Raw genomic sequence first — 423988 nt, forward strand, 5'->3', positions numbered from 1 at the left:
AGCTTCTCCCTTCATCTCTCCCGAACCTCGCTCGGGTCTGCTGCACTCTCCTGCCCGATAGGGGCATCGCTTAATGTTCTATATTTGTTCTATGAAAAATTCAAGAGCAAAGAGCAGGAGGTCAAATGAGGGTGAAAGGGTCGAGAAGGTGAGGGCGTGAGCGCATACAAAAAGAGCGGCACTTGGAGCGCCGCTCGTAAAATGCCTGTTACTCGGCAGCTTGAAGGTAGATCACCTTCGATTGTTCTTTCTGAACCTCGCGAAGGGTACGGGCCATGTAGGTCAGCTGCTCGATGGCCTTGTCGAGATCGGCCTTTGTGCCCTTGCTGAGATCATAGGCTTGGCGGCCGCGATAGAGGCGGTTGACTTGGCTTTCCATGTCCACGGCAGCCTCGCGGATACGATGGACGAGATTGTCGGCAATCACGTCTGCATTGGCATCGACAACGCAGAAGCCGACATCGCTTGCACGGACCTTAGACATGGGCTGAACCTCTTCTTGTTGTTTCTTTCTCAAGCGCGGCCTTGTCGCGAAGCTCACCGTAAAGACCGAGCCGGCGCGCCAGGGAATGCTTCGTCACCGGCCCTATTCCAGGAAGCGTGCCTAAAAAGCGGAGCTTGTCGGAGCTCGCGGTGTAGCTGCGAAAGAGCTTTTCGCGCTCACGCCAGACCTGGTCGATCGCCGTAGCCTTGGCCGGATGGCGGAAGCCCACACGCGACGTGGAGCCGAACTCGAGCGCACGCATGCAGCGCTCAAAAGTGCGGCGTCCAACGCTTGGCGTCACGCTGGCATGACAGATCGTGGCAATCACACGCTGAGCAAAGTCCTCCGCCGTCTCGGGCGCAGAGCAATCCATGTCGGACGCATCGCGGTGCGTTGTGCTCCAACCAAGGAGAGATTGCTCATTGTGCCTGAAGCTCGGCATATCCATCATCGTATGTTCCAGGCAGCTTGCAGCAGCCGAACCAGCTTCGTTCCTGTCCTGCGAATCCGATACGGCGCTTGCCATACGGGAGACGGATCTCTCTCTATGGTGTAGCGAGCAGAGCGGATGCGTGGACTTGTCGAAAAGGGGCGCGCGCCTGTCTGGCCGCGCATGCGCCAACTCTCGTCGAGCTTGCGGAAACCCTCGTCCTGCAAGAGTTTTTCGGAAGAACCCGACTGCAGAGAGATGGGTATTCGTGCCTCGCCTTGCAAGGCTTGCGATGTCATAGGAGCAGGATTTCGTGAGATCCGTTCGACCTGCGGCCAAGCTGAAATCTCGCTTCGTGCAACCTTGAAGGTCTGCGCGAGTTCTGCGCCGGTTTCAATATTGTAGACGGAAGCTGCGCAGGAGAAGGCTTCCGTGAACGGTGCCATTGCGCACCAGCTCTTCTCCGCCATGTGCAACGGCCAAGTCCACAATCCGTCCTCGCGACGCTGGCCAAGGCTCTCGCGCTCGATGAAGTAGCCGGTTGTCTTGTGCTCCAGACCTTCTCCCGTCACGAGCCATTCCTCGTTCTCGAAGATCGGGTGCACGTCCATCATGGGGGTCATACCAGCATCCTTCCAGCGAGGAACTCACTTGACTCCAGAGTGTCACGCGCGAAGCAACATCGGCTTGATACGCGAACAAAACAAGAACATAATGCCAGACGGTAAAGTGTCAAGCAAAGTTCGTTGTGTGGGACTGTAATCTTGGAGTAACGGACATTATCTGGAGGTCTGGATGGCAGGATTGAAGAGATGGTCCGCAATCCAGAGCGAAATAAGGCGAAGAAGTTGCGACGAAATACCGCCGTCGTAAACTGAAGCTAGACCATTCATCTGCAGCGGAGCCATTCCCGATGACGAGCCTCACACGCCTGGAATCAGATAGCCTCAGGCGTCTCGAAGATCTGCGCAAAACTTTCGATAGGCTGCGGGCGGAACGTATCCGTGCCGAAGGCGAGGTCGAGCGCCTCGCGCGCGATCTCGAGGAGGCGCAGAAGCTCGCCAAGGCTGAGCTCGGTTCCGACGACGAGGTGGAGATTCAAAATCTTATCGAAGCGACGATTGCGCAAAATGCCAAGCTGGTCGAAGAATTCAGTGCAGCCCTGCGCGAGGTGGAAGCGCGCCTGCAGCAGCTCGGAGAAGAGCGTTGATGGACCGCTCCATCGAGCATGATGTCGCTCGCGCGGAAGCCTCTCTCGCGCGTCTCGAGGGACGACGCGATGCGATTGCCTTGCGTGTTTCCGATCTGACACGCGAGATCGAGCTCGCGAAGGGGCGCCTTGCGGTCAAGGACGAGGTGGAAGCCTTCATCGAGGCGGTGCATGGCAGCGCCAGCCGCCGCAATCTGGCTGCCTTCGAGACATTGCTGACGGCTCTCGTGCAGGAGGTTTTGCCCGGCGAAAAGCCTGTGGCGCTGGAACTGTCGACGGAGCGCGGCCTTGCTTCACTCGATATCTGCGTACGCCGTCCGGATGGCACGCTGGAGGACGTGCTGGAGGACAATGGCGGTGCGCTTACCAATGTGATCGGCATGGCGCTGCGCCTGATTGCCGTCGTGAAGGCGGATGTGGCGCGCTTCCTTGCGCTCGACGAAGCCGATTGCTGGATCGCGCCAGACCGCGTCTCGTCCTTCTATAAGGTTCTGGAGGATGGCGCGGCTCGGCTCGGCGTGCAGTGCTTCGCCGTGTCCCACCACGATCTGGCGCAGTTCTCAGACAAGTTCCACATCGCGCGCATCGTCGGCGAGCCGATCTCTGGCGTCACAGTGCAATCCGCCGATTGCAGCGCGGCTTGGGACGAAACGCAGCCGGGCCTGCGTTTCGTTCGTCTCGTCAATGTGCAGGCTTACAAGGACGCGACGCTGTCCTTGAGCCCCGGCGTGAATGCGCTGATTGGGCCGAACAATCGCGGCAAGTCCACCTTCATCCGCGCGCTGCGCGCGGTCTTCTATGGGGAAGCCCGCGACAGTCTCGTGCGCGCCGGTGCAAAATCCTCAGCCGTTGAGATCGGCGTGGCAGGCAAGCGCACCTTGCGCTTCACACGCCAGCCGCGCCGCTCGCCGGTGAATATCTGGTCTCTTCACGAGGCGGATGGTTCCGTCGTAGAGGAGAGGGGCATGCGCTACGAGACCGGCGGGCGCAACGTGCCGGACTGGGTGAGCGAGCTCTTCCGCATTACCAAGGTGGAAGATCTTGATGTCCATATCGCGCATCAGAAATTCCCCGTGTTCCTGCTCGGCGAAACGGCGTCTCGTCGCTCCGCTGTCCTCTCTATCGGTCAGGAGGCGAGTTACATCCGCGACATGCTCGTGATCCATCGAGAACGCTGCGCGAGAGACAACGCGACCGTTCGTAATGGCGAGCGGGAGCTGGCTGCGTTGCAGGACAGGCTTGCAAGCTTCGAGGAGATCGGAGGTCTCAAAGGCAGGCTCGCTGCCATTCGCGAGCAAGCGCGGCAGATCAGAGCTGCTTCCGATCACTTGCAGAGCCTGCAGGATCATGCGGCGCGGCAGGCATGTCTCAAAAGGCAGCTCACGAAAGCGCAGGCACGGGTGGAAGCCATGAACATGTTGCCGCAGTCGGAGCGGATGGCTGATCTGACACGCCGGGTCGAGCACGCCCGTGAACGCGAGCGCATCGGCCGTCAGGTGCTCCAGCTTGGTAAGGAGCTGATATCGAGTAAGGCCCGCTTGGCTTCACTTCAACCCATGCCGGATGCGGTGCCGACCTTTGAAAGCACGACACCTGCACAAGACATCCTGAAGCGTCTCACCGATCTTCGCAGCGCCGCCCTTATCGCCAAGAGCCGGATGGCGAAGATCGATGAGGGTCTGAAATCCGTGCAGGCCGAGATGGCGCTCTTTGTCGAAGAGACCGGCGGGCTTTGCCCAACCTGCGGCTCTCCGGTGAGCGCGGATAATCTCTTGGACCATCACGCCCATTCCTCAAACGTCTCGCCGTCGGAGCGGCTGACTGCATGATCTTATCCGGTGATCGTCTCCCGCCTGTGGCCTGCAACGGCCTTCTCATAATCGGCGATCCGCATGTGGGCTCGCGCCGTCCCGGGCGGCGCAAGGATGTCGTGTGGCCACAGGCGGTGATCGGTAAGCTCGAGCGTTGCGTCGCCATTGCCAACGAGCGGGGGCTCGCGCCCGTGATCCTCGGTGATCTCTTCGACAGGCCTGTGGAGCCGGATGAAGCGCTGAAGAACCAGCTTATCCGCATTCTCAAGAGTTTTCGTCATCGCCCGCTCGTGAACGTGGGCAATCATGACATCCAGCACACGACTCTCACCGACAGCGATACGCTGGCGCTGCTGGGCTTGTGCGATGTGGTCGATGTGGTGGCCGCCTCCGCGCCTGTGGTCGAGTTCCAGATCGGCACGCGGCGTCTTGGGGTAGGAATGACGCCTTACGGGCAAGCGATCCCCACCAATGCGCGCGGCTCTTTCACGGGCGTTGATCTCCACGCCTGGTTCACGCATCACGACATCGCTTTCGATGGCGGCTATCCGGGGGCAGTGCCTCCCTTCGCGGTGGAAGGCTGCGACGTTCTCATCAACGGGCACATCCACAAGACGCAGAAGACGATTACAGCCGGGCGTACACGCTGGCTCAATCCGGGCAACATCAACCGTCAGTCGGTCGATCTCGCGGATCACGTCCCGCGCGCCTGGATTCTCGATGCAAGTGGTGAGCTCGAGGCGCAGGAACTACCCTATGAGCGCAACGTGTTCGATCTCACGGGACGCATCGTCGAGGCGGCTGACGGCGGCGTGGTGGCGCGTGAAGTGGAGAGTGCTTTCGTCACGCTGCTGCAGGCGGAATCCTCAACCGAATTGAAACGCAGCGGCGATGGCTCCATCGTGCGCGATGAGATTGAAGCGAGGTTTGCTGAGGATAATACGCCTGATGCGGTGCGCGCCATCGTGCGCTCGCTCCTGAGCGAGGCGGTGGAGCGGCACGCTCAGTCTTAGAACGAGAAAGGATCCGTGAAGGGCAGGCGGCGGCGACGCACCTGCGTTTCCGGCAGGATGGGACGGCTGATGTCGACTGCAATCAATCCCTCGCAGGCAAGCGCCAGAACGGCAGCCACGCCGTCCTGCGTGTTCATGACGGCCCCCGCGCAGTCGACGAGGCGCATGGTGCCGACCTCATCGAGTTGGTGAAGAATGCGCACCCGGTCACCGGCCGTCACGGGGGTGCGCCTGCAGGCCGTGATGAGGCGCACCGTCGTGAAGCGCGGCTCGGCGCGGATGCTGGCGGCAGTCTCGATAGAGAAGTGGCGACCATCTTCCGCAGCAAGGCCGTGGATCGCGGCCGTGCGGAGCGGATGCGTCAGCAGGTCCTCGTCCGTCAGCACATCGACGAGAAAGGATTGGCCCTCCCGCACGATTTCGAAATCCGCGATGTGCTCGATAGTGCGATCCCCAACCTGGAATTCAGACTGGTCAGCTGGCGCGCGCAGAGATTCGATCTCCGGGTCGAGTTCGCAGATGGCGAGGAAATCGGCAATCAGCGTGTTGCGCGTGAGCGGCGTTGCCAGCCGCTTCTTGGTGCGAGGCGTCCCTTGGCGGCGCTCCGAGCGTCGGTCGGAGAGGTCGAGGATTGCTGGTGCTGACATCGGGGCCTCCAGGCTGAACGAAGATCGCGCCAGACGAGGCAATCAGCGCGTTTGCGATAGATCAGTTCTTACTCTTTGATGAGGAACAAATACGGAACAAAAACCCTAAAGTCAACTCAGAAAGGGATAGGCTGATGCTTCGGGAGCTTTGCGGAGAATGCACGTCAGACCTATCGTTGAGGCAAAATGACGCTGTCTGTAAGTTGCTGTAAAATAATGTCTTTAGCGCGTTTTGAATGACTTCGTCATTGGACCAAGAGGGTGTAATCTGGTATAGAACAAATGACGAACGCTCCTGCCTTGGAAGGAGGCTTCAAGAAGAGCGTGACGACTAGTTTTGCGGGCATTGTGAGAGATAGGAACGAGATGAACACAGCAGATAAGAAAATCGCCGAGGTGCTTGCAAAATTCGACGAGCCGATGGCTGGCAACGTCTGGCGCGTCCAGGGCACGGCGGTGATCTATCACAAGACCCTGGAGCGCATCGCCGCTCAGGCTAAGATCCTCTTCGACGAGCCGAAGATCATTCGCGCCGAGCGCGATGAGGCTGTGATCCAGGTGACCGGCCGCATGGGCGAGCGTATCGAATGGTCGATCGGTGAAGCCCTCGTCGGCGTGAATTATCGCGTCTCCGGCAAGCAGGCGGCCTATGTCTACGCCATGGCCGAGAAGCGCGCGAAGGACCGCGTCATTCTCAAGCTCATCGAGCTGCACGGCTTCGTCTACTCGGAGGAAGAGGCCGACGAGTTCAAGCAGAGCCGCCCGGGATATGCGGAGCACGCTGTCGAGGCCGAACGCACCGAGCCTGAGAAGACCAAGGTCGAGGTGACGGCCGGCGGCAATGTGGAAGAGGAATTGAAGCAAAAGATCAAGAAGGCAAAGACCATCAATGCCGTGACGGATCTGATGCTGCATGCCGATACGCAGAAGCTGCTCTCCTCTCTGCCGGAGGGCATCCGTGACGAGATCCGCGATTTCGCCAAGGCACGGCTCGTGGAACTCGGTTGGCCGACCAAGAAGGCGGCTGCGGCCTGATTTTCCCATACCCAACGAGGCGGTACTAGCGCATCGTGCGGACCCGAAGGGCCGCGTCAGCGAAAAATAGACCCGGTTTTCCGAGCCCCACGATGTGCTTCTCTATGCTCTAGCCGCCTCGTTTTTTATGCGAACCTCGCTTATGATGCGTCGTCCTGGCAGAACACTATGGAGCCTTGATGCGTATCGGCACGGAACAACCCACTATTTCGGAGCGGCGGACGGGCTTGGCTCTCATCGCTGCCGCCGTCTTGTGCCTTGTGGTCTCTGGTGGCTTGCTCTGGTGGCATTATGGCGGTGCGATCTTCAATGACATGGTTCTGGCCACGTTGGCATGGTGCTTCTGAAGCATGCCTGAGCGCGAGCTCCGCGCATGGCCATGGCTGGTTTTGTTCCATTGAAAGGGTGCGGTGACGAGCTCCCACAATCCTTGCCATGCGGCGATGCTGACAAGCATGTAATAGAGTGGAAGCAGGCCGACCCAGGGAAGAAGCCGCCATAAGCGCCGTCGATGCAGAGCCACCAGGGCTGGAATGAAGAGCGAGGCCATACCGGAGACAAACAGCGTCAGGCTCTCAGCTTGCCAAAGCGCATTCCAGGTCGCCTCCGTCGACAAAGGGGTCTCCGAAAGCCAAAGGATCATGAAGAGGGCTGTGCAGAACGGATAGATGAGCGCACTCAGCGCCGCTCCCCCCGTCAGAGCCATGCCAGCATAAAACCGCCAGAAGCCGAGCTGCGACCATCCTGCAGCGGGCTTGCGGGAGTGAGAGATGCTGGTTTGCATAAAACCTTTCATCCACCGTGTGCGCTGCCGCATCCAGGCTTTGAGTGTGATAGGCGCTTCCTCGAGCGTCGAGGAGGGGAGATCGGCAACGCGATAGCCCAGGCGCGCCAAGCGGATTCCGAGATCCGCATCCTCCGTCACATTCCATGCGTCCCAACCATGGATCTTTTTGAGAATTGCGGTACGGAAATGGTTGGATGTCCCGCCGAGTGGAATGGGGCTGCCGATCTCTGCAAGGCCCGGATTGAACACGTCGAACAGGGCCGCATACTCGATGGTGAATAGCCGTGTGAGCCAGGAATCATCCGTGTTGTCGATGGTCAGTCGGGCTTGAAGACAGGCAACGTCGCGTGGCATTCGCGCGAAAGTGGAAACAGCCAGGCGCAATTGCGCCGGATCAGGCATATCCTCTGCATCATAGACAACCGTGAAGTGCCCACGCGCGAGAGGGAGAGCGACATTCAGCGCGCGCGGTTTCGTGCGCGGCTCCCCGGGCGGGGCGACGATGATTTCGATGTTGCCGGGCAAGCGAAGGGCCTTGAGTGCTCCGCGAGTATCGCGATCGTCCGCTTCGAGCACGAGTTTGATATCGAGCTTCACCGCCGGATAATCGAGCCGCTTGAGGGCTGCGATCAAACGCGGTGCGATACGACGCTCCCGATACAGCGCAACGATGATCGTATAGATCGGCAAGGCCGCATCGCTCACGCGATGGTAGGGAGCAGCTGCTCGGAGAGGATTGCTCAGGAGAGAGGTCGCCAGTCTTAAGACGACAATGCAGAGGAAGAGCGGGCTCAAGATTGAGGTCAGCAGGACCGTCGTGAGGTCTGAAGCTGCGACACCGCAGAAGGATATGACGAATGCGATCAGGGTTGCTCCTGCAATCTGGACGATGCTAGCGCCCTTGACGCTGGACAGGGTCGGCGCCGCATGGGGCAGCTCGAAGGCTGCACGATGGGCGATCGTGCGGCTTTGGGTTCTGAAGGCCGCTTGGGACAGGAGAGACGGCGCGGTGATGGCAGGGGCAGGTGCCAGGCGAGGTCCTCTGAGGAGGCGAGCCAAGGTTTGACCTTTAGGAGCCATCACGAAGCCGCTGCCATTCGCCAATGGCGCAAGTCCCGTCAGAACACTCTCAGGGTAACGGGCGTCCAGCGACAGGCGAGGGGCGGAGAGGAAAGGAAGGCGCAGCTCGGTGGCAAGGGCCCGGTAGAATTCCGTCTCCTCGACAAGTCCATGCTTCAACAGCACCTCATCGGCTGAAACGCCGGTCAATTCGGCAATCATGGCCGCATCGCGCAAAGTCTCGGGCGGGTAACCGTGATGAGCCAGAAAGCCGATCTCGACTGGCAGCGCAGTTGACTGTCTGCCTTCCTCCGCTAGACCCTGCCTCATGCGTGATGAACGCTCCTGAGGCGTGTTCGCGGGTGATGCAGAGCAACGGGCAAGAGAGTATCGTCTTTATATGTATTATATCATAACAACCGTTACTTGTTTTGCGCACAAGATCAAGTCGTCCTGGTTGCCGGCGGTGGTCTTATTCCTTGCTGCCCTGGTCGGAGCCGCCCATGCTCAAACCGTCATGATCCCGAATTTCTGGGATCCGAAGGCACAGCTCGAACGCCCGGAAATCCCGACTTCGAGGACGATCCGCTTTCTCGTCGATGACGATTTCCCGCCCCTGCATTTCCCTGGGCTCGACGGGACGCCCACCGGCTTTTCGGTCGAGCTTGCGCGAGCGGCGTGCGAGAGGCTGGGACTGACCTGTACTGTCCAGGTTCGCCGGTTCGATTCTTTGCTCAACGCGCTCAGCGAAAAGCAGGGTGATGTGGTGGCCGCCGCCATTCCGATTACGGCCGATCTGCGCCAGCGCTTTGCCGTCACGGCCCCTTACTTCAAGATCCCGGCGCGGCTCGTTACAAAGTCTGTTCAGATAAAGGATAACCCGGCGTTTACGCCCAAGCTCCTTCAAGGCAAGACCATCGGCGTGGTCGAGGGCACGGTCCACGAGGCGTTCGTCAAGGCCTTCATGCAGGGTTCCACCCTCAAACCCTACCCGGAACTGACGGCGGCCGAGGCTGCTCTCAAGAGCGGTGCGGTCGACTATATCTTTGCCGATGGTTTAAGCCTCGCCCTCTGGATCGGCGGCGAGGATGCTGAAGGGTGCTGCGTCTTTGCAGGCGGCCCTCATCTGGAGAGCCGCTTCTTCGGGGAGGGGATCGGCTTCATCGCGCGAGCCGAGGACGACGCCTTACACCGTGCCCTGGATTATGCTCTGCAGCAGCTCTGGAACGAGGGCAAATACGCCGAGCTCTACTTGCGGTTCTTTCCCATCAGCCCTTTCTAGAGCTGGATTTAAGCCTCTGGGAGCCTTGACCCATACGGGTCTCGTCCTTTGCGCATCGTGCGGATCCCGCGGGCCGCGCTAGCGAAAAATGGCCCTGGTTTTCTGCAATCAACGATGCGCGGATTGAGAAAATCAGCATCGAATGGGTCCCAAAAGTGCATTCCACTTTTGGATCCGATGCTCTAGTGTGCCGCGCTTCTGGAAGCATTTTCCTTGAAACATAGGCCCATGTCTCGAACCCTTTCTCTCGACCCCGCTCTTATTGAAGCCGCTCAGACTGCGACCGCTTGGCCTTTCGAAGAGGCCCGCAAGCTCGTGGAACGGCTCAAACGGACGGGCAAGAAGGAGGCTCTGTTCGAGACCGGCTATGGCCCCTCAGGCTTGCCGCATATCGGCACCTTCGGCGAGGTGGCCCGCACCAGTATGGTGCGCCATGCCTTCCGCATCCTGACGGGCGACACTATCCCAACTCGGCTTTTTGCCTTCTCGGACGATATGGACGGCCTGCGCAAGGTGCCGGACAATGTCCCGAACAAGGAGCTGCTCACGGCTGCGCTCGGCAAGCCGCTGACCCAGGTGCCGGACCCGTTCGGCACCCATGAGAGCTTCGCGCACCACAACAACGCGCGCCTGCGCGAATTCCTCGACGCCTTCGGCTTCGATTACGAGTTCAAGTCGGCGACCGAGTGCTACAAGTCGGGCGTCTTCGACAAGACGCTGCTCACGGTGCTCGAGCGCTATGATGCGGTGATGGCGATCATGCTGCCGTCGCTGCGCGAGGAGCGCCAGCAATCCTATTCCCCGTTCCTGCCGATTCACCCGAAGACGGGCATCGTGATGCAGGTGGCAATTGATGAGCGCAAGCTCGACGCCGGCACCATCGTCTGGCGCGATCCCGAGACGGGCGAGCGCTTCGAGACGCCGGTGACGGGTGGGCACTCCAAGCTGCAATGGAAGCCCGACTGGGCCATGCGCTGGGTGGCGCTTGGCGTCGATTACGAGATGGCGGGCAAGGACCTCATCGATAGCGTGAAGCTCTCGGGCGAGATCGCCAAGGCGCTCGGCGGCCTGCCGCCGGAGGGCTTCAACTACGAGCTCTTCCTCGACGAGAAGGGCCAGAAGATCTCCAAGTCCAAGGGCAATGGCCTCACTATCGACGAGTGGTTGACCTACGGCACGCCTGACAGCCTCGCCCTCTTCATGTTCAACAAGCCGCGCGAGGCGAAGAAGCTCTATTTCGACGTGATTCCGCGTCAGGTGGACGATTACCTGACCTTCCTGGAGAAATATCCGGCGCAGGACGCCAAGGCGCGCCTGATGAATCCGGTCTGGCACATCCATGCGGGCGAGCCGCCGGCTCCCGAGCTGGTGTCGTCCGGCGGCGCCAACCAGCCCGGCACGACGATTTCCTTCTCGATGCTGCTCAACTTGGTGGCGGTGGCGAACTCGGAAGATCCGGCGGTGCTCTGGGGCTTCATCCGCCGCTATGCGCCGGGCGTTTCGCCCGAGACGCATCCGCGCCTCGACAGCCTCGTAAAGCGCGCCGTGCGCTATTTCGAGGATTTCGTGAAGCCGCAGAAGACCTATCGTCTGGCGGACGAGGTCGAGGCTGCCTCCCTGAAGCGTCTGAGCGACGTACTGGCCTCGTTCGAAACCGGCGAGCGTCCTGCGACGGCAGAGGCGATCCAGGAAGAGATCTACAATGTCGGCCGGGCCGAGCCGCGCTATCAGGACCTCAAGGCCAAGGGCGCAACTCCCGAGCGTCCCGGTGTGTCCATCGAGTGGTTCAACACGATCTATCAGGTGCTGTTGGGCGAGCCGCGCGGTCCCCGCTTCGGCTCGTTCGTTGCGCTCTATGGCGTAAAGGAAACGCGGGCGCTCATCGCAAAGGCTTTGGCCGGTGACCTCGTGCGTGAACACGAGGCTTTCCTGAAATCGCGGGCGGCTTAGGGGCATCGGACCCAAAAGAGGAATGCACTTTAGGGTGCGATCCGACGCGTTGCCGGGTTCTTACTGACGCGCCCACATGATGCGGGCGGTCCAGGCGATCTCTTCGGTGGGAATCGCCTTGTCTTCGCTGTCCTTGGTGAGGGCTGCCAGCTCCAGGGTCTTGGCCGAGCGGCGCTTGAGCTCCTGCGCGAAAATCTCTCCCTTCGTGGTGCATACGACCACGCGGTCACCCTTGCGCGGGCTTGCGGTCGGCGAAACGATGAGAACATCACCGTCGCGATAGAGCGGCGCCATGGCGTCGCCGGTCACCTCGAGAGCAAAAACCTTCTCCTGGCCGAAATCGGGGAACTCGATCTCATCCCAACCCGGGCCACCGGTCGGAAGGCCCTCATCGGTCAGGATCTTGCCGGCACTGGCCTGCGCCATGCCGATCATTGGGATCATGGAGCGGCGCAAGGAGCCAGAGGGCTCGACGAGGCGCAGGAAATCCTCCAACGTCGCTCCCGTGGCACGCAGGATTTTCGAAATGGATTCCGTCGAGGGCCAGCGCTCCCGGCCTTCGGGGCTGACACGTTTCGACTTGTTGAAACTGGTGGCATCGAGGCCGGCTTTACGTGCCAGCCCGGATGCGGTCATTCCGTGGCGGGCGGCAAGTGCATCGATGGCGGCCCAAACGCGCTCGTGAGATAACATCGTACTGACCTTCGCAAAGGAGCGAAAAATAGCTGAAAGCGAACTTATGCCTAGGAATTAAGGTTGTTCTATGGCCCGTGCAACATGCAAGAGTTCCTTGGGTCAACATGTCTAATCTGAGTTGCTCCAGAAGCAGCGTCTAGTTATCGGTCTTTCATGCACATCATCTACAAAATATGCCCTGAAACCCTTTGGCATGAGGCAGAAAGGGTAAATTCCTTTACAGGAGCACCCATCGATATACAGGATGGATACCTCCATTTTTCCACGGCAAAACAGGTGAAAGAGACGGCCGACAAACACTTCGCCGGACAAACGAATCTCCTGTTGATCGCTATCGATGCTGATAAACTTGGTCCAGCCTTACGATATGAGCCGTCGCGGGGAGGAGATCTCTTTCCCCATCTTTATGCGCCGCTTGCCTTGTCTGCCGTCCTGTGGGTAAAGCCGCTGCTACTCGGCCTCGATGGCCGCCACGTTTTTCCGGATCTTGATTCATGATCGGCGCGCTTTTCTCCCTCGCGAAACCTGCTCTGCATGCGCTCGATGCGGAGACGGCGCACCATCTGACGATCCGCAGTCTGTCCCTGATGCCGATTACACCTGCACCGAGGGACGATGCTCGTTTGGCAATCGATGTCTTCGGCCGTCATTTCCCCAATCCGGTGGGGCTTGCCGCCGGCTTCGACAAGCAATGTGAGGTGCCCGACCAGCTTCTGTCCCTCGGCTTCGGTTTCGTGGAGCTCGGTGGCGTCGTGCCCAAGCCTCAAGCCGGCAACCCACGTCCACGTGTCTTCCGGCTCACGCAGGACGAGGCCGTCATCAATCGCTTCGGCCTCAACAGCGATGGGTTGGAGATCGTGCGTCAGCGTCTTTCTCGACGACACGAACGTCCCGGCGTCGTTGGCGTGAATATCGGTGCGAACAAGGAATCCTCTGATCGTATTGCTGATTACGTCACCTGCGTTCAGGGCCTCTGCGGCCTCGTCGATTTTCTCACGATCAACGTGTCGTCCCCTAACACACCGGGCTTGCGTGACTTGCAGGGAGAGGCATTTCTCGACGATCTGCTCGCCCGCTGCATCGATGCACGCAACAAGGCCGATGAGGGGCGCAGGAAAACGACCATTCTGCTGAAGATAGCGCCCGACATCTCGCTTGAGACCCTCGATGCCATTGTGGCAACGGCGCTCAATCGCGGCATCGATGGCCTCACCATTTCCAACACGACCATCGCTCGGCCCGAGACTTTGAAAGAGAAGGCCCTTGCCAACGAGACCGGGGGGCTCTCCGGAAAGCCGCTCTTCGTGCCATCAACCAAGCTGTTGGCCGAAACATATCTTCGTGTGGAGCGCAAGCTCCCGCTCATCGGTGTCGGCGGCGTCGATTCAGCCGAGGCCGCCTGGGCGAAGATCCGCGCGGGCGCAAGCCTCGTGCAGCTTTACTCCGCGATGGTCTATAAAGGCCCCGGTCTGATCGGCGATATCAAGCGCGGATTGCTGCAAAAGATCGAGCGGGAGAAGACATCGCTCGCGCAAGTTATCGGGCGAGATGCTGCTGCCATCGCCAAGGGGCGGTTCCAAACATCTTAAGTGAGGCGGGCGAATGTCTTCTTTATCAGCCGCGGATAAAGCACGGCTTGGCCAATTCCGCGTGTGCTCAGGAAGATGAGCAGCGCGATCCAGAGCACCGTATTGCCGAGAGTGGCGGCTGCCAACAGGGTGGCTGCATAGATCGCGAAGGCGATGACCATGAGATCGCGCATCGCCTTTGTCCAAGTCGCACCCGTATAGATTCCGTCGAAGGCAAAGGCGACAGCGCCGAAGAACGGCGTGAGAGCTGCGAAGATCATATACTCACGCGCGTAGACACGCACGTCGGGATTGGTCGATACGAAGTCGATGAACAATCCCCCACCGATCAGGAAGATTGCTGAAACGGCAAGGCCGAACCCCAGGCTCCAGCCGAGGCTCAGGTGGATGGCGCGGCGGAAGCCGCGCTCATCGCGAGCGCCGATACTCTGACCGCAGAGTGTCTCGGCGGCGGTGGCGAAGCCGTCGAGGAAATAGCCGCCGATCAGGAACATGTTGTAGAGCACCGCATTCGCGGCGAGCGTCACGTCACCCGCGCGGGCGCCCAAAGCGCTGAAGATCGAAAAGGCCAGGATCAACGCCACGTTGCGGATTATGATGTCCCGGTTCATGGCAAGCGTCTGCAGGATTGCAGCGCGGTTCAGCACCTCGGCCCAGGTCACGGCAAGCGGGTTCGAGCCCAGGCGGCGCAGCACAAGGATGCCGAGACCCGCGCCCAAAACTTCCGACATCGCCGTGCCGATGGCGGCGCCTGCGATGCCAAGGTTGAGGATCAGCACGAGGCCTGCCGTCAGCAGGATATTCGCGACATTGATGGCGACCTGCAGCAACAGGCCGAGATCCGTGCGGCCCCGCCCGAGCGTCGAGCCGAGAATGACATAGTTCGCAAGCGTAAAAGGTGCAGCCCAGATGCGGATGAAGAAATAGGTGGAGAGGGCCGCCGTCACCGCCTCGCTCGCCCCGGCGGCGTAAAAGGAGAGGGCGCCGATAGGCCATTGCAGCAGGATCAGCAGGAGACCCGTCATCCCGGCCACCAGGAAGGCGCGGGCGAGCGTCAGATCGACCTCATGCTTGTTGCCGGCACCCGTCGCCTGGGCGGTGAGGCCAGCGGTTGCCATGCGCAGCGAGCCGAAGCTCCAGAACACGAAGTCGAAGATCACGGCGCCGAGCGCCACGGCACCGAGGAGGTGTGCTTCACCGAGCCGACCGATCACCGTCGCGTCGACGAGGCCCAGCAGGGGCGTCGTCACATGCGACAGGGTCATCGGCAGGGCAAGAGCCAGGATGCGCCGGTGAGAAACCTCGGGGCGATGGGCGTTCAAGGAACCGTGCATGGATACGCGACCGGATCAGCGCTGGCTGAAAAGACGGGAAATGAGCCAGAGCGGCACCACGATCACTGCGCCATAGATGATCCAGAGGCCAACCTCCTTCACGGTGTCGAGGCTGAGATCCAGAACGGAGCTGATCCAGTTGAACAAGCCCTCGATCAGCCGGATGGGTGTAATGTCGAGGAAGGCCATGAAGGCGCCGACGAGGAGCGACAGGAAAATGAGCTTGGCGAGCACGGAGCCGGGCGAGCCACCGAGAAACCGGGTCAGGTTGGACATATCCTCAATCTCGTCTGAAAGCGTAACTGGACGTGCGTATTCGCGTGTGCTTCATCGCAAGGGCTGATGATGAACGCAACCCTGTCGAGCCTCACATGATCGATCCCGCTCTCTTCGACCCCTCCGCAATCAGCGAGGAAATCCGCTCCCAGAATGCGGATATCGTGGCCAAGCTCGCCGTTCTGCCCGACCCCATGTCCGTGCCTCCGGCCCTCGTGCGGGAGCGCCGCCGCCAGGGACTCGGGCCGTTCCCGCTGATGGCTTCAAGCCCCAGGGCCAAGGTGATCGAGATCGATGGGCCCGCTGGGCCGATTCCATTGCGGATTATTGCCCCTGAAAAGCCGCGGGGTGTCTATTTCCACATTCATGGCGGCGGCTGGACCTGGGGCACCTCGGACGAGCAGGACCCCTGGCTCGACCGTCTGGCGGATCGCTGCGGCCTCGCCGTGGTCTCGGTGGAATACCGGCTTGCCCCCGAAGATCCCTACCCCGCAGGACCGGACGATTGCGAGGCGGCAGCCCTCTGGGTCATCCGCGAGGCCGAGAGCCGCTTCGGCACCTCCCGCCTGTTCATCGGCGGTGAGTCGGCAGGCGCGCATCTCTCCGCCGTGACCATCCTGCGCCTGCGCGACAAGCATGGCCTCAAGCCTTTCCGGGGCGCGAACCTGTTCGCTGGCTGCTATGACCTCAACCTCAGCCCAAGCGTCCGGCACTGGGGCCCTGAGCGGCTGATCCTCAACACAAATGACGTGAAGGTCTTCGCCGACAACTTCGTCGGCCATGTGAGCGACCGGAGCAATCCGGACATCTCGCCCCTTTACGCCGACCTCAAGGGCCTGCCGCCGGCTCTGTTCTCGGTGGGCACGAAGGACATGCTGCTGGATGACACCCTCTTCATGGCCTCCCGCTATGCGGCGGCGGGCAACAGGACCGATCTCGCCATCTGGCCGGGCGGCTGCCACGTGTTCATCCGCTTCGACAGTGCCATGAGCGAACAGGCCCTGTCGCGGATCGATGCGTTTGTGGAGAGACTTTAATCCGCCCCAGCCGGGGAGGGGCGCTGGGTCACGCCGATCTTGGAGGCTGCGATCACGGCCTGGGTGCGGCTGTCGACGCCGAGCTTGTCGAGAATGGCGGAGACGTGGGCCTTTACCGTGGCCTCGGAGACGCCGAGCTCGTAGGCGATCTGCTTGTTGAGCAGGCCCTCCGAGAGCATGGTCAGCACGCGGACCTGCTGAGGGGTGAGGGTGCCGAGACGCCGCACGAGGTCGGCCGTCTCCACGTCCTCGGCAGCGGAGAGGTCCACATCCGGCGGGGTCCATGTATCGCCCGCGAGCACCGCCTGGATGGCGCCGCCGATATTGTCGATGTCGATGGATTTCGGAATGAAGCCCGAGGCGCCGAAATCCATGGCCCGGCGGATCACGTTGGGCTCCTCCGTGGCGGAGACGATCACGACCGGAAGCTCGGGATATTGCGCCCTGAGGGACATGAGCCCCGAAAAACCCTGCACGCCGGGCATCGTCAGGTCGAGAAGGATCAGGTCGACGTCTCGCTCCTGAGCGAGCGCGGCATTGAGGTCGTCCATGCCGCTGGCCTCGATGACCCGGGCCTGGGGCATGATGGATGCAACGGCTTGTCTTAGCGCGCCACGAAACAGCGGGTGGTCATCGGCGATGATGATCGTGGTGTTTTGACCCTGCACTGCTGCCTTCTCCCACGAGAGCTTTTTGTGAGCCTTAGCCGCATCTCTCATGAAATAGCAAGGCGGCAATCAAAGACCACGGCCATTCTACTGGGAAAGATAGGCGGATAACATACGCAAACGTACGGGTATGTGGATTATGCCCCGATCAGGTGGAGGATGATATCTCTGCGATGCGGACTGTCCCGATGCTCGGCCAGATACAGCCCCTGCCAGGTGCCGAGAGTCATCTGCCCCTCCATGACCGGAATGCTGAGCGACACGCCGGAAAGAACCGTGCGGATATGGGCCGGCATGTCGTCCGGGCCTTCCGTCGCATGAATGTAGCCTGCGTCCCGAGGCGCCAGCCTGTCGAAGGCGACCATCAGATCGAGACGCACATCCGGGTCGGCATTCTCCTGGATCAGCAGGGAGGCCGAGGTATGGCGGCAGAAGATCGTCAGAAGCCCATGGAGGATGCCGGTGCCGAACACCCAGCGGGAGACGGCCTCGGTGATCTCCACGAGGCCCTGGCCGTCGGTGTCGACCTGGAGCCGCCCGTTGACCTGCTGGGTCACGCTGCCCTCGGAGATGGTTTCCACATTCAGCATCGTCAGGCCTCCTGATCCTTCAGCGGGTGGATCTCCTTTTCACCCCGCTCCAAAATCTTTTCCAGAGTCTCGATCCGGTCGGCTTCCGCTGCAGGCTTGTCCCAGCGGATGCGGTTGATGCGGGGAAAGCGCATCGCGACGCCGGATTTGTGGCGGGTCGAGCGCTGCAGGCCTTCAAAGGCCACTTCCAGCACGAGCCCGCGATCCTTGCCGTATTCCACTTCCCGCACGGGGCCGAAGCGGTTGACGGTGTGGTTGCGGACATAGCGGTCGAGCTTCATGAGCTCCTCGTCGGTAAAGCCGTGATAGGCCTTGCCGACGGGCACCAGCTCCTCGCCGTCGGGCCCATCGCGCCAGACGCCGAAGGTGTAATCGGAATAGAAGGACGAGCGTTTTCCGTGCCCACGCTGGCCATACATCATCACCGCATCGACGAGATAAGGATCGCGCTTCCACTTGTACCAATAGCCCTTGGGACGACCGGGAAGATACGGGCTGTTCGCCCGCTTGATCATACAGCCTTCGATGGCCTCCGCATCAGGTCCTGCGCCGACGGAAGCCGGGTTGGCGCGTGCAGCGGCAAGGTCTTCCCATGTCTCGAACGGGACCATAGGCGAGAGATCGATGCGTGGATCATCGATGCGCGCCACGAGCGCTTCAAGACGCTTTCGCCGTTCGATGAAGGGAAGATCACGCAGATCCTCGGCGTCTTCGGTGAGAATGTCATAGACGCGCAGGTGCGCAGGAAACTCCGCGATGAGCTTCGGCGTCACGGCTTTGCGGTTGAGGCGCTGCTGCAGAACGTTGAAGCTCTGCACGCGGCCTTCCCGCACGATCAGCAATTCGCCGTCGATGGCGCCTTCGAAAGTGAGCGCTTCCAAGAGATCGGGAAAGGCGCGCGAGACATCCTCACCCGTGCGCGAATAGATGCGCCGTACCGGGCGTCCGTGGCTGTCATGGCCCGAGACGGCCTGCAGGCGAATCCCGTCCCATTTCCACTCGGCGAGAAAGTCGGACGCATCGAGCTTTGCAAAATCCTCTTCCTCCAGCGGATGCGAAAGCATCGGTGGGCGAAACGGTGCGGGATTGCCGGATTCAGGTTTGGAGCCACGCCCTTCGACCCAGGCGAAGAGATCTTCGTAAGGCGCTTCCAGCCCGTGCCAGATCAGCTCCACCTCATCGGGCTCGATGCCGCCGAGCTGCGCCACCGCCGTTTTCGCCAAGCGCGCCGAAACCCCCACGCGCAGCTCGCGCGTGATGAGCTTGAGCAGGGCCCATCGCCCGGTCTCGTCGAGCGCATCGAGCCAGCCCGCGACCTTCGCAGGCAGGTCGCTCTTGCTCGTAGTGGCGAGCGTCTCCACCACTTCCGTGAGCGTCGGCACATGAGGCGGCGGATTGTTGTGGCCGATGGCGGGCGTGTCGCTTGAAACAGGGACAACACTTTCATGCCCCGGCGCGGGCCAGATCAGCGCGACCGTTTCCGCGAGATCGCCGACATAGTGATAGGACATGCGAAACAGTTCGGGATCCGTCCGCTCCTCCACGAGGCCGCGGATCAGGCCGGGTTTAGCCTCCTTGAACATCAACGCATTCGTCATGGCGGCGAGCGCATAGCCGCGCTCGGGATCGGGCGTATGGCGGAAGTAGTCCATGATGAGCCGCAGCTTCGCGTTGCGGCGCGGCTCGTAGGCCAGGCGGTCGAGGAGAGCGGCGAAGCGGTTCATGCCTCGTCTCCTGCGGGCGCGGCTTCCTCGACCTCGCCCTCGTCGCCATAGCCCAGCATGTGCAGAGGCCGAGCGCGGATGCCGTGCGTCGTGCACCAATGGACCAGCGCATCCTCCTGGCCATGCGTGACCCAGACTTCGCCTGCGCCGGTTTCGCGGATCGTGCGGCACAGGTCGTCCCAATCGGAATGATCGGAAATCACGAGCGGCAGCTCCACCCCCTTCTGCCGGGCGCGCGCCCGCACGCGCATCCAGCCGGAGGCGAAGCATGTCACTGGATCGGGAAAGCGGCGCGACCAGAGATCCTGAATGGAGGAGGGCGGACAGATGACGATGGCGCCTCCGAGCTTCGAGCGTTCGGAAGCCACCACCTTCGGCGTTTCGCCCAAGGGAATGCCTTCGGACTTGTAGAGATCTGTCAGGCGCTCCATCGCACCGTGCAGATAGATCGGCTTGTCGTAGCCTTCCTCTCGCAGCAAGGCCATGACGCGCTGCGCCTTGCCGAGGGCATAGGCTCCGACGATGTGGGTGCGCTCGGGAAAGAGTGCGACGGAATCGAGGAGCTTGCGCACCTCGGCCCGTGTATCGGGATGGCGGAACACGGGGAGGCCGAAGGTGGCTTCCGTGATGAACACGTCGCAGGGAACCACCTCGTATGGCAAACAGGTCGGATCCTCGGCGCGCTTGTAGTCGCCCGAGACCACGATGCGGGTGCCGCCTGCCTCGATCGTGATCTGTGCCGAGCCCAGCACATGGCCGGCGGGCGTGAAGCGCACGGTCACCTCGCCAAGCGGCATGCTCTCGCCAAGCGAAGCTTCCTGGGTCGAGCCTGCAAAATCCCCGCCATAGCGCACACCCATGATGCGCAGGGTCTCCCGCGTCGCCAGGACGGCCCTGTGGCCGGAGCGGGCATGGTCGGAATGGCCATGGGTGATGAGCGCCCGCTTCACGGGCCGGACCGGGTCGATATGGAAGTCGCCTGAGGGGCAGTAGAGCCCTTGCGGGGTCTGGGTGAGGATGTCGGTGGAGCGCAACGCCATGAGGGAAATATAGGGTTGGGCAGGGGGATGTCAGGTGAGAAGTGGGTGCTTCCTTTGCCCATGGTGCCTCGACGAGGTTGAAGGGAGGCATAGGCATGTGCCTGCATTCCCAGAGCCGCAAGCCTCCGAAGCGCGGCCTTTTCTGCCGGCATGGCCGGCCAAGCTAAGTCATGCCGGTGAGATTGTCATTCCCGGAGGGACGCACAGTGGAGGGGAAGGGAATCCACTCAACCGCGCAACGCCATGGATCCCCTTCCCGGTCCTTACGGACCGCCGGGGATGACACGGGCGGGTGAAAGAGCGGATGTCAAAGAGCAAGCATCATCGGCCTCGGGGGCTCGAGAGCCTCCGAGGGGGCATCCAGCGAGGGAAGCACGGGACGCGTTCGGCTTCGCGGTCCGAAAAGCGGGGCGCGCGAAAGATGTGTTCGGGACGGGAGATCCGCCCGGACTCAAATATCCAAACATAACTTCGTTCGAACGGCAATAGCTACCTGTTGACGAATTGAGATACGTATGAAGATACGTATAACGCGACGAAGGAGGCGGTTATGGCTTACATCAACCCAAAGGACGTCCAATCACCCAAGAGCCATTGGCACTTGTTCCAAGTGGTTCTTGATAAAGGACCGGGGCAAGGCGCCTACGCACTCGGCACTTGGGATGGCGAAAGGCGTATTGGCTTTCGTTGGAATGGATCAGATGAGAACCCTATCGGCAATCCTCAGAGCCGTGGTCTTCCAACTTGGACGATGCTCGACCCCGAATTGCACTCTCGCGTGATCGAGATTTTCCCGGCTGACCAACAGCCAATCGCCAAGGCGTATTTCGGTATCAAGTAGAGCGAACAGACGGCATCAGGAGTTGGAGAGGAAGGCTATGGAAGAGGGGGGTAATCGTAGGTGGTCCCAATGTGGAAGCCCTCTTCCGGTTCCTCTTCTATGCAGCCTCAGCCCTCGCTCTGAGCGCCCTAATATGGATTGTTGTGCCAGGGCTGATCGTAGGCGCTAGTGTTCTTATTGTCTGGAACGCATGGCGGCTCTTTCGGCCTGTTATCGTGCCGGTTGCTGTCGTCCTATTGATGGCTCTCAACCACGCCATACGCCTTGGAATTTTCATTGGAATAAGTTGGGGGCTGTGCCGATGGCTTTTCCCCTGAATCCCATCACCCATCCAACTTTCAACCGACTGGCTGAGAGGAGCGTCAAACGGCCAAGCTCCTCAAAACCGTCGATGGCAGAGTCTTCATTTACAATTTTGTGGACTTTCCACATTTTTCGGCCTTTAGTCTCTCGACGGCACCCCTCTGCCGGATAAACAGGTCACCATGCTGATCGCATTCAAGTTCAAGAACTTCCGATCCTTTTATGACGAGTCCGGACTGTCGTTGGTTGCAAACAAAGCTGACAAATCAATGCAGAGTTCGCTTCTCGATCCACGGCATGGGAAGCGGGTTCAATTTCGGTTGCTTCCAGCGATAGCCATTTACGGCGCGAATGCGGCGGGAAAGACAAACGTTCTCAAAGCGATAGACTACATGCGCGATGCAGTTACGATGTCTCAGGCTATATGGAAGCCAAATGCCGGAACCCGACTTCACCAGAACAGAAGCGCGAATGAGACTTCGGCAACTGTCTTCGAGATGGATTTCGTGGTTGACAATGTGCGTTACAACTACGGATTTTCGGCTAACTCAAGGTTCTTCGAGGAAGAGTGGCTTCTTGCGTACCCACTAGGGCGAGAGAGAGTTCTGTTCCGTCGTGAAACAAGAGCTAGTGGAAAAGGCGATTTCGCGACGCAAGTAAAATGCGGAGAAAATTTTAGTGGTGACGACCGCTACCTCGCCAACATAGAACAACGTACCCGCGAAAATAGCTTATTTTTATCTGCGGCGGCGCAGGATAATCAGGCCGAGTCCAGAGCCATATTTGAATGGTTTGAGGAATTTCTCGAAATACCCGAAATGGACGTGAACTTGGACTACTATAATTCTGCGCTTACGTCCCGTTTAGCTGAGGGTCATCAAGACTTCAAAGAAGCATTGCTTGCAATGCTGAAGACAGCCGATCCGAGCATTGAAGATTTAGAGGTTTCTGAGCGAGAAGGAGTCCCAATTCCAGAGACAGTCTTTCAAGCAATGGACACCCGTATGCAGTCATTCCTGCAAGAGGGGTTCAAGTACAACGTCAGTTTCATCCATAAAGATGAGGGACGGCTTATAACGCTGCCGCTGTCTGCGGAATCTAAGGGGCTACAGAAGATTTATTCCTTGGCTGCGAAGATACTTTTTGCTCTTAAGAGGGGTGAGGTACTTATAATTGATGAATTAGAAGCGAGTATGCATCCGCACCTTGCCCGACTAATAGTTGATCTTTTCCAAAACAGAGAGACAAACACGGGCGGCGCTCAGATAATATTCACGACTCATGACACAAATCTTCTTGATCAAACGCTCCTGCGGCGAGATCAAATTTGGTTTGTTGAAAAAGGCGGCTGTCGCTCAACTCTGTATTCGCTCTTGGAGTTTAGCCCACGTAAGGATGAGAGCTTAGAAAACGGCTACTTGCTTGGTCGGTACGGTGCCATCCCTGCCTTGGGGATGAAGGATAATTGGCTTTCGCGCCTTAGAGTCCCTGAAGATGCAGCGTAGTCGGTTCGTTGAGGGGCCGAGAAACCGCCTCGGATCACGCAAAATACAAAGACTACAAGGTAACGCCTCCCCTCGAAGAGGCAAAATTCTTGCCATTGCATATGATGGTGAGCGCACAGAAGACGATTATTTCAAAGGGTGGAAGCGAAGGCTTGGTACGCAAGGCATTGAACTTCGGCCCTTTTACATACAAAGTGGAGGCAATGCTTATAAGGCAGTTGCTGAGACCATCAGGCTCACTGATCCTGATCGTGAGGAAATCTGGTGTGTGTGCGACGCTGACGACACAACAACTAGGGACTTGAACAGGGCAATCGATCTTGCGAAGCAGAATAACATCAATCTCTGCCTATCTGTAAGGTGCTTCGAAGTATGGATTGCTTTGCATTGGGACAGAATATCGGTAGCGCCCCTCACTTGTGAGCGAGACGCTATAGCTCTGGTGCGTAAGCGTCACAAGAAGTACAGCAAAGACGCAAAGTACGTTCCGTTCACTGTGCTACATCCTCTCAGCAAAGCTGCTTGCGACAACGCTGAATGGCTAATTAAGCAAAACGTAGTAAATCCAGCGACATTGGTTCACCGTCTCGTCAGGAAGCTGATTGAGTTAGACGAGGCGTGATCCCCCGTAAATCTCAAATTCGGGAAGCTGATGAAATAATTGCCCACAATTTTAATACGGTCGGTCCGCCCTGTTTGGGAGAGGGAACGTCGGTTTAGTGCCTGAAGCAGTCATTAGAGCGTCGGACGAGAAAAGTGGATTTGCACTTTTGGGGCTGATCCGATGCTCCCTTCCTTTCAGGAGCGCATCGTTCGGGTCGCTGACGCTGACCTCTGGTTCCGCACGATCGCTAGCCTCCGACAACGATGATGAGCGACGGCAACATCTTGCTATTCAGGTTCATTGAACCAGCAAACAAAGACTCCTTTCACCCCTGCTGAGCCTGGTGCTCCTTCGTGGCCGCACATGCCTATCGGGTTACAGACTAGCCGGCATTTGACAGGCAGGTAAATGCCTGCACTTGACATGCAGGCGTTTACCTGCATATCGTGCTCCCATATACGAGTGAGACCGATGGATGCCGACAAGGTTTTCAAGGCGCTGGGCGACCCGACACGCAGAAAGCTGCTGGACCTTCTTTGTGAAAAAAACGGCCAGACGCTTGGCCAGCTTTGCGAAAAGCTGGACATGGCCCGGCAGTCCGCCACCCAGCACCTCGAGATGCTGGAGGCGGCCAATCTGGTGAGCACGGTCAGGCGTGGCCGGGAAAAGCTGCATTTCATCAACCCCGTGCCACTCCACGAGGTCTATGAACGATGGGTGCGGAAATTCGAGCGTCAGCGGCTCAGCCTGCTGCATGATCTGAAGAAAGAACTCGAAGGAGAGCAGAAATGACCAGAGAGACCACCAGCTTCGTTTACGTGACCTACATTCTCTCGACACCGGACAAGGTGTTCGAGGCCATAACGAAACCGGATATCGCACGGCGCTACTGGGGCCATGAGAACGTCTCCGACTGGAAGCCCGGATCGAAATGGGAGCATGTCCGCGCCAATGACGAACGCACCGTTGAACTCGTCGGCAAGGTCGTCGAGGCCTCGCCGCCGACCCGTCTGGTCATCACTTGGGCGAACGCGTCGCAGGCTGCCGACCCGGCAAGCTACAGCCGGGTGACGTTCGAGATCGAGGAATACGAGGCGATGGTCAGGCTCACCGTCACTCATGACGAGCTCGAAGCCGGCAGCGGGATGGCGAAGGGTATCAGCAAAGGCTGGCCGGTCGTACTTTCCAGCCTGAAATCCTTGCTGGAGACGGGCCGCGGCCTCGATGTTTTCGCCAAGCCGAAGGCAGCCTGATCGCTTGCGGTGCAACTGAGAAATCTGTCAGCGAGAGAATGACAATGACCAGGCGCTATACCGGCGGATGTGCGTGCGGCGCGATCCGGTTTGAGACGAGCAGCGAACCGATCTTCGAGAACCACTGCCAGTGCCGCGATTGCCAGAAACGCAGCGGCACGGGGCACGGATCCTATCTGACCTTCCCCCGCCGAGCGGAGGTGACCATTACGGGCGAGGCCAAGGGCTGGCGGGTGGCGGGCGACAGCGGCAACGAAAAACTCCACGCCTTCTGTCCGACTTGTGGAACGCCGGTCTACCTGACCTTTGCCGCCATGCCGGACCTGATCGCGGTCCACGCAGCCAGCCTTGACGATCCAGGTCAATTCAAGCCGCAGGTGGTCACATACAGCATCCGCGGCCACGCCTGGGACACGATGGATTCATCATTGCAGAAGTTCGAGCGGATGCCGACCGGCTAATTCCGCCAAGCGCAGGCGAAACTGCCGACAATGTCAGTCGGATGGCGATCCCGACACGAGATGGTCGGCACACGGTCGGCCACGACGGGGGCTGTCATCCTCAGCGCTGCCCATTGGTGAGGCGGTGCGGCCCGCATCGGTACCAGAATTGACAGCCCATCGTCTCTGCCTCATGGCAGAGCCATGCCGTTGACCTCTTCCTTCCGATCCTCCGGCGATGTCCTTGCCGACCGCCGCTACGAATATGCCGGCGCCGCCTTCGACGAGCGCGATTTCGAGGCTGCCGCCGATCTGGCCCGGCAGGTGCTGGAGCTTGCGCCGCGCTTTGCCCCGGCCCATGCCCTTCTGGGGCGCGCGGCGGCGGAGCTTGGCCTGCAGGGCGAGGCCGTGGACGCCCTGCGCCGGGCGCTGGAACTCGAGCCGGAGGATGTCCTGGGCGTCCGCCTCGATCTCGCCCGCCTGGGGGCTCTTCCGCCCGATGAGGCGATGACGGACAGCTATGTGCGGGCCCTGTTCGATGAATATGCGCCCAAGTTCGACCGGCATCTGACGAAGAGCTTAGGCTATCGCGGGCCGGAGCTGATCGCCGATGCGCTGCGTCGCGCCTGCTCCAGGCAGATCAGGGATGACCGGTTCGGACTCACCCTCGATCTCGGCTGCGGCACGGGCCTGATGGGGCAGGCGCTCGGCGGTTTATGTGAGGCGCTGGTCGGCGTCGATCTCTCGCCGCGCATGCTGGAGAAGGCGGCGAAGACGAAGCTCTACGACGAACTCCATCAAGGAGAACTCGTCTCTTTCCTGAAAGGGCGCGCCGATGCGAGAGCCGATCTCGTCGTAGCGGCGGATGTGTTCGTCTACATGGCGGCGCTCGACGATGCATTCCGCGAGGCGCGTCGCGTGTTGAAGCGCGAGGGGCTCTTCGCCTTCACGGTACAGGCGCATGAAGGCGAAGGCTTCCTTCTCGGGACTGATGCGCGCTACGCCCATAGCGAGAGCTATCTGCGAAAGCTCGCTGAAGAGAATGGCTTTGCGACGGTTATTCTGGAGCGGGTCTCGACCCGGGAAGATCGCGGCGTACCGGTTCCCGGGTCTCTCGTGGTGCTGCAGCGCTGATCTTTCAGCGGCTCACAACATTCGCTACCGCCTCGGAGTCTTTCTCGTCAAGAAGCCCTGCCGTCGCCCTCACCCTGAGGAGGATTGCGTGAGCAATCCGTCTCGAAGGGCGAGGGCGTCTCCAGCGCCCTCTGGAACCTCCTTCGAGACGCAGACTTCGTCTGCTCCTCAGGATGAGGACAGAGATCGAGGAAAAGGCCCTTCAGCAGGAGGAGCCTTGTCGGAGGCTGTTACTCAGCCCTCGTCGACGGGTGCGGCGCGCTCTCGTAGCAGCCGACCACCGACTGGTCGAAGTCGATGACCGAGCCGGTCATCATGCCGGATTCCGCGCTCGCCAGGAACGCGACCGCGCGGGCGACTTCCGCCGGTTCGAGCAGGCGGCCGAAGGGCTGCTCCTTCATGGCCTTTTCCAGCCAGCCATCCTGCGCGCCGTGATAGAGCCGCACGATTCTGTCCTCGCCCGGCGTGTTCATCCAGCCGATATTGAGGGCGTTCACGCGGATGCGCCAGGGCATCAGGCTGAAGGCGGCGTTCTTCGTCAGCGTCGCCAGGGCGCCTTTGGAGCCGCTATAGGCGGTGATGAAAGGCTGGCCGCCATGGGCCGACATGGACAGGATATTGACCATGGTGCCTTCGATCTTCTCGCGCCGCATGATCTTGGCCGCATCCTGCATCAGGAAGAACGGGGCGCGCACATTGACCGCGAACATGCGGTCGAACAGCTCCGGGCTCGTATCGAAGATCGTGCCGCGGTCGGTGATGCCGGCAGCGTTGACGAGAACGTCGACGCGTCCGAACGCGCTGTCGGCGCGGGCCACCACCTGGCGCGTGTCGTCCATGTTGGCGAGATCCGCCTTCACGAATTCCGTGCGGCAGCCCTGTGCCGTGATCTCCCGCGCCACGGCCTCGCCCCGCTCCGCGTTGCGGCCGCAGATGACGAGGCCTGCAGCCCCCCGTTCGGCGAGCGTGCGGGCAATGGTTTCTCCGAGGCCCTGCGTGCCGCCTGTCACGACGGCGATGGCATTCTTGAACTGGGCCGAGTTGGTCATTGGCGTTTCCTCCTGATGTTTTTAGTTGCCCCAAGCTGAAGGCATCTTGCGGAAGATGGCAAGGCGGCAAAGGATTGGCTTCACACCAGAAATTCAGCCTGCCGTAGCGAAACTCTTCCTCTCCGCTTATCTTGTAAGGGCATGTCCAAGGCGTCCGCATCCCTTCTCCCAAAAATCTTCAGGGACTGGTTCAAGAGCCGAGGCTGGGAGCCTCGCGAGCATCAGCTGCAGCTTCTCGCCAAGGCCGAGGCGGGCCGCTCGGTGCTGCTCGTGGCGCCCACGGGTGCGGGCAAGACACTGGCCGGCTTCCTGCCGAGCCTCGTGGAGCTGACGGAAATCGGACCACGCCGCAGCACGGCCCGGGAAGGCCGGGGGCTTCACACCCTCTACATCTCGCCCCTGAAGGCGCTCGCCACCGACATTGCCCGCAACCTCGAAGCGCCGGTTCAGGAGATGGGGCTTCCGATCCGCATCGAGACGCGCACGGGCGACACGCCGTCTCACAAGCGCGCACGCCAGATCGAGCGCCCGCCGGACATTCTGCTGACGACCCCGGAGCAGCTGGCGCTGCTTCTCGCCCATCGCGAGGCCGCGGACTTCTTCAAGGACCTGCGCCGCGTCGTGCTGGACGAGCTGCATTCGCTCGTCACCTCGAAGCGTGGCGATCTTCTGTCGCTCGGTCTCGCGCGGCTTATGAACCTGGCTCCGCAGGCGACGTCCGTCGGGTTGTCGGCGACCGTGCGCGAGCCGGACGATCTGCGGCGCTATCTGGTGCCTCAATGTGCGTCGCCCACCTCTCCCTTGAGGGGGGAGGGTCAAGACAGGCTCGCCGATCTCGTCGTGGTCAAAGGCGGTGCGCAGCCCGACATCCGCATGCTCGAACTCGATGAGCCTCTGCCGCTTGCAGGCCACACGGCCTCTCTGTCGATGCCGTCGATCTATGAACTCATCAGGCAGCACAAGACGACGCTGGTGTTCGTCAACACACGCCTGCAGGCGGAATACACGTTTCAGGAACTCTGGAAGCTCAACGACGACGGTCTGGCCATCGCGCTCCATCACGGCTCGCTCGACGTCACGCAGCGCCGCCGCGTGGAAGAGGCGATGGCGGCGGGAAAACTCAAGGCCGTCGTGTGTACCGCGACCCTCGATCTCGGCATCGACTGGGGCGATGTGGATCTCGTGGTGAATGTGGGCGCGCCGAAAGGGGCATCACGCATCATGCAGCGCATCGGCCGCTCGAACCACCGCATGGATGAACCGTCGCAGGCCTATCTCGTACCGGCCAATCGCTTCGAGATCCTGGAATGCCGCGCGGCTTTGGATGCCGTGCACGAGGCGGCGCAGGACACGCCCGATGCCCGCATCGGCGCGCTCGACGTGCTCTGCCAGCACATCCTCGGCATGGCCTGCGCCGACCCGTTCAAGCTCGAGGATCTCTACGAGGAAGTGCGTTCGGCTGCGCCGTATGCGGGTCTGACCTGGGAGGATTTCGAGGCCTGCGTGGCGTTCGTCGCCACCGGCGGCTATGCCCTTCGCGCCTATGAGCGCTTCGCCAAGATCGTGAAGGGCAATGACGGTCTCTGGCGCGTGCGTGACGCCAGGATAGCGCAGCAATATCGCCTGAATGTCGGCACGATCGTCGAAGCCACGATGATCAAGGTGCGCCTCGGCAAGACGTCCCGCGCAAGGCCCGGCACCGTGCTGCCGCGTGGAAAAATTCTCGGCGAGATCGAGGAATATTTCGCCGAGACGCTGACGCCCGGAGACACCTTTCTCTTCGCGGGCGAGGTGCTGCGGTTCGAAGGCATCGCGGAAGACGAGGTGCTGGTCACGCGCGCTGCTTCCGGCACGGACCCGATGATCCCGTCCTATGAGGGCGGGAAGTTTCCGCTCTCCACCTTTCTCGCCGCGCGTGTGCGAGAGATTCTCGCCGATCCCTTCGAGTGGGATCGTCTGCCGCCGCAGATGACGGAATGGCTGCTGCAGCAGCGCCGCCGGTCCATCGTGCCGGGGCCGCGCGATCTTTTGGTCGAGACATTCCCGCGCGGCAATCGCTTCTACATGACCTGTTTTCCCTTCGAGGGGCGTCTCGCGCACCAGACGCTCGGCATGCTGCTGACAAGACGTCTGGAGCGGGCGCGCCTGAAGCCGCTTGGCTTTGTCGCAAACGATTACGGCATCGCGGTCTATGCCTCGAGCGACATCGCCGCTCGCGCCGCGCGGGAGCCCGGCTTCATGGACGAGCTCTTCTCCGAGGACATGCTGGGCGACGACCTGGAGGATTGGCTCGCCGAATCCGCCCTCATGAAGCGTACCTTCCGCCAATGCGCCGTGATCGCGGGCCTCATCGAGCGCCGCTTCCCGGGGGAGCAGAAGACGGGGCGGCAGGTCACGATCTCGACCGATCTCGTCTATGACGTGCTGCGCAAGCACGAGCCCGACCATGTGCTGCTGCGCGCCGCGCGGGCGGATGCGGCAACGGGACTCCTGGACGTGAGGCGCCTTAGCATGATGCTTGCCCGCATCCGGGGGCGAATCATCCACAAACCGCTCGACCGGGTTTCTCCTTTGAGCGTGTCCGTCATGCTGGAGATCGGCCGCGAGCGCGTCTATAGCGACAATGCGGACGAGATTCTGGCCGAGGCGGAAGCAGCGCTTCTCGACGAGGCTTTGGCGTGACGGCATTGCGTAAGAACAAACAGACAACGCACGAAATCGAGCTGGCGGGGCAGCTGGCCCTCCTGGATCCGTCCGGAGGCCTCTATCTGCCCGCGCAGGATGCGCTTCTCGTGGCCGATCTGCATTTCGAGAAGGGATCTTCCTTCGCGCGTCGCGGCATGATGCTGCCTCCTTACGACACGCGCGAGACCTTGAGCGCGCTGTCGGATGTGGTGTCGCGCTTCAACCCGCGTGTCGTCATCGCGCTCGGCGACAGCTTCCACGACATCGGCGGGCCCGATCGGCTGGGCGACGAGGAGCGCTCCACTCTGTCCGGTGTGCAGGCCGGCCGCGAGTGGATCTGGGTGACGGGCAATCACGACCGCATCCTGCCGGAGAGCATCGGAGGCCAGGTGGTGGAGGAGATGAGCTTAAGCTCGCTCACCCTGCGCCATGAACCTGTTGCGGGAGAGCAGGCGGAAGTGGCAGGCCATCTGCATCCCGTCGGCAAGGTGGTGATGCGCGGACGCGCCACGCGCCGCCGCTGCTTCCTGACGGACGGCACACGCTGCGTCATGCCGGCTCTCGGCGCCTATGCGGGCGGCCTCAATGCCTGCGATGCCGCTTTCAAGCCGCTCTTCCCGAACGGCTTCACGGCCCATCTCATCGGCACGGAGCGCATCTTCGCCATCGCGAAGGCGATGCTCTGCCGCGATTAGTCCCGCCGGAAGATCACGCTGGCGAGCCAGCCGAAGAAGATGGCGATCAGCGCGGTGCCGATCCCGTAGACAAGCGACCAGTCGCGCGCGACGGAACCGATCTGCTCCTCGAAGTCCGTTTTGACCAGCTCGAAATGGGTGATCGTGCTGGCCAGGATCACCGTGTCGGCAAAGAGGGTGACTTCCACGCTGTAATCGCCGGGCGGGGCTGTCGCCGGGAGTGGGATGCTCGCCCGGAAGATATCGTCCGTCAGGAAGGTCACCCCGCGCTCGTCTTCCAGATAGAGACCTTCCTGGGCCTTGAGCCGATAGAGTGCCTCCCGGAACTGCTTGTCTGCGCCGGCTCCGCGCTCGTTGGTGAAATCCGGCGCGTTAATGACGGCTCGAAGACCGATCTTCTGACGCTGGCGCAATTGAACGCTCGTGATCTCCTCGATGGATCGCGATGTGAGAACGCTCAAATAGGCAGGGGCTTGCGGGAACTTCTGCTGCTCCTGGTTGATCCAGATGGGACCCAGCCGCTCCTTCTCGCGGACGACCAGGAACTGACGGGGTCCGCGAACTGTGACGACCACGTCATAGCCCGTGGCGCGGGCGACGGTTTGCGCGTCCCGCTCAATGGCGCCGAACACGGCAATGGATGTGCCCGTATAGTTGGAGTTGATGAGGACGCGGTGGTTCGAGAGCGACGTGATCAGGGTTTCCGCCGAGGCGCAGGTGATGGAGGCCAACACGATCAGGAGGAGGGCAGAGCATCGGACCCAAAAGTGGGGGGCACTTTTGGGGTCAATCCGATGCTTCCTTCCTTCAGGAGCCCTCACTGGCGCACCTCCTGCACGGTGATCGAGAACGGCTCCTCCGGTTGGAGGACGAGTTCGAGCGCAAAGCGCAGGCCCACAGCCAACAGCAGGATAGCGAGCAGGAAGCGAAACAGTTCCGCTCTCAAGTTACGTCCGATGCGTGCCCCGAACTGTGCGCCAAAGACACCGCCGATGATGAGCAGGATCGCCAGAACCATGTCGACAGCCTGGTTCTGCACTGCATGCAGGATGAGAGCGACGAGGGTCGTGCAGACGATCTGGAACTGGGAGGTGCCCACGACCACGTTGGTGGGAACGCGAAAGATATACAGAAGCGCCGGCACGACGATGAACCCGCCACCGATGCCGAGCAGGGCGCCCGCAAAGCCGATGAAGAGCGAAAGGCCGAGGATCGGAATGACGCTCACGTAAAGTTTGGAGCGGTAAAAGCGCATCCGCAACGGCCAGCCGAGATAGGGAGCGTGCTCGCCCGCCTGCCGACGCAAACGCACGGTGCCGCCCCGCCGCTTTGTCCAGAACTCCCGAATGCTCTCTTTCAGCATCAGGCTTCCGACGACGGTAAAGAGCGTCACGTAGGAGACGACGATGACGAGATCGAGCAGTCCCGCCCGCCGGGCGGCCGCAAAGAACCACACGCCGAGCGCCGAGCCGACGAAGCCCCCGGCGACCAGGATTGCGCCGAGCTTGTGGTCGAGCGCATTGCGCCGGATCGCGCCGAGCACGCTGGTTGTCGAGGAGGCGACGATCTGGGCCGATTGGGTCGCCACGGCCACGGCCGGGGGGATGCCGAGAAAGATCAGGAGCGGCGTCATGAGAAACCCGCCGCCGATGCCGAAGAGGCCCGAAATGAAGCCGACCGCCGCACCCATCCCGAGGATGAGAAGAACGCTCACGGGCATTTCAGCGATCGGCAGATAGATTTGCAATCCGGATCCCCTTGAGCCGGTGCAGGCACGGCGTGGTTACAATGATGCACGGAGCGGTTTAAAGGACATTTAAAGGACGAGTGCTGAACGTAAGCTGACCGCTTCCGCTCCCCGTCAACTCCTGTTGCCTTGAGTTCGATCCAGAGCGGCCGTCTGACCAGCCGCAGACGCAGGCGCTTCGTTGGCCACAGGATCGACGGGGCGAGGATGCCACTGCTCCAGGGATCCCTTCACCGCCGTCAGTTCGGCAGCGCTCAGACGACCGGCGAGCTCGTCCCGCTTCTTGGCGGCGTCCGGGTCGCCTTGAGCGGCGGCCAGGGCGAACCACTTGTAGGCCTTGGGGAGATCCTGCTTCGTTCCGAAGCCGCGGGTGAGAAGGACGCCCATGTTGAACTGGCTATCCTTGAGACCGGCTTCGGCGGCTTCATTGTACCAGCGGAGAGCTGCGGCGTAATCCGGCTTGCCGTTCCAGCCCGAGGCGAGGAGCGTGGCGAGGTTGTGCATGGCGCGGATGTTGCCGCCCTGGGCCGCCCGCTCGTACCACATGAGGGCCTGCTTCGGGTCAGGCGCGATGCCGATGCCCTTCTCCATGATCATCGCCAAGCGCTCCTGCGCCGGGGGAAACCCGGCCTGGGCTGCCCGTTCATAGAGGTGAATTGCGAGGATCATATCCCGGGGCATGTCGCGGCCCTCCGCCGCGCGGGACGCAACGGTGTAAATCGCTGTCGCATCGCCTGCGAGTGCAGCCTGCCTGAGAACGGTCGGAACCTGAGCCGGGATTTCATGAACAGTTGCAGGATCAATCCGGAACTTTGCGGTCGCGGGCAGGGTCGGGGTTGCGGGCGCCGCAAGGCTCGACGGCTGGAAGAGATTCGTTCTGTCCGGAGAAGCGGTGATGCTGCCGGTCTGTGCGGTGACCTCGTGCGGCTTCGCCGTGACGAGAGGAATCGGTGCCGGTTCGATGCGCTTCTCGGAGGAAATCAGGGACAGGGGCGAGGGAACAAGTCCGCTGGAGATGATCTGCGCCGTTCCTGTCGCCAGGATCGCGAGACCGAGACCGAGAAGAAGCGAGCGGCGATGAGTCTCGATGCTTCTGCGGATCCGCTCGATGAGGGAGGCCGGCGTGTTGGATGCGAATTCTTCCGCGTCAATGGCCTCGATCTCGCCGGCACTCATTTCATCCTGTGGCTGAGGCGTGGAGAAGGTGAGATCGGCTTTGTCGGCCTGCGCGGCCCGGCGCGCGGCCGCGATGAAGCCTGCGCGCACATTGCCAAGTTCCGCCTCATCGATGGTAGGCGGATTGACCACGGCCTCCGAGGCTTGCGGTTTCGCATTATCGTCAGGGCGCGTCGTCGTGACTTCTTCGATTTGGGACAGGGTGACGGCATGCAGTCGGCGGACGGCTGCTTCCAAACGGTCGGCAGGCTTCATCTGCTCGGGGGAGGCGGTGACGCTCGCCTGAGCGATCGGGCCGGATGCATGATGGGCAATAACGCCTTGCTCGGGGAAGCGCGCAACAAGCGTTTCCAAGGCATCGTGAATGGTCCGCAGGGTCTCCTGGGTCTTCTTGTCGGCGCGGTTATGCAGAGCCTTCAACTCCACGAAGCCCTGTTTCAGCGCATCGAAGTCGCTCGGGTCAGGCAGGTTCGGCTGCAAATTCTTCAGCGCTGCTTTTGCGGCACGCTCCGCAATATCGGCGGCATCGTTCTGCAGATTGCGAAGATGACTTGTCGTCTCTTCAAGAACCTTCTGCAGAGGCTCGTCCGATTTTTCCGCCAGGCGCTCGGCAAGGGAGGCGATCTGCTGCTCGAGCGTATCGAGACTTGAAGGTTTGAGAGGGACGCGATCGAGCTTCTCGTCGATCGTGCGCAGCATCGCTTCCACCGACGCAGTGTCCGCCTGCTGGCCGACCTGACGCAGTTCCTCCTCGATCCTGTCGAAGCGCTTCATCAGCGGCTCGTGCGAAGGAGTTTCCTTCTCTGCTACAGCCTGAACCTGCGCCGACAAGCGCGCAATCATGGCATTGAGGGCATCGTTTCGCGCAAAGCGGTCCTCGGACAGGCTTGCCATGCTCTCGGTCAGAACCACCAGCTGATCGGTGATCGGATCGAGATCCACGGGTTCGGGTGCAGGCCGGTTCACGAGGGCTGCGAGATTGCGGCGCATGCCCTCAAGCTGCGCGGAGACGTCGTTCGCCTCCTGGGCTTCGACGGCGCGGTTGAGGGCTGTGCAGACGGTTTCGAGCGAGGTCTTGAGCGAGGAGAAATCGTTGCGTCCGACCTGATGGATGCGCAGATCTGCGATCTGGCGGCCGAGGGTCGAGACTTCTTCCGAAAGGCGCTCGATCTGGCGAGGCTCGGCGCGCTGGGACAGATCATGTCGCATGTCCACGATCTGGCTGCTGAGAAAGTCGATCACGGTGCGGTCGACGCCGGTCTCGGCGATCCTGTCGATCTTGGCTTTGAGCTGGTCGATCTCGCCGCCGATGCGCCCGTGCAGGCCATCGTTGACCTCTCCCGACAGAGCCTGGATCTGACGGTAGAGAGCCGCCGTGGATTGAGCGAGGATCAGGAGATCCTTGCTGGCGGAACCCTGGCCCATGTTCTGAACGATGTCCCTGGCGATGTCTTTCAGAGCGTGGTCGAGTTCGGCGATTTCCTCGCGGGTAGCGAGGTTGTCCATGCTCGTGCGCAGCCGCTCGATCTCGACGCGGATTGCGCCGACGACAGGCAGCCATGTCCTGTCGGGTTGCGCCTGACGCTCGGCCACCGCTTGACGCTCGACCGTGTCGAGGCGGTTCTTCAAGGTGGAGAGAGCCTGCGAGAGGGCCGTGGCCATGCGGTCCTGATGATCCGCCGAGGCGCGTGCCGTCTCGTTCAGGCGCTCCTCGGTCTGCTCGATCCAGCTCGCCATGGATTCAAGCGCGATCGCGGTGCGGGAGGCGTGGTCCTGAGCTTGGCGCTCGCTCTCCGCCGTCACCGCTGCCATCAAGGCCTCCAGGTTCCGCTCCAGTTCGGGGCGGGCGGCTTTCGCGGGGCGGGGCATGGCGGTGCCGAGATCCTGGCCTGCAGGCTTGCGCTCCTGGGCAGGCGAGGCGCGTCTTTCGTCCGTGGCGCCTCGTGCGGACCCAGCGGGCCGCGCTAGCGAAAAGTGGGCCCAGTTTTCGCTGACGCGGCCCTGCGGGTCACTGGCGTGGCTCTTCGGGTCACCGACGCGGACCTCCGGTTCCGTGTCCGACGATGCGCCAGTTGAGAAGGGAGCATCGGATTGAATCCCAAAAGTGGATTCCACTTTTGGGTCCGAGGCCTTGGCGGCCAAAAAGGCCGCGGCCCATTCCTCAAGGCTCAATCCTGCTTGGCGGGCGGCGGCTTTGACCAGTTCGCGGGCGTCAAGGTCCAGATCGTCGAGGTTCGAATGGACGTGTCGTCTCATGGCCGCGCTCGCGGGGATACTATGAACTCTCCCGGCTGGCGTCAGGCCCCCTCCCTCTGCCAACCGTGACGGTCATGAACCTAGGATTGAAGGCGAATCACTTGGCCTCCAGGTCATCGAGCCGACGGCGCAGCTTTCGTCGAACGTAGTAAAAAAGCTGTTAAGCGCTGGGGGTTAGTCCGAGTAACCCCCTCTGAACGGGCAGTTTCCCCTCAGGTGATTGCAAGAAAAACCGCTTCCCATTGCCTAAGGAACGGCCTGTGGTCTGGAGCCCTTGCAACCAACATGTTGTGTGTTCTATCATAACATTACAAGTAAAGGTGCAGATGCACTGGATTAAAAGAACAAACAACTGATGGGGGTCATTCGATGAACCAAAATGCAGCTGGTTCCAATCCTAACGAAATGGGTGACGGCACGAAGTCTTTCTCGATTGGCGATCTCGCCCGCGAATTCGGCGTGACGCTGCGCACCCTGCGCTTCTACGAAGACCGCGGCCTTCTCTCTCCCCGCCGCGACGGCACCGTCCGCATCTACGATGCTCGCGACCGTGAGCGCCTCTCCGTTATCCTGAAGGGGAAGCAACTCGGTTTTACCCTCACCGAGATCCGCGCCATGCTGGCCGAGGAGCGCTCGGCGAACGGCCCGGCCATGAACCTCAAGCTCTCTCTCGATCAGGTCGAAGATCAGATCCGCCATCTCGAGCAGCAGAAGATCGAGATCGAAGAGGCTCTCAGGGAACTCCAGACGCGCCGCACCAATCTAGCCGCCGCAGCCTAAAGCATTCTTCGGCGAAGTTGACCGGCTCGCCGTTAAAAATTGCGGCACAGCAAAGAAGAGAGCTGTTCCCATGCCAAGGGAAACAGTTCGAGAGGAGAACCAGCTCGAGAGCCGGCACCTTCCTCAATTCCTTTCTCGATGCGCCTGGTGGCTGAGGGTGTGGTCGCCCGACGCCTCCGGGCGCATCCGCTTTCGAAGGCCCTCTAAACGTGAAGGGGCTCGCGTGAGAGATCTTCTCCGCTGCGGAAGCCGAGGCGACCTTCCGGAGAGGAGGGAATTCAGGGGGAGGGCTTGGACGTCCCCGACTTTCGTCTGTGTCGCACGAGATTTTGTGCCCTACCTCTTCCCAAGAGGAACAGATAGTTTATATGTGAACTATCTGTTGGATTGGCCGGGCGCCTTTCGGGGCTGCCGCCATCCGTTTCGGAGGAAGAGCGAATGCCGATTTACAAGGCCCCTGTCGAAGACGTCATGTTCCTCTTGAATGATGTCTTCCCCATCCAGCGCCACAACAATCTGCCCGGCTTTGCCGATGCGACGCCGGATGTGGTTGAGGCGATCCTCGCCGAGGGCGCCAAGCTCTGCGAGGAGGTGTTCGCGCCCCTCAATCTCACGGGCGACCAGGAGGGATGCACCCGCAACGCGGATGGCTCGGTGACGACGCCGAAGGGCTTCAGGCAAGCTTATGAGGCCTATGCCGCCGGCGGCTGGATGGGCCTATCCGCGCCTGAGGAATACGGCGGCCAGGGACTGCCCTCCGTCCTGAATACCGTGATGCAGGAATTCATCTCCTCGGCGAACTTGGCGCTCGGCATGTATCCGGGCCTGACGCAAGGCGCCATCGCGGCGCTCCTGGTGCACGGCACCGAAGAGCAGAAGCGCACCTATCTGCCGAAGATGATCGAGGGCGCCTGGACCGGCACCATGAACCTCACCGAGCCCCATTGCGGCACGGATCTGGGCCTGCTCAAGACAAAGGCCGTTCCGAACGGCGACGGCTCCTATGCCATTTCCGGCACCAAGATCTTCATCTCCGCCGGCGAGCACGACATGGCGGACAACATCGTCCATCTCGTTCTCGCGCGCATCGAAGGCGCGCCTTCCGGCACCAAGGGCATCTCGCTCTTCGTCGTGCCGAAATTCCTCGTGAAGGACGATGGCTCGCTGGGCGAGAGGAACGGCGTCTCCTGCGGCTCGCTCGAGCACAAGATGGGCATTCACGGCAACGCCACCTGCGTCATGAACTATGACGGCGCAAAGGGCTGGCTCGTGGGCGAGGAGAACCGCGGCCTGAACGCCATGTTCGTGATGATGAACGAAGCGCGTCTCGCGGTCGGCGTGCAGGGGCTCTCGCAATCCGAAGTCGCCTATCAGAACGCCGTCGCCTATGCGAAGGATCGCCTCCAGGGCCGCTCGCTCACCGGACCGAAATTCCCCGACAAGCCCGCCGATCCGATCATCGTGCATCCGGACGTGCGCCGCACGCTTCTCTCCATCAAGTCCTTCAACGAGGCGGCGCGCGCGCTCATCGTCTGGACCGGATTGAACAGTGACATCGCGCATCGCTCTTCGGATGAGGCGCAGCGTCAGGCGGCTGAGGATTTCATGGGACTCCTGACGCCGGTGGTGAAGGGCGTGCTCACCGATCTCGGCTTCGAGAACGCCGTGAAGGCGCAGCAGATGTTCGGCGGTCACGGCTATATCGAGGAATGGGGCATGTCGCAGTTCGTGCGCGATGCCCGCATCACCATGATCTACGAGGGCGCGAACGGCATCCAGGCCATGGATCTCGTCGGCCGCAAATTGGCCAAGGACGGCGGCCGCGCCGTCATGGCCTTCTTCAGCGAGGTGGGCGCCTTCTGCCAGGAAAACGCGGGCGACGAGAACCTGAAGGGCTTCATCGCGCCCCTGCAGCAGGGGCTCGGTCATCTGCAGCAGGCCACCATGTGGTTCATGCAGAACGCGATGGCAAAGCCCGACAACGCAGGGGCCGGCGCGACAGACTACATGCACCTCTTCGGCACCGTCGCGATGGGTTACATGTGGGCCAAAATGGCGAAGGCCGCGCACGCTAAGAAAGCGCAAGGCAATGGTACACCTGAGACGATGGATGCAAAACTGCTGACAGGCCGCTTCTTCATGGAGCGTATGATGCCGGAGACCGGCGTGCGCCTGGCCCGCATTTCGTCCGGCGCGGATGCCACCATGGCGATGCCCGTGGAATCTTTTTAAACGACGCGAAGAACTTGGGAGGCCCTCATGGCCGATGCTTTTATCTATGACGCCGTTCGCACCCCGCGCGGGCGCGGCAAGCCGGACGGCTCGCTTCACGAGGTGCCCACCGTCGATCTCGCCGTCACGGCACTCGATGCCATCCGCAAGCGCAACGATCTCGATCCGATGCTGGTGGAGGATGTGGTGCTCGGCTGCGTCGATCCGGTCGGCGAGGCGGGCGGCGACATCGCCCGTGCAGCGGCCCTCAAGGCCGGCTTCGGCAAGGAAGTGCCCGGCGTGCAGATCAATCGCTTCTGCGCCTCAGGACTCGACGCGGTCAATCTCGCCGCAGCGCAGGTCATGTCGGGCATGAAGGATATCGCCATCGGCGGCGGTGTCGAATCCATGAGCCGCGTCGGCATGGGCGCGTCCGGCGGCGCATGGCCGGTCGACCCCGGCATCGCCATTTCCAACTACTTCCTGCCGCAGGGCATCTCGGCGGATCTCATCGCCACGAAATACGGCTTCACCCGCGACGACGTCGATGCCTATGCGGTTGAGTCGCAGAAGCGCGCGGCAAAGGCCTGGGACGAGGGACGCTTTGCGAAGTCCGTCGTGCCAGTGAAGGACGTGAACGGTCTTACAATCCTGGCCAAGGACGAGCACATGCGCCCCGGCACCGACATGCAGTCGCTCGGCCAGCTGAAAGCGGCCTTCGTGCAGATGGGCGAAATGGGCGGCTTCGATGCAGTGGCGATTGCAGCGCATCCGGATGTGGAGTTCATCGACCACGTGCACCATGCGGGCAATTCCTCCGGTATCGTGGACGGCGCGTCCGCCGTGCTCATCGGCTCAAAAGAAGGCGGCACGAAGATGGGGTGTAAGGCCCGCGCGCGCCTGAAAGGTTTCGCCTCCATCGGCTCCGATCTCGCCCTCATGCTCACCGGGCCCATCGACGTGTCGGAGCTCGCGCTTAAAAAGGCAGGCATGACGAAGGATGACATCGATCTCTTCGAGATCAACGAGGCGTTCTCCGCCGTGGTGCTGCGCTACATCCAGGCGCTCGATCTCGATCCGGCGAAGGTCAACGTGAACGGTGGCGCGATCGCCATGGGCCATCCGCTCGGCGCCACCGGCGCCATGATCCTCGGCACGGTGCTCGACGAACTGGAGCGCACCGACAAGCAGACGGCCTTGATCACGCTCTGCGTTGCCGCCGGCATGGGCACGGCTGCCATCATCGAGCGGGTTTGAGGAAACACAACGCCAGCATCCTCATCCTGAGGAGGCGCGAAGCGCCGTCTCGAAGGACGAGGCGGATCAGATGCACACTGGATCATCCTTCGAGACGCCCGCCGAGGCGGGCTCCTCAGGATGAGGTCCGAGGGAGGATTAAGATGAACTTCGCTAATTTCCGCTTCGAGGTCGATGCCGACGGCATTGCGCTCGCCACCTGGGACATGCAGGACCGCTCCATGAACGTCATCACCCCGCAGGTGATGGACGAGCTGTCCCAGATCGTCGAAAAGGTTGCCGGTGACGAAGCCATCAAAGGCTGCGTCATCACGTCTGGCAAGGAATCTTTCTCGGGCGGTGCGGACCTCACCATGCTCCAATCCTCCAACGCGCAATATCTGCGGCTTGCCAAGGAGAAGGGCGAGGAGGCAGCGACTGCGTTCCTCTTCGAAGAGTCGCGAAAGCTCTCGCTGCTCTATCGCCGGTTGGAGACCTGCGGCAAGCCGTTCGCGATTGCGATCCATGGCGTGTGTCTCGGCGGCGCCTTCGAGTTGGCGCTTGCCTGCCATTTCCGTGTTCTGTCCGATGTCGATTCCACCCGCGTCGGCCTGCCCGAGGTGAAGGTCGGTCTCTTCCCTGGCGCTGGCGGCACGCAGCGCGTGGCGCGTCTGATGCAGACCGGCGACGCCCTGCAGATGCTCTTCAAGGGCGAGCAGCTCCGTCCGCTCATGGCGCGCAACATGGGCCTTGTCCATGCCGTCGCGCCGCGCGATCAGATCGTGCAGACGGCGAAAGACTGGATCAGGAACGGCGGATCGGCCGTCGCGCCGTGGGACCAGAAGGGCTTCAAGCTGCCCTCGAACAAGGTCTATTCCGCCGCCGGCATGCAGATCTGGCCTCCGGCCAATGCCATCTATCGTCGCGAGACGCAGGACAATTACCCGGCGATCCGCGCGATCCTGGAAACGGTCTACCAGGGCCTGCAGCTGCCGATGGATCTCGCCTTGAGGGTGGAGTCGCGCTGGTTCGCCAAGATCCTGCGCTCAAAGGAAGCGGCGGCGATGATCCGCACCCTCTTCATCTCCATGCAGGACCTGAACAAGGGCGCGCGCCGTCCGAAAGATGTGCCGCCGACGACCATCAGGAAGGTCGGCGTGGTCGGTGCGGGCTTCATGGGCGCGAGCGTGGCCTATGTCACCGCCAATGCGGGTCTCGAGGTGGTGCTGATCGACCGCGACGTGGAGGCTGCGGAGAAGGGCAAGGCCCATTCGCACAAGCTCATGTCCGATCAGATCATGAAGGGTCGTGCCAAGACGGCTGATCGCGACGCGCTGCTCGGGCGCATCAAGGCAAGCGCCGATTACAGCGACCTTGCCGATTGCGATCTCGTGATCGAGGCCGTGTTCGAGGATCCGGCGGTGAAGGCCGAGGTGATCCGGAAGGTGGAGGCTGCGATCCGTCCGGATTGCATTTTCGCCTCCAACACCTCGACGCTGCCGATTACCGGCCTTGCCAGGAACTCCGGGAATGCGGGCCAGTTCATCGGCATCCACTTCTTCTCGCCGGTCGAGAAGATGATGCTCGTCGAGATCATCATGGGCAAGGAGACAGGCGATAAGGCGCTCGCCACGGCGCTCGATTACGTGCGCCTGATCAGGAAGACGCCCATCGTCGTCAACGATTCACGCGGCTTCTTCGCCAACCGTTGCGTGCTGGCCTACATTCTCGAGGGCCATCTCATGTTCACGGAGGGCTTGCCTGCCGCGATGATCGAGCAGGCGGGCAAACAGGCCGGCATGCCGGTCGGCCCGCTTTCGCTCAACGACGAGGTCGGCGTCGATCTCGGCCTCAAGATCCTCAAGGCCACGAAGGCGCAGCTGGGCGATGCCGCCATCGTCCCGCAGCAGGAGGAGCTGCTGACAATTCTCGTGGAGAAGGAGGGCCGCCTCGGACGCAAGAACCGGAAAGGATTCTACGATTATCCGGAGAGCGGCCAGAAGCGTCTGTGGCCGAGGCTGAAGGAGCTTCAGTCGAAGCATGTGGAGCCGGAGCTCGTCGACATGCAGGAGTTGAAGCAGCGCCTTCTCGTGACGCAGGCTCTCGAAGCCGCGCGCACCTTCGAGGAAGGCGTCGTCACCGATCCGCGCGAGGCGGATGTCGGCTCGATCCTCGGCTTCGGCTTCGCGCCTTATACAGGCGGTGCCTTGTCCTACATCGACTTCATGGGTGCGAAGGCCTTCGTGGAACTGTGCCAAAGGCTGCAGGCCCGGCATGGCGAGCGCTTCGCCCCGCCGAAGCTGCTTCTCGACATGGCCGCTTCCGGTGAGACCTTCTACGGCCGCGCCGCGGCGAAGAAGGCGGCTTGAGCATGGCGCTTCGTCATCCCCGGCCTTATGCCGGGGATCCACGTCTTGGGAAACGCCGCACCATAAAGACGTGGAAGCCCGCGACAAGCGCGGGCATGACGGGTGAACGGCCATGACCGAAGGGATAGGACAAGGCTATCTTGACCGATGCCTCGCAGCATCGCATGGCGAGAAGACGGACACGAAGGAGCCTTTGCCATGAAGCCGCACTTTGCCATGATGGCGGCCTACAATGCCTGGTGCAACGCGCGCCTCTATGAGGCGGCCGCGCAGCTGTCGGATGAGGATTACCGTGCGGATCGCGGGGCGTTCTTCAAGTCCCTGCATGGCACGTTGAACCATATCCTCGTGGCGGACCGCATCTGGTTGAAACGCTTCACGGGAGAGGGAGAGGTCGCGAACCGGCTCGATGCGATTCTGTTCGAGAGCCTGTCCGATCTCCGGCAAGCGCGCCGGAAGGAGGACGAGCGGATCGTTGCCTATATCGATGGCTTGTCCGAGGCCGATCTCGCAGGAAAGATCCGCTATCGGACGATGTCGAGCCCGACCGAGATCGAACAGCCTCTGGCTCCGGCTCTCATGCACTTCTTCAATCACCAGACCCATCATCGCGGCCAGGCCCATTGCCTGCTGACCGGCTTCGGTCTCGATGCGCCGTCTCTCGATCTCATCGCATTTCAGCGCATCAGCGGAATGGGCATGGCATGAATCTGTGGCTGCGCGTTCTTCATCTCGTCATCGCTTCGTTCTACAGAGCAAAGCTCGATCCGGTGAAGGACGTCTCGCGCCTCACATTCCGGGTGTGGCCGCACGATCTCGATACATCGCTGCATATGAACAACGGGCGCTACTGGACTCTCATGGATCTGGGACGCACGGATATCATGATCCGCTCACGCCTGTGGCGCCCCGTTCTCAAGCATGGCTGGGTTCCCGTGGTGAATGCAGGCCAGATCCGGTTCCGGCGCGAGATGCGGCTGTTTCAGCCCTTCACCCTGGAGACGCGCATTCTCACCTGGTCCGAGGGGCATGTGGTGATGGAGCACCGGCTGGTCTCGAAAGCCAGGGACGGAAGCCCGATTCTCAATGCCATCGCGCTGGTCAGGGCGGGCCTCTATGACCGGAAGGAGCGCTGCTTCGTTTCCATGGACCGCCTCCTGTCGGAAATCGGCCTGCAGGCGGAGCCTCCTGTGGCTGCGCCCGAGGTCGAGGCGTTTCTTCATGCAGAAGAGACGTTGAAGAGAGCGGCATGATGGTTCAAGGTTAGGCCCATCTTCCTTTGACCCGAACCGTGAAGCTTGGAACCCATGCCCCGCGTCATCGACTATTATTTCTCGCTCGTGAGCCCCTGGGCCTATATCGGCCATGCTCCCTTCATGGAGATCGTGCAGCGGCACGGGGCTGAGGTGAACTTCAAGCCCGTGTTCCTGGGCCGCGTCTTCTCCGAGACCGGCGGTCTGCCGCTGCCTCAGCGCCACCCCGCCCGGCAGCGCTATCGTCTCGTCGAGCTCCAGCGCTGGCGCGAAAAGCGTGGGTTGTCCTTCTCCATCAGCCCGAAGCATTGGCCCTTCGATGTGAACCTGGCCGATCGCACCGTGATTGCGATCACGACCACTGGCAAGAGCCCGGATGCCTTCCTGCGCCGCGCCTTTGCCGCCGTGTGGGAGGAGGAGCGCAATCTTGCCGACCCGCTCGTTCTCACCGAGCTTGCGGAGCAGGCGGGCCTCGATTCCTCCGCCCTGATGGACATCGCCACCGGCAGCACCACGGAGGCGATCTACGCGCTCAATCTCGAGAATGCCATAGCGGCAGACGTATTCGGCTCTCCGTCTTACGTGCTCGACGGCGAAGTGTTCTGGGGCCAGGACCGCCTCGATCTGCTCGACGATGCGCTGGGCAGCGGGCGCGCAGCCTACAAGCCTGTTACTTGAGGCTTATTATGCAGCAGCAGAAGACCATCGGGCTCATCGGCGGGATGAGCTGGGAGAGCTCGGCCGAGTATTACCGCATCATCAATCAGGAAATGCTGCGGCGCCTAGGCGGCGTGCATTCGGCGCGCAGCCTCATGTGGTCTGTCGATTTCGATGAGATCAAGCAGCTCCAGCATGCGGGCGAATGGGACAGGCTCGCCGAGGTCATGAAGGATGCGGCTCTTCACCTGGAGCGGGGAGGGGCCGATTTCATCGTGCTGTGCACTAACACGATGCATCGTTTGGCCGATGCAATCATGTCTTCGGTCAGCATCCCGCTGCTCCACATCGCAGATCCCACTGCAGAAAAGATCAAGTCTGCGGGCATCCGGCGCGTGGGCCTGCTCGGCACGGCCTTCACCATGGAGCAGAACTTTTACAAGGGGCGCCTGCAGACGCAGCACGGTCTCGATGTGATCGTGCCCGATGCGGGCGACAGGCAGGTCGTGCATGACGTGATCTACAAAGAGCTTGTGCTGGGCAAGATCAATCCGGAATCCAAGAAGGCCTACCGCGCCATCATCGCACGCCTGATCGAGAAGGGAGCGCAAGCCGTCATTCTCGGCTGCACCGAGATCATGCTGCTGGTGTCGGAAGAGGACAGCGCGGTGCCTCTCTTCGACACCACGACCATCCACGCGATTGCTGCGGTCGATCATGCTTTGAAGTCTGATTGATACTCTCGTCATGGCCGGGCTTGTCCCGGCCATCTCGTTCCGAAGAGTGCTGTGCTTCTTTTCACCGAGATCACTGGCACAAGCCCGGTGATGGCGATGCGCCGGTGCTTATTCGGCCGCCACTCTGGTGGCACGCCATTGCGTGAGAAGTGCGCGCAGAGCTGCAGGCTTCAAGGGCTTGTTGAGCACATGCACGTTCATGGCGGCGGCTGCATCCCGCACGACGGGCGTGCGGTCGGCGGTCACGAGGACGGCTGGCGTATCCACGAGCGTCTTCCAGCGCAGAGCCTTGATCAGTTCAAGGCCATCCGTGTCGTCGAGGTGGTAATCGGCGATGATCACTTCAGGCAGGCCCCTGTGGGTCCGGAGGGCTTGATGGGCCGTGTCGAGATCGGAAGCCGTCCACACGTCGCAACCCCAGCCCGACAGCAGCAGGCGCATGCCCTCCAGAATGGCCGGCTCGTTGTCGATCACGAGCACGCGCAGTCCTGAGAGAACGGTCGTTGGTGCCTTCGGCGGCTCGGGTGCCGCAACGGTTTCAGGCAGAGCCGCGACCACGGGCACCTCGACGCGGAAGACCGAGCCGCGCCCCACCTCCGACTTGAGGGTGACCGGGTGCTTCAGCACGCGCCCGAGGCGCTCCACGATGGAGAGGCCGAGTCCAAGACCTCGCGCGGCCTTCGCACCCTGGTCGAGACGCTGGAACTCGCGGAAGACGATTCTCTGCTTCGAGGGCGGAATGCCGAGACCCGTATCCCACACCTCCAGGATAAGGTGTGAGCCGCGATGGCGCGCGCCAACGAGAACGCGGCCTGTCGGCGTGTACTTGATCGCGTTGGATATGAGGTTCTGCAAGAGGCGGCGCAGCAGGCGACGGTCGGAACGCACGGTGAGCGAGGATGACACGAAGGTGAGCTTCAAGCCCTTCTCCTTCGCAATCGGATCGAACTCGCGCTGCAACTGGCGGAGCAGCTCGTCCATGCGGAAGCTCGACCATTGCGGCTTCATCGCGCCTGTATCGAGGCGTGAGATATCGAGAATAGCCGTGAGGATTTCCTCAACCGCATCGAGCGAGGCGTCGATGTTCTCGGCAAGCGTTGCATCGCCAGTCTCGCGATCGCGCTCCACAAGCGATGTCGCATAGAGGCGCGCCGCGTTGAGTGGCTGCAGAATGTCGTGGGATGCGGCGGCGAGAAAGCGCGTCTTGGAAATATTCGCTTCATCCGCTTCCGCCTTCGCGCTGCGGAGTGCCTCGTTGAGGCGGGTCAGTTCTTCCGTACGCTCGCGCACGCGCTGCTCGAGCGTCTCGTTGGCGCGGCGGCTTTCTTCCTCCGCCAGAACGGTCTCGGTCACATCCGTATAGGTCGTCACGTGGCCACCATCCGGCAGCAGGTTCGAACGGATCTCGATGACCTTGCCGGACGGATAGAGCTTGAGGCGCACAGGCTCCACATCATGCTGGAACGAGTGCAGCCGTGCGGCCACCTGATCGTCGATCCGGCCCGGTCCGTAGGAGCCACGCGCGGCGTTGTAGCGGACGATGCGGTCCATGCCGATGCCGACCTGCACGAAGTTGGGTGGCATGTCATAGAGATCGATGAAAGCCTGGTTCCAGGCGAGCAGCCGCAGGTCGCGGTCGATCACGGTGATGCCCTGCTTGGCATAGTTGAGGGCATGCTGAAGCAGATCGCGGCTGTGCTGAATAGCGGCAGACGCGTCGTCGAGCAGCTTGAGGGCCGCTTCCGTCGAAACGGTGCGCCGACGCAGCAGAAGCGACAGCGCCAGACGCGAAGAGGCCGTGCCGATGGCGGAGGCCAGCAGATGCTCCGCGTAGCGCAGAAGGTGAATATCGGCTTCGGCGCGCGGCTCCAGACTCTGCCCGCGGCTGTGGCTGAAGCCCTCGAACGAGCGGGTCGTGCGCTCCTCGCCCAGATAGCGGGAAACGGTGGCGCGAAGTTCGTCGACGGTCACGCTGGCGCGGAAGAGGCGGAAGCTCGGCGCAACGGAGGTGTGCGGCTCCCCGACGAAAACATTCGCCTGGATCTGCTCCATGGCCGTGACGGGGCGCCAGAGCGAGAACCCGATATAGCAGAGAATGTTGAGGGAGAGGCTCCAAACGACGCCGTGCGTGAGCTGGGGCAGGTCGACACCGAAAAGGGCGGTGGGTTTGAGAGCTTCGATGCCGAAGGGGCCGGAGACCACCACGTCGGACCAGAACACGCCATCCCAGACGAGGCTTGGCAGGAGTAGTGTATAGAGCCAGGTGAGGAAGCCCACGATGAGGCCGACGCTGGCTCCGAGCGCGGTGCCGCGCGACCAGATGAGTCCGCCGATGAAGACAGGCGCGACCTGCGCGACAGCAGCGAAAGAGAGAAGACCGATGGCTGCGAGCGCGGCCTCGCCGGAAGCGCGGTAATAGGCATAGCCCAGCAGGATCACCAGCACGATGGAGATGCGCCGCACGGCGATAACGAAGCTGCCAGGATCCACGCCGGCAAAGGCGCGGCGGCGCAAGACGATGGGCATGACGAGGTGGTTTGAGATCATCACCGCGATGGCCACGGAATCGACGATGACCATCGCCGTCGCAGCGGAGAAGCCGCCAAGGAACGTCAGGACCGCAATCGTGCCGGCCTGATTGGCGAGCGGCAGCGCCAGCACGGTCATGTCGCGATCGATCCCATCGCCTGGAAAAGTGACGATGCCAGCAAGCGCAATTGGAATGACGAACAGATTGATGAGGATGAGATAGAGCGGGAACATCCAGGCGGCCCGCTTCAGATCGCGAAGGGAGTGGTTTTCCACCACTGTCACGTGGAATTGGCGAGGGAGCAGCAGGGTGGCGATGCTCGAGAGAAGAATAAGGGTAATGAAGCTGCCGAAGCCCGAAGTCCGCTCAAGCAGGCTGTCCGTCGTGCCCTGAGCGATGAGACGCTCCACGATGCCGTCATAGCCATCGAACATCACGAAAGTCACATAGCCGCCGACGACCAGGAAGGCGACGAGCTTCACGATGGACTCGACCGAAATCGCCATGATGAGGCCGTCCTGGTGCTCGGTGGCATCGGGATGGCGCGTGCCGAAGGCGACGGCGAAGCCTGCGAGCACCAGGGCGACGACCAGCGCGAGATCGCCGATGAACGGCAGGTCCGGTGGCGGCATTCCGTTGGCTTTCGTCAGGAACACGTCGAGGGAGGACGAGACCGCCTTCAGCTGAAGGGCGATGTAGGGAATAGAGCCTATGAGGGCAATCAGGCTGACGATGGCGGCGACGCGCTCGCTCTTGCCGTAGCGGGCGGCGACGAAGTCGGCGATGGAAGAGATGTTCTGCGTCTTGGCAACCTGGATCACACGACGGACGAGGGCGTGTCCCAAGGTGATCACCAGGATCGGGCCGATATAGATGGCGAGAAAATCGAGGCCCGAGCGGCTGGCCAGCCCTACGGAGCCGTAGAAGGTCCAGGAGGTGCAATAGACCGCAAGCGCGAGCGAGGCAATGGTGGAGCGCCATGGCCCCTGGACGAAGCGCCTGCCGGTAGTGTCTCCCCAATACGCAACCGTGAACAGGAAGCAGAGATAAACCAGCGCCGATAAGACAACCGCCCAGGTGGCGACCATATGCTCAAAACCCTTAAACTCTCAGCTGGAACCAGCTTTACTCTCTGGAGATGGCAAGCGCCACTGGCAGGAGCGTGCAGGGAGAGAGGATCTCACTCTATCAGGGTGAGTTGATATTCCATGGCATGGATTATCATTCTGATGGAATGAGGTCATATGGGGCCTATCGAGTTTCAGGAGACCCCCATGATCGATACCCGCACTGCTCCCTACGCCGCGCTCATTCTGCGCGTCACCCTCGGCGCACTCTTCCTGGCCCATGCAGGCCTGAAAATCTTCGTCTTCACCCCCGCCGGAACGGCTCAGTTCTTCGGCAGCCTCGGCCTGCCCGGGTTCCTCGCCTATGCGGTGATCCTGGCCGAGGTTCTGGGCGGTGTTGCCCTGATCGCCGGCTTCTATGCCCGCTGGGTGGCTTTGGCCCTCATTCCGATCCTGCTCGGCGCCATCTTCACCGTGCATGGCCCGGCCGGCTTCTTCTTCTCCAACCCGAAGGGCGGCTGGGAATTCCTGGCGTTCTGGATCGTGGCGCTGCTGGCGCAGGCTCTCCTGGGCGAGGGCGCCTATGCTCTCAAGTCCGGATCGTTGAAGGCTTCTCCCGCGTTGTCCGTTCGCTCGGCTTGAGTGAAACAGCCATGACCCAACCTATCCCCAATGAGGCCGCCGGACTTCCGGCGGCTCGTCCCATCGATCCGGGTGTCCGGATCGGCCATGTCCACCTCAAGGTGGCGGATCTCGAGCGTTCGCTCGCCTTCTATTGCGGCGTGCTCGGCTTCCAGTTGATGCAGCGCTATGGCCGGCAGGCCGCCTTCGTCTCGGCGGGCGGCTATCACCACCATATCGGCCTCAACACCTGGGAGAGCCAAGGCGGCTCCCCGCCGCCTCCCGGCACGACAGGCCTCTATCACGTAGCGATCCTCTATCCCACGCGGGCGGCTTTGGCCGATGCTCTCCATCGTCTGATCGAGGCGGGCATTCCGCTGCAGGGCGCAAGCGACCATGGCGTGAGCGAGGCGCTTTACCTGAGCGATCCGGACGGCAACGGCATCGAGCTCTATGTCGACCGTCCCCAGGATCAGTGGCCGCGCACGCCTGACGGAGAACTTCAGATGGTCACCCGCCATCTGGACCTTCACGGCCTCCTGGCGGCTCGGGAGGCTTGACGATATTCCTTGATCGGGCACCTTTATGCTTGTCGGCCAAGCACAAGGAGGTCCGGTCATGTGGAACGAGTTCAAGCAGTTCGCCCTGCGCGGCAATGTCGTCGATCTTGCCATCGGCATCATCATCGGTGCGGCCTTCGGCAAGATCGTGGATTCCCTTGTCGGCGATGTCTTCATGCCGATCATCGGCGCCGTCACAGGCGGCCTCGACTTCTCGAACTACTTCACGGCGCTCTCAGGCAACGTCACGGCGCAGTCGTTGGAGGAAGCCAAGAAGCAGGGTGCGGTGCTCGGCTGGGGCAACTTCATTACGGTCGCGATCAACTTCATCATTATTGCCTGGATCCTGTTCCTTCTCGTCAAAGGCATGAACCGCCTGCGCCGCACCGAGGATGCCAAGACCGGCACGGCAGACAAGCCGCCGGAGATCCCGGCGGATGTGAAGCTCCTCACCGAAATCCGCGATCTCCTGAAGACCGGCCGTACGGTGTGATCCATCACCCGTTTCGATGAAACCCTTAGCTTCTTGTCATGGGTACCTTCTGAAGGCTTGCCATCGGCGGGGGGACAGGTCATCCCTGTTCACCCGTTTGGCAAGGATTTTCGTGTGATGAACGCATCCGTCTCGATCCCCTCGACCTTCAACCTGCGCGCGGAAGCCCTGCAGGCTCCCACCAGCGGCATCGTCGATGTGTTCTCCTATGGACGGAACAAGCCCGGCATCATCCCGCTCTGGGTCGGCGAAGGCGATTTGCCGACGCCTGCTTTCATCTGCGACGCGGCGACGCGCTCGCTGCAGGACGGCGAGACCTTCTACACCTATCAGCGCGGCATCCCGGATCTGCGCCAGGCGATCGCGCGCTATCACGAGAAGGTCTATCGCAAGGCCTTCGACCCGGAGCGCTTCTTCGTCACCTCGGGCGGCATGCCTGCGATGCAGATTGCGTTTCGCATGGTGTGCGGCAATGGCGACGAGGTGCTGATCCCCACGCCCGCATGGCCGAATTTCGCCGGCGCCATCACGATTTCCGGCGCGCGTCCCGTCGCCGTTCCCATGAACATCGACGAAAAAGGCTGGCATCTCGATTTCGAGCGGCTGGAACAATCGATCACGCCGCGCACCCGCGCCGTCGTGCTGAACTCTCCCTCCAACCCCACCGGCTGGACCGCAAGTCACGACGATCTGCGCGCCGTGCTCGACATGGCCCGCAAGCACGGTTTGTGGATCGTGGCAGACGAGATCTATGGGCGCTTCATCCACGATCCGGCGCTCACCATGGACGGGCGCGCACCGTCCTTCCGTGACGGGATGCAGCCGGAGGATCGCATTCTCTTCATCCAGACCTTCTCGAAGAACTGGGCGATGACCGGGTGGCGTCTCGGCTGGCTCGAAGCGCCGCCCGTCCTGGGCCAGGTGATCGAGAACCTCGTTCAGTATCAGACCTCCGGCACGCCCACCTTCATCCAGCGCGCGGGCGTGGCGGCGATCGAGCAGGGCGAGGAGTTCCTGGCCGACCAGATCGCCAAAGCAAAGCGCGGGCGCGGGATCGTCGGGAAGCTCGCGGAAACGGGCCTCGTGGAACTGCCGCCACCCAACGGCGCGTTCTACGCCTTCCTGAAGATCAAGGGCGCGAAGAGCTCCAAGGACATCGCCTTCCGCCTCATCGACGAAGCGAATGTGGGCCTTGCCCCAGGAAACGCCTTCGGCGATGCGGGCGAGGGCTATCTGCGCCTTTGTTACTTGCGCAAGTCCGAGGATCTGGAAGAGGCGGTGAAGCGCATCAGCGCGGCTCTGCCGCGTTTGGTGGCGTAAGGCACGGACGTGATACCCTCGCCTCCGTTGCATACCTCGCCAGCATATCCATAGGTTGACCCAGCCGCCCGCGGCGTCCATTGAGCGAACGGGCCCTCCGAAGGGCTCTGTTCATTGCTCCACATGCCTCTCATTCCTGCTCACGTTGCTCAAATCCTGATCGCCGGTCTCGGCGGTCTCGTCTTTTATTGGCTCGGTGTTCCGGCGGCATGGCTGTCGGGTTCTGCCATTGCGGCTACGTTGTGGGGGCTTTCGGGATGGGCATTGCCCATGCCGCGCGCCCTTGCCGATGCCGCGATGCTTGTCTCGGGCGCAGCCATGGGAGCCGCCGTGACCCCTGCCGCCATCGACGCCATGGGACGCTATCCAGGCAGCCTTATGCTGCTGGTGATCGGGGTCATGGCAGTTTCGCTCGCCTCCACCTTCTGGCTCACGCGCATCTCCGGCTGGCGCAGGGCCGATGCTTTGCTGGCGTCCGTGCCTGGCGCGCTCTCGACGGTGCTCGCCGTCGCTGCGGATCGAAAGGCGGATGTACCGTCCGTCGCCATCGTGCAGAACGTGCGTCTCTTCGTGCTGATCGCATTGTTGCCGAGTGTGGTCGTCGCATTGGGTGGCGGCGGCCGCACGAACGCGCTGATCGGACAGGGCATGCCGGTCGAAAGCCCAGGCGGCCTGGCCTTCGTCCTGCTCGGTGGCCTTATTCTGGGCCTCGTGCTCAAGGGGCTGAAAGTGGCGGCTCCCATCCTTTTGGGCGCAACCGTCGTCAGCTCCGTCAGTCACGGCACCGAATTCGTGACCGGCGTCATTCCGCCGGTGATTGCCACTGGAGGTCTCGTGCTGATCGGCCTCTTCATCGCCGAGCGCTTCCGCAACGTTCAGCGCTCGACCCTGCGGCGCGCGCTCGTGTCGGCTCTGGGCTCCTTCCTTGTCGGCATGGCGGTCGCCGTAATGTTTGCAGCTCTCGCCGCATGGCTCGCCGGTGTGAGCTTCGCCAACAGCCTCGTCGCCTTTGCGCCCGGCGGCCTCGAGGCCATGACCGTGCTCGCTCTCGTCCTCGGCCTCGATCCGCTCTATGTCGGCATCCACCACCTCGTCCGCTTTCTCGGCATCGGCCTCGTGCTGCCATTCCTCGTAGCCTGGCTGCAGCGTGGAAAACTGGCTGACGCCGAATAATCCTCACGGCTTGGCGTTGCGCAGCCGCTCCACCGCCTCCATGCGCGGCTTCGCCGTCTCCCACAAACGCTTCGTCACGGCGGCAACGAGCGCTTCGGTGATGAGCAGGAGACCTGTTGACGAGTCCCAGTTCGAGGGGGCCACGATGTGGGCAGGCAGCACATGTCGGGCGACGCGGGCGATAGGCGAGAGCCAGGGGTCCGTGAGCAGCACGACCGCCGCTCCTTGCTTTGCCGCCGTTTCGCACAAAGCCGTCACATCCTCCTGATAGCGGCGGATGTCGAAGGCGACGATCACGTCCTTCCTGCCGATTTCGATCATCCGATCGCGCCAGAGCGCCGGCTGGCCTTCAATGAAATCCACTTCGCTTCGCACGATGCGGAAATGGCTTTCGGCATAGCGCGCCAATGCACCGGTGAAGCGTCCGCCCGTGAAGTGGATGTGGCGGCGTGAGTCGCTTAAAAGCTCCACCACCGCGTCGAACTCGGCAGGCGCGATGTTGTCCACCGTTGCGCGCAGATTGCCGACCACCGCCTCGGCGAAGGAAGCGAGCGCCGGGGCACCCTGGCTCTTGTCCGAGGGGCTGGCCTTGGCAAGGGGGGAGAGGAGCTGCGCCTCGAGTTCCTCGCGCAGATGCTTCTGGAAATCCGGAAAGCCGCTGAAGCCCAGCCTTGTCACGAAGCGCAGAACCGAGGGAGCGGAAATCCCGGCGCGGGTGGCGAATTCCGCCACCGTGTCGAGCCCGGCAAAGGGGTAATGGCTGAGCAGCAGGTGCGCGGCCCGCTTCTCGCTGGGCGTGAAGGAATCCATCTCAAGGCGGATGCGCTCGGCCAGGCTCGGCGGATCGACAGGGGGGATCGTGCTGCTATTTTTCATGTTGGAATGTTGCGTCCCTCCTCCTTGACGGTTTCCAAAAGCTGTACCAAAAATTTCACTCGAGAAAAATCTGTAAGAAACGTACCAAACGTTCAACCGAAGGCTTTCAACCTGCATCCTTGCAGGCGAGCGGAGGACTGCATGGTGCATGCGAGTCGGATGGCAACCGGTCAGGAACCCGCCACCCAGGCGGCGGAGCCGATTGCTCTCGTGGAGAACCCCCAAGGGCACTCCCCCATCCTGCTCATTTGCGAGCACGCATCCAGGCACCTTCCGGATCGTTACGGCACGCTGGGCCTGACCCCTGAGCAGCTCGACAGCCATATCGCATGGGATCCCGGTGCGCTTGGAGTCGCCAAGGAGCTTTCCCGGCTTCTCGACGCGCCGCTGATCCATGCCACCGTCTCCCGCCTCGTGCTCGATCTCAACCGCGATCCGTCCGCCCCGGATTCCATTTGGACCCTGAGCGAACGCACCGCCATTCCCGCCAACCAGAACCTCGATCCGGCCGAGCGCGCCTATCGCGTGCGCGAGGTATACGAGGCATTCCACGGAACGATCGATCGCTTCATCGAGCCACGCGTGAAGGCGGGGCGGACGCGCAGCGTCGTCTCCATCCATTCGTTCACACCGGTCTATCGGGACGTGCAGCGTCCCTGGCATATCGGCCTCATCCACGATCGCGACGCGCGTTTCGCGAAAAGCGTCGAAGCCGGATTGCGCAAGGATCCGGCCCTGAATGTGGGCATGAACGAACCTTATTCGCCGGCGGACCGGGTGTTCCACACCCTCGAGCGCCACGCCGAGAGGCGCGGGCTTGCGCCGCTGATGATCGAAATCCGCAATGATCTGATCCGCACGGAAGACGGACAGGCATCGTGGGCTCACCGTCTTGCGCCGCTTTTGAGGGAGGGCGCGCAGACGCTTTGACGACAGCCATGGCGCATGAGGTGCCATGGCTAGCGCATCGTGCGGACCCAGCGGGCCGCGCTAGCGAAAAGCGGATCCGGTTTTCACTGGCGTGGCCCTTCGGATCGCCGACGCGGACCTCCGGTTCCGCGCAAACGATGCGCTCTTCTAGAGAATGAGCATCGGATCAGTCCCAAAAGTGCAAGTCCGCTTCTGGGTCCGATGCTCGAGAGGGGACAGACTATTCGTGGAGGAAGAATCGATGTCAGTCGGACAAGGAAGTCCAGGGGTTCATGCCCCACCTGCAGGAGTGCAAGGCGCTGCAGGAATTACCTACACCACCGTGGATGAGAGCTATTTCGAGGCACGGCGTCTCAGACGTCATGCGCGTGTGTGGTCGCTCTGGGCGCTCGGCGTGGGCGCCGTGATCTCGGGCCATTACTCGGGCTGGAACCTCGGTCTCGCCAATGGCTTCGGCTCCATGTTCTTCGCAACGATCATCATCGCCGTCATGTATCTGGGCCTGACCTTCTCCATCGCGGAGATGTCCCCGGCCCTGCCGCATACGGGTGGTGCTTACTCGTTCGCGCGCACCTCGATGGGTCCGTGGGCGGGGTACATCACGGGCATTGCGGAGAACATCGAGTTCGTGCTGACACCGGCCGTGATCGTTTTCTTCATCGGCTCGTATCTGTCGGCGATCTTCGGCACGGCGCCGGAGTTCCAACCGGTCTATTGGGTCTTGTGCTACGCCTTGTTCGTGGGGCTCAACGTCGTCGGTGTCGAGCTCTCGTTCAAGGTGACGGTCGTCGTGACTCTGCTGGCACTGGCATGCCTTGCCGTGTTCTACGTGTCCGTTCTGCTCTCGGGCCAGTTCGACTTCTCGCGCTGGGCGTTGAACATCGGACCCGATGGCGCGGAATTGCCGAATGGCGGCGGGCCGTTCCTACCCTTAGGAATCGGCGGCATCTTCGCCACCATGCCGTTTGCCGTGTGGCTCTTCCTGGCCATCGAGCAGCTGCCCTTGGCCGCCGAAGAATCCCATGACCCGCAGCGCGACATGCCTAAGGGTATCATCGCCGGCATCCTGACGCTGATCGTCTCCGCCTTCTGCGTGGTCTTCCTGAACTCGGGGATTGCACCGGGTTCATTCGGCATCGCGAAGTCGGGTGAGCCGCTTCTCGACGGTTTCCGCACCCTCTTCGGGACGGATATCGCGAAAATCCTGGCGGCTGTCGCCGTGATCGGCCTCATTGCCTCGTTCCACACGATCATCTTCGCCTTCGGACGGCAGATCTACTCGCTGTCGCGAGCCGGCTACTTCCCGTCCTTCCTGTCGGTCACGCACGGCACGCGCAAGTCGCCGCATATCGCGCTCATCACGGGGGCGCTGCTCGGTTTGGCGGTGATGCTGATCATCTGGTTCGCTAGGGGGTCGGAAGCCGGCGCGGCCGTGATCGGCGGAACGCTGCTTAACATGGCGGTCGCAGGCGCGATGCTGGCCTACTTCATGCAGGGCATGTCCTATATCGTGCTCAAGAAGAAGTTCCCGCATCTCGCTCGGCCCTACAAGAGCCCGTTCGGCATTGCAGGCGCCGTCGTCTGCATGGTGATCGCAGCCATCACCTTGTACTTCCAGTTCACAGATCCTGTGTTCCAGACGGCCGTGATCGGCGTTGCGATCTACTATGCGGTCATGATGGCCTATTTCCTGGTCCATGGACGCCACAAGCTCATTCTCTCGCCGGAGGAGGAGTTCGCGCTCACCAAAGGCGAGGCCGAGTACAAGTCCTACTGATCACGATCGGGAGCGCGCGTCCTGCGCGCTCCCTTCATCCTTCTCGTTGGGGTTTCGAGCATGACCGCTCCCACAATCAAGAACGCTGCCGACGCAATCCAATACGTGCGCAGCCGCGACCTGCCTTTCGTGAAGATCGGCCTCACCGACGTCGACGGCATCATGCGCGGCAAGTACATGGCTCGCGACAAGTTCGAATCCGCCCTCGAGAAGGGATTCGGTTTCTGCGACGTTGTGCTGGGCTGGGACTCCAACGATCAGCTTTACGACAACACCACGCTGACCGGATGGCATACGGCCTATCCCGATGCGACCGCGCGTGTGCTGCCGGAGACCATGCGTCTCATTCCCTTCGAGAACGACCTGCCGTTCTTCCTCGCAGAATTCGAAGGCTATGCGGAGCCGGCCTGCCCGCGCGGGGTGCTGCGGCGTGTACTTAAAAAAGCCGAGGACATGGGCTTTGCCGTGTCGGCGGCGGCCGAGTTCGAGTTCTTCCTCTTCGAGGAAACGCCGCATTCCGTGCGCGAGAAGGATTACAGGAACCTCAAGAACATCACGCCGGGCTTCTTCGGCTATTCGGTGCTGCGCTCGGGCGTGCACGCGGATTTCTACCACGAGCTGCTCGACCTCGCGAATAGGATGGATTTCGAGATCGAGGGCCTGCATACGGAAACGGGTCCCGGTGTGCTGGAAGCCGCAATCCGTGTCGATGATGCCCTGAAGGCGGCCGACAAGGCGGCGCTGTTCAAGACCTACACCAAGATTCTCGCGCAGCGTCGCGGCTGGATGGCGACCTTCATGGCCAAGTGGTCCCGTGACTGGCCTGGCCAGTCCGGCCACCTGCACTCGTCGCTGCGCCACCTCAACACCGGCAAGGGTGCATTCTATGACCCGAACGGCAAGCACAACATGTCGGAGGCCATGCGCTGGTATGTGGGCGGCCAGCAGAAGCTGATGCCCGAGATCCTCGCCATGGTCGCCTGCACGGTGAACAGCTATACGCGTCTCATTCCGGGCTTCTGGGCGCCGACGGATTCCGCGTGGGGCGTGGAGAACCGCACCACGGCGCTTCGCGTCATTCCCGGTTCCGAGAAGTCGCAGCGCGTCGAGTATCGCGTCGCGGCGGCCGACATCAATCCTTATATTGCGCTTGCCGCAGCCATTGGCTCCGGCCTCTGGGGTATCGAGCACCGCGTCGATCCTGGCGAACCGATTGAAGGAAATGCCTATGCGGTGGAGCATCCTAAGGAGCGGGCGCTGCCGCGCTCTCTGGGCGAGGCCGCCGAGCGCCTGAAGGGGTCCAAGGCTGCCCGTGAACTCTTCGGCGACACCTTCGTCGACCATTATGCTGCGACACGTGAATGGGAGGAGCGGGAAGCCCGCAGGGCCATCACCGATTGGCAGCTCGCCCGCTACTTCGAAATCATCTAAAAGACTTGCAAGGCTCAAACCAGGAGAAGACGATGGTCCTCACCCGACCATCGTCTTTCAAACATAAGATCATGGCTGATACTGATATTGTCTGTATTTCCCCCATCGACGGTCGCGAGTTCGTCCGCCGACCGATCATGTCCGATGCCGCCATCGATACGGCGATCACGGCTGCCCGCGAAGCGCAAGTTGCATGGCGAAACGTTCCTCTCTCCGAGCGCGCGAGCAAGGTGTCGGCCTTCCTTGATGCGCTGCTTGCCATGAACCAGGAGGTCGTGCCGGAGATTGCCCAGATGATGGGCCGGCCGGTACGTTATGGCGGCGAGTTCCGCGGCGTCGAGGAACGCGCGCGCTACATGATCCGCATTGCGGAGAAGAGCCTGCAGAACATTCCCGCCGATGACGAGAAGGCGGGCTTCCGTCGCATGATCAAGCGCGAGCCCGTGGGCATCGTGCTCGTGATCGCGCCCTGGAATTATCCTTATCTCACTGCCATCAACACCATCGTTCCTGCGCTCATGGCCGGCAACGCAGTGCTGTTGAAGCACGCTTCGCAGACGGTGCTCGCGGGCGAGCGCTTCCAGATGGCGATGGATCGCGCCGGGATGCCGAAGGGCCTGTTCCAGAACATGCATCTGAGCCACGATCAAACGAGTCGCATTCTTGGGCAAGGCCTCGTCGATCACTGCAACTTCACGGGCTCCGTTTCCGGCGGTCGCGCCATCGAGCGTGCCGCGGCAGGCTCCTTCACCTCACTCGGCCTCGAGCTCGGCGGCAAGGATCCTGCCTATGTGCGTGAGGATGCGAATATCGACCACGCCATCGAGAACCTGGTCGATGGCGCCTTCTTCAACTCAGGGCAATGCTGCTGCGGCATCGAGCGCATCTATGTGCATGAGACGCATTATGATCGCTTCGTGGAAGGCGCGGTCGATCTCGTGAACAAGTACGTGCTCGGCAATCCACTGGAGGAGGCGACGACGCTCGGCCCAATGGCGCATAAGCGCTTCGCCGATATCGTACGCCAGCAGAACGCTGAAGCGGTGGCGAAGGGCGCAAAGGCTCATATCGATGCCAGGCGGTTTGCGGCGGATGTCGGGAACACGGCCTATCTCGCGCCCCAGGTGCTCACAGGTGTCGATCACTCCATGAGCGTCATGCGGGAGGAGAGCTTCGGTCCCACCGTCGGCATCATGAAGGTGAAGAGCGACGAGGAGGCGATCAGGCTCATGAACGACTCTCCGTATGGCCTCTCCGCCGCCATCTGGACCTCGGATGTCGATGCGGCCGAGGCCATCGGCGAGAAGCTCGAGACAGGCACCGTGTTCATGAACCGCTGCGACTATCTCGATCCCGCGCTCGCCTGGACAGGCGTGAAGGATACGGGCCGCGGTGCAAGCCTGTCGCGCTTGGCTTACGAGTCGCTCACCCGTCCGAAATCCTACCATCTCCGTCAGATCTGATTGAAAGCATCATGACCACGTCTCCCCGCTCCAACTGGAATTATCCCACCGCCGTCCGTTTCGGCGCAGGCCGCATTTCGGAACTCGCCGAGGCCTGCAAGGCGGTCGGCATGTCCTCGCCGCTCATCGTCACGGATCCGTTCCTCGCCACTCAACCCATGACGAAAGCTGCGCTCGACCAGCTCCTCTCCGCTGGCTTCAAGGCTGTGATCTTCTCGGACATCAAGCCGAACCCCGTCGAGACGAACGTCTACAAGGGCCTCGAAGTGCTGCGCTCCGGCAAGCATGACGGCGTCGTCGCTCTCGGTGGCGGCTCGGCTCTCGATGCGGGCAAGGTCATCGCCTTCATGGCGGGCCAGACCCGTCCCATGTGGGATTTCGAGGATATCGGCGATTGGTGGACCCGTGCAGACCCCAAAGGCATCCTGCCGATCATCGCCGTGCCGACGACGGCCGGAACGGGCTCGGAAGTGGGCCGCGCCGGTGTCATCACGCAGGAATCCACGCACACCAAGAAAGTGATCTTCCATCCGCTCATGATGCCGAAGATCGTGATCTGCGATCCGGAACTCACAATCGGCATGCCGCCCCACATCACGGCGGGCACGGGCCTCGATGCGCTTGCCCATTGCATCGAAGCCTATTGCGCACCGGGCTATCACCCGATGGCCGACGGCATCGCGGTCGAAGGCATTCGCCTCGTGAAGGAATACCTGCCGCGCGCCTATCAGAACGGCAAGGACATCGAAGCCCGCGCGCAGATGATGTCGGCCGCCGCCATGGGCGCCACCGCGTTCCAGAAGGGCCTTGGCGCGATCCATGCGCTGTCGCATCCGACCGGCGCGCTCTACGATACGCATCATGGCCTGACCAACGCCGTCTTCATGCCTTACGTGCTGGTCTATAACCGCAAAGCCATCGAGCCGAGGATCGAACGTCTTTCCGCCTATATCGGCCTCGAGCCCTCGTTCCAGGCTTTCCTCGATTGGGTTCTGCAGCTGCGCAAGGATCTCGGCGTGCCGCACACGCTGGAGGGCTTGAAGGTCGACAGCGCGCGCTTCGATGAGATGTCAGAAATGGCTCCCAACGATCCCACCGCCGGCGGCAACCCGGTGCCGATCACCAGGGAGAGCGCCCGCAAGCTCTTCGAGGATGCGCTGGCCGGACGGCTTTGATCGTCGTCCTCAATCGCTTCAACAGCTGAAAAGCGGCGCGCCCGGTTCGGTGACGCGCCGTTTCTCCATTCGGCCTTATCATGGAGAATGCACCGTGGAAAAAGGTTCAGGCAGCGATATTCAGGTCAGGCTTGCCCAAGCAGCGGCGCATCTCTCAGCAGAGAGCCCGTTCAGGACCTTCTTCGAGCAGGGCGAGGAAATCACGATCGAGCTCTATGCGCCTGTGGGCACCGACAAGCAGCCGCCGCATGAGCGGGATGAGCTTTACATCATCGCGTCAGGACACGGCACCTTCAGCCGTGACAAGGAGCTTGTCACGTTCGAGGCCGGCGATCTTCTCTATGTGCCAGCCTATGTCCCGCATCGCTTCGAGACCTTCTCGGAGGATTTCAAGACCTGGGTGATCTTCTATGGACCGAAGCGGGTGCGTCCTGCCATGTAAAAGAAAGCGGCGCCGCGAGGAACAGCGGCGCCATTCTCGCTGATTGATCAGGCCTGTTACGCCGCAGCTTTGGCAGCGCCCGCGGATTTGCGTGTGGCCCGAAGCGATTTGAGAGCTTCCGTCCAACGATGAAGTTCGTCGAGCATGGTGGCGGCGGACGTCTTGTAGATGTCGAGCGGCTTGAGGTTGCCGTTCTCGTCCAGGTTCTGGAACACCATCGGCATGGGCACGCCTTCTGGAATCGGCATCATCTTCAGGGTCGTCACGATCTGTTTGGCGACCTGGACAGAGCGCAGCCCGCCCGAGATGCCGCCATAGCTCACGAAGCCGGCGGGCGCGTAATTCCACTCACGGGAGAGGTAGTTGAGCGCATTCACCAGCGCCGGAGGCGGAGCGTAGTTGTATTCCGGCGTGACGAACACGAAGGCGTCAGCCGCCGAGACGCTCTCCGCCCAAGCCTTCGTATGAGCATGCTTATAGTCCTGCTTCATCGGGTGCTCGGGCTCGTCGAAGACCGGCAGGTTGAAATCGGCAAGATCCACGAGGACAGGCTCGAACTTTCCGTGTTCGGCTGTGAATTCGCCGAACCACTTCGCGATGTTCGGGCCGACCCGGCCAGGACGCGTGCTGGCGATGACGATGTGAAGCTTCGGTTTCATGGGATTTCCCAGGTTGTTTTCGGGGCGAGAAGGGTTAAGTTCTCTTTTGTAACCGAGGCTCATTAAGTAACTCTCGAGCCGAAGCGCAAGGAGGCACTTTCATGACACCCAGTCACATCCATGTGCCCGCCAATTGTCACACGGTGACGGAGATCCTCTCCCGCGTGGGCGACAAGTGGAGCGTCCAGGTCGTGGTGCAGCTGGGCGAAGGGCCCAAAAGATTCAACGAGTTACGCCGCATCGTCAGCGGCGTCTCGCAGCGGATGCTGACCCTGACCTTGCGCGGATTGGAGCGTGACGGGCTCGTCACGCGTACGGTCTACCCCACCATTCCGCCCCGGGTGGAGTACCAGCTCACAGAGCTGGGTTGCAGCCTGCTCAAGACTGTGCGGGCTCTGGGAGCCTGGGCGATCGAGAACAGGGACGAGATTCTGGCTGCACGGCGGCGATTCGACGTGGCGGCGGGCGTCAAGCCGGAATCGGACGCCGCCTAAGGCTAAGCTCGGGCAGCGGCTCTGCGGTTCAGCACATCCCACAGAATGGGGGCGTGGAAATCTTCGATGGTCGCATCCGCTCCCACGTCCCGCATCTCCTGCGCGGTCAGGCCGGTCAGCACGCCGAAAGAGAAGAGGCCCGCAGCCTTGGCGGCCTTCATGCCGGAGGGGGAATCCTCGAAGGCGACAGCCTCGTCCGCCCGCACGCCGAGCCGCTCCAGGGCCGTGAGATAGGGCAGGGGATCGGGCTTTCCGCGCGCCACCTGATCGATGGTGATCTGAACCGGAAAACGTTTCGTGAGGCTCAACACATCGAGCATATGCTCTGCATTGAGGCGCGGGGCGTTGGTGACAAGCGCAACCTTGATCCCGCGCTCCTTCGCCCAGTCGAGGAGATCGAAGAGGCCGTCCAAAGGCTTGAGATCAAGCGCCAGTCGGCGGAAGGCCGCCTCCTTCTCGTCAGCGAAGGCGACGTGCTCTTCGACGGTGCGATGGGGCAGGAGGCTGGCGAAGATGGATTCGTTGGTCCGGCCGATGATCGTGGAGCGGTAGACATGCTCGTCGATCGCTACGCCTTCCGGGCTCAGAACCTCGACAAAGGCTTGAAGGTGCACGGGGTCGCTGTGCACCAGGGTGCCGTCCATATCGAAAATCAAGGCCTTAAGCATCGTTCCGTCTCGCGAGGGATAGGGCGCCCATCATGTAAGCCGCTTCGGCTCGAAAGGCACCCTGTTAGAATTGCTGGCCTGCCTTATAGATTATGTGAGGGTCCCCAATCCAGGAAACATGATGTCGCTCGTGGCTTACCCTCTCTTCAAGAACGATGGCGAGAAAACCCGATGAGGGCGGTCGACAAGATCAAGTTTCTCTATGAGGCGGACGCGCCGGAGGCTCACCGTTTCCGCTACGCCCTTCTCGTTTTCGATATCGTCACCATTCTTTTCATCGTCGTTTCCTCCTTCCTGCCGCACTCCACGGTGCTGCAGGGCATCGATATCGTCATCGGCCTCATCGTGCTCGCCGACTTTTCTGCACGCCTCGTGATCAGCCCGAGACCCTGGAAGGATCTCCTGCACCCGACGACCCTGGCCGATGTGGCGGCAATCGTGTCGTTTCTGGCGCCCATCGTCGGAGAAGGGATCGGTTTCCTGCGCATCCTGCGAACGGTGCGATTGCTTCACACCTACCAGCTTCTCGCACGCCTGCGTACTGACAGTCCGTTCTTCCGGAGAAACGAGGAGCTGATCATCGCAGCGGTCAATCTCAGCGTCTTCATCTTCATCATGACCGGCTTCGTCTATGAAACGCAGCGCTGGACCAATGAGGAGATCGGCAATTATATTGATGCGCTCTACTTCACCATGGCGGCGCTCACCACCACCGGGTTCGGCGACATCACGCTCACGGGAACGCTCGGGCACCTGCTCTCCGTCATCATCATGATCTTCGGCGTAACGCTGTTCCTGCGCCTCGTGCAGGTTCTGTTGCGGCCCAACAAAGTGCGTCATCCCTGTCCGGTCTGCGGGCTGCAACGGCATGACAGGGATGCCGTCCATTGCAAGGCCTGCGGCACGATCCTCAACATTCCTGACGAGGGTGCGGTATAGAGATCAGGCTCCGGGAATGATCGCAATCCCGCGCTGTGTGGAAAAGGACATCGAGATCGGCGTGCCTGGCGCCATCATGTCCTTTCGGCCGTATTGCACCACGAACAGATGTCCGATGGGACTCTCCACCTCATATTCCATCTGCGTGCCGAGATAGGAGGCCTTCCTCACCGTGCCCGTGATCTTACCGGGAGCCGCGGAACCTTCATCCAGCACGATAGCATCAGGCCTGACCGCGAGCTTCACCGAGCCCAGGCCCGCGCCGCGACGGGGCAGCTGGACGTTCAGGTTGCCAATCTTCACATTGGCCATCGGCCCTGAATCATCGACGACTTCGCCGGAGATGATGTTGGCGTCGCCGATGAAGTCGGCGACGAAGAGATCCGCAGGTTCCTCATAGAGCTCCCGCGGCGTTCCTGTCTGCGCGATGCGGGCGTTCGACATCACGATGATATAGTCGGAGACGGCAAGCGCCTCCTCCTGATCATGCGTGACATAGGCGACCGTGAGGTTGAGGCTCTGCTGCAATTCGCGGATGTCCTCGCGCACGCGGCGGCGCAGCTTGGCGTCGAGGTTGGAGAGCGGCTCGTCGAACAGCAGCACCTGCGGCTCGAGCACCAGGGCGCGTGCAACCGCGACGCGTTGCTGCTGACCGCCGGAGAGTTCGGACGGCGCGCGCTTCTCAAGGCCCTTGAGGCCGATCAGTTCGAGCTTCTCCATGGCCATCTCATAGGCATCCTTCTTCGGGATGCCCTGCACGGTCGGGCCGTAGGCAACATTCTCCAGCACCGACATGTGCGGGAAGAGCGCGTAGGACTGAAACACCATGCTGACGTCGCGATCGGCGGCGGAGAGATGCGTCACATCGCGTCCGCCGATCAGAATCTGGCCTTCGCTTGCCATATCGAGACCGGCAATCATGCGCAAGGTCGTGGTCTTGCCGCAGCCCGAGGGACCGAGCAGGGTCACGAGACGGCCGGGCTCGATGGTGAAGGACACGTTGTCAACAGCCGTGACGCTGCCGTAGCGCTTCGTCACGCCACGAAACTCGACCGACGCCGCCTGCTTCTTGGAGGCCGTGGAACGGGACAGGGAGCTTAAGGATGACATCTGGTTCATGGAATGGCTTGAGCGGCAACGGGGCTGGCTGAAGTGCTCGGCGTACGGCGCCCCAGACGCCGCTCGCCGACCGCAAGCTGGATCGCGAGGATCGCAAGCAGCATGACGATGATGAGCACGGTGGAATAGGCGATCGCGAGACCGAACTCGCCCGCCTCGACGCGGCCGACGATGTAGGTCGTCGCCATGTTGTATTCCGCGGTGACCAGAAAGATCACGGCGCTGACCGCCGTCATCGCGCGTACGAAGGAATAGACGAGCGAGGCGACGATGGCCGGACGCAGAAGGGGCAGCACCACGCGGCGCATGGTGGTGGCCGATCGGGCGCCGAGCGTGAGCGAGGCTTCATCCAGGCTCTTGTCGATCTGGCTCAAGGTGGCGATGCCGGAGCGCACGCCCACGGGCATGTTGCGGAACACGAAGCACATCACGAGCACGAAGCCGGTGCCGGTGATCTCAATCGGCGGGACGTTGAAGGCGAGAATGTAGGACACACCCACTACGGTACCGGGGATCGCGAAGCTGAGCAGGGTGCCGAACTCGAAGGAACGCTGGCCGGCGAAGCGCTGACGGGTGAGGAGATATGCTGTCAGCAGGCCAATGGCGGCCGTGAGCGGCGCGGAAAGAGCCGCGACCTTCACGGTGGCGAAGAATGAATCCCAGGCCGAGCCGGAGAAGTAGAGGCCCCAATCCGCTCGCTCGATGCGGAAGGCGGTGAGGAAATGATCGAGGGTCGGCGTGTAGTCGCGGCCCATGGAGCGCACGAAGGCGCCGACCAGAATGATCACGTAAACGGCCACGGTGAACAGTGCCCACGGAATGGCTGTGAAGTAGGATGCCAGGGCCACGCGGCGAGGCAGGGGCAGTGGAATGCCGGCGTCGCCCTTGCCGGTCACTGTCGTGTAGACCTTCTTGCCGAGCCAGGCATGCTGCAGCCAGAAGGCGCCGAGCGTGAAGGCGAGCAGAATGATGGAGAGCACGGCGGCACGGCCCTGATCCTGCTGCGCGCCGACGACGGCGAAGAAGATCTTGGTGGAAAGAACCTCGTAATTGCCGCCGAGCACGAGGGGATTGCCGAAATCGGCGAGGCTTTCCACGAAGCCAAGGAGGAAGGCATTCGCGAGACCGGGTCGCATGAGCGGCAGCGTCACCGTCACGAAGGTTGTCCAGCTCTTCGCGCGAAGAGTTTGGGACGCCTCCTCCAGCGTCGGGCTGATGCCCTGCACCACGCCGATCAGGACGAGGAAGGCGATGGGTGTGAACGCCAGAAGCTGCGCGATGAAGACGCCGGGAAGGCCATAGATCCAGCGTGAACGCGGGATGCCGAACCACTCCCAGAGAACAGAGGAGAGCGCGCCGGAGCGGCCGAAGATCAGGATCAGCGCAAGGCCGATCACGAAAGGAGGCGTGATGATGGGCAGTACGCTCATCACGCGCAGAAGCTTCTTGTAGCGGAAGGCCGTGCGCGTGGCGATGAGCGCGAAGGCAAGGCCCAGAGCCGTGGTGCCGACACCCACGAGGAGGCCGAGGAACAGGGTGTTCCAAGCCACGCCACAGCGCAGGTCGCTTGAGAGGCAGTCGAGTCCCCAGATCGACTTGTCCATGAACTTGGTCAGGAACACGAGAGGTGCGAAATTGCCGTCGTTGTCCGCGAAGGCGCTCGCAAGGATCGTCGAAACGGGGAAGAACACGAAGACGATGATGAGCGCGATGACGATGCCGATGGAGGAGGTGACGAAAGCATCGCCCCGGCACCATCCGCGCGCGGCAAGCCCGTGGCAGAGAATGATGAGAAAGGCCGTGGATGTGAGGGCGGCACCATAGCCCATGCCGGCCTGGCTCGGCCCATCTCCGCCGGTGAGAGTTTTCAGGATGTCGAGCGTCCAGCCGTTCAGGCCGATGGTGAAGCCCTCGATCACGATCAGCGCGAGGCCTAAAGAGCCTGCGGCGATGAGCCATGGACCATTGTCCGCTCGCGAGGGCAGAACGGCAGGGCGCAGGCTGATCAGAAGCGGCACGAGAATCGGCAGAAGCCACCAGGCGCCGTTCAGGCCATGAACGAGAGCCGATCCGCCGATCACGTAATCGGTGAAGGTTGGAACCGCCGTGCGGTCGAAACCGTACCAGGGCAGGAGGGCAAAGCCGACCCAGCCTAGAACGATCCAGCCAAGGGTTGCCCGTGACATGTCTGTTCTCGCGTCAGGATCAATGCGGGCTTAAGAGAAAACCCGACTTCCAATCTCACAGGTGAGGAAGAAGCGTTCCGGCGAAACGCCTTAGTCTCGCCGGAACGGATCGGCTGCCTATTTCGGCAGGTTCTTCACCTCGTTGTCCCACTTGGACAGCAGACGCTTGCGCTCTTCCGAGGAGCCGTATTTCGCGAAGTCGAAATTGATCAGCTTGATATCGCTGAGCTTCGGGGCCTGCGGCGGAACCGGCGTGTTCTTGTTGGACGGGACCTGGTAGGACTTGGCCTCCGCACCGAGCTTCTGTGCGTCCGCTGTCAGGGCCCAATCGTAGAACTTCTTGGCGCTCTCGAGATTCTTCGCGCCTTTGATGATCGACATGGAGCCGATCTCGTAGCCCGTTCCTTCGCAGGGAGCCACGACCTTGATCGGGGCCTTGTCAACGACCATCGTCACCATGTCATGCATGAAGGTGATGCCGGCGGTCGTCTCGCCCTGCGCAACGGCCTTGGCGGGGGCAGCTCCCGACTTGGTATATTGATTGACGTTCTTGTGCAGGGCCTTCAGGTACTCGAAGCCCTTGTCCTCGCCCATGAGCTGAACGATGGTGGCGAGCAGCGTATAGGCCGTGCCGGAGGAGTTCGGATCGGCCACCTGCACCTCGTCCTTCAACTCGGGCTTGAGCAGGTCAGCCCAGCACTTCAGCTCCGGCACCTTGTTTGTCTTGGCGAGTTCGGTGTTGTAGCCGAAGCCCAGCGCGCCGGAATAGATACCGACGGTGCGCTGCTTGGACTGCTCCCACTGACGTACGGCCCAGTCCTGCAGCTCGCTCATCTTCGGCGACTTGTATTCGACCGTCAGGCCCTCCTCGGCGGCCTGCATGTGGGGATCGCCCGTACCGCCCCACCAGATGTCGGCGCGCGGATTGGCGGCTTCGGCCTTGACCTGGGCGAAAATCTCGCCCGAACTCTTGCGGGTCATGGAGACCTTGATGCCCGTGTCACGCTCGAACGCGCCGACCATGGCACGGCACCATTCCTCCTGCACGCCGCAATACATCACGAGCGCACCCTGAGCCTGGGCCGTTCCGGCCGACAGGAAGGAGAGGGCGGTCATGGAGCCCGCCAGCATCGTGGCGGCAACGAGATTCTTCTTCAGTGTCATAGTCTTCCTCCCATAGGTTTTTGTTATCTTTTTGTTGGTTGGCTAAGTTCGCCCCGATAAGAGCGCCCGGTCAAGAGCCCAGCTGATGATGCCGCCATGAATCTTTGGACTCATGGCCCAACGTCAGGGCTCCTTGGCTATGCCCGTGGCTGCCGTCAGGGCATCTGCGAGCTCCGGGGTGCAGGCGAGGACTGGGTTGCCTTTGCGTAATCCGTCCTTCGCCAGAAAGTTGTTGGTCCAGCCGCCGGCTTCCTCGATGATGAGAAGACCCGCCAGGGCGTCCCATGAATTGATATGCAGCTCGCAATAGGCATCGATCCGGCCGTCCGCCACATAGGCGAGGCCAAGCGTGCCGGAACCTGCGCGGCGCACATTCGCGCCGCTCTTCTTCAGACGCTCGACGACAGCGATGTAGGGTTCCGGAGGCAGGCGGGACGACCAACCGGCCTCGACGGTGGCCTGGCGCATATCGGTCAATCCGCTCACCTTGATCGGTTCGCCGTTGAGGATCGCCCCGCGTCCGCGCTGGGCGGTGTAGAGCTCCGCATGCATCACGTCATAGATCACGCCGATCTCGACTTGGCCGTCGCGTACAAAAGCGATGGAGATGGCAAAATGCGGGATGCCACGGGCGAAATTCGCCGTACCGTCGATGGGGTCCACGACCCAGACATCGCGCTCGAAGGAGCCGCCCCCTTCCTCACCGAAGAAGGAGTCATTAGGGAAGAGTTCGCTCAGGCGGCGGCGAATCAGCTCTTCTACCTCCGCATCGGTGGCCGTCAGGAAATCTTGCGGGCCCTTGAAATCCGGGCGCTGGGAGCGCGGGCGCTCCAGGAAGCGCTTGCGCGCCAGCACTCCGGCCTCGCGAGCAATGGCGCAGGCAGCGGTAAATCTCATATCCAAGCTATTGGTCGTCATGGCGTTCAGGCGTTCCTCAAGGATCAAAAAGGCAGCCGGTTTGTTGTCACATATTCATGAAGGTTCGTGAGAATGCGAAGGTGGCATGCCTTCGGAAAGGAGATGTCCCCAGAACCTGTCGAATTGAGCCTTTCTTAGCCGGCTCAAGTAAACTATGTTATAGACTAACCGTGTGGAAACTCTACTCTCGTCGAATGTCCCAGACGCCAAAAGAAGAACTCAGTCAGGTCGCAGCACTCCCCTTTCGCATCAGGGACGGGAAGGTCGAGGTGCTCCTTGTCACATCCCGCGAGACCAAGCGCTGGCTGATTCCGAAGGGCTGGCCGATGAAGGGCAAGAAGCCGCACAAGGCTGCAGCCCAGGAGGCGGAGGAGGAGGCCGGCGTGAAGGGCGAGATCAAGCCGAAGCCGCTCGGCCATTATGATTACTGGAAGCGCCGCTCCACGCATTTCGATCTCTGCCGGGTGAATGTGTACCCCCTCGCAGTCTCCAAGCAGCTCAAGTCTTGGCGGGAAAAGGGACAGCGCCAGGCACAATGGTTCGATGTCGAAGACGCTGCTCACCAAGTGCTCGAGCCTGCGCTCGCTGAACTCATTCGCAGCCTGCCTGAGCACGTCTAACGCGCCCGTTCTTTTGGGGTAACGTCCGGAAAATCGCACGCGTTCCGGGAACGCAACGCTCTTCAAGAAGTCTTTTCCCATGACGAGGCGGCCATGCGGCAAGCTTGGCCGTCCCCACGCATGCTGGAAGGAGATTTCGATGAAGGCGCTTGTTTGGCACGGCACCACGGATATCCGTTGCGACTCCGTTCCGGATCCGCAAATCGAGCATCCGCGCGACGCGATCATCAAGGTGACGAGCTGTGCCATCTGCGGCTCCGATCTCCACCTCTACGACCACTTCATGCCCGGCATGAAGAGCGGCGACATCATGGGCCACGAGACCATGGGCGAGGTCGTCGAGGTCGGTGCTGAAACCAAGGGCAAGCTGAAGGTGGGCGATCGCGTCGTGATCCCCTTCACCATCATCTGCGGCGAATGCGAGCAGTGCAAGCGCGGCAACTACTCCGTCTGCGAGCGAACCAACCGCAACGGCCACATCGCGGCAAAGGCCTTCGGCCATTCCACTGCTGGCCTCTTCGGCTACACGCATTTGACCGGGGGGTATCCAGGTGGACAGGCGGAATACCTGCGCGTGCCGTTCGCCGATGCCACCCATATCAAGGTGCCGGACGGCATTCCGGACGAGAAGCTGCTGTTCTTGAGCGATATCTTCCCCACCGGCTGGCAGGCGGCAGTGCAATGCGATATCCAGCCGGATGATACGGTGGCGATCTGGGGCGCAGGCCCTGTCGGACAGATGGCGATCCGCAGCGCCGTCCTGCTCGGCGCGAGGCAAGTGGTCGTGATCGATCGGGTGCCGGAGCGTCTCGCCATGGCGGAGGCCGGTGGTGCGATCACCATCAACTTCGACGAGGAAAGCGTCGTCGAGCGCTTGAATGAGCTCACCAACGGCAAGGGCCCGGAGAAGTGCATCGATGCCGTCGGTATGGAGGCGCATGCGGCTGGCACCGTCGATGCCATGTACGATCGCGTGAAGCAGGCTGCGATGATGGAAACGGATCGCCCGCATGTCCTGCGCGAGATGGCTTATGTCTGCCGTCCGGCGGGAACGCTCTCGATTCCCGGTGTCTATGGCGGGCTTCTCGACAAGATTCCCTTCGGCGCCATCATGAACAAGGGTCTCACGATCCGCACGGGTCAGACTCATGTGAACCGCTGGACCGATGACCTGCTGCGGCGCATCGAGGACGGGCAGATCGATCCGTCCTTCGTGATCACGCATAATGTCGGGCTCGAAGACGGGCCTGAAATGTACAAGATCTTCCGCGACAAGCAGGACGGTTGCATCAAGGTCGTGCTCAAACCTTAAAGGCCAACATCATGCGCTACGAAACCGAAAGAACCCGTCGGCGCGGTCATGCCGATACCGCAACGGACACGCTTGCGCGTGGCCTTGGAATCTTCTCGATTGCCCTCGGCATCGCAGAAATCGCCGCGCCTCGTGCCCTGGCGCGAGCACTCGGCATGAAAGGGCAGGAAGGACTGATTGCGGGCTATGGCCTGCGCGAGATCGCAACGGGCGTCGGCATTCTTGCGTCGAAAGATCCCACGCCCTGGATGTGGGGACGTGTGGCTGGCGACGGTCTCGATCTCGCAACGCTTGCCACGGCGCTCGAGGGCGACAACCCGAACAGGACCAATGTCGGCATCGCCATGGCGGCTGTCGCCGGTGTGACGGCGCTCGACGTCTATTGCGCGCAGACGCTCAGCCGCGAAAGCCCGCATCCGCTGCCGCCCATGCAGGACTATTCGGACCGCACCGGATTCCCGCGTGGCGTGGAGCAGTCGCGCGGTGCGGCAAGCGACTTCGAGGTGCCTCGGGACTTCCGCACACCGGAGGCCTTGAGACCTTATACACAACCCGACTTGCCACAGCACCCGATGCCGTCCATGTAAATGGAATGGCAAAGCCGCAGATTTTTACGATCGGGTACGAGGGAGCGGATGTCGACCGCTTCCTCACGACCTTGAAGGACGCAGGCATCGAAACGCTCGCGGATGTGCGCGCCGTTGCGCTCTCCCGCAAGCGCGGTTTCTCGAAATCCGCTCTCCGCGATGCGCTTGCGAACCAGGGCATCGGCTACGAGCACTTCATCAAGCTCGGAACGCCCAAGGAAGGCCGCCAGGCCGCACGGGCCGGCGACGGCGAGCTGATGCGCCGCATCTATTGCGATGAGGTTCTGGCCACGGAAGAAGCGCAGGAAGCCTTCCGGGATCTGAAAGCCTTGGCCGGCGCAAAGCCGATCTGCCTTCTCTGCTTCGAACGCGACCCCGCCAATTGCCACCGGCGCATTCTGGCGCAGCGGCTTGAGGGCTTGGGCTTCGAGACGGTTGATCTAATGGTCCTGTAAACCTTCAGCCGGGCAAGCTCGGCTTCAGCCCCGCAGGACAGACTGGACAAGCGGGGCGAGGGCTCATAAGTGAGTCCCATGTTCGAAGCCAAACCCCTTCCTTCTTCCGCCAGCAAGCGCGATCTTTATGCCTCGCTTGCTCAGCAGCTCGCCGCCCTCTTGGAGGGTGAGCCCGACGCCATTGCCAATGCGGCGAACATGTCGGCGCTGATCTATGAGATCCTCCCCGACCTGAACTGGGCTGGATTTTATTTCATGCGCGGTTCGGAGCTCGTGCTGGGGCCGTTCCAGGGCAAGGTGGCCTGCGTGCGGATCGCCATTGGCCGTGGCGTCTGCGGCGCGGCCGTGGAGCGCAAGACTTCCATCGTCGTGCCTGATGTTCATGCATTCCCAGGTCATATCGCCTGCGACAGTGCCTCCCGTTCCGAACTCGTCGTTCCTCTGATCAAGGACGGGCGGGTCATCGGCGTCCTCGACCTCGACAGCCCTCATCCTAACCGGTTCGATGAGGAGGACCGCGAGGGCTGCGAGCAGCTCGTTCAGATTTACCTCAAGGCCTCGGAGTTGCCCGCCTGAGAGCGTTTGCGCCTCTGCCATGTGGCGGGGAGTAACCACGGTGAAGCCTATTAGAGCTGCAGGCTTTCTCTTTTGAACGGCCTTTGGACGACAGCATGCATTCGGCTGAGCAGCCGTGCATGCCGTCCCTTAAGCCATGGAAGGGATAATCGTGCCGAAGCATCCCGCTAGAGATAGAAATCGCTCTTGGACATGCCCGTGAGGCCAATCATGGTCACCGCAAAATCGGCAACCTTGTCACCGTTCACATCGGCCGAGAGAACACCACTTGAAAACCTGAGCTGTCCTGCCTTTGCCGTGAACGCCGTGCTGCCGATAAACGTGAAGGCCTGATTGCCGGTGGTCAACGTGCTGGCGTCGATGCTCCGCAGATCGATGTGATCTTCGCCATGTTTGAAATCATAGATCACATCTTTCGTGAGTGCCGGAGAATCGCTCACGGTTGAAAAGATGAAAGTGTCGGCGCCGCTGCTGCCATACAGACGGTCGATGCCGGTTTGTCCAATCAGCTTGTCATTTCCGGAGCCGCCGACCAGTGCATCATTGCCGCTGTAACCGTAAAGCACATCGTTGCCAGCATTACCCTTCAGGGTGTTGTTGCCGGTATTTCCTTTGAGCGTATCACTGCCTGAGCCGCCCCATGCATTCTCGACTAGCGAGCGGGTATCGCCGTCGTAAAGAAGAGCATTGGCGATATTGCCGATGGCAAGCTTCGTTCCGTCCCATTTGAGCTTCGCACGCTGTGCCGTCGATGTGGTCGTCCAGGTTCCGGGAGCAAGATTGACCTTCACGCCTGTCGTGTATTGGGTGAAGTCATACGTGTCGGCACCGCCACCATCCCAAACAGTCTGGAAAATACGATTGCCACCGGGGACTCCCTGTCGGACGCCGTTGATCAGCAGTTCGCCGGTGATGGGGCTCCACTTGTAGATCGTGTTGCTGCTGTTGGTCGCGTAATTCGCGCCATAGAGATGCTGGATCGCGGCGATGTCGTACATCATCAGCGATTGCGCATAGCCCCAGGTCTCGTTGACGTAGCCGGACGTCAGAGAGGCGTTCACGTAGGAGCGATAACTCATGGCCGTGTACTCCATGGAATCACGGCTGAGTGGCATGATGGTCCTGCCCTCATGGGGATGTTCCAGGCCAAGCGCATGACCTGTCTCGTGAACGATCGTCAGATAAGCGTAGTTGCCCTTGCGCGGAGCGTCGTAGATTCGACTGGACTTGTTGACCCAGACATCTCCGCCGGATTCCTGTGCATTCGGAAAGTACGCCCAGGCCGTGCCGGGTTCATCCGAGCGGGCAAACCGAAGATCGGCGTGCCGATAACTCGTCTCGGTGATCGCCGTGAAAGTCAGATTGGCGACCGAGGAATAGAGCTTGAGCGCCGCACGCGCTGCCGCCTGCTGAGCGCTCAGGAACACACCGAAATTATTCAGCGACTCACTGCTGTAGGTATCGCTGTAATAAGCGGAAGAAGTCGGAAAGCTGTATGTCAGGCTGTTCGTCGCCCATTTCCGGTCACCCAGAAGAGCGTTGATATAGGTGCTGCTTGTCGTGGCGACGGACGAGGTGGAAGGCATTGGCCGGCTTAGTCTCGTTTAGAAAATGGATTGATTGGAAAGGAAATAACTTAGCAGCTGCTTCTGCTGATCTTGTTTGCAGGTGGAGACTTTCAGTGTTCCAAGGTTACTTCGAACTGCAATGTGCATACCCCATTCTTTGAAATCCTGATCGTTCCTAATGTGAAGCTCTTTAGGATTTGAGAACTTTAGCCTAAATCTTTCAGGCCAAAAAGTGAGCTAGGCCGACGTTCAACTCTTTGGACGATCTGACGCAGCGGAGACGGACACGCCTATCCACGAGCATGCGACTCCGCACCGGCAGCACTCCCCCGTGAGAGCCGCCAAAAGCTGCGGGATCACTCTGGTGGCCGTTGCCAGAGGCGATGGATCCCAAATGTTTGCCCATCCCGGTCGTGCCGATCTTGCGCGACGGTGAGGGAACGAAGCTGCGCCGAACCGATTGTGTCAACAGCGAAGCTTCGATCAGGCCAATGAGCCTGACTCAACAAAGGGTGTGCGGCACAGGCGATGGCGCAACTCTTCACACCGGCAGCAACCACTCTGTTTCGAGTGGCAATCGTGCTCATCGGCCTGGGGATCGTCGCCGCAGGCGCGACGGCCTATGTCTGGGCTCGCTCGAACGGCGCCTGGAATGTAGGCAAGCCCGCACCACAACCGGTTCCATTCCGGCACGATCTTCACAGCGGGTCCTTGAAGATCGATTGCCGCTATTGTCATTCCACGGTGGAGCGAGCGGCCGATGCCGGCATGCCGTCCGCTCAGACCTGCATGTCGTGCCATTCTCAGGTGTGGGTGGGCGCGAGCGTGCTCGATCCCGTTCGCACGAGCTTCACACTCGGACAGCCGATTGAGTGGACATCCGTTCACCGATTGCCGGACTACGCTTACTTCCACCACGCCGCCCACGTCAGCAAGGGTGTCGCCTGTGAGACGTGTCACGGCCGGGTCGATCGGATGTCCAAGACCGCGAAGACGCAGACCCTTTCTATGGGATGGTGCCTGGACTGCCATCGTGATCCGGTTCCGAATCTTCGGCCGCGGGAGGCTGTGTTCACCATGGGCTATGAAGCGCACGGCAAGGACCTGCCGGGCGATATTCGCGAGTTCTACCGGGAGGCTTCCCGGCGTCTCACAAGCTGCAACACATGTCACCGGTAGACACGATGGGTGAGGATGCGCCATTTGATCTCGATGCCTTGAGAACCCGTCTTTCAACGGAGGGCGGCCCGAGGCTTTGGCGCAGCCTTGAGGAACTGGCCGATGTGCCGGAGATGCGCCGATATATGGAGGCAGAATTCCCGGATATCGTCCAGGCCTCGTCCCTCGACCGCCGTACTCTGCTGAAGCTGATGAGTGCTTCCTTCGCTCTAGGAGGGCTCGCCGCGTGCAACAGCAGGGAGGCGGGCAGAAATGCTCCTCTTCTGTCCCAAAGCCAAAACATGCCGGGCTACACACCGGGCGTGCCGCTCACGGTCGCGACGTCCCTTCCATTGAACGGCTTTGGACGGGGCGTTCTCGTGAAGACGCAAGAAGGGCGACCCATCAAGATCGAGGGAAACCCGGTTCACCCGGCAAGCCTCGGGGCAACGGACGTGTTCGCTCAGGCCGAGATCCTGTCGCTCTACGATCCCGACAGGTCCGGTGCGCCGCTCCAGAACGGCCTCCCGAGAAGCTGGGAGGAGCTCACGAATTTCATTCGCCCCGTGCGAAACGAGCTCGTCGTGTCTGAGGGGCGGGGGCTGCATGTTCTGATGCCGCCCACGTCATCGCCGACCCTCCACAGGCTCGTTGCACAGGCACGGCAGCTCTTTCCCCTTGCCCAATGGCATGTGTTCTCACCGATCGACGACGGCAGCAGGAGAGACGCCGCCATGGAAGTGTTCGGTCGGGATGTCGATCTCGTGTACGATCTGGCACAGGCTGATGTCATCGTGACCCTTGGCGGCGATCTCTTCGCCGAGGAGCCGGGCCGTTTGCGCTATGCCGCCGATTACCAGAAACGGCGGCGGATGCAGGAGAGGGATCTTCCACGCCTCTTTGCCGTCGAGCCCCGACCGAGTCTTGTCGGAGTCCGTGCCGATGAGCGGATTGCTCTTCGCCCGCGGGAGTTCGAAGCATTCGCTCACGCCCTTGCAGCGTCTCTCGACACGAATTCTGCGCAGGCCTCGGGAGCGCATCCCTCCGTTATCCGGCTGGCGAGCGAGTTGCGCCGCGCCGGCTCTCGCAGCCTCGTCGCTGTCGGGCGTGAGCAGCCGGCGCGCGTGCATGCTCTTGCGCTTGCGATCAATGCAAGGCTGGGCGCCTTCGGCACGACGATCCGCACCATAGAACCGGTGCGCCCAACGATCGACGGGGCCAGGACACTGAATGATCTGGCGCAGGCCATCGGAGCCGGTCAGGTGTCCCATCTGGTCGTTCTCGGAAGCAACCCGGTTTACACAGCTCCGGCAGACATCGATCTAGCCGCACTCATTCGGCGTGTTCCTCTGTCGCTTCATCTCGGCCAGCATCGCGACGAGACCGCCTCTGTCTGTCACTGGCATGTTCCCGAAGCTCATCCTTTGGAGAGCTGGGGCGATCTGCGGGCCTATGATGGCACGGTGGGACTGAGGCAGCCCGCGACGATGCCGCTGAAACCAGCATTGAGTGCCGAGGAGTTTCTCGGCCTCATGGCAGGGCAGAATGTGGATGGTCGCGGCCTGGTTCAAGCGACTTGGCGTGAGGTCTGGGGAGACGGGTTCGAGGAGCGCTGGGAGCGCTCGCTCGAAGACGGCGTGATCGATGGTTCGACGCTGCCCGCCATCGACGTGCCCTTGCGATCCGACTGGCAGCCGGAGCCCGCCGCTCCGGTTCCGTCTGACGGCATCGACGTGGTGTTCGCGCCCGATCCGTCGGTATGGGACGGATCCTATGCGAACAATGGCTGGCTGCAGGAGCTGCCGAAGCCGCTGACGAAACAGGTTTGGGGCAATGCGGCGCTGATGGCTCCCGAGACGGCGGATGTCTTTGATTTGTCCTCGGGTGACGCCATCGATCTGACTGTTGACGGTCGCGTCGTGCGCGCTCCTGTCTGGGTTCTGCCCGGACATGCGCCGGGAGCCGTGACACTGGCTCTCGGCCATGGACGTCGGCAGGCGGGGCGGATCGGAAACGACATCGGGTTCGATGTCTATGCGATCCGTCCATCGCATCGGCCATGGATCGCCACGGGCGAGATCAAAGTTACCGGCGAGCGAATCCCGCTCATCTCCACGCAGCAGCACCACTCGCTTCAAGGGCACGATATCGTGCGCGTCGTGGCGCCTGGTCAAGCCGCCGCTCGGGAAACGGGAGAGCAGCCGTCTTTATATCCGGAATGGTCCTATGACGAACATGCCTGGGGCATGGCGATCGATCTTGACGCCTGCATCGGCTGCAACGCCTGTGTCATTGCGTGTCAGGCTGAAAACAACATTGCCGTCGTCGGACCGGAGGAAGTGGCGAAGGGGCGTGAGATGCACTGGCTGCGTATAGATCGCTATTACAGTGGGGAGACCGCCAACCCGAACACGTACTTCCAGCCTGTCCCCTGCATGCATTGCGAGAAGGCTCCATGCGAGGTGGTTTGCCCCGTGAACGCGACGGTGCATTCCTCCGAGGGGCTCAATGACATGGTCTATAACCGCTGCATCGGCACGAGGACCTGCTCGAACAACTGTCCCTACAAGGTGCGGCGCTTCAACTTCCTGGACTACCAGGGCACGGACTACACGGCCTCGCCCGATGCCATGAACCCGCAGCTGACGGTCCGCGACCGTGGCGTCATGGAGAAATGCACCTATTGTGTTCAGCGGATCGGTGCGGCCCGTGCCGATGCTCGCATCGAAGACAGGAGCCTGCGTGACGGAGAGGTCATGACGGCTTGCCAGCAGGCCTGCCCGACACAGGCCATTGTGTTCGGTGACGTCAATGATTCCGGCAGCGCCGTGAGCCGCCTCAAGCAAAGCCCACGCAATTACGCGCTGCTCGGCAATCTGAATACACAGCCGCGAACCACCTATCTCGCCCGCATCGAGGTGCCTAAGGAGAAGGAATAGCGGATGAGCAGCAACGCACAAGCAATCACGAGTCCGGTTGCAGAGGTTCCTCTCTCCCGTCGTTTCGGTTTGCTCTGGTGGATCGCGCTCGCGGTATCAGGCGTGTTCGTTCTGCTGCTCGGCTACACGCTGATTTCGGTCGCGATCCTGGGTGTCGGCATCTGGGGCGTCAACATTCCCTTCGTCTGGGGATTTGACCTGATCAACTACGCCTGGTGGATCGGCATCGCCAATGGGGCGAGCCTTTTCGCGGCCATTCTGGTCCTGCGTCGGCACGATCTGCGAACGGCGGTCAACCGCTTCGCGGAGGGTGTCGCATTCTTCGCCGTCATCTGCGCGGGCATTTTCCCGATCTTTCATCTTGGGCGTCCCTGGCTGTTCTATTGGACCTTTCCGTATCCTGCGACGACCCAGGTATGGCCGCAATTCCGCAGCACCCTGACATGGGATTTCTGGGCCATCAGCACCCACGTCATCGTGACAAGCCTGCTCTGGTATGTGGGATTGATCCCGGATCTCGCGACCCTGCGTGATCGCGCCCGTCGCAAGACGGTGCAGCGGATCTATGGGATCTTCGCATTAGGCTGGCGCGGATCCGTGCGGCACTGGGCCTATCACCAGCGCGCCTATCGCCTCGTTGCCATCCTCGTGCTGCCTCTGATCCTCATCATGCAGAGCACGGTGGCTTTCGAATTCGCTGTCACGCTGGTGCCCGACTGGCATGAGACGCGCCAACCGCTCCACTTCGTGGCAACCGGTCTGGCTCAGGGCTTGTCGATCGTACTGCTCGTCGCAGTGCTGCTGCGCTGGGGCCTGAGGCTCGGACGATATATCGACGAGGAGGATATCGATCTTCTCGGCAGGCTCGTTCTCGCCAGCGCCCTTGTGTCGGGCTATCTCTATTGGGATGAGTTTGTCTCTGCCGTTCTCGCTGATCCGATCACGCAGGAGGCCACCTTCAACCGCATGATCGGGGACTATGCCGGTCTTTACTGGACAGCCCTCGTCTACAGCATCCTCATCCCTCAGTTGTTCTGGTTCAGGACTGCCCGCCAGAGCACGATCGCAGGGGTATTCGTGGGATTTTCCATCGGGGTGGGCATCTGGTTCGACCGCTTCTCGATCATCGTGGGCGGGCTTCAGACGGATTACCTGCCGTCGATCGGACGAGCCTATAGCCCGACACTTTTAGAAACCGGCCTGTTCCTGGGAACCATCGGGTTGTTTGCAGCTTTCCTGCTGCTCTTCGTACGCTTCCTGCCGGTGGTCTCCATGTTCGAAACCCGCCATGACGAGCATGAGGAGAAGTCCTCATGACACAGCGTCTTTATGGCATCATGGCCGAGTTCAGGACGCCGGAAGCCTTGGTGGAAGCCGTCAAGGCCGCAAAGCGTTCCGGCTTTACGAAGCTCGATGCATTCAGTCCCTTTCCCCTCGCGGATCTCGCCAAGGAGATGGGCGTTCGCACAACTATCATCCCCTGGATCGCGCTCGTTGCAGCCTTGACAGGCGCAGGGCTGCAATATGGGTCCCAATATTGGATGAACGTCGTCGATTATCCGCTGAATGTCGGAGGTCGCCCTCTCCACCCTTGGCCCGCCTTCATTCCATCCACGCTGATTGTCGCCATTCTCTGGGCGGGTGCTGCAACCTTGCTTGGTCTGCTTCTGATCCTGCGACTGCCGCGCCTGCATCATCCGGTCTTTGCGGTGCCCGGATTCGAGCGGGCCTCGGAGGATCGGTTCTATCTCTGCATCCTGAGCGTCGATCCGCTGTTCGAGGATGCTGCAGTCCGAAGCTTCTTGGAATCGTTGTCGCCTCTGGCAGTGCAGGAGGTGCCGGCATGCGACTAGCGATCGGGTTCATCAGTCTTGCCGTGCTCGCAGGCTGCGATACCGGTACCGAGCAGCGGGATGCCGTCGCATCGACCCGCACCGTTCAACGACCGTATGTCCCCGTTCCTCCAGGAACCATTGCCAGGGGAGCGGCTGCGCAGAAAGCGGTACTCTCGCCGCCGGGGCCGCAGGTCACGCCGGATCTGGTCGCCAGAGGCGAAGAACGCTTCCGGGCCTTCTGCTCGCCCTGTCACGGCCTCAGCGGAAGAGGCGACGGAACGGTAGTTTCCAGAGGATTCCCGCCACCTCCTTCGTATCATGATGAACGTGTGAGAGCATTATCTCCTGAGCAGATCGTCACGGTGATCACTCAGGGAAAGGGGCGGATGTACTCTTATGCGGATCGCGTCCTGCCGGAGGATCGCTGGGCAATCGCCCACTATATCAAGCAGTTGCAGGCACAGACTGGTGCGCCGACGCGTCCGGGAGCGTCATCTCCATGAGCGTAACGGAGGCTCTCTATATCGTCTTCGTCGGTCTCACCGGAATTGCGATGGGCAGCCTGATCGTGCTGACGATCGGGCATCTCATGAGCGAGCACTGGCTTGCTCCGGTCCGCGCGGAACTCGAGGCGGCATCCTTGACGATGCCTCTGCTCCTCGTCCTCGGAATTCCGCCTGCCCTCGGGCTCGATCAACTCTTTCCCTGGGTCAGTGAGAGAGCCGACCTGCCGCCGCTTCGGGCCGCATTCCTGAGCCCCGGCTTCTTCCTGATGAGAAGCGCTTTCTACCTGCTGGTCTGCGCTGGAATGGCATTCTGGCTGATCCGCACCCGGCATGTGCGTCGGACAAGTGCTGTCGGTCTGGCCCTGCTGACGCCCATCGTGAGCTTTGCGGCCTACGACTGGGTGCTGTCGCGCGAGCCGCATTGGTGGTCGAGCCTGTTCGGCTTTGCTTTCGGGCTCGCCCAGGCTCTTGCTGCTTTGGCTGGCGCCATCCTCGTGAATTTTCTCAAGCCTGCTCCTGCCTCTCCAACGCGCATGGCGAGCCTGGAGCGTGCGCTGCTGACACTGGCTCTTCTGACGGTCTGGACGTGGTTTGCGCAGTTCATCATCGTCTGGCTCGCCAACCTGCCGCTAGCCGCAGGGTGGTATTTGAGACGCTCCGATCCCTGGGACCAAGGACTTCTGACGGCTTCCTATCTGTTGATGCTGGGTGCAATCGTGGTGCTGGTCCCCTCCGGCGTGAGCCGGGCCGCCATGATCGGGGGAAGTGCGCTGGCGCTCCTGTATCATGGCACCCATACGCTCTGGATCCTCCAGCCGAAGGGGATTTCCTCTTGGGCAGAGATAGGCCTCATCCTCGGCACGATCTGTCTCTGGGTCGCGGCTTTCATCGCGGTGATGAGAGTACGCCCGAGTTACGCCGAGGAAGCATCGGCTGATCCCTAGGGGCTTAACTGGGGAGCTGGATCCTGATCCGGCACGATGCGTCGCGTGCGTGGGTCCGTCTCCGAGGTGGGATTCACCGTCGAGCCGGGGATCTCGACTGTTCTCTCTCCGGGGCCGCGAAGCGGAAGGGGAGGATCGTCTGGATAGATCTGCAAGTCGCCGCCCCCCAACGAATAGAGATAGGCGGCGATGTGCCGGGCCTCGGCCTCCGTCACGCCCTGCGATGGCATTCCAGTCTGCGGCTTCAGGGCCACCGGGTCCATCAGCCATGCGATCAGATTGCGCGGCGTGTTCGGCAAGAAGCCTGCGAGGAGGTGCTGTTGTGCATAATCTTCAAGCTGCGGCCCGACCTTGCCCCGCGCGCCCCGGATGCCGCCGATCGTATGGCATGTGCCGCAGCCGTAAGCACGGACCAGCGCGCGTCCCTGCTCGGGATCTCCGCCTGCAATATGCACGTTTGCGGATCGCTCTTGCGTGTCGCTGCATGCACTCAGTCCTGCGAAGGCGGGAACGATCAACAATCGGGTGAGGGCGTGCCTGATCATGAGCTCTGTTTCAGGAGGTCCGATGGGGCAACCGGCAGCGGGCTCCTCCGTTCCCGGCCTGGAGGCGTCAGAAGGCGAAGCGCCATGACCAATCCGGAGACGAGATAGATCGCACACATGGGAAGGGACATGATGGCGCCTGCCAGTTGTTGATCCTCCAGAGCTGTCAGGCCCCAATCGCCCGGATCAGGCGTGTGATACAGAGCCTCGCGCGCGAAGCTGAGGAGAGCGCTCAACAGGCCGCTCTGCAGCAAGGTGATGAAGCAGGCGATGAGTGCCGCCGCCGCCGCCTCGCGTCCCGAATGGGCCTTGATGACGGCGCGCCAGAACAGGAGCGCCGTGCCGAAGAACAGAGCATGCTCCAGCCAGTGAAGCCGGTCGGAGGCAACGGCGGCATCGAAGAGTGCCGGACTGTGCCAGATCCACAGGGTTGCCATATGGATCAGGGCTGCCGGGATCGGTTTTGCGCAGGGCGACAGGAACGACAGGATTGATCGCGCTCCGCGATTGCGCGCCATTGCGCGCCGCCATTCTTCCGGAAGCGCCCAGAGCCAGGCGACCTCCGGCTTGCCGAGAACGAGAAGCGGGGGCGCCACGGCGATCAGCAGGATATGCTGGACCATATGGGCCGACAGGAGAGGCTGGGAGAGGCTTTCCAGCGGGGATAGAAGGGCAAAGGCCAGCAATGCCGTTCCTGCGGCGAAGCAAAGAATCTGGCCCATGCCGAAACCTGGCAGAAGCCGTCCGAGGCTTCCTCGCAATCGCCATACGCCACAGGCAAACAGCAGGCTTGAGGCGATGAGAGGGATCGTGACCAAAGGATCGGTCTGCCAGGAATGCCAGAGGTCTTCGGGGCCATGGGGCGCCGCACCGTGAGCAAGGACAGGCTCGATAGGCAGGAGAGTGGCCAGGACAGCAGAGAGGCTGAAAGCTGCCTTCGTAAGCCTGCGGCAGGATGTTTCGAGGGAACCAAGTCTCACGGCCAAGCTTTTCCGTTCGATGCACGCAAGACCCATGTAGGGCGGATGGACCTTGAAGCGACATGGTATTGTCTTCATGCGCAACTGCGCAGCTCTGCGAAGAATGCGGCAGCCCTTGTCTGCGCGCTTTCTCTCACTGGGTGCAGCGGCATGCAATCGGCTCTTGATCCAGCCGGAGGCGACGCATTCAGGATCTATTGGCTCACCATCACCATGACGGTGGGCGGCATCCTCATCTTCTTCAGTGTTACAAGTCTTCTGCTCTACGCGATCTTCGCTCCACACGAGAGCCGGGCATGGTTGGGGAGCCGCAGAACGATCATCTATGGCGGGCTTGCCTTTCCGATCATCACTCTCTCCGCGCTTCTGCCTTATGGACTCGTCGTCATGCGGGACAGCGACGTCCCAAAAGCGGGTTCACTCCCGATCGAGGTGATCGGTGAGCAATATTGGTGGCGGGTCCGCTATCCTGCGGACGGTGATCAGGTGGAGTTTTCGACCGCCAATGAAATCATTGTTCCTGTCGGTCGCCCCGTCGCCGTGTCGGTCACGGCGGCCGATGTGATTCATAGCTTCTGGATCCCGAATTTCGGCGGCAAGATCGACATGATCCCGGGCCGCATCAACCGCCTCAACTTCACGGCCGAGCGGACCGGCATCTATCGCGGCGTCTGCGCCGAGTTCTGCGGCGACCAGCATGCCCGCATGGCCTTTGACGTGATTGCACTGGAACCGGCCGCCTTCGAGGCTTGGCGGACAGAGCAGGCGAAGCCGGCCCAGGAGCCGGCAACTCCCTGGCTCACACGCGGGCGCGAACTGTTTCGCGCGGGCGGATGCGGATCCTGCCATGCGGTGCGCGGCACCGAAGCCAACGGGCAGTTCGGCCCCGATCTGACCCATGTGAGCAGCCGCCGCACGATCGGTGCAGGTCAGTTCCCGAACAATATCGGCACATTGGCTGGTTGGATCGCCAACACGCAGCACATCAAGCCGGGAGTGCGCATGCCTTCCTATGGCTCCTTGACGGGCGAGGATCTGAGGGCCTTGGCCGGCTATCTGGAGAGCTTGAGATGAATGCACCCGAGCGCCCCGGATCCTTCGGTGAACAGGAGCCTGAGCTTCCCAATTCCTTGCCGCGTCCGAAGGGAGAGTTCGAGGCGCTTAAAAAAGCCTGGGAGCCGCCGCGAGGCTTAAGCTTCATCACGGCCGTGAACAACACCTATGTCGGTGTCTGGTATGTCGGCACGGCTTTTCTGTTTTTTATCCTTGCCGGAATTCTGGCGCTGATCATGCGCGCCCAGCTGGCGGTGCCGGAAAACGATCTCGTCGGCCACGATCTCTACAATCAGCTCTTCACCATGCATGGCACGGTGATGATGTTCCTCTTCGCCGTTCCGGCAGTGGAGGCGGCCAGCGTCTATCTGCTGCCGAACATGCAGGCCGCGCGCGACCTGCCGTTCCCGCGCCTCTCGGCCTATGCGTTCTGGGCGTATTTTGTCGGCGGCCTCGTGTTCTTCGGCACGATCTTCTTCGGCCTGTCGCCGAACGGCGGCTGGTTCATGTATCCGCCGCTGACAGGGACGAAATACTCGCCTGCGGAGAATGCCGACTGGTGGCTTCTCGGAATCGGCTTCATCGAGATTTCAGCCATTGCCGGCGCGATCGAGATCATCGTGGGCGTGATGAAGACGCGTGCGGTCGGAATGAGCCTCGACAAGCTGCCGGTCTATTCCTGGGCCATGCTGGTCTTTGCCGTCATGATCGTGATCGGCTTTCCGGCCATCATCCTCGGCACATTGCTGCTCGAGATGGAACGTGCCTTCGACTGGCCGTTCTTCATTGCGGAAAGGGGCGGGGATCCGCTCCTGTGGCAGCACCTGTTCTGGTTCTTCGGCCATCCGGAGGTCTACATCATCTTCCTGCCCGCAACCGGCATGGTGTCGATGATCGTACCGACGATGGCGCAGACGCCTCTCGTCGGATATCGCCTCATCGTGCTCGCCCTCATCGCCACGGGTTTTCTCTCCTTCGGGCTGTGGGTGCATCACATGTTTGCGACGGGCCTGCCGAAGATGTCCTTGAGCTTCTTCTCGGCGGCCAGCACGGCGGTCGCGGTGCCGAGCGGTATCCAGGTCTTCGCCTGGATCGCCACCATCGCATCCGGGCGCATGAAGCTGACGACTCCGTCGCTCTTCATTATCGGTTTCCTGTTCGTCTTCACGCTCGGGGGCCTCACCGGCATCATGGTGGCGATGGCCCCCTTCGACTGGCAGGCGCATGACAGCTACTTCGTCGTGGCGCACCTTCATTATGTGCTGATCGGCGGCATGGTCTTCCCGCTCTTCGCAGCCTTCTATTATTGGGTGCCTGCCGCGAGCAAGCGCGCTTTATCCGAGCGGCTTGGACGCTGGGTCTTCGGCCTCATGTTCCTCGGCATGAACGTGACCTTCCTGCCGATGCACATTACCGGCCTCACCGGCATGCCGCGGCGCGTCTATACGTATCCTGTCGAGCTGGGATGGGACGCGCTCAATCTCGTCGCCACCATCGGCGCTTTCATGATCGCGGCCGGTGTCGCGGTCTTCCTGTTCGACCTCGCGCGCAACTTCCGCTTCACGTTGGAAGACAATGCGGGCAACGTCTGGAACGCCAGCACGCTCGAGTGGCTGCCGAACGGAACCTACAACACGCGAAGCATTCCCTCCGTCGTCAGCCGCGATCCCCTCTGGGACCAATCCAGCCTGTCGAAAGACGTGGAGGATGGCCGCTATTATCTGCCCGGAACCGCGACAGGAGGGCGCGAGGCGTTGGTGACAAGCCCCTTCGATGCGAGACCGCAATATATCCTGCAAGTTCCGGGTCCAGGCTGGCAGCCGATTCTGGCCGCCGTGTTCACGGCCGCTTTCTTCCTGCTTCTGACGGTGAAGTTCGTTTTCACATCAGTCATCTGCGGCGTGCTGGCAGTGGGTTGCGTGATCTGGTGGCTCTGGGAAACGGATCCGGGTCCGGTTCGCCCGCCTGCGGATATCGGTGGCGGCATCGTGGTGCCTGTCTACGTCACCGGACCGATGAATCACTCCTGGTGGGCGATGATCGTCCTCATGGTCGTCTCAGGAATGGTCTTCACCTGCCTGATCTTCTCCTATCTTTTTCTCTGGCTCGTGAACCCGGGTGCGTGGCCGCCGCAAGGCGTCCGGATTCCCGATTGGCTCTGGCCTTCTCTCTCGGCATTGCTCTACTGCATCAGCGCGGTCCTGATTGCCGTCGCCAGCCGGCAGCTGCGCGGCGCTGACCGTCGGCGTCCGCGCTCTGTGCCAGTTCTGATCGGAGTGGCGCTTCTGCTCGTGTGCACTGCTGTCGCCGTTGACCTCTGGACGCAGTGGGGAACGGGTTCAAGCCCTTCGGCCCATGCCTATGGCGCAGCGGTCTACGCCATCATCTCCCTGCAGATCTTCTTCGTCCTAACGACCTTCGTCATGGGGATCTACACCATTGCCCGCTGGCTTGCCGGCAGGCTCGACAGCGTGCGCCGCACGACCTTCGATAACACCATGCTGTTCTGGTACTACACGGTAGGGCAGGGTCTGGTCGCTCTCCTCGTGGTCCACGGCTTCCCGCGTCTGACGGGAGGGATCTGATGAGCGGGCGGCGGACAGGTCAGGTTCTTCTGATGCTGGCCGGTCTCATCGCATGGGCCGTTCAGTTTACCGTCATCTATGGAGTGACATCGACCCTGTGCGGACGCGGATGGGCGGATGCGACGGTTCTCGGCTTCGGGATCGTTCCGATGGCGATCCTGTCAGCGACTCTCGTCACGTTCGCAGCAACGGCGATTGCTCTCGTCTGGTCTATCCAAAGCCACCGACAGTCGGGGGAACAATCGGTCGCGATGACGGATCGCTTCATGAGCCATGTCGCAATCCTGATCAACGGCCTCTCGCTTGTCGTGATCCTTTGGCATGGAATCTCGGCCTTCATTCTCCCGGCCTGTGCCTAGGGCATCGGACTCGTGACCGTGCTCTGTTACACCCGCTGAGGTTGGCGAATGTGCAGAGCAATGATTTCTTTCAATCGCAGTGCATCCCCGGCCGAGAGCGCCTCGATCATCGCATGATGCTCCCGGCTCGACTGCTCGACGCGTGCTCGTGTGCTCCATTGCCCGGCCAATGCCGACGACGTTCGTCCGCGCAGTTCCGTCACGAGGTTCAGGAGTTCGGGGTTCGAGCATAGGCCGAGGAGTTCACGGTGGAAGGCAAGGTTGGCTTCGTACTGATCCAGGACCGTCCCGTTGAGAATTGCATCATCGAAGTGTCGCGCGAGATCGCGGAGGCGCTTGATTGCGGCAGGGGTCGCACGGGTCACGATGCTGTCGACGGCTGCCGTTTCAAGGATGACGCGGAGTTCCAGAATGTGGGCGGTCTGTTCCCCATCCGGCAGGAAAACATGGTACCCGCGATTGGGCACATGCTGCACTAGGCGCTTCTGGGCGAGATAGTCCAGAGCTCGCCGGACATCGGGGCGGCCGTATCCATAGCGCTGTTCAAGATCGATCTGCTTCAGCCACATGCCCGGCGCGAAGACCCCGGAGCGCACATCGCGTGCGATCAGATCGGCAAGGATCATCCAATCCTTCTTCAGCGGTGCGTCCGTCCCTATGTCCATCGCTGCCATTCTGTCCTTTTCCGAAGGCTCTTCTCCCAAGCCTTGCCTGATCCTTAGGCACAGCTCAAGCCGGTCGCAAAATTGATCGGCAGATGCCCTCTTGCGCCGTTTCTCCCGGCATGCATCATATTGGTACCAATTTTGGCAAATATTCTCTACCCCGGTTTCGGGCCAGATCGGCTTCAGACCCGGGGTGCCATGCCGCGCATCGGAGGTCGGACCTTGTCTGCAAAGAATTCCCCGGACATCTGGAATCTGGTTGAGGCCAAGCGTGAGACGTTCTTCGCTCTCAGCGACCGCATCTGGGAGATGCCCGAGCTGAATTATGAAGAATTCCGCTCGGTTGCCGAGCATGCAGCCATTCTGGAGCAGCAGGGTTTCCGGGTAACGCACGGCGTGGCGGATATTCCGACCGCCGTCATGGGAGAGGCGGGCGAGGGCGGTCCGGTCATCGCGATTCTGGGCGAGTACGATGCCCTGCCGGGCCTGAGCCAGGAGGCCGGAATTGCTGAGCAGAGGCCGGTCGTCCCAGGCGGAAACGGTCATGGCTGCGGGCACAACCTGCTCGGCAGCGGAGCGCTCATGGCTGCGACTGCGGTGAAGGACTATCTGGAAGCCCACGGCCTGAAGGGCCGCGTTCGCTATTATGGCTGCCCGGCCGAAGAAGGCGGTTCCTCCAAGGGCTTCATGGTCCGGGCCGGCGTCTTCGACGACGTCGATATCGCGATCTCCTGGCATCCGGCGCCTTTTGCAGGTGTCAACAATCCGATTTCTCTCGCCTGCAACGAGATCAATTTCCACTTCACGGGCCGTGCCTCTCACGCGGCGGCCTCGCCTCATCTCGGCCGGAGCGCACTCGACGCGGTCGAGCTCATGAACGTGGGTGTGAACTACATGCGTGAGCATATGCCGAGCACGGCCCGCATTCACTATGCCGTCACGGATACGGGCGGTTCGGCCCCGAATGTGGTGCAGGCCAATGCAACGGTGCGCTACCTGATCCGCGCCCGCGACCTGCCAGAGATGCAAGGGCTGCTCCGGCGTGTGAAGAAGATCGCCGAAGGTGCCGCGCTCATGACCGAGACGAGTGTGCGCAGCGAGATCGTCAGCGGTGACGCGAACCTGGTCGGCAACACGCCGCTCGAGCAGTTGATGCATCGGAACCTGGAGAGGCTTGGACCTCCGGTCTTCGACGAGCAGGACAGGGCCTTCGCAGCGAAGATCCAGGAAACATTGACGGACGAGGACATCAAATCCTCCTTCGCCCGCTTCGGGCTGAAGCCCCGGATGGGCGTCCCGCTCTGCGATACGATTTTCCCGCCCGAGAGCGGGGATGGAACGCTCGTGGGCTCCACCGATGTCGGCACCGTCAGCTGGGTGGTTCCCACCGTGCAGATGCGCGGAGCGACCTACGCCATCGGGACGCCGGGCCATTCCTGGCAGCTCGTGGCACAAGGAAAGGCTCCTGCGGCCCATAAGGGCATGGAACATGCCGCCAAGGTCATGGCCGGCACGGCTGTCGATCTCTTCCGCGATCCGGCTCTGATCGAAGCGGCCAAAGCCGATTTCCGTGACCGGCTGGCCGGGACACCTTTCGTCAATCCGATCCCGGATGATGTCGATCCGCCGATCCCGACGAAGGCCCGCCGGGCTGAATCCGTCGCACCTTGAGAACCCCATCTCCACTTGAACCCACCAGCCTTGAGCGTGATGGGCGCTCATCAACAACGATCAACAGAGGGAAATCTATGAAGACCATCAGCAAGATCCTGGCACTCGCGGTCGCCGGTGCGACGCTCGCACTCGGACCGGTTGCGACGGCGCAGGAAAAGACCTGGACGAAAGTGCGCATTGCGACGGAAGGGGCATTCGCCCCATGGAACTTCACCAAGACGGACGGCACGCTCGATGGCTTCGAGATTGAACTGTACCAGGATCTCTGCAAGCGCATGAAGGTCGAGTGCACGATCGAGGCGCAGTCCTTCGACGGCATGATCCCCGCGCTGAACGCCGGCAAGTTCGACGCGATCATGGCCGGCATGTCGGCGACCGCCAAGCGTGAGGAGGTGATGGCCTTCACCCAATCCTATGGCACCACGGGCCAGACCTTCGCGGTGCTGAAGTCGAGCCCTCTCGTCAACCTGCCTGACAAAGAACAGGTGTTCTCGCTCGCGACAAACGAGGCTGGCGCCGCTGCAGAAATCGAGAAGCTGAAGCCGTACCTGAAGGGCAAGACCATCGGCGTGCAGGGCTCGTCGATTGCCGCGAACTTCCTCGACAAGTACCTGAAGGATACCGCCGAGATCCGCGAGTACAAGACCACGGAGCAGCACGACCTCGATCTGACGGCCGGCCGCATCGACATCATCATGGCATCGACGGCCTACCTGACCGGCGCGGCGGGGAAGCCCGAGAATGAGCAGATGACTCTCGCAGGTCCCCGCTTCCAGGGCGGCATGCTCGGTCGTGGCAGCTCGGTCGGCCTGCGCAAAAGCGACCCGGAGCTGAAGGCGATGTTCGACAAGGCCATCACGGAAGCGAAGGCTGACGGCACGATCGAGAAGCTTTCGAAGAAGTATTTCGGCTTCGACATCACCCCGCGCTGACAATCCGGCATCACCAACCCTGGCAGGAAGCCTGAGCGTTTCGTCACGGCGTCGGAGCCACCGCTCCGATGCCGTGCTGCGTTTCCGAGCGCGACACGCGGAGATGAGTCGGTCAGTTCGCAGGAAATGCCTAAAATTTGAGCAGAAGGTTCTCAGGCCCTCGGATCCTCCTGCGGACAACTTTGGCCTGAAACTTGCTTGATGCTTCCTTCGAGGATCGGCATCGAGAGCTCCCACCACCTTGACGAAAGATCATCACACAGGTCAGCGGCCCCTTCGCGTTGCGATCATCGAGGAGAATAGCATCAGGGCCGCTATTCTGCTTGACGGCCTGCGGGATGCCGGAGTCGTCGACGTGGAAGTCATCGACACGATGACCCACATGCTGCGCCGGCTGAGCACCATCGATCCGGACGTGATCATCATCGGGATCGAGAATCCCAGCCGCGACGTGCTCGAGCAGATGTTCCAGGTTTCCAAACTCGTCTCCCGTCCGGTGGCCATGTTCGTGGACCGCTCCGACGACGGCATGATCCAGGCCGCCGTCGAAGCGGGCGTGTCCGCCTATGTCGTCGACGGACTACGCAAGGAGCGGGTGAAGGCCATCGTGGACATGGCGGTCAGCCGGTTCAACGCATTCGACCGCCTGCAGCGTGAGTTGATGGCGGCACGAAACGAACTCGCGTCCCGCAAGATCATCGAGCGTGCCAAGGGAATTCTCATGAGAACCCGGCAGCTCTCGGAGGAGGAAGCCTATGCGCTTCTTCGACAAACGGCCATGAACGAAAAAAGAAAGCTCGTCGACATTGCGCAGAGCGTCGTCACGGCGGCTTCGCTTCTGGAGAAATAGTCGCGTGTGGGAATCGCAAGCATCCGGGGAGTATCCCGTGAGCCAATCAGGATCATTGAACGTTACGCCTGCCCGAAAGACAGGCCGGCCCTCGCTGGAGCGGCTGGTGCGCATAGGGTTCATCCCGCTCCTCGATATGGCGGTGCTCGTCGCGGCGGAGGAGCAGGGCTTCGCCCGGCGCGAGGGCATTCACCTGCAGCTCGTCAAGGATGTGTCATGGTCGAACATCCGCGACAGGCTGGCCTTCCGGCAGTTCGACGTCGCTCACATGCTGAGCCCGATGCCGGTCGCCTCTCAGCTGGGTCTCGGCTCGAATCCATATCGTTGCTTCACGCCCTTCGCTCTTGGGCGTGGAGGCAACAGCATCACGCTCTCGCTCGAACTGTATCGCGAGATGCGGATTACCGCCGACCTCGACGGCTCGGAGGATGCGCTTGCAAACGCTCTCGCTTTGAAGGCGGTGATCGAACGGAGACGGCGTGAGGGCAAAAAGCCGCTCGTCTTCGCCATGACCTACCCGTTCTCGTCCCACAATTACGAGTTCCGCTTCTGGCTTGCAGCCGGCGGCATCGACCCGGACAGCGACGTCATCATGACGGTGGTTCCGCCGCCGCTGACCGTGGATGCCATGGCGGCACGGGCGATCGATGGTTTCTGCGTCAACGCCCCTTGGAACATGATTGCCGTCGAAAAGGGCGTGGGCCGGATCGTGGCCACGAAGGCCGATATCTGGCCGTCCGCCCCGGAGAAGGTGCTGGGCGTCAGTCCCGATTGGGCCGAGAAGAACCCGGAGACCTTGTCGCGCCTGATCGTAGCGCTGGATGCTGCCGCCCGCTGGTGCGACGATCCCGACAATCACGGCAGCTTGGCTGAGATGCTGGGTGCTCCGACTTGTGTGGACGCTTCGCCAGATATGATCCTGCGGCTTCTCAAGGGAGAGCTCACTGTCGATCCAAGCGGCAGAACGCGATCGATCGAGAATTACCTGATGTTCCACGGGCAGGCAGCCAACTTCCCCTGGATCAGCCAGGCGCGGTGGATCTACAGTCAAATGGTCCGCTGGGGGCAGGTCGCCCACAACGATGCCTGCTTGCCGCAGGTCGAAGCCGCCTATCGCCCGGACATCTACCGCGATGTGCTCGCAACCTCGGCGACTGCCGTTCCTCTCATCGACAGCAAAGTCGAAGGGGTAGGATCAGGCCCGACCGTCGTTCCCACCACCCACGCTGACCTCGTCCTCGACCCGCACAGGTTTATTGACGGGCGCGCTTTCGATGCGAACGACATCCCGGCTTATGTGAACGGCTTTGCCATCCGGGCGAGATAGGTTTGCTGGTACTGAATTATGCAGGCGAGCGCATATGATACGCGCAGACTGCATAAACAATCGCCTTGAGCAAATTCTGTGCAATGCGTACATTTTATTTAGGGTCAGGTCAGACAAGGAAGTCGTGGCCGACCTTGATGAGCGGGGCCAATCAACGATGATCGGCCGCGCGTGCCTTCTCAAAAGGCATTTTCCCGACAACGACGTCGCATGAGCGATTGCAGTGCCGTTCCAGCGGCATGCGGTTCATCACGCGGCGTTTTTTACGTTCAGGCAAGGTCTTTGCAGCCGGCGTGGACGACCTGTGTCCGCATGGAATCCGGAGGTCATCGATGCTGCAGTCGATCAGAAAGCCGTCCGAAGCCGAGCCCGGTCGCTTGGGCCGCCTCGCCAAGCTGCCGGTCTTCTTCGACCTGCGCGGCAAGCGTGTCGTGCTCGTCGGCGGATCGCCCGGCGCTGCCTGGAAGGCGGAGCTTCTTTCTGCTGCGGGAGCACATGTGGATGTCTATGCAACGGAGATCTGCACCGAGATGGAGGCCCTGCTGGCTCGCGGAGCGGCAGATGGCCGTCTCACGCTGCATCGCAGGAGTTGGGCGCCCGAGATCCTGAACGATGCCGCTCTCGCGGTCGCGGATCTCGAGGAGGAAGGCGAGGCGGAGGCCTTCGCTTCGGCGGCGCGTCGGTCCGGCATCCCGATGAACGTGATCGACAAACCCGGCTACTGCGATTTTCAGTTCGGCTCGGTGGTCAACCGCTCGCCGGTCGTGATCGGCATCTCAACCGACGGAGCCGCGCCGATCCTGGGACAAGCGATCCGGCGCCGCATCGAGACGCTGCTGCATCCGTCACTGTCCTCATGGGCCTCGCTCGCCAAGACGATGCGCGAGCGCATCATGGAGCAGCTGCCTCCGGGGCTGTCGCGGCGTGCATTCTGGGAGCGCTTCGCCGATCTGGCGTTCCAGGGCCGCCCGCCGGAGGTCACGGGATCGAGTGTCGACGCCGTGCTCCGACAAATCGCATCGCGGCCCGTCGGAGCCGTGGGGCGCGTCACGCTCGTCGGTGCGGGACCAGGCGATGCGGAACTGCTGACCCTCAAGGCCGTGCGCGCGCTTCAAGCTGCGGACGTCATTCTCTTCGACGACCTGGTCTCGGAAGACGTTCTCGAACTCGCCCGCCGCGAAGCGAAGCGCCTCATGGTCGGCAAGCGGGGAGGGCGCGCATCCTGCGCACAGGAAGACATCAACGATCTCATGACCCGTCTGGCCCTGCAGGGAAAGCATGTGGTCCGCCTGAAGTCCGGCGATCCCATGATCTTCGGCCGGGCCGGGGAGGAGATCGAGCATTTGGAGAGCGCTGGTGTTCCCGTGGATGTCGTGCCGGGCATCACTGCCGGTATCGCTCTGGCATCGGCGCTCGGCATATCTCTGACCCATCGCGACATGGCGAAATCCGTTCGATTCGTGACTGGATGCGCGAGGACAGGACGCCTTCCGCACACCCTGGATTGGCGCGGCCTGGCGGATCCTCTCACGACGACGATCTTCTACATGGCTGGAGGAACAGCGGGTGCAATCGCAGCGCGATTGATCGAAGAAGGCTTCTCGCCAGACACTCCGGCAGTGATGGTGTCGAACGTGTCGCGGAGCGACGAGCGCTGGGCAGGACCCATTTCGGAGCTCGGCGAAGCGAGCGACCGACGTGATCCTTCGAAGCCTGTCATCATCGGCATCGGCCGCGTCTTCGGCAGGGCCGGTCAGTCGAGCCTTCGGGGCGTTCCGATGTCGGCCCAACGCCTCCTGGCGGAAGCGTAAGAAAAAGGAGGACAGATCATGCTGCAGGGTCGAAGGATCGCTGTGCCTGAGAGCCGCGAGCTCGATCTGTTCGTGAACATGCTTGAACGGCATGGCGCAATCACCGTTCGTTGTCCGTTGGTGTCGATCCACGATGTTGAGGATGCCGCACCTGTTGAGTCATGGCTCAAGCGGCTTGCCGAAGGACAGCACGACAGCCTTGTTCTCTATACGGGGGAGGGACTGAGCCGCCTCCTGGGTTTCGCTCGGCGCAGCGGAATCGAGGCCGAAGTGATCACCGGTCTTAGGCTGACGCGCAAGATCGTGCGTGGACCAAAGCCTGCCAAGGTCCTGCGTAGCATCGGTCTCGTACCGGATGTAACGGCAGAGGAGCCCACCACGGCCGGTTTGATCGCGACCTTGTCCGCGTTGGATCTGAGTGGCACTTGCGTCGACGTGCAGCTTTATCCCGGAGGCGAGCATCTGCTGACCGCGTTTCTGAATGAGGCCGGCGCCAAGGCCGATCCCATTCTTTGCTACCGCTATGCCTCGCAAGAAGAGGATGAGCGGGTTGCCCACCTCGTCGATGATCTCGTTGCGGGAGCCATCGACCTGATCGCTTTCACCAGCACGGCGCAGGTGCGGCGGCTTCAGGAAGTCGCGCGACGGTTCGGCAGAACAGTGCAACTCGATGCGGCGATGCGGCGGGCTCTGATTGCTGCCGTTGGTCCGATCACGGCGCAGGCCGTTGAGGAGGCTGGTTGGCCCGTTGCGGCGATGCCGCAGGACAGCTTTCATCTCAAGCCCATGGTCGTTGCACTTGGCAAGACGCTGACTGCCAGCGCCATTCCTCTCGTCTGATCATCTCACCCAATGATTGCGCCCTCGCCAGCGGCGTGGAGCGCCTCGAGGCCTTCGCGATAGGTGGGGAAGCGAAGGCTCACTCCCAGCTCGTTCTTGATGCGCGTATTCCGAACCCGCTTATTGTCCTGGTAGAAAGAGCGGGCCATAGGACTGAGATCGGCTGTTGCGAACGGCACCTCCGGGGGCGGCTCAAGACCTAACAGGTGAGCCGCATACGTGATCACGTCTTGAGGAGGGCCCGGTTCGTCGTCAGCGACATTGTAGATCGCGTTACGGCTCGGGCGATTGATGGACGCCATCAGCGTCTGCGCGATATCGGCAGTATGAACGCGGTTGAAAACCTGTCCAGGCTTGATGAGGCGCTGAGCCGTGCCATCCGCGACTTTCAGCAGCGCGTTGCGTCCTGGTCCATAGATGCCGGCAAGGCGGAAGATCTGGACGGAGAAAGGTGCGTCTTTTCCAAGATCGAGCCATTGTTCCTCGGCAGCGATCCGATGGCGGGAGCGTTCGTTGACAGGGCTGGGCGGAGTATTCTCATCGACCCAAGCGCCGTTCGCATCGCCATAAACGCCGACAGTTGAAAGATATCCGATCCAGCGCAGGCGCGGGGCCGACACGATTGCATCGGACAATGATTTCAGGACGGGATCGGATCCGAAGGCAGGCGGTATCGAGACAAGCAGGACATCGGCGCGACCGATCTCACCGAGAATGTCCGGATCATATCTCTCGGCATCGAAGAAGTAAGGAACAATCCCGGAAGCCTTCAGCGCTTCGGCTTTCATAGGGGAGCGAAACGTGCCGCTGATCCGTGCGAAACGGTGCCGGTAAGGACCGATGAATTGCTGTGCAGTGTAACCGGGGCCGAAAATGAAAAGGTTCATGAAAAGATACGTTAGAAATGTCCGAGTGCTGACCGGAGTTTATCGAAGAGACAGGAAGCCGGCAAATCCTCCTCTTAGCGCTTCGCTCCGCCTCATGTCGCCATGGGCCATTTCCGTCTTCTGCTTCTTCGTAGATCGGCAGAAATACCAGGAGCGATAGCCGTTACGATGATCGCTCGAAGGGCATAAGTCTGACCAGATGTTAGCCATGGTGCTCAACATATCGTCTTGAGCAAAAAGCGGGCACTCGGTAGCTTTCAAGGACATCGCGGGTCGCGACAACGAAGTCCGAAGACCCCGCCCGACCGTCTGATCGACGCTGATCAGACGGGTTTTGCCTCTCACCTGGCACTGCTCCGACAACGACGTCGCATGAATGGCCTGGATGCTGCGCAAGTAGCACGTGGTCCCTTCACGCGGCGGTTTTGTGCTTGCGTTGTCGTGTCAGGAAGCAGGCGTCGTGGAATTTCTACATTCTCAGGGAGACTGGGATGCCCAAGAAGCTTGTCGTGATCGGAAACGGAATGGCTGCCGGCCGTGTGCTGGAGGAACTCTTCACTCGCGCACCCGGAGCTTACGAGGTCACCATTTTCGGCGCCGAGCCGCGCGTCAATTACAATCGCATCATGCTCTCGCCCGTTCTGTCCGGCGAGAAGGCCTACGAAGACATCCTGATCCACGACGATTCCTGGTACGATGCCAACGGGATCATCCTGCATCGCGGCAAGCAGATCGTGCAGATCGACCGGAACGCGAAGCGTGTGGCGGCCGCAGACGGAACGACGGCGGACTACGATCAGCTTCTGATCGCGATGGGCTCGCTGCCGTTCATCATCCCGATCCCCGGCGCGAGCCTGCCCGGAGTCGTCACATACCGCGACCTGGATGATGTCGAGGCCATGCTGGCGGCGGCTCGAAATGGCGGCCGGGCCGTGGTCATCGGCGGCGGATTGCTCGGTCTCGAGGCGGCGGCCGGCCTGAAGGCGCAGGGCATGGACGTCACGGTCCTGCACCTCATGCCGACGCTGATGGAGCGCCAGCTCGACCCGTCGGCGGGGTATCTCCTGCAGCGTGCGATGGAGGAGCGCGGCATCGCGGTGCGCTGCAAGGCCAACACCCATGCTATTCTGGGCGACACGCAGGTCGCCGGCGTCCGGCTCGATGACGGCACCGAGCTTGCTGCCGATCTCGTCGTGATGGCCGTCGGCATCAGGCCTAACGCAGTTCTCGCCCAGGAGGCGGGCCTGGAGACGAACCGGGGCGTTCTCGTCGGCGACGACATGCGCACCAGCGACCCGGATGTGTTCGCGGTTGGCGAATGCGTCGAGCATCGGGGGGCCTGCTACGGCCTTGTCGCGCCGCTCTACGAGATGGCCAAGGTCGTCGCCGCGCAGCTCGCAGGCGATGCGAGCGCCGCCTATACCGGATCGGTCACGGCCGCGAAGCTGAAGGTGACCGGCATCGACTTGTTCTCGGCGGGGGATTTCAGCGACGCCCAGGATCGGCAGGACATCGTCCTGCGCGACGTAGCTCGCGGGATCTACAAGCGCATCGTTCTGAAGGACAACCGCATCGTCGGCGCGGTGCTCTATGGCGAGACGGCAGACGGCTCCTGGTTCTTCGATCTCCTGCGCAAGGAGAGTGACGTGTCGGAGCTGCGCGACACGCTGATCTTCGGGCAATCCTATGCCGGAGGCGTTCCCCTGGATCCTATGGCGGCCGTTGCAGCCTTGCCGAATGATGCGGAGATCTGCGGCTGCAACGGCGTGTGCAAGGGCAAGATCGTTCAGACGATCACCGACAAGGGCCTGTCCACGCTCGCCGACGTGCGGGCGCATACCAAAGCTTCCGCTTCGTGCGGCACCTGCACCGGCCTGGTCGAGCAGGTGATGGCGCTCACCCTCGGGGACGGGTTCTCCCGTGCTGCCACTGAACCCCTGTGCGGCTGCACCGATCTCGGCCACGACGAGGTGCGCCGCCTCATCCGCGCGGCGGAATTGAAGTCGATCCCAGCGGTGATGCAGGAACTCGGTTGGAAGACCTCCTGCGGCTGCGCCAAATGCCGCCCGGCTCTGAATTATTATCTTTTATGCGATTGGCCGGAGGAATACGAGGATGACGGCCGCTCCCGCTACATCAACGAACGCGTCCACGCCAACATCCAGAAGGACGGCACCTATTCGGTCGTGCCACGCATGTGGGGCGGTCTCACGAACCCACGGGAATTGCGGGCGATCGCGGACGTGGCCGAGAGATACAACATCCCGACGGTGAAGGTCACGGGTGGTCAGCGCATCGACCTCCTGGGCGTGCGCAAGGAGGATCTTCCCGCTGTCTGGGCCGACCTCAACGACGCCGGCATGGTCTCGGGACATGCCTATGCCAAGGGGCTGCGCACGGTGAAGACCTGTGTCGGCAAGGAATGGTGCCGCTTCGGAACACAAGACTCCACCGGCCTCGGCGTCAGGATCGAGAAGTTCATGTGGGGCTCCTGGACGCCCGCCAAGGTCAAGATGGGCGTCTCCGGCTGTCCGCGCAACTGCGCCGAGGCGACCTGCAAGGATGTGGGCGTGATCTGCGTGGACTCAGGATTCGAGATCCATTTCGCGGGAGCGGCCGGTCTGCACATCAAGGGCACGCAACTGCTCTGCAAGATCGCTGAGGAAGACGAGTGCATCGAGGTCATTGCGGCTTTGACTCAGCTCTATCGCGAGCAGGGCCATCATCTCGAGCGCATGTACAAATGGGCCGAGCGGGTCGGCGTGGATGCGATCCGCACGATCGTGGTCGAAGACCGCGAAAAGCGCCGCGCGCTGTTCGAGCGCTTCGAGGTCTCGCAGCGCAAGGCGCAGATCGATCCGTGGGCCGAACGGGCGGCCGGACGCGATGCGCATGAGTTCAACCCCATGGCCAACTTCACCCTGGCGGAGGCAGCGGAATGAGCGAGTGGATTGACATTGGCGCGGTCGATGACGTGCCGGTTCTCGGATCGCGGGTCGTGCAGGCCCCCGGAGGCGACATCGCGGTGTTCAAGGCGGCGGACGGCACGCTGTTTGCGCTGCGCGACCGCTGTCCGCACAAGGGCGGTCCTCTGTCGCAGGGCATCGTGCATGGTCATTCCGTGACGTGCCCGCTGCACAATTGGGTGATCAGCCTGGAGAGCGGCGAGGCGCAGGGCGCGGACCACGGCTGCGCTCACACAATTCCATTGCGCATCAACGGCACGCGCATCCTGCTCGCAGCCTCCGCCCTCATGGCGAAAGCAGCTTGAGAATTCAGAACGAGCCAATTCAGACGGAAACCCCATCGCAGCCACTTACTGGACTTCGGCTGCTCGACACTCACGAAAGGAACTTCGATGGCTTATCTCGCACCTGCCGAGTTCGTCACCAAAATGGTCGATGCCGGCGAATCCAAGATCTTCATGTCGACCCGGGACACTGTGATCCGCGCCTACATGGCCGGCGCCATCCTGGCGCTCGCGGCCGTCTTCGCTGTCACCATCAACGTTCAAACGGGCCAGCCGCTTGCGGGCGCGATCCTGTTTCCAGTGGGCTTCTGCATGCTCTACCTGATGGGCTTCGACTTGCTCACGGGAGTTCTCATGCTCACGCCTCTCGCGCTCATCGACCGACGTGCGGGCGTGACCATGAGCGGTATCCTGCGCAATTGGGGCCTCGTCTTCGTCGGGAACTTCGCAGGCGCTTTCACAGTCGCGGTCATGATGGCGATCATCTTCACCTTCGGCTTCACCCAGGCCCCAGATGTGGTCGGCCAGAAGATCGGCACCATCGGCGAGGGCCGGACTGTCGGATATGCCGCCCACGGCGCGGCTGGCATGCTCACTCTTTTCATCCGTGGCGTGCTGTGCAACTGGATGGTAGCGACCGGCGTCGTCGGCGCCATGATCTCGACTTCCGTGTCGGGCAAGGTGATCGCCATGTGGATGCCGATCATGCTGTTCTTCTACATGGGCTTCGAGCATTCCGTCGTGAACATGTTTCTCTTCCCTTCGGGCCTGCTGCTCGGTGGCAACTTCTCGATCATGGATTATCTGATCTGGAACGAGATCCCGACCGTGATCGGCAATCTTGTCGGCGGCCTCACCTTCGTCGGCCTCACTCTCTATTCGACCCATGTGCGTACCGGCGCGAAGCGCAAAGCCGATCTCGGCGTGGGTATGGCCGCTTTCCCGGCCGAGTGACCAGACGTAGACCGGAGCCCCGCTCAAGAGCGGGGTTTCCATTCCCGGTGTTCCCATGACGCGCCCACTCACGATCTCGATCGGGCAACATTCCGAGAAAGGGCACAAGGACGTCAATCAGGACTTCCATGGTGCCCTGATCCCGACTGGGCCGGTCCTCGCTCTCAAGGGCATCGCCATCGCGATCGCCGATGGGATCAGCACGAGTTCCGTGAGTCGCATTGCCGCGGAATCCGCGGTTAAAAGCTTTCTCACGGACTACTACTGCACCTCCGACGCCTGGTCCGTCAAAACGGCGGCGCAACGAGTGATCAGCGCGACCAATTCATGGCTTCATGCGGAAACCCGGCGCGGCCAGTACGCCAGCGACATGGACAGGGGATATGTCTGCACCTTTACGGCGATGGTGTTAAAATCGCGCCTTGCTCACATCTTCCACATTGGGGATTGCCGCGTGAGCCGGTTGGCCGGTTGCGCTCTGGAGCCGCTGACCGACGATCACCGCCTCATCGTGTCTTCTCAACAGAGCTATCTCTCTCGGGCTCTCGGTGCGAAGCCGATTGTGGAAATCGACTATCATGCTGTGCCGCTGCGGGTGGGCGATCTCTTCATCCTCTCAAGTGATGGTGTGCACGAGCATGTCAGCGGTCCCGCGATTGCGACTGCCATCAACGCACATGCGGACGACCTCGACCGTGCCGCACGCATGATCGTGGAAGAGGCGTTGCGCGCAGGGAGCCGCGACAACCTGACCGTTCAGATCGTACGGATCGAAGCCGTGCCCGATGGGGAAGCAGGCGAGTTCATGGCCGATGCCACGGATCTCACGCCACCGCCGATCCCGCAAGCAGGCAGCCTGCTGGACGGCTACAGGGTCTTGCGTGAACTTCATTCCAGCAGCCGTAGTCACATCTATCTGGCTCTCGATACACGGACCGATGCATCCGTGGCTCTCAAAGTGCCATCAATCGATCTTCGGCACGATGCCGACTATCTGAAGCGCTTCATGATGGAGGAGTGGATCGCCAGGCGGCTGAACAGCCCCCATGTCCTCAAGGCTCGGCCGCATTCTCGTAAGCGGAGCCACCTCTATGTCGTGACGGAGCATGTCGAGGGCCAGACGCTGGCCCAGTGGATGATCGATCATCCGCGCCCGGACCTGGAGACCGTCCGCGACATTGCCGAGCAGATTGCCAAGGGCCTGCGCGCATTTCATCGTCTCGAGATGCTGCACCAGGACCTGCGGCCGCAGAACGTCATGATCGACAAAACCGGTACGGTGAAAATCATCGACTTCGGATCCACTCGGGTTGCTGGCGTCGTCGAGGCTGCGCCGGAGGCGGTCCGTGATGATATCCTCGGCACTGTGCAATACACGGCTCCGGAGTATTTCGTCGGGGAGAGAGGCACCTGGCGCTCTGACCTCTTCTCGTTGGGTGTGATCGTCTACCAGATGCTCACGGGGCGACTTCCTTATGGCGCCGAAGTCCCAAAGACACGCAGCCCGATACAGCAGAGCCGGCTACGCTACATCCCGGCATCGGAGATCAACCCGCAGGTGCCGGACTGGATGGACCAGGCCTTGCGCAAGGCCGTGCATCCGAACCCCATGAAGCGATACGATGCCGTCTCGGAATTCATCTTTGATCTGCGCCATCCCAATCCGGCCCTCGTGAGGACAGGTCGCCCGCCCTTAGCCCAGCGCAACCCTGTCGTATTCTGGAAATGCATTTCAGGCGTTCTTGCACTGGCCGTTATCCTTTTGCTGTGGCGCTTGACTCTTGCCGGATGAGGCAAGGACGGCTCGGATGCAACTTCATGCGCCTGCCCGGGATCGATAAGAGAGTGCGATGGAACGGTGGCGACGAGGGTTACTGGTGAGATCCGCAACATGGGCGATGAGAACGGTGGTACAATGAGCCATAGGCTCTTCGACAACGTCGCCCGCGGACGCAGACAGCCTAGAGGAGGCCCTGATGCCGGACACGCGGCAGGAGCACTGGGACAGGATCTTCGCGACCAAGGCGGAAGACGCGGTCAGTTGGTTTCAGGCCACGCCAGAAACCTCGCTGCGCCTGATCCATGCCTGCAACCTGCCGAGGGAGGCCTGCATTCTTGACGTCGGAGCAGGGGCGTCCCGGCTGCCGGACGCCCTTCTCGAAGAGGGATTCACGAATATCGCCGTGCTGGATATTTCGGCCACGGCCCTGGCGAGAACCAGGGCCCGCCTCGGCGAGAAGGCGCATTCGGTCCGCTTCATTACGGCCGATATTGTTGCATGGAGGCCGGATTTCGCGGTGGATCTGTGGCACGACCGGGCGGTGCTCCATTTCCTGACGGAACCGCAGGAGCGCGCCGCCTATGCGGATGCGCTCCGCCGTGCGGTGAGAGCCGGCGGATTCGCCCTGATCTCGGGCTTCGCCCCAAGCGGGCCCGAGCGGTGCAGCGGCCTGCCTGTCTTTCGGGCTGACCAAGACATGATCGCGAGCCTTCTCGGAGCAGATTTCGAGCTTCTGGATGCCTTCGAGGAGGACCATCATACCCCTTCGGAGGTCCGGCAGCGCTTTGTGTTCACCCGCTTCCAGCGGCGTGCAAACTCCGCACTGGGTCACCAGTCCTCCGAACGCACCCCGTGAGCACTGCAACCGTCGCCGTCACCTTGGCCGCAATTGGCGCGACGCAGGCAGCACTTCGGGCTGAGCACCTGACCTATTATCTCTCGACCCTGGAGAAGGCTCGGCGCTACCAAGGGCTGCAACAGCTTATGGCTTCACCGCCGTATCCTTGACGTGTATATTCGGTCACTGGCACGGGGGCGCGCTTGCGGCAGGAGGTTCATATGACACTCCAGATCGGCGACGTTGCACCGGATTTCGAAGCTGAGACGACGGAAGGGCGTATCCGCTTCCATGAATGGATCGGCGATTCCTGGTGCGTGCTCTTCTCCCATCCCAAAGACTTTACTCCCGTCTGCACCACCGAATTGGGCTACATGGCCAAGATCAAGCCCGAATTCGACAGGCGAAACGTCAAGATCATCGGGCTGAGCGTCGATCCGACCAGCAATCATGCCCGGTGGAGCGCCGACATTCAGGAGACGCAAGGGACCGCGCCCAATTACCCGATGATTGGAGATCCCGATCTCACGATCTCCAAGCTCTATGGCATGCTGCCGGCGAGCACGAGCGGTACCTCGGAAGGGCGTACACCGGCCGACAACCAGACGGTGCGCAATGTCTTCGTCATTGGACCGGACAAGAAGATCAAGCTCGTTCTCGTCTATCCGATGACCACCGGCCGCAATTTCGATGAGGTGCTGCGCGTCATCGATTCGCTCCAGCTCACGGCCAAGCACAGGGTCGCAACTCCCGTGAATTGGAAACAGGGCGAGGATGTCATCATCGCGGGCTCGGTCTCGGATGACGAGGCCCGGCAGATCTATCCGCAGGGTTGGAAGGCACCGAAACCGTACATTCGGATTGTGCCGCAGCCGGAGGCCTGAACAGCAATTTTTCCATCGGTCGGCAGCGGCCGGGGCCGACAGATCGGATTGAGGACAGCATCGATTGGGTCCGACGGTTGTTCGGCCCAATCGATCGAGCGCGCCGCATATCGGGAGTCGGAGCAATGAGCATAGCGAGTTTACCCCAATCGGCTCTCGACCGCTCTATCTGCCGCGCACAGGTCAATGCCTTTTTCGAACGGCGCACCTGCAGCATTCAATATGTCGTTTCCGATCCGGTGACGCGTCATTGCGCGCTCATCGATCCGGTGCTCGATTACGATGAAAAGTCGGGTTCGGTTGCGACCATGTCTGCCGATGCCCTGTTGGAGCTTGTGAAGAAGGAGGATCTTACAGTCGAGTGGATCCTCGATACGCATCCGCATGCGGATCATTTCTCCGCCGCCGCATACGTGAAGGAGCGGACTGGAGCGAAAACCGCCATAGGCGAGCGCATCGTGGATGTTCAACGGCTCTGGAAGAAGATCTATAACCTCGTCGACTTCCCTGCGGATGGTTCGCAATGGGACTGCCTGATGGCCGACGGCGATGTTTTCCAGATCGGTTCCATGGACGTGAAGGTCCTCTTCTCCCCGGGGCATACCCTTGCCTCCATCACCTATGTCGTCGGTGATGCGGCTTTCATTCACGATACGCTTTTCATGCCCGATTACGGCACAGCGCGCTGCGACTTTCCCGGTGGGGATGCGAGGGCCATGTGGCGCACGATCCAGCGCATCCTCAGCCTGCCCGATGAAACCCGCTTGTTCGTTGGCCACGATTACATGCCCGGCGGACGGGCGCCGGCCTGGGAGAGCACCGTTGCCAGCCAGAAGGCTCAGAACGTTCATCTCCTGCAAGCCCGCACCGAAGATGAATTCGCATCGTTGCGTCAGACACGCGACGCGAAGCTGCCGATGCCGAAGCTGATCTTGCCCGCGCTGCAAGTGAACATGACTGGCGGTCGACTGCCGGCGCCGGAGAGCAACGGAACTCGGTATCTCAAGATCCCACTCGATGCACTGCCGTACGCCGTCTGGGACTAGCCTGGGGCTCCAGAATGCAAGTGCAAAGCCAATAGGGGCGGGAGCGCTGAACATGTCCATCCATCACGGAATCGTCGATGCGATCGGCAACACGCCGATGATACGGCTGCAGCGGGCATCCGAGCTGACCGAGTGCACGATTCTGGGCAAAGCCGAGTTCATGAACCCGGGACAATCGGTCAAGGATCGCGCGGCGTTGTTCATTATCAGGGATGCCGAAAGGAGGGGGCTTCTCCGGCCAGGAGGAGTCATCGTCGAGGGAACGGCAGGCAACACCGGAATCGGCCTTGCCCTCGTGGGAAATGCGCTGGGCTACCGCACCGTGATCGTGATTCCGGAAACACAGACGCAGGAGAAGAAGGATATGCTCCGGCTCTGCGGCGCCGAGCTGATCGAAGTGCCAGCCGTGCCGTATGCCAATCCCAACAACTATGTGAAGGTCTCAGGAAGGATTGCCGAGCACTTGGCGCGGAGCGAGCCGAACGGCGCAATCTGGGCCAACCAGTTCGACAATGTCGCCAATCGTGATGGACATGTCGTCACCACCGGCCCGGAGATCTGGACTCAGACGGAGGGACGAGTGGATGGATTCATCTGCGCCGTGGGGACAGGAGGCACCTTGGCCGGAGTCGCGATCGCGCTCAAGGAGCGCAATTCCAAGGTCACGATCGGTCTTGCGGACCCGATGGGCGCCGCCCTCTACAGCTACTACACACGAGGCGAGCTGAAATCGGAGGGATCATCGATCACCGAGGGCATCGGCCAAGGGCGTATCACGAAGAACCTTGAGGGTTTCAGGCCGGATGTGGCGTTTCAGATTCCGGACGAGGAGGCGATCCCGATCATTTTCGAGCTCCTGGAGCACGAAGGTCTGTGCTTGGGCGGATCCTCCGGAATCAATGTCGCCGGAGCGATCCGTCTCGCGCAACACCTCGGTCCTGGTCATACGATCGTGACCGTGCTGTGCGATTACGGCACGCGCTACCAGTCGAAGCTGTTCAACCCGGAGTTCCTCCGCTCCAAGAACCTGCCGGTGCCGACATGGCTGGAGCGAGAAAGCACATTGGACAAGTGTCTCGTCTAAGATCCCGCGACATTCAATTCTCCACATGGAGGAGATTGTGACCGTAACAAGCCTTGTCACAAAGACCTGCACACCCTGCCAGGGAGGCATCCCGCCGCTGACGTCAGACAAGGTCGCGGTGCTCCAAAAGCAGATCCCTGATTGGTCGATCTTGGATGAGGCGCGGCGGATCGAAAGGACCTACAGGTTCAAGAATTTCGCCGAAGCATTCGCCTTTGTCAGGAAGGTTGCTGAACTCGCCGAGGCCGAGGGGCATCACCCCGATGTCGGCTTCGGCTGGGGCTATGCAACGGTGTCCCTTCAGACCAAGAAAATTCAAGGGCTGCACGAGAATGACTTCATCATGGCAGCGAAGATCGACGACTTGGCTGACAACATATCTCTCGGCCCCTGATGACGATGATGGGGCCCGGGACAGCTCTGCTTGTCTGATCGGTAACTATCCGACATTCGGTAGCAAAGACCATCAGCTTCGATCCGACTCCACCTGTTGAGTGCGTAGGTCGTCGATCGGAGCGCGGGTTCCGTTCAGGCCCGCTGAATATCCGTGCGCAACGGCTCCCAGATCGAGACGTCGCGGGGTTGGCTAAGAAGCTCCGGAAGGGCTCGGTGCCAGGTTTCACGATAGGGTCGGCTGAGCTGGACTTCCAGGACGTCTTCATGGCTTTCCCAGGTCTCGCAGAGCATGAACCGATCAGCCGACTCTGGATCCTGGTGCAGCATCGCTTGGTGGAACATGGGTTCCTCGCGCATCGCATCGAGAACGCCGTTGAGCAGCGCAAGAAACCTGTCGCGCTGCTCCGGAAGGACGTCGAACTTGATCAGGTAGGTTACAGGCATCGTACGATCCTCGGCCTTGAAACTCTGTCGTCGTCAGGTTGCTGGAGGTTCAGACCGCCACCGGCACCTGGTCGAGAAAGCCGATCACATGGGCGAGGCGGCCGCCCTCGAGCGTGGCGAAGTCGGTGCCCTTGATGGGGCCGTCACTGCCCTCCGGGCCGAGCTGCCAGGAGAAGCGTACCTGATTGCCGTAGCCGTCGGGGTGGCCCAAGATGGCAAAGCGGAAACCGGGGAACTGCCCGTGCACGCCTGCGATCAAGGCATCGATCTGGTCGTGGCCCTGCCCCTGCATGAGAGGATCGAGATAGGTGCCGGTCTCGTTCCAGAGACCTGCCATCAAGACCCTGCGGCGTTGCGGATCGGTCTCGTTCCAGAGGGCGATGTAGCGGTTGGCGATGGTTGCGGCGTCGGACATGAGAAGTCTCCTGAGGGCTGGCCGGATCAGTTCCGGCATGACGACCATGGCCCGGGCACGGCATGGCGTCGATTACGCCAGAGGTAATGGAATGAGATTGACGTGACCCTTCGCATGAGGGAGGGCTTCACCGCGCCAATGGGTGGATGCGGCCTTCCGGAGGCCTGTCACAGCCTTATCAAATAGCTCGTGCTTCAGGCTTTCTTCATCGCGATGACGTATCTCTGCTTTGAAAGAAGAACGGCAATTCCCAGCCAGACAGCCATGCAATGTCAAATCATCATATCAAGCGTAACTTTATAGCGCTCGAGCAGGGTAATTCTTTCAAAGGCGTCGCTCGCGTCGGCGACGAGGCGCACCAGATCGATATCGATGCTCTGCCTCATATGGTCTGGTCGGCCCGCCCAGATGGTCACAACGATTACCATAACAGCCGATGGCATGAGTTCACGGGCATATCTCCGGATGCCGTTCAAGGAGATGCTTGGCTAAGTCTGGTTCATCCCGAAGACCAAGCGGCTGTCCTGGCGGTCTGGCAGAGCGCACTCGAAACCGGATCCGATTGTGAGATCGAGCATCGGCTTCGCCATCGCTCCGGCGAATATCGTTGGGTCCTTGGCCGCGCCAATCCTGTCTATGACTCGCGAGGTCAACTTGAGCGCTGGATCGGGACCTATACCGACATCCACGATTGGAAGAAGGCCGAAAAGGCCCTGGCCGAAAGCGAAGAGCGATACCGCGCTCTCGTTGAGGCCTCCACCGCAATGATTTGGCGTGCCTCTCCCGATGGATCGATCTTGAGAGGCTGGGGTTGGGAGGAGTTCTGCGGCCAGGTGCCGGAGGAGTATGAAGGCTATGGCTGGCTTGAGGCCGTTCATCCGGAAGACCGCGAGCCCCTGACCCAAGTCTGGCTTGAGGCCTTGGCGTCCGGACAGGCAATTCAGAACGAATTCCGAGTCCGGCACAGGACCGGCGAGTATCGCTGGGTCCTGTCGCGGGCCGTGCCATTGAGGAATCCCGACGGCTCTGTCCGGGAGTGGGTCGGGACTATCACGGATGTTCATGAGCAAAGACAGGCGCAGGAGGCACTGAGGACAAGCGAGGAACGGCTCCGCCTCGCTGTCGAGACGGCTTCTTTGGGGATTTGGGATGCGGATCTCATCACGGGCGCCCTGGAATGGACAGCCGAGACACGTGCAATCCTCGGCGTCTCTACGGATGTTCCCGCCACTCAGGAGAGCTTTCTCGATCTTATTCATCCTGATGATCGTCCCGCCGTCGAGAGCAAGGCCTTCGCCGATATTCCGGGAAAAGGCCCCAGCTACAGCGGCACATATCGCATCATCCGGGCGGATAACGGAGAGGTGCGGTGGATCGCCTCCCATGCCAGAATAATCCTCGATGAGAATAGGCAGCCCATCCGCAAGATCGGAATGATTCAGGACGTGACGCAGCGCAAGCTGTCCGAGGATGCGCTGCGCGCGACCGAAGAGCGGCTGCGGCTGGCCATGCAGGCGGGTCGCATGTTCGCCTGGGAGCACAACCTCGTGACCGACCATGTCACGCGCTCCGAGAACTCGGTCGAGTTGCTGGGCGTCGCTTCCGGTCCCCTGTCAGAGTTTCTCGAGAGAGTGCGTCCCGAGGACCGTCTCGCGCGAGAGAGCTTCATCGACAGGATCAATACGTCAGGCTCCGATACCATGGAGTTCCAGTATCAGCTGCCCGATGGAAGAACGCTCTGGTTGGCCTCGCGCGGAGAGAGGGCCGGCCCCAATCGGGTCGTGGGCGTATCCTTCGATATTACCGACCGCAAGGCGGCCGAGGAGGAGGTATGGCGAACCGCGAACCACGACTCGCTGACCGGTCTGCCCAATCGCGTCCTGTTTCAGCGCTGCCTCGAGCAGGCTCTGGGTGCAGCTCGCCAGCGCGGGACCAGCGTCAGCCTCCTGCTGATCGATCTCGATGACTTCAAGGATGTCAACGATACGCTCGGCCATGATGCCGGTGACACGCTGCTGAAGGAGACGGCCATCCGGCTGTCGATGATGGTCCGGGAGCAGGACATGGTTGCCAGACTTGGTGGAGACGAATTTGCTGTCCTGGTTCTCGAGCCGCTGACGCTGAGCCATGCCGCCCATCTCGCGGAAAGCATCCTCAAAAGGCTGCGTCAGCCGTTCACATATGCAGGGAGGATGCTTGTAAGCCGGGCAAGTATCGGAGTTGCCGCTTTCCCGGATCATGATTTCGCATCCGCCGAACTCATGAAGGATGCGGATATTGCGCTTTATCGCGCCAAAGCCGAGGGCCGAGACCGGGTCGCTACGTATTCTCCTGAGATGAGGCTGATGGCCGAACAGCGGCTCATGCTCGGGAGAGATATGCGAGAGGCAGTCTCCCGCAATCAGATTGTTCCCTTCTACCAGCCCAAGGTGTGCCTTGCGACCGGAAGAGTTGTCGGCTTGGAGGCCCTTGCCCGATGGATGCACCCTGACAGGGGCATCCTCACGCCCGGTACCTTCGGCGCTGTCTTTGACGACCCTGAACTAGCGACAGCCATCGGCAAAAGACTGATCGGAAAGGTCGTATCCGACATGCGCCGATGGCTGGATGGCGGCATCGACTTCGGTCGCGTTGCCTTCAATCTTTCGTCCGTGGAATTCAATCAGCCGGATCTGGCTGATGAGGTCCTCCGCATTCTGAATCTCGCGAAGGTTCCGGCCAAACATCTGGAGATCGAGGTCACGGAAAAGGTGCTTCTCGACGGCCGGTCCGGTCTGGTGGCAGATACCCTGGAGAGGTTTCATCGGCAGGGCGTTCAGATCGCACTCGACGACTTTGGAACCGGCTATGCGTCTCTGACCCATCTCAAGCGATTTCCTGTCGATCACATCAAGATCGATCACAGCTTCATTACGGACCTGGAACAGGATCCGGATGACGCGGCGATCGTGGGCGCCGTTGTCAGTCTCGGCGGAAGCTTGGGGCTCCAAGTGACAGCCGAGGGTGTGGAGACGGAAGGGCAAGTATGGCGACTGCGAGAGATGGGATGCCACAATGCTCAAGGGCACTTCTACGCTGAGCCGATGGCAGCATCCGAGGTCGCGCAGGTGCTTAACACCTGGCCAGAGAGAGAAGAGACTGATGGCTCTCCTGAATAGGTCCGTTCTGGAACGCAGCGGACCTGGGCGGCCGTGTCGGTGAAAGGCGAAGCCGGTGATGACGTTGCCGTCATGGCTTCTCAATCCAATGTCACTTTGAATCGTACCAGGTCTCTGTCCATCCGCTTGCGGTCCTGCTCCCAATTCAGACGTGTGACGTACAGATGGAAGCTGTCCCCGACTGACTGAAAAATGGGAGATTCGCTGTCATGATCGATGATGGAAGGATAGTCGTAGAACGTACCGCTCCCATCTGATCCCCACGGAGGCTCGAGAGGAGAGAGCAGAGCGGCAGGCGACCAGTTCCGAAGGTCGTGCGAGGTTGAATAGTAGATACCCCCAATGTTGTTCACCCGCGTGGACCAGACCACCAGCCATGTATGCTTGGTCTCGAGCCAGACAAGCGAACGGACCTTACCAAGCATGTCAGGTCCACCAAGCCGATCGCACTTGGCTTGGACAGGGGGCTTGCCTCTCACCGGATATGGGTTGGGCGGAGAGACGAATTCGCCTCTGCTCAGCATACGCCAACCTGTCCTGAGATCGCTGCGAGGAGCGCGGAACAAGCAGTTCCCACGCCCTCCCGGTTCTGCTGCATCCTCGGTCCATGCGATGAAATAGGCATAGTCTCCGTCGAAAACGGTATTGGTAAGGGTTAGAAAGCCCGCAGCATTGACGGAAGGATCGAATGGCTTGTTCGATCCGGCAATCAGCCTTTCACTACGCGGCAGGAGTTCGAACGAAAAGTCATTGTCATTTGCTTCGAGCCCGACAAGCGCAAGATACCAGCACTCAGGCTTGTTGACGCCTTTCCTGCAGACGCCGTCATGGCGAAGTCCGGAATATTCCTGACTTGCGAGAGCAAGAAGGCGCCCATTGCCAAGGGGTATAAGGCTTTGAACCCAGAAACGGTCGTCGTACTCCATCGGATCGGCCGATTCCTTGCCCTGAGACAGCACGGAGCACCTGGGTTGAAGGTCGTCAAAGCTGCTGCCTTCGAAGATCCTGTTGCGGAAATGAGCCGCAATCAGGACGATGGAGCCATCCGCACGCCGATAAGCCCTCGCAGGTGAATCGGGGATCGAGCGCCAGTCGCAACGCTGCGTCTGGTAGTCGTAAACGACCTCAGGCTGCGGCGAGACAGCGAACGTGACGGGTTCTTTTGCGGTCGCCACAGTTCCGATCATGGCCATCAAGGCTGCAGACCATGTCACAAGTTTCAGAACGGCACTTTTCCGGCGCGAGATCGTCAACGTTCTCATTCGCGGTCCTTTCAAGCGCGCTCAACGGAAGCATCCGTTCAGACAGAGCGAGCGGTTTGAGACCTCGGGGCGGAGGGCAGCCAGCGATCGACTTACCCTCCGCCGCGACAGCGAGGGACGCAACAGATAGCTACTTTCCAGCCGCGATACGTTTCAGGAACGGAGCCGGCTGGAGTTTATTCCCCGCGAGGAAATCAAGATATTTCGCTGCGGATTCGCTACGATGCTTGTCATAGGCAACAGGATCGAACTTGATCAGCTTCTTGAGATTGAAGCGCGTGATCGGAGCCGTCAGCTCGGCGGCGGAGATATGGGGAACGCCCGTGTTCTCGCACAATTCCCGTGTCCGCGAGTCGATGGTGACGGTTAGCCCCATCCGCTCCGCCTGCAAGGCAAGCGCGACGCCATGATAGCGTGACCCGATTGTCAGATCGTGCCGGCGCAATGAATCCATCCAGGCCGGCACGTCATAGAACGAGCGGGCGTAGTTGCGGCACCACACTTTGAATTCCTCGAAAGAGTAGTGAGGAACGGTATGATTGTGGATCCCCTTAAGGGCATGCTCTTCGATGCCATCGAAGATCCCACGAGAGATCTTGATCATCTCGCCCATGGACTGGATGACATACTGGCCGGGCGAGACAGGGTCCATCATCAGGCTGATAAGCTGATGCTCGATTTCCCGCGTCTTCATCCAGGCCTGGTGACCTGCCGCGACCGAGATGGAACGGGGCAGGTCGATCTCGGCCCAGTTCTTATGAATCTTATGCCCGAGACCGGGCTCCTGGTTCGTGAAATAAGACGGACAGCCCCCGGGCAGCGATCCCGTGATCCCGATCTTGTCAAGCTGAGAACTGGTGTAGGCGCCCCTCGTGTAGATGTTGGAGGCGGTGGACGAGGCTCTTGCCTGCCCGATCACTTGGGCCCAGCGCAAGGTCCCTTCGGTCAACTCGATGTCATGCTCGTAGCCGTCTGCCTGAGCGCCGAGGCCGATCGCCACGATCGGAAGGCCGGACTTCGCCAAGTTTTCAGCCATGGTGCCATAATTGGTATGTCGGCCGAGCTGATTGGCACAGGGAATGACGATGATATCGGCATTCTCCTTCAGCTCATCTGCGGTGGTGCTCCAGCCGAAAAACTTCACGGGATTCGCGATATGGCTCGCTATTGCATAGACGAAGGCCAAGTTCCCGTTGTTCTGCCCGATCCCACTATACAGCGTGTCGAAATCGGAATTGGAGTAGAGACCCAGGGACGGATACTTCCATAGAATCGCAACTCTCAAAGGCTGAGTCTTCAGCGGCCTCGCTTGCAGCTGAGATTCGGAAGGGGCTTTCTGAACGATGGTATCAAGCATTTGAAATAGCTCTTCGCTTCAATGGGTGACAGGTCGATCATCGGCAGCAGCGGTGACTGCTTCCAGAGTCAGCGTGCTGCGCTGTCAGGCGGCCGCGATACTTTGCTTCTTGAGGCGCGCCTCCCAGGCCAGAGCATGAGCGATGATCGTCTCGAGGTCGTTGAGAGCCGGCTTCCATCCCAGGGTCTGGCGAATACGGTCCGCCCCGGCAATCAGGGCTGCTGGATCTCCCGCCCTGCGGCCTTCCATCCGAACCTCAAAGTCAAAACCTGAAATCCGCTTCACCGCCTCGATAACCTCAAGCACCGAATAGCCACGGCCGTAGCCGCAGTTGAGAACGGCGCTCTCTCCCCCGGAGCGGAGATAATCGAGAGCCAGCATGTGCGCATGCGCGAGATCCGAAACATGAATGTAGTCGCGCAAGCAGGTGCCGTCCGGAGTCGGGTAGTCAGACCCGAAGACCGCAAGATGCGATCGTTCGCCGAGGGCAGCCTGCGTCGCAACCTTGATGAGATGCGTCGCCCGCTGGCTGGACTGGCCGCTGCGGCACTGGGGGTCCGCTCCGGCCACGTTGAAATAGCGAAGGGCGACATAGCGGAAAGGATGTGCCGCGGCCGTATCCTTCAGCATCATCTCCGTCATCAGCTTCGACGTGCCGTAGGGCGATACGGGATTCAGAACGGTTGCCTCGGAAATCGGAGTTTCTTTGGCATCTCCATAGACTGCCGCCGTTGAGGAGAAGATGAAACGGCTCACCTTGTTCCTGATAGCAGCCCGGATCAGAGCGTGAGCCTTCACGGTGTTGTTGAAGTAGTAGCCGAGAGGATCGGCAACGGAATCCGGGACCACGATCGAGCCCGCGAAATGGACGATGGCATCAATCCCATGGTCGCGGATGATCCTGGATACAAGCTCCTCGTCTCCGCAGTCACCTTGCACGAAATGGGCCTTGGGATGAATCATCCACGCAAATCCCGTGCTCAAGTTGTCGAGTACGACGACATCCTGTCCGGCATCGACCAGAGCCAACACCATATGACTGCCGATATAGCCGGCGCCGCCGGTTACCAATACCGTCATGTTCTTACCTATTGCTCCTGTTCATGATGCAAGGCGGACAGAGGGACAGTCGCCATGCACATCCGAATGCATGCGACCATCCTCCTTCGTATGAAGGCGATCAGGCTGCCTTCAGCTGAACCTTCCCCGGCTTCTTCATCACATCGATCATCTTGGTTTCAGCCCCGTTCTCGACCAGGAACTGGCGCATCTCGCGATACATGAAGCGATAGGCGCGGTTGAACTTGTCGAAGAGCGACTGATCCCAATATTCTTCGAGCGAGAATTTCTTGCCCGAGAACACATCGAAGTTCGGGATCTGATATGTCTCGGCGAACTCAACCGTTCGGCTATCATATGTGAAGTAGATGGACGGCACGCCGTTCGCGAGAGCCATGAGATTGCCATGCAGCCGGTAGCCGAGAACCATGTCCTTCTGCTGGACAAGGTCCTCATAGGATGCGACGACATCGGAATAGAACAGCCGCTCCCGGTGCAGTTTCTCCATGGTTTCATCGAGATACCAGTCCTTGACCCACGGATTGGCCTTCAAGGCGGCGAACGCCTCCTCTTTCTGGTCCAGCGTGCCGAAAACGATCTTCTTTTCCTCAACCTCGCCCTGTGCCATCAGGACGACGTCAAAGCGCGCAGCAAGGCTCTTCACGAGATCACGATGGAAGGTGAGGTATTGCTTGATATCTTGCGCATAGGTCTGCGAGACCTCGCGGCGAAGCGTAATGCCCGCTGTCCTGACCTTGTCGAGCGCCGGCAGCTTGATTTCCAGATCCGGATTATTGCGCCGGAAAGCGGTGGGGCAACCGACGATCCTCACGTTCTTGATCCCGAGATCCCAAAGAACCTGCGCCGAGTAGGCTCCCCGTACGCCGATGGAGGTCGTCGAATCCGCCATCAGGCGAAGCACGGCCTTGGTCTCGTCGGAGATCTCGATCTTGCCCTTGACCGGAGCCTGGGCGCCGATGCCCCAGGCGATCACCGGGATCTTGAGCTTCCTCAGGACATCAATGGCGCGCTCCCATTTCATGTCCTTGTGGATGTAGTTCGATCCCCGCAGGAAGACATAATCGTATTCAGCATTGATCCGATCGATATCGGAAAGGTCTGGGTTGGCGATCTCAAGCGCATCGAGCTTGTCGTAATTCAGCAGCTTGAGAGAGGAGTCGAAAACAAACGCATCGCCGATATTATGGTAGTGATTGATGCTGCGCTGAATGTCTTTGTAATTGTACCAGCGCACATTGTCGTGATCATAGACCTCACCCGACGGGCTGATGACGAGAATACGTTTCATTGAGGAGAGCTCCTGGATTTCCCGATTTCTAACTGTCTGCCGAACCATGTCATGCGGTCAGCGCGGCAACTGGCGCCCTGGGGGCTTTCTCGGATGCGATGGCTTGGTAGAGATCGAGGTGCTGCCGCGCGCATTCCTCATAGGTGATGGGACGCTTGATCCCGGCGCGAAGGCGTTCCCAGAGCCCGGGATTCGTGAGGGCTTCCGTCATGCGGTCGACGAGGTCTTCCGATGATCCGACGCGGAAGTGCAGACCGTCGACGCCGTCGGTGATCTTCTCCGCCATGCCCCCGATATTGCTGCAGATCATCGGTCGGCCGTGAAAGAACGATTCCTGGATGACGATGGGCGAGTTTTCCCACCAGATGGAGGGGATGATCGTCCAGTCGATGGACCTCATGAGGCGCGGCATCTCACTGTTCTGGTAGGCGCCATAGAAGCGAACGCGATTCCTGGCACGCTCCACGAGCTTCTCGATCTTCTCCTGGAACGGTTTCGGCTGCCGCTCGAGATTGCCGCCAAAAATCATCAGCTGGGCATCTTCGCCCCATACGGATTCCGGAATGCGCGTCACGGCGTCCAGAAGAACATCGACGCCCTTGAACTGAGTGATTTGCCCGAAATAACCGAAACGAGACCTTCGGGGCCGCTTGTTGCGTCCTGATGCAGCGAGTTCCCGCGCCGGCGTGGGCTGATCGATGTCGAGGCCATTCTCGATGACGATGAACCGGGAAGGATCAAGCCCCCAATCCACATATCGGTCGACGAGGAACTGGCTGGGCGAGACGAAGAAGTCCGCAACTTCCAGCAACCCGCGGACGAAATGCTCTCTCCGCAAAAAGCGAGCGGGCGAGATCTCGGGAAAGCATGCATTGCAATCCGAGGGCGAAGCTCGATGGCAGAGCTTGGTTCCGCCCGTCTTCACCATCTGGCCGTGATGATGACAGATGGAGAGAAACTCATGGAACGTCACCACGATCACGCAGTCCGGCAAGGCACTGCGGACCGAGTAGATTGTCTCAAGCCCCAAGCCGATGAAGTGATGGAAGTGCACGACATCCGGCTTCAAGTCGCGCAAGACGCGGATGAAATCCCGTTCAAGTTCCTCCGTGCCGCGATTGGAAATCAGGAAATGATCGTATTCGTCCGCATGGTAGAGGATATCACCGCCCTTCTGGCGCAGGCTCATCAGAGCGGTTCCACTATGACGCACGACCGGATAGCCGACACGTGCAAGAAAGCGGGATTCCGCGCCGCCAATCTTATTGAGGCCCTTGTGGAGATTATAGGCCGCGATTTCGGCGCCTCCGAGAGAGAAGCTCGGGTGGCCATGGGACACGATAAGAACGCGAGGAGAATGCTTGGACATCATCATCATCCCATGTTGTTGACGAGGAGGGACCACTTGCGGTGGAAGCTCCAGTGATCAATTCGTTGAGCCAGGCGTCTCATAGGCAGATGCAATCCGCTGCTGTCGCTCTCTGCGGAAATCATCTCGACCTCCGGCAACCACACCGAAGGTGTTCCCGCGAGCCGCAGTTTGAGGCAAAGATCGCGCCCCTTGTCGCTCGGCCCCAGATATGAGCGTGTAAAGCCGCCAGCCGCCTCGATAGCGCTTCTGGAGACGATGCAGCATTCAGTGGAACCTGCCATGACTTCCGCAGGCTTTAACCCATGCACGACATCGCTCGGGTATCCGATATAGCGGTCGACGAGCTTCGGCTCCTCGGCGTCGAGCCAGGTCCCGGCAAAGCGAATGGAATCGTCTTCGAAGACGATGGTTGGGCTCACAAGGGCCTTCCCGTTGCGGGCGCGATAGGCACGCTCCATCGTGGAGAACCAGCCGGTCTGTCGCGGCAGGACGCTTGCCGAAAGGAATACCAGGACATCGGCTTCCGTTGCCTGAACGGCAGCCTCGAAAGCATCGCAGGAATCCTGGACACCTTCTGACCCGATCACGCGGATCTTGAGACCGTAAAAGCGTGCAAGACGCTCCGCCTCGGGAGCGATGCTGCCGAACGCCTCGATGGGGGCCGAGACGATCATGGGCACCTCACGGGTTTCCGGATCGAGTGCCAGAAGAACCAGGGCAACGCTCAGTTCCTCGGCATCCAGTCCTGCCCCAACCACAAGGATCCTGGAGGCTCCTGCATCGTTGAAGCCGAAGTTGCGCGTCTCGACGATCTGAGGAGCGGGAGCCGCAAGGGCCTGCATCATCGGACCGATGTGACATTCGATGGCCGTTCCAGCTGCGGCTGTTTTCGGGTCCAGAGGCGCAACGAGCCGCTCAAGGGCCTGACGGGACAGGTGCCAGATGGGTTTCAGGGGATAGAACACCACGCTGTCAGCGATCGTGATCTCGAAATACACCGGCGCATCACCAGAACAGGACAGTCCCGGCACGAACGCCAGGAAACCATCATCGATCCGACGCGGATCGAGACGTCCCGCGAAGAGCTCGTTCTGCTGGAATGCCGCCGAAACATCGGGCCGCGGGAGCCGGGTCCAGGCGTCATCGACCCTCGCATATTCTCCCCCGGACCGCAGGATGACCGAGTCGGCGCGGCCTTCAGGGTCGAGCATCCAACCCGCAATCAGCATGCCCGCACCCGGGACCTCGACCACCATGTCCATGCCGAGACGGACAGGCTCCATCAGATGCGAGACCGTGTCCCGGCCATCGAACCGCTCTCCTGCGCGCCGAAGCACCCGGAGCGTGTCGGCGTTGGCCGTCGCCCGGACCAATCCGTCACGAATATGGGCCGGAACATCGGTCGTGGGCAGAAGGACGCGTCGCTCGTACATGTCGAGCGTCCGCCATCCATCCTTGCTCCGGAAGAAGAGCTTTTGGATCTTCTCGGGCTGGACACTGGCTTTGCCCATATCGAGTATGCCGAAGAACCCTTTGCCTCTTCCGGCGAGATCTTCGCGCTCGACCGCAGCGGCTTTCAACTCACCGACGAGAAAGCCGTCCTGTGAAATGATGGCGCGCACGTAATCCGTCGGCAGCCCAAGAGCCCATCCCTGCAGGAAGATCTCGCCCGTATCGATCTGGCCAATGACCTCGATCCAACCATCGTTTCGGGCCGCAGCCGACAGGATTGCGAGCGCGGCGGACGACCGTGCCGAGCTCGTTTTTCCCGCCATAAGGGCTTGCGCGATTCTGTCTGCAACCTCGGCAAAATGCTCACCGGCATCGACCGAGAGGATTTGGACCAGGTTGGGGACCGTAATGGCCGGCCGAGCGAGGGTATAGCGAAGAGGCTGTCCGTTTCTGCGGATGACGATCGATCGCAGGCGCACCTTCGCGGCAAGCCTGATCGGGACCACGGCAACGAAACCGATGGCGGCTTCTGCCGGAGCGCCATTGCGTCGCCAGCTGATGATCCCCGCCCTCATGGTCATCGACGGATCGCCATTGAGGAGAACCTCGACGGTGTCGGGCATTGCGTCCGCAACGCCGCTGATGAGTGCCAGATCGTCCCCGATCGGAGTCGCCAGAGCGGTTTCGCCGTCAATCGGAAGATGAGGAAGTTCTTTCAATGGATCTGCCCCGTCGAATTTTACTGTTGAGCCTCTTTTCAGGGCCGTGGTGCGATCATCAACGACAGCTCGCGTCATGAGAGACCCTGACGCAGGACAATCACCAATGTCGCGATAGCCGAAGCGGCAGACAGGCCGCCAAAGAGGATGAGGAGCGCGACTGCACGGCGCATGGGTCTGTCGGCCGCCGCCGTCAATTCTTCGATGCGCTTATCGAAATCGGCCAGGACCTTGTCGAACCGAAGGTGAAAAACTTCGATGCCGGCAACCCTTTCGGAAAGCTCGGTCTGATTGGCCCGAACGAGCTCGAGTGCCGCCCCGATACCATCCTCCTGACCGACGATTTCATCGACCTGCCTGGATGTGTTCCGCAGCGTTTCGGCGGCTTCCCGTTGCATGAGCTGAGATCGACGCTGGGCTTCGATGAGCAGTTCAAGGCGGTCGAGAACACGGCTCAAGGGACCGTTCAGCGCGGCCTCGACCGTTCGTTCGTCTTGGCTGGGGGATTGCAGGACAACCTCTTCCCCCGTCGACGGCAAAACCGCGACCACGGTGAGATTGTCCGACAGGCTTGCGAGAGCCTCTGGAAGCTCGACTTCGAAGGCGTGACCGCCATCGCCAATGCCGGCTCTCCGAAGATCGACGCGTGGCATGTCGGCCGTAGCCGTGGCGACCATCCGTCCTTCCAGAAGGATGCGGATCAAGAGACGCTCGTTCGGGCGGGAGCGATCCCAGACCCAGCCGAAGACCCGGCGCCCTTCAATCGCATCCAAGCGTCCCTGGATCTGCGTCGCCTGAGGGGCTTCGGTGATGGCGACTGCGTTCTTTGATTGGGGTGTGCTCATGCCGCATTCACTTTCAGTTCGATGATTTCGGCCGATTCACGAATGCCGCGGTAAACGGCAAGATGCCGCTCCGCCACGGTTGCAATGTCGGGGGGCGGATTGATGCCTGCGACCAGCGTGTCCCAGAGACCTGGAGTATCCATCGCCTTGCGCATGGCATTCGCGAGGGAAATGGGGTCGTCCGGGCGCACATGCAGGCCATCGATGCCGTCACGAACAGCCTCGGCCATGCCGCCGATATTGCTGGCGATCACAGGGCGTCGGTGCAGGAACGCTTCCTGGATCACGAGAGGCGCGTTCTCCCACCAGATCGACGGCATGACGACCCAGTCGACCGCGGCGATCAGAGCAGGCAGTTCATCACGCCGATAGGCGCCGAGGCGAACGACCTGCGGATCCGTCTGATCGAGAAGGTCTTCAATCTCCTCGACGAATTCTTTGGCCTGAAACAGGGCACCTCCATGGAGACGCAGCTCGAAATCGTCCATGCCGCTGGAAATGAGCCGCTGCGCCGCTTTCAAGAGGCTTGGAACGCCCTTCCAGGGGTTAAGATTCCCGAAGTAGCCGAAAACGGGACGACGGCCGTCCGTGGACACGCGATGCGGAGCGGCTTCGACCGGCGGCCGTCCGTTGGACACGACCTCGATCGAGGATTCCGGAAGTCCCCAGGCCACGAAGCGGTCCTTGATGAACTGGCTTGGCGCGATGAAGCGGTCGACCTGTCCGAACAACGTCTTGATGAACTGTTCGCGTAGCAGGAACCGATCAGCCGAAATGTCCGGGAAGCAGCTGTTGCAGCGCCCGGGGCTTGCCCGGGTGCACCGCTCGCGTCCTTTGGTGCGCATCATCAGACCGTCATGGGCGCAGATGGCATAATAATCGTGAAGGGTCATCACGATGCTGGCATGCGGCAGGATCCGACGGACGAGTGCGATGAACTCGATCCCGATGAGGAGCACGTGATGAATATGCACCACGTCAGGGCGGAATTCCTCCAGCAGGCTCACGAGATGGGGAACGGTTCCATAGCTGTCGATCTGGCTCAGGTAGAAGCGGTCGAAATGCCCGCTCCACATGATCACTTCATCAGGAGCATCGCCAACGGACTGGAAGCTGGTTCCGGGACGCTGTTCACGATGGAGATGGTTTGTGGCGGCGAGGAAGAGGGCCTCCACATCGGGGCGTGACCGATACGCACGGAACAGATCATGCGCGAATATTTCCGTGCCGCCGGGGTGAAAGTCCGGGTGATTATGGGCAACAACGAGGATGCGCGTGGTCAAGCGGCTTACTCCGGTTTCACGGCGATGATGATGTCCTGGTAATGCGTGCTCCCGATGCCACGCCAATGTCCAAAGCTGACCCGCTGGATATCGAGACCGGAGCGCTTGAGGATGTCCTGGACGACACCATTGTCGAACCCGATCGCTCCAAGCGGAGCAGCGGGATCGGCAATCCACGTGCCGTCTTCCTCTCCCTTGATGAAACGCGGGCGGGCCGTCGGGCGGGACAGATCCTCTGCATCCACCAAGAATGCGGTCAGGAACAGTCGCCCTCCGGGCGCAAGAAGGCGCATGACTTCACGGGCATAGGCAGTGATTTCCTTTGCCGGCAGGTGCGTCGCTACGGATACCATCGCAATGAAATCGAAGCTGTTGCCAGCGAAAGGAAGCGCGACCTGATCGCCGGCCATGGTTCCACCGGGATTATAAAGCTCATGTGCGACATCAAGCCGGCAGAAGCGGAAATTCGGATGAGCCGACGCGATGTTTTGAACGCACCATTCGATCCCTTCATTGACCGGATCGACGCCCTCATAGGTTCCGGTCTTCGGATCGAGGAACTGGGTCAAAGGAACGGCCATGCGGCCTATGCCGCAGCCGATATCGAGAACACGGTGAGTTGGTTTAAGACCGCCGATATGGACGAAGTGTCCAAGGTATTCGAGACCGATAGCCCTGTAGTCACCATCCCCGACAAACACATTTTCAGGCGCCGGAGCCGGTAAGGCCTCGTTCCTCGCGATCTCATCCAACAGCCGGGACAGCTGTGCGTTGTCCGATGCCTCGAAAGAAATCTGGGTGGAGTCGGATCTGATGTCGAACTGAGCATTCATATGGCGGCGTTCCTTACCTTGCGTGGGCGTACGGACGTTTGCATCAGCGCGGACATGAGATCTCCCCAACGTTCCGCATGGAGAGCGCAGTTGTACTGCCAGGCGATGCCGCGCATGTATTCGGTGTTGAGGGACATCGACTTCCGCTCAAGGTGATAGAGCTCGATGTCCGGGAAATATGCGATCCTACGATCCGTCATGGTGATTTTGAGGCAGAGATCGCTGTCCTCGTAATCTCCGACCACATAATCCTCGGTGAAGCCGCCGACAGCCTCAAACACGGACTTCGTTGTGACGAGACAAGCGCCTGTCACGGCTGGCACAATCCGCTCCTCACATGCAGGCGCATAATCTCGGGGCATGCCCTTATAAAAATGCTGATTGAGCCAGCGCCCGCGGTGATCTTTGGAGAAATACATCCCGGCATGTTGGATCGAGCCGTCCTCGAACAGGAGCTTGGGACCGATTGCTCCAATCCGGCGACGTCCTCCGAGACGGGCGACGAGCTTTGCGAGCCAATGGCTCGACGTGGGTATGATGTCCGAATTGACGAGGGCCAGATAATCTCCACGAGCCAATGCCACACCGGCGTTGTTCGCACGTGCGTAGCCGCCGTTGCGCTCCATGATTGCGAGAGTCATGGGAAGCGCATAAATCAGATGAAGACCTCTCAGAAGATGTTCCAGCTCTTGTGCTTGCTCTGGAGAATCCAGAACGTAGATCAATTCCGCATGAGACCTGAACCAGCTGTCCGTCGCGAATGCGGCAATCTGGAAGCGCAGAAATTCCAGCGTCTTGTAGAGGGGAACGATCACCGAAACTTTCGGTCGCTGTATCGGCGCGCCGATCTCGCAGACAGTTGGGTTCCCGACCTTCGCGCGCGACTGCTCGTGCAAACTGGCTATCACGGGAGCCAAAGTCTTTGCGAGCAACATGTCGTCCACATGCTGAGGCGGCACTGCCCGCAGAGCTGCGGCGCGCGCCTCCACCGGATCGGCTGGCTGGAGCTGCGGAACGAGCGGATGATAGGCGCCCGATTTCAGACGCAGGCGAAAGCGAGGCTGCAGAATCGGAATCGATGCGCCTGATGCTGGCGCCAGTACGGCAAATCCGGTTGCGGGAAGGCGCGTCTGCTTCTTCGGGCCGGCAATCTCGACAGGAAAGCGAGTCAGGTCCGGTGTAAGATCCCTGCTGTCGTCGCCGGGTCCGAGCGCATCGATTCCGGAAAGAAGACCGACGGGATCACGATACCAGCCCGTCACCAGCGTGCCGGCTGGCGTCGAAAGGGCGGATACGATCTCCGCAGAAGGCGTGTTAAGGCTGCTTGCCGCCCGTCTGGGCTGCAATGGCGAGCGTAGCTGGGCTTCGAGTGCGAGAGCCTGTCCGGATTGCGACCGATCCGCAATATCGATCAGAATATGCTCGCGCAGGCTCGGAGCCGAGTGAGCATTCTTACTGAGCCAGCGCTCGATCGACGGCAGAGCAGTGGCAGGGATCAGGAGCTTGCGTATCGACAATCCGCTCGGTCCGATGAGAACCAGATGAGCTTCTCCGAACGGCAGTGCCGAACGCGAAGCAAGAAAGTGGACGATCTCACGCTCTCCGTTGCCGATCGCAACCTTGCAAGGCCGGGTAGAAACCCGAGTCGGACCGTCGTTTCCCACAATATAGACGGCATCGATCTTGTCGAAGCTCGCTGAAACGAGAGTCCGCAGCAGAACGAGCTCATCCCCGACCTGAGCGACTGCCGTCGCAGCCCCGGGATGTGGAGTGACATAGGACAGGATATCGCGCAGGATACGAATGAAAGTCGGGCTTCTCTGCAGGTGAAACATCACGCTCCACACATTGAAGAGCGCGGAAATCAATGCGAGACGGCCGGAACTGTCGATTCCGTCCAACAGAGTTTTCGGAGCAGGACCGGAAATGACCGTTTCAGAGTCGATCGTTACCTGTGCCTGCAGGCCAAGCGGTCCGGTCGACAACTCCACGCCAAGTGTCCCGTTAACGGGTCGGCAGAGAGCCCAAAGCAGTCGAGAGCCGCCGCCTGAGTGCGCCAAACGCAGAGACGCCAGGGGGGAAACGACGCCCGTGTCCGACGTCAGCTTGGGCGATGAAAAGCGTACGGCCTCCGGCACATCCCACATGATGAGGACGACATTCCGGCCGAGACTCGACACCTGAGGATGATGAGACACTTCCGTTGATGGCGTGTATTCGGCAATTTCCGACATGCTCTTAAAGCCAAGCTAGCGTTGAAAATGACGATGCCGCGGCTGCGGGCCGCGGCATCGGTTTTTCTTTCGACCGACCCGCGGACTTTATTGGACGGAGAAGTAGTCGGACGGGTTGTGGTTGACGTCTTCTGCGTCCACGTTGCGGAGCGTGATCGTGTCGCCGTTTCCAAGGTCGACGACCGCATCGTGTCCGACCTGCTGAACGCGAGAGGCGAGATCCTCTGCGGACTCGACGTCGGTGCCGTTGATTCCCTTCGAAATCTGCAGGATGTCCTCACCGACTTTGAAGTCGAGAACGACATCGTTGCCGCCGCCGCCGGTGAAGACGAATGTGTCGCCGCCTGCGCCACCGTGTAGGACGTCGTCACCTGCGCCGCCGTTCAGGATATCATTGCCAGCGCCGCCGCGGAGAACGTCGTCGCCCGCGCCACCCTGAAGGATGTCGTTGCCGGCGTTCCCGTCGAGAATATCGTCTCCGACACCGCCCTGAAGGATATCGTCAGCATTGCCGCCACGCAGATAATCGTCGCCGGCATTGCCCTGCAGAATATCCTCGCCGTTGTTGCCGAACAGCACATCGGCGCCGTCGCCACCTTGCAATGCGTCAATGCCATTGCCGCCGAACAGGAGGTCTTGGCCCTCGCCGCCGGACAGCCAGTCATCGTCATTGCCGCCAAACAGAACGTCGCTGCCTTCGCCACCGGAAAGCAGGTCGCTGTTCGCACCACCGAAAATCAGGTCGTCACCGCCGTTTCCGAAGATCACGTCCGCGTCGTGAGTGCCGTGCAAGGAGTCGTTGTACGCTCCGCCTCCAATTGTCGCCATGTCGTCTACCTCTCATGTTGAGACCGAACGAGCGGCCGCACGTCCGGTCGCTGTTTCGAGCTGTTGAAGCGCTGATTGCGCAGGGAGGAAAACCATGCGTGGCATTAAATGCCCTGAACCGCGCACGGTGATGAATTGGTAGATGCTGAAAGGTAGTTTGTAAATATTGATTTGCGTAAAAGTTGATCAGCCAGAGCTTATTTTTAGCGCTATGGCTTATTATGACATGAAGAATACATTTAAATACTAAAACTATTTCTTTTTAAGTTTAATATCGAACTAAATTAGTTTCATAATGCCGTCGCCCGGGCATGCGCAATGGACTTGGCAACGTGTGCCAAGATACGGTAGCAGCGGAGGGCTGAGCTGGTTACTCTTCGCGGAATGCGCGCGAAAAGCTCTCGGTGATCGGATCCAGCAAATAGTCGATCGCACGCCTGGGCTTGTTGAGGATCAGAACCTCGGCAGGCATGCCCGGATAAAGGGTGGTGTCCGGGTTCGATTTGAGGCTGTCTGGATTGATCTCGGCCCTGGCAACGAAATAGGCATACTCGTTTCGTTCATCCATCTGCTGATCCGCAGACAGATAGGTCAGCTTTCCCGAGAGGGGGACCGTCGTGCGGTGATTGTAGGCCGTGAGCCTGATCTGGACCGGAGCCCCGACGTGAACAGAATCGATGTCGCGCAGGCCGACCTTCGCTTCGACGACCAGTGGCTCATTCTCAGGAACGATGTCGAGGATCGGCTGGCCCGCTGCAACAACGCTTCCGGGGGTATATGACCGGATGTTCGTGACAATCCCATTCTCAGGAGAGGTCACGATCAGTCGGCGCAGAATATCGGCAGCCGCGGTCATGCGCTCCATCGTATCGGCAAGTTCGAGCTGCGCCGTCTGAATATCAGCGGCAACCTGCTGCTGAAAATCGGTGCCAATTGAAAGAATCTCCAGCTCAGCTGCAGCTTTTGCCTGTTCGGCTTTTGCTTTTCGGGATGCTAGTTCACCGGCCTGACCGATCAGAACGCTCTCGCGTGTCTGCATTTCCGTCAGTCGCGGGCGGGGGGCGTAACCCTTCTCGACCAAGCTGGCAACGGCCTTCAGCTCTCGATCGAGCAATTCGGCCTGGCGGGCATTGGCGTCGGTCTGGGCTTTGACGGCCTCCAACTCCGCCTGCTGCTGCGCAATCACCTTCCGCTGAATATCGATCTTCCGTTCGTACATCTCCCGCCGGGCATGAAAGAATTTTTCTTCCGCGCTGATGATCTCGCCGGTCGTCGGGCCACCTGCATTCCTCAGGTCCTCAGGGAATGTCAGACTGGTCGCGCCGGCCTGCTCGGCGCGAAGGCGGATGAGACGAGCCTCAAGCCCAATTCGTTTCGAGCGAAGCTGTTCGAGTTCCGCCTTGGCTCGCGTGTCGTCGAGCCGCAGCAGGGGCTGGTTGGCCTTAACGATCTCACCCTCATGAGCCATCAGAGTCTTAAGAATACCACCTTCCAAATGGCTGATCGTCTTGCGCTTGGAATCGACGACGACGGTCGCTGTCGCAATGGCCGCACTGTCGAGGTGGGCCGAATATCCCCATGCGGTGAAGCCACCGAGGCCGAGGAAAATCGTCGCCAGTCCCGCAACCAAGGGAACGCGATAGGAGGGCTCTGTCGTATCCTCGTCCCGATATCGATCTGTCCAGTCCCTGAGCTCCGCAGGTTCGTGTCTCACAGGAGCTGATGGTGAACGGCTGATGACAGCAACGGCCTTCTTCATGCCTTCCCCCTTGTTGCAGTAATGACCTTTTCTCCAGGAGCGATCGCACCAACGACCGATGTGCGGGGCCCGAACTGGCTGATCCTGCCGTCTTCCAGGACCATGAGCTTGTCGGCGACCTGCATGATGGAGGGGCGGTGCGCAATGAGAATGACGATTGCACCGTCGCTCTTCATGGCTTCGATCGCCTTGATAAGCGCACGCTCACCATCCGCATCGAGGTTGGCGTTGGGTTCGTCGAGAACGACCAGGCGCGGTCTGCCGTAGAGCGCCCGGGCCAATCCGATCCTCTGCCTTTGACCGCCCGACAGTGTATAACCGCCTTCACCGAGATGGGTATCGTAGCCGAGAGGCAAACGTCCGATCATGTCGTGGACATCGGCCATGCGGGCCGCATCGAGCACGAGACGCGGATCCACGTCTCGCATCCGGGCGATGTTGTCTCGGATTGTTCCCTCGAGCAGCGACACGCTTTGAGGCAGATAGCCGACCATGTCGCCGAACGAATCGCGCTCCCAGAGATAGACGTTGTTGCCATCGAGATAGACACCGCCGGTCGTCGGCTTCGTCACGCCGATGAGAAGGCGGGCCAGCGTCGATTTGCCGGCGGCCGAGGGACCGACGATGCCGAGAACCTCACCTGGAGAAAGATTGAAGGTCAGGCCTTTGAGCACCGGAACATCCGATCCGGGCGGCGCATAGACCAGGCGATCGACGGTCAACTCGCCCTGAGTCCGGGGTGTGGGTTTGGTTTCACGTTTGGGAGTTTGGTTCTCAAGAAGGTCTCGTACATTATTCCACGCCTGGATTGCCTGGACCCATTGGCGCCAGCCATCGACCATCGAGTCGAACGGCAGGAGCATGCGTCCCATGATGATGCTCGAGGCAACCATCGATCCGGCGCTGACCTCCTGCCTGATCACCAGCACCGCGCCGGTGGACAGAACGGCGATCTGCATTGCATAGCGACAGGTGCGTGTGACCGAGCTCAAAGCCCGGCTGCGGCGGGTTGTGATGTCGAGAAGGTCCTGGGTATGGAGTTGGGATTGACGCCACCTGCGGGCGAGGGCCGGTAGCATGCCCATAGCTTCAATCGCCTCTGCGTGACGCAGACTGCCGCTGATTTCGCCAATGTTCCGAACTGCTGATTCATTGGCACGCTTCATGGATCTCCGAATCAGAAAATCTGAAAACAGGCTCAGGGAGATAATGATGACGGCCGAAATCAATGCCACCAAACCATAAAGCCAGTGAAGCGCGAACAGGACTAAAAGAAAGATGGGGGACCAGAAGGCTTCCAGCGGAACACTGATGGCGCTTCCGGTGACGAATGTCCGAATTTCGTTGAGCTCGCGAATCGCCTGCCCCGATTGAGAGACGCCTTTCGTGATCGAGGCAGATACGGCAGCCTGGAGAACCGGCAGATTCAATTTTCGGACGAGCTTGCTCGCCATGACCTGATAGGTCAGCGCGCGCACGTAATCGAGAATGCAATAAATTGTCAGCGCGATACCCGCGACCACAACGAGCATCACCAATGTGTCGGTGCTCTGGCTGTTCACAACCCGATCATGCACCTGGAGCATGAACAGTGGCACGGTGAGTTGAAGAATATTGATGACCGCGCTCAGAATGGCTGCGTAGGCGAGTCCTGAAACAAATGCCTTTCTTCCCTGATGGACGAGTTCCGCGGGGTCTGTCGTGGCCGTCTGCTTCTGCATGCAGAAATAGCTCCAAAGAGGGCATCACTGGCCAAACCTAAATTTGGCCCTAAAGTTCTTGGAAGAGAAATATGAGGAATGAATAACGGGTCGTCTACCCACAAAGTATGATTCGTGAAACAATAAAAAATGTCGTGGAGGAAATTCCCTAGAAAAGATGGGTGACAGAACCAAGAGGTGAATCCGTTCAATTACAAGAACGATAATTTCACCCAGAAATAGTTCAAAATTCGAACTATTTTATCTCCTCGAACTCGGGAACTACAATGCCAGAAAGCGCGAATTCTCAATCTAGGGACTTCACTCATGACGAGTTGGACTTCGGCGTCACCACTGCACTACCGACCGTCCAGAAGGTGAGCATGAGGCCTTCTCATGAGGAAGACCAACGACAGGCTGAACAGGATTCCAAGGAAGGAGTAACGCACCTTGATATCGTCAGGGTCATCGAACGGCTTCACCGGCGCTCACTCGACCTCGTGCGAACCGACCTCATCAAAGCTGGGATTACCGATCTAAGCCCATCTCAGGTGATGATGCTGTTTACGATCGGAACGGCTGATCTATCAGTCCGTGAACTGATCGAGCGCGGTTACTATCTCGGGTCCAATGCCTCGTACATCCTCAAGCGGCTCGTCGAAGGTGAGTATATCGTGCGAACGACATCCGAAAGGGATCGGCGTTCGGCTCGTGTCCGGCTGTCTGAAAAGGGCATTGCTCTTTGCGAAACGATCAGGCGGATCGACAGGATGTATCATCGGCTCGTCAGCCGCAGCGAAGACGAAGTCCGAGATTTGGAAATCACTTATCAAACGTTGATGCGGCTCGAGAAGGCATGGAGCAATGCTGTGCGCTATGGAGGCGTGCTGATTGATGAATGATGCTCACGGTCACTGGCTCTGAGGCGGCTTCAGGCTGCGGCCTGACCGCCTCAGACGGCCATATGGCTCAACGAATTCATATCTTTGCATAAGCGGACAGTGAGATGGACGTCATCAATCCGGTTTTGAATCACCAATGGAACCGCCTCCAGGATACGAAATCAGAGACAGGCCATCTGATTTACGAAGGCCTGTCGCCTCGCAAGACGCTTCTCATTGTCTTTGCCTACATCAATCAGCAGGTTGGAACTCGCTCGCACTCGTCGTTCCTGAGTGGGATCGATTGCAAAAAACTGTTTCTGAATCCGGGGCAGAACACGTGGTATCAGACAGGCATTCCGGGTGTTGCATCTAGCTATGCCGAACTCGGGGCATTCCTGGCCGCTGTCAAGCAGGCGCATCGTGATCATGAGATCCTCTGCCTTGGTCATTCCATGGGTGGCTTTGGTGCGCTTGGGTTCGGGCTTCATATCGGCGCGGATCGAATTCTGGCATCCGTACCTGAGTATGTTCTGAACCGCCCGGGCAGTGTGAGTGCCCGCCACATGAGCGAGGTCAGCATTCAATGCGGCGACTTAAGTGACGTATTGGCGCGGAACACTGACAGCCGGATCACCATTCTCGTAGGATCGAAAAATTCTTTCGATGTCTCAATGGCTGAGGAGATCGCTGCACTAACGCCTGCCGAAATCATCAGATTGAACTCTGACCATGGGACGTTTCCGTATCTGCGGGATCATAAGAAACTGGGTTCGCTCCTCGAAGCCTTCGCGAATGGCGATCCGCTTCAACCAATTGTCACAGGACTGTAGAGCAGAGAGCGGCAGCCGCGATATCCTTTAGGATCTTTTTTCCTGGGCGGACGCTGGAGGAGTAGGAGCTCGGACCAGTTGCCAAGAAGGTGCTTCGCGGCCGCTCGACTTTTCCTGTCCTCACCTGGGCTGATATTGTCGAGGTCGATATTCATCCCATCATCGCCGGCCGGTTTGCGTCTTTCCTGCTGAACGCCCGACCGCTCCGCGAGTTATAGCGGCGTTACCTGCGAGCATTCCCCGGAGAGCTCAAGACATTCGTCATCGGCTGCGCCGAGACTGCGGGAAGATCTGTCCGCTCCGGATCTCGGGTATCGGTTTGATTCCCTCCGGACGTTCTCTGACATACTGACCGGCATGTGGCCCGGTCCGGCGCCCTCAGGTGCGGGACAGATCGCATCGCTTGAACGTCTTGATGTTCCAATCGCGCTTCAACCTCGGCCGTGGCGGGTGCCGCTCGCGGACAAGGTCTGGGTCTTGGTTATGAGGTCGCGCCTTGTCTCGCACGTGTAGATGAGCGGGCGCAGCCGGCCGGACACATGCCTGCGGAATTCATAAATGCCAATTTTGGGGTGCTTGCGGGACGTGTCATCGCAGGCATCATGCAGACCACCCGTGTGTCCCAATCGGGTGGCTGAACCCTGAAGCCCTGCTTGGAGCGGGCGTAATCCCGAATGAGAGGATGGTGCTGCCAGAGAGGATCGAACTCTCGACCTCTCCCTTACCAAGGGAGTGCTCTACCACTGAGCTACGGCAGCCCGCCAACGAAGAGGGCCGCTTACTGCCACAGCGCGGCCCCATGCGCAAGATTGAAATCGATCTTTTATTCAGCTGCCTGTGCTTTTGGCCCGAAAGGAAGTTTCAGGGCGGTCCAAACTTCCACAAGCGCAGCGCCCAGAGCATTGATATGGGCGTCCGTGTGGAAGGGGCCGGGGGTGATGCGCAGGCGCTCCGTGCCGCGGGGCACGGTGGGATAGTTGATCGGCTGAATATAGATTCCGTGCTTTTCCAGGAGGCGGTCGGAGGCCGCCTTGCAGGCCTCCGCATCGCCCACCATGACCGGCACGATATGGGTCACCGTGTCCAGGACCGGGATGCCGAGGCCGCTCAGCACCGCCTTGGTGCGGGCCACCTGGCGCTGCTGCAGCTGCCGCTCCTTGGAGGAGGCCTTCAGATGGCGAATCGAGGCCGTCGCGGCCGCAGCCACCGCCGGGGGGAGGGCGGTGGTGAAGATGAAGCCGGGGGCGAAGCTGCGCACGGCGTCCATCACGGCCTTGGTGCCGGTGAGATATCCGCCCATGACACCGAAGGCCTTGCCGAGAGTGCCCTCGATCACGTCGACCCGGTGCATGGCGCCGTCCCGCTCGGCGATGCCGCCGCCATGGGGACCGTACATGCCCACCGCGTGGACCTCATCGAGATAGGTCATGGCGTCGTAGCGCTTGGCCAGATCGCAGATGGCGTGGATGGGGGAGATGTCCCCGTCCATGGAATAGACGCTCTCGAATACGATGAGCTTGGGTCGGTCGCCGGCCGCTTTGAGCAGCTCTTCCAGATGCTCGAGATCGTTATGGCGGAAAATGACCTTGTCGCAGCCCGACTGGCGCACACCCTCGATCATGGAGTTGTGGTTCAGGGCGTCCGAGAGGATCAGGCAGTTGGGAATGAGCTTCGCCAGCGTGGAGATGCCGGTCTGATTCGACACGTAGCCCGAGGTGAAGACGAGAGCCGCCTCCTTGCCGTGGAGGTCGGCGAGTTCCGCTTCGAGTTCCACGATGGGGTGGCTGTTGCCGGAGATGTTGCGGGTGCCGCCGGCGCCGGTACCGAGCCGCCAGGCGGCCTCCACCATGGCACGGGTCACATCCCGGTTCTGGCCCATGCCGAGATAATCGTTGGAACACCAGACCGTAATGGGGCGCGGGCCCTCGGGGCTGTGCCAAGTGGCATGGGGGAAGTGGCCCGCCTTGCGTTCGATATCCGCGAAAACGCGATAGCGGCGCTCCGCCTGGAGGCGGTCGAGGGCTGACGTGAAGAAATCTTGGTAATTCATCATCTCACCGGGTGGGCAACGCAATGCCCCGGGATTTACGCAGTCATTATGCCAGACGACATTGATCCCGGTCAAAGTCCGGGAATGTGATATTGCGGTTGAGAGCCGCTTGCGAAGCCTTTATGGAAAAAGGCGACGATGGGTCGCGTGAACCATGACTGACGTGAAATCGCAGGACAAAGCCGAACGGCTTAAGGCGGCTTTAAAGGAAAATCTGAGAAAACGGAAGGCTCAGGCCAGAGGGCGGCAGCAGGCGGCCAAGGCGGCGTCAACATCGACTGGAACCGAAAGCGGGAGCTTGAGCGTTTCGGCTGAGCGCGACAAGCCGTCAGACTAGCCTATAACGCTTAAAGTCCGCATAGCGTTAGGCTCGCAAGATTTAAGGGGAATAGAGTTTATGGATCGCATTCGCATCCGGGGCGGCGCGCCTCTCAATGGGTTGATCCCGATCTCGGGCGCCAAGAATGCGGCCCTGCCTCTCATGATAGCGAGCCTGCTGACGGAGGATCCGCTTGAGCTCGGCAACGTGCCGCGGCTCGCCGATATCTCCTCGCTCCTGCGCATCATGAGCAATTTCGGCCTGGATCACTCCATCGCTGGCCGAAGGCCCGGCCAGTCCTCCGAGACCGGCCAGACGATCCGTCTGACGGCCAAGAACATCATCGATACCTGTGCCCCTTACGAGCTGGTCTCCACCATGCGTGCCAGCTTCTGGGTCATTGCCCCGCTGGTCGCCCGCTTCGGCCACGCCAAGGTTTCCATGCCAGGCGGCTGCGCCATCGGCACACGCCCGGTGGATCTGCTCATCATGGCGCTTGCCAAGCTCGGCGCTGCCATCGAGATCGAAGGCGGCTATGTGGTCGCAACGGCCCCCAAGGGACTCCATGGCGCCGAGATCGACTTCCCGAAGGTGACGGTCGGCGGCACTCATGTGGCCCTGATGGCGGCCACGCTTGCTCAAGGCACCACCCTGATCCGCAACGCCGCCCGCGAGCCCGAGGTGGCGGATCTGGCCAATTGCCTGATCAAGATGGGTGCCAAGATTCAGGGCGCCGGCACCTCCGAGGTCGTGGTGGAAGGCGTCTCCAGCCTCCACGGCGCCTCCCATGACGTGATGCCCGACCGCATCGAGACCGGCACCTATGCCATGGCGGTGGCCATGACCGGCGGTGATCTGGTTCTGGAAAACACCCGCGCCGAATATCTTCAGGCTGCTTTGGACGTCCTCGGCCAGGCCGGAGCCGAGGTTTCCTCTACCCTTAACGGCATCCGCATCCGCCGGAACGGTAATGGCATCCAGGCCGTGGACGTGACGACGGATCCATTCCCGGGCTTTCCCACGGACCTGCAGGCCCAGTTCATGGCTCTCATGACCCGTGCCAACGGCACGTCGCGCATCCGCGAGACGATCTTCGAAAACCGCTTCATGCACGTGCAGGAGCTGGCCCGCCTTGGCGCTCATATCCGCCTCGACGGCGACAGCGCCTATGTGGATGGCGTTCCCACCTTGAAGGGCGCGCCCGTCATGGCGACGGATCTTCGCGCCTCCGTGTCCCTGGTGATCGCTGGCCTCGTGGCCGAGGGCGAGACCACCATCAACCGCGTCTATCACCTGGACCGCGGCTTCGAGGCCCTTGAGGCCAAGCTCGCCCGCTGCGGCGCCGAGATCGAGCGCCTGCGGGGCTGATCGGGCGGAGGCCTCACGCCGCGCCCGCTGGCCCGGTTCCCTGAAGCTGTCATGTCCGAAGCGCGTCTTTTGCCCCGCCTCGGGCTGTCCCCGGATTTGATCCGGTATCGCCCCGGGCACTCCGGTCCTGTTGCTTTGTGCCACCCCACCTCGTCATGGCCGGGCGTGTCCCGGCCATGCCGATTGGAACAGCGCCGCACCGTAGCGGGATCCCCGGCCCAAGGCCGGGGATGACGCGAGAGGCTGCGGCAGGCGGGAGGGTGCAGCCGGAACATGTTCTCGCTCTGTTCTTGACAATATGCCTAAACTGAGTTACATCTGCTGCATCCTGACCTGCCGGGGGCGCGCTCGCGAGGCGTCGTAAGCTGCGGGGTCGGGAGCGGTCCCGTGCGGGAGGTGAACGCAGGCTCGTGTGACGGGAGGCCCAGGCTGTGCCCGGGGTTCAGGATTGGTCCGGAGCCGCCCGCTGAAAGCGATGCGGGGTCCGCTTCGGGCAGTTGCTGGGACCGCGCCGCCTGTCCGCCTAAAAAAGCCGTGCGCGAGGAGCCGTTCGGTTCCACGCTTCACCTCACAGATCGAGCCGGACCGCTCCTCGCGCCTCCCCTCGACCCACACCCTCGGGCCGACACGCCGCGAGGACAATGGTGCTTGTCCGCTTGGTTCTTTGACATTCTGCCCATGAGCCCGCTCCTGTCATCCCCGGTGGTCCGCCGGGACCGGGAAGGGGATCCACCTTCAAGAGCAGCGCCATGGATTCCCTTCCTCTCCGACGGCTTTCGCCATCTCCGGCTGGGAATGACATTCTTACCGTCACGGCTGGCTTGTCCCGCCATTCCGATTGAAGCGCACTGTGTCTCTCCCGCACGAGATGACCGGCGCAGGGCCGGCGAGGGTCGCGCCTCGGGCGGAAAGTCCGAGCATCACGGCAGGGGAAAGGTTGCGCACGGGACTGCGGCTCTCTACCTAAACATCAAAGTTCAACATAGGTTTAGGGCCATGGACCTCCTGAGACTCGTTGCGTTAGACCCGGAAGATCTTGCCGTCATCTCGGCCCACCTGCAGGATTCGCTTCTGCGTGTCGGCGATATCGTCTATCTCCCCAAGGAGCGCCGCTTCGCTATCCAGGTGCGGCGCTACGACTGGGAGGCGGCCACTCCCCAGCGCCGGTTGACCTGCATGCATTTCGAGCATGTGAAGGCGGTGCGCGTGCGCGGCATCGACCAGACCAAAAAGGATACCGTTCTTAACCTTCTTGCCATTGCCTTCGAGGAAGGAGACGCCCCTTCGGGCACCGCCACCTTGATCTTTGCCGACGGTGGAGCCATCCAGGTGGACCTGGAGTGCATCGAAATGCAGATGAAAGATACCGGTCCGGTCTGGGCCGCCGAAAGCCGCCCAGAGCATAAGGATCTTGAGCAGGCGGAGCGTCTGTGATGGTTCAACGGCTCGACGCGCGGGAGACCTCGTTCTCTTCAGCCTTCGCCGCTTTGCTCTCAGCCAAGCGCGAGGTGTCCGAGGACGTGGACCAGGCGGTGCGCGCCATCATCGAGGACGTGGTGGTCAAGGGCGACGAGGCTCTCATCGACTACACCTACCGCTTCGATGGACTGGCGCTGCAGCCCGAGACGCTGCGCATCTCCGACAAGGAGATCGATGCGGCGGAAGCCCAGTGCTCGAAGGAGGCGCTCGATGCGCTTGCCCTCGCGAAGGAGCGTATCGAGGTTTATCACTTGGCGCAGCGTCCTCAAGATTCGCTGACGACGGATGCCATGGGCGTGACGCTCGGTTGGCGTTGGACGGCGATTGAATCGGTCGGCCTCTACGTTCCAGGCGGACGTGCGAGCTATCCGTCTTCCGTTCTCATGAACGCTGTGCCTGCAAAGGTCGCGGGCGTTCCGCGTATCGCTATGGTGGTGCCGACCCCGCGCGGCGAAACCAATCCTCTCGTGCTGGCGGCAGCGCGTCTCGCCGGCGTCGACGAGGTCTTCAGGATCGGCGGCGCGCAGGCGGTTGCGGCCCTGGCCTATGGCACCGACACGGTGAAGCCTGTCGCCAAGATCGTCGGCCCCGGCAATGCCTATGTGGCCGCCGCCAAGCGCCGTGTGTTCGGGCAAGTGGGCATCGATATGATTGCAGGCCCCTCCGAGGTTCTCATCCTCGCCGATTCCCACGCCAATCCCGATTGGATCGCCGCCGACCTGCTGGCGCAGGCCGAGCACGATCCCGCCGCGCAATCGATCCTCATCACCGACAGCGCCACCCTGGCCGATGCCGTCGAACAGGCGGTCGAGCGCCAGCTCCAAACCCTCCCGAAGGCGGAGATCGCCGGCGCAAGCTGGCGTGACTACGGCGCCATCATCCTGATCGACAGGCTCGAGAACGCCATTCCGCTCGTCGACCGCTTGGCGCCCGAGCACCTCGAAATCGAGGCCGAAAATGCGGAGGAACTGGCAGCCCAGGTACGCAATGCGGGCGCGATTTTCCTCGGCAGCCACACGCCGGAAGCCATCGGCGATTACGTGGGCGGCCCCAATCACGTTCTCCCCACGGCGCGCTCCGCCCGGTTCTCCTCCGGCCTCGGCGTGCTTGACTTCATGAAGCGAACCTCGATCCTGAAGTGCGATCCGGGCGCCTTGCGGACTCTCGGCCCCGCAGCCATCGCCCTCGGGCGGTCTGAGGGGTTGGAGGGGCATGCACGGTCCGTAGCGATCCGCCTGAACCTGTAAGGCTTGTCGGAGGGGGGATGTCGAGCACAACGAAGGAGCGGTGCCGCCTCGTGGCGGTCACCCTCGACGAGGCATCCATCGGCCGCGGCAGTCCCGATCAGGAGCATGAGCGGGCCATCGCCATCTACGACATCCTCGAAGAGAACACCTTCGCGCTGCCGAACTATGACGGCGGCCCCTATGCCTTGCGCATCTCGCTGATCGAGAAGAAGCTCTGTTTCGAGGTGACGGCGCAGGACGGTACGCATCTGGTCTCGCACCATCTGTCGTTGACGCCGTTTCGAAAGGTCATCCGCGATTACGAGATGATCTGCGACAGCTATTATCAGGCCATTCGCTCCGCATCTCCTGCGCAGATCGAGGCCATCGACATGGGACGCAGGGGGCTGCACAATGAGGCCGCAGAACTTTTGCGGCAGCGCCTCGACGGAAAGCTCGTTGTCGATTTCGACACGGCGCGCCGCCTCTTCACGCTGATCTTCGCGCTTCACTGGAAGGGGTGACGCGTGGACCAAGCGCGCCCGAAGCGGATCCACTCGGTTCTGTTCGTCTGCGCGATGAACTCCGTTCGCTCGCCTATGGCCGAGGCGATTGCGCGCCACTACTTCGGCAAATCCATCTATGTGCAGTCCGCTGGAGTCCGCAAAAGTGAGCCGGACAGCTTTATGGTTTCCATCCTTGCCGAAATCGGCATCGACGCGTCCAAGCACAAGCCGCGCACCTTGGAGGAGCTGGAGGAATGGGAGGGTCTCAATTTCGACCTCATCATCTCCCTCTCGCCGGAGGCACATCACGCGGCGCTTGAACTGACGCGCACCATCGCTGCCGAGGTGGAGTATTGGCCGACGCCCGATCCCACCATCACGCAGGGCTCGCGCGAGAACGTGCTCGATGCCTATCGCAATGTCCGCGACGGCTTGATGTATCGCATTCGCCTGCGGCTCAGAAGCTCACAGAAAAGCCCGGATGACGGAGAGGGTGCCTAGGCCCGCGGCAAGGCCGAGAAGGTCGATGCGCGTGAGCGCCATCACAGTAACAGCAGCGCCAAGCGCGATCAGTGCGGGAAAACCGTTGTCGAGAGCAATGGGCAGGATGGTTGCGAGAATGATGGAGCCCGGCAGCGCGCGAAGTCCGCGTTCGATGCGCGGTGTGATCCGCACGTGACTCATGAGCACGACGCCGCCAATTCGGCACAGGAACGTGACGAGCGTCATGGCCGCAATCGCAAGGACCGCGCCCCAGGGGCTCGCGACGAAGGCGCTGAACTCACTCATTCGATCAGCATCCCTGCAATGACGCCGGCCAATGCGCCCGCGATGATGAACCCGTAACCCGGCATGAGGGCGTGCACAACGAACGACACGAAGCCCGCCACAAGCCAGGGGAGGGCGGTGCGAGGTCCTTTCCAGAGTGGTACCAGCATCACGCTGAAGAAGATCGGCATCACGAGATCGAGCCCGAAACGCTTCGGCTCGGGCACGAGCGCGCCGGCGAAGAAGCCGATGATCGTTGCGATCTGCCATACCAGCCAGAGGGTGAGGCCACATCCCAGAAGCACGCCGACGTCACGTCCGCCTTCGTTGTGATAGCGCGTGCCGATGAGCCAACCGGCTTCCGTGATGAGAAAGAGATTGAGGGCGCTCCGAGCAAGAGGCTCATGCCGCAGCCAGGGCTGGAGCGTGGCTCCCAGCAGAATCATGCGCGAGTTGACGACGGCGGTGACCGTCATGATGGTGAGGATCGTCGTGGGCGTCCAAACCCTCTGCCAGATCTCAAGCCCCACCATCTGCGATGCGCCTGCATAGACGAAGGCGCTCAGGCCCATCGCTTCCGCAAGAGACAAACCCTTCTGGGCCGCCGCCGTGCCGAAGGCGATGGAGAACATGATGAAGCCGGGAAAAGCAGGCAGTGCGGCGCGGGCGCCGTAGCGAAGGCCTGCCAGAGAAAAGAAAGGGCGGGGAGAGGAGGACATGAGAGTCAAGCTCTCTGCCCTCCCGCATCCCCGCCGTCAATGGTGACGATGGTCGAGTGCTTGAGCGTATCAGCCGACCGCAGCGGTCACAACAGGATACACCTCCAGGAAGCCTTCGTAGATCATCTTGAGAGCCACATAGAGAATGATCGCAAGGCCCAGATAGGCGATCCAGCGATAGCGCTGGAGCAGGCGGGCGATGAAGGAGGCCGCAAGGCCCATGAGGGCAATGGAGAGCAGCAGGCCGAACATCAGGATGTAGGGATGCTCCATGGCGGCGCCGGCCACGGCGAGCACGTTGTCGAGGGACATCGACACGTCGGCGATCACGATCTGCCAGGCAGCCTGAGCAAAGGTCTTGCGCGGCGCGCCGCCGGCGATGGTGCCATCCTTGTTGATGTCCGCTCCTTCAAGCGCCTCCTCTGCTGCCTCTTCTTCCTCGTGAGAGGTCCGCAGTTCGCGCCACATCTTCCAGCAGACCCACAGCAGCAGGATGCCACCGGCGAGGAGAAGGCCTACAATCTGAAGCAGCTGGGTCGTGATGAGCGCGAAACCGATACGCAGGGCCGTAGCAGCCAGGACGCCGATGAGAATGGCCTTGTTGCGTTGTTCCTTGGGCAGACCAGCGGCCGCTAGGCCGATGACGATGGCGTTATCGCCGGCGAGCGCCAGGTCGATGCCGATCACCATCAGGAAAGCGACAATCTCGGGTCCGAAGAATTGTGAGAGTTCAAACATGCGTTGCCTCGCTGTCGGTTGAAGAGCAGCGCATGCGATACGTTCGAGAAGATACTTGTCCCGTACCAGTTCGGCCGACCGAGCCGGCCTCTGGCCTCAAAATCGGGCAAATCGTCTGCTTGAACGAATCCAGGCCACCCTGGTTCATCCAGTCCGACATCGCCGCTCAAAGGGAGCGACCAGAGGGGCCCGGCCTGGCTATCAGCGCGAACTTCTAGACAAGCCGAAGCGGTCGATCAAGTCATGCCGTCCATGCTTTCCGAGGCGCGCTCGTGTCTATAAGGATTTTTGTCAGGCTTCGTTCCCTGAATCCAGGCTCTCGAACGGGTGAGCGGGACCTGTTGAGAAGACTAAAGCCTTACGGTACAGGCGCTTGATCCAAGTCGTCGCCTTGGGCCACATAGCGAATGAAAAGGAGGGCGCCCCAAGGCGTCCGTTCGGGAGGTCGTTCATGTCTGCTTCTCACGAAGGCTCGGGGGTGGCTTCGCGCCATGGGCCGGTCCGGGCTCCGCAAAGTCTTGCCGGCGGGCTCTTTTTGCTCTTTCTCGCGGCTCTGGCACTTTGGCTCACCAAGGACCTGAGTCAGGGAACCCTGAACGCCATGGGGCCTGCCATGCTGCCCCGCTGGCTCGCCTTCGGTGTCGGCCTCTCGGCGCTTGCCCTCATCGTCTTCGCCTTCATCAAGGATGGCGAGCCGTTGGAGCATTGGAGCATCAGAGGGCCCTTCTTCATCATGTGGGCAATCCTGGCCTTCGCCGTGACGATCCGCGGCTATGCCTTCGGTGATCTCGCCGTTCCAGGGCTCGGCCTCATGGTGGCCGGGCCGCTCGCCATCCTCATCGGCGGCTTCGCGACGCCTGAGGCGCGGTTCAGGGAACTTCTGATCCTCAGCTTGAGCCTGACGCCCTTCTGCATGGTGCTCTTCGGCGACGGTGCTTTGCTCAACCTGCCGATTCCGCTGTTCCCGCGGGCCCTGGCCGAACTGTTCCCTGCCGACTGGTCGCAGAATGCCATCTTACGCACCATTGCCGCCGTCATGGCTGTTTTGGCCGGTCTTGTGTTCGTGACGACCCGTGGCCGTCGCACGACGATCGATGTCGCCGACCATAGCGGGAGGATCTGATGGGTGATCTGTTTTCCAATCTCGGTCTCGGCTTCTCCGTCGCCATCTCGCTGCAGAACATCCTCTCGGCCTTCATCGGCTGCCTCGTCGGCACGCTGATCGGCGTTCTGCCCGGCGTCGGTCCCATCGCCACCATCGCGATGCTCCTGCCGATCACCTTCAGCCTCGATCCGACCGGCGCGCTCATCATGCTCGCGGGCATCTATTACGGTGCGCAGTACGGCGGTTCGACCACCGCGATTCTCGTCAACATTCCCGGTGAAGCGACATCGGTGGTGACGGCTCTCGACGGCCACCAGATGGCCCGTCAAGGTCGCGCGGGTGCGGCGCTCGGCGTGGCGGCCATCGGTTCGTTTTTCGCGGGCACGGTGGCGACCCTTGTCATCGCGGCTCTCGGCAAGCCGCTCACCGGCCTTGCCCTGCTCTTCGGCCCGACCGAATACTTCTCCCTCATGGTCATGGGCCTAGTCTTCGCGGTCGTGCTCGCACGTGGGTCGATCCTCAAGGCTGTGGCCATGATCGTGGTCGGCGTCCTGCTCTCCACGGTCGGCCTCGATCTCGAGACGGGCGAGGAGCGCATGACCTTCGGTCTCGCCTTCCTCTCGGACGGCATCGATTTCGCGGTGCTGGCCATGGGCATCTTCGGCATCGCCGAGATCATGCGCAATCTCGATCATACCGAGCATCGCGACGTGGTCCGGCAAGCCATCGGTCGTCTGTTGCCGACGAAGGACGACTTCAAGCAATCCTACAAGCCCGCGATCCGCGGAACGCTCATCGGCGCCATCCTCGGCATCCTGCCCGGCAACGGTGCCGTGCTCGGCCCCTTTGCGTCGTACACTCTGGAAAAGAAGATCGCCAAGGATCCGCGCCGCTTCGGCCGTGGCGCCATCGAGGGCGTGGCGGGTCCTGAATCCGCCAACAATGCCGGTGCGCAGACCTCGTTCATTCCTCTGCTGACTTTGGGCATCCCGCCGAACGCGGTGATGGCTCTCATGGTCGGCGCGATGACGATCCACGGCATCATTCCGGGCCCGCAGGTGATGACCAAGAACCCCGATCTGTTCTGGGGCATGATCGCCTCCATGTGGATCGGCAATCTCATGCTGCTCATCATCAACCTGCCGCTGGTAGGCGTTTGGGTGCGGCTGCTGAAAGTGCCCTATCGCCTGCTGTTCCCGGCCATCCTGATGTTCTGCTGCATCGGCATCTACTCCATCAACTCGCTGCCGACGGACGTGATGTTCATCGCTCTCTTCGGCTTCGTGGGCTACATGCTGATCAAGTTCGGCTTCGAGCCTGCGCCGATGCTGCTGGGCTTCGTGCTGGGCAAGCTGATGGAGGAGAACCTGCGCCGTGCGCTGATCCTGTCGCGCGGGTCGCTTGAGACCTTCATCGAGCGTCCGGTCAGCGCAGGGCTCCTGGCCGTGGCGGCCATCCTGCTCGTCATCGCGCTCCTGCCCTCCATACGAAAGGGGAGGGACGAGGTGTTCACCGAGTAGCTTGCATTCGGGGCCACGTGCCCACAATGTAAGCTCATAACTTTCCTTGGGAGGAATTTGATGAAGAAGATCGCACTGGCCCTTGCCGCCGTCGCCGGCCTTGCCGCAACGGGGGCGCAGGCTCAGAATTATCCGACCCGTCCGATCACGATGATCGTGCCCTTCGCAGCCGGTGGCCCGACCGACGTCGTGGCCCGTATCGTGACCGACCACATGTCCCGCACGCTCGGTCAGCAGATCGTGATCGAGAACGTGGCCGGCGCCGGCGGCACCACGGGCATCACCCGTGCCGCGCAAGCCCAGCCGGATGGCTATACCATCATGATGGGTCACATGGGCACCCATGGCGCAGCGCCGGCTCTGTATCCGAATCTGAAATACGATCCGACGAAAGACTTCGCTGCCATCGGCATGGCCGCCGGCACGCCCATCGTCATCGTGGCCAAGAAGGACTTCCCGGCCAACGACCTGAAGGGTTTCCTCGATTACATGAAGGCCAATGCCGAGAAGGTGAACATGGCCCATGCGGGCGTGGGCTCCGTCTCTCACTCCACGGGCATCCTGTTCAACTCGATCATCAAGGCGAAGCCCACCATGGTGGCCTATCGCGGCACGGGCCCGGCATTGAACGATCTCATGGCCAACACGGTCGATTACATGACCGACCAGATCGTCAATGTGGCCCCGCAGATCCAGGGCGGCAACATCAAGGCCTTCGCGATTGCCACGCCCGAGCGCTCGCCGGTTCTGCCCAACGTGCCGACCACGAAGGAAGCCGGCCTCGGTGAGTATCAGGTCAGCGCCTGGAACGCCGTGTTCGCCCCCAAGGGCACGCCCGCGGATGTGGTCAAGAAGCTCAACGACGCCCTCGTGAAGTCCCTCGATGACGAGAACACCAAGAAGCGCCTGCTGGAACTCGGCGGTGTTCTCCCGAGCGCCGAGGAACGGACCCCGGAAGGTCTCCAGAAGCTCGTCAACAGCGAAGTGGCACGCTGGACCCCGGTTCTCAAGGCTGCCGGAGCCACCGCCGAGTAAGGTCTTGCAGGCTTAACCTCTTGAAACGGCGGGCAAAACGGCCCGCCGTTGTCATTTCTGCCTCTGCGACCTCAAAGAAGCCTTGAAATTGATCGCGGGCGCGATTACACCCTGCCTCACGTGCAGCCGTAGCTCAGTTGGTTAGAGCACCAGATTGTGGATCTGGGGGTCCCCCGTTCGAGCCGGGGCGGCTGTACCATCAAAATCAAGCACTTAGCTCTCGTAGGTTCGAGGGTTGCTCACATGAGAACGGTGAGCATGGCTGAGCGGTGCTTCCACCTCCCTGTTTGCGCATTCGATGAGCGCCAGCTCTTAGGGTCTGATATATGCCGCAGATCTGGCTTCTCTGGCGGATAACAGGAACTCCGTCCCTGAATGCAGGGCGTCAGAAGGCCTAGAGCATCGGACGAAAAAAGTGGATTTCACTTTTGGGATTCGATCCGATGCTCCCCTCTATAGAGAGCGCATCGTTGATTGCGGAAAACCGGGTCCGCTTTTCGCTGACGCGGCCCTGCGGGTCCGCACGATGCGCTAAAGGTAATCAGCGAAGCGCTGGGAGGCTTTACAAGCTGCGCCTGATGAATGTTCCTGTTTTGGAAAGATCGATTTGAAGTGATGGCGCGGCGACAGCGGTGGCACCAGACAAGCACGCCCTTCAGCGAGAAGCCGTCACCCCTGCCGCTTTCGGAACAGGGCTCTTGGTCAGGACCATCTTATCGGTGTTGCGGTGACAGGTGATCGTGACGAAACCGTCCGAGGCATTGATCCGAACGCTCGTCTCTTCTTCATTGTTGATCAGTTGAACGGGGGCCTCGTCCATTTCATGGGAAGCTTCGGCAATGATCGAAAGGCAATCGGAATAGGGCAGGGCGGCGATACGGGTGTTCGCATCATCTGCCTGGGCAGCAGTGTAGCTTGAAAAGCTTCCAATAAAGCCGAGCAGGAAAATCGCCACCCATGAACGCATCGATCTGTTCTCCCAACCCTCGGAAGATCACCACGCCCGAGACCTTGCCGCTGTGCTGTACCACACATAGGCAACGTGTCCCTTAACGAGCCGTTCCTGCTGCCGGTGTCGCAGGAAGAAATCGTTCGATCGGGTGGAAATCTTAGCCGCTTGATTCTTTCGATCTTGCGAACATCTCACGGCCACGCCTTTCCGCTCTCTCCAGAGCTTCGGCAAGCAGGCGGCGCGCTTGCGGAGGTGCCTCATGATCCTGTGCCCCGGAGATCTGTGCAAGGATCGTGTCCGCTTCTGCTTCGTGGCGTTCTTCGGGCATGCAGAAAACTCGTTTCGAAGGATCAGGATATCATTGCAACCGTTACGGATGCTTCCAGGTTCCTTCGTTCTGGATCTCAATCGACAAGCAGCGCCTGCGTCGTCATGCACCTTGTTCCCGAGCAGAAAATGTAAGATAGTTCCATCGAGAACAGAAAGCCCACAGATTATAGCACGGGCTCGCGCATGGGTTTGTTTTCCCATGGACGTCGGCGTTCGGTTTATTGCGTGCCGTTGCAGGTCGGGATCGCTATTCCGGCCAGCAGAAGAATGAATATCGGTCTATCTCATTGCGGTCGGGACTCTAAGTCCCCAAGAAGATTTCGCGTTCAGCCATGATTCATCCCAGAAACGTCAGGGGTGGTCCTATGAAAGCTCGTGGACCAGATCCCTTACAGGACGCTCTCGAACTGAAAGCGCATGTCCGAAGTCTGAAGGCCCTGCTCGAATTGCAGCGCTGGCAGATCGAGGTATTGAACGAGAGGCTCTATGCTTCAGCGCCGGGAGGAACAGCCGCCCGACGCTTGGTGGCCCTCAAGCAAAGCGAGACAGGGATATCGCGCCTGCGAAAGAAAACGGGTTCCTAGCGCATCGTGCGGACCCGAAGGGCCGCGTCAGCGAAAAGTGGACCCGGTTTTCCGCTCCAAACGATGCGCTCCTCTAAAGAATGAGCATCGTGCGGCCCCGGCTCCGTGTGAGGCGTTACCGTTCCTGCCGACGTAGTTTCCGGTCTTTCAGGAAACGAGTGTCCAATTCAGCGATACTGAATGGGCCAGCCTCCCAGGATGCCACCAGATCGGGAATGGAACTGCTCGGGCTTGCCATGCCGAAGAGAAAGCCTTGACCGAGGTCGCAGCCCTGACTGCGCAGGAAAGCCGCCTGTACGGCCGTTTCGACACCCTCCGCGACCGTCGTGATTCCAAGGCTCTTGCCAAGGTTGAGAACCGCTTGGAGGATGGCCGGATCGTCAGGATTGCTCGCCAGGTCATGAACGAAGGAGCGATCGATCTTGATGACGTCGACGGGGAATTGCTTGAGATGCGACAGCGAAGCATAGCCCGTTCCGAAGTCGTCGAGCGCGATCTTGACGCCTTCTGCACTCAGCGTGCGGAGAGCCTTTTCGACGAACTCCGCGCCGCGTCCGAGGAAGACCGTTTCGGTCACCTCGATCTCGAGACAATAGTTCGGGATATCGGCAGAGTGCAAGCGCGCCAGAATTCTGTCGGCGAATTCCATGTCTCTGAACTCGGCAGCTGACGCATTGATCGCCACATGTCCGAATGGGATTCCGTCCTGCAGCCAGCGACGCATGTCATCGAAGACCATGTCGTGCATCTGCTTGCTGAGAGCAACGGCGAGCTGTGGATCGTCAAAGGCAGCCTGAATGCTTCCAGGAAGTTCGATGCCGGCGCGGTGATTGCGCCACCTGAGGAGGGCCTCGAAGCCCTCGAGAGTGCCCGAATTCAGGTGCACCTTCGGTTGATAGAAAGGCTCGATGCTGCGCGCATCGATGGCCCCTCGGGCATTGCTTCGCATCTCCGCCTTTCGTTGCGCCTCCGTCCGCATGGAAGGCTCGAAGACAACCACCTTGTCGCGTCCGGTGGCTTTGGCCGTGTAGAGCGCGACATCTGCTTGCTTCAGCAGGTCGTCGGCTTCCTGTGCATGATCCGGCCAGATGCAGGCGCCGATGCTCGCCCGGCAGTCGAGCGCGCGTCCCGCATAGGAAAGTGACTTCTGCAATTGCTCCAGGATGGGTGCGATGAGCGTCCTGATATCCTGCTCGCCATCGATTTCCGGAAGAATGATCGCGAACTCGTCGCCGCCATTGCGGGCGACAGTGTCAATGGGGCGAACAGCGGCGCTGAGCCTGTTGGCAACTGCCTGCAGAACGGCGTCGCCCGCGTCGTGACCGAGAGTATCGTTGATCTCTTTCAAGTGATCCACATCAAGGATCAGAAGGCCGACCTTGCGTCTCAAGGCTGCCGATTGCTCCAGGGCCTTGCTCAGGCGAACCTGGAATAGTGCGCGGTTGGGAAGACGTGTGAGGGGATCGTGATGAGCTGCCCAGATGATCTTCTCTTCCGCCTCCTTTTGCGCGGTGACATCGCTGATGATGCCCTCCAGAAAGGCGGGCTCGCCCGACGCGTCAAAGATGCATTGCCCGCGGTCGACAACCCAGCGGGTTTCCCCGGATAGGGCCCTGATCCTGTAAACGACGTCAAAGGGTTGCTTCTCTGGAATGCTGCCGAGGATGGCATCATTCAGCATCTGCATGTCATCCGGATGAACGATCTCCCCCCAGTTGAGGTGCCGCTCCATGAACTCGCTGGCCGTATACCCTGTCAGCGCCTCTGCACCCTCACTGATGAAGGAGAAAGGCCATGGGGCGGCGATCTCGCATTTGTAGACGAGGCCAGGCAGGTTATCGATCAGCGTTGCGAGTTGTCGCTTGCTTTCGATCAGTTCGGCTTCGGCTTCCAGGCGCTCCGTCAGATCGCGAGAGATGCCGATGACGCCGACGATCTCGCCATTCTGCCGCCAAGGCACCTTCACGGTCTGGAACTTGCGCGGCGTGCCATCGATCGGGATATCCTCCTCGATCGTAACAGGTTCCCCTGTGGTGAGCACTTGGCGATCTGATCTCGCGTGAATATCGGTTGGGTCCCGTGAGAAGAACTCCCGGTCCAGCACTCCTTCGACCGGCCCACAGGCCTCAGTCAGTTGACGATTCGAAAAGACGAAGCATCCCTCCCGGTTTTTCACGAAGATCAGGTCCTGGATGCTATCGATGACGACTTGGAGCAGATCCTTGCTTTCGAGAGCCTTCTCCTCCGCCATCTTCCGCGCGTGAATGTCTTCGGCGACCGTGATGATCGAGACGGGTCTTCCTGCATCGTCGCAGACGAAGGAAACATTTACCGCACACCAGATGGGTGTGCCATCGGGGCGGATGTAGCGCTTTTCAACCTGAAAAGGCTCTGCGGTCCTGAGATGCTTTTGGAAGAGGGCGACGTTCCAAGCGAGGTCCTCTTCATAGGTGAAGGCCTGCATGGGCAAGCCGTCGAGTTCTTCCTTGCTGCGGCCCACGATGTCGCAGTAGCGCTGATTGATCATCAGCACTCGCCCCTTCAGATCCCGGTGCAGGATACCAACCATGGTCTGGCCGAAAACGGTGGCGAGTTGCCGTTCTTGGACACGAAGGGCTTCGGCTGCGGCGCGGCGCTCATTGATGTTGCGGAAGATGACCATGAGGTCATCTTCCACGGGTGTGACATGCACCTCGTACCAGGTAGACAAGGGCTGGAAATAAACCTCGAAGATCTGCCTCGACTGCTCTTCCATCGCGCGGCGGCAATTCTCTTCGAAGACCGTGCCTCTCGTCTCGGGGAACTGCTTCCAAATGCACTGACCGATAATATCGGTCTTTACATTCAGCTCTATGGCTGCGCGCGGGTTGAAGAAGGTGAAACGCCATTCGCGGTTGAGAAAGAACACGCAGTCGGATGTGCTCTCCACAAAGGCGTGGGCATAGTTCGAACGCTCGAAAGAAGAGGGTTGCCGATCCTGAAAATGCAATTGCCCGTGTGTGCCGGAGAAACGCTGGCGCAGCCATGAACGGCCCCAAAAACGCATAGCTGCACTCTTAAAATCTGCCCCGCCGCACTCGCGACGCGGCCGTCTGTTTATGTACGTTGACCTCCTGCGAGGTCGCAGGAAGCAATGTGTTATCAGAATAATGTTCAATCATTGCGTTGCCTTAAGGCATAAAGCAACCCTAAAAAATGGGTAAATGGGCGAAGCCGCAAGGGCATCTTATGAGATAACGTTCAGGGCGCTTTGCCGTTTCGGATATCAAATGCGATCCGCGTAACGAAAAAGCCCGGCGTTGCCACCGGGCTTTCGAGTCGAATGTTGCACGCGAGCATAGAGCTGTCTCTCTTGGCATGGAATCAGCTCTCTTTGTTGCTGGGCCGCATTTTTGACGGTGAACCGGATCCACTTCACCGAAAATGCTCTAGTTGAATTTGTAGTTGAGGCCGGCGCGGAGCACGCCGAATTCCGTGTCGCGGCGGATGTTGACGCGGTTGGCCAGGGCGTAGCTGTCGCTGGTGTCGAGGTTTACATAGAGACCTTCGACTTTTGCGGTGAAGTTGTCGGTAACGGCATATTCAAGACCGCCGCCCATGGTCCAGCCGGCACTCATGTTGTCGTCATGGCGATAGCCAAGCGCTCCGTCCAGAGCTTTGTTGCCGCCAATTTCACCGTAGGCGAAACCGAGGGTTCCGAACACAAGTGCGCGGTCGAAAGCCAAGCCTGCGCGGGCGCGGACCGTGCCGAAATAGCCGTTGGAGTCGCCCGAATAATGGGTGCCGCGGTAGGTCGCACCCTTATCGCCGACAGCGGCATATTGGAGATCGGTCTCGGCGCCGACCACGAACATGCCAAGCTGGTAATTGTAGCCGCCTTGAATGCCGCCAACGAAGCCACTCTTGCGGCCGCCGCCGGTGACGTTGAAGGCGGGATCATAATATTGGCTGGCGCCGGTGCTTCGGCCGTAGCCGAGGTTCGCGCCTGCATAGAAGCCACTCCAGGTGAAGGCCGGGATGGCATTGTAGGCGGGAGCCGGAGAATAGCGCGACGGGAGGTCGGCTGCCTGCACGCCCGAAGCGGCAATGGCGAGAGCTGCAGTGGCAGCAAGCAGAGCGAAAGCAGAGATACGCATCACTGAAATCCGTTGTTACATCGAAACTTGCTAGGCATAAATTGCCTGTCCGGGTGTACTAAGCTCGGAAGAGGTAATACTGCAATATGATTGCTTGTTTTTGCTGTCGTCATGATTGACAGTTTATGAACGTTTACTTTCCATAAACCATGCGCGACCGGGGTAATTGCTATGGTGAATGTTTCGCGAGTAGATGCAGTGCTGAATTCGAGCTCCTGGCTCAAAGTTTAGAGACAAAGAAAACTTCTGCCCTGCCGAAAGGCGGGGCTTTTTCTTGTCTGTGGGGCAGATCAGGCGCTATCTGCCTTGTTCATGGCGTCGGCCTGCCGGGCGATCACATCCACATCCGCGCTCATGGGCAGCGTCTTCGGGTCGAGATCGGCAATGGGAAACCAGCTTGCCTCGAGCGCGTCATCTCCGGCGACAGCGTCGCCGGAGATCCAGCGGCAGCGGACGGCGATCAGGATATAATGCTGGCGAATGGTGCCGTCAGAGGACGGCACGAGGATATCGAGCGTTGTCATGACGCCCTGCGCCTCGCCTGCGATGCCAGTTTCCTCCAGAAGCTCTCGGGTGGCGGCCTCCGCGACCGTCTCGCCGAATTCGATCTTGCCGCCCGGAAAGCCCCAGAGGCCTGTATCCGGCGGGTTGGCTCTTCGCACCAGAAGGGCCTGACCCTCGTGAATGACGACGGCGATCACGGCGGGGATAGGGGAGGGCGAATGAAAAAAGGCCTGGCCGGTCATGGCCAAGCCTTATCGTATGCGACTGATTTCCGATAGCAGGCGATCAGCGATGATGCCGCGTCAGAGCCGATTGAAGCGGCTCCACACTTTTGGTCATCCAGCGTGCCGTGGTTTCGGCAACATCCTTCCACTGCGCGGAGGCGGTCTCGAAAGCCTCGCGCGCCGCACCTGTCTGGGCGTTGAAGCCACCAGGCTGACGGGAATTGTCGATCACCGTGCGCCACAGATCGAGGGCTGCATGCCCTTGCGTCTGCAGAGCCTCGATGATCTTGTCGTTCACCTCGAGGGCGCCCTTGGCGGAAACGGCAACCGCCTCGCGCAGGGCTTGGCGGAGTGCCTCGCTCTGATCCCGGAAGGCGAAGACGAAAGGCTCGCTCTCCTGGGGCTTTGCCTTGGCGGAGACGGAGGGCTTGGGGGCAGGTGCAGGTTCTGCAGCCTGTACGATCTCCGTCACTTCGGCGACAGATGCTGCCGCCATCTCGACGAGATCGGCCTTCGGAGCGCTCTTGGCGCTGCGGGTCCTGGTCTTCTTGGTTTCCGTCATCGTGACGTCCTCGTGAGGATTTTCTGAGAGAAGGAGCTTACTTCTTCGAGCCAGGCTGCTTCATCGCAGACTGGGCAATCGAGCCGAATTCCTTCATCTGCGTCTGCATGGCTTCGAACTGCGTGCGGACGAACTCGGCCTGGATCTGCATAGCTTCCTGCATATCCTTGGCGCGCACCATGCGCTGGGCGAGGTCGAAAGCCGCCGCCAGATTCTGCTCGGCATAGGTGAAGGTCTTGCGAGTGGCGTCCTTGGCACTGGCCTGGACCGTGTTCGCCGAGCCCTCGAAGGTGTCGACGGTCTTCTGCGCGGCGCTCATGAAGCCGTCGATGGCCTTACGAGCCTGCTCGACGCTTTTTTCGGCGAAGTCGCGCATTTCGGCCGGGATTTCGTAATTCTGGTTCGGGTTCGTTGCCATGGGTCGCTCCTCTTACGGCATTTGTGCAGTGCAATATCACATTGTGCGGTGCGAAATCAACTGCTTTGGACCTGAACAATTAAGGTTACCTCAAAGTAAAAGGATTCAAGGGCTCAAGCCTGCTGCCTCCTTGCCAACATTCGTCTAAAACCCCTTCAATAAGATAACTCCGAGGTGGAGCAGATCGAGGCCGTCATGAACGGGGCTCTCAACCAGTACGAAGCGCTGATCGCGCGGCTTGCCGCCGAGCCCGGTTTAGGGCTCATGGCGAGGCCCGGCGCGCCCGTGCTCGTCTGGGACCGGTTGGTCGAGAGGCTGCTCTGGACCTCTCCGGCTGCGGAAGGGCTTGGTGAGGCCTTCGCCGACAAGACGGGCCATCTCATTCCTGATCTTCGCGCCCGCGACCGCCTGAAGGCTCTGGCCGCAGGGGCCGCTCCCCGCGAGGGAGCGCGCCTTGAACGACTGCGCCTCAACCCGATCCGTCCGTGGCAGCCTGTTCCCTGTGCCTGCCGCTTGGCGGTTCTGGAGAGCGGGGAGGAGGTCCTGGTGACGACGCTTCTGGGGCCCGTTCCTCAAGGCTTCGAACGCCCGAGCGCATCTTCGGTCTCCAAGTCCGACAATCAGCCTACCTCCCAGATCTTCAGCCCTCCTTCCGAAGAAGCTCTGACCTCTGGGGAAAAGCCGCGCGGCTCCATCCGCTTCGTCTGGCAGGCAGATGCGCAGGCGAGGTTCACGCAGGTGTCGCCTAGCTTGGCCGAGGCCGTCGGCGCGCGGGCAGGGGATATTGTGGGACGCACCTGGGATGAATTGACCTACACGGTGGTCTCCGATCCCGAAGGGGAAATCGCAGGTCTCTTCGCGCGTGGCGAAACCTGGAGCGGGCGAACCATCTTCTGGTCGCTGGATGAACAGGCTCAACGGGTGCCGGTCGATTGGGCGGGAATGCCGGTTTTCGGAGCCGGGCGTGAGCTCATCGGGTTCCGTGGCTTCGGTCTGCTGCGCATGGACCAGAGGCGCGAGCCGGAGGATTCCGGACCTTCTGCTTCCGATGCCGATGCCTTCCTGACGGATGCAGCCCTCCCTTTCGCTCCGCCGGAGGAGGCCCAGGTCAGGGAAGAGGAGGGTATCTCTGCCCCACCTCAGGACGACGAGAACTGGTTCGCCGACTTGCGCAACAGGGTGGCGGAAGCGCTCGCCAGCACGAAGCCTGCCGAGAAGTCCGCAGCAACGGACGGCGCGGCGCGGTCGGAGAAAGAAGACGAGAAGGCGCGCCCCGCTCCCACATCGAGTCTGTCCTCTGCGGAACGCAATGCCTTTCGTGAGATTGCCAGGGCCTTAGGCGCGCGCCTGGAAGAGAGAGGTTTCCAAGCGGCATCTGCTCCTGACGAAAGAGCATCGCAGGAAGAAGAGACCAACGAGATTGAAGCATCCGGCGAGGAAGCGCAGGCTGCACCTGCTGCTTCCGACAATGGCGATCGCATCCTCGATCGTCTGCCCGTCGGCATTCTCATCCATCGGGGCGAACACATTCTCTTTGCCAATCGCTTCCTTCTCGATCTGACAGGCTATGAAGATGTCGGGCAGGTGACGGCTGACGGCGGCATCATGCAGCTCTTCCACGGCTCTCCGGCTCTGAATTCCTCTGCGGAGGAGGATGCAGGGCTCGCGCTCACGACCCGTCATGGCGAAAACATCACCGTCGGCGTGCGGACATCGGAGGTGGAGTGGAATGGCGAGCAGGCTGAGCTGATGCTCATCCGCAAGTCCTTCGCCCAGGACAACAGCGCACTGCGCCCGCAGGACAGCCGTGTGCAGGAGCTGGAGGCGATCCTCGATACGGCGACCGATGGTGTGATCCTGTTCGATGAGACGGGCCGCATTCTTTCGCTCAATCGCTCGGCCGAGGCGCTGTTCGGCTATCGTCAGCGCGAAGTGGCGGGCAGTCTCGTCACGATTCTGCTCGCTCCCGAAAGTCACAAGGCGGCTCTCGATTATCTCGAAGGACTTCGCTCGCCGGGCGTGGCGAGCCTGCTCAACGATGGCCGCGAGGTTCTGGGGCGCGAGCGGCAGGGCGGCACCATTCCGCTCTTCATGACCATCGGCCAAGTGGGCGGTCATATGAGCGAAGGCGAGCGCCGCAAATTTTGCGCCGTTCTGCGCGACATGACGACGTTCAAGAAGGCGGAAGGCGAGCTCGTCGGCGCCAAGCGCGCAGCGGAAGAGGCAAGTGCGCAGAAATCCGATCTTCTCGCCAAGATCAGCCATGAGATCCGCACACCGCTCAACGCCATCATCGGCTTTGCCGAGGTGATGCTGGAGGAACGCTTCGGACCCATCGGGAACGACCGCTACAAGGAATATCTCCGCGACGTTCACGCCTCAGGCTCGCATGTGATCAGCCTCGTGAACGATCTCCTCGATCTGGCGAAGATCGAAGCAGGGCGCCTCGAATTGTCGTTCTCCGGCGTCAATCTCAACGATCTCGTCTCATCCTGCGTCACCCTGCTTCAGCCGCAGGCCATGCGCGACCGCATCGTCATGCGCACGAGCTTTGCACCGAAGTTGCCGCCGGTCGTGGCCGATGAGCGCTCCGTGCGCCAGATCGTGCTCAACCTCGTCTCCAATGCCATCAAGTTCACTGACGCCGGCGGCCAGGTGATCGTCTCGACCGCGATGACCGATCGAGGCGAAGTGGCGTTCCGGGTGCGGGATACGGGCATCGGCATGACGGAGGAAGAGGTCGAGGCTGCTCTCGAACCGTTCCGCCAGATCGCGACCTCCCGAAAGCCCGGCGGCACGGGTCTGGGGCTCCCTCTCACGAAGGCACTCGTAGAAGCCAATCGTGGGGCTCTGCAGATCTCGAGCCATCCCAACGAGGGCACGCTCGTGGAGGTGATCTTCCCGCCGACGCGGGTGCTGGCGGAGTAGCCACCTCCACGAGGGTGTGTTTGATCCAGAACATTTGACCGTCGAGCGTTCCGCGTTAGCTTTGGGAAGCTGCTCCAAGGTTTCCCCGAGACGAAGGATCGCTCATGTCCACCTATCGCCTCGACACGTTGTTCTCGCCCCGGTCCATTGCGGTCGTGGGTGCCAGCCCGCGCCCGGGCTCGCTGGGGCTGACCTTCCTCAGGAACCTGATCCAGGGAGGGTTCACGGGAGCGCTCTATCCGGTCAATCCGCATCACAGGCAGGTCGAGGATCGGCCCTGCTTCGCCTCAATCGCCAAGCTTCCTGAAACGCCGGATCTCGTCGTCATCGCCGTACCGCCCCGCAACGTGCTGGATGTGGTCGAAGATGCAGGCAGGAGAGGCGTGGCCGCCGCCATCATCGCCACGGCCGGCCTCGGCTATGGCGCAGATTCCTTGTCCGGCCAGGTGAGGCTCGCCGCGCGCCGCTACGGTCTGCGGATCGTCGGGCCGAATTGCATCGGCATTCTCTCTCCGCGTGCCCGCATGAACGCGAGCTTCGCGGCCCATAACGCCAAGCCCGGAGACCTCGCGCTCATCTCTCAATCGGGTGCGGTCGCGGTCGGTCTTGTGGAATGGGCGGCGCAACGGCAGGTCGGTTTCTCCGCCGTCGTATCCCTCGGCGACAAGATGGACGTCGATTTCAGCGACTGTCTTGATTTCTTCTCGGCTGACGCGGGCACGCGTGCGATCCTGCTCTACATCGAGTCCATCGACAACGCGAAGAAGTTCATGTCCGCGGCGCGTGCTGCGGCACGCATCAAGCCTGTGGTGGTGATCAAGGCCGGGCGGCACGCGCAGGGCGCGAGGGCGGCTGCGACGCATACGGGTGCATTGGCGGGCTCCGATGCGGTCTATGATGCCGCGTTCCGTCGCGCAGGTCTGCTGCGCGTCCTCGATCTCGATCAGCTGTTCTCTGCGGCCGAAACCCTTGGGCGGCAGAAGCCTTTCCCGGGAAAGCGACTTGCGCTTCTCACCAATGGCGGTGGTGTCGGTGTTCTGGCGACAGACCGGCTCATCGACCTGGGCGGAACGCTTGCCAATATCTCGCCGGAGACGCTTGAGAAGCTGAACGCCTTTCTCCCGCCGACCTGGTCACAATCCAATCCGGTGGACATCATCGGCGATGCGGATCCGGCGCGCTACGCAGGCGCTCTCGAAGTCCTGCTCGCCGATCCGGAGAACGACGTCGTTCTCATTCTCAGCGTTCCCACGGCGGTGGCCGGTGCTGCCGATGTCGCGAAGGCCGTGACCGAGGTCATCAAGCGTCATCGCGCCAAAGGCTATCAGCAGAAGCCGGTCTTCGCGGCCTGGATTGGTGAGGATCCGGATTCCGCGCGCGTGTTCGAGGAAGCCCGCATTCCGCATTTTGCCACCGAGGCCGATGCAGTGCGCGGTTTCCTTCAGCTCGTGCGCTATCGCGAAGCGCAGACAGAGCTGATGGAAACACCTGACAACCTGCCGCATGATTTCTCACCCGATCCGGAGGCGGCTCGCGCGATTGTTGCAGAGGTGCTGGCGCAGAACCGCCGCTGGCTCAATCCGCTCGAAGTCAATGCGCTGCTGAGGGCCTATGACATTCCCACCGCCCCCGTGACCTTGGCCAAGACACCCGATGAGGCAGCCAGGGCCGCGCAGCCCATCCTTGCCGAAGGCGGAACGGTGGCAGTGAAGATCCTTTCACCCGATATCGTGCACAAATCCGATATCGGCGGCGTGAAGCTCGATCTCACGACGGAAGAAGCGGTGCGCAGGGCCACCGCCGATATCTTTGAGCGCGCCGCGCGCCTGAGGCCGGATGCTTCCATCACGGGCGTCACGGTTCAGCCCATGGTGCGCCGCGCGAAGGCGCGCGAGCTGATTGCGGGTCTTGCAGACGATCCGTCCTTCGGTCCCGTTGTCGTGTTCGGTCGTGGCGGCACGGCCGTCGAAGTCATCAACGACAGGGCGCTCGCCTTGCCGCCGCTCGATCTGAAACTCGCGGACGATCTCATTGCACGCACGCGCGTGTCGCGCCGTCTCAAGGCCTATCGCGATGTGCCGGCTGCGGATGAGCGGGCGATTGCGCTGACGCTCGTGAAGCTCGCGCAGCTTGCCGCCGACGTGCCGGAGGTCCGCGAACTCGACATCAATCCGCTTCTCGCTGACCATACCGGTGTCATCGCCGTCGACGCACGCGTGCTCGTCGCGCCTGAAGTGCGAAAGGGGAGTGGGCATCCGCGATTTGCCGTGCGGCCTTATCCGAAGGAGTGGGAGCGTACGATCACGCTGCGCAACGGGCGCAAGGCCTTCGTGCGCCCCGTCAGGCCGGAGGATGAGGAGGCGTTCAAGCGCTTCTTCGAGAAGATCACGCCCGAAGACCTCCGCCTTCGCTTCTTCGCGCCTGTCCGTGACTTCAGCCACACTTTCCTCGCGCGCCTGACGCAGCTCGATTATGCCCGCGCCATCGCCTTCGTTGCATTCGACGAAGAGACAGGTGACATGATGGGCGCTGTTCGCGTCCATGCAGATGCCAATCACAAGACCGGCGAGTACGGCATTCTCCTTCGCTCCGATCTCAAGGGCCTTGGTCTGGGCTGGACGCTGATGCGCCTCATGATCGAATGGGCGAAGGTGGAGGGCCTCGACGAAGTCGAAGGTCAGGTGCTGCGCGAGAACTCGACGATGCTCGACATGTGCCGAAGCCTCGGCTTCTCCATCAAGATCGACCCGGACGATCCGGAACTGCGCGTCGTAACACTGCCGATTGCCTCCATCGATGAGCCCGGCAAGCTGGCGGAGACGGCTTAAAAGAAAGACGACCCGCCGGTTGGCGGGTCGGTGCATTCGTTACAATGGGTTTCGAGGCTTAGTGATCGTCGTGCTCGAGTCCGCCGATATGCTTCTGCGCATAGAGCTCGACGCCGATCTGCTCGACGAGGGTGAGCTGGGTTTCAAGGAAGTCGATATGGCCTTCCTCGTCAGCCATCAGTTCTTCGAAGAGGTTCTTCGACACCCGGTCGCCGATGCTCTCGCAATAGGCGGCAGCCTCACCGTAAAGGTTGCGTGCGTCATATTCTGCCGCAAGATCCGATTCGAGAATTTCCTGGATATTCTGGCCGATGCGCAGCGGATCGAGCACCTGCAGGTTGGCGAAGCCTTCGAGGAAGAGGATGCGCTCGATGAAACGATCCGCGTGGTGCATCTCCTCAATGGACTCCTTGCGCCAGGTCTTGGCCAAGTCCTTGTAGCCCCAGTTGTCGAGCTGCCGGTAATGCAGCCAGTATTGGTTGACTGCCGTCAGCTCGCTGCGCAGGCCGCGATTGAGATACTCGATAACCTTCGGATCACCCTTCATCCTACCCTCACATCCAAACGGCGACAAAAACGTCGGCCCATCTTTAGTGGATTTATGAACTAGGGTGAAACCCTCTTTGTTCAAAGATGCGGCTCGGCTGCCACTTTTTCGAGGGAGGCAGGGCAGCAGCCCTTCTGGCAAACGGTGATAGGCGCTGCGCCTGCATCGGCAAGCGCCTTGTCCATGATGTCCCGGATCGTCCGGGCGCAGCGTCCGCAATTAGGGCTGCAGCCAAGACAGCGATAGACCTGCGCGGGTGAACGCGGGCAGTCGGGTCCGGGCTTCATGCAGGCTTTCACATCGCCGTCGGAGAGGACGTTGCAGGAACAGACAATCATTTGTTTTTCTAGTTTAGAATGATTAAAAACTACCTTTGATTTCAAACACTTAGCGGAAAAGTTAGGCGAGCGCCAGTGCTTGGGGGCGCGCGGAGTTGTCACGCAGGCTGGAGAATCCGTCAGTCCAGGCGCCGGAACAAGCCAGGATAATCCCGTACGAACCCATCCTCATCGACCGGCAGATCGACCGTGAAGCCGCTGCCGAGGCTCTCAAAGCGGTAAAGGGCACCGGGGTTGAGCGCCGTGTAGCGCTGGTCTCGTGGCGAGACGGTCAGATCAGGGATTGCGATATAGCAGAGGCGAATATCGGCGGTCTGCCCGGCCGCCCATTCCAGGCGGCGGATCGGCAGAGTGTTAGTCAGGGGCGTTGCTTGAATATCGACATCGATGCAGCCCTGAAGCTCGGGCCTGGGCTTCCCGTTCTCAATCCAGCTGCCTTGCCCATTGCTCTCCAGATCGAGAACGTGCCCCGATGTCGTTTGAAGATGGGCCGCTCTGGTGCGCCAGGAGGAGTCTACTCTCAGCCGATAATGCAGGCCGAACTTTGTTCCATCCTCCCGGCCGATCACCATGCCGGAGATGGTCAAGCCGCCATCGGCCGGGCGCACATTGACATGCTCCAGGCCTTCCTCGCAGCCGTCCCAGGCCGACCAGCGAAGATTGCGAAAAATCAGCGGGCGAGTGGGCATCGGGACCTCCAAGCTGCGCAGGACAAGAATATGCCTCTGCGCAGACTTTTCGAGTCCGTCCTACTCCCGCACCACGATCACATGCAGCCGCCGGGGGCCGTGGGCGCCGAGGAGCAGGGTCTGCTCGATATCGCCGGAGCGGGACGGGCCGGTGATCCAGTTCACCGTGCGGGGCATGCCGCCCTTGCCGAAGGCGAAGCGCACGCGGTTCCACACGGATTCATAATCGCTCGCGATATCCTTGGCCGAGACCACGATGATGTGATTGTCGGGCAGGAAATTGAGGGTGGAGGGGTTCTCCGGACCTGAGATCATCGCCAGCGTGCCGGTCTCCGCCACGCCGCCGAAGGCATGGCTCACTGCATTGAGATCGCGGCCCTCGCTCGGGCCGTGCGAGATCTCCAGCGTCGTCTCGCCCCAGGGCATCACCTTCAGGCGCGGGTCATCGCCCATGCGCAGGCTGGCCGGAAGGTTGTGGTTGCGCAGGAAGAGCGCGATGGATTGCGGAACTTCCATTGCGGCAGCCACTTCGGTAACCGTCGCAAGAGAGGCTTCGGCCATCGTCTTGAAGAGAGCGATGCGCTCTTCGCCGGAGACCTGCCCGCGCTCGGGGATGACGCCGCGGGGCGCACGCTCCAGCCGATCCTGAACGATCTGCCTGCGGATGGTCTCGTTGCCCTTCACGCCGAGAGAACGGCGGATATTGGTGAAAATATCGTCGCGGGCGCTGGTCATGCTGTTCTCCCGTTGCGCTCGCGCTTCCAGCGCGCCTGGAACGTTTCTCCTTGCGGAGCGGGGAAGTCGCGATACTTCGTCCAGCCCTTCGCAAGCGGCAGCCATTTGAAGCGGCCGCGCTGGCGTCCGGCGAAACCAAGTGTCGCCATCGCGGCGCGGGTGGCGAGGCGATAGAGGGCAGGGCGCTTCGCGAAGAAGCCCCAGAGTCCCAGGCCCGAGCGCACGGAGGCAGGCGTGAGATGCCGCTCGAATTCCCGCTCGCGCCAATGACGCATGAGCTTGGGGAGAGGAATGCGCACGGGGCACACGCTCTCGCAGCGTCCGCAGAAGGTGGAGGCGTTGGGCAGGTGCCCCGCCTTGTCGACACCGATCAGCGAGGGTGTCAGAACAGCGCCCATGGGACCAGGATAGACCCAGCCATAAGCATGTCCGCCCACGGCGTGATAAACCGGGCAATGGTTCATGCAAGCGCCGCAGCGAATGCAGCGCAGCATCTCCTCGAAGCTCGTGCCGAGCATGGAGGAGCGCCCGTTGTCGATGAGCACGACGTGATAATTCTCAGGGCCATCCGCATCGCTGGAGCGGCGGGGGCCGGTGGAGAAAGTGGTGTAGACCGACATCTCCTGGCCCGTGGCCGAGCGGGCAAGAACGCGCAGCAGCTGGCTCACGTCTTCGAGCGTCGGCACCAGCTTCTCGATGGATGCGAGCACGATATGCGTCTTCGGCAAAATCTGCGTCAGGTCGCCATTGCCTTCGTTGGTGACGATGATCGACGTGCCGGTCTCCGCCACCAGGAAGTTCGCGCCCGTGATGCCTACATCCGCTGCAAGGAAGCGTTCGCGCAGAACGGCACGGGCTTCGGTCAGCAGCTGCACGGGTTCCGACAAATCGCGCTTGGCATCGAGATGCGTGTGCACGCGCCGGAAATCCTGCTCGACCTGGGTGGCGTTGAGATGCACCGCGGGCGCGATGATATGGCTCGGCATCTCGTTGCGCAGCTGGATGATGTATTCGCCCAGATCCGTCTCGACGGGGCGAATGCCATTGGCCTCAAGGTGGTGATTGATCCCGATTTCCTCGGAGATCATCGACTTGCCCTTGGTCACCGTCTTCGCGCCGGCGTCTTGGCAGATCTTCAGGATGATCTCGCGGGCTTCATCCGCATTGCGGGCGAAATGCACATGGCCGCCCGACGCCGTCACCTTCTCCTCGTAGGCCTCGAGATAAAGGTCGAGATGTTCGAGCGTATGGTTCTTGATGTCGCGTGCCGAATCCCGCAGCGCCTCGAACTCGGGCAGCTTGTCGGCGGCTGCCTTACGCTTGTCGATGAAACCCTGCTTCACGTTGTTCAGCGCTTTCTGCAGCTGAGGGTCGTGAAGCGCGCGGGCGGCGTTCTGCTTGAACTGGGGAGAGGTGGTGTGAACGGTCATGGCTGTTTTTACTTGCGCAACGCGTCCTTGGCGAGGCCGATGGCCGGCTCGTCCGTCATGCCGGCCAAAATCTCGGCCACGTGACGCACCTCGATAGGCTTGCCGTCGCGGCTGAGTTTGCCTGCCATGTTCATGAGGCAGCCGAGATCGCCCGCGAGCAGGGTCGGCGCGCGCGAGGCCTCGATGTTCTTGGCCTTGGCATCGACGATGGCGCCCGAGATGTCGCTGTACTTCACGGCGAAGGTTCCGCCGAAGCCGCAACACACGTCACTGTCGTTCATCTCGACGAGGGTAAGGCCCTTCACGCTCGCCAGGAGCTTGCGCGGCTGGCTCTTCACGCCGAGTTCGCGAAGGCCGGAGCAGGAATCATGGTATGTCACGGCACCGTCGAAGGAGGCATCGACCTGAGTGACGCCGAGGACATCCACCAGAAAGCTCGTGAGCTCGTAGGTCTTGACGGCCAGCGCATCTGCCTTCGCACGCCAGTTCGGATCCTCTTCGAAAAGCTCCGGATAATGTTTCTTGATCATGCCGGCACAGGAGCCCGAGGGGGCCACCACATAGTCGAAACCTTGGAAGGTTTCGATCATCCGCATTGCTAGGTCGCGCGTGGTGCCTCGATCGCCCGAGTTATAGGCAGGCTGGCCGCAGCAGGTCTGGACAGGAGCTTCGACGATGCAGCCTGCATCTTCCAGGAGTTTCACGGCAGCAAAGCCCACGGAGGGACGCATCAGGTCGACGAGACAGGTCACGAAAAGGCCGACCCGAGGCTTCTCGGGTCGGCTCACGGTCAGGTCGCTCATTGGGTAACCTTCTGGCCCTGAGCGTCGAACTGCTTCAGGTAGGCCACGAGATCATTGATCTTCTGCTCGTCCTTGAGGCCGGCATAGATCATCTTCGTGCCAGGAATCTTGGCCTTCGGATCCTTGATGTATTCGCGGAAGGTCGCCTCGTCCCAGGTGATGCCGGAATTCTTGTTGGCTGCGGAATAGCTGTAGCCTTCGACCGAACCCGAATGACGCCCGATGAGGCCGTTCAGGACGGGACCCACGGCGTTCTTCGCATTCGGACCGATCTGGTGGCAGGCTCGGCACTGAGCGAACACCTTTTCACCGGCAGCGGCATCCTGGGCTTGTGCGTGATTGAACTGGGCCTGGGCCAGCCCGGCGAGCAGCAGGGCGGCAGGGAGAATCAAGGAACGCATCAAAAACTCCTTATCTGGACAAGTGTCCCACCCTAGAGCATCGAACCCAAAAGTGGGACGCACTTTTGGGGCCCGTCCGACGCTTCATTGTTTAGCGGCGCATCCTGCGGAAAATCGGGTCCATTTTTCCGCATGATGCGCTAGAGAGGCTCTACATTATTGGAAAATTCCCTCAAGGCCAGCTACCTTGTGGGGAAGGGCAGCCATGCCGTGGAAGCAGCCGGAAAACGCCCAGGGAGGGTGTCATGACGATCGCATTCCCCAAGCCGGATGAGGCCATTCTGGCCCGCCGCAAGGAAATCATCGAGGGCTTGAGCCGGCTCGTACCCTCCGAAGCCCTGATCTCGTCCGAGGACGAGCGCCGGGCCTTCGAGACCGACGGCCTGACCGCCTATCGTCAGATACCGCTGGCCGTGGTGCTGCCGTCATCAACGGAAGAGGTCTCGGCCATCATGCGATTCTGCCACGAGCACGGGGTGAAGGTGGTGCCCCGCGGGGCGGGAACCTCGCTCTGCGGCGGGGCAATCCCTCAAGCCGATGCCATCGTGCTCGGCGTCGCCAAGATGAACCGGGTGCTGGATGTCAATTTCGAGGGCCGCACGGCCCGGGTGCAATCCGGTATCACCAATCTCGGGATCAGCCAGGCCGTGGCCTATGAAGGGTTCTTCTACGCCCCCGATCCGTCGAGCCAGCTCGCCTGCACGATTGCCGGCAACATCGCCATGAATTCCGGCGGCGCGCATTGCCTGAAATATGGTGTGACCACCAACAACCTGCTTGGCGTCACCATGGTGCTGCTCGACGGCACGGTGGTGGAGATCGGCGGCGAGCATCTCGACAGCCCCGGCTATGATCTGCTCGGCCTCATCTGCGGCTCGGAGGGTCAGCTCGGCGTCGTCACGGAAGCCGTCGTACGCATCCTTCGTGCGGCGGAGGGCGCGCGGCCTGCGCTCTTCGGCTTCGAGAGGGTGGAGGATGCGGGCGCCTGCGTCGCGGCGATCATCGGGGCCGGCATCATTCCGGTCGCGCTCGAATACATGGACAAGCCTGCGATCCAGATCTGCGAGGCTTTCGCCCATGCAGGCTATCCGCTCGATGTGGAAGCCATGCTGATCGTGGAGGTCGAGGGCTCCGATCAGGAGATCGACGACATGCTCAGACGCATCGTGGCGATTGCTGAGCCCTTCAAGCCGAAGACGATGAAGGTCTCGCAATCGGAGGCCGAAAGCGCCGCGATCTGGAAGGGCCGCAAGTCGGCCTTCGGCGCCACGGGACGTGTGGCGGATTACATCTGCATGGATGGCACGATTCCCACGGGGCAGTTGCCCTACGTGCTCAAGCGCATCGATGAGATCGTAAAATCCTACGGCCTCGGCGTCGCCAACGTGTTCCATGCGGGCGACGGCAACCTGCATCCGCTCGTCATGTTCAACACGAACGTGCCCGGCGAGATGGAAAAGGCGGAAAAGGCCGGCGAGGATATCCTCAAGCTCTGCGTGGAAGTGGGCGGCTGCCTCACCGGCGAGCACGGTGTCGGCATCGAGAAACGCGATCTGATGACATACCAGTTCAGCGAGGCCGATCTCGCGCAGCAGATGTGTGTGCGCGGCGTGTTCGATCCGCGTTGGCTGCTCAACCCGGCCAAAGTATTCCCCCTTGAAGGAAGGCTCGCTGCGTGACCAATCACCTTCCCCGCGACGAGCAGGACGCCTCTGCGATCATCTGTGACGCTTCCGAGAAAGGCGTCCTGCTCAGCCTTTCCGGCCAGAGCACCAAGGCCGAGATGGGACGTCCCAACCAGACGGATGCCTCGATTTCTTCCGCGGCCTTAACTGGCATTACGCTCTACGAGCCTGCGGAAATGGTGATTTCCGCGCGCAGCGGAACGCCTGTGTCCGAAGTCGTGCGCACATTGGCCGAGAAGGGGCAGGAGCTGCCCTTCGAACCGATGGATTATCGCCCGCTGCTCGGCACGAGGGCGGAGCCCACCATCGGCGCGGTGGCAGCCATGAACATCTCCGGCCCGCGCCGCATCATGGCAGGAGCCGCGCGCGACAGCCTGATCGGTGTGCGCTTCGTGAACGGACGCGGCGAAGTGGTGAAGTCCGGCGGGCGCGTGATGAAGAATGTCACGGGCCTCGATCTCGTGAAGCTGATGGCCGGCTCCTGGGGCACGCTTGGCTTCCTCACGGAAGTGACCTTCAAGGTGCTTCCCAAACAGGAGCGCATGACGACATTCGTGCTGCGCGGTCTCAAGGATGCCCAAGCCATCGAGGCACTCTCGCAGGCGCTCGGCTCACCTTACGACGTAACGGGTGCCGCCCACATTCCGGGGCGCGACAGGCCGGGCGCGAGCACGCTGATCCGGCTTGAAGGATTCTCGGTCTCGGTCGATTACCGGCTCGGCGAGCTGCGCCGCCTGCTCAAGCGCTTCGGCGGATCCACCGATGTCCTGGAGGGCAGGGGTGCGGAAGCCGTGTGGCAATCGGTGCGCGATGCGACGGTGCTCAACAATGGCGCAGACCGCGCGATCTGGCGCGTCTCGACGGCGCCGACCAAGGGGCCCGAATTCACGAAGCGGATTGCGCAATCGCTCGAAGCGCAGTGGTTCTATGATTGGGGCGGCGGCCTCATCTGGATTTCGACTCCCTTGAGCGGTGATGCAGGCGCTGCCCAGCTGCGGGAGATCACTCAGGAACTCGGTGGTCACGCTACGCTTGTTCGCGCGCCGGCCGAAATCCGCTCGGCCATTGACGTGTTCGAGCCGCAGAACGAGACGCTGATGACGCTGACGAAAGGCATCAAGGCGTCCTTCGATCCGTCTGGAATTCTCAATCCGGGCCGGATGTATGCGGGTGTCTGAGATGCCGAAACGGAGGCTGTCGTCGGGTACTGGATCCACGACGATCCCGCCCTCAATATCATCATGCTGATCCGTCCGGTGGATGCCATCAACCAGTGGCAATCGGCGATCTGAGATAAAACGATGCAAACGAATTTCACACCCGATCAGCTCAAAGACCCAGCAATGGCTTCGTCGGAGAAAATTCTCCGCACCTGTGTCCATTGCGGCTTCTGCACGGCGACCTGTCCGACTTACCTGCTCCTCGGCGACGAGCTCGATTCACCGCGCGGGCGCATCTATCTCATCAAGGACATGCTGGAGAGCGGCAAGCCTGCTTCGCCCGAGGTGGTGAAGCATATCGATCGCTGCCTGTCGTGCCTGTCCTGCATGACCACCTGTCCTTCGGGCGTGCACTACATGCATCTTGTGGATCATGCCCGCGCCTATATCGAGGCGACCTATACGCGGCCCTGGCATGACCGGCTTCTGCGCGGGTTGCTCGCGCGCATCCTGCCTTATCCCAAGCGCTTCCGCCTCGCCATCGGTGCAGCCCTGCTCGCAAAGCCCTTCCAAGGGCTGATCGGCGCGCTTCCCGTCCTTGGGTCTAGGCTGCAGGCGATGATCGATCTGGCCCCTGCCCATATGCCTGCCCGCTCACCCTTCGAAAATCCGGGCACCTTCAAGACCGAGGGTGAGCGTCGCGGTCGCGTGGCAATTCTGTCCGGCTGCGCCCAGCCGGTGCTGAAGCCCGGCTTCAACGAGGCGGCCATCCGCCTGCTCAACCGGCATGGCGTCGATGTGGTCCAGCCGAAGGGGGAGGGCTGCTGCGGCGCGCTGGTACATCACATGGGCCGGGATCAGCAGGGGCACGAATTCGCCAAGCGCAATATCGACGCCTGGATCGCCGAGATGGACGGGGAGGGATTGGACGCCATCATCATCACCGCCTCCGGCTGCGGCACGACGATCAAGGATTACGGCTTCATGTTCCGGGACGACCCGGCCTATGCCGAGAAGGCGGCCCGGGTCTCAAGCCTCGCCAAGGACGTCACGGAATATGTCCTGACTTTGAACCTGATGGAGCCGGTGCGGGAGACCGATCTCGTGGTCGCCTATCACTCCGCCTGCTCCATGCAGCACGGCCAAGCCATTCGCACCGAGCCCAAGACCCTGCTGAAGAAGGCGGGCTTTACGGTAAAGGATGTTCCGGAAGGGCATATCTGCTGCGGCTCGGCCGGCACCTACAACCTGCTCCAGCCCGAGATCGCCGCTCAACTCAGGGCCCGGAAGGTGGCCAATATCGAGCGCACTAGGCCCGACTTGATCGCCACCGGCAATATCGGCTGCATGACCCAGATCGGAAAAGGAACCGAGATCCCGATCGTCCATACGGTCGAGCTGCTGGATTGGGCGACCGGTGGACCAATGCCCGAAATCCTTGAAAAGGCAGGTTTTCAGAGCCGCCTCTCGCGGCCATTGACCCTTACCGTTGAGTAACTATGTCACATCGTCAGGCAACGAAATTTTGTTTTCATCCGACCTGACTCTGGGTTAAAAGATGCCCAAAGTGTGACAATTAGGCGCAAAGGGGACGGCACCATGTCTTCGGGTTGGACGTCTTTCAGAAACCGTTTCGGTGGCAAGAAGCCGGGTGAAGAAATTGCTAGCGTCCTGCCTGTGCAGTCTGACGCAACGGCGTCTATGGCCTCGGCCGCTGCGGCGGTGATTCCTCAGGAGAAGGAGCCTATCGTGGTGCGCCCCAACGGTGCACTCGATTCGGTGGGACAAAAGAACGAGCTGATCCGCGTCCGCTTCGCCAACATGATCGACCGACTGGAGGAGATCCGCAGCCTGAAGGAGGACTTCGCCCTCCTGAACGAGCCGGTGAACGATCTCATCCGCAGCTATCCCCAGCTTCAGTCGCGCCTGCTGGAGACGGAGGCGGTCCTCAAGCAAGAGACTGAAAGCACGGCGGCGCTCCGGCGCGAGCTGCACGATCTCGGCACGCTCCATGCCCGTACCATGGATGATTTGTCCGCCACCGTCTCTCAGCTCCGCAAGGCGGAGTCCAAGACCCGCGAGCAGGAATCCTACATCGAGGATCTTCGCCTCAATGTGAAGGACAAGGAGGCGGCGGTCGCCGACCTTGAAAACCAGCTGGCGATCGAGACCGAGCGGGCCCGCAACATCACGGAAGAGAACCAGGCCCTTCGCCTGGAGGCGCAGGAAGCCGATCAGACGGTCGCCCGTGCCGAGCGCGAACTCATCGAGACCCGCGAGCGCAACGGTCTTCTTGATCACGAGGTGAAGCGCCTGCAGAAGGTAGCGGAGGAGCAGAACTACCGCCTCTCCAGCCTCACCAACCGCTATGGCGAGCTGGAGACCCAGCTCGAGGCCACCCGCCAGCGCGCCTCCGAGCTGGAGACCAAGCTCATGGCCGAGCAGGTGCTGCGCCAGCGCCTCGAGACGCAGCTCGATTCAGAGCGTTCCTCGCACCAGACGGATCTCTCGGCGCTCGACATGAAGATCGAGGGGCTCAACTCGCGCCTTGCCGCCACGGACAAGATCCTGGTCCATACCCGTGATCAGCTGCGCGACAAGAACGAGGCGCTTCGCGGAGTCGAGCGCAACCTCAAAGAGACCACGATCGAGAAGAATACCCTCGACCGCCGTCTCGAAGCGACCCAGCAGGAAGTCGAGCGTCAGGTGGCGATGGTCAACGAGCTTCAGCGCTCGCGCATCGAGCTGCAAGAGCGCGTGGAGATGCTCAACAAGGCCATCGCCGCCAAGGACTTCCAGATCGAGAGCTCCGACAACAAGCTTGCGAGCCTCACCGAGCGCATCGACCAGCTCACCAAGCGTTTCGAGCAGGAGCGCAGCACGCTGGAGGCTGCCAATCGCCGCCTCACGGAAGAGCTGCAGAACGAGAAGGCCGAACGCTCGCTCGTGCAGGGCGCCCTCGAGATTGCCCGCGAAAGCCGCATCAAGATCCAGAAGAAGTACATCGCCCTGCGCAAGAAGACCCGCCTCGACTCGCAGGACGACGACACTGTTCTCCTCGACGAGGATGAGGTCGAAACGAATGTCCATCCGTTGAAATCCGCGGATGCCGAATAAGAAAAAGCCCCGCCGATGCGGGGCTTTTTTCTTTCATGGCATTGCGAACAGGGCTCCAGAGGCCAGCATCAGATTGCCTTCACCAGGGCATGGCGTTTGCGTCCTGCCGTGAGCATGAGGACGCCATCGCGTAGGTTTGACGTCGCTGCCGTTGCACTCTCGTCATCGACAGGTTCGCCATTCAGCTTGGCTCCACCGCCCTTGATCAGGCGCCGCCCTTCGCTGCGGGATGCGGCGAGACCGGTCCGTTGAAGGAGAGTTGCCACAGGAATGCCGAGATCCAGCTCCGCAACGGGAATCTCGATGCTGGGCAGTCCTTCAGGCGATGCTCCTTCAGCGAATGTGCGATGGGCCGTTTCTGCTGCTTCGCGGGCCGCTTCCTCGCCATGAGCCAGGCGCGTCACCTCGGTCGCAAGAATCCGCTTCGCCTCGTTGATCTCCGACCCCTGCAGTTTGCCCAGGCGCTGAACCTCGTCGAGCGGCAGCTCGGTGAAGAGGCGAAGGAAACGCGCGACATCGTCGTCCTCCGTGTTGCGCCAGAACTGCCAGAACTTATAAGGACTCAGGCGTTCATTGTTGAGCCAGATCGCACCTCCCGCCGTCTTGCCCATCTTGGTGCCCGACGAGGTCGTCAGGAGCGGTGTCGTTAGCCCGAAGAGCTGCCGCTGATCGATGCGCCGTGCCAACTCAATGCCGTTGACGATGTTGCCCCACTGATCCGATCCGCCCATCTGCAGCACGCAGGAATGACGGCGTGAGAGCTCGAGGAAATCGAAAGCCTGAAGCACCATGTAGTTGAACTCGAGAAGCGTCAGGGGCTGCTCGCGCTCGAGTCGCTGGCGCACGCTGTCGAAGGTCAGCATGCGGTTGATGGTGAAGTGCGTGCCGAAATCGCGCAGGAACGGCAGGTAGCGCAGCGGATCGAGCCAGTCCGCATTATCCACCATCACGGCATCCGTCGGGCCATCGCCGAAGGTGAGGTACTGCGAGAACACCTTCTTTATCCCGGCGCTGTTCTGTGCGATCTGCTCATTGCTCAGCAAAGGACGGCTGGCGTCGCGGAAGCTCGGATCGCCGATCTGCGACGTGCCTCCGCCCATCAGGATGATCGGCTTGTGTCCCGATTTCTGCAGCCAGCGCAAGGCCATGATCGGCAGAAGGTGCCCAGTATGCAGGCTGTCCGCCGTCGCGTCGAAGCCGACATAGGCCGCGACAGGTCCCGCGCCGAGCGCCGCATCGAGCGCTGCGAGATCGGTGCATTGATGAATGAAGCCGCGCTCGCCGAGCATCTTCAGAAAGAGAGATTGGGGCTGTGTCATTGGGGTCTCCTGGGCTTTTTAAGAAAGCCGCAGACCGGAGACCGATCCCGAAATGAAAACGCCGCCGGAATGCGGCGGCATGGATCGTGAGGTCGCAACCAAACGCAGCCGCCCTATGGGGACGGCGTATAATAGCTGACGAAGATGGTGCGGCCTGTGATCATGGGCCTGTTTCTACCGGCCCTGTTCTGTCGCGTCAATGGCTCACAAGATCGTGCAAGGGTGTCCTGCCCTTGGCAGCTCATCCCGCAGCACCACTTGTGCGGCAGCAGGCTCCTGTTGAGAGGCAGAGCCGCCGCTTGCCAAGCTTGAATATTGGCAGCACTCAAGGACTTCGCGAACATTGGCGAACCTTTTGGCAAAGGACCCCAACGATGGCTCATCATCCTGCAATCGCTCCCAACCGCGTAGCCGTCATCACCGGAGCTGCGAGCGGCATCGGGCTCGCGGCGGCAAAGCGCTTTGCGGAACTCGGGTTGAAGGTCTGCCTCGCGGATCTGCCGGGCGAGGCTCTTCAGCGCGCGGCGGAGGAGGTGGCAAGGGCTAGCGGGGATCCTCAGAACGTCATCGCCGTTCCCACCGATGTCAGCCGCAGTGAGGATGTCGAACAGCTGAGGGAGAAGGTCACCACAGCCTTCGGTGAGGTGGCCGTGCTGATGAACAACGCGGGCACGGAAGGCGGCGGTCAGCTCTTCGGCGATCCTCAGCGCTGGCAGGCCATTCTGCAAACCAATCTCTGGGGTGTCATCAACGGCGTGCAGGTCTTTGCGCCTGCGATGATCGAGCAGGGGACGCCCTGCTCTATCATCAACACGGGCTCGAAGCAGGGCATCACCACGCCTCCCGGCGACACGGCCTATAACGTGTCCAAGGCGGGCGTGAAGGTGGTGACGGAGGCGCTGGCCCATGAGCTGCGCAACAGGCCGAACTGCCGAGTGACAGCGCATCTCCTTATCCCAGGCTTCGTCTTCACGGGCCTCACGCGGGCGCGGGGCGTAACCGAGAAGCCTGCCGGTGCCTGGACACCGGAAGAGGTCATCGACTTCCTGCTGCCGGCTTTGGAACGCGGCGATTTCTACGTGCTCTGCCCGGACAACGAGACGACCCGCGCGATGGATGAGAAGCGCATTCGCTGGGCTGCGGAGGACATTATCGAGAACCGCCCCGCGCTCTCCCGCTGGCATCCCGATTACAAGGATGCGTTCACGAAGGTGATGGAGGGAGAATGAGCGGCAGTTTCAATCCGGCAGCCTTTCGTGCGCAGATCAGGCATCTGCTTGATGAGCATGACCGCGTGTTTGGGGTCGTCGAGGGAAGGCATATCGTTCTGAGACGGCAGATCGAAAACGGGGATGACATTCATTCCCGCTCCACGTTTCCCGGACACGTCACGACGTCGGCGTTCATTCTGGATGAAGCAGGTCGTCGCATCCTGCTGATCCACCACCGCTCTCTCGCACGCTGGCTGCAGCCGGGCGGGCATTACGAGGCGCCTGAGAACCTTGAGGCTTCCGCCTTGCGGGAGGCCTTCGAGGAAACGGGTGTGGCGGGCCTTGCCCTCGACCCATGGCATCAGGTCTCCGGCATTCCCATCGATATCGACAGCCACCTCATCCCGGCTCGGCCTCAGAAGGGTGAGCCTGAGCACTGGCATCACGATATCCGCTACATCGTGAGGACGGAGGAGGGGGGCGTCAGTCCCGATCTGTCGGAGGTTCATGGTGCGGAATGGCGCGATGTGGCGGAACTGAAGAGCATTGCCCCTGCGGCCCTGCGCAATATGCGCAAGCTTGGCCTTGTCCGCCCCTAACAAAACATGAAGCCGCGCTTACATGAGGGGGGCAACGGTCCATGCGCGAAGGAGGTTTGCCATGAACGATCAGGAACGCGAGGTCATTGCCGATATCTTCCGACGGCTCGAACAGGTGGCGAACCAGCCCCGCGATCCGGAGGCCGAGCGCTTCATCGCCGAAAAGCTGCGCCAGCAGCCCTATGCGCCCTACGCCATGGCGCAGGCGATTTTCGTGCAGGAGCAGGCGCTGGCAAGGCTCCAGGAGGAAAACGATCAGCTGCGCGCCGAACTGGAGCACGTGAGCCGCCAACCGCAGCAGGGCGGTTTCCTCTCCAGTATCTTCGGGGGCGGAGCGCGCCCGCCGGGTCCGGCCTACAACACGCCGCCTGCCCGCCGCGCGTCGCCTTGGGGCGTGCCGCAGCAGCCTCCGATGCACCAGTCCTATGGCGCACCGGGGCCTTGGGGCGGCGGCATGATGCAGCCGCGAGGCGGCGGCTTCCTGCAGACCGCATTGTCTACGGCTGCCGGTGTCGCGGGTGGTATGATGATCGCCAATGCCTTGTCCCATGCCTTTGGGGGAGATGAGAATCCTGCCGAGGCAGGAAAGTCGGCTCTTGCCGATCTCGGCAACGATCAGGGCGGCAATACGGATTTCGCCGGCATTACGGATTCTCTGTACGAGAATCCTGATCAGAACCGTGACGACTTCTCCGACTTCGGCGGCGATGCCGGCGACGATGGCGACTGGGCTTAAAGCTCATCGTGCATAGTCGATAAAACGCCCGCCTTATGGCGGGCGTTTTCATTTCGACTTTGCACTTCTTCGGGTCAGATCACGATGACGGGCGTGCCGACCTTCACGCGGTTGTAGAGATCCACCACGTCTTCGTTGAGCATGCGGATGCAGCCGGAGGAGACGGCCTGCCCGATGGTATGCGGCTCGTTGGTGCCGTGGATGCGGTAGAGCGACGAGCCGAGATAGAGCGCGCGCGCGCCGAGCGGATTGTCCAGGCCGCCTTCCATGTAGCGCGGCAGGTCGGGACGACGGCGCAGCATCTCTGCCGGCGGGCGCCAATCGGGCCACTCGCGCTTCATCGAAACAGTTTTGCGACCGGCCCATTCGAAGCCCGGACGGCCGACGCCGATGCCATAGCGGATAGCGCGCCCGCCTTCCTGTACGAGATAAAGGAACTTCGCATTCGTATCGATGACGATCGTGCCCGGGCGCTCCGTGCCGCGATAGGACACGATCTGCCGCTGGAACTGGGGTGCGATCGCATAGTCGATGCTGTTGTCGTAACCGGAATCCTCATAGGTCTGCGGCAGGGTCGCAACCTGCGTGCCGGAGCGAGGGACCGAGCCCGTTGCATACGGATAGTAGTCGCGTGAGGCAGGGCGCGTGACGACTGGATAGCTACCGCTGTAGCCGTCCTGCGCGCGAGCATAGGGATAGTTGTATTCCGAGGAGATGTAGGTATTGCCGTAGTAATGCCCGCCGCCATAGGCGTACTGAGCTGATCCCGAAGTTGGCATCAGGGCGACGAAAAGCATTGCGGTGCAAGGGATCCAAGCGCGCATCGAAGCATCCTATTCCTGTGGTTTGCTTCAATAACGACAAGCGCGGCATTTGTTTCCGTCAAGCTCCGCAAAAATGCATGAATGCTCACCTTGCTTTTCTGTCGACAGTGCAAAACGGCGGATGAAGCGGTCGCCAAATTGCTGTAAGAACTTCGCTCTTCTGCGAAGGCTCTCATCCTGAGAGCTCGCGCCTCACATCGTTGTGATCTTAAATGCAATACGGTCCCGCCCTGCGGGCAGCCGCAGGTATCGCGGTTCTGTCCGTCATGGATGCGGTCATCAAAGGGATGTCCGCCTATTACCCGACCTTCCAGGTCGCATTCCTGCGTTTCATCTGCGGGACCATTGTGGCAACCGGCGTGGTCGCCGTCATGCGTCCAGGCTGGCCGAGTCGCGAGACGGTGCAGGCGAATGTCCTGCGCTCCGTCACTGCGGTCGTCACGGCTGTCAGCTTCTTTTATGCGCTTGGTCAATTGCCCCTGGCAGAAACCCTCGTCCTCTCATTCCTTTCTCCCATGTTCATCGCGCTGTTCGGGCTGCTCATGCTCAAAGAGCGGGTGGATCCGAGGATCGTCGCAGCCATCGCCATCGGCTTCGGCGGCACGCTTGTGGTGGTGCTGGGACAGACAGGGGAGGCGGGGGCTACCCGCTCCTGGATGGGCGTTGGCGCAGCGCTGTTGTCTGCCATCACTTACGCCTTAAGCCTCGTGCTGCTGCGTCAGCGGGCACAGAAGGACAAGTTCCTGCATATCGTCTATTTCCAGAATATCGGCCCGGCTCTCCTTGTCCTGCCTTTCGGCCTTTGGGCCTGGCAGCCCCTGAACGTGGTGCATCTTGCTTGGTTCATGCTCATGGGCGTTCTCGGGGTCATCGGCCACGTGCTCATGGCAACCGCCTATGCGAAGGCCGAGGCTGCCCGGCTCGCCCCCCTGGAATACACGGCCCTGATCTGGGCGGTTCTGATCGGCTATGGCGTGTTCGGCGAGATCCCCACTCTGGCGACCCTGGGGGGAGGGCTCCTCATCGTGGCCGCGGCCATGCTCACCACCCGGCGGTAGGTCCTGATTTTAATGAGGAAAGAGATTTTCCCTTTAGAACCAAGGCGTAACAAAGTTTCTTGCGCGTCGGTGCCTTGACTCTCCTTCAGCATCTCCTTATTTCGCCCTCATCGTTAGCACTCGTCTTCCGACAGTGCTAACAGGGATAAGACCAGGGCGCGGCCATCGGGGCCGCGTTAACAGTCAAAGGGGAAGTTCCATGAAGTTCCGTCCGCTGCACGACCGCGTCGTCGTCCGCCGCATCGAGGCCGAAGAGAAGACGGCCGGCGGCATCATCATCCCGGATACTGCCAAGGAAAAGCCGCAAGAGGGCGAAGTCATCGCCGTCGGTCCCGGCGCCCGCGATGAGAACGGCAAGATCGTTGCTCTCGATGTGAAGGCCGGCGACCGCGTTCTGTTCGGCAAGTGGTCCGGCACCGAGGTGCGTATCGACGGTCAGGATCTCCTGATCATGAAGGAATCCGACATCATGGGCATCGTCGGCTGATTTAAGCCGCTCCGATCCCCATCATACGATTTCCAATTTAACTGGAGGCTGAGCCTATGGCTGCCAAAGACGTTAAGTTTTCTTCCGAAGCCCGCGAAAAGATGCTGCGCGGCGTCGACATCCTCGCCGATGCGGTGAAGGTGACGCTGGGCCCGAAGGGCCGCAACGTGGTGATCGAGAAGTCCTTCGGCGCGCCGCGCATCACGAAGGACGGCGTCACCGTCGCGAAGGAGATCGAGCTCTCCGACAAGTTCGAGAACATGGGCGCCCAGATGGTGCGCGAGGTCGCCTCGAAGACCAACGACATTGCCGGTGACGGCACCACCACCGCGACGGTTCTGGCCCAGGCCATCGTGCGCGAAGGCGCCAAGGCGGTTGCCGCCGGCATGAACCCGATGGACCTCAAGCGCGGCATCGATCTCGCCACCGCCGAGGCCGTGAAGGACATCCAGGCTCGCGCCAAGAAAGTGAAGTCCTCCGATGAGGTTGCCCAGGTCGGCACGATTTCGGCCAACGGTGACGAGTTCATCGGCCGTGAGATTGCCAACGCCATGGCAAAGGTCGGCAACGAGGGCGTGATCACCGTCGAGGAAGCCAAGACCGCCGATACGGTCGTGGACATCGTCGAAGGCATGCAGTTCGACCGCGGCTATCTCTCGCCGTACTTCATCACCAATGCCGAGAAGATGGTGGCCGAGCTCGAGGACCCTTACATCCTCATCCACGAGAAGAAGCTCTCCTCGCTCCAGCCCATGCTGCCGATCCTCGAGGCTGTCGTTCAGACCGGCAAGCCGCTGCTCATCATCGCCGAGGACGTCGAGGGCGAGGCTCTCGCGACGCTCGTGGTCAACAAGCTGCGGGGCGGCCTGAAGATCGCCGCCGTGAAGGCGCCCGGCTTCGGCGACCGCCGCAAGGCCATGCTCGAGGACATCGCGACCCTGACTGCCGGTCAGACGATCTCCGAAGACCTCGGCATCAAGCTCGAGACCGTGACGCTTCCGATGCTCGGCCGCGCCAAGCGTGTTCGCATCGACAAGGAGAACACCACGATCATCGACGGTGCCGGCAAGAAGCAGGACATCGAAGCTCGCGTGGCTCAGATCAAGGCGCAGATCGAGGAGACCACCTCGGACTACGACCGTGAGAAGCTGCAGGAGCGTCTGGCCAAGCTCGCAGGCGGCGTCGCGGTGATCCGCGTCGGCGGCGCGACCGAGGTCGAGGTGAAGGAGAAGAAGGACCGCGTCGATGACGCTCTGAACGCCACCCGCGCTGCGGTGGAAGAGGGCATCGTCCCCGGCGGCGGCACGGCTCTGCTGCGCGCCAAGGCTGCGGTTTCCAAGCTCACCACCGACAATCCGGACGTGCAGGCCGGCATCAAGATCGTGCTGCGCGCTCTTGAGGCTCCGATCCGCCAGATCGCCGAGAACGCTGGCGTCGAGGGCTCGATCGTGGTCGGCAAGATCAACGACAACACGAAGTCCGATACCTACGGCTTCAATGCCCAGACCGAAGAGTTCGTGGACATGCTCCAGGCCGGTATCGTCGATCCGGCGAAGGTCGTCCGCACGGCTCTGCAGGATGCTGCTTCCGTGGCTGGCCTGCTCGTCACCACCGAGGCCATGGTCGCCGACGCTCCGAAGCGCGAGAGCGCTCCCGCGATGCCCGGCGGCGGCATGGGCGGCATGGGCGGCATGGACTTCTAAGAAGTCCAAAAGCCCACCATCAGAAAGGCTCAAGTCCGGCAAGCCGGACTTGAGTGGCGGCATGGACTTCTAAGCCCAACGCTTCCGTAGAAATGAAGAAGCCCCGGAGTTTCCTCCGGGGCTTTTTATTTGAACTCTTGTTGCATAAAGATATGATATAAAGTATCGATAAGGGCAAGCCTAGGAGGAAACCATGGCCGCCTCTATCGTCGACATGTGGCATCCTCAAATGCTCCCGACGCCGCTTCCCAGAGTTGAGACAAGTCTCTTCTTGAAAGGACGAGGGAAGGCGGACATTCTCGTCGGCGGGAAGGGCAACGATTATCTCAACGGCGGCTTCGGCAACGATACGCTGACCGGCGGCGAGGGAGCCGATGTATTCGCCTTCACGACCAAGGCTTCCGATACCAACATCGACCGCATCATGGACTTCGCCAAGGAAGATATCATTGCTCTATCGTCAAAGGTATTTTCGGGCCTGAGAAAAGGCGTTCTCTCAAAGGGTGCCTTTCAGGTTGGCACGAAAGCCTTTCAGCACGATGACCGGATCATCTACAACATCAAGACAGGTGACGTGCTCTATGACGCAGACGGGTCCGGCACGAAATACGCGGCGGTCCATTTCGCTCACCTGACGGCCGGCAGTGCTCTTGCAGCAAGCGACTTCCTCGTCTTTTGAGAACTGCGGCTCCAATCGCATTCAGCAAAAAAAGCCCCGGATCTCTCCGGGGCTTCTGCATTTGATACACGTAACGAATTAAGCCGCCTGCTTCAGCAGGCCTTCGGCTTCAAGCGCTTCCTGCACCTTCGGGCGTGCGGCCACGCGGGCCTGGAAGGCGCTCAGGTTCTTGAAGGACGAGATGTCGATCGCGTGGAAGTTCGTCCAGTTCACGACCGTGAACAGATAGGCATCGGCAATCGTGAAGGTCTCACCCATCAGAAATGGCTGCTTGGCCAGGATCTCGTCGAGATAGGCGAAACGGCTGGCAAGGCGATCCTTCGTGGCAGCCTTCACGGTCTCCGGAGTGGCCGGGTTCCAGAGCGGGCCGAAGCCCTTGTGAATCTCGGAGCTGATGAAGGTGAGCCACTCGATGAGGCGATAGCGCTCCATGGTGCCGTTGGCCGGCGCAAGCCCGGCGTCGGGCTGCTGGTCGGCGAGATACTGGATGATCGCAGCCGCTTCCGTGAGCAGGGAACCGTCCTTCAGGGCGATGGCGGGCACGTAGCCTTTCGGGTTGATCGCGCGGAAGCTCTCGCCGGTCTCGGTGAGATGCTTCGAGAGGTCCACTTTCTCGAGGATGACCGGAAGGCCGGCCTCGCGGGCCACGATGTGCGGGGCAAGCGAGCAGGCGCCGGGGGTGTAGTAGAGCTTCATGACTTGGTCCTTGATGGAGGGAGGGATCAGATAGCAGGCTTCAGCGAAGCCGGGCTGGGGAGGAGGGAGAGGCGGGAGGATGGGCTCAGAGCGTAAGCGCCGTCGCCCAGAAGAGCCTGTGCCACCGAGAGCACGATCAGGTAAAGCGGATATTCCCAGCCGCCGCCGGGAGAGGAGAAGACCCAGCCGTTGCCGATATGGACCCAGGCGGCGCCGAAGAGAACCGGCAGGAGCGCAAGCGCGACCCAGCGGCTCTGGACGCCGAGAACCAGCAGGATACCGCCGATCAGCTCGGCGAAGAAGGTGGCATAGGCGAGGAAGGCAGGAAGGCCGAGGGATTCGAAGTACTGCGCCGTGCCCGCTAGGGTGAAGGTCATATACTTCAGGACTAGGCTATGGGCGATGAACATGACGCCCAGAGAGACGCGAAGGAGCAGAACGCCATAGGCGGTGCTGGACGAGGTGGTGCTGTTCGACATCGGGAAAACTCCATGCAGATGCATGGATATTCATATGCACTTGCATGGAAATGTCAAATATGATGCAATTGCATATAAGCAGGAGGTGCTTTGCCGTGGTGCAAAACATGCAGGAACCCTCGGACGCCGTGACCGATGCTTGGGTCCGCCTGATCCGGGCGGAGAGGGAAGTGGTGGGCCAGATCGAGGCGGAGTTGAAAGGTGCCGGTTTTCCCTGCCTGTCCTGGTACGATGTGCTCCGGCATCTGAAGCGCCAGCCTGATGGTCGCTCCTCCCCGAAGGAGATCGAGGAGGCGCTGCTGTTCGAGCAGTACAACCTTTCCCGGCTTCTCGACCGCATGGAGACGGACGGGCTCGTGCGCCGCATCCCCTATCCCGGGGACAAGCGGCGGCAATTGGTCGAGATCACGGAGGAGGGCCGAGAGCTTCAGCGGCGCATGTGGGGCGTCTACGGTCCGGCCATCAATCGCTTTGTCGGTTGCAAGCTGACCGAGGCGGAGGCGGAGCAATTGGCCTCTCTGCTCCTGAAGCTGATGCAGTCCAGGAAGGATTAGGGACGAGAAGGATTAGGCCAAGAAAGATCAGGGCCAAGAACGAACTGGACTGACGGGCGTTCATGAGAGAAGACGGCTAAGTTTCCTGCTGCCGACGAGGGATGCCCGTGATGATACGCACTTCTTCATTCACCAGCCTACGGCGCAGCATCCTGGCGGGCCTTGCCATCCTGCCAACCGCAACCTTCCTCCTCTCTGGATCGCCCTTTGCATGGGCGCAGTCGGCTTCGACCTCGCGTCCGAGTTCCACCTCCATCCGAACGCCGGACTTTGAAGAGAGCTTGCGCTGGTACCAGGACATGCTCGGTTTCCGGTTGATCGCCAGTCAGAACTTCGTCCAGGGGCGAACGGCCGTTCTGGAGCGAAGCGGCTTTCTCTTGGAAGTCACTGAGGTCGATCATCTGCTGCCGCAGGATCAGGATCCTCGCGCCACTGGGGGAGTCGAGGTGACACGCATGCCAGTGATCAGTTTCCTCGTTCCTGATGTCGACAAGGAGATCGAACGGTTGCGAAAGGCGGGCGTAGAGGTGCTCCAGGACCCGGCGGACGAGCTCGACGGCCGCTATCGCACGGCACAGATCCGCGACAACGGCCGCCACAGGATCGAGTTGCGGGAGCCCATCGACGAGAATGGCTTCAACGCGATGGGACGTTGAAGAAAAGTTTGTCGGACCTGGAATAATGCCTAGTGTGGCGTGTCTTAAGGGCGTGGTCATCACGACCGTCAGGAGGACACCCATGAAGCTGCTTTTCAGTTCTGCCCTTTTCGCCGGCGCTCTCATCGCCGCCACAGGTGCGCTTGCTCAAACGGCTGCTCCCGCGAAAGTGGCCGATACGAGCAAGGGCAAGGCTCTTGTCGACGCCAAGGGCATGACGCTCTACACCTTTGATCGCGACGCGACCGGCAAGTCCAACTGCAATGGTCAATGCGCCCAGAACTGGCCGCCGCTCATGGCTGCCGCCAATGCCTCCGCCTCCGGCGATTGGAGCGTGGTCACCCGCGACGACGGCTCCAAGCAATGGGCCTATAAAGGCAAGCCGCTTTACCTCTGGGTGAAGGACACCAAGCCCGGCGAGGTCACGGGCGATGGGGTCAACAATGTCTGGCACATCGCCACGCCATAAGGCTTGTCATAAGGCACAGGCTCATCTCTGATGATGCAGAGCGTTACGAGAGTTTGACCGTGGACGAGATCGCCTCTCTTCTCGAACCGCAGATCCCAGGCTTGCGTCGCTATGCCTGGGCGCTTCTGCGCGACGATGAAGCGGCCGACGATCTCGTCCAGGACACGCTGGAGCGGGCGATCCGCCACTGGAGCCAGCGCCGCCGCGACGGCGATCTGAAAGCCTGGCTCTTCGCGATTGAGCGCAACCTGTTTCTGAATGCGGTGCGTCAACGCAAGAGCCACGGCGTTCAAGTCGGCATCGAGGCACTGGAGAATGCACCGGCCTCGACGGGGTCGCCGGAGAGCCATGTGGGCTTTCGCGATGTCCTGGCAGGCCTTGACGCTTTGCCGGAGGAGCAGCGCTCGGTGCTGCTCCTTGTAGGTGTCGAGGATCTTTCCTACGAGCAGGCCGCGCAGGTTCTGGATGTTCCGCTTGGCACAGTAATGTCCCGCCTGAGCCGGGCGCGCGGACGCTTGAGGGAATTCATGGAAAACGGATGCAATGCCGTTTTGAGGAGAGTGAAGTGACGGGTGAGCGACCCATCGGTGAGGACGACCTGCAGGCTTTCGTCGACGGAAGGCTGGAGCCTTCACGGTATGAGACGGTCAAAGCCTATCTGGCATCCGACCCGGCAAGGGCCGAACAGGTTCAGCGTGAGATTGAGCAGCGCGATGTCTTGCGAGCGCGTCTTGTCTTCAAGGCGCAGGAGCCGATCCCTGCACGCCTGCGCGTCGCCAATATCATCGCGGCTCAGCGTCAGCCGATATTCCTTCAGTTCCAGAGAATGGTTGCAGCTCTCGTCTGGCTTGCGCTTGGTGGAGTGCTTGGCGCAGCCGGCGGAGCATGGTGGACACAGCGTTCCTTGCAACCTGACGTGCAGATGGCCGTGGCGGACAGTGCCATTGCGGCCCATCGCATCTATGTCAGCGAGCGACTTCATCCTGTCGAGGTTCCCGGCGATCAGGAGGCGCACCTCGTGCAATGGCTGTCGCGCCGTGTCGGGAAGCCATTGAAGGCACCGGATCTCAATGCCGAAGGCTATCGACTCATCGGCGGCAGGCTTCTGCCGTCGGGAGCCGAGGCGGCGGCACTCTTCATGTATGAGCATGGAAGCGGCAACCGCCTCACGCTTTATGTGCGCTCCAGCGTTGGGGAAGGAGAGACCGCATTCCGATACGAGACGCGGGATGGTGTCTCGGCCTTCCTGTGGATCGATGACGGCCTTTCTTATGTCGTGTCGGCTAAGGTCGATCGCGCGCAACTCCTGCCGGTTGCAGAAGCGATTTATCATCAGTTCGAAGCAACAAGCGGCCCCGAGAAGGACCACTTGTAAATGGTCTTAGAACCCCTTGCAGTCCTCAACAGAGCCTCATCCTGAGGAGGTCGCATCGCGACCGTCTCGAAGGATGATCCAGAGCACACTGGAGTCTCCTTCGAGACGCAGACTTCATCTGCTCCTCAGGATGAGGGTGGTTTTGTTGGATACTTTTAATCAGCCGAAAACAGCGGGGTCGGGGCCGACGCGGCCATTCCTGTCATCCATGGCTTCGATGATGCGCATATCTTCTGCATCGAGCTTGAAATCGAACACGTCGATGTTCTCGCGAATGCGCGACGGCGTGACCGATTTCGGAATCACGATGAAACCGTTGTCGAGATGCCAGCGCAAGATCACCTGAGCGGGTGTCTTGCCGTATTTGCGTCCGATGGCAGCGAGCTTTTCGTCGCTCACGAGGCTGCCCTGTCCGAGAGGACCCCAGGACTCGGTTGCGATGTTGTGCTGCGCATGGAAAGCGCGCAGCTCCTTCTGCTGGAAGCGCGGATGCAGCTCGATCTGGTTCACGGTAGGGACGATTCCGGTCTCGTCGATCAGCTTTTGCAGGTGCTTCACCTGGAAATTCGACACACCGATGGACTTCACGCGTCCTTCCTCCTTCAGGCGGATCAGGGCGCGCCAGGCATCGAGAAAGCCCTCACCGCTGACGCCCGGCCAGTGGATGAGATAGAGGTCGAGAACATCGAGCTTGAGGCGCTTGAGACTCTCGTCGAAGGCGGTCAGCGCCGCATCGTAGCTGCGCTTGTCGTTCCACAGCTTGGTGGTGATGAAGAGCTCATTGCGCGACACATCGGAGGCGGCGATCGCCTGGCCGACACCCTCCTCGTTCTCGTAGATCGCGGCCGTGTCGATAGAACGATAGCCGGCCTTGATGGCGTCTGTCACGCAAGCGACGGCATCCTCGTTCGAGACCCGCCAGACGCCATAGCCGAGCTGGGGCATCGCGTTTCCATCGTTCAGGCGAAGAGGTGGGGTGGTCGGCATCGACTGCTCCTGGAAGAGGGATGAAAGGGTGCGAGACAGAGGTAGGGTCTCACGTTCGATAAACAAACCGTGACGGGGCCATTCAGCGCCAAGCGGAACCCGCGCAGGCGAGCCTGCGTTCCAAAGCTTAGCACTGATCCGATCTAAGAATGGGAGTGCCCTTTGTCCATCCCAGAAGCAAGAACCGGCACGCCTGACCCCACGCTCGACGAAGGTGAATTCCGCAGGCGTTTCCTTCAGAGCTTTCAGGACCCTGCATTCGACCCCTTGTCCCAGGAACTGCAGCGCATCGCCGATGCGGCCTGGGATGCTTATCATCATTCACGCAAAAGCCCGCGGACACGCAAGGCAGGTCCTGGCTTTACAGATCCTGATTATGGTCTTGCCGTCGATTGGATCGCGGCGAAGGAGGCGATTGATCTCGCACGACAGCGGCATGAGGATCCCAATGGTCCGGCCCGCTTTCTCCTGATCTCCTCGGCATCGCGCAGCGAGCACACGTGTCCCGGTGAAATGTCGAAGACCTATCGACTCGTCGAGATCGCACGGCAGGTGATCGCAAGCGCGGACAACGTGGAAGTCGAAATCCTGGAGCTCAGCCGGTTGGCATCCGAGTACGGCCGTCACATTCACCCCTGCAAGACCTGCTTCTCGACCTCTGCCGCGCTCTGCCACTGGCCGTGCTCCTGCTATCCCAATTACTCCCTTGGACAGACTCAGGATTGGATGAACGAGATCTATCCGAAATGGGTGGAGGCGCACGGCATCATGATCGTTACGCCTGTGAACTGGTATCAGGTCTCCTCTCCGCTGAAGCTGATGATGGATCGGCTTGTCTGTGCCGATGGCGGCAATCCAGACCCGACATCGACGCACGGCAAGAAGGTGCAGGAGGCAAAAGAGCTGGAGCTGAAAGGCTGGGATTATCCCAAGCACCTCTCCGGCCGCCTGTTCTCCGTGATCGTCCACGGCGATGCGGAAGGAACCGAAGGAGTTCGCCGCAGCCTGTCCGATTGGCTGCGCGCGATGAATCTTGAATCGGCAGGCAACCTTGCCGAGCTCGATCGCTATATCGGCTATTGGAAGCCTTATGCCACCAGTCATGAGGAACTGGATCGCGACCTCGATGTGCAGGCTGAAGTAAGAAACGCCGCGTGGACCCTGCTCGATGCCGTCAGGTCGAAGAGAGCAGGGCATTGGGCCGAAGCCGGAGAGCGCTTGCCTGAGCCGCGGAGGAAGTAGCCGTTGAGATAGCGCAATGAAAAAGGCCGGGCAGAGGCCCGGCCTTGATCATGATGAGAGAGGCCTTCGGCTTACCAGCTCGTGAGAACGGAGCCCTTGAACGTCTCTTCCACGAACTTCTTCACCTCGGGCGAGCGATAGGATTCGACGAGAGCCTTCACCCAGGGCTTGTCCTTATCCTCGCTGCGCACTGCGATGAGGTTCACGTACGGGCCCTTCGGGTTCTCGCGAGCGATCGGGTCCTTCACCGGATCCAGGCCGCCCGATGTCGCATAGTTGGTGTTGATGATGGCGGCATCCACGTCGGGGAGAACGCGCGGCCCCTGGGCGGCTTCGATCTCGACGAATTTCAGCTTCTTGGGGTTCTCCGTGATGTCGAGAGGAGTCGGCTTGTAGCCCACGCCTTCCTTGAGTTTGATGAGACCCTTGTCCTGCAGAAGGATCAGGGCGCGGCCGCCATTGGTGGGATCGTTCGGAATCGAGATCGTCGCGCCGTTTGGCATCTCTTCAAGGCTCTTGTGCTTCTTCGAGTAGATGCCGATCGGGAAGTTCACGGTCAGCGCCACGCTCTCGATCTTGAAGCCGCGGTCAGCCACCTGATTGTCGAGATAGGGTTGGTTCTGGAAGGAGTTGGCCTCGATGTCACCGGCAGCCAGAGCCGTGTTCGGCACCACATAATCCGAGAATTCGACGATCTTGATCTCAAGGCCCTTCTGCGCCGCAATCGGCTTAACGGCTTCAAGGATCTGTGCGTGCGGGCCGGGCGTGGCGCCGATGCGGATCGTCTGGGTCTGTGCCAGAGCGGGCAGGGAGGCGAGGGAGAGAAGGGCAGCGAGGCCCAGTTTCTTCAGGGACATCGGAAGACTCCTTGTGCGATGTTCTTATGAAGGATCAGCCGTGGCGGATGCGCTTGTTGAGGCGTCGGGCGAGGCGGTCGCCGATGCTCTGCACAGCCTGCACCAGCACGATGAGAACCACGACGACGGCGAGCATCATTTCCGGCATGAAACGCTGATAGCCGTAGCGGATGCCGAGATCGCCAAGACCGCCGCCGCCGACGGCGCCCACCATGGCCGAGAAGCCGAGGAGCGAGACGATGGCAAGCGTGAGCCCGAGCACGATGCCGGGCAGCGCTTCGGGAATCAGAACCTTCAGCACGATCTGCAGCGGCGTCGCGCCGAAGGCGCGCGCGGCTTCCACGAGCCCCTGATCGACCTCTCGGATCGCACCTTCGATGAGGCGCGCGATGAAAGGCGTCGCGGCAATCGTCAGCGGCACGATGGCCGCATTGGTGCCGATGGAGGTGCCCGCAATCAGACGGGTGAACGGAATGATCGCGACAACGAGAATGATGAAGGGCGTCGAGCGCGTGGCGTTGACGATCACGCCGAGGACACGATTGACCCATGGAGCCGCGAACAACTCGCCCTTGCCGCTGGTGGCAAGATACACGCCGAGCGGCAGGCCGAACAGCGTGGCGATCAGCGCCGAGACGCCGACCATGTAAAGCGTTTCGCCGGTGGAATTGGCGATGAGGCGGATCATCTCAGGCGACATGGCCGAGCACCTCCGTATCGAGACCGTGTTTCTTCAGGAAGTCGAGCGTCTTCAGCGCGACTGCCGCCGGCACGCTCACGACGAGCGTCCCGAAGGGGCGGCCTGCGATTTCATCCACCGCACCGGAAAGAATGTTGGCTTCAATGCCTTCCTCCCGTGCGAGACGCGCCAGAACGGGATCGGTCGCATGAGGGCCCCGGAAGCCGATGCGGATGACCGTCTGGCTGTCCGGTGTTGCTTCCTTCTGCAGGCGCTTCTGCACATAAGGCGGCAGCTCGCGGCCGGCTTCGTCGCCGAGGAAGGAGCGCGTGACTTCATGCTGCGGACGGGTAAACACCTCGAACACGTCGCCCTGCTCGACGATGCGTCCGCCCTCGATCACCGCCACTTCGCGGGCGATGTTGCGGATCACCGCCATCTCATGGGTGATGAGCAGAATGGTCAGGCCGAGCTCCGCGTTGATGCGTGCGAGCAGATCGAGAATGGACCGCGTGGTTTCCGGGTCGAGTGCGGAGGTCGCCTCGTCCGAGAGCAACACTTTCGGCTTCGTCGCCAGGGCACGGGCGATGCCCACGCGCTGCTTCTGGCCGCCTGACAGTTCGGACGGATAACGGTTGCGCTTGTCGGAGAGGCCGACGAGGGCCAGAAGCTCTTCCACGCGCGCCTTGATCTCGGCCTTGTCATAGCCCGCCACCTCGAGAGGCAGCGCGATGTTCTCCGCCGCCGTGCGGGAGGAGAGCAGGTTGAAGTGCTGGAAGATCATGCCGATGGAGCGACGGGCATGGCGAAGTTCGGACTCAGGCAACGCGGCAATGTTCGCGCCGTCCACGATCACCTTGCCGGACGAGGGCTTTTCCAGCCCGTTCACCAGGCGGATCAGGGTGGACTTGCCGGCGCCGGAGCGGCCGATCACGCCGAGGATCGAACCTTTAGGCACAGCGAGGTCGATCTCACGCAGGGCCGTGACGGGCTGGCCATCGCGTCCGGGAAAGGTTTTCGAGATCTTCTCCAGGCGCACGAGAGGCTCCGCCGGGATCAGGCGTTGCGACGGCTGGTCGCCGAAATATCCGAGAGGGGCATTCATAGGGTCGCTTTACGGTCGTCTCATGAGTGGATACGACACATGGGATATGGCGTTCTCTATGTCAACTGAATTGTTCGTTAAACAGGATCATCTGTTCTGAAGAACGTCCTTGGCGGTCGCGAAACACGCTTTATCCTTTCAGCCGCGACATCACAAACCGGGGATCGCCCCTTTGAGGCGGACATTTCTCCTTGCTTTCGCCATGAGCGCGGTTGATCGGGCTGCCCGATGTTCCTATGGAGCCGAGGAACGGTTCCCCGTCAGGAGAAAAGAATGATCAAGGCGAGCATTGCGCTGGCACTCATCGGTTTGGGCGTTTTGGGCGCTTCCCTATCGGGAGGGGTCCAGGTTCCGTTCTACCTGCCGCTCTCCACCTTGGCCTTGGCCGGGATCCTGCTCCTCGGCCGCGATATCCCCAAGTTCCTGCGTATCTTCCTGGTGATGATCGCTGCAACGCATGTCGTGCTCGTGCTGCTCATCCTCGGGGCCACGCTCGGAGCGATCACGGGTGACTACACGGGCTATGTCCCGCCGCCTTCCGCTGCCTTGGGAGCAACGGGCTTTGGGGCTCTGATCTATGGCCTGTCTCACGTGCAGGTCGTTCGCACCATCTGCCGCATCACCGACCGCTATCTCGACTCTCAGGCCGACAGCGTCATCCGCATCCCCTTCATCGGCCTCGTGCGTGCGCGAGAGGGGGTGATCGGCACCTGGATGATCGCGATCCTGATCGCGCTCAATCTCATCCAGGTCGCGCTCAACGTGCGCCTCAACTTCTTCTCGCGCGACATGTTCAACGCGCTCGAGGGGAAGGATGCCGCTGCCTTCTGGTACCAGCTCTTCATCATCTTCACGCCCTTGGCTGCGGTCTTCGTCATTGCCGCGCTCACGGAAGTGCTGCTGCAGAACGTGCTGAGCATCCGCTGGCGCGCATTTCTCAACACCTATTATGTGGGTGAGTGGCTGGACGATGGCGCCCATTATCGGATGCAGCTCATCGGGCGCGGCGCGGACAACCCGGATCAGCGTATCTCGGAAGATCTGCGCAAGTTCGTGGAGAGCACCTATTCTCTCTCCATCGGATTGATGAATCAGGCTGCGACACTCGTATCCTTCGTCGCGATCCTATGGACGATTTCGGCAGGCTTCACGTTCCCTGGAACGAATTACGAAGTGCCTGGCCTGCTTGTCTGGGTCTGCGCGGGATATGCCATTCTCGGCACATGGGTCACGCACCTGATCGGTCGTCCCCTGATCGGGCTGAACTTCCAACAGGAGGCGCTTGAGGCGAACTACCGCTTCTCGCTCGCGCGTCTACGCGAATACTCGGAGCAGGTCGCGCTTCTGTCCGGTGAACCCGCCGAGAAGGAAGGACTCGGCCGGCGGTTCGGGCATATCATCGACAATTACATGCAGATCGTGGTCCGCCTCATCAAGCTCAACACCTTCACCTCGGCCTACTTTCAAGCCAATGTAGTGGTGCCTTACATTTTGACCGCGCCATACTATTTCATCGGCAAGATCTCGCTCGGTCAGATGCAGCAGGTGGTGGGAGCCTTCTCGCGGGTGGAGTCGGCGCTGACCTACTTTATCCAGATTTACACCACGCTCGCTGACTACAAGGCCGTGCTCGACCGTCTCACCACCTTCGAGGGCGCCGTTGCCTCTGCGCAACGTGTCGGCGGTGAGAGCAAGCTTGCGGTCACGCCTGCAGCAAGCCATGAGCTGCGCCTCAGGAACCTCAACGTGCGCCTGCCCGACGGCCGTGCTCTGATGCATGCGGATGGCCTTGCTTTCCGTCCCGGCGAGCGCACGCTGATGACGGGGCCGTCCGGATCCGGCAAGTCGACCCTGTTCCGTACCATCGCCGGCATCTGGCCTTTCGGCGAGGGCGAGGTGCTGGTGCCGCAGGGCCAGAGCATGATGCTGCTGCCACAGCGGCCTTACATTCCCATCGGCACCTTGCGCGAAGCGGTGACCTATCCCTCCCATGGCAATGCCTACAGCGATGCCGCAATCGCTGATGCCCTGCGCGCCGCAAAACTCCCGCAGATCGCCGACAGACTCGATGAGGAGCGAGCCTGGAGTCAGACCCTCTCGCTCGGTGAGCAGCAGCGTCTCGCGGTTGCCCGTGCGCTTCTCGCCAAGCCGGACTGGCTGTTCCTGGACGAAGCCACGGCCGCACTCGACGAGCCGACCGAGGCCGAGATCTATAAGGTGATCAGGGAGAAGCTGCCTCAGACGACGGTGGTTTCCATCGGCCACCGCTCGACTCTCGCGGCCTATCACGACAGACGCATCGACCTGAAGCGGGCGGAGAATGGTCTCTCGACCCCGGTCGACCTGATGCAGCCTCAGCCGGCGGAGTAAGGGCTCGCCGCCTTTTCCCCTCCCCGCAAGGGGGAGGGAAGAGGATGCGGCGCTGGTAATGATATCCGAAGGCCAAAAGAAAAAGCCGGCATTGCTGCCGGCTTTTCTCATGAGAAGTCGCGCTCTTCTTACAGCGCGCGCTCGAAGCGCAGCTCGCCGGCCTGACTGCGGATGATCAGGGTTGGGCCCTGGATGTCCCACTTGCCGGAGCTGCGCAGTGCCGTGAGGAAGGCGTTCTCGATGGCCATGGCAGACTTGTCGCAGTTCCTCTTCGAGAGGGCGAAGGGGGCGACGGCAAGTCCCTGTTCGCGCAGGGGATAGGCCGTGGTCGCGTAGGTGTTGCAGCCGGAAAAGCCCGTCGCGCGCAACTGATCGTCGAGCCTGAAGGTCGGACGCTCGCCGGTGAAGGGCTTATTGTTCAGGCTCAGAGCAATCCAGGACGAGTTCAGAGGAAAGACCTTGCCCTGAGCGCCCGGCTGCGGAACCTTGGGATCCACCTGACGGGTCGGGCCTGCTGGCCTGCCGAGAGTCGCGGCCGTCTGAGCGTCAGCTCCTGAAACCTGAGCCGCGGAAACGGTGGCGAAAGCCGCCAGAAGTGCTGCCAATCGAAGGGCGTTCATCGGAACCTCTTCATCGTAAAAACGCCGGAACCATAAGAGGCCTTGACCGTAAGGGCAACGCCTTGAGCGATATTGTCCTAAAGCGGTTGTTGCCACAGGCAAGCTGAAGCCTTGCTTAAAGAGATTTTCAGCTTGCAGAACTGTCAGCCGATCCGCCTCAAAAGCCGCTCGGTGAGAGCGTTGGTGGGGCGGAACAGGTAATCGAAAGTACGGACCGTGATGTCCTGCGCTCCAATTCCCTGGAGAGCCGCCACGATGTCGAACATCACTGAGGCCGGGCAGTGGAGCACCACCTCGCGGCCCAGGGCATTGCCATAAGGCTGGGTCGCGCCGAAATCCCGCGCGAGAACCGAGAGCGCCTGAACCTTGGACGGATCGAGGGCCGCCCGGATCTCGCGGCTTTCCCGTGCCTCTTCCTCGGCCGCAATGCGCGTCAGCACGGCGGTCGCGGCGGCACGAGCCTTGGACGACCAGGGCGCACGAACCGAGGCGACGAGATTGGCCTCAGAACGCAGCATCACGCCGTCGTCGAGGATCTTGAGGGCATTGGCGGCAAGCGTCGCGCCGGTCGTGGTGATGTCCACGATCAGTTCCGCCGAGCCTGCCCCTGGCGCACCTTCCGTTGCGCCCAGGCTCTCGACGATGCGGTAATCGGCGATGCCGTTCTCGGCAAAGAAGTGGCGGGTAAGGTTCACGTATTTCGTGGCAACCCGCATCTTGCGGCCGTGGCGGGCACGCAAGTCGGCCGCGACCTCGTCGAGATCCGCCATGGTGCGCACGTCGATCCAGGCCTGCGGCACGGCGACGACAACATTGGCCTGTCCGAAGCCGAGCGGGGTGAGAAGCTCGACCGCCTCGTCCGCATCCGCGATCTGCTCGCGGATCAGGTCCTCACCCGTGATGCCGAGATGCACGGAGCCGGTGGCGAGCTGCGTCACGATCTCGGACGCCGAGAGGAACGCCACCTCCACGTCGGGTACGCCTTTGAGGGTGCCGCGGTAATCGCGCGCGCCGCGCGACTGGGAGAAGATAAGGCCGGAACGGGCGAAGAACGCAGCCGCGTTTTCCTGCAGGCGGCCCTTGGAGGGCACCGCCAGAATGAGAGGGGAATCGGTCATCAGGGCCTCCCCACGATACGGTCGAGCCAGAAGGAGCAACCGACCGCCGGGACCGGGCTTTCCGCTCCGAGATGCTCCAGCAGCCGGTCATAGCGACCGCCGCCCACAATGGGCTTGCCGTCGCTGCGGCGCGGGTCCTGCACCTCGAAGATGAAGCCCGTGTAGTAGTCGAGATTACGGGCGAAGGTCGCGGTGAACGAGAAGGCGCTCACATCGAGCCCGCGCGCAGCCATGAAGCCGGTGCGCTCCTCGAAGAGGCCAATGGCTGGATTGAGGTCGAGCCCCGCATCCCTGGCGAGGAGCCGCACGGCATCCGCCGCCTGGTCCGGATCGCCGGAGATGGCGAGGTAGCGCTCGAGAACCTGCCGGGCTTCGTTCGAGAGAGCCGTGCGGTTGGCTGCGCGAGCCAGGAAGCGCTCTGCGATCTCGCCCGCGCTGCGACCGCCGACGGTGGCGATGCCGGCAATCGAGAGAATGTCCTCCACGAAGGCCTTGGCCGCCTGAGGCGCTTGGCCCTCGATGGCGGCGAGAAGCCCTGCATGCTCCTGGACGGCCGGGCCGTCCGTCTCGGAAAGGCTCGCCAGCCCCTGGCCGGACACGATGGCCCGGATCACGCGGCGCTTCGCGGCAGGCGCGACGCCGAGTGCATCGATGAGAGCATGAAGCAGGCCCATGTCGCCGAGTTTCACGATGGGGGCCGGGCCGCTGATGAGGCTTAAGCCGTCGAGAGCAAGTCCGAGGATTTCCGCATCGGCGGCAGCGATATCGCCCCGGCCGATGGACTCGATGCCGGCCTGCAGGAACTCGCCGCTCTCGTTGGGGCGCATGCGGAAGACGGGGCCACCGTAGGAATAGCCGGAGGGCTGGGCTCCGCGGTGAGAGAGATGCTGGAGGCAGACGGGAATCGTGTATTCGGGCCTGAGGCACAGCTCCGCACCCGAGGCGTCCTGCGTCACGAACATGCGCCGCCGGATGTCCTCGCCCGAGAGGTCGATGAACACGTCCGCCGGCTGCAGAACCGGCGGCTCGACACGCGCATAGCCCTCGCGCTCGAAAAGCGCGATCAGCGCAACAATGGCATCCGTCTCCGTCACTGGCGTCGCTCAAATCCTTATGTTCGGCATGCTCTCTAGCAATGCTGGGCCAGGAAGGCGAACGATTTCAGCCGGAAGGGTGAATGGACGGGATAGGCTTGCGGTCATCCCGGGGCCGCGCAGCGGAACCCGGGATCGCATGACGGGAAATGGCGCCATATTCTGGAAACGATCCCGGATCGGCTCACGCCGTCCGGGATGACACCTGGGGTAGGGATCAGCCCTTCTGAGAGGTGTCGCCCTTAGCCTTTAAGGTCTTGCGCTTGCTGTGGTCGCTGGAGCGGTGGACGTATTTGACCTTCTTGCCCTCGGCCTTGCCGGTTTCTTCCCCTTCGCCGGTGAGGCTGGCAGGCAGGAGGTGGCGAGCGGCTTCCGTCACGACATTGGCGACGGCGCCAGCTGCGGTCTGGGTCATGTCGGCGGCCTGCGAACCTGCATCCGCAACCGCCGAACCGGCCTGCTTTGCGGAACGGGTCCTGGTGAGGGCGGCAGCGGCGGCTCCGGCGGCAGCGATCAGAGCATCGGCCAGGATTTCGCGGCCGAGATCCGTGTTGATCAGATCCATCAGGCCCGATTTCTTGGCGCTCTTCGCCAATTTCGTGCCCGTACCCTTCTTGTTGCCCTTCTTATCCTTGCTCTTTGCCTTCGGCATAAGTGTCTCCTGATAGTCAAGCTTCAGGAGACAACCCGGAGGAAAGCACCGGAGTTCCGAAGGCTTTAAGGCTTACCCGAAATGCCGCGCCAGAACCTCGCGAACCGCGTTCACGATCTTGTCCTCGGATACCGAGAATTGCGCCGGGCGGGCGGCCTTCCATTCGGCATTGGAGGCAATGGCCTCGGCCGCCTTGGCGCCCTCGATCAGGTCCTTGATCTCCACCTCGCCGCGCTCGCGCTCGTTGGAGCCCTGGATGATCACGCAGGGGCTCTGACGGCGGTCGGCATATTTCATCTGCGCCTTCATGCCCGAGGAGCCGAGATAGAGCTCGGAGCGGATGCCGGCCTGGCGAAGGGTCGAGACCATGCGCTGATAGGCGGCGATCTGGTCCTTGTCCATCACGAGCACCACCACCGGGCCGGGCTTCTCGGCGCCGGAAACGATGGGGCTCTTGATCATCTGCAGCGCCGAGAGCAGGCGCGAGACGCCAATGGAGAAGCCGGTGGCCGGAACGGGCTCGGAACGGAAACGGCCCACGAGGCCGTCATAGCGCCCGCCGCCGCCGACAGAACCGAAGCGCACGGGGCGGCCGTCCTCGTCCTGCACCTGGAAGGTGAGCTCCGCCTCGTAGACGGGGCCGGTGTAGTATTCAAGGCCGCGCACGACTGAGGGGTCGATGGTCACGCGGTCTTCGTAACCCGAGGAGACGACGAGCATAGCGATCTCCGCCAGTTCGTTGACCCCCTCGATGCCGCGGAGTGAGGAGCCTACGACCCCGCGCAGGTTCTCGACCGTCGCCGCATTGTTCGCACCCTTGGCGGCGGTGAAGGCCAGCACCCGCTCGATGGCCTCGGGCGAAAGCTCCGCGCCCTTCGTGAAATCGCCGCTCTCGTCCTTGCGGCCTGCGCCGAGCAGCTGACGGACCCCTTCAGAGCCCAGACGGTCGAGCTTGTCGATGGCTCGCAGCACGATCAGGCGCTGGTGGGCATGCTCGTCGCCGCCGAGGCCGATGGCCTCGAGAACGCCGTCCAGAACTTTGCGGTTGTTGACCTTGATCAGATAGTCGCCGCGCTTCAGGCCGAGCTTTTCCAGCGTATCGGCGGCCATCATGCAGATTTCCGCATCCGCCGCGACGGAGGCAGCCCCCACCGTGTCGGCGTCGAACTGCATGAACTGGCGGAAGCGGCCCGGGCCCGGCTTCTCGTTGCGGAATACCCAGCCCACGCGATAGCTGCGATAGGGCTTGGGCAGCGCGTCGAAGTTCTCCGCCACATAGCGGGCGAGCGGCGCCGTCAGGTCGTAGCGCAGCGACAGCCATTGCTCGTCATCGTCCTGGAAGGAAAACACGCCCTCGTTCGGGCGGTCCTGGTCAGGGAGGAACTTGCCGAGCGCGTCGGTGTACTCGACGAAGGGCGTCTCGACGCCCTCGAAGCCGTAAAGCTCGTAGGACTCGCGGATCGCCGCCAGCATGCGCTCGGTGGCGGAAAGATCGGCGGGAGTACGGTCGGCAAAGCCGCGCGGCGCGCGGGCCTTGATCTTGTCGGCCTTGGACATGGTGTAAACAGCAGCCGTTAAATGAGAAAAACGTGCTGCGTCCTAACCCGTGCGCGCCAGAGGGGCAAGGGTTGTTGCCATATTGGCTACACAGCCGTCATCCCCGGACTTGTTCCGGGGATCTACGTCTTTAATCCGCCTTAAGACGTGGATGGCCGGGACAAGCCCGGCCATGACGACAATAAGAGTGTATTGAGAAAGAGTGTATTGAGAAGAAGAGTGTATCGAGAAGGCTTACCCGCCTTACGCCACCGCCTTGATCACCTTGGCAAGCTTGTCGACGATCTCCCCGATCTGCTCCTCAGTAATGATGAGGGGCGGGGAGAGGGCGATGGTGTCGCCCGTGATGCGCATCATCAGGTTGTATTCGCTGAAGCCGCGGTCCATGGCCTCGAAAGCGCGGGCGCCGACGGCGTCCGGACGCGAGGCGAGATCGACGGCGCCGACGAGGCCGATGGTGCGGATGTCGAGCACGTTCGGCAGACCTTTGAGCGAATGGATCGCATCGGCCCAGACCGGCTCCAATTGCTTCGCACGCTCGAAGAGCTTCTCGTCCCGGTAGATATCCTGGGTGGCGAGGGCTGCGGCGCAGGCGAGCGGGTGGCCGGAATAGGTGTAGCCGTGGAACAGCTCGATCATGTGCTCCGGGCCCTGCATGAAGGTGTTGTAGAGACCCTCGCGCACCACGACGCCGCCCATGGGCACGGTGCCGGAATTCACGCCCTTGGCGAAGGTGATCATGTCCGGAACGACGCCGTAGCGCTCGGCGGCGAAGGCCGTGCCGAGGCGGCCGAAGCCCGTGATCACCTCATCGAAAATGAGCAGGATGCCGTACTTGTCGCAGATCTGGCGCAGACGCTGCAGGTAGCCCTTCGGGGGCGGCAGCACGCCGGTCGAGCCGGCCATGGGCTCCACGATCACGGCAGCGATGGTGGAGGCATCGTGCAGGGCGACGATACGCTCGAGCTCGTCTGCGAGATGCGCGCCCCATTCGGGCTCGCCGCGGGAGAAGGCCTGCTCGGCGCGGTTATAGGTGTGGGGCAGATGGTCGACACCTGCGAGCAGGGTGCCGAAGAACTGGCGGTTCTTCACGATGCCGCCCACGGAAATGCCGCCGAAGCCGACGCCATGATAGCCGCGCTCGCGACCGATGAGGCGCGTCTTGCTGCCCTGGCCGCGCACGTTCCAATAGGCGAGAGCGACCTTGAGAGCGGTATCGGCTGCTTCGGAGCCCGAGTTGCAGAAGAAGACGTGGTTCAGATCGCCCGGAGCAAGCTGGGCGATGCGGGAGGCGGCGGCAAAGCCCTTCGAGTGGCCGAACTGGAAGGCGGGAGAGTAATCCAGTTCCGCAGCCTGTGCCTGGATCGCGGCGGTGATCTCGTCGCGGTTATGGCCGGCATTGCAGCACCAGAGGCCGGCCGCACCGTCGATCACCTCACGTCCATCGGGTGTATAGTAGTACATGCCCTTGGCACGGGTGATCATGCGGGGTCGCTGCTTGAAGGATCGATTGGCCGTGAACGGAAGCCACCAGGCGTCCAGATCGTTAGGCGAAGAAACGTCGTTAGCGGCCCGAGACTGAGCGGTCATTGTATACCCCGAGGATGACTTGGCAGGATGACTTGGCAGGCGGAGCCTATCAGCCGTTCTTAAAAGCCGCAAAAGGAACTTTGGGGGCGGTCCGTGAGCGTGGCGCAAGCCACGCATCAGCCCGTCATGGCATGAGCTTCGTAACCCGCCGCATCAAGCGCGCGGGCCACCTCGATGCTCTGAGCCTTGGTGGTCACATGCACACGGCCATGTTCCAGGTCCACATCGACCCTGGCGCCGGGATCCAGGCGTTGGATCGCCTTGGTCACCGCATTAACGCAGCCCTGGCAGGTCATGCCGTCCACCTGCATCAGTAGATCCTTTACGGGTTCTTCCATCGGTGCGTCCTTTCAAAGTGTGTGTTTCCGGCAACAGAGGTGCCGCAAAGTTGTCGATTCCAGTACGGCAGCGCTTGAGGCGTGATGGTTAGTCTATAAAACAACGTTACATTGCCGATTCGCTTCATTTCGCCAAACCAGGGGAGCAGGCACCCGTGGTGACCGATAAAGTTCATACCGATAAGGAGCTGAGGGCGAAATTGTTCGCTCTTGGACTCGCAAGCCTTGCCATGACGGGTGCTGCCGTCGGCTTCCTGCCGGCTGCTGCTGTCGTGCCGTTTGTTGCTTTCTTAGGAATCGCGGCGTCCGCCGGCCTTGTTCTGGCTTGGAAAAAGGCTGAAGAGGCGTCGACGATCGCGCAGCTCGCGAGGGAGGATCTGGCCCTTGCGAATGAGCGGGTGACTGAACTCGAACAGCTCTTGCAGACGTCTCCTGCGGCTAATCCTGCACTTCGCACGACCACGGCGGAGGTCACTGGCACGGTAGGCCTTCTCGGAGGTGTGGTACGTGAGCTTGCCAAGAACGTCGCCGCCCTGAACCGCGATGTGACCGAGCTGAAGGGAAGCCCGAAAGCCGCTTCGAAGGCGGCGGAACCGCAGCAGGAGCAGGTTGCCCCCGTTCTTCTGCCCGAGACCGCGATCCGCACATCCGCCGCCGCGAGCCAGCCCGCCCCGCAGTCCGTGCCCCGCAGAGCGGCTGACGAAGAGCTGCGCCGCATGCGCCTGATCACCCAGGCCTTCGACGCCGACAGCATCGAGCTGCATCTGCAGCCGATCGTCTCGCTGCCTCAGCGCAAGATCCGTTTCTATGAGGCCCTGGCGCGCCTGCGTCTGGCGGACGGCACACTGATCGGCCCCTCTGATTTCCTCGGCGCGCTCGAGCGCCTGGGCCGTGCGCCGGAATTCGACCGCCGGGTCCTGAGCCGCGCCATGGCCGTGGCCTACCACCTCATCACCAAAGGCAGCGAGGCCATCGTCGGCGTCAACCTGACGCCGCACTCCGTCCGGGAGCCGGGCTTCCTCTGGTCGCTCACCGGGCTGGTCGATGCGGCCCCCGAGACGCTCGGCAAGGTGGTGCTCGAATTCCCGCAGGAATGCTGGCGCGACCTCGATGCCGACCGGAAGGCGGCTTTAGGCATCCTGCGCGACAAAGGCGTGCCGCTCTCCCTCGACATGGCCACCGATCTCCGCTTCGACGCGCGAGAGCTTGCCGATCTCGGCGTGCGCTTCGTGAAGCTCCCGGCCGAGCTTCTGGTCGTCGCCGAGCAGGACGAGCACCATCGCTTAAGCCCGGAACTCGGCGTGCGCGACTTCGCCTCGGCTCTGCGCCGCGAGGGCATCCGGCTCGTGGCCGAGCACGTGGAGCGCGAGGAGATGGTGTCGGTGCTGGCCGAGATCGGCGTGCCGCTGGCTCAAGGCTTCGTCTTTGCCGCACCGCGCCCGGTCAAGGCCGAAGTGCTGGGTGCAGCCGCTCCGCAGGCATCTTCAGAGAGCACACAACCGCTATTGCGCCGCGCCGGCTAGAGCCATTTCCACTTGCCTGGAATCGGCTTGCTTCTTTGCCCTGCCGCCTTTTGAAGGGCGAACCGGATCCACTTCGCCGGAAAATGCTCTAGCGCATCGTGCGGAATCGAAGGTCCGCCTCAGCGATCCAGAGGGCCGCGTCAGCGAAAAGTGGGCCCGGTTTTTCCGTCTAAGACGACGCGCGCTCTATCGAAGGGAGCATCGGATCAATCCCAAGGTGCAAGTCCACTTTTGGTCCGGTGCTCTGCCGGGCTGGTTGACTTAAGGACCGCAAGAGCCTACCCGCCCGGTTCCATCACCAGCGAGATCCTATGACAGCCTCCTCCCGTCCCGCTCTCGTCGAGGGCCTGAAATCTCTTGCCGACGGCTATGACCTCATTCTCTGCGATGTCTGGGGCGTTTTGCACAACGGCGTGAAGGCCTATGAGGCCGCAGGCGATGCCCTGACGCGTTTTCGTGCGAAGGGCGGATGCGTCGTGCTTGTCTCCAACGCACCGCGCCCCGGTTATGCGGTGGGCACGCAGCTCGACGGCTTCCAGGTTCCGCGCACGGCTTACGATGCCATCATCACCTCCGGCGATCTGACCCGTCTTGCCATCGCAGAGCGGCTCGACAAGGTCGTGAACCACATCGGTCCGCCCCGGGACATGCCGATCTATGACGGCCTCGATGTGCGCTTCGGCTCCATTGAGGAGGCGGATTACGTGGTCTGCTCCGGTTTCGACGACGATGAGCACGAGACGGTCGAGAATTACCGCGCGCGGCTGGAGGCCATGCTTCGCCGCGACCTGCTCATGATCTGCGCCAATCCCGATCTCATCGTGGAGCGCGGCCACATGATTCTCCCCTGCGCCGGTGCCCTCGGGCTCGCTTATGAGGAGATGGGCGGCACGGTGTTCTATGCGGGTAAGCCCCATGCTCCCGTTTATGAGAAGGCGCTCGCCGTCGCATCCGGCCTGAGCCATCGCTCCATCCCGCAGGAGCGGGTGCTGGCCGTGGGCGATGCGATCCGTACCGACATCGCTGGCGCTTGCGGGTTCGGGATCGACTCGCTTTTGATCGCGCGCGGCATTCATGCTGAGGAGCTTGGCCTCCACAAGGGCGATCTTGTGTCGGACCACGTGCAGGATTGGGTGGACCGCCAGCCGGTCGCACCGACGGCCATCATGGAGGTGCTCGCTTGGTGAGCGGCCCATCCAGGTGTCATCCCCGGCGCTCCGCAGGACCGGGAAGGGGATCCGTTTTCATGCGACGCGCTCTGGATCCCCTTCCCCTCCGCTGATGCTCCGGCCGGGAATGACAGGGGGCAGATACAACCGCCTACCTTGACCCCGCAGCCGGTTGAGGTAGAGACCGCTCCATGCCCTCCGACAAGTCTCTTCCCCCGGTCTCGTCCTCCTTCGCGGTTTGCCGCGATGGCGAGCCCGTACCCCAAAGCTTGAAAGGGGCTGTCGCGGCCATCGGCAATTTCGACGGCGTCCATCGCGGGCATCGCTATCTGCTGGACCTGGCCCTGCGCTCAGGCAAGCCCGCCGCCGCTCTCACCTTCGAGCCGCATCCGCGCAGCTTCTTCCAGCCCGAGAAACCGCTGTTTCGCCTCACGCCCGAGGCCGTGAAACTGGAGATCTTCGCGCATCTTGGTCTTGCAGGCGCCTTCGTGCTGCGCTTCGATCAGGCGCTTGCTGCTCTCAACGCGGAAGAGTTCGTGGATCTGCTGGCGCGGGAGCTTGAACTCTCCGGAGTTGTCATCGGCCACGATTTCCATTTCGGGCGCGGGCGCGAGGGTAACCCTGAACGCATGCGCGAGCTGTGTCGCAAGTTCGGGCTCGATTGCTTCATCTCACCCGCCATCGTGGAAGGCTCCGAGCCCATTTCCTCCAGCGCCATTCGTGCTGCCTTGGAGGTGGGCGATATTGCCAAGGCCAACAAGCTGCTGGGCTATCGCTGGTTTGTCCGCGCCGAGGTGCGGCACGGTGACAAGCGGGGGAGGGAACTCGGCTATCCCACGGCCAATATGCGTTTGCCCGACGATTGCCGGCTGCGGCACGGCATCTATGCGGTGCGAGCCTCGGTGAACAACAGGCCGGTCGATGGTGTCGCCAGCTTCGGCCGCCGTCCGACCTTCGACAATGGGGCGCCTTTGCTCGAAACGCATCTCTTCGATTTCAAAGGCGATCTCTACGGAAAAACCGTCGATGTGGAGTTCATTGGATGGATTCGCGGCGAAGAGCGCTTCGATGGAATCGAGGCGCTGATCGCGCAGATGGACCGGGATTCGGAGGAGGCCAAGCGGATACTTGCCGAGGATCGAACCTCGTCGATGATCGACTAAACCTCAAACCGTCATCCCGGGTTCTGCTCCGAAGCCCTGGGATGACTGCAGCCATCAGCCCGCAGGCTTCAGCGCCTGCGCGGCCATGGCGTAGCCGCCCATCGCCCCGTCGACGAAATGAACGTGATCGCTGCGCGTCGGCGAGGGCACGAAGCAGGTCATGAGCGCAGACTGCTGCCGGTGCAGACCATAGCGCAAGGTGCCGTTCTCTTGGGCCCGTGCGAGCACGCTTTCGAGCCGGTCCGCGAGGGCGGGCGTGCAATCCAGCGTCATGCGCAATCCATCGTCGAACTTGCGGAAATCCGTATTCTCGACGAGCTGGTCCTGATAACGCACCGGGTCGAAACGGCCGACAGGCCGCCCGACCTTGAAGATCAGGAACGCTATCAGGCGATTGACCGCCAGTTGCGCCTTGGCGACGAGGCTGCCCGGCTTCATCGTCTTGGCTTCGATCTCGAAACCCTTGAACGGTCCGGTAAGCGGCGGCCCTCCACTGGGAATGGGCCTGCGGGCTTCGCGTGGATTGTCGGCAAGGGACAGGACTTCAGCGATAAGTCTGGTGAAAGCTGCCTGATTGCCGCCAGAAGCGGGGATCGCGATCAACGACAGGATGACGCCTTTCTCAGACCGCAACTCGTCGAACCGGCAGGAGAGACCCGTCAGGTCCGGCAATGTTCCTGGCGGGGCAGGCGGCACCGCAAAGGCGCCTTCCTTCATGCGCCGCTCGGCATAAGCCAATCCGCCGCCCGCGAACATGGCGTAGGTCACGTCGTGCGAGGCGGCAAAGCGCGCGATCCGCACGTCATAGCCTTCCGCCCTGATCTCTGAGACCGGCACGAGGGCCACGCGCAACGTGAAGCCGAAGGCGTCCTGAGACCAGGCTGCAACGCTCGCCAGCACCTCGCGGGCGATCCCGGCCTGTTGAGGCGGTACGGCGAAGCTCGCCCCGTCTCCGCCGAAGACGAAGGGGAAATCCTGATCGCCGAGCCTGTTGGCCAGGGCGGCGATCAAGGAGGCCGCCGCCGTATTGACCTCCTTATAGCGTCCAGTCGCGATGGCGGCGGTGGATTTCACGATATCGCTGAGCCCTAAGACCCAGCCGTCCGGCAGGGGGGTGTAGATGGCGGGGTCGGTGAGCCGGGAGAATTGCTCGAAAACGGGCAGGCGGGCATAGAAGCCCGCATGGTCCTGCGCGTCGGCTTCCCGTCCGCCCGTGTCCATGGCCTCTAGCCCAGCACTTCGCCCTCGGGCGCGCCCCGGCCCAGCTCGTCCGGCAGCGGATCGCCCTCGGCCACGAAGCGTAAGGAGACCGAGTTCATGCAGTAGCGCTCGCCGGTCGGGGGAGGGCCGTCCGGGAACACGTGGCCGAGATGGCCTTCGCAGCGGGCGCAGCGGATCTCCGTGCGGGTCATGCCGTAGCTCGTGTCCCGCACGAAGGCGATATGGTCGCGGTCGATGGGATCGAAGAAGCTCGGCCAGCCCGTGCCGGATTCGAACTTGGTGCCCGACTTGAAGAGGGGCAGGCCGCAGAGGCGGCAGCAATAGGTGCCTTTTTCCTTGGCCTCGTTGAAGATGCCGCAGAAGGGCCGTTCCGTGCCGTGCTCCAGGAGGACGCGGCGCTCCTCGTCGTCGAGATTGTCCACGAGCAGGCGGTGCTGTTCAGGAGAGGGGGGCGTCAGGTCGAAGCCGGCTCGGGAGCGCTTGCCTTGGGTGGTGGTCATGTCTGCCATGGGTCGGTCCTAACCTTCTGGGCGGAGTCGGTTCTGGTCCCATACATAGGGAGCGGTTGTCTAAATCACCACGCTTTATTATCCAGCACGGCACTGCTAAAAGGCTCCCATGCCCATGGTTTTTCAGGCTCACCTCACGGCGCGCATCAGCGCTGCGCGAATTATCGGCCCGGCCCTCGCGTAACCCGCGAAGGTCCGGGATATTAGCCGTTCGCCTTAAAACATAGCCTGATTGAGCCCCAGGATCGGGGGCCGCTTGGATCGATTGACCGTCATGACCGATAAGCCCGAGAGCGCCGCGCGCGACTATTCTGAAACCCTGTTCCTGCCGCAGACTGAGTTCCCCATGCGGGCGGGACTGCCCCAGCGCGAGCCGCTCTTCCTGGAACGCTGGAACGAGATGAAGCTCTATGAGCGCCTGCGCGAAGCCCAGAAGGGCCGCCCGCGCTTCGTGCTGCACGACGGTCCTCCCTATGCCAACGGCAACATCCATATCGGTCACGCTCTCAACAAGATCCTCAAGGACCTGATCGTCCGCTCTCAAGGAATGCTGGGCTTCGATTCCAACTACGTGCCGGGCTGGGACTGCCATGGCCTTCCCATCGAGTGGAAGATCGAGGAGGAGTACCGCGCCAAGGGCAAGAACAAGGACGAGGTTCCGATCATCGAGTTCCGTCGCGAGTGCCGCGCCTTTGCCGAGAAGTGGATCGACGTGCAGCGCGAGGAGTTCAAGCGCCTCGGTGTCGGAGGCGACTGGTCGAACCCATATCTGACCATGTCCTATGATGCGGAAGCGCAGATCGCCCGCGAGATCATCAAGTTCGCGACGAGCGACCAGCTCTATCGCGGCTCGAAGCCGGTCATGTGGTCCTCTGTCGAGAGGACCGCGCTCGCTGAAGCCGAGGTCGAATATCACGAAAAGACCTCCACCACGATCTGGGTGAAGTTCAGGATCACCAACACGCTCGACGGCGATCTCGAAGGCGCTTCGGTGGTGATCTGGACGACGACTCCCTGGACGATTCCGGCGAACCGCGCCATCGCTTTCGGCTCCGACATCGCTTACGGCCTCTACAAGGTCACGGAAGCTGCCGACGACAATTGGGCGAAGGTGGGTGATCGTCTCGTCCTCGCCGACAAGCTCGCGGCTGATGTGTTCGCCGCTGCGCGCGTCGCCGGTTACGAGCGTGTGAAGGACGTGCTGCCGGTGATGATCGAGCGTTGCGCGCATCCGTTCCGCGGCCTTGAGGGCGCGAACGGCTACTGGGATTACCCGGTGCCGATGCTGCCTGCCGATTACGTCACCGACGATGCCGGTACGGGCTTCGTGCACACTGCGCCCGGCCACGGCGCGGACGACTACAACACCTACGTGAAGCATCGCGACGTGTTCGCCGCCTGCGGCACGAAAGAGGTGCCGCACACGGTGGCGCCGGATTCCTCCTATTTTCCCAATATCCCGTTCTTCGCGGGCGAGCGCATCTATGACGACAAGGGCAAGGATGCGGGCGCGAACGACGCGGTGATCAGGAAGCTCGTGGAAGCAGGCGCGTTGATCGCGCGTGGTCGCCTGAAGCACCAGTATCCGCATTCTTGGCGCTCGAAAGGTCCGCTCATCTTCCGCAACACACCGCAATGGTTCATCGCGATGGACAAGCCGCTCGATGACAAGGGCGACACGCTCCGTCAGCGTGCACTGCGCGGCATCGAGAGCGTGCAATGGGTGCCGGAATCCGGCGAGAACCGCATCAACGGCATGATCGCCAACCGCCCCGACTGGGTGGTCTCGCGTCAGCGCGCCTGGGGTGTACCGATCGCGGTCTTCGTGAAGAAGGGCACCAACGAGATCCTCAAGGACGAACGCGTTAATGAAGCGATTGCACTGGCCTTTGAGCAAGAAGGCGCCGATGCATGGTATGCCGACGAGAAGGGTGAGCGTTTCTTGGGGGCCATGGGGGCCGCTGAGGGTGAGTACGATCTTGTAAAGGCTGTTACTTATGCCCGTCTGGCAGGCCTTGCCGAGCAGTACGAGAAGGTGAACGACATTCTCGACGTGTGGTTCGACTCCGGCTGCACCCATGCCTTCGCGCTGGAGAAGCGTGCGGATCTGCAGGTTCGCCGCAAGGTCGATGGCGGTCCCGATCAGGTCATGTATCTCGAGGGCTCGGATCAGCATCGCGGCTGGTTCCACTCGTCGCTGCTCGAGAGCTGCGGCACGCGCGGCCGCGCACCTTACGACATCGTCGTCACGCACGGCTTCACGCTCGACGAGCAGGGCCGCAAGATGTCGAAGTCGCTCGGCAACACGGTCGCGCCGCAGGCCGTCATCAAGGAATACGGCGCGGACATCCTGCGTCTCTGGACGGCCTCGGTCGATTACTGGGACGATCAGCGCATCGGTCCCGAGATCATCAAGACGACTGCTGAAACCTACCGCAAGCTGCGCAACACGATCCGCTGGATGCTGGGCTCGCTCGCGCATTTCCGCGAGACGGACAGGGTCGAGTTCAGCGCGATGCCGGAGCTGGAGCGCTTCGTGCTGCATCGCCTCGTCGAACTCGATGGCGAAATGCGCGAAGCCTATGCGAGCTACGACTTCAAGCGTGTGGTCGCGCTCCTGAACTCGTTCATGACCACGGATCTGTCGGCGTTCTATTTCGACATCCGCAAGGACACGCTCTACTGCGATCCGATCTCGAGCGTCGCACGCAAGAGCGCGCTCACCGTGATCGACCAGACCTTCCGCTGCGTGGTGACCTGGATCGCGCCGATCCTCTCCTTCACGGCGGAGGAGGCGTGGCTCGCGCGCTTCCCGAATGCCGAGTCGGTGCATCTCGAAACCTTCCCGCAGGTTCCGGCGGAATGGCGCAACGACGCGCTGGCCGAGCGCTGGGCGAAGGTGCGCCGCGTGCGCCGCGTCGTCACCGGCGCGCTGGAGATCGAGCGTGCGCAGAAGCGCATCGGCGCGAGCCTTGAGGCCGCTCCCGTGGTCCACATTGCCGACGAGGGACTTTTCCAGGCCGTCCAGGGCCTCGACATGGCCGAGATCTGCATCACCTCCGCCATTCAGGTGATGCAGGGCGAAGGTCCCGCGGACGCCTTCCGTCTCGAAGATGTGAAGGGCGTCGCCGTGGTGCCTGATCTCGCCAAGGGCCGCAAGTGCGCCCGCTCCTGGAAGGTCACGCCGGACGTCGGCAGCGATCCGGAATATCCGGATGTGACGCCGCGCGATGCGGCGGCCCTGCGCGAGTGGGATCGGCTGAAGGCGGCTGCGGAATGATCAAGGGCGAAGGCTCCCAGGCGTCGACCTCCGGCGCGAGTGCCTCCGAAGCCGGCCCGCAGCGCCCCCGCGCCGCGGGCAAGCCACGCTCGCCCAAGGGCGGGGCTAAGGGCCGAGCCGCTCAGACCCGTCTCTCGATGGCCGCGATCCTCGGGTTCTCGGCCGCGCTGATCACCCTGATTCTCGATCAGGCCACGAAGCTCTACACTCTGTTCGTCTACGATCTGCCATTGAAGGAGCCGGTGGAATTCGCACCCTTCATCAACCTGATCGTGGTCTGGAACCGGGGCATCTCCTACGGCCTCTTCCAGCAGGACGGCGACATGGGCCGCTGGATCCTGATCGTCGTCTCGATTCTCGCATCCATCGGTCTGTCCCTCTGGATTCGCAAAACCAAGGCCAGACTCCTGGCCGTTTCCCTCGGGCTTATCGTGGGCGGAGCTATCGGAAACGTGATCGATCGGCTGGCCTATGGTGCCGTGTTCGATTTCATCCAATTCCAGATCGGCGACTGGTCGTGGTACGTGTTCAACGTTGCGGATGCGGCCATCGTTGCCGGGGTGATCGGATTGCTTTATGACTCCTTCGTCCTGGAACCGAGGCGAGGGCGATAGCCCTAAAGCGTCTGACAAGCTGCCTTATGTTCGCCCCAAAGAGCGATCAGGCGTTCCAGGCATAAAGAGAAACAATGGTGGGTGTGCCATGAAGGGAATGAAAGTCTTTGGCCTCGTGGGCGCTTTGGCGCTTGCGGTCGCCGCATCCTCGGCCTCGGCGCAGGAAGGCGAGGCTGTGAAGAGCCTGCTGGGCAGCATCGGCATCATCCCCAAGGAAAAAGCGCCAATCATCTATAACGAGCGCGCACCTCTCGTGCTGCCGCCGAAGATGGATCTGCCGCCTCCGGCCCCCTCCAATGGCGCCGAGGCGAACGCCAGCTGGCCCAAGGATCCCGACGTGGCGGCCCGCCGCAAGGCAGCCGTCGAGGCCAAGACGCCTTACACGGACACTGAGCTGTACAAGCTCAGCAAGGGCGGTCAGCTCTCCATCGACGAGATCCGTGCTGGCCGCAACCCGAATAACCGCATTACCAGCCCGCAGCAGCGGGTTGACAGGCAGGCTGATGACCCCCGCATGACGCCGGACGAGCTACGTGCTTTCTCTCAGGAAAAGAAGGCCGAGCTTCAGGGTGATGGTCTGGAGCGCCGCTATCTGAGCGATCCTCCGCAGAATCTTCTGAAGGCTGCTGGGGGTGCGCCTCTCAAGGCTTCCGCGGATCCGATCCCGACGGGCGATCCCGACAGTCCGTCGGCGTTCATCGAGCAGGAGCGGCGTAGGCGGCAATAAGCTGTTGCCAATTATCCTTTTTCTTCAGGCGAACGGGCACCCCCGCTTCGCCTGAAGACGTTCTAGGGGCCTTGCAAAGCCAAGCCTGTTGAAGCCTTAGGGCGCTAACCATGTCGCACCTCGAAGGCATCCTGCCTCGCTTGCTTGCTTCCCCGATTGGACTATTCCCGTAGGGATTAGCCTACGAAACGATTTGATGCCTTTAAGGTTGAACCGATATGAAGACTGCCTCCAAGCCCATCCTCAGAGCCGACGCCTCGTCCTTCGGGCGCACGGAAGGCAGCGGCCCTAATCTCTCCTCCTTCACTCTCGACAACGGTCTCGATGTCGTGGTGATCCCGGATCATCGCGCCCCCGTCGTCACGCACATGGTGTGGTATCGCAACGGTTCGGCCGATGATCCGATCGGCCAATCGGGCATTGCGCACTTCCTCGAACACCTGATGTTCAAGGGCACCGAGAAGCATCCCGCAGGCGAGTTCTCGAAAGTGGTCTCGGGCCTCGGCGGCCAGGAGAATGCCTTCACCTCCTTCGACTACACGGCTTACTTCCAGCGCGTGGCGCGCGAGAACCTGAAGGTCATGATGGAGTTCGAGTCGGACCGCATGATCAATCTGCTGCTGGAAGAGTCGGTGATTGGTCCTGAGCGCGACGTCGTTCTCGAAGAGCGCCGCATGCGCGTGGAGACCGATCCTTCCGCTCAGCTCTCGGAAGCTATGGCGGCTGCGCTCTTCGTGCATCATCCATACGGCATTCCGATCATCGGCTGGATGCACGAGATCGAGACGCTCAATCGCGAGCACGCTCTCGATTACTATAAGCGTTTCTATACCCCGGAGAACGGCATTCTGGTCGTGGCCGGCGATGTGACCGCCGACGAAGTGCGCCGCCTGGCGGACACCACCTATGGCCGCATCGAGCCGCAGGGCAAGCGCCCTGTGCGCGTGCGTCCGCGCGAGCCCGAGCCTGTGGCCGCGCGCCACATCACCGTCGCCGATCCGAAGGTCGAGCAGCCGACCCTGCAGCGGCTCTATCTCGTTCCCTCTTGCCGCACGGCCTCGCATCGCGATTGTTATGCGCTCGAATTGCTTGCCGAGGTGATCGGTGGTGGTCCGACTTCCTATCTTTACCGCAAGCTCGTGATGGAGCGTGGCATCGCCGTGAATGCGGGCGCGTGGTACATGTCCTCCGCCATGGAAGACACGCGCTTCTGTGTCTATGCGGTTCCGGCCGAGGGTGTTTCGCTTTCTGCGCTCGAAGAGGCGGTGGATCAGGTGCTTAAGACCATCCCGGCCGAGGCGCTGGACTCCGACTCCATCGAGCGCGCCAAGACGCGCCTCGTGGCCGAGACGATCTACTCCACCGACAGCCAGTCGTCGCTTGCACGCATCTATGGCTCCGCTCTCGCCATCGGTGAGACGATCGAGGATGTGCGCCGCTGGCCGGTGGAAATCGAGACCGTGCTCAAGGAGGATCTCGCCTCCGCTGCCGAGCGCTATCTCGTCGCCCGTCGTTCCGTGACGGGTTATCTGCAGAAGTCGGCGTCTTGACCGCCTGCACAAGACTTGAGGTAAAGATGACCGCTTCCATTGAAACCATGTCCTCGTCCCCCACCAATGTGAAGGCGCTGACCTCCGCAGGCGGTGTCGAGGCGTGGCATGTTGAATCCGATGTGGTGCCGCTGATCGCGGTCTCCTTCATTTTCGACGGCGGATCGGCGCATGATCCTGAACCCAAGCCGGGTGTCGCGCAGATGCTGGCGCGTCTGCTTGACGAGGGTGCGGGCGAGTACGATTCCGACGCCTTCCAGGAGCGCCTGGCTGCGCGTGCCATCGAACTGTCATTCAACGCAGGCAATGACGCCATCGGCGGCTCGCTGAAGACGCTCGTGAAGCATGCGGATGAGGCCTTCGAGCTGCTGCGTATTGCACTCGCCGAGCCGCGCTTCGATCAAGACGCCATCGAGCGCGTGCGTGCGCAGACCATCGCGGGCCTGCGCTATCAGCAGAACGATCCGGGCGTCATGGCCACGCGCCGCTTCTTCGAGGAAGGCTTTGCAGGTCATCCTTACGGCCGCCCGACCTCCGGCACGCCGGAGAGCGTTGCCGCCATCACGCGCGACGATCTCGTTGCCATGCACCGTGTCATGATCGCGCGCGGTCGCGTGAAGATTGCCGTTGTCGGCGCCATTTCCCCCGACAATCTGTCGATCCTTCTCGACAGGGTCTTCGGCTCATTGCCCGAGGCGAAGCCGCTCTCCGTGATCGAGCCTGCATCGCTGCAGAAGATCGGCTCGCGCATCGTTGTCGATCTCGACGTTCCGCAATCCGTGATCCGCTTCGGCACACCGGGCATCGCATGGCGCGATCCCGGCTTCATCCCGGCCTATGTGCTCAACCACATTTTCGGCGGTGGCTCCTTCACGTCGCGCCTGTTCCAGGAAGTGCGTGAGAAGCGTGGTCTTGCCTATAGCGTCGGCACTTCTCTCGTGAGCTACCGCGCGGCGGCCATGACCTGGGGCTACACCGCCACCAAGAACGAGCGCGTGGTCGAAGCCTTGGACGTGATCGCCGGCGAGATGGCGCGCCTTAAGGAAGATGGCCCCTCCGACGAAGAGCTGCAGAAGGCGAAGGATTACCTTATCGGCTCCTATGCTTTGGGCTTCGATACCTCGACGAAGATTGCCCATACTCTGGCGCAGATCGCCTTCGAGGGTCTCGGCATCGACTATATCGGTCGTCGCAACGCGCTGGTCGCCGCCGTGACACAGGCCGATATCCGCAAGGCCGCGGAACGTATCTTTGGCGATGGCAAGATGCTGACCGTTATCGCGGGGCGGCCAACGGGACTGTAACAAAGATCTCATTTCGAACGATCGGGGAGCCTGCGGGCTCCCTTCTCGTATCTAGACCGAAGAGCCGGCCGGCCTCGGTCCCCTAGCCGTCGTCCCATCTCTGCCCTAAAGTTTCGCTTCCTTAGCGAACGAGTCGGAGTATCCGCATGGCCCTGCAACAATCGATTGATCTTGCCTTGGAAACCGGCATCGGGGAGGGCGGTCTTTCGCAGGCGGGGTTCGAGGCAGCGCTTGAGGCTGTGAGCAAGGCCATGGAGCGCCTGTCGGATGATGATCCGTCAGGCCGCCTGCCGCTGCTGCACATGCCACGTGCGACCGACGATCTCGCCGCTGTGCGCGAGGCGGCTTCCTGGCTGCGCCGGGATGCGACGGATGTGGTGTTCCTCGGCACCGGCGGCTCGAGCTTGGGCGGGCAGACCCTGGCCCAACTGAAGGATTTTGCCGTGCCCGGCGCCGGTCGCTTTACCGAGAGCCCCCGGGTCCACTTCCTCGACAATCTCGACCCCATCACCTTCGATCACGTGCTGCACAAATTGCCGCTGTCGTCCACGCGCTTCGTGTCGATCTCGAAGTCCGGCGGCACGGGCGAGACCCTGATGCAGACGATTGCGGTGCTCTCCGCCCTTGACAAGGCCGGCCTGAAGGCGATGCCGAAGGACATGTTCCTCGGCCTGTCCGAACCGCGCAAGGACGGCGGCAGGAACGCCCTGCGCGATCTCCTGGAGCCCGAGGGCGTGCGTTTCCTGGAACACCATACGGACATTGGCGGACGCTATTCCGTGCTGACCAATGTGGGCCTTCTTCCCGCCGCCGTGCTCGGCCTCGATATCGCGGCCATCCGTCAGGGCGCGGCCGAGGCCTATGAGCCGTTCCGCAATGGCAGTGCCGTCAAGGACGCGCCTGCGGCTCTCGGGGCTGCGCTCAATGTGGCGGCGGCCCGCGAGGGTAAGGGCATTGCCGTCACCATGGCCTATGCGGATCGTCTCGAACGCTTCACACGCTGGTGGGTGCAGCTCTGGGCCGAGAGCATCGGCAAGGACGGCAACGGCACGCAGCCGGTGGCCGCCATCGGCCCGGTCGACCAGCACAGTCAGCTTCAGCTCTATCTCGCAGGCCCCAACGACAAGCTCTTCACCGTCATGACCACGGGCGTGGCAGGGCAGGGGCCGCTCATGGACGAGAAGCTCGCCAAGCGCGCGGGCGAGCCAGGCTTCGGCGGCAAGCGGATCGGCGATCTCGTGGCGGCCCAGGGCCGGGCGACGGCCGATACGCTGGCCAAAAACAGCCGCCCGACCCGGCGCATCCATATCGAGCAGCTCGACGAACGCGCCGTGGGCGAGCTGCTCATGCATTTCATGCTGGAGACCATCCTCACCGGCTATGCGCTGGGCGTCGATCCGTTCGATCAGCCCGCCGTGGAAGAGGGCAAGATCCTCGCCAAGCAGTATCTGGCGCAGGGTTGAGGACACTCACTCCCGTCATCCCCGGACTTGTTCCGGGGATCCACGTCTTGTTCGCGCCGAGGTTCCCAAGACGTGGATGGCCGCAACAAGTGCGGCCATGACGAAGAGTGCCATGTTTCCATTCTATGAATGGGCAGGGGAATAACGTCGCGGCTGCTGGCATCCGCGGCGCTCAATCCCTATCTTCTCTCTTTACGAATCCCTTGTGCAGAAGCGCCTCATGCTCGTCCGCCGCCTCGATCCCATTCTCGTCGACCGCATTGCCGCAGGCGAGGTTGTCGAGCGTCCGGCGGCGGCCGTGAAGGAGCTTGTCGAGAACGCCGTCGATGCGGGCGCGAGCTCCATCGAGATCACGGTGGAAGCGGGCGGTCGCCGCCTGATCCGCATTGTCGACGACGGGCAGGGCATGACGCCGGAGGACCTGGAGCTCGCGGTCGAGCGCCACGCCACCTCCAAGCTGCCGGACGGCGATCTCTTCTCCATCAACACGCTAGGCTTTCGTGGCGAGGCTCTGCCCTCCATCGGCGCCGTCGCGCGCCTTTCCATCACCACCCGGACGGCGGATGCGGAAACCGGCTCCATGATCGTGGTGGAGGCCGGCGTGAAGCATCCCGTGCGGCCAGCCTCCGCGCCCAAGGGAACGCGCGTCGAGGTGACGGATCTGTTCGCGGCTACACCCGCGCGCTTGAAGTTCCTGAAGAGCGACCGCTCGGAGGCTCAGGCCGTGGCGGAGATCGTGAAGCGTCTCGCCATCGCGCATCCGACCGTACGTTTCACCCTGTCGGGCGAGCACATCACATCCTTCACCTATCCGCCGGAGGAGCCCGGCGAGCATGGCTTTCTGCGCCGTCTCTCACGTGTGCTCGGCTCCGACTTCAACGAGAACGCCATGTCGATCGGCGTCGAGCGCGAGGGCGTGCGGCTCACGGGTTTCGCGAGCCTGCCGACCTATCATCGCGGCACATCCACGTCGATCCATTTCGTGGTGAACGGACGCCCCGTGCGCGACAAGCTCCTGCTCGGGGCAGTGCGTGGTGCTTACGCCGATGTGATGGCATCCGACCGGCATCCGGTGCTTGCCATGATGGTCGAGCTCGATCCGCGCGCAGTGGATGTGAACGTGCATCCGGCGAAAACCGAAGTTCGCTTCCGCGATCCCGCTTTCGTGCGCGGCTTCGTGGTGGCGGCAATCAAGGAAGCGATCAATCGTTTCGGCACGCGCGCCTCCTCGACCGTCGGCACGCGCACGTTGGAAAGCCTGCGCCCTCAAGGGGCGCTGCCTTCACGGCCCACTTACGCGCATCGTTCTTCCTTCATCCGCCCGTCGAGCGGCTTCGCCAATTGGCAGGCTCCGCTCGATCCCGGTCCGCAGCCTTATGCGCCGGCATCCGGTTTGGCGGAGGCGCAGGCCACCCTGCCGGATCTCGCTGCGCCGTCCGCCGATAGTCGCGCGACGCTTCACGACTTCGAACCGGAAATGGAAGCGGCGCCGCTGGGGGCCGCACGCGCGCAGCTGCACGGCACCTATATCGTCGCGCAGACGCAGGACGGCATCGTCATCGTCGATCAGCACGCAGCTCATGAGCGTCTCGTCTATGAGCGGCTGAAGCGCGAGCGCGCCTCGTCCGGCATCGCGCGCCAATTGCTGCTGATCCCCGAGGTGGTCGATCTCGATCCGGTGGATGCCGATCGCGTACTTGCGGAGGCCTCGATGCTGGAGAGTCTCGGCCTCGTGGTCGAGCCTTTTGGTCATGGCGCGCTGCTCGTGCGCGAAGTGCCGTCTGCTCTGGCAGGAGGGCGCATCAAGGCGCTGGTGCAGGATGTGGCGGATGCACTGGCCGAGTGGGGGCAGGGAGCTGCCAATCCGCTGGAAGAGCGGCTCGATGCCGTGCTCTCGCGCATGTCCTGCCACGGCTCCATCCGTGCCGGTCGCCGCATGCGGCCGGAGGAGATGAATGCGCTGCTCCGTGAGATGGAGGCGACGCCCCTCTCCGGCCAGTGCAATCACGGCCGGCCCACTTACGTGGAGCTGAAGCTTACAGATATTGAGCGCCTGTTCGGACGGCGCTAAAGGCGAACCGGATCTACTTTTCGCCGACGCGGACCTTCGGGTCTGCACGATGCGCTAGCAAAAGAGATCCAGGTCGATGTCACAAGAAAGGCATTTCTTCTGCTCAATGTCGTAATAGGCCAGAGGGTCCTTCAGTTGTCGCCGGCACCCTCGGTCGTATGATTCGGGATAGGTGCAGACATAGGGGAGATTATCGCTGGCCTTGAAGCCGCTGGGTCTCAGCTTCCCTCCGACCCGCGTGCAATCGGATTGCCTTCTGATCGCTTGTTCTGCTCCGGATGACGGGGTTATGGGTCCAAGCTGCAAGATGCCGACGGCAGCGAAGACAAGCAGAAGTTTGCGAGAATAGGACATTGGCTCCCCCGAAATTCGGAAGAATGCAAGCACGGCAATATAGTTTCGTCAACGGCCTTGCCCTTCCGGTTCCAGCCTCGCACCGCCCGACCCATGCCTAAATCATCCTTGCGTCAGCAGCGCTCTCCTGGCGGATCTGCAGATTGTGGACCGCGTAGACAGCTTGAGGGTCTCAGGAAGATCCATCTGCTCCTTCACGGCGATCGCACGCCACCCCTCGAGATATCCACCCACATGCAGGAGATCTGGCTCCACTACGATCTTCGCGAGGTGCTGGGCGCGAAAGCACCGGCCGCTGCATGCGGACGGAGGAACCACGGTCGGCCCACTTACGTGGAACTGAAGCTCAGCAATATCGAGCGCTTGTGCGGGCGGCTATGAGAGATTTGACCGGAACTGGTGTCCGCTAAATCAGGATCTGGCAGGCAAAAGTGCCGACAAGGCCCATTCCCACCAAAAAGATGGGAAACCACTTGGGGCAGGAGGTTGGTTCTTCGGATTGCATCCTCTGTCGCTCACTCTTTCTCATCATCGTGGGGAGGATGAGCTCCAGTGCATCCGTGCAGCCCATCCCTGTTTGCCCCACGAGTAGGACCTAGACGCTTCAGATGACGCGGCGATGACAATTCGTGATTGGGCGCCCTGGCCGGGAGACGCTGTCCCACGGCCAGGGCGTATGCTGCATGTGAGAGATCACGGCAGCAATTCGATGGTATTATACGGACGTGCAGCGTCAACGAAGCTACGAGCTCGCGATGCCTCGTTGTTATTCGTGTCGTGAGCAAAGAGTAGGCGCCCCGCCGATTTGCTGCGCAAGCACCGGCAGATCCGTCATTTCATGACGTTCGAAGATGCTCTTATGCGGGCGGGTCCATCACGCGCTACTTCGACCAGCACTCTACCGGACTGGTCTTCCGAAAAGCTGCGGTGCACGAGGGATGACGTGTTCTCCGGTTGCTCTATGGAGGGGGTGAAGGATACACCGGCGATGCCTCCATGGCGCCAGCACAGATGCGCACGATGAACCTGAAGATCATGAGCTGCGATAAACAGATCGAAGTCTTCAGGCAGGAGAATGCCCTGCTTAAGTGATATCCTCGCGCCATTGATCGAGATGTCCTCGACCGTACATGAGATCATGGCATCTGGACCCAGCACGATCTTTGCAACATGCCGGGCGCGAAAACGTCTGGCGTGTCTGCGGTCATCGATATGGCTGCGAGAGCCCATGATCCCGATCCACTCGTTGCGGCAATGCCGTGCTTCGAGTTAATCCGATCTCCGTCGGTCTCCCAAACAATCTGGGTAGGTACTCAGAAATTGCCGCCGCTGCGGCGGTGGAGTTCGGCACTGGCGGAGCCTGAAAGATCAGGGCACATTCAAGCCGTGGGAGGTGTCCTGTGACAGAGATGACAGTCAGATTGCGCGGTATCCCAGGGACAAAAGCCTCTATCGGCTTGGCTGGCGTCCACTCCGTCGTTGTCGATCGTCCCGACGGAACGGCTGGCGGCCAGGGCCTCGGGTTCAATGGCGGTCAATTGCTGGGATTGGCGATAGGCGGATGCTTCTGCAACGATCTCCATTACGTCGCCCACGACATGGGCATCACGCTGACTGCTGTTGCCGTGGATGTGACCGTGAGATTCGACGGCAACCCGCTCCGCGCAACAGCCGCCGCTGTTGAGATTGCTATCGAGGCAGCCGAAGAAGATGCTGATCTGGAGGCTCTCATCCGGAAAGCGCAGGAAACCTCCACCGTGAGCAATTCCGTTTCTCGCGGCGTTCCTGTCACCGTCTCATCTCGCTTTTGATCTACTTCCCGCGTGAGGGCCCTTCGCGCTCGGCCGATGCCGCCCAGATATTGAGGCCGCCGTCCATGGCATGACGGTCGATCTCCGCCAGTTCCTCCGGCGTGAATGACGGGTTCTTCAGTGCCCCCACGCAGTCCACCACCTGCTCAGGGCGGCTTGCACCGATGAGGGCGGAGGTGACGCGTCCGCCGCGCAGCACCCAGGCGAGCGCCATTTGTGCGAGCGTTTGCCCGCGCCTTTGCGCGATGTCGTTGAGGCTGCGGATGCGAGAGAGATTGTCTTCGTTGAGGAAACTTGTTCGCAGCGACTTGCCTGCGGCGGCGCGGCTGCTTTCAGGAATGCCGTTCAGATACTTCGTCGTCAGCATGCCCTGTGCCAGCGGCGAGAACACGATGGAGCCCATGCCGAGATCATCCAACGTGTCGAGCAATCCATCTTCCTCGATCCAGCGATTGAGCATGGAATAACTCGGCTGATGGATGATGCAGGGCGTCTTGAGTTCGCGCAGGATGGAATAAGCCTCGCGGGTGCGCTTCCTGTTGTAGGAGGAGAGGCCCACATAGAGCGCCTTGCCCTGACGCACGGCGGAATCGAGCGCCATCATGGTTTCTTCCAGCGGCGTCTCGGGATCGAAGCGATGCGAGTAGAAGATGTCGACATAGTCGGCGCCTAAGCGCTTGAGGCTCTGGTCGAGGCTCGAGAGCAGATATTTGCGGCTGCCCCATTCGCCATAGGGCCCCGGCCACATGCGATAGCCCGCCTTGGTGGAGATCACGAGTTCGTCGCGCAAGCCATGAAATTCGCTGCGCAGGATCTCGCCGAAAAGCGTTTCCGCCGAGCCGGGCGGCGGGCCGTAGTTGTTGGCGAGGTCGAAATGCGTGATGCCCAGGTCAAAGGCCGTGCGGCAGATCTCCCGTGCGGTGGTCGCCGACTTGTCCTCGCCGAAATTGTGCCAAAGCCCCAGCGAGATCGCCGGCAGCTTCAAGCCGCTGCGCCCGCAGCGATTGTAGATCATCTCGTCATAGCGAGCGGCGGCGGGCTGATAGGCCATGGCTTCCTCCATGAATTCTTTGCGCGGCAGGCTGGCACAAAGAGCATAGCTGTGTCGAGAGCCGCTGGAATCCAGGTCTACGGCGAGCTGCGCTTTCGCAGAGGGTCTTCTGCCGCGGTGAACGATTCCTATGAGCCGGCGTTACCGGATTGCCCGATAAGCTTGTCGGAGGACCCTCATGAACAAGATGACGTGGAGCCCTGTTCTCCTCGGAACAGGCGTTCTCATCGCCCTGATGGGGTTGGCGTTGGGCGGCGGCGGGATCTGGCTGATCCTTCTCGGGGGCTCCTGGTACTATCTCCTCGCAGGCCTTGGGTTCCTCCTGACGGCGTATCTCCTGGTGACCGCAAGCCCCGCTGCCTTGTGGGTCTTTGCTCTCGTTGTCGCCGGCACGCTGATCTGGGCCCTGTGGGAGGTCGGCCTCGACTGGTGGCCGCTCGGCGCGCGGGGAGGTGTCGTCTTCCTGCTTGGTCTCTTCCTGCTCACGCCATGGGTGAGGCGTGCCTTGAGAGCAGGACCGACTGATGCTGCCGCTCGCGACGTCCCCACCCGCGTCTCTGCCTTTCGCGGCGCGGGCCTGCCCCTGAGTGCGATTCTTGGTCTGTCGCTCGTCGCTGCGGTTATCTCGTGGTTTACAGACTATCGCACGATTGAAGGCACTGCGCCCGAGACACGAGTGCAGGTTCCGCCCGATGCGCTTGGCGTTCCGCCTGGTGAATGGCACGCCTATGGCCGGACGGCTTATGGCCAGCGCTACTCGCCGCTGAACCAGATCACGCCGGCGAATGTCGGTAACCTGCAAGTTGCCTGGACCTATCGCACGGGCGATCTGCGCGGCCAGCCCGGCGATCCTGTCGAGACCACGTTCCAGGTCACGCCGTTGAAGATCGGCAACAGGCTTTTCCTATGCACCCCGCATCAGAACGTCATCGCGCTCGATGCCACGACCGGTCAGCAGATCTGGCGTTATGAGCCCCGGGTACGCGGCGAGCTCGCGCTCCAGCATCTCACCTGTCGCGGTGTGTCTTACTACCCCGGCCCCGGCGTCACCGCCGCTGCACCGGCTGCGCCCGCTGCTCCGCAAGTGGCGCAGGCTCAGCCCCAATCCCAGCCTGTTCCCGATCTTCCCGTGGCAGCAACGTCGAGTACTCAGGTCGCGCAGGATTGCACGGCGAAGCTGTTCATGCCCACCGCCGATGGGCGGTTGATCGCGATCAATCCTGAGAACGGCGCTGTCTGCGCGAGCTTCGGCGGCGGCACGGGACAGATCAATCTCTGGCGCAACATGCCGAATGTGAAACCCGGCGCCTATTATTCCACGTCGCCGCCCGTGGTGGCGCGAGGGCTCATCATCGTCGGAGGCACGGTTCTCGACAACGTGTCGACCAACGAACAATCCGGCGTCATCCGCGCCTTCGACGTGAATACCGGCGCGCTCGTTTGGAACTGGGATTCCGGCAATCCCGATGCCACCACGCCGATTGCGCCGAACGAGACCTATGTGCCGAACTCACCGAACAGCTGGTCCATCTCCAGCGTCGATGAAGAACTCGGTATGATCTATGTGCCGCTCGGCAACCAGCCGCCTGATCAATGGGGCGGCAACCGCAGCGCCAATGTGGACCGCTTTTCGTCATCCGTGGTCGCGCTCGACATCGCGACGGGGCAGCTGCGCTGGGTCTTCCAGACCGTGCATCACGACCTGTGGGATTATGATGTCCCCTCGCAGCCGAGCCTGATCAACCTGACGATCGGCGGGCAGAATGTTCCCGCGCTCGTGCAGCCGACGAAACAGGGCGAACTTTATGTCCTCGATCGACGCACGGGCCAGCCTGCGTTGCCCGTGACGGAGAAGCCCGCACCGCAAGGAGCAGCGCAGGGCGACAGAACAGCGCCGACGCAGCCTGTCTCGGCTCTGTCCTACGATCCGCCGCCGCTGAAGGAGAGCGACATGTGGGGTGCGACCTTGTTCGACCAGCTCGCCTGTCGCATCGCTTTCAAACAATTGCGCTACGAAGGCCGCTATACGCCGCCATCGCTGCAAGGAACATTGGTTTATCCCGGCAATTTCGGCGTGTTCAACTGGGGCAGCATTGCCGTCGATCCGCAACGCCAGATCGCGTTCACGACGCCGACATATCTCGCCTTCGTGTCGCAGCTCGTTCCGCGTCAGGACGACAAGACCTTGTATGTGCAGGGTAAGGAGCGGCCGAAGGGCAGCCTGCCGGCGCTCAATGAGAATTTCGGCGCGCCCTTCGCCGTCAAACTCTACGCCTTCACATCGCCGCTCGGCATTCCGTGTCAGGCGCCGCCTTGGGGCTATGTGGCGGCCGCCGATCTCACCAACGGCAATCTCATCTGGAAGCACAAGAACGGCACGACGCGGGACGCTTCGCCCGTTCCGCTGCCGCTTCCGCTCGGCGTGCCCAATCTCGGCGGGCCGATCATGACTGCAGGCGGCGTGGCGTTTCTCTCAGGCACCATCGACTATTACGTGCGTGCCTATGACGTCACGAACGGCAGGCAGTTGTGGGAAGACCGCCTGCCTGCAGGCGGACAGGCGACGCCCATGACCTATACCGGTGAGGACGGGCGTCAGTATCTGCTCGTCGTCGCCGGCGGTCACGGATCGCTCGGCACAAAGGCAGGCGATTACGTGATTGCCTATGCGCTGCCGAAATAGAGGTTACGCGATCAGAACTGCGTAATTACGCTGATGCCGAGCCCTTCGAACTTGTCCATGTTCATGAGAGCAGCAGGAGCCTCGTCGAGACTGATCCTTTTGCCGACGAGCTTTTGGGGGCTGAGCTTGCTCGTCTCGATCATGTTCATCATGGCCTGGTAGCGGAAAGCCTGCATGCCGTGACTGCCGAGAATTTCGAGCTCCCACCCGATCACGCGGTCCATCGGGATCTGCGGCCTTGAGTGGTCTCCCAGCATGAGTCCGATCTGAACGTGGCGTCCCCGGCGGCGCAGATTGGCAATCGAGTTGAAGCAGGTCGTCGGGTGGCCCAGCGCATCGATGGAGACATGCGCGCCGCCCTTCGTGATCTCGCGCACGGCCTCGACGACATTCGCGATTTCACGTGCATTGATCGTCGCCACGGCGCCCATCTGCCTTGCGAAATCGAGCTTCTCCTGCGTGAGATCGATGGCGACCACGTTCGCGCCCATGGCGGAGGCGATCATGATGGCCGACAATCCGACGCCGCCGCAGCCATGCACCGCCACCCAATCTCCCGGCCCCACGCGACCCTGATCGACGATGGCGCGGAAGGACGTGACAAAGCGGCAGCCGAGGCTCGCAGCCGTCTCGAAATCCAGATTTTCGGGTAGCGCCACGAGATTCGTGTCGGCGTAATCCACCGCCACGTATTCCGCGAAGGAGCCCCAGGCCGTAAAGCCCGGCTGGAACTGGTGTTCGCAGACCTGATGGTTGCCGGAATTGCATTCGAAGCAATGGCCGCATCCGCCGACGAACGGCACCGTGACGCGATCACCCTTCCTCCAGCGCGTCACCTGCTTGCCGGTGGCGAGAACCGTGCCCGCCAGTTCATGCCCCGGCACATGCGGCAGCACCACATCGGGATCGTGCCCCATCCATCCGTGCCAGTCGCTCCGGCACAACCCCGTCGCCTCCACCTTGATCACGACGCCTTCATCCGAGGGGGTCGGATCGGGCACGTTCTGCACACGGGGCGGCTGACCGAATTGCTCGAAGAGAACGGCTTTCATGGTGGGCCTTTCTTGCGTGAGGAGCGTGAAAGGGCGGTATAGCGGGTGGATAACGGTGGGGCAAATTCCGAAGGAATTGCACAGCGAAGGCTGCAGGCGGTGACTTAGTGCTATTTTGTTGCTACTGATGTTGCATGAAGCAGGTCGTCACCTTATTCCTGACATTTGTAATCGTTATTGCTGGAAGCTCTTCCGCTATAGCGCATCGCCCTTACTTCACCCAGGTTGAAAAGATTCGTCTTCCCGACGGGGATACTGGGGAGGCAAGACTTCTCAATGGAGATGGGATTCTCGGGCCAGACCCTGTCCGCGTTTTGATCTTGAATCATCAAGGTCATCTATTGGCGCGAAGCCCCAAGTCTTTTGCAATCAGGCTTTCCTGTCGTGATGGCGGAGAATGCCTGATCTTCGACCTCACTCATGACAAGGTCCTTGAATTGGAGGCATCATCCTTCCGACAAGGCAATCGCGTTCCAGGGCTCTCGATCAATGATCGCGATAATCTATGGGAGCTAGAAGACGGTGATGAGGCGTGGGGATTTCACGCTCGGGATCTCGCTCCGAGTGAGAGGCTTGCGGGTCTGAGAGCGCTGGTGGTTGAATACCTCCCAATGGTCATCATCAATGGAGCCGCTGGTGGTTTCTGCTGGTTAATTGCAACAGGAGTTTGGCTTGTCATCAAGACTGAGCGCACTCGCGTAGCTCAGACCTTGGTAGCCATTGCCGTCATTTTGATACTAGCCACTGTCGGCCTGCTTGCCGTGTTCATGTCGTTTTTGTTGAGCGCCATATCGGCCCTGCCGTTTGCAGTATGGGTCCTATCGCTCGCAATAGGCGGGGCACTTGCCATCATGGGCTCTTGCGCCGTGAAATATATCAAAAACGCCTCCGCTTCTGCCGAAGGCTCTATCCCCTGAACCGCCCGAACACCACCGTCGTCTCGCCGTAATCCCGCCGTTCGATTTCCTCGAAACCTTCGGGCAGCGTGACGTCGACCCCTTGCGCTTCCTCCACGATGACGAGCGCATCGGGTGTGAGCCAGCCGCCATCCGCGCAGGAGCGCAGGGCTTTCGGTGCAAGGTCTTTACCGTAGGGTGGATCGCAGAACACGACGGAGAAGGGCGTGTTGGGAGCTGCCTCGCCCATGCGCGTGGCATCGCGGCGGAAGAGGCGGGTTGCGCCACCGGCGCCGAGGGCTTCCACATTCTCACGAATGATGCCGCGCGCCTGCGCACCGTCATCGACGAAGAGCGCGAAGGCCGCGCCGCGCGAGAGCGCCTCAAGGCCCATGGCGCCGGTGCCTGCGAACAGGTCGAGCACGCGCGCGCCCTCGACAGGGTCGTCGTAGCCGTGCTGGAGGATGTTGAAGATCGTCTCGCGCAGGCGGTCCGAGGTCGGGCGGATGGCGTCCGAGTTCGGCCCCTTGAGCGAGCGGCCGCGCCAGCGCCCGCCCACAATTCTCATGATTTAAACCTCATCAGCGGCGACCGCGCGGGCCGCCTTTCGAACCACCCTTCGAGCCGCCTTTGAAGCCGCCCTTGGATGCGCCTCGCGGGCCTCCCTTGAAGCCGCCACCGCGAGGGCCGCCACGCGAAGGTCCTTCGCCGCGCGGAGGGCCGCGACGCGGACGCTCGTCGCTTCCCTCACCGCGAGCGCGGAAGGGACGATCACCTTGGCGAGTGCGGGGGCGATCCTCACCGCCTTCACGCGAGCGGAACGGACGCTCTCCTTCCGCACGGCGCGGACGTTCGCCCTCGTCCCGACGGGGGCGGCCTGCACCAGCCTCGCGCTTGAAGCGGGAGGGCGCCGCATCGCGATCATCGCGACGACGGGGGCGCTCCTCGCCACGGGCTGCGCCACGGCCTCTGCGCGGTGCCGGAGCCTCTTCTGCTTGAGGCTGGCGCACGAGACGCTCGACCACGACCTTGCGGCCCTCGGACGAGGCGATGGCACCCACGCGCTCGCGCGGACGTTCCGCGCTGGCGGCACGTGCCTCACGCGGATCGGCACCGCGACGCGGCGCTTTCTTGCGCGGGGCATCCTCATCGGTCTCGCCCGCGCGCCAGACGCTCGTCTTCACATCGAGGCGCGAAGGACGCTTCTTGGCCTCTTCCTCCTCACGCTCGAACCGATCCTTTCCGCGCGCGCGGAAAGGCCTCTCGTCGTCGCTCCGGCGACGCGGACGCTCGTCCCGGTCGCGGCTGAAGCGGGAGGGACGCTCCTCGCGCTCTTCGCGGTCCTTCCACGAGCCGAAAGGCGCGATGGGCTCGCGCACCGGGCTTTCGAAATCGACGCCTGCCTCGGCAGCGAGCGCCGCACCGAGCTGATCCTTCAGAACCTTCGTCTTCACTTCCTCGACCAGGCCCTGCTCGAGATCGCCGAGCTGGAACGGGCCGAAGGACATGCGGATCAGGCGGTTCACCTGCATGCCGAGATGTTCGAGAATGCGCTTGATCTCGCGGTTCTTGCCTTCGCGCAGGCCCATCGTGATCCACACGTTGTCGCCCTGCATGCGGTCGAGGCGCGCCTCGACGGGACCATATTCGATGCCGTCGATGGTGATGCCGTCGCGAAGCCGATCGAGATCGGCCTGCGTGATGTCGCCGTGGGCGCGCACCTTGTAGCGGCGCAGCCAGCCGGTATCGGGATGGGCGATCACGCGGGCGAGGCCGCCGTCATTGGTGAGCAGCAGCAGGCCTTCGGTGTTGATGTCGAGGCGGCCCACCGCCACCACGCGGGGCAGATCCTCGGGCAGGTTTTCGAAGACGGTCGGGCGGCCTTCCGGGTCGCGGGCCGTGGTCACGAGGCCGCGCGGCTTGTGGTAGAGCCACAGGCGCGTGCGCTCCTTGGTGGGCAGGGGCTCTCCGTCCACGGTGATCGTGTCGGCGGCCGTCACGTTAATGGCGGGGCTCTCCAGCACCTTGCCGTTGAGAGTCACGCGGCCTTCCGCGATCATGGCCTCCACATCGCGGCGCGAGGCGACGCCCGCGCGGGCGATCACCTTGGCGATGCGCTCCTCGGCTGGTTCCTGAGCGGCCTCGGGCAGAGGCTCCGGGCGCTCCTGACGCGGGCGGCGAGGGCGATCCTCCGCCGAACGGTCGAAGCGGCGCGGGCGATCATCGCCGCCGCGGCCACGGAAGGGGCGGTCCCCATCGTCGCGGCGCGGACGAAACGGCTTGTCGTCTCCTTCGGAACGGGCACGGAAGGGGCGGTCTCCTTCCTCACGACGCGAGCGGAAGGGTTTGTCGCCTTCAGACCTGGGACGGCGGGGACGCTCGTCGTTGTCGCGGTTGCGGAAGGGCTTATCGCCTGCAGCGCGGGGCTTGCGCGGGCGGTCGTCATCACCCCGGGCGCGGAAGGGGCGTTCGCTGCCCTCGCGGGATTTGCGGAAAGGCCGATCACCGGAGGTGCGGCCACGGTCGGAACGTCCCGAGGAACGGCCCTTGCGATTATCGTCGTTGCTGTCGGTCATAGGAGCCTGATAGCAGAGGAAGGGAACAGAAGCGAGCGACATGAACAACGCCGATCACAATCAGGACGATCCCAATGTCGATCCTATGAGCGTGGCTTTTGCCGAAGCCCGTGCCGCCGCCGCGCGCGGGGAGGTGCCGGTGGGGGCCGCCATCGTTAGGGACGGCCGCGTCGTGGCCAGTGCGGGCAACCGCCCCCGGGAGCTGCGGGATCCCTCGGCCCATGCGGAAATGCTGGCCATCCGTCTTGCCTGCGAAGCGCTGGACGACGAGCGGCTGTCCGGCTGCGATCTTTATGTCACCCTCGAACCCTGCACCATGTGCGCGGGCGCGATCTCGTTCGCCCGTATCAGGCGGGTCTATTACGCGGCCCACGATCCGAAGGGCGGGGCCGTGGACAACGGCGTGCGCTTCTTCGATCAGCCCACCTGCCATCACGCGCCGGAAGTCTATGGCGGAATCCGTGAGAGCGAAGCGGCGGCGTTGCTGAAGGAGTTCTTCGAGGGGAGGCGGTAGAGTTCTTCTTCGTCATAGCCGGGCTTGTCCCGGCTATCTCGGCCTGGAAGAGCGTTGCGCTTTCGCAATCGGGATCACCGGCACAAGGCGGTGATGGCGTGGGGCTTCAGGAACTCAGGAATTCCTGTAGCGCCTCCAGCGTCGCGCTGGGATTCTCCTCCGCCACGAAATGCCCCGAGGTCACGCCGATGCCATGTATGTTCGGTGCGAAGCTCCTTTGCCAGACCTCCAGCGGATGTTGAGCGTGGCCGACGGGGCCGCTGACGAGATAGAAGTCGCTCCAGATCAGATAGGTCGGGCACTGGATCTTTTTGCCCGCCGCGAGATCCGCTTCATCGGCCTCGATGTCGCGCGTCGCACCGGCCCTGTAATCCTCGCAGAAGGCATGGATGCGGGTGGGTTCGTTGCAGCTCTGCCGATAGGATTCGATGGCGCGCGGATCGAACGCAGCGAGGTCGCCTGCGGCCGACCAGGCCTTCATCAGCCCTTCAAAATAGGGAATGGGATTGCGCGCGATTTCCTCTTCCGGCTTCGGATAGGCTTGCGAGAGATAGCCCCAATGCGCTTCGGGGATCTTGCCCGCCTTCATCTGCTGCCATACGTGATAGGTCGGCAGAATGTCGAGGAGAGCCAAGCGCTCCACGCGGCCGGGATGATCGAGCGCTAAGCGGTAGCCGACGCGCGCGCCGCGATCATGCCCCGCAACAGCGAAGCGCACATGCCCTAAGGCTTCCATGACCTGGATGACATCCTGGCCCATGGCGCGCTTCGAATAAATCTCGTGCCTCTCGTCGCCCTTCGGCGCGGTGGACCAGCCATAGCCGCGCAGGTCCATGCACACCACCTTGTGCGTCTCGGCGAGCGCCGGTGCGAGGTGGTGCCACATGACATGCGTTTGCGGAAAACCGTGCAGCAGCACCAGCGGCGGGCCGTCGCCCTTCGAGCGCGCGAAGATGCGCCCGAACTCCGTGTCGATCCAGTGGCACTCGAATCCAGTGAAGAGGTCGCTGCTCATGAAAGGACTACTCGCAGATTGCTGGGACGAAGCCTTTCTGAACCTAGGGGAGAGATGACGTTTGTCAGCCCCGCTCGCGCTCCACCGCGCGCCAGCCGATATCACGGCGGCAGAAACCTTCCGGCCAGTCGATCCTGGCAACCGCCTCATAGGCCTTCGCCTGCGCATCAGTGATCGTTTTTCCGAGAGCGGTCACGTTCAGCACGCGCCCGCCATTGGCGACGATCCTGTCGCCGTCCTGCTTGGTGCCGGCGTGGAAGACGATCACGTCTTCGAGCGTTTCGGCTTTGTCCAGCCCACGAATTTCGGAGCCTTTCTCCACCGAGCCCGGATATCCTTTCGCCGCCATCACGACCGTGAGCGCAGCCTTGTCGGACCAGTTGAGGGAAACGGTGTCGAGCTTGCCGTCGCAGGCCGCGAGAAACGCCTCGACGAGATCGGATGTCAGGCGCGGCAGAAGCACCTGTGTCTCGGGATCGCCGAGGCGCGCGTTGTATTCGATCAGCTGCGGTCCATCCTTCGTGAGCATGAGGCCCGCATAGAGAATGCCCTTATAGGGCATTCCGCGTGATGCCATGCCCTTGAGCGTCGGTTCGATGATCTCTCGCATCACCCGCGCCTGCAGCTCGGGCGTGAGAATGGCTGCGGGCGAATAGGCGCCCATGCCGCCGGTATTCGGCCCCTCGTCGCCATCGTACACGCGCTTGTGATCCTGCGCCGTGCCGAAGGGGATGGCCTTCGTTCCGTCGCAGAGCGCGAAGAAGCTCGCCTCCTCGCCTTCGAGAAAGGCCTCGATCACCACCTCGGCTCCGGCGGCTCCAAGCCCGCCACCGACCATCATGTCGATGGCGCTTTCCGCATCCTCGAAGGACATGGCGACCACCACACCCTTGCCGGCGGCAAGTCCATCCGCCTTCACGACGATGGGCACGCCGTAATTGCGTACATAGGTCTTGGCAGCCTCGGCATCCGTGAAGCGCCGATAGGCGGCGGTGGGAATGTCGAACTCGGCGCAGAGATCCTTGGTGAAGGCTTTCGAACCCTCGAGCTGGGCGGCGGCCTTGCTGGGGCCGAAGGCCTTGATGCCCACAGTCGTCAGGTCGTCCACGAGGCCGGCCACCAGGGGCGCCTCGGGACCCACCACGACGAAATCGATGGCCATCACGCGGCAGAATTCGATCACCGCCTCATGGTCGGTCACGTCCAGCGAAACATTGGTGCCGACTTGTGCCGTGCCCGGATTGCCTGGGGCGACGAAGAGCTTGCTGCAATGAGGGCTGCCTGACAGGAAGCGCGCCAGGGCATGCTCGCGACCGCCGGAACCGATGAGAAGAATGTTCATGCCTTCAAGCCCTCCGTGGAGACGCTTGGGCTCTTAGCGGCTGAAAGGCTTTTCGCCTACCCCGAAAAGCACAGGCCGGAATCGCCATTTCGATGTCCTTGCGGGGGAGACACCTCATCCCCGGGCTGATTTCCGCCTGCGTCGTTCCGGCAGTGGACAAGCCGAGCTTCGCTGCGGACAGGGTCTGGTCATCGGCTCTCGTGGCCTTGGCAGACCCGGGGCAGAGCGATTAGGTTCTCCTCATGTTCGCAGAAAAAGTTCCCTCCAACGCCCATGAATGGTCGGTCACGGACCTTGCGGGCGCTCTCAAGCGCACTCTCGAGGATGCCTTCGGTTTCGTGCGCCTTCGGGGCGAGGTGTCGGGCTATCGCGGGCCCCATTCCTCAGGCCATGCCTATTTCTGCCTGAAGGACCAGAATGCCCGCATCGATGCGGTGATCTGGAAGGGCTCCTTCGCCAAGCTCAAGATCCGTCCCGAGGAGGGGATGGAGGTCATCGCCACCGGGCGCATCACCACCTTTCCGGGCTCGTCCAAATATCAGATCGTCGTCGACACGCTGGAGCCCGCCGGCATCGGCGCCCTCATGGCGCTCTTGGAAGAGCGCCGCCGCAAGCTGACGGCCGAAGGGCTGTTTGCGGCCGAGCGCAAGAGGCGGCTGCCGTTCCTGCCCAAGGTGATCGGAGTCGTCACCTCGCCGACGGGCGCGGTGATCCGCGACATCCTCCATCGGCTGGAGGATCGCTTTCCGCGCCATGTGCTGGTTTGGCCCGTGCGCGTGCAGGGCGACACCTGCGCTGCGGAAGTGGCCGCCGCCATTCGCGGCTTCAATGCCCTTCAGCCCGGCGGCAAGGTTCCGCGTCCCGACGTGCTCATCGTCGCGCGCGGCGGCGGCTCCATCGAAGACCTGTGGGGCTTCAACGAAGAGATTGTGGTGCGCGCCGCTGCCGAGAGCGACATACCGCTCGTCTCCGCGGTCGGGCACGAGACCGACACGACGCTCGTCGATTACGCCGCCGACGTGCGTGCGCCGACGCCGACAGGCGCTGCCGAAATGGTGGTGCCGGTGCGCGTCGAACTCATGGCCGGTGTCAACGATCTCTCCCGACGCCATACGGAGACCATGCTGCGGGTGATCGAGCGTCGGCGTTCCGATCTGCGTGCTACGGCACGCGCGCTGCCGACGCCGGAGGCGTTGTTCTCGCCCAAGCGTCAGCGGCTCGATCTCGCAGCGACGAAGCTCTATCCCGCGCTCTCGCGCAACGCGCGCGGACACGAGGAGCGGCTGCTCAAAGTCGCGCGCCAGCTCGCGCATGTGTCACCGGTCGCGAACGTCGCGCGCATGCGCGCCAAGCTCGATGCGGTCGGCTCGCGTCCCTACAACGCAGTCTGTCGTTTGGTGACTTTGCGCGAGGAAACCCTCAAGCAGCTCGATCGCCGCCTCGTCGTCTCGCGAGAGACGTTGCTGCGCGCCGAGCGCACGCGCATCGCGCAATCGACCGAACTCACGCAGCGCGTGGCCGAACGTCTGGCGCCTGCTCTGAAAGGTCAGCTCGCACGCAAGGCCGATCGCCTGGAGGCGGTGTCGAAGCTCTTCGACAGCCTCAACTACAAGTCCGTGCTCGAACGCGGTTTCGCACTCGTGCGCGATGCGGAAGGCCAGCCTTTGCGCTCAGCGGATGCGGTGCTCGACGGACAGGCGCTCGTGCTCGAATTTGCTGACGGCAAGGTCGATGCCACCGGCGGTCGCATCGGATCACGGCCGAAACCTGTCAAGCCGAAGCTCGTTGCGACGGAAGAGCAGGGCGCTCTGTTCTGACAGGGCATTGAAAAGCGGTGTCCCCGCACGCACCTTTATAAGGATGCGTCCAAATTTACGATGGCCGGGATGATGAACAGACATGAGCGCGGTGGCGGTGAGGCCGTCGTACAATATCTCGACAGCAACCTGCGGGTCATCAAGCCTGGGGCTTTCGTCCGCTGCGCCGTGACCGGCGAGACCATCCCGCTCGATGAGCTGAAGTATTGGAGCGTGGAACTGCAGGAAGCCTATGCCTCGCCGGAAGCCGTGATGATGCGCATCACGGGGCAAAAGCCCCATGGGGGCGAAGGCTAGAGCATCTGACGGGAAAAGTGGATTTGCCTCTCTGGGCTCAATCCGATGCTCATACTCAGGGGTAACGTATCGTTTTAAGCGGAAAACCGGGTCCACTTTTCACTAACGTGGCCCTTCGGGTCCGCACGATGCGGTGGTGATCGATTTCAGGAACGGCGCAGGCGACGGTCGCTGATCTTGCGCAGCACGAAATTGCGGAGCGTCGCTTCGTCTTCGAACTGAAGGCCCACGGGCAGCACCATCAGGTTCTGCCAAGCATTCGCGCCATTCAGGCCTGTGATCCGCGCGAAGTCCTTCTCCGTTGTGACCGCCATGAGGCCGCGCTCTTCAGCCTCCCTGCGAAGGCTGTCGAGATCGCTCCTGCTGTAGGGGTGATGATCGGGGAAGGCGCGGGGCTCTTCGACGACGGCGCCACAGGCACGCAAGGTATCGAAGAATTTTTCCGGCCGCCCGATTCCCGCAAAGGCCAGAACCTTCTGCCCATTCAGCTTTTCGGCCGACTTCGGATCGGGCACCAGACTGCCTTTGAAAATACGCTTGTTCAGGACAGCCGCCCGACGCGCCACGGCTTCGCCGGGTTCACCTTGTCCGATCACGAGAACCGCATCGACCGCAGGCCATTGCGCCTCCATGGGCGCGCGCAAGGGACCTGCAGGCAAAGGCAGTCCGTTGCCGATGCCGGTTGCTCCATCGACGATGGCAATCGCGCAGTCTTTCTGGAGAGACGGATTCTGCAAGCCGTCATCCATGATCAGCACGGTCGCACCGATTTCATGGGCGAGACGTGCTCCTGCAGGCCGGTCCGCGGACACGATCGTGGGAGCCTTGGCCGCGAGGAGAAGTGGTTCATCGCCTACGTCGAGAGCCTTATGATCCGGCCGGACCTGCACGGGGCCCTTGAGACTGCCGCCATAGCCACGCGACAGGAAGGCAGGGCTCTCCCCGGCGATCTCCAAAAACTCCGCAAGAGCCAAGGCTGCGGGCGTCTTGCCGGCGCCACCGGCGGTGAAATTGCCGATGCAGATGACGGGCAGATCTGCGCGCTCGCCTTGCCTTTTCATTCTGCTTCCGGCGATTGCGCCGTAAACGAGACCTGCTGGACGCAAGATATTCGCGAGGAGTGAGGATCTGCTCTGCCACCAGGAGGGGGCGCGCATCAGCGTCGCGCTCCGAGCTTCGCCTGCACGATGAACGGCTCGATGGACTGCATGGTGCGCTCCACTGCGCCCCCTAAGGCCTGCACGGCCTCTCCGGCGGCCCGGGCCATGTCGCGGGTGAGTGCCGTGTTCGTCAGAAGTTCGCTGACCGCCCGCGCAAGGGCCGTTGAGTCCTTCACCATCAGGGCGCCGCGCGCGAGATCGATCGCGTGATAGACGTCCTCGAAGTTGTGAACGTGAGGGCCATGCAGGATCGCTGCGCCGAGCTTCGCAGGCTCGATGGGATTTTGCCCTCCGTGAGCGACCAGTGATCCGCCCATCACCACGATGGGGGACAGGCGATAGAACAATCCCATCTCGCCCACCGTATCGGCCACGTAAACATCGGTTGCACGGTCAGGGTGAATGCCCTCCGAACGGCGGCTCGCCCGCAAGCCTGCCTGTGCCGCGATGGCCGCAACCTCCGGTCCACGATGGGGGTGGCGGGGTGCGATGATGGTGAGCAGGTGCGGGTGCCTCTTGGCGAGCGCCCGATGCACCGCGATGATCACACCTTCCTCGCCAGCATGGGTGCTGGCGGCAAGCCACACGGGACGGCCTGCGACGAGACCGGAGAGATGTGCCACGACGCGCGGATCGGCCGGGGGAGGGGCGGCATCGAACTTGAGATTGCCCGTCATGACGACGCGAGGCGCGCCAAGGCGGGCAAGCCGCTCCGCATCGTCCTGGGTCTGGGCCAGGCACAGGGCGAAGCGCTCGAGCAGCCTCCGGATGATGCCCGGGAGTTTCTGCCAGCGCTGGAACGAGCGGTCGGACATGCGCCCGTTGACCATCACGAGCGGGATATGCCGCTCGTCGAGAGCCATGACCGTGTTGGGCCAGATCTCGGATTCCGCAATCAGGGCGAGATCAGGCTGCCAGTGATCGAGGAAGCGCCGGATATAGCGCGGCACGTCGAGAGGCATGAACTGATGCACGGCGCCAGGTGGCAGGCGCCGGGCGATCAGGGAAGCCGAGGTGCGGGTGCCGGAGGTTACGAGGACCGTGAGGCCGCGCTGGGTCAGGCGCTCGACGATGGGCAGCAGCGACAGGGTCTCGCCGATGCTGGCGCCGTGCACCCAGATCAGGTGGCCCTTCGGTCTCTGGCGGCTGGGATAGCCCTGACGCTCGCCGAGGCGCGTGCGATCCTCGCGCCCTTTCCGCTGGCGCCACAGAAGAAGCCCGAGAACGGCAGGTTCGAGAATGGCCGTGGCCGTGCGATAGGCCTTGAAGAGGACCGGGGTGCTCATGCGCGCGAGCCTTCTGCAAGGGCCGGGGCCGCTTTCGCGCCGGGATCTCTCGAGCCCACAAGCGCATAGGCCCGCTCATGGATGGCGTCGAGCTCCCGCTCCACCTGCAGGCGGAAGGTTTCGAGCGCATCGACATCCGCGTCGCGCGGCACATGCACCGGCTCGCCCAGCACCATGGCGCCGCGCCCGAAGGGCAGGCCGATACTCGCCTTGTCCCAGCTGTTGAAATCGATGCGGCGACTCGTGACCACGGCTACGGGAACGATGGGGCGACCCGACATCTGCGCCAGAGTGATGATGCCCTGGCCGCAGACTCGCGAGATCTTCGGGATGTCGGCCGTCATGACGACCATCTCTCCGCCTGCCAGAGCTTTGAGCATGGCGCGCATGGCCTGGGCGCCGCCCTTCTTACGGATGTCGCGGCCCCGCGCGCCCGAGCCCCGGATGGCCCGGATGCCGAGATGGCGCAGCGCAAGGGCATTGAACTCGCCGTCACCGGAGCGGGAGACGAGACTCGCCGCGCGGTCCTGCGGGCGCTTGGCGAAGTGGATCATGAAGTGCTGCCCGTGCCACATGGCGGCGATCACGGGCATCTGAGGGCCGATCCGGTCATAGGCATCCGCCGGTTCCATGACGAACCGGTTCGTGCGCTGCACGAACTTGAGATAGCTCGCGACCAGGAAACCCAAGGTCTCCTGGACCGGGCGCGAGCGCGCGATGCGTTTGACGAGATCCATCGTGGCCTTGAAGGCTTTAAGCCTGCGGCTCCAGCAGGCGGTGCAGGTGAACGATGAAGTAGCGCACCTGTGCATTGTCCACGGTGGCCTGAGCCTTGGCCTTCCAGGCGGCGTGAGCCGTGGCGTAGTTCGGGAAGATTCCGACGATGTCGAGCTTGGAGAGATCCTTGAAATCAACGGACTCAAGGCTGGTGAGCTCGCCGCCGAAAACCAGGTGAAGAAGCTGTTTGCCAGGCGTGTCGGTCATGGATTCAGAACTCTTCTGAAGAGGTGCGGGAATGGAATGTTGCTGTGAGGCAAACCGTGTTCAGTTCCTCATGGCCCCAATAGCACGAGGATGCAACCGTGACGCAACGGCAATCATCTCGCCATGGCTGGGGTGAGGCTTGTTGTAAGTCGGCGGCAGGCCTGCAAAATCCGTCAAACGGCCGCCTGCCTCCCGGAGGATAAGATCGGCGGCGGCAATATCCCAGTCCTGTGAATTATGGGAAACGAGCCCGACATCGATGGAGCCCTCCGCGACGCGGGCGAGCCTCAGGGCTAGAGAGGGCACCTTGGGCAGGCGCTCGACGGGACCGGTGTTGCGCTCGAACCGGTCCACCAGCGGCTTCGGGCCTGCCACGCGGGCGGGGGCAGGGGCCTCCGTCTCGGACAATTGAAGCCTTTGTCCATTGCGCCAGGCTCCACCGCCGAGGATGGCCTCGTAGGTCTGCTCGTGAATGGGGGCATGAAGAACGCCGAGCACCGGCATCCCATCCTTCACAAGGGCGATGGAGATCGCCCAGTCGGGATGACCTGAGGCGAAGGCGCGCGTGCCGTCGATGGGATCGACCACCCACACATGGCTGCGCTCGAGCCGGGCGGGATCGTCCGCCGTTTCCTCCGACAGCCAGCCGGCCTCGGGAAAAAGACGGGTCAGGTGCTCCTTCAGGAAGGTGTCGAGAGCAATGTCCGCTTCCGTCACCGGGGAGCTCTGGCCCAAGGAATTCTGGCCCTTGTACCAGAGCCGCGCCGCCGTCTGCTCGCCCGCGCGGAAATAGGGCAGCGCCAAAGCGCCAGCTTGGCGCGCGGCGTCGCGTACGGCTGCGGCGAGGTGGACAAGGAAATCGGCGGAAGAGGAAAGCATCGGCTTCAAGATGGGAGGGGTCCGCGGCGGATGCTAGGGAAGGCGGCGAAGAAACCCTGTTTCCCCGCGAAGGCCCTGCGGCGGGGCTCAAAGCAGGGCATCGGCCACCATGGCGGCGAAGAGGATCAGCCCGGCATCGCGATTCGAGCGGAAAAGGCGTAAAGCCCCTGCGCCATCGGAGCGGTCGATGCGGGCCACCTGCCGACCGAGATGCAGAGCGAAGAGGCCAAGGCCAAGATAGGATGAAAGCCCGACATCAGCCTCGATGAAGGCCGCCGTCATGAGCACGATCGTCAAGGCATAGCAGATGCCCACACCCATCCTCACGCGCTCGCCGAAAAAGCGAGCGGAGGATTTGATCCCGGCAATCTCATCGTCCTCGATATCCTGCAGGGCATAGATCGTGTCGTAGCCGACCACCCAGGCGACGCTGGCGACATAGAGCAGGATCGGGGCGAGGCTCAAAGATCCGAAGGCCGCCGCCCAGCCCATCAGTGCGCCCCAGGAAAAGGCGAGGCCCAGCACAATCTGCGGCATCCAGAAGAACCGCTTCATGAAGGGATAAAGCGCCACGACCCCGAGCGAGCCGAAGCCCACCGCGATGGCGAAGGTGTTGAACTGGAGAAGGACGAGAAGCCCGACCAAGGCCTGAAGCCCGAGGAAGGCCAGCGCACCTTTGAGGCTCACCTGGCCGGAGGGCAGGGGGCGCTGCCGGGTGCGCTCCACCCGGATGTCGAGGTCCCGGTCGACGATGTCGTTATAGGTGCAGCCTGCGCCGCGCATGGCGACAGCGCCGATCAGGAAGAGAAGGCAATGGAGCGGGTCGGGCCAGGGCTGTCCCTTCACGATCGCAGCCAGTCCCGCCGACCACCAGCAGGGGAGCAGCAGCAGCCACCAGCCGATGGGGCGCTCGATCCGCGCCAGGCGCAAATACGGGCGTAAGCCCACTGGGGCCCACCGGTCGGCCCAATGGCCGCGCACGGCATCGGGAAGGGAGGATGCCCCGGGGCGCTCCATGGCGATGAACCTTGCTTAGAGAGCACCCTTCGGCACGCTCAGCGTGCCGGTCAGGCCACCGCCCATGCGGGGACCACCCTGTTGCTGCTGCTGGGCCTGCTGCTTGGCGCGTTTCTCCATCTCGGCCATCTTCGCGGCGGCTCCGCAAGCCTGGCCCTTGAAGGTCTGGGCACGCTTGTGATCCTGCTCGAAGTTCTGGACCACCTGATCGGGAACCTGGCACCAATCCTTGTTGGTGGTCATCCATTTCAGGCCGGCATCGCCGTTGGTCACGAGCTTGCCGAATACCGTGCAGGCGGCTCGGGGATCGATCTGCTTCTTCTTGCCCCCGCCGGTGAGCGCGGTGACCTGCTTGATGATCTCCTGGCGCTCGAGGAGGATCTTCTGCCCATCCTGGCAGGCGCTCGACTGCGCAAAGGCAGGAGCGGATGCGAAAATGCCACCGGCGGCAAGCGCGGCCATCAAGGTCGAACGGATGTGCGTCATGGCAAAAACCCTTCAAAAAGCCCGCGACGTCTCGCGCGCCTGTGCTCTGTTAACAGGTTCGCTGCCCCAAGGCCAAGGGGCGATTGGTCGCCTGATCCCTCAAGCTGTGCCATGGCGCACCTGAATTTCAGATGAGCACGGTTTCTCTTCCCCTCCCCATCGCCCCGGGAAGTTGATAAAGCTCGGGGGGCTCATATCCCCAAGGTTTCCATGGCCGAGTACGATTTCAACGCGCCCCGCCTCTTCGTCGATTCGCCGCTTCAAAAGGATGCGAGGATCGCCCTCGACCGGGCACAGGCCAATTACCTGTTGAATGTCCTACGCCTCAGAGCCGGCGAGAGCGCGCTGATCTTCAACGGCCAGGATGGGGAATGGCGGGCCGAAGTCTCTGTGGAAGGGCGCAAATCCGCCGATCTGGTCTGCATGGAAAGAATCCGCGAGCAGACGGCACAGCCCGATCTCGTCTATGCCTTCGCTCCCCTCAAGCATGCACGCCTCGACTACATGGTTCAGAAGGCCGTGGAGATGGGCGCAGGCGTCCTTCAGCCCGTCATCACCCACCGCACCCAGAGCACGCGCGTGAACCTTGAGCGCATGCGCGCGAACGTCATCGAGGCGGCAGAACAATGCGGGATTCTGACGATCCCGGAGGTGCGCGAAGAGGAGAATTTAGAGCGTTTCCTCAAGGGCTTGGACAAGAATCGCGTTCTTGTGTTCTGCGACGAGGACGCGGCCGTCGCCAACCCGGTCGAAGCTCTGGCCAGGCTTGGGAACAAACCATCAGGCGTTGCCGTTATCGTGGGCCCCGAAGGGGGCTTTACCGACCAGGAGAGAGCGCTTGTCGCCGCCCACGAAAGATGTGTTCGCGTATCGTTGGGACCGCGCATCCTGCGAGCCGATACTGCCGCAGTGGCAGCCCTCGCGATCGTTCAATCGGTGCTCGGCGACTGGAACTGACGCGCCCATCCGACGAAGGGCCACGCCAATTCGCCTCTAGCATCAGAAGCTTAGCAGTTTGGCGCCGATTCGCCCCACTCATGCCCCATTCGGCCTGAGTTTGGTGCGGTGGCGGGCCTGCCTGCGCATGCAAGGGTCATTCCTGAAAAACAAATAGAGGAACCGGGAAATGAGCTGGGATTTCAAGTTCGGCATCGAAGAAGAGTATTTCGTGAACGATGCCACGAAGCGGGACGTGGCCAAGAGCAGAATCAAGGAGTTCTTTGCCTCCTGCAGGGCACAGCTCTCGGATGATATCCAGCCCGAGATGCTCGAGCCTCAGATCGAGATCGCCACCAAGCCGATGGTCGATTTTGCGCAGGCCCGCTCGCAGCTTTCCGGCTTGCGCTCGTCCGTGGGGACGATTGCCCGCGACTTCAACCTGTCCATCATGGCCTCCGGCACGCATCCGCTCGCGGTCTGGTCGCGCGTGCGCGCCAACAATGCGCAGCCGCGCTACGGCAAGGTGATGCACGATCTGCAGATGATCGGCAGCCGCACGATTCTGTGCGGCATGCATGTGCATGTGGAAGTGCCGGATCTGGCGGCGCGCGTGGACATCATGAACCGCATCCAGCCTTATCTCCCGCTGCTGCTCGCGCTTTCCACCTCGTCACCCTTCTGGCAGGCGCAGCGCACGGGACTTCTGGGCTATCGATTGGCCGCCTATCGCGAACTGCCGCGCACCGGGCTGCCGGACCTGTTCGAGAATGCCGAGGATTACCGGCGCTACATCGACACGCTGGTGGCCGCCCGCGCCATCGAGAACTCGAGCTATGTGTGGTGGGTGATCCGCCCCTCGCTCACGCATCCGACGCTTGAGCTGCGTGTGGCGGACAGCTGCACACGCGTGGACGACACCATCGCTATTGCCGCCCTCTACCGCTGCCTCGTGCGCCGCTTGAGTCTCGACCCCAAGCTCAATGCCGGCCAGACCGGCGCGTCCCGCGCCATCAATGACGAGAACAGCTGGCGCGCGATGCGCTACGGCATCCATGGCAGCTTCGTGGACGAGAAGACCCGCAGCGCCAAGCCTGTCCGTGAGATGCTCGACGACGTCCTCGACCTGATTGCGGACGATGCCAAGGAGCTCGGCTGCGAGCGCGAGGTGGATCTTGCCCGCTGGATCGTCGCCCGGGGCACCAGCGCCGACCAGCAGCTTACCCTCTACACGGAGGCTCTCGGCCGCGGCCTCTCAAGCCGGGATGCTTTGGCTGGCGTCGTCGATTGGCTCTCCGCCGAGACCACGGGGGATCTGGTCATCCGCCATTGAGGCTCTAAATGGCTCCGCACTTTGTGAGGCCGCCCCTCATTGCAGCTTGGCCTTAACCCGCCTATCTAGTCTCGACCTGAGTCGGCGCGCCTTGAACGCGCTTTTTGGATGAGGTGATGTATGGCGCGGGACGTATCCGATACGACCCCCATTGGCGCGCGTTCCGAGCTCGTCGAGTGGATCGCTGAAGGTGAGAAGCCGCGCGAGACGTGGCGGTTGGGCACCGAGCACGAGAAAGTTCCCTTCTACAAGGCCGATGCCTCCCCCGTTCCCTATAACGGGGGCAAAGGCATTCGCGCGCTCCTCGAGGGCCTGCAGGGGCGGACGGGCTGGGAACCCATCATGGAGGACGACCATCCCATCGGCCTGTTCGATGAGGAGGGGGGCGGCGCCATCTCGCTGGAGCCCGGCGGACAATTCGAGCTCTCCGGCGCGCCGCTCAAGACGCTTCATGAGACGGCGCAGGAAACCGCAAAGCATCTCGACGATGTGAAGATCATCGGCGACACGCTCGGTATCGGCTTTCTGACGCTCGGCATGAGTCCTCTGTGGACGCGTGCCGAGACGCCCGTCATGCCGAAGAAGCGCTATCGCATCATGACAAATTATATGCCGAAGGTCGGCTCACGCGGCCTCGACATGATGTACCGCACGTCGACCGTGCAGGTGAACATGGATTACGGGTCGGAAGCCGACATGGTGAAGAAGCTGCGCGTCTCGCTTGCGCTGCAGCCCATCGCGACAGCGATCTTTGCCAACTCTCCGTTCACCGACGGCAAGCCGAACGGTTTTCTGTCCATGCGCTCTGAAATCTGGCGCGATACGGACAGAGACCGCACGGGCATGATCGCCTTCGCTTTCGAGGATGGCTTCGGCTACGAGCGTTATGTCGATTGGGCGCTCGACGTGCCGATGTATTTCGTCAAGCGCGATGCGACCTATCATGACGTTGCCGGTGCCTCGTTCCGCGATCTGCTTGCGGGCAAGCTCTCGCAATTGCCGGGCGAGCGCGCAACGCGCTCCGACTGGGCCAACCACGTCTCCACCCTGTTTCCGGAAGTGCGCCTGAAGCGCTACATGGAAATGCGTGGCGCGGATGTGGGTCATGCTCGGCACATCGTCGCGCTCTCCGCGTTCTGGGCCGGATTGCTGTACGACGAGGCTGCTCTCGATGGCGCCTGGGAACTCGTGAAGAACTGGAAGCCTGAGCAGCGCGAGCAACTGCGCGCCGACGTGCCGAAGCTCGCGCTGAAAGCACAGGTCGCCGGACGCTCCGTTCAGGACGTCGCGCGCGATGCGCTCTCCCTCTCACGCGAGGGCCTCAAGCGCCGCGCCTATCTCGATGGGGCCGGGCAGGACGAGACGAAGCACCTCGTCTATGCCGAAGAGATCGTCGCCTCGGGCCGAACACCCGCCGAGCGGCTGCTGGAGCGCTATCATGGTGAATGGGGCGGTTCGGTGATGCCTGCCTTTAGAGAATGCGTATTCTGACTGGCCTGGATGCCGGGAAGGAGAGGCATGCTTCTCCTTCTTCGCCGTGACCTGATCAAACGTCGTTTGCCCATGTGGGGAGAGCGCCGGACAGCATTCTCCGCTACGCCGCCTTCGCGATGGCGACCTGATTGCGCCCGGCCTGCTTGGCTTGATAAAGCGCTTTGTCGGCCATGTGCACGAGTTCTGTCGGGCCGGCGTGAGATCGGTCGAAGGCGGGCGCCTGGGTGACGCTGCCGATGCTGATCGTCAGGGTATAGGATGGGGCATTGGCTTCGTGATGCAGGGCCAGCGCCTCGACCTGCGCACGGATGTTTTCTGCAACTTTTGCCGCTCCGGGCTCATCCGTATTCGGCAGCAGCACGACGATCTCCTCGCCGCCATAGCGGGCGACGAAATCGCCGGGACGATTCACGGCGTCTGCGATGACTTTCGCAACCTTCCGCAGACAATCGTCGCCCTGCTGATGGCCATAGATGTCATTGTAGGCTTTGAACTGGTCGACATCGATGAGAAGAAGCGAGAGTGGTGTTCCATCACGGGAGGCGCGCAGCCATTCCGTCTCCAGCCGATGATCGAACGTTCGGCGATTGGCAAGACCTGTCAAACCGTCGGTTGTGGCGAGCACGGCGAGTTCGGACTCCACCTGTTCTCTGCGGCGCAACTCCTGCGCAAGTCTCCAGCCCAACACTGCAATGATGAGAACGAGCACGGCGATGCCGAGCGAGCGAAGCTGGAACTCTTCCGTCCAGTTCGCCAGGGCTTCGTCCTGACTGACGGCTGCCACCAGGACAACCGGATAAACATGGTTTCGCTGATAGGCAGCGAGGCGCGCCACTCCGTCGACGGGGGACACATAGGCGCGCAATCCATAGGAGCTCTTCAGCCATTCGGAGGAAGCTTGAATGACGCCATTGACATATGGAAAGCGCGCGAGAACCTGCGCATTCGTCGCGCTCACCATGGTGACGGATCCCTTGGACCCGAGATCGAAGCGGCCGAAGAAGTTCGAGAAATAGCGCGGCGGAATGCTCACCTGAACGACGCCACCGAAGCTGCCGTCAGCCTTGTTGAGACGTCGGGACAGGGTCAAGACCCAATCGGACCCGAGCGGGTCACGAATGATGGGACCGAAGAACCACTTTTTCTCAGATGACGCCGAGTGATGCTGAAAGAAAGCAAGATCACGGACATTCACCTTGGTGTGGCCGGGCAGGGAGCTGCTCAGGAGGAAGCCGTCTTCTCCATAGATGGTGAGAGCCTTCAAGGCCTGCAGGGTCTGAATGCGATCAGAAAGAAAGTCCTCCATCCCTGCTATGTCTTCGGAGGGCGTTCCATGGTGCTCGATTCTGTCAACCATATCGACCAGGATGGCATCGGCCAGGTTGAAAGTATCCTCCGCATGCTGTGCTAGCGACTTCGCGAGATTCCTCATCTCGGATTCGATCCGCGAGAGCTCCTGCTTGCGCTCGCTCCAGTCTCGCCAGCCCTCGAGACCGATAATGGCAAGGCAAATCACCGCCACGAAAATCTTGAGTCCGAAGGAGGAGGAGTACTTTTTTCGTGGCGGGGAAACCATCGGACTTAAGCCTCCCTCAGGTCGAAGCGAACTTGAGGCCGAGGATGCCGGCGACGATCAGTCCGATGCAGGCAAGGCGGAGTGCGGTGGCAGGCTCTCCGAGAAGGACGATACCGAGCAGGGCGGTGCCCACCGTGCCGATGCCGGTCCAGACGGCGTATCCGGTCCCGACCGGCAGCGTCTTAAGGGCCAAGCCCAGCAGCAGGACGCTGACTACCATGCTCACCGCGGTCAGGACCGAGGGTATCAATCGGGAGAAGCCATCCGTGTATTTGAGGCCGATGGCCCAGCCAATCTCGAACAGGCCCGCCAGTGTCAGATAAATCCACGCCATACCAGATCTCACGTCACCAGCCGGTGATGCCCCATTCTCGGAGATGATAACGCGAGGCCCCCCTTGCGCTCTTTATGGTTATACAGGGCGGGCGCATCCTGCTCAATAGAGGCCAGGGTTGTAGGAATGCCTCTCAGGCTTGGCAGAGAAGCCTCAGTTGTCTGTATCGACCGAGGGGCGGGCCGAGGGCTTCAAGGAAGCATAGGGATCGAAGGGCGCATAGATCTGATGCTTCCACGAATCCCCGCAATTGATGCAGATGGAGCGGATCATGTGGTCACTCTGCTCCAGGCGCTTGAGCAGCTTTTCCTGCCGCTGCTGAGCCTCGTTCTGCTCCGCCTCATAACCGGAGGGGCGCACCGTGAGCTTCATGCCTTGGCCGTCGGATGCACCTTGGGCAAGGGCCGGCCCTGACAGGCAGGCGAGAATGGCCGCGAAAACATGGTGGCGCATCGGACTCCTCATGGCCGATTGAAAACATCCCCGACTGGACGCCATGCAATGCTATTCCGTCAAGGGCGAAAAGAAGGTTGGGACCATTGGAAGCAGGCCCCAGTGCACCGTGCGGAAAACCGGTCCATTTTTCGCTGACACGGCCCTTCGGTCACTAACGCAGACCTCCGGTTCCGTCCCGAACGATGCGCTCATGAATCAGGGTGAGCATCGGATCAATCCCAAAGTGCAAGTCCACTTTTCTCGTCCGATGCTCTGAGGCAGGGCGTCATAAACGCCATATTGCGGCGGCGCAACTCTCGTGGCCTGCGCCATCGCTCTCTGATCGATCAGATGATGGTGAACTCCGCGTAGGCGAGGGCCGCCTTGTTGATGAACTGGGCGATGAGCACCTGCGCCCCCGCTCCCGAGCCGTCCGCATCATAGTAAAGATAGCCCTTGGCCCGGTCGTAGATCAAATGATCGTTGGCATCGAGGGCCTTGCTGCCGAGCACGAATTTCGCGCTGCTCAAGCGGCCGGCGGCACCGAGCTTGGGCATGTAGCGGTTGTCGAGCTGGAGCGAGTCGTAGAGCTTGTTGTAGTCGGTGATCTTGTCGACGTTCGCGCTGCCGAGCCGGTCCTTGAACACGAAGGTGTCCTTGCCGGACCCGCCCACCAGCACGTCCTTGCCGTAGCCCCCGTCCAGCGTGTCGTTGCCATTGTTGCCGTACAGCCGGTCGTTGCCGGACATGCCATAGAGCTTGTTGTTGCCTGCGTTGCCGACGATCGTATTGGCGCTGCCGTTACCTTTCAGCGCAATAGAGGAACTGCCGGTAGCATAAAGCTGCTCCACATAGGAGGCCAGCGTGTGGCTGACTGTCGTATAGACTCTGTCAGCGGTGCCGCCCGCGGAGCTTTCCTTCACCTGGTCTCCCGCGGCATCCACATAGTAGATATCGTTGCCGGCTCCTCCGTTGAGGATGTCGTTTCCTTTTCCGCCCCAGAGCTTGTCATTGCCGCCCCCGCCGTTGAGCGTATCGTTATGATAGCCGCCATCGAGTTTGTCGGCGCCCGCCGTGCCGTTCCAGACGAGACCGGTCGTGTGGGCCGGACCGGAATAATGCGTGGTGATCGTCGCGTTCGCGGGTTTGTGCTGCGTCGTGTAATCCGTCCATGCAACGCCCCGTTCCTCCATCGGGTTTTCGAAGGAGTAGTAGCTCCAGAGGAAAGATCCCGCGAGCCACTGCCCGCCGTAGTTCTCCATGACCTTGAACAGGGCCGTGTAGCAGTCGACCTGCTCCTGAGGATCGTATTCACCGCTGCCGTTGAAAACACCCGGATCCTTGTTGGCGCCGTCCATGCTCTTATAGCCGACCTCGGTGAAGATTACTTTCTTGCCATATTGCTCGGAGAGCGACTTGTAGTAATCGACGACGGATTTTCCCCCATGAAGGGTATCTCGGATCCAGGGATTGAAATGCGGCTTGACCCAGGCATCCACGATCTGATCGACAGTCGGATTGTTCACCGTTGAGGACGGGATATAGGCATCGGTGCCGATGTAATCGACCTTGTCCCAGAAGCCGATCTTCGGCACCGTCCAGTATGTGGCCGCATAGGTGACCTTGCCGGAATAGACGGCACGCACGGCATCGATGATCTCGGCCCATTTCTGTGTGTAGGTTTTGCCGTCGCTACAGACCTTCGTCGGGTCGGTCATGCTGTCCATTTCGGTGCCGACGCAGAGCATTGCCGCGCCAGCTTCCTGTGCCGCCTTGGCGTATTCGACCATCATGGCCTTGTATCTGTCGAACCAAGCCTTGGGATCGGTGGGCGCGATTTCAGCGCGCCAGACGCGATTCTCGGTCTCGAGATGAGGCTTGAGCACAACGTTGAGACCGCGGGCCTTCGCCGCGAGAATGGATTGCTTGACCTGCTCGAAGGTATCGCTCTCGTTGTCCCAGGGATTGTTCGGATCGCCGAGCCTCAATGCTACCGAGCTGCTGAACTTATCCGTTTGGAAGAAGTTGGGGATGATCGTGACGGTGCCGGCGCCGGTGGCGACGATCTGATCCATGGCTCTGAGGCCGGTGGAGGCAAGGATTTGTCCGCCCCAGTAGGAGGGTTGGGTAATGCTTTCCCATTCAAAGATCTGACCCGTGCTCATGCTTATGACTCCATTTCCGGCGACCGTTGCCGCGTGATCTGCCAGCGTACATGGATTATAATAACATAACATCAAGGCCTGTCGTTAGACCGAATGGCCTAGCGACGCGAGAAGGCGGTTAAAAGAGAGTCAATAATCTCAGCTTAAAGTTGCAGAACCCGATCCCGGAAATCCCAGGAGATGCAAATCCCACGAGATGCGCTGGGCCGCTCAGCTGCTGTTTCCTCATTGCAGCTGCCGGGCCGGCTTCGAAATCGCTCCGGCGATCCCTGCGAAGATGCTGATTCCGCATGTTGCACGCAAAGCCAAAAGGCTGGCGCAGCCTGCGCCAGCCTTTTGGCTGTTTTCGTAATTGAGGACAGGATCGGAAAATCAGATCTGGCGCACCGCTCCCTTGGCGGCGCTGGTGGCGAGCATCGCGTAGGCCTTGAGGGCCGCCGACACCTTGCGCTTGCGCGGCTGAGCCGGCTGCCAGCCCTTGGCCTCCTGCTCGGCGCGGCGGCGCTCCAGTTCCGTCTCGTCCACGGCGAGATGAATGCGGCGGTTCGGGATGTCGATCTCGATGACGTCGCCATCCTGCACGAGACCGATGGTGCCGCCTTCCGCCGCTTCCGGCGAGACGTGGCCGATGGACAGGCCCGAGGTGCCGCCCGAGAAGCGCCCGTCAGTGATGAGCGCGCAAGCCTTTCCGAGGCCCTTCGACTTCAGGTAGCTCGTGGGATAGAGCATCTCCTGCATGCCGGGTCCGCCGCGCGGTCCCTCGTAGCGGATGACCACGACGTCGCCGGCCGAGACCTTGCCGTTGAGGATGCCGCTGACGGCGTCGTCCTGGCTCTCGAAGACGATGGCAGGTCCGGAGAATTTCAGGATGCTCTCGTCCACGCCCGCTGTCTTCACGATGCAGCCGTCGAGCGCCAGGTTGCCGGAGAGCACGGCGAGACCGCCATCCTTCGAGAAGGCGTGCTCCGCATCGCGGATGACGCCGCCGGCGCGGTCCACGTCCAGGCTGTCGTAGCGGCTTTCCTGGCTGAAGGCGGTCTGCGTCGGCACGCCGCCGGGAGCGGCGCGGTAGAAGTCATGCACGGCATGGCTGTTGGTGCGGCGCACGTCCCAACGGTCGAGGGCCGCCTTCATGCTCTCGGAATGCACGGTCGGCAGAGAGGTATCGAGCAGGCCCGCACGGTCGAGTTCGCCCAGGATTCCCATGATGCCGCCGGCGCGGTGCACGTCTTCCATGTGCACGTTGGCCACGGCGGGCGCGACCTTGCACAGCACCGGCACGCGGCGTGACAGGCGGTCGATATCGGCCATGGTGAAGGGCACTTCGGCCTCATAGGCCGCTGCCAGCAGATGCAGCACCGTGTTGCTCGAGCCGCCCATGGCGATATCGAGCGTCATCGCGTTCTCGAAAGCCGCAAACGAAGCGATCGAGCGCGGCAGCACGCTCGCATCGTCCTGCTCGTAATAGCGGCGCGCAAGGTCGACGATGAGGTGCCCGGCTTCCACGAAGAGGCGGCGGCGGTCGGCATGCGTGGCGAGCGTCGAGCCGTTGCCCGGCAGGGAGAGGCCGAGCGCCTCGGTCAGGCAGTTCATGGAATTGGCCGTGAACATGCCCGAGCACGAGCCGCAGGTAGGGCAGGCGGAGCGCTCGATGGCCTGGATGTCCTCTTCCGCGAACTTGTCGTCGGCGGCGGCGACCATGGCGTCCACGAGGTCGAGCTTCTTGGTCACGCCATGCAGCACGACCTTGCCGGCTTCCATCGGACCGCCGGAGACGAACACCGTCGGGATGTTGAGGCGAAGCGACGCCATCAGCATGCCGGGGGTGATCTTGTCGCAGTTCGAGATGCAGACCATGGCGTCCGCGCAATGGGCGTTGACCATGTATTCCACGGAGTCGGCGATCAGCTCCCGCGAGGGCAGGGAATAGAGCATGCCGTCATGGCCCATGGCGATGCCGTCATCCACCGCGATGGTGTTGAATTCCTTGGCGACGCCGCCCGCCTTCTCGATCTCCCGTGCCACGAGCTGGCCCAGGTCCTTCAGGTGGACGTGGCCTGGCACGAACTGGGTGAAGGAGTTGACCACCGCAATTATCGGCTTGCCGAAGTCGGAATCCTTCATGCCCGTGGCCCGCCAGAGGCCGCGAGCGCCCGCCATGTTGCGGCCGTGGGTGGTGGTGCGAGAGCGATAGGTCGGCATAGGTTTCCTCGTAAACTTTAGGCCTTGTTCAACTGAAATTGCGCAACTTGCAAGAAAAATTGCCATTCCTTGTGGGGAAGGCTGCTTTGTCGCAAGGTAATTGCCGGACTGCCTCGCCTGACCTCTACGGCCTCAGGCGGTCGGGCTATCGGAAGCCTGCATTCTCAAGGCCCTGGCTCGTGACGGGAAGGTGGCCCTGGCTCTCCTTTTCTGCAAGGAAGAGAGGAAGCAAGGCGTGGAAAATCGCGCCCGATTTCCGAACCCGACCACGGATTGTCGCTGCTCCGGGTCCGTGAGGTCCGCTATCCCGTCGCGCCCGGCCCTGTGCCCGCCATGACGACGGGCTTGCGGGAAGCAACCTGCTATTGAAACGCCTGAACCAGGAATGACGTTGTTCTGCCTGAGCCATGGCGAAACAGGCACGAGGGCAACATGCTTACGAAAGACGATCTCGATTCACCGGCCCATCTGCAATACGAACCGATCAGTGGCGAGCAGGCGCATCCGAGTGACGTGACAGAGTTCGCCTCCCTGCGCGAGGCCGTTCACTGGGCCATGAACAATGAGGCCCCCGCCGGAACCCATGCGGTGATCCGCGCTGCTTCGGGCGCGGTGCTCGGGCCGCGCCACCTGGAGGAGATCTGGTCGAGCCTGCAGGGGCCTTAAATCCAGCCGAGACTCAAGGCTCCAACGGCGAGATAGCGGGCCGTCTTGGCGATCGTCACGAGCAGGATGAAGACGGGCAGCGGCTCGCGCAGCACGCCTGCCACAATGGTGAGCGGATCGCCGATGATGGGCATCCAGCTGAGCAGCAGAGTCCAGCGGCCATAGCGGTGATACCATTTTTCAGCTTTCGCCATCTGCTCGCGCTTGACCGGAAACCAGCGGCGGCCTTCGAAGTGACTGAAGAAACGCCCGAGAAACCAGTTCACGATGGAGCCGAGGATGTTGCCCACGCTGGCCATGAGGATCAGCAGCCACCAGGAATAATGCTCTGCCACCAGCATGCCGAAGAGCACCGCTTCCGACTGGAACGGAAAGATGGTGGCCGAGAGGAACGCAGCGGCAAAGAGGGCGCTGTATTCGGCAAGGTGCGACATGAAAGCAGGTGACTCGCGAAAGGGCAGGTTGTGCCGCTGCTCATATCATGCCCAAGCCCTTAAAGCTCAAGCATTGTTGCTTGCATGCCCGGCGTGAAGTGAATTACGAACGGCCTTCTCGGCATGGGCCAGCATTCTTCTCGCAAAGCCCCTCTTAGGAAAGTCTCTTGGAACAGTTCGATGTTGTGGTGATCGGCGCAGGCGCCGCCGGCATGATGTGCGCGGCTCAAGCCGGAAAGCGCGGCCGGTCCGTGCTGATCCTCGATCATGCCGACAAGCCCGGCGAGAAGATCCGCATCTCCGGGGGAGGGCGGTGCAATTTCACCAATCTCAACGCGTCGCCTGCCAATTTCATCTCGCAGAATCCGAGCTTCTGCATCTCGGCCTTGCGGCGCTACACGCAACGCGACTTCATCGCTCTCGTGGAGCACTATGGCATCGCCTATCATGAGAAGACACTCGGCCAGCTGTTCTGCGATGGCTCCTCGCGGCAGATCGTGGATCTGCTTCTCACCGAGATGAAACAGGCAGGCGTCGAGCTGCGCCTGCAGACATCTGTCACACAGGTAGAGAGAACAAGCGAAGGTTTTCGCCTCCAGCTCTCGAGTGGAGCTGTGCAGTGCCGCTCCCTCGTGGTGGCGACAGGAGGCAAGTCCATCCCGAAGATGGGGGCTACAGGCTTCGGCTACGATCTGGCGCGGCAGTTCGGATTGAACATCGTCGAGACGCGCCCCGCGCTCGTTCCGCTCACGCTGGAATCGACGATGCTGGAGCGTTTAAGTTCTCTCGCGGGCGTTTCCGTCGATGCGGTGGTCGCGTGCGGGAAGATGAAGTTTTCCGAGGCGATGCTCTTTACCCACCGCGGCTTGAGCGGTCCATCGATCCTGCAGATCTCGTCCTATTGGCGTGAGGGCTCCGAGATCGTCGTTTCCCTGCTGCCGGGCGTCAATCTGTTCGAGGAGCTACGCTCCGTTCGTGCCCAGAACGGCAGGCAGGCGCTTCACACGGCGCTTTCCGCATTCCTGCCCAAACGCCTCGCGCAGCTGATCGCGGAGACGGAGAAGGGACCCGCAAACCTCGCCGATTGCTCCGACAAGCATCTGCGGCGCATCGAGGAGGCAGTGAACCAGTGGCGCTTCAAACCTGCGGGCTCTGAAGGCTATCGCACCGCGGAGGTGACGTTGGGCGGTGTGGATACGCGCGATCTTGATTCGAAGACCATGGAGGTGAAATCCGTCCCCGGCCTCTACATGATCGGCGAGGTGGTGGACGTGACCGGCTGGCTCGGCGGCTACAATTTCCAGTGGGCCTGGTCTTCCGGCTGGTGCGCAGGGCAGGCAGTCTGAGAATCTGACATCTTCTCCGTCATCCCCGGGCTCGTCCCCGGGATCCACGTCTTTGATCCGCAGTGTCTCCCAAGACGTGGATGGCCGGGTCAAGTCTGGCCATGACGGAAGAGAGGGCATGATGCGAGAGGCGGTTGAAAGGCATGAAATCGGTGCAGCGCTGGAATCCTCGCCCACAGGCCTCGGGCCCGCCCGAAAGCTGCCTTGATCAGCCCAGCGCAACCCTCCTCACAAGGGGACGGGAATCGGTGCCACGCCCGTGATAGCCAGCATCGAGCCAGACGTATAGCTTTCCAAGAAAAAAGACATAACTCGGAATCTCGAGCTTCTGCTCTAGTTCATGGCCGCGTGCTGCTTCGATGCGCAATCATTCACGCCGGATCAGGAGATTCCCATGCAACAACGCCAACTCGGACAATTGAAGGTCTCTGCCATCGGCCTCGGCTGCATGGGCATGTCGGAATTCTATGGCGGAGGCGACGAGGAGGAGTCCATCGCCACGATTCACCGGGCCATCGAACTCGGCGTCATCTTCCTCGATACTGCCGACATGTACGGTGTCGGACATAACGAGGAACTCGTCGGCCGCGCCATCAAGGACCGGCGCGACAAGGTGGTGCTCGCGACCAAATTCGGCAATGTGCGCGGACCCAACGGCGAGCGCCTCGGCATCAGCGGCAAGCCCGATTACGTGCGCCAGGCGTGCGAGGCGAGCCTCAGGCGGCTGAAGGTCGACGTGATCGATCTCTACTATCAGCACCGGGTCGATCCTGAGACGCCGATCGAGGACACGGTCGGCGCGATGGCCGATCTCGTGCGGCAGGGCAAGGTGCGCTATCTGGGGCTCTCCGAAGCCGCACCCCAGACGATCCGCCGGGCGCACGCGGTTCACCCCATTACGGCGCTGCAGACGGAATATTCCCTCTGGAGCCGCGATCCGGAGGATGAGATCCTCGATACGGTCCGCGAACTCGGCATCGGTTTCGTGCCTTATTCGCCGCTCGGTCGCGGCTTCCTCACGGGTCAGATCAAGAGCATCGACGATCTAGATCCGGATGATTTCCGCCGTTCCTCGCCGCGTTTCGAGGGCGAGAATTTCCAGAAGAACCTTGACCTCGTGCGCGAGATCGAAGCGATGGCGCAGGAGAAGGGCTGCACGCCCGCGCAGCTCGCGCTCGCCTGGGTGCTGGCGCAGGGTAACGACATCGTGCCGATCCCCGGCACGAAGCGCCGCAAGTATCTGGAGCAGAATGTCGGCGCTCTCGACGTCACATTGACGACGGACGATCTTGAGCGCATCGACCGCATCATTCCGCCAGGAGCCGCCGCAGGATCGCGTTATGCCGCGGCGGGCATGCAGACGGTGGGGCGATAGCAGCCAAGCCGTTTGTTCAGCTCTAGCGCATCGTGCGGACCCGAAGGGCCACGTCAGTGACCCGGAGGGCCACGTCAGCGAAAAGTGGATGCGGTTTTCCGCTCAAAACGATGCGCTACTCTATCAAGGGAGCATCGGATGGATCCCAAAAGTGCAAGTCCACTTTTGGGTCCGATGCTCCAGCACGAAGCAAACAAAAGGTTCCGGCTCTCTCCGGAGCCTTTTCGTTGAGGGCCGGACACTTACATGCTTCAATACGCGGTGCTGTGACGCTTCTTCGTCACGTGACGCTTCTTAACGCTGCCCGTCGTCAGGCCCATTTTCCTTTGCTGCAGCAGCATCGACCGTTCGCGGTCCCGCTTGGCGGTGTCGCGATAGGTTTGCGGGTTTGTGACTTGAGAGCCGCTGCCGCCCGGCACTGGGGTTGTCTGAGCCATGGCACTGGTGCTGAAGGCGAGGGCCGCAATACTCAGGGTACCAATGAGAATACGACGCATGGGAGACCTCCTGATGGCTGGATGCCCCAAACGAAAAGAGTTCTGACACGCTGAAACGCCAAGGGGGAATCAATGGTTCCTGCTTTGCCACGCGACCTAGGCTGCTGAAGAAGCTTCAGCGTCAGAAGCAAGGACAGTAGAGCCGTGCTCCATCCTGTGCACAAGCTCATCCACCTCCTCGCCAGTCTGGTAGAGACCGAAGCCTATCCGCAGACGGCGACCCCTGACATCGGTCACGACATGCTGCCGTTTCAGCGCGGCGTAGATGTCTTGAGCCTGCGGCGTTTCAAAGGTCAGGAAGCTCCCGCGCCGCATTTCGTCGTGCGGCACGACAAGATGGGCCCGCTCAAAGAGCGGGCAATCCGTCACGCGTTGAAGAAACTGCTGCTGCAGCGCCTTCGCATGCGCATGAATGATGGCAGGCGTGATGCCCTCGCCGGAAAGCCAGCGCATCACCGCATTGAAACGATAAAGGCCTGACGGGTCGAAGGTGGCGCCCATGAAGCGCCAGCCGTCAGTGCTGTATCCCACCTGTCCGTCCTGTGCATTGCTGAGATTGCCGAAAGCCGCGTACCATCCGGTGTCCCGCGGGCGTAATCCCCAACCGGGCGGGCAATGCATGAAGCAGGCGCCTTCGCCTGCCATGGCGTATTTGTAGCCGCCGGCGATGTAGAAGGCGCGGTTCGCGATGCTGCTCAAATCGGTCGGCAGTGCCATGAAGCCGTGATAGCCGTCGATGACGACCATGGCGTTGTCGCCTGCGGCTTCCGCAAGTTTGAGGACATCTGCCGCAAAGCCCGAATTGAAGAAAACCTGGCTCACGAAGACGAGGTCGAAATCGTCCCTGACCGCTGCAGCGAAGCGATCCTCGAAGCTCGTGAAGGGCTCTGTCGGCACGCGCGTGACGGCAACGGCCTTGTCCTCCTCCAACCGCGCGATCTGGCGGCTGAACGAGTGGAATTCGCTGTCCGAGGTCAGGATGTGGATGGGTTTTTCAGCAGGAAAACAGGAGAGAATTCGCTTGAGAAATTCATGCGTATTGGGCGCGACGGCGATGGTGCCCGGATCGGGCAGGTTGAGATGTCCGGCCACATGGGTGCGGAACTCATCGAGGACGGGACCGAGCACATGCTCCCACTTGTCGTCGATGAGGCGTGCCGCATCGTCCCACGCCTGCAGATGCGCTTCGCGCGTGACATCCGGCCAGGGATGATGGCTATGGGCCGCAAAATGCAGGCGCTCCGGCTCAGCATTGAGAAAACGGGAGAAGTGGGAACGCAGATCGAGCATGACGGTGCCTGGATGAGATCAGAGTTTGCCGCGGACGGACCAGAGCTCGGGAAAGAAAGACCGCTCCAGCGCCTTGCGCAAGTATGTAACTCCCGTGCTGCCACCGGTGCCGCGCCGCATGCCGATGATGCGCTCGACCGTCTTCATGTGGCGGAAGCGCCACTGCTGAAAGGCGTCCTCCAGATCGACGAGCTCTTCCGCGAGCTCGTAGAGATCGAAATGCTCGTTCGAGTGGCGGTAGATCTCTTCCCACACCGCTTCCACGCCGGGATGAGCCTCGTAGGGCTGCGTCACATCGCGAGAGAGGACTTCCTCAGGGACGGAATAGCCGCGCCGCGCCAGAAGGCGTAGCGTCTCGTCATAGAGGCCGGGTGCGCGATAGGCTGCCTCCATCTGTTCTGCCAGATCGGCGCGATGCCGGTGTGGCGCCATTTTCACTTCGTCCTTGGCGCCGAGCTTGAACTCCACCAGGCGGTATTGCCAGGACTGGAAGCCGGAGGAGCGGCCGAGCGCCGGCCGGAAGCTGAGATAATCGGCAGGCGTCATGGTCGAGAGCACGGTCCAGGCCTGGATCAGCTGCTCCTGAATGCGGTTGATGCGTGCCGTGCATTTGAAAGCAGGCTGAAGCTGGTCGGCTCGGACGTGGTCGATGGCGGTGTCGAGCTCGCGGTTGAGCAGCTTGAGCCAAAGCTCCATCACCTGATGAATGGTGATGAAGAGGAGCTCGTCGTGCTCGGCCGTCAGGGGCTTTTGCGCGGAGAGCAGGGTGTCGAGCTGGAGATAATCCCCATAGCTCATGCCCTCCGTGAAATCAGTGTGAATTCCCTCCGTTGCGGCGGACATATTCCCCTCCACGCAAGTCTTGCTGTCCCCGAACCTCCGACGGTTCAAGGGATGATCGAGGAAAATAGGGCAGGGGCGAACAATGTCGCGAGGGAGGGAGGTTCGGAATTGGCATCCCTGTCCTGAGAGGGTAGGTTGCGGCCCGATTTGATCCCGAACGGAGAACCCTGCCTATGGCCGACGCGCTTCCTGACCGCCTGTCCACCAACCCGAACAGCCCCTATTACAACGAGGAGCTTCTGGCCAAGGGCGTGGGCATCCGCTTCAACGGGGCCGAGAAGACCAACGTGGACGAGTATTGCGTCAGCGAGGGTTGGGTTCGCGTGATCGCCGGCAATGCCAAAGACCGCTTCGGCAATCCCATGACCATCAAGCTCAAGGGCAAGGTCGAGCCTTATCTGCAGGAGAAGGCATAACCCGCCTGCGGCGGGTTATGGATTGTTGCCGCCGGAGCCGGGCCGGGGCGGAGCCTTGCCGGCCCGCGCAGGATCTGCTTCCTGAGAGGCATTCTCCGTCGGCTTCGCCTCGTCGGGCGCAATCAGCTCATGGCTCACCGGCTCGCGCGGCGGCGATCCGTCATGCGCAGGGGCGCCCGTCACCAGAGTCCCGCCCATGTAGGAGGGCGGATCGCTGGCCGGGAAGGAATATTCCGAGCCGGCATCCACGAGATCGTCTTCTGCTTTCTTTGCTGTCACGGCCAATCCTCATTCCCTGATTCCTGGGTCTCAGGAGGAAATATGGGCGGGCCCGGGATGTTCGAGCGGGCGCGGCAAAAAAATCCGGAGAGGATCCGACGCCTGTTCCCTACTCCTTGCCGGGAGGGGCAGAAGGTGGGGATGACGGGGTGAGTGACGAAACAAGCTCACTCTCTGTCATCACCGGCCTTGGGCCGGTGATCTCGATCTTCTGAGGCGCAGCGCTCTCCTAATCGGGATGGCCGGGACAGGCCCGGCCATGACGCTGTAGAAGTGTCGTGCTCTCTGGACGATGCGCAGCGCTTCGACTTTGCGACTCCCACCCTTCATCCCTCCCCGACTTGCGTCAGCATAAGTGGGTCTCGGGAACACCCGAGATCCGGGGAAGGGAGACACGCGCAGCCCTTTCGAGCCAGCCTTTAAGCTGAGGCCCTGCGGGGTCCGACGAGCCCGAACATGGCACCCTGCGGATCGCTCGCGACAATGATATGAACCCCGCCGGGGACCTCGGCGGGTCCGTAGTGGATCGCGCCGCCATTGCCGGACACGGCCTTCGCTGCGACATCGATATCCTCGACGCCGAAATAGAAGTTCCAGGCCGGGGGAGGGCCGTCGGGCATCCGGTTCATCGCCGCGCCGATGGTTTGGCCTCGATGGGTGATGAACTGATAATCGCCCTGAGCGCCCATCGGCATCGCATCGCCCTTTTCCCAGCCGAACAATCCGGCATAGAAGGCAAGCGCAGCCCCCTGATCGCTGGTGGCGAGTTCGTTCCAATGGCAGTGACCGGGACGGGTTTGGTCGAAGGACGTGCTTGTGCCTTCCATCGTGCCGCGCATCACGTAGAACACGACTCCCTGAGGATCGGCCAGCATCGCAAAACGGCCGACGCCGGGAATGTCCGTCGGCGGCATATGCTGCACGCCGCCGGCCCGCGCGATATCGGCCGCCGTCGCATCGACGTCACGGACGCCGATATAGCCCAGCCAGCAAGGGCGCATGCCCGCGCTCTCGGCGCCTGCCGGGAGCTTCATGAACCCGGCGACGTCCGTGCCGTTGATCCTGAAGATCCTGTAGTCCAGGTTCGATCCCTCTGCCTTTCGGTTCTGCCAGCCGACGATGGCGCCATAGAACCGGGCCGCCGCGTCGGCATCGGTGGTCAGGAGTTCATACCAGACGAAATCGCCATGCTGATTGGACATGGGGCACCTCTCAAACGTCGAGGATCGGCATGAAGCCGCCGAAGATCATGCGCTTGCCGTCGAAGGGCATCTGCTCGCCCATGACCTTCATGCGCGGATCGGTCATGATCTTCTCGTTCGCGGCATCGCGGACCTCCTTCGAGGGATATTCGAGCCAGCTGAACACCACGACTTCGTCATCCTTCGCCTGTACGGCCCTGCGGAAGTCGGTGAGCTTGCCGTCCGGCACGTCGTCACCCCAGCATTCGACATGGCGGGTCGCACCAAACTCCTTGAACAAGGGCGCCGCCGCTGCAGCGTGCTCACGATAGATCTCCTTCTTGTCGGCTGGCACAGCCAATACAAACCCTTCCACGTACTTCATTGCGCGTCTCCCATAGACCCTCTTTGATCTTGACATTTAAGTTGATATCAACATAATCCGATCATGTCAAACAGTCGCGATGTTCCTTTCGACACAACTATCCACGTGCGGGATACCTGCCTCTGCCTGCATGTGCAGCGAACCGCACGAACGCTCTCACGACTCTTCGATGAGGCGTTTCAGCCGCTCGGGCTCACCTCCGGACAATTCTCTCTGCTGAATGCCCTCAACCGGCCGAAGCCGCCCGCCATCGGGCCGGTTGCGCAATTGCTGGCGATGGATCGCACCACGCTGACCGCAGCCTTGAAGCCGCTCCAGCGCGACGGCCTCGTGATGGTGACCGTGGATCCGAACGACCGCCGCAGCCGTCTTCTGCATCTCACCGACAAGGGGCAGAAGGTGCTGGCCTCGGCCGTGCCGATCTGGCGCGATCTTCATGGCGCCATCGAAGCGCGCTTGTCAGGACTCGAGCCGGACAGCCTGCGCGGTGCATTGAACAGTCTCTCGCACGCCAAGCCGTCGCAGTAATCTCATCGTCTGGACCGATCTCTTTCGTCATGGCCGGGACAAGCCCGGGGATGACGGTTGGGGGCCCATATCGTCAGAAACGGCTTGGCCCCGAAGACTGGACGCGCGCCCGTGCCGCCCAACATCATAGGACAAGCTCGTTCCCGAGGCGTTTCGTCCTCAAGAAAGGCTTATCCTGAATGGCCTCACGAAGGACTTCCAGGCGCATTCGGACGTTCGCCGCTGCTGCGGCCCTTCTCGCCTGCTCAGAGGCTCTGGCCCATAGCTGGTATCCGGTCTGGTGCTGCAACGACCATGATTGCCGGGAGCTTACCTCCGCTAAAGGCGAGACTGTCGTCGAAACGGAGGACGGCTATCGTCTCTGGGACGGGCGCTTCGTCGGGCGCGAGTACACGAAGGCCTCGCCGGACGCGAAATTCCACATGTGCGAAGAGCAGACGACGAAAGCGATCGTCTGTTTCTTCGTGCCTCAGGGCCAGTCGTGAGCGGCCGCGGTATCGCGATCCTCTGCGCTGCGCTGCTGGGATCGGCCTCAGCTGGGGCTGAACTGCCTTGGTCTCAGACGCCGTCAGATCCCAACCTGGAGATTGCGGAGCCGCAAGGCCTCCCCGCTATCGGCAAATGGATGCTCACCGCACAGGGCGTACCGTCGGACTGGCTGGGAGAAACCTATCTAGGCAAGATTCTGCGTGAGCCGATCAACATCATCATCATTGATGAGGCCGCCGTCAGCCCGAAGGATGCGATCGCTCGGTTGCTCGCGGCGGCTGCGCAGGCCGGCTATCCCGTCCGCCTTGGCCACTCCGCCGGTTACCAGGCCATGATCAGCAGGCAGCTTTATGCGCAACTGCCGAAGGGCTGGGACGATGCTTTCTCCAACGAGGTGTTCGAGCTCAGCAACGATCACGGCCGGGTTTTCGGCCCGCATCCGCTGGGGCAGTCGTATCTCTTCACAGGGGCCTTCAGCCGCGAGCGGGTTGATCTGTTGCGTTGGCCGGGGCATCGCTACGCATCCTTCAATCAGGCACGTGACGATTTCGCCCAAAGATTGGACCGGGACACGGTCTACAAGACGGCAGGGACCGTCCAACTCGACAATGATCTGCCGGACGATCCCAAGCTCACGACGGGCGATCACGATGGCCGGGCCATCGTCCTGCGCGTAAACCGGTAGGCTTGCTAGATGGGAAGACCGGCGAGAAAGCCTGCAAAGGCTTTCGGATCCACATTGCCGCCGCTGACGATGATGCCCACGCGCTTGTCCCTGCACGGCACGATGCCGTGAAGGGCCGCAGCCGCCGCAAGGCACCCGGTGGGCTCAACCACGATCTTCATGCGCTCGGCAAAGAAGCGCATGGTGTCCACCAGCATCTCGTCCGTCACCGTCACCATGTCGCTCACCAGCGCGCGGATGATCGGAAAGGTCTTCTGGCCGATATACGTGGTCTGCGCCCCATCCGCGATGGTCACGGGCACGGGAATGCGCACGATGGAGCCTGAGCGGAAGGATTGCTGCGCATCGTTGCCGGCTTCCGGCTCCACGCCATAGATGCGGCAGCCGGGCGAGAGCGCGTGCGCTGCAAGCGCCGAGCCCGCGAGCAGGCCGCCGCCACCGACGCAGACGAGCAGCATGTCGAGCGGCCCGACCTCTTCGATCAACTCCTTCGCGGCAGTGCCCTGGCCCGCGATCACGTCCTCATGGTCATAAGGGGGAATGAGCGTGAGGCCGCGTTCCGCAGAGAGCCTGCGGCCGATTTCCTCGCGATCCTCGGTGTAGCGATCGTAGAGCACCACCTCGCCGCCATAGCCTTTGGTGGCCGCGACCTTCATGGCAGGCGCATCCTTCGGCATGATGATCACGGTCGGCACATTCTGGAGCTGGCCCGCATAAGCAATAGCCTGCGCGTGATTGCCGGAGGAGAAGGCCACCACGCCGCGCTTCTTTGCATCCTCCGGGAGCCGCGCGATGGCGTTGTAGGCCCCGCGGAACTTGAAGGCGCCGCCCCGCTGCAGGTTCTCCGCCTTGAAGAACAGCTTTCCACCCGTGCGCGCGTCGGCGGTGCGGGAGGTGAGCACCGGGGTGCGATGGGCCACGCCCGCGATGCGCCACGCTGCCGTGATCACGTCGTCATAGGTGGGAAGAGACGAGGAAGGTTGGGTCTGGATCTGCGCGCTCATGATCGGGGTGCTGCCGGGAGAGAGATGCTCTTCCATACCAAGCCTGGAAGCGATTTGTCACGCATCAGACTTACCCCTTCCAGAAACGGTCATGGCCAAGGTTTCCTTGCCGGAACGCACTTCCTCTCAAGCCGTTCTCCGCTGAAGCAATCTCGAGAGGAGGCGCGCCATGGACCTGTGGCGGATGATTTTGTCGGAACACGCGAATATCGAGCAGCTCTGTCAGGAGGTGCTGGAGGCTACTCCTCACGGTCCCAACAGCCGCGCTGAACTGTTTGCCGATCTCGAAGACGAGCTGGACCGTCATATCGCGGCCAAGCAGAATGTGCTCTATCCCGCGCTGGCTCGGGACGGGCGCACGGAAACCTACCTGCACGAGCTTGACGATGAGCACCGCGACATCCACCGCAGGCTCGACAGGCTGTCCGCTCATCCGAACAAGAACAGCCGGGAATGGGCCCTTGAATTCAAGGAACTCATGGGCGTCGTCCGCCATGCCTTCAGTCTGGAGGAGAACGGAGCACTGGCTGCAGCGCAAGGCATCATCTCTCCCCAGGAGGCGAATGCGCTGAGGCGCGCCTATGAGCGTGAGATGATAGCGTCCTACGAAGCCTCTCGCTGGCACATGCCGCAGGCGATGATGCCGAGCCGCTATGGGATGCCTACGGGCATGACCTTCGGCATTCTGGCGGGCGTACTCGCTATCGGCGGCGCAGCATTGGCCTGGAGCATGTCTCAGCGCGGACAGCCGCGCGCGAACCGTCCTTTGCGTCCGGCGCGGCGCCGCCCGCAGCCGCCATTCCCCCTCGACAGCGGCGTGGTCGACCGTTCCTTGAGCCGTCGCGGCATGGAGGGCCGCGCATCCTCCGGCTCCACGGGCAGCTCCACGGGCATGTCCGGCGGCATGGGCTCATCCCGAGGAATGGGGGCTTCGCGCCCGATGGGCTCATCCGGCTCTATGGCGGGGGCCACGGAGCAGTCAGGATCCGCTGAGACTGCATCTTACAGCGCGGGCAGCGAAAGCGGGTCGGACGAGCAGTGGTTCTCCTCCGCCAATCCGCCGCACGCGCCGAGCGGGGTCTCGACCCCGCTGCAACCCAGCGGAACGATCCCTGGCGGCAGCCCGGCCTCATCGGTCGGATCGGTCGGCACGGGCGGCGGTCAGACGGAAAACCGCGATACGGGCTCCACGAAAGGGGAAGGGCGGTAAAGCATCGGACCCAAAAGTGGACTCCACTTTTGGGGTCAATTCGATGCCCTCTTCCCAAGTTAGCGCATCGTTCGGGTCACTGACGTGGCCATTCGGGTCCGCACGATGCGCTAGCTCCCTTCCGTGACAGAGCAAAGGGCTGAACTATATCCAAGCTTCAGAACCGTTCGCACGGGAGAAGGTCGATGGATGTGGTTTGGCCTGAACTGTCCTACCTGCAATGGCGCGATACGGCCGCCACGTTGCAGCTTTGGACGCAGATCGTCGGCAAGATCAGGGTGTCGCTGACGCCGTGGCTCAATCACAGCTGGCATGTGCCGCTCTATGTGAGTGCACGCGGGCTCACGACATCGCCCATGCCTGCCGGTCATGAGATCGTGGAGATCGAATTCGATTTTCTGGCGCACCGGCTGCTCGTGCGCACGAGCCGCGGGGATGAAGGCATCCTGGCGCTGGAACCCCGCAGCGTTGCCGATTTCTATGAAGAGCTTCTCGACCTGATGCGCGGCATCGGCGTGCATGTCACGATCAACGAGATGCCGAACGAGGTGCCTGATCCGATCCGCTTCTCGGAGGATCAGGTTCATGCCAGCTACGATGCGGATGCTGCCTATCGGTTCTGGCGCGTGCTCGTGCAGGCGGACCGTGTCTTCAAGCTCTTCCGCAGCTCCTTCCTCGGCAAAGCCTCGCCTTCACATTTCTTCTGGGGCAGTTTCGATCTTGCCGTCACGCGCTTCTCGGGACGCAAGGCTCCGCTCCATCCGGGCGGCGTGCCGGGACTGCCGGATGCGATCGCGCGCGAAGCCTATTCGCATGAGGTGAGCAGCGCAGGCTTCTGGCCCGGCAACGCGGCTTTTCCGCAAGCTGCCTTCTACTCCTATGCCTATCCCGAGCCGCCGGGTTTTCGCGATGCGCATGTTGCTCCAGGGGCTGCCTTCGACACCACCCTAGGCGAGTTCATCCTGCCCTATGACACGCTGCGCAAGGTGGACGATCCCGATGCGCTGCTCCTCGATTTCCTCTCGACGACCTATGCCGCTGCTGCGGACGCTGCCGGCTGGGACCGCGCAAGCCTGGAATGCGAGAGGGGCGAGCCTAAGCGGGTGAGAGCCATCTGAAGCTTATTCCGCAGCCAGGGAGCGTCCCAATGGTCCATCAATGATGACCTGCGGGCAGAAGCGGGAGCAGCGCTCGATGCGTCCATCCACCTTGTAGATGCTGCGCAACAGATCAGGCGTGATCACGGTCTCGACGGAGCCGCACCGGACCATCGTGCCGCCATCGATCACCACGACGCGGTCTGCCACGCGCATGACCTGGTTGAGATCGTGCACCGCGATGACGACGCAGATATTCTGCTCGCGTGCGAGGGTCCGCACGAGCGTCAGAACCTCGACCTGGCGATGCAGATCGAGCGCGCTCGTCGGCTCATCGAGGAGCAGGATCTTCGGATCGCGCACAAGGGTCTGAGCGAACGACACCAGCTGGCGCTGTCCGCCGCTGAGCTCGCACAATCCTTTGAAAGCGATGGCTTCGATCCGCAACGCGGCAACGATGCGGTCGATTGTCTGGAGGTCCTCGTCGCTCACATGGCGGCTGACGCTGCCCTGCTTGCGGGCCAGCAGGATCGACTCGTACACGGTCAGCACCGTGTTCACGGAGGTATCCTGCGGCATGTAGCAGATATCGCCTGATGCGGCCTTGTGCGAGGCCCCATTCACATGGATATGCCCGGGTCCATCGAGCAGACCGGCAATGCGCCTGAAGAGACTCGATTTGCCGGCGGCGTTGGGACCGATCACCGCCGTCACTTCACCGCCTCTCAGAAGAGGTGTGGTGATGCCGGAAAGAATCTCCTTCGTGCCGTATCGGACGCCCACTTCGTCGAGCTGCAGGGTCGCTACCATGCGCGCCTCCTTGTGGTCATGATGAGGCTGAAGAGGAAGGGAACGCCCACCAGCGCCGTGATGATGCCGATGGGAAAGATCGTCCCCGGCACGATGGTCTTGCTGATGACGGAGGTCAGCGAGAGAATGGCCGCGCCCGAGAGCACCGAGGCCGGCAGGAAATAGCGCTGATCTTCGCCCACCAGCATGCGCGCGATATGCGGACCGACGAGGCCGATGAAGCCGATGGTGCCGACGAACGCGACAGGCACGGCCGCGAGCAGGCTGATGATCATCATCGTCTCCAGCCTCAGCCACCGCACATTGACGCCGAAGCTCGCGGCCTTGTCCTCGCCAAGGCGCAGAGCCGTGAGCGCCCAGGCGCGGCGGATGAAGAGCGGCAGCGAGAGCGCGAGCACGATTGTCGTGATGGCGAGCTTCGGCCAGGTAGCGCGCGTCAGGCTGCCCATGGTCCAGAACACCACGGCTGCCAGCGCCTGCTCCGAGGCAAGATACTGAACGAGTGCAAGCAGGGCATTGAAGGTGAAGACCAGGGTGATGCCGAGCAGCACGATGGTCTCCACCGTCACGCCGCGCTTCTGGCTCATGAAATGGATGAAGAGAGCTGCCGCCATGGCCATGAGAAGTGCATTGATCGACACGACATAGTCGATGGCCCAGGGCAGAAGACCGATGCCGAAGACGAGGGCGATGGAGGCGCCGAAGCTCGCAGCTGCCGAGATGCCCAAGGTGAAGGGGCTGGCCAGCGGATTGTTGAGGATCGTCTGCATCTGCGCGCCCGATGCCGAGAGCGCCGCCCCCACCACAACGGCCATGAGCGCCACGGGCATGCGGATATCCCAGATCACGACGCTGATCTGTTGCGAGATCTCAGGAGAGCCCACGAGTGCGAGCACGACCTCGCGCATGGTGTAGCGGGCGGGCCCGAGGCCGAGATCGGCAATGACCGAAAGGACCAGAACGACGCTCAACGCAAGCAGCACGAGCTGCTTGCGCCTGACGAGAGCGCGGTAGGCACCGCGCCCCTCATGGAGAGAAATGGCGGGGGAGTGGGCCAAGGGCTTAATCCTTGTCCTTTAGCGTGACCCAGTACCCGGTCTTGTAGGGAACCGGCAGGAAGCGCTCGTAGAGCGTCTTCATGGTGGCTTCCGGATCGACGTCCTTGAACAGCTCGGGATGCAGCCACTTCGCCATCGCCTGGATGGCGACGAACTGATAGGGGCTGTTGTAGAACTGGTGCCAGATGGCGTGAACCTGGTTGTCGCGCACCGCCTTCACGCCGGTGAAGGCCGGCCGCTTCATGAGAGCTTTAAGCTTCTCGCGCGCCTTCGCCTTGTCGGCCCCCGAGCCGACGCCGACCCATGCGCCGCCCGGCACATAGAGCTCCCAGTTCGAGCCGGTGACGATCACGTGGTCGGGATTGGCTGCGATGATCTGCTCCGGGTTCACCACGCCGAAGGTGCCGGGGATGATCTTGGCCGCGAGGTTCTGCCCGCCCGCGATCTCCACGAACTTGCCGAAATTCTCGTTGCCGAAGGACATGCAGCAATCGTCGGAATAGCCCGCCGCACGCTCCATCATGACGACGGGCCTTGCGGGATTGGCCCTGGCGAGGCGCTCGGTCACGAGGTCGATCTGTGCTTTACGGAAAGCGATGAACTCCTCCGCGCGGGATTCCTTGCCGAACAGCTTGCCGATCAGGCGCATGCTCGGGTCGGTGTTCTCGAACGGCTTCTCGCGGAAGTCCACGAAAACGACCGGAATATTGATCTTCGCGAGCTTCTCGATGAGCTTGGCATCATCGGTTGCGGTCTTCGCCTCGATGTTGAGGAGGATCACGTCGGGCTTGAGCGACACGGCCTGCTCGACATCGAACGTGCCTTCCTTGAACCCGCCGAACTTCGGCAGTTTGGCGATCTGCGGATATTTGGCGAGGTAATCGCGATAGCCGTCGAGATCGGCCTTCTCGAAATCGTCGCGCCAGCCCACCACGCGCTTGAACGGATCGTCCGTGTCGAGGGCGGCGACGAAATACGTCTGGCGTCCTTCGCCGAGGATCACCTTCTCCACGGGCGCTTTCACTTGAACCTGACGACCCGTGATGTCCGTGACGGTGATCGTGTCGGCAGCCTTGGTGGGCAAGGGCAGAAGCGCCGTCAGCGCCAGCATGGCGCCAAAAGCAAGCTTGTTCAGGTTCATGGTGACCTCGCATCGGAAATGAAAGCGCGGCTCCATTATGGCGATTATAGAAGTCGTGCAAGGAATATCTTTTAGAATTACTTCAATGAAAGTCAGTATAAACGCAGTTTAAAATTATTCTATTCTGCAGTTTGTAATCATTATAGTTTGACTATTCCGAAAAGAGTTTTTAGGACTGCGCGCCGTTGGGACTTTGAGTCGAGTGCTGCCATGACAGATGCATCCGTGATGTCGAATTATTCACTGCGTGATGAGATCCGCGAGTATTGGTCCGCCCGCGCGGCGACCTTCGACACGCAGGTGGGGCATGAAATCTTCTCGGAGGAGGAGCGGCGTGCCTGGCATGAGCTGTTCCTGCGCCATCTCGGCCCGGGCGATGGCCGCAGGGCGCTCGATCTTGCCAGCGGCACGGGCGTGATCTCTCACCTGCTCCATGGCCTGGGCTTCGATGTCACCGGCCTCGACTGGTCGGAGGCGATGCTCGCCCAGGCCCGTGCGAAGGCCGAGAAGCGCGGGGCCAACATCCGTTTCATCATGGGCGATGCAGAGCGCACTCTGGAAAAGCCGGAGAGCTATGACGTGCTCGTGACGCGCCACCTCGTCTGGACACTCGTCGATCCGAAGGCCGCCTTCCGCGAATGGCACAATCTGCTCAAACCCGGCGGTCGGCTTCTCATCGTCGACGGCGATTTCGTCTCGGACACCGTCGCCAAGCGTTTCATCCGCTTCATCGAACGTCTGTTGCCCGGCTCTGCGTCAAACCGGCATCAGCCCAATGCCATGCGCGAAGCGCACGAGCGTATCTTGGCCCAAGTCTATTTCTCGAGGGGCGCTCGGGCGCAGGAAGTCGCCGCATTGTTGCGCGAGGCCGGTTTTGCCCATGTCACCATCGACCACGACCTCAAGGCGATTCACCGCCAGCAGGCCAAGCACCTGCCGTGGCTGAAAGGCTTCGAGCGCGCCACGCAGCATCGTTATGCGGTGGTCGCGCACAAGAGGTGAGGCTCAAGCCTCTCTCACGTTCGTGCCCCACCGGCGATGCAAAAAGCTCTCCCAGGGTGAGAACAGCAGGCGGTCGACGAGAAGTCCGATCACCACGATCACGATCATGATGCCGATCACTTGCTCCATGGCGTTGAGTTCGCGTCCGTAATGGAGCAGGTGGCCGAGGCCGAAGCCGGTGAGGATCGTCACATAGATCTCCGCTGCCATCAGCGAGCGCCAGGCGAAGGCCCAGCCCTGCTTCATGCCGCTGACGAGGAAGGGAAGCGATGCGGGCAGGATCACCCGCGTCCATTTGTGAAAGCCTTCCGAGCCCATGGTGCGCGCGGCGCGCGCATAGATCGGCGGGATGTTGCGCGCGCCGTGATCGGTGGCGATGATTACGGACCACACGGTGCCCATGATCACGACGAAGAGCATGGCGCCCTCCGTCTGCCCGAACCACACGAGGGCGAGCGGCACCCAGCAGACGCTGGGCAGCGTCTGAAGACCTAAGGCCAGAGCGCCGACGGTGTCCTCCAGAAACTGCGATGTGCTGGTGAGAAGGCCCAGCGGCAGGCCGATGAGCACGCCGGCGATATAGCCGACGAGAAGACGTTTCAGCGTCACCCAGGTGGATTCCAGAAGCGTGCCGTCGAGAAGCGCGAACCAGATATATTCCGCGACGTAGATTGGCGAGGGAAGCAGAACGGCGGACCAGCGCCCGCTGCGCACGGCCAGCTCCCACAGGCCGACGAGGCCGGCGAAGAAGAGAAGGGCAACGGCAAGACGCTTCATTCTTCCGCCGCTCCGACTGCTTTGCCCTTCAGCGCCGCCGCGATCTTCGACGCATAGGCAGCCAGTTCGGGGCTGTTGATGTCGCGCGGGCGGGGCAGGGGGATATCGATGATCTGTGCGATGCGACCTGGCGAGGGCGACATGAGCACGATGCGGTCGCCTAAGCACACCGCCTCGCGCACATTATGCGTGACGAACACGATGGTCTTACGGCTTTCCATCCAGATGCGCTGGATGTCGTCGTAGAGCTGATCGCGCGTCATCGCATCGAGCGCGGCGAAGGGCTCGTCCATCAGCAACACGTGCGGATCGGGCGCGAGCGCGCGGGCCAGGGCCACGCGCTGCTTCATGCCGCCCGAGAGTTCATGCACATGGGCGTGCTTGAACTTTTCGAGCCCTACGAGATCGAGATACTCGCTCGCGATACGGCGGCGTTCCGCATTGGTGAGATCGGGTCTCAGCTTGAGACCGAACATCACGTTGCCGAACGCGTCGAGCCATGGAAACAAAGCCGATTCCTGAAACATCACGAGACGCTGCCGTCCGGGGCCTTCGACACGCTTGCCGTCGGCCAGCACGCGGCCTTCATCGGGCTTGGTGAGACCCGCAATGATGTCGAGCAGCGTGGACTTGCCGCAGCCGCTGGGGCCGAGCAGGCAGACGAACTCGCCCTTCGCGACGGACAACGACACATTGTCGAGGGCCTGCACGATGTTGCGCTTGGATGTGAACCGCTTGGATACGCCCTCGACCACGAGCTTGGCGGGGCGGGTCTCGGATAAAATGGTGGGGGCTGCCTCCATCAAGGCGCCTCGATCAGGCGGTTGAGATCCGGAGCCCCGCGCAGGAAGCCCACGGCCTGCGCGCTCGAGACGAAGGACTGGAACGCGTTCAGCGTGACGTCCGGCGTGATGTTCATGCGCGTCCAGGCACGGGCGACAAGCTCGGGCGCCATGCCGACCTTGAAGGTGGCCTGCAGTTCCTCGCGCGCAAGGCGCTGCGCCTCGTCCGGGTTCTGCCTGATCCATTCGGTGAGTTCGCGATGCGCTGCCACGAAGCGCTTCACGAGATCGCGGTTCTTGGAGAGAAAGCCCGCGCCGGAGACGAGCACGGTTGTGATCGCGTCCTTCTCCTCCACCAGCACCTTGCCGCCGGCCTCCGATTCAAGGCGAGACACCCACGGTTCCACGGTCCACACCGCATCGAGCTGCTTGCTCTGGAACAGGGTAAGCTGGTCGGGATTGGTGGTGGGCACGACCTGAGCGTCGCCGCCTGTCTGCGTGATGCGCAGGCCTCCGGCCACGAGCCAGGCGCGTGCCGCCACATCCTGCGTGTTGCCGAATTGCGGCGTGGCGATGCGCTTGCCCTTGAAGTCGGCAGGCTTGGACAGCGTGGAATCCCCCTGGATCACGAGCGCCGAGCCCCCGTTCACCGCGCCCGCCACCACGCGCACCTCGTCCCCGCGCGAGCGCGCATAGGCATTGAGCGCCGGGTTCGGCCCAACATAGGTGAGATCGAGCGATTGGGCGAAGATCGCCTCCATGGCGCTCGGCCCCGCGTTATAGGCATACCACTCGATCCTGGTGCCGGGGCCGAGACGGTCCGCGAACCAGTTCTTTCCCTGCCGCTCCATGGCCCGGGCCACGAGGGCCTGCGCGTGGGTGATGTTGGGAAAATGCCCGACCCGAAGAGTTATGCCTTGCGCGAAGGCGGGGGCCTGAACGGACAGCATCGCCAATGCCGCGAAGAGAGGAAACCGCCATCCGTGTCGCATCGGTAGATCTCCTGTGACGGTAAACAGGCTAGGCGCCCCGGAGGCAAGGTCAATGGCAGGGCCGGCGGTTCCTCTTAAAAGGAGGCTTGGCCCTATTTCCTTGCGCTAGGCCTGGAATTGTGAGGAAATCGAAAACGGGGCGCCCTGCGAAAAAGGGAGGCCGTCATGAGAACCTATTATGTCTTCCAGGCCAAGGACACGCCTGCACTGCGCGGTTTCACCAATGAGTCGCGCGCATCAATACTCCCAGCCGAATATGGGCCATGGACTCTGGTCCAGGAGATCGGACCGGACGAGGAATGGACTCCCGATGTCAGCCGGGCCGTCGTAGCCGCCGGCATCCTGGAGAACGGCTATTATCTCTCAGGCCCCCTGAAGCAAGTCGCACCGAGACCCATCATCGAAAGCGACCGCGTCGAGGGAACGGCCGTCTATGACCGCAACAACGCGCAGATCGGCACCATCAAACGGCTCATCATCGAAAAGGTGAGTGGGCGCGTCCTCTATGTGGACGTGACGTTCGGCGGCCTGTTCGGCGTGGGCGTCCACCATCACACCATTCCCTGGGACAAACTCACCTACGACACGGAGCTCGAGGGCTATCATACCGACATCACGGAAGAGCAGTTGCGTGCCGCTCCAGTCTTCTCGGGTGAGCGCAGAGGCAGGCTCGATAAAAGCCATGAACAGGAGATGCAGCAATACTGGCTCAATCTGCCGTAAATACTGAAAACACAACGCTATAACCTGCGTTTTGTTTGCCACTGATCTGCCATATCGCGCCAATACCAATGGCTTGCCTTTGTTTTTCGTGAGTGAAACAGCGTGCGAGTATTACCATGCAGATAGGCCATCTCTCCCGATCGTCCCGCAGGTCACATGGCATCAGGTCACATGGCATCGCTGGATTTCAGCTGCTGCGCGTCGTCATCGTCATCGGGCTTGCGGCGGCAGGCGCTTTTGCGGTGTCCCTGTCGGTGGAGGATCCAAGCTCCGCCCTGGAAGCCGTCGCCGCCGCCGACCGGCAGCCTGACCGCACAAGCGCACCGCGTTCCGTCGACGAGCCTCGGCGGATCGCACCCGTGCAGGTCGCGACTGCGGATCCGGGCACACCTGATCTGACCTCCGCCAGCGCCAAGCCGTCCGTGGCTCCAGACGAGCCTGTTCAGGAAGCCGCCCATGCCGACATGCCGGCAGGCACGAGCGTTGACCATACTGCCGCAGCACCTGTCAGCACGAGCGGCGATGCGCGACCGCCCGAGACAGCGCAGGCAGCCAATGAGGCCCCACCTCCCGCTGCTCCGGAAATGACGGGCGCCGTGAACGTCGCGAGCATCGCGAGCAATCCGGAGCAAGGAGCCGAGCTCGTCGATCTCAACACCGCATCCTTCGAGCAGCTCAATTCCTTACGCAACGCAGGCCCTCTCGGACGCGCCATCGTCAAGGGTCGCCCCTATGCTTCAGTGGAGGATCTGGTGAAGCGCAAGGTGATCCGCCGTTCGGTCTACGAGAAGATCAAGGATCAGGTCACCGTTCGGTGAGCGATCGTCGTTCCGGCGACGCGCGCTGTTGAGACAGTGCCTCGGCAAAGAAAAATCTTTCCCCTTGCATGAGAGTGAGCGTGGGTGCTAAATCCCTCTCATTCCACAGGGGTGCTCCGTATGGCCGGGGCTGAGATGATGGCGACATGCCGTCGGACCCTTCAGCTGATCTGGATAATACCAGCGGAGCGAGGCGGCAATGTTTTCTGGAGCACAGGTCTCCCTCTATCCCATGTCCGACGATTTCGTCGGCATCATTCTCGAAGCGATCAAAGCGCTCGATCCCTACAGGCCCACATTCAGAATCGAGACGGACGACATCTCGACCCTCCTCGTCGGCCCGCCCGATCAGCTCTTCCCGGCCATGCGCGATCTCTTCGTGTCGGCTGCGCGTCGGGGACCCCACTGCGTTCTCGCCGCAACCGTGTCTCGCGGATGCCCCGGCGAACCTGATGATCCGATCTGCACGCCTATCGCCGACGTGAGTTTCGACAAGCCTCTCGCGGAGCGGATTGCTGCGGCTCTCGGTGCCGTGGAGGCTGCACCGCGCACGGGGCAGAGCGTTGCCGCGCAATTCTCGCTCTATCCGCTCGGCAGCGGGCATCACATGGACGAGATTTACGGCTGCATCGAATTCCTCAAGCTCTCCGGCGTTTTCGACAGGTCGAAGAATTTCTGCACCAAGCTGCGCGGAGATGCGGGCCCGGTCTTCGCGACATTGAGCGAAGCCTTTCTGCGTTTCGGTGCGCCGCAGGGGCATGTGGCCCTTGACCTCAAGGTTTCGGCCAACAGCCCAACCTCAATCTGAAGCCAAGTCTTTCTTTCCTCCCGTCACAAGAGGCTAACATGTCCGATTCACGTGTCTGGACATTGAGGGAAACCCTCATTGTCGCCGTTCTCGGCGCGGTCTTTGCCGTGCTCTATCTCGGTTGGGTTCAGGTCTGGCTGATTGCGCAGGCCATCTTCGGTTCTCTGACGATGGATGTGGTGATGGGCTTCTGGTTCGTCGCCTCCATGGTCGCAGCCGCCATCATCCGGAAACCCGGTGTCGCCTTTGCGGCGGAAGTGCTGGCCGCAGGCGTGCAGATCCTGCTCGGCAGTCCGGCTGGCCTGACGCTCCTGCTCACGGGGGCCGTGCAGGGCGCAGGGGCGGAACTGGTGTTCGCGGCGACACGCTGGCGCAATTATTCGCTGCCGGTCATGATGGCCGCCGGTGTCGGCGCTGCGGTCTTCTCCTTCGCCTATACCTGGGTCCGCTTCAATTATGGGGCGCTGCAGCCCGGAATCCTGATCGCGATGTTCACGTTGCGCTGCGTGAGCGGCGCGCTGCTCGGCGGCTGGCTGGGGCATGTCATCGTGCAGGCGCTCTACAAGACCGGCGCGCTCGCAGGTCTGGCGATCGATCATGACAAGCGGGCCGCAGCAGCCTGATCATGCAATCGTGGCGCAGTGGAGGGAGGTGAGCGTCCACTATCCCTTCACGACAAAAAGCGCTGTCGGACGTGTCGATCTGACGATCGGCAGAGGCGAACGTGTGCTGCTGCTCGGGCCCTCCGGTTCGGGCAAGTCCACGCTTCTGCTCACCCTGACGGGCCTCATCCCGGAGAGCATTCCGGCAAAGGTGGATGGCGAGATTCGCCTCTTCGGCAAGAGCGTCGCGGCGCGCAAGCCATGGGCCTGGGCTGCGCAGGTCGCGCAATATTTCCAGGATGCCGATCAGACGCTGACCGGCATGCGCGTGGAGGATGAGATCGCGTTTGCGCTCGAAAACCGCGCCGTGCCGCCCGCCGTGATTGCGGAGAAAGTCGCTCAGGCCATGCGCCGCGTCGGATTGCCCGATGCCTGGCGAAGGCGCCGTTCCTCCACGCTCTCCGGCGGGGAAAAGCAGCTTGTCGCGCTGGCCGCAACGCTGGTCCAGGAGGCTGAGTTCTTCGTCGCCGACGAGCCGACGGCGCATCTGGCTCCGGAGGCGGCCCATCGTCTTCATGCGCTGCTCACGCACAGCGACCCAAAGCGCAGCATTCTCATCGTCGATCACAGGCTGGAAGGCCTGATCGCGTTCATCGATCGCGTGATCGTGCTGGGGCGGGACGGCACCATCCTCGCCGAGGGGCATCCGCGCGTCGTCTTTCGCGAGAAGCGCAATCTGCTGATGGCGCAGGGCATCTGGTGTCCGGTTGCCAGCGCTCTCGACGGACGGCTTGAGGAAGCCGGAATCGCACCGCCGACGGCGCCCCTGTCGGTTGCGGAAGCGCTGGCGCATCTGGAGCCCGGCATTGCATCTCCGAAAGAGATCGCACAGGCGCGTCCCGCCGTGCAGGCCTTCGTCGATGCCTATACGCCGCGTGTCGCGGCTCCATCCCCGCAAGCGCCCGTGCTGACGCGATTGATCGCGGCGGATTGCGCTCCTTTTCTTGGCCCCGTCGTGTTGCGGCATGTGAATGTGAGCATTCGTGAAGGCGAGATCCTCGGCATCCTCGGCGCGAATGGAGCCGGAAAATCCACGCTCGGCCTTTGCCTGTCCGGTCTCCTGCCGTTGAAGGCGGGACAGCGCAAAGGCGCACCCGGCGGATATGCATTCCAGCGGCCGGAGAACCAGTTCACCGCGGGCACGGTGCGGGAGGAGCTTCTGACGGCGCTGCCCAAGGACATGCCTGCCGCGCTCAAAAATGACTGCGTGGCAGAGATGCTCGCCCGGTGGGACTTGGCGAACCTCGAGAACCGGCACCCCTTCGAGCTGTCACAGGGACAGAAGCGACGTCTGGCGCTCGCCGCGCTCACGGCCTCGAAACGCTGGCCCCTGCTCGTGCTCGACGAGCCGACGGCCGGGCTCGATGCCTGGGGTGTTGCCAGACTCGTCGAACGAATCGAGTCACTGCATGATACAGGGCGCGCCATTGCGGTCATCACGCATGATCTGGATTTCGCGTCACGCCTGTGCCCTCGCTCCATCGTGGTGGGGGAAGGCGGAATCCTGGCCGACGGCCCCACGCAGGATCTGATGGACGATGTGAGCCTTCTGCGTCGCGCCGGGTTGATGGAGCCCGCACACCGGCAGGCTATGCGATGGTTGCGGCGGAGCGCGCCATGCTGAAAGCGCGTCACCCGCTTGCCGTCCTCTTCGTCTGCGTCGTCGCTCTGATGGCATCGATTGTTGTCTTCAACGCGCTGTTTCAGATCGCGCTCATCGCTCTGGTCTTCATCGCCCTCGTGGCCTTCAACCGCACGTCGCCGCTCGTTCTGATCGCCCTCATGGTGCCGTTCGCCCTGTTCGGATTCGGCTTTCTCACGACGAGCGTTTTCTTCCGACAGGAAAGCGACTTTGCCGTGAAGATGGCAGGCGAGGCTCTGCTGCAATCGCCCGGCTTCTCGGCTGGTCTCGTGCTGTTCTTCCGCGCGATTGCCTGCGGGATGGTGTCCGCCTTCTTCGCGCTGACGACCGATCCCGGCGCGTTCGTGCGCGCGCTGATGGTCGACGCGAAGCTGCCGCCGCGGATCGGCTATGCGCTGTTCGCCGCCATGCAGCTCGTGCCCGATCTTGCCGCGGAGGCCCAGCAGATGCGCATCGCCCATGCGATGAAAACGGGCCGCCCGCTCCGCCGGATTCCCGGGCCCCTGCAGGTGTTCCGCCTCGTCATCCCGCTTCTCGCCTACGCCATCCGCCGCGCCGGACGCACCGCCATCGCGCTCGAAGCCCGCGGCCTCTCGCCTGTGGGGCCACGCACGGTTCTGAACGCCCCGCGCTTCAGGCGCGGGGACGGCGTGTTCGTCATCATAGGGCTGGCGGCCATCGGATTGTGCGGCGTGACGCTGCTGTGAGGTGGAATGGGGCCAAGTTTTCGAGAGCAAGGCCGCAGGACTATCGGGATCCGTGAAGACGGAGGATAATGCGCCAGTTCGCCTACAGAAGGAGGGATCGATGCCCGAATTCAAGCGGCTGGCAGAGGGCGAGAGACCAGCGGACCAGGACAAATATCTGCTCATCGAGGAACTCTGGGAGCCCTTCATCGGGCTGCAGTACAGGTTCGTCGGGTCGGGCTGTCACCTGGAGAGCGAGTATACGGACACGACTTGGGAGGGCATGAGGCAACGAGCTTCGGCTCTGGCCGAGAAGTGGGGTCTACAGGTGGTCTACCTGAGCAGGGCCTGCAGCCCGGACTGCGACTCTGATCGGGTTCAAGATGGCAAGGGAGGAGCCAAGGTTCCGCTATCCTAGGTCGGTATGCTCGGGAGCTTGCGGATCAAATCCTGGTGGCTGCGCAAGTCCTTGAGATCGTCCTGCATGGCCTGAAGCAACTCTTGGGCAGCCATCGTCTCCTGACCCGTCTGGGCGAGTTCCTCGACGAGGCGAGCCTGTGCGGCGACCCGCCGCTCGCCTTCAGCTATGTCGAGATCAAGCTGGGCCAGTTTCGCCTGGTCGAGTTCCACTCCGACCAATTCGTCCTGGTCGATTGACATGGAAAACCTCCACACTTGCGAAATAATGAGGCTCTTCAGGATCTTCTACAATCACTTGGATCAATCAGTCGCACAAGTTCACTAGAGCATTTTTCGGTGAAGTGGATCCGGTTCACCGTCAAAAAATGCGGCCCAGCAACAAAGAGAGCTGATTCCATGAGTATGGAATCAGCTCTAGAGCATCGGACCCAAAAGTGGACCTGCGCTTTCGGCGCAAATCCGATGCTCCCCTCTTTGATGAGCGCATCGTTCGGCGCGGCCCGCTGGGTCCGCGGGATGCGCTAGGGACCGGTTGTGAGCACGTGGCCGACGCCCAAGTCGCACCCCGCCACGAGGCTTGCCCTCATCACGAGTCCGGGCGTCAGATACCCGCCCTCTTACTCCTCCAGCCCTCGGAACCTCCCCTGGGTCATGGACCCTCGCCCGATCAATTCCGGCGGCGGATTCGTCCAGTCAATTCCCTCGGGTTTGCGGTTAGGCCAGTGGATCATCCAGCGGCCTTGGTCGTCCCGATACACGCCGCCGATCAGGCGACCGCGCCAGGGGCGGCGTGAGGTGATCGCAAGGATCTGGGTCAGGCCGCGCATGACGATCCATGTCATGCCGAGCACCGTTGCGGGCATGGTGATGAGCCACAGGGCCTGGATGAGTTCGGGCCACGTGTGAAACTTGGAGAGCCAATCGGCCACGATGCTGTAGGGCTGGTCCATCGCAACAACTCCCTTCGGTTGAGGCGACCACCAGCGCCGCTGGTGGTCGGGGAGTTGAGAAGCCGCACAAGGACGACCGCGATGACCTTTAGGCTTTCGCCCTGGACATGCGTCACCGCCTCCCCGGCCATAGGGCTGGGAAGGCATCGTTGACGGCCGATACCGGCCGCCTTGTGAGGGGTTCTCACGCCCCGAAACCGGGTGCGCCCGGCTCCGGATACGAGATAACACGGGGAAGGGGTGAAGGGTCAATGGCGGGGCGTGCGTCGCTCACCATTCCTTCGGTGCAGGATGGAAAGGGCTGAATTTGAGCTCAGAGCGGACATTCAGGTAGGTTCCGCTCTGCGCCCTTAGGAGAAATTCCGGTTCATTGATCTCGCGGAAGGCGGTTATGGAATACGCAGCCCCGGCTCGGCCGTGCCTGTTGCATGTCACTCGCCAAGCCAAGGCTGTCACTCAGCACCAAAGGAGATGCTATGCGGGCAGCAGGTCGATGATGCGCATGATCGCAACGGTGCTGCCGGTGTTTCTGCTGCGTTCCGGCAGCCCTTTGGCGCACGACCACACATCACCCTTCCGATAGAGATTGGGCCCTGAACCCGTGTCGACGGTCAGTTCGCCTTCTAGCATATGGCAGACCATGTCATTGGGCATGCTCTCGCCGCTGGTGCTGGCGCCCGGCTGGTAGATGGTGTCCCGCATCGCGACCGTCTTGTAGTTCGGGATCATTGTCTCGCGTTTCGAATACCCCACCCGACGAACTCCGGGAGCCACTTCCCGGCCTTCCGGCGGGCTGGAGCTTTGAGCAGTGACTGGCCCTGCCGGGACCAACGTGGACGCAACAGCGATACTGAGCAGCGCATGGCGACGGTTCAGGTGTTCCATCGCTTCCTCCCGTCCAAGAGGCCACCCCAGCGCAACAAGTATGCGCCCGATCCAGCGCAGGGACCAACAATTTCCGAGAGGACACTTTAGGGAGTTGGGCGAGAGAGCATCCCGCCCGTTATGGAATTGGATCGTCGCGGTGTTACTGCGACGGAGCTGGCTGGGACTCAGGGACATCTGGTGGGCTGACCTGAAAGATCACCAGCTTCACCGGCGTCTGGCCCTTGTTGGTGGCACGGATGATGGTGTTGACCGGCTCGATCACGGCCTGCCCGGCCTGGGTGTGAACCGTCTCGCCATCCTTTCTTTCCACGGACAGCGTCCCCTCCATCACGTAGACGATCGGCGGCGTGGGATGGGTGTGCCACTGACCCACGGCTCCCGGCTGGATGGTGGAGGTCCGAACCCTGACCTCAAGCTGCTCCTTGGTGGGCAGGGTCGGGGCGATCTGCTTCAGGATGAAGTTCGGACCGGGACTTTGCGGGGCGGGCTGCTGCGCCTGGGCAGCCGCGGCGACACATACAAAGGCGCATGCGACAACGATGCTCTTCATAGCGCGCTCCTCCTCAAGGAGAGGCGCGAGTCTAGCACAAAGCTCCTGTCCCCGCGTGCGGGAAGAAAGTCCATCCGCAATTCGCAGAACCCTTTTTGTGAGACCGACGACGGTTTGAACGGCGCAGCTAAGTTTCAGCGCGGCGGCAACTCCGCCATCCCGCCTGATCCAGGCGAGCAATCATGGTAACCTACACGCGTTGGCTGGGCTGACTGATCCACCCCCAAGGTCAGCGGCCGGCGTGCTGTGTGGCATGGTCCTCTGCCCAAGTAAGTGACCTAACCAAGGATAGGGTCGGTTGGGGTCAGGCAGGGAAATTCGCCGACCTTGAGGAACGTCTGGTCGCCGGGGATTGCTGCCTTCGGGCTTACGTCTCAGAAGTGCCAGAAGGCGACATTTCGCGTTCGGTGTAATCAAGTCAAAGGATACACCGTACTGAGGGCCCGTTCGCACTTCGGTTGTAATCTTCAGGGTGTCGAATGCAGCGACGGGGCTTTGGCATCGGTTTCACTGAGACGCTCCCGGGCGGCTGCCCATTGCAGCAAGGCATCGAGCGCGGGGCATAAGGCCTGCCCCCAATCCGTGAGGCAATACTCCACCTTCGGCGGCACCTGATGGTGAACGATCCGGCGAACAATGCCATCCGCCTCCATCTGACGGAGTTGCTGGATGAGCATCTTCTGCGAGATGGCCGGGATGGCCTTCTCCAGTTCCGAGAAGCGCAGCACCTTGCCGCCAAACAGCCGGAACAGGATCACCAGCTTCCAACGGCCTTCGAGGAACTTGAGCGCTTGCTCGACGCGGTCGGCGGCGGAACTGGGGGTCAGTGCTTCTTCCTTACCCATAGGTGAGTACCTTACTTTTTCGTGCGTTCTTGTCTTTTCGTCAGCATACCTCCAAGTTCCATCCGCCGCTACGGAGCCGAGCGAATTTCAGGCGGCTTGGCTCCTTTTGGAGAACAGGTATGAGCAGACAACTGCCTCCCCCGCTGGCCGCCTATTACGAGGCCAAGAACCAGCACGAGATCAATGGCATGCTGGCGCCCTTTGCTGACGATGCCGTCGTCACGGACGAAGGCCAGGAGCATCATGGCAGGGCTGCCATCCGCTCCTGGATGGAGCACACGACCCGCAAGTACCGTGTCACCGTCGACGTCAAACAGGTCGAAACGGTCGATGATCGTCTGGTCGTCTCGGGTCTGGTGTCCGGCGACTTTCCTGGCTCTCCTGCCATGCTGCGCTATGCCTTCACCCTTTCAGGATCAAAGATTGCGCGGCTGGAGATTGCATGATGATCGCAGCATCTTCATTCTCCATTGATCCCCAGGAATTCGCCGGCAAGCGGGCCCTGGTGACAGGGGGCACGAAAGGCATGGGTGAGGCCATCGTCCGGCGTCTTGTCGCCGGCGGCGCCACGGTGGCTACAACCGCCCGCTCACCCCTGCAAGAAGGGCAGCGCTCTGACCTGTTCGTTCAGGCTGACATAACCACCGCCAGCGGCGTCGATACGGTTGTCGCCGAGGTCGATAAGCAGATGGGCGGGGTCGATCTTCTCGTGAATGTCGTCGGCGGCTCGAATGCGCCAGGCGGGGGCTTTGCTGCACTGACTGATCGTGAATGGCAGGCGGAGCTTGAAAGGAACCTGTACCCTGCGGTGCGGTTCGACCGTGCCCTGCTGCCTGGCATGATCCGGCAGGGGTATGGCGTCATCATTCATGTTTCCTCGATTCAGCGGCGCCTGCCCTTGTACGAAGCGACGCTGGCCTATGCTGCTGCGAAAGCTGCCCTGACGACCTACAGCAAGGGCTTATCGAAAGAGGTTGGTCCCAAAGGCGTCCGCGTGAACACCATCTCCCCCGGCTTCATCGAGACGAGAGCCGCAACGGCGCTGATTCAGCGATTGGCCGAGCAGCAAGAGATGGACGAGGACGGCGCCCGCGAGGGGCTGATGCAGTCCCTCGGAGGCATTCCCATTGGCAGACCTGGCCGCCCAGAAGAGGTTGCAGAGTTGGCGGCTTTTCTTCTCTCGGATCGGGCGGCCTCGATCCATGGTGCCGAGTACACGATTGATGGCGGGACAGTACCTGTCGTCTGATCCCGGCATCCCAAACAAGTGGAAGATAGCCAGGAGTTGAGCGCTAGCGAGTGGCGGTGCCTACCACAGGGTGGCGCCAATCTCTTCAAAGCGCGCATACACCAAACGTGAGATCAACATCTACTTGGGGTCAAAAACAGTCGCCGTGCGGCGCCGCGCGAAGATCCGCTGATGATCCATGTCCGGACCTTGAGGTTCTCGCCCTTCTAAATCCCCGCCCCATCCTCGAACCACCATTCCCGCATCTCCCAGCCATAGCCTTCCTCCTCCATGATGCGGTCGAGATGCGCCTGAAGCTCGTCGCGCAGCTCGTGCAGGGTGCGGCCGGGCGGGGCTTCCGGGGCGGGGGCTGCTTCCTCCCGCAGGGGCGCGGGACGTGGATTGAGCTTGTCGATGTCGCCCAGCACGCGGGTGAGGCGGGCGAGCGGCTGGAGGGAGCGCTGGGCAAGCTCGATGGGCTGGTCTTCGAGTGCTTGCGCGTGGCGCTCGGTGAGCTTCCAGAGCTTTTGCGTCACCCGCTCGCGGTGGTTGCCGATGCGGGCCGGAACCGCAGCGCCGGGCGGGCGCTGCCAGCCTTCCTGCGCCACATAGCGCGAGACGGTGGCAAGGGAGACGCCGATCTCCTCGGCAATGCGCTTGTAGGACCAGCCGGTGCCCTCCACGAGCTCGCGCATGCGGGCAATGCAGGCCGGGTTGAGCTTTTCGCGGCGGCCAGCCAAAGCCTTGGCCGAGAAGGCGGGCGTGACGGTGGATGATGAAGAATGAGACGGCATGGCAATCAATTATTAGAACAAAGTGGGAACAATATACCTCGCATGAGATTATAGTCAAGGTTGGGAATGCGGCTGCGGGTTCCCTATGTCCCACTCAGCAGGGCTTCGAGGAGGAAGCGATGATTGCGATCGGGCACGCAGAGGATCTTCCGACAGCCTTCATGGAGGCCTGGAACCGGCACGATATGGCGGCCCTGGCGGAGCTGTTCATCGAGGATGCCCATTTCGTCAATGTCCTGGGGACGTGGTGGACGAGCCGCGAGGAGATCGCAGTCGCGCATACGGCAACCCATGAGACGATCTTCAAGCACAGCCGCCTCTCCGGTACGCTGGCGGCGCTCACGCCGCTTGGCCCCGGCGTGGTGGCCCTGCATCTCGCCTGGGAACTGGAAGGGCAGATCGAGCCGGATGGCCGCCCCGGAGGGAAGCGGCGCGGGATCCTGCTCCTTGTCGCCACCGAGGAGCCGGAGGGCTGGCGGATTCGCGTGGCGCAGAACACCGATATCGTGCCGGGCCTCCTGGCCCCGGCCACGCCTGTCGCGGCAGGGGCGGGCCGGTGATTGGTGGATGAGACGCCGTTTCGCACTTCTTTCAAGGGATTCCGGCCCTTTTCCGGGACGTTTCATGAAACGTTTCATCACCGTTCCAGCGGCAATTGATGACATTTCATCATTTGTGCTGATGGCTCGATCGGCGTAATCGGTGCGTCTTCAGACAATCGGGACGTAACCCATGACCCAGGCCGCCGCCATGATGTCCGCGCCGGACGCCAAGCGCTTCGACGGAACCACTTTCGGGCTCTATGCCGCCACCGTCTTTCTGTGGGGCGTGAGCTGGATCGGAATCCGCGCGCAGCTCGGGGTGGTGGCGCCGGAGATGTCGGTGCTGTGGCGCTTCCTGCTCTCGGCCGCGCTCATGTGGGGCTGGGTGCTCGTCACCGGCCATCAGGTGCGCTTTGCGCTCGCCGATCACCTGCGCTTCGCGGCGGTAGGGTGCTGCCTGTTCTCGTTCAACTTCATCTCATTCTATTACGGCGGCTTGAGCGTGCCGTCGGGCCTGCTCTCCGTGGTGTTCTCGCTCGCTTCGGTGTTCAATCTGATCCTGAGCTTCGTCATCTTCCGGCAGAAGGTGGAGCCGCGCGTGGCGCTCGGCGGCGTGATCGGGGTTGCCGGAATCGGGCTTCTGTTCTGGCCGGAGATCACGGGCGCTGGCTTTAATGCGGCGGCGCTGAAAGGCCTCGGGCTTTGCGTGATGGGCACGCTGTTCTTCTGCTCGGGCAACATGATCTCGACGGTCGTGCAGCGTCGCGGCGCGCCGCTTCTCTCCGCCACCGCCTGGGGCATGACCTATGGCTGCGTGGTGCTGCTGACGCTGAATTTAGTTCGCGGCAATGCCTTCGTCATCGAGCCGACGGTGAAGTATGTCGGCTCGCTGCTCTATCTCGCGATCGGCGCGTCGGTGCTCGCTTTCATGTCGTATCTCACGCTGCTGCGACGCTTGGGAGCCGCGCGCGCGGGCTATGCGACGGTGCTGTTCCCCATCGTGGCGCTCACGGTCTCGACGCTGATCGAGGGCTATGTGTGGACGCCGCTCGCGGGTGCAGGCGTCGTGCTGGCGCTTCTCGGCAACGTGCTGGTGCTGCGAAAGCCCGCCGCGAAGTAGGGCTTTCGCCGCAGAGGTTTTACTCGGCAGCAACCTGGAAGACCGGGCGCGTGGAGCCCAGATTGTCGAGCGACTGCTTGATGTGAAAGCCCAGCGCGTCCGCAAGCGGGTTCTCCTCGCCGCGCGCGCGGATCAGGCCGATCTTGCACGAGGGCAGGGCGGGAAAGCCGTCGGTGGGGCCTAAGATCCGCATGCCGGGACGCACGGCGCTTTCCGGCAGAACCGACACGGCAAGACCTGCGAGAACCGCAGCGCCCACGGCGGTCGAATGATAGCTTACATAGGCGATGCGGAAGGCGCGGTCCGCGCTTTCCAGGGCCTCCGTCGCCGAGTGGCGCCAGTGACAGTTCGGGCGGCCGAGCGCCAGCGGGATCGGGCTTTCCTCGTGCACGCCGTGACGCGCGGAGGTGACCCACAAGAGCTGCTCGATACGCACGATCTCGGACGGGCCGCGCCGGTCCACATGGGTGATGATGGCAAGGTCCAGATCGCCGTGCTGCACGCGCTCGATCAGGTTGTGCGTGGGTTCGCACATCACCGTCACCTCGGCCTTGGGGTTCGAGCGCGAGAAGCGCGCCAGGATCTCCGGCAGGTAACGGTCGGCGTAATCGTCGGGGAGGCCTAAGCGCACGCGCCCCGTCAGCTCATGCTCGTTGAACGAGGTCATGCATTCCGCATTCAGCCGCACGATCCGGCGCGCGTAATCGAGAAGCCGCTCGCCCTCATCCGTGAGCTTGGAGAGGCGCCCGTCGCGCTCGAAGATCGGCCTGCCGACCCGGTCCTCGAGCCGCTTCATCTGCATCGACACTGCGCTCTGCGTCTTGTGCACGATCTCCGCCGCGCGGGTGAACGACCCCGTATCCGCGATCGCCACGAAGGTCCGGAGCTGGTCGATGTCGAGCAAGTGCATGGCTGAATCCTCCCCATCAATTTCAATGATGATACATATCTCAAACAATCGTTTCAAGTGATGAGAAATGCTGTGCTATACATTCCAATAGGAAAAGAAATTTTCCTTTTCTGACAATGGCTTACAGGAACATTTTCTTGCGGGAAGTTCCATAATATCCCTGGAACGCCCCTGGAACGCCCCTGGAATGCTCTTGGATCGCTTCTGGAACGGCTTGGAACGTTTCAAGCACTTTGTGAAGGCCCTCACGAGCGAAGGAGACCCGATATGACTCGGTCTGCAGCATCCGTACCGACCTTTCCTGGATCCACGATCCTGGGTCAGTTCGCGCGTTCGCTCATCTCCCTCGCCAAGGCTTTCAAAGATCGCCGAGAGGTCAGGAACCTCGCCGAATTCGATGAGCGCATGCTCAAGGATATCGGCCTCACGCGCAGCGATGTGACGAGCGCTCTCGCGGAGCCCATTCATCACCACCCGTCATGGGTGTTGGTTCGATGTGTCGGGCGTCCCGCAGAAGCTCATAAGATGACTGCCGCACACAAGCCGCGGCCGGTGGTTCCGCTTGCGAGCCGCGTCTAAGACTTCTTGGAGCCTGTTCCCCAGGCGTCTTCGAGAATCGATTGAAGGGACGTGAGATATTGCATCTGCATCTCGCGTCCCTTTTCCATCATCTCTCCCCATGAGGACGAAGGCGAGGGTGCCGGCTCCTGCGGCTTGTCGGGAGCCGGCATCTGCAGAAAACCTGTCATCATGTCCAGGAATGGATTGGCGGCGGGCTTCTTCTCGGGCTCCGGAGCCTTCATCCACCCGGTCCATAGATCAGCCCAGGGATTGGCCGCTTCCTGCTTGGGCCTTTCCGCCGTGCTAGGCGACGTGAAGGTTTGGACGGCCTGAGATTGTGCCGCCATCCATTGAGACAATCCGCCCGCGAGAATGCCCGCATAGATGGGGAGGATCTGCTGCATCGTCTCGACGCCGATGCCGGCGAAATCCGCAGCCTGGTGCGCAACGCGACGGCTTGCCTCGTCCGAGCCGAAGAGCTGGTCGAGCAGCCTTCTGCCCTCCTGCTGGGCCTGCGCAGAGAAGGTACGCCCTGCCATCTGCCAGAAATTCTGATAGCCGCCGCTCATCAGGGATTGAAGAAAGCGGTTGGAGTCATTGCTGGTCATGGCATGCTGCAGCCCCATGACGAAGGCCGGCATGAAGGCAGCCATGGCTCGTTGTTGCTGATCGCCCGAGAGCTGGAACTGCCGCGCCAAAGCCTCGAAGCCTGCTTGGGTCTGCGCCTGTCGCATCAGATCGAACCAGTTGAACATGGCAGACTCCTCGAACGCTTTGCGCCTATGGTGCTGGAACAGCTTGCCTCTCCAAACGCCGGATTGTCCAGAAGGCCGTGAAGATGGCCGCAATCCCGAATACGATGGATCCGGCGCCGATGCCGACCAGCGCGCCTTTGGGGCCTCCGATCTGTGCCCCGAAATAGGCGAACGGGATCATGCCCAGCGTCGCCCGTCCCCAGTTGAAGAAAGTGGAGAGCAGCGGATAGCCGAGATTGTTGAACGAGGCGTTGGCCACGAAGACGAGGCTGACGAAGAACCAGATGAAGCCGCTAAGCTGGCAGAAGAACTGCACCAGCTCGGCCGTGAGCGGAGGTGCATTGAAGGCGATGACGATGGGCACCTGCAGCAGGACCAGCAGGAGCCACACGCTCAATACATAAACGATCATGAAGGTGAGAGAATCCTTCAACGTCTGCTTCATGCGGTCATAACGCCCGGCACCCCAGTTCTGTCCCAGAACCGGGCCGATGGCACCGGCCAGCGCAAAGACGCCGGCAAAGGAGACCGGCGTCACGCGGTCGATGATGGCGGAGGCTGCGATCGCCTGATCGCCGAACTGGGCCATGATGCCGGTGAAGAAGGCGTTCGCTGAGGGAGCAGCGAGGTTGGTGAGGATCGCCGGAACGGCAATGGCGAAGAACGGCCTCGCATCGCGGATGACCGACTGCAGGCTGGGTCGTGCGAGCAATCGGTGAGTGCGCGTGAGATAAAGATAGCCGACGGAGAGATAGGCCACACGCGCAAGACCGATCGTCCAGGCGGCGCCGTCAGATTTCAAATCCATGACGAAGATCGTGATCGGATCGAGGGCGACCGTGACGATAGCAACCGAGAGCGTGGCATACATGCTGCGCTTGGCGTCCCCCGCCGCACGCAAGATTGTGGAGAACGCCATACCGAGCGCCATCAGAGCATTCGTCGGCAAGGCAATCCAAAGGAAGCTCTGCGCGACCTGGAATGCCTGGCCGCTCGCACCCATCGCTCCCAGGATCCAGGGCAGGAACGGCAGCACGATCACGCTGACGGCTGCGCCGATCATGGTCATGAGAAGACCGCCGGAGGTCGCAAGCCGCCTTGCATCCTCAGGCCGACGCGCCCCGAGTGCACGCGAGACCAAGGCGCCGATGGGAATCATCAGGCCGACATTGATGGAGACCGTGAAGAACATCACGACGGTCGCCAAGCCGACACCCGCCGTCATGCTCGGATCATTCAGCCAGGAGATGTAGAGCAGCGAAACCAGGTCGACGATGAAGATGGCAATCAGGCCTGCGGCTCCCGTTCCCGTCATCACGAGAACATGGCGCATGGTTGAGCCTTTCACGAAGATCGGCGTATCGGTGCGTGTCTCTGCTGCGCGTTCGGCAGGGTTCGCATCCATCAGAGGGCTCCCTCGCCGAGGATGTCGCGCGTCTCGGGGCTCAACGCCTTGGCCTTGCCGGTCGGGGAGGTAAGGGGCTCAGGCGCAATCTTGGCCCCCACCACGAGCTCCGCGCCGCCCATCGCGCCAATCTCCTTCTGGAGGAACAGGCGCGCGATGTCGCGCTTGCGCACGTCCTGCGCCGCACTGGCGGCGGTCTCGGCTTCGACCCCAAGTTCTTCGAGCGCCGAGCGGCCGAAGACGATGGCGGATTCGAAGGTTTCGCGAAGCTGGTAATCGACGCCGATCTTCAACAGCTTCACCGCATGGATACGGTCGAACGCACGCACGAAGCTGCGGGCATTCGGAAAGTTCTCATGAATGATATCGGCGATCTTCTCGATCGTGTCGGGCTCGTCCGTGCAAACGCAGATCATCTCCGCCTTCTCAGCGCCGGCCGCGCGCAGCACGTCGAGGCGCGTTCCGTCGCCGTAGAAGATCTTGAGGCCGAAGCGAGCCGCATCGCGGACACGCTCCACGTTCTTGTCGATCACGGTAGCGTTGATGTTCTGAGCCAACAGAACCTGGTTCACGATTTGCCCGAAACGTCCGAAGCCAATCACCAGAACCCGGCTCGAAAGCTCGCCCTCCTGGCCCAGCAGTTCATCCATATCGGCATGATCCGCAATGTCCGGGCGGGATTGCAGAGCCTTTTCGACAAGGCTCGAAAAGATCGGGCCGAGCAGCATCGTGATCGCAGCGAGCGCCGTGACCAGTTGCGCTTCATTCTGTGGCATCAATCCGGCGCCCGTTGCGACGGGCAAGAGCACGAAAGCGAATTCACCGGCGGTGCAGAGCAGCGTGCCCGACCGCAAACCCTCGCGCCATGTTGCGCCGAAGAAACGCGAGAGAATGGTGATGAGCGCCGTCTTCCCAAGGATTACGACCGGAGCCGCAAGAGTCAGCAAGACCCATTGCTCCCGCACCAGGGCGAGATCGATGGACATGCCCACGCTCATGAAGAACAGGCCGAGGAGCATGCCGCGGAACGGTTCGATATCGGCCTCTAACTGGTGACGGAAATTCGATTCCGCCAGCAGCAGGCCGGCGAGGAATGCGCCCATGGCCATGGAGAGGCCGGCTTCCTGCATGAGAAGGGCCGCGCCCAGCACCACCAGCAGCGCCGATGCGGTCATGACCTCACGGGAGCCGGTGCGCGCCAGAATGCGGAAGAAAGGGTTCAGTCCATAGCGGCCGACCAGAACCACCGCCGCGATGGCCGCGATAGTCTCTCCCGCGGCGATCAGCCGGTCGAAGGCAGAGCCCTGCTCCACGGCCATGCCTGAGGCCAGGAGAGGCAGGATGGCGAGAATGGGAACGACCGAAAGATCCTGGAAGAGCAGGATCGCGAAGGAGCGCTGCCCATAAGGAGTTTGCAGGTCGTTGCGCTCTCCGAGCATCTGAAGGGCGATGGCGGTCGCTGAAAGCGCCACCGAGATGCCTGTCACGAAGGCAGCCTTGGATCCAAAGCCGATGGCAAGCGCTGCTCCGCCGAGGCAAAGCGCGGTCACGGCCAATTGGGCGAATCCCAAGCCGAAGATATCCCGCTTCATGGACCAGAGGTGGGACAGCTTGAGTTCCAGCCCGATGATGAAGAGCAGCAGCACCACGCCGAGTTCCGCGACAGTCGTAATGGTCTGCGGATCGCCGACGAGGCCGAGAACCGACGGGCCGATGATGATGCCGGCCGCCAGATAGCCGAGCACGGCGCTCAGGCCGATGAACCGAAAGACGGGCACGGCAATCACCGCCGCCCCGCAGAAGGTCAGGACAGGGGGAAGAAAACTGACATGGGAGGCAGTGCTGGCCATCGTGCAAATCGGATTCGGTGAGGGGGCCTCTCTTTCTAGGGAGTCTTTTTCCCGAGAGCGAGCCTTTCTTGGAAGAAGCTTGGCCGCGAATATGCGCCGCTCCCGCTTGACAGGAGGGGGCTCGTCTCGCCACATCGCGGGATCATGACGAAGCCACCCCTCGACATCCTGCTTTGCGCTCCGCGCGGCTTCTGCGCCGGGGTTGTCCGCGCCATCGACGCCGTCGAAAAGGCGCTGGCGATCCACGGGGCACCGGTCTATGTGCGCCACGAGATCGTGCACAACAAATACGTGGTGGAAAACCTGAAGCGCAAAGGGGCGGTCTTCGTGCGGGAGCTCGATGAGATTCCGGACACCAAGGCTCCGGTCATCTTCTCGGCCCACGGGGTGCCGAAATCGGTTCCCGAGGCTGCCCAGGCCCGCAACTTCTTCGCCATCGACGCCACATGCCCCCTCGTGACCAAGGTTCACCGGGAGGCGCAGGTGCACCACAAGAAGGGCCGCCACATCGTCCTGATCGGCCATGCGGGCCATCCCGAGGTGATCGGCACCATGGGCCAGCTGCCTGAAGGGGTGGCGAGCCTGGTCGAGACCGTGGACGATATCGCCCGGCTCCAGCCGGCCGACCCGGAGAACCTCGCCTTCGTGACGCAGACGACCCTGTCCGTCGACGATACCCAGGACATGGTGGATGCCCTGAAGCAGCGCTTCCCTTCCATCGTCGGCCCGCACAAGGAAGACATTTGCTACGCCACCACGAACCGCCAGGGCGCGGTCAAGCGCGTGGCGCCGCAGGTCGATGCCATGATCGTGGTGGGCTCGCCCAATTCCTCCAATTCCCAGCGCCTGCGCGAAGTGGCCGAGCGGGAAGGGTGCCCTGTGGTGCGCCTGATCCTGCGCGCCGAGGATATCGACTGGTCGCTGTTCGGGAACATCCGGCGGCTCGGCATCACGGCCGGTGCCTCCGCGCCGGAAATCCTGGTGGAAGAAATCATCGACGCCTTTGCAGAACGCTACGAAGTTTCGGTAGAAAGCGTATCGACGGCGGACGAGAGCGTGTTCTTTCCTTTGCCGCGCGAGTTGCGTGAGCAGGCGGCGGAGTAAACGGTGGCAGTCTATACGGAAGTCAGCGACGAGGAGCTCGCAAGCTTTCTCGATACCTACGATATCGGCACGGTTCTCTCCTACAAGGGTATCGCCGAGGGGGTTGAGAACACAAACTACTTTCTCCACACCACCAAGGCTTCCTACATCCTGACGCTTTACGAGAAGCGGGTGAGGGAGGCGGACCTGCCCTTCTTCCTCGGGCTCATGCAGCATCTGGCCAACAAGGGCCTGAACTGTCCTCTTCCGGTCAACAACCGCCAGGGTCAGGCTCTCAGCAGGGTTGCCGGGCGGCCTGCCGTGATCATCACCTTCCTCGACGGCATTGCCGTGCGCCGTCCCACCGCCAAGCATTGTGGGGCTCTGGGCGGGGCGCTGGCGAAGCTCCATCTCGCCGGCCAGGATTTCGCGATGAACCGGCCCAATGCCCTGTCGCTCGATGCCTGGCCACCGCTCTTCGCTCAGGCCGAGGCGCAGGCAGACACGGTCTCGGGCGGTCTGGCGGAGCGCACGAGGCGCGAACTCGCCTATCTGCAGGAGGCCTGGCCCAAGGGCCTGCCCACGGGCATCATCCATGCCGATCTCTTCACGGACAACGTGTTCTTCATCGGCTCCGAGGTGTCGGGGCTGATCGACTTCTACTTCGCCTGCACGGATGCCTTCGCCTATGACGTGGCCATCTGCCTGAACGCCTGGTGCTTCGAGCCGGACGGGTCGTTCAATCTCACCAAGGGCCAGGCGATGCTCGCGGGCTACCGGGCCGTTCGCGCGCTGACGCCACAGGAGATCGAGGCCCTGCCGGTTCTCTGCCGGGGATCGGCCATGCGCTTCATGCTCACCCGCCTCGTGGACTGGCTCAACGTGCCGCCGGGTGCGCTCGTGAAGCCGAAGGATCCACTGGAATACGACCGCAAGCTCCACTTCCACCGCCATGTGAAGCATGCCCGCGAATATGGGCTTGAGGCATGAGCGGTTCTGAGCGCGTCATGATCTACACGGACGGCGCCTGCTCGGGGAATCCCGGGCCGGGCGGCTGGGCCGCGATCCTGTTCTTCAAAGGCAGCGAGAAAGAGATTTCCGGCGGGGAGGCTCATACCACCAATAATCGCATGGAGATCAGGGCTGCCATCGAGGGGTTGAATGCCCTCAAGCGTCGCTGTGCGGTCGATCTCTTCACGGATTCCCAATATGTGCGCCAGGGCATCACGCAGTGGATGCACAACTGGAAGCGTCGCGGCTGGCGGACCGCCGACAACAAGCCCGTGAAGAACGAGGACCTGTGGCGGGAGCTCGACGAAGCGGCATCCCGGCACGATGTGGCCTGGCACTGGGTGAAGGGCCACGCGGACGATCCCACCAACATTCGCGTCGACGAATTGGCGGTAGCCGCCATGCAGCCCTTCAAGAAGAGTGCAAGATCAAGATAAGAGCCCAAAGAAAAAGCCCTTGGCGCCTTCGGGCGGGCAAGGGCTTCATTCCTCCGGATGAAAGGATCAGAGATCCTTCAGGATGTTCTCCGCGCCCGAGACCTGGGCCTTGGACGGCGTGTCTTCCACGTTGACCGCCTTCACCACGCCGTCCTCCACCACCATCGAATAGCGCTGGGAGCGCAGGCCAAGGCCGAAGCCGGAGCCGTCCATGGTCAGCTTGATCGCCCTGGCGAAGTCGCCGTTGCCGTCCGACAGGAACTCGATGCCCTCGGCACCCGAGGATTTGGCCCAGGCGTCCATGACGAAGACGTCGTTGACGGCGGTCACCAGGATGGCATCGACGCCCTTCGCCTTGATCTCCTCGGCGCGCTGCACATAGCCGGGCAGGTGGTTGCGGTGGCAGGTGGGGGTGAAAGCGCCCGGAACCGCCACGAGCACAACTTTACGCCCCTTGAAGAGGTCGTCCGTCGTCTTCGCAACCGGTCCGTCCGGGGTCATGACGCGGAACGTGACCTGGGGAAGGCGTTCTCCAACCTGAATGGCCATGCACAATGCTCCAAAGCTGTTTTGTTAGGATCGCTCTTCACTAGCGCGGCTGTCCGCCGCCGTCGAGGCTCACCTGCGTCTCGATGGCCTTGTCCCCGGCAACCAGCGTCAGCGTCAAAGGAACCGGGCCGGATGCGTCCTTTGGCCTTTCCTCGACCGACACGGTAAAGCGGTTGTCCGCATTGACCGTCGAGGTCGAGACGTACCAGCCCTCCGGCGCCTCCGCAAAGAGAACGGGCTTTGTGCCTGATGGCGCCCGAACGGCGACATTCAGGGCGGGCTTGTCACCGCCGGCCGGTTGGACCGACAGCACCGCCAGATTGCCCTTGGCTCCGACAGGTTGCTGAGGAGGCACCTTGGCCATGGCCTCTTCAATGGCCCTGCGGTCAGGGCCGTCTTCCGAGAGCGGTACGTTCAGTTCTGCATGGGCCGGGATGCAGATATCCTTGCAGATGCCGTAATCGACGGTCAGCGCCAGCTTGACCGGTTTGTCCGCCGCTGCGGGTTTGACCACGACCGGCAGGACGACCTTGTGGCTGTAGACATGGGCGACACCGGCCGCATCTTCATAGCGTTTGGGGGCGGGCCAGCGTACATCGACGCTGGCCACGTTCTCCGAGGCCGACCAGTCGAAGCGCGGCGGCAAGCCCGATTCACCGGGATTGCGCCAGTAGGTCTTGAAGCCCTGGTCGAGGGTGATCTCGATGCCGGCGAGCCATGTCTCTCCCTGCTTGCCGCCCGACAACAGACGGACCTGCGAGTGGAACCCCTGCGATGATGGTGCGGAGGCGAGGGGCTGTCCAAACGCGGAGAAAAAGGACAGAATCACGAAAATGGCTGATGCGGCGATGCGGAATGTGGTTGTCATGGAACTGACGCCTCCCTGAGGCGCTTCCCTTATGCGTTTTTTCATCGGGTCTGCCATCCACGATCCCGTGATCGGGTTGTCGGCCCAGCAAGGCAGATTTCGAGACATGAGCTTTCAGCAAACCTCATATGGCGCCGGATCTCCCTATCTCGACGGGCAAGTGCTCGTGGCGATGCCCGGCATGATGGACGAGCGCTTCGCCCGCGCGGTGATTTATATCTGCGCCCATTCGCCGGAGGGCGCGATGGGGATCATTCTCAACCGCCCTGCCGCAAACGTGAACATGCGGGATCTCCTGGTCCAGCTCGAGATCGTGCCGGAACTGGAGCGGATCCATATGCCGGAGCAGGTGGGGCGCATACAGGTTCTGATGGGCGGCCCCGTGGAGACAAGCCGCGGCTTCGTGCTGCATTCGCCCGATTTCCACCTTGCCCAGTCTACGCTGCCCATCGATGACAGTGTGTGCCTGACCGCCACCATCGATATCCTGCGCGCGATCGCTCAGGGACGCGGCCCGAAGAATGCGATTCTGGCCCTCGGCTATGCGGGCTGGGGCGCGGGCCAGCTCGAAATCGAGATGCAGGCCAATGGTTGGCTGAACTGTCCCGCCGATGCCGAGCTCATCTTCAGCACGCCTGCCGACATTCGCTATGAAATGGCTCTGCGCCGGATCGGCATCGAGCCTGCCATGCTCTCGATGGAAGCCGGCCACGCTTGATGTTTTCTGATGTTTCAAGCGGCTTCTGTGGTTGCCGCACCCACGAGCTGGCGAGCTTGCAGGACTGACATCGGCTCGCCGAAGACGGGGCCCTGCGCGTATTCGCAGCCGAGCTGATAGAGCTCGATGGCTTCCGACTCGCTCTCCGCACCTTCCGCGACGATCTCCATGCCGAGCTCATGCGCCATCTTGATGATAGAACGCAGGATGACCGGATTGCCGGAGGCCATCTGGCGTACGAAGGACTCATCGATCTTGATCGTATCGAACGGGAAACGCAGCAGATAGGACAGGGCGGAATAGCCCGTTCCGAAATCGTCGAGCGAGAGCCCGGCACCGAGATCCCGCAGACGTGCCAACATCTGGGCCGAGTATTCCGGATTCTCCATGACGAGGCTTTCCGTCATCTCGATCTTGAGAGAGCCAGGCAAAACGCGGGTGCGGGCGATGACGGTCTTCACTTCCTGCAGCAGATCGTGGCGCAGGAGGTGATGGCTCGACATGTTGATGCTGGCGAAGATCGGCGGCTCGACTTCGAGAGCATTCTGCCAGATGGCGAGCTCCCGCGCCGTCTGCTCCAGCAGGAAAACGCTCAGCTTGATGATGAGGCCCGTCTCCTCCGCAATCGACAGGAAGTCATTGGGAGAGATGCGGCCCAGGCGCGGGTGATCCCAGCGCAGCATGGATTCGAAGCCTGCGATGGTTCGGTCCTCAAGCCGCACGATGGGCTTGAACAGCACCTTCATTTCGTTGCGGTCGAGCGCGTGGCGAAGGTCGCTTTCCATGGTGAAATGGTCGCTGCGATCCGAGCGCATGGTAGGGCGAAACACCTCGATGCGGTCGCCGCCGTGACGCCGGGCATGAGCCATGGCGATCTCCGCGTTGCGCAGAACTTCTTCGCGTCGCGCGGCGATCTGCGGATCGTGCAGGGCGATGCCGATGGAGGCGGTGAGGAAGATCTCGCGTTCGGCATAAGTCACCGGCGTGGTGACGATGCGCCGGACCATGTCGGCAAAAGCGATGATGCGGTCGGGTTCACGCTCCGAGAGCAGGATGATCGCAAATTCGACGCCTCCGATGCGCGCCAGCGTATCCTGCGGCTTGAGCAGGCGGCTCAGACGACGCGAGAGCGTGACCAGGATCGAGTCTCCGCCGGCATAGCCGGATTGATCGTTCGCATCCTTGAACTTGTCGATGTCGATGACGAGCACGGTCGGACGCAAGGAATCGTCCTGGCTCGCGAATGTCAGAGCAGCCTCAAGTCGATCATAGAAGAGCTGGCGGTTCGGCAGGCTCGTCAGGTTGTCGTGCACGGCATCGAGGAGCAGCCGTTCCTCGGCAGTCTTGCTGCTGGTCACGTCCGCCAGCGTTCCGACGATGCGGATCACCTCGCCATCGGAGCCGATCACCGGACGCGCCTTGAGGCGGAACCAGTGATGCGCATTCGAGGAAGAGCGCAGACGGAAATCCTGCACGAGGCGTCCACGGCGTTGCTCGATCACCGTGTCGAACGCGAGCCGATAGCGGTCCTTGTCGAAGGGGTGGATCAGGTCGAGCCACGCGGAAGCAGGGCCTTCGAGAGCGCCGCGCTTCAGGCCCAGCTGGTGCTCGATCTCGGGACTGACGAAGATGTTGTCGGACACCACGTCCCAATCGAACACGATGTCGCCGGATCCCGCGAGCGCCAGCGCGCGGCGCTCCGTGTCGTTAACGAAGCCGCGCGCGAAGCCGCCGCCCGCGAAAGCGTGCTGCATCACGGTAAAGCCGATAAGCATGACGATCAGCACCAAGCCGCCGATCAGGGCAGGCGGCGCGAGATCGGAGGTGAGGTGACCCAGAACCGTGAAGCTTGCAGCCACCGTCCAGGCGATCAGCAGAAGCCAGGTGGGCACGAGCATGATGGCGCGGTCATAGCCGTGCGTCGCGAGATGGATCACCAACACGAAGCCGATGCCGGCGACCGCCGCAATCGACATGCGCGCGACGCCGGACGCCACGGAGGCATCGACGACCGCAAGCAGCAGCAGCGCGCCGAGGAAGGCGAGCCAGAAGGCCGTCACGTGGCTGTAGCGTACATGCCAGCGGTTCAGGTTGAGATAGGCGAAGAGGAACACGAGCAGGGTCGCCGCCAGCACAGCTTCGGCGCCTGCGCGATAAATCTGCTCCGTGACCTCGGAGATTGGGAACACGCGCTGGAAGAAGCCGAAATCGATGCTGGCATAGGCCAGAACCGCCCAGGCCAGCGCTGCCGCGGCCGGGAAAATCAGTGCTCCCTTCACCACGAATACGATGGTGAGGAACAGGGCGAGCAGACCGGCGATGCCGATGATAATGCCCTTGTAGAGCGTCAGGCCGTTGACGCGCTCCTTGTAGGCGGCCGCATCCCACAGGTGGAGCTGAGGCAGGTTATCGGTCCGAAGCTCGGCCACGAAGGTAACGGTGGTGCCGGGATCGAGCGTCATGAGGAAGACGTCGGCGTCGGGGCTGTCGTCCCGCTCAGGCCGGATGCCCTGGCTGGCGGTCACTGCAGCGATGCGCGAGGCACCGAGATCAGGCCAGATCACGCCGGAGTCGGTGAGCCGGAAATGCGGGGCCACGAGCAAGCGGTCGATCTGTTCGTCGGTATCGTTGGTGAGCGCGAAGACGATCCAGTCGGGGCGGGTTCCCGCCTCGCGCGCCTTCACGGCGATGCGGCGCACGATGCCGTCGCGTCCAGGAGCCGTTGAAATGCGGATCTCGTCACCATCGGACTTGTACCGCTCGATAGCAGGGGTCAGGTCGATGGCCTTCATCTTCGGGTCGATGCGCACGGATTCCACCGCCCAGCCGGCTGTCGGCCAGGCGAGCCCCATGAATGCCGCCAAAAGAAAGGCTATGGCGAAAGATACGATCCGCACTGCTTCGGTTCTTTCGTCCGGTCCAAAAGTCGAAGGCGAATTGGTACCGGTCAGGGAGCTTGAGGGCAAGCCGAAGCCTGTACAGGCCCCCACTTGTCCGCATGACTCAGTTGTTATCGTTAACCACGCGCATGGAGCCAGTTTGCGGCGGGATTGAGGAGAAATGGATATGACGTTGCGGCAGGCGACAAAGGAAATCAGCCGCGCATGACCGCCATGATGGCCTCCAGAGAGGGCAGGCCTTTGATGGGGCCGATGGCCGCCACGGTCGGATTGCCCTGCAGGAGGCGACGACCCGCTTCACGGACATGCTCCTGATCGAGGGCGTCCACTTTCTTCACGATCTCATCGCTGCCCACGATTCTCCCCCAGGAGAGGAGCTGGCGCGCCATGCGCTCGATCCGCCCGCCCGGCGTCTCGAGAGCCGTCAGCAAGGCCACCTTCATCTGCGCCTTGGCGCGGATCATCTCGATTTCGCTGATATCCTGCGTGGCTTGGCGCATGCAGTCGAGCGTGACCTTCGTGAGCTCCTTTACATCTGACGCCGCCGTTCCAGCGCCGATGCCGAAGAGGCCGCAATCGGAGAAGGGCCAGTGGAAGGAGTCGATGGAATAGGCGAGGCCTCGCGTCTCACGCACCTCGTGCCAGAGACGAGAGGTCAGACCTCCGCCGAGGATATGGGCGAAGAGATGCGTGGCGTAGTAACCGGGATCCTTGAACGAAAGGCCTGGCAGGCCGAGCACGATGTTGGCCTGCTCCAACTTGCGCGCAATGCGCCGCTCGCCGCCCGTGTAGTATCCGGTTTCCGGTGCACGAATCTCGGTCGCGGGCATCGCGCCGAAGAGGCGCTCGGCGGCATCCACGATCTGCGCGTGGTCCACGTTGCCGGCTGCGGCAAGCACCATCTTCGCGGGAATGTACTCGCGCGCGAGGAAGGCGCGGATCGTGTCCGCGTCGAAGCTCCTGATCGTGTCGGGGGGGCCGAGGATCGGGCGGCCCACAGGCTGGCCCGCAAAGGCCGTTTCCATGAAAGCGTCGTAGATCAGGTCGTCCGGCGTATCCTCGACGGCGGCGTATTCCTGCAGGATCACGCCTTTCTCACGCGCCAGCTCTGCTTCATCGAACACGGAGTTGATGAGAATGTCGCCGAGCACGTCGAGAGCGACGTCCACGTTCTCGCCGAGCACGCGTGCGGTGTAGCTCGTATATTCGACGCTGGTCGCGGCGTTGATGTCTCCGCCCACGTTTTCAATGTCTTCCGCAATCTGTCGTGCGGACCGGCGTGCCGTGCCCTTGAAGGCCATGTGCTCGATGAGATGCGAGAGGCCATGCTCATGCGCCTGCTCGTTCCGCGATCCGGTGCCGACCCACACGCCGAGCGTGGCGGTGGCGATTTCCGGCATGCGCTCGGTCGCGACCGTCAGGCCGTTGGACAGCCTTGTGATGTCGACCCGCTTCTCGCGGACGAAGTGTTCGTTCATGCAGATGCGCCTTTGATGGCCCGGGCACGCTCGCGAATGAAGCGCTCTACCGCAGCCTGATCATTCGGGAGAACCGAGAAGCTCTCCTGACGCTCCATCAGATCAGCCATGTGCGGCGGAAGTGCGGGGCGAATGCCCGTGGCGCGCTCGACCGCATCGGGGAACTTGGCCGGATGCGCAGTGGACAGCGCGACGACCGGCACCTCAGGCTTTTCTTTCAAGAGCGCGCGGCCAGCGCACATGCCGACGGCGCTGTGCGGATCGAGCACATAGCCTGTGGTGCGATAGGTCTGGGCCATTTCGTCCATGACCTTCGCCTCATTTACGGCCTCGGCCGAAAACTCCTCGCGGATCCGGGCGAGGGGAGCTGCTTCGATCATGAAGGAGCGCGACTGGTGAAGGCTTGCCATCAGGCGGCGGATCGCTTCGCCGTTGCGATCATAGGATTCGAACAGAAGGCGCTCGAAGTTCGAGGAGATCTGGATATCCATCGACGGCGAGGTCGTGGGCTCGACGCCCTTGATCTCGTAAGCGCCGGAACTCAGCGTGCGCGCCAGGATGTCGTTGGCATTGGTGCCGATCATCAGGCGGTCGATGGGCAGGCCCATGCGCTTGGCGACCCAGCCTGCGAGAATGTCGCCGAAATTGCCGGTGGGCACAGAAAAGGAGATGGGGCGGTGCGGGCTGCCGAGGGCTACGGCTGCGGTAAAGTAGTACACGGCCTGCGCCGCGACACGGGCCCAATTGATGGAGTTCACGCCCGAAAGCTGCAGCTCGTCGCGGAAGCGGGCGTTGTTGAACATGCCCTTCACCATGTTCTGGCAATCGTCGAAGGTGCCTTCGACCGCGAGCGCATGCACGTTCGGCGAAGCCACCGTCGTCATCTGGCGGCGCTGCACGTCCGACACGCGGCCATGCGGGTAGAGGATGAAGATATCAACTTGATCGAGGCCCTTGAAAGCCTCGACCGCGGCGCTGCCCGTATCGCCGGAGGTCGCGCCGACGATGGTGGCGCGGGCGCCGCGGTTTTTAAGCACATGGTCCATGAGGCGACCGAGCAGCTGCATCGCCACATCCTTGAAGGCGAGCGTTGGGCCGTGGAAAAGCTCAAGCACGAAGAGATTGTCGCCAAGCTGCGTCAGCGGGCACACGGCGGCGTGGCGGAACGAGGCATAGGCCTCGTCGATCATCCGGCTGAGATCGGCCTCGGAAATATCGCCGTCCACCAGCGGGCCGAGCACGGCCTTGGCGACCTCTGCGTAGGGTTTCCCGGCAAAGCCTTTGATCGTGTCCGCCGTGAGGCTCGGCCATGTTTGAGGCATGTAGAGGCCGCCGTCCCTCGCAAGGCCGGTCAGAAGCGCATCGGAAAAGCCAAGCGCGGGAGCTTCCCCGCGGGTCGAGACATGGAGCACGATCAATCTCCTGGAAATGCGGCGGGACAATAGGAGGAGCGGCCGATTGCGGCAAGCCGCTTCTGGAGCAGCATCACCCCTTGATGCGCTTCCAGGCGAAGGCCCCGAACACGCCGACGAGGGTGAGCGCGATGCCGTACCAGGTGAGTGCGTATTGCAGGTGGTTGTTGGGCAGCGTGAGCTGTGTCTGCCCGCCGCGCGGCCAGCCGCCTGGATTGGGCGTCGCATCCGCATCGATCAGGAAGGGGGCGCCACGCTCCAGCTTGCGGGCGTCGGCGATGGCCTGGGGATCGCGGGCGAACCAGAGATTCTTCTGCGGCTCATCCTTCGGCGTGAAGGCGTTGCGCGCCTCGGGCGCCCGGACGAGTCCCGTGATGGTCACATCGCCTTGCAGCTGACCCTGTAGGCGGGTGGCGGGATCCTTCAGATCCGCGGGCACGAAGCCGCGATTGACGATGACGATGGCGCCCGTGGCGAGCTTGAGCGGCGTGAGGATGTAATAGCCCTGGACGGGCGCGCCCTGCCGCGCTCCGGGAGCGAGGCCATAGACCGGCGCCTCGAGGTCGTGCAGGAAGGTGCCCGTGACGCGAACCTTCCGGAACTCATCCTGGTCCGCACGCCAAGTGGTCCATTCCGCTTCGGGAACGATCGAGCCCGGCTCGCCATAGGCGCGGGTCTCGATCTGTTCGATCAGGCTCTCCTTCCAGGCCTTGCGCTGGAGCTGCCAAGTGCCGAGGCCGATGAGGATCGCAAGGGCAATGAGGGTCGCGAGCGTCGGCAGAAGGAGCGAGCGGCCCTTGTGCTGGCTGGCGGCACTCACTTCTGGATGCGCCCTTCCTCGGCCTTGTGGTGATATTGAAGCGCCACCAGAACGCCCTTGGAAGGTCGCACGAGCGCAAGGCTCAAGATAATGCTCAAGGCAGACCACAGGACGAGGTGGAGCCAGATCGGCGGGGAGAAGGCGAACTCGGCCCAGAGAGCGAGACCAATCACCACGATGCCGACGATGGACATGACGAAGAAGGCGGGGCCGTCTCCCGAATCGGCGAAGGCGAAATCGAGACCGCAGACCTCGCATTTCGGGCGCACCTTCAGGAAGCCCTGAAACAGGTGGCCCTTGCCGCAACGGGGGCACAGGCCCTTGAGGCCGGTGATGACAGGCGAGGGAGCGGATTGATCTTGGGCCACGATGGTTCTCCGTGAGCAGACCTCTCGTCAGATGGTGAGGAGAGGCCGAAAAGCGAAGGGCGGCTCGAAAGCCGCCCCCGTAAAACAAGTTTCGTGCGCGGCTTTAGTGACCCGCCGCGTGGCCTCCGAAGCCCCACACATAGATGGAGGCGAAGAGGAAGAGCCAAACCACGTCAACGAAGTGCCAGTACCAAGCGGCGAACTCGAAGCCGAGATGCTGCTTGGGCGAGAAGTCGCCGCGATAGGCGCGCAGCAGGCAGACGGCCAGGAAGATCGTGCCGATGATCACGTGTGCGCCGTGGAAGCCCGTCGCCATGAAGAAGGTGGCACCGTAGATGTTGCCGCTGAAGCCGAAGGCAGCATGGCTGTACTCGTAGGCCTGCACGCAGGTGAAGATCATGCCGAGGATGACCGTGAGCCACAGGCCAGCCTTGAGGCCCTGGCGGTCGTTCTCGAGCAGAGCATGGTGCGCCCAGGTCACCGTGGTGCCGGAGGTCAGCAGGATCAGGGTGTTGAGCAGGGGCAGGTGCCAGGGATCGAAGGTCTCGATGCCCTTCGGGGGCCACACGCCGCCGAGAGCCTCGACGCGCGAGTAGAGCTGCGGATCGCCGGCATAGAGAGCTGCGTCGAAATAGGCCCAGAACCAGGCCGCGAAGAACATCACCTCGGAGGCGATGAACATCATCATGCCGTAGCGGTGATGGAGCTGAACCACACGGGTGTGCGAGCCGGTATTGGCCTCGCGCACAACGTCGCTCCACCAGGAGATCATGGTGTAGAGCACGCCGATGATGCCTGCGCCGAAGATGAAGGCGCCGATAGCCATGCCGGCGATGTGGATATCTTTCCACCAGGTCACGAACCCGGAGGCCATCAGGAAGGCGCTGATCGAGCCGATGAGCGGCCACGGGCTCGGATCAATGATGTGGTAATCGTGGTTCTTGGCGTGGGCCTCGGCCATTTCGTGTCGTCTCCGTGCCTCGAATGTGACTTCGCTTTAAGACGTTTCTGTCCCGCTTGTCACGTTCCTTATTGAACGGTGGGTTGGGTTGATGATGTCGCCTCCGCCACCGGCTTGCCCGCCTTGGAGGGGAAGTAGGTGTAGGAGAGGGTGATGGAAGAGAGGTCCTTCACGTCGGAATCCTGCGTCAGACGCGGATCGACATAGAACACGACCGCCGATTCCAGGCTCTCGCCCGGCTGCAGGGTCTGCTCGGTGAAACAGAAACATTCGAGCTTCGAAAAGTAGGTGCCTGCGAGATCCGGCTGCACGTTGTAGGTCGCAATGCCGGTGGCAGGTTTGTCGCCCGTGTTGGTGACCTTGTACATGACCGTCGTGGTCTCGCCGAGCTTCACCGTGATTTCCGGCTTCTCGGGCGAGAAGCGCCACTTCAGACCAGGAGCCACATTGGCGTCGAAGCGCACGGAAATCGTGCGGTCCAGAACGTCCGAATTGTTGCTGTCGCGGGCAATCGGCGTACCGTCGAAGCCGGTCACCTTGCAGAAGAGGTCGTAGAGCGGCACCGATGCATAGGCGAGTCCGATCATGCCCACGGCAATGCCGGCACAGGCGAGAGCCGTGCGATGTAACTTGCGCTGAGTGTGCGGTGCTTCAGACATGCTCAACTCACAGGGGCCGGTTCAGGACCTGGGGGCCCAGCTTCGCAATCGTGATTGCGAAAAGCAGGATGCAGAGAATGCCGAGCGTGAGGCCCAAAGCAATCGAACGCCGCCTGCGGCGCTGCTGTTCCTCAGGTGTGAGGTGGTAGGAGGAATTTTGGTCCGCCATGTGCTTCACCCCAGAACCGGATGGAAGAAGCCGAAGCCATGCTCCGCAAGGAGCGTGGCGAACAGCAGGAAGAGATAGAGAATCGAGAAGGCGAACAGCTGCTGGGCCACGCGCATGGCAGGCTCGCCCTGACGCAGGCGATAGACCTGAATTGCAAGGGCCAGCATGCCGAGACCGCCGACAAGCGAGATGATCGCGTAAGCGAGGCCGCCGAAGCCGAAGAACACCGGCGCCATGCCGAGCGGGGCGAGAAGCACCGTGTAGGCGAGAATCTGGAAGCGGGTGGAATCCGGGCCGGCGACGTTCGGCATCATCGGAATGCCGGCGCGTTCATAATCGCCGGACTTCACGAGAGCGAGCGCCCAGAAATGAGGCGGCGTCCACATGAAGATGATGGCAAACAGAATGACGCTGTCCCACGCCACATGACCGGTCACGGCTGCCTGCGCCACCACCGGAGGGAGGGCGCCTGCCGCACCGCCGATGACAATGTTCTGCGGTGTCGAGCGCTTCAGCCACATCGAGTAGATGACAACGTAGAAGAAGATGGTGAAGGCGAGCAGGCCAGCCGCCAGCCAGTTACTGGCGAGCCCTAAGATGAGCACCGAGCCGGCGGACAGGGTCAGGCCGAAGGCCAGGGCCTCGTTGGGCTGGATCTTGCCGGCGGGAATCGGACGCTTGCGCGTGCGGGTCATGACGGCATCGATATCCGCATCCCACCACATGTTGAGGCAGCCCGACGCGCCGCCGCCAACGGCGATCATCAGCAGGGACACGAAAGCGAGGAGGGGATTCACATTCGGATGGCTGACGACCATGCCGACGAGCGCCGTGAACACGACGAGAAACATCACGCGCGGCTTCAGCAGGGCGAAGAAGTCGGACACGTCGCCCTGTGAGAGGCCAGCTTGGGCTCGGCTCTTGGTTGGGGTCTCGGTCAAACTGTTCGACAGGGTGTTCATACTGATGATCTTCCGAAACGCTGAAGAATGAGGCTCGAGAGCCTCTCGATGTCAGCTCCTCGCCGGAAGGCTTCGCTTGCCGAAGCCCTCGGGGGAGGAGCGGGCGGCGTTTGCCGCCCGGCTCAGCCGATTAGTGGCCCGTCTCGACGATGCGGGGCAGGGTCTCGAACTGGTGGAACGGAGGCGGAGAGGACAGGGTCCATTCCAGCGTCGTCGCACCTTCGCCCCACGGATTGCCGGCAGCCTTCTCCTTGCGGATGAGAGCGTAGATCACCCCGATCGTGAAGAAGATCACGCCCGCGAAGAAGATGTAGGCGCCGATCGAGGAGACCAGGTTCCAGCCGGCGAAGGCATCCGGATAATCCGCATAACGGCGCGGCATGCCGGATAGGCCGAGGAAGTGCATCGGGAAGAACAGCACGTTGGCTCCGATGAAGGAGATCCAGAAATGCACCTTGCCGATCCACTCGGGCAGCACGTAGCCGGTGATCTTCGGGAACCAGTAGTAGACGGCTGCGAAGATCACGAACACGGCGCCGAGCGACAGCACATAGTGGAAGTGAGCCACCACGTAATAGGTGTCGTGCATGTAGCGGTCGACGGGAGCGTTCGCGAGCACGACGCCGGTGACGCCGCCCACCGTGAACAGGAACACGAAGCCGATCGCCCACTGCATGGCCGCCGTGAAGCGGATGGAGCCGCCCCACATGGTAGCGATCCACGAGAAGATCTTCACGCCGGTCGGAACCGCAATCACCATCGTGGCGAACACGAAGTAGGCCTGGGTCTGCAACGAGAGGCCGACCGTGTACATGTGGTGAGCCCACACGACAAAGCCGACGACGCCGATCGCCACCATGGCATAGGCCATGCCGAGATAGCCGAAGATCGGCTTCTTCGAGAAGGTGGAGATGATGTGCGACACGATGCCGAAGGCCGGCAGGATCATGATGTACACTTCGGGGTGGCCGAAGAACCAGAACAGGTGCTGGTAGAGCACCGGATCACCGCCGCCGGCCGGATCGAAGAAGGTCGTGCCGAAGTTGCGGTCAGTGAGCAGCATCGTGATCGCGCCTGCGAGAACCGGCAGCGAGAGAAGCAGCAGGAACGCGGTCACCAGCATGGCCCAAGCGAAGAGCGGCATCTTGTGCAGCGTCATGCCTGGAGCGCGCATGTTGAGGATCGTGGTGATGAAGTTGATCGCGCCCAGGATCGAGGATGCACCGGCAAGGTGCAGGGCCAGGATGCCGAAGTCGAGCGCAGGACCAGGATGACCAGCCGTCGAGAGCGGAGGATACACTGTCCAGCCGCCGCCAAAGCCAAGCGAGCCCGGAGCGCCTTCGACGAAGAGCGAGCAGAGCATCAGGCCGAAGGCCGCAACGGTGAGCCAGAACGAGATGTTGTTCATGCGCGGGAAGGCCATGTCCGGCGCGCCGATCATAAGCGGGACGAACCAGTTGCCGAAGCCGCCGATGAGGGTGGGCATCACCAGGAAGAACACCATGATGAGGCCGTGACCCGTCACGAAGACGTTGAACGCCTGCGGATTGGAGAAGAACTGCAGGCCGGGCTCCTGGAGTTCCAGGCGCATACCGATCGACAGAAGACCGCCGATGATGCCGGCCGTGAAGCCGAAGAGGAGGTAGAGAGTGCCGATATCCTTGTGGTTCGTGGAATAGAACCAGCGGCGCCAGAAGCCGGGATGATCGTGGTGATCCGCGTGAGCGGCATCAGCTGCATGTGCCATGATGAGACCTCTATGGTCCTTGCTTTTTAAATTACTGAGCGTTCGCGAACTTGATCGGTGTCGTGTCTTCCGTGGAAGCATAACGCTGCTTCGCCTCGGCGAGCCAAGCGGCATATTGCTGCTCGCTCACGACGCGGATTTCGATCGGCATGTAGGGGTGTCCGTTGCCGCAGAGCTCCGAGCACTGGCCGTAATAAACGCCTTCCTTGTCGGCCTTGAACCAGGTTTCGTTCAGGCGTCCCGGAACGGCATCGACCTTGATGTAGAAGGACGGAAGCGCGAAGGAGTGGATCACGTCCGCCGAGGTCACCTGAACGCGCACGACCTTGCCGACCGGCACGACCATGGCGTTGTCGGCGCCGAGCAGGCGCGGCTGGTCAGGCTTGCGGGCGCTGTCCTCGGTGATCATGTTCGAGTCGAATTTGAAGCCGCCCTGATCGGCCGGATACTCGTAGCCCCAGTACCAGGAATAGCCGGTGGCCTTGATCACCACGTCGGCCTGCGGCGGAACCAGCTGCTGGCGCAGGAGGCGGAAGGAGGGGATTGCAATGGCCACGAGGATCAGCACCGGAACGATGGTCCAGGCCACCTCGAGGAGCGTGTTGTGCGTGGTCCTGGAAGGAACCGGGTTCTTCCGCTCGTTGAAACGGGCGACGATCGTGAGAAGCAGCGCCAGCACGAAGAGGCAGATCACGGCGATCAGCCAAACCAGGTAAGTGTGGAAGTTGGACACGCTCTGTCCCAACTCGGTCACCATCTCCTGCATGCCGGTTTCCCAAGGGGAGGGGCGGCCTGCGGCGGCCCATGCCTCACTTATGCCCAACACAAGTGCGACCGCTGCCGTGGAGAGGGCGGTCACCGATCGACGTCCAGTCTCGATCCGCATCGGCGTTCCAAAGCTCCTAAGATTATGATGGCCGGGCGGCCACGAAAGCATAAAGGGGATGATACGGGCGTGCGAATAGCGGCGCCCGGCTTGCGCCATCACCTTTGATGTATGTCAAAGACCACAGGATGCGCCGAAGCGCAACGGTGCTAAGGTCGCAATTTGTGCGTCATAACCGCCAAAAGCGTTTGTGATCCCCACTTATCCCCTCTCGCTTGACATTATGGCCCCGACCATGGTCCCAACAGGCCAAAGATTGGGATCGAAGCGGCCGCGCCGCTGCCCTTGAAAAGGTTCAAGAAGGAGAAACCGATGGGCGTGTCACGATGGGTCCGCTATGGGGCGGCAGCATTCCTGGGTCTTTCGACCTTCGCCGCCGCAGCTGGCGCCAATGCCCAAGGCATGGTGAAGAATACCTATGGCGACTGGCAGATGCGCTGCGAGACTCCTGCGGGAGCCACTGCCGAGCAATGCGCTCTCGTGCAGAATGTCGTCGCGGAAGATCGTCCGAATGTCACGCTCGTCATTATTGTGTTGAAAACCGCCGACGGCAAAAGCCGGCTTCTTCGCGTCGTTGCGCCCCTTGGTATCCTCCTGCCGTCCGGCCTGGGCCTGAAGATCGACCAGACCGATATCGGCCGGGCTGGATTCGTGCGCTGCCTGGCTACGGGTTGCGTCGCCGAGGTTGTCATGGAAGATAATCTCATTAATCAGATGAAGACCGGGCAGTCCGCAACCTTCATCGTGTTCCAGACGCCTGAGGAGGGCATCGGTATTCCCGTGTCGCTGAATGGATTCGCGACCGGCTTCGATGCTCTGCCGTAAGGTCAGTAAGAGACAATCTGGGGGATTTGCATGGGTAAGGGTTCGGGTGCGAAGGCCGGTCTGGCATTTGCCGTGCTGGGCGTCTCCGTTCTGGCTGGATGCGCTGGTTCAGGTGAGACCGGCAGCATGGGCATCGGCGAAATGCTCTTAACCGGCGGTGCTATCCAGGCCCCGGCCCAGGTCCGGCCGATGGACGACGTCTACTGCCCGCCGGTCACCATTGCCGAAGGCGGCTCCGCCATTCAGGCCTATTCCGGCGGCCGCGCCGGCGACTCATCGGCCCTGCGCAGCCAAGTTTCCATCAGTAATGTCGCCCGCGAATGCGTGGGCCAGCCTGATGGCTCCACCCTCGTGAAGGTGGGTGTCGAGGCGCGCGCTCTTCTGGGCGTCGGTGGCGCCGCGGGCCGCTACAACGTTCCGGTGCAGATCGTGGTGACGGATGGCTCGACCGTGATCGCCAATCGCAGTCGCGCTGCCGTGGCAGCCATTCCGGCCGGCGGCACGCAGGCGAGCGTGGCAGTGGTGGAAGACGGCATTGTGGTGCCTGCGTCACGCGCCAACTCCTTCGAGATCGAAGTTGCTCTCGGCGGCAGGGGCTGGCGCGGTTAATCTACATCGCTTTCCCTGGTTAATAGAGAGCTGAGGAGCCGGCCCTCTGATTCAGAGGGCTGGCGAGCACCTTGTCGATTCGGCGCTCGTCCAGGTCGATCACCTCGAAGCGCCATCCTAGCATTTCCACATGCTCGCCCGTTGCGGGCAGGTGCTGCAATTCGCTGATCACCAGACCGCCGACCGTATGATAATTGCGGGGTTCGGGCAGGGTGACCCCCAGAATATCCGCCATTTCATCGACAGGCATGGAGCCAGCGAGCAGCCAGGAACCATCCTCGCGCCGGGTGGCATCGGGCTCAGGTGCCTCGCCATCCGAGCGGAAGGCGCCGACGATGGCCTCCAATGCATCCGCCGGGGTCACAAGTCCTTCGAAATGGCCGTATTCGTCATGAACGAGAGCCATGGGCACTTCCGAGTCGCGCAGCATCGCGAGCGCATCCAGGGCATAGAGCGTATCGGGAATGACGGGGGCCTGTTGGATCTGAGCACGAATATCGAGCGGCTGGCCCGACAAGAGGGCCGCCAATAGAGCGCGCGACTGGACGACACCGATGATGTTGTCCGGCGAGCCTTCGCTCACGGGGAGGCGCGAATGAGGGGTCTCGATCAAGAGAGTGCGGATGGTTTCCTCATCGTCGTCGAGGTCGATCCAGTCCACATCAGTGCGCGGGGTCATGAGGCCGCGCACCGTCCGGTCGCCGAGACGCAGGACGCCGGAAATCATGCGGCGCTCCTCCTCCTCGATCACACCCGCGCTCTCGGCCTCGCCGACGAGCATCTTGATCTCTTCTTCCGTCACCGTCGTCTCATCCCCGGAGGACGGGCCGAACAGGCTGAAGATCAGGCGGGTGGAGGCGTTCAGCAGCCAGACGGCGGGGGCGGCAACCTTGGAGAGCACCAGCATCATGGGTGCCATGGAGCAGGCGATGCCTTCCGGATGGCGCAGGGCGAGCTGCTTCGGCACGAGCTCGCCGATGACGATGGAGAGATAGGTGATGAAGCCGATGACCAGGCCGAAGCCGAGCGGCTCCGCCGCGGCTTCCGGCATGCCTTGCGCTATGAGAAACTGGGTCAGCTTGTCGCCCAGGGCCGCGCCCGAAAACGCACCGGCCAGGATGCCGACGAGCGTGATTCCGATCTGGACGGTGGAGAGAAAACGCCCCGAATCCTCCATCAGCGCCAGGGCGGTATTGGCCCCGGAGCGGCCCTGTTCGGCCATGGCTTTCAGACGGGGCCTGCGGGCGGACACGATGGCGAGTTCTGAAAGCGCGAAGACGCCGTTCAGAGCGACGAGAGCAAGAGCGATGACCAGTTCGAGCAACGGTGCCAGGAGCTGCCGACCGGATCGGGCCGCGCTTTCCCCCTTCTGTGAATGATGGCCTAACATGAGGGCTCGGAGGCCTGCCGTCAATTAAAGCGGGGAGATATTGATTGCGGCACCCTGCTTTGTTGACAGGACCGCTTTTCCTCTTCAGAGCTAAAGCAAGCTGATGATCCCCGCGGAAGAGACCGGGCTTTGCCCGGCGCCGAAGGCGCAACCGCCCCGGAAACGCTCAGGCCAAAGGACCGCGTGGGAGCTGGCACTCTGGAAAGCGGCGACGCTTGGAATAAGCGTCGCCCACCGACGGGCGTAACCTGCCGCTTAGAGCGGTTTGGGAAATCTCTCAGGTCTCGGGACAGAGGGGGCGCAAAGCAACGGGCCGCAAGGCTTGAAGAAACGCGCACCTTTGAGGGAATCCGATGGCCGAGCCAGCGCATAGCGACCAGCCGCTTCTGAAAACACCGCTTCATGCCGAGCACGTTGCGCTTGGCGCCCGCATGGTGCCCTTCGCCGGCTACGACATGCCCGTGCAATACCCCACCGGCATCCTGACAGAGCACAACTGGACCCGCGAGCATGCGGGTCTGTTCGACGTCTCCCATATGGGCCAGGCTTTCCTCATTGCCGAGGACAAGAGCCATGAGACGATCGCCAAAGCTCTCGAGGCGCTGATCCCGGCGGACGTGCTGAACCTCAAGCCCAACCAGCAGCGCTATTCGCAGCTGCTGGCCGATGATGGCGGCATCCTCGACGACCTCATGGTCACCCGTGTCGGTGCGCCGGGTCACGAGGGCTGGCTCTACCTCGTCGTAAACGCTTCAATGAAGGATGCCGATTACGCGCATATCCAGGCGCGCCTGCCGAAAGGCGTGAGCCTCAAGCGCAAGGACGAACTTGCGCTCATGGCGCTGCAGGGCCCGTCCGCCGAAGGCGTGCTGGCGAAGCTTGCGCCTGCCGTTGCCGATCTGCCCTTCATGATGTCCGCCGACGTGCAGATCGATGGCATCTGGGTCCACGTTTCCCGCTCCGGCTACACGGGCGAGGACGGCTTCGAGATTTCCTGCAAGGCCGACGATGCGGCAATGCTTTGGAACAAGCTCCTCGCCGATCCTGAGGTGAAGCCCATCGGTCTCGGCGCGCGCGACTCGCTGCGCCTCGAAGCGGGCCTGTGCCTCTACGGCCACGACATCGATACCACCACGTCGCCCATCGAGGCGGGCCTGATCTGGTCGATCCAGAAGCGCCGCCGCGAGGAGGGAGGCTTCCCGGGCGCCGCGCGCATTCAGCGCGAGATCAAGGACGGGCCCGCCCGCGTGCGCGTCGGCCTCAGGCCGGAAGGCCGTGCTCCGGCGCGCGAGGGCAGCGTGATCACCACGCTCGACGGGCGCGAGGTTGGAATCGTCACCTCCGGCGGCTTCGGCCCCACCGTCAATGGCCCGGTCGCCATGGGCTATGTCTCGAAGGACGTGTCCGCCATCGGCACGGATCTTCATCTCGTCGTTCGCGGCAAGCCGCTGCCCGCCAAGGTGGCCGCCATGCCGTTCGCTCCGCATCGTTACAAGCGCTAATCCAGGGGAACACCATGACCACGCGTTACACCAAGGACCACGAATACATCCGCGTCGAGGGCGATGCCGGTATCGTCGGCATTTCCGACTACGCGCAGAGCCAACTTGGCGACGTCGTCTTCGTGGAACTGCCGAGCGTCGGTAAGACACTCTCGAAGGGCGATGAGGCCGCCGTCGTCGAGAGCGTGAAGGCTGCGAGCGAAGTCTACGCTCCGGTTTCCGGCGAGGTGGTCGAGGTCAACAGCGACCTCGAAGCCTCCCCCGGCACGGTCAACGAAGATCCGGCCGGTCGCGGCTGGTTCCTGAAAATCCGCCTCACGAATCCGAGCGAGCTCGATGGTCTCATGACCGAAGAGCAGTACCAGGAATTCGTGAAGTCGATTTCGTAAGAGAGCTGAACCGATGTCGCACGAATACACGGCCACAGTGCGTTGGACGCGCGGGGAGGGCGAGGCCTTTTCCGACAACCGTTACAGTCGCGGACATGTCTGGTCGTTTGACGGTGGCATCACGGTTCCGGGATCGGCATCGCCATCGGTGGTGCCGCTGCCCTTCTCCCGCGAAGATGCAATCGATCCCGAGGAAGCGTTCGTGGCGGCGGTGTCGAGCTGCCACATGCTCACCTTCCTCTCGATTGCCGCCAAGAAGCGCTTCGTCGTCGACCGATACGAAGACAAGGCTCTCGGCATCATGACGCCGAACGAGAAGGGCAAGCTCTTCGTCTCCAAAGTGACGCTCGATCCGGTGATCGAATTTTCCGGCGACAAACGCCCGAGTCCTGAACAGATCGCCGACATGCATCACCTCGCTCACAAGGAATGCTTCATCGCCAATTCCGTGCTCACGGAAATCGTGGTGGCGGGCGTTCCCTCGCACTAACCCAAGGTTTTTAGCCGATGCGTTATTTGCCTCTCTCCGACACCGACCGCAGCGAGATGCTCGCGCGCATCGGTATCAAATCGGTGGACGAATTGTTCGCCGATGTGCCGAAGAGCCTGCTTCTCAAGGAGCCGGTGGATCTGCCGCGCCGCAAGGGCGAATGGGAAGTGGAGCGCATCCTCTCCCGCATGTCCGCCAGGAACGTGCCGGCCTCCTCCGTGCCGTTCTTCGTGGGCGCGGGCGCCTACAAGCATCACGTTCCGGCCACTGTCGATCATCTGATTCAGCGCTCCGAGTTCCTGACGAGCTACACGCCGTATCAGCCGGAGATCGCTCAAGGGACGCTGCAATATCTCTTCGAGTTCCAGACTCAGGTGGCCGCGCTCACCGGCATGGAGGTGGCGAACGCCTCCATGTATGACGGCTCCACCGGCACGGGCGAGGCGGTGCTCATGGCGCATCGTGTCACCAAGCGCCGCAAGGCCGTGCTCTCCGGCGGCCTGCATCCGCATTACGCGGATGTGGTGCGCACCCTCTCCGACATGGCGAGCGACAGCGTCGTCACCATGCAGCCGGATGTTTCCGGCACTGAGGACATTCTCTCGCAGATCGACGAAAGCGTTTCTTGCGTCGTCGTGCAGTCGCCGGACGTGTTCGGCAACGTGCGCGATCTGAAGCCCATCGCCGACAAGGCGCACAAGCACGGAGCGCTGCTGATCGCGGTGTTCACGGAAGCCGTGTCGCTCGGCCTCGTTGCCTCGCCCGGCAGCCAAGGCGCCGACATCGTGGTCGGCGAGGGCCAGTCGATCGGCAACGCGCTGAATTTCGGCGGTCCTTATGTCGGCCTTTTCGCCACGCAGTCGAAGTTCATTCGCCAGATGCCGGGCCGCCTCTGCGGCGAGACGGTGGATGCGGACGGCAACCGCGGCTTCGTGCTCACCCTCTCCACCCGCGAGCAGCATATCCGCCGCGACAAGGCGACCTCGAATATCTGCACCAATTCAGGCCTTTGCGCGCTGGCCTTCACCATTCACATGACCTTGCTCGGCGAGGCGGGGCTCACGCGCCTTGCCCGCGTGAATCATGCGAATGCGATCAAGCTCGCCGACCAATTGGCTGGCGTGAAAGGCGTCGAGGTTCTCAACAAGACGTTCTTCAACGAGTTCACCGTGAAGCTCGCAAAGCCTGCGGCTGAAGTGGTCGAGCGGTTGGCCGAGAAAGGCGTGCTCGCGGGTGTGCCTGTCTCCCGCCTGCTACCGAATGCTGGCCTCGACAATCTGCTGCTCGTCGCTTCCACCGAAGTGAACACCGATGATGACCGCGCGGCTCTTGTCGCCGTCTTGAAGGAGGTTCTGTGATGTTGAACCGCCAGGGACGTCCCTCTTCCGCCGGTGAAACCGGCACCAATGCGCATCCGACCTTCACCGGCAACAAGGCGCTGGCGCAAATCGAGCCGCTGCTCTTCGAGATCGGCCGCTATGACACCACCGGCGTCGATATCGACGAGCCGGAGGCCTTCACGCCGCGCCTCGGTGGGCTGGAGCGCACGGAGGCCATCGGCCTGCCGGGTCTCTCCGAGCCCGAGACCATGCGCCATTACGTGCGCCTGTCTCAGATGAACTACGGCATCGACACCGGTCTCTTCCCGCTCGGCTCCTGCACGATGAAGCACAATGCACGGCTCAACGAGCGCATGGCGCGTCTGCCGGGCTTCTCCGACGTGCATCCGCTGCAGCCGGTTTCCACCGTGCAGGGCGCGCTGGAGCTCATGAACGAACTCGGCCGCTATCTCGTCACTCTCACCAACATGACGGCCGTTGCGCTTTCGCCGAAGGCGGGCGCGCATGGCGAATTGTGCGGCATGATGGCGATCAAGGCCGCCATCGAGGCGCGCGGCGAGGGCAAGACGCGTAACGTGGTGCTCGTGCCCGATTCGGCGCATGGCACGAACCCGGCAACCGCCGCGCTCATCGGCTTCGTCGTGAAGCCGGTGCCGGCCCGCGAGGACGGCTGGGTGCATGTGGAGGACGTCAAAGAGCGTCTTGGTCCGGATGTCGCCGCGATCATGCTGACAAACCCCAATACCTGCGGACTCTTCGAGCCGCAGGTGGTTGAGATTGCGAAGGCGATCCACGAGGCCGGCGCGTACTTCTATTGCGATGGGGCGAACTTCAACGCCATCGTGGGCAAGGCGAAGCCGGGCGATCTCGGCGTCGATGCCATGCACATCAACCTGCACAAGACCTTCTCGACGCCACATGGCGGCGGTGGTCCGGGCTCCGGCCCGGTGGTGCTCTCCGCGCGCCTCGCGCCTTACGCTCCGGTGCCGTTTGTGCGCGTGGGCAAGGACGGGTTCGAGCTGGTTGAACAAAACAATGAGGCCGGCGGCCCTGCCGCCCCGTTCGGCCGCATGACCGCCTTCCACGGTCAGATGGGCATGTATGTGCGTGCCCTGTCCTACATGCTCTCGCATGGTTCGGACGGCATGAAGCAGGCCTCCGAGGACGCCGTGCTCAACGCCAACTACATCCGCGCCGGTCTGTCGGATCTCCTCTCGCTGCCTTTCGGTGACAAGCCGTGCATGCACGAGGTTCTGTTCGACGATGCATGGCTGAAGGACACGGGCGTGACCACGCTCGATGTGGCGAAGGCCATGATCGACGAGGGCTATCACCCGATGACCATGTACTTCCCGCTGGTGGTGCACGGCGCGATGCTGATCGAGCCGACGGAGTCCGAATCGAAGTCGTCCCTCGACCTCTTCATCGCGACTTTGCGCGACCTCGCGATGGCCGCGAAGAACGGCGAGAAGGAACGCTTCACCGGCGCTCCCTACCACGCCCCGCGCCGCCGCCTGGACGAGACCCGCGCCGCCCGCAACCCGGTCCTCAAGTGGACGCCGCCTGCGCCTGTGGCGGAAGCGGCGGAGTAAGGTTCCCGAAAACTCAAATGCCCGGCCTTGTGCCGGGCATTTCTGTTTCGGAGGTATTCGTCATGCCGGCCCTGCGGTGCAGAACCCGAAAGCGTGTGGCGAACACACTCTTCATCATGGTTTGATCGTCATGGCCGCACTTGTTGCGGCCATCCGCGTCTTGAGAACCGCTGAGTCATGAAGACGTGGATCCCCGGCCGGGGATGACGATGCCATATTCTGCTAGCGAGCCAGGATCTCCGCTGCGCTCCGTCCGGGATGACGCCGTCGTTACGCGGAGGCCAGCACAGCGTCCTTCAGCTCTGCCATCCGCTCAATGATGATGGAAGCACCCGCCTGCCGCAGCGTGTCCGCATGTTCCGGCCCGCAATGGCCGCCGCCGGTAAAGCCGATCACGCGCATATCGGCAGCAAGCGCTGCCTGAACGCCGGTGGGCGAATCCTCGATCACTAGGCACTCTTCCGGGCTGACGCCCATCTGTCTTGCCGCATGAAGAAACAGGTCCGGTGCCGGTTTGCCCCGCGCGACCTGTGTGGCGCTGAAGACGTTGTCGAACAGATCGGCGAGACCTGTGACACGCAACGACAGGGCGATCCGCTCCGGAACCGAAGAGGAAGCGACGCAGCGCGGATAGGGCAGGGAGAGAATCGCCTCGCGCACGCCCGCAATTGACTGCAGATCCGTCTCGAACCGCGCGAAGAGAGCGCGGTTGATCTGCTCCGCGAAATCGTCCGGCAGCCTGCACGCGTGGTCGGCTTCGATCCGCGCGACCATGTCCTTCATGCTCTTGCCGACGAATTGACGTGCGATGTCGTCCGCCGTGTAGGGCAGTCCGAGATCCGTCAGAACGTCCGCATCGACCTTGCACGCGAGGGGCTCGGAATCGACCAGAACGCCGTCGCAATCGAAAATCAGCAGCATGGTGCCTCCAGCAAAAAGGCCGCCTTTGAGGGGCGGCCTTTGAAATCGTCGGCGATGTGCGAGAGGCTTACTGGAGCTTCGAACGCACGTCGTTGAGGCCCTGAGACACCAGCGAGGCTGCGGTGTTGCCGGTGATCTCCTGGCGCAGAACGCGCTCGGAGGCCTTGACGGCGGCATCAATGGCAGCGGCGCGGACCTCGGCGGCAGCCTGGGCTTCGGCCTGTGCGATCTTCGCCTCGGCGGAGGCGGTGCGGCGCTTCACGAAGTCGGCCATCTTCTCCTGAGCTTCCTGGGCCAGGCGCTCGGCCTCGCCCTTGGCGTTGGAGACGATGTCGGCTGCCTCGCGCTCGGCTGCGGCACGCTTGGCCTCGAATTCCTTCAGGAGCTTCTCGGCGTCCTCGCGCAGGCGCTTCGCCTCGGCGAGTTCGTCGGCGATGCGCTTGCCGCGGGAATCAAGCTGGTTCAGCACTTTTCCGGGGACGCCGTAATAGAACATAATGCCCCAGAAGATGACAAAGGCAACGGCGACCCAGAATTCGGCGTCGGCGAACAAATGGCTCATGGAGGCCTCCTGGTCAGGCGTTGATCTGGTCGAGGGCGGACTCGACCGCCTGCGGGGCCGGAGCCTTGCCGGTCAGACGCTCGATGATGGCGCTGGCCGTATCGCGCGCGATGCCGCGCACATGGCCCATGGCTTCCGCCTTACGGGCAGTGATGGTGGCCTCGGATTCGGCAAGGCGCTTGTTGAGGTCGGCCTCGAGGGCCTTGCGCTTTGCGTCGCTCTCGGCGGCGAGCTTGGCGCGCGTCTCCTGCGCGAGAGCCTGGGCGCGGCCCTTGGCCTCGGCCAGAGCCTTCTCATAGGCAGTTCCGGCTTCTTCGGCGCGGGTCTTCATCGCGGCGGCCTCGTCGAGATCGCGGGCGATGATCGCGCGCCGGTTCTCGATGATGCCGGTCAGGCGCGGCAGAACCAGCTTCGACATCAGGGTGTAGAGCACCCCGAAAGTGATCACGAGCCAGAGGAGCTGACCGCCATAGGTCTCCGTCGCGAAGGGCGGGAAGCCGACATCCTCGTGAGCGCCACCGTGCGCTTGGGTTTCGGCGTGGGTCGTCTGAGCCTGAGCCTGGGCCATGGAGCAGATCCTGAAAGGACGAGTAATCCTGGAGCATACGCTTTCCGGCAAGCCGGAGCGAACGCATCCTCTTTTAGTGCCACATCGTGTTCGCGAGGAGCCGGGGCTCACCTGACGACACGATGCTTGGAGCATCGGACGTGAAAAGTGGATTCTACTTTTCCGCACGATGCGCTGGAAACAACGAATGACGGCGGGGCGCCGCCGTCACTCTTGTCGAGGCGAGACGCCTGCCGCGCCCCGACCTCCCGATCACCGTCTTGTAATTAGGTGAAGAGCAGAACGAGAGCGACGACGAGGCAGAAGATGCCGAGACCTTCTGCGAGCGCTGCGCCGATGAAGGCGCGGGCGAACTGGCCGTCAGCAGCCGACGGGTTGCGCAGAGCGCCCGACAGGAAGTTGCCGAAGATGTTGCCAACGCCCATGGCGGCGAGGCCCATGCCAATGCAGGCAAGGCCCGCGCCGAGGAACTTGAAAGCAACCGGATCCATTGTGAACTCCTTGAGTAATGCTGTGACCGGGAGGGGAGGGAGTAACGAGAGCGCAGACCTAGTGGCCCGGGTGCAGCGCGTCGTTAAGGTAGATGCAGGTCAACACCGTGAAGACGTAGGCCTGCAGAGCGGCGACGAGGAACTCGAGCGCCATGAGAGCAACCGCCATGAAGAGCGGCAGCGGAGCGAGGATCGCCAGAGCTCCACCGGCACCCAGGAGCGCCACGACGAAGCCGCCGAAAACCTTCAGTGCGATGTGTCCCGCGAGCATGTTCGCGAAAAGACGCAGGGACAGCGAAACCGGCCGGGACAGGAACGAGATAACCTCGATGACCACGATGAAGGGCAGAAGCCAGGCCGGCACACCTGACGGCACGAAGAGGCCGAAGAAATGGGTGCCGTGCTTCATGAGGCCGTAGATCACCACGGTGCCGATCACGAGGATGGCCAGCGCGAAGGTGACGATGATGTGACTCGTCACCGTGAAGAAGCCCGGGATCATGCCGAGCATGTTCGCCGTAAACACGAACATGAAAAGGGAGAAGACGAGAGGGAAGAACTTCATTCCCTCCTTGCCCGTAGCATCCGTGAGGGTGCCTGCCACGAAGTCGTGCAGGATTTCCGCGATCGACTGGCCGCGACCCGGGACGAGCGCCCGCTTGCGGGTCGCCAGCATGAAGCCGCCCACGATCACGGCTGCAGCGCCGAGCATGAACAGCGACGAATTGGTGAAGTTGATAGCCGGAATGATGGGCTTGATCTGGAATTGCTCGATCGGGCTCGCCATGATCCGCTCTTAAATCTCGCTGTTGTCCACTGCCGTTCGGCGATCGAAATCGGGCTTTTGATTACCGCTTCTCGTCATACTTGGCCCGCTTGACCAGTCCGGCTGCCCGCATGAGGTTGAGCATGCCGGCACAGAAGCCGAGTATGAGAAAAACGATCAGACCCCAAGGGGAAATCCCGGCGAAGTAATCGACGAGCCAACCAATGACCCCGCCAGCGACGACCCCTGCGACGAATTCGGCCGAGAGCCTGAAGGCTTGGCCCATGGCGCGGGAATCGGACGTCTGGCGGTTGCGAGGTTCAGCCTCAGCGCGCTGCACGGATGCCTGAGAGATCCGTGCGTCGAGAGATTTCAGCCTCGCCGAAAGGTTAGCATCATCGGTACCATCCGGTTTCCGCTCATTTTCGCCGTTCCGCCCGGTAGGGTCCGCCATCGCGATCTCCTAAAAAGCGTTACGGGAAAATGCTTGGAAGCCTAGCCCCGAAAGCTGGGCGCAACATATGAGCGGGGGTCCCCCCTGTCAAGGACCGTCTGAAAACATCTAAGTAATTGAAATATCTACGATAAGGCCGATTTTGGACGCGCTTGGCCTAAATGCGCACACGATTTTAAGGCCGAAGCATGGCGGGGTTAAAAGCCTTAGGCCACCTCAAGAATGCGCTCGGCGCTCTGCAGATCGACCGACACCAGCTGCGAGACACCGCGTTCGGCCATGGTGACGCCGAAGAGCCGGTCCATGCGCGCCATGGTGATCGGGTTGTGGGTGATGACCACGAAACGGGTTTCCGTCTGGCGGGCCATCTCCTCCAGGAGATCACAATAACGCTCCACGTTCGCGTCATCGAGCGGGGCGTCCACCTCGTCCAGCACACAGATCGGCGAGGGATTCGTGAGGAACACCGCGAAGATGAGGGCTGTGGCGGTGAGCGCCTGCTCGCCGCCCGAGAGCAGGGTCATGCTCTGGGGCTTCTTGCCGGGCGGACGGGCCAGGATTTCGAGGCCGGCTTCCAGCGGGTCGTCCGAATCGACCAGGGTCAGCTCCGCCGTGCCGCCGCCGAAGAGGGTGGTGAAGAGGCGCTTGAAATGGGCGTTCACCACGTCGAAGGCCGCCAACAGACGTTCACGCCCCTCGCGGTTGAGACTGCCGATGGCCTGACGCAGGCGCTTGATGGCTTCCACAAGATCGTCGCGTTCGGTGGCGATGCTCGTGTACTTGGTCTCGAGCTCGGTCAGCTCCTCGTCGGCGCGCAGGTTCACGGCACCGAGGCGCTCGCGATCGGCCTTGAGGGAGTGGAGCTTCGATTCGATCTCACTATGGGAAGGCAGCTCGGTTGCTTCCTTGAGGCCTGCCATCTCGATAAGGCCTGCCGGGGTCGTTTCGAGATTCTCCGCAATCGCGCGGGTGATCTCGGCCAGACGCTGGACGGCAGCTTCATGGCGCGCCTGGGAGCCGGCGCGGGCCTCACGGGCAGCGGCCAGAGCTTCGAGAGCTGCGCGGGCGGCGCGGTCCGTCTCGGCAAGGCCCGTCTCGGCATCGGCAAGCCGGTCGGCGGCTTCCTTGCGCTTGGCCTCAGCCTCCTCGACCTCATTGATGAGCGCGCGACGGCGCTGGAGATAGGTGTCAGGGGCCTCCAGCAGGCGCTGGTGCTCGTCCTGGGCGCGCTCCAGGCGCTCGCCCAAATCCTCATGGGCCTTGGCGGCGCGGGCGGCGCGCTCGGTCCAGAGGCGGATATCGGCAGCAATCGAATCCTGACGACGGCGGTGCAGCTCGGCTTCGTGCATCAGGGATTGCACAGCGGCGCGCGCCTCCGAGGCCGCTGCCCGGCGCTCGGCCACGCGGGTGCGCTCTTCGAGCAGGCGGCTTTCGAGATCGGGCGCGGGTGCCAGATCCTGCAGGGCGCCTTCCGCATCCTGCACGCGCTCCAGGGCCTCGGCCTCGCTTTCGGAGAGACGGGTCAGGCCTTCCTGCAGGGCCGAGCGACGCTGACCGAGCTCGGCTTCCCTGCGCTCGGCGGCAGAGAGGCGGGTCCGGGCCGCGTCCAGAGCCTGACGGGCCTGGCGCGCAGCCTCGATGGCCTGCATTTCGCGGGAGGCGGCTTGGCGAACGGTTTCCAGGGCGGCTTCGGCCTCGTGGCGCAGCTGCTCGGCCTGCTCGCGGGCCTCGGCGGCCTCACGTTCAAGATCGCCCAAGCGATTCTTCTCGGCGAGGCGGCGAGCCGCCGGGGAGGGGGCTTCCGCCGCCGTGGTGAAGCCGTCCCAGCGCCACAGGTCGCCTTCCTGCGAGACGAGGCGCTGGCCGGGCTTCAGGAGGCCCCGCAGGCGCAGGCCATCGGCCTTGCTCACCACGCCGATCTGCTTGAGGCGACGCTGCAGCTCCACGGGAGCCCTGGAGAGATCGGCAAGCGAGCGCACGCCTTCCGGTAGGGACGGATCGCTCTCGCCAGCGCCGGTCATTTCCCAATGGTGCGGGGCGGAAGGGTTGGTGGAGGCTTCGAGATCGTCGCCGAGGGCCGCGCCGAGCGCCGCTTCATAGCCCTTCTCGACCGTAATCTGGTCAAGAGCCGGAGGCCAGAGATCGCCGGTGGCGGAGGTGACGAGCTTGGCAAGCGTCAGAACCTCGGTCTCAAGCCGCTGAGCCTTGCGCTCAGCCTCGTTGAGGGGCTGGCGCAGACGGTTTTCCGCCTCGCGGGCCGCGGCCAGAGCTTCGCGGGCCTCGATTACGGCTTCTTCAGAGGCCTGTGCGGTTTCCTCCGCGAGCGCCATTTCCTCGCGCAGGTCGTCGATGGGCGGGCCGTCCTCGGGAGAGCCGGAAAGAGCCTCGATCTCACGCTCCAGGCGCTCTTTCTCGGAGCGGAAGCGCGCGGCACGCTCCATCTCCTCGCGCACCGAGCGCTCAAGCGCCGCGCGGCGGGCGTTGAGATCGGAGGTCTGGGCCTGAAGGGCGCTCAAGGCCGCCTCCGCCTCGGCCAAGGCAGCTTCGGCTGCCTGGAGACGCTCCTCGCTCTCGGCGCGGATATCGTCGGCACCGTCCGTGGTCTGGGCGATCTCGGCCGCTTCAACCTGCAGGCGCTCGATAGTGGCTTCCGCATCCGCGCGCTGGGCGGCCTCGCGGGCGATGTCCCGGTTCAGGTCGCCGATATGGCGCTCCAGCTCCACCACACGCTCCTTGGAGCGGCGCTCTTCCGATTCGAGCTCGTTGCGGGCATGGGTCAGGCGCTGCAGGGCCGCAGCAGCCTCGGCCTCGGCCTGCCGGAGGGCGGGAATGCCATGGGCCGCAACGGCCTGGGCGGTGGCGGCGCGGGTCTGCTCCTCGGTGAGGTCCGCGACCGCCTTGAGGTCTTCCGCCACCTGGCGTTCGGCGGTGGCCGCCTGCTCCCGCGCATCGGCATAGCTGATGGCGTACATCAGCGCTTCGAGGCGGCGGATTTCGGCAGAAAGGTTCTTATAGCGGGAGGCTTGGCGCCCCTGGCGCTTCAGGCTTTCGATCTGGCTCTCGAGTTCCCGGATCACGTCCTCGACGCGGACCAAGTTGTCCTCGGCGGCCTTGAGGCGCAGCTCCGCCTCGTGGCGGCGGGCATGGAGGCCGGCAATACCGGCGGCGTCCTCCAGGATGCGGCGGCGGGCCTGGGGCTTGGCCGAAATGATTTCGCTGATCTGGCCTTGGCGGACGAGGGCGGGAGAGCGGGAGCCGGTGGCGGCATCGGCGAACAGGATCTGCACGTCGCGGGCGCGCACTTCCTTGCCGTTCACGCGGTAGGTGGAGCCTTCCTCGCGCTCGATTTTGCGTGAGATCTCAAGGATATCCGTATCGTTGAAGGCGGCAGGCGCCGTGCGCTCCATGTTGTCGATGGTGAGCATCACCTCGGCCCAGTTACGGGCCGGGCGTCCACCGGAGCCGGAGAAGATGACGTCGTCCATCCCCGTGGCGCGCATGTTCTTATGGGAGTTCTCGCCCATAACCCAGCGCAAGGCTTCCACCAGATTGGACTTGCCGCAACCGTTCGGCCCGACCACGCCGGTCAGGCCCGGCTCGATCAGGAAGTCGGTCGGCTCGACGAAGGTCTTGAACCCCGCAATGCGAAGGCGCGTCAGCTTCATGGACGCGCCTTTCCGCCCCGCCCTTTGGAGGCAGGGATAAGGGGCTTACTCGCCCAGCAGAGGTTTGATGACCTTTTCAATCTCATCGATCGACAGGCTTCCCGGATGACGCTGACCATTGATGAAGAAAGTCGGCGTGGAGTCTACGTTGAATTGCTCCATACCCCGGTTCTTCACCGCATTGACTGCGTCATAAAGTTTCTGGTCCTTGAGGCAAGCGTCAAATTTTTCCTGTGAAAAACCGGCTTGGCGCATGAGCTGGCGCAGGGCGTCGAGCGGCTTATCCACAAAAGCCCAGTTCCGCTGCTGCTCGAAGAGCATGTCGGTGATGGGGTAATATTTGTCGTTCCCGTCGCAGCGGGCGAGCATGAAGCCGGCGGTTGCCAGAGGGTCGAGGGGAAACTCGCGCAGGACGAAGCGGATCTTGCCGGTGTCGATGTAGCGCTTCTTCAGCTCAGGCCAGGTATTCTTGTGGAAATTGGCGCAGTGGGAGCAGGTCATCGAGGCGTATTCGATGACGGTCACCTTGGCGTTTTCCGGGCCCAAGGCCACGTCTCCGAGGGGACCCTGCACCGCGAGATCCTGAACGGCCACGTTCTGGGCCATGGCCGGAAGGCTCGTGGCGAGGAAAGCCGTAACGGCTGCGGTTCCGAGAAGCTGAAGCGTCTGACGCCGGGTGATCATGGTCGAGGGAACTCCTGAAGAGGTTTCGTTCTGCGGTAGAATGCCTTGGGCGGAGAGGCAAGCGCCTGTCATCTCACGCTTTCGTGCGTGAACCGGAGCTGACGATGGCCTGGCCCAGCCGGTCGAGGGCAGCTTTCAAGCCATCTTCCTCGATGTCATGAAGTGCGGAGCTGACCTTCGCCCTGGCCTCTGGCGTGAGAACCGGAGCGGGAGGCTTCTTCTTCTCGACCCGCCGCACCGGGCCTTGTTTCAGCACGATTTTGCCGATGCAGCGCCAGCCATAATAAGTGTTCACCCGGTCGATGACGGTCGGGGCCATGTGCTGGAGTTCGAGCGCGAAGGCGCTTTCCACCCGTATCACGAGAGTTGCCGGCTCCGGCCTGGTCTCCGGGTCGGCATGGGGCGGCTTTCGCTTCCACTCGATCTTGAGCGGTTGGGTGAAGGCGGCGAGCCGCTGGCCCACGATCTCGGGCCAAGCCATGAGGATATCTGAGGTCGCAAAGCCTTGCGCCGCCAAGCTCGGGGAGAGACAGGCATCGAGAAACTCGGCGAGGGGGCGGGCCAAAGGCCTTGGGTGTTTCACAGGGGGCCTCGGCTGTCTCATGTTGAATGTCCAAAAGCCGCGTTGGAATATTCGGTGTAGACCGCTATTCCAAATCTCATGTTAACGCCCGCCACGAGCGCGACCAAGCCCGATCCGCAGGACCTGCTTGCCTGGTACGACCGTCACCGGCGCGAGTTGCCGTGGCGCGCCAAGCCCGGCGAGACGGCAAACCCTTACCGCGTCTGGCTCTCAGAGGTCATGCTGCAGCAGACGACGGTGGTTGCGGTCAAACCCTTCTACCTGAATTTCCTGGAACGTTTCCCCAATGTGGAGGCTCTCGCCGAAGCTCCTTCAGATTCGGTCATGCAGTCCTGGGCGGGGCTCGGCTACTATTCCCGCGCCCGCAATCTCCATGCCTGCGCCAAGGCAGTTGTGGAAAAGCATGGCGGGCAGTTTCCCTCGACGGAGGCCGACCTTCTGACGCTTCCCGGCATCGGCGCCTATACGGCAGCGGCCGTGGCGGCGATCGCCTTCGACCGGAAAGCTGCGGCGGTGGACGGCAATGTGGAGCGGGTCATGTCCCGCCTCTTCATGGTCGAGGAGCCTCTGCCCAAGGCAAAGCCTCTCATCCGCTCCCTGACCGAAGAACTCGTGCCCGAGGAAAGGCCCGGCGATTTCGCTCAAGGTCTCATGGATCTGGGCGCCACCATCTGCACGCCCAAGCGGCCGGCCTGTGCGCTCTGCCCTTGGATGAAGCCCTGCCAGGCCCGCGCTGCCGGCCTGCAGGAAACATTCCCGAAGAAGCAGAAGAAGGAGACAGGACAGTTGCGCAAAGGCGCGGCCTTCGTGGTGCTGCGCGCCGACGACACGATCCTGCTCCGCACCCGCTCGCCGACAGGATTGCTCGGCGGCATGGCCGAGCCGCCGACGAGCGAGTGGGCGCCGAATTACGAAGCATCCCGCGCGGTGCTCGACGCCCCCATCGAGGCACGCTGGCAGCGCCTTCCTGGTACGGTGCGCCATGTCTTCACCCATTTCCCGCTGGAGCTGACGGTGCTCTTCGCGAAGGTGCCGAAGGGCACGCCCGCGCCCGACGACATGCGCTGGACTCCGCGCCTCCACCTGCACGAGGAGGCACTGCCCGGCGCCATGAAGAAGGTGCTGGCGCATGCGCTGGGGGACTTGCCGGGGGCGAAGAAGGCTTCAAGCAAGACGCAAGCGAAGAGCGCTTAGACAGAGCTACAATAATCTCCATAGCCTCACCCTGAGGAGCGTAGCGTCTCGAAGTGCGAGGCGTTTCCAGAGAGCACTGGATCCTCCTTCGAGACGGATCGCTCCCGCGATCCTCCTCAGGATGAGGGGGTGTGACTTGTGAGAGGAATCAGCCGCCCACAAGCGCGCGCTGACTGCGCTTGAACAAGGCCGCTAAAGCATTCGCCACGCGCGTCACGCTCGGCCTGTTGCGGCTGCGGCGATGCATGACGAGGAACACGTCCTCGATCAGGTCGCCTTCGGGTTTTACCACTTGCTTGAGATCGGGATCGGAATCGCCGAGCCAGCAGGGAAGGAAGGCTGCGCCTAAACCCGCTTTCGCCGCCTGATAGCGGATCGGCATGTCGCCGATGCGGGCAGCAATCGTGCGGCCCTGTGCGAACTCGGCAACGTAAGCAGCTTGCCGCGACAGGGTCGGGTCCTCGGGCGGCGCGATGACGGCGTCCGGGTTTTCCGTAGTGGCGTAGATGGCGAAGGCAATCTGTCCGATCTTTCGCACGACGAGATCGTCCGTGCCCTCGGGCAGGGTGCGCATGCGTAAGCCAATGTCGGCCTCGCCCGAGGCGAGATCGAGCTTGCGGCGGGTCGGGATGTACGCGATCTCCACGGGCTCGGCGGCGTTGTGCAGCTCCGCCGAGTGCAGCGACAGGAACATGGCGACCGAGGATGTCGCCGTGATCCGGACGGGCGCATCGGGATCGGGCCTGTAGGCCGCAGCCGTGCGCGAGACCACGCTTGCCGCCTCGCCCATCGGGGAGGCGGCCTCAAGGATTGCTTGGCCCGCCTCCGTCAACTCGAGATTGTTGGGACCGCGCTGAAAGAGGTCGAGCCCAAGGGTTTCCTCCAGCGCCTTGATGCGCCGCGCAATCGTCGGCTGGCTTTGGCCCAAGGCTTTCGCCGCTCCATTCATCGATCCATGAGCCACCACGGCCAGGAAGATCCTGAGGTCGTCCCAGGTTGGCTCGGTGTGGAAGGGGCTGACGGGAGGAGGCATGTCGATAGAAGAAGAAACCATAAGTCGATGTTAAAGCGCTTGACGGGGGCTGGCATAGGGGATTGTTCCCTCTCAGGATGTTCTAACGAGGACACCCCGCACCATCGCGAGAAAACCCTTTGCCCGCAGCCCTTCAGCCGCGTGAGAGCATTCTACACTTCTGACGAGGTCATGAGACTTCACACACCGCCAATGGAAGAGCGCCAGCTCTTCGACGCGGTAAGGTTCTAAAACGCTCAGGCGCTCAAAGCCGGTCTCGGCTCCACGTGCCCTATGGCTCCTGCACGAAGCGTATCTCGTTTCGGTTCTCGAGCGGAGAACGCCGCGCCTTCTGCCGGGCAGTGCCAGGGCAGGGCGCCGCTTGGCAGGTACCGGCTCAATGCATGGAGTGCGAGCATGGTGAGCGTGACGACCGCAACGATGACGATGGCGACAGCCGAAGCCTGACTTGTGAGCCCTGCCTCTTCGAGATTGTAGAGGACGACGCCGATGGTCTCCGTGCCGGCCGACCAGAGCAGGGCCGAGACGGTCAATTCGCTGAAGGCGAGCAGGAACGCCATCAGGCCGCCGGCCACAGCAGCCGGAAGAAGCGAGGGGAGGATGACGTCGGCGAGCCGCCGCGCGAGTCCTGCACCGTCGAGAGTGGCGGCTTCCTCCTGCGCCACATCGACCTGCGTCATCCCGGCGAGCACGGGCTTGAGCACAACCGCCAGGAAGCGGGCGAGATAGGCGAAGACGATGATCGACGGCGTGGCATAGAGCGAGACGCCGATCAGAGGCAGGGGCTTCAGGAACAGGAGAATGCAGGCGATCGCCAGCACGATACCGGGCAGGACATAGGAGGTTTCGAGAAGAGCCGTCGCTGGAATTCGCGCAGTCCCCATGAGGCGCACCAAAGAATATGCCATCGGGATCGACAGACAGGCGAGCAGGCACGCCGCACCGCCTGCATAAGCGAGCGAATTCACGAAAGCGCGTCTGGTCACGTCCTGTCGCGCCAGCACCTCAATGAAGTTGTCCAGGGTGATCGTCGTGAGGCTCAGCGGCATGCCGTAGGACGGCACGAGAGCCGCCGCCAGCAGTGACAGCATGGGCAGGACGAGAACCGCCGTGATGATGAAGGCAACGAAAATCTCGGCAACCGCGCGGACTCGGCGGAGATGCCAGAAAGGTTGCAGGGGAGCATCCTCTTCCAGGAGAACGTCCCCGCGGCGCGTCAGGATCTGGCTGGCGGCCACACAGACGACGGCGATGACCGCAACGAGAAGGCCGAGCGCCGCCACATCACCGAGCATGCCGGTCCCGAAGCTCGACAGGCGGCGATAGATGAGAACGGGAAGAGTGAGATAATTCACCGGTGCGCCCAGAAGAGCGGGAATCCCGAAATTGCCGATGCCCGCCACGAAAGCGAGCAGCCCTGCGCCCATGAGATGGGGACGCAGCAGCGGCATCACGTGATCGATGACGATACGCAGAGGCTGTGCGCCATCCACCCGCGCTGCTTCGACGACGGTGAGCGGAATGCGCTTAAGGCCCGCGCTGATCACCACGTAGACGAGCGGCGCGTGATGCAGCCCCAGCACCAGGATGATACCGCTGCGTCCGAGCATCGGGTTCGTGCTGCCGGCTTGCGGCGCAAGGCCCAAGCCGTTCAGGATCGGAGAGGCCGGGCCGGTGAGATGGAGAAAGGCCAGTGCGATGACCTGGGGCGAGATCATCACCGACAGAACGAAGAGGAACGAGGCGAAACGGCGCCCGCGCATGTCGGTGATGCCCAGCACCAGCGCCATGATCGTGCCGAGCGGGACGGCCAGAAGGCTGGAAATGAAGGCGGTTTCCAGTGTCGCCTGCGCCGCTCGCAGTGCCGCCCGGCTGGACAGAGCGGAGAGGGCTTTGCCGGGATCGAAGATGCCGCCCGGTGCCAGGGCCGTCAGGAGAAGCCGCAAGGCGGGCAGAATTTCGAGAGCGACAAGAATCAAAGCGACAAGAGCGAGGAGGCCGAAACCTCCCCGCTCCAGGAACGATCGATCGTGCGGACGATATCTCACTGTCCGAAGATGTCAGCGAAGGCTGCCTTGTTCTTCGTCTCGTCAGCCAACGCCTTCGCCGCGTCGAACGACATGACCTTGATCTGGTCGCGCGCAGGATAGCCTTCCGGCAGAGGAACTGCGGGATGAGCAGCGATGTAGCCCTGCTTCAGGGCGAGCTCCTGGCCCTCCCTCGAGAGCAGGAAATCGATGAAGGCGCGGGCGGCTTCAGGGTTCTCGGTAGTCTTGAGGATGGCAGCAGGCTCCGAAACGGCTGAGACGCCTTCCTTCGGGAACACGAATTCGACGGGAGCGCCCTTCGCCTTCTCGCGGATCGGCATGTAGTCGACGATGACACCATAGAGCTTCTGTCCGCCGGCCACCTGCTTCAGCACGTCGCCGTTCCCGCCGCCCGCCATGGCGTCGTTGTCCTTGAGGTCCTCGTAGTATTTCCATCCGCCTTCGAGGTTGCCCGTCAGTGTGGCGGCGTGGATGAGGGCTGCGCCCGAGGTGAGGGGGCTCGGCATTACCAATTGGCCCTTGACCTCCGGCTTCGTCAGATCGAGCCAGGAGGCTGGCTTGAACGAGGCCTTCGTGTTGTAGGCAATGCCGGTGGTGATCAGCTTCGTGGCGAACCAGAATTTCTGCGGATCGTGCGTGCCGGCCGGATAGGCGGATACATCGGCTTTCTCGTGAGCGAGCAGCCGATCCTCCTTCTTCAGGCCCTCCATCGTCACGCTGTCCGCGATCAGAAGGACATCGGCCTGGGGTTGTCCGGCCTCGAACTCGGCGCGCAGCTTGGCGAGGATCTTCGGGGTTCCATCACGCACGAACGTGACGTTCACGCCCGGATGCTTCGCCTTGAAGGCATCGATGGTCTGCTGCGCGTCAGTATTCGGCTGGCTCGTATACAGCACGAGATTGCCGGAGATCCCTTGGGCCTGTGCGACGGCAGGCACGAGGGCGGTCAGAAGAGACAAGAGAATGAGCTTAGTGGACACGGGACAGTCCTCTCGGTTGACAAGGCCTTCCCCGCGCTAGCGGTATCAGATGACGCCTCTGTGACGAAAGGTTAGTGCAGGAAACAAAAAGGGCCAGCTGAAAGCTGGCCCTCTTGAGGCTTCGCGAATGGGATCAGGCCGCCAGCTCCGCCCGCACCTTCGTCCGGAACTCATCGATCGAGACGAGCTTGCCGTTCCGCTCTACGTGCCAGAAGGTCCAGCCGTTGCAGGAGGGAAAGCCCTGCGTCAGCGCGCCGATCTTATGGATCGAGCCGACGATGGGGCCAAGCGCCAGCGTGCCGTCGGCACGCACTACGGCCTTGTGGCGACGGCGTTCGTCCACCAGCATTTCGCCAGCCTTCACGTACCCGCCCTCGATGAGCGAGAGGAATGGCACGCGCACTTCGGCGCGCTTTTCCGGCGGAGCGGCAACCGACACGTCATCGAGCGGCTGCACCGCATCGATGCGTGCGCGTGCAGCCTTTGCATAGATCGGATCGCGTTCGAGACCGATGAAGTTGCGCCCCAACATCTTCGCGACAGCGCCAGTCGTGCCGGAGCCGAAGAAGGGATCGAGCACCACGTCGCCCGGGTTGGACGAGGAGAGCAGAACGCGGGCGAGCAATGCTTCCGGCTTCTGCGTGGGATGGACTTTACGTCCGTGCTCGTCCTTCAGACGCTCATCGCCGGTGCAGAGCGGGATGAACCAGTCCGAGCGCATCTGCACGTCTTCATTACCGGCTTTCAGCGCATCGTAATGGAAGGTGTAGCCCTTCGAATCCGCGCTCTTCGAGGCCCAGATCATGGTCTCGTGCGCATTGGTGAAGCGGCGGCCCTTGAAGTTCGGCATCGGATTGGCCTTGCGCCACACGATGTCGTTGAGGATCCAGAAGTCGAGATCTTGCAGGGCTGCGCCCACGCGGAAGATGTTGTGATAGGAGCCGATCACCCAGAGTGTCGCGTTCTTCTTCATCACGCGGCGCACGGCGGAAAGCCACGCGCGGGTAAAGGCATCGTAATCGGCAAAGCTCGCGAACTTGTCCCAGTCGTCGTCGACGGCATCGACGAGGCTCTGGTCCGGACGCGTGAGCGCCTGTTCGAGCTGGAGATTGTAAGGCGGGTCTGCGAAGACCACGTCCACGCTCTCAGGAGGGAGCTTCTCGAGATTGGCGATGCAATCACCGAGAAGAATCTCATTGAGAGGAAGAGACTTCGGCAGGACGGAGAGGGGCGTTTTACGCCCCGTCCGAGGAGCCGGCGCAGACCGCCCGGTACGCGAGACACTGATCCGGGAGGCGGCGCCGGCAGCCCCGGTACGCAAGGTACCCATGGGTGATCACCGGTTACGCAACTGACACTCAGGATCATCGTCCGTTAGGGTAAAGATCAGGTTTCCAGCGCGAAAAAATCGCGTCTTATTTTGGGTCGGCAAAACTTGCCGACTTGTTGAAAAGATTGAGTTTTTTGGGTTAACGCGCGTTAGGTTTGGTTACAGGTCCAGTAACCCTTGTTTAAGCGGCGCAAAACTCAACCGATGGAAGGGACAGGGACCATCGGATGCCAGCACCTGAAGATGCGTTTTCGTGCTGTAGCCCGCATTGCTCGCGAATCCATAAGCCGGATAGGTCTCGCTGAGGCGCGCCATCATGCGGTCGCGCACCACTTTCGCGACGATGGAGGCGGCGGCGATCGAAGCGATGCTCGAATCACCCTTGATGACCGCTTCCGTCGCGCAGGGCAGGCGCGGCGGATCGTTGCCGTCCACAAAGGCCATGTCCGGCGTACAGGGAAGGGCGGCAAGTGCCCGGCACATGGCGAGCAGCGAAGCCTGGCGGATATTGATGGTGTCGATCTCGGCGTGGGACACCGACGCAATGCCCACCTTCGACGTCACCAGGATCTCCGCAAACAGCGCCTCGCGCTTCTGCGCGGTCAGCGCCTTCGAATCCGCCAGACCCTGAGGCACGTTGTCGAGATCGAGCACGACCGCCGCCGAGACGACCGGCCCTGCCAATGGCCCACGCCCCACCTCATCGAGGCCGACGATGCAAGTGTAGCCCTGCGCGCGGGCGGACAGCTCGCGCTCGAGGCCGAGGCCGGTTTTCTTCGGTGAGCGAATCGGTGCGGTCATGGGGTGGATCAAAGCTGCAAGGTCCGCCTTTGTCATCCGCGCTTAATGCCGCCGTTGTATTTCCCTTCTTCGTCATCCCCGCACTTGTTGCGGGGATCCACGTCTTTGATCCGCAGCGCTTCTCAAGGCGTGGATGGCCGGGTCAAGCCCGGCCATGACGGTGAAAGGCCATGACGCAGGAGTCCTTGAAGCGGCTTCTAGAACAAACTCAGCTGCCCCGTCTCCTTGGCCGGTGCCCGGAACAGGTCCTTGCGCAGGGAGAGGTTGCGCTTGTTCAGTCCGAGCCGCTCGCAGGCAGTCTCGAAGCGGCGGCCGATCATCCAAGCATAAGGTCCTACACCCGACTGGCGGGTGCTCCATTCGGAATCGTAATCCTTGCCGCCGCGCGCCTCCTGCAGCAGCGAGAACACGTGCTTGAGCTTGTCGGGATAATGCTCCACCAGCCAGTCACGCATCAGGTCCTTGAGGTCGTGCGGCAGGCGAAGCAGCACGTATCCTGCCTCCTGCGCACCGGCCTGCTGCGAGGCTTTCAAGATCTCTTCGATCTCATGGTCGTTGATGGCCGGAATGATGGGAGCCACCAGAACGCTTACCGGAATGCCGGCCTCCGAGAGTTTGCGCACGGTCTCCAGGCGCTTGGCGGGAGTGGCGGCGCGGGGCTCCATCTTGCGCGCGAGCTTCGGATCGAGGGTCGTGATGGAGATCGCGACTTTGACCAGATGCCTGTCGGCCATCTGGCTTAAGATGTCGATGTCGCGGGTCACGAGCGTCGATTTCGTCACGATGCCGACGGGGTGACTGGCGCGGTTCAGCACCTCCAGGATCGAGCGCGTGATGCGGAATTTGCGCTCCACCGGTTGATAGGGATCCGTGTTCGCGCCGATCGCAATCGTGGTCGGCTGGTAGTTCGGCGCGCGCAGCTCCTTCTCCAGGAGTTCCGCCGCATTGGGCTTGGCGAAGATCTTGGTCTCGAAATCGAGCCCGGAGGACAAGCCCTGATAGGCGTGCGTCGGCCGTGCGAAGCAATAGGAGCAGCCGTGCTCGCAGCCGCGATACGGGTTGATCGACTTCTCGAAGAGAATATCGGGCGAGTCGTTTCGCGTGATGATCGTGCGCGGCTTCTCGATGATCACTTCGGTCGGCAGGGGAGGCAGCTCTTCCTCGATGTCCCAGCCGTCGTTAAAGCTCTCGCGCTGCGCGGGCTCGTAGCGTCCGGACGGATTCGATACCGCTCCCCGGCCCCGGCGGCGGTCCACCTCGACCCGATAGGCCGGATCGTCCATGCGGCGGCGCGCGGCCTCCGCCGCCTCGATGGGTGAGCGTTTCATAGGCCTTGACGGAGCTGGCTGATCCTTGAAACGGATGGACATGACGGCCTCGGGCGAATCTGTAAAAAGAACGGAATAAGAACAGAACAAATACAGAACAAAATCAAGTCGCCCTGATGATGATCTTGCGGGCGACGTTTCCATCCGAAGGGGTTATAAGGGGGATATGATAACCGTTCTCGTCCGTGTCACCCATGGGCCCGAGGCCCTGGCCGCCACTTTGAGCGCTCTCGTGCCCGCCGTTGCGGCGGGGCTCGTGGGCGATGCCGTGATTCTGTCGGCTCGGCAGGACGAGACGTTGGCGAAAGTGGCCGATGCGGCGGGGGCCAGCCTGATCGTGACGGAGGAAGCTTCCTGGATGGACGGCGCGCATGCTGCCCGGCGCGAGTGGCTGCTCTGTCTCGACGATGGCGATATTCCGCAGGAGGGCTGGATCCGGGTTCTTGATCGCTTTGTGGCCCTCGGCTCACCCGAGCGAGGACTTGCCCGCTTCCGCCGTCACGGCTCTGGATTTGTCGGCCTCGTGCGCCGCATCTTCGCGCGCTCGAAGGTTCACGCCGGCGATCTCGTGCACCGCCGTGTGCTGCTCAACGAAGTGAAGGCCCGCACGCCCGTGCGGCTGTCCGCCAGCATCGAGCGCGATCCGGTTTTCGGCTGATCAGCCCTGTAGTTTGCCACGCTTCAGGTGCTCGTCGAGGCGCGGCATGATCTCGACGAAATTGCAGGGGCGGTAGCGGTAGTCGAGTTGGCTTGCGAGAATGCCGTCCCACGCATCCTTGCAGGCCCCTGGCGAGCCCGGCAGCACGAAGATGAAGGTGGCATTCGCCACGCCCGCCGTCGTGCGCGACTGGATCGTGGACGTACCGATCTTCTCATAAGAAACGCGATGGAAGACGGCGGAGAAGCCGTCCATGCGCTTCTCAAACAGGGGCTCGATCGCTTCCGGCGTCACGTCGCGCCCGGTAAATCCCGTGCCGCCCGTGGTGATGATCACGTCGATGGCGGGATCGGCGATCCAGCCTCCCACCTTCTCGCGGATGGCCTCGACGTCATCCGGCACGATGGCGCGATCGCTTAAGCGGTGGCCTGCCTTCGTGATCCGCTCGGCAAGCGTCGCGCCCGACTTGTCATCGTCCAGCGAGCGCGTGTCGGACACGGTCAGCACCGCGATGGACAAAGGGATGAAGGTGAGCGTTTCGTCGATACCGGGCATAGGTTTGAGTTTTGATGAAAGCATCTGCGTCTTTCGTCATACCCGGCCTTGTGCCGGGTATCCACGTCTTATTCTGCAGCAAGTCCAAAGACGCGGATGGCCGGGACACGCCCGGCCATGACGGTGAGCAGCCTTAAAGCCTCGCCGCCCTGAACGTATCGCAGGCCTGAACCTGACCGTTCTTCAGGCCGGTCGTGAGCCAGCGCATGCGCTGCTCCGACGAGCCGTGGGTGAAGGAATCGGGCACCACGCGGCCTTGGCTCTGCTTCTGCAGCCGGTCGTCGCCGATGGCTTCGGCCGCGCGGATCGCTTCCTCGATGTCGCCCTGCTCGAGCGATTGCCAGCGCTGGTTGGAATGATGCGCCCAGACCCCTGCCAGACAATCCGCCATGAGCTCAACGCGGACGGAGAGCTGGTTGCGCTCCGCCGTGCCGACCTCCTGCTGGCGCTCCTGAACGCGCGGGAGAATGCCGAGCAGATTCTCGACATGGTGGCCGACCTCGTGCGCGAGCACATAGGCATAGGCAAAGTCGCCGCCGGCGCGGAAGCGGCGCTGCATTTCCTCGAAGAAGGACAGGTCGATGTAAACGGTCTGGTCGAGCGGGCAATAGAAGGGTCCCATGGCCGATTGCGCGCCGCCGCAGCCCGAGCGCGTCGCGCCGGAGAACAGCACGAGCTTCGGCTCGCGATACTGACGGTTCACCTGCTGGGGCAACACCGTCTTCCATACGTCTTCCGTGTTGCCGAGGATCGCGGCGGCGAAGCGTCCGGCCTCGTCCTGCGGCGTGCCCTGACGGCCCTGTTGTTGCTGATAGCCCGAACCGCCGCCCGCGACCATCTCCGCGCCGCCGATCAGAATGCGCGGGTCGATGCCGAGCGCCCAGCTGATCAGGCCGAGCACTACGATGGTGCCGATGCCGAGACCGCCCGCGCCGCCGATGCCCATGCCGCGACGGTCTTCCACATTGGACGAGGTTCGAAAATCTTCCCAGCGCATGTTCCACCTGCAAGCAGCAGCCTGATTTGCCGCATCAGCTTAAGGCGTAAAAGTATGAACGAGTTCCGAACGTCCTTGGGGAAGGGCTATTCCCTGGCGTCGAGGGCGCGCCGCAGGGCCATGAAGTCCCGCCAGCCGAGACGCTTCTGGAGGGGCTGGCGCAGGAGATAGGCCGGATGCAGGGTCGGCAGTGCGCGGATCTCGCGGCCGTCCTCGGTCTTGTAGGTGAACCAGCGCCCGCGGGTGCGCAGGATTCCGTCCTTCAGGCCGAGCAGGTTCTGGGCCGCAGGGCCGCCGAGGCAGATCAGGAATTCAGGGGATGCCAGCTCGATCTGGCGCGCGATGAACGGCTTGCAGATCGCGACTTCCTGTGGGGTCGGCGTGCGGTTGCCCGGCGGACGCCAGGGGACGATATTGGCGACGTAAACTTGAGAGCGGTCGAGGCCGATGGTGGCGAGCATCCGGTCGAGGAGTTGGCCTGAGCGGCCCATGAAGGGCTTGCCGATCCGATCCTCGTCCGCGCCGGGGGCTTCGCCCACCAGCATCACGCGGCCTTCCGGATTACCGTCGGCAAAGGCCAGGTTCTTGGCGGAGAATTTCAGGGCGCAGCCCTCGAAGCCCGCGAGGATCGTCTCAAGCTCCTCCAGCGACTGCGCATGGCGCGCCTGCTCGCGGGCAAGGCTGGCCACCTCGTCCGGCGCACCGGCGGCGGCCTTCGGCAATGCACGGGGCGGGGGAGGTGAGGCCGGAGAGGACGAAGCGCGGGCCGCCTGACCCTGCGGGGCAGCGCCTTTCGCCTGAGCGGGTTCTGCCTTCGGTTCAGCAAAGCGGTTGTGCGGGGTCTCGTCGAGCGCAAGATCCACCCCCACCTCGACATGAAAGTCGAGGAGCGCCTTCAAAGCATCTCGGTCGGTGGGGGTATTCTGCATGGATCGTATGTAAGCATTCTGGGCCCGATGAACAACTCAGGCCTGCAGGGAGCCGGGAGTTTTCGGAATCCGATCCTGCCGTCAGATCAGGTCGAAGAGCGTCGGGCCCTCGTCGCGCCTGGCGCCTTCGATGGCAAGCAGCCGGCGCTTCGTCATGCTGCCGCCATTGGCCGAGAACCCACCGAGCTTGCCTCCTGCCGCGACAACCCGGTGACAGGGGACGATGACGGCAAATGGGTTTTTCCCGAGCGCCTGACCGATCAGCCGGGCATTGCCGACACCGAGCCGAGACGCGATCTCTCCATAGGTCAGAACCCTGCCGGGTGGGATACTCAGGGCAACCTCGTAGACACGCCGGTGAAGCTCCGGCACGCCTTCCATGTCCAGCGGGACATTAGACAGATCGCGCGCTTCACCCTTCAGCAGAGCGATCACATCTGCGATGATCTGCTGAATATCGGCCGGTGGCGAGGCTTCCGAAATTCCCGGAAAACGCTTTGCTATGCGGCTGCGCGTCTTAGATGCGTTGTCCTCCGGTAACTGCAAACCTACGACACCTCGACCGTTCCAGGCGAGACCGCAGACGCCGATGGGCGTGTCGAAGAGCGTATAAAACGCCTCACGATCGGAGGGATGATCCTGCATGCCTCACTGTAACCCTCCCGGGAGAGGCGGACAACGCGGGATACCTGGAGACCGTCGCTTTTTGTGGATCGGTCCGGTTCCCAAAACACGTGATGATCGGAGTTCGACATAACCTTATGCGGAAAGAGAACTTTCAGCTTCGGCACAATGAAGCTAGGAAAGTTCCAAAGAAGGCTGCACTTGAGAAGTCGGGCGGATTGTTCATATGTAAACGATCTAGCCCTTATGCTTCTTGAAGTTGCGTACAGGAGAACGCTCATGTCCGATCTGCCCGCCCGTGAATCGATGGAGTTCGACGTCGTCATCGTCGGCGCCGGCCCTGCGGGTCTCAGCGCGGCCATCCACCTCAAGCAGCAGGCCGCTCAAGCCGGCGCCGACATTTCCGTGGTGGTGGTGGAGAAGGGCTCCGAGGTCGGCGCCCACATCCTCTCCGGCGCGGTGATCGATCCGATCGGCCTCGATGCCCTCCTGCCGGACTGGCGCAACGATCCGGACCGTCCCTTGAAGACGGAAGTGACGGCCGACGAGTTCATGTATCTCGGTCATGCCGGCGGCATTCGGCTGCCCAACGTGTTCATGCCCAAGCTCATGAACAACCACGGCAACTTCGTCGGCTCGCTCGGCAACGTCGCCCGCTATCTCGGCCGCAAGGCGGAGGAACTGGGCGTCGAGATCTATCCCGGCTTCCCGGCCGCCGAGGTGCTGATCGAGGACGGCAGGGTGGTGGGCATCGCCACGGGTGACATGGGGATTAGCCGCACCGGCGAGCCCAACGCCAACTTCACCCGCGGCATGGAGCTGCGCGCCAAGTACACGATCTTCGGTGAGGGCGCGCGCGGCTCGCTCACCAAGCAGATGGTCGAGCGCTACAAGCTCAACGAAGGCCGCGATCACCAGAAATACGGCATCGGCATCAAGGAGCTCTGGCAGGTCAAGCCGGAGAAGTTCAGGCCCGGCCTCGTGCGCCACTCCATGGGCTGGCCGCTGCCGAACAATGCGGGCGGCGGTTCCTGGCTCTACCATTTCGATGACAATCTTGTCTCCGTCGGCTTCGTGGTGCACCTCAACTACAAGAACCCGACCCTGTCGCCCTTCGACGAATTCCAGCGCTTCAAGACGCACCCGATGGTGCGCGACGTGTTCGAGGGTGCCAAGCGCATCGGCTATGGCGCGCGCGCGATCATGGAAGGCGGCTGGCAGTCGGTGCCGCGCCTCTCGTTCCCGGGCGGCTGCCTTGTCGGCGACAGCGCAGGCTTCGTGAACGTGCCGCGCATCAAGGGCAGCCACAACGCCGTCCTCTCCGGCATGCTCTGCGCCGATCACGTCTTCGCGGCGCTGCAGGCAGGCCGCGCGAACGACGAGGTTGCGTCCTACGAGGAGGCCTGGCGCTCCTCGCCCATCGGCTACGACCTCAAGCGTGTGCGCAACGTGAAGCCGCTCTGGTCGAGATACGGCACGGCGGCGGGCGTGGCGCTGGGCGGCCTCGACATGTGGCTCACCGAGATCTTCGGCTGGTCGCCCTTCGGCACCATGAAGCACGGCAAGCCGGATCATGAGTGCCTGCTGCCGCTCTCTGAGGTGAAGCCGATCAAGTACGACAGGCCCGACGGCGTGCTGACCTTTGACAAGCTCTCGTCGGTGTTTTTGTCCAACACCAACCACGAGGAGGACCAGCCGATCCACCTCAAGGTGAAGGACATGGGCCTGCAGAAGGCCTCGGAATACGAGGTCTATGGCGGCCCCTCGCAGCGCTACTGCCCGGCGGGGGTGTATGAGTGGGTCGAGGACCAGGGGAGCGTGCGCTTTCAGATCAACGCCCAGAACTGCGTCCACTGCAAGACCTGCGACATCAAGGACCCGAACCAGAACATCAACTGGGTCACGCCCGAGGGCGGCGGCGGGCCGAACTACGTCAATATGTAAAGCTATTTACTTTCACCGTCATGGCCGGGCTTGACCCGGCCATCCACGTCTTTTGGACATTGCTGCAGAAGAAGGCGTGGATACCCGGCACAAGGCCGGGCATGACGAAGTATTGGCCTGCCTGTTTATCGCCTTGGCAGTAAGCCAAATTTCCTCCTTCACGAGGCTTTTACGCGCCCAGCGTCAATCTTCCCCTTGCGACCGCTACAGGGAAACGCCATTCTCCGGCCTGATTTGGCGCACATCTCCCCATATCCTTATCCTGAGATGTCGCGATGATTGGAGCCGCGCTTCGTGCCCACGTTCAAATTTCCTTTGGCCCGCAAGGGTTTGCCTGCTTTTGTGTTGATGGCGGCTGGCCTCCTGGCTTCGCCGGCTTTGGCGGTCAATCAGGACCCGAATGAGGTTCTGAGGCCCGCGCAGAGTCTCGAGGGCAACTTCCTGTCTGCCTATGTGGCCGGCTCCGCCCGCGACACGGAGGCCGCGTCTCTGTATTTCCGTGAGGCGATTCAGGAAGATCCGAGCAATCAGGAGCTTCTGGAGCGGGGCTTCGTGGCGTTCCTCGCCAGCGGCTCCATGCAGGAGGCCTACCGGGCCGCCGAGCGCCTGTCGACGCGCGATTCGTCCAATAACTTGGCTCAGTTCGCCCTCGCGGTTCGCGCCCTGAAGGCGCAGAAATATGCCGATGCCCGTGCCCGGCTCTCTAAGGGTGCGCGGGGACGGCAGGCGGATCTGACGGCCACGCTTCTGACGGCCTGGGCCTATGCGGGCGCCAAGGACGGCAAGCAGGCCCTGGCGACGGTCGATAAGCTCAAGAGCGAGCGGGCCTTCAACCAATTCCGGGAATACCATGCGGCGCTGATCGCTGACGTGGTGGGCAATGCCGCCGAGGCCGAGAAGCGCTTCAAGGCGGCCTATGAGGGCGAGCGCAACACGCTTCAGGTGGTGGATGCCTATGGCCGCTTCCTGGCCAAGCGCGGCAAGAAGGACGAGGCGATTGCCGTCTACAAGGCCTTCGACGAGCTGGCCCCGCGCCATCCTATCGTCAAGGCGGCCCTGAAGGCGCTTGAAGAGAACAAGCCCCTCACACCGCTTGTCACCAACGCACAGGAAGGCGCCGCCGAGCTGCTCTACGGCCTCGGCGTGGTGGGCAATACTCAGGGAGACGAGCTGACGGCGATCATCTATCTGCAGCTCGGTCTCGACCTGAAGCCGGACCATCCCCTGGCCCTCATCACTCTCGGTGATGTCTATGAGCGCCTGAAGCAGTTCGAGCGAGCCAACGCAATCTTCGACCGCGTGCCGAAGGACTCTGCCGTGCGCACGAGCGCCGATATTGCCATCGGCCAGAACTATGAGCAGATGGATCGCGGCGAGGATGCCATGGCCTATCTCGACAAGCTCATGAAGGAGCGTCCGGACGATGTCGAGGTCGTCATGGCGCTGGGCAATGTGCAGCGCTCGCGCAAGAAGTTCGCGGAAGCAGCCGAGACGTATGCCAAGGCCATCGAGCTCGTCGGCACGCCGCAGCGCGGCCACTGGATCCTCTTCTTCTATCGCGGCACGTCCTATGAGCGCGCGAAGCAGTGGGACAAGGCCGAAGCCGATCTGAAGAAGGCGCTGGAGCTGGTGCCCGATGGCCTGCCCGCCGGCAGGGCGCAGGTGATGAACTATCTTGCCTATTCCTGGGTCGACCGGAACGAGAATATCGACGAAGCCTTCAAGATGCTCACGAAGGCGGTCGAACTCGCGCCGCGCGATGGCATGATCATCGATTCCCTCGGCTGGGCCTATTACCGTCTGGGCCGCTACGAGGACGCCGTGCGCGAACTCGAAAAGGCCGTGGAACTGAAGGCTGGCGATCCGACGATCAACGATCACCTTGGCGATGCCTATTGGAAGATCGGTCGCAAGATCGAGGCGAAGTTCCAGTGGGACCACGCGAAGAACTCGAATCCCGAGCACGAAGATCTGGTGAAGATCCTTCGCAAGATCGACTACGGTCTCGACGAGGTGGAGAAGAACCCGGCGGCAGCCGAGAGCACGCCTGCTCCGACACCAACTCCGGCTGCACAGAACGGCGGTTAAACACCGACATTCTTCTGAAATGGCCGGGTTCTTCCCGGCCATTTCTTTTCCAACCTCACTCTTTCCATCCCTCCTTCTCTCGGGCATGGAAGGGGCATGTCGCAGCCTCTCGCCACTCGCGCGCCCGCCAAGATCAACCTGACGCTCCACGTCCTCGGGCGCCGGGCGGATGGCTACCATGAACTCGAAAGCCTCGTGGCCTTTGCCGATGCAGGTGATGATCTGCAACTCGCTCCGGGACTTCGTCTTTCCCTTGATGTCAGCGGCCCGACAGCGGCACTTGCGGGTCACGATGCGGATAACCTCGTCCTGAAAGCGGCCAGGTTGCTGGCAGAGCGCGTCGAGGGGCTTAAAGCCGGGGCCTTTCGCCTGATAAAGCGTCTGCCCGTGGCCGCCGGGATCGGTGGAGGATCGTCTGATGCGGCCGCCGCCTTGAGGCTGCTGGCTGAGCTCAACGATCTGCCGCTGTCACATCCTGCCGTGCGCGAAGCGGCCTGTTCGACGGGTGCCGATGTGCCGGTCTGCCTTGAGCCCAGAGCGCGCATGATGCGTGGGACCGGAGAGGAGCTTGGCCCCGCGCTGACGTTGCCGCCTCTCTTTGCCGTGTTGGTCAACCCCCGTGTGCCGGTCGAAACGCCTTCCGTTTTCAAATCACTCGGATTGCGGCCTGGGCAATTCCTGGGCGGTGCGCAGCATCCCGTCCTGGAGATGACGTCTGCCCATTCCCTGCTCGGAGGTCTGAGAACCGCACGGAATGATCTCGAGCCGCCTGCTCTCGGTGTGCAGCCCGTGATCGGGAAGGCGCTTGAACTCGTCGCCCGGACCGAGGGCTGCCGCCTTGCACGCATGTCGGGCTCGGGCGCGACGGTCTTCGGATTGTATGAGGATTCTCAAAGCGCGGCGGATGCGGCTCGCTTCATTCTCGACAGGAGACCGGATTGGTGGGTGGAGGCGACGGGCCTTCACTGAACCGCATGAAAAACCGGGCCATCCTGCGATGGCCCGGCTTCTCTTTTTTAATCGATCTTCGCTTTTACCAAGCCGGGATGATGGCGCCCTTGAAGCGCTCTTCCAGGAACTTCGCGACTTCGGGGGACTGGTAGGATTCCACGAAGGTCTTGATCTCCGGGCGGTTCTCGTCGCCTTGGCGGGCCGCGATGAAGTTCGCGTAAGGATTGCCCTCCCGCGTCTCGACCGCGATGGTGTCCTTGCGGATATCGAGACCGGCATTGAGCGCATGGTCGGTGTTGATGACAGCCGCATCGAGGTCGGGCAGGGCGCGGGGCAGTTGCGCGGCGTCGAGTTCGGAGAACTGCACGTTCTTCGAATTTTCGGCGATGTCGAGCAGGCTCGGCGACAGGCCCTTCCCGTCCTTCAATTTGATGATGCCCTGAGCTGCGAGCAGATTGAGCGCACGGCCGCCGTTGCTCGGATCGTTCGGGATGCCGATCTTCGCGCCCTTCGGCAAGTCGGCGACGGATTTCACCTTTGTCGAGTAGAGGCCGATCGGCTGCACGAAGGTGAAGCCCACGGGCACGATCTTGTAGCCGCGCGCCGCGATCTGCGCATCGAGATAGGGCTTGTGCTGGAAGGCGTTGGCGTCGAGGTCCTTACGATCCAGCGCCTCGTTCACGAGGGCATAATCGGAGAAGGGCACGAGTTCGACGTTCAGGCCCTTGGAGGCAGCCACCTTCTTGACGACCTGCGCGACCTCTTCCTCGGCACCGGACATGACGCCGACCTTGATGCTCTTCTGCTGAGCGGCAGCAGGCAGCGCCGCAGCGAGAACGGCGCCAAGCGCAAAGGTCGCGGACAGAATCGTGCGACGGGTGAAAACGGACATGGGAGTACCTTTCAGGCAAAAGACGTCTCGGCTTCAACACGAAGCCGGAGATGTGGTTCGGGAAGGGAGAGAAGATCAGGCCTTGAGGCGACAACACCGCTCAGCCCGTGAAGGCTGTGGGGTTGGCATGAATGCCATTGCGGAGATAAGTCGCATCATAGCCCGTCGATCCTCGTGAACCACGAGGCGGAGGCCGCTCGTGGCGCTTTAGCCTTTGGTCACGCGGGGCAAGCTGCTCGTCTCAAATCACCGCGGCCTTGAGGTGGTGTGGGCCGCCTCGAGACAGGAAGGGTTTTATATCGGCTGACCTTTATGTCAACCAGTTTGTTCTGTATAAAGAACAAGCCTGCTATGCTTAGTATGCTCGGGCAATGCAGAAATCGACTGCGTCCAGCAGGGCCTGTTTCATCGGACTGGACGGGAAGAGGGCAAGCGCATCGCGGGCCATGGAGCCATAGTGACGAGCGCGCTCGACAGTGTCCTCCAGCGCCTTGTGGCGGCGCATGATGGCAATCGCCTGTTCAAGGTCGCCATTCTCGATATCGCCCTGCTCGAGCACACGCTTCCAGAAGGCGCGCTCTTCCGCCGAGCCGCGGCGGAAGGAGAGGACGACGGGAAGCGTGATCTTACCTTCGCGGAAATCGTCACCCACATTCTTGCCGAGCGTCGCCGCCTTGCCGCCGTAATCCAGCGCATCGTCCACGAGCTGGAAGGCGATGCCGAGATTCATGCCGTAGGAGCGGCAGGCGGCCTGTTCGGCCTTGGGACGATTGGCGATCACAGGGCCGACTTCGCAGGCGGCGGCGAAGAGCTCCGCCGTCTTGCCGCGGATCACGGCGAGGTATTCGTCTTCCGTCGTCTCGGTGTTCTTGGCGGCGGCGAGCTGCATGACCTCGCCCTCCGCGATCACGGTCGCGGCGGCGGAGAGAATATCGAGGGCGCGAAGAGAGCCCACTTCCACCATCATTCGGAAGGCCTGGCCGAGCAGGAAGTCGCCCACGAGGACGCTCGCCTCGTTGCCCCACTTGATGCGGGCGGCGATCTTGCCCCGGCGCATGTCGCTTTCGTCCACCACGTCGTCATGGAGGAGGGTGGCCGTATGCATGAACTCGACGGAGGCCGCGAGCTTCACATGGCCGTCGCCCTGGTAGTCGGAGAGACCGGCCGTCGCGAGGGTGAGCATGGGGCGAAGGCGCTTCCCGCCCGAGGAGATGAGGTGGTTCGCCACCTCCGGGATCATGGTGACCTCGGACCCCGTGCGCGACAGGATCATCGCATTGACCCGCTGCATGTCGGCGGCCACAAGAGAGACGAGCTTCTCGATGCCCGCATTCTTGTCAGGATGCTTCTCTTCGAACGGAACGACGACGCCCACGTCTCAAACCCGGGTTGCCGGCCGGCATGGCCGGTAGGAATATCATTCACCGTGGCATGGCATTTTCCATGCTGCAATGCAAACGCTTACCGCAGAGGAAGGTTGTCCGCCGATGGTCGAAATCGTCCGCACCAACGATCTCGTTCTGGTCGGCTTCCTACAATCCTTATTGGAGAACGCCAATATCCCTGTTCTTGTCGCGGACATGCATATGAGTGCTCTCGAGGGCATGATCGGCGCCTTCCCCCGGCGGCTTCTGGTGCCAGATGATGACGTCGCTCAGGCGCGCCGCCTCATCCGTGAGGCGGGTCTCGAAGGCGAGCTGCGTCATGAATGAAATCACAAAGGATTGTCTGTTGGGTGGGCGCGTGCACCTGGCTCAGCCTGCCAAAGGGCACCGGGCCGGCACGGATGCCGTGCTCCTGGCCGCTTCCGCGCCCGTCAAAGCGGGAGACAGGGTCCTGGATGTGGGCGCAGCCACCGGCGCCGTCGGCCTCATGGTCGCGGCGCGGGAAAGAGGCGCGCGCTTCGCCTTCGTGGAGCGGGACATCCACCTTGCCGAACTCTGCCGCCGAAACTGCCGGGAAAACGATGTTGAGGCCGAGGTTTTCGTGGCCGATCTCCTGAACAAGGCTTCGCGCCAAGAAGCGGGCCTTCATCCCGAATCCGCCGAGCTCGTGCTGACCAATCCGCCCTTCCTCGACGAAGGGCAGGCGCGAATCTCGCCCGACCCGGGGAGGGCGGCGGCCCACGCGCTTCCCTCAGGAGGATTGAAGGCTTGGCTCAAGGTCTCCTTGAGCCTGCTCAAGCCGAAGGGGCATTTCGTCCTGATTCACCGGGCCGATCGCCTCGCCGAGTGCCTGGACGGGCTGAACGGTCCTTTAGGGGGAACCGCGCTCCGCTTCGTGCATCCGAGCGCCGGGAAGCCTGCCATCCGGGTCCTGATCTCAGGCACCAAGGGCAGTCGCGCTCCGTTGCAGATCCTGCCACCCGTTATTCTCAACGGGCCGGACGGGCGTTTCACGGCTCAGGCCCAGGCGCTGCATCTGGGAGAGGCCGATCTCCTATGAAAAAGGGCGCCGGAGGGCGCCCTTCTCCAGGATTACCAACGGTAGCCGGGCCTGCGAACCGTGCGGCAGACCTCGACCGGACGGCGGACCCAGCGGTAGCCGTTCCAGACGCGCTGGCGCTCGAACCAGCAGCGACGGGCCACGCGCACCGGGCGATAAGCCGGGTAGGGGCGATAGCCGTAGCGGCGGTAATGAGGGCGACCATATTCATGGCGGACGGTGACAGGACCGGCGCGGTATTCCACAGCAGGGGCCCGGTAGCCATAACCGTAGCCGCCGTAATAAGGCTGAGCCTCAGCCTGCGGAGCCGACAGGGCTCCAAGACCAAGGGTGGCAAATCCAAGAAGGCCGACAAGCAGCTTGCGCATGTTACTCTCTCCTGAGCCGCTCACGGTCTTGCCTGAAGCGGCGCTTGGGTTGAATGTTGTCCATGCTGAATCTTTAAGCGCTCTTAACTGAACGAAACCCGAAACATTCCCTAACGGAATGTTCATCTTGGGAAGCTCCGCAGCACGCACTACATGAAGGCCATGGCTCAGACATCTCTTTCCTCCATGCTTCCGGCTCGCCTTCAGTTCCTCCTTCCAAGTCGGTACCGTAGCTATCGCACCCCCATCGTGCCGGTCCTGCGCCTGTCGGGCGCCATCGGAGCTGTCATGCCGTTCCGCTCAGGCTTGGCCATGGCGAACGTGGCCTCCATGCTGGACCGGGCGTTTTCCGTGCCCGGCGCGACGGCCGTTGCCATCGTCGTCAATTCTCCCGGCGGATCGGCGGCCCAGTCACACCTGATCTACAAGCGCATCCGGGCCTATGCGGAGGAGAAGAAGATCCCCGTTCTCGCCTTCGTGGAGGATGCGGCGGCCTCCGGCGGCTATATGATCGCCTGCGCGGCGGATGAGATTTATGCCGATCCGGCCTCCATCGTAGGATCCATCGGTGTGGTGTCCGCAAGCTTCGGCTTCCAGGAACTGATCGCCCGCATCGGCGTGGAGCGGCGCGTGCATACGGCAGGCGAGAGCAAGGCCATGCTCGACCCGTTCAGGCCAGAAAATCCCGAGGACGTCGCGCGCCTGAAAGGTCTCCAGCGCAAGATTCATGAGGTCTTCGTGGAGCTTGTCCGCAGCCGCCGGGGGGCGAAGCTCAACGATTCTTACGAGGATCTCTTCTCCGGCGCCTTCTGGGTGGGGGCGGAGGCAGTCGATCTCGGCCTCATCGACGGCCTGGGCGATATCCGCTCCATCATTCGCCAGCGCTTCGGCGAGAATGTGCAGTTCCGCATGATCGAGCCCGCCCGTCCACCGCTGCTGGGCCGCCTGCTCGGCCGCCGGGCCGTGACAGGGGGCAGCCTCATCGACCCCTCCGAGGTGGTGGGGGCGCTGGAGGAGAGGGCTGTCTGGGCAAGGCTGGGTTTGTAGGTGCTTCGTCATCCCCGGGCTCGTCCCGGGGATCCACGCCTTCTGCCGTTGTGGTTCAAAGACGTGGATGGCCGGGTCAAGCCCGGCCATGACGGCGGATGCACCCCGCGCTTGACTTGGAGCCCCCATCATCCCAAGGGTTCGCCTGACATTTTCAAAGACTGGACGCTATTGATGACGAGCGAACCCGCGCACATGAATCCCGCGCGCTCTTTCCAGGGCCTGATCCTCACGCTCCAGCGCTATTGGGCGGAGCAGGGCTGCGTCATTCTCCAGCCCTACGACATGGAAGTCGGCGCAGGCACCTTCCACCCGGCCACGACCTTGCGGGCTCTGGGTCCCAAGCCCTGGCGTGCGGCCTATGTGCAGCCCTCCCGCCGCCCGAAGGACGGCCGCTATGGCGAGAACCCGAACCGCCTTCAGCATTATTATCAGTTCCAGGTGATCCTGAAGCCGAATCCGCCGAACCTGCAGGAACTCTATCTCGGCTCGCTCCAGGCGATCGGCATCGACACCGCAATCCACGATGTCCGTTTCGTGGAGGACGACTGGGAGAGCCCGACGCTCGGCGCCTGGGGTCTTGGGTGGGAATGCTGGTGCGACGGCATGGAAGTGTCGCAGTTCACCTACTTCCAGCAGGTGGCGGGCTTCGAATGCTCGCCGGTCGCAGGCGAACTCACCTACGGTCTCGAGCGCCTCGCCATGTATCTGCAGGGCGTGGAGTCGATCTACGATCTCAACTTCAACGGCCAGGACGGCGACCAGAAGGTCACCTACGGCGATGTGTTCCTGCAGGCCGAGCAGGAATATTCGCGCCACAACTTCGAATACGCCGACACCGAGATGCTCTTCCGTCACTTCCGTGACGCGGAAACTGCCTGCCGCAAGTACCTGGAAGCGGGCGAGCCTCGGTCAGGCTCCAACGACAGCCGCCATCTCATGGCGCTGCCGGCCTACGACCAGTGCATCAAGGCCAGCCACGTGTTCAACCTGCTCGACGCGCGCGGCGTGATCTCCGTCACCGAGCGCCAGAGCTATATCCTGCGCGTCCGCGAACTGGCGAAAGCCTGCGGCGCGGCATGGCTGAAGACCGAGGGCGGGGGCGTGGCTGCTTAAAAGCCACGCGCTCACCCGTTCCCTCAACATGTAGTTTGTAAATCTCCCATGCCCGATCTTCTCATTGAACTCTTTTCCGAAGAAATCCCCGCCCGCATGCAGCGCCGCGCGGCGGAGGATTTGAAGAAGCTTGTGACCGACGCGCTCGTGGAGCGCGGCTTCCTCTATGAGGGCGCACAGGCCTCCTCCACGCCGCGTCGCCTTGCGCTCACCATCATGGGCCTGCCCGTGAAGGGCCGGGACGTGCGCGAGGAGCGCAAAGGTCCGCGCGTCGGTTCGCCCGATGCAGCGATCCAGGGCTTCCTGAAGGGGGCAGGGCTCGCCTCCCTCGACCAGGCGAAGATCGAGAGCGATCCGAAGAAGGGCGAGTTCTACGTTGCCGTCATCGAGAAGCCCGGCCGCGCGACGACGGACGTGCTGGCCGAGATCCTGCCGCAGATCATCAAGACATTCCCCTGGCCGAAATCGATGCGCTGGGGCGCGGCGTCCCGTGAGCCGGGTTCGTTGCGCTGGGTGCGTCCGCTGCAATCGATCCTCTGCACCTTCGGTCCCGAGACTGAGGATCCGGAGGTCGTGCGCTTCGAAGTGGATGGAACCGTTTCGGGCGATGTCACTTACGGCCACCGCTTCCTCGCCCCTGGCCCGATCCGCGTGAGGCGCTTCGACGATTACATGCCTGCGCTCGAACGCGCGAAGGTCGTGCTCGATGCGGACCGCCGCAAGGACATGATCCTGCACGATGCGAAGGACCTCGCTTTCGCGCAGGGCCTTGAACTCGTCGAGGATGAGGGCCTGCTCGAAGAGGTGGCCGGACTGGTCGAATGGCCCGTGGTGCTGATGGGCTCCTTCGACGAAGGCTTCCTCGACATTCCGCCGGAAGTGATCCGCACCACCATTCGCGTGAACCAGAAATGCTTCGTGCTGCGCGACCCTGCGACCGGCAAGCTCGCCAACCGTTTTCTCCTCACCTCCAACCTCATCGCGACCGATGGCGGCAGGACGATCATCAGCGGCAATGAGCGTGTGGTGCGCGCGCGTCTGTCCGATGCCAAGTTCTTCTGGGAGACGGACCAGCGCGTGAAGCTGGAAGATCGTCTCGAGAAGCTCAAAGCCATCGTGTTCCACGAAAAGCTCGGCACGCAATATGAGCGCGTGGAGCGCATTGCCGCGCTTAGCAAAGAGCTCGCGCCCATCGTCGGTGCCGATGCGGCGCTCGCCGAGCGTGCCGCGCGACTCGCCAAGGCCGATCTCGTCACCGAGATGGTCGGCGAATTTCCCGAGCTGCAGGGCCTCATGGGCCGCTACTATGCGACGCTCCAGGGCGAGAACGCGTCCGTCGCAGCGGCCATCGAAGAGCACTACAAGCCGCTCGGGCCCTCGGACCGCGTGCCGACCGATCCCGTATCGGTGGCCGTGGCGCTCGCCGACAAGATCGATACGCTCGTGGGTTTCTGGGCGATTGATGAAAAGCCCACCGGATCGAAGGATCCTTATGCGCTGCGTCGCGCGGCGCTCGGCGTGATCAGGCTCGTGCTCGAGAACAACATCAAGCTGCCGCTGCTCTCTCTGCTTGCAAAGCCTTTCGCTCGCGATGCGAAGGATGTGCTCTTCGAGGAATTCCTGCAGATCAAGAAGCTCGTCGAGGCCATCGAGGACAGCGCTTTCGCGTCGCTCGTGTCTCATCCGGCGCTTCCGGATCTTGAAGCCATCTTCCGCCAGCGGCAGCTTGGAAATGCGGAGAGCCTTGCGCGCATCATGTATCTGCGCGCGCTCGATCTCCTCTCCTTCTTCGCCGACCGGCTGAAGGTCTATCTGCGCGATCAGGGTGCGCGTCACGACCTCATCGATGCGGTGTTCTCGCTCGAAGGCCAGGATGATCTGCTCATGATCGTCCGTCGCGTCGAAGCGCTCGGCCGCTTCCTCGACACGGAGGATGGTGCGAATCTGCTCGCCGGCTATCGCCGCGCGGCGAATATCCTGCGCATTGAGGAGAAGAAGGACGGTCGCGCCTATGACGAGGCGCCCGATCTCCAAATCGTGAACGACCAGGGCCAGATCGAGGAAAAGGCGCTCGCGGTCGTTCTCCATGGTGCGAAGGAAGAAGCCAGAAAAGCTGTCGAATCGGAAGATTTCGAGGGTGCGATGCGCGCTTTGTCCCGTCTGCGCCAGCCCGTGGATGCGTTTTTCGACAAAGTGACGGTGAATGCGGAGGATGCAGGCCTTCGCGCGAACCGCCTGCGTCTCCTCAACAGCATCCGCGAGGCGACCCGGACGGTGGCGGATTTCTCCCGGATCGAGGGGTAATAAAGTTAATTCCTATCAAGGTGTTGCATGAGGGGCACAGCCAAAGGCTCCTCATCGCTCTAGGTAATCGGCAACACCTTTCCGGTAGATTCACAATGATCCGACGCCTGCTTCTCGGCGCTCTGCTGAGCGCTTCTCTGTCCGCCTGCCAAACCGCTCAGCAGTCCGCGCCTGTCGAGGCCGCAGCCGCTGAAGACGCTGCTTGGTATATCGGCTCCATGCCCGACAAGCCGTTCGACGTCCCGCTCGTCGACCGCAGCCGCATGGAGCCGAAATATGCCCGTCAGACGGTGAGCTACGAGGGTCCGGAGAAGCCCGGCTCCATCGTAGTCGATATCGACCAGCGCATGCTCTACCTCGTGCAGCCCGACAGGAAGGCCATCCGCTACGGTGTCGGTGTCGGCAAGCAGGGCTTCTCCTGGAAGGGCGTGGCCTCCGTCGGCCGCAAGGGCGTGTGGCCCTCCTGGAGCCCCACCAAGACCATGAAGGGAATCAAGCCCGATCTGCCGGAATACCGTGAGGCTGGCCTCGACAATCCGCTCGGCGCCCGGGCACTCTATCTCTATCAGGACGGCCGGGACATCCTCTTCCGCATCCATGGCACGAACGAACCGTGGAGCATCGGCGAGCAGCTCTCTTCCGGCTGCGTGCGCATGCTCAACGAGGATGTCGTGGATCTTTATGAGCGGGTGCCCGTCGGCACCACGGTCTACGTAAAGCGCAACGGGCGCTACCGGGTGTGATCGCCTGAACTCAGTGTTGGCCTGTCGGTTTGCATTGAGGTGCCCCTCCCGCATCGGGACGGACGGGGCGCTCGTCTTGTCAGATCACGAAAAATGACGTGTGGGTCAGTGCCAGCTTCTTCGGGAGCGTGGCAAATTTGATCGGCGCCGATTCGCCGATCCCGTCCGGGTCGTAATAGAGCACACCCTTGATGCTGTCGTAGACGATACGATCCGACTTATCGTGGGCCTTGGCTCCCTTCCAGAAAGCTTCCTTTGAGAGCGCCATGGGCTTGGAGAGAGACCCGTTACCGACTCCTTTGAAGATCTTGTCGTCGAGCCAAATGACATCGCTCCGCGAGAAATCCACGAGATTGTCGACATTGCTGCGGCTGTTTAGCCGGGTTTCGAACACGAACACGTCCTTGCCGGTCCCTCCGATGAGAACGTCGTTCCCCTCAAGCCCGGACAAAGTATCCGAGCCGCCGTTGCCGGAAAGGCGATTGACGCCCGCATTCCCTGTGAGGACGTCGGCAACGGAGCCCGAGGTGACATTTTCGATCCCGATCAGGACGTCAAAACCGTGGCCGGTTCTCTGGGCCGTCGTAAACCTCAGATCGACGATGGTGATGGTCGCGCCTTCGAAAACGGCCGTGTCCACGCCAGCCCCGCCGTCCAGGATGTCATTGTCCATTCCTCCGGCCAGAACATCGTTCCCGCTGCCCCCCACGAGGGTGTCGTCACCCCTGTCGCCGATAAAGACGTTTGCGGCACCATTGCCCGTGAGACGATCCGCCATCACGCTCCCGGTGATGTTCTCGATATTGAGATAGATGTCGTTCCCCCAGTCGCCAGCTTGTGTGGTTGTGATGTTAAGATCAACAATTGCGCCGATCGTGCTGCCATCGAAGGTAACAGTGTCGATTCCGCTACCACCATCGATGAGGTCGTTGCCATACCATTGGCGAATGACTTCGTTTCCGGCACCTCCATAAAAGGTGTCGTTATCCTGTCCCATCTGGACAACGCCATGGATGGTGCCTTGCCGATTGTCGACGATATCGTTGCCGGCAGTGAGTTCCAGATTCCCGACGATCACACCACGATTGACGATCTGATCTACTCCCGCACTGCTCTGAACCGCAGTTCCGTTATTCGAGACGATGGATCCCGTATTGACTAGAACATTCAGAGCAGAGGAGGCAGCCAGTCCAAAAGTAACGCCGTGAGGACTTGTCACTGATCCAGAGTTTATGATCGTTGTGCTGAATCCATAGGCAACGATTCCGAATTCCGCGGCATTGATAGAACCGGCGTTTGTAACCATCAGATCCGTGCCCTGGATATCTGCTCCGATCCTGGCCGTGATCGAACCCGAATTAAGAACCGTATTGCTGTTCATTCCGCCAATACTGATTCCCCTGTTTTCGGCCGCAATTGCTCCATGATTGATGATCGTGGTATCGCCAGTCGCGACTCCAATTCCATTGCCCGCGCGGGCGGTCAGCGACGCGCCGGCATATAGGGTGACCCGGTAACTTGCTCGTGCGGTGGCACCGTCCAGGATACCCCAGTCGCCCTCGACGTTACCGTAAACCGCGATGCTTCCGCCGGCTCCAGCGGTCGCGTCGATTCCGTGCCTCCCCGTCGGGGCGACGACGGCGACCGTATTGACCATGAGCGAGGAAACGTCAGCAGTGAGGGTAACCGTGTCTTGCTGATTGGTATTGATGATGAGTGGAGTGGCCATAATTCTTTCCTGTCTCTCGATGGTACTTAATATTATTTCAATAATCCTCTAGGCGTAATATACTTTTGGTTGTGGATCGGGCCATGCGCGAGCCCGATATATGCAGTGCCGAGGGGGCGCAGAGTAAGGCCCTGTTCCGACCGCCTTTGAATCTGTTCTAGGAGGAACCTTGGCTGTTCAGCTTGCGTTTCGGTTCCATATGTTCCAAGCCAACACCTGCGCTGCAGCAGGGCGTATGATGAGCCAAGGGGTCGAGCGATGACGCAGTGGGTATACACCTTCGGAGACGGGAAGGCCGAAGGCCAGGCGGGAATGAAGAACCTGCTCGGCGGCAAGGGGGCGAACCTCGCCGAGATGTCCAATCTGGGGCTGCCGGTGCCGCCGGGCTTCACGATCACCACCGAAGTCTGCACCTATTACTACGACCATGGCCGCTCCTATCCGCAGGAGTTGAAGGCCCAAGTTGAAGACGCCCTGAATTTCGTCGGCCGCCTCACCGGCCGCAGCTTCGGCGATGCGAATAACCCGCTTCTCGTCTCCGTCCGCTCCGGCGCGCGCGCCTCGATGCCCGGCATGATGGACACGGTGCTCAATCTCGGCCTCAACGACGTGACCGTCGAGGCGCTGGCCAAGGGCGCGGGCGACACGCGCTTTGCTTACGATTCCTATCGCCGCTTCATCACCATGTATGCCAACGTGGTGCTCGACATCGGCCACCACCATTTCGAGGAAGTGCTCGACGAGTTCAAGGACCGCAAGGGCTACAGTCTCGACACGGATCTGTCCGCCGACGACTGGAAGAGCCTGATCCCGCGCTACAAGGATCTGGTCCAGAAGGAGCTGGGAAAACCATTCCCGCAGGATCCGCAGGAGCAGCTCTGGGGCGCCATCGGCGCCGTGTTCGGCTCGTGGATGAACAACCGCGCCATCAAGTACCGCGAGCTGCATGGCATTCCGGCGAGCTGGGGCACGGCGGTGAACGTGCAGGCCATGGTGTTCGGCAACATGGGCGAGACCTCCGCTACCGGCGTGGCGTTTACCCGCAATCCCTCCACCGGCGAGAAGCAGCTCTACGGCGAGTTCCTCATCAACGCGCAGGGCGAAGACGTGGTGGCGGGCATCCGCACGCCGCAGGACATCACGGAGGCCGCGCGCATCGCATCCGGCTCCGACAAGCCTTCGATGGAAAAGGCGATGCCGCAGGCCTATGCCGAGCTGGTACGGATCTACGGCATTCTGGAGAAACACTACCGTGACATGCAGGACATGGAATTCACGGTCGAAAAGGGCAAGCTCTGGATGCTCCAGACCCGCAACGGCAAGCGCACCGCAAAGGCGGCGCTCCGTATCGCGGTGGAGCTCGCTTCCGAGGGCCTGATCACGCAGGAAGAAGCGATCACCCGCGTCGAGCCCGCAGCACTCGATCAGCTTCTGCACCCGACCATCGACCCACAAGCCGAGCGCAGGATTCTCGCATCGGGCCTGCCGGCCTCGCCCGGCGCGGCCTCGGGCGAGATCGTGTTCAACTCGGATGATGCGGAGGCCGCGAAGAAGGCGGGCCGCAAGGTCATTCTCGTGCGCGTCGAAACCTCGCCGGAAGACATTCACGGCATGCATGCGGCCGAAGGCATTCTCACCACCCGCGGCGGCATGACCTCGCACGCGGCGGTGGTGGCGCGCGGCATGGGCAAGCCCTGCGTCTCCGGCGCAGGCTCGATCCGCGTCGATTACGCGGCGCAGACCATGACAGTGGCGGGGCAGACGCTTAAAAAAGGCGACGTCCTCACCATCGACGGCTCGAACGGGCAGGTGCTGCTCGGTCAGGTGACGATGCTTCAGCCTGAACTCTCCGGCGAGTTCGCGACGCTCATGGGCTGGGCCGACAAGGTGCGCCGCATGAAGGTGCGGGCCAATGCGGAAACGCCGCTCGATGCCAAGACCGCCCGCACCTTCGGCGCGGAAGGCATCGGACTGTGCCGCACGGAGCACATGTTCTTCGAGGGCGACCGCATCGTGGCGGTGCGCGAGATGATCCTCTCCGATGACGAGGCAGGACGCCGCGCCGCGCTCGCCAAGCTGCTGCCGATGCAGCGCAAGGACTTCGTCGAGCTGTTCACGATCATGAGCGGCCTGCCGGTCACGATCCGCCTGCTCGATCCGCCGCTGCACGAGTTCCTGCCGCACTCGGAGGAGGAGATGGCGGAGGTGGCGAAGGCCATGAACGCTTCCGTCGACAAGCTCAAGCGCCGCGCGATCGAGCTGCACGAGTTCAACCCGATGCTCGGCTTCCGCGGCTGCCGTCTGGCGGTGGCTTACCCCGAGATCGCCGAGATGCAGGCGCGCGCCATCTTCGAGGCGGCGGTGGAGGCCGGCCGCACGACCGGTCAGCCCGTTGTGCCGGAAGTCATGGTGCCGCTGGTCATGACGAAGCCGGAGCTCGATCTCGTGAAGGATCGCATTGTCGCGATGGCGGATGCCGTCGCCAAGGAATCCGGCGTGACGGTCGAGTATCAGGTTGGCACCATGATCGAGCTGCCGCGTGCGGCCCTGCGCGCCGGCGAGATCGCTCAATCGGCGGAGTTCTTCTCGTTCGGCACCAACGATCTCACGCAGACGACGCTCGGCATCTCGCGCGATGACGCGGCGTCGTTCCTTGGCCCCTACACACAAAAAGGCCTGCTGCCCGCCGATCCGTTCGTCACCATCGATCAGGACGGCGTGGGCGAATTGGTGAAGCTCGCGGCCGAGCGCGGCAGGACGACGAGGGCAAACATCAAGCTCGGCATCTGCGGCGAGCATGGCGGCGATCCGGCATCGATCCATTTTTGCCAGTCGGTCGGGCTCGACTACGTGTCCTGCTCGCCCTATCGCGTGCCGATCGCACGCCTGGCCGCCGCGCAGGCGGCCCTCGGCAACAGGGCCGCGAGCCAGGCGTAAATGGCCCTGTCTCGTATGCGTCTTCTCTATATCGGGGCGGTGCTGGTTTCCGGCATCGCCATCGGTTTTCTCGTCCGGCAAAACCCCGAATGGCAGCAGCTGGCCGTACCGCCGGCCGCATGGCCGTTCGCCGTGTCTCTGGTGATCGATCTCATCATCGGCCAGATGGCGGCGCAGGGCAGAACCGAACCGCTGACTATGAACGACCGCTTTATCGCGGTGATCGGCGCGGGCATCATCGTCACGCTGATGACGGCTCTATAAGAAAGATTTTAGGGGAACCAAGAATGGCTCTGCACAAAGGCTCTTGCCATTGCGGGAAAGTGGCGTTCGACGTCGAGACCGATCTTTCTCAGGTGATAGAGTGCAACTGCTCCATCTGCCGCAAGAAGGGCTACCTGCTGACCTTCGTGCCGCGCGAGGCAGTGACGGTGAGTGGCGAGGAGAGCCTTTCCACCTACACCTTCAACACGCACACCATCCGGCATCGTTTCTGCGCCGATTGCGGCACCGCCACTTTCGGCGAGGGCAAGCAGCCGACGGGAGAGGCTATGCTGGCCATCAATGTGCGCTGCCTGGATGGGGTTGAGCTGTCGGAGCTGAAACCCATCCCGTTCAACGGACGGGATCGGTAAGAGCCTCACGCTCCCGCTTCGTCATCCCGGACGAAGCGCAGCGAAGATCCGGGATCGTTTTCAGGATAGAGCGCCACATCACCTCTCCCCGGTGGGGAGAGGTGATGGTCCCGCGCCATTTTCGTTAAACGATCCCGGGTTCTGCTGCGCAGCCCCGGGATGACGCGTATTGATCGGCATGGGGTGGCAATGCATCACACCGCCGCTTCATGCGACCGCCGCAGGCCCATGATCTGAAGCTCCGCATACATCAGCACCACGAGTGCCTGCATGATCGCGAAGGCGTAGCCTGCATTGGTGGGCGAGACCCATCCGGTAACGAGGAGCAGCAGGCTGTCGGCAGCCCACAGGATGTTGCCGAGGATGACGGCCCATACGAGACCCTTGTACATCTCGTCGCGCAGGCTGAGCCAGGCGAGCAAAGCGACGTAAGGCAGCAGGACCGCACCTGCGCTGCGCAGAAGCATCTCCGGCAATCCGAGCAGATGCCCCAATGGTCCGGCAGCGAGCAGCATCAGCAGACCGAATGCGCCGCTCGTGGTGGCATCGGCCAGCAGGGCCTGGCGAAGAAGCGGGGAGGGATGGATCGTCGTCATGGCATGTTCCTTTCAGATCCGTCGGGCATCCCGACTGGGCTTGAGGATTGCGCAGGCAGGGAAGGCGGTCGATTACCTCGGAGGTCATGGAGTTGAGCGCGGCATCGCGTTATGGTCCCGCCTATGAAGTCAGCGAAGAACCAAAATCCTGCCACCCAGCATTTCGGCGATTACCTGCGTGAGTGGCGCCAGCGCCGCCGCATGAGCCAGATGGACCTCGCGTTGGATGCCGAGATCTCGACGCGGCACCTGAGCTTTCTCGAAACCGGCCGTTCGCAGCCGAGCCGGGAAATGGTGCAGCTCCTGGCCGAAAAGCTCGACATGCCCTTGCGCGAGCGCAACGTGATGCTGGCCTCTGCCGGTTTCGCGCCGGTCTATTCCGAACGCTCGCTCAATGACCCGGCTTTGCAGAGCATGCGCGCAGCCATCGATCTCGTGCTCAAAGGGCACGAGCCTTATCCCGCGCTCGCCGTCGACAGACACTGGTCGCTGGTCGCCGCCAACGAGGCATTGCACGCGCTCGTGCAGGGCGTCGATCCTGCGCTGCTGAAACCGCCTGTGAACGTGCTGCGTCTGAGCGTTCATCCCGCAGGCCTCGCACGGCGCATCGTGAACTTTTCCGAGTGGCGCGATCACCTGATCGCACGCCTGCATCATCAGGTGAACGTGACGGGCGATGCCGTGCTGTCTGCGCTGATCGAGGAGTTGCGCGCCTATCCTATTCCGGATGCCGCCAAGCGCATGTCTCATTCCAAACCGCATCATGCCGATATCGTCGTGCCGCTCCAGCTGATGACGGAGGAGGGCGTGCTCACCTTCTTCAGCACGACGACGGTTTTCGGCACGCCTGTCGACGTGACCCTGTCGGAACTTGCCATCGAGGCCTTCTTCCCCGCCGATGCGGAGACGGCCGATGCTTTGAGGCGCGTGGCCAAGAAGCGTCAGGCCGCCGCAGGAGCCTGACGCCCTTCAAGTCCCGTCTTAACCAGCCATCAACCTTAACCCCCGATAACCATAAGGAATGGAAGCTTTCTGTCCGATGCTTCCCTGGTTTGAGTGGGTGTTCGCGTGCGTCTTCGGAATCGTCGCTCTCGGGTGAGATGGATTTGCGCCACGACGGCGCCCTGGGCGCTGGCGACCGGCCTCCTGATCTCGTTCACAGCCTCTGCCAGCAACGACCCGCAGGCAGGCGTGAGCTTTGCGTCTCGTGGGCCTCTGGCGCGCCTGACCCAGACTGATCTCGTTCCTCCGATTACCACTTCCATTGCAGGCGGCCGCCTCGATCTCGGGCGCGATGTGTTTCGCTTTATTCCGCGTTACGATCTGCCCGATGACATGGCGAATGCCGTGCCGCCCAAGGCGGACCGCAAGGTGGATGCCGGCGCTGATCCGGAGGTCGACCGTTCTGCCAAGGGTGACCCTCTCGTTGCGCCGCATGTCACCCTGTCTCTGCGGGCCAAGCAGCTGCGTCCGGATCTCGCGCAGGTGAGCGGCTCGCGTCTTCTCTTCGGTCAGGACGAGCGCCTCCTGCCGCCCACGATTCTCATGGAAGGGCAGTTGGAGGCTCTCGAGATGGAGCAGGCTTTCGAGCCTTCGGAGATGCCTGAATTCACCACCACGCGCCAGGCTGTCTCGGTGCAGTCGCCGAGTGCGGCCGCTGCCGGTTCAACGGGTGCGGCGGCGAGCCCCACCACGCCCATCGTGAAGCGCGCGGTGGCTCTTTCCTCGACGACGCCCGCGCCGATGGAGGCGACGCCCATCGAGATCGCCGCGGCGCCCGTCTCGCTGCAATCGCCGCGTCTTGACAAGGGCGGTTACGGCACGAGCCTCGTGCCGAAATCGGATGACGTCGCGCCTCCGCGCTACGCGGATCTGATCGATCCCGACAACATGAGCAAGGAACAGCGCTGCCTAGCCGAGGCCGTCTATTTCGAAGCCCGCAGTGAACCGGAAGAGGGACAGGCCGCAGTCGCGCAGGTGGTCCTCAACCGCGTGAAGAGCGGACTCTACCCATCCTCGATCTGCGGCGTCGTCTACCAGAACCGCCACCGCCATCTCGCGTGCCAGTTCACATTCGCCTGCGAAGGCAAGGCCCTACGCGTGACCGACACCGTGTCCTGGGAGCGGGCCAAGCGGGTGGCAAGCGCCGTGCTCGAAGGCAAGACCTACCTCGCCGATGTGGGCGGGGCCACGCATTATCATGCGAATTATGTGCGCCCTTACTGGGCCCGCCGCCTCAAGAAGATGGACGTGATCGGTCGCCACATCTTCTACAAGCTCAAGCCGGGACAGACCTGAGGCAAGGGATTGCAGCCTGAAGGCAGGCCGCAATCCATCACGGTTTCTCATACTAAAGCCAATAAACTTTCAATATTGCTGATACTGCACTTCGGATAGTATCCGCCCTCCGATTTGCTGCCCGAGGGCCGTGCCAATGTCTGCACCTTCCACTCAATCCCGCGTCTCCCCGGAACTGATCGTTCTCGCCGGCTGCCTGATCGCGCTGATCACCTTCGGTCCGCGTGCTTCAGTAGGGCTGTTCCAGATCCCGATGACCACGGAGTTTGGCTGGGGTCGCGATACGTTCAGTCTGGCCATTGCCTTCCAGAACCTCCTCTGGGGCCTCGGCCAGCCTTTTGCCGGCGCGGTGGCGGATCGGTTCGGGGCGTTCAAGGTGCTCTGCGCCGGCGCCTTGCTCTATGCGCTCGGCCTCGTGGTGATGGCCTATGCGTCGACGCCCGGTGTCCTGCATCTGGGCGCCGGCGTTCTCATCGGCTTCGGTCTGTCGGGCTGCTCGTTCAATCTCGTGCTCGGCGCCTTCGGCAAGCTCCTGCCGGAGAAGTGGCGCCCCATGGCCTTCGGCGCGGGCACGGCGGCAGGTTCCTTCGGCCAGTTCCTGTTCCCGCCCATCGGCAACGTTCTCATCGATTCCTTCGGCTGGCATCAGGCGCTCGTGATCTTCTCCGCCTCCGTCCTTCTCGTGATGCCGCTGGCGCTCGCTCTTGCCACGCGACCGACGGCGGGCACGGCGGCTGCGGGCGCTGCCCATCTCCCGAACCAGTCGATCAAGCAGGCGCTGACGGAGGCTTTCCAGCATCGCTCCTATGTGCTGCTGGTGCTCGGCTTCTTCACCTGCGGCTTCCAGCTCGCCTTCATCACGGCGCATCTTCCGGCCTATCTGAAGGACGCGGGCCTCTCGGCTGCCGTCGGCGGATGGACGCTCGCCGTGATCGGTCTCGCCAATGCCTTCGGGTCACTCGGCTCGGGCTGGCTCTCCACCCGCATGTCGAAGCGCTGGCTGCTCGCCTGGATCTATCTCGGCCGCTCGGTGGCGATCGCGGCCTTCATCCTGCTGCCCGCGTCGCCCGTCACCTCGATTGCCTTCGGCATCTCCATCGGCCTCCTGTGGCTCTCCACCGTGCCGCCGACATCCTCCCTCGTGATGCTCATGTTCGGGACGCGCTACATGGCCATGCTCTATGGCTTCGCGTTCTTCTCGCACCAGGTCGGCGGCTTCCTCGGCGTGTGGCTCGGTGGAGAACTGTATGAGATCTATGGCAGCTACACGGTGGTGTGGTGGCTCTCGATTGCGCTCGGCATCGCCTCGGCCCTGATCAACCTGCCGATCAAGGAGCGCCCGGTCGAGCGCAGCCCAGCATTGCAGCCGGCCGAGTAAGATACTTCTCGTCCGAAGGGATGAGGTTCTCGACCTTGCTCCGATCCTTCCTCGCGCCAACAATCAGCGCAGGGAGGATTGATGCTCATGGCACCATTCAAAGCGCTCGTCATTGACAAGACCGAGGCAGGTCAGACTGTCGGCTTTCGTGAGTTCAACGAGGCCGATCTCATGGACGGCGATGTCACTGTTCTCGTGTCTCACTCGACGCTGAACTACAAGGACGGCCTGGCGCTCACCGGCAAGGCGCCGGTGGTGCGGCGCTTCCCGATGATCCCCGGCGTCGACCTCGTTGGCACGGTAGAGGCCTCATCAAATCCTGAATTCAAGCCCGGCGATGCGGTGATCCTCAACGGCTGGGGCTTGGGCGAGACGCATCTCGGTGCTTATGCGGAAAAGGTGCGCGTGAAAGGCGATTGGCTGATTCCGCTCCCCTCGGGCCTCACCCCTCATCAGGCCATGGCCATCGGCACGGCGGGCTACACGGCGATGCTCTGCCTGATGGCGCTCGAGAAGCACGGGCTGAAGCCCGAGCGCGGTCCTGCCATCGTGACCGGCGCCGTCGGCGGTGTCGGCTCCGTTGCCGTCGCATTGCTTGCACGGGCAGGCTGGCATGTGATCGCCTCGACCGGACGGCCCGAGGAAGCCGATTATCTCAAAGGCCTCGGCGCGGGCGAGATCCTTGAGCGCAGCGAACTCACCGGACCTGTGCGGCCCCTCGGCAAAGAGCGTTGGGCTGCGGGCGTCGATACGGTCGGCTCCATTCCGCTCGCCAATGTTCTGTCCATGACGAAATACAGCGGTGCGGTTGCAGCTTGCGGCTTGGCGGCCGGCATGGACCTGCCTGCAACCGTCGCGCCCTTCATTCTGCGCAACGTGGCTCTGCTTGGCGTCGATTCCGTGATGGCGCCCAAGGCACTTCGCCTCGAAGCCTGGAACCGTCTGGCGCACGAACTCGACCACGACAAGCTCGCCGCCATGACCTCCACCATCCCTCTTAACGAGGTGATGGAGGCGGGGCGCCGCATCGTGGCCGGTCAGATCAAGGGGCGCGTGGTGGTGGAGATCGCCTGATCGACGGGCTTCTTGCCGTTGCCCTCGATCCAGCGCCGCTGCTTGCCGATCTCGGTCGCCATGAAGTCCATGAAGGCGCGCACGCGTGCCGACTGGCGAAGGTCCGGATGGGTGAGCAGCCACAGGCCTGCTGAGAAGTCCGGGTTCACATCCGACAGGCGGACGAGATTCGGGCTCGCATCCGCAATGAAGCAGGGAAGCGGGCCGATGCCGAGACCGGCCTCGACCGCCTCTGCGAGGCCCAGCACCGTGTTCACCTTGTAGACGATGTTCTCCGGGGCGACGCGGTCGCGCACGAAGCGGGCCGCTTTCAGCGCTGCCAGATTGTCGCCAAGCGCGACCCAAGGGCGGTTGAAGAGTTCAGGGGAATTGAGATCGACCGGCTGATGCTGGTCGGGGAAATCCTGCAATCTTCCGTAGATCGCCCAGGCGATGGTGGCGACGCGCCGTCCGATGAGGGTTTCGGGCGGATCGTCCGTGGCACGGATCGCCACATCCGCATCGCGCTTCGAGAGGTTCAGCGCCTGGTTCGCGAGCACCACGTCGAGCCGCATGTCGGGGCAGGCTTTCACGAAGCGCGAGAAGATATGCGTCAGCAGGTGGACGAGAAGCGTGTCGTTCGTCGTCACGCGCAATTCACCGGCTGGGGCCACCGCTTGGCCCGCGAGCTTGCGGGTGAACGAGGTGACGTTCTCCTCCATCTGCTCAGCAAGCGCGGCCATTTCCTCCCCGGCAGGCGTCAGCACATAGCCGGTCCGGCGCCGCTCAAAGAGCTTGACGCCGAGATTTTCCTCCATCTGGCCAAGCCTGCGGAAAACCGTGGAGTGGTTGACCCCTAAACGCTCTGCCGCGCCCGCTAGGCCACTCGCCTCGGCGATGATCTTCACGAGCTTGAAATCGTCCCAGTCGAGCTGCTGTTGCTTCGCCATGTCTCTTGCATCGGTGCAATGGAAACCCTGCATATCTAACACTGGTTTTGCACACTGGAAAGCTTATATCCTATGTGCGTCACACAGTTGCAGAGAGGCCCTATCTCAGGCCAGCGCTAAGCTAGCCTGGAAACCCGCCCGTCTGCTCTCATTCCTTCGTATTGGAGAACTCAATGGCCAAGGTGCTTGTGCTGTATTATTCGTCATGGGGGCATATCGAGCAGATGGCTTATGCCGCCGCTGAAGGCGCGCGCGAGGCCGGTGCCGAGGTAGTGGTGAAGCGCGTGCCGGAACTCGTGCCCGCCGAGATCGCCCAGGCTGCCCATTACAAGACCGATCAGAAGGCTTCCATCGCTACCGTCGAGGAGCTGCCGGAATACGATGCCATCATCATCGGCACGCCGACCCGCTACGGCACGATGACGGCCCAGATGAAGAACTTCCTCGACCAGACCGGCGGTCTGTGGGCTCAAGGAAAGCTCATCGGCAAGGTCGGCTCGGTCTTCACCTCGACCGCCACCCAGCACGGCGGCCAGGAAGCCACGATCCTCACCACGCTGCCGGTGCTTCTGCATCACGGCATGGTGGTTGTCGGCCTGCCTTATTCCTTCCAGGGACAGATGGGCGTCGATCAGATCCGCGGCGGCTCGCCCTACGGCGCCTCGACCATCGCTGCCGGCGACGGCTCACGCCAGCCGAGCGAGATCGATCTCGACGGTGCCCGCTTCCAGGGCAAGCATGTCGCCCAGATCGCAGCCAAGCTCGCTGCGAAGTAAACGCTCACAAGCGGAGCGGTTCACCGCTCCGCTGCGGCCCGCCGAAGACGGTCGTTGATGGCCTCACCCAAGCCTGTCTCGGGAATCGGCGAGACGGCGATGGTCTGGGCGCCTGATGCATCGAGCTGCCTCAGATACGAGAACAGATGAGCGGCGGCCTCCTTGAGGTCGCCGTTTTCGCTGAGGTTGAGGCAAGCCTGCGCCTGCTCGCTCCCCTGCAGCGGAGCAGAGCCGAACAGCAAGGCAGCCTCGCCCGGCTGGATCTCCCTCGCGTTCAGGCGCACCTGCGCGCGCGGCGCGTAGTGGGATGCGAGCATGCCGGGAGCGAGCGGGCTCTTGCCTCCCTCAGAGCCGGTGTCGAGGCGCTGCCCGATGAGGGCTTCAATCGCCTCGCGCGGCACGCCGCCGGGGCGCAGCAGGCGCGGAGCGCCACCGAGACACGCGATGATCGTGGATTCGACACCCACATCCGACGCACCCCCATCGAGCACCGCATCAATGCGCCCATCGAGATCGCCCAAGACATGATCTGCATCGGTCGGGCTGACACGGCCCGAGCGATTGGCCGAAGGAGCGGCCACGGGGCGGCCGGTCGCGGCCAGAAGGGCATGGGCGAGGGGATGGGCCGGCACCCGCAGACCCACGCTGTCGAGACCGGCGCGGGCGAGGTCGGAAACCGTACAGGTGGGAGCCACCGGCACCACGAGAGTGAGGGGGCCGGGCCAGAAGGCCTCCGCCAGCCTCCCGGCGGTCTCGTCGAAGAGGCCCTGAACCTTCGCGGCTTCGAAGCTCTCCAGGTGCGAGATCAACGGGTTGAAGCTCGGACGCTCCTTGGCGGCATAGATGCCGGCCACCGCCTCCGCGTTGGTGGCATCCGCCCCCAGGCCATAGACTGTCTCCGTCGGGAAGGCCACGAGGCCGCCGCGCTTCAGGGTGGCGGCCGCCTCGGCAAGACCGGCTTCATCGGCCGTCAGACGTGCCGTCCGTAGCATTGACCCGTGATCGTTCACGTCTAAACTATTCCTTGCTCGGGGGAGATCATACCTTGGGCGGGTTTAATGGCGCGGGGGAACGCGTCAATATCAAAAGCCGATTGCTTGAGAGGAAATGCCATGAGCTACCGCGCTCCCGTGCCGGATATCGTCTTTACCATGCGCCATGTGGCTGGGTTCGACCGCGCTGTTGCCGATGGTCTCTATGGCGACCTCTCTGTTGATCTCGCCCAAACGATTCTGGAGGAGGCCGGCCGCTTTGCCAATGACGTGATCGCGCCGCTCAATCGCGAGGGCGACAAGCACGGCGCTACGGTGAAGGATGGTGCCGTCACCACCGCTCCCGGCTGGAAGGAGGTCTACAAGGCCTGGACGGAAGCAGGATGGAACGCGCTTCCCGGCCCTGTGGAATATGGGGGACAGGGCCTGCCGACGCTGTTGAACTCGGCCTGCATCGAGATGTGGAACTCCGCCTCCATGGCTTTCGGCATCGGCCCGGTGCTGACGCACGGCGCCATCGAGGCGATTGCTGCGCATGCCTCCGAAGACCTGAAGAGCCGCTATCTCGAAAAGCTCGTCTCCGGAGAATGGACGGCGACGATGAATCTCACTGAGCCGCAGGCGGGCTCCGATCTCGCGGCCCTGCGCTCCCGCGCCGAACCCATGGGCGACGGCACCTATCGGATCACGGGGCAGAAGATCTTCATCACCTATGGCGAGCACGATCTCACCGACAACATCATCCATCTCGTGCTGGCGCGTTTGCCCGATGCACCGGCGGGCACGCGCGGCATTTCGCTCTTCCTTGTTCCGAAGTTCCTGCCCGATGGCACGCGCAACGATGTCCGTTGCCATAGCCTTGAACACAAGCTCGGCATCCATGGCTCGCCCACCTGCACCATGATCTTCGGTGATAATGGCGGTGCCATCGGCTGGCTTGTGGGTGAGGAGAATCGCGGTCTCAACTGCATGTTCACGATGATGAACAATGCGCGCCTCGCGGTCGGCCTGCAGGGCGTCGCCATCGCCGAGCGCGCCTATCAGCAAGCGCTCGCTTACGCCAACGAGCGCCGCCAGGGCCGCGCCATCGGTGCTGCCGAGGGGATGAGCCCCATCATCGTGCACCCCGACATTCAGCGCAATCTTCTCACCATGAAGGCGCTCACCGCTGCCGCGCGCGCCATCTGCTACATGACGGCGGAGGCCATTGATCGTGCGCATCTGGAGCAGGATGCAGTGAGCCGCAAGAAGGCGCATGAGCGCGCGTCTCTGCTCACGCCGGTGGCGAAGGCTTTCTCCACCGATATCGGCATGGAGGTCGCGTCGCTTGGCGTGCAGGTCCACGGCGGCATGGGATTCATCGAGGAGACGGGGGCCGCGCAGCATTATCGCGATGCGCGCATCGCGCCGATTTACGAGGGCACCAACGGCATTCAGGCCATCGATCTCGTCACGCGCAAGCTGCCGCTCTCCGGTGGCGAGACGGTGCATGCGCAGATCGCCTCCATGCGCGCCGTCGTTACGCGCGTTTTGAAGGAGGGGACACCTGCTTTCGGCGCGACGGCCTCGCGTCTGCGCGATGCTATCGAAAGTCTGGATCGCGCAACGAGCTACATGCTTAAGGCCATCTCCTCGAATGCGCAGGGCGAGGCGCTGGCGGGTGCAACGCCTTACCTGCGCCTTTTCGGGTTCGCGCAAGGCGGCACGGCTCTGGCGGAGGCAGCGCTTGCGGCAAATGCCTTGATGGCCGGTGGCGACAAGGATCCTGCCCATGCGGGCCGCATCGCGCTGTGCCGCTTCTTCGCCGAGAACATCGCCGTCGGCGCGAAGGGTCTAGAAGACACGGTCTTGAGCGGCGCAGGATTCCTGCAGGATGCAACCCTGGCGCTGGCGAGCTGATCCCATGACACTCAAAGGAAAAACGCTTTTCATCACCGGCGCCTCGCGCGGCATCGGTCTCGCCATCGGTCTGCGCGCAGCGCAGGACGGCGCGAACGTGGTGATCGCAGCGAAGACTGCCGAGCCGCACCCCAAGCTCCCCGGCACGATCTACACGGCGGCGGAAGAGATCGAGAAGGCGGGAGGTCACGCTCTGCCGCTTGTGGTCGATGTGCGCGACGAGGAAGCGGTCAAAGGCGCCATTCAAAATGCGGTCGAGACCTTCGGCGGCCTCGACATCGTGGTGAACAATGCCAGCGCCATCAGCCTCACGCCGACGCCGCTGACGGACATGAAACGCTTCGATCTGATGCATCAGATCAACACGCGAGGCACCTACATGGTCTCGAAATACGCGATTCCGCATCTGGAGAAGGCGCAGAACCCGCATATCCTCATGCTGTCGCCGCCCCTCGACATGAAGGAGAAATGGTTTGCGCCGCATCTCGCCTATTCACTGGCGAAATACGGCATGAGCCTGTGTGTATTGGGCTTGGCCGGCGAGCTGAGGCCCAAGGGCATTGCCGTCAACGCTCTCTGGCCACGCACGACCATTGCCACGAGCGCGGTGAAGAACCTGCTCGGCGGCGACGAGATCGTGCAGGCGAGCCGCACGCCGGAGATTCTGGCGGACGCGGCCTATGCCATCTTCCAGAAGCCCTCGAAGAGCTTCTCAGGCCGCTTCCTGATCGACGACGTGTTCCTGAGCGAGGAGGGCGTGACCGATTTCGAGAAGTACCGGGTCGATCCCACGAAGCCATTGATGCCGGATTTCTTCGTTCCGGATGATATTCCGCCGCTGTCATCACAATGAGACGCGGGAAACGACGCTTTTCGCGTCATGCCCGGACTTGATCCGGGCATCCACGTCTTTAAACCTTAATCTCTCCTAAGGCGTGGATCCCCGGGATAATCCCCGGATCAAGTCCGGGGACGGGGATGACGGGGTCGGGCGGTGAACCTTAAGACCTCGTTGAAACGGAGGCGGGTATGATTGTAGTCCATAGGCCAGCACAGGTGACGACTGCGATCGGGGAATCCCTCGACCGTTTCGTTCTGCCTCCGGGAGAGCCGATTCCGGAGGATGCCCTCTGGATCGATCTGATCGATCCGCACCGCGAGGAAGACCGCCTCGTCGAGAGACATCTGAATATTGAAATCCCGACCCGCGAGGAGATGGCGGATATCGAGCCGTCGGAAATTCTCTACCACGAGAACAATGCGCGCTACATGACGGCGCGCGTGCTCTGCAGCTCCGATACGGACAACCCCAAGCTCATCGACGTCTCCTTCATCCTGACGGAACGGGCGCTCGTGACCGTGCGCTACGGCGAGCCTCGCTCCTTCAGCATGTTCATGACCCGCGCCGGAAAGCCGGGCGGCTGCCGTCACCAGCCGGAAGCGGTGCTGGATGGCTTGATCGAGACGATCATCGATCGCGCTGCTGAAATTCTCGGCACTGTGGGGCAACGCATCGACCGTCTGTCGCAATCGATCTTCGAGAACGAGAAGAAGGGAACACGCCGGACCGCCTCCTTCCGCGCCGCCTTGAAGTCCATCGGCCGCAAAGGGGACGTGATCTCCAATGTGCGCGAGAGCATGGTCTCCGTGGAGCGGCTGCTCCTGTTCTTGTCCGCCAGCATGCCAAGGCCGCAGAAGGCGCGAGGCTATCAGGCGGAATGGCGCACGGCCTTGCGCGACGTCCAATCCATCGAAGAGCACGCGACGTTTCTCTCCAACAAGGTCCAGTTTCTCCTCGATGCCACGCTTGGCCTCGTCACGATCGAGCAGAACGACGTCATCAAGATCTTCTCGGTGATGTCCGTGATCTTCCTGCCGCCGACGCTCGTGTCATCGCTCTACGGCATGAACTTCAAATTCATGCCGGAACTGGAATGGGATTGGGGATATCCCTGGGCCATCACCCTCATGGTGCTCGCGGCCGTGCTGCCCTATCTTTTCTTCCGCTGGAAGCGGTGGTTGTAAGTACACAACGCCACGTCATCCCCGGCCTTGTGCCGGGGATCCACGTCTTTACCCACAGCGATTCAAGACGTGGATGGCCGGATTAAGCCCGGCCATGACGGGGAAAGATATTGGAGGAAACATCATGTGCGGGCGCTATGCCATCACGCTGCCTCCCGAAACCTATCGGGAGTTCTATGGCTATTCGGAACAGCCGAATTTTCCTCCGCGCCACAACGTGGCTCCCACCCAGCCGGTGCCCATCGTGCTTGAAGATCGCGGCGAGCGGCATTTCATGCTGGTGCGCTGGGGCTTCCTGCCGTCCTGGGTGAAGGACCCGAAGGATTTTCCGCTCGTCATCAACGCGCGCGGCGAGACGCTTGAAACGAAGCCCACCTTCAAGGCTGCGCTGAAGCGCCGGCGCTGCGTCTTCCTGGCCGACGGTTTCTACGAGTGGCAGCGCCATGGGCGCGAGAAGACACCGTTCCTCATTCGCCCGCGCAGCCGCAAGCCCCTGCCGATGGCCGGTTTATGGGAAACCTACAGCTCTCCCGATGGAGCCGAGATCGATACCGCGGCCATCGTCACGACGGACGCCAACGGCATCATGTCCGCGGTGCATGACCGCATGCCGGTGATCCTCTCCGACGAAGACATTGCCGCCTGGCTCGACATACGCGACGAACGCGCGAACGTCATGCGCCTCGTGCGTCCGTGCCCGGACGATTGGCTCGAAGTGGTGCCGGTCTCGAGCCGCGTGAATAAGGTCGAGAACGACGATCCTGGCTTGGTCGAGCCATTGTCACAGCCTGAAGCCGCGCCGGTGAAAGAAGCCAAGCGCAAATCGAAGAAAGCGCTATCCAGCGATGAGGATGATCAGGGGAGTTTGTTTTAATCTCTCCTTTCGTCATGGCCGCACTTGTTGCGGCCATCCACGTCTTTAGGGGGGGCAAAAGACGTAGATCCGCGGGACTGATCCCCGGATCAAGTCCGGGGACGGGGATGACGAGGCGTGTTTTGAAGATGGGTGACTACCGCCGCTTCTTCACCACGTCGCGGCGCAGGATCCCCACGACCTCCAGATGCGGCGAGTGCTTGAACTGATCGACAGGGATCACGCGCTCCAGGCGATAGCCGCTGCTCATGAGGATGGCGGCATCGCGCGCGAAGGTGGCGGCATCGCAGGAGACGCTCACGACGAGCGGCACTTTCGACACAGCCAATTGTTTGGCCTGCGCCTCCGCGCCTGCACGCGGTGGATCGAGCACGACAGCGTCGAACGCATTGAGCTCGGGCGTGAGAAGCGGGCGGCGGAAGAGATCACGCGCCTCGGTGGTGATGCGGCGCAGGCCCGGCGTTGCACGGAACGCCTTGTCGAGGGCCGTCATCGAGCCCTGGTCGTATTCGACCGCGTGAACCTCCGACTTCTCCGCAAGGCGCAAAGCGAAGGGACCGGAGCCTGAAAAGAGATCGGCCACGCGCTTCGAGCGCTCGCAGGCTTGCGTGACGAAACGGGCGAGCGTCTCCTCGCCCAAACGCGTCGCCTGCAGGAATGAGCCGGCAGGCGGCATGACGGCAGCGTGACCCATGAGGATCGCGGGCGGGCGTCGCTCCACGATCACGTCGCCGTGGATCGACAGGCGTGAGAGGTCGAGCTTTTCGGCAAGACCGATGAGGCTCAGGCGATCCGCGTCCTTCACTGGTCCATGCCCGCGCACATCCACATCGAAGCCGGTCTGCGTATTCGTGATCTGGATATCGAGCGGTTTGCGGGCGGCTTTCAGATGCTCGCCGATGGCGCGTGCGATGACGGGCGCCTGCTCCTTCAGCGCGGGCTCGGCGATGGGGCAGAAGGCGATCTCGACGATATGGTGGCTGCGCGCGGCCATATAGCCCACATGCATAGCGCGGTCGGGAAAGCGCACATGCAGCGTCACGCGGCGGCGGCCATCACCATGGGCATCGATCAATGGCTCGATAGGGGACTCGATGCGGGCCTGCCGCAGGGTATGCGCGAGCGTCTCCTGCTTCCAGGTCTGGTAGAAACCGTGCTTCATGTGCTGCGTCGCGCAGCCGCCGCACGTGTCGAAATAGGGACAGAACGGCGTCTCACGCTCGGGAGAGGCCATGTCGACGCTGATGAGATCGGCGCGTGATCCGTCGCGTTCGACGGTGACGGTCTCCCCCGGCAGCACCTTCGGCACGAAGACGGGACCGGAAGAGGTCTCCGCAATGCCGTCCGCTTTTGCGCCGAGGCGCTTGATCGTTACCTGCTCAGCCACGATGGGCTCCCAACAAAAATTCGCGATTGCCGTCACCGCCTTCGATGGGCGAGAGGGCAATGCCATCGACGGTAAACCCGAGCGAGGCGATGAAGGCGCTGATATCGTCGCACACGGCGCGATGCACGGCCTCATCGCGCACGATGCCCTTCTTCACGTGATCTCGCCCGGCCTCGAATTGCGGCTTCACCAGAACGGCGAGCTTCGCATGCGGCTTCAGCAGGGCGACAGCGGTTGGCAAGACGAGCTTCAACGAGATGAAGCTCACATCGGACACGAGAAGATCCGCCGGCTCGGGGATGAGATCGGTATTCAGCGAGCGTGCATCCGTGCCTTCGAGATTGGTCACGCGCGGATCGTTCGCTACCTTGGGGTGAAGCTGCCCATGGCCTACATCCACGGCATAGACATGCTTTGCATCGCGCATCAGCAGCACTTCGGTAAAGCCGCCGGTGGAGGCACCAATGTCGAGGCAGACGCAACCTCGAGGGTCGATGTTGAAGAAGTCGAGGGCCGCCGCGAGCTTCACGCCGCCGCGCGAGACATAAGGATGCGGCTGCACGGCGGTGATGACGGCGTCATCCGGCACCGTGTCGGAGGCTTTGCGCACGACAGCACCGTTCGCGGTGACGAGACCAGCTGCAATGGCTTCCTGCGCCCGGGCGCGGCTCGTGAAAAAGCCGCGCTCGACGAGCAGCACGTCGGCACGTTTGCGGATCATGGAAGCCTCAAGGTCATGTGAATTCAAATCCTCTCAGGTCCCGGAACCAGCTCTTGCGAGTGGGCGTATCCGTTCAGCCGTCCACCAGACCCACGGAGTTCCCATGCTCGGCCGTCGCCATCTCCTGACCGGTGCAACATTGCTTGCTGCCAGCGCTGCCATTCCTCGGGCCTTTGCGCAAGCGTCTTCCGGCCCCTTCAAGCTCGATCCCTTGCCATATGCCCCTTCCAAGAACGAGCCTCATATCGACACTCAGACCATGGAACTGCACCATGGAAAGCACCATGCAGCCTACGTCAACAATCTCAACGCCGCTTTGAGCCAGAATGGTGATCTGGCCAAGATGCCGCTTCATGAAATGCTGGCGAAGCTCGGCGACGTGCCGGAAACCGTCAGAACCGCCATCCGCAACAATGGCGGCGGCCATGCCAATCATACGATGTTCTGGCAGATCATGGGCGGATCGGGCGGCGAGCCATCCGGTGAGCTGAAGAGCGCCATTGATCGGGACCTTGGCGGTTTCCAGAAGTTCCAGGCCGATTTCAACACCGCCGGAGAAAAGCAGTTCGGCTCCGGCTGGGTCTTCGTGACGGTGAGCCGCGACGGAAAGCTCGCCATCGTGACGAAGCCCAACCAGGATACCCCGCTCATGGACGGGCAGCGGGTCCTCATGGGAAACGACGTGTGGGAGCACGCCTATTACCTCAAGTACCAGAACCGCCGTCCTGATTACTTGAAAGCTTGGTGGAACGTGCTCGACTGGAACAGGATCGAGGAACGCTACGTCGCCGCGAAGGCGGGAACGCTGACGATTTGATTCACCGTCATGCCCGGCCTTGTGCCGGGTATCCACTCCTTCTCTGGCGCGGCGGCTCAAAGACGTGGATGGCCGGGACAGGCCCGGCCATGACGATGATGAAAGAATAATGCGTCGTTAAGCCCGCGCCTTGCGGGTCTCTTCCTGACCAAGAGCCTCGAACACCTTGGTCACGATGCCGGCCGCATCGAGGCCCGCCTTGGCATACATGCGCTCAGGCTTGTCGTGATCCTGATAAGTGTCGGGCAGCACCATGGAGCGCACTTTCAGGGTGCCGCGATCGAGCGCGCCCTTCTCGGCGAGAAGCTGCATCACAAAGGAGCCGAAGCCGCCGATGGAGCCTTCCTCCACCGTGATGAGAACCTCATGCTCGCGCGCGAGCTTCAGGATCATCTCTTCATCCAGAGGCTTGGCGAAACGGGCATCGGCCACGGTGGTGGAGAGGCCGCGGGCATCGAGCTCTTCCGCAGCCTTCAGCGCCTCCGCAAGGCGCGTGCCGAGCGAGAGAATGGCGATGCGGCTGCCTTCCTTCACGATACGGCCCTTGCCGATCGCCAGCGGAACGCCGTGCTCCGGCATATCGACGCCGACGCCCTCGCCGCGCGGATAGCGGAAGGCGATGGGGCCGTTATCGTAAGCGGCAGCGGTGGCGACCATGTGCACCAGTTCCGCCTCATCGCTTGCTGCCATGATCACCATGTTCGGGATGCAGCCGAGATAGGCGACATCGAAGGAGCCTGCATGCGTCGGCCCATCCGCGCCGACGAGGCCCGCGCGGTCCAGTGCGAAGCGCACCGGCAGGTTCTGGATCGCCACATCGTGCACGACCTGATCGTAGGCACGCTGCAGGAAGGTGGAATAGATCGCGCAGAACGGCTTGTAGCCTTCCGTCGCCATACCGGCGGCAAACGTCACCGCATGCTGCTCGGCGATGCCCACATCGAAGGTGCGGGTGGGAAATTCCTTGCCGAAGAGATCGACACCCGTGCCGGTCGGCATCGCCGCCGTGATGGCGACGATCTTGTCGTCCTTGCAGGCTTCCTTGATCAGGCTTTCGCCGAACACCTTGGTGTAGGAGGGTGCATTGGCCTTGGGCTTTGCCTGCGCACCCGTCACCACGTCGAAGGTGACGACGCCATGATACTTGTCGGCGGCGGCTTCAGCCGGCGCGTAGCCCTTGCCCTTCTGCGTCACCACGTGAACGAGGATCGGACCGGTCTCCGAGTCACGCACGTTCTTCAGGATCGGCAGCAGATGGTCGAGATTGTGCCCGTCGATGGGGCCGACATAATAGAAGCCGAGCTCCTCGAACATCGTCCCACCCGTCCAGAAACCGCGGGCGAATTCCTCGGCCTTGGCGGCCTTGTCGTAAAAGAACTTCGGCAGTCTCTTCGCCAGCTGCTTCGCCGTCTCGCGGATGCCGCGATAGGTGCCGCCGGAGACGAGGCGGGCGAGATAGGACGACATGGCGCCGGTGGGCGGCGCAATCGACATGTCGTTGTCGTTGAGGATCACGATCAGGCGCGAATGCATGGCGCCCGCATTGTTCATAGCCTCGTAGGCCATGCCCGCCGACATGGCGCCGTCGCCGATCACGGCGATCACATTGTTCTGCTTGCCCTCGAGATCCCGCGCCACGGCCATGCCGAGGCCAGCCGAGATCGAGGTGGAGGAATGGGCCGCGCCGAAGGGGTCGTATTCGCTCTCCGAGCGCTTGGTGAAGCCCGACAGGCCCCCCGCCTGGCGCAACGTGCGGATACGGTTGCGGCGGCCGGTGAGAATCTTATGCGGATAGGCCTGATGCCCCACGTCCCAGATCAGCCTGTCGCGGGGCGTGTCGAACACGTAGTGGAGTGCCACGGTCAGCTCGACCACGCCAAGGCCCGCGCCCAGGTGTCCGCCGGTGACGGACACGGCGCTGATCGTCTCCGTGCGCAGCTCGTCCGCCACCTGCTTCAGCTGGTTCTCGGGGAGCTGGCGGAGATCTTCCGGGGTCTTGATGGTGTCGAGGAGAGGTGTGGACAAGGTTGCTCTCGCCTGGGGTTCGCCAAAGGCCGATCTTGGGACATAGGGATTGCAGAGGGCAGGGTCAAACCGGAGCCTGACCTTTTGCCATTGAACCTTCGCCCTATTCCGCCACGTCCAGCGGGGCCGTACCGGAGGCTGCCCCATCCGGGCCGATGGTGATCTTCTCGATCCGGGCCTCGGCCTTCTTCAGCAGCTGCTCGCAATGCTTCTTCAGGGCCTCTCCGCGCTCGTAGATGGCAATCGAATCCTCGAGGGGCACATCGCCACGCTCGAGACGCCGCACGATTTCCTCCAGCTCGGCCAGGGCCTTCTCGAAGGGGAGGGTCTTGATGGAAGTGGTGTCGGTCATGCAGCTATCCGTCAAAAAAATCGTTGTTGGGCCGCCTCTCTCATGAGATTGCGGCATTGCCCGGCCGGCGGACGAGGAATCTCTGATAAACGAGACCGATGCCGATGAGAACAAGCCCGAGGCCAATAAATGACAGGGCCCGCATCACGCCTTCCAGGTTAGACAGGTCGATGATGAACACCTTCAGAACGGCCAGCACAAGATAAACTGCCGAAGCCATGCGCGCAAAGCGGTTGTCGCGGACGATCCCAAAGCCCAGCAGGGCGATGCCGATGACGAGGAGGGCGACCGAGTAGCTCCACTGCTCGCCCTGGGTGAAACCGCGCCAGAAAAAGCCCAGGTTCGGGCCTTGGAAGACCCGCCGGATTTCTAGGGCCACATAAGCCCATTGCAGAAGGAGGCTTAAGATGGCGGAGGCGATGACGTAGTAGCGTGGGCGGGCATTCCGTTCCACAGAGGCCAGCCCGCCTGCCAGGATCGAGGGCAGGAGATAGGCCGGGATCAGGCTGTTGAAGAGGACGCCGCCCGTGATCTCGTCGTTGGTCAGAAGCGGGTTTTCGATCACGAGCAGCCCGACGGCGGACAGGCCGAAGGAGGCAATTTTGAAGATCAGGGAGCCCCATCGGTAGACCGGGTCGGCCCTCCTGATGTCCATGCGAGTCAGCAGGATCGCGAAAGCGAGACTTTCCGTCGCAATCAAACCGGCCTCCAGGAGACTGAAATCGGCCGCCAACGGGTCGCCCGCGTGCAGGGCGTGCCGGATCTCAAAGAAAACCAGGAAGGCCGCGAAGACGATGCTCAGACTTTCTGTGAACTGGACGATGCGGTCGCGTCCGGTCCGCTCCAGCAGGCGGCTCGCCAGCCAGAACGCCACGGCGGGCACGCCATAGCCCCAGAGCAGCCAGTTGACGACGACCGGCCCCGGATCTCCGCCCACGATCGTGGGATCCCAGATCAGGCGACCCAGCACGACGAGGCCGATGGCGCCCACTGCATAGCGCAGAGCCGGGATGGCGATGCGGTTTGCGACCCAGGCCGTCCCGAGAGCCGTCAGCGCGAAGGCCACCGTCAGCATGCCCTTTTCGAGGACGAAGGTCAGGCCCAGCGCCACGGCTCCGAGCGCAGCCGAAGCGGCCGCACCGAGGCCAAGGCGAATGGCGGAATCCTCTCCCGCTCTCCCGCTGCGCATGAGCCATTGCGAGGCCAGCACGAAGGCGAGCGCCAGAACGCCCGCAATGAGAGCGAAGGAGAGGCTGCGCTCGAATGCGGTGACGCGCCAATAAGCAGCGACCAGGGCGAGCAGTGGCCCCACGCTCGCCGCCACCGCATACCAGGCGGCGACCGACAGACGCAGGCCCTGAGAGCGCGCCAGCCGCAGCAGGGACGCACCGGCGATCGCGGTCGGCAGCAAGGCCGCCAGGATGAGATAAGTATTGAGGGCATAGGGACGAAGCGCGAAAATATCGCCGCTCTGGTAGAACAGGTTTTCAGGCTCGCCGCCGATCTCGGTGGCGAGCGGCCAGATGAGCAGGGCTCCCGCCGCCAGCAACGCGGCACTGGTCGTGGCTGTCGAGACCGGAGCGATGCGAAAGCCTGCTGCCAGCAGAACGAGCGCCATAGCGGTCACGAAGAAAGGTCGTCCGTCACCTGTATAAATCGAACTCGTCACGACGATCCCGGCGAAGGCGAAGGCCAAGAACACAGCGCTCGCGGCCTTGTCGATCCGCGCCTCGGCATCGGGAACGTGGCGGTAGGGATCGATGGCGAGGAATAAGACGGCTAGGCCTGCCTGGAGCACCAGATGCACCATGGCCGGCAGCACATTCGATCCACCGATGAAGAAGATCGGCGCGGTCCAGAGCAGCACACCCGCCGAGCCTGCCAGGGCAAGCCAGCGCCAGAACCGCAGCCGCGCGACGCCATAGGCGGGCAGCACCACGAAGGCAAGATAGATCACGAGCGCCCAGGGCTGCGGCCTGTCCGACGAGACGAGAAGCGGGCTGCCCATGGCGCCAAGAAGGCCGAGAGCCGCCAGTGTCGGGCCGTGGAGCGTCGAAGCCACCATAGCGAGAACCGCGATCAGCCCAAGGAGCACAAAGGTCGTGCCGGGTCCGATCAGGCCGTAGAGGGCGTAAGCGGCGTAGGCCGAGGCGAAGGCCGTGCAGGTGCCGGCGGCGGTCAGGATGCTCGGCACGTTGGCGCTGGGGATGCCGAGCAGGCCGAAGCGGCTTGCGCGACGGCGCATCCATTCGCCTGCGCCGATGAGGGCGAGCGCGAAGAGGAGGCCCAGGGCGATGCGGGTCTGCGGGGTGAGCAGGTTCTGCTCGATGGAATAGCGGACGAGGAAGATGCCGCCGAGTGCCAGCGCTACGCCACCCACCCACACGGCCCAACGGGAGCCGAGCTTTTCCTCGAAGCCTTGGCGGGGTGGAACGGGCTGGGTCGCAGCCGCGGGAATCGGCGGAACGGAAGTCGGCTTGGGTGCTTCGGGCTCTGGCATGGCTGCCTCGGCCGGTTGGGCCGGGACAGGCTCCGGAGCGGGCGTGGGTGCCTGCTCCACCGCCAGATCGCTCGGTCTCGGAGCCGTGCGCATGTCCGTCTCCAGCCGGTCGAGACGAAGCTGGATGCGGTGAAGGTCCCGACGGGCTCGCACGGCGAAGATCAGGCCCAGCAGTGCGGCGACGGGGGTGCCGATTCCGAGGAGAACGGCCAGGAGGATGGCAAAACCGAACAGCACGTCGTCCACGAAGAGGCCCTCGAATGCAGCATCGGGGCAGCCCTCGCACAGGTGGAATCGTGCTAGCCCCCGTTAAGCTGTAACATGAAGGGCGTGCCCTCCATAGCCTCCGCTCCCCGGCCGATGGAGCGGATGGCCTCAACCATGCGGCCTTTTCGCCCGAGGAGGTCGTCGGCGAGCGCGACGAAGCGTGCGTTCGGCGTGGCTGAGGGAGCGGCTTCCCTTAAGGTGAGGGCGAGTTCGTTTTCGTCCCGCTCCGGTGCGAGGGCGCAGGCGGCGATATAGGCCGCCGCCGTCGAGCGACTGATTCCGGCCCAGCAATGAAAGAGCAGGGGGCTTGTCCGGTCCCAGGTCCGGATGAAGGCAATGAGCTTCTCCATGTGCTCGGGTCCTGCCAGCACATGCCCCTCCAGCGGCTCCACGATGTCGCTCACTCCGATGAAGAGGTGTCGGCCCGGCGCGATGGAATGAGGCCGCTCTACGGTCGCACCCACGCCCATGAGGCTCACGACGTGGCTCGGGCGGACCGCAGCAATCCTGTCATGCAGGCGGGAGAGGGGGCAGACGTGGAGCGTCGGCATGAGGCTTTCCCTGCTCATGCCATGGCGGCAAGAACGCGATCCCGATAGCGCTCCTCGGCTTTGGCGACGGGCCACGGCTCAAGGAGTGTGTGAACGCTGCGGGGCAGCGGTTCAGGGCGACCGAAAAACTTGATCGCTTCCTCGCGGCCAAAGCCAGCGAGATGGGTCGCTTCGAGAAAGGCCGCCTGCCGGTCCGCCTGCTTGATGAAGCGCTTCACTGCAGCGCTCGGCGCCGCAGGCAATCCGAAATGGAGGTGGATCGCGCCGAGCAATCCTGCTTCGATTGTCTTGTACGCATCCCCGATCACGGCCTTGAAGGGCGAGATGATGTCGCCGATCACGTATTCCGGCGCATCGTGCAGCAATACAGCAAGGCGCGTGACGCGCAGCATTTCGGGGTCGTGATGATCGGCAATGGCCTCGACGAGGAGAGAATGCTGCGCCACCGAAAAGATGTGGCCGCCGATGGTCTGCCCGTTCCAGCGCGCCACACGCGCAAGGCCATGCGCGATGTCGTCGAGCTCCACATCGAGCGGCGAGGGATCGAGCAGATTGAGGCGGCGGCCCGAAAGCATCCGCTGCCAGACGCGAGGTTCCTTCGCCATCTAGCGCTTCTCAGCCATGGCGGCGCATTCCGTATGGCGGTAGCAGCCGACGAGGTGATCGTTCACCATGCCCACCGCCTGCATGAAGGCATAGACAATGGTGGGGCCGACGAAGTTGAAGCCTTCCGCACGCAGCGCCTTCGAGATCCGCTTCGACACATCCGTTTCAGCCTGCACGTCTCTTCGGCTTTGCAGGTTGTTCTGGATCGGCCGTCCGTCGATGAAATTCCAGAGGAAGTTCGAGAAGCCGCCGCGCTCCTGAAGGCTGAGCCATGCGCGTGCGCCCGCAATCGTCGCCTCGATCTTCGCGCGGTTGCGCACGATGCCCTGATCGAGCATCAGCGCTTCGACCTTTGCCTGATCGAAGCGGACGATCTTCTCGGGCTCGAACCCCGCGAAAGCCGTCCGAAAATTCTCGCGCTTGCGCAGGATCGTGATCCAGGACAGGCCTGCCTGAAAGCCGTCGAGGATGAGCTTCTCGAAGAGCGCCCGGTCATCGAATTCGGGCACGCCCCATTCGTTGTCGTGGTAGGCGACATAGAACGGGTCCGTGCCGGGCCACCAGCAGCGGTGCTTATTGTCAGGGTGAAGGATCAGTCCGTCGGTCATGGCATGAGGTGTAGCGGCCTTAAGCGAAAACGGAAAGATCTCCGCAATCTGAAATCGTCAGCGGGAGGAGAGGGGCTTTCGGTAACAGACGACCCGCTCGGTCTCCTCGAAGCCGACGGCGATATGCATGCTTTGGGAGGTCACGTTGTGAATCTCCACGTCGGAGGCAAGCTCTTGGCAGCCGAGGTCTCTTGCCCAGTCCTCCACGACCGTGCAAAGGAGACGGGCAATGCCCTGCTTCCGGTATGCCGGACGAACGTAAATCCCTTCCAGGAATGCGACCGGAGACGTGGTGCAGCCATTCACATAATCGTGGCGCAGCGCCGCCTCGGCGAAGGCTATCGCAGCGCCGTCCGCATCATAGGTGAGAAAGGCGACGGCTTGATCCGGCTCCTTGAGCAGGGCTTCCGTCTCTTGGAGATGTTCGCTGAGGGTCGTATCCGGCCACAGTTCATGGCGCAAAGCAGCCCATGCCTCACGAGACCGGAAATCGCATGATATGATCCGCATCACGCGCCTCGGCGGTCGACCAGTTCTGCCATGCGGCGGGCATCCTCATCACCCTGGGTGCGCAGCCCCGTGACAACACCTTTGCGGTCGGCCTCGCTGCGATTTTGGCTCACCTTCCACTTGCCTTCGATCCGCGTGATCTCGATCTCCACGCCCACGATGCCCTTCATCTGCGCGGCCAGGAAATCGGCGGGTGCATCGCTCACGGCCCAGGGCTCTGCTCGTGTCGATTCCTGAGTCGAGGTCATGGCCGTGATCTGTTTCAGGAGCCAGTCGGAATCGTCCATCACCCGCATACGCCCGTAAGCCTGCACGATGGCATAGTTCCAAGTCGGCACGACCTTGCCGTGCTCGCGCTTTGCCTCATACCAGGACGGCGTGATGTAGGCTTCCGTGCCCTGGAAGACCACAAGCGCCTCCTGGTCGGGGTCGAAGTCGCGCCATTGCGGATTGGCGCGGGAGAGATGGGCCCGCAGGGTGCCATGGAGCGAGGCCGCCGCATCCAGCACGAAGGGAATGGGATTGGCGATGAGGCCGGTGCTGCCATGGGTCACGAGCAGCCCAAGCGGATGCGCTCTCATGAGCGCGTGCTGGACCTCGAGGCGGTCTTCACGAAAATGCGGCGGCTGATACATGGCATTCCCATCCTGGTGCGACAGGAATGCTAGACACGAAAATGCGGGCGGGACCAATCAAAAATCCCAATCCAGCCCATCACGGCGATGGATCGATGCTCAGGTGCCGGTGCGCAGCGAGCGCAGCTTGTCCGCCAGCTCCGTCCAGCGATAGGGCTTGCTGATGAAAGTGATCCCGTCATCGAATCCTCCCGCCGGCAGCGCCGACATGGGATAGCCAGAGGCGAGCAGAATCTTGATGCCGGGCCGCATGTCGCGGGCCTTGCGGGAGAGTTCGAAGCCGTTCATTCCATTGGGCATCACCACGTCGCTGAACAGCACGTCGATGCGGGTATCGGTTCCCAGCACATCAATGGCGCTGGGAGCATCCTCCGCTGTGAGCACGTCGTAACCCAAGCTGTCGAAGATCTCCGTCGCCACCTCCAGAACGGCAGGCTCGTCCTCGACGATCAGCACGGTTCCGGCGCTGTCACGGGCAGGGCGCAGGGTATCGGATCGATCTTCGTCGCCTGCTTCTTGCCCCTCGCCGTGAGCAGGCAACAGCATGGTGATTGTCGTTCCTGCGCCCGGCGTGCTGTCCACCTCGATATGGCCGCCCGACTGGGTGATGAAGCCATAGACCTGACTCAGGCCCAGACCTGTGCCCTTGCCGACCTCCTTCGTGGTGAAGAACGGCTCGAAGACCCGTGAGGCAACATCCGCTGTCATACCCATGCCCGTATCCTTAACCGTGACGACCACATAGGGACCTGCGGGAATTTTCCAGGTCGCAGCACGATCCTCGGTCAGATTGGTTTCGCCGATGGCAATCGTGAGATCACCGCCATCCGGCATGGCATCACGCGCATTCACCACAAGATTGAGAAGCGCGGCCTCGAACTGCGCGCCATCCACATTGATTGTGCTCAACCGTGAGGGCAGGGAGAGCTGCAAGTTTACAGTCTCTCCGCAGGCGCGGCGCAGCACAGTCCCGAAATCTTCGATGAGCCTGATGGGATCGTGCAGCGCCGGCTGCAATGGCTGACGGCGCGAGAAGGCGAGCAGCTGCTGGGTCAGCTGCGCGCCTCGTGCGGCGGCGTGTTGCGCGCTCTCGATGAGGCGGGTCTCGCGGGCGCCGGTCACACTGCGGGTCAGCAGGTCCAGATTGTTGACGATGATCGTCAGCAGGTTGTTGAAGTCATGCGCGATTCCGCCCGTCAGCTGGCCGACGGTTTCCATCTTCTGCGACTGGAAGAGGGCGGCTTGAGCCTGCGCCAGGGCCTCCTGGGCGTTGCGGCGCTCGGTGATGTCGCGCGTGATCTTGGCGAAGCCGATCAGCCTACCGCTGTCGTTGTAGATCGGATCGATGACGACACTGGCCCAGAACCGCGTGCCGTCCTTGCGCACGCGCCACCCTTCCGCTTCGAACTTGCCTTCGCGCCGTGCGGTTTCGAGCGCCCGCTGCGGCAGACTGGTGGCGCGGTCCTCCTCCGTATAGAAGCGGGAGAAATGTTGTCCGCGGATCTCGTCCTCGGTGTAGCCCTTGATACGCTGCGCTCCGGGGTTCCAGTTCGTAACATAGCCCTCCGGATCGAGCATGTAGATGGCATAATCGACGACGCTCTGCACTAGGAGCCTGAAGCGCTGCTCGCTTTCGCGGAGCGCTTCCTCCGCCTTGCGGCGTTCGGTGAGATCGCGAGTGATCTTGGCAAAGCCGAGCAGATTGCCCTTGGCGTCCCGGATCGGGTCGATGACCACGTGGGCCCAGAACCGAGTGCCGTCCTTGCGCACGCGCCAGCCCTCGGTCTCGAACTTACCTTCGCGCAATGCGGTTTCGAGCGCCCGCTGCGGCAGGCCGGTGGCGCGGTCCTCCTCCGTATAGAAGCGGGAGAAATGCTCCCCGAGGATTTCGCTTTCGATATAGCCTTTGAAGCGCTGGGCTCCCGAATTCCAGCTGGCGATGATGCCGCTGGGATCAAGCATGTAGATGGCATAATCCGTGACGGCGTCGACAAGAAGCTGGAAGCGTTCCTTGTCATGCGCCGTCTCGTACGCTTGAGCAGCAATCATCGAAATTCCCTTGAGCTAGTCCCTTCGCGCATGACTTTCGGCGCGTAAGGGCCCTTCGCGGCTAACGCAAATTCGACTGCCCCGGTTCCTTGGAAAATGGTCCTAGGTCGGCTCTGCCTTCAATCGAGTAGCACCTTCTCCTGGGTAAGGAAAGTTCACCCAGCGCGGCTTCTCCAATTGCACGGGGATGCCACCCGCCAAGATGCGTTCGCCTGCAGCCAGGGCATCGGCGGCGCGGTCCAGGCGGATCATGATGAGTCCTCGGCCTTCTGCCCCAGTGCCGGTCGTGCCCAGCGTTTTCTCTCCCGCCGTCACCTCGACGCCCACATCGGCGGCAAAGCCGCCTTCGTAGATAGCGGGCACGATGCGCGTGCGGGCCGTGCCTCGGTGCTGCATGCGCGAGACGACCTCCTGGCCCACATAGCAGCCCTTGTCAAAATCGACCCCGTGCAGCTGGTCCATGAGCGCCTCATGCGGGAAGGCATCTCCGAACAGGAAGTCGCGCCCACCCTCCGGTACGCCGAGCGCGATGCGATGGGCGTGGTAGGCCTCGGCCGGGATCTTCGCGAATTCCGGCGCATCCTGCGCGGCGATGATGGCGCGCCAGCCGAGGTCGGGCAGGCGCGAATCCTGTGCTACGAGGCCGACTTCGTCGTCGGGCTTCCGTTCGTCCCAGCCCGCCACAACGGCCATGGCGTCGGACAGGTCTTCGATTACGACCTTGGCCCGGAGCTTGTAGAACGTCAGCCGCTTGGCGAGATCGGGCGCGAAAACCTTGAGGGCGTCGAGATAATAGCCGCCGCCGATCTCGTCCGGTGCCTGGAACACGATGAAATCGAACAGGATTTTTCCTTGCGGCGACAGCAAGGCGCCGAGCCGCGCGGCTTCAGGCGAGATCCGGCCCAGGTCACAGGTAATGAGGCCATCGAGAAAATTCTTGGCGTCCTCGCCCGAAACCCTTACCACGCCACGGTCGGCTAAATGGACTGACGGCATATCCCGCTCCAGTTGCTTCTTCTCTTCAGGAGCGCATCGTTGGGAGCGGAAAAACTGGGTCCACTTTTCCGCACGATGCGCTACAAGCGTGACATATGCCCCCTTTGCTCGAGCCTCAAGGGATGAGATCGCTATGCCCCAAACCTTCGACCTGATCCTCAAAGGCGGTATCGTCGTGAACCACGACGGACGCGTCGAGCGCGATATCGGCGTGAAGAACGGCATGATCGCCGCCATCGGCGATCTTTCCCGGGCCTCCGCTGGCAGGGAAATCGATTGCCGTGGCCTGCACATCCTGCCTGGCGTCATCGATACGCAGGTGCATTTCCGCGAGCCTGGCCTCGACCACAAGGAAGACCTGGAATCGGGCTCCCGCGCTGCCGTCATGGGCGGCGTGACGGCCGTCTTCGAGATGCCAAACACCGACCCGCAGACCACCACGCCCGAGACGCTTGCGGACAAGGTGAAGCGCGGTCATCACCGCATGCATTGCGATTTCGCCTTCTGGGTCGGCGGCACGCATGAGAACGCGAAGGATGTCGCAGAACTCGAGCGTCTGCCGGGCGCTGCCGGCATCAAGGTGTTCATGGGCTCGTCCACCGGTTCCCTGCTGGTGGAGGATGACGAGGGCATCGCCAACATCCTACGCAACACACGCCGCCGCGCTGCCTTCCATTCGGAAGACGAGGCGATGCTGCGCGCAAGGAAGAATCTGCGCGTCGAGAACGATCCGCGCTCCCATCCCGTCTGGCGGTCGGCGGAAGTCGCACTCGCCTGCACGCAGCGTCTCGTGCGCATCTCTCAAGCCACCGGCGCGCGCATTCACGTGCTCCATGTCACCACGGCGGAGGAGATGACGCTGTTGAAGGAGCACAAGGATCTCGTCTCCGTCGAGGTCACGCCGCATCATCTGACCCTTGTGGCGCCCGACGATTACGAACGCCTCGGCACCTATGTGCAGATGAACCCGCCCGTGCGTGATGAAGTTCATCGTGCTGCGATCTGGCAGGGGCTCGACGAAGGCATTGCCGATATTCTCGGCTCCGACCACGCGCCGCATACGCGCGAGGAAAAGGACAAGACCTACCCCAACACGCCCTCCGGCATGACCGGCGTGCAGACGCTCGTTCCCATCATGCTCGACCACGTGAACGCGAGCAGGCTCACGCTGGAGCGCTTCGTCGACATGACGAGCGCAGGCCCCAAGCGCCTTTTCGGCATCGCCCGCAAAGGCCGCATCGCCGTAGGCTATGACGCCGATTTCACCGTGGTCGATCTCAAGCGTACCGAGATCATCACCAATGACTGGATCGCGTCGAAGTCTCAATGGACGCCTTATGACGGCAGGAAGGTCACTGGCTGGCCCATCGGCACTGTCGTGCGCGGCAATGTGGTGATGTGGGACGGTGCGCTTGAGACACCCTCGCAGGGTGAGGTGGTGAATTTCGAGGAGACGCTGCGCCCCTAAAAGCGTAGCGTGATCACACGTCCCACGCAGCGTTCTGAAGCACAACCCGATATCCGTCGGGATCTTCGAAGGTCACTCCTCGGCGATCCCAATAGGGATTGAAAGAGGAAACGGGCGTAAAGCCGTTGGCGTGCATCCGCTCGACGGCAGCTTTCCACGCTTCATGATCGGGCAGATAGAAGACGAGCAGATTGTCTTGTGTGGGAGCCCTGCCTGCCTTGTGTCCGGGATGATACGTGAATTCCAGATGCCAAGGCGCGCCGGGATACCCGAGCATTCGGCCATCGAAACCATCGTGATCGTCGAACGAGGCTATCACCTCGAAACCGAGGCCGTCGCGATAGAAGCGCACGACCTCGTCGAGCCTGTCCGTCGGTCTCGCGACCCGTAGCTTCACATCTTTCATGCGCTCGCTCTTCGATCCGGATGACAGGCGTCAGCGCCGGATCGAAGACGCATCGCCTGCCAGGGCGAGGCGCAGGCCGAGGCCGATCATGATGATGCCGGCGCATCTCTCCTGCCAGGCGATGAGGCCCGGTCGACGTGAAAGCCAATCGCCGATCGTTCCCGTGCCCACTGCAACGGTTCCGAGAATGAAGAAGCCGGAAAGCTTTTGGACGCCTCCCAGGAACAGAAGCTGTGCCGTCACGGACCAGCTGTTCGCCGGATCGACGAATTGCGGAAGGAAGGCCAGCATGAAGACCATCGCTTTCGGGTTGGTCAGATTGTTGATCATTCCCTGACGCAGAGCGGTGAAGTCCGAAATCGGCTGCGGTGCCGTCCGTACAAGAGCGTGAGTGCGAAGGGATCCGATGATGAGCTTGGCTCCAAGCCAGATGAGGTAGGCCGCTCCCGACCAGCGCAAGAGTTCGAAGGCCATCGGTGAGGCTTGAATCAGGGACGCGACGCCAAGAGCCAGGAGCGGGAGCTGGATAAGTCCGGCCACCAAGGTCATGCCGGTTGCCGTGAGAACAGCCGTGCGCCGACCCTGACCGACGCCGCGACTCAGCAGGAGGATCATGTCGGGTCCGGGGGCGAGCTGCAGCGCCAGCACGGCCGTATAGAAGGTCAGAAAGGTCGGTAGATCCGGCATGAGGAGCCCCTCTCGACGCCTTTGTTTGAGGTGCCGATATCACGAAGTTGCTCAATGCTATACCCGGATCGCGAGCGATGGTCACGAAGACACGCAATTCGCGCCTTGCTTGGGTGTCTTCGGTCGGGCGCATGGCTTAGCGCGTCGTGCGGACCCGGAGGGCCGCGTCAGCGAAATGGGGAGCCGGTTATTCGCGTAAAACGATGCGCCGCTTGAAAAAGGGAGCATCGGATGGATCCCAAAAGTGCAAATCCACTTTTCTCGTCCAATGCTCTAGCGAGTGGCAATGGCTCTCCCTGGCCGGCAGCGATGCCACACCCGTCAAGCATTGGATCGCGCAGCGGTTCCTCTGCCTCAGTGCCTCAGTGAACCCGCCATCGAGAACGCTCCGCTGCGGATCTTGTCCACGAGCGACGAGGCGTATTGGGCCACGGCATCCTCGCCATAAGTGGCGACGAGTTCGGTGAAGGCTGCGAAGAGCGCGGCTTGCGCCATGCAATCGGCGTCGAGCCCGTCGAGCTCGGCCTCGGCGAAAGCCTCGGTCACATAGCTCAAGGCGGCCTGCTTGATGGCGCTGAGTTCGGGCAGCTCGGTGAGAGGGACGTCGTTATCGTTCATGAATCCAGGCCCCTTAGGGGGCGGCGCGCGGGTTCGGTTGATTCGACCTTAAGATATCGCGCCGTCCCACCGCCAGCATCACCTTGCAAAGAGGTTAACGCGAGAGGGGAGGGTTCTAATAAATGTGGATAAAACCTTTGCCAGATACAGGCTTGGCTTATTCCCTTTCCCTTGCGGGAAGGGGTCAGTGGTCGTGCTCGATCAGCCGCCGTAGCGCCCGGTGATGTTGCGGGCAATCTGCTCGCCTTCCCGGATGAAGCGAGCGGAGGCCTCCTGGGCCGAGGGCGTGCAGACGCGATAGGTGAGGGCGTAGGCCTGGTAGCCCTTGTTGTAGGCGCCGGCCAGTCGCTCGCGGCGGCCCGGCGTCGTGCCTTCCGTATCGAGCAGGATCTGCATGCGCCGACCCCATTCTTGGGCATCGGATGCGGTGCAGAGCGGGCGCAGCATGGCGAGGGCCCCCATGATCTCGGCAAGCCGCAGAAGCTCCTTTTCGTAAGGAGCTGGCGGCGGCTCAACCGCGGGAGCGGGCTCGGCCTGCTGCTGCTCCGGTGGCTGCTGGGCTCGCGGCTGCGGACGCCGCTGTTGCGGCTGAGGCTGGGGTTGAGGGCGGTATTGAGGCTGCGGCCTATATTGCGGTGGGTAGGGCTGCTGCGGATAAGGCTGCTGAGGTGCGTTCGGATTGCGCGGAGGGCCGAACAGGCGCTCGAAGAAACCCTGCGCCGCGGCCGGCTGGAAGGATGCCGGTCCCATCGCCAGAACCGTCAGCAGCACGACAGCGCGCTTCATGAGCGTGAATCCTCGCGGGCGAGCTTGAAGGCCCGCTGAAGAATTCCCGTGAGCCCCGCTGTCATGGGCAGATCGACAATGTCCCGTTCCGTGACCCAACGGATATCCTTTGCTTCCGGTCCTGTCTGGGGTTCGCCGGAAACCCAGCGCGCTGCGTGGGCGGCGATGACGACATGGTGCTTTATATGGCCTTCATCGTCCCTTTCAATGAACTCGACGGGAGCGATCAGGCCGATCAGCTCGGCCTCAACCCCGACTTCCTCGCGAAGTTCCCTCAAGGCCGCTTCGCCTAGAAACTCGCCAGTCTCCACCATCCCGCCGGGCAGCGAATAGAGGCCCTCGCTCGGCGGTTTGCCTCGTGCTGCGAGCAGAATCCGCCCGTCCCGGATCACCGCCACCGAGGCGGCGAGGATGGGACGGGAGGGATAGAAGCGGTCGCTGGTCATGGAGACGATGAATCCTCCGGCCCACCATAACGAGCCTGGGGCCGCATGAGCGAGCCCTGATTGCGTTATTCCACCGCAGAGGCAAGCCGGTCCTCCTATTGCACGGGCTCGTCCGCTTGGAAGGCGAGACAGGGATCGAGAAGGATGTGGTCTTCATCCGGTCGGCTGTAGCCGCCGGAAACGGTCACGACGTCTCCGACCTGCATGCCGTTGGTCTGATACGTGATGCAGAGCACCTTCGGCTCCGGCGGCGTGCCGCAGAGGCCGAGATAGGTGAGCGTCCCGTCGAAATGGACGAGGGCGAGAGGACCGGTCACGCTGAAATCCATGCGCTGCGTGCCTGTCTCCTGCCCTTGGGTCAGGCGGCGAACCTCGTGGCATCGAGCCCGGACATTCGGCTGCATATCCGGATCGACGAACGGGCTTGGCTCACCCCCTCCCTGTGCGAAGACGCTCTGCAAGGGCATGCTGGCCATTGCTGCGACGAAGATCATCAGGACAGGGCGGGAGAGCATGAGCCGGAATCCGCTGCCCTTCATCGGGAGGCCGTTGGCTTCGGATCTAGACGTGCTGGCCGCCATTGATGTGCAGCTCCGCGCCGTTCACGTAGGAGCTCGCATCGGTGCACAGGAAGTAGATGGCTTTGGCCACCTCGTCCGGCGTGCCGAGACGGCGCATGGGGATCTGCTCGACGATCTTTTCCGTGCCGGGGGAGAGAATCGAGGTGTCGATCTCGCCGGGCGAAATGGCGTTCACGCGAACGCCGAGAGGGCCGAAATCGGCGGCCATCTCTCGGGTCAGTGCGGCGAGCGCCGCCTTCGAGGTGGAATAGGCCGCCCCTGCGAAGGGATGCACGCGCGAGCCCGCGATGGAGGTCACGTTCACCACAGATCCCTTGGCGCGGGTCAGCTCGTCCTGCAGGCCACGGGCCAGCATGATCGAGGCGAAGAAGTTCACCTGAAAGACGCGCAGCCAATCCTCATAAGGCGTGTTGATGGCATTCAGACGCGAGCCGCCGGGGCCTTTCGGCGAGATGCCCGCATTGTTGACGAGCGCGTGCAGGCAGCCGCCCTCGGCGGCGAGCCGCTCCTTCACCTCGGCAATGGCGCGGACGGTATCTTCCGCGTTCGCGAGATCGACCTGCAGATGGTCTTCCGGCCCCATCTCCCACGGGCAGTTTTCCGGAAAGCCGTGGCGCGAGCAGGTGATCACCCGCCAGCCGGCGGCGGAGAAGCGCTTCACCGTGGCGTGTCCGATCCCGCGGCTGGCGCCGGTGAGCAGCATGATGCGGCGGGAGGTGTTGGACGAGGAGGGCATTTCAAAATCTCTGTGAGGGTGAGGTCACCCTATCTGATCTGCGAGGATAAGTCTTACGGGTAAAGCCGCATCTTACGCCAGCCGTTTCCCTCGCGGGTGAAGATCACGCGGTCGTGGAGGCGAAAAGGCTTGTCCTGCCAGAACTCGATGGAGACGGGCGCGATGCGGAAACCGGTCCAGTAGGGCGGGCGCGGCACTTCGCCGACGGCATATTTCGCGGCGTTCAGCGCCACCGCCTTTTCAAGAGCGAAGCGGCTCTCCAGGGGGCGCGATTGCTGGCTCGCCCAGGCGCCGATACGGCTGTCGCGGGGGCGGCTCTGAAAATAGGCATCGGCTTCCTCATCGCTCACGATGGTTACAGGGCCACGGGCACGCACCTGACGGCGCAGGCTCTTCCAGTGCAGGACGATGGCCGCCTTCTTTTGCCCCAGAAGCTCGCGGCCCTTGTTGGATTCAGTGTTGGTGTAGAACACGAAGCCGTTCTCATCGAAGCCTTTGAGCAGCACCATACGCACGTTGGGCAATCCCGTCTCGTCGACAGTCGCGAGCGCCATGGCGTTGGGATCGTTCGGCTCGGAGGCTTCGGCCTCCTTCAGCCAAGAGTGAAACAGGTCGAAGGGTTCTTCCGCTTCAGTGAAGTCACCGGTTGTTAACGGGTTCAATGGAATATCTCTGCGTGTGACTTTTCGATCTGGGGGATCCGACGCGTGCCGTGGACCAATCCGCGCCGTTATAGATCAGATGCTTTCCTGCGCGAAGCCGGGAAAATTCTGGCTGCGGGATTGATCGCCCTATCGACGTCCGCGTGCGCGCTTTCTCTCGGCACGGCAGGATCGGACGATGAGGAGCCCAAGACCACGGGCGCCATTGCCCAAGCTGCCCTCACTCCCGCTGAACCGGTTCTGCTTTCGCCCGATCTGAACGAGGAAGACTGGCGCCGGGCCAAGGCGGCTCTTGCCGTCGCCCTCGATCCGCAAGGGGCGGGAACGCAAGTCTCCTGGGACAATCCCGAGACCTCGATGAAAGGCACCTTCACGCCGACCGGCGTGCCCTTCGTCAAGAACGACGAGATCTGCCGCACCTTTATCGCCCAGCTCAGCGGTTCCAAGAGCGCCAATCTGCATGGCACAGCCTGCCGGCCTTCGGGCGACGAATGGGCGCTCAAGGAGGTCAAGCCGGCGTCCGAGACGAAGCCGGAGAAAACCCTGGCTAAACCGATGAAAAAGATCGCGAAAGCTTAAGGTCCCGTCAGCTTCTTGTTGCGAAGCAGCAACACTTTTCCCATATGAACGTCAGTCCCGTGGGGCAGTTCTGCCCTAATCTGACGGTTCATGGATTTTCCACGATGCGAAACCCCTACGACGTTTTAGGCGTGTCCCGCTCCGCGAGCGAAGCGGAGATCAAGAAGGCGTTCCGCAAGCTCGCCAAGACCTATCATCCGGACAGCAACAAGAACGACCCGAAGGCCAAGGACAAGTTCGCCGAGGCCAATTCCGCCTATGAGATCCTGGGCGATGCGGAGAAGCGCGCCCAGTTCGACCGGGGCGAGATCGACGCCGAGGGCAAGCCGCGCTTCCAGGGCTTTGAAGGCTTCAGTGGAGGCCGGGGCGCGGGCGCTCAGGGCTTCGAAGGTTTCGGTTTTGGTGGCGGCAGCCCGTTCGGACGGCGCAGCGCCCGCGGCTTTTCGGGCGGGGATACGAGCGATTTCTTCTCCGAGCTTTTCGGTGAGGCGTTCCGCTCGGCCGGGACGGAGAGCATGCGTCAGCAGCAGGGCCGCGCCCGCCCCCAGAAGGGAGAGGACGTGTCGGCCACCCTCACCGTGACCTTGGAGGAGGTAGCTGCGGAAGCGAAGAAGCGGATCCGGCTGCCGACGGGCCGCGATCTGGATGTGGTCATTCCCAAGGGCGTCAGCGACGGGCAGGTGATCCGTCTGCGCGGCCAGGGGCAGGGTGCCCCGGGCGTGAACCCGGGCGATGCGCTTCTCACCATCAAGATCGCTCCCCATGAGCGCTTCACCATGGAGGGCGCGAATCTGCGCTCGCGCCTGCCGATCCAGATCGAGGAGGCCATCCTCGGCGGCCCGGTGCGCATCCCGACCCTGACCGGCGCGGTCACCATGAACATCCCGCCCATGACCGATTCCGGCCGCACCTTCCGCCTGCGCGGCAAGGGCCTGCCCATGAAGGGCGGGGAGCATGGCGACCTCTTGGTCACCGTGGAGATCAAGCTGCCTGATGTCGTGGACGAGGAATTGATGGACTACGCCCGCAAGCGGCGCTCCGCGAAGGCCGAGTAACAAAATTCACGATAAAACCTCAGGATTCACCCTGGCAGAGCCAAGAGGGCTTCCCCACTCCTGCCGGGTCGGCTAAAGAAACCGCTCTTTTGCTGTCCAGCGACGACTTAGGTGAATCATGGCGGAGACAAAGGCCACCGGCATCCTGGCCGGTAAGCGTGGCTTGGTGATGGGCGTGGCGAACAACCGTTCGATCGCCTGGGGCATTGCGCAGGCTGCTCGCCAGCAGGGCGCGGAGCTTGCCTTCACCTACCAGGGCGACGCTCTCAAGAAGCGTGTCGAGCCCCTGGCGAAGGAGCTCGACGCCCATGTGGTCGGCCATTGCGACGTGACGGACGGCGCGACGATCGATGCGGTCTTCGAGGAAGTGAAGCGTCTCTGGGGATCCATCGACTTCGTCATCCATTGCATCGCCTTCTCCGACAAGGACGAGCTGACCGGCCGCTACGTGGACACCACCGAGGGCAATTTCAACAAGTCGCTCCTCATCTCCTGCTATTCGTTCACGGCCATCGCCCAGCGCGCCGAGAAGCTGATGAACGACGGCGGCTCTCTGGTCACGCTGACCTATTACGGCGCCGAGAAGTGGATGCCCCATTACAATGTCATGGGCGTCGCCAAGGCCGCCCTGGAAGCCTCCGTGCGTTATCTCGCCGCCGATCTCGGTCCCAAGAACATCCGCGTCAACGCCATCTCGGCGGGTCCCATTAAGACGCTGGCCGCCTCCGGCATCGGCGACTTCCGCTACATTCTGAAGTGGAACGAGTACAACTCGCCGCTTCGACGTACGGTCACCATCGAGGAAGTCGGCGAGACCGCCGCCTATCTCGTCTCCGACATGGCGCGCGGCATGACCGGCGAGATCCTGCATGTGGATGCAGGCTATCACGTCGTCGGCATGAAGAACCCGGAAGCTCCCGACCTCTCCCTCGACAAAGAGTAATTTGACCCATCATGATTCCGTCTCGCCCGACGATCTATTTCATCCGCCACGGCGAGACGGATTGGAATCTTGAGGGCCGTCTCCAGGGTCAGAAGGATATTCCGCTCAACGATCTCGGCCGTGTGCAGGCCGAGGAGGCGGGCCGTCGGCTGAAAGAGATTGTTCCGCATTACGAGGACCTCGCCTATGTGGCGAGCCCGATGCGGCGCACCCGCGAGACCATGGAGATCCTGCGGGCGGCCATGGGCCTTCATCCCCAGAGCTACAGGCTGGACGAGCGCCTGATCGAGCTGACCTTCGGCATTTGGGAAGGCATGACCTGGAAGGAAGTCCGCAAGGCTGAGCCGCAGCTCGCGGCGCTTCGCGAGCGTGACAAGTGGAACTACGTTCCGCCGGGCGGAGGCGAGAGCTATGCCATGCTCACCGACCGCATCCGCCCTGTCCTCGATGATCTCACCCGCGATACGGTCGTCGTCGCCCATGGCGGTGTGGCCCGTGCCTTCCTCGCCATTTGCTGCGGCGTCTCCAGCCGGCAGGCCGCCAGCATGGATATCTGGCAGGGCAGGGTGCTCGTGATCGAAGGGCGCAATCACCGCTGGGTGTGAGAGGCCGCACTAATCTCCAAAGCGCTCCCGACGCTCGCCTCGCGTGGCTTGGCGAAGCGCTTGGCTCCCGCGACGCAGAGAATGACGGCGACGGTCACCGCGATCATTGGCCACCCAACGGCCTCCTTCAGAAGCAAAGCAGAGAGCGTGAGGCCAAAGAAGGGTTGGAGGAGTTGCAGCTGCCCTACTCCGGCAATGCCGCCAAGAGCCAAGCCCCGGTACCAGAACACGAAGCCGATCAGCATGGAAAACAGCGAAACGTAGCCGAGACTCAACCAGGCTGGCATGTCGATCCCGTCCCATGCCGCTGGAGCAGCGAGAAGCGTCCCGACAGCCGTCATCGGTAGCGAGAGGACGAGCGCCCACGAAATCACCTGCCAGCCTCCGAGCTTGCGTGAGAGCTTTGCCCCTTCCGCATAGCCGAGACCGCACAGCAGGATCGCCCCCAGCATCAGAAAATCCCCTGCTACAGAAGCGGAGCCCCCATGGATCAGGGCATAACCGGTCACCAGGGCGCCTCCCAAGCCGGAGAGCGCCCAGAAGGCCGCCTGTGGCCGCTCTCCGTTTCTGATCACGCCGAAGATGGCTGTTGTGAGGGGGAGAAGGCCGATGAAGACGATGGATCGGGCGGATGTGATGAATTGCAGAGCAAATGCCGTCAGCAGCGGAAAGCCGATGACCACCCCAAGGGAGACAATCGCGAGCGGGATATAGTCCTCTCGATCAGGCTTCCTTTGCCATAAGGCGGCGAGCAGCGCTGCCCCCAGAACACCCGCGATGGTTGCCCGCGCCAGAGTGAGAAAAAGGGGGTCGAAGTCCGATACGGCGATACGCGTTGCAGGGAGTGATCCGCTGAAGATCAGCACACCCAGAAAACCGCATATCCATCCCTCTGTTGCCCTGTCCATGCGCCCGCCTCCGATTTCATCTCTTTTCGGTGAGGCGATTTTTCGCTGAGGCGACGTGGCTTTCCCAGATACGGTCCGGTACAGTTCATCCAAACTGTAATGGAACAGAGAGCGGTACAGTGGATGATCCCTCCATCCGGGAGCGTTCCGGAACGCAGATCGAGCGCGTCATGCGGGCCGTCCGCAGTCAGATCGCCAGCCGGTCGTTGACGCCAGGGGCGAAACTCCCTTCGATCCGCTCCACCGCTGAAACGATGCAGGTGTCCAAGTCGACCGTTGTGGAAGCCTATGACCGGCTGATGGCAGAGGGCATCATCAGATCCAGGCCAGGCTCAGGCTTCTACAGCGCCGCCCCGCTTTCCCCCTTGTCCCTGGCGGATATCGCCCCGCGTCTCGACCGCTCTATCGATCCGTTCTGGGTATCGCGGCAATCGCTGGAAGCAGGAGGTGATATGCTGAAGCCCGGATGCGGCTGGCTCCCGAGCCATTGGATGCCCGAGGAGGAAATCCGCCGTTCGTTGCGCTCTCTCGCGCGGCTGAAGGATCGGACAGGGCTCACCGATTATGGCTCTCCTCTCGGCTTGCCGGCCTTGCGGCAGTACTTGTCGCGGCGAGCGGCGGAGCAGGGTTTCGAGGCGGCTCCTGACCAGATCTTGCTGACGGATTCGGGCACGCAGGCGATCGACCTCGTCTGCCGGATTCTGCTTCGCCCGGGGGATAAGGTTCTCGTGGACGACCCCTGTTACTTCAACTTTCTTGCCTTGCTGCGCGCCCACCAGGTCGAGGTCATAGGCGTTCCCTACACGGCCACGGGCCCTGACATCGGCCTCTTCGAGCAGGCGCTGTCCGACCATCGGCCCCGCCTCTACATCACGAATTCCGGGCTCCATAACCCGACCGGAGCAGCTTTGTCCGCTGTCACTGCCCACAAGATCCTGAAGCTGGCCGAGGCTCATGATCTCCTGATCGTCGAGGACGACATCTTCGCGGATTTCGAGATTGATCCGGCCCCTCGACTGGCAGCCCTCGACGGTCTCAACCGTGTGGTGAGGATCGGGAGTTTCTCCAAAACCCTGTCGGCGTCGTTCCGATGCGGCTACATCGCCAGTAGCCGAAGTTGGATCGACAAGCTCACCGATTATCGGATCGCGACAGGTTTCTCCAGCAACCGCCTCTCGGAAGAACTGGTTCTCGGTGTTCTGAGCAGCGGTGCTTATCACAAACACAAGGAGGCTCTCCGGGCACGCCTCGCCAAGGCAAGGGCGGCGACGATCCCACGGTTGAGAAGTCTGGGCATCGAGCCATGGATAGAGCCTAAGGCAGGCATGCTTCTCTGGTGCCGGTTGCCCCACGGCATCGATGCTGCCGAGGTTGCACGCCACGCTCTGGTGGATGGCGCCGTTCTCGCGCCCGGGAATGTCTTCAGCCCTTCGCAGATGGCGGCCTGCTTTCTCCGGTTCAACGTCGCCCAATGTGACGACGATCGGCTTTTCCCGATCCTCGAGAAGGCCCTGAGACAGTCGGGCTGATATTTGTAGCGGTGGGGAAGCCGAATAGGGCCTCTCACCGGCTCGAGGAAGCAGCCGGCCATGTTGGACGTGACACCCGCCCGCTTTGGTCTTAAGACGCCTTGAACCTCGAAGAAGCGCCATGTCTCACAATACCTTCGGTCATCTTTTCCGCGTCACCACCTTCGGCGAGAGCCATGGCCCGGCCCTGGGCTGCGTCATCGACGGCTGCCCGCCCATGATCCCGCTGGAGGCCTCCGAGATCCAGGCGGAGCTCGACCGCCGCCGACCGGGGCAGTCGCGCTTCACCACCCAGCGCCAGGAGCCGGACCAGGTGAAGATCCTCTCCGGCGTCTTCACGGACGAGCGCACAGGCCAGCAGGTCACGACCGGCACGCCCATCGCGCTGATGATCGAGAACGTGGACCAGCGCTCCAAGGACTACTCGGAGATCAAGAACTCCTACCGTCCAGGGCACGCAGATTTCACCTATGACGTGAAGTACGGCATCCGCGACTATCGTGGTGGCGGACGCTCCTCGGCCCGTGAGACGGCGGCCCGCGTGGCGGCGGGCGCGGTGGCCCGCAAGGTCCTGCCCGGCATCACCATTCGCGGTGCGCTCGTGCAGATGGGGCCTCATGCCATCGATCGCGGCAACTGGGATTGGGACGAGGTGTCCCGCAACCCGTTCTTCTGCCCGGATGCGAAGGCAGCGGCCTTCTATGAGGAGTACCTGGATGGCTTGCGCAAGGCTGGCTCCTCCATCGGTGCGGTACTCGAAATCGTGGCCGAGGGCGTACCTGCGGGCCTCGGCGCGCCGATCTACGGCAAGCTCGATTCCGACCTTGCCTCGGCGCTCATGTCGATCAATGCCGTGAAGGGCGTCGAAATCGGCGACGGCTTCGCCGCTGCGGCCCTGCGCGGCGAGGAGAACGCGGATGAGATGCGCCCCGGCAATCAGGGTGCGCCGACCTTCCTGTCGAACCATGCGGGCGGCATTCTCGGCGGCATTTCCACCGGCCAGCCGGTCGTGTGCCGCTTTGCCGTGAAGCCCACCTCGTCGATCCTCACCCCTCGCTCCAGTGTGACCCGCACCGGCGCCGAGGCCGAGGTGATGACCAAGGGGCGGCATGACCCCTGCGTCGGGATTCGCGCGGTGCCGGTGGGCGAGGCCATGGTGGCCTGCGTTCTGGCCGACCACTTCCTGCGCCATCGGGGGCAGGTGGGCGAAGGACCGTCCTGGCCGTTCAAGGCTTGAGGCGGTACGCAGCCTCGCCATGGCACCCCGCAGCCTTATCCTGAGGAGGACCGTCAGGTCCGTCTCGAAGGACGAGGCGTCTCCAGAGGGCACTGGATCATCCTTCGAGACGCCGCTTCTCGGCTCCTCAGGATGAGGGCAGAGCATTTCTGCAAGCCTTCATCGGCAAATTTTAGTTTTACTAAAATCGGGGCTTCCGTTAAGTCGACGGGATGAAGCTGGCTGAATGGTTATCCCGCAATGGCGTGTCGCGCGTGGAATTCGCGCGGCGGATTGGCGTCACTCCCGGCGCCATTACCCAGATGTGCAACTCCGACCATGCCTGGCTTTCGCGAGACACCGCGGAATTGATCGCGCGCGAAACCCGCGGAGCCGTCACACCCAATGATTTTCTGCCCCCATCCGCTCAGGAGGCCCTGATGTCCCACTCCGTCACCGATGCCATCGAGGCTTTCGCTCGTGGTGAAATCGTCATCGTCACGGATGACGACGACCGCGAGAACGAGGGCGACCTCATCGTGGCCGCCTCCCTCTGCACGCCGGAGAAGCTGGCTTTCATCATCCGCAACACCTGCGGCATCGTCTGTGCGCCGCTGACGGCGTCCGAGGCCCGCCGCCTGCGTCTCGACCCCATGGTGGCCTCGAATGATGCGCCGCTCGGCACCGCCTTCACGGTCTCCGTCGACGTGAAGCACGGGCTGACCACCGGCATCTCCGCCGAGCAGCGTTCCAACACGGTGCGGGCGCTGGCCAACCACAACATGGGCGCGGCCGATTTCGTGCGCCCCGGCCACGTCTTCCCGCTGATCGCCAAGGATGGCGGCGTGCTTATGCGCTCGGGTCATACGGAGGCTGCCGTCGATCTCTGTAAGCTCGCCGGCCTGCCGCCGGTGGGCGTGATCTGCGAACTCGCCAACGACGACGGCACGGTGATGAAGGGCGCGCAGATCGATGCCTTCGCCGAGAAACATGATCTCAAGCGCATCTCGGTTGCCGATCTCATCGCCTATCGCCAGTCGCGGGAGAAGCTCGTCGAACGCATCGCCACCTTCCCGGTGGAGACGCCCTGGGGTTCGTTTACGGGCTATGCCTATTCGACGCCTTTCGACAGCGTGCAGCACATGGCGCTCGTCTATGGCAGGATCGGTGACGGCACGAACATTCACGTGCGCCTGCACCGCGCCAATGCGCTCACGGACGTGTTCGAGGGCGGCAAGACGGTGGCTGCCTCCATGCAGCGTTTCGTGAAGGAGGGCAGGGGCGTTCTCGTCTACCTGCGTGACGGAACGGCGGGCGTGCCCACCACGAGCTTTTCGGAAAGCGAGGAGACCGCATCGGAAGTCGCACGCTCCAGCCAGTGGCGCGAGATCGGATTGGGCGCGCAGATCCTGAAGGATCTCGGCGTCGCCTCCATCCGCAATCTCGCGACGTCGAGCCGGTCTTACGTGGGCCTCAGCGGCTTCGGTATCGAGCTTCTGGGCCAAGAGCCAATCGAGTGCTGAGTGAGACTTGTGTCATCCCCGGACTTGTTCCGGGGATCCACGTCTCTAAGGCGCAACGGTTCTAAAACGTGGATGGCCGGGACAAGCCCAGCCGTGACGAGAGTGTTTGTGCCCGAGGGTTTCCGTCTTCAAGTATGCATCTCGCGTCCCATCAGGGCATCGAGATGGAAGGCAGTGGATTTCGCCAATCCGTCGAGATCGTAGCCCCCCTCCAGCACCGACACGATCCGCCGGCCGCAATGCCGGTCGGCGAGATCCATCAGCTTCTGCGTCGCCCAGGCGAAGTCCGTCTCGGTGAGGTTGAGGCTGGCGAGCGGGTCGCGCCAATGCGCGTCGAAGCCCGCGGAAATGATGATGAGATCCGGTGCGAACGCATCGATGCGCGGCAGGATCGCTGTTTCCACGGCTTCGCGGAAGGCCTCCGTGCCATCACCGGCATTGAGCGGTGCATTGACGATATTGTTGTGCTCGCCGGTTTCCGAGGCCGCGCCGGTGCCCGGATAGAGCGGCGCCTCATGCGTCGAGCAATAGAGCACGCTGGCATCGCTCCAGAAGATGTCCTGCGTGCCGTTGCCGTGGTGGACATCCCAATCGAAGATCGCGACGCGCCCGGCACCGTGCTTCTTCTGCGCATGGCGCGCGGCGATCGCCGCGTTGTTGAAGAAGCAGAAGCCCATGGCTCTCACCCGTTCGGCATGATGCCCCGGCGGGCGCATGGCCACGAAGGCGTTCGCGACATGGCCTGACATGACCTCGTCCACGGCTTTCACCGCACCTCCGGCAGCACGAAGGGCCGCTTCATAGGTGCCGGGCGACATCACGGTATCCTCATCGATCCGGACCAGGCCCTCCCGCGGGGAGATGTCGCGCAGCCGGACGACGTAGCTCTCAGGGTGAGCGAGGGTGAGGCTGTCCATCTCCGCCATGGGTGCCTGATCCCTGACCAGGGACGTGAAGCGCTCCTTCTCCAGGGCGCGCTCGATGGCGCGGATGCGATCCGGCCTCTCCGGATGGCCGAGGGGCGTCTGATGGTCGAGGCAGGCCGGATGGCTGATGTAGAGTGTGGACATTCAAGCACTTGATCAGGGAGTGGAAAACAGTGTCGCAGCGGTGCAAGCGATTGTCCATGTTGTTGCGATGCAACACATCTTGCAATTCAACCATGGCATTGTTCGGGTGATTCGCTCATTGACCTAGGGTCACTCAACCCAAGCTTAATAGCGTTACCCTTCACCCATGCTGTCTCCGCGACAGCAAAGCAGAGCTTTGTTCCGATGCGCCTCTCGAGCCTCTTCTTCCTTGTGGCAACCATGGCAGCCCTGGCCGGCTGCACCTACAAGGGTGTCCCGGAGCCTCAGGTCTCCGCCCGCGATACGGAATGGCTGGCGCAGGTTCCCACCGCGCAGGAAGAGCCGCGCTATGGCCGCTACCAGATTGAGGACCCGACAGGCGAGGCGCCCGGTACCATCGTGGTCGATACCAAGCAGCGCTTCCTCTACTACGTGATGGATAACAAGAAGGCGATCCGTTACGGCGTGGCCGTCGGCGACGAGGCCTATGGCTGGACCGGCACGTCGCGCATAGCCCGCAAGGCGGAATGGCCGGATTGGAACCCGCCCGCCGAGATGAAGGCCCGCTGGCCGCATGTACAGTACACGAAGGGCGGCCCCGGCAATCCGCTCGGTGCGCGTGCGCTCTACCTCTATGAGGGCAACCACGACACGCTCTACCGCATCCACGGCACCAATGAGCCGGAGAAGATCGGTCTGGCGGTTTCCTCGGGTTGCATCCGGATGCGCAACATCGACGTGATCGATCTCTACAATCGCGTGGCGCTGAATACGAAAGTCATCGTCCGGTAAAATGAAGGACGATGTCATACCTCCTGCATCTCACCTGTGTCCGGTTGGCCGACAGGCTAGATGCGGTCGAAGACGTCTGGCTGCAACGTCTCTGTCCTCAAGAGATGTTGCAGCGCGTATGCCATGGAAAGGGCGTCGTCGAGCGCATCATGCCCCTGCAATGGAGGGTGCTCGACGCCATAATAATCCGCGAGCTTGTTGCTCGGTGTCTTCGCGATATCCTCGGTCGGCATCCCCGCCGCGATGAAGAGCTTGACGGCGTTGTCGAAACGATGGGCAGGAATCGAGGGCTCAACGCCCGCGACATAGCAGCTGATGGCGACCATGTTCAGCTCATCCTTGCCCCACGACCAAGCCCGTGCGCCGTCTGAGAAGCGGTCAAAGCCAGCAAGGGCTTGCTGCAATGGCAGCCCTTCAGCCTGTATGTTTTCTTCGGTGATGCCGGTCAGTTTGGTGAAGAACGGGTCGATGGGATACCTGTTGCCAAATCGGTCGATCGGCTGAACGTAGGCTCTGTACGTATCCAAGAGCGGGAAATCCCTCTCCAGTCCGAGCTTCACGGCACCAATTTGCGCGATGACCGGATCGGGGTCGTGAGCCGCGCACCAGAACCTGCTTTGCGAGCCCTGGACGCAAAGAAACTCGCAGTCGAATACGATTGCCGTCTTCATGGTCGACTCTATCCCCTCATCACGCCCGCGCTTGTCCGATTGTTCTTCGCCGCCTTTGTGTGGTGCAAGGACATACTCGCCAAAAGAAAAGCGCCCTGAGGGGCGCTTTTTTGTTTTCGACGTCGGACTTTATCGGCCGAGCAGCGCTTCCTTGCGCAGGATGGCGGGAAGCTCAGGCTTCTTGGCTTTCGCCGGCCGGTGTTTTGCGGAGCGCATCGCGGCGGCCAGGGCCGGGAGGGCGACGGGTTTGAAGGCCGGGATGGCCTGAGCCTCTTTGGAGCTTGGTCGGAGATCGTGGTTCGGAGCATGCAGGGTCATGGGATTTCCTCCTGTGATGGCTGGCTGTTCACGCCTGCCTTTCATGATCGGAAGTGCCGTGACCTCATTGAGGCACGCTTTCGATCATGTGCTGGTTGTCCAAGGAATGGTCTGATCAGGCTTAATCCAGGATTAACGCCGCAATACCTTGGCGTGGTGCCATGATCAGTCCCCCTTGATGATTGATGTCGGTGGAGACGTTACGTAAGGCCAAGCTCTGTCATAAAATGTGCGTGCTCGCACGTTTTGCGAATTCCTCGCCGTCCTTCAGCCCCATCTCGAAGGCCTTGCGAATGCCTTCAGGATTGGTGATGTCGAACTGTCCGATAGGCACGGGCTTCGACGGCTGGATATAGGTGCGCCCCTTCACGTGGGGAAAGGCACGGTAGAGGCGGGAGAGAATGACGAGCGTCTTGCCGCCCTGCGCCTCAACCGGCAGCAGCGGCTCTGTCGGCACATTGTCCACGAGGCCGCCGTCGAGTGCCGCCATGCCGCCGATGCGACCCACGGGCATGAAGGGCGGTACGCTGGCGCTGGCCATGAGTACGGCCGATAGATCGGCAGTCGTTTCCAGATCCTGCACACGGACGAATTCGGGGCTGAAGCCGAGGACACGCCCACCGCGCGGATGCACGGGAGAGCGCCATTTCTTCTCGATCTGATAGGTCGCGATGCCGAGCGGAACGGCCAAGGCCAGAGGCAGGAGGCGGGGCTTGCGCGCAAGGCCGATCAGGATCTCCGGGCCTTGCTTGAGGCGCGCCAGCGACGCCTCGTCGATGATCGCTTCAATCAGGCTGCGATACATGAGGGAAACGGGCCACGGCGAGCCTTCGCTGCGCCACGCCTTCCATTCGAAATTGCGGCGACCCTGACTGCAGCCTTCCGCCACCATCTCGTTGACCTTCCGGCCGAGCCCCAGAAGGCTGTAGCAGGCGGACCACGCGCCCGCGCTCACGCCGACGACCGTGGATGGCTTGAGGCCGAGCAGGGGAGCGGCCGCCTCCCAGAAGCCGCCCTGCCAATAGCAGCGATTACCGCCGCCTGCGAATGCCACCGCATCGAACATGGGTTCTTATCGCTGAAGGTTTGCGAGCGTTGCGTCCTCCTCGGCGCGGGCGCGCTCGCGCCAGGCGAGCACGATGCGCTCGAGATCGACGAGATCCTGTTCAGGGAGCGAGCCCAGCGTACGCTGCACGTAGGCGCGCTGCGCGGCGATGCCTTTCTCCGCAAGCTCGCGTCCCTTCTTCGTGAGATACAGCGCATTGGAGCGCCGGTCGCCGGGAATGGAACGGCGCTCGACGAGATCTGCTTCCACCATCCGGTCGAGAAGGCCGGAGACGTTGCCTTTGGTCACATAGAGCCGCTCCGCCAGTTCCTGCTGGCTCAATCCTTCGCGTTCCGTCAGCGTGGACAGAAGATCGAATTGCGGGATGGACAGACCGAGCGCCTTCAGCTCGCTGGCGACGGTGTTGACCGCGCGGCGGTGAAGACGGATGACGCGAAACCAGATACGCAGCGGATCGGCGCCAAGATCAGCAGGGGCGGGAGAAGGGGACGTCAAAGATGATGGCTCCTGATGGGGCAGACAGTTTATAGCGAAACGATTTCTTCCGTCATCCCTGTCCAGAGACTTCTCGGCCGCAGCGACGGCCTGCCGTTGCAATAACCGTGAATAAAAGCAGTACTCCTTAAGGAGTAATGTTCTAAAATATCAATTATATGCTAGTTGTGACTATCTTCCTTGATAGGTTAGGATCATGACTGTCTCTGTCTCTTCGAATGTTCCACTGACCCCGCCGCCCGCTTCCTCGATGTCGTTCTCCGGAGGCCGAGGCGAGTTCCTGAAGATGCTGGTGGCGGGCAGCCTCTACCAGATCCCGACCTTCGGCTTTTACCGCTTCTGGCTCATCACGAAGCTGCGCCGCCACCTCTGGGCCAACACGCAGATCGAGGGTGAATCCTTCGAGTATACCGGCACGGCGAAGGAGCTGCTGATCGGCTTCCTGATCGCTCTCGCCATCCTGGCTCCGCTCTACATCGCGGTTTTCATAGCCTCCTTCGTGCTCGAAGAGCAGGCGGCTTTCGCGAGCATTCCGCTCTTCCTCATCCTCTACGTGCTCGCGCATTTCGGCAGCTATCGCGCGCGCCGTTATCGCGCGAGCCGCACAATCTTCCGCGGCGTGCGGTTCTGGATGAAGGGCTCGGGCTGGGCTTATGCCTTCCGCGCCGTCCTGTGGGACTTTGCCAATCTGCTCACGCTCGGCCTTGCTCTTCCTTGGGCAGCGGCTTCCCTTGAGCGCTACCGCATGCGCCACACCTATTTCGGCAACGTGCAGGGCGATTTCTCCGGCACGGGCTGGAGCCTGTTCAAGCGCGGCTGGTGGATTTGGGCTTCAGGCATCGCCATGATTATCGGTTCCGTCTTCATCATCGCAGCACTACCCCACGCCGCTGAAGATCCTGAAACGGCAATGCAGCTTGTTATTGCGCTGCTGCTTTTGGTGCTCCTCGCGCTCTCTCCGCTCGCGATGGCCATCTTCACCCGCTGGCAGATCAACGGCTTGCGCTTCGGAGACGTTATGGTGTCGAGCAAGCTTCGGACCGGCACGTTCTATGGCCTGTTCTTCAAGGTCTTCTGCTCCTCAATCGGCTATGCGATCGCCTTCTCGCTCGTCTTTGGCATCGGAGCCTTCATCATCGGCATGTTCTTCCTGGATGCGCTTGCTGACATGCAGGCTGGCGCATGGAGCGGCGGGGCAATCGTCATCGGCATTCTCGGCGCCGTCGCCTATCTGATTTTCCTTCTCGGCTTCGGCGTGATTCAGCGCTATTTCTTCGGCCGTGGCTTGTGGGCTGCCATCGTCACCACAACCACAGTCTCGAACCTGCATGCACTGAATAGCGCTGTCGCCGCCGGCAAGGCTTCAGGCGTAGTAGGCGAAGGTCTTGCGGACGCACTCGACTTCAACGTCAGTATCTAGGGAAAGTCATGATGGATGCAGTGTTCTATGACGGAGTGAGCGCCCGGCGCAGAGCCGTCACTCTGGAAGTCACCGCATCCAGTCTCGACATTCACGAGGGAGGCGAGTGGATCGCCTCCTGGCCTGTTGCGGAAGTCCGGCAGAAGGATGCGCCTGATGGCGTCTTGCGGTTGACGCGCGAGAATGGGCCGGATCTGGCGCGGCTCGACGTGACGGATCCCACCGATCAGGCAGCCGTCCGGCTGCATTGCCATCGTCTCGGCAACCGCGACCGGCGAGAGCGCACGGCGCGGATCGTCTTCTGGTCCGCCGCAGCATCCATCTCCATCGTTCTGTGCGTGCTGTTCCTCATCCCGCTTCTGGCGGAAAAGCTCACGCCATTCATTCCCGTTTCCTACGAGCAGCGTATCGGCAAAGGCGTCGACAATCAGCTGCGCGTCGTCTTCCGCGGCAAGGTCTGCGAAGCGCCCGAGGGTGCTGCTGCTCTGCGCACTCTCACGAACCGCCTGAGCAAGGCGAGGGGGCTTGAGACTCCTCTCGATGTGGCAGTACTGGATTCCGGCATCCCCAACGCCATCGCCCTTCCCGGAGGGCGGATCTACATTTTCAAGGCGCTGCTGGAAAAGTCCGAATCCATCGACGAGGTCGCCGGAGTGCTGGCGCACGAGATTGGGCACGTGGTCAACAGGGACGGTCTTCGCAAGCTCATCCAGTCCTCCGGCACGTCCTATCTCTTCGGCCTCCTCTTCGGCGACGTAACAGGCGGCGGTGCTATCGTCTTCGCCAGCCGCTATCTCATCGACAGCGCTTATTCCCGCGAGGCGGAGGCTGCTGCGGACGATTTCGCTGGAAAGACCATGGTCTCCTTGGGGAGGCCCGCACATCCCATGGCGCTGTTGCTCAAACGCATCGAAGCGAACGAAGATGACAAGGAGGAAGAGAAAGAGGGGAACGAAAGGGGCATTCCTGCTTTTCTGTTGACCCACCCGATCACCGATCAACGCTTGAAAGCTTTGGAAAAACAGGTGCCCTCCCAGATTGGCGAGCCACTCCTGACGCAAGGGGAGTGGCGCGCGCTCAAACAGATTTGTAAGACCTCCTGATGCGTCGTCTCATCATCGAAGAACCGTATTCCCGGCCGGCCAAATGGTCGCCCATGCTGGCTTGGTTCGCGCTCGTCGTGACGGTTCTCTCCACGCTGATGATCCGCTTCGGCCGCATCGATTATCAGGCCGGTTTCGTTGCTCTTGGTCTTGGCCTTGCGATTGCCGTGATCGCGGTAGGGCTCTCCCTGGTTGCGTTCATCCGCATCTGGCAGGAGGGCCGTCGTGGCCTGGGGAGCGCGGTCAAGGGGCTGGTGCTGGCTGCTCTCGTCCTCGGCTATCCGGCCTTTATGGGGCTCAGGGCCGTGACGCTGCCGGCCATCAACGATGTCAGCACCGATACCGAGGAGCCGCCTGCCTTCTCGCGTTCCCGTGCCGCACTCGAGGCTCGCCGTGGGCGCGTGCCGCCCGACGTTCCGCCTCAGGAACGCGAATTGCAGCGCGAGGCCTATGTGCAGATCGCGCCGCTCACCCTCGACATCCCGCCCGAGGATGCGTTCCCTCTGGTGCGCAAGGCTGCTGAAAATCTCGGGTGGCAGATCATCGAGGCCGTGCCGCCCGGCGGACGGACAGGCAGCGGAAGATTGGAGGCGGTGGATCGGACGCTCCTGTTGAAGCTGCCCGATGATATTACAATCCGCATCCGGCCTCGCGCCGACGGTACGCGCATCGACATCCGCTCCGCGTCCCGCATCGGCCATCACGATCTCGGCACGAATGCCAAGCGCATCCGCGCCTTCCTTGAAGAGGCCTCAAATCTCGCGCTGGCGGTGAAGTAACAGCGTCAGCAAAAGGTGGGCCCGGGGTTTTCGGCGTCACACGATGCACCCTCTATAGAAGAGAGCATCGGATGAGTCCCAAAAGTGCAATCCACTTTTGGGTCCGAGGCTCTAAGCGGGACGATACTCGCCATCAAGGCTCGGGACGCCGTCCGTCGCCACCTGCTCCTTGGCGACCAGATCTTCCAGATGCGCAAAGACCGAAAGGCCTGCGGCGTTCACGAGGGCAGGGTTCAGGCTCTGATAGATCGCGGCGACGATCTCGGGGATCGTCCGGTCGCCTGCATTCAATCGGTTGAGAATCGAGGCTTCCCGCAGGCGCCGGTGGTGGATCAGCGCGCGCACGAAGCGCTGGGGATCCTGTACCGGGCCGCCATGACCGGGCCAGTAGACCGTTTCCCCACGGCCCTTGAGCTTGTCGAGGGAGGCCATGAATTCGCTCATGGAACCGTCCGGTGGCGCGACGACGGTCGTGGACCAGGCCATCACATGGTCGCCGGAGAACAGAGCCTTTTCTTCGGGCAGAGCGAAGGCGAGGTGATTGGCCATGTGCCCAGGCGTGCCTAAGGCTTCCAGGGTCCAGCCGGGGCCTTGCACCACATCGCCTTCGGCAAGCTCACGGTCGGGGGCATAGTCCTTGTCGGAACTGGCCTCGAGGGAGTTCACCTCGCCGAGGAACAGAGGGCGAGCGCTCCGGTGCGGGCTGCAGCCGACGATGACCGCGCCCGTCGCGGCCTGAATGGCGCGAGCGGCAGGGGAATGGTCGCGATGGGTGTGCGTGACGAGAATGTGGGTCACCGTCTCCCCGCGCAAGGCGTCGAGCAGAGACTCGATGTGGCCAGGATTGTCGGGGCCCGGATCGATAATGGCGACCTTGCCGGAACCTACGATGTAACTGCAGGTGCCGGTGAAGGTGATGGGCCCGGGATTGTTGGCGACGATTCGGCGGACGAGGGGGCTCACCTGCAGGCATTCGCCCGATTGGGCCGGGGGGCGAACATCGAAAGTGAGGTCGTCTGCCATAAGGGATCCTTGGAAATCTCTACTGTTCCGGGCATCTTAGCCGTTCGGCTGCTTGAGACGCCGGCCGGACCCACCTATAAGGCGTCTTGAGCCGCCTGCGAATGGCGGAATGTTCTGGAGATTAATTTCATGTCGACTGGCGCTACCTCGCTGTCTTCTCCGTCGACCCTCGTCGGCCTCATCTGGCCGTCCCGGGACGATGCCCGTTTTGCCGCGCTGCGCGCCATCGTCCTGATGGCTGTGGGTACGGCGCTTCTCACCCTGTCCGCCAAGGTTCAGGTGCCGCTGCCTTACGTTCCCATGACCCTGCAGACCCTGGTCGTGCTCATCATCGGCGCGTCCTATGGCTGGCGTCTGGGCGGCGCAACCGTCGGCCTTTACCTTCTCCAGGGCGCGATGGGCTTGCCCGTCTTCGCCGGCCCGACGGCCGGAATCGGCTACATGATGGGCCCGACCGGCGGCTTCCTTTTCGGCTTCCTGGCCGCAGCCATCGTCATGGGATTCATGGCTGAGCGTGGCTGGGATCGCTCGCTCCTGCGCGTCATCGTGATGATGAGCCTCGGCCATGCGCTGGTCTTCGCGTTCGGTCTTGCCCAGCTCTCGCTGGTGATGCCCTTCGCCAAGGCCTGGACCGTGGGCGCTGCTCCGTTCATCGCCGCCACTCTGGTGAAGACCGCTCTGGCCGTGGCCCTGATGCAGGCAGCCTGGGCAGTGACCCGTCGTGGCGAGGACGCTCGCTAAAAGCCTCCCTGCAGAGAGACAAAAAGAAGCCGCCCTCGGGCGGCTTCTTCGTTTGAGAATGGTGTGATAGCGAGCGCATCGGACGGGAAAACTGGACTTGCACTTTTCCCGTCCGATGCTCCCTTTTCAAGCGGCGCATCGTTGACTGCGGAAAACCGGATTCACTTTTCGCTGACGCGGCCCTTCGGGTCACTGACGTGGCCCGCTGGGTCCGCACGATGCTCTAGCCCACTGAATGGACGAGCCGGAGATTGGGCTTGGCCTTGATGCTGCCATGGCGGAAGGTGATGTCGACCCAATCCTCATCGCCACCGGCCTCAATGATCCGGTAGCCCATTTGCTTGGCAATGGCTTCCACCTGGCTCAGATTGGAACGGGAAATCCAGCGCGAGAACTCAGGGATTTCCTGATCCATGAGAACCGCGAGCATGCCGATCTCGACTCCCTGGTCGAAATCTTCGCTACGGCCGGGAAACCGCAACCGCAGGCCGTCATCAAGATGGATATGTCGCATGGTGGGAGCCCCCAAATCGCCGTGTGCGGCATTCTTTTGTCGGACTGTAGCAATATTCCGTCAGAACAGGAAGGCGGCATGGGAGCGCAGCTCCGCAACAAAACTTGGCCGTGATGCAAGATAGGCTGGAACTGTGCCCGAGACCGCTCATTAGCCTCCCGAGTTCAGATGAGAATTGTGGAGGCGACCCATGGCTGAGCGCAGAATCACGGCCTTCTTCAACACCTATGACGAGGCGGCCAAGGCCGTGCAGCGGCTGGAGGCCGCTCACATCCCGGATTTCGAGATCAGCCTGGTCTCCAACAACGCTGACAACACCGTGTCGCATCATGCGGCGCACTCCTTCGACGAGGAGGAAACATCGCATGAATTCGTCGGCGCGGGGGCTGCGGCAGGCTCGATTGCCGGAGGCGGCGCCGGACTCCTGGCCGGTCTCGGTACGGTCGCGGTTCCGGGTCTCGGACCGGTGATCGCAGCGGGCTGGCTGGTTTCGACCTTGGTCGGCGTCGGAGCGGGGGCCGCTCTCGGCGGCCTCGTCGGAGCGCTGGCCGATGCAGGTCTCAGCGAAGAAGAAGCCAAGGCCTATGTGGATGGCGTCCGACAGGGAGGGACGCTCGTGACCGTCCGCGTGGACGAAGCCGAGATAGACCGCGTGGTGGATATCCTTGACGACGAAGGGCGCGTCGAGCCCGGACAGCAGGAGCGGGATTGGCGCTCACAAGGAGCGGCTCCGCCGATCGGCGCCGCAGCCTCCACCACCACGGGCCTCACGACGGATCTCATGCCCAATCCTCTCGACGAGGAGGAGGATGATCACACGCTGCATGTCGAACTGGAGGATGAGCGCGTGAGGCGCATGACAGGCTCGGGCAGCGACAAGACCTGATGCAAAAAGCGAGAGGCTGTTTCGAGCTCTCGCTTTTCCCTTTTAAAAAATGTGCTGAGGCTCAGCGGCTCCTGCCCAGGAGGTTGTCCAGGCTCCAGGCACCGCCGCCTGCTGCGACGAAGTAGAGGAACACGAAACAATAGAGAATGGCTGCGTCGCCGCCGTTCAGCACAGGGAAGAAGCTCTTCGGCGCATGGGCGACCCAATAGGCGACTGCCATCATGCCTGAGAGCACGAATGCGACAGGACGGACGAAAAGCCCAAGAACGAGAAGAGCGCCCCCGAACAGTTCGAGCACGCCTGCAATCCACGACAGGCTGAACATCTCCGGCGAGGCGCCTGCCGGGAAGCCAAGAATCTTCTGAGTGCCGTGCGCCATGAAAATGAGGGCTGCGACGATGCGCAGGACGCTGAGAAGGCGCGGCGCCCAAACGGACTCTAGCGAAGTAGTCTTCATCAAATGTCTCCGGTGATTGGAATAGCGGCGCTGTTATCACTCGCGCCGGTGGCGAGGACATCGGTTAGCGGTCTCGCTTCGGCATTTCCAGGTGCGAAAGCACACGCGTCGGTAACGAATTGCTTACCATGTTCACAGGACACTTTGACCGTTATCGGCGTTCAGGCGTTTCCCTTATGCCAACAGCACAGGAGGCTGCCATGACCATCCTCGATCCTCTGACCGGTCAACTCGTTACGATTGATCTTACACCCCGTCCGCGTCGCTGAGAAGAAGCGCGTTCCCTTCTGGCAGTCGCTAGAGTTCCGCTAGCGTTCCCATTTTCTTTTGATTGTTTCTCTCCCGCACAGACGACTTTGGTTCTCATCGCATTCTTTTGAATTCGAGCAGCTCTGTGCGGCACAGCACCTTCCGATAATGCGACGCTTGGTTCCGGCGAACATGCCGGAACCCGAAGGCTCAACCTGCATTTGTCCTGCAAGAGCAAGGTCCTATGGGCGTTGCGGCCGAGTTTACTCGCTTCGCGTTCAGTAACCTTAGCTTTGGAGCGCAGTCGTTGCAGAAAACGATCATTTCGGGAGAGTTGAATGGCTCTGACAGGACGCTTTAACCTCCGCAAGACTTTCACGGGCCGAATCGTCTTGCAGGTCGAGGAGGAGGTGCAGACCTTCTGGGGACGTATGACGGGCCGTCCCAAGCTGCACCGCCGGTGGCGCGATGCCAATGTGCTCGATCTCGCTGCGCCCGAACTGCGCTCTCTGGTCGATCTGCGCTTCCGTCCCCGCTACATGCCTCAGGGCCAGGAACCTTCTCAGGATTGGCCCAAGTCCCCGCGCCAGCTGGAGGCCATTCCGGCCCAGACCCTTCACTACGAGACCTACGACGAGAACGGCCGCTTCTCGACCCATTGAGGGGAGGGGCGGCATCACAGACGCGAAAATGGCCGAGCCACATCATGGCTCAGCGGCGTCTCTTATGGCTTAGAAGAGAGAATGGTCGGAGTGATAGGATTCGAACCTACGACCCCCTCGTCCCGAACGAGGTGCGCTACCAGACTGCGCTACACTCCGACACCGATATTTCATCGGGAAGGCCGGTCTTATAGCGGCGGCAGCTAAGGGCCGCAAGGGGAGATTTGTGTCTCTCGGCAGATATCTTTCCAAAACTGACTCCTCGCAAAACCGGGTTGCCAGGGAGCCCTTCGCCGATTATGTACACGCCCACCATTGGGGCGTCGCCAAGTGGTAAGGCAGCGGTTTTTGGTACCGCCATTCCCAGGTTCGAATCCTGGCGCCCCAGCCATTCCTTTTGTTTTCAAGCAAATCGGGGTGCCTGTCAGGGCTAGAGTGAAACTCGCCGGACAGGAGACAGAGGTTTCAGCATTCCCTGACCGGTTATCTATGTTCCGGAGCTGCACCTCGTCCCGAGGGTCCCAGATTGCGGGCTTGAGGAATTCATTCTGCGTCTGCGGGTCCGTCTCGTGGAGCCTGCTAAATTTCGTGCTTTCCCCAATGAGCAAATGCTCAACCGACAGGTTAGACGGAAGGCAACGCTATCTTTCGTGACATCCAAAAGAGCCCTCGAAACATCCCCGAGGTAATCCGAAGGATCCCGGTTCCTGCCTAGACGTCAACGGCGCCGGAACCCAATAATCAGCGGATGAGCAAGATCGACACAAACAATGCTGCGGGAGCTGGTGAGAGCTCCCTCAAATTCGGCACCAGCGGGTTACGCGGACTCGTTACGGAACTGAACGGGATCCCAGCTTACGCGTATACGCGCGCTTTTGCTGCGATGCTCCAGGAGGACGGCGCTGCAGCCAGGGCGAAAGGGGCGGTTCTGGTCGGACAGGATCTGCGGAGCAGCAGTTCCAGCATCGCGCGGTTGTGCTGCGCCGCATTGCGAGATGCCGGTCTCATCCCTGTCGATTGCGGCGCTCTTCCGACGCCGGCATTGGCTTATCATGGTTTGCAGCGCGGCGTTCCCGCTGTCATGGTGACAGGCAGCCATATTCCGGAAGACCGCAATGGATTGAAGTTCTACCGAGCCGAAGGCGAGATCGACAAACAGGACGAAGTTCGCATTCTCGCGCATCACGCCAGGTTGAACATCCGGGAACTCCCCGCTGACGTCCAGGCCGTGCACGCCGCGGCGCCTGACAGAGACCCGCTCGCCGCCTATAAGGCACGCTACCTCGATTTCTTTGGGGCTGGGGCTCTGTCGGGGCTCACCGTCGGCGTCTATCAGCATTCCTCCGTGGCGCGTGATGTCATCGTCGAGGTCATCGAAGCCCTTGGCGCGCGAGCCGTTCCACTTGGGCGTGCAACGAGCTTCATTCCTGTCGATACCGAAGCGTTGCGGGCAGAAGACGAAATTCTCGCGCAGCAATGGGCTGACGAGTTGGTCCTTGATGCGATTGTCTCGACCGATGGCGATGCCGATCGCCCCCTTATCGCAGACGGAAGAGGCACGTTCCTGCGCGGCGATCTCGTTGGGGCGATTACCGCGCGTCACCTCAATGCCGATACAATCGTGACGCCTGTAACCTCCAATTCGGCCCTGGAAGAATCTGGAGCGTTCAAGAACGTCCTCCGCACGAGAGTCGGATCGCCTTACGTGATTGAAGGGATGGTTGAGACTAAACGCAACGGTGCAGGCGTCATTGTTGGCTTTGAGGCCAATGGTGGTGTCTTGCTTGGCTCCGAAATTGATCGAGGAGCGCATCGCCTTGCCGCGCTTCCCACCCGCGATGCCATGTTGCCCATCCTTTGCACCTTGAGCGAGGTCGCGGCACGGACGCAATCGCTTGCCGGGATCGTGGCTGACTTCGCTTTCAAGGCTGCTGCGAGTAACCGCCTGAAGGATGTCGCGAGCGAAAAAACAGGGATCTTTCTCTCTCGGCTTCAGCAGGACATCGCTTTCCGCAGCGATCTGTTTGCTCCTCTAGGCGGAGTCGCCGGCCTTGATCTGCGTGATGGGCTGCGGGTGACTGCGAATAACAGCGAGGTCGTTCACTTTCGTGCGTCTGGGAACGCACCTGAGTTGCGGGTCTACGTCGAGGCTGCAAGCCAGTCCCGTGCGGAAAACCTTCTCGATTGGGGGCTTTCGGTCGCGGCACAGCAGATTGGCGCCTGACCGGACTTACTGACGAAGCAGACCGCTCGAAGATCCCGGGTGAGCAGAGCGGCCGCCGATTTGAGCGCAGCGGCCGACTTTTCCAAGGCAGGCTTCCAGAGCGGCAGAATGCGGCACTGCCACGAATGTAATTTCTATTATAACGTATAATATTTATTTGGAATGCCGCTTGGGGCTTTTAGTCCTACTCAGCTGCGGGATTGAGTTTTGTGGGATCTAGTGCGTCAATGGTTGCTCTTGTTTCGTCAACATTGCACTTATGTTTGCTTTCAACAAGAATGCATGAATATAGATTCTTGAAATTTTGTCACAAATATTTCGGAAATTGAATTAATATTGAATTTATATATGAACTGAATGAAATGTGGCGCTCGGTATAGACGGGTTCAGTTCTTGACTTCTACATTCATCTATAATTTCAGCCTTCAAGTATGGCTCTGAGGACCAGAGGCTAGCTGGTGGAAGGTATGCTAGGATGACGAAGCGCTTCCTCGTGACTGGCGGAGCCGGGTTTATCGGCTCGGCGGTCGTCCGCCGCCTGATTGGCAAAACGCCCCATCAGGTCGTGGTGGTGGACAAGCTGACCTATGCTGGCAATCTCGACTCTCTCGCCTCTGTCTCTGGCAAGCCCCGTTATGCCTTCGAGCGCGCCGATATTGCGGATGCGGCCCGCATGCGGGAGATAATCGAGCGCTTTCAGCCGGATGTGATTATGCACTTGGCGGCCGAAAGCCACGTGGATCGGTCCATCGACGGGCCGGCCGAGTTCCTCCAGACCAACGTGGTCGGCACCTTTGTGCTGCTGCAGGAAAGCCTGCGCTACTGGCAGGCTTCAGGTGGCGGGCGCCGCGGCACCTTCCGCTTCCATCACATCTCGACCGACGAGGTCTTCGGCTCGCTGGGGGAGGATGGCTTCTTCCACGAGAGCTATCCGTATCAGCCGTCCTCGCCGTATTCCGCCTCCAAGGCAGCCTCCGACCACTTCGTCCGAGCCTGGCACCATACCTATGGCCTGCCTGTCGTCGTGACGAACTGTTCCAACAATTACGGTCCCTATCACTTCCCCGAGAAGCTGATCCCGCTGATGATCCTCAACGCGCTCGAGGGCAAGCCGCTGCCGGTCTACGGCAAGGGTGAGAACGTGCGTGACTGGCTCTACGTGGACGATCACGCCGCGGCGCTCATCCTGGCGGCCGAGGAGGGCAGGGTCGGCGAGAGCTATAATATCGGCGGATGGAACGAGCGCCGGAACATCGACGTGGTGAAGGCTATCTGTACGCTGGTCGACGAACTCGCGCCCGATCCGGCGATCGGTCCCCGTGAAAGTCTGATCACCTATGTGGCCGATCGTCCCGGGCATGATCTGCGCTATGCAATCGATGCATCAAAGATAAAGCGAGAACTTGGCTGGGCTCCTGTCGAGACATTCGAGAGCGGCCTGCGCAAGACAGTGCAGTGGTATCTGGCAAATCGGACATGGTGGGAGAGGATCCGCTCTGGAGTTTATCAGGGCGAGCGACTCGGGACTGCTGCCTGAGCGGGAGAACAGTGTGCATCTCTGTCCTGTGAGTGCCTCCTGACAATAGGATTTGTGATTCGAATGCTAGAAGTTCAGCCCATAGCCATTCCGGACGTGAAAATCCTGATACCGAAACGCTTCAGTGATCATCGAGGAGTATTCTGCGAGACGTATACCCGGCAGCGCTTTGTTGAGGCAGGCATTTCTGAGGAATTTGTGCGGGACAATCACTCTCTGTCTGTTCCGTGGGTACCGTGCCGGGGCTGCATTTTCAGAGTGGTTCCTTCGCACAGGTCAAGCTCGTTCGAGTGACACGAGGCCGCATCCTGGATGTTGTCGTCGATATCCGTCGCTCATCTCCAACTTACGGCAAACATGTTGCGCTGGAGCTTTCGGCAGAAGATGGGCGACAACTCCTCGTTCCAATTGGCTTTGCCCATGGATTCTGCACTCTTGAGCCTAATACCGAGACGCACTACAAGGTCTCAGCTTACTATTCCGCGGCCCATGATCATGGACTCGCGTTCGACGATCCGGCCTGGGGATCGAATGGCCGGTGCCGTTGGACCAAGCAACTCTGCCAGATAAGGACCGAAAACAGCCGAAACTCGCAGAGCGTTCCCCGTATTTCGACTAGCGCATCGGATCGTTCGCCGCTGAAAATCGGAGCCACTATTCCGCACGATACGGTAGAAGGGAGCGCGTTCCGCTCGCAATGACAACAAGAGAGCAGGGAGTTCGATTCAGGGGCTGCCTTGTTTTCAGAGCTGGAGTTTGCGCAGCCGTTGATGCGGCTGCTGATGAAGGGGCAAGATTGTGAAAGGCATCATCCTCGCTGATGGGAGCGGCACGCGTCTGCATCCGACGACCTATGTCACCTCGAAGCAACTCCTCCCGGTTTATGACAAGCCGATGATCTACTACCCGCTGACCACTCTCATGTTGGCGAGGGTACGCGATATCCTTATCATTTCCACCCCCGATGACCTGCCGCGCTTCGAGCAACTTCTTGGCACTGGGGAGCAATGGGGCTCCGCTTATCCTATGCGGCGCAACCAAAGCCGGAAGAGCTTGCCCAAGCCTATGTCATTGGCGCGGACTTCGTTGCCGGAGGGCCGTCAACCCTCATCCTCGGCGACAACATTTACTACGGCCATGGCCTGACGGACTTGCTGCGTTCGGCTTCCAGCCGCACCTCAGGCGCTTCGGCGTTCGCTTGCCATGTGACAGATCCCGAACGGTATGGCGTGGTCGAGTTCGACGACAACGGTCGTGCCGTATCCATCGAAGAGAAGCCTAAGGTGCCACGCTCGAAGTGGGCTGTGACCGGGCTGTATTTCTACGACCATCAAGTCGTCGACATTGCCGCCAAGCTGAAACCCTCTGCTCGGGGTGAACTCGAGATTACAGACGTGAACCGCGCCTACCTGGAAATGGGTCAGCTGCATATCGAGCTGATGAGGCACGGCTATACTTGGTTGGACACCGGTACGCCAGATAGTTTTACGGAAGCCTCAGAGTCCGTGCGCGTACTGGAAAAGAGGCAGGGATTCCATATCGCCTGCCCGGAGGAGATCGCCTATAACGCGAGATGGATTAATAAAGACCAATTGGTTGCATAGGGGAATGCACTCTCCAAGAGTTCTTATGGACAATATCTTTTAACTATAGCTGACGGTGGGTCTTAGATTAATCTAAAAGCGCGGCAGACCCAAGCAATGGCGGATTAGCCTGTTGCAAGTACATATGCAAAGAGCAATTGACGTGTTAACATGAAACAAAATAGCCTGCTTTTTTGCCGCCGCCCTTCAGATTGAGGTAGAATTCAGACGGTGTACAAGCCAATTAGCTAGTAAGAGCATGAGGTCTCTACTATCTATCGGGCGATAGGCTTCCATCAGTCGATTTTTGGATCGAACAGCACATCCCATCATGAAAAAAATTGCAACGGTCATCGGCGCGCGGCCCCAATTCATCAAGGCCGCACCTTTATCTCTTGAAATTGCCAATTCAGGGCAACTGAAGGAGGTGTGTATCCACACGGGCCAACATTTCGACGAGAACATGTCGGGCGTGTTCTTCCGTGAATTAGGGCTGCCGAAGCCAGCCTATCAACTCGATATTCACGGCGGCCCTCATGGCCAGATGACCGGGCGCATGATGGAGGCGATCGAGGCCATTCTCATGCAAGATCGCCCCGATGCCGTTCTGGTCTACGGCGATACGAACTCTACCCTCGCAGGGGGGCTTGTGGCTGCCAAGTTGCACATCCCGGTCGTTCATGTGGAAGCCGGCCTGCGATCCTTCAACCGCAAGATGCCCGAGGAGGTCAATCGGGTGTTGGTCGACCATATCAGCTCGCTTCTTCTATGCCCGACCTCGGCGGCCATCGAGAACCTGACCAACGAGGGTATTACCAAGGGTGTCCATCAGGTCGGAGACCTGATGTACGACGCAACCTTGAGATTGACTTCTATTGCCGCAAGGCACTCCCGCATCCTGGAGGCGCTGTCCCTTGAACCGAAAGGTTATGGCGTGGCTACTCTGCATCGTGCCGAGAATACGGACAGCCCGGATGCGCTGCGCAAGGCGATTGCCTTCCTCGTCGGTCTCTCCGAAGAAGTTCCTCTCGTCTTGCCGCTCCACCCGCGGACGCGCAAAGCCCTGGCGGATGCTGGTATCGAAGGGACCGGCTCGCAGCTGAAATTGATTGATCCAGTCGGCTATCTCGATATGCACATGCTGCTCAGCAATGCGAGCGTCGTGGCAACGGATTCGGGAGGCGTTCAGAAGGAAGCCTATTTCCACCGGGTGCCTTGCATCACTCTACGCTCCGAGACCGAGTGGGTTGAAACTATCGACAACGGGTGGAATCGGCTGTGGCACCAGGAAGAATACCGCCCGCGGCGCGAGATCCAGGAATATGGCACGGGTGACGCTGCCAAGAGGATCCTGGAACTCCTGAGGGACGCGCAGTTATGAGTGCACGCCGCTACAAGGTACTGCACGGCTTTCAAGCGTCTGCTGGTCAGCCGGGACTCATCGCACGCGGTTTACGTGAGATCGGTGTCGATGCCGCCAATGTGATCGTCGGCCATAACCGGTTCGGTTATCCGGCAGACTTCCATTTCCCGGATGCATCGCGAACGACGATGCGTCGAGTTCTGGCCGAACTTGGAGGCGACTTCGATATCATCCATATTCACGCGATCACGCCATTCTATACTCAAGGCCTGCCGGTTTTCCCGATGGGCACGGACCTCCTGGCGCTGAAGGCTGCCGGGAAAAGAATCGTGATTCATTTTCGCGGAAGCGAAGTTCGATTACCGAGTGTCTTTCAGGTTGCAAGTCCTTACAACTACGTCGCCGATGATCCCGAGGGGCTCGTCGCACGATTTCCAGAGGCTGGCCAGCGCCTCTACATCGATCTTTGCCGATCCATCGCTGACGAGATGGTTGTTACCGATCCTGAACTCCTCTCTTATGTGCCTGGTGCAAAGGTCATTCCGCGTGCCATCGACATGGCCGACTGGAGCTATGTTGGACTTCCGCAGCGGGAGCGCCCGCTGATCGTACATGCTCCCAGCCGTCAGGGCGTTAAGGGTACACGTCACATTCTGTCTGCGGTCCAAACCCTCAAAGCCGAAGGGCTTCAGTTCGATTTCCAACTCGTAGAGAACATGCCTCAGAACGAGGCGCGGAATATCTATGAGAGCTGTGATATCATCGTCGATCAGCTCCGTATCGGCTGGTACGGTGTTCTTGCCACGGAGGGAATGGCGCTTGGTAAGGCGGTTGTCTCCTATATTCGCGACGATCTCCTGCACACCTTTGGAGATGCGCCACCGGTGACGGTCGCCAACCCTCAGACGATTGTCCCCGTTCTGCGGAAACTCATCACTTCATCTCATCTGCGGGCCGAAGTCGCCGAAAGAGGACATGCGTTTTGCCGAGAAAACCATGATGCTCGTTTGGTGGCCGAGTCTTGCGCCGCACTCTACGAGCACGTTCTTTCCCGTCCTGCCAGAATAGATTTGCGCGCCTATATGGAAATCAACGAGAGTCAGGAAGGGATAGGCTTGGCTCTTCTTGCGGATGCTCAGGCTCGGGATTCCTCTCCAGGCAGGCCGAGCCGCCTGACACCACTCTACTGGAAGAAGCTTTACCAGCTTTATCGGGAGAGAGGCCCAGGCAGCTTCCTGCGCATGGCGGCAACGAAGCTGACCAAAGGTTGGTAGCGCCGAGCGCGAGATCTCACCAGCGAAATCAATTTCCTGTGCATTTTGGGCTGGATCTTTGCTTGGACGGTGGCTTTACCCTCTCTCTTGGATAGATGCGCTTCAAGCCGTCCACGGCTGACGATCATATCTGTTATTGTCTCGTCATGCTCCAGTTGACGTAGCTCAGTTTGCCGTAACAGAAGAGGGCTCGATCCTGCGATCGGCGTTTTACAATGCGTCACTAACTCATCCACTGGTGTCACGTGCGAGAGCAAGGCGCTTGCCGTTCCTGCGGGAAACTCTTCTGCAGTCCCGAGCCCGACCACAGCTTTGCCAGCTGCCAGCAGGGCCATTCGATCAAGGGCGCTGGGCCAGCTGACATCACTATGAATCACGAACGAGTCATATTTAGCGGCAAGCCGGGAGAGAACTCCAGCTCGGTCACCCAATGTTGTAGGGTCACAATAGAAATCGCACTCGTCTTCAGGGGACTCAGCACTCACAACTGCAACATCAGCCATGAGTCCACGTTCCGACAAATTAGTTCTAAGCTCTGCTAGGCTCTCCGACGTTCTCGAGATCAGGAGAACTCGGGACTTCGATGTATGGCCGAGGATCTCATTATAAATCGCCTTGAGCTTTTCGGCTTGTCTCTGCCATGAAAATTCACTTTTGAGAGCTGGTGTAATGTTGGCTGTGTACTTTGCCTTTTCCCGCAGCACTAAGCTTATCGCGTTTGCGCACGAGATGCTGTTCTCGGCCTCAAAGACGGCACCGATCCCATACGTGTCGACGAAGCGTTTCATCTCGGCGACATCGCTGACTACTACAGGTAGCCCGGCATGAAGATACTCGAACATTTTATTCGGCATGGCCACTTCACCATTCGGGTAGTGAATAAGGCCGTGAGTGCCGATATCCGCCGTGCGAATAAAGGATGTCACCTCCGCACCAGGAACGTAGGGGAGTGAATGGAAGCGGTCACCCATCCCCAATGTGTCTGCCATATTTCGCAGAGACGAGACGTATTTGCTGTCGCTGACAAAACAGAGATGAACGCCTGGTAGGCTCGAGACAGCCGAAACGATCGTTTCGCATCCCCTCTCTTTCTTGGCCACCCCGATGTAGACCACCAATGGAATATCGGGAGAGAGCCCAAGAGAGGATCTCACGTCAGGCTTTGTATCGTCAGTTTCCTGTCGTGCCTCGGGCGTATTGTAGACGACGGTAGGACCCTTCCGTAGATGGTAGATCGACTGAACCTCCTGAGCCAACCGCCCACTCACGGTGACAAGGTGGTCGGCTTGCCGGAGATAGCGTCTTTCATATTCGATGCTCGAAAGGCGATAGTTCTCGGGGACGGTGGTCAGTCCGACGACGAATTCATGTAGATCATGAATCCAAGGAACAATCTTCCCCTTTGCTGCCAACCCTCGCGAGATTGCCGCGCCTAATCTCAGACCCAGCATGTCATGAGAATGGATCAGAGAGGGGGCCAACTCTTCCACAACTGGAGCCATCGCCTTAAGGGTGCTCTCTACGAGAAGCCATAATTGGCGCTTCTCCTTGTCGGCGGGCCACAGGTTCTCCTTCTTCAGGTCCAGCACCCCGCTTGGAACAAGGATGACCTGAATTCCTTCTACCTCGATCCGAGACGGCGCGGTGTCGTTACCAATCCCGACAATAGTTGCCCGATATCCAGCCGACTCGGCAGCCTTGGCTGTTTTGATGAGCCGGCTGTCACCGATAACGCCATTCATGACCAGGGAAACGATGTGGGCGGGCTCGTGATCTTCTGAGCCACTCAAGCTGGCGTTAGGAATCATATCTCTCTACCGTTCGCGAACATTGTATCTGTACCCACTCGGTCATTGTGATTCAAGAAATCTCGACTCGCAGATGAGGTCGCACGTACAATGCGTGATTAAAGCAAGAATTCGCGGCCTGGCACATTTCTATGAACGATTGGATATCGTTCTGGCAAAGGAGCGCAGACTAGTATGAGAAGAGGGAGCAACTGACAACGGTTTGGTATCAACTATTTGCATCTGATTTTTTGGAAAGCCTCGTGCCGCGTCAAAGAGAACAGGAAGAGAACGCTTGACCCAATAAGCTCAGCCGAAGCTCTCGGGTCTTGTTGATTCAGGATCAGTCCCAGCTTCCATGCTGCCGCTCCCGATTCTGCCAACGCTTGGCTGCACCACGGCCTAGGTTACCAGGACATGAAACAGCAGCTCTCTGGAACAAGGGTCAAGCTGCAGCTGTTCTCGGTATTGTTTAAGGGACCGTTACAAGGGCGGACAAACGGCTTGAGCAAGAAGCGCTAAAAATCCTCACTGAGGTGGGAGCCTGCGTACCGGACAGCCAAGCTCTTGTTAAGGGGCAGCGCCTGCTGGCCAAGGCTCTTGAGAGGGCAGAGCGGCGAGGACGTGAGGCTTCCGAATACATGAAAGAGGGTCGCGACTGGTATCGATCAGCCCTTGGCCAAGACACTCAATCCCCGGGCACGGCTCGAAGACGACAGTCCGAAGCCCTCAAGGTTTCCCAAGACTAGCTATACGGGAATGAAGGCTCACGCTTAAGCCGCCGAGCACCTCTGCCGGAATATGGGGCAGGATCCCACAAGGACATCGGCACTGATGACAAGACTACCAATTTTATCACCATTTAAGTCGCCATGAACGTATTCGTTCTCGGTTCGGAGTTGGCCATCATCTCCCGTGAAAGCCTTAGACCCGACGAATCTGACGTGTGGTTGCCAGCTGTGTCTGGGTCGGCATCCATGCGGGACAGATCAATCGCATCCCGGCCACGCTGAAAGGCGGTGATCTTGTCTGGGCTGTTCCTTGTGCTGTGCGACACAAAGTCGAAGCGGAACACATCGTAGTCGGCACTACCAGCCGAAGCGCTCTGGCCAGTGCCGCCGATGATGGTGTCATTCCCATTTCCGCCCACGATTGCGTCGTTGCCGCCATACCTGTCGATGACGTCGCGAGTAGTGTTCCCAATGATGGTGTCCTTGCCAGCCGAGAAGCTCTTGAACAGGGCAACGTCATTGAAGTTCGATGTCTGAGCAACCTTCACGAGGAGCGTAGCAGGAACGCTGACGCTCGTAATGCTCCCCACTAGTCAGGTTATAGAAACCGTCCGAATCCAGGTGAATTTGTCCTGGATAAACCCGCCTCAACCGTTTGCCGGGAACTGTTGCTGTTGTTCCACACGTTATCTTTGCAGTTTTAGAAACAGGAGGTTCGCATGAGCAAGTCTGTTGCATGCCTTCTAGGATACATGTTGGTCGGCATTGCTGCGTCCAGTTCGGCTAATTCGCAGGCCTACTTCGATGAAGGCTATGGGGGAGGGTACGGCCCAATTCCGGGTCGCGGCTATTCCGATGTAGAGCGGCGCTACGATAGAGGGCCGACTTATCAGGAGCGGTATCTCGAATATGGACGTCGCGGACGAGTGAAGCGCGTGACCCGGTCTACTAACCCTTATACAGGCCGCACCTATGTTCGGGCTGTGGAGCGTGGCCCATATGGACCAATAATTCGAGAGGAGTTCCGGCAACCTGATGGAAGCAGGGTAACGCGACGCACATTCACAGGGCCGAATGGTCAGCGCAAGGTGATTGTTGAACGCTACTGATTTTCCTAGAATGAGTGGCGCTCGGAACTGATCCTTCCCAGTTGCACGAACATTAAGGGGATTGAGAGCAGGTGTGCTCCTGCATCAGGGGCCGCTGCTAGGAATGGTTGGGCATCCAGTGGGTTCTCGGCCGAATTATAGCACCTGACCCACCGCAAATCGGTCACCCACCTCATGTCCTTGGGCTTGGGCGGGAGATCCCATTCATCCGGGCCTATAGAGAGCAATGGGTGCTTCGCTCCCACAAGTCCTGAAGCCTATTCCAGCCGACGGCGCGCAAACCATGCCCGCCTCTGCAAGGGGCATTTTCAGCCGTCGCTCTCAGCAAACCATGTGTGCTGTCAACCAGAAGGCCTACAATATGAAATTCCCACTGGTGACGACCTGCGTATAGTTTCGAAGCAAAACTTGAAGCTCTGCATCAAGGTCGCCGTTCACGTTGGCTTGCACGACTGTGTTTCCGGTGGCATCGCTTTCAAAGCGGAGTTGCCCTGCTCCTGTAAATGCACCAGAGCCGATCAGCGTGAAGGACTGATCGCCTGCCACAAGGAGATTGGCATCAATCGCACTAAGGTCGATGCGATCCGTGGGCCCGAAGTCAAGGATATGGTCCCAGTTAACCGTATCGGCAGAGCTCTCCGCGACACTATTGAAGACAAAGGTGTCGCGTCCCGCGCCGCCCAGAAGCAGATCTCTGCCGCCGCTTCCAGTCAGGCGGTCATCACCATCTCCGCCGCGCAGAACGTCATTTCCGGCTCCACCATAAAGTGTATCATTGCCACTGGCGCCCGTGAGCTGATCATTCCCAGCTTGGCCGGCGAGATTGTTGTCGCCGCTATTGCCAAAGATCTTGTTCCCAAGATCATTGCCGCGACCGATCAAATCGCCCGTGCTCCGGAGCACGAGGTTCTCTACCCCGCTCGCCTCGCTGCGGCCGGTCAGGCTAAAACTTACCGTGGTAATAATTGTATCAATGCCGCCTGAGACACTCGTGCTTGTTTCGATGACCCGGTCGAGCGAGTTGTCGAGGTAGTAAGTGTCGTTTCCTGTGCCGCCATTCAAACGGTCAGCTCCAAGGCCTCCATTGAGCACATCATTACCGGATCCGCCGATAAGAAAATCAGCACCGACCTCACCATAGAGGCGATCATTGCCGGCACCCCCATTGATCGTGTCGTTGCCGACACCGCCGAAGATGAGATCATTCTGTGCTCCACCGAGCAGAGCATCGTCGACGAACATGGCACCCAGCCTGTCATAGAGAGGTACATCGTTCGGCTCGATACCTGCCGGCAGGTTTTGCGCCAGATTGATTCCGACAGCATGGAGCGTTGAGGCAACAACGGTGTTGCTGTTGACCTCACCGCCAAAGTCGATTTCAAAATCTGGAGCTTCGACGCCATACTGCAGATGGGCCATGTCAATATTCATGGCATGCTGCACCATCAGGTTCCATACTTCGTCCGGATCGCGCCCGTTGAGATCGAGAACAGTGTGATGTCGCTGTGCTGGCGTAGCGGAACCGCGGGCATCTTCGGAGCTCGCCAAGCTGATATTCGCCTCAGCTTCCAAGTCTCCATCGTCTCCCAAGTTACCTCGGATGACTCTCTCGTCAATAACGTTTCCGGAGTCATCTGTGACGGTCTTTACGAGGTAGAGATGGTCGTACGGAGTTGTCACTCCGAACAGGTCGACAGGTTTCGACTCGATGGCAATTGTTGTGGGCACGGATTTACTCCGAGAATCTTTGGAAAGAATCCATCTGCTCGGAAACGAACAAAGTTGAAGAAGGTTCCTACTTCAGGTTTCATATTCCTACGAGCGTTTCCTGATGATGCTCCGCCAACGCAGACTAAGAGGCTGTCCTGTAAATCATGAGTGCCGTCCCAAGCGACGGACGAGGAGCATGACGGAAGCGGCATAGAAGAAGGCTCGAACTGAAGAGAGCGTCGCCTCCGGATCTTTCCACGCCGGTTGCAGCTGATCCACGCGAAGAACCGTTCCACGACCCAGCGGCGTGGGTGCACCGTAAAGTCGACCTGATCGGGCGGCTTTAACGATCTCGATGTGGATCGAGGGGACCTGGGCTGGAGCCTGTCCAGGCGGCGGCTGATCAGAGCGCAAGAGCCGCCCGGCAATCTGCCGCGCATCACGTAGAAGATTGCGTTTAGGGTCTCGCAGGCGGGTCAGCGCCGCGGGCGTCCCCGAGCATGCGGCTCGGGCAGGGGGCAGCGCGATCAGCGTCCTCTCGACATCGGTCAAATCGGGCTTAAAACGCACCCATAGCGGCGAGACTCCGCCGATTGGTCTGGGGCCATATCGCGGGCCTCCAGGTCAGGTTTCAGTACCCTCTCGGAATCACGCCGTCGGCGAACACTCAATCCTTTTCGGAACGGGTTCTAAGCGAGCATCGCCGTTTGGTGACTTACCTCTTTAATGGTATGACATATCATAACGAGCAAGCTGACGCAGTCTAGGCGGTTTCGAGTGGCGAAGTTTTCATTTCAATTCAAGGCAATCCTCGCTATCAGGCCGCAATGTATATCCGGAGAATAGCCGTGTCGCGCCAACCTCATGTCGTATCGATCGTGATGAATGCGGTCGAGGGAGACAGCCGGGTCATCAAGACGGCTCAGGCGGCTATCAATGCCGGCTACAGAGCAACTATCGTTGGGGTCGCCTTTTCACCAGACGTGGTGAGGCAGGAAATCGAAGGGGTTCCGGTCGTTCTCCTTCCGCATTTCGCGACCGAAATGATGAAGTACGGCCTATGGGGGGGGGCTTCGGCAAGAGACCTCCGTCTGCTGGTCGGCGGACATTTGCAGGCGCTGATCCCTGAGATCGTAAGCCTCGAGCCAGACTTATTGCATTCTCATGACATGATCGGCCTCAAGCTCGGAGCAGCTACGGCCCAGGCCATGACGATGAGTGGCCGCGCGGTACCCTGGGTCCATGACGTGCATGAGTTCGTGGCCGGGCTCACCGGGGAGGCCGCGAACTACATGCCGACATGCCTTGGCTATGAACGTGAATATCTCCACAAGGCCGATTATCTCTTTACCGTCAGTGAGCCACTGGCCGATGAGCTCGAGAGTCGCTACGCGTTGGTAACGCGTCCGACCGTGACCTACAACGCTCCGAACAAAAGCACGTTTGAGGAGTCCGGTCCGGACATCCGATCGACGTTAGGGCTTGCGCCCACCGATCCACTCGTCGCGTATGTTGGCCGCGCCACGCGACTGCGGGGCTGCGACACCATCCTAGACGCGGTCATGAAATTGGATGGGGTGCATCTCTGCTTTGTCAGCCAGGGATCATATGTCGAGGGACTTAAAGCGAGAGCCTCAAAGGCCGGCTTCGGTCACCGGATCCATCTCCTCCCATATGTGCCGAGCCATCAGGTCACGACGTTTGTTCGCACAGCGGATGTTGGAATTCACGGCTTGGTTCACTACCCCAACGGGGAAGTGGCGATGCCGAACAAGATGTTCGAGTATCTTCATGCCAGGCTGCCGATTGTCGTGAGCGATGTGGCGGCGATGAAGCAATTCGTCGAGCGTAACAACATTGGTGCAACGTTTGTCGCCCAGGATGTTGATTCCTGCACGAGTGCCATCAAACGGGCTCTGGGTGACGTTGAGCGCCTCCGTTCAAACATCACTGATGAATTGATTGAAGAGTATTCCTGGGAAGCCCAGGAAAGAAAGATCCAGAACGTTTATCGTGGTCTTCTGAGCGCGGCGAAGCCGGTGACGCCTGCTGCAAGGGATAGTGCGGCCATGGCCCAGCGGCTTGATGACATCGAATTTGAAGCGCGATATGGGCGCCACTTGGCGCAGATCAATTTCAAGACAGGAATTCGGCTGAACTCTATCCTTGGTCCGGTCTTTGCCGAGCGGGTTCGCTTCCTGCGTGAAAAAACCTCGGAGGAGGGCATTTTGCGGACTGCCCGCTTCGTTGGATCGCGATTGGTGAAAGCCATGAGGCGCGGCTAGGGCGTGCAAGGCGGACTGTTGGGCCTCTGCCGCTTAGCTTATGCATACAGAATGACGAATTGAAGGTTTCGAATGTGTGGAATATTCGCCTCCGTTGGCTTCGCACCTGAGCGCGAACGGATCTCGATCGTAGCCCATCGCGGCCCGGATGGAGAAGGATGGGAGACGCGGTCCTCGCCTGCAGGGCCCGTTGCTCTTGGTCATCGGCGGCTTGCAATCATCGATACGAGCGAGGCTGGGCGGCAACCTTTCTCCGACCCAAGCGGACGATTCCTGCTGACCTATAACGGAGAGATCTACAATTATCGCGAACTCCGTGAGGAGCTGATCGCTCTTGGCGATTCATTCCGCACCCATACCGATACCGAAGTGCTGCTCGCTGCATGGCGACGCTGGGGAGAACACGCGCTTCAGCGCCTTGTGGGGATGTTTGCCTTCGTCATATGGGATGACAAGGAAAAGCAGCTCTTCGCCGTGCGCGACAGGTTCGGCATCAAACCTCTGTATTGGGTAGAAGGGCAGGGCGGAGTCGCCTTTGCATCCGAAATCAAGCAACTCCTCGATCTGCCGGGCGGCGAGCGCCGGATGAACCTGCCTCGCGTGCACGACTTTCTTGTCGGTGGGATCAGCAATCACACGGCTGAAACCATGTATGCCGGCATCCGTCAGCTGCGTGGTGGCGAATGGGCCGTGGTGGATGCGCAAGACAGCGCCCGCGTTCGTATAACCGTGCGTCGCTGGCATGACATGCGCAGAGCATCGGTTCCCTCGATGAGCAGCGACGAGGCGGCTGAGACGTTCCGCGAGTTGATGGAGCAGTCCATTCGTCTGCACCTGCGGGCAGATGTTCCTGTCGGGGCGTGCCTATCGGGTGGCCTGGACTCGTCCGCCATTGTTGGACTGATGTCCCGCATTCTGCCGGAGGAGCACCAGGGACTGCATACGGTCTCTGCATGCTTCACTGACAAGTCCGTTGACGAAAAACCATACATGGATGCCGTCGTCAGCGCCACCGATGCGACACCGCACTTCGTCTTTCCAAAACCGGAAGATGTGATCGATCATGCCAACCTCATAACTTGGCACCAGGATGAGCCTTTCGCCTCGACATCGATCATTGCGCAATGGTGCGTGTTCGCTGAAGCGCAACGCACCGGGATCAAGGTCATGCTGGATGGGCAGGGTTCGGATGAAATTCTGGCCGGATATCACTTCTGCTATCCATACCACCTTGCTCACCTTGTGCGTCAGATCCGGTTGGGAGCATTTCTGTCCACGATCATGGCGCGCCGGCGGGAGCAAGGGCGTGCCGTTGCATCGCAGTTCGCACAGGTTGCCTTTGCATTAGCGCCGCGGGCTTTGTCGGATGTGATGTTCAAGGTTCACAGTGAGCGCCTGAAACACAGATGGCTCGACACTGATGTTTTGAATGCGATTGGGCGCCAGCCGTCGCCACTGCGAACCGCAGCCGAATCTCTCGGACTGCCGTCGCCGACGGATGTCGCATCGCTCTGCGATGTGATGACCTATGCCTCCAATCTTCCCATGCTGTTGCAGTGGGAGGATCGCAACAGCATGGCGCACAGCATCGAAGCGCGTGTCCCCTTCCTGGATCACCGGATTGTCGAGTTCGCTCTCGGGCTGGAGGCTGAACACAAGCTCGCAGGCGCGGAAACGAAGAAGGTTCTGCGGCAGGCTTTGGCGGATGTGCTGCCGCCGGCAGTGCGCGACAGGCGCGACAAGCTCGGATTTGCGACGCCGGAATCCAACTGGCTCAAGGGCCCCTTGCGGCCTCTTATCGAAGACGGTGTCGCGAAGACACTGGAGACCTGCCCAGGCCTTCTCAATGGCACTGGGGTACGTCGCATGCTTGATGACTTTCTCAAAGGACGCGATGCTTTGGGATCGACACTCTGGCGGATCGTGAATCTCGGCATCTGGGCCGACCGCTTCCGCATCACTGTGGCTTGATAATCAGAGCGCTGAGCCTTGCCAGGATGTTAAGCGCTCGATCGAGTCAGCAAAGTCTCGATGCAGGAACCCAGGCGATTGCGCTCCTGCTCCCAGCACAGAATCTGCGATGCTTCGCGCGCTTTCATACGAAAGGTATCGACAGTTTCGGGAGCCAGCTCATTGATAGCAGCGGCAATCGCCTCAGGTCCCACATCTGCGCTGACAACACCAATGCCGTGCTCCAAGACCAAGCTCTTGAGATCGGAGCCGGGGGATACAGCGACGGCAAGACCCGCGCCGATATATTCAAAGATCTTATTCGGCAAGGTGAATTGGTGCTGCACGGTCTGAAGCGGCGTAAAGAATACGCCGACATCGGCGCTCCGCGCAGCGGCCGGGATTACCTCTTCAGGAGGAACGGCTGGCTCGAACGTCACTTGGCCGTTCGTGCTCACGTTTGCGGCACGACGGTGAAGCTCTTCAAGATAGGTCGGGTTGCCGTCTCCGCGGATTATAAGACGATGGGCCGAACGCCACAGGGGGATGCTGTCGATCAGGCCTTCAAGGCCCCGCCCCGGAAGAATCTGTCCGTGGAAGAGCAGACGCAGAGGCCATTGCGTCTCCGACGCAGGAGGAAGAGCATGCTTGTTCGGGACGCTGCGAATGACAACCGGCCGCGTATCGAGGCCATAATGACGCTGCAGCTCCCGCGCCAACCCGGGGCTGATCGTGCTGATGCTGTCCGCGGCGCCAATGGCCGCCTTCTCTAGATGAGACACGAAGGGTTTGTAAACGAAGCGCCACCAGACTCGCTCATCGAATTCAAGCGTTGCAAATTCGTGCGAGTCGTAATGGATCAGCCCACCGCTCTCTGCCTTCCAGCGGGCAGCGACGACAAGGGCAGGCCAATCATTTGCAATCACCAGCCGAGGGTGAACTTCTTTCAGCTGCTTGAGAGCCCAGCGATATCGTGGCGATGACCAGAAACCTGCCATGGCAGCTGCTTTGCCAAGATGAGCAGGAAGCTGACGCGCCAGCGTCCCTATGCGATGGCTGAAGGTCGGTGCGGGAAGGGGCCATGAAACGAAATCATGCCCAATGCTCTCGCCAGGTGCGGCATAGCCGATGACCTTGGGAAGCAATCCCATCTTCGCCACGAGATCGCATTGGCGAAGCACCCGCTGATCCCGCGCGATCCGCGAGAATGACAGGATAGCGATGGGTTCACGCATGACGTCCCGCCGTCTCGGCCGAACCATCGATGATGGGCCCTATAATGGCATCGATCATCTCGGCGCGGTTGGCCCATGAGCCATGCTGGCGAATGTAGGCCACGCCATTCCGACCCCGGTGGCGGGCGAGGTCGGGCCGTGAGGCGATCTCCGCAACAACACTGGCCAGCGCCTCGGCATCGGCCATCGGAATCACCCACCCGGCATCGTTGGTGCGGACCAGATCCGCCTGAAAGGCGATATCGCTCACGATCACGGGGACGCCGCTGGCCATTGCTTCGAAGAATTTCAGCGGGGCGACCCCGGTCGTCAGATGGTCTGTCGTATCTTCCGTGATGCTCAGTGCCGCAATCGAGCCACGGACATAATTTGCCGCCTCGGCCTGCGGGAGGCGTCCCAACCAGGAAATCGTTTCAGACGGGGGAAGGTTTTGCAGCTGCTCGCGCTCAACCCCATCGCCGATGATGATCAGCTTCACACCCTTCGGCCACGTGGGCAGGCGCGCGGCACGGATCATCGTACCGATGCCATGCCAACCTGTCAGGGAGCCGACGAACACGACATAGGGATCCTGCTCCGACGGTCGCGGGCCTTCCGGAGTGAAGAGATTGGTATTGGCGGCATTGGTCACGATGCTGATGCGGTCGTGCTGGCTTTCGTTGGCCGCCCAGCGACGTAAGCCTTCGGTGACAACGAAGACATGAGAGGCCAGCCGCATCTGGATCCGGTAGGTCCAGTGAATCAGGGCTCCAAGCCGACCGAGCCATGGATAGGTGACAAAGATGTCATCCGGCCGACCATTGATCTCCTGAAACACCGGAATGCCGGCTGCCCATGCAATGAGAGAGGCCGGTAGAGCGGCAAAGTGAGACCGCATATAGACAGCGTCTGCTCTGCGAAGCCGGCGGACGATACCCCATTGCACGCGCAAGTAATCCAGAAGCCGCTTGAAATAGCTGGCCCCCGAACTGGCGCCGCCTCGGTCGGCAGCGAGCAGGCTCACCTGCCAGCCAAGGGACCGAAGCCCCTTGACGATCTCATGGATATGCGTGTGCGCCGCCTCGCCTTCCCGTGGGGTTTCCAATGCCAGGTAGAGAAGGTGACGGCCGGTTTTCACGCCGCAGCCGTCCTCGGTGCCAAAGCGCCCCGAACCGCTGCGACGATCCGGTCCTGAGTGGCTTCGTCCAGATAGGGATGCATGGGCAGGCTCACCACTTCTGCCGCAAGGCGCTCGGCTACCGGCAGACCGTTCCCGGCCACGGGGTAGTTCTTGTAGGCGGTCTGCTGGTGGAGCGGCTTGGGATAGTACACCATGGTGGGGACCCCGGCCGCCTTCATATCCGCTTGGAACTGCTCACGGTTCAGGCCCGGCAGACGCAGCGTGTACTGCGCCCACACGGAGGTGTAACCCTCAGGCGTGTCCGGTACGATCGCGACATCGCGCAGAAGGTCGTTGTAGCGCTTTGCAATCCGGTCACGAGCCTCGACTTCGCTCGGGAAGATCTTCAGCTTCTCGATTAGAATTGCGGCCTGCATCGTGTCCAGACGACCGTTCATGCCGATGCGGACGTTGTCGTACTTGTCCGAGCCCTGGCCGTGAACACGGATGGAACGCATCACCGCAGCGAGTTCGTCGTCATCGGTGAAGACCGCTCCGCCGTCGCCATAGCAGCCCAAGGGCTTGGCGGGGAAGAAGCTGGTAGACGTCGCCATACCGATCGAGCCGACTTTGCGACCCTTGTAAGTGGCGCCGAAGCTCTGGGCTGCATCGCACAGCACCCACATGCCCTCACGCTGGCACACGGCCTCGATGGCATCGTAGTCGGCAGGCAGACCGAAGAGATCGACCGGGATCACGCCGACAGGCTTCAGACCGAGGTCCTTTGCCGTCTTGACGGCGGCCTCGAGGCTGGCGATGTCCATGTTGAAAGTGTCCTCGCGGACATCGACAAAGATCGGTGTTGCGCCGGTCCAGGCGACCACTTCCGCCGTCGCGGCGAAGGTGAAGGTGGGGCAGATCACGGCATCGCCCGGCTTCACGCCTTTCGCCATCAGAACGAAGCCGAGGGCATCCGTGCCGTTGGCGCAGGACACCACATGCTTGGCACCGGTGAAGGCAGCAAGATCGGCCTCCAGGGTCTTCACCTCGGGGCCCATGATGTAGCCGCCGTGGTTGATGACCCGCAGAACGGCTTCATCGACAGCGGAGCCCAGACGCCTGCGCTGTGCCGCAAGGTCAATGAAAGCAATCGGATCCGTCATCACGCAATCTCCTCAAGTTTGTCGGGACCGACCTCACGATAGCGACGACCGGTTTCAGGGCAGACTAGATCAGGGCCGAGCTTGGCACCTGCATGGCTCATCCAACCGATGCGTTGGGCGGGAACACCGGCCATGAGAGCGAAGGCGGGAACATCCTTGGCGACCACGGCGCCTGCAGCAATGAACGAGTATTCGCCGAGGGTATGACCGCATACGATTGTTGCGTTCGCGCCAATGGAGGCCCCGCGCTTGACCAGAGTGGGCCTGTATTCAGACTTGCGGGCGATCTCCGAGCGCGGGTTGTTCACATTGGTGAATACGCAGGAGGGGCCGCAGAACACACCGTCTTCCAGCGTCACGCCCTCATAAACGGAAACGTTGTTCTGGATCTTGACGTTGTTGCCGACCGTCACCTTCGGCCCGATCATGACATTCTGGCCGACATTCACGTTCTTCCCCAGCGTCACATTCCCGAGAATATGGCTGAAGTGCCATATCTTGCTGCCTTCGCCGATCTCGACGCCTGTGTCCACATAGGCCGATTCATGGATCGTGACTCCGGTGTAATCTTTTGCCACGCGCGGCTTGGCGTGGATGGACGGAGACGCAGCCGGAACCGCAGCGCCATTCGAACGACCTTGGCGCAGGGATTCGGCAGCACGGGCCAGCACCGACAGAACTCGCAGACCTTCGCGGCCGTCCGTGCGCGGCGTTGCACCGCTGCGCACGCACTCGATGAAATGCTGACATTCCTGCTTCAGAGGCTCGTCCTGGGGGACAGAAACAGGAACAGCGTCGGCCTTTACTGGCACGGGCATATTGTCCTTCCACTCAACCTTATGCGGATAGAGAAGAAGTTTGCGGTCCCAAACCTCGCCATCATCGAAGACGGCCATGGCGTCTGAGCCGACGACCACGAGCTTCTGCTCCTTGAAGGGGTGAAGCCAGGACACGAACACGTGCGCCCGTTCGCCTCCGGGGAAGCTGAGATGCGTGGTCGTCACGTCTGCAATTGCATCATGCAGGTAATAGCCGCCGACAGCCTCCACCTTGTCCGGTTCGCTGCCGACGAGGGACAGGATCATGGAAAGATCGTGTGGCGCGAAGGACCACAGGATATCCTCCTCGCGGCGGATCTTCCCGAGATTCAGACGGTTCGAATAGACGTATTGCAGGCGGCCGAGCTTGCCCTCGCGGACAAGCCTCTTCAGCTCAAGAAAGACCGGATGATACTGGAGCAGGTGACCAACCATGAGGCGGCGATCGAGGCGCTCCGCGAGGGAGCACAGCTCCTTTGCCTCTGCCACCTCTAATGACAGGGGCTTCTCCACGAAGACGTGCTTGCCAGCTTCGAGGGCCCGCTTTGCAAGGGAGTAGTGTAGGGCGGCGGGAGCTGCGATCGCGACAGCATGGACATTCTTGTCGACCAGGGCTTCCTCGAAGCTGAGGGCCCGCCCGCCGTGCTTTGCGATCAGCCCCTCGACCGTCGGCTGGTGAGCATCGACCAGGGCTTCCAGGACGCCGAGTTCGGCGAAGTTGCGGACGAGGTTCTTGCCCCAGTATCCGCAGCCGACAACCGCCACCCGCACATCGCTTGTCATGATTATTTGCCCTTATCTATCCGTTGTTATCAGGTGATCTCAGATCAGGCTTTGATGACCCGACCCTCCGGAATGCCGGCCTTAGCACAGGCATTGCGGGTGTCGACGACGACCTTGGCGTGATCCACCACGAGCTTGTAGTCGACATTGTCGTGATCCGTGGCAATGAGGACTGCGTCATACGCGGCGAGCGTCTTCGCATCGAGGACGACCGAGCGGCGGCCGGCGAGTTCTGCATGTTCGCGGGTCGTCGGGATCACAGGAATGTAAGGATCGAAATAATCGACGTGGGCGCCGCGAGCCTCGATCAGCTCGATCAGCTTCAGGGACGGGCTTTCACGCATGTCGTCCACATTCTTCTTGTAGGCGAT

The 423988-nt window shown here is 61.9% G+C and carries 395 protein-coding genes, 4 tRNA genes, 4 pseudogenes and 2 riboswitches; of the genes and pseudogenes, 202 read left to right on the plus strand and 201 right to left on the minus strand.

What is annotated here, in order from left to right; all coding sequences use genetic code 11:
- Positions 1 to 208: 208 nt before the first annotated feature.
- From ACUXUR_RS05185 to ACUXUR_RS05195, 3 genes are read right to left on the minus strand one after another with little or no spacing between them, the layout of a single operon-like run.
- Positions 209 to 484: a hypothetical protein gene (locus tag ACUXUR_RS05185; protein ID WP_445501282.1), complete on the minus strand. Its 276-nt coding sequence runs from the start codon at positions 482 to 484 to the stop codon at positions 209 to 211.
- Positions 477 to 935 (minus strand): hypothetical protein, encoded by a 459-nt coding sequence (locus ACUXUR_RS05190; protein WP_445501283.1) that lies wholly within the window; start codon positions 933 to 935, stop codon positions 477 to 479. The genes ACUXUR_RS05185 and ACUXUR_RS05190 overlap by 8 nt, the downstream gene beginning before the upstream one ends.
- Complete coding sequence (locus ACUXUR_RS05195; protein ID WP_445501284.1) at positions 932 to 1537, minus strand: hypothetical protein; 606 nt, start codon at positions 1535 to 1537, stop codon at positions 932 to 934. Before ACUXUR_RS05195 ends, ACUXUR_RS05190 begins: the two co-directional genes overlap by 4 nt.
- Before the next feature lie 290 nt (positions 1538 to 1827).
- Between ACUXUR_RS05195 and ACUXUR_RS05200 the strand changes: the two genes are divergently transcribed.
- From ACUXUR_RS05200 to ACUXUR_RS05210, 3 genes are read left to right on the plus strand one after another with little or no spacing between them, the layout of a single operon-like run.
- The gene (locus ACUXUR_RS05200) at positions 1828 to 2124 is read left to right on the plus strand and encodes a hypothetical protein (protein WP_445501285.1); all 297 of its coding nucleotides are present in this window, start codon (positions 1828 to 1830) and stop codon (positions 2122 to 2124) included.
- Entirely contained in the window at positions 2124 to 3953 is a 1830-nt protein-coding gene (locus ACUXUR_RS05205) for an AAA family ATPase (RefSeq protein ID WP_445501286.1), read from the plus strand. The genes ACUXUR_RS05200 and ACUXUR_RS05205 overlap by 1 nt, the downstream gene beginning before the upstream one ends.
- Positions 3950 to 4948 (plus strand): metallophosphoesterase, encoded by a 999-nt coding sequence (locus ACUXUR_RS05210; protein ID WP_445501287.1) that lies wholly within the window; start codon positions 3950 to 3952, stop codon positions 4946 to 4948. The genes ACUXUR_RS05205 and ACUXUR_RS05210 overlap by 4 nt, the downstream gene beginning before the upstream one ends.
- Here the strand turns inward: ACUXUR_RS05210 and ACUXUR_RS05215 are convergent.
- The gene (locus ACUXUR_RS05215; protein WP_445501288.1) at positions 4945 to 5595 is read right to left on the minus strand and encodes a hypothetical protein; all 651 of its coding nucleotides are present in this window, start codon (positions 5593 to 5595) and stop codon (positions 4945 to 4947) included. The genes ACUXUR_RS05210 and ACUXUR_RS05215 overlap by 4 nt on opposite strands.
- A gap of 366 nt (positions 5596 to 5961) precedes the next feature.
- Here ACUXUR_RS05215 and ACUXUR_RS05220 point away from each other — a divergent pair, with 366 nt between their 5' ends.
- Positions 5962 to 6630: a trna delta -isopentenylpyrophosphate transferase gene (locus tag ACUXUR_RS05220; protein ID WP_445501289.1), complete on the plus strand. Its 669-nt coding sequence runs from the start codon at positions 5962 to 5964 to the stop codon at positions 6628 to 6630.
- Positions 6631 to 6919: 289 nt separating this feature from the next.
- Here ACUXUR_RS05220 and ACUXUR_RS05225 read toward each other — a convergent pair whose 3' ends face one another.
- On the minus strand, positions 6920 to 8806 hold the full coding sequence (locus ACUXUR_RS05225) for a glycosyltransferase (RefSeq protein WP_445501290.1): 1887 nt from the start codon (positions 8804 to 8806) through the stop codon (positions 6920 to 6922).
- 187 nt (positions 8807 to 8993) lie between these two features.
- Between ACUXUR_RS05225 and ACUXUR_RS05230 the strand changes: the two genes are divergently transcribed.
- Together ACUXUR_RS05230 and ACUXUR_RS05235 are read left to right on the plus strand one after the other, a co-directional pair.
- A complete protein-coding gene (locus tag ACUXUR_RS05230; protein ID WP_445501654.1) occupies positions 8994 to 9758 on the plus strand; it encodes a transporter substrate-binding domain-containing protein in 765 nt (254 codons plus the stop codon).
- 228 nt (positions 9759 to 9986) lie between these two features.
- Positions 9987 to 11708: a lysine--tRNA ligase gene (locus ACUXUR_RS05235; protein ID WP_445501291.1), complete on the plus strand. Its 1722-nt coding sequence runs from the start codon at positions 9987 to 9989 to the stop codon at positions 11706 to 11708.
- Positions 11709 to 11768: 60 nt separating this feature from the next.
- Here the strand turns inward: ACUXUR_RS05235 and ACUXUR_RS05240 are convergent, their stop codons facing one another.
- Positions 11769 to 12401, minus strand: coding sequence for a S24 family peptidase (locus ACUXUR_RS05240; RefSeq protein WP_445501292.1), 633 nt, complete (start codon positions 12399 to 12401; stop codon positions 11769 to 11771).
- Positions 12402 to 12557: 156 nt separating this feature from the next.
- On the opposite strand from ACUXUR_RS05240, the gene ACUXUR_RS05245 reads away from it, so the two are divergent.
- Both ACUXUR_RS05245 and ACUXUR_RS05250 read left to right on the plus strand, forming a co-directional pair.
- Positions 12558 to 12902 (plus strand): DUF952 domain-containing protein, encoded by a 345-nt coding sequence (locus ACUXUR_RS05245; protein ID WP_445501293.1) that lies wholly within the window; start codon positions 12558 to 12560, stop codon positions 12900 to 12902.
- The gene (locus ACUXUR_RS05250) at positions 12899 to 13993 is read left to right on the plus strand and encodes a quinone-dependent dihydroorotate dehydrogenase (RefSeq protein WP_445501294.1); all 1095 of its coding nucleotides are present in this window, start codon (positions 12899 to 12901) and stop codon (positions 13991 to 13993) included. Before ACUXUR_RS05245 ends, ACUXUR_RS05250 begins: the two co-directional genes overlap by 4 nt.
- Here ACUXUR_RS05250 and ACUXUR_RS05255 read toward each other — a convergent pair.
- Together ACUXUR_RS05255 and ACUXUR_RS05260 are read right to left on the minus strand one after the other, a co-directional pair.
- A complete protein-coding gene (locus ACUXUR_RS05255) occupies positions 13990 to 15327 on the minus strand; it encodes an MATE family efflux transporter (RefSeq protein WP_445501295.1) in 1338 nt (445 codons plus the stop codon). The genes ACUXUR_RS05250 and ACUXUR_RS05255 overlap by 4 nt on opposite strands.
- 15 nt (positions 15328 to 15342) lie before the next feature.
- Complete coding sequence (locus ACUXUR_RS05260; protein ID WP_445501296.1) at positions 15343 to 15603, minus strand: DUF6460 domain-containing protein; 261 nt, start codon at positions 15601 to 15603, stop codon at positions 15343 to 15345.
- 95 nt (positions 15604 to 15698) lie between these two features.
- On the opposite strand from ACUXUR_RS05260, the gene ACUXUR_RS05265 reads away from it, so the two are divergent.
- A complete protein-coding gene (locus ACUXUR_RS05265) occupies positions 15699 to 16640 on the plus strand; it encodes an alpha/beta hydrolase (RefSeq protein ID WP_445501297.1) in 942 nt (313 codons plus the stop codon).
- Here ACUXUR_RS05265 and ACUXUR_RS05270 read toward each other — a convergent pair.
- The 4 genes from ACUXUR_RS05270 to ACUXUR_RS05285 all read right to left on the minus strand — a co-directional run bounded on the left by ACUXUR_RS05270 (position 16637) and on the right by ACUXUR_RS05285 (position 20662).
- A complete protein-coding gene (locus tag ACUXUR_RS05270; protein WP_116528155.1) occupies positions 16637 to 17308 on the minus strand; it encodes a response regulator in 672 nt (223 codons plus the stop codon). The two genes, ACUXUR_RS05265 and ACUXUR_RS05270, sit on opposite strands and share 4 nt — an antisense overlap.
- 137 nt (positions 17309 to 17445) lie before the next feature.
- A complete protein-coding gene (locus ACUXUR_RS05275) occupies positions 17446 to 17898 on the minus strand; it encodes a secondary thiamine-phosphate synthase enzyme YjbQ (protein ID WP_445501298.1) in 453 nt (150 codons plus the stop codon).
- A 2-nt stretch (positions 17899 to 17900) separates the two neighbouring features.
- Positions 17901 to 19622 carry a cisplatin damage response ATP-dependent DNA ligase gene (locus ACUXUR_RS05280; RefSeq protein ID WP_445501299.1) on the minus strand — a complete coding sequence of 574 codons (1722 nt, stop codon included), beginning with the start codon at positions 19620 to 19622 and terminating at the stop codon, positions 17901 to 17903.
- Positions 19619 to 20662: a ligase-associated DNA damage response exonuclease gene (locus tag ACUXUR_RS05285; RefSeq protein ID WP_445501300.1), complete on the minus strand. Its 1044-nt coding sequence runs from the start codon at positions 20660 to 20662 to the stop codon at positions 19619 to 19621. The genes ACUXUR_RS05280 and ACUXUR_RS05285 overlap by 4 nt, the downstream gene beginning before the upstream one ends.
- A 550-nt stretch (positions 20663 to 21212) precedes the next feature.
- On the opposite strand from ACUXUR_RS05285, the gene ACUXUR_RS05290 reads away from it, so the two are divergent.
- The 7 genes from ACUXUR_RS05290 (at position 21213) to ACUXUR_RS05320 (ending at position 26742) form a co-directional block, all read left to right on the plus strand.
- Entirely contained in the window at positions 21213 to 21503 is a 291-nt protein-coding gene (locus tag ACUXUR_RS05290) for a hypothetical protein (RefSeq protein WP_445501301.1), read from the plus strand.
- A gap of 485 nt (positions 21504 to 21988) precedes the next feature.
- Entirely contained in the window at positions 21989 to 23311 is a 1323-nt protein-coding gene (locus tag ACUXUR_RS05295) for an AAA family ATPase (protein WP_445501302.1), read from the plus strand.
- Positions 23301 to 23933, plus strand: a complete 633-nt coding sequence (locus ACUXUR_RS05300) for an RloB family protein (RefSeq protein ID WP_445501303.1) — start codon at positions 23301 to 23303, stop codon at positions 23931 to 23933. Before ACUXUR_RS05295 ends, ACUXUR_RS05300 begins: the two co-directional genes overlap by 11 nt.
- Before the next feature lie 453 nt (positions 23934 to 24386).
- Positions 24387 to 24707 carry an ArsR/SmtB family transcription factor gene (locus ACUXUR_RS05305; protein WP_445501304.1) on the plus strand — a complete coding sequence of 107 codons (321 nt, stop codon included), beginning with the start codon at positions 24387 to 24389 and terminating at the stop codon, positions 24705 to 24707.
- The gene (locus ACUXUR_RS05310) at positions 24704 to 25168 is read left to right on the plus strand and encodes an SRPBCC family protein (RefSeq protein WP_445501305.1); all 465 of its coding nucleotides are present in this window, start codon (positions 24704 to 24706) and stop codon (positions 25166 to 25168) included. Before ACUXUR_RS05305 ends, ACUXUR_RS05310 begins: the two co-directional genes overlap by 4 nt.
- A 44-nt stretch (positions 25169 to 25212) precedes the next feature.
- A complete protein-coding gene (locus ACUXUR_RS05315; protein WP_445501306.1) occupies positions 25213 to 25629 on the plus strand; it encodes a GFA family protein in 417 nt (138 codons plus the stop codon).
- Between the two features lie 183 nt (positions 25630 to 25812).
- On the plus strand, positions 25813 to 26742 hold the full coding sequence (locus tag ACUXUR_RS05320) for a class I SAM-dependent DNA methyltransferase (protein ID WP_445501307.1): 930 nt from the start codon (positions 25813 to 25815) through the stop codon (positions 26740 to 26742).
- Positions 26743 to 26972: 230 nt separating this feature from the next.
- Here the strand turns inward: ACUXUR_RS05320 and ACUXUR_RS05325 are convergent, their stop codons facing one another.
- On the minus strand, positions 26973 to 27791 hold the full coding sequence (locus tag ACUXUR_RS05325) for an SDR family oxidoreductase (RefSeq protein ID WP_445501308.1): 819 nt from the start codon (positions 27789 to 27791) through the stop codon (positions 26973 to 26975).
- A gap of 141 nt (positions 27792 to 27932) precedes the next feature.
- Between ACUXUR_RS05325 and ACUXUR_RS05330 the strand changes: the two genes are divergently transcribed.
- Positions 27933 to 30473, plus strand: a complete 2541-nt coding sequence (locus ACUXUR_RS05330; protein ID WP_445501309.1) for a ligase-associated DNA damage response DEXH box helicase — start codon at positions 27933 to 27935, stop codon at positions 30471 to 30473.
- Entirely contained in the window at positions 30470 to 31171 is a 702-nt protein-coding gene (gene pdeM / locus ACUXUR_RS05335; RefSeq protein ID WP_445501310.1) for a ligase-associated DNA damage response endonuclease PdeM, read from the plus strand. Before ACUXUR_RS05330 ends, pdeM begins: the two co-directional genes overlap by 4 nt.
- Here the strand turns inward: pdeM and ACUXUR_RS05340 are convergent.
- The 3 genes from ACUXUR_RS05340 to ACUXUR_RS05350 form a co-directional block, all read right to left on the minus strand.
- Positions 31168 to 31905 (minus strand): TIGR02186 family protein, encoded by a 738-nt coding sequence (locus ACUXUR_RS05340; RefSeq protein ID WP_445501311.1) that lies wholly within the window; start codon positions 31903 to 31905, stop codon positions 31168 to 31170. The genes pdeM and ACUXUR_RS05340 overlap by 4 nt on opposite strands.
- Positions 31906 to 31988: 83 nt before the next feature.
- Positions 31989 to 32918 (minus strand): sulfite exporter TauE/SafE family protein, encoded by a 930-nt coding sequence (locus tag ACUXUR_RS05345; protein WP_445501312.1) that lies wholly within the window; start codon positions 32916 to 32918, stop codon positions 31989 to 31991.
- 114 nt (positions 32919 to 33032) lie between these two features.
- The gene (locus ACUXUR_RS05350; protein ID WP_445501313.1) at positions 33033 to 36350 is read right to left on the minus strand and encodes a tetratricopeptide repeat protein; all 3318 of its coding nucleotides are present in this window, start codon (positions 36348 to 36350) and stop codon (positions 33033 to 33035) included.
- Between the two features lie 369 nt (positions 36351 to 36719).
- Between ACUXUR_RS05350 and ACUXUR_RS05355 the strand changes: the two genes are divergently transcribed.
- From ACUXUR_RS05355 to ACUXUR_RS05390, 8 genes are all read left to right on the plus strand, one after another.
- Complete coding sequence (locus tag ACUXUR_RS05355) at positions 36720 to 37130, plus strand: MerR family transcriptional regulator (protein ID WP_445501314.1); 411 nt, start codon at positions 36720 to 36722, stop codon at positions 37128 to 37130.
- 438 nt (positions 37131 to 37568) lie between these two features.
- On the plus strand, positions 37569 to 39362 hold the full coding sequence (locus ACUXUR_RS05360) for an acyl-CoA dehydrogenase C-terminal domain-containing protein (RefSeq protein ID WP_445501315.1): 1794 nt from the start codon (positions 37569 to 37571) through the stop codon (positions 39360 to 39362).
- A gap of 27 nt (positions 39363 to 39389) precedes the next feature.
- The gene (locus ACUXUR_RS05365; RefSeq protein ID WP_445501316.1) at positions 39390 to 40598 is read left to right on the plus strand and encodes an acetyl-CoA C-acetyltransferase; all 1209 of its coding nucleotides are present in this window, start codon (positions 39390 to 39392) and stop codon (positions 40596 to 40598) included.
- Between the two features lie 143 nt (positions 40599 to 40741).
- Positions 40742 to 42946, plus strand: a complete 2205-nt coding sequence (locus ACUXUR_RS05370) for an FAD-dependent oxidoreductase (RefSeq protein WP_445501317.1) — start codon at positions 40742 to 40744, stop codon at positions 42944 to 42946.
- A gap of 198 nt (positions 42947 to 43144) precedes the next feature.
- Positions 43145 to 43654, plus strand: a complete 510-nt coding sequence (locus ACUXUR_RS05375) for a DinB family protein (RefSeq protein WP_445501318.1) — start codon at positions 43145 to 43147, stop codon at positions 43652 to 43654.
- Entirely contained in the window at positions 43651 to 44199 is a 549-nt protein-coding gene (locus tag ACUXUR_RS05380; protein WP_445501319.1) for a thioesterase family protein, read from the plus strand. Before ACUXUR_RS05375 ends, ACUXUR_RS05380 begins: the two co-directional genes overlap by 4 nt.
- A gap of 54 nt (positions 44200 to 44253) precedes the next feature.
- A complete protein-coding gene (locus ACUXUR_RS05385; RefSeq protein WP_445501320.1) occupies positions 44254 to 44877 on the plus strand; it encodes a 2-hydroxychromene-2-carboxylate isomerase in 624 nt (207 codons plus the stop codon).
- Between the two features lie 8 nt (positions 44878 to 44885).
- Positions 44886 to 45593: an aspartate/glutamate racemase family protein gene (locus ACUXUR_RS05390; RefSeq protein ID WP_445501321.1), complete on the plus strand. Its 708-nt coding sequence runs from the start codon at positions 44886 to 44888 to the stop codon at positions 45591 to 45593.
- 108 nt (positions 45594 to 45701) lie between these two features.
- Here ACUXUR_RS05390 and ACUXUR_RS05395 read toward each other — a convergent pair whose 3' ends face one another.
- Complete coding sequence (locus ACUXUR_RS05395) at positions 45702 to 49211, minus strand: hybrid sensor histidine kinase/response regulator (RefSeq protein WP_445501322.1); 3510 nt, start codon at positions 49209 to 49211, stop codon at positions 45702 to 45704.
- Positions 49212 to 49397: 186 nt separating this feature from the next.
- On the opposite strand from ACUXUR_RS05395, the gene ACUXUR_RS05400 reads away from it, so the two are divergent.
- The 5 genes from ACUXUR_RS05400 to ACUXUR_RS05420 all read left to right on the plus strand — a co-directional run bounded on the left by ACUXUR_RS05400 (position 49398) and on the right by ACUXUR_RS05420 (position 53357).
- Positions 49398 to 49832, plus strand: a complete 435-nt coding sequence (locus tag ACUXUR_RS05400; RefSeq protein WP_445501323.1) for a DoxX family protein — start codon at positions 49398 to 49400, stop codon at positions 49830 to 49832.
- Between the two features lie 11 nt (positions 49833 to 49843).
- Positions 49844 to 50371 (plus strand): VOC family protein, encoded by a 528-nt coding sequence (locus ACUXUR_RS05405; RefSeq protein ID WP_445501324.1) that lies wholly within the window; start codon positions 49844 to 49846, stop codon positions 50369 to 50371.
- Positions 50372 to 50429: 58 nt separating this feature from the next.
- Entirely contained in the window at positions 50430 to 50864 is a 435-nt protein-coding gene (mscL, locus tag ACUXUR_RS05410; RefSeq protein ID WP_445501325.1) for a large conductance mechanosensitive channel protein MscL, read from the plus strand.
- A gap of 117 nt (positions 50865 to 50981) precedes the next feature.
- Positions 50982 to 52184 carry a pyridoxal phosphate-dependent aminotransferase gene (locus tag ACUXUR_RS05415; protein WP_445501326.1) on the plus strand — a complete coding sequence of 401 codons (1203 nt, stop codon included), beginning with the start codon at positions 50982 to 50984 and terminating at the stop codon, positions 52182 to 52184.
- 123 nt (positions 52185 to 52307) lie between these two features.
- Positions 52308 to 53357, plus strand: a complete 1050-nt coding sequence (locus tag ACUXUR_RS05420; RefSeq protein ID WP_445501327.1) for an AbrB family transcriptional regulator — start codon at positions 52308 to 52310, stop codon at positions 53355 to 53357.
- Between the two features lie 3 nt (positions 53358 to 53360).
- Here the strand turns inward: ACUXUR_RS05420 and ACUXUR_RS05425 are convergent, their stop codons facing one another.
- The gene (locus tag ACUXUR_RS05425; RefSeq protein WP_445501328.1) at positions 53361 to 54233 is read right to left on the minus strand and encodes a MurR/RpiR family transcriptional regulator; all 873 of its coding nucleotides are present in this window, start codon (positions 54231 to 54233) and stop codon (positions 53361 to 53363) included.
- Positions 54234 to 54374: 141 nt separating this feature from the next.
- Between ACUXUR_RS05425 and ACUXUR_RS05430 the strand changes: the two genes are divergently transcribed.
- The 6 genes from ACUXUR_RS05430 (at position 54375) to ACUXUR_RS05455 (ending at position 61451) form a co-directional block, all read left to right on the plus strand.
- The gene (locus tag ACUXUR_RS05430; RefSeq protein ID WP_445501329.1) at positions 54375 to 55163 is read left to right on the plus strand and encodes an N-formylglutamate amidohydrolase; all 789 of its coding nucleotides are present in this window, start codon (positions 54375 to 54377) and stop codon (positions 55161 to 55163) included.
- 241 nt (positions 55164 to 55404) lie between these two features.
- On the plus strand, positions 55405 to 56940 hold the full coding sequence (locus ACUXUR_RS05435) for an amino acid permease (RefSeq protein ID WP_445501330.1): 1536 nt from the start codon (positions 55405 to 55407) through the stop codon (positions 56938 to 56940).
- A 60-nt stretch (positions 56941 to 57000) separates the two neighbouring features.
- Positions 57001 to 58371, plus strand: a complete 1371-nt coding sequence (locus tag ACUXUR_RS05440; RefSeq protein WP_445501331.1) for a glutamine synthetase family protein — start codon at positions 57001 to 57003, stop codon at positions 58369 to 58371.
- A gap of 71 nt (positions 58372 to 58442) precedes the next feature.
- A complete protein-coding gene (locus ACUXUR_RS05445) occupies positions 58443 to 59834 on the plus strand; it encodes an aldehyde dehydrogenase family protein (protein ID WP_445501332.1) in 1392 nt (463 codons plus the stop codon).
- A gap of 11 nt (positions 59835 to 59845) precedes the next feature.
- On the plus strand, positions 59846 to 61009 hold the full coding sequence (locus tag ACUXUR_RS05450) for an iron-containing alcohol dehydrogenase (RefSeq protein WP_445501333.1): 1164 nt from the start codon (positions 59846 to 59848) through the stop codon (positions 61007 to 61009).
- Between the two features lie 94 nt (positions 61010 to 61103).
- Positions 61104 to 61451 carry a cupin domain-containing protein gene (locus ACUXUR_RS05455; protein WP_445501334.1) on the plus strand — a complete coding sequence of 116 codons (348 nt, stop codon included), beginning with the start codon at positions 61104 to 61106 and terminating at the stop codon, positions 61449 to 61451.
- Positions 61452 to 61507: 56 nt separating this feature from the next.
- On the opposite strand, the gene ACUXUR_RS05460 is transcribed toward ACUXUR_RS05455, so the two are convergent.
- Entirely contained in the window at positions 61508 to 62110 is a 603-nt protein-coding gene (locus ACUXUR_RS05460; RefSeq protein WP_445501335.1) for an NADPH-dependent FMN reductase, read from the minus strand.
- Between the two features lie 101 nt (positions 62111 to 62211).
- Here ACUXUR_RS05460 and ACUXUR_RS05465 point away from each other — a divergent pair, with 101 nt between their 5' ends.
- Positions 62212 to 62604 (plus strand): winged helix-turn-helix transcriptional regulator, encoded by a 393-nt coding sequence (locus ACUXUR_RS05465; RefSeq protein ID WP_445501336.1) that lies wholly within the window; start codon positions 62212 to 62214, stop codon positions 62602 to 62604.
- 2 nt (positions 62605 to 62606) lie between these two features.
- On the opposite strand, the gene ACUXUR_RS05470 is transcribed toward ACUXUR_RS05465, so the two are convergent.
- The gene (locus tag ACUXUR_RS05470) at positions 62607 to 63272 is read right to left on the minus strand and encodes an HAD family hydrolase (protein WP_445501337.1); all 666 of its coding nucleotides are present in this window, start codon (positions 63270 to 63272) and stop codon (positions 62607 to 62609) included.
- Positions 63273 to 63443: 171 nt separating this feature from the next.
- Between ACUXUR_RS05470 and ACUXUR_RS05475 the strand changes: the two genes are divergently transcribed.
- Entirely contained in the window at positions 63444 to 64211 is a 768-nt protein-coding gene (locus ACUXUR_RS05475; RefSeq protein ID WP_445501338.1) for an ion channel, read from the plus strand.
- Between the two features lie 3 nt (positions 64212 to 64214).
- Here ACUXUR_RS05475 and ACUXUR_RS05480 read toward each other — a convergent pair whose 3' ends face one another.
- From ACUXUR_RS05480 to ACUXUR_RS05495, 4 genes are all read right to left on the minus strand, one after another.
- Positions 64215 to 65321: an ABC transporter ATP-binding protein gene (locus tag ACUXUR_RS05480; protein WP_445501655.1), complete on the minus strand. Its 1107-nt coding sequence runs from the start codon at positions 65319 to 65321 to the stop codon at positions 64215 to 64217.
- Between the two features lie 5 nt (positions 65322 to 65326).
- Positions 65327 to 67516: an ABC transporter permease gene (locus tag ACUXUR_RS05485; RefSeq protein WP_445501339.1), complete on the minus strand. Its 2190-nt coding sequence runs from the start codon at positions 67514 to 67516 to the stop codon at positions 65327 to 65329.
- Between the two features lie 117 nt (positions 67517 to 67633).
- Positions 67634 to 68680: an ABC transporter substrate-binding protein gene (locus tag ACUXUR_RS05490; RefSeq protein WP_445501340.1), complete on the minus strand. Its 1047-nt coding sequence runs from the start codon at positions 68678 to 68680 to the stop codon at positions 67634 to 67636.
- A gap of 123 nt (positions 68681 to 68803) precedes the next feature.
- On the minus strand, positions 68804 to 69598 hold the full coding sequence (locus ACUXUR_RS05495; RefSeq protein ID WP_445501341.1) for an inositol monophosphatase family protein: 795 nt from the start codon (positions 69596 to 69598) through the stop codon (positions 68804 to 68806).
- A gap of 194 nt (positions 69599 to 69792) precedes the next feature.
- Here ACUXUR_RS05495 and ACUXUR_RS05500 point away from each other — a divergent pair, with 194 nt between their 5' ends.
- The 5 genes from ACUXUR_RS05500 to ACUXUR_RS05520 all read left to right on the plus strand — a co-directional run bounded on the left by ACUXUR_RS05500 (position 69793) and on the right by ACUXUR_RS05520 (position 73148).
- Complete coding sequence (locus tag ACUXUR_RS05500) at positions 69793 to 70218, plus strand: NUDIX hydrolase (RefSeq protein ID WP_445501342.1); 426 nt, start codon at positions 69793 to 69795, stop codon at positions 70216 to 70218.
- Positions 70219 to 70357: 139 nt separating this feature from the next.
- A complete protein-coding gene (locus ACUXUR_RS05505; protein WP_445501343.1) occupies positions 70358 to 71530 on the plus strand; it encodes a zinc-dependent alcohol dehydrogenase in 1173 nt (390 codons plus the stop codon).
- An 11-nt stretch (positions 71531 to 71541) separates the two neighbouring features.
- Positions 71542 to 72117: a cyclase dehydrase gene (locus ACUXUR_RS05510; protein ID WP_445501344.1), complete on the plus strand. Its 576-nt coding sequence runs from the start codon at positions 71542 to 71544 to the stop codon at positions 72115 to 72117.
- Positions 72118 to 72122: 5 nt separating this feature from the next.
- The gene (locus tag ACUXUR_RS05515) at positions 72123 to 72572 is read left to right on the plus strand and encodes a DUF488 domain-containing protein (RefSeq protein WP_445501345.1); all 450 of its coding nucleotides are present in this window, start codon (positions 72123 to 72125) and stop codon (positions 72570 to 72572) included.
- 78 nt (positions 72573 to 72650) lie between these two features.
- Positions 72651 to 73148 carry a GAF domain-containing protein gene (locus ACUXUR_RS05520; protein ID WP_445501346.1) on the plus strand — a complete coding sequence of 166 codons (498 nt, stop codon included), beginning with the start codon at positions 72651 to 72653 and terminating at the stop codon, positions 73146 to 73148.
- A 167-nt stretch (positions 73149 to 73315) separates the two neighbouring features.
- Here ACUXUR_RS05520 and ACUXUR_RS05525 read toward each other — a convergent pair whose 3' ends face one another.
- Complete coding sequence (locus tag ACUXUR_RS05525) at positions 73316 to 74734, minus strand: M10 family metallopeptidase (protein WP_445501347.1); 1419 nt, start codon at positions 74732 to 74734, stop codon at positions 73316 to 73318.
- A gap of 510 nt (positions 74735 to 75244) precedes the next feature.
- On the opposite strand from ACUXUR_RS05525, the gene ACUXUR_RS05530 reads away from it, so the two are divergent.
- Genes ACUXUR_RS05530 through ACUXUR_RS05555 form a run of 6 tightly spaced genes read left to right on the plus strand, consistent with a single transcriptional unit; the run spans position 75245 to position 82098 of the window.
- On the plus strand, positions 75245 to 75895 hold the full coding sequence (locus ACUXUR_RS05530; RefSeq protein ID WP_445501348.1) for a cytochrome c3 family protein: 651 nt from the start codon (positions 75245 to 75247) through the stop codon (positions 75893 to 75895).
- Positions 75883 to 78813: a TAT-variant-translocated molybdopterin oxidoreductase gene (locus ACUXUR_RS05535; RefSeq protein ID WP_445501349.1), complete on the plus strand. Its 2931-nt coding sequence runs from the start codon at positions 75883 to 75885 to the stop codon at positions 78811 to 78813. Before ACUXUR_RS05530 ends, ACUXUR_RS05535 begins: the two co-directional genes overlap by 13 nt.
- A 3-nt stretch (positions 78814 to 78816) precedes the next feature.
- The gene (gene nrfD, locus ACUXUR_RS05540; protein ID WP_445501350.1) at positions 78817 to 80130 is read left to right on the plus strand and encodes an NrfD/PsrC family molybdoenzyme membrane anchor subunit; all 1314 of its coding nucleotides are present in this window, start codon (positions 78817 to 78819) and stop codon (positions 80128 to 80130) included.
- Positions 80127 to 80666 carry a DUF3341 domain-containing protein gene (locus ACUXUR_RS05545; protein WP_445501351.1) on the plus strand — a complete coding sequence of 180 codons (540 nt, stop codon included), beginning with the start codon at positions 80127 to 80129 and terminating at the stop codon, positions 80664 to 80666. The genes nrfD and ACUXUR_RS05545 overlap by 4 nt, the downstream gene beginning before the upstream one ends.
- Positions 80657 to 81151 carry a c-type cytochrome gene (locus ACUXUR_RS05550; RefSeq protein WP_445501352.1) on the plus strand — a complete coding sequence of 165 codons (495 nt, stop codon included), beginning with the start codon at positions 80657 to 80659 and terminating at the stop codon, positions 81149 to 81151. The genes ACUXUR_RS05545 and ACUXUR_RS05550 overlap by 10 nt, the downstream gene beginning before the upstream one ends.
- Complete coding sequence (locus ACUXUR_RS05555) at positions 81148 to 82098, plus strand: hypothetical protein (RefSeq protein ID WP_445501353.1); 951 nt, start codon at positions 81148 to 81150, stop codon at positions 82096 to 82098. The genes ACUXUR_RS05550 and ACUXUR_RS05555 overlap by 4 nt, the downstream gene beginning before the upstream one ends.
- On the opposite strand, the gene ACUXUR_RS05560 is transcribed toward ACUXUR_RS05555, so the two are convergent.
- Together ACUXUR_RS05560 and ACUXUR_RS05565 are read right to left on the minus strand one after the other, a co-directional pair.
- On the minus strand, positions 82095 to 82643 hold the full coding sequence (locus tag ACUXUR_RS05560) for a c-type cytochrome (protein ID WP_445501354.1): 549 nt from the start codon (positions 82641 to 82643) through the stop codon (positions 82095 to 82097). The genes ACUXUR_RS05555 and ACUXUR_RS05560 overlap by 4 nt on opposite strands.
- On the minus strand, positions 82640 to 83623 hold the full coding sequence (locus tag ACUXUR_RS05565) for a cytochrome c oxidase assembly protein (protein ID WP_445501355.1): 984 nt from the start codon (positions 83621 to 83623) through the stop codon (positions 82640 to 82642). The genes ACUXUR_RS05560 and ACUXUR_RS05565 overlap by 4 nt, the downstream gene beginning before the upstream one ends.
- A gap of 150 nt (positions 83624 to 83773) precedes the next feature.
- On the opposite strand from ACUXUR_RS05565, the gene coxB (ACUXUR_RS05570) reads away from it, so the two are divergent.
- Genes coxB (ACUXUR_RS05570) through ACUXUR_RS05580 form a run of 3 tightly spaced genes read left to right on the plus strand, consistent with a single transcriptional unit; the run spans position 83774 to position 87620 of the window.
- Entirely contained in the window at positions 83774 to 84697 is a 924-nt protein-coding gene (gene coxB / locus ACUXUR_RS05570) for a cytochrome c oxidase subunit II (protein WP_445501356.1), read from the plus strand.
- Positions 84694 to 87261: a cbb3-type cytochrome c oxidase subunit I gene (locus tag ACUXUR_RS05575; protein WP_445501357.1), complete on the plus strand. Its 2568-nt coding sequence runs from the start codon at positions 84694 to 84696 to the stop codon at positions 87259 to 87261. Before coxB (ACUXUR_RS05570) ends, ACUXUR_RS05575 begins: the two co-directional genes overlap by 4 nt.
- Positions 87261 to 87620, plus strand: a complete 360-nt coding sequence (locus ACUXUR_RS05580; protein WP_445501358.1) for a hypothetical protein — start codon at positions 87261 to 87263, stop codon at positions 87618 to 87620. The genes ACUXUR_RS05575 and ACUXUR_RS05580 overlap by 1 nt, the downstream gene beginning before the upstream one ends.
- Before the next feature lie 26 nt (positions 87621 to 87646).
- Here ACUXUR_RS05580 and ACUXUR_RS05585 read toward each other — a convergent pair whose 3' ends face one another.
- On the minus strand, positions 87647 to 88285 hold the full coding sequence (locus ACUXUR_RS05585) for a GntR family transcriptional regulator (protein WP_445501656.1): 639 nt from the start codon (positions 88283 to 88285) through the stop codon (positions 87647 to 87649).
- Positions 88286 to 88507: 222 nt separating this feature from the next.
- Here ACUXUR_RS05585 and ACUXUR_RS05590 point away from each other — a divergent pair, with 222 nt between their 5' ends.
- From ACUXUR_RS05590 to ACUXUR_RS05615, 6 genes are all read left to right on the plus strand, one after another.
- Positions 88508 to 89956: a M20 family metallopeptidase gene (locus tag ACUXUR_RS05590; protein ID WP_445501359.1), complete on the plus strand. Its 1449-nt coding sequence runs from the start codon at positions 88508 to 88510 to the stop codon at positions 89954 to 89956.
- Positions 89957 to 90033: 77 nt separating this feature from the next.
- Positions 90034 to 90891, plus strand: a complete 858-nt coding sequence (locus tag ACUXUR_RS05595; RefSeq protein WP_445501360.1) for a transporter substrate-binding domain-containing protein — start codon at positions 90034 to 90036, stop codon at positions 90889 to 90891.
- 241 nt (positions 90892 to 91132) lie between these two features.
- On the plus strand, positions 91133 to 91741 hold the full coding sequence (locus ACUXUR_RS05600) for an ANTAR domain-containing response regulator (RefSeq protein ID WP_445501361.1): 609 nt from the start codon (positions 91133 to 91135) through the stop codon (positions 91739 to 91741).
- A 37-nt stretch (positions 91742 to 91778) separates the two neighbouring features.
- Positions 91779 to 93068 carry a CmpA/NrtA family ABC transporter substrate-binding protein gene (locus ACUXUR_RS05605; protein ID WP_445501362.1) on the plus strand — a complete coding sequence of 430 codons (1290 nt, stop codon included), beginning with the start codon at positions 91779 to 91781 and terminating at the stop codon, positions 93066 to 93068.
- Between the two features lie 332 nt (positions 93069 to 93400).
- Complete coding sequence (cysG, locus tag ACUXUR_RS05610) at positions 93401 to 94879, plus strand: siroheme synthase CysG (RefSeq protein WP_445501363.1); 1479 nt, start codon at positions 93401 to 93403, stop codon at positions 94877 to 94879.
- Between the two features lie 18 nt (positions 94880 to 94897).
- A complete protein-coding gene (locus tag ACUXUR_RS05615; protein WP_445501364.1) occupies positions 94898 to 95719 on the plus strand; it encodes a uroporphyrinogen-III synthase in 822 nt (273 codons plus the stop codon).
- A gap of 5 nt (positions 95720 to 95724) precedes the next feature.
- On the opposite strand, the gene ACUXUR_RS05620 is transcribed toward ACUXUR_RS05615, so the two are convergent.
- Positions 95725 to 96606, minus strand: a complete 882-nt coding sequence (locus tag ACUXUR_RS05620) for an SDR family oxidoreductase (RefSeq protein ID WP_445501365.1) — start codon at positions 96604 to 96606, stop codon at positions 95725 to 95727.
- A 491-nt stretch (positions 96607 to 97097) separates the two neighbouring features.
- Here ACUXUR_RS05620 and nirB point away from each other — a divergent pair, with 491 nt between their 5' ends.
- The 10 genes from nirB to ACUXUR_RS05670 all read left to right on the plus strand — a co-directional run bounded on the left by nirB (position 97098) and on the right by ACUXUR_RS05670 (position 106836).
- Positions 97098 to 99548: a nitrite reductase large subunit NirB gene (gene nirB, locus ACUXUR_RS05625; RefSeq protein WP_445501366.1), complete on the plus strand. Its 2451-nt coding sequence runs from the start codon at positions 97098 to 97100 to the stop codon at positions 99546 to 99548.
- Positions 99545 to 99877, plus strand: coding sequence for a nitrite reductase small subunit NirD (nirD, locus tag ACUXUR_RS05630; protein ID WP_445501367.1), 333 nt, complete (start codon positions 99545 to 99547; stop codon positions 99875 to 99877). Before nirB ends, nirD begins: the two co-directional genes overlap by 4 nt.
- Positions 99878 to 99964: 87 nt before the next feature.
- Positions 99965 to 100810, plus strand: a complete 846-nt coding sequence (locus ACUXUR_RS05635) for a formate/nitrite transporter family protein (RefSeq protein ID WP_445501368.1) — start codon at positions 99965 to 99967, stop codon at positions 100808 to 100810.
- Positions 100811 to 100865: 55 nt separating this feature from the next.
- Positions 100866 to 102602 carry a bifunctional protein-serine/threonine kinase/phosphatase gene (locus ACUXUR_RS05640; protein WP_445501369.1) on the plus strand — a complete coding sequence of 579 codons (1737 nt, stop codon included), beginning with the start codon at positions 100866 to 100868 and terminating at the stop codon, positions 102600 to 102602.
- A 184-nt stretch (positions 102603 to 102786) separates the two neighbouring features.
- Positions 102787 to 103446 carry a class I SAM-dependent methyltransferase gene (locus ACUXUR_RS05645; protein ID WP_445501370.1) on the plus strand — a complete coding sequence of 220 codons (660 nt, stop codon included), beginning with the start codon at positions 102787 to 102789 and terminating at the stop codon, positions 103444 to 103446.
- The gene (locus ACUXUR_RS05650; RefSeq protein WP_445501371.1) at positions 103443 to 103598 is read left to right on the plus strand and encodes a hypothetical protein; all 156 of its coding nucleotides are present in this window, start codon (positions 103443 to 103445) and stop codon (positions 103596 to 103598) included. Before ACUXUR_RS05645 ends, ACUXUR_RS05650 begins: the two co-directional genes overlap by 4 nt.
- 51 nt (positions 103599 to 103649) lie before the next feature.
- Positions 103650 to 104312 carry a peroxiredoxin gene (locus ACUXUR_RS05655; protein WP_445501372.1) on the plus strand — a complete coding sequence of 221 codons (663 nt, stop codon included), beginning with the start codon at positions 103650 to 103652 and terminating at the stop codon, positions 104310 to 104312.
- Between the two features lie 125 nt (positions 104313 to 104437).
- Positions 104438 to 105358: an MBL fold metallo-hydrolase gene (locus tag ACUXUR_RS05660; protein WP_445501373.1), complete on the plus strand. Its 921-nt coding sequence runs from the start codon at positions 104438 to 104440 to the stop codon at positions 105356 to 105358.
- Between the two features lie 52 nt (positions 105359 to 105410).
- Complete coding sequence (locus tag ACUXUR_RS05665; protein WP_445501374.1) at positions 105411 to 106442, plus strand: cysteine synthase A; 1032 nt, start codon at positions 105411 to 105413, stop codon at positions 106440 to 106442.
- 37 nt (positions 106443 to 106479) lie between these two features.
- Entirely contained in the window at positions 106480 to 106836 is a 357-nt protein-coding gene (locus ACUXUR_RS05670; RefSeq protein WP_445501375.1) for a 4a-hydroxytetrahydrobiopterin dehydratase, read from the plus strand.
- A gap of 134 nt (positions 106837 to 106970) precedes the next feature.
- On the opposite strand, the gene ACUXUR_RS05675 is transcribed toward ACUXUR_RS05670, so the two are convergent.
- A complete protein-coding gene (locus tag ACUXUR_RS05675) occupies positions 106971 to 107282 on the minus strand; it encodes a putative quinol monooxygenase (protein ID WP_445501376.1) in 312 nt (103 codons plus the stop codon).
- 49 nt (positions 107283 to 107331) lie between these two features.
- Complete coding sequence (locus tag ACUXUR_RS05680; protein ID WP_445501377.1) at positions 107332 to 107697, minus strand: nuclear transport factor 2 family protein; 366 nt, start codon at positions 107695 to 107697, stop codon at positions 107332 to 107334.
- A 269-nt stretch (positions 107698 to 107966) separates the two neighbouring features.
- On the opposite strand from ACUXUR_RS05680, the gene ACUXUR_RS05685 reads away from it, so the two are divergent.
- On the plus strand, positions 107967 to 110855 hold the full coding sequence (locus ACUXUR_RS05685) for a sensor domain-containing protein (RefSeq protein ID WP_445501378.1): 2889 nt from the start codon (positions 107967 to 107969) through the stop codon (positions 110853 to 110855).
- Between the two features lie 80 nt (positions 110856 to 110935).
- Here the strand turns inward: ACUXUR_RS05685 and ACUXUR_RS05690 are convergent, their stop codons facing one another.
- The 13 genes from ACUXUR_RS05690 to ACUXUR_RS05750 all read right to left on the minus strand — a co-directional run bounded on the left by ACUXUR_RS05690 (position 110936) and on the right by ACUXUR_RS05750 (position 128888).
- The gene (locus tag ACUXUR_RS05690; RefSeq protein WP_445501379.1) at positions 110936 to 112117 is read right to left on the minus strand and encodes a hypothetical protein; all 1182 of its coding nucleotides are present in this window, start codon (positions 112115 to 112117) and stop codon (positions 110936 to 110938) included.
- 130 nt (positions 112118 to 112247) lie between these two features.
- Positions 112248 to 113474 (minus strand): polysaccharide pyruvyl transferase family protein, encoded by a 1227-nt coding sequence (locus tag ACUXUR_RS05695; RefSeq protein ID WP_445501380.1) that lies wholly within the window; start codon positions 113472 to 113474, stop codon positions 112248 to 112250.
- A gap of 84 nt (positions 113475 to 113558) precedes the next feature.
- Positions 113559 to 114554, minus strand: coding sequence for a UDP-glucose 4-epimerase GalE (gene galE, locus ACUXUR_RS05700; protein WP_445501381.1), 996 nt, complete (start codon positions 114552 to 114554; stop codon positions 113559 to 113561).
- A 100-nt stretch (positions 114555 to 114654) separates the two neighbouring features.
- A complete protein-coding gene (locus ACUXUR_RS05705) occupies positions 114655 to 115842 on the minus strand; it encodes a polysaccharide pyruvyl transferase family protein (protein ID WP_445501382.1) in 1188 nt (395 codons plus the stop codon).
- 49 nt (positions 115843 to 115891) lie between these two features.
- Positions 115892 to 117211 (minus strand): glycosyltransferase family 4 protein, encoded by a 1320-nt coding sequence (locus ACUXUR_RS05710; protein ID WP_445501383.1) that lies wholly within the window; start codon positions 117209 to 117211, stop codon positions 115892 to 115894.
- 5 nt (positions 117212 to 117216) lie between these two features.
- Positions 117217 to 119463, minus strand: coding sequence for a glycosyltransferase family 2 protein (locus ACUXUR_RS05715; protein ID WP_445501384.1), 2247 nt, complete (start codon positions 119461 to 119463; stop codon positions 117217 to 117219).
- Positions 119460 to 120230 (minus strand): hypothetical protein, encoded by a 771-nt coding sequence (locus tag ACUXUR_RS05720; RefSeq protein WP_445501385.1) that lies wholly within the window; start codon positions 120228 to 120230, stop codon positions 119460 to 119462. Before ACUXUR_RS05720 ends, ACUXUR_RS05715 begins: the two co-directional genes overlap by 4 nt.
- Positions 120227 to 121513: a glycosyltransferase family 4 protein gene (locus tag ACUXUR_RS05725; protein WP_445501386.1), complete on the minus strand. Its 1287-nt coding sequence runs from the start codon at positions 121511 to 121513 to the stop codon at positions 120227 to 120229. The genes ACUXUR_RS05720 and ACUXUR_RS05725 overlap by 4 nt, the downstream gene beginning before the upstream one ends.
- A 5-nt stretch (positions 121514 to 121518) precedes the next feature.
- Positions 121519 to 122346, minus strand: a complete 828-nt coding sequence (locus ACUXUR_RS05730) for a class I SAM-dependent methyltransferase (protein ID WP_445501387.1) — start codon at positions 122344 to 122346, stop codon at positions 121519 to 121521.
- Complete coding sequence (locus ACUXUR_RS05735; RefSeq protein WP_445501388.1) at positions 122343 to 124580, minus strand: glycosyltransferase family 2 protein; 2238 nt, start codon at positions 124578 to 124580, stop codon at positions 122343 to 122345. The genes ACUXUR_RS05730 and ACUXUR_RS05735 overlap by 4 nt, the downstream gene beginning before the upstream one ends.
- Positions 124581 to 124667: 87 nt before the next feature.
- The gene (locus ACUXUR_RS05740) at positions 124668 to 125408 is read right to left on the minus strand and encodes a calcium-binding protein (RefSeq protein ID WP_445501389.1); all 741 of its coding nucleotides are present in this window, start codon (positions 125406 to 125408) and stop codon (positions 124668 to 124670) included.
- 370 nt (positions 125409 to 125778) lie between these two features.
- Entirely contained in the window at positions 125779 to 127167 is a 1389-nt protein-coding gene (locus ACUXUR_RS05745) for an HlyD family type I secretion periplasmic adaptor subunit (RefSeq protein ID WP_445501390.1), read from the minus strand.
- Positions 127164 to 128888 (minus strand): type I secretion system permease/ATPase, encoded by a 1725-nt coding sequence (locus ACUXUR_RS05750; protein WP_445501391.1) that lies wholly within the window; start codon positions 128886 to 128888, stop codon positions 127164 to 127166. The genes ACUXUR_RS05745 and ACUXUR_RS05750 overlap by 4 nt, the downstream gene beginning before the upstream one ends.
- A gap of 266 nt (positions 128889 to 129154) precedes the next feature.
- Between ACUXUR_RS05750 and ACUXUR_RS05755 the strand changes: the two genes are divergently transcribed.
- Positions 129155 to 129769: a MarR family transcriptional regulator gene (locus ACUXUR_RS05755; RefSeq protein WP_445501392.1), complete on the plus strand. Its 615-nt coding sequence runs from the start codon at positions 129155 to 129157 to the stop codon at positions 129767 to 129769.
- 104 nt (positions 129770 to 129873) lie between these two features.
- Positions 129874 to 130581, plus strand: coding sequence for a hypothetical protein (locus tag ACUXUR_RS05760; protein ID WP_445501393.1), 708 nt, complete (start codon positions 129874 to 129876; stop codon positions 130579 to 130581).
- Positions 130582 to 131264: 683 nt separating this feature from the next.
- Here the strand turns inward: ACUXUR_RS05760 and ACUXUR_RS05765 are convergent.
- Both ACUXUR_RS05765 and hemA read right to left on the minus strand, forming a co-directional pair.
- Positions 131265 to 131339: transfer RNA gene (locus ACUXUR_RS05765), tRNA-Thr, on the minus strand.
- A gap of 65 nt (positions 131340 to 131404) precedes the next feature.
- Entirely contained in the window at positions 131405 to 132631 is a 1227-nt protein-coding gene (gene hemA, locus ACUXUR_RS05770) for a 5-aminolevulinate synthase (RefSeq protein WP_445501657.1), read from the minus strand.
- Positions 132632 to 133028: 397 nt separating this feature from the next.
- Between hemA and murA the strand changes: the two genes are divergently transcribed.
- From murA to ACUXUR_RS05795, 5 genes are all read left to right on the plus strand, one after another.
- Entirely contained in the window at positions 133029 to 134318 is a 1290-nt protein-coding gene (gene murA, locus ACUXUR_RS05775) for a UDP-N-acetylglucosamine 1-carboxyvinyltransferase (RefSeq protein ID WP_445501394.1), read from the plus strand.
- 996 nt (positions 134319 to 135314) lie between these two features.
- On the plus strand, positions 135315 to 135752 hold the full coding sequence (locus ACUXUR_RS05780) for a DUF2948 family protein (RefSeq protein WP_445501395.1): 438 nt from the start codon (positions 135315 to 135317) through the stop codon (positions 135750 to 135752).
- A complete protein-coding gene (gene hisD / locus ACUXUR_RS05785; RefSeq protein WP_445501396.1) occupies positions 135752 to 137044 on the plus strand; it encodes a histidinol dehydrogenase in 1293 nt (430 codons plus the stop codon). The genes ACUXUR_RS05780 and hisD overlap by 1 nt, the downstream gene beginning before the upstream one ends.
- Before the next feature lie 17 nt (positions 137045 to 137061).
- Complete coding sequence (locus ACUXUR_RS05790) at positions 137062 to 137547, plus strand: UPF0262 family protein (RefSeq protein WP_445501397.1); 486 nt, start codon at positions 137062 to 137064, stop codon at positions 137545 to 137547.
- A 3-nt stretch (positions 137548 to 137550) separates the two neighbouring features.
- Positions 137551 to 138030: an arsenate-mycothiol transferase ArsC gene (locus ACUXUR_RS05795; RefSeq protein WP_445501398.1), complete on the plus strand. Its 480-nt coding sequence runs from the start codon at positions 137551 to 137553 to the stop codon at positions 138028 to 138030.
- Here the strand turns inward: ACUXUR_RS05795 and ACUXUR_RS05800 are convergent.
- From ACUXUR_RS05800 to ACUXUR_RS05810, 3 genes are all read right to left on the minus strand, one after another.
- Entirely contained in the window at positions 137995 to 138318 is a 324-nt protein-coding gene (locus ACUXUR_RS05800; RefSeq protein WP_445501399.1) for an AzlD family protein, read from the minus strand. The two genes, ACUXUR_RS05795 and ACUXUR_RS05800, sit on opposite strands and share 36 nt — an antisense overlap.
- Complete coding sequence (locus ACUXUR_RS05805; RefSeq protein ID WP_445501400.1) at positions 138315 to 139016, minus strand: AzlC family ABC transporter permease; 702 nt, start codon at positions 139014 to 139016, stop codon at positions 138315 to 138317. The genes ACUXUR_RS05800 and ACUXUR_RS05805 overlap by 4 nt, the downstream gene beginning before the upstream one ends.
- 69 nt (positions 139017 to 139085) lie before the next feature.
- A complete protein-coding gene (locus ACUXUR_RS05810) occupies positions 139086 to 139754 on the minus strand; it encodes a TerC family protein (RefSeq protein ID WP_445501401.1) in 669 nt (222 codons plus the stop codon).
- Between the two features lie 451 nt (positions 139755 to 140205).
- On the opposite strand from ACUXUR_RS05810, the gene ACUXUR_RS05815 reads away from it, so the two are divergent.
- From ACUXUR_RS05815 to ACUXUR_RS05830, 4 genes are all read left to right on the plus strand, one after another.
- Positions 140206 to 140877: a tripartite tricarboxylate transporter TctB family protein gene (locus ACUXUR_RS05815; protein WP_445501402.1), complete on the plus strand. Its 672-nt coding sequence runs from the start codon at positions 140206 to 140208 to the stop codon at positions 140875 to 140877.
- Positions 140877 to 142379 carry a tripartite tricarboxylate transporter permease gene (locus tag ACUXUR_RS05820; RefSeq protein ID WP_445501403.1) on the plus strand — a complete coding sequence of 501 codons (1503 nt, stop codon included), beginning with the start codon at positions 140877 to 140879 and terminating at the stop codon, positions 142377 to 142379. The genes ACUXUR_RS05815 and ACUXUR_RS05820 overlap by 1 nt, the downstream gene beginning before the upstream one ends.
- A gap of 60 nt (positions 142380 to 142439) precedes the next feature.
- Positions 142440 to 143414 carry a tripartite tricarboxylate transporter substrate-binding protein gene (locus ACUXUR_RS05825; RefSeq protein WP_445501404.1) on the plus strand — a complete coding sequence of 325 codons (975 nt, stop codon included), beginning with the start codon at positions 142440 to 142442 and terminating at the stop codon, positions 143412 to 143414.
- A 122-nt stretch (positions 143415 to 143536) separates the two neighbouring features.
- Positions 143537 to 143613, plus strand: a tRNA-His gene (locus ACUXUR_RS05830).
- 456 nt (positions 143614 to 144069) lie between these two features.
- Here ACUXUR_RS05830 and ACUXUR_RS05835 read toward each other — a convergent pair.
- The 6 genes from ACUXUR_RS05835 to ACUXUR_RS05860 form a co-directional block, all read right to left on the minus strand.
- Positions 144070 to 144369, minus strand: coding sequence for a hypothetical protein (locus ACUXUR_RS05835; protein WP_445501405.1), 300 nt, complete (start codon positions 144367 to 144369; stop codon positions 144070 to 144072).
- A gap of 1026 nt (positions 144370 to 145395) precedes the next feature.
- Complete coding sequence (locus ACUXUR_RS05840) at positions 145396 to 148326, minus strand: bifunctional diguanylate cyclase/phosphodiesterase (RefSeq protein WP_445501406.1); 2931 nt, start codon at positions 148324 to 148326, stop codon at positions 145396 to 145398.
- A 382-nt stretch (positions 148327 to 148708) separates the two neighbouring features.
- Positions 148709 to 149416: an outer membrane protein gene (locus tag ACUXUR_RS05845; RefSeq protein WP_445501407.1), complete on the minus strand. Its 708-nt coding sequence runs from the start codon at positions 149414 to 149416 to the stop codon at positions 148709 to 148711.
- A 290-nt stretch (positions 149417 to 149706) separates the two neighbouring features.
- Positions 149707 to 150162 carry an NUDIX hydrolase gene (locus ACUXUR_RS05850; protein WP_445501408.1) on the minus strand — a complete coding sequence of 152 codons (456 nt, stop codon included), beginning with the start codon at positions 150160 to 150162 and terminating at the stop codon, positions 149707 to 149709.
- Between the two features lie 43 nt (positions 150163 to 150205).
- Complete coding sequence (locus ACUXUR_RS05855; protein WP_445501409.1) at positions 150206 to 150706, minus strand: phasin family protein; 501 nt, start codon at positions 150704 to 150706, stop codon at positions 150206 to 150208.
- A 37-nt stretch (positions 150707 to 150743) separates the two neighbouring features.
- Complete coding sequence (locus ACUXUR_RS05860; RefSeq protein WP_445501410.1) at positions 150744 to 151124, minus strand: phasin; 381 nt, start codon at positions 151122 to 151124, stop codon at positions 150744 to 150746.
- 195 nt (positions 151125 to 151319) lie between these two features.
- Between ACUXUR_RS05860 and ACUXUR_RS05865 the strand changes: the two genes are divergently transcribed.
- Together ACUXUR_RS05865 and ACUXUR_RS05870 are read left to right on the plus strand one after the other, a co-directional pair.
- Positions 151320 to 154052 (plus strand): PAS domain-containing sensor histidine kinase, encoded by a 2733-nt coding sequence (locus tag ACUXUR_RS05865; protein ID WP_445501411.1) that lies wholly within the window; start codon positions 151320 to 151322, stop codon positions 154050 to 154052.
- A gap of 104 nt (positions 154053 to 154156) precedes the next feature.
- A complete protein-coding gene (locus tag ACUXUR_RS05870) occupies positions 154157 to 156880 on the plus strand; it encodes a bifunctional acetate--CoA ligase family protein/GNAT family N-acetyltransferase (protein ID WP_445501412.1) in 2724 nt (907 codons plus the stop codon).
- A 58-nt stretch (positions 156881 to 156938) separates the two neighbouring features.
- Here the strand turns inward: ACUXUR_RS05870 and bfr are convergent, their stop codons facing one another.
- The 7 genes from bfr to ACUXUR_RS05905 all read right to left on the minus strand — a co-directional run bounded on the left by bfr (position 156939) and on the right by ACUXUR_RS05905 (position 161823).
- On the minus strand, positions 156939 to 157427 hold the full coding sequence (gene bfr, locus ACUXUR_RS05875; RefSeq protein WP_445501413.1) for a bacterioferritin: 489 nt from the start codon (positions 157425 to 157427) through the stop codon (positions 156939 to 156941).
- 80 nt (positions 157428 to 157507) lie between these two features.
- Positions 157508 to 157765, minus strand: coding sequence for a (2Fe-2S)-binding protein (locus ACUXUR_RS05880; RefSeq protein WP_445501414.1), 258 nt, complete (start codon positions 157763 to 157765; stop codon positions 157508 to 157510).
- A 119-nt stretch (positions 157766 to 157884) separates the two neighbouring features.
- On the minus strand, positions 157885 to 158454 hold the full coding sequence (locus ACUXUR_RS05885; RefSeq protein ID WP_445501415.1) for a putative glycolipid-binding domain-containing protein: 570 nt from the start codon (positions 158452 to 158454) through the stop codon (positions 157885 to 157887).
- Positions 158455 to 158514: 60 nt separating this feature from the next.
- A complete protein-coding gene (locus ACUXUR_RS05890) occupies positions 158515 to 159189 on the minus strand; it encodes a LutC/YkgG family protein (protein WP_445501416.1) in 675 nt (224 codons plus the stop codon).
- Positions 159186 to 160619, minus strand: coding sequence for a LutB/LldF family L-lactate oxidation iron-sulfur protein (locus ACUXUR_RS05895; RefSeq protein ID WP_445501417.1), 1434 nt, complete (start codon positions 160617 to 160619; stop codon positions 159186 to 159188). Before ACUXUR_RS05895 ends, ACUXUR_RS05890 begins: the two co-directional genes overlap by 4 nt.
- A gap of 8 nt (positions 160620 to 160627) precedes the next feature.
- Complete coding sequence (locus ACUXUR_RS05900) at positions 160628 to 161422, minus strand: (Fe-S)-binding protein (protein WP_445501418.1); 795 nt, start codon at positions 161420 to 161422, stop codon at positions 160628 to 160630.
- Positions 161419 to 161823: a c-type cytochrome gene (locus tag ACUXUR_RS05905; RefSeq protein ID WP_445501419.1), complete on the minus strand. Its 405-nt coding sequence runs from the start codon at positions 161821 to 161823 to the stop codon at positions 161419 to 161421. The genes ACUXUR_RS05900 and ACUXUR_RS05905 overlap by 4 nt, the downstream gene beginning before the upstream one ends.
- A gap of 245 nt (positions 161824 to 162068) precedes the next feature.
- Here ACUXUR_RS05905 and ACUXUR_RS05910 point away from each other — a divergent pair, with 245 nt between their 5' ends.
- The 5 genes and pseudogenes from ACUXUR_RS05910 (at position 162069) to ACUXUR_RS05930 (ending at position 167785) form a co-directional block, all read left to right on the plus strand.
- The gene (locus ACUXUR_RS05910; RefSeq protein WP_445501420.1) at positions 162069 to 163502 is read left to right on the plus strand and encodes an FAD-linked oxidase C-terminal domain-containing protein; all 1434 of its coding nucleotides are present in this window, start codon (positions 162069 to 162071) and stop codon (positions 163500 to 163502) included.
- Positions 163499 to 164686, plus strand: a complete 1188-nt coding sequence (locus ACUXUR_RS05915; RefSeq protein ID WP_445501421.1) for an FAD-binding protein — start codon at positions 163499 to 163501, stop codon at positions 164684 to 164686. Before ACUXUR_RS05910 ends, ACUXUR_RS05915 begins: the two co-directional genes overlap by 4 nt.
- Before the next feature lie 21 nt (positions 164687 to 164707).
- Positions 164708 to 164800: pseudogene (locus ACUXUR_RS05920) on the plus strand (DUF2585 family protein); the annotation flags it as partial.
- Between the two features lie 9 nt (positions 164801 to 164809).
- The gene (gene glcF / locus ACUXUR_RS05925; RefSeq protein WP_445501422.1) at positions 164810 to 166165 is read left to right on the plus strand and encodes a glycolate oxidase subunit GlcF; all 1356 of its coding nucleotides are present in this window, start codon (positions 164810 to 164812) and stop codon (positions 166163 to 166165) included.
- Positions 166166 to 166417: 252 nt separating this feature from the next.
- Positions 166418 to 167785 carry a chromosome partitioning protein ParA gene (locus ACUXUR_RS05930; RefSeq protein ID WP_445501423.1) on the plus strand — a complete coding sequence of 456 codons (1368 nt, stop codon included), beginning with the start codon at positions 166418 to 166420 and terminating at the stop codon, positions 167783 to 167785.
- A gap of 68 nt (positions 167786 to 167853) precedes the next feature.
- On the opposite strand, the gene tyrS is transcribed toward ACUXUR_RS05930, so the two are convergent.
- Positions 167854 to 169104 (minus strand): tyrosine--tRNA ligase, encoded by a 1251-nt coding sequence (gene tyrS, locus ACUXUR_RS05935; RefSeq protein ID WP_445501424.1) that lies wholly within the window; start codon positions 169102 to 169104, stop codon positions 167854 to 167856.
- A gap of 374 nt (positions 169105 to 169478) precedes the next feature.
- Here tyrS and ACUXUR_RS05940 point away from each other — a divergent pair, with 374 nt between their 5' ends.
- From ACUXUR_RS05940 to ACUXUR_RS05950, 3 genes are all read left to right on the plus strand, one after another.
- Positions 169479 to 170333, plus strand: coding sequence for an SDR family NAD(P)-dependent oxidoreductase (locus tag ACUXUR_RS05940; protein WP_445501425.1), 855 nt, complete (start codon positions 169479 to 169481; stop codon positions 170331 to 170333).
- Positions 170330 to 170914, plus strand: a complete 585-nt coding sequence (locus ACUXUR_RS05945) for an NUDIX hydrolase (RefSeq protein ID WP_445501426.1) — start codon at positions 170330 to 170332, stop codon at positions 170912 to 170914. Before ACUXUR_RS05940 ends, ACUXUR_RS05945 begins: the two co-directional genes overlap by 4 nt.
- Before the next feature lie 61 nt (positions 170915 to 170975).
- Entirely contained in the window at positions 170976 to 171650 is a 675-nt protein-coding gene (locus tag ACUXUR_RS05950) for a DUF2076 domain-containing protein (RefSeq protein ID WP_445501427.1), read from the plus strand.
- 74 nt (positions 171651 to 171724) lie between these two features.
- On the opposite strand, the gene ACUXUR_RS05955 is transcribed toward ACUXUR_RS05950, so the two are convergent.
- Positions 171725 to 172474 (minus strand): L,D-transpeptidase, encoded by a 750-nt coding sequence (locus ACUXUR_RS05955; RefSeq protein WP_445501428.1) that lies wholly within the window; start codon positions 172472 to 172474, stop codon positions 171725 to 171727.
- 212 nt (positions 172475 to 172686) lie between these two features.
- Here ACUXUR_RS05955 and ACUXUR_RS05960 point away from each other — a divergent pair, with 212 nt between their 5' ends.
- The 4 genes from ACUXUR_RS05960 to ACUXUR_RS05975 all read left to right on the plus strand — a co-directional run bounded on the left by ACUXUR_RS05960 (position 172687) and on the right by ACUXUR_RS05975 (position 176401).
- A complete protein-coding gene (locus ACUXUR_RS05960) occupies positions 172687 to 173532 on the plus strand; it encodes a DMT family transporter (protein WP_445501429.1) in 846 nt (281 codons plus the stop codon).
- 199 nt (positions 173533 to 173731) lie between these two features.
- A complete protein-coding gene (gene groES / locus ACUXUR_RS05965; protein WP_445501430.1) occupies positions 173732 to 174019 on the plus strand; it encodes a co-chaperone GroES in 288 nt (95 codons plus the stop codon).
- 56 nt (positions 174020 to 174075) lie between these two features.
- Positions 174076 to 175722: a chaperonin GroEL gene (gene groL / locus ACUXUR_RS05970; protein ID WP_445501431.1), complete on the plus strand. Its 1647-nt coding sequence runs from the start codon at positions 174076 to 174078 to the stop codon at positions 175720 to 175722.
- A 193-nt stretch (positions 175723 to 175915) separates the two neighbouring features.
- Positions 175916 to 176401 carry a calcium-binding protein gene (locus ACUXUR_RS05975; protein WP_445501432.1) on the plus strand — a complete coding sequence of 162 codons (486 nt, stop codon included), beginning with the start codon at positions 175916 to 175918 and terminating at the stop codon, positions 176399 to 176401.
- 78 nt (positions 176402 to 176479) lie between these two features.
- Here ACUXUR_RS05975 and gstA read toward each other — a convergent pair whose 3' ends face one another.
- Together gstA and ACUXUR_RS05985 are read right to left on the minus strand one after the other, a co-directional pair.
- Positions 176480 to 177097, minus strand: coding sequence for a glutathione transferase GstA (gstA, locus tag ACUXUR_RS05980; protein WP_445501433.1), 618 nt, complete (start codon positions 177095 to 177097; stop codon positions 176480 to 176482).
- A 26-nt stretch (positions 177098 to 177123) separates the two neighbouring features.
- Positions 177124 to 177576: a DoxX family protein gene (locus ACUXUR_RS05985; RefSeq protein WP_445501434.1), complete on the minus strand. Its 453-nt coding sequence runs from the start codon at positions 177574 to 177576 to the stop codon at positions 177124 to 177126.
- A gap of 107 nt (positions 177577 to 177683) precedes the next feature.
- On the opposite strand from ACUXUR_RS05985, the gene ACUXUR_RS05990 reads away from it, so the two are divergent.
- The 5 genes from ACUXUR_RS05990 to ACUXUR_RS06010 all read left to right on the plus strand — a co-directional run bounded on the left by ACUXUR_RS05990 (position 177684) and on the right by ACUXUR_RS06010 (position 180630).
- Entirely contained in the window at positions 177684 to 178130 is a 447-nt protein-coding gene (locus tag ACUXUR_RS05990) for a MarR family winged helix-turn-helix transcriptional regulator (protein WP_445501435.1), read from the plus strand.
- 110 nt (positions 178131 to 178240) lie between these two features.
- Complete coding sequence (locus ACUXUR_RS05995; RefSeq protein WP_445501436.1) at positions 178241 to 178786, plus strand: VOC family protein; 546 nt, start codon at positions 178241 to 178243, stop codon at positions 178784 to 178786.
- 82 nt (positions 178787 to 178868) lie between these two features.
- The gene (locus ACUXUR_RS06000; RefSeq protein WP_445501437.1) at positions 178869 to 179255 is read left to right on the plus strand and encodes a COG4315 family predicted lipoprotein; all 387 of its coding nucleotides are present in this window, start codon (positions 178869 to 178871) and stop codon (positions 179253 to 179255) included.
- A 59-nt stretch (positions 179256 to 179314) separates the two neighbouring features.
- Positions 179315 to 179824, plus strand: coding sequence for an RNA polymerase sigma factor (locus ACUXUR_RS06005; protein WP_445501438.1), 510 nt, complete (start codon positions 179315 to 179317; stop codon positions 179822 to 179824).
- Entirely contained in the window at positions 179821 to 180630 is an 810-nt protein-coding gene (locus ACUXUR_RS06010) for an anti-sigma factor family protein (RefSeq protein ID WP_445501439.1), read from the plus strand. Before ACUXUR_RS06005 ends, ACUXUR_RS06010 begins: the two co-directional genes overlap by 4 nt.
- 159 nt (positions 180631 to 180789) lie before the next feature.
- Here ACUXUR_RS06010 and ACUXUR_RS06015 read toward each other — a convergent pair whose 3' ends face one another.
- Positions 180790 to 181617 (minus strand): aldo/keto reductase, encoded by an 828-nt coding sequence (locus ACUXUR_RS06015; protein ID WP_445501440.1) that lies wholly within the window; start codon positions 181615 to 181617, stop codon positions 180790 to 180792.
- 162 nt (positions 181618 to 181779) lie between these two features.
- Between ACUXUR_RS06015 and ACUXUR_RS06020 the strand changes: the two genes are divergently transcribed.
- Positions 181780 to 182859 carry a flavodoxin family protein gene (locus ACUXUR_RS06020; RefSeq protein ID WP_445501441.1) on the plus strand — a complete coding sequence of 360 codons (1080 nt, stop codon included), beginning with the start codon at positions 181780 to 181782 and terminating at the stop codon, positions 182857 to 182859.
- A gap of 71 nt (positions 182860 to 182930) precedes the next feature.
- Here ACUXUR_RS06020 and ACUXUR_RS06025 read toward each other — a convergent pair whose 3' ends face one another.
- From ACUXUR_RS06025 to ACUXUR_RS06035, 3 genes are read right to left on the minus strand one after another with little or no spacing between them, the layout of a single operon-like run.
- Positions 182931 to 183716 (minus strand): MetQ/NlpA family ABC transporter substrate-binding protein, encoded by a 786-nt coding sequence (locus ACUXUR_RS06025; RefSeq protein WP_445501442.1) that lies wholly within the window; start codon positions 183714 to 183716, stop codon positions 182931 to 182933.
- A 34-nt stretch (positions 183717 to 183750) separates the two neighbouring features.
- Positions 183751 to 184416, minus strand: coding sequence for a methionine ABC transporter permease (locus ACUXUR_RS06030; RefSeq protein ID WP_445501443.1), 666 nt, complete (start codon positions 184414 to 184416; stop codon positions 183751 to 183753).
- Positions 184406 to 185500: a methionine ABC transporter ATP-binding protein gene (locus tag ACUXUR_RS06035; RefSeq protein WP_445501444.1), complete on the minus strand. Its 1095-nt coding sequence runs from the start codon at positions 185498 to 185500 to the stop codon at positions 184406 to 184408. The genes ACUXUR_RS06030 and ACUXUR_RS06035 overlap by 11 nt, the downstream gene beginning before the upstream one ends.
- Before the next feature lie 273 nt (positions 185501 to 185773).
- On the opposite strand from ACUXUR_RS06035, the gene ACUXUR_RS06040 reads away from it, so the two are divergent.
- The gene (locus ACUXUR_RS06040) at positions 185774 to 187870 is read left to right on the plus strand and encodes an ABC transporter ATP-binding protein/permease (RefSeq protein ID WP_445501445.1); all 2097 of its coding nucleotides are present in this window, start codon (positions 185774 to 185776) and stop codon (positions 187868 to 187870) included.
- Positions 187871 to 187998: 128 nt separating this feature from the next.
- Here the strand turns inward: ACUXUR_RS06040 and ACUXUR_RS06045 are convergent, their stop codons facing one another.
- The 7 genes from ACUXUR_RS06045 to ACUXUR_RS06075 form a co-directional block, all read right to left on the minus strand.
- On the minus strand, positions 187999 to 188490 hold the full coding sequence (locus ACUXUR_RS06045) for an META domain-containing protein (RefSeq protein WP_445501446.1): 492 nt from the start codon (positions 188488 to 188490) through the stop codon (positions 187999 to 188001).
- A 143-nt stretch (positions 188491 to 188633) separates the two neighbouring features.
- Complete coding sequence (gene hisG, locus ACUXUR_RS06050; protein ID WP_445501447.1) at positions 188634 to 189608, minus strand: ATP phosphoribosyltransferase; 975 nt, start codon at positions 189606 to 189608, stop codon at positions 188634 to 188636.
- Positions 189608 to 190702, minus strand: a complete 1095-nt coding sequence (locus ACUXUR_RS06055; RefSeq protein ID WP_445501448.1) for an ATP phosphoribosyltransferase regulatory subunit — start codon at positions 190700 to 190702, stop codon at positions 189608 to 189610. Before ACUXUR_RS06055 ends, hisG begins: the two co-directional genes overlap by 1 nt.
- 217 nt (positions 190703 to 190919) lie before the next feature.
- Positions 190920 to 191354, minus strand: a complete 435-nt coding sequence (locus ACUXUR_RS06060; protein ID WP_445501449.1) for a hypothetical protein — start codon at positions 191352 to 191354, stop codon at positions 190920 to 190922.
- A 72-nt stretch (positions 191355 to 191426) separates the two neighbouring features.
- On the minus strand, positions 191427 to 192911 hold the full coding sequence (gene hisS, locus ACUXUR_RS06065; RefSeq protein ID WP_445501450.1) for a histidine--tRNA ligase: 1485 nt from the start codon (positions 192909 to 192911) through the stop codon (positions 191427 to 191429).
- A gap of 243 nt (positions 192912 to 193154) precedes the next feature.
- Positions 193155 to 194501 (minus strand): omega-aminotransferase AptA, encoded by a 1347-nt coding sequence (gene aptA / locus ACUXUR_RS06070; RefSeq protein ID WP_445501451.1) that lies wholly within the window; start codon positions 194499 to 194501, stop codon positions 193155 to 193157.
- Positions 194502 to 194617: 116 nt separating this feature from the next.
- Complete coding sequence (locus tag ACUXUR_RS06075) at positions 194618 to 194839, minus strand: heavy-metal-associated domain-containing protein (RefSeq protein ID WP_445501452.1); 222 nt, start codon at positions 194837 to 194839, stop codon at positions 194618 to 194620.
- Positions 194840 to 194994: 155 nt separating this feature from the next.
- Between ACUXUR_RS06075 and ACUXUR_RS06080 the strand changes: the two genes are divergently transcribed.
- The 3 genes from ACUXUR_RS06080 (at position 194995) to ACUXUR_RS06090 (ending at position 198694) form a co-directional block, all read left to right on the plus strand.
- Positions 194995 to 196362 (plus strand): EAL domain-containing protein, encoded by a 1368-nt coding sequence (locus ACUXUR_RS06080; protein WP_445501453.1) that lies wholly within the window; start codon positions 194995 to 194997, stop codon positions 196360 to 196362.
- A 311-nt stretch (positions 196363 to 196673) separates the two neighbouring features.
- Positions 196674 to 197549: a TIGR01459 family HAD-type hydrolase gene (locus ACUXUR_RS06085; protein WP_445501454.1), complete on the plus strand. Its 876-nt coding sequence runs from the start codon at positions 196674 to 196676 to the stop codon at positions 197547 to 197549.
- Between the two features lie 173 nt (positions 197550 to 197722).
- Entirely contained in the window at positions 197723 to 198694 is a 972-nt protein-coding gene (locus tag ACUXUR_RS06090) for a bifunctional riboflavin kinase/FAD synthetase (RefSeq protein WP_445501455.1), read from the plus strand.
- Positions 198695 to 198748: 54 nt separating this feature from the next.
- Here the strand turns inward: ACUXUR_RS06090 and ACUXUR_RS06095 are convergent, their stop codons facing one another.
- Together ACUXUR_RS06095 and msrB are read right to left on the minus strand one after the other, a co-directional pair.
- Complete coding sequence (locus ACUXUR_RS06095; protein WP_445501456.1) at positions 198749 to 199915, minus strand: DUF3095 domain-containing protein; 1167 nt, start codon at positions 199913 to 199915, stop codon at positions 198749 to 198751.
- 5 nt (positions 199916 to 199920) lie between these two features.
- Positions 199921 to 200424, minus strand: coding sequence for a peptide-methionine (R)-S-oxide reductase MsrB (gene msrB / locus ACUXUR_RS06100; RefSeq protein WP_445501457.1), 504 nt, complete (start codon positions 200422 to 200424; stop codon positions 199921 to 199923).
- 274 nt (positions 200425 to 200698) lie between these two features.
- Here msrB and ileS point away from each other — a divergent pair, with 274 nt between their 5' ends.
- The 7 genes from ileS (at position 200699) to mutL (ending at position 211433) form a co-directional block, all read left to right on the plus strand.
- A complete protein-coding gene (gene ileS / locus ACUXUR_RS06105) occupies positions 200699 to 203704 on the plus strand; it encodes an isoleucine--tRNA ligase (RefSeq protein WP_445501458.1) in 3006 nt (1001 codons plus the stop codon).
- A gap of 137 nt (positions 203705 to 203841) precedes the next feature.
- Complete coding sequence (gene lspA, locus ACUXUR_RS06110; RefSeq protein ID WP_445501658.1) at positions 203842 to 204318, plus strand: signal peptidase II; 477 nt, start codon at positions 203842 to 203844, stop codon at positions 204316 to 204318.
- Positions 204319 to 204406: 88 nt separating this feature from the next.
- Positions 204407 to 205045: a hypothetical protein gene (locus ACUXUR_RS06115; RefSeq protein ID WP_445501459.1), complete on the plus strand. Its 639-nt coding sequence runs from the start codon at positions 204407 to 204409 to the stop codon at positions 205043 to 205045.
- A 218-nt stretch (positions 205046 to 205263) separates the two neighbouring features.
- Complete coding sequence (locus tag ACUXUR_RS06120) at positions 205264 to 206595, plus strand: M16 family metallopeptidase (RefSeq protein WP_445501460.1); 1332 nt, start codon at positions 205264 to 205266, stop codon at positions 206593 to 206595.
- A 26-nt stretch (positions 206596 to 206621) separates the two neighbouring features.
- Positions 206622 to 207899 (plus strand): M16 family metallopeptidase, encoded by a 1278-nt coding sequence (locus tag ACUXUR_RS06125; protein ID WP_445501461.1) that lies wholly within the window; start codon positions 206622 to 206624, stop codon positions 207897 to 207899.
- Positions 207900 to 208045: 146 nt separating this feature from the next.
- Positions 208046 to 209362, plus strand: a complete 1317-nt coding sequence (locus tag ACUXUR_RS06130; RefSeq protein WP_445501462.1) for a glucose-6-phosphate isomerase — start codon at positions 208046 to 208048, stop codon at positions 209360 to 209362.
- 220 nt (positions 209363 to 209582) lie between these two features.
- Positions 209583 to 211433 carry a DNA mismatch repair endonuclease MutL gene (gene mutL, locus ACUXUR_RS06135; RefSeq protein ID WP_445501463.1) on the plus strand — a complete coding sequence of 617 codons (1851 nt, stop codon included), beginning with the start codon at positions 209583 to 209585 and terminating at the stop codon, positions 211431 to 211433.
- 1185 nt (positions 211434 to 212618) lie between these two features.
- Here mutL and ACUXUR_RS06140 read toward each other — a convergent pair.
- On the minus strand, positions 212619 to 213017 hold the full coding sequence (locus tag ACUXUR_RS06140) for a PilZ domain-containing protein (RefSeq protein WP_445501464.1): 399 nt from the start codon (positions 213015 to 213017) through the stop codon (positions 212619 to 212621).
- A gap of 179 nt (positions 213018 to 213196) precedes the next feature.
- Between ACUXUR_RS06140 and ACUXUR_RS06145 the strand changes: the two genes are divergently transcribed.
- Positions 213197 to 213598, plus strand: a complete 402-nt coding sequence (locus tag ACUXUR_RS06145) for an OsmC family protein (protein WP_445501659.1) — start codon at positions 213197 to 213199, stop codon at positions 213596 to 213598.
- 1 nt (position 213599) lies between these two features.
- On the opposite strand, the gene mgrA is transcribed toward ACUXUR_RS06145, so the two are convergent.
- Positions 213600 to 214649, minus strand: coding sequence for an L-glyceraldehyde 3-phosphate reductase (gene mgrA / locus ACUXUR_RS06150; protein ID WP_445501465.1), 1050 nt, complete (start codon positions 214647 to 214649; stop codon positions 213600 to 213602).
- A 178-nt stretch (positions 214650 to 214827) separates the two neighbouring features.
- Between mgrA and ACUXUR_RS06155 the strand changes: the two genes are divergently transcribed.
- On the plus strand, positions 214828 to 217332 hold the full coding sequence (locus ACUXUR_RS06155) for a glucose/quinate/shikimate family membrane-bound PQQ-dependent dehydrogenase (RefSeq protein ID WP_445501466.1): 2505 nt from the start codon (positions 214828 to 214830) through the stop codon (positions 217330 to 217332).
- An 11-nt stretch (positions 217333 to 217343) separates the two neighbouring features.
- Here ACUXUR_RS06155 and ACUXUR_RS06160 read toward each other — a convergent pair whose 3' ends face one another.
- Positions 217344 to 218384: a zinc-dependent alcohol dehydrogenase family protein gene (locus ACUXUR_RS06160; RefSeq protein ID WP_445501467.1), complete on the minus strand. Its 1041-nt coding sequence runs from the start codon at positions 218382 to 218384 to the stop codon at positions 217344 to 217346.
- Positions 218385 to 218518: 134 nt separating this feature from the next.
- Here ACUXUR_RS06160 and ACUXUR_RS06165 point away from each other — a divergent pair, with 134 nt between their 5' ends.
- Positions 218519 to 219301 (plus strand): hypothetical protein, encoded by a 783-nt coding sequence (locus ACUXUR_RS06165; RefSeq protein WP_445501468.1) that lies wholly within the window; start codon positions 218519 to 218521, stop codon positions 219299 to 219301.
- Here the strand turns inward: ACUXUR_RS06165 and rsmD are convergent.
- Positions 219291 to 219848, minus strand: a complete 558-nt coding sequence (gene rsmD / locus ACUXUR_RS06170) for a 16S rRNA (guanine(966)-N(2))-methyltransferase RsmD (protein WP_445501469.1) — start codon at positions 219846 to 219848, stop codon at positions 219291 to 219293. The two genes, ACUXUR_RS06165 and rsmD, sit on opposite strands and share 11 nt — an antisense overlap.
- A gap of 13 nt (positions 219849 to 219861) precedes the next feature.
- Positions 219862 to 221856: a pseudouridine synthase gene (locus ACUXUR_RS06175; RefSeq protein ID WP_445501470.1), complete on the minus strand. Its 1995-nt coding sequence runs from the start codon at positions 221854 to 221856 to the stop codon at positions 219862 to 219864.
- 40 nt (positions 221857 to 221896) lie between these two features.
- Between ACUXUR_RS06175 and ACUXUR_RS06180 the strand changes: the two genes are divergently transcribed.
- Complete coding sequence (locus ACUXUR_RS06180) at positions 221897 to 222370, plus strand: nucleoside deaminase (RefSeq protein WP_445501471.1); 474 nt, start codon at positions 221897 to 221899, stop codon at positions 222368 to 222370.
- A 106-nt stretch (positions 222371 to 222476) separates the two neighbouring features.
- Here the strand turns inward: ACUXUR_RS06180 and ACUXUR_RS06185 are convergent, their stop codons facing one another.
- Both ACUXUR_RS06185 and purD read right to left on the minus strand, forming a co-directional pair.
- Positions 222477 to 223385, minus strand: a complete 909-nt coding sequence (locus ACUXUR_RS06185) for an alpha/beta fold hydrolase (protein WP_445501472.1) — start codon at positions 223383 to 223385, stop codon at positions 222477 to 222479.
- Between the two features lie 64 nt (positions 223386 to 223449).
- Entirely contained in the window at positions 223450 to 224727 is a 1278-nt protein-coding gene (gene purD / locus ACUXUR_RS06190; protein ID WP_445501473.1) for a phosphoribosylamine--glycine ligase, read from the minus strand.
- Positions 224728 to 224969: 242 nt separating this feature from the next.
- Here purD and xseA point away from each other — a divergent pair, with 242 nt between their 5' ends.
- Entirely contained in the window at positions 224970 to 226544 is a 1575-nt protein-coding gene (gene xseA / locus ACUXUR_RS06195; protein ID WP_445501474.1) for an exodeoxyribonuclease VII large subunit, read from the plus strand.
- 69 nt (positions 226545 to 226613) lie between these two features.
- Positions 226614 to 226841: a DUF2093 domain-containing protein gene (locus tag ACUXUR_RS06200; protein WP_445501475.1), complete on the plus strand. Its 228-nt coding sequence runs from the start codon at positions 226614 to 226616 to the stop codon at positions 226839 to 226841.
- A gap of 146 nt (positions 226842 to 226987) precedes the next feature.
- On the opposite strand, the gene lpxK is transcribed toward ACUXUR_RS06200, so the two are convergent.
- The 7 genes from lpxK to ACUXUR_RS06235 form a co-directional block, all read right to left on the minus strand.
- Positions 226988 to 227998: a tetraacyldisaccharide 4'-kinase gene (gene lpxK, locus ACUXUR_RS06205; RefSeq protein ID WP_445501476.1), complete on the minus strand. Its 1011-nt coding sequence runs from the start codon at positions 227996 to 227998 to the stop codon at positions 226988 to 226990.
- Entirely contained in the window at positions 227998 to 229287 is a 1290-nt protein-coding gene (locus tag ACUXUR_RS06210; protein ID WP_445501477.1) for a 3-deoxy-D-manno-octulosonic acid transferase, read from the minus strand. Before ACUXUR_RS06210 ends, lpxK begins: the two co-directional genes overlap by 1 nt.
- Complete coding sequence (locus tag ACUXUR_RS06215; RefSeq protein ID WP_445501478.1) at positions 229284 to 230024, minus strand: lysophospholipid acyltransferase family protein; 741 nt, start codon at positions 230022 to 230024, stop codon at positions 229284 to 229286. Before ACUXUR_RS06215 ends, ACUXUR_RS06210 begins: the two co-directional genes overlap by 4 nt.
- Positions 230025 to 230040: 16 nt before the next feature.
- On the minus strand, positions 230041 to 230271 hold the full coding sequence (locus tag ACUXUR_RS06220) for a DUF4170 domain-containing protein (protein ID WP_445501479.1): 231 nt from the start codon (positions 230269 to 230271) through the stop codon (positions 230041 to 230043).
- Positions 230272 to 230331: 60 nt separating this feature from the next.
- Complete coding sequence (locus ACUXUR_RS06225) at positions 230332 to 231150, minus strand: inositol monophosphatase family protein (protein WP_445501480.1); 819 nt, start codon at positions 231148 to 231150, stop codon at positions 230332 to 230334.
- 87 nt (positions 231151 to 231237) lie between these two features.
- Positions 231238 to 232167, minus strand: a complete 930-nt coding sequence (gene ubiA / locus ACUXUR_RS06230; protein WP_445501481.1) for a 4-hydroxybenzoate octaprenyltransferase — start codon at positions 232165 to 232167, stop codon at positions 231238 to 231240.
- 15 nt (positions 232168 to 232182) lie between these two features.
- Entirely contained in the window at positions 232183 to 232653 is a 471-nt protein-coding gene (locus ACUXUR_RS06235) for a hypothetical protein (protein WP_445501482.1), read from the minus strand.
- Between the two features lie 210 nt (positions 232654 to 232863).
- On the opposite strand from ACUXUR_RS06235, the gene ACUXUR_RS06240 reads away from it, so the two are divergent.
- The 3 genes from ACUXUR_RS06240 to ACUXUR_RS06250 all read left to right on the plus strand — a co-directional run bounded on the left by ACUXUR_RS06240 (position 232864) and on the right by ACUXUR_RS06250 (position 236413).
- On the plus strand, positions 232864 to 233610 hold the full coding sequence (locus ACUXUR_RS06240) for a 16S rRNA (uracil(1498)-N(3))-methyltransferase (protein ID WP_445501483.1): 747 nt from the start codon (positions 232864 to 232866) through the stop codon (positions 233608 to 233610).
- Between the two features lie 169 nt (positions 233611 to 233779).
- Complete coding sequence (locus ACUXUR_RS06245; protein WP_445501484.1) at positions 233780 to 234922, plus strand: carboxylate-amine ligase; 1143 nt, start codon at positions 233780 to 233782, stop codon at positions 234920 to 234922.
- 120 nt (positions 234923 to 235042) lie between these two features.
- Entirely contained in the window at positions 235043 to 236413 is a 1371-nt protein-coding gene (locus ACUXUR_RS06250) for a glutamate--cysteine ligase (RefSeq protein WP_445501485.1), read from the plus strand.
- 103 nt (positions 236414 to 236516) lie between these two features.
- On the opposite strand, the gene ACUXUR_RS06255 is transcribed toward ACUXUR_RS06250, so the two are convergent.
- The 5 genes from ACUXUR_RS06255 to ilvD all read right to left on the minus strand — a co-directional run bounded on the left by ACUXUR_RS06255 (position 236517) and on the right by ilvD (position 243128).
- Positions 236517 to 237938 (minus strand): sensor domain-containing diguanylate cyclase, encoded by a 1422-nt coding sequence (locus ACUXUR_RS06255; RefSeq protein WP_445501486.1) that lies wholly within the window; start codon positions 237936 to 237938, stop codon positions 236517 to 236519.
- 70 nt (positions 237939 to 238008) lie between these two features.
- On the minus strand, positions 238009 to 238326 hold the full coding sequence (gene sugE, locus ACUXUR_RS06260; RefSeq protein WP_047190702.1) for a quaternary ammonium compound efflux SMR transporter SugE: 318 nt from the start codon (positions 238324 to 238326) through the stop codon (positions 238009 to 238011).
- A gap of 153 nt (positions 238327 to 238479) precedes the next feature.
- The gene (locus ACUXUR_RS06265; RefSeq protein WP_445501487.1) at positions 238480 to 238779 is read right to left on the minus strand and encodes a hypothetical protein; all 300 of its coding nucleotides are present in this window, start codon (positions 238777 to 238779) and stop codon (positions 238480 to 238482) included.
- Positions 238780 to 239108: 329 nt separating this feature from the next.
- A complete protein-coding gene (locus tag ACUXUR_RS06270; RefSeq protein WP_445501488.1) occupies positions 239109 to 240926 on the minus strand; it encodes a glycoside hydrolase family 113 in 1818 nt (605 codons plus the stop codon).
- Between the two features lie 372 nt (positions 240927 to 241298).
- Entirely contained in the window at positions 241299 to 243128 is a 1830-nt protein-coding gene (gene ilvD, locus ACUXUR_RS06275) for a dihydroxy-acid dehydratase (RefSeq protein ID WP_445501489.1), read from the minus strand.
- Between the two features lie 432 nt (positions 243129 to 243560).
- Between ilvD and ACUXUR_RS06280 the strand changes: the two genes are divergently transcribed.
- Positions 243561 to 243794 carry a hypothetical protein gene (locus ACUXUR_RS06280; RefSeq protein ID WP_445501490.1) on the plus strand — a complete coding sequence of 78 codons (234 nt, stop codon included), beginning with the start codon at positions 243561 to 243563 and terminating at the stop codon, positions 243792 to 243794.
- Here ACUXUR_RS06280 and ACUXUR_RS06285 read toward each other — a convergent pair.
- Positions 243791 to 244228 carry a YqaA family protein gene (locus tag ACUXUR_RS06285; protein ID WP_445501491.1) on the minus strand — a complete coding sequence of 146 codons (438 nt, stop codon included), beginning with the start codon at positions 244226 to 244228 and terminating at the stop codon, positions 243791 to 243793. The genes ACUXUR_RS06280 and ACUXUR_RS06285 overlap by 4 nt on opposite strands.
- A gap of 167 nt (positions 244229 to 244395) precedes the next feature.
- Here ACUXUR_RS06285 and ACUXUR_RS06290 point away from each other — a divergent pair, with 167 nt between their 5' ends.
- Entirely contained in the window at positions 244396 to 245574 is a 1179-nt protein-coding gene (locus ACUXUR_RS06290; RefSeq protein ID WP_445501492.1) for a BaiN/RdsA family NAD(P)/FAD-dependent oxidoreductase, read from the plus strand.
- A 394-nt stretch (positions 245575 to 245968) separates the two neighbouring features.
- Positions 245969 to 246949, plus strand: coding sequence for an aldo/keto reductase (locus tag ACUXUR_RS06295; protein WP_445501493.1), 981 nt, complete (start codon positions 245969 to 245971; stop codon positions 246947 to 246949).
- Between the two features lie 251 nt (positions 246950 to 247200).
- Here ACUXUR_RS06295 and ACUXUR_RS06300 read toward each other — a convergent pair whose 3' ends face one another.
- The 3 genes from ACUXUR_RS06300 to kynA all read right to left on the minus strand — a co-directional run bounded on the left by ACUXUR_RS06300 (position 247201) and on the right by kynA (position 249579).
- A complete protein-coding gene (locus ACUXUR_RS06300; RefSeq protein ID WP_445501494.1) occupies positions 247201 to 247446 on the minus strand; it encodes a hypothetical protein in 246 nt (81 codons plus the stop codon).
- Between the two features lie 96 nt (positions 247447 to 247542).
- Complete coding sequence (locus ACUXUR_RS06305; protein ID WP_445501495.1) at positions 247543 to 248736, minus strand: aminotransferase class V-fold PLP-dependent enzyme; 1194 nt, start codon at positions 248734 to 248736, stop codon at positions 247543 to 247545.
- An 18-nt stretch (positions 248737 to 248754) separates the two neighbouring features.
- Positions 248755 to 249579 (minus strand): tryptophan 2,3-dioxygenase, encoded by an 825-nt coding sequence (gene kynA / locus ACUXUR_RS06310; RefSeq protein WP_445501496.1) that lies wholly within the window; start codon positions 249577 to 249579, stop codon positions 248755 to 248757.
- A gap of 173 nt (positions 249580 to 249752) precedes the next feature.
- On the opposite strand from kynA, the gene ACUXUR_RS06315 reads away from it, so the two are divergent.
- On the plus strand, positions 249753 to 249995 hold the full coding sequence (locus tag ACUXUR_RS06315; protein WP_116526774.1) for a DUF3297 family protein: 243 nt from the start codon (positions 249753 to 249755) through the stop codon (positions 249993 to 249995).
- Positions 249996 to 250010: 15 nt separating this feature from the next.
- Here ACUXUR_RS06315 and ACUXUR_RS06320 read toward each other — a convergent pair whose 3' ends face one another.
- From ACUXUR_RS06320 to ACUXUR_RS06330, 3 genes are all read right to left on the minus strand, one after another.
- Complete coding sequence (locus ACUXUR_RS06320; RefSeq protein ID WP_445501497.1) at positions 250011 to 250274, minus strand: hypothetical protein; 264 nt, start codon at positions 250272 to 250274, stop codon at positions 250011 to 250013.
- A 419-nt stretch (positions 250275 to 250693) separates the two neighbouring features.
- Entirely contained in the window at positions 250694 to 251476 is a 783-nt protein-coding gene (locus ACUXUR_RS06325; RefSeq protein WP_445501498.1) for a VOC family protein, read from the minus strand.
- Positions 251477 to 251486: 10 nt separating this feature from the next.
- Positions 251487 to 251840 carry a DUF1428 domain-containing protein gene (locus ACUXUR_RS06330; RefSeq protein WP_445501499.1) on the minus strand — a complete coding sequence of 118 codons (354 nt, stop codon included), beginning with the start codon at positions 251838 to 251840 and terminating at the stop codon, positions 251487 to 251489.
- Between the two features lie 63 nt (positions 251841 to 251903).
- Between ACUXUR_RS06330 and ACUXUR_RS06335 the strand changes: the two genes are divergently transcribed.
- From ACUXUR_RS06335 to ACUXUR_RS06345, 3 genes are all read left to right on the plus strand, one after another.
- Positions 251904 to 252368, plus strand: a complete 465-nt coding sequence (locus tag ACUXUR_RS06335) for a MarR family winged helix-turn-helix transcriptional regulator (RefSeq protein ID WP_445501500.1) — start codon at positions 251904 to 251906, stop codon at positions 252366 to 252368.
- A gap of 179 nt (positions 252369 to 252547) precedes the next feature.
- Positions 252548 to 252853 (plus strand): hypothetical protein, encoded by a 306-nt coding sequence (locus ACUXUR_RS06340; RefSeq protein WP_445501501.1) that lies wholly within the window; start codon positions 252548 to 252550, stop codon positions 252851 to 252853.
- A complete protein-coding gene (locus tag ACUXUR_RS06345; protein WP_445501502.1) occupies positions 252850 to 253542 on the plus strand; it encodes a hypothetical protein in 693 nt (230 codons plus the stop codon). The genes ACUXUR_RS06340 and ACUXUR_RS06345 overlap by 4 nt, the downstream gene beginning before the upstream one ends.
- A 5-nt stretch (positions 253543 to 253547) precedes the next feature.
- On the opposite strand, the gene ACUXUR_RS06350 is transcribed toward ACUXUR_RS06345, so the two are convergent.
- A complete protein-coding gene (locus ACUXUR_RS06350; RefSeq protein WP_445501503.1) occupies positions 253548 to 254546 on the minus strand; it encodes a threo-3-hydroxy-L-aspartate ammonia-lyase in 999 nt (332 codons plus the stop codon).
- Between the two features lie 169 nt (positions 254547 to 254715).
- Here ACUXUR_RS06350 and ACUXUR_RS06355 point away from each other — a divergent pair, with 169 nt between their 5' ends.
- Both ACUXUR_RS06355 and ACUXUR_RS06360 read left to right on the plus strand, forming a co-directional pair.
- Positions 254716 to 255756, plus strand: coding sequence for a hemerythrin domain-containing protein (locus ACUXUR_RS06355; RefSeq protein WP_445501504.1), 1041 nt, complete (start codon positions 254716 to 254718; stop codon positions 255754 to 255756).
- 185 nt (positions 255757 to 255941) lie between these two features.
- Positions 255942 to 256874, plus strand: coding sequence for a DUF5996 family protein (locus ACUXUR_RS06360; protein ID WP_445501505.1), 933 nt, complete (start codon positions 255942 to 255944; stop codon positions 256872 to 256874).
- 3 nt (positions 256875 to 256877) lie between these two features.
- On the opposite strand, the gene ACUXUR_RS06365 is transcribed toward ACUXUR_RS06360, so the two are convergent.
- The 3 genes from ACUXUR_RS06365 to ACUXUR_RS06375 are packed head-to-tail and all read right to left on the minus strand — an operon-like array spanning position 256878 to position 259832.
- Complete coding sequence (locus tag ACUXUR_RS06365) at positions 256878 to 257663, minus strand: ABC transporter ATP-binding protein (protein WP_445501506.1); 786 nt, start codon at positions 257661 to 257663, stop codon at positions 256878 to 256880.
- Positions 257657 to 258721, minus strand: a complete 1065-nt coding sequence (locus tag ACUXUR_RS06370) for a FecCD family ABC transporter permease (protein WP_445501507.1) — start codon at positions 258719 to 258721, stop codon at positions 257657 to 257659. The genes ACUXUR_RS06365 and ACUXUR_RS06370 overlap by 7 nt, the downstream gene beginning before the upstream one ends.
- Positions 258722 to 258725: 4 nt before the next feature.
- Positions 258726 to 259832, minus strand: coding sequence for an ABC transporter substrate-binding protein (locus tag ACUXUR_RS06375; protein ID WP_445501660.1), 1107 nt, complete (start codon positions 259830 to 259832; stop codon positions 258726 to 258728).
- A 240-nt stretch (positions 259833 to 260072) separates the two neighbouring features.
- On the opposite strand from ACUXUR_RS06375, the gene ACUXUR_RS06380 reads away from it, so the two are divergent.
- Positions 260073 to 260864 carry a class I SAM-dependent methyltransferase gene (locus ACUXUR_RS06380; RefSeq protein ID WP_445501508.1) on the plus strand — a complete coding sequence of 264 codons (792 nt, stop codon included), beginning with the start codon at positions 260073 to 260075 and terminating at the stop codon, positions 260862 to 260864.
- A 3-nt stretch (positions 260865 to 260867) separates the two neighbouring features.
- Here the strand turns inward: ACUXUR_RS06380 and ACUXUR_RS06385 are convergent, their stop codons facing one another.
- From ACUXUR_RS06385 to ACUXUR_RS06395, 3 genes are read right to left on the minus strand one after another with little or no spacing between them, the layout of a single operon-like run.
- A complete protein-coding gene (locus ACUXUR_RS06385) occupies positions 260868 to 261641 on the minus strand; it encodes an ABC transporter permease (RefSeq protein WP_445501509.1) in 774 nt (257 codons plus the stop codon).
- Positions 261638 to 262444 carry an ABC transporter ATP-binding protein gene (locus ACUXUR_RS06390; RefSeq protein WP_445501510.1) on the minus strand — a complete coding sequence of 269 codons (807 nt, stop codon included), beginning with the start codon at positions 262442 to 262444 and terminating at the stop codon, positions 261638 to 261640. Before ACUXUR_RS06390 ends, ACUXUR_RS06385 begins: the two co-directional genes overlap by 4 nt.
- Positions 262444 to 263415 (minus strand): ABC transporter substrate-binding protein, encoded by a 972-nt coding sequence (locus tag ACUXUR_RS06395; protein ID WP_445501511.1) that lies wholly within the window; start codon positions 263413 to 263415, stop codon positions 262444 to 262446. The genes ACUXUR_RS06390 and ACUXUR_RS06395 overlap by 1 nt, the downstream gene beginning before the upstream one ends.
- Positions 263416 to 263580: 165 nt before the next feature.
- Here ACUXUR_RS06395 and ACUXUR_RS06400 point away from each other — a divergent pair, with 165 nt between their 5' ends.
- The 7 genes from ACUXUR_RS06400 to ACUXUR_RS06430 all read left to right on the plus strand — a co-directional run bounded on the left by ACUXUR_RS06400 (position 263581) and on the right by ACUXUR_RS06430 (position 269172).
- Positions 263581 to 264138, plus strand: coding sequence for a PRC-barrel domain-containing protein (locus ACUXUR_RS06400; RefSeq protein ID WP_445501512.1), 558 nt, complete (start codon positions 263581 to 263583; stop codon positions 264136 to 264138).
- Between the two features lie 116 nt (positions 264139 to 264254).
- Entirely contained in the window at positions 264255 to 264956 is a 702-nt protein-coding gene (locus ACUXUR_RS06405) for a ComEA family DNA-binding protein (protein WP_445501513.1), read from the plus strand.
- Positions 264957 to 265053: 97 nt separating this feature from the next.
- A riboswitch (TPP riboswitch) is annotated at positions 265054 to 265165 on the plus strand.
- A complete protein-coding gene (locus ACUXUR_RS06410; protein ID WP_445501514.1) occupies positions 265156 to 265764 on the plus strand; it encodes a YkoF family thiamine/hydroxymethylpyrimidine-binding protein in 609 nt (202 codons plus the stop codon). Its footprint overlaps the riboswitch before it by 10 nt.
- 38 nt (positions 265765 to 265802) lie before the next feature.
- Positions 265803 to 266387, plus strand: a complete 585-nt coding sequence (locus ACUXUR_RS06415; protein WP_445501515.1) for an ECF transporter S component — start codon at positions 265803 to 265805, stop codon at positions 266385 to 266387.
- 28 nt (positions 266388 to 266415) lie between these two features.
- Positions 266416 to 268050, plus strand: a complete 1635-nt coding sequence (locus ACUXUR_RS06420; RefSeq protein WP_445501516.1) for an ABC transporter ATP-binding protein — start codon at positions 266416 to 266418, stop codon at positions 268048 to 268050.
- Positions 268044 to 268775, plus strand: a complete 732-nt coding sequence (locus ACUXUR_RS06425; protein ID WP_445501517.1) for an energy-coupling factor transporter transmembrane component T family protein — start codon at positions 268044 to 268046, stop codon at positions 268773 to 268775. The genes ACUXUR_RS06420 and ACUXUR_RS06425 overlap by 7 nt, the downstream gene beginning before the upstream one ends.
- A gap of 100 nt (positions 268776 to 268875) precedes the next feature.
- On the plus strand, positions 268876 to 269172 hold the full coding sequence (locus ACUXUR_RS06430; RefSeq protein WP_445501518.1) for a hypothetical protein: 297 nt from the start codon (positions 268876 to 268878) through the stop codon (positions 269170 to 269172).
- Here the strand turns inward: ACUXUR_RS06430 and ACUXUR_RS06435 are convergent.
- The 5 genes from ACUXUR_RS06435 to ACUXUR_RS06455 form a co-directional block, all read right to left on the minus strand.
- Positions 269169 to 269414 carry a hypothetical protein gene (locus ACUXUR_RS06435; protein WP_445501519.1) on the minus strand — a complete coding sequence of 82 codons (246 nt, stop codon included), beginning with the start codon at positions 269412 to 269414 and terminating at the stop codon, positions 269169 to 269171. The two genes, ACUXUR_RS06430 and ACUXUR_RS06435, sit on opposite strands and share 4 nt — an antisense overlap.
- A 377-nt stretch (positions 269415 to 269791) precedes the next feature.
- Entirely contained in the window at positions 269792 to 270124 is a 333-nt protein-coding gene (locus ACUXUR_RS06440) for a hypothetical protein (RefSeq protein ID WP_445501520.1), read from the minus strand.
- Positions 270125 to 270598: 474 nt separating this feature from the next.
- Positions 270599 to 271009 (minus strand): cupin domain-containing protein, encoded by a 411-nt coding sequence (locus tag ACUXUR_RS06445; RefSeq protein WP_445501521.1) that lies wholly within the window; start codon positions 271007 to 271009, stop codon positions 270599 to 270601.
- A 142-nt stretch (positions 271010 to 271151) separates the two neighbouring features.
- The gene (locus ACUXUR_RS06450; protein WP_445501522.1) at positions 271152 to 271562 is read right to left on the minus strand and encodes a cupin domain-containing protein; all 411 of its coding nucleotides are present in this window, start codon (positions 271560 to 271562) and stop codon (positions 271152 to 271154) included.
- A gap of 467 nt (positions 271563 to 272029) precedes the next feature.
- Positions 272030 to 272389, minus strand: a complete 360-nt coding sequence (locus ACUXUR_RS06455) for a winged helix-turn-helix transcriptional regulator (RefSeq protein WP_445501661.1) — start codon at positions 272387 to 272389, stop codon at positions 272030 to 272032.
- A gap of 137 nt (positions 272390 to 272526) precedes the next feature.
- Between ACUXUR_RS06455 and ACUXUR_RS06460 the strand changes: the two genes are divergently transcribed.
- Both ACUXUR_RS06460 and ACUXUR_RS06465 read left to right on the plus strand, forming a co-directional pair.
- Positions 272527 to 272853, plus strand: a complete 327-nt coding sequence (locus tag ACUXUR_RS06460; RefSeq protein WP_445501523.1) for a nuclear transport factor 2 family protein — start codon at positions 272527 to 272529, stop codon at positions 272851 to 272853.
- Entirely contained in the window at positions 272853 to 273656 is an 804-nt protein-coding gene (locus ACUXUR_RS06465) for an SDR family oxidoreductase (RefSeq protein WP_445501662.1), read from the plus strand. The genes ACUXUR_RS06460 and ACUXUR_RS06465 overlap by 1 nt, the downstream gene beginning before the upstream one ends.
- 206 nt (positions 273657 to 273862) lie before the next feature.
- Here ACUXUR_RS06465 and ACUXUR_RS06470 read toward each other — a convergent pair whose 3' ends face one another.
- Positions 273863 to 274429: a helix-turn-helix domain-containing protein gene (locus ACUXUR_RS06470; RefSeq protein WP_445501524.1), complete on the minus strand. Its 567-nt coding sequence runs from the start codon at positions 274427 to 274429 to the stop codon at positions 273863 to 273865.
- Between the two features lie 119 nt (positions 274430 to 274548).
- Between ACUXUR_RS06470 and ACUXUR_RS06475 the strand changes: the two genes are divergently transcribed.
- Together ACUXUR_RS06475 and ACUXUR_RS06480 are read left to right on the plus strand one after the other, a co-directional pair.
- Positions 274549 to 274989: an SgcJ/EcaC family oxidoreductase gene (locus ACUXUR_RS06475; RefSeq protein ID WP_445501525.1), complete on the plus strand. Its 441-nt coding sequence runs from the start codon at positions 274549 to 274551 to the stop codon at positions 274987 to 274989.
- 172 nt (positions 274990 to 275161) lie between these two features.
- Positions 275162 to 276091, plus strand: a complete 930-nt coding sequence (locus tag ACUXUR_RS06480) for a DMT family transporter (protein WP_445501526.1) — start codon at positions 275162 to 275164, stop codon at positions 276089 to 276091.
- Between the two features lie 19 nt (positions 276092 to 276110).
- On the opposite strand, the gene ACUXUR_RS06485 is transcribed toward ACUXUR_RS06480, so the two are convergent.
- On the minus strand, positions 276111 to 277001 hold the full coding sequence (locus ACUXUR_RS06485; RefSeq protein WP_445501527.1) for a LysR substrate-binding domain-containing protein: 891 nt from the start codon (positions 276999 to 277001) through the stop codon (positions 276111 to 276113).
- Between the two features lie 267 nt (positions 277002 to 277268).
- Between ACUXUR_RS06485 and ACUXUR_RS06490 the strand changes: the two genes are divergently transcribed.
- The gene (locus tag ACUXUR_RS06490) at positions 277269 to 277580 is read left to right on the plus strand and encodes a DUF1127 domain-containing protein (protein ID WP_445501528.1); all 312 of its coding nucleotides are present in this window, start codon (positions 277269 to 277271) and stop codon (positions 277578 to 277580) included.
- Here ACUXUR_RS06490 and ACUXUR_RS06495 read toward each other — a convergent pair.
- From ACUXUR_RS06495 to ACUXUR_RS06505, 3 genes are read right to left on the minus strand one after another with little or no spacing between them, the layout of a single operon-like run.
- Positions 277577 to 278317: a DUF937 domain-containing protein gene (locus ACUXUR_RS06495; RefSeq protein ID WP_445501529.1), complete on the minus strand. Its 741-nt coding sequence runs from the start codon at positions 278315 to 278317 to the stop codon at positions 277577 to 277579. The genes ACUXUR_RS06490 and ACUXUR_RS06495 overlap by 4 nt on opposite strands.
- A gap of 25 nt (positions 278318 to 278342) precedes the next feature.
- Positions 278343 to 279722: an MATE family efflux transporter gene (locus ACUXUR_RS06500; protein ID WP_445501530.1), complete on the minus strand. Its 1380-nt coding sequence runs from the start codon at positions 279720 to 279722 to the stop codon at positions 278343 to 278345.
- On the minus strand, positions 279722 to 281572 hold the full coding sequence (locus ACUXUR_RS06505; protein ID WP_445501531.1) for a monovalent cation:proton antiporter-2 (CPA2) family protein: 1851 nt from the start codon (positions 281570 to 281572) through the stop codon (positions 279722 to 279724). The genes ACUXUR_RS06500 and ACUXUR_RS06505 overlap by 1 nt, the downstream gene beginning before the upstream one ends.
- 144 nt (positions 281573 to 281716) lie before the next feature.
- On the opposite strand from ACUXUR_RS06505, the gene ispH reads away from it, so the two are divergent.
- From ispH to rnhA, 3 genes are read left to right on the plus strand one after another with little or no spacing between them, the layout of a single operon-like run.
- Positions 281717 to 282676 (plus strand): 4-hydroxy-3-methylbut-2-enyl diphosphate reductase, encoded by a 960-nt coding sequence (ispH, locus tag ACUXUR_RS06510; RefSeq protein ID WP_445501532.1) that lies wholly within the window; start codon positions 281717 to 281719, stop codon positions 282674 to 282676.
- Positions 282677 to 282679: 3 nt separating this feature from the next.
- Positions 282680 to 283645: a homoserine kinase gene (locus ACUXUR_RS06515; RefSeq protein WP_445501533.1), complete on the plus strand. Its 966-nt coding sequence runs from the start codon at positions 282680 to 282682 to the stop codon at positions 283643 to 283645.
- On the plus strand, positions 283642 to 284103 hold the full coding sequence (gene rnhA, locus ACUXUR_RS06520; RefSeq protein ID WP_445501534.1) for a ribonuclease HI: 462 nt from the start codon (positions 283642 to 283644) through the stop codon (positions 284101 to 284103). The genes ACUXUR_RS06515 and rnhA overlap by 4 nt, the downstream gene beginning before the upstream one ends.
- Before the next feature lie 66 nt (positions 284104 to 284169).
- Here rnhA and ACUXUR_RS06525 read toward each other — a convergent pair whose 3' ends face one another.
- The gene (locus tag ACUXUR_RS06525) at positions 284170 to 284652 is read right to left on the minus strand and encodes a peroxiredoxin (RefSeq protein ID WP_445501535.1); all 483 of its coding nucleotides are present in this window, start codon (positions 284650 to 284652) and stop codon (positions 284170 to 284172) included.
- A gap of 40 nt (positions 284653 to 284692) precedes the next feature.
- On the minus strand, positions 284693 to 285520 hold the full coding sequence (locus tag ACUXUR_RS06530) for a protein-disulfide reductase DsbD domain-containing protein (protein WP_445501536.1): 828 nt from the start codon (positions 285518 to 285520) through the stop codon (positions 284693 to 284695).
- 106 nt (positions 285521 to 285626) lie between these two features.
- Here ACUXUR_RS06530 and ACUXUR_RS06535 point away from each other — a divergent pair, with 106 nt between their 5' ends.
- Positions 285627 to 286238, plus strand: coding sequence for a YqgE/AlgH family protein (locus tag ACUXUR_RS06535; protein WP_445501537.1), 612 nt, complete (start codon positions 285627 to 285629; stop codon positions 286236 to 286238).
- A gap of 14 nt (positions 286239 to 286252) precedes the next feature.
- On the opposite strand, the gene ACUXUR_RS06540 is transcribed toward ACUXUR_RS06535, so the two are convergent.
- The 11 genes from ACUXUR_RS06540 to coxB (ACUXUR_RS06590) form a co-directional block, all read right to left on the minus strand.
- A complete protein-coding gene (locus ACUXUR_RS06540) occupies positions 286253 to 289135 on the minus strand; it encodes an EAL domain-containing protein (RefSeq protein ID WP_445501538.1) in 2883 nt (960 codons plus the stop codon).
- A gap of 197 nt (positions 289136 to 289332) precedes the next feature.
- Positions 289333 to 290616, minus strand: a complete 1284-nt coding sequence (locus tag ACUXUR_RS06545; RefSeq protein ID WP_445501539.1) for a M16 family metallopeptidase — start codon at positions 290614 to 290616, stop codon at positions 289333 to 289335.
- Complete coding sequence (gene thrC, locus ACUXUR_RS06550; protein ID WP_445501540.1) at positions 290613 to 292028, minus strand: threonine synthase; 1416 nt, start codon at positions 292026 to 292028, stop codon at positions 290613 to 290615. The genes ACUXUR_RS06545 and thrC overlap by 4 nt, the downstream gene beginning before the upstream one ends.
- A gap of 73 nt (positions 292029 to 292101) precedes the next feature.
- Complete coding sequence (locus ACUXUR_RS06555) at positions 292102 to 292848, minus strand: SURF1 family protein (RefSeq protein WP_445501541.1); 747 nt, start codon at positions 292846 to 292848, stop codon at positions 292102 to 292104.
- The gene (locus ACUXUR_RS06560) at positions 292845 to 293216 is read right to left on the minus strand and encodes a DUF983 domain-containing protein (protein ID WP_445501542.1); all 372 of its coding nucleotides are present in this window, start codon (positions 293214 to 293216) and stop codon (positions 292845 to 292847) included. The genes ACUXUR_RS06555 and ACUXUR_RS06560 overlap by 4 nt, the downstream gene beginning before the upstream one ends.
- A 103-nt stretch (positions 293217 to 293319) precedes the next feature.
- A complete protein-coding gene (locus ACUXUR_RS06565; RefSeq protein WP_445501543.1) occupies positions 293320 to 294177 on the minus strand; it encodes a cytochrome c oxidase subunit 3 in 858 nt (285 codons plus the stop codon).
- Positions 294178 to 294245: 68 nt separating this feature from the next.
- On the minus strand, positions 294246 to 294836 hold the full coding sequence (locus tag ACUXUR_RS06570; protein WP_445501544.1) for a cytochrome c oxidase assembly protein: 591 nt from the start codon (positions 294834 to 294836) through the stop codon (positions 294246 to 294248).
- Between the two features lie 7 nt (positions 294837 to 294843).
- On the minus strand, positions 294844 to 295005 hold the full coding sequence (locus ACUXUR_RS06575) for a hypothetical protein (RefSeq protein WP_165820001.1): 162 nt from the start codon (positions 295003 to 295005) through the stop codon (positions 294844 to 294846).
- A 5-nt stretch (positions 295006 to 295010) separates the two neighbouring features.
- Positions 295011 to 295967 carry a heme o synthase gene (locus tag ACUXUR_RS06580; RefSeq protein WP_445501545.1) on the minus strand — a complete coding sequence of 319 codons (957 nt, stop codon included), beginning with the start codon at positions 295965 to 295967 and terminating at the stop codon, positions 295011 to 295013.
- 130 nt (positions 295968 to 296097) lie between these two features.
- A complete protein-coding gene (gene ctaD, locus ACUXUR_RS06585) occupies positions 296098 to 297714 on the minus strand; it encodes a cytochrome c oxidase subunit I (RefSeq protein WP_445501546.1) in 1617 nt (538 codons plus the stop codon).
- Between the two features lie 31 nt (positions 297715 to 297745).
- Positions 297746 to 298600, minus strand: a complete 855-nt coding sequence (gene coxB / locus ACUXUR_RS06590) for a cytochrome c oxidase subunit II (protein WP_445501547.1) — start codon at positions 298598 to 298600, stop codon at positions 297746 to 297748.
- Positions 298601 to 298912: 312 nt separating this feature from the next.
- Here coxB (ACUXUR_RS06590) and ACUXUR_RS06595 point away from each other — a divergent pair, with 312 nt between their 5' ends.
- Together ACUXUR_RS06595 and ACUXUR_RS06600 are read left to right on the plus strand one after the other, a co-directional pair.
- A complete protein-coding gene (locus ACUXUR_RS06595; protein ID WP_445501548.1) occupies positions 298913 to 299425 on the plus strand; it encodes an invasion associated locus B family protein in 513 nt (170 codons plus the stop codon).
- A 30-nt stretch (positions 299426 to 299455) separates the two neighbouring features.
- Positions 299456 to 300034, plus strand: coding sequence for a hypothetical protein (locus ACUXUR_RS06600; protein ID WP_445501549.1), 579 nt, complete (start codon positions 299456 to 299458; stop codon positions 300032 to 300034).
- A gap of 19 nt (positions 300035 to 300053) precedes the next feature.
- On the opposite strand, the gene ACUXUR_RS06605 is transcribed toward ACUXUR_RS06600, so the two are convergent.
- A complete protein-coding gene (locus tag ACUXUR_RS06605) occupies positions 300054 to 301358 on the minus strand; it encodes a hemolysin family protein (protein ID WP_445501663.1) in 1305 nt (434 codons plus the stop codon).
- Positions 301359 to 301527: 169 nt separating this feature from the next.
- Positions 301528 to 301616: riboswitch (glycine riboswitch) on the plus strand.
- 161 nt (positions 301617 to 301777) lie between these two features.
- Here ACUXUR_RS06605 and gcvT point away from each other — a divergent pair.
- The 5 genes from gcvT to gcvPB are packed head-to-tail and all read left to right on the plus strand — an operon-like array spanning position 301778 to position 306737.
- Positions 301778 to 302926, plus strand: a complete 1149-nt coding sequence (gene gcvT, locus ACUXUR_RS06610) for a glycine cleavage system aminomethyltransferase GcvT (protein WP_445501550.1) — start codon at positions 301778 to 301780, stop codon at positions 302924 to 302926.
- A gap of 14 nt (positions 302927 to 302940) precedes the next feature.
- Positions 302941 to 303315: a glycine cleavage system protein GcvH gene (gene gcvH, locus ACUXUR_RS06615; protein ID WP_116526737.1), complete on the plus strand. Its 375-nt coding sequence runs from the start codon at positions 302941 to 302943 to the stop codon at positions 303313 to 303315.
- A 13-nt stretch (positions 303316 to 303328) separates the two neighbouring features.
- A complete protein-coding gene (locus tag ACUXUR_RS06620; protein WP_445501551.1) occupies positions 303329 to 303805 on the plus strand; it encodes an OsmC family protein in 477 nt (158 codons plus the stop codon).
- A gap of 17 nt (positions 303806 to 303822) precedes the next feature.
- On the plus strand, positions 303823 to 305163 hold the full coding sequence (gcvPA, locus tag ACUXUR_RS06625) for an aminomethyl-transferring glycine dehydrogenase subunit GcvPA (protein ID WP_445501552.1): 1341 nt from the start codon (positions 303823 to 303825) through the stop codon (positions 305161 to 305163).
- Positions 305163 to 306737 carry an aminomethyl-transferring glycine dehydrogenase subunit GcvPB gene (gcvPB, locus tag ACUXUR_RS06630; protein WP_445501553.1) on the plus strand — a complete coding sequence of 525 codons (1575 nt, stop codon included), beginning with the start codon at positions 305163 to 305165 and terminating at the stop codon, positions 306735 to 306737. Before gcvPA ends, gcvPB begins: the two co-directional genes overlap by 1 nt.
- Before the next feature lie 270 nt (positions 306738 to 307007).
- Here the strand turns inward: gcvPB and ACUXUR_RS06635 are convergent, their stop codons facing one another.
- From ACUXUR_RS06635 to ACUXUR_RS06675, 9 genes are all read right to left on the minus strand, one after another.
- The gene (locus ACUXUR_RS06635) at positions 307008 to 307658 is read right to left on the minus strand and encodes an HAD family hydrolase (RefSeq protein WP_445501554.1); all 651 of its coding nucleotides are present in this window, start codon (positions 307656 to 307658) and stop codon (positions 307008 to 307010) included.
- Between the two features lie 67 nt (positions 307659 to 307725).
- Entirely contained in the window at positions 307726 to 308220 is a 495-nt protein-coding gene (locus tag ACUXUR_RS06640) for a F0F1 ATP synthase subunit B family protein (RefSeq protein ID WP_445501555.1), read from the minus strand.
- Between the two features lie 13 nt (positions 308221 to 308233).
- The gene (locus ACUXUR_RS06645) at positions 308234 to 308788 is read right to left on the minus strand and encodes a F0F1 ATP synthase subunit B family protein (protein WP_445501556.1); all 555 of its coding nucleotides are present in this window, start codon (positions 308786 to 308788) and stop codon (positions 308234 to 308236) included.
- A gap of 266 nt (positions 308789 to 309054) precedes the next feature.
- Positions 309055 to 309279 carry a F0F1 ATP synthase subunit C gene (locus ACUXUR_RS06650; protein ID WP_009764739.1) on the minus strand — a complete coding sequence of 75 codons (225 nt, stop codon included), beginning with the start codon at positions 309277 to 309279 and terminating at the stop codon, positions 309055 to 309057.
- A 58-nt stretch (positions 309280 to 309337) separates the two neighbouring features.
- Positions 309338 to 310066 (minus strand): F0F1 ATP synthase subunit A, encoded by a 729-nt coding sequence (locus ACUXUR_RS06655; RefSeq protein ID WP_445501557.1) that lies wholly within the window; start codon positions 310064 to 310066, stop codon positions 309338 to 309340.
- A gap of 61 nt (positions 310067 to 310127) precedes the next feature.
- The gene (locus ACUXUR_RS06660) at positions 310128 to 310499 is read right to left on the minus strand and encodes an AtpZ/AtpI family protein (protein WP_445501558.1); all 372 of its coding nucleotides are present in this window, start codon (positions 310497 to 310499) and stop codon (positions 310128 to 310130) included.
- A gap of 206 nt (positions 310500 to 310705) precedes the next feature.
- Positions 310706 to 314164: a chromosome segregation protein SMC gene (gene smc / locus ACUXUR_RS06665; protein ID WP_445501559.1), complete on the minus strand. Its 3459-nt coding sequence runs from the start codon at positions 314162 to 314164 to the stop codon at positions 310706 to 310708.
- Positions 314165 to 314209: 45 nt separating this feature from the next.
- Positions 314210 to 314848 (minus strand): DsbA family protein, encoded by a 639-nt coding sequence (locus ACUXUR_RS06670; protein WP_445501560.1) that lies wholly within the window; start codon positions 314846 to 314848, stop codon positions 314210 to 314212.
- Positions 314849 to 314921: 73 nt separating this feature from the next.
- The gene (locus ACUXUR_RS06675; protein ID WP_445501561.1) at positions 314922 to 315452 is read right to left on the minus strand and encodes a DUF721 domain-containing protein; all 531 of its coding nucleotides are present in this window, start codon (positions 315450 to 315452) and stop codon (positions 314922 to 314924) included.
- 57 nt (positions 315453 to 315509) lie between these two features.
- Between ACUXUR_RS06675 and mutY the strand changes: the two genes are divergently transcribed.
- Positions 315510 to 316625 (plus strand): A/G-specific adenine glycosylase, encoded by a 1116-nt coding sequence (gene mutY / locus ACUXUR_RS06680; RefSeq protein ID WP_445501562.1) that lies wholly within the window; start codon positions 315510 to 315512, stop codon positions 316623 to 316625.
- 148 nt (positions 316626 to 316773) lie between these two features.
- On the opposite strand, the gene ACUXUR_RS06685 is transcribed toward mutY, so the two are convergent.
- From ACUXUR_RS06685 to ACUXUR_RS06710, 6 genes are all read right to left on the minus strand, one after another.
- Positions 316774 to 317679, minus strand: coding sequence for a LysR family transcriptional regulator (locus ACUXUR_RS06685; protein WP_445501563.1), 906 nt, complete (start codon positions 317677 to 317679; stop codon positions 316774 to 316776).
- 215 nt (positions 317680 to 317894) lie between these two features.
- Complete coding sequence (locus ACUXUR_RS06690; protein WP_445501564.1) at positions 317895 to 319706, minus strand: ABC transporter permease; 1812 nt, start codon at positions 319704 to 319706, stop codon at positions 317895 to 317897.
- The gene (locus ACUXUR_RS06695) at positions 319703 to 320686 is read right to left on the minus strand and encodes an ABC transporter substrate-binding protein (RefSeq protein WP_445501565.1); all 984 of its coding nucleotides are present in this window, start codon (positions 320684 to 320686) and stop codon (positions 319703 to 319705) included. Before ACUXUR_RS06695 ends, ACUXUR_RS06690 begins: the two co-directional genes overlap by 4 nt.
- Before the next feature lie 133 nt (positions 320687 to 320819).
- Positions 320820 to 322016 carry a site-specific DNA-methyltransferase gene (locus ACUXUR_RS06700; protein ID WP_445501566.1) on the minus strand — a complete coding sequence of 399 codons (1197 nt, stop codon included), beginning with the start codon at positions 322014 to 322016 and terminating at the stop codon, positions 320820 to 320822.
- Positions 322017 to 322175: 159 nt separating this feature from the next.
- Positions 322176 to 322817: a ribonuclease HII gene (locus tag ACUXUR_RS06705; protein WP_445501567.1), complete on the minus strand. Its 642-nt coding sequence runs from the start codon at positions 322815 to 322817 to the stop codon at positions 322176 to 322178.
- A gap of 197 nt (positions 322818 to 323014) precedes the next feature.
- Entirely contained in the window at positions 323015 to 324145 is a 1131-nt protein-coding gene (locus ACUXUR_RS06710) for a PA0069 family radical SAM protein (RefSeq protein WP_445501568.1), read from the minus strand.
- Between the two features lie 166 nt (positions 324146 to 324311).
- Here ACUXUR_RS06710 and ACUXUR_RS06715 point away from each other — a divergent pair, with 166 nt between their 5' ends.
- Positions 324312 to 324803, plus strand: coding sequence for a glycosyltransferase family 2 protein (locus ACUXUR_RS06715; RefSeq protein ID WP_445501569.1), 492 nt, complete (start codon positions 324312 to 324314; stop codon positions 324801 to 324803).
- Here the strand turns inward: ACUXUR_RS06715 and moaB are convergent, their stop codons facing one another.
- From moaB to ACUXUR_RS06735, 4 genes are all read right to left on the minus strand, one after another.
- On the minus strand, positions 324804 to 325358 hold the full coding sequence (moaB, locus tag ACUXUR_RS06720) for a molybdenum cofactor biosynthesis protein B (protein WP_445501664.1): 555 nt from the start codon (positions 325356 to 325358) through the stop codon (positions 324804 to 324806). It abuts the gene before it with no gap.
- 133 nt (positions 325359 to 325491) lie between these two features.
- Positions 325492 to 326355 (minus strand): KPN_02809 family neutral zinc metallopeptidase, encoded by an 864-nt coding sequence (gene ypfJ / locus ACUXUR_RS06725; RefSeq protein WP_445501570.1) that lies wholly within the window; start codon positions 326353 to 326355, stop codon positions 325492 to 325494.
- A gap of 86 nt (positions 326356 to 326441) precedes the next feature.
- Positions 326442 to 327284 (minus strand): uracil-DNA glycosylase, encoded by an 843-nt coding sequence (locus ACUXUR_RS06730; RefSeq protein WP_445501571.1) that lies wholly within the window; start codon positions 327282 to 327284, stop codon positions 326442 to 326444.
- A gap of 81 nt (positions 327285 to 327365) precedes the next feature.
- Positions 327366 to 327929 carry a methylated-DNA--[protein]-cysteine S-methyltransferase gene (locus ACUXUR_RS06735; RefSeq protein WP_445501572.1) on the minus strand — a complete coding sequence of 188 codons (564 nt, stop codon included), beginning with the start codon at positions 327927 to 327929 and terminating at the stop codon, positions 327366 to 327368.
- Between the two features lie 258 nt (positions 327930 to 328187).
- Here ACUXUR_RS06735 and ACUXUR_RS06740 point away from each other — a divergent pair, with 258 nt between their 5' ends.
- From ACUXUR_RS06740 to ACUXUR_RS06750, 3 genes are all read left to right on the plus strand, one after another.
- Positions 328188 to 329852, plus strand: coding sequence for an electron transfer flavoprotein-ubiquinone oxidoreductase (locus tag ACUXUR_RS06740; RefSeq protein WP_445501573.1), 1665 nt, complete (start codon positions 328188 to 328190; stop codon positions 329850 to 329852).
- 294 nt (positions 329853 to 330146) lie between these two features.
- Positions 330147 to 331940 carry a tetratricopeptide repeat protein gene (locus ACUXUR_RS06745; protein ID WP_445501574.1) on the plus strand — a complete coding sequence of 598 codons (1794 nt, stop codon included), beginning with the start codon at positions 330147 to 330149 and terminating at the stop codon, positions 331938 to 331940.
- A 96-nt stretch (positions 331941 to 332036) separates the two neighbouring features.
- On the plus strand, positions 332037 to 332909 hold the full coding sequence (locus ACUXUR_RS06750; protein WP_445501575.1) for a 4-(cytidine 5'-diphospho)-2-C-methyl-D-erythritol kinase: 873 nt from the start codon (positions 332037 to 332039) through the stop codon (positions 332907 to 332909).
- Positions 332910 to 332973: 64 nt separating this feature from the next.
- Here ACUXUR_RS06750 and ACUXUR_RS06755 read toward each other — a convergent pair whose 3' ends face one another.
- Both ACUXUR_RS06755 and ACUXUR_RS06760 read right to left on the minus strand, forming a co-directional pair.
- Positions 332974 to 333783 carry a MetQ/NlpA family ABC transporter substrate-binding protein gene (locus ACUXUR_RS06755; protein ID WP_445501576.1) on the minus strand — a complete coding sequence of 270 codons (810 nt, stop codon included), beginning with the start codon at positions 333781 to 333783 and terminating at the stop codon, positions 332974 to 332976.
- 355 nt (positions 333784 to 334138) lie between these two features.
- Entirely contained in the window at positions 334139 to 335158 is a 1020-nt protein-coding gene (locus tag ACUXUR_RS06760; RefSeq protein ID WP_445501577.1) for a polyprenyl synthetase family protein, read from the minus strand.
- Between the two features lie 112 nt (positions 335159 to 335270).
- On the opposite strand from ACUXUR_RS06760, the gene ACUXUR_RS06765 reads away from it, so the two are divergent.
- On the plus strand, positions 335271 to 335495 hold the full coding sequence (locus tag ACUXUR_RS06765) for a putative signal transducing protein (protein ID WP_445501578.1): 225 nt from the start codon (positions 335271 to 335273) through the stop codon (positions 335493 to 335495).
- Positions 335488 to 336228, plus strand: a complete 741-nt coding sequence (locus tag ACUXUR_RS06770; RefSeq protein ID WP_445501579.1) for a tRNA1(Val) (adenine(37)-N6)-methyltransferase — start codon at positions 335488 to 335490, stop codon at positions 336226 to 336228. The genes ACUXUR_RS06765 and ACUXUR_RS06770 overlap by 8 nt, the downstream gene beginning before the upstream one ends.
- Before the next feature lie 32 nt (positions 336229 to 336260).
- Here ACUXUR_RS06770 and ACUXUR_RS06775 read toward each other — a convergent pair whose 3' ends face one another.
- Positions 336261 to 336596, minus strand: a complete 336-nt coding sequence (locus ACUXUR_RS06775) for a hypothetical protein (protein ID WP_445501580.1) — start codon at positions 336594 to 336596, stop codon at positions 336261 to 336263.
- Positions 336597 to 336758: 162 nt separating this feature from the next.
- Between ACUXUR_RS06775 and ACUXUR_RS06780 the strand changes: the two genes are divergently transcribed.
- The 4 genes from ACUXUR_RS06780 to ACUXUR_RS06795 all read left to right on the plus strand — a co-directional run bounded on the left by ACUXUR_RS06780 (position 336759) and on the right by ACUXUR_RS06795 (position 341806).
- Positions 336759 to 337643, plus strand: coding sequence for a S49 family peptidase (locus ACUXUR_RS06780; protein WP_445501581.1), 885 nt, complete (start codon positions 336759 to 336761; stop codon positions 337641 to 337643).
- Positions 337644 to 337817: 174 nt separating this feature from the next.
- Positions 337818 to 338759, plus strand: coding sequence for a glycine--tRNA ligase subunit alpha (locus tag ACUXUR_RS06785; RefSeq protein ID WP_445501582.1), 942 nt, complete (start codon positions 337818 to 337820; stop codon positions 338757 to 338759).
- A 48-nt stretch (positions 338760 to 338807) separates the two neighbouring features.
- Entirely contained in the window at positions 338808 to 341063 is a 2256-nt protein-coding gene (gene glyS / locus ACUXUR_RS06790; RefSeq protein ID WP_445501583.1) for a glycine--tRNA ligase subunit beta, read from the plus strand.
- Positions 341064 to 341158: 95 nt separating this feature from the next.
- The gene (locus tag ACUXUR_RS06795) at positions 341159 to 341806 is read left to right on the plus strand and encodes a L,D-transpeptidase (protein WP_445501584.1); all 648 of its coding nucleotides are present in this window, start codon (positions 341159 to 341161) and stop codon (positions 341804 to 341806) included.
- Positions 341807 to 341885: 79 nt separating this feature from the next.
- Here ACUXUR_RS06795 and ACUXUR_RS06800 read toward each other — a convergent pair whose 3' ends face one another.
- Entirely contained in the window at positions 341886 to 343535 is a 1650-nt protein-coding gene (locus ACUXUR_RS06800; protein WP_445501585.1) for a calcium-binding protein, read from the minus strand.
- 258 nt (positions 343536 to 343793) lie between these two features.
- On the opposite strand from ACUXUR_RS06800, the gene ppdK reads away from it, so the two are divergent.
- The 3 genes from ppdK to ACUXUR_RS06815 are packed head-to-tail and all read left to right on the plus strand — an operon-like array spanning position 343794 to position 347107.
- Positions 343794 to 346472, plus strand: coding sequence for a pyruvate, phosphate dikinase (ppdK, locus tag ACUXUR_RS06805; RefSeq protein ID WP_445501586.1), 2679 nt, complete (start codon positions 343794 to 343796; stop codon positions 346470 to 346472).
- Positions 346473 to 346736, plus strand: coding sequence for a hypothetical protein (locus ACUXUR_RS06810; RefSeq protein ID WP_445501587.1), 264 nt, complete (start codon positions 346473 to 346475; stop codon positions 346734 to 346736). It abuts the gene before it with no gap.
- Between the two features lie 23 nt (positions 346737 to 346759).
- Positions 346760 to 347107: a GFA family protein gene (locus ACUXUR_RS06815; protein ID WP_445501588.1), complete on the plus strand. Its 348-nt coding sequence runs from the start codon at positions 346760 to 346762 to the stop codon at positions 347105 to 347107.
- A gap of 194 nt (positions 347108 to 347301) precedes the next feature.
- On the opposite strand, the gene ACUXUR_RS06820 is transcribed toward ACUXUR_RS06815, so the two are convergent.
- Positions 347302 to 347703, minus strand: coding sequence for a hypothetical protein (locus tag ACUXUR_RS06820; RefSeq protein ID WP_445501589.1), 402 nt, complete (start codon positions 347701 to 347703; stop codon positions 347302 to 347304).
- 123 nt (positions 347704 to 347826) lie between these two features.
- On the opposite strand from ACUXUR_RS06820, the gene ACUXUR_RS06825 reads away from it, so the two are divergent.
- From ACUXUR_RS06825 to acuI, 4 genes are all read left to right on the plus strand, one after another.
- A complete protein-coding gene (locus ACUXUR_RS06825) occupies positions 347827 to 348666 on the plus strand; it encodes a helix-turn-helix domain-containing protein (protein ID WP_445501590.1) in 840 nt (279 codons plus the stop codon).
- 132 nt (positions 348667 to 348798) lie between these two features.
- A complete protein-coding gene (locus tag ACUXUR_RS06830) occupies positions 348799 to 350001 on the plus strand; it encodes a cell wall hydrolase (RefSeq protein ID WP_445501591.1) in 1203 nt (400 codons plus the stop codon).
- Between the two features lie 136 nt (positions 350002 to 350137).
- Positions 350138 to 351379 (plus strand): MFS transporter, encoded by a 1242-nt coding sequence (locus tag ACUXUR_RS06835; RefSeq protein ID WP_445501592.1) that lies wholly within the window; start codon positions 350138 to 350140, stop codon positions 351377 to 351379.
- Positions 351380 to 351466: 87 nt separating this feature from the next.
- A complete protein-coding gene (gene acuI, locus ACUXUR_RS06840; protein WP_445501593.1) occupies positions 351467 to 352453 on the plus strand; it encodes an acrylyl-CoA reductase (NADPH) in 987 nt (328 codons plus the stop codon).
- Here acuI and ACUXUR_RS06845 read toward each other — a convergent pair.
- Positions 352417 to 353382 carry a LysR family transcriptional regulator gene (locus tag ACUXUR_RS06845; RefSeq protein ID WP_445501594.1) on the minus strand — a complete coding sequence of 322 codons (966 nt, stop codon included), beginning with the start codon at positions 353380 to 353382 and terminating at the stop codon, positions 352417 to 352419. The two genes, acuI and ACUXUR_RS06845, sit on opposite strands and share 37 nt — an antisense overlap.
- A 173-nt stretch (positions 353383 to 353555) precedes the next feature.
- Between ACUXUR_RS06845 and wrbA the strand changes: the two genes are divergently transcribed.
- Positions 353556 to 354158, plus strand: a complete 603-nt coding sequence (gene wrbA / locus ACUXUR_RS06850) for an NAD(P)H:quinone oxidoreductase (RefSeq protein ID WP_445501595.1) — start codon at positions 353556 to 353558, stop codon at positions 354156 to 354158.
- A gap of 20 nt (positions 354159 to 354178) precedes the next feature.
- Here wrbA and ACUXUR_RS06855 read toward each other — a convergent pair whose 3' ends face one another.
- The gene (locus tag ACUXUR_RS06855; protein ID WP_445501596.1) at positions 354179 to 355150 is read right to left on the minus strand and encodes an L-threonylcarbamoyladenylate synthase; all 972 of its coding nucleotides are present in this window, start codon (positions 355148 to 355150) and stop codon (positions 354179 to 354181) included.
- Between the two features lie 120 nt (positions 355151 to 355270).
- Between ACUXUR_RS06855 and ACUXUR_RS06860 the strand changes: the two genes are divergently transcribed.
- The 4 genes from ACUXUR_RS06860 to ACUXUR_RS06875 all read left to right on the plus strand — a co-directional run bounded on the left by ACUXUR_RS06860 (position 355271) and on the right by ACUXUR_RS06875 (position 359948).
- A complete protein-coding gene (locus ACUXUR_RS06860) occupies positions 355271 to 357049 on the plus strand; it encodes an acyl-CoA dehydrogenase (RefSeq protein ID WP_445501597.1) in 1779 nt (592 codons plus the stop codon).
- Positions 357050 to 357053: 4 nt separating this feature from the next.
- Positions 357054 to 357902, plus strand: a complete 849-nt coding sequence (locus ACUXUR_RS06865) for an SDR family oxidoreductase (protein ID WP_445501598.1) — start codon at positions 357054 to 357056, stop codon at positions 357900 to 357902.
- A 176-nt stretch (positions 357903 to 358078) separates the two neighbouring features.
- Positions 358079 to 359074, plus strand: coding sequence for a magnesium transporter CorA family protein (locus tag ACUXUR_RS06870; protein ID WP_445501599.1), 996 nt, complete (start codon positions 358079 to 358081; stop codon positions 359072 to 359074).
- 124 nt (positions 359075 to 359198) lie between these two features.
- On the plus strand, positions 359199 to 359948 hold the full coding sequence (locus ACUXUR_RS06875) for an SOS response-associated peptidase (protein WP_445501665.1): 750 nt from the start codon (positions 359199 to 359201) through the stop codon (positions 359946 to 359948).
- Between the two features lie 136 nt (positions 359949 to 360084).
- On the opposite strand, the gene ACUXUR_RS06880 is transcribed toward ACUXUR_RS06875, so the two are convergent.
- Entirely contained in the window at positions 360085 to 361335 is a 1251-nt protein-coding gene (locus ACUXUR_RS06880; RefSeq protein ID WP_445501600.1) for a class I SAM-dependent RNA methyltransferase, read from the minus strand.
- Entirely contained in the window at positions 361328 to 362056 is a 729-nt protein-coding gene (locus tag ACUXUR_RS06885; protein ID WP_445501601.1) for a TlyA family RNA methyltransferase, read from the minus strand. The genes ACUXUR_RS06880 and ACUXUR_RS06885 overlap by 8 nt, the downstream gene beginning before the upstream one ends.
- Before the next feature lie 103 nt (positions 362057 to 362159).
- Here ACUXUR_RS06885 and ACUXUR_RS06890 point away from each other — a divergent pair, with 103 nt between their 5' ends.
- The gene (locus ACUXUR_RS06890; RefSeq protein ID WP_445501602.1) at positions 362160 to 362873 is read left to right on the plus strand and encodes a superoxide dismutase; all 714 of its coding nucleotides are present in this window, start codon (positions 362160 to 362162) and stop codon (positions 362871 to 362873) included.
- Positions 362874 to 362990: 117 nt separating this feature from the next.
- On the opposite strand, the gene dxs is transcribed toward ACUXUR_RS06890, so the two are convergent.
- The 10 genes from dxs to ygfZ all read right to left on the minus strand — a co-directional run bounded on the left by dxs (position 362991) and on the right by ygfZ (position 373972).
- Positions 362991 to 364898 carry a 1-deoxy-D-xylulose-5-phosphate synthase gene (dxs, locus tag ACUXUR_RS06895; RefSeq protein ID WP_445501603.1) on the minus strand — a complete coding sequence of 636 codons (1908 nt, stop codon included), beginning with the start codon at positions 364896 to 364898 and terminating at the stop codon, positions 362991 to 362993.
- A gap of 103 nt (positions 364899 to 365001) precedes the next feature.
- Complete coding sequence (locus tag ACUXUR_RS06900) at positions 365002 to 365250, minus strand: exodeoxyribonuclease VII small subunit (protein ID WP_027315191.1); 249 nt, start codon at positions 365248 to 365250, stop codon at positions 365002 to 365004.
- Positions 365251 to 365290: 40 nt separating this feature from the next.
- Complete coding sequence (locus tag ACUXUR_RS06905) at positions 365291 to 367996, minus strand: DUF2339 domain-containing protein (protein WP_445501604.1); 2706 nt, start codon at positions 367994 to 367996, stop codon at positions 365291 to 365293.
- A gap of 53 nt (positions 367997 to 368049) precedes the next feature.
- Positions 368050 to 368568, minus strand: a complete 519-nt coding sequence (locus tag ACUXUR_RS06910; protein ID WP_445501605.1) for a tyrosine phosphatase family protein — start codon at positions 368566 to 368568, stop codon at positions 368050 to 368052.
- A gap of 14 nt (positions 368569 to 368582) precedes the next feature.
- Positions 368583 to 369173 (minus strand): YfbR-like 5'-deoxynucleotidase, encoded by a 591-nt coding sequence (locus ACUXUR_RS06915; protein ID WP_445501606.1) that lies wholly within the window; start codon positions 369171 to 369173, stop codon positions 368583 to 368585.
- Positions 369174 to 369782, minus strand: a complete 609-nt coding sequence (locus tag ACUXUR_RS06920) for a DNA-3-methyladenine glycosylase I (RefSeq protein ID WP_445501607.1) — start codon at positions 369780 to 369782, stop codon at positions 369174 to 369176.
- Positions 369783 to 369839: 57 nt separating this feature from the next.
- A complete protein-coding gene (aac(6'), locus tag ACUXUR_RS06925) occupies positions 369840 to 370292 on the minus strand; it encodes an aminoglycoside 6'-N-acetyltransferase (RefSeq protein WP_445501608.1) in 453 nt (150 codons plus the stop codon).
- Positions 370292 to 370927, minus strand: coding sequence for an FMN-binding negative transcriptional regulator (locus tag ACUXUR_RS06930; RefSeq protein ID WP_445501609.1), 636 nt, complete (start codon positions 370925 to 370927; stop codon positions 370292 to 370294). Before ACUXUR_RS06930 ends, aac(6') begins: the two co-directional genes overlap by 1 nt.
- Positions 370928 to 371026: 99 nt before the next feature.
- On the minus strand, positions 371027 to 372976 hold the full coding sequence (locus ACUXUR_RS06935; RefSeq protein ID WP_445501610.1) for a hybrid sensor histidine kinase/response regulator: 1950 nt from the start codon (positions 372974 to 372976) through the stop codon (positions 371027 to 371029).
- A 102-nt stretch (positions 372977 to 373078) separates the two neighbouring features.
- On the minus strand, positions 373079 to 373972 hold the full coding sequence (gene ygfZ / locus ACUXUR_RS06940; RefSeq protein ID WP_445501611.1) for a CAF17-like 4Fe-4S cluster assembly/insertion protein YgfZ: 894 nt from the start codon (positions 373970 to 373972) through the stop codon (positions 373079 to 373081).
- 133 nt (positions 373973 to 374105) lie between these two features.
- On the opposite strand from ygfZ, the gene ACUXUR_RS06945 reads away from it, so the two are divergent.
- Complete coding sequence (locus tag ACUXUR_RS06945; RefSeq protein WP_445501612.1) at positions 374106 to 375440, plus strand: dihydroorotase; 1335 nt, start codon at positions 374106 to 374108, stop codon at positions 375438 to 375440.
- 13 nt (positions 375441 to 375453) lie between these two features.
- On the opposite strand, the gene ACUXUR_RS06950 is transcribed toward ACUXUR_RS06945, so the two are convergent.
- The 8 genes from ACUXUR_RS06950 to pdxH form a co-directional block, all read right to left on the minus strand.
- Positions 375454 to 375846 carry a VOC family protein gene (locus tag ACUXUR_RS06950; RefSeq protein ID WP_445501613.1) on the minus strand — a complete coding sequence of 131 codons (393 nt, stop codon included), beginning with the start codon at positions 375844 to 375846 and terminating at the stop codon, positions 375454 to 375456.
- Positions 375847 to 375876: 30 nt separating this feature from the next.
- Positions 375877 to 376533 (minus strand): LysE family translocator, encoded by a 657-nt coding sequence (locus tag ACUXUR_RS06955; RefSeq protein ID WP_445501614.1) that lies wholly within the window; start codon positions 376531 to 376533, stop codon positions 375877 to 375879.
- 354 nt (positions 376534 to 376887) lie between these two features.
- Positions 376888 to 377151 carry a hypothetical protein gene (locus ACUXUR_RS06960; protein ID WP_445501615.1) on the minus strand — a complete coding sequence of 88 codons (264 nt, stop codon included), beginning with the start codon at positions 377149 to 377151 and terminating at the stop codon, positions 376888 to 376890.
- A gap of 201 nt (positions 377152 to 377352) precedes the next feature.
- Positions 377353 to 377937, minus strand: a complete 585-nt coding sequence (locus ACUXUR_RS06965; RefSeq protein WP_445501616.1) for a TIGR02301 family protein — start codon at positions 377935 to 377937, stop codon at positions 377353 to 377355.
- On the minus strand, positions 377934 to 378383 hold the full coding sequence (locus ACUXUR_RS06970; RefSeq protein ID WP_445501617.1) for an NUDIX hydrolase: 450 nt from the start codon (positions 378381 to 378383) through the stop codon (positions 377934 to 377936). The genes ACUXUR_RS06965 and ACUXUR_RS06970 overlap by 4 nt, the downstream gene beginning before the upstream one ends.
- 95 nt (positions 378384 to 378478) lie before the next feature.
- Positions 378479 to 378964, minus strand: a complete 486-nt coding sequence (locus tag ACUXUR_RS06975; protein WP_445501668.1) for a hypothetical protein — start codon at positions 378962 to 378964, stop codon at positions 378479 to 378481.
- On the minus strand, positions 378945 to 379700 hold the full coding sequence (locus tag ACUXUR_RS06980; protein ID WP_445501618.1) for an SDR family NAD(P)-dependent oxidoreductase: 756 nt from the start codon (positions 379698 to 379700) through the stop codon (positions 378945 to 378947). Before ACUXUR_RS06980 ends, ACUXUR_RS06975 begins: the two co-directional genes overlap by 20 nt.
- 53 nt (positions 379701 to 379753) lie before the next feature.
- Positions 379754 to 380368, minus strand: a complete 615-nt coding sequence (pdxH, locus tag ACUXUR_RS06985; RefSeq protein ID WP_445501666.1) for a pyridoxamine 5'-phosphate oxidase — start codon at positions 380366 to 380368, stop codon at positions 379754 to 379756.
- Between the two features lie 39 nt (positions 380369 to 380407).
- On the opposite strand from pdxH, the gene ACUXUR_RS06990 reads away from it, so the two are divergent.
- From ACUXUR_RS06990 to ACUXUR_RS07005, 4 genes are all read left to right on the plus strand, one after another.
- On the plus strand, positions 380408 to 380941 hold the full coding sequence (locus ACUXUR_RS06990; protein ID WP_445501619.1) for an RT0821/Lpp0805 family surface protein: 534 nt from the start codon (positions 380408 to 380410) through the stop codon (positions 380939 to 380941).
- 104 nt (positions 380942 to 381045) lie between these two features.
- Positions 381046 to 381996, plus strand: a complete 951-nt coding sequence (locus tag ACUXUR_RS06995; protein WP_445501620.1) for a DnaJ C-terminal domain-containing protein — start codon at positions 381046 to 381048, stop codon at positions 381994 to 381996.
- Between the two features lie 118 nt (positions 381997 to 382114).
- Positions 382115 to 382939 carry an enoyl-ACP reductase FabI gene (gene fabI / locus ACUXUR_RS07000; RefSeq protein WP_116526676.1) on the plus strand — a complete coding sequence of 275 codons (825 nt, stop codon included), beginning with the start codon at positions 382115 to 382117 and terminating at the stop codon, positions 382937 to 382939.
- Positions 382940 to 382950: 11 nt separating this feature from the next.
- Positions 382951 to 383544 carry a histidine phosphatase family protein gene (locus ACUXUR_RS07005; RefSeq protein WP_445501621.1) on the plus strand — a complete coding sequence of 198 codons (594 nt, stop codon included), beginning with the start codon at positions 382951 to 382953 and terminating at the stop codon, positions 383542 to 383544.
- Here ACUXUR_RS07005 and ACUXUR_RS07010 read toward each other — a convergent pair.
- Positions 383529 to 384452 carry a DMT family transporter gene (locus ACUXUR_RS07010; RefSeq protein WP_445501622.1) on the minus strand — a complete coding sequence of 308 codons (924 nt, stop codon included), beginning with the start codon at positions 384450 to 384452 and terminating at the stop codon, positions 383529 to 383531. The genes ACUXUR_RS07005 and ACUXUR_RS07010 overlap by 16 nt on opposite strands.
- A gap of 170 nt (positions 384453 to 384622) precedes the next feature.
- Between ACUXUR_RS07010 and ACUXUR_RS07015 the strand changes: the two genes are divergently transcribed.
- From ACUXUR_RS07015 to ribB, 3 genes are all read left to right on the plus strand, one after another.
- Positions 384623 to 385981: an aminotransferase-like domain-containing protein gene (locus ACUXUR_RS07015; RefSeq protein ID WP_445501667.1), complete on the plus strand. Its 1359-nt coding sequence runs from the start codon at positions 384623 to 384625 to the stop codon at positions 385979 to 385981.
- Between the two features lie 121 nt (positions 385982 to 386102).
- Entirely contained in the window at positions 386103 to 387218 is a 1116-nt protein-coding gene (gene aroC, locus ACUXUR_RS07020) for a chorismate synthase (RefSeq protein WP_445501623.1), read from the plus strand.
- 212 nt (positions 387219 to 387430) lie between these two features.
- The gene (ribB, locus tag ACUXUR_RS07025; protein ID WP_445501624.1) at positions 387431 to 388720 is read left to right on the plus strand and encodes a 3,4-dihydroxy-2-butanone-4-phosphate synthase; all 1290 of its coding nucleotides are present in this window, start codon (positions 387431 to 387433) and stop codon (positions 388718 to 388720) included.
- Positions 388721 to 388848: 128 nt separating this feature from the next.
- Here ribB and ACUXUR_RS07030 read toward each other — a convergent pair whose 3' ends face one another.
- Positions 388849 to 389790, minus strand: a complete 942-nt coding sequence (locus ACUXUR_RS07030) for a histone deacetylase family protein (RefSeq protein ID WP_445501625.1) — start codon at positions 389788 to 389790, stop codon at positions 388849 to 388851.
- 204 nt (positions 389791 to 389994) lie between these two features.
- Here ACUXUR_RS07030 and ACUXUR_RS07035 point away from each other — a divergent pair, with 204 nt between their 5' ends.
- Complete coding sequence (locus ACUXUR_RS07035; protein WP_445501626.1) at positions 389995 to 390582, plus strand: L,D-transpeptidase; 588 nt, start codon at positions 389995 to 389997, stop codon at positions 390580 to 390582.
- A gap of 56 nt (positions 390583 to 390638) precedes the next feature.
- Here the strand turns inward: ACUXUR_RS07035 and ACUXUR_RS07040 are convergent, their stop codons facing one another.
- The 4 genes from ACUXUR_RS07040 to ACUXUR_RS07055 form a co-directional block, all read right to left on the minus strand.
- Positions 390639 to 391253: a 3'-5' exonuclease gene (locus tag ACUXUR_RS07040; protein ID WP_445501627.1), complete on the minus strand. Its 615-nt coding sequence runs from the start codon at positions 391251 to 391253 to the stop codon at positions 390639 to 390641.
- Between the two features lie 129 nt (positions 391254 to 391382).
- Entirely contained in the window at positions 391383 to 391571 is a 189-nt protein-coding gene (locus ACUXUR_RS07045; protein ID WP_445501628.1) for a hypothetical protein, read from the minus strand.
- A gap of 220 nt (positions 391572 to 391791) precedes the next feature.
- Positions 391792 to 392637: a patatin-like phospholipase family protein gene (locus tag ACUXUR_RS07050; RefSeq protein WP_445501629.1), complete on the minus strand. Its 846-nt coding sequence runs from the start codon at positions 392635 to 392637 to the stop codon at positions 391792 to 391794.
- A 6-nt stretch (positions 392638 to 392643) separates the two neighbouring features.
- Complete coding sequence (locus ACUXUR_RS07055) at positions 392644 to 393132, minus strand: MarR family winged helix-turn-helix transcriptional regulator (protein ID WP_445501630.1); 489 nt, start codon at positions 393130 to 393132, stop codon at positions 392644 to 392646.
- Between the two features lie 196 nt (positions 393133 to 393328).
- On the opposite strand from ACUXUR_RS07055, the gene ACUXUR_RS07060 reads away from it, so the two are divergent.
- The 3 genes from ACUXUR_RS07060 to ACUXUR_RS07070 are packed head-to-tail and all read left to right on the plus strand — an operon-like array spanning position 393329 to position 396434.
- Positions 393329 to 394552 (plus strand): DUF898 family protein, encoded by a 1224-nt coding sequence (locus tag ACUXUR_RS07060; RefSeq protein WP_445501631.1) that lies wholly within the window; start codon positions 393329 to 393331, stop codon positions 394550 to 394552.
- 8 nt (positions 394553 to 394560) lie between these two features.
- A complete protein-coding gene (locus tag ACUXUR_RS07065) occupies positions 394561 to 395655 on the plus strand; it encodes a M48 family metallopeptidase (RefSeq protein WP_445501632.1) in 1095 nt (364 codons plus the stop codon).
- Positions 395655 to 396434 (plus strand): DUF1499 domain-containing protein, encoded by a 780-nt coding sequence (locus ACUXUR_RS07070; protein WP_445501633.1) that lies wholly within the window; start codon positions 395655 to 395657, stop codon positions 396432 to 396434. Before ACUXUR_RS07065 ends, ACUXUR_RS07070 begins: the two co-directional genes overlap by 1 nt.
- A gap of 111 nt (positions 396435 to 396545) precedes the next feature.
- On the opposite strand, the gene ACUXUR_RS07075 is transcribed toward ACUXUR_RS07070, so the two are convergent.
- Positions 396546 to 397457: an MBL fold metallo-hydrolase gene (locus ACUXUR_RS07075; RefSeq protein ID WP_445501634.1), complete on the minus strand. Its 912-nt coding sequence runs from the start codon at positions 397455 to 397457 to the stop codon at positions 396546 to 396548.
- A gap of 129 nt (positions 397458 to 397586) precedes the next feature.
- Between ACUXUR_RS07075 and ACUXUR_RS07080 the strand changes: the two genes are divergently transcribed.
- Entirely contained in the window at positions 397587 to 398198 is a 612-nt protein-coding gene (locus ACUXUR_RS07080; RefSeq protein ID WP_445501635.1) for a biotin transporter BioY, read from the plus strand.
- Positions 398199 to 398421: 223 nt separating this feature from the next.
- On the opposite strand, the gene ACUXUR_RS07085 is transcribed toward ACUXUR_RS07080, so the two are convergent.
- Positions 398422 to 398712 (minus strand): hypothetical protein, encoded by a 291-nt coding sequence (locus tag ACUXUR_RS07085; RefSeq protein WP_445501636.1) that lies wholly within the window; start codon positions 398710 to 398712, stop codon positions 398422 to 398424.
- A 190-nt stretch (positions 398713 to 398902) separates the two neighbouring features.
- Between ACUXUR_RS07085 and ACUXUR_RS07090 the strand changes: the two genes are divergently transcribed.
- Complete coding sequence (locus ACUXUR_RS07090; RefSeq protein ID WP_445501637.1) at positions 398903 to 399598, plus strand: hypothetical protein; 696 nt, start codon at positions 398903 to 398905, stop codon at positions 399596 to 399598.
- Between the two features lie 61 nt (positions 399599 to 399659).
- Here ACUXUR_RS07090 and ACUXUR_RS07095 read toward each other — a convergent pair whose 3' ends face one another.
- The gene (locus ACUXUR_RS07095; protein ID WP_445501638.1) at positions 399660 to 400055 is read right to left on the minus strand and encodes a DoxX family protein; all 396 of its coding nucleotides are present in this window, start codon (positions 400053 to 400055) and stop codon (positions 399660 to 399662) included.
- Positions 400056 to 400642: 587 nt separating this feature from the next.
- Between ACUXUR_RS07095 and ACUXUR_RS07100 the strand changes: the two genes are divergently transcribed.
- Positions 400643 to 400966, plus strand: coding sequence for a hypothetical protein (locus tag ACUXUR_RS07100; protein ID WP_445501639.1), 324 nt, complete (start codon positions 400643 to 400645; stop codon positions 400964 to 400966).
- A gap of 82 nt (positions 400967 to 401048) precedes the next feature.
- On the opposite strand, the gene ACUXUR_RS07105 is transcribed toward ACUXUR_RS07100, so the two are convergent.
- A tRNA-Pro gene (locus ACUXUR_RS07105) sits at positions 401049 to 401125 on the minus strand.
- Between the two features lie 157 nt (positions 401126 to 401282).
- Between ACUXUR_RS07105 and ACUXUR_RS07110 the strand changes: the two genes are divergently transcribed.
- The 7 genes and pseudogenes from ACUXUR_RS07110 to ACUXUR_RS07140 all read left to right on the plus strand — a co-directional run bounded on the left by ACUXUR_RS07110 (position 401283) and on the right by ACUXUR_RS07140 (position 408947).
- Positions 401283 to 401357, plus strand: a tRNA-Gln gene (locus ACUXUR_RS07110).
- Positions 401358 to 401714: 357 nt separating this feature from the next.
- Positions 401715 to 403190 (plus strand): phosphomannomutase, encoded by a 1476-nt coding sequence (locus tag ACUXUR_RS07115; protein ID WP_445501640.1) that lies wholly within the window; start codon positions 401715 to 401717, stop codon positions 403188 to 403190.
- Positions 403191 to 403665: 475 nt separating this feature from the next.
- Positions 403666 to 404727, plus strand: coding sequence for a dTDP-glucose 4,6-dehydratase (gene rfbB / locus ACUXUR_RS07120; RefSeq protein WP_445501641.1), 1062 nt, complete (start codon positions 403666 to 403668; stop codon positions 404725 to 404727).
- A gap of 63 nt (positions 404728 to 404790) precedes the next feature.
- Positions 404791 to 405346, plus strand: a pseudogene (gene rfbC, locus ACUXUR_RS07125) (dTDP-4-dehydrorhamnose 3,5-epimerase).
- Positions 405347 to 405525: 179 nt separating this feature from the next.
- A pseudogene (gene rfbA / locus ACUXUR_RS07130) lies at positions 405526 to 406331 on the plus strand (glucose-1-phosphate thymidylyltransferase RfbA).
- Positions 406332 to 406641: 310 nt separating this feature from the next.
- Entirely contained in the window at positions 406642 to 407691 is a 1050-nt protein-coding gene (gene wecB, locus ACUXUR_RS07135) for a non-hydrolyzing UDP-N-acetylglucosamine 2-epimerase (RefSeq protein WP_445501642.1), read from the plus strand.
- Positions 407688 to 408947: a glycosyltransferase gene (locus ACUXUR_RS07140; protein WP_445501643.1), complete on the plus strand. Its 1260-nt coding sequence runs from the start codon at positions 407688 to 407690 to the stop codon at positions 408945 to 408947. Before wecB ends, ACUXUR_RS07140 begins: the two co-directional genes overlap by 4 nt.
- On the opposite strand, the gene ACUXUR_RS07145 is transcribed toward ACUXUR_RS07140, so the two are convergent.
- From ACUXUR_RS07145 to ACUXUR_RS07160, 4 genes and pseudogenes are all read right to left on the minus strand, one after another.
- Complete coding sequence (locus ACUXUR_RS07145; RefSeq protein WP_445501644.1) at positions 408881 to 410755, minus strand: glycosyltransferase family 4 protein; 1875 nt, start codon at positions 410753 to 410755, stop codon at positions 408881 to 408883. The genes ACUXUR_RS07140 and ACUXUR_RS07145 overlap by 67 nt on opposite strands.
- Before the next feature lie 841 nt (positions 410756 to 411596).
- A complete protein-coding gene (locus ACUXUR_RS07150) occupies positions 411597 to 412013 on the minus strand; it encodes a M10 family metallopeptidase C-terminal domain-containing protein (RefSeq protein ID WP_445501645.1) in 417 nt (138 codons plus the stop codon).
- Between the two features lie 915 nt (positions 412014 to 412928).
- A complete protein-coding gene (locus tag ACUXUR_RS07155; RefSeq protein WP_445501646.1) occupies positions 412929 to 414302 on the minus strand; it encodes a calcium-binding protein in 1374 nt (457 codons plus the stop codon).
- 144 nt (positions 414303 to 414446) lie between these two features.
- A pseudogene (locus ACUXUR_RS07160) lies at positions 414447 to 414650 on the minus strand (IS5/IS1182 family transposase); the annotation flags it as partial.
- Between the two features lie 482 nt (positions 414651 to 415132).
- Between ACUXUR_RS07160 and ACUXUR_RS07165 the strand changes: the two are divergent.
- Both ACUXUR_RS07165 and asnB read left to right on the plus strand, forming a co-directional pair.
- Positions 415133 to 416569 carry a glycosyltransferase family 4 protein gene (locus tag ACUXUR_RS07165; protein WP_445501647.1) on the plus strand — a complete coding sequence of 479 codons (1437 nt, stop codon included), beginning with the start codon at positions 415133 to 415135 and terminating at the stop codon, positions 416567 to 416569.
- A gap of 72 nt (positions 416570 to 416641) precedes the next feature.
- The gene (asnB, locus tag ACUXUR_RS07170; protein ID WP_445501648.1) at positions 416642 to 418540 is read left to right on the plus strand and encodes an asparagine synthase (glutamine-hydrolyzing); all 1899 of its coding nucleotides are present in this window, start codon (positions 416642 to 416644) and stop codon (positions 418538 to 418540) included.
- Positions 418541 to 418569: 29 nt separating this feature from the next.
- Here asnB and ACUXUR_RS07175 read toward each other — a convergent pair whose 3' ends face one another.
- From ACUXUR_RS07175 to ACUXUR_RS07195, 5 genes are all read right to left on the minus strand, one after another.
- Complete coding sequence (locus ACUXUR_RS07175; protein ID WP_445501649.1) at positions 418570 to 419754, minus strand: glycosyltransferase; 1185 nt, start codon at positions 419752 to 419754, stop codon at positions 418570 to 418572.
- Positions 419747 to 420871: a glycosyltransferase family 4 protein gene (locus ACUXUR_RS07180; protein WP_445501650.1), complete on the minus strand. Its 1125-nt coding sequence runs from the start codon at positions 420869 to 420871 to the stop codon at positions 419747 to 419749. Before ACUXUR_RS07180 ends, ACUXUR_RS07175 begins: the two co-directional genes overlap by 8 nt.
- Positions 420868 to 422016 carry a DegT/DnrJ/EryC1/StrS family aminotransferase gene (locus tag ACUXUR_RS07185; protein ID WP_445501651.1) on the minus strand — a complete coding sequence of 383 codons (1149 nt, stop codon included), beginning with the start codon at positions 422014 to 422016 and terminating at the stop codon, positions 420868 to 420870. Before ACUXUR_RS07185 ends, ACUXUR_RS07180 begins: the two co-directional genes overlap by 4 nt.
- Positions 422016 to 423617, minus strand: a complete 1602-nt coding sequence (locus ACUXUR_RS07190) for a Gfo/Idh/MocA family oxidoreductase (RefSeq protein ID WP_445501652.1) — start codon at positions 423615 to 423617, stop codon at positions 422016 to 422018. The genes ACUXUR_RS07185 and ACUXUR_RS07190 overlap by 1 nt, the downstream gene beginning before the upstream one ends.
- Before the next feature lie 44 nt (positions 423618 to 423661).
- Positions 423662 to 423988: UDP binding domain-containing protein (locus tag ACUXUR_RS07195; RefSeq protein WP_445501653.1), on the minus strand; the 327-nt coding region annotated here is incomplete at its 5' end.

The organism is Microvirga medicaginis, from assembly GCF_052658925.1.

Excerpts from the sequence above, each read along its gene's own strand:
- ACUXUR_RS05355 (WP_445501314.1), top strand. The coding sequence starts at position 36,720 with ATGAACCAAAATGCAGCTGGTTCCAATCCTAACGAAATGGGTGACGGC.
- ACUXUR_RS06715 (WP_445501569.1), top strand. The coding sequence starts at position 324,312 with ATGATAACCGTTCTCGTCCGTGTCACCCATGGGCCCGAGGCCCTGGCC.
- ACUXUR_RS05620 (WP_445501365.1), bottom strand. The coding sequence starts at position 96,606 with ATGAACCTTTTCATTTTCGGCCCCGGTTACACTGCACAGCAATTCATC.
- ACUXUR_RS05205 (WP_445501286.1), top strand. The coding sequence starts at position 2,124 with ATGGACCGCTCCATCGAGCATGATGTCGCTCGCGCGGAAGCCTCTCTC.
- ACUXUR_RS05430 (WP_445501329.1), top strand. The coding sequence starts at position 54,375 with ATGGTGCATGCGAGTCGGATGGCAACCGGTCAGGAACCCGCCACCCAG.
- ACUXUR_RS06185 (WP_445501472.1), bottom strand. The coding sequence starts at position 223,385 with ATGAGCAGCGACCTCTTCACTGGATTCGAGTGCCACTGGATCGACACG.
- ACUXUR_RS06025 (WP_445501442.1), bottom strand. The coding sequence starts at position 183,716 with ATGTCCCTGAAGAAACTGGGCCTCGCTGCCCTTCTCTCCCTCGCCTCC.
- ACUXUR_RS05780 (WP_445501395.1), top strand. The coding sequence starts at position 135,315 with ATGGACCTCCTGAGACTCGTTGCGTTAGACCCGGAAGATCTTGCCGTC.
- ACUXUR_RS05895 (WP_445501417.1), bottom strand. The coding sequence starts at position 160,619 with ATGACCGTTCACACCACCTCTCCCCAGTTCAAGCAGAACGCCGCCCGC.
- ACUXUR_RS06155 (WP_445501466.1), top strand. The coding sequence starts at position 214,828 with ATGAACAAGATGACGTGGAGCCCTGTTCTCCTCGGAACAGGCGTTCTC.
- ACUXUR_RS05990 (WP_445501435.1), top strand. The coding sequence starts at position 177,684 with ATGCAGGAACCCTCGGACGCCGTGACCGATGCTTGGGTCCGCCTGATC.
- ACUXUR_RS05470 (WP_445501337.1), bottom strand. The coding sequence starts at position 63,272 with ATGCTTAAGGCCTTGATTTTCGATATGGACGGCACCCTGGTGCACAGC.
- aroC (WP_445501623.1), top strand. The coding sequence starts at position 386,103 with ATGTCTCACAATACCTTCGGTCATCTTTTCCGCGTCACCACCTTCGGC.
- ACUXUR_RS06300 (WP_445501494.1), bottom strand. The coding sequence starts at position 247,446 with ATGCGTCGTATTCTCATTGGTACCCTGAGTATTGCGGCCCTCGCCTTC.
- ACUXUR_RS07070 (WP_445501633.1), top strand. The coding sequence starts at position 395,655 with ATGCGTCGTCTCATCATCGAAGAACCGTATTCCCGGCCGGCCAAATGG.
- ACUXUR_RS07100 (WP_445501639.1), top strand. The coding sequence starts at position 400,643 with ATGGCTCTGACAGGACGCTTTAACCTCCGCAAGACTTTCACGGGCCGA.
- ACUXUR_RS07080 (WP_445501635.1), top strand. The coding sequence starts at position 397,587 with ATGTCGACTGGCGCTACCTCGCTGTCTTCTCCGTCGACCCTCGTCGGC.
- ACUXUR_RS05815 (WP_445501402.1), top strand. The coding sequence starts at position 140,206 with ATGTCTGCTTCTCACGAAGGCTCGGGGGTGGCTTCGCGCCATGGGCCG.
- ACUXUR_RS07060 (WP_445501631.1), top strand. The coding sequence starts at position 393,329 with ATGACTGTCTCTGTCTCTTCGAATGTTCCACTGACCCCGCCGCCCGCT.
- ACUXUR_RS05200 (WP_445501285.1), top strand. The coding sequence starts at position 1,828 with ATGACGAGCCTCACACGCCTGGAATCAGATAGCCTCAGGCGTCTCGAA.
- ACUXUR_RS05800 (WP_445501399.1), bottom strand. The coding sequence starts at position 138,318 with ATGAGTGAGTTCAGCGCCTTCGTCGCGAGCCCCTGGGGCGCGGTCCTT.
- ACUXUR_RS05845 (WP_445501407.1), bottom strand. The coding sequence starts at position 149,416 with ATGCGTATCTCTGCTTTCGCTCTGCTTGCTGCCACTGCAGCTCTCGCC.
- ACUXUR_RS05690 (WP_445501379.1), bottom strand. The coding sequence starts at position 112,117 with ATGAGAACGTTGACGATCTCGCGCCGGAAAAGTGCCGTTCTGAAACTT.
- ACUXUR_RS07075 (WP_445501634.1), bottom strand. The coding sequence starts at position 397,457 with ATGGCAGACGACCTCACTTTCGATGTTCGCCCCCCGGCCCAATCGGGC.
- ACUXUR_RS05300 (WP_445501303.1), top strand. The coding sequence starts at position 23,301 with ATGCAGCGTAGTCGGTTCGTTGAGGGGCCGAGAAACCGCCTCGGATCA.
- ACUXUR_RS07045 (WP_445501628.1), bottom strand. The coding sequence starts at position 391,571 with ATGACCCTGCATGCTCCGAACCACGATCTCCGACCAAGCTCCAAAGAG.
- ACUXUR_RS06120 (WP_445501460.1), top strand. The coding sequence starts at position 205,264 with ATGAAGACTGCCTCCAAGCCCATCCTCAGAGCCGACGCCTCGTCCTTC.
- ACUXUR_RS06595 (WP_445501548.1), top strand. The coding sequence starts at position 298,913 with ATGGGCGTGTCACGATGGGTCCGCTATGGGGCGGCAGCATTCCTGGGT.
- ACUXUR_RS05520 (WP_445501346.1), top strand. The coding sequence starts at position 72,651 with ATGTTCGAAGCCAAACCCCTTCCTTCTTCCGCCAGCAAGCGCGATCTT.
- ACUXUR_RS06995 (WP_445501620.1), top strand. The coding sequence starts at position 381,046 with ATGCGAAACCCCTACGACGTTTTAGGCGTGTCCCGCTCCGCGAGCGAA.
- ACUXUR_RS05420 (WP_445501327.1), top strand. The coding sequence starts at position 52,308 with ATGCCTCTCATTCCTGCTCACGTTGCTCAAATCCTGATCGCCGGTCTC.
- ACUXUR_RS06975 (WP_445501668.1), bottom strand. The coding sequence starts at position 378,964 with ATGGCGGCCAGCACGTCTAGATCCGAAGCCAACGGCCTCCCGATGAAG.
- ACUXUR_RS07050 (WP_445501629.1), bottom strand. The coding sequence starts at position 392,637 with ATGTTCGATGCGGTGGCATTCGCAGGCGGCGGTAATCGCTGCTATTGG.
- ACUXUR_RS05385 (WP_445501320.1), top strand. The coding sequence starts at position 44,254 with ATGCCCCGCGTCATCGACTATTATTTCTCGCTCGTGAGCCCCTGGGCC.
- ACUXUR_RS05635 (WP_445501368.1), top strand. The coding sequence starts at position 99,965 with ATGGCTTATCTCGCACCTGCCGAGTTCGTCACCAAAATGGTCGATGCC.
- ACUXUR_RS05585 (WP_445501656.1), bottom strand. The coding sequence starts at position 88,285 with ATGGACATAGGGACGGACGCACCGCTGAAGAAGGATTGGATGATCCTT.
- ACUXUR_RS07040 (WP_445501627.1), bottom strand. The coding sequence starts at position 391,253 with ATGAAGACGGCAATCGTATTCGACTGCGAGTTTCTTTGCGTCCAGGGC.
- coxB (WP_445501356.1), top strand. The coding sequence starts at position 83,774 with ATGCAATCGGCTCTTGATCCAGCCGGAGGCGACGCATTCAGGATCTAT.
- ACUXUR_RS06325 (WP_445501498.1), bottom strand. The coding sequence starts at position 251,476 with ATGTCCAATCAGCATGGCGATTTCGTCTGGTATGAACTCCTGACCACC.
- ACUXUR_RS07145 (WP_445501644.1), bottom strand. The coding sequence starts at position 410,755 with ATGATTCCTAACGCCAGCTTGAGTGGCTCAGAAGATCACGAGCCCGCC.
- ACUXUR_RS05715 (WP_445501384.1), bottom strand. The coding sequence starts at position 119,463 with ATGACGCGAGCTGTCGTTGATGATCGCACCACGGCCCTGAAAAGAGGC.
- ubiA (WP_445501481.1), bottom strand. The coding sequence starts at position 232,167 with ATGGAGCGCCCCGGGGCATCCTCCCTTCCCGATGCCGTGCGCGGCCAT.
- ACUXUR_RS05500 (WP_445501342.1), top strand. The coding sequence starts at position 69,793 with ATGTCCCAGACGCCAAAAGAAGAACTCAGTCAGGTCGCAGCACTCCCC.
- ACUXUR_RS06865 (WP_445501598.1), top strand. The coding sequence starts at position 357,054 with ATGACACTCAAAGGAAAAACGCTTTTCATCACCGGCGCCTCGCGCGGC.
- ACUXUR_RS05375 (WP_445501318.1), top strand. The coding sequence starts at position 43,145 with ATGAAGCCGCACTTTGCCATGATGGCGGCCTACAATGCCTGGTGCAAC.
- ACUXUR_RS05330 (WP_445501309.1), top strand. The coding sequence starts at position 27,933 with ATGTCCAAGGCGTCCGCATCCCTTCTCCCAAAAATCTTCAGGGACTGG.
- mgrA (WP_445501465.1), bottom strand. The coding sequence starts at position 214,649 with ATGGCCTATCAGCCCGCCGCCGCTCGCTATGACGAGATGATCTACAAT.
- ACUXUR_RS06885 (WP_445501601.1), bottom strand. The coding sequence starts at position 362,056 with ATGATCCGCAAACGTGCCGACGTGCTGCTCGTCGAGCGCGGCTTTTTC.
- ACUXUR_RS06735 (WP_445501572.1), bottom strand. The coding sequence starts at position 327,929 with ATGCAGGATCATCCCTCCGATCGTGAGGCGTTTTATACGCTCTTCGAC.
- gstA (WP_445501433.1), bottom strand. The coding sequence starts at position 177,097 with ATGAAGCTCTACTACACCCCCGGCGCCTGCTCGCTTGCCCCGCACATC.
- ACUXUR_RS06860 (WP_445501597.1), top strand. The coding sequence starts at position 355,271 with ATGAGCTACCGCGCTCCCGTGCCGGATATCGTCTTTACCATGCGCCAT.
- ACUXUR_RS05320 (WP_445501307.1), top strand. The coding sequence starts at position 25,813 with ATGCCGTTGACCTCTTCCTTCCGATCCTCCGGCGATGTCCTTGCCGAC.
- hisS (WP_445501450.1), bottom strand. The coding sequence starts at position 192,911 with ATGTCCAAGGCCGACAAGATCAAGGCCCGCGCGCCGCGCGGCTTTGCC.
- ACUXUR_RS05545 (WP_445501351.1), top strand. The coding sequence starts at position 80,127 with ATGACACAGCGTCTTTATGGCATCATGGCCGAGTTCAGGACGCCGGAA.
- ACUXUR_RS06245 (WP_445501484.1), top strand. The coding sequence starts at position 233,780 with ATGAGCTGGGATTTCAAGTTCGGCATCGAAGAAGAGTATTTCGTGAAC.
- ACUXUR_RS05740 (WP_445501389.1), bottom strand. The coding sequence starts at position 125,408 with ATGGCGACAATTGGAGGCGGAGCGTACAACGACTCCTTGCACGGCACT.
- bfr (WP_445501413.1), bottom strand. The coding sequence starts at position 157,427 with ATGAAGGGTGATCCGAAGGTTATCGAGTATCTCAATCGCGGCCTGCGC.
- ACUXUR_RS05580 (WP_445501358.1), top strand. The coding sequence starts at position 87,261 with ATGAGCGGGCGGCGGACAGGTCAGGTTCTTCTGATGCTGGCCGGTCTC.
- ACUXUR_RS05750 (WP_445501391.1), bottom strand. The coding sequence starts at position 128,888 with ATGCAGAAGCAGACGGCCACGACAGACCCCGCGGAACTCGTCCATCAG.
- ACUXUR_RS05315 (WP_445501306.1), top strand. The coding sequence starts at position 25,213 with ATGACCAGGCGCTATACCGGCGGATGTGCGTGCGGCGCGATCCGGTTT.
- ACUXUR_RS06935 (WP_445501610.1), bottom strand. The coding sequence starts at position 372,976 with ATGATTGCTGCTCAAGCGTACGAGACGGCGCATGACAAGGAACGCTTC.
- ACUXUR_RS05575 (WP_445501357.1), top strand. The coding sequence starts at position 84,694 with ATGAATGCACCCGAGCGCCCCGGATCCTTCGGTGAACAGGAGCCTGAG.
- ACUXUR_RS05595 (WP_445501360.1), top strand. The coding sequence starts at position 90,034 with ATGAAGACCATCAGCAAGATCCTGGCACTCGCGGTCGCCGGTGCGACG.
- ACUXUR_RS06425 (WP_445501517.1), top strand. The coding sequence starts at position 268,044 with ATGCTGAAAGCGCGTCACCCGCTTGCCGTCCTCTTCGTCTGCGTCGTC.
- ACUXUR_RS06220 (WP_445501479.1), bottom strand. The coding sequence starts at position 230,271 with ATGACCGACACGCCTGGCAAACAGCTTCTTCACCTGGTTTTCGGCGGC.
- ACUXUR_RS06360 (WP_445501505.1), top strand. The coding sequence starts at position 255,942 with ATGGATGTGGTTTGGCCTGAACTGTCCTACCTGCAATGGCGCGATACG.
- ACUXUR_RS05880 (WP_445501414.1), bottom strand. The coding sequence starts at position 157,765 with ATGATTGTCTGTTCCTGCAACGTCCTCTCCGACGGCGATGTGAAAGCC.
- ACUXUR_RS05310 (WP_445501305.1), top strand. The coding sequence starts at position 24,704 with ATGACCAGAGAGACCACCAGCTTCGTTTACGTGACCTACATTCTCTCG.
- mscL (WP_445501325.1), top strand. The coding sequence starts at position 50,430 with ATGTGGAACGAGTTCAAGCAGTTCGCCCTGCGCGGCAATGTCGTCGAT.
- ACUXUR_RS05265 (WP_445501297.1), top strand. The coding sequence starts at position 15,699 with ATGATCGATCCCGCTCTCTTCGACCCCTCCGCAATCAGCGAGGAAATC.
- kynA (WP_445501496.1), bottom strand. The coding sequence starts at position 249,579 with ATGTCCGCCGCAACGGAGGGAATTCACACTGATTTCACGGAGGGCATG.
- ACUXUR_RS06700 (WP_445501566.1), bottom strand. The coding sequence starts at position 322,016 with ATGGGTACCTTGCGTACCGGGGCTGCCGGCGCCGCCTCCCGGATCAGT.
- ACUXUR_RS06115 (WP_445501459.1), top strand. The coding sequence starts at position 204,407 with ATGAAGGGAATGAAAGTCTTTGGCCTCGTGGGCGCTTTGGCGCTTGCG.
- ACUXUR_RS06090 (WP_445501455.1), top strand. The coding sequence starts at position 197,723 with ATGCCCTCCGACAAGTCTCTTCCCCCGGTCTCGTCCTCCTTCGCGGTT.
- rfbB (WP_445501641.1), top strand. The coding sequence starts at position 403,666 with ATGACGAAGCGCTTCCTCGTGACTGGCGGAGCCGGGTTTATCGGCTCG.
- ACUXUR_RS06535 (WP_445501537.1), top strand. The coding sequence starts at position 285,627 with ATGAGCTTTCAGCAAACCTCATATGGCGCCGGATCTCCCTATCTCGAC.
- ACUXUR_RS06480 (WP_445501526.1), top strand. The coding sequence starts at position 275,162 with ATGACCCAGGCCGCCGCCATGATGTCCGCGCCGGACGCCAAGCGCTTC.
- ACUXUR_RS06580 (WP_445501545.1), bottom strand. The coding sequence starts at position 295,967 with ATGAACACCCTGTCGAACAGTTTGACCGAGACCCCAACCAAGAGCCGA.
- ACUXUR_RS05515 (WP_445501345.1), top strand. The coding sequence starts at position 72,123 with ATGGCAAAGCCGCAGATTTTTACGATCGGGTACGAGGGAGCGGATGTC.
- groL (WP_445501431.1), top strand. The coding sequence starts at position 174,076 with ATGGCTGCCAAAGACGTTAAGTTTTCTTCCGAAGCCCGCGAAAAGATG.
- ACUXUR_RS06775 (WP_445501580.1), bottom strand. The coding sequence starts at position 336,596 with ATGCGCAAGCTGCTTGTCGGCCTTCTTGGATTTGCCACCCTTGGTCTT.
- ACUXUR_RS06505 (WP_445501531.1), bottom strand. The coding sequence starts at position 281,572 with ATGGCCAGCACTGCCTCCCATGTCAGTTTTCTTCCCCCTGTCCTGACC.
- ACUXUR_RS05680 (WP_445501377.1), bottom strand. The coding sequence starts at position 107,697 with ATGTCCGACGCCGCAACCATCGCCAACCGCTACATCGCCCTCTGGAAC.
- ACUXUR_RS05535 (WP_445501349.1), top strand. The coding sequence starts at position 75,883 with ATGTCACCGGTAGACACGATGGGTGAGGATGCGCCATTTGATCTCGAT.
- ACUXUR_RS06705 (WP_445501567.1), bottom strand. The coding sequence starts at position 322,817 with ATGACCGCACCGATTCGCTCACCGAAGAAAACCGGCCTCGGCCTCGAG.
- ACUXUR_RS05550 (WP_445501352.1), top strand. The coding sequence starts at position 80,657 with ATGCGACTAGCGATCGGGTTCATCAGTCTTGCCGTGCTCGCAGGCTGC.
- ACUXUR_RS05480 (WP_445501655.1), bottom strand. The coding sequence starts at position 65,321 with ATGTCATCCTTAAGCTCCCTGTCCCGTTCCACGGCCTCCAAGAAGCAG.
- ppdK (WP_445501586.1), top strand. The coding sequence starts at position 343,794 with ATGACGCAGTGGGTATACACCTTCGGAGACGGGAAGGCCGAAGGCCAG.
- ACUXUR_RS05855 (WP_445501409.1), bottom strand. The coding sequence starts at position 150,706 with ATGACGGAAACCAAGAAGACCAGGACCCGCAGCGCCAAGAGCGCTCCG.
- ACUXUR_RS05190 (WP_445501283.1), bottom strand. The coding sequence starts at position 935 with ATGATGGATATGCCGAGCTTCAGGCACAATGAGCAATCTCTCCTTGGT.
- wecB (WP_445501642.1), top strand. The coding sequence starts at position 406,642 with ATGAAAAAAATTGCAACGGTCATCGGCGCGCGGCCCCAATTCATCAAG.
- gcvPB (WP_445501553.1), top strand. The coding sequence starts at position 305,163 with ATGTTGAACCGCCAGGGACGTCCCTCTTCCGCCGGTGAAACCGGCACC.
- ACUXUR_RS05275 (WP_445501298.1), bottom strand. The coding sequence starts at position 17,898 with ATGCTGAATGTGGAAACCATCTCCGAGGGCAGCGTGACCCAGCAGGTC.
- ACUXUR_RS06385 (WP_445501509.1), bottom strand. The coding sequence starts at position 261,641 with ATGAAGCGTCTTGCCGTTGCCCTTCTCTTCTTCGCCGGCCTCGTCGGC.
- ACUXUR_RS05225 (WP_445501290.1), bottom strand. The coding sequence starts at position 8,806 with ATGAGGCAGGGTCTAGCGGAGGAAGGCAGACAGTCAACTGCGCTGCCA.
- ACUXUR_RS06305 (WP_445501495.1), bottom strand. The coding sequence starts at position 248,736 with ATGCTCGATCTGCGTTCCCACTTCTCCCGTTTTCTCAATGCTGAGCCG.
- ACUXUR_RS05660 (WP_445501373.1), top strand. The coding sequence starts at position 104,438 with ATGAGCATAGCGAGTTTACCCCAATCGGCTCTCGACCGCTCTATCTGC.
- ACUXUR_RS06570 (WP_445501544.1), bottom strand. The coding sequence starts at position 294,836 with ATGTCTGAAGCACCGCACACTCAGCGCAAGTTACATCGCACGGCTCTC.
- ACUXUR_RS05975 (WP_445501432.1), top strand. The coding sequence starts at position 175,916 with ATGGCCGCCTCTATCGTCGACATGTGGCATCCTCAAATGCTCCCGACG.
- ACUXUR_RS06765 (WP_445501578.1), top strand. The coding sequence starts at position 335,271 with ATGGTCGAAATCGTCCGCACCAACGATCTCGTTCTGGTCGGCTTCCTA.
- glcF (WP_445501422.1), top strand. The coding sequence starts at position 164,810 with ATGCAAACGAATTTCACACCCGATCAGCTCAAAGACCCAGCAATGGCT.
- ACUXUR_RS05305 (WP_445501304.1), top strand. The coding sequence starts at position 24,387 with ATGGATGCCGACAAGGTTTTCAAGGCGCTGGGCGACCCGACACGCAGA.
- ileS (WP_445501458.1), top strand. The coding sequence starts at position 200,699 with ATGACCGATAAGCCCGAGAGCGCCGCGCGCGACTATTCTGAAACCCTG.
- ACUXUR_RS05730 (WP_445501387.1), bottom strand. The coding sequence starts at position 122,346 with ATGAATGCTCAGTTCGACATCAGATCCGACTCCACCCAGATTTCTTTC.
- ACUXUR_RS05890 (WP_445501416.1), bottom strand. The coding sequence starts at position 159,189 with ATGACCAGCGCCCGCGACGATATTTTCACCAATATCCGCCGTTCTCTC.
- ACUXUR_RS06950 (WP_445501613.1), bottom strand. The coding sequence starts at position 375,846 with ATGAAAGATGTGAAGCTACGGGTCGCGAGACCGACGGACAGGCTCGAC.
- rnhA (WP_445501534.1), top strand. The coding sequence starts at position 283,642 with ATGAGCGGTTCTGAGCGCGTCATGATCTACACGGACGGCGCCTGCTCG.
- ACUXUR_RS06645 (WP_445501556.1), bottom strand. The coding sequence starts at position 308,788 with ATGGCCCAGGCTCAGGCTCAGACGACCCACGCCGAAACCCAAGCGCAC.
- ACUXUR_RS07065 (WP_445501632.1), top strand. The coding sequence starts at position 394,561 with ATGATGGATGCAGTGTTCTATGACGGAGTGAGCGCCCGGCGCAGAGCC.
- ACUXUR_RS06730 (WP_445501571.1), bottom strand. The coding sequence starts at position 327,284 with ATGCAGAATACCCCCACCGACCGAGATGCTTTGAAGGCGCTCCTCGAC.
- ACUXUR_RS06175 (WP_445501470.1), bottom strand. The coding sequence starts at position 221,856 with ATGACCGACAGCAACGACGATAATCGCAAGGGCCGTTCCTCGGGACGT.
- ACUXUR_RS07115 (WP_445501640.1), top strand. The coding sequence starts at position 401,715 with ATGAGCAAGATCGACACAAACAATGCTGCGGGAGCTGGTGAGAGCTCC.
- groES (WP_445501430.1), top strand. The coding sequence starts at position 173,732 with ATGAAGTTCCGTCCGCTGCACGACCGCGTCGTCGTCCGCCGCATCGAG.
- ACUXUR_RS05810 (WP_445501401.1), bottom strand. The coding sequence starts at position 139,754 with ATGTTTGAACTCTCACAATTCTTCGGACCCGAGATTGTCGCTTTCCTG.
- ACUXUR_RS06040 (WP_445501445.1), top strand. The coding sequence starts at position 185,774 with ATGATCAAGGCGAGCATTGCGCTGGCACTCATCGGTTTGGGCGTTTTG.
- ACUXUR_RS05250 (WP_445501294.1), top strand. The coding sequence starts at position 12,899 with ATGATCGGCGCGCTTTTCTCCCTCGCGAAACCTGCTCTGCATGCGCTC.
- ACUXUR_RS05695 (WP_445501380.1), bottom strand. The coding sequence starts at position 113,474 with ATGCTTGATACCATCGTTCAGAAAGCCCCTTCCGAATCTCAGCTGCAA.
- lspA (WP_445501658.1), top strand. The coding sequence starts at position 203,842 with ATGGCCGCGATCCTCGGGTTCTCGGCCGCGCTGATCACCCTGATTCTC.
- ACUXUR_RS06965 (WP_445501616.1), bottom strand. The coding sequence starts at position 377,937 with ATGAAGCGCGCTGTCGTGCTGCTGACGGTTCTGGCGATGGGACCGGCA.
- ACUXUR_RS06200 (WP_445501475.1), top strand. The coding sequence starts at position 226,614 with ATGATGAACAGACATGAGCGCGGTGGCGGTGAGGCCGTCGTACAATAT.
- ACUXUR_RS06890 (WP_445501602.1), top strand. The coding sequence starts at position 362,160 with ATGCTCGGCCGTCGCCATCTCCTGACCGGTGCAACATTGCTTGCTGCC.
- ACUXUR_RS05820 (WP_445501403.1), top strand. The coding sequence starts at position 140,877 with ATGGGTGATCTGTTTTCCAATCTCGGTCTCGGCTTCTCCGTCGCCATC.
- ACUXUR_RS05255 (WP_445501295.1), bottom strand. The coding sequence starts at position 15,327 with ATGCACGGTTCCTTGAACGCCCATCGCCCCGAGGTTTCTCACCGGCGC.
- hisD (WP_445501396.1), top strand. The coding sequence starts at position 135,752 with ATGGTTCAACGGCTCGACGCGCGGGAGACCTCGTTCTCTTCAGCCTTC.
- ACUXUR_RS06130 (WP_445501462.1), top strand. The coding sequence starts at position 208,046 with ATGGCCCTGCAACAATCGATTGATCTTGCCTTGGAAACCGGCATCGGG.
- ACUXUR_RS05850 (WP_445501408.1), bottom strand. The coding sequence starts at position 150,162 with ATGACCGGCCAGGCCTTTTTTCATTCGCCCTCCCCTATCCCCGCCGTG.
- ACUXUR_RS06265 (WP_445501487.1), bottom strand. The coding sequence starts at position 238,779 with ATGCGCCACCATGTTTTCGCGGCCATTCTCGCCTGCCTGTCAGGGCCG.
- ACUXUR_RS05885 (WP_445501415.1), bottom strand. The coding sequence starts at position 158,454 with ATGCCCACTCGCCCGCTGATTTTTCGCAATCTTCGCTGGTCGGCCTGG.
- ACUXUR_RS06250 (WP_445501485.1), top strand. The coding sequence starts at position 235,043 with ATGGCGCGGGACGTATCCGATACGACCCCCATTGGCGCGCGTTCCGAG.
- ACUXUR_RS05395 (WP_445501322.1), bottom strand. The coding sequence starts at position 49,211 with ATGGTCGCCACCTGGGCGGTTGTCTTATCGGCGCTGGTTTATCTCTGC.
- ACUXUR_RS06780 (WP_445501581.1), top strand. The coding sequence starts at position 336,759 with ATGGCTCAGACATCTCTTTCCTCCATGCTTCCGGCTCGCCTTCAGTTC.
- ACUXUR_RS06750 (WP_445501575.1), top strand. The coding sequence starts at position 332,037 with ATGTCGCAGCCTCTCGCCACTCGCGCGCCCGCCAAGATCAACCTGACG.
- ACUXUR_RS06495 (WP_445501529.1), bottom strand. The coding sequence starts at position 278,317 with ATGTTCAACTGGTTCGATCTGATGCGACAGGCGCAGACCCAAGCAGGC.
- ACUXUR_RS05505 (WP_445501343.1), top strand. The coding sequence starts at position 70,358 with ATGAAGGCGCTTGTTTGGCACGGCACCACGGATATCCGTTGCGACTCC.
- ACUXUR_RS06820 (WP_445501589.1), bottom strand. The coding sequence starts at position 347,703 with ATGACGACGATCCATCCCTCCCCGCTTCTTCGCCAGGCCCTGCTGGCC.
- ACUXUR_RS05485 (WP_445501339.1), bottom strand. The coding sequence starts at position 67,516 with ATGTCACGGGCAACCCTTGGCTGGATCGTTCTAGGCTGGGTCGGCTTT.
- ACUXUR_RS06405 (WP_445501513.1), top strand. The coding sequence starts at position 264,255 with ATGCAGATAGGCCATCTCTCCCGATCGTCCCGCAGGTCACATGGCATC.
- ACUXUR_RS06045 (WP_445501446.1), bottom strand. The coding sequence starts at position 188,490 with ATGAACGCCCTTCGATTGGCAGCACTTCTGGCGGCTTTCGCCACCGTT.
- ACUXUR_RS05230 (WP_445501654.1), top strand. The coding sequence starts at position 8,994 with ATGATCCCGAATTTCTGGGATCCGAAGGCACAGCTCGAACGCCCGGAA.
- ACUXUR_RS06295 (WP_445501493.1), top strand. The coding sequence starts at position 245,969 with ATGCAACAACGCCAACTCGGACAATTGAAGGTCTCTGCCATCGGCCTC.
- nirD (WP_445501367.1), top strand. The coding sequence starts at position 99,545 with ATGAGCGAGTGGATTGACATTGGCGCGGTCGATGACGTGCCGGTTCTC.
- sugE (WP_047190702.1), bottom strand. The coding sequence starts at position 238,326 with ATGGCGTGGATTTATCTGACACTGGCGGGCCTGTTCGAGATTGGCTGG.
- glyS (WP_445501583.1), top strand. The coding sequence starts at position 338,808 with ATGCCCGATCTTCTCATTGAACTCTTTTCCGAAGAAATCCCCGCCCGC.
- ACUXUR_RS06335 (WP_445501500.1), top strand. The coding sequence starts at position 251,904 with ATGTCAAACAGTCGCGATGTTCCTTTCGACACAACTATCCACGTGCGG.
- ACUXUR_RS06365 (WP_445501506.1), bottom strand. The coding sequence starts at position 257,663 with ATGGTAGCGACCCTGCAGCTCGACGAAGTGGGCGTCCGATACGGCACG.
- ilvD (WP_445501489.1), bottom strand. The coding sequence starts at position 243,128 with ATGCCGACCTATCGCTCTCGCACCACCACCCACGGCCGCAACATGGCG.
- ACUXUR_RS07090 (WP_445501637.1), top strand. The coding sequence starts at position 398,903 with ATGGCTGAGCGCAGAATCACGGCCTTCTTCAACACCTATGACGAGGCG.
- ACUXUR_RS06415 (WP_445501515.1), top strand. The coding sequence starts at position 265,803 with ATGTCCGATTCACGTGTCTGGACATTGAGGGAAACCCTCATTGTCGCC.
- ACUXUR_RS07190 (WP_445501652.1), bottom strand. The coding sequence starts at position 423,617 with ATGACAAGCGATGTGCGGGTGGCGGTTGTCGGCTGCGGATACTGGGGC.
- ACUXUR_RS05445 (WP_445501332.1), top strand. The coding sequence starts at position 58,443 with ATGGCTGATACTGATATTGTCTGTATTTCCCCCATCGACGGTCGCGAG.
- ACUXUR_RS05390 (WP_445501321.1), top strand. The coding sequence starts at position 44,886 with ATGCAGCAGCAGAAGACCATCGGGCTCATCGGCGGGATGAGCTGGGAG.
- ACUXUR_RS06530 (WP_445501536.1), bottom strand. The coding sequence starts at position 285,520 with ATGACAACCACATTCCGCATCGCCGCATCAGCCATTTTCGTGATTCTG.
- ACUXUR_RS05825 (WP_445501404.1), top strand. The coding sequence starts at position 142,440 with ATGAAGAAGATCGCACTGGCCCTTGCCGCCGTCGCCGGCCTTGCCGCA.
- ACUXUR_RS06340 (WP_445501501.1), top strand. The coding sequence starts at position 252,548 with ATGGCCTCACGAAGGACTTCCAGGCGCATTCGGACGTTCGCCGCTGCT.
- ACUXUR_RS06980 (WP_445501618.1), bottom strand. The coding sequence starts at position 379,700 with ATGCCCTCCTCGTCCAACACCTCCCGCCGCATCATGCTGCTCACCGGC.
- ACUXUR_RS06640 (WP_445501555.1), bottom strand. The coding sequence starts at position 308,220 with ATGAGCCATTTGTTCGCCGACGCCGAATTCTGGGTCGCCGTTGCCTTT.
- smc (WP_445501559.1), bottom strand. The coding sequence starts at position 314,164 with ATGAAGCTGACGCGCCTTCGCATTGCGGGGTTCAAGACCTTCGTCGAG.
- mutY (WP_445501562.1), top strand. The coding sequence starts at position 315,510 with ATGTTAACGCCCGCCACGAGCGCGACCAAGCCCGATCCGCAGGACCTG.
- ACUXUR_RS06485 (WP_445501527.1), bottom strand. The coding sequence starts at position 277,001 with ATGCACTTGCTCGACATCGACCAGCTCCGGACCTTCGTGGCGATCGCG.
- ACUXUR_RS06400 (WP_445501512.1), top strand. The coding sequence starts at position 263,581 with ATGAGAACCTATTATGTCTTCCAGGCCAAGGACACGCCTGCACTGCGC.
- ACUXUR_RS05960 (WP_445501429.1), top strand. The coding sequence starts at position 172,687 with ATGCAATACGGTCCCGCCCTGCGGGCAGCCGCAGGTATCGCGGTTCTG.
- ACUXUR_RS06545 (WP_445501539.1), bottom strand. The coding sequence starts at position 290,616 with ATGAACGAACACTTCGTCCGCGAGAAGCGGGTCGACATCACAAGGCTG.
- ACUXUR_RS06670 (WP_445501560.1), bottom strand. The coding sequence starts at position 314,848 with ATGATCACCCGGCGTCAGACGCTTCAGCTTCTCGGAACCGCAGCCGTT.
- ACUXUR_RS06945 (WP_445501612.1), top strand. The coding sequence starts at position 374,106 with ATGCCCCAAACCTTCGACCTGATCCTCAAAGGCGGTATCGTCGTGAAC.
- ACUXUR_RS05530 (WP_445501348.1), top strand. The coding sequence starts at position 75,245 with ATGGCGCAACTCTTCACACCGGCAGCAACCACTCTGTTTCGAGTGGCA.
- ACUXUR_RS06740 (WP_445501573.1), top strand. The coding sequence starts at position 328,188 with ATGTCCGATCTGCCCGCCCGTGAATCGATGGAGTTCGACGTCGTCATC.
- ACUXUR_RS05490 (WP_445501340.1), bottom strand. The coding sequence starts at position 68,680 with ATGACACTGAAGAAGAATCTCGTTGCCGCCACGATGCTGGCGGGCTCC.
- ACUXUR_RS06060 (WP_445501449.1), bottom strand. The coding sequence starts at position 191,354 with ATGCCGAAGGCAAAGAGCAAGGATAAGAAGGGCAACAAGAAGGGTACG.
- ACUXUR_RS05210 (WP_445501287.1), top strand. The coding sequence starts at position 3,950 with ATGATCTTATCCGGTGATCGTCTCCCGCCTGTGGCCTGCAACGGCCTT.
- ACUXUR_RS06855 (WP_445501596.1), bottom strand. The coding sequence starts at position 355,150 with ATGCTACGGACGGCACGTCTGACGGCCGATGAAGCCGGTCTTGCCGAG.
- ACUXUR_RS05195 (WP_445501284.1), bottom strand. The coding sequence starts at position 1,537 with ATGACCCCCATGATGGACGTGCACCCGATCTTCGAGAACGAGGAATGG.
- ACUXUR_RS05840 (WP_445501406.1), bottom strand. The coding sequence starts at position 148,326 with ATGCGTTTTTGGGGCCGTTCATGGCTGCGCCAGCGTTTCTCCGGCACA.
- ACUXUR_RS06225 (WP_445501480.1), bottom strand. The coding sequence starts at position 231,150 with ATGCTTTCCTCTTCCGCCGATTTCCTTGTCCACCTCGCCGCAGCCGTA.
- ACUXUR_RS05405 (WP_445501324.1), top strand. The coding sequence starts at position 49,844 with ATGACCCAACCTATCCCCAATGAGGCCGCCGGACTTCCGGCGGCTCGT.
- ACUXUR_RS06330 (WP_445501499.1), bottom strand. The coding sequence starts at position 251,840 with ATGAAGTACGTGGAAGGGTTTGTATTGGCTGTGCCAGCCGACAAGAAG.
- ACUXUR_RS05945 (WP_445501426.1), top strand. The coding sequence starts at position 170,330 with ATGAGCGGCAGTTTCAATCCGGCAGCCTTTCGTGCGCAGATCAGGCAT.
- ACUXUR_RS07175 (WP_445501649.1), bottom strand. The coding sequence starts at position 419,754 with ATGCGTGAACCCATCGCTATCCTGTCATTCTCGCGGATCGCGCGGGAT.
- ACUXUR_RS05755 (WP_445501392.1), top strand. The coding sequence starts at position 129,155 with ATGCCAGAAAGCGCGAATTCTCAATCTAGGGACTTCACTCATGACGAG.
- ACUXUR_RS06145 (WP_445501659.1), top strand. The coding sequence starts at position 213,197 with ATGACAGTCAGATTGCGCGGTATCCCAGGGACAAAAGCCTCTATCGGC.
- ACUXUR_RS06490 (WP_445501528.1), top strand. The coding sequence starts at position 277,269 with ATGACTCGGTCTGCAGCATCCGTACCGACCTTTCCTGGATCCACGATC.
- ACUXUR_RS05910 (WP_445501420.1), top strand. The coding sequence starts at position 162,069 with ATGACGATCGCATTCCCCAAGCCGGATGAGGCCATTCTGGCCCGCCGC.
- ACUXUR_RS05425 (WP_445501328.1), bottom strand. The coding sequence starts at position 54,233 with ATGAAAAATAGCAGCACGATCCCCCCTGTCGATCCGCCGAGCCTGGCC.
- ACUXUR_RS06440 (WP_445501520.1), bottom strand. The coding sequence starts at position 270,124 with ATGGACCAGCCCTACAGCATCGTGGCCGATTGGCTCTCCAAGTTTCAC.
- ACUXUR_RS06960 (WP_445501615.1), bottom strand. The coding sequence starts at position 377,151 with ATGAACGATAACGACGTCCCTCTCACCGAGCTGCCCGAACTCAGCGCC.
- moaB (WP_445501664.1), bottom strand. The coding sequence starts at position 325,358 with ATGCCCGGTATCGACGAAACGCTCACCTTCATCCCTTTGTCCATCGCG.
- ACUXUR_RS06125 (WP_445501461.1), top strand. The coding sequence starts at position 206,622 with ATGACCGCTTCCATTGAAACCATGTCCTCGTCCCCCACCAATGTGAAG.
- ACUXUR_RS05260 (WP_445501296.1), bottom strand. The coding sequence starts at position 15,603 with ATGTCCAACCTGACCCGGTTTCTCGGTGGCTCGCCCGGCTCCGTGCTC.
- ACUXUR_RS05280 (WP_445501299.1), bottom strand. The coding sequence starts at position 19,622 with ATGAACCGCTTCGCCGCTCTCCTCGACCGCCTGGCCTACGAGCCGCGC.
- ACUXUR_RS05495 (WP_445501341.1), bottom strand. The coding sequence starts at position 69,598 with ATGACGACCAATAGCTTGGATATGAGATTTACCGCTGCCTGCGCCATT.
- ACUXUR_RS06915 (WP_445501606.1), bottom strand. The coding sequence starts at position 369,173 with ATGGCGAAGGAACCTCGCGTCTGGCAGCGGATGCTTTCGGGCCGCCGC.
- ACUXUR_RS05790 (WP_445501397.1), top strand. The coding sequence starts at position 137,062 with ATGTCGAGCACAACGAAGGAGCGGTGCCGCCTCGTGGCGGTCACCCTC.
- ACUXUR_RS05760 (WP_445501393.1), top strand. The coding sequence starts at position 129,874 with ATGGACGTCATCAATCCGGTTTTGAATCACCAATGGAACCGCCTCCAG.
- ACUXUR_RS06660 (WP_445501558.1), bottom strand. The coding sequence starts at position 310,499 with ATGGCGGACCCTACCGGGCGGAACGGCGAAAATGAGCGGAAACCGGAT.
- xseA (WP_445501474.1), top strand. The coding sequence starts at position 224,970 with ATGTTCGCAGAAAAAGTTCCCTCCAACGCCCATGAATGGTCGGTCACG.
- ACUXUR_RS05185 (WP_445501282.1), bottom strand. The coding sequence starts at position 484 with ATGTCTAAGGTCCGTGCAAGCGATGTCGGCTTCTGCGTTGTCGATGCC.
- ACUXUR_RS06795 (WP_445501584.1), top strand. The coding sequence starts at position 341,159 with ATGATCCGACGCCTGCTTCTCGGCGCTCTGCTGAGCGCTTCTCTGTCC.
- ACUXUR_RS05525 (WP_445501347.1), bottom strand. The coding sequence starts at position 74,734 with ATGCCTTCCACCTCGTCCGTCGCCACGACAAGCAGCACCTATATCAAC.
- hemA (WP_445501657.1), bottom strand. The coding sequence starts at position 132,631 with ATGAATTACCAAGATTTCTTCACGTCAGCCCTCGACCGCCTCCAGGCG.
- ACUXUR_RS05955 (WP_445501428.1), bottom strand. The coding sequence starts at position 172,474 with ATGCGCGCTTGGATCCCTTGCACCGCAATGCTTTTCGTCGCCCTGATG.
- ACUXUR_RS05940 (WP_445501425.1), top strand. The coding sequence starts at position 169,479 with ATGGCTCATCATCCTGCAATCGCTCCCAACCGCGTAGCCGTCATCACC.
- ACUXUR_RS05615 (WP_445501364.1), top strand. The coding sequence starts at position 94,898 with ATGCTGCAGGGTCGAAGGATCGCTGTGCCTGAGAGCCGCGAGCTCGAT.
- ACUXUR_RS06815 (WP_445501588.1), top strand. The coding sequence starts at position 346,760 with ATGGCTCTGCACAAAGGCTCTTGCCATTGCGGGAAAGTGGCGTTCGAC.
- ACUXUR_RS06575 (WP_165820001.1), bottom strand. The coding sequence starts at position 295,005 with ATGGCGGACCAAAATTCCTCCTACCACCTCACACCTGAGGAACAGCAG.
- ACUXUR_RS06525 (WP_445501535.1), bottom strand. The coding sequence starts at position 284,652 with ATGGCCATTCAGGTTGGAGAACGCCTTCCCCAGGTCACGTTCCGCGTC.
- ACUXUR_RS05245 (WP_445501293.1), top strand. The coding sequence starts at position 12,558 with ATGCACATCATCTACAAAATATGCCCTGAAACCCTTTGGCATGAGGCA.
- ACUXUR_RS06800 (WP_445501585.1), bottom strand. The coding sequence starts at position 343,535 with ATGGCCACTCCACTCATCATCAATACCAATCAGCAAGACACGGTTACC.
- ACUXUR_RS06635 (WP_445501554.1), bottom strand. The coding sequence starts at position 307,658 with ATGCTGCTGATTTTCGATTGCGACGGCGTTCTGGTCGATTCCGAGCCC.
- ACUXUR_RS06445 (WP_445501521.1), bottom strand. The coding sequence starts at position 271,009 with ATGGAACACCTGAACCGTCGCCATGCGCTGCTCAGTATCGCTGTTGCG.
- ACUXUR_RS06085 (WP_445501454.1), top strand. The coding sequence starts at position 196,674 with ATGACAGCCTCCTCCCGTCCCGCTCTCGTCGAGGGCCTGAAATCTCTT.
- hisG (WP_445501447.1), bottom strand. The coding sequence starts at position 189,608 with ATGACCGATTCCCCTCTCATTCTGGCGGTGCCCTCCAAGGGCCGCCTG.
- ACUXUR_RS05240 (WP_445501292.1), bottom strand. The coding sequence starts at position 12,401 with ATGTTATCTCACGAGCGCGTTTGGGCCGCCATCGATGCACTTGCCGCC.
- ACUXUR_RS06315 (WP_116526774.1), top strand. The coding sequence starts at position 249,753 with ATGGCCGACGCGCTTCCTGACCGCCTGTCCACCAACCCGAACAGCCCC.
- ACUXUR_RS06470 (WP_445501524.1), bottom strand. The coding sequence starts at position 274,429 with ATGCCGTCTCATTCTTCATCATCCACCGTCACGCCCGCCTTCTCGGCC.
- ACUXUR_RS05745 (WP_445501390.1), bottom strand. The coding sequence starts at position 127,167 with ATGAAGAAGGCCGTTGCTGTCATCAGCCGTTCACCATCAGCTCCTGTG.
- lpxK (WP_445501476.1), bottom strand. The coding sequence starts at position 227,998 with ATGCGCGCCCCCTCCTGGTGGCAGAGCAGATCCTCACTCCTCGCGAAT.
- ACUXUR_RS06395 (WP_445501511.1), bottom strand. The coding sequence starts at position 263,415 with ATGCGACACGGATGGCGGTTTCCTCTCTTCGCGGCATTGGCGATGCTG.
- ACUXUR_RS05710 (WP_445501383.1), bottom strand. The coding sequence starts at position 117,211 with ATGTCCAAGCATTCTCCTCGCGTTCTTATCGTGTCCCATGGCCACCCG.
- ACUXUR_RS06285 (WP_445501491.1), bottom strand. The coding sequence starts at position 244,228 with ATGTCGCACCTTGCCGAATACAGCGCCCTCTTTGCCGCTGCGTTCCTC.
- ACUXUR_RS06465 (WP_445501662.1), top strand. The coding sequence starts at position 272,853 with ATGATCGCAGCATCTTCATTCTCCATTGATCCCCAGGAATTCGCCGGC.
- ACUXUR_RS06270 (WP_445501488.1), bottom strand. The coding sequence starts at position 240,926 with ATGAGCACGGGTCAGATCTTTGAATGGGAAAGCATTACCCAACCCTCC.
- ACUXUR_RS05555 (WP_445501353.1), top strand. The coding sequence starts at position 81,148 with ATGAGCGTAACGGAGGCTCTCTATATCGTCTTCGTCGGTCTCACCGGA.
- nrfD (WP_445501350.1), top strand. The coding sequence starts at position 78,817 with ATGAGCAGCAACGCACAAGCAATCACGAGTCCGGTTGCAGAGGTTCCT.
- ACUXUR_RS05805 (WP_445501400.1), bottom strand. The coding sequence starts at position 139,016 with ATGTCCTCCTCTCCCCGCCCTTTCTTTTCTCTGGCAGGCCTTCGCTAC.
- ACUXUR_RS05995 (WP_445501436.1), top strand. The coding sequence starts at position 178,241 with ATGATACGCACTTCTTCATTCACCAGCCTACGGCGCAGCATCCTGGCG.
- ACUXUR_RS06825 (WP_445501590.1), top strand. The coding sequence starts at position 347,827 with ATGAAGTCAGCGAAGAACCAAAATCCTGCCACCCAGCATTTCGGCGAT.
- ACUXUR_RS06075 (WP_445501452.1), bottom strand. The coding sequence starts at position 194,839 with ATGGAAGAACCCGTAAAGGATCTACTGATGCAGGTGGACGGCATGACC.
- ACUXUR_RS07185 (WP_445501651.1), bottom strand. The coding sequence starts at position 422,016 with ATGACGGATCCGATTGCTTTCATTGACCTTGCGGCACAGCGCAGGCGT.
- gcvT (WP_445501550.1), top strand. The coding sequence starts at position 301,778 with ATGGCCGAGCCAGCGCATAGCGACCAGCCGCTTCTGAAAACACCGCTT.
- gcvPA (WP_445501552.1), top strand. The coding sequence starts at position 303,823 with ATGCGTTATTTGCCTCTCTCCGACACCGACCGCAGCGAGATGCTCGCG.
- ACUXUR_RS06450 (WP_445501522.1), bottom strand. The coding sequence starts at position 271,562 with ATGAAGAGCATCGTTGTCGCATGCGCCTTTGTATGTGTCGCCGCGGCT.
- ygfZ (WP_445501611.1), bottom strand. The coding sequence starts at position 373,972 with ATGCCGTCAGTCCATTTAGCCGACCGTGGCGTGGTAAGGGTTTCGGGC.
- ACUXUR_RS06180 (WP_445501471.1), top strand. The coding sequence starts at position 221,897 with ATGAACAACGCCGATCACAATCAGGACGATCCCAATGTCGATCCTATG.
- ACUXUR_RS05370 (WP_445501317.1), top strand. The coding sequence starts at position 40,742 with ATGAACTTCGCTAATTTCCGCTTCGAGGTCGATGCCGACGGCATTGCG.
- ACUXUR_RS05735 (WP_445501388.1), bottom strand. The coding sequence starts at position 124,580 with ATGTCGGAAATTGCCGAATACACGCCATCAACGGAAGTGTCTCATCAT.
- ACUXUR_RS05460 (WP_445501335.1), bottom strand. The coding sequence starts at position 62,110 with ATGAAACCGAAGCTTCACATCGTCATCGCCAGCACGCGTCCTGGCCGG.
- ACUXUR_RS05290 (WP_445501301.1), top strand. The coding sequence starts at position 21,213 with ATGGCTTACATCAACCCAAAGGACGTCCAATCACCCAAGAGCCATTGG.
- ACUXUR_RS07095 (WP_445501638.1), bottom strand. The coding sequence starts at position 400,055 with ATGAAGACTACTTCGCTAGAGTCCGTTTGGGCGCCGCGCCTTCTCAGC.
- ACUXUR_RS05860 (WP_445501410.1), bottom strand. The coding sequence starts at position 151,124 with ATGGCAACGAACCCGAACCAGAATTACGAAATCCCGGCCGAAATGCGC.
- ACUXUR_RS07140 (WP_445501643.1), top strand. The coding sequence starts at position 407,688 with ATGAGTGCACGCCGCTACAAGGTACTGCACGGCTTTCAAGCGTCTGCT.
- ACUXUR_RS05905 (WP_445501419.1), bottom strand. The coding sequence starts at position 161,823 with ATGCGTTCCTTGATTCTCCCTGCCGCCCTGCTGCTCGCCGGGCTGGCC.
- ACUXUR_RS07010 (WP_445501622.1), bottom strand. The coding sequence starts at position 384,452 with ATGGACAGGGCAACAGAGGGATGGATATGCGGTTTTCTGGGTGTGCTG.
- ACUXUR_RS05865 (WP_445501411.1), top strand. The coding sequence starts at position 151,320 with ATGAACGGGGCTCTCAACCAGTACGAAGCGCTGATCGCGCGGCTTGCC.
- ACUXUR_RS05560 (WP_445501354.1), bottom strand. The coding sequence starts at position 82,643 with ATGATCAGGCACGCCCTCACCCGATTGTTGATCGTTCCCGCCTTCGCA.
- ACUXUR_RS06435 (WP_445501519.1), bottom strand. The coding sequence starts at position 269,414 with ATGTCAATCGACCAGGACGAATTGGTCGGAGTGGAACTCGACCAGGCG.
- ACUXUR_RS05870 (WP_445501412.1), top strand. The coding sequence starts at position 154,157 with ATGTCCACCTATCGCCTCGACACGTTGTTCTCGCCCCGGTCCATTGCG.
- ACUXUR_RS06600 (WP_445501549.1), top strand. The coding sequence starts at position 299,456 with ATGGGTAAGGGTTCGGGTGCGAAGGCCGGTCTGGCATTTGCCGTGCTG.
- fabI (WP_116526676.1), top strand. The coding sequence starts at position 382,115 with ATGGCGGAGACAAAGGCCACCGGCATCCTGGCCGGTAAGCGTGGCTTG.
- ACUXUR_RS05435 (WP_445501330.1), top strand. The coding sequence starts at position 55,405 with ATGTCAGTCGGACAAGGAAGTCCAGGGGTTCATGCCCCACCTGCAGGA.
- ACUXUR_RS06140 (WP_445501464.1), bottom strand. The coding sequence starts at position 213,017 with ATGGGCTCTCGCAGCCATATCGATGACCGCAGACACGCCAGACGTTTT.
- ACUXUR_RS06500 (WP_445501530.1), bottom strand. The coding sequence starts at position 279,722 with ATGGATGCGAACCCTGCCGAACGCGCAGCAGAGACACGCACCGATACG.
- coxB (WP_445501547.1), bottom strand. The coding sequence starts at position 298,600 with ATGCGGATCGAGACTGGACGTCGATCGGTGACCGCCCTCTCCACGGCA.
- ACUXUR_RS06650 (WP_009764739.1), bottom strand. The coding sequence starts at position 309,279 with ATGGATCCGGTTGCTTTCAAGTTCCTCGGCGCGGGCCTTGCCTGCATT.
- acuI (WP_445501593.1), top strand. The coding sequence starts at position 351,467 with ATGGCACCATTCAAAGCGCTCGTCATTGACAAGACCGAGGCAGGTCAG.
- ctaD (WP_445501546.1), bottom strand. The coding sequence starts at position 297,714 with ATGGCACATGCAGCTGATGCCGCTCACGCGGATCACCACGATCATCCC.
- ACUXUR_RS06035 (WP_445501444.1), bottom strand. The coding sequence starts at position 185,500 with ATGAATGCCCCTCTCGGATATTTCGGCGACCAGCCGTCGCAACGCCTG.
- ACUXUR_RS06835 (WP_445501592.1), top strand. The coding sequence starts at position 350,138 with ATGTCTGCACCTTCCACTCAATCCCGCGTCTCCCCGGAACTGATCGTT.
- ACUXUR_RS06810 (WP_445501587.1), top strand. The coding sequence starts at position 346,473 with ATGGCCCTGTCTCGTATGCGTCTTCTCTATATCGGGGCGGTGCTGGTT.
- ACUXUR_RS06000 (WP_445501437.1), top strand. The coding sequence starts at position 178,869 with ATGAAGCTGCTTTTCAGTTCTGCCCTTTTCGCCGGCGCTCTCATCGCC.
- ACUXUR_RS06210 (WP_445501477.1), bottom strand. The coding sequence starts at position 229,287 with ATGAGCACCCCGGTCCTCTTCAAGGCCTATCGCACGGCCACGGCCATT.
- ACUXUR_RS06280 (WP_445501490.1), top strand. The coding sequence starts at position 243,561 with ATGCTTACGAAAGACGATCTCGATTCACCGGCCCATCTGCAATACGAA.
- ACUXUR_RS06900 (WP_027315191.1), bottom strand. The coding sequence starts at position 365,250 with ATGACCGACACCACTTCCATCAAGACCCTCCCCTTCGAGAAGGCCCTG.
- ACUXUR_RS06410 (WP_445501514.1), top strand. The coding sequence starts at position 265,156 with ATGTTTTCTGGAGCACAGGTCTCCCTCTATCCCATGTCCGACGATTTC.
- ACUXUR_RS06870 (WP_445501599.1), top strand. The coding sequence starts at position 358,079 with ATGATTGTAGTCCATAGGCCAGCACAGGTGACGACTGCGATCGGGGAA.
- ACUXUR_RS06355 (WP_445501504.1), top strand. The coding sequence starts at position 254,716 with ATGGACCTGTGGCGGATGATTTTGTCGGAACACGCGAATATCGAGCAG.
- ACUXUR_RS05365 (WP_445501316.1), top strand. The coding sequence starts at position 39,390 with ATGGCCGATGCTTTTATCTATGACGCCGTTCGCACCCCGCGCGGGCGC.
- ACUXUR_RS05685 (WP_445501378.1), top strand. The coding sequence starts at position 107,967 with ATGTCAAATCATCATATCAAGCGTAACTTTATAGCGCTCGAGCAGGGT.
- ACUXUR_RS06785 (WP_445501582.1), top strand. The coding sequence starts at position 337,818 with ATGACGAGCGAACCCGCGCACATGAATCCCGCGCGCTCTTTCCAGGGC.
- wrbA (WP_445501595.1), top strand. The coding sequence starts at position 353,556 with ATGGCCAAGGTGCTTGTGCTGTATTATTCGTCATGGGGGCATATCGAG.
- ispH (WP_445501532.1), top strand. The coding sequence starts at position 281,717 with ATGACGAAGCCACCCCTCGACATCCTGCTTTGCGCTCCGCGCGGCTTC.
- ACUXUR_RS05950 (WP_445501427.1), top strand. The coding sequence starts at position 170,976 with ATGAACGATCAGGAACGCGAGGTCATTGCCGATATCTTCCGACGGCTC.
- ACUXUR_RS05400 (WP_445501323.1), top strand. The coding sequence starts at position 49,398 with ATGATCGATACCCGCACTGCTCCCTACGCCGCGCTCATTCTGCGCGTC.
- ACUXUR_RS05465 (WP_445501336.1), top strand. The coding sequence starts at position 62,212 with ATGACACCCAGTCACATCCATGTGCCCGCCAATTGTCACACGGTGACG.
- ACUXUR_RS05900 (WP_445501418.1), bottom strand. The coding sequence starts at position 161,422 with ATGAGCGACCTGACCGTGAGCCGACCCGAGAAGCCTCGGGTCGGCCTT.
- ACUXUR_RS05215 (WP_445501288.1), bottom strand. The coding sequence starts at position 5,595 with ATGTCAGCACCAGCAATCCTCGACCTCTCCGACCGACGCTCGGAGCGC.
- ACUXUR_RS06955 (WP_445501614.1), bottom strand. The coding sequence starts at position 376,533 with ATGCCGGATCTACCGACCTTTCTGACCTTCTATACGGCCGTGCTGGCG.
- ACUXUR_RS06380 (WP_445501508.1), top strand. The coding sequence starts at position 260,073 with ATGACAGATGCATCCGTGATGTCGAATTATTCACTGCGTGATGAGATC.
- asnB (WP_445501648.1), top strand. The coding sequence starts at position 416,642 with ATGTGTGGAATATTCGCCTCCGTTGGCTTCGCACCTGAGCGCGAACGG.
- ACUXUR_RS06390 (WP_445501510.1), bottom strand. The coding sequence starts at position 262,444 with ATGGAGGCAGCCCCCACCATTTTATCCGAGACCCGCCCCGCCAAGCTC.
- ACUXUR_RS06460 (WP_445501523.1), top strand. The coding sequence starts at position 272,527 with ATGAGCAGACAACTGCCTCCCCCGCTGGCCGCCTATTACGAGGCCAAG.
- ACUXUR_RS05450 (WP_445501333.1), top strand. The coding sequence starts at position 59,846 with ATGACCACGTCTCCCCGCTCCAACTGGAATTATCCCACCGCCGTCCGT.
- ACUXUR_RS06970 (WP_445501617.1), bottom strand. The coding sequence starts at position 378,383 with ATGACCAGCGACCGCTTCTATCCCTCCCGTCCCATCCTCGCCGCCTCG.
- ACUXUR_RS06350 (WP_445501503.1), bottom strand. The coding sequence starts at position 254,546 with ATGAGCGCGCAGATCCAGACCCAACCTTCCTCGTCTCTTCCCACCTAT.
- ACUXUR_RS06845 (WP_445501594.1), bottom strand. The coding sequence starts at position 353,382 with ATGGCGAAGCAACAGCAGCTCGACTGGGACGATTTCAAGCTCGTGAAG.
- ACUXUR_RS05220 (WP_445501289.1), top strand. The coding sequence starts at position 5,962 with ATGAACACAGCAGATAAGAAAATCGCCGAGGTGCTTGCAAAATTCGAC.
- ACUXUR_RS06030 (WP_445501443.1), bottom strand. The coding sequence starts at position 184,416 with ATGTCGCCTGAGATGATCCGCCTCATCGCCAATTCCACCGGCGAAACG.
- ACUXUR_RS06160 (WP_445501467.1), bottom strand. The coding sequence starts at position 218,384 with ATGAAAGCCGTTCTCTTCGAGCAATTCGGTCAGCCGCCCCGTGTGCAG.
- ACUXUR_RS05380 (WP_445501319.1), top strand. The coding sequence starts at position 43,651 with ATGAATCTGTGGCTGCGCGTTCTTCATCTCGTCATCGCTTCGTTCTAC.
- ACUXUR_RS05235 (WP_445501291.1), top strand. The coding sequence starts at position 9,987 with ATGTCTCGAACCCTTTCTCTCGACCCCGCTCTTATTGAAGCCGCTCAG.
- nirB (WP_445501366.1), top strand. The coding sequence starts at position 97,098 with ATGCCCAAGAAGCTTGTCGTGATCGGAAACGGAATGGCTGCCGGCCGT.
- ACUXUR_RS05720 (WP_445501385.1), bottom strand. The coding sequence starts at position 120,230 with ATGAGCACACCCCAATCAAAGAACGCAGTCGCCATCACCGAAGCCCCT.
- msrB (WP_445501457.1), bottom strand. The coding sequence starts at position 200,424 with ATGGCAGACATGACCACCACCCAAGGCAAGCGCTCCCGAGCCGGCTTC.
- ACUXUR_RS06165 (WP_445501468.1), top strand. The coding sequence starts at position 218,519 with ATGAAGCAGGTCGTCACCTTATTCCTGACATTTGTAATCGTTATTGCT.
- ACUXUR_RS05350 (WP_445501313.1), bottom strand. The coding sequence starts at position 36,350 with ATGAGACGACACGTCCATTCGAACCTCGACGATCTGGACCTTGACGCC.
- ACUXUR_RS05415 (WP_445501326.1), top strand. The coding sequence starts at position 50,982 with ATGAACGCATCCGTCTCGATCCCCTCGACCTTCAACCTGCGCGCGGAA.
- ACUXUR_RS06770 (WP_445501579.1), top strand. The coding sequence starts at position 335,488 with ATGAATGAAATCACAAAGGATTGTCTGTTGGGTGGGCGCGTGCACCTG.
- ACUXUR_RS06620 (WP_445501551.1), top strand. The coding sequence starts at position 303,329 with ATGTCGCACGAATACACGGCCACAGTGCGTTGGACGCGCGGGGAGGGC.
- ACUXUR_RS06710 (WP_445501568.1), bottom strand. The coding sequence starts at position 324,145 with ATGAAACGCTCACCCATCGAGGCGGCGGAGGCCGCGCGCCGCCGCATG.
- ACUXUR_RS06015 (WP_445501440.1), bottom strand. The coding sequence starts at position 181,617 with ATGCCGACCACCCCACCTCTTCGCCTGAACGATGGAAACGCGATGCCC.
- cysG (WP_445501363.1), top strand. The coding sequence starts at position 93,401 with ATGCTGCAGTCGATCAGAAAGCCGTCCGAAGCCGAGCCCGGTCGCTTG.
- tyrS (WP_445501424.1), bottom strand. The coding sequence starts at position 169,104 with ATGACACAGCCCCAATCTCTCTTTCTGAAGATGCTCGGCGAGCGCGGC.
- ACUXUR_RS06095 (WP_445501456.1), bottom strand. The coding sequence starts at position 199,915 with ATGGACACGGGCGGACGGGAAGCCGACGCGCAGGACCATGCGGGCTTC.
- ACUXUR_RS06685 (WP_445501563.1), bottom strand. The coding sequence starts at position 317,679 with ATGGTTTCTTCTTCTATCGACATGCCTCCTCCCGTCAGCCCCTTCCAC.
- ACUXUR_RS05655 (WP_445501372.1), top strand. The coding sequence starts at position 103,650 with ATGACACTCCAGATCGGCGACGTTGCACCGGATTTCGAAGCTGAGACG.
- ACUXUR_RS05360 (WP_445501315.1), top strand. The coding sequence starts at position 37,569 with ATGCCGATTTACAAGGCCCCTGTCGAAGACGTCATGTTCCTCTTGAAT.
- ACUXUR_RS06475 (WP_445501525.1), top strand. The coding sequence starts at position 274,549 with ATGATTGCGATCGGGCACGCAGAGGATCTTCCGACAGCCTTCATGGAG.
- ACUXUR_RS07005 (WP_445501621.1), top strand. The coding sequence starts at position 382,951 with ATGATTCCGTCTCGCCCGACGATCTATTTCATCCGCCACGGCGAGACG.
- murA (WP_445501394.1), top strand. The coding sequence starts at position 133,029 with ATGGATCGCATTCGCATCCGGGGCGGCGCGCCTCTCAATGGGTTGATC.
- ACUXUR_RS07015 (WP_445501667.1), top strand. The coding sequence starts at position 384,623 with ATGCGGGCCGTCCGCAGTCAGATCGCCAGCCGGTCGTTGACGCCAGGG.
- ACUXUR_RS06655 (WP_445501557.1), bottom strand. The coding sequence starts at position 310,066 with ATGGCGAGCCCGATCGAGCAATTCCAGATCAAGCCCATCATTCCGGCT.
- ACUXUR_RS05985 (WP_445501434.1), bottom strand. The coding sequence starts at position 177,576 with ATGTCGAACAGCACCACCTCGTCCAGCACCGCCTATGGCGTTCTGCTC.
- ACUXUR_RS06755 (WP_445501576.1), bottom strand. The coding sequence starts at position 333,783 with ATGTCCGTTTTCACCCGTCGCACGATTCTGTCCGCGACCTTTGCGCTT.
- ACUXUR_RS05665 (WP_445501374.1), top strand. The coding sequence starts at position 105,411 with ATGTCCATCCATCACGGAATCGTCGATGCGATCGGCAACACGCCGATG.
- ribB (WP_445501624.1), top strand. The coding sequence starts at position 387,431 with ATGAAGCTGGCTGAATGGTTATCCCGCAATGGCGTGTCGCGCGTGGAA.
- ACUXUR_RS05295 (WP_445501302.1), top strand. The coding sequence starts at position 21,989 with ATGCTGATCGCATTCAAGTTCAAGAACTTCCGATCCTTTTATGACGAG.
- ACUXUR_RS06565 (WP_445501543.1), bottom strand. The coding sequence starts at position 294,177 with ATGGCCGAGGCCCACGCCAAGAACCACGATTACCACATCATTGATCCG.
- purD (WP_445501473.1), bottom strand. The coding sequence starts at position 224,727 with ATGAACATTCTTCTCATCGGTTCCGGCGGTCGCGAGCATGCCCTGGCG.
- ACUXUR_RS06215 (WP_445501478.1), bottom strand. The coding sequence starts at position 230,024 with ATGGATCTCGTCAAACGCATCGCGCGCTCGCGCCCGGTCCAGGAGACC.
- ACUXUR_RS05475 (WP_445501338.1), top strand. The coding sequence starts at position 63,444 with ATGAGGGCGGTCGACAAGATCAAGTTTCTCTATGAGGCGGACGCGCCG.
- ACUXUR_RS06430 (WP_445501518.1), top strand. The coding sequence starts at position 268,876 with ATGCCCGAATTCAAGCGGCTGGCAGAGGGCGAGAGACCAGCGGACCAG.
- ACUXUR_RS05645 (WP_445501370.1), top strand. The coding sequence starts at position 102,787 with ATGCCGGACACGCGGCAGGAGCACTGGGACAGGATCTTCGCGACCAAG.
- ACUXUR_RS06930 (WP_445501609.1), bottom strand. The coding sequence starts at position 370,927 with ATGTATCAGCCGCCGCATTTTCGTGAAGACCGCCTCGAGGTCCAGCAC.
- ACUXUR_RS05285 (WP_445501300.1), bottom strand. The coding sequence starts at position 20,662 with ATGGCGTTGCGCTCCACCGACATCCTCACCCAGACCCCGCAAGGGCTC.
- gcvH (WP_116526737.1), top strand. The coding sequence starts at position 302,941 with ATGACCACGCGTTACACCAAGGACCACGAATACATCCGCGTCGAGGGC.
- galE (WP_445501381.1), bottom strand. The coding sequence starts at position 114,554 with ATGACGGTATTGGTAACCGGCGGCGCCGGCTATATCGGCAGTCATATG.
- ACUXUR_RS06240 (WP_445501483.1), top strand. The coding sequence starts at position 232,864 with ATGGCCGAGTACGATTTCAACGCGCCCCGCCTCTTCGTCGATTCGCCG.
- rsmD (WP_445501469.1), bottom strand. The coding sequence starts at position 219,848 with ATGAGAATTGTGGGCGGGCGCTGGCGCGGCCGCTCGCTCAAGGGGCCG.
- ACUXUR_RS06875 (WP_445501665.1), top strand. The coding sequence starts at position 359,199 with ATGTGCGGGCGCTATGCCATCACGCTGCCTCCCGAAACCTATCGGGAG.
- aptA (WP_445501451.1), bottom strand. The coding sequence starts at position 194,501 with ATGACCGCTCAGTCTCGGGCCGCTAACGACGTTTCTTCGCCTAACGAT.
- ACUXUR_RS06920 (WP_445501607.1), bottom strand. The coding sequence starts at position 369,782 with ATGACCGACGGACTGATCCTTCACCCTGACAATAAGCACCGCTGCTGG.
- ypfJ (WP_445501570.1), bottom strand. The coding sequence starts at position 326,355 with ATGCGCTGGGAAGATTTTCGAACCTCGTCCAATGTGGAAGACCGTCGC.
- ACUXUR_RS07035 (WP_445501626.1), top strand. The coding sequence starts at position 389,995 with ATGCGCCTCTCGAGCCTCTTCTTCCTTGTGGCAACCATGGCAGCCCTG.
- ACUXUR_RS05675 (WP_445501376.1), bottom strand. The coding sequence starts at position 107,282 with ATGCCTGTAACCTACCTGATCAAGTTCGACGTCCTTCCGGAGCAGCGC.
- ACUXUR_RS05440 (WP_445501331.1), top strand. The coding sequence starts at position 57,001 with ATGACCGCTCCCACAATCAAGAACGCTGCCGACGCAATCCAATACGTG.
- mutL (WP_445501463.1), top strand. The coding sequence starts at position 209,583 with ATGCTCGTCCGCCGCCTCGATCCCATTCTCGTCGACCGCATTGCCGCA.
- ACUXUR_RS06235 (WP_445501482.1), bottom strand. The coding sequence starts at position 232,653 with ATGACGCACATCCGTTCGACCTTGATGGCCGCGCTTGCCGCCGGTGGC.
- ACUXUR_RS05640 (WP_445501369.1), top strand. The coding sequence starts at position 100,866 with ATGACGCGCCCACTCACGATCTCGATCGGGCAACATTCCGAGAAAGGG.
- ACUXUR_RS05510 (WP_445501344.1), top strand. The coding sequence starts at position 71,542 with ATGCGCTACGAAACCGAAAGAACCCGTCGGCGCGGTCATGCCGATACC.
- ACUXUR_RS06375 (WP_445501660.1), bottom strand. The coding sequence starts at position 259,832 with ATGCTGGCGCTGACGGCGCTTCTGCCCTTGCCCACCAAGGCTGCCGAC.
- ACUXUR_RS07030 (WP_445501625.1), bottom strand. The coding sequence starts at position 389,790 with ATGTCCACACTCTACATCAGCCATCCGGCCTGCCTCGACCATCAGACG.
- ACUXUR_RS05325 (WP_445501308.1), bottom strand. The coding sequence starts at position 27,791 with ATGACCAACTCGGCCCAGTTCAAGAATGCCATCGCCGTCGTGACAGGC.
- ACUXUR_RS06910 (WP_445501605.1), bottom strand. The coding sequence starts at position 368,568 with ATGCCGACGCTCCACGTCTGCCCCCTCTCCCGCCTGCATGACAGGATT.
- ACUXUR_RS06675 (WP_445501561.1), bottom strand. The coding sequence starts at position 315,452 with ATGAGACAGCCGAGGCCCCCTGTGAAACACCCAAGGCCTTTGGCCCGC.
- ACUXUR_RS07085 (WP_445501636.1), bottom strand. The coding sequence starts at position 398,712 with ATGCGACATATCCATCTTGATGACGGCCTGCGGTTGCGGTTTCCCGGC.
- ACUXUR_RS05705 (WP_445501382.1), bottom strand. The coding sequence starts at position 115,842 with ATGAAACGTATTCTCGTCATCAGCCCGTCGGGTGAGGTCTATGATCAC.